Below are 461,373 nucleotides of genomic sequence, written 5' to 3' on the forward strand. Positions count from 1 at the left end.
GGCAGCACGCCGGCCACCAGCTCCTTTGCCAACGGCTGGGCCACCAGCGGCGGCGGCACTAACGGCGACATCGGCTACGGCATCGCCGTGAGCGGCACCAGCGTGTACGTGACGGGCTCCTTTATTAGTGCCACCAACGCCAGCATTGCCGGGCAGCCGCTGGCCGGGGCGGGGTTTAATGACGTGTTCGTGGCCAAGTACACGGACACGAGCACAGGCAGCACGCCGGCCACCAGCTCCTTTGCCAACGGCTGGGCCGCCAGCGGCGGCGGCACCAGCAACGACATCGGCTACGGCATCGCCGTGAGCGGCACCAGCGTGTACGCCGGGGGGCAGGTGGGCATTGGGGTAGCCACCTTTGGGCCGGCGGTGGGCCGGGTGCTGGCTCCTGCCGGCTCGGGAGTGCTGGGCGGGCTCGACCCGGCTACCGGCACCTGGCAGCGGGCTGAGGGGCCCTTGCAGGGCGGCACCTCCGCCACCCGCGCCACGGCCACCGACAGCCGGGGCAACGTGTTCATCACGGGCAGCTTCTCGGGCTCGGTGAGCTTTGGCGGCACGCGCCTGACCAGCGCGGGCAGCAATGACGTGTTTGTGGCCAAGTGGGATGCCACGGCCCAGGCCTTCACCTGGGCCACCAGCGGCGGCGGCACCGGCAACGATGTCGGCTACGGCCTTGCCGTGAGCGGCACCAGCGTGTACGTGACGGGCTCCTTCACCAGCGCCACCAGCGCCAGCTTTGCCGGGCAGCCGCTGGCCGGGGCGGGAAATACGGACGTGTTCGTGGCCAAGTACACGGATACAAGCACGGGCAGCACGCCGGCCACCAGCTCCTTTGCCAACGGCTGGGCTACCCGCGGCGGCGGCACCAGTGCCGACATCGGCAACGGCATCGCCGTGAGCGGCACCAGCGTGTACGTGACGGGCTCCTTCACCAGCGCCACCAGTGCCAGCTTTGCCGGGCAGCCGCTGACCGGGGCGGGGGGCACTGACGTGTTTGTGGCCAAGTACACGGACACGAGCACGGGCAGCACGCCGGCCACCAGCTCGTTTGCCAACGGCTGGGCTACCAGCGGCGGCGGCACCAGCGACGACATCGGCAACGGCCTTGCCGTGAGCGGCACCAGCGTGTACGTGACGGGCTACTTTGCCAGTGCCACCAGCACCAGCTTTGCCGGGCAGCCGCTGAGCGGGGCGGGGGGCATTGACATGTTTGTGGCCAAGTACACGGACACGAGCACGGGCAGCACGCCGGCCACCAGCTCCTTTGCCAACGGCTGGGCCACCCGCGGCGGCGGCACCGGCTCCGACTTCGGCAACGGCCTTGCCGTGAGCGGCACGAGCGTGTACGTGACGGGCTACTTTTTTAGCGCCACCAGCGCCAGCTTTGCCGGGCAGGCGCTGGCCGGGGCGGGGGGCACGGACATGTTCGTGGCCAAGTATACGGACACGAGCACGGGCAGCACGCCGGCCACCAGCTCGTTTGCCAACGGCTGGGCCACCAGCGGCGGCGGGACCAGCACCGACTACGGCTTCGGCCTTGCCGTGAGCGGCACCAGCGTGTACGTGACGGGCTCCTTCACCAGCGCCACCAGCGCCAGCTTTGCCGGGCAGGCGCTGGCCGGGGCGGGCAGTGATGACGTGTTCGTGGCCAAGTACACGGACACGAGCACGGGCAGCACGCCGGCCACCAGCTCCTTTGCCAACGGCTGGGCCACCAGCGGCGGCGGCACCAGTGCCGATCAGGGCAACGGCATCGCCGTGAGCGGCACCAGCGTGTACGCTGGGGGGCAAGTAACCCCACCGGCCACCTTTGGCAGCAGCACGTTCGGCAACAGCGTAAGCGGGCAAATCAACTTCCTGGGAGAGCTGCGCGACGTGCCGCCCGCGCCGGTCATCAGCAGCTTCTCACCCACCAGCGGGCCGGCCGGTCAGGTGGTAACCATCCTGGGCACCAACTTTACCGGGGCCACGGCCGTGGCCTTCAACAGCACGGCGGCGGCCAGCTTCGTGGTGAACTCCAGCACCCAGCTCACGGCCACCGTGGCCGCGGGCAGTACCACGGGCACCATCAGCGTGACCACACCGGGCGGCACGGCCACATCGGCCAGCGTATTCACGGTGTGCGCGGCCCCCGTGGCCACGGCCCAGAACGTAAGCGTGACGCTGGACGCCAGCGGCCAGGCTACCGTGACGGCTACGGCCGTAAACAACGGCAGCACCGCCGACTGCGGCCTGGCTGCGGCCGGCACGCTGAGCGTGAGCCCGAGCACCTTTACCTGCGCCAACCTGGGGGCCAATACCGTGACGCTGACCGTGACCGACGCCGGCGGCAACACGGCCACTACTACGGCCACCGTGACGGTGAGCATGCCCGCCACGCCCACCACCACCTGGACCGGCACCGCCGGCACCGCCTGGACCGACTGCGCCAACTGGAGCTTCGGCAAAGTGCCCGACGCCACCACCGACGTGGTGGTGCCCGCCGGCCTGAGCCGCTACCCCAGCCTGACCGCGGGCACGCTCACGGCCCGCGCCCTCACCGTGGAGCTGGGCGCCAGCCTGACCACCAGCGCCGGCGCCACCCTGGCCGTGTACGGCGACTGGACCGTGGACGGCACGGCCACGCTGGCCGGCCCGGTGGCCTTCCAGGGCAGCACCGACCAAGCCCTGGGCGGGCTGGGCGCGGCCACCTTCACCAGCCTGACGGTAGACAAGCCTGCCGGCACGCTCACCCTGCAGCGCGCGGCCAGCGTCACGGGCAGCCTCACGCTCAGCCGCGGCCTGCTGGCCACCGGCGCCCACGAGCTGACCATCACCGGGGCCACGCTCAGCGAAACTTCCACGGCCTACGTGCTGGGCCGGCTGGTGACGGCGGCCAACATGAACGGCCGCGGCACGCGCTACGCCTTCGGCGGCCTGGGCCTGGTCCTCACGCCGGGTGCCACCGGGGCCCTGCCGGGCGTGACCACCGTGCGCCGCGTGACGGGTACGGCCCTCACCGGCCAGGGCACCAGCGTCAGCATCAAGCGCTACTACGACATCGTGCCCGCCACCAACGCGGGCTTGAACGCGACGCTGGAGTTCGGCTACCGCGACGCGGAGCTGAATGGCCTGAGTGAAGCCCAGCTGGAGCTGTTCCGCTCCAGCACCGGCACCAGCGGCCCCTGGCAGAATGTGAAGGCCAGCACCCGCGACGCAGCGGCCAACACCGTCACGGCCACCGGCGTAGACCACTTCTCGATCTGGACGCTGGGCAGCTCGGCCAACCCGCTGCCCGTGGAGCTGACGGCCTTCACGGCCACGGCCGAAGGCCCCGCCGCCGTGCGCCTGAACTGGACGACGACCACGGAGAAGAACAGCGCCCGCTTCGAGGTGGAGCGCAGCCCGGACGGAGCCACGTTTGCGCGAATCGGCACGGTAGCCGCCGCCGGCACCAGCAGCACCCGCCGCACCTACACCCTGCGCGACGCGCAGCTACCCGCCGGCCCGGCCGCGCTCTACTACCGCCTGCGCCAAGTAGACCACGACGGCACGGTTAGCCTCTCGCCCGTGCGGGTGGTGCGCCGCACCCCGGCCGTGGGCCTGACGCTCTACCCCAACCCCACCCGCCACGCGGCCACGCTGGGCGGCGCGCTGCCCGGCACGCGGGTGCAGGTGCTCGACGCGCTGGGCCGCCCGGTGCTGACCACCACGGCGGACGCCACGGGCACGGCCACGCTCACGCTGCCGGCCGGGCGGCCCGCGGGCGTGTACGTAGTGCGGGCCGGCACGCAGGCCGTGCGCCTGGTGGTGGAATAGACCACCATTGGCGGTAGCCTCGCTACTCTTGAAGCCGTCGGCCCCGTGGGGTCGGCGGCTTCTGTCGTTTGGGGGGCGGGCGACGCGGGCAGGGGGACGGTGCCCGCAGCCCTGGCCGCCGGGTTTGGAGCCCCGGGCGCCGGCCGGTTTGCAGCCGTAGCCAATGGTCCGGTTGAAAAGACGGTACGCTTGCCGCTTTCTGTTACCTTTGAGCCACTAAACTCCCCACCCAACAATCCCAACCCAAGAAATAAGCGCATGGCACGAGTGGAAATGGTGATGCCCAAGATGGGCGAAAGCATTATGGAAGGCACCGTCCTGAAATGGCTCAAGCAGGTCGGCGACGCCATTGAGCAGGACGAGTCGGTGCTGGAAGTGGCGACCGATAAGGTTGATACCGAAGTTCCCGCCATCTACGCCGGCGTATTGCAGGAGATTCTGGTGCAGGAAGGCGAAGTGGTAGCCGTGGGGGCCCCCATTGCCATCGTCGAAACCGACGTGGCCGCCGCGGGTGCTTCGGCGCCTGCTGCCGCCCCGGCTGCGCCCCAGGCGGCTCCCGCCATCAACGGGGCCGCTACTGCCGCCGCCGTGCCTTACCTGGCTGAGCAGAACGACCCGCAGGCCGATAAGCGCCTGAGCGTGGCCCAGCCCGGCCGCTTCTATTCGCCGCTGGTGCTCAGCATTGCCCGCGAAGAAGGAATTTCGATGGCCGACCTGGAATACCTGCCCGGCACCGGCAGCGAAGGCCGCGTGACCAAGAAGGACATTCTGGACTACGTAGCCGGCGGCAAGCAGCCGTTGGGGGAAGCCGCAAGCACCAAGCCGCAAGCGGCCAGCACTGCTGCGGCTGCGCCTACGACAACCCCGGCTCCGGCTGCTGCCCCAGCTCCCAAAGCGGCCAGCGCCCCGGCCGCCAACGGCTCCAAACCGATGCCATCCGTCAGCGGCGGGCAGGAGCTGATTGAGATGGACCGGATGCGCAAGATGATTGCCCAGCGCATGGTGGACTCGAAGCGCATCTCGCCCCACGTGACCAGCTTCGTAGAAGCCGATGTGACCGAGCTGGTGAACTGGCGCAACAAGCACAAGGATGCCTACAAGAAGCGCGAGGGCGAGAACCTGACCTTCACGCCCATCTTCATTCAGGCCGTGGCCCGCGCCATCCAGGACTTCCCGCTGATTAACGTCTCCATCGACGGCGACTACATCATCAAGAAGCGCGACATCAACATCGGCGTGGCCGTGGCCCTGCCCAGCGGCAACCTCATTGTGCCCGTGATTCACAATGCCGACCAGCTCAACCTGAACGGCTTGAGCAAGAAGGTGAATGACCTGGCCAACCGCGCCCGCGCCAATAAGCTCAAGCCCGAGGACCTGGAAGGCGGCACCTACACGCTCAGCAACGTGGGCTCTTTTGGCAACGTGATGGGCACACCCATCATCATGCAGCCGCAGGTGGCCATCATGGCTGTGGGCGCTATCAAGAAGAAGCCGGCCGTTATAGAAACCCCTCAGGGTGACCTGATTGGCGTGCGTCACTTCATGTTCCTCTCCCACTCCTACGACCACCGCGTGGTGGATGGCTCGCTGGGCGGCATGTTCGTGCGCAAGGTAGCCGACTACCTGGAGCAGTTCGACCCGAACACGGCTATTTAGGTTTCGTCAAACACCCGGAACGTCATGCCGAGCGTAGCCGAGGCATCTCGCATGCTGACGTTTGAACAGTACTCAGACCTCAGCACGCGAGATGCCTCGGCTACGCTCGGCATGACGTTCTTTTTTGTTTCAGTTGATTCTCTCATGAAAAACGCGCTTACCGTTGCCGCTCTCGTCCTCTCGCTGGGCCTTATTCTCTACCTCTACCAACAGGTAACGCGCCTGGAAAAGGCCCTGCAAGCATCCGAGCAGCGCTTCGCCGACTGCGAGCAGGTCACGTTCCAGCTCCAGATGAAAGCCAACGGCAACGCCCCGCGCGGCAACATGCCGGCCGATACCAGCCGGGCCCGCTAGCCCGGCCGGACCCATATTTCCTTAGCAGCAAGGCCCGCCATGCGAACATGGCGGGCCTTGCTGTTTTCATTGCTCAAGGGGCGGCTAGCTCTTGCGGTCCAGCAGCAGGAGCATGAAGGCAAACTGCCGGGCTACGTCGTTGATGGACTTGAAGCGGCCCGAGGCCCCGCCGTGACCGGCGGCCATATCGGTGTGAAGCAGCAGCAGGTTGTTGTCGGTCTTGAGGGTGCGCAGCTTGGCCACCCACTTGGCGGGCTCGAAGTACTGCACCTGCGAGTCGTGTAGGCCGGTGGTCACGAGCATATTGGGGTAGGCGTGGGCCTTCACCTGGTCGTAGGGTGAGTACGAGAGCATGTAGTTGTAGTACTCCTTCTGGTTGGGGTTGCCCCACTCGTCGTACTCGCCCGTGGTGAGCGGGATGCTGGAGTCCATCATGGTCGTCACCACATCCACGAAGGGCACGGCGGCTATTACGCCCTTGTAATACTCGGGGTGCATGTTTACCACGGCCCCCATCAGCAGGCCGCCGGCCGAGCCGCCTAGGGCGAACAGCTTTGACGCGGAGGTAAACTTCTGGTCGATGAGGAACTTCGAGCAGTCGGTGAAGTCGGTGAAGGTGTTCATCTTCTTGAGCTTCTTGCCGTCCTCGTACCACTGCCGGCCCATTTCCTGCCCGCCCCGGATGTGGCAGATGACGTAGGCAAAGCCCCGGTCGAGCAGACTCAGGCGGGCGGCGCTGAAGGTGGCATCGGTGGAGGAGCCGTAGGAGCCGTAGGCGTATTGCAGCAGCGGAGCGGTGCCATCCTTTTTGAAGCCCTTCTTGTAGACGATGGACAGCGGAATGCGGGTGCCGTCGGTGGCCGTGGCGTAGGCGCGCTCGGTCACGTAGTCTTCCTTCCGGAACCCACCCAGCACGGCCTGCTCCTTCATCAGCTTCCGGGTGCGGGCCGTCATGTCGTAGTCGAAAGTCGAGGTGGGTGTGGTGAGCGAGGAGTAGCCGTAGCGCAACACGGGCGTATCGAACTCGGGGTTCACGCTGACGATGGCGGTGTAGGTGGGCTCGCCGAAGTTGAGGTAGTGCTCCTGCTTGTCCTTCCAGCGGATGACGCGCAGCTGCAGCAGTCCTTCTTTCCGCTCGCCCAGCACCAGGTAGTCCTTGAACAGCTCCATGTTTTTCAGGAACACGTCCTTGCGGTGCGGAATCACTTCCTGCCAGGCCTTTTTGGCCGTGTTGGTCACGGGCGTTTTAAGCAGCCGAAAGTTGGGAGCCCCGGCATTGGAGCGCACGTAGAAGTCGTTGCCGAAATGCTCCACTTCGTAGAGGTGGTCGGCTTCGCGGGGCAGAAACGTCTTAAACGCTTCGGTGGGCTTGGCAGCCTCCAAAAACCGGGTTTCCGACGACATGGTGCTGCCCATGTGCAGGAAGATGTACTTATGCGACTTGGAGCGGCTCACGCCGGTGTAGTAGGTGTTGTCCTTTTCCTCATATACCAGCACGTCCTGCTTGGGGTCGGTGCCCAGGGTGTGGCGGTACACCCGGTAAGGCAGCAGCGTGGCGGGGTCTTTTTGGGTGTAGAACACCGTTTTATGGTCGGCGGCCCACACGGCGTCGCCGCTGGCGTTGATAATCTTTTCGGGGTAGCGCTTGCCGGTCGCCAAGTTGCGGAAGCGCAGGGTGTAGAGGCGGCGGCTCACCGTGTCGGCGGCGTAGGCCAGGGTCTGGTTGTCGTCGCTCACGGCGAAGCCCCCGATCTGGAAGTAGGCCTTGCCCTTGCCCATCTCGTTGCCGTTGAGCAGCACTTCCTCGGGGGCGGTCAGGCTGCCCTTCTTGCGGCAGTAAATCGGGTATTCGCCGCCCTGCTCGTAGCGGGTGTAGTAGTAGTAGCCGTTGTCGCGGTAGGGCACCGACTCATCCTGCTCCTTGATGCGGCCCTTTATTTCCTGGAACAGCGTTTCCTGCAGCGCCTTCACGGGGGCCATCTGCTGCTCGAAGTAGGCGTTTTCCGCGTTCAGGTAGCTGAGCACCTCGGGGTTTTCGCGCTCGTTGAGCCAGTAGTAGTTGTCGGTGCGGGTGCCGAAGGGCGAGGCCAGCTGCTTGGGCTTGCTGGCGGCCACGGGGGGCTTGGTCATGGCGGGAGTGGTTGCAGAGGATGGGGAGGTCTGGGCCTGGGCCGCGCTCAGCGCCAGCGTGCAGAGGCCGGTCAGCCAGGGGTACAATCGGTTCATAAGCAGGGCATGAGTAGAGGGATGCCCCAAGGTAAAAGGAATGGCCGCAATGTCCCATTCCGGGAAGCAGGATTATCCAGACATACCGAAGGCCGCCCTTATCCAGGACGGCCTTCGGACACAGACTTATCTGAACGCTACAGGGCGGCCAGGCCCTGCTCCAGCGCTGTTATTTTGGCTTCGGCGTCGGCCAGCTTCTGCCGCTCGCGCTCCAGCACGTCGGGCTTGGCGTTGGCCACGAACTTCTCGTTCGAGAGCTTTTTCAGCACCGAGTCGCGGAAGCCGCGGGCGTAGCCCACCTCCTTTTCGAGGCGCTCCTTCTCGGCCCCGAGGTCAATCTGGCCTTCCAGCGGCACGAAGAACTCTGCCCCGCCCGACACGAAGCCCACGGAAGCCGCCGGCGCCGCGTCCACCACCGTTATTTCGGTGAGGGCGGCCAGCTTGCGGATTACGCCGTCGTAGTCCTGGAGCAACGCCGCGTCGTCGGTTTTGGCGGCCAAGGTCAGCGGCTTGTTGGGGCCGAGGCCTTTCTGGTTGCGCACGTTGCGCACGCCGGCCACGATGTCGAGGGCTTTGGCCATGCGGGCAATCAGGTCAGCGGCTCCGGCAGCAGGCTGAGCTTTGGGCCAGGCGGCCACGCACACGTACTCCTTCGGCCCGCGCTGGGTCAGCTCGTGCCAGATTTCCTCCGTGATGAAGGGCATGAACGGGTGCAGCAGCTTGAGCAGCGTTTCCAGGAAGCCAGTGGTGTGGCGCAGCGTCTCGGCATCGATGGGGGCCTGGTAGGCGGGCTTCACCATTTCGAGGTAGAAGGAGCAGAAATCGTCCCACACCAGCTTATACACCGTCATCAGCGCGTCGCTCATCCGGAACTTGTCGAAGTGCTCGTCCAGCTCCTGCTGGGCAGCCTGCAGCTTGGCTGCAAACCACGCCACGGCCTTTTCGTTGGCGAAGGGCAGCGTGGCATCCACTTCCCAGCCTTGGGTGAGGCGGAAGGCGTTCCAGAGCTTGTTGGTGAAGTTGCGGCCCTGCTCTACCAGCTTGATGTCGAACATCAAATCATTGCCGGCCGGCGAGGAGAATAGCATGCCGGCCCGCACGCCATCGGCCCCGTACTGCGCAATGAGGTCGAGCGGATCGGGCGAGTTGCCCAGGCTCTTGCTCATCTTGCGGCCCTGCGCATCGCGCACAATGCCGGTGAGGTACACGTTGCGGAACGGCACCTGCTTGCGGTATTCCAGCCCGGCCATAATCATGCGGGCCACCCAGAAAAACAGGATTTCGGGGGCCGTTACGAGGTCGTTGGTGGGGTAGAAATAGTTTACGTCGGCATTGTCGGGGTCCTTGAAGCCGTCGAACACCGAAATGGGCCACAGCCACGACGAAAACCACGTATCGAGCACGTCCTCATCCTGGCGCAGATCGGTGAGCTGCAGCTCGGCGTTGCCGCTTTGCTCGCGGGCCAGCAGCAGGGCCTCGTCGGCACTCAGAGCCACCACAAACGTGCCGTCGGGCAGGTAGTAGGCCGGAATGCGCTGGCCCCACCACAGCTGGCGCGAGATGCACCAGTCGCGCACGTTCTCCATCCACACCCGGTACATGTTCTTGAACTTGGGCGGGTGCAGCCGGATTTCGTCGCTTTCCACGGCTGCCAGCGCGGGCTTGGCCAGGTGCTCCATCTTCAGGAACCACTGCAGGCTCAGGCGCGGCTCAATCACGGCGCCGGTGCGCTCCGAGGTCTGCACGATGCTGGCGTATTCCTCCACCTTATCCAGGTGGCCGGCCGCTTCCAGGTCTTTCACGATGGTGCGGCGGGCCGCAAATCGGTCCTGGCCCACGTAGAGCACGGCTTTTTCGTTGAGCGTGCCGTCGTTGTTGAGAATATCAATGACGGGCAGGTTGTGCTTCAGGCCCAACTCGTAGTCGTTCAAGTCGTGCGCGGGCGTCACTTTCAGCGCCCCGGTGCCGAAGTCGATGCTCACGTACTCATCCAGAATCACCGGAATTTCGCGGCCCAGCAGCGGAATGCGCACTTTCGCCCCATGCAGATGCGTGTAGCGCGGGTCGTTCGGGTTCACAGCCACGGCCACGTCGGCCATGATGGTTTCCGGGCGCGAAGTAGCTACGGTGAGGTAGTTGTTAGTTGTCAGTTGCTGGTTGTCAGTATTATTCTGCTCACTAACAACTGGCAACGAATCACTGACCACCTCATACCGCAGGTGGTACATCTTGGCCATCGTGTCCTTCGGAATCACTTCCTCGTCACTCAGCGCAGTGCCGCCCTGCGGGTCCCAGTTCACCATGCGGATACCGCGGTAAATCAGGCCCTTCTGGTGCAGATCCACAAACACGCGCAGCACGGCATCGGTCAGCTCGGGCTCCATGGTGAAGCGCGTGCGGTCCCAGTCGCAGCTGGCCCCGAGCTTTTTGAGCTGCTCTAGGATGATGCCGCCGTACTTCTCCTTCCACTCCCAGGCGTGCGCCAGAAACTGCTCGCGGGTGAGGTCTTTCTTGTCGATTCCCTTTTCCTTGAGCAGCGCAACCACCTTAGCCTCCGTGGCAATGGAGGCGTGGTCGGTGCCGGGCACCCAGCAGGCTTCCTTGCCCTGCATGCGGGCCCGGCGCACCAGCACATCCTGAATCGTGTTGTTGAGCATGTGGCCCATGTGCAGCACGCCCGTCACGTTGGGCGGCGGAATTACCACGGAATAGGGCTGCTTACGGGGGTTGGCTTTAGCTTTGAAAAAGCCCTGCTCCTGCCAGCGCTGATACCACTTGGCTTCAACGTCGGCGGGCGTATAGGTTTTGGCGATGGACATCGTCAAGGGGAAAATCGGTGGGGAATAGCGGCAAAAGTAGGCAATTCAGGCCGGGGCGGGAAATGCGCAACCGCCCCCACGCGGGCCGGCCTGAATATTGTGAGTCTGCGCCAACTATTTCCCGCCGGATGCCTGTAAATCAAGCTACCTTTGGGCGCGACTAAGATTTCCGGCCGGGGTTTAATCAGTTTTTGATAACTTCTGCAAAATTTTCTCCACTGTTCCCTTTGCCTTTATGGTCAGTCTTTTCTCTTTTCTGAAGACCAGGAAACCGCAATCGGCACCTTCTCCGGCTTCAACTCCTTCTCCCTCAACTGCTACCGTGCGCATCGGCATGGGCCAGTTGCTGGTGGAAGGCGGCGAGCCGGAACGAAACCTGAACCGCGCCGCCCGCATGATCGGCGAGGCCGCCCAGCAAAGCTGCGACCTAGTGCTGCTGCCCGAAACCCTCGATTTTGCCTGGACGCACCCCAGCGCCCTCACCGAAGCCCAGCCCATTCCCGGCGCGTTCAGCGACCGGCTCTGCCAGGAAGCCCTGCGCCACAATATCTACGTCTGCGCCGGCCTCACCGAGCGGCTGAACGGCCGCAACTACAACACGGCCATTCTGATTAACCCGCAGGGTGAAATCATTGTCAAATACCACAAGATAAACCTATTAGGCGTCGAATTGCCCTTCTACGCCGTGGGCCAGACGCTGAACGTGGTGGATACGCCGCTGGGCAAAATCGGGGTCAATATCTGCGCCGACAACTACCTCGATGGTCTTTCCATCGGGCATACGCTGGCCCGCATGGGGGCCGAATTCATTCTGGCCCCCGCCTCCTGGACCGTCGATTACTCCATCACTGAGGAGTCGGACCCGTACCAGGAGAAGTGGGTGAAGCCGTTTTCCATTCTGGCGCAGCTCTACAACGTGGCCGTAGTAAGCACGACTTCCGTGGGCTACGTGGTGGGCGGCCCCTACGAGGGCAAGAAAAGCGTGGGCTGCTCGCTGGCCGTCGATGCCGGCGGCGTGCGGGCCCAGGGCACCTTCAATGAGTTTGCCGGCGAGCTGATCGTGGCCGATTTGCCCCGGCCGGTCCGGTCCGAGCAGGGCACCGCCATCGGCGACATGCTCCGGCGCAAAGGCTACCGCTTCGACGAGCTGCCGCAAGCCTAGCGGCCCATCTTGCGCCCTTACTTACCACCTTTCCTCTTTAACTTTACCGCTTGCCTTCACCGCTACCCATACCGCACACCTACCACCGCTGCACGCGCTGTATCATGGATACTACCGTTCCCGGCATTCGTTTCGACGAACGGGGCGAGTGTAATTTTTGCACGCTGCATGATAAGCTGGACCGGGCTTTCCCGCTGGGCGAGGCCGGCCGGCAAAAAGTTCAGGAACTCGCGGCCGACATCAAACGCCTGGGCCGGGGCCTGAAATACGACTGCATTCTGGGTGTGAGCGGCGGGCGCGACAGCTCCTTCACGCTCTGGTACTGCGTCACGCAGCTGGGTTTGCGCCCGCTGGCGGTGCATTTCAACGATGGCTTCGGCAACCCCGTGGCGGGCGAAAACATGGTGACGGCCTGCCGTAAGCTGGGCGTGGAGCTGCGCACCATCACCTCCGACTGGCGCGAATCCAAGGACCTGAAAATTGCATTTCTGAAGGCTTCAACTCCCGATATGGAGCAGGGCACCGACCTGGGCATTGCCACGGCCCTGTATGGCGTGGCGGCGAAGGAAGGCGTGCAGCGCATCATCATCGGGCAGTCGTTCCGTACGGAGGGCATTGCACCACTCTCCTGGAATTTCCTGGATGGTAAGTATTTGAAGTCCGTGCACAAGCAGTTCGGCACGGTGCCGCTGCGGCCCTGGTCGCCGAATGACCCCGGCTTCAATCTGGACCTGAAGGAAATGTTCTATTATACCTTCGTGCGCCGCATCAAAACCGTCACGCTGCTCTACCACGTCGACTACGTGCGCACGGAAGCCGACGCGCTGCTGGCGCGCGAACTGAATTGGCAAAATCCTGGCGCCCACTACTTCGACGACCTTTACCAGAGCGTTATCTACTACCTCAACCGCGTCAAGTTCAACATCGACCGCCGCCTGTTCAACTACTCGGCCCTCATTCGCTCCGGGCAGTTGACGCGCGATGCGGCGCTGGAGCGGGTAAGCAAGATAAATTCCATTGAGGACGAGCGGGTTATCAGCCTATGTATCAAGCGCCTGGGTCTCACGCGGGAGGAATTCGACCGGATTGTAGCCGCCCCGCCCCGCACCTTCCGCAACTACCCCAACAACTACCACCTCATTCTGCTGCTGCGGTGGCCCATCAAAGTATTCAGCCGCCTGAACCTGCTACCCGAATCGGCCTACGACAAGTATTTCAACTGCGGCACATAGCTCGTCATTGCGAGGAGGCACGACGAAGCAATCCGTCCTGGTCAATGAGCTGAGCCTTGATTAAATAGAAAGCCCTGACGCGCACATCACGTCAGGGCTTTTTGCTGAAAAAGGGTTTGCTACATTTCAGAGGACGGATTGACGCCGCTTGATGCGCGGAATGTCCTGCGTCCTCGCAATGACATTTTTTATGCTTCCGCGTGCAGCCATTCTTTCTTTTTGAGCAGCGCATCCTGGGTTTCGCGGTAATCGGGGTCATCTACGCAGCAGTCTACGGGGCACACGGCGGCGCACTGGGGCTCTTCGTGGAAGCCGACGCACTCGGTACACTTGTCGGAGACGATGTAGTAGTACTCGTCCGAAATCGGGGTTTGGGGGGCGGTGCCGGCCACTACCGTGCCGCCGTCCACTTCTACTTGCTTGAGTGCCGTGCCGTCGGCCCAGCGCCATTGGGCCCCGCCTTCGTAGATGGCATTGTTGGGGCATTCTGGTTCGCAGGCACCACAGTTGATGCACTCGTCGGTTATCATGATGGCCATAGCCGTAGTCGTCTGGGTTAAGTGAGGCGGTGCTGATACGGATTTGCTTACGAAAAAACCGGGCAAAGGAAACCACTCCAGCCCGGCAAAAGTAGAAACTAACGACTACTCTTGCGAGTTTTTTACTTAATCGGGTCTTTGCTGGTTTCCTGCCACTTTTGCAGCGCGGCTGTTGCCGCTTTGCCTGCCCCTCTCCTTCCTCCGCAATGAATCATTCCGACCGCCTCACGGCTTTCGTGGCCCTGGGCCACCGCCTGAACCGCCTTTCCGACGACGAAATAATCGAGCTGGCCGCCCGCGCCCGCAACCAGAACAACTGGTTCGACGAGCCCAACGTGCGGGCCGCCCTATTGGGCGTAGCCGCGCTGCTCGATGAGCAAAGCCTGCGCCCGTGGGCCAGCCGTTACCGCGCCGAGCCCGAAATCAGCCGCCGCGTGGGCGTGGTAATGGCCGGTAATATCCCGCTGGTGGGCTTCCACGATTTGCTCTGCGTGCTCATCAGCGGCCATCAGCTGCTGGCCAAGCCCAGTTCCGAAGACAAGCTATTGATGACCTGGGTGGCCAATGAGCTGATCAAAATTGAGCCGCGCTTCGCCGAGCGCCTAGCTTTTGTAGAGCGGCTCAACGAGGCCGATGCCTTCATTGCTACCGGCTCCAACAACACGGCCCGTTACTTCGAGTATTATTTTGGTAAGAGACCCCATCTCATTCGCCGCAACCGCACCAGTCTGGCCATTCTCACGGGCCAGGAGTCGGCCGAAGCCCTGGCGGCGCTGGGCCGGGATATTTTTCAGTACTACGGCCTGGGCTGCCGCAACGTGAGCAAGCTCTACGTGCCCGAGGGCTACCGATTCGATGCCCTGCTCGATGCGCTGGAGCCCTGGCACACGGTGCTGCACCACAACCGCTACCAGAACAACTACGACTACAACAAGAGCATTCTGCTGGTGAACTCCGTGCCGCACTACGACAACGGTTTTCTGTTGCTCACCGAGGCCACGGCGCTGGTTTCGCCCATTTCGGTGCTGCACTACGGCACCTACACCAGCGAGGTGGACCTAGTGGACCAACTGACCGACGCGGCCGAGCAGATCCAGTGCATCGTATCCGACGGGCACCAGTACGCGGGCAGCTTCGCCTTCGGGCAGGCCCAAAGCCCTACCGTGAGCGACTATGCCGACGGCGTGGATACGATGGCCTTTTTGGCGGAATTATCGTAGATTCAGAGCAGCGCGGGCCGGCGGCTCATGGGTTCTTCATTATCCCAGGCTCATCTTTCTGCCCGGCCACCCTTCACCCCTGCTCCTGCCCCATGCAACCTGATCTGCAACCCATCGAAACAGTCGAGAAAGAAAGCCTTTCCGACCTGCACTATTCGCCCGCGGATGTGCTGACCGACCCCAAAGACCGCCGCCAGCGCCACCACGATGCCGAGCGGGCCCTCACCCTGGGCAATGCCCACCACAGCAAAGTCAACATCTATTTCCAGACGGCCGATGGCGCAACCAAGCGCGTGTACACCACCGTATGGGCCGCTGATGATGAGCACCTCAGCCTGAAATCCGGCGGCTCGCTGCCCCTGCGGGCCGTGCTGCGGTTCGAGTTCTGAGTTCTGTCTGTCATTGCGAGGACGCAGGACATTCCGCGCATCAAGCGACATCAATCCGTCCCGGACAATGAGTTGAGCCTTGACTAAACAGAAAGCCCTGACGCGCACATCACGTCAGGGCTTTTTGCTGTAAAAGGAGCTTGTTACATTTCAGAGGACGGATTGACGCCGCTTGATGCGCGGAATGTCCTGCGTCCTCGCAATGACAGGTTAAATCCGGTCCAGGGTTTTGGCAATCAAATCGTTTACTGCAGCTTCGGCGTTGGTGGCGAATTCGCCGGTGGCGCGGTTGGCTACAATGGCGTTCAAGGACACGATTTCGTGGCCCAGCAGGCGGCCCAGGGCGTAGTAGCCGGCGGTTTCCATCTCGAAGTTGGTGAGGCGGAACTCGCCTTCGGCGCTCTGGTGACGGAAATTCTGGAAGCGGCTGATCAGGTCGGGCTGGCGCAGGTCGATGCGCAGCACGCGGCCCTGGGGGCCGTAGAAGCCGGGGCAGGTGAGCGTATTGCCCACCACCATGCCCGCGCCCAGCTGCTCGCGCAGCAAATCGGCGCCGCGCACGCAGTACGGGCGGTAGGGCAAATCGAGGGCCTGCTGGATGCCGGTGGCTACTTCTATTTCCAGGCCGGTTTCGACCAGCGGGTAAAACTGCATCAGCGAATCGAGGCCCACGGCGTGCTCCGTTACCAAGTGCGAGCCCACCGGAATATCGGCCTGCAACGCCCCGCTGGTGCCCACGCGAACGATGCGCAGCGCGATGCGCTCCTCCAGTGGCCGCGGCTCCCGCGTCACAAAGTCAATGTTGACCAGCGCATCCAGCTCATTGAGCAGAATATCAATGTTATCGGTGCCCATGCCGGTCGAAATCACCGTCAGCCGCTTGCCCTTGTAGTAGCCCACGTGCGTCACAAATTCGCGCTTGTGGATCTGGGTTTCGATGGAATCGAAGTGCTGGCTGATCAGCGGAACCCGCTCTGGGTCGCCGACGGTGATGATGGTGTCGGAGATATGGTCGGGCAGCAGGTTGAGGTGATAAATGCTGCCGTCTTTGTTTAGAATCAGCTCGGAGTCGGGAATGGGCATGGGAGGGAATTTTGAATTATGAATGCTGAATTATGAATTAAAAAGTGAGGAATTAAATAAGGAGAAACTGTAATCCTGCTGACGAATTTTGCAGGTTTTCGGGCCTTCTTTTTTTAATTCTTACTTCTCAATTTTTAATTCCCGAAGGGGCGCGGTAGGACAGCAGGCCCTGCTCGGGGTTGTAGTTGTTACTGAGCTTGGGGTAGGTGCCGGTGCCGTCGTAGGGGCGCTTGTCGGGGTGCTGCTGGCAGATGGTAGAGCAGGCCCCTTCGAGCTGCTGGCTGCAGGTTTCGCAGAGCGGAATGTGGGCGTTGCAGTGCGGATTGGCGCAGTTCACCATGCGGTCGGAGGGCGTGGCGCAGTGGTGGCAGTGCGAAATGACGGTGGGATTCACGCGGTTCACGTCCACGGTCACGCGGCTGTCGAACACGTAGCACTTGCCGTCGAAATCCTCGCCGCCGGCCTCGATGCCGTACTTGATGATGCCGCCGTGAAGCTGGTAGACGTTTTCAAACCCCTGTTCCAGCAAATAGGCGCTGGCTTTTTCGCATTTCACGCCGCCGGTGCAGTAAGTCAGAATCTTCTTATCCTTGAACTCCTTGAGCTTTTCGAGCCGCTCGGGGAAGTCGCGGAAGTTCTCCATGTCGAGCGTCACGGCATTCTTGAAGCGGCCCACGTTGTACTCGTAGTCGGAGCGCACGTCTACCACCACCACGTCGTCGCGGTCCTTCAGGTCCTTGAATTCCTGGGGCGAAAGATGCTGGCCGGTTTTCTCATACGGCTTGGTGTGGTGCAGGCTGCTGTGCACGATTTCGGGCTTCACGCGCACATGCAGCTTCTGAAACGTGTGCTCTGGCACCTCGTCCACCTTGAACTCCAAGGCCGCGAAGCGCGGATCGGCCTTCACCAGGCGCATATACTCCTCACAGTCGGCAGTGAGCCCCGATACGGTGCCATTCAGCCCCTCGTGGGCCACGATGATGCGGCCCAGCAGGTTCAGCCGCAGGCACAGCCGGTGGTGCTCCTCCCGAAAAGCCTCCGGGTCTTCAATGGGCGAGTAACAGTAGTAAAGCAGAACGCGGAACATGAGAATTTTGAATGTTGAATGTTGAATGTTGAATGAAACCGCTTTAGCTCATTCAGCATTCAACATTCAAAATTTAACACTTCTTAAACCTTCTGGGCGGGGTTGCCGAAAACGGTCTGGTTGGCGGGCACGTCGGCCACTACTACGGAGCCGGCTCCCACGCGGGCTTTGGTCCCGATTTTTACGCCGGCCACGATAATCGCGCCGGGGCCGATGAAGGCCTGCTCGGCCACCGTGGCCCCGGCGTTGATGATGGCCCCCGCGCCCACCTGCACGTAGTCGGCCAGCTCAGCCTTCACATCGATGACGGCATTGGGGCCGATGAGGCAGCCATTGCCCACCTTGCTGTTGCTGGCTACCACCGCGCCGGCACTCACCAGGTTGCCGTGGCCCAGCCACGCGTGCTCCGATACGCTGGCTTTGGCGTGAATGGCATTCACGGGCACGGCCTGGTACTCGTCGTGCAGCATGGTGGTGAGGCTGCGGCGGCTCGCCGTGTCTTCGGTGGCCACGAATACCTCGCACTTTTTGCCCAGGAGCTGGAGCAGCTGCTTATCCTCGGTGTTGCCCATCACGGGTACGTCGTTCAGCTCGGTGTTCTGCAGCTTGGCATCGTCGTCGAGCAGGCAATAAACCACTACGTCGTTGCTGGTGAAGGCATCGAGGGCGTTGATACCCAGGCTTTGAGCGCCCAGAATGATAACCGGATTTTCCATAGGAACAGCAGAGCGCCGGCAAGCGGCGGATTTTGGCGAAACCACAAAGATACACCTCCCGGCGCGGGGTGCCAAGCTCCGAACCAGCGGCCGAAGCCGAAAGTGCCACTCGGAGCGCTACAGGCCCAGACGGCGTAGGGCGCGGGCCGCGTAGTCGTTTTGCAGGGCCAGCAGCAGCACAAAAGGCAGCACCACGGCGCGGTAGCGGTTCAGCGTGCCCAGGTTGGGCGTGCTTAACCCAATCAGGGCAGCCAGCACGATGCTGTAGGTCAGCAGCACCAGCACCAGAGCAAACGGCAGCCCGCCCGCCCGCCCCCGCCCCACGGCTACCAGCGCCCCGGCCAGCACCAGCAGCAGGGCCACGTTTTCGAGCCCGGCCACCAGATACAGGCCGTTCGGCTCTTCCCACGGCCAGGGCCGAGTCATCACGTGCAGCACGGCGACGGGCGCGTTGCGCAGAACACTGGGCAGCGTAGGCGCCAGATTGGCATACTCGATGTGCGGCTGCTGGCGCGAGTCTTCCAGCAGCTCCGAGTAGGACCGCACAAGCTGACTGGTAAACTTATTGAGGCGGAAGACGGGGCTGACTTCACCAATGGCCGCGCCGCCCGCCGCCACCAGCGCGGCCACCAGCAGCACCTGTACCCAGCGCCGCCGGGCACCACCCAGCCGCTGCACCAGCCGCACCGCAGCCAATGCTCCGAGCGCCGCAAAAAGCATTATAGCGAAGAAAAAACGCATTTTGAAGTGCAGTACCGCCAGCAGCACGGCCCCGAGCACGGTGGTCGGCCGGGGCCTCTCGCCGCCATAGAGCCAGGGCAGCACCAGGGCCAGCACCCAGGCCGCGCTGCCCAGCAGCAGGGTTTCCTTGTTCAGGCCGGCCGTCCAATAGAGCACCGTAGGCCAGCCCAGAAACGCTACCACCGCCGCGCCGCGCGGCGCGTCCGGAAACAGGCGGGCCAGCACCCGCACCAGCTGCCAGCAACCCACGAAGCAAAAAAGGGACAGATACACGCTGTTCAGCCCTGCCGCGCCCAGCGAAGCCAGGTTCAGGCCGGAAAGCAGCTTAATGATGAAAAATGTGTTGGAGTAGCCATGGAAAATCAGTTTCTGCCCCTCGAAATGCAGCTCGTCGGTAAAAAGCGTGCGGAGCCAGCTGCCCGGCGCGGTCCAGAGCTGGCGGGTCATCACCGCCGCCCACGACTGGAAAAGCCGGGCGTCTTCGCTAAGTAACAGCACGTCGCGCAGGCTGACCAGCAGCTTCAGCCCCAGCAAGGGCAGCAGCCAACGGCCCAGCTCCGGCGTGCGGCGCTGGTGGCGGACCCAAGCCACCAGCGCCACCAGCAGGCCGATATTGAGCCCAATGGCCAGTAGTATTCTCATAAACGCGCACCGTTCGGCTGCAAAATACGGCTTCCGATGGCACAATGCAGGCAGCGGCGCGGCTGGCAGTAGCCCCGGCTCAACGCCAGCAGGCCCTGCGAATCGGCGGCGGAGCGGTGGCGGAAGCCCAGCAGCTCGTAGGGCGCGGTGAGGTGGTTGTGCTCGGCAGGCAGCTGCTCGAGCAGCGCCACGGCGGCCTCCACCAGCTCGGGCTGGCCCACGTGGCGGGCGTAGGCCACGCGCAGCGGCACTACCACATTAGTTACCAGCAAGTGCACGCTGCTGCGGCCCAGCGCTGGCACTTTGCCCGGCTTGCCGGGCCGGTAGTGCTGCCGCCAATAGTCGGATACGGGAGCCTGGAAAAACTCTTCCAGCACCGCCACGCTGCTGGCGCTCAGCAGGGCATCAAACAGCGCGGGGCGGGCGTGCAGCAGCGCCGCCAGCTGGGCCAGCCGCACCGGCGGAAAGTTGGCGGGCCGCAGCCGCAGAAAGTTCCACTCGTGCACGGGCAGCGCGCCTGGTAAGGTGTATTTGTGGCGCAGAAACGCATATTCTTCGCGCAGCCCGCCGATGTATGCGTCATCGGGCGTTTCGGCGTTTTCAGTCAGGAAGCCGGCCTGCCCGAACACCAGCGCCTCCAGCTGACGCAGGTCGTGACGGTGGCGGCGCACGGTGCTCTGGGGCAAGGCTTTGGCCAGGCGGGCCAGCGGCTCGGTATTTTTCTGGAAGCCGAATCCGGCCGCCAGCGCGTGGTAGGCGGTGGCTTCCCAGTCGCCGCCCAGCGTGTGGTGCAGGGCCTCCAGCACGGCGGCTTTCTGCTCCACGCGCTCCAGCAGGGTTCTTTCCACCATCATCAGGCGGGTTATTTCGGGCACCAGGGGCAGTAGCGGGGCGCAGGGCAGCGCCACCGGCGCGGGCTGGTCCATCAGCCGCTGGTAGGTAGTGAGCATATCCGGGGCGATGCGCGGGGCCAGGGGCAGCACCGGAATCAGGGAGCCGTTGGTGCGGCGCACGTCCTGGTCGGCGGTGTATACTACGTGCAGCACCACCTGGTCGTATTTGGCATCGGTCTGGTGCTGGTGGCGGTGCCAGTCGGAAGCCCGCAGATGAATTTCGACGGCCCCGTTCCACTCCACCTCCCCCAGCTGCAGGCGGGCGTTCAGGAAGTCGGGCCCGGCGTCGGCGTTGCGGTAGCCGGGCCGTAGCACGGTTATAGGCTCGCCGGCCGCGGTTTGCAGGGTTGTTTTATCGAAATACTGGTGCTGCCAGACGTAGTGGAGGAAATCTTCTTTCATAGCGGATAAGTCAGAATAACTGCCCGGCGGGGAAGATAGAGAAATCCGGGCGGGCCCAAAACAAAACCGGCCCGCCGCCGCGCAGAGCGGAAGCGGGCCGGCAGTCCGGCATCGGGAAGCACGATTAACGCAAGTCAATCACCTTCACGCCTTTGTATTTAGTCTTGTCGAAATTGAACGTGGTGGCATCCAGCGGCGGGTTGGGCTGAAACTTACGGATGGTGTAGGTGTAGCGGTTGCCGTTCTTCTTGAACATCTTCCAGCTTTTCACCGACTTATCCACCTTGCTCACCGTCACGCGCACCTTGAAAACCGGGTTGTCCTTGTTCTCCGGCGATAGGTCGATAACGTCGTAGGCCACGCCGGCTTCCTTGGTTTCCTGCACGTAGGTGTATTTGTAGCCCTTCTTGTAGAGCGTGTAGATCTGGGCGGGCGAAACTTCCTGCTCGTCGGGGTCGAAATCGGAGATGTTCACCTCATTCTCGGCCTTCATGTAGGTCCACATGGTCTGGCCGTTGTTGATGATTTCCTGACCGTTGAGCTTCACCCGGAATTTCTGGCCGCTCACGGTTATGTCACCGGTGATATTTTCCTTCAGCTTGGCAGCATCGTTTTCCAATGTCTGGGTAAAGTTGGCCTTGAAGCCCTTCAGGCCCTGATATTTGGCGCTCATCTGGTCGAGAATCTTGCCGGCCTTGGGGTCCTGCTGCGCCGTGGCCGCAGACAAAAGCGACACGGAAAGCGTGAGCACCGAGAGTATTTTTTTCATTGCAATCAAAGGTGATTCAGAGAGATTACTGCAGAAGACGTGCGAAGCGGCACTTTGTTTAATGCCAAACCCAAAAGAGGACAAAAAAGTCGCTTTGGTCGGGGCATTTGCCGGCACGGACTGCTATTTCGGCAGGCTGTTCAACAACTGTTCCAAACTGCCTTCGTCCGGAATTAAGACCTCGCGGGCCTTGCTGCCCTCAAACGGCCCCACGATGCCGAAATGCTCGAGCTGGTCGATGAGGCGGCCGGCGCGGTTGTAGCCCAGCTTGAGGCGGCGCTGCAGCAGCGAGGTGCTGCCCTGCTGGTGCGTGACGATAACGCGGGCCGCTTCCTCAAACATACTGTCGCGCGACGAGGGGTCGAAGTCTTCTGCATCGCCGCTGCCGCCGCCGCTTTCGCCCACCACTTCGGGCAGCAGGTAGGCATCGGGGTAGCCCTGCTGCTCGCCGATGTAGTCGCAGAGGCGGTCTACTTCGGGCGTATCGATGAAGGCGCACTGCACCCGGATGATGTCGGAGCCCTGCGAAATCAGCATATCACCCTGCCCCACGAGCTGGTCGGCGCCGCCGGCATCCAGAATGGTGCGGGAGTCGATTTTGCTGGTCACCTTAAAGGAAATCCGGCACGGAAAGTTGGCCTTGATAATACCGGTAATCACGTTTACCGAGGGCCGCTGGGTGGCTACAATCAGGTGAATGCCGATGGCGCGAGCGAGCTGGGCGAGGCGGGCAATGGGCGTTTCGACCTCTTTGCCGGCCGTCATCATCAGATCGGCCAGCTCGTCAATCACCAGCACGATGAAGGGCATGAAGCGGTGGCCTTTCTTCGGGTTCAGCCGCCGCTCAATGAACTTGCGGTTGTACTCCTTCAGGTTGCGGCAGCCAGCATCTTTGAGCAGGTCGTAGCGCTTGTCCATCTCCATGCACAGCGAGTTGAGCGTATTCACCACCTTCTTCGTGTCGGTGATGATGGCTTCCTCCGTGTCGGGCAGCTTGGCCAGGAAGTGGCGCTCAATCTTGTTGAAGATGCTCAATTCCACCTTCTTGGGATCCACGAGTACGAACTTGAGCGTGGCCGGGTGGCGCTTGTAGAGCAGCGAGGCCAGAATCACGTTCAGGCCCACCGACTTGCCTTGACCCGTGGCCCCGGCCATCAGCAGGTGAGGCATCTTGGCCAGATCGACTACGAACACCTCGTTGGTAATGGTGCGGCCGAAGGCAATCGGCAGATCCATTTCGGTGTTGGCGAACTTCTCGGTGGCAAATACCGACCGGATGCTCACCATTTCCTTCTTCGTATTCGGCACCTCGATGCCGATGGTGCCCTTGCCTGGAATCGGGGCAATGATGCGGATGCCCAACGCGGCCAGGCTCAGGGCAATATCATCTTCCAAGCTCTTGATTTTGGAGATGCGCACCCCGGCATCGGGCACGATTTCGTAGAGCGTGACGGTGGGGCCGATGGTGGCCTTGATGCTGGCGATGTTGATGCCGTAGTGCCCCAGCGTCTCCACGATGCGGTCTTTGTTGGCTTCCAGCTCCTCCTTGCTCACCTGGGCTTTGGCCACGCCGTAGTCGTTGAGCAACTCCAGCGTGGGGTATTGATAGCGCGAGAGGTCCAGCGTGGGGTCGTAGTTGACGGCGGGCATGGTTTCCATGTCCTCGTCATCGTCGGCAATGCGGGCCATGTCGGCCCCGGCGGCGGGGTCCAGCTCGCCGGGCTTGGTATCGATCTGCAGGGCTGGCGTGTGGCTCGTAGCTTCCGGCTCGCGGGGCGCGGGGGCCGGCAGCAGCGCGTCGTCGTCGGCCAGATCGGCCATGGAAAGCGGCGTGGGCACGCGGGCCGGCAAGGCCGCTACGGGCTCGGGGTCGGTGGGCGTTTCGAAGGAGAAGCTGGGGCCGGCGGCGGCAGAAGTGGCCGCCGCGCCTGCCGCCGCCATTGTGCCGGAGGCGCTGGCCAGCGCGGAAGAGGCCGTGGAAGCTACGGCCAGCGGCACCGCCGCGGCAGCCGCACCGAACGCCGGCGCGGGCGAGTTGATGGAGCCGGACGAAATGGCGGGCACTTCTGCTTCGTCTTCCTCCGGCTCCGGTTCGGCGGCGGCCGCTACGGGCTGCGGCGCGGGCGTGGCCACCGGCCCCACACGGCGTAGGGTCATCTGGGGTGCGGGGTCGGCTTCTTCCTCTTCATCTTCTTCAGCAGCCACTACCGCATTAAAGTTCTGGATGGCGGCTTCTGCGTTTTGGCTTTGGGCTTCCAAAGCAAAAATCAGATCCTCGTCGCCCAATTTGCCGCGGCCAAGGTTCAGCGTGGTCACGTTGAAGAAATAGACCACGAAGGAAATCAGCATGAAAGCCAGCAGCAGCACTGTGCCCCAGCCAATGAGGCTATCGAGCCAGAGGGCCGCTTCGTAGCCAATGCCGCCGCTGAGAAAGTCGAGGCTGTGGGCCAGAGCGGGGTCGGCATCGGGGGCTTCTATGGTGAGCACCACGTAGCCCAGCAGCAGACTCAGCCAGCCCATGGTGAACAGGCACAACGCCAGCACATAGCTCAAGGACAGCTCGGCCCGCCGGAACACGATTTTGTAGCCCAGGAAAAACACGATGGGGATAACGGCAAACGCGGCCACCCCGAAGCCCTTGTGAATCAGCAGCTGCGCCAGCATGGCCCCCAGCAGCCCCAGCCAATTGCCCGACTCCTGCCCGGCTTCCTTGGTGGGCGTGCTGCCCAGGCTCTCCACCACGCTCTGGTCGGCATGCCCCGTGAACAGGAACGAGACGAAGGCAATGGTGAGGTAGATGGACGTGAGCAGGAAAAAGAAGCCCAGAAACAGTTGAAAGCGCCGGTCGCGCAGGAAGCCGAAGGCGTTGCCCAGCGAAACGGAAGGCAGCTTGAGTGGCTTGCGCGGAGCTTTGGGCGCAGCCTTGGCCTCTGCGCGGCGCGGCTCGCGGGCGGGCTCAGCCGCCGGCCGGGGCTGGTTGCGCGCCGGCCGCGGCTCATTGGCGCGGCTGGGCGCGGGAGAAGTAGGTTGTCTGTATGTATTTTTTGCCATTACCCAGCACTAAAAGGCCAAATCTAGGGATTTTCAGCGGTTTTTGCGGCTTCGCCAACGCCGGCCGGCGCACCCGAAACCGGGGGCCGCACTTCGTAAAGATACAGGTGCCAGTACACGTTCCTAGCCGAAAACTCGCCCCGCACCACCAGCCCGCTCCGCGTCGGCGCTGCCAGCCGCGCCGCCGACAACACGTAACGCCCGCCCAGCCGCTGAAAAGCCGCAGCATCGAACGCGAAATCCTGCACTACGCGGTTCTGAAACGCCCCCACGCGGAAATCCTTGCCCAGCTCACTCGAAAACAGGTAGCAGCGGTTGCCCCAGGCATCGAAATACGGCCGCAGCAGCGGGCTTTTGGCCATCTCGCCGGCAATGATGGGGCGAAACCGGTGCTTGTATTCGATGGGGTAATTATTCTGGTAGCTGTCGAGGGTGTAGAAATCGTTGAGTTGGGCAATACCGGGCGGGAAGCCCAGGCAGGCCACGCGGTAAGCAGCTGGCTCCTGGCCTGTTTGCTGCCGGATGCGCTGCTGCACATGCCCAAACAGCGCGGGGGCCACGTAGGCCGTGTAGTTGGGCTCGGTGGGCTTGGGCCGGCCGGCCAGCTCGCGCAGGTTGTTCAGCCATTCGGTATTCATGCTCAGGCCAGTGAGCAGATGCGCTGCCACCAGCGCCATGCGCAGCCGGCCCGCCGGCAGCAGCCGCAGACTCAGGGCCAGCACGATAAACCATAACAACGGCGTGAGAAAGTGAAACCGGCTCAGATTGAACGTGCGCAGCAGCGGCAGATTATCCTGCACCAACTCAATGAACTGCGGATAGAAGCCGCAAAATATGGCCAGCACCACCAGCACGCCCAGCAAAGCGCCCAATTGCCGACGCGCAGCCGGCGACCCGGCCCGCAAGCCCCAGACGGCCACCACCGCCAGCAGCACCGCCGCCCGAAAAAACCGGCTGGCGTGGTACTGCCCCATGAAAAAGTACTGCGCCGTGCTTTTCAGCCCTGCCCCGAAACCGGGCATAGTCAGCTGAGACAGGTCAAATTCGAGACGGTGCGACGTAAACTGCTTCGCCACCAGCAGCGAGAAAAACAGCGGATATTCAACCACCAGATACATGAGCGTGAGCAACGCCAGTCCGCCCACGGCCCGCCAGGCTACGCCCCTCCCCTGCCCCCAGTCCAGCAGCAGCAGCGCCGCCCCGGCCGCTAGGGCAAAGGGCCCCACGAACACGAACATCGACCACAGCGGAAACGCGGCCATGATGGCCCAGTCCGTCCAGCGGGCCGGGCCGCGGCGCAGGTTCAGGAAGGCCAGCAGCAGCCAGGGCTGACCCAGTATACTGAGGCCATAGATGGTGTAGGCGGGCAGCACGGCCCAGGCCAGGGCCAGCGCCGCGGCCAGCCGGCGCTGGCTTGCCTCGGGCAGAAAGTGGCGGCGCAGCAGCACATACAGGCCCAGCAGGCCCAGCAGCCGCACCAGCGCCTGATGCATGAGGTAGGCTGGCAGCGGCTCCAGCAGCCCGAACACGAGCACCGTGGCGCTCAGGCCGGGCCGCAGGGCATTGCGCGGTAGCCCGTTCATAATCGGGGCCACCACCGCCGTGGGCCGGTAGTCCAGCGCCACGTGGTGGCGGGTGAGCAGGTACGGGATGGTCAGCTCCACGTCCAGATTATCATCAATCTGGACGTAGCTGCGCTCCTGCAATAGCAGGAAGGGCAGCAGAAACAGCAGCAGGCCCAGCAGCGCCCCGGCTAAGGGCGTGCGCAGGCGGGAAACAACAGGCATGGGAAAGCAGAATCGGGAGCGGGCAAAAGTACGGGTTCCGGCTTTGCGGTGGTAGCAGCGCTACTACCACACGGCCGTCATTCCGAGCGAAGCCGAGGAATCTCGCGGGCTGCCGGCGGAGTGGCAACTGTCATCCTGAGCAACGCGAAGGACCTCTACCACTTCGCCCTAATAGCATTGCAACGAAGCAGTCAAGGTCCTTCGCGTTGCTCAGGATGACAGTAACTTTGGCTACACTCGTTAGCTACGCGGATGGAAGTCGGTAATGATCTGCTTGAGGTAGTCCCGGTCGAGGTGAGTGTAGATTTCGGTGGTCGTGATGCTTTCGTGGCCCAGCATCTCCTGCACCGCCCGCAGGTCGGCCCCACCCTCGATGAGGTGGGTGGCAAAGCTGTGGCGGAAGGTGTGCGGGCTGATGGTTTTGCGGATACCGGCCTGCGCGGCCAATGCTTTGATGATGGTGAAAACCATCACCCGCGAAAGCCCGGTGCCGCGCCGGTTCAGAAACACGGTATCCTCGGCGCCGCGCTGAATATCCAGGTGGCAGCGCACACCGCTGATGTAGAAGCCGATGTGCTTCAGCGCGTCGCGGCCTATGGGCACCAGGCGCTCCTTATTGCCCTTGCCGGTCACGCGCACGAAGCCCTGGTCAGCGTAGAGGTTCGACAGCTTCAGCGTAATCAACTCACTCACGCGCAGCCCCGAGGAATAGAGCGTTTCGAGCATGGCGCGGTTGCGGGTGCCCTCGTTGGTGCTCATATCAATGGCTTCCAGCAGCTGCGTTATTTCGTCGTAGCTGAGTGTATCGGGCAGCTTGCGGCCGGTTTTGGGGGCTTCGAGCGTGTCGGTGGGGTCCAGCGTGAGCAGGTCTTCCATAATCATGAAGCTATAGAAGGCCTTGATGCCCGACAGCGTGCGGGCCTGTGAGGTGGCGCTCAGGCCCAATTCGCCCAGCCAGGCCAGAAAATCGCGCAGGATGCGGGTGGTCACCTGGGCCGGACTGGCGGGCAGCTTCGAGAGTTCCAGGTACTGGCGCAGCTTGGATATGTCGCGCGAGTAGGCCTCCACGGAGTTGGCCGACAGGGATTTTTCGAGCTGCAGGTAGCCTTCAAACTGGCGGATGCTGGTATTCCAGGTGGACATGGGGCTTGGGGCTTGGAGGACATGGGGGCTTGGGGCCGTAAAGGTACACGTCTGTCATCCTGAGCTTGCGAAGGACCTTATCACGCCTGAGCAAATCGTTGTTATGCTAAACGTTCAACTGGCATAAGGTCCTTCGCTCTGCTCAGGAAGCCAGACGTGTACCTTTATGCCCCTCTAGTCCCTCCAACCAAGCTCCCACATGAAAATTCTGATCCTGAACGGCCCCAACCTCAACCTGCTCGGGCAGCGCGAGCCGGGCATCTACGGCACCCGCAGCTTCGACGACTACCTGCCCGACCTGCGCGCCGCTTTTCCCGATTTCACCCTCGACTATTTCCAGAGCAACCACGAAGGCCAGCTCATCGACAAGCTCCACGAAGTCGGCTTCAGCTACCACGGCATCGTGCTCAATGCCGGCGGCTACACCCATACCAGCGTAGCCCTGGCCGATGCCGTAGCTGCCATTCATACGCCCGTGGTGGAAGTGCACCTGAGCAACCTGCACGCCCGCGAGGAATTCCGCCAGAAAAGCCTGCTCGGCAAAAACTGCGTGGGCAGCATCAGCGGCTTCAAGCTGGATAGCTACCGCTTGGCATTGCAGTATTTTGAAGGGCTAAAGCCAAAGCGGGTGGGGTTTAAGGTGTAAGTGGTGAGATGGTGAAATAGAGAGATGGTGAGTTTGATGTTCAATCCGCACAAATGGCGCAGGTGGCACAATCAGAATATCAAACTCACCATCTCACTATTTCACCAACTCACCTTCCCTACCTTTGCGGCTCCTAATCTGACTTTCCGCACCTATGTATACATTCAACCCTGGCCCATCGGCAGTGTACCCGGCCGTGCGCGGCTACCTGCAGGATGCCTTCGATGAGGGCTGGCTCTCGGCTCCGCACCGCGGCGAGCGGTTCACGGGCCTGCTGCGCCAGACCGTGGCCGACATGAAGGCCAAGCTCAACATTCCGCAGGACTACAGCATCTACTTCCTCAGCTCGGCCACCGAGTGCTGGGAAGTGCTGGCCCAGAGCCTGACGCCCACCAAAAGCTTCCACCTCTACAGCGGGGCTTTCGGCGAAAAGTGGTTTGAATACGCCAAAGCCCTGCGCCCTGCCTCCACCGGCCAGCAATTCGGCGTCGATGAGGTGCCCGAAATCTACACCCTGCCCCTGCCCGACGCCGACGGCGACACGGACCTGGTCTGCATCACCCAGAACGAGACTTCCAACGCCACCCAGCTGCGCGACGGCTTCATTCTGAACTTATATAACCGCCTCGGCAACGCCCTGCTGGCCGTGGATGCCACCTCGTCGCTGGCCGGTATTCAGCTCAAATACATCAAGGCTGATATCTGGTTTGGCTCGGTGCAGAAATGCTTCGGGCTGCCGGCCGGCCTGGGTATCATGGTGTTGTCGCCGCGGGCAGTGGCGCGGTTTCGGAGCATCAATGAGCGCAGCCACTACAATTCGCTCACGGCCCAGTACGAGAAGATGCTCAACTTCCAGACCACGCACACGCCCAACGTGCTCGGCATCTACCTGCTCAGCCGCGTGCTGCAGGATCGGGAGCCCATCAAAACGGTGCACCAGCATCTGCAGGACCGCGCCGCCAAGCTCTACGAGTATTTCGACCAGGCCACCCAGCTCACGCCGCTGGTAACGAACCCCGAAACCCGCTCCACCACCGTCATTGCCCTCCAGGGCCCGCCCCCGCTGATCGACGAAATCAAGCGCCGCGCCCTGGCCCAGGGCCTGCATCTGGGCAACGGCTATGGCACCTGGAAAGCCAACACGCTGCGCATCGCCAACTTCCCCGCCATCCCCGACGCCGCCTACGAGCAACTGGTCCAGTTCTTCGCCCGCGAGTTCGCCTGAGCGAAGCGGTGAGATAGTGAAATGGTGAGATGGTGAGTTTGATGTTTAATCTGCGCCACTTGCGCAAAACGCGCCACCAGAACCTAAAACTCACCATCTCACCATTTCACCATCTCACTATATGTTCAGCCTCAAGGAAATATTCTCCGTCACGCTCACGCTGTTTGCCGTGATTGATATTCTGGGCTCCATCCCGATTATCATCCAGATCCGGCAGCGGGAGGGCAAGATTCATTCCGAGAAGGCCACGCTGGTGGCCGGAGTGCTGATGGTGGTATTTCTGTTTCTGGGGCAGAGCATTCTGAGTTTGTTTGGGGTCGATTATCAGTCGTTTGCGCTGGCGGGGGCCGTTATTATCTTCCTCATTGGCATGGAAATGATCCTGGGCGTGGAGCTGTTTAAGCACAACCCCGTGGCGGCGTCGGGCTCCATCGTGCCGCTGGCTTTCCCGCTCATCGTGGGGGCCGGCACCATGACCACGCTGCTTTCCCTGCGAGCCGCCTACTCGCTGCCCAACGTGCTGGTAGGCATCGGCCTGAACCTGGTCTTCGTGTTCCTCGTGCTCAAAAGCTCGGCCTGGATTGAGCGCAAGCTGGGCAAAGCCGGCGAAGACATCCTGCGCCGCGTGTTCGGCGTGATTCTGCTGGCCATTGCTATTAAGCTGTTTAAGAGCAATTTCTGAATAAATGTGCTAATGTGGCTTAATGTGCTGATGTGCTAATGCTTTGTCAAACGTCTCATTAGCACATCAGCACATTAACACATCTGCACATTAACTCCCATGATCCATTTATACACCGACGGCTCCTCGCGCGGCAACCCCGGCCCGGGCGGCTACGGCACCATTCTGCGCTACGGCCCCCACGAAAAGGAAATTACCCAGGGCTTCCGCCTCACCACCAACAACCGTATGGAGTTGCTGGCTATCATCGTGGGCCTGGAGGCCGTGACGCGCCCCGAAATACCGATTACCGTCGTCACCGACTCGAAGTACGTGGTCGATTCGGTGGAGAAAAAGTGGGTGTTTGGCTGGGTGAAAAAGCCCGACTTCGGCAAGAAAGCCAACGAAGACCTGTGGCGGCGCTTCCTGAAAATATATGAGCAGCGCAAAGTGCGCTTCCAGTGGGTGCGCGGCCACAACGGCCACCCCGAAAATGAGCGGTGCGACCAACTGGCCGTCGGCAGCGCCCTGCGCGGCCCCCTGCTCATCGACGAAGGCTACGAGCTGATTGAGTCCCGGCGCACCGCGTAGCGCTTTCCTACCCGATGGCCAATTCCTACTTTCAGTTCAAGCACTTCCGCATCGAGCAGGGCAGCTGCGCCATGAAAGTATGCACCGATGCCTGCGTGCTGGGTGCCGCCGCCGACCTGACCGGCACGGCCCGCCTGCTGGATATCGGCACGGGCACCGGCCTACTGGCCCTGATGGCCGCCCAACGCAACCCCGCCGCCATCATCGAAGCCGTAGAGTTGGACCCGGCCGCCGCCGCCCAGGCTGCCGCCAATGCCGCCGCCAGCCCTTGGGCCGACCGCATCCGCATTCAGGCCCAAAGCCTGGCCCACTACGCCGCCACCCATCCCGCGCCCTTCGACCACATTCTCTGCAACCCGCCTTTTTTCCGCCACTCCCTCCTTTCGCCCGATGCGGCCCGCACCACCGCCCGCCACACCAGCCCCGATACGCTGAGCTTCGCTGAGTTGGCCGACTTTGCCGCCCGCTTCCTTGCGCCCAGCGGCCAGCTCACGGTGCTCCTGCCGCCTCCCGAAATGCTGCATTTTGAGCGCAAAGCCGCCTTAGCGGGCCTGTTTCTCCACTCCCAGCTTGTGGTGCGGCACCGGCCGGGCAGCAAAATACTGCGCCACATCAGCAGCTTCGGGCACCAGCCGCAGCCCAGGCAGGTTCAGGAGCTGGCCATCCACGAAGCGGCTTCCGAGGCCTATTCGGCTGAGTTCCGGGCGCTGCTACAGGATTTTTACCTGGCCTTCTGAAGCCCGCCAGGCACTGTAGCCCGAAGCGGGGAACGGATTTCCGCGCTTCGGGGTGCCCTCAGCCTACTGTAGCGGCTGTTCCTGCTCCACAAACACGATTCTGTAGTCCGCCGCCAGCTCGGCCAGAATCGGCTCGTACAAGTCCGCCTGCGTCGGAATGACGACACCGCGCTGGGCGACCTGGCCCCGCGCCAGCCGCCGCACGGCCATAGCCACCGGCAGGCCCACGGTTTTAGCCATAGCGGTGTGCGTAGCATCATCGCCGAGCACTACCAGCGAGGAAGTGCGCTGCCGCCATTGGCCATCCAGCTCGAAATCAAACAGATGCTGCATCACAATCATGTCGTGGTCGCCAGACTGCAGGGCCCATTTTTCGGTTAGCAGGTGCTCCAGCAGCTGCGCGGGCGTGGCATCGGGCTGGCCCACGGGCGTATCCGTAAATAGGCCCAGCCAGTGCAGCCGCTGCATTTCGGGCCCGTCGGCCGCAAGGCCCAAGTAGGCCGCGAAACGCAGAGGCAGGCTGGTTTCAGCATCTGCTACCGGCAAATAAGCTTCAATCAGCTGCGCCCAGGTCATGTCGGCGGCATTGCCGAGCTGCACCGAGTCGTCGGTAAGGCCCAGGCGCACTAGGGCCTGCCAGGCGGCGCAGTAGCCGGGGCGGCGCAGGGTGCCGCGCAAAATGGTCGGGATGTTATCGAGGCCGTAGGGGGCGCGGTAGCTGAGCGAGTCGCGGTTGGCATAGCCCTCAAACTGCCCGTAGCCGGGCACCTCCAGCGTGGCGAGGCGACCAAAGAGCTGCTGATAGGGAATGAAGCGCGGGTGGCCGTTTTCCAGGTATTTGGCCGTGCTCTGGCCCGCCAATACTACGTTGCGCGGGTTCCAGGTAAACTTATACCGCCACGGATTATCGCCCTCCGAATCCGGCGCCATCAGCCCGCCGCAATACGATTTGAACGAGGTCAGCCGCCCGCCCCGCGCCCGGATGTGGCCCAGCGCCTGCATCGCCGACATATGGTCGAGGCCGGGGTCCAGGCCGCATTCCATCAGAATGAGCACACCCGCCGCCCGCGCCTCGGCATCCAGCCCCCGGATTTCGTCGCTCACGTAGCTGGCCGTAACGAGGTGGCGGCCGTGGCGCACGCAGGCCCGCGCCACCGGCCCATGAAACAGCGCCGGCAGCATCGAAATAACAATGTCAGCCGCGAGCACCAACTCATCCAGCCGTTCGGGCTGCTGAATGTCGAATGGCACGGCGCGGGCGTAGGCGCTGTGGGCGGCCAGCATCGGCAGCAGGTGGGCCGGGTTCACATCGGCCACCGTGAGTTGCCAGCCCTCGGTGGGCGCGTGCTGCAACAGGTAGGTAATCAGGGAAGAAGCCGAGCGGCCGGCACCGAGGAGCAGAATGCGGGACATGTTTGGAATGAGCAAGGAGCAGTTATCAATGAGCAACCAGATGCTCTTGATAATCGGGGTGGGAAGGAGGAAGAGGAATTTCCGTCAATAATCGGCAAAAAAACCTACTCCCACCGGCCCCGCGGCATTTCGGCGGCGAGAAGTGCGGCGGCTTGTTCTTTGTTGATTGATAATTGTAGTACATTCACCGCCCCTTCTTCCCACGGGGCCGCCATTCGGCTCCGGCATTTGTTCCTTTCATTCCCCGATGGCCCATCCGCTCCATCTGACCATCACCGTAGAGGTGCTGGATTCCGAAGCCGAACTCACTCCCGCCGAAGCAACCGTCTGGCAACAGGCCCGCGCCGCCACCGACCACTCCTACGCGCCTTACTCCCACTTTCACGTCGGAGCCGCGCTGCTGCTCGATGATGGCAGCGTATTCCGGGGCACCAACCAGGAAAACGCTGCGTACCCCTCCGGCCTCTGCGCCGAGCGCACCGCCCTGTTTGGCCTGGCCGTCAATCAGCCTGAGCGCCACATCCTGGGCATGGCCGTGGCGGCCCGCCCGGCTACCGGCCCGTTTGGCCCGGCTATGCCTTGCGGGGCCTGCCGCCAGGTGATGACGGAATACGAAAACCGCCAGGGCCGCGCCATTCCGCTGCTGCTGCCCGGCCCCAACGGCACCATCTACCGCTTCCGCTCCCTCGCCGATTTGCTCCCTTTCCAGTTCAACGCCGACGACCTGCCAAAGCGTTAAGTTCGCTTATCAGGGTGAAGACTGTCATTGCGAGGACGGAGGACGAAGCAATCCGTCCTCTAAAATGTGCTCAACTCCTTTTTAGCAGAAAGCCCTAACGTAGCACATACGTCAGGGCTTTTCGGTTTACAAAGCTTGGCTCATTGTCCAGAACGGATTGCTTCGTCCTGCGTTCTCGCAATGACAGAGTTACTCCCGCCGAATCAGCGTAGCGGCCCCCTGGGCCCCGGCCAAAACGGTAATTTCAGCGATATGCACGTTGGCCGGGCGCGTCACCATAAATTGAATTACCTCGGCAATATCCTCCGGCTTCAGCGGGTCGAAGCCTTCATAGACCTTCGCCGCCCGCGCCGCGTCGCCCTTGAAGCGCACCTGCGAGAATTCCGTTTCCACCGCTCCAGGGTTCACCTCCGCCACCCGGATGTGCAGCGGCAGCAAATCGATACGCATGGCCTTTGTCAGCGCCGCTACGGCCGCTTTCGAGGCGCAGTACACGTTGCCGTTGGCATACACTTCGTGCCCCGCAATGGAGCCAATGTTGATGATATGGCCCTTTTGGCGCTCCTTCATGCCCGGCAGCAGCGCATGGCTCACGTTCAGCAGGCCTTTCACATTGCTGTCCAGCATCAGGTCCCAGTCGTTTGGGTCGCCATCCTGAATTGGGGCCAGACCGTGCGCCCCACCCGCATTATTCACCAGCACGTCAATGGACTGAAACCCGGCGGGCAGGCTGTTCACGGCGGCTTCCACGGCGGCCCGGTCACGCACATCGAAGGTGAGGATGTGGACGGGCGTGGGGGCCAGCTGTTGGGCCAGCGCCTCCAGCCGCTCGCGCCGCCGCCCCGTGATAACCAGCTGAAAGCCGGAAGCGGCCAGAGCCACGGCCGTGGCGCGGCCAATGCCGGAAGAAGCTCCGGAAACAAAAGCGGTACGAGTCATATACGGTGCGAAACCAGCCAAGCGGCCGGCGCTATTCAATATTCAGATACAGCGTCACGGTGTTGCTTTTCAGGCTTTGCAGACTGCGGCTATACACGTCTTTGCCGGGTTGCAGCTGGTTGCTAAGGCCATGCGAAAAGCGCAACTCGGGGCCGAACTTGAACAAAGGATAGAACAAGTCCATGCCCACGCCATACTCAATGGCAAAGTCGCCGGAGGAAGCCCGCAGCAGGTTGCGGGCCGGGTCTTTGCGCCGATTGCCCACGCCCACGCTCGATTTGATGCCCCCAATCACGTACATCCGGGAGTTGCGGCGGCGGTCCGATTTGAACTTGAGCAGCAGCGGAAAGTCAATCTGCGTTCCGCCTATTTCCTGAGTCAGAATGGAGTCGGCGGGCGAGTAGCCGAACGGCTTGAACTCCACGCGCCGCGTCACGAAGCTGGCCCCCGGCGTGAAGCGCAGGTTGAAGTTATCGGCCAGCCGCACGTCGGCAATGAAGCCCACCGACAAGCCCGGACTAATGATGGAGTTGGCCGAGACGTTCCGGGCCTGCGTGTAGGTTGAGGATTGCTCAAGCTTGTAGCGCGAAAAGCTGGGCGCGATGTACATGCCCGGATGAAACCACTTGTCATCGTAGCCTGGCAGGTTGTCCACCGTAATGGACTTCACCTGACCTTTGCTGCCCTTGCTGGCGCGGCTTTTTTTCTGTGCCTGCGCCCCGAAGGACAGCCCGCAGGTTACCAGCGTCAGCAGGGCGACGCGGCCTATTTTTGCGCCGTGTAGATGGAGCTTATGCCAAATGTGAGGGGTTGCCATGCAGGATTTTTGAAGCCGACGTGTTGGAGAATGGCCAGAAAATCCGGCCCATCCGGAAAGGCCTGCACCGACTCGGGCAGGTACGTGTAAGCGGCGCGGTCCTTGGAAATCATCTTCCCGAATACCGGCAAAATTCGCTTAAAATAGAAGTTGTACGCCTGTTTCATCGGAAAAGCCGTGGGTTTGGAAAATTCCAGAATCACGACTTTGCCGCCCGGCCGCAGCACGCGGTGCATTTCCTTGAGGCCCTTCTGCAGGTTCTCGAAATTGCGCACGCCAAACGAGGCCGTCACCGCATCGAAGTGGTCATCAGGAAACGGCAGGTTTTCCGAGTCGCCCAGCTCCAGCTGAATCCGGTGCGTGAGGCCCTTGCTGGCCAACTTGCGCCGTCCCACCTCCAGCATCCCTTCCGAAATATCCACGCCCGTAACCTTCGTTTCGGGCGAGAGCCGCAGGCTCTCGATGGCGAAGTCGGCGGTGCCGGTGGCAATGTCCAGAATGCGGGCCGGCCGCAGCGCTGTCAGCTCACTCACGGCTTTGCGCCGCCAGTAAATATCGGTGCCGGCACTCAGAAAGTGGTTCAGGAAGTCATACTTGCCCGCGATGCTGTTGAACATCTGGGCAACCTGCGACTTCTTGCCGGCGGCATCATCTTTATAGGGAACTACGGACATACTTCTGAGGCGAAGAACGGAAAAACGAGAGCAGAATTGCCCAAACATAACGCCTGCTGGTGCATTATGTTAAAAAAAAACGGGCCGGGCACATTGCCCGACCCGTTTTGCACTATCCAACCAACGGGTTAGTCGTTGTCGGTCTTCACTTTGGTCTTCTCGCCGTTGGCATCCTTGGTCTTCGAGTCGATGGTCCCCTCTTTGGTTTTCGTCTTCGACTCTTCGCCCGTCGGGCCTTTGGCTTTCACCTTCACTTTGTCGCTGTCTTCGTCCACTTTGGTTTTCACCTTCGTGCCGTCGGCCAGCTTCACTTTGCTCTTGCCTGGCTGCAATGGTGCGGCCGTAGCGGGAGCTGCTGGGGCAGAAGCTGCTGGCTTCATCACCGGCATAGTGTCGCCTTCCTTCAAGATCGGGCGGAACTCCACGCGGCGGTTGAGCTGCATGTTCTCCGGCGAATCGTTCGTGGCATCCGGACGACGCTCACCGTAGCTCACCGTTACCATCCGGGTTTCGGCAACGCCGTTCTTCTTGAGGTAGTTGTAAGCAGCATCCGCACGGTTCTGACCCAGCACCATGTTGTACTCGTCCGTGTTGCGGCTGTCGCAATGGCCCTCAATCGAGATGTTCAGCCCTGGATTCGCCTTCAGAATACCGCTGATGTTGTTCAGCTCCCGAATCGACTCCGGCCGCAGCTTGTACTTGTCCGTATCGAAGTAGATCTTCTTGAAGGCCGTCATGCCTTGGCTCGTGGTATCAATGTAATCCACGTAGAAGTTCTTCTCAATGACGGTCGAGTCATTGGTCGAAATCGGCACGGCAAACTCTTCGGTCGTGATGTTCTTGCTGTCTTTCGACACGGCCACCTGGTACGTACGGCCCGAAAGCACACTCACCTGATAGTCGCCCGTTACGGGCTTGGTCACGTCGCGGTAGCTCAGCGCCGTCTTGTCGGCCTGCGTGCCGTTGAACACCAACTCCACACCCGGAATAACGGTGCTGTCGCGCTTGGTGAACACCTTGCCGCGGATAATGGCGTTCTTGATGTAGTTGATGGTGTAGATGTCCTTCTCACCGTAGCCGCCAATGCGGTAGCTCGACAGGTAAGCGTAGCTGCCATCCGGGCTCAAACGGTAGTAGGTGTCATCATCGGGCGTGTTGATGGGGTAGCCCATGTTCTCGGGCGTGCCCCACTTGCGGCCAATCTCATCATACTCCGACTTGAAGATGTCGTAGCCGCCCATCGTGTTGTGGCCCCGCGAGCTGAAGTACATCGTCTTGCCGTCTTTGCTCAGGTACGGGCTGTCGTCGTCGAATTTGGTGTTGATGGTAGTACCCACCGACTTAGGCTCGCCCCAGTCGCCGCCGGCCTGGCGGGTGGCGTAGTAGATATCCAGCGTGTTGTCTTCCGAAAACTTGCTCGTCGAGAAGTAGATCGTCAGGCCATCGGGCGTGATGAAGGCATCCGACTCGAAGCCTTTCGAGTTGATGTTGTTGTTCAGCTTCTTGGGAGCCGTCCAGTCGCCGCCGGCTTTCTCCGAGTAGAAGATGTCGCCGTTCTCGTCCTGACGATACATCAGCATCTTCTGGTCGTTGTCGAACACCTGAATCGAAGCATCGTGGCCTTTGCCGTTGAGCACGCCGCTCAGTGAGCGGGGCTTTTCCCAGTTCTCGTCGTCGATACGCTTGGCTTCGAACACATCCTCAAAGTACTCACCATCGGAAGCGATGTTGCCTTTGTCGGTGCTGTTGGTGTTGCCGGCCCCGGTCACGTTTTCACCGCGCGAGGTGAACAGCAGCAGCTTATCATCAGCCGAGATAACCGGGCTGTGCTCCGAGAAGCTGGTGTTGATGGTCGGGCCCAGGTTCTTCACGAAGATATCCTTGGGGCTGTTGAACTGCACCTTAGCGTTCTTGCTGTGCTGAATCAACTGTGCCAGCGCACCTTTGCGGGTGTCCTTCTTCTTCAGCGTGGCATTGTACGCCTGGAAGTGCGAGATGGCCTCGTCGAAGTTGTAGTTCAGGTGGTCTACCCGGCCCAGCCAATACTCCACGTCCTTGGCCACTTTCGGCTTCAGGCGCTGTGCCTTATAAATGTAGTCGCTGGCTTTCTCCTTATCAAAGGACATGTAGGCAATGCCGGCGCGGAACAATGCCAGTGCATTGTTGGGCTCTTTAGCCAGTACCTGCTCATAGAAAGGAATTGCGGCCCGATAGTTCTCTTGCTCAAAGTACTTGTTTGCAGTCTTAAGCTGCTTGCGGCTGCTCTGGGCCAGGGCAGGCTGAGCCACGGCCGCGGCGAGAGCGAAGGCGCAAGAGGCTTTCAATAACCTTCTGACTAAGTTGTCCATTGTAGGAGGGGTTTGGGAATAAGGAGTTGCAGGGAGGTTTCGCAGAAACAGCGGCCACCCGTTGCGGCTGCTATTTTTTTAAGAGTTGCCTCTTATACTGAAAACCTGTTCCAGGGTTAAGCCAGCCAGCTTTTTTTTCCGAGCATAAGCGCTCAAAAAGCAAGTTCGACAGGTGACTAAGCGGAACCCTATGCGTTGGGGAACAAGGTAAGTTGCGGGCAAAGATAGAAATTTTATAATACGACCTTTGCCACATCCAATTGGAAAAAAACTTTATTTAATCTGCTTTTACACTGATTCCGGACTTGCAATTCCGTTTCTCAGCAGGTTGCAAACCGCGCAAATATAATCGTGCTTTATAAACTACAAGGGTTTTATAAGAAAATTTATGATTCGGGTGCCCCGGCGTATTCCGCTACCTTTGCGCCCGTACCTGGCTTTTCCCCTATGATTATCCGCGAAGCAAAATTTCTGATGAGCAACTCGCGGGTGGACCAATGTCCGCCGCCGACGCTGCCCGAATACGCCTTCATTGGCCGTTCGAACGTGGGCAAGTCGTCGCTCATCAATATGCTGACGGGACAGAAAGGGCTGGCCAAAACTTCCTCGCTGCCCGGCAAAACGCAGCTTATTAACCATTTCTTAATTAACGACGCGTGGTATCTGGTCGATTTGCCCGGCTACGGCTACGCCAAAGTAAGTAAGGACTCGCGGGCCGCCTGGCTCAAGATGATTAACTACTATATGCGTCGGCGCGAAAATCTGGCCTGCGTATTCGTGTTGATTGACTCGCGGCACGAGCCGCAGAAGCCGGATCTGGATTTTATGGAAATGCTGGGGACGGAAGGCGTGCCGTTTGTGCTGGTTTTCACCAAAACTGATAAGCTTTCCGGCTCGCGGGCCCAGCAGAATATCGTCTCGTATCTGCAGAAGATGAGCGAAAGCTGGGACGAGCTTCCCCGGCACTTTATTACCTCGGCCGAGGAAAAAACCGGCCGCGACGAAGTGCTTGCCTTTATAGAAGAGGTGAACCGCCAACTGGCTCAAACGGCGGATAATGCGTAGATTGGCCCCGTAATTGCCAAGCCCGCAACGGCAACTTTCTTTCCATTTTTCCCTCCTCTTTCCTTTCCGGTTTTTCCATGAAGAAAATCACGTTTGCGCTGGCCCTGGCCCTGCTGGCCGGATCTGCTCCGGCTTTCGCGCAAAAGACTAAAGTGAAAATCAAGGGCGATGCGCCCGCGCCTACTCTGGAAGCCCCCGAGGCTTCCGAAGCGCCCACGCAGACGGCCCCGGCCGCGCCCGGCCACGCGGGCAAAGTAGTGCCGGTGGCAGAATATTACGAGGGCGGCCAGGAGGCCATGTATGAGTTCATCGAGAAGGAGCTGAAATACCCCATCATGGCCCGCCGCAACCGGATCCAGGGCACTTGCATCGTGAGCTTCACGCTGAATACAGACGGGACAATGTCGGGCATTAAGCTGGTGAAAAACGTGGGCGGCGGCTGCGGCGAAGAAGCATTGCGCATTGTGCGGCTGCTCAAGTTCCGCAAGCCCGATTACGCCATTCTCACCAGCCTGCCCATCTCCTTCAAGCTGCCGGCTCCGGGCCAGGCGGCTGCCGCCGAATAACGTCGCATTTTTTACCCAACTGCTTTTTCTATGCCCTACGACCTGAAGGAAATTGCTGCCATCAGCGGAATGCCTGGTCTCTACCGCCTTGTGAGCCCTACGCGGGCCGGCGTCATTGTCGAATCGCTCACCGAGAACGGCAAGCGTTCCGTGGCTTCGGCCCGCAATAAGGTGTCGCTGCTGCACGAAATTTCCATCTATACCCAGGACTACGATCAGACGGTGCCCCTGACGGAGGTGTTTGACCGGATTCACCAGAAATTCGGCACCGAGCTGGCCGTGACCAACAAGTCGGATGACCGGGACTTGGCCGCTTTCATGGGCGACATCATCCCGGATTACGACCGGAGCCGGGTGTACATGTCGGATATCAAGAAACTGGTTTCGTGGTACAAAGCCGTGAGCAGCCGCCTGGAGTACACCGCCCCCATGGCGGAGGAAACCGCTGCTCCGGCCACCGAGGCCCCGGCTACCGAGGAAGCCAAGCCCAAGGCCAAGAAGAAAACGGCCAAGACGGACGATGCCCCGGCGGCTGATGAAGCCTTGAGCACGGCTGGCATTATTCCGGCCAAGCAGGAGTCAACCAAGCCAATCAATCCGGAAATTACGGAGGAGAAGCCCGCGAAGAAGGGCAAGAAGAAGTCGGAGTAATTCGTCGGATACTACACACAAAAAAGGCCACCTGCTAAGCGGGTGGCCTTTTCTGTGTGTAACTCAGCGTTGCTATTTCAGGGCCGCAGCGGTGGCCGCCTCATACTCGCGGGCCATAAATTCTTCGGCCTTCTCTACCAGCTCCGTGGAGCCGATGAAAAGCGGGCAGCGCTCGTGCATCCCTTTGGGTTCTAGCTCCATGGTGCGGGTGCGGCCGTCGCTGGACTTGCCGCCGGCCTGCTCCACGATGAAAGCCAGCGCGTTGCACTCGTACATCAGGCGCAGCTTGCCGTTGGGAGCCTTCTTGGTGGCCGGGTAGATATATATGCCGCCTTTGAGCAGGTTACGGTGAAAATCGGCGACCAGGGAACCGATGTAGCGGGCCGAGTAGCCCTGCTGCTTGCAATGGTCTACGTAGGCCGTCATGGCCTCGGAGAATTCGTTGGAGTTCCCTTCGTTGAGGGAGTAGATAGCGCCGGTTTTGGGCGTGGTGATCTGGGGGTGCGAGAGGAAAAACTCGCCCAGCGAAGGCTCGTAGGTGAAGCCATTCACCCCGTTGCCGGTGGTGTACACCATCATGGTGCTGGAACCATATATTACGTAGCCGGCGGCCACCTGATGAGTGCCGGTTTGCAGGCAATCCTGCTCGTTGCCTTCGTTGCCGGTGGGCGAAACGCGCCGGTAGATGCTGAAAATGGTGCCGATGCTGACGTTCACATCGATGTTGGAAGAGCCGTCGAGCGGGTCGATGGCCACCACGTACTTACCCTGCACGTTGCCGGTCTGAATCATCTCCTCGTCTTCTTCGGAAATGATGGTGCATACCTCGCCGCCGTTGCGCAGGGCTCGGATGAAGCGAATGTTGGCAATGACGTCCAGCTTCTGCTGCTCCTCGCCCTGCACGTTGCGGTTGCCATAGGCTCCGGCAATGTCGATGAGGCCGGAGCGGTTGATTTCGCGGTTCACGATCTTAGTTGCCAGGGCAATGTCGCGCAGCAATTGGGAAAGCTCGCCGGTGGCGTAGGGGAAGTCTTCCTGCTTCCGCATAATGAAGCGGTCGAGGGTGGTACCGACGGGCAGGGCCAGTTTGTTATGATCCATAAGGGGTGGGAAAATGAGCAGTGAGTCTGGCCTACAAAACTAAGCTTTTTCGCCACATCTGCCGCTGGCTGCCTACTTTTGGCCCATGCAGCAACAGCACGCTCTGAAGGTTTATAAGTTTGGCGGGGCCTCGGTGAAGGATGCCGCCGCCATCCGCAATCTGGTCGAAATCGTGCGCGGGCACGCCGCCGATAGTCAGCTGCTCATCGTGGTTTCGGCGATGGGCAAAACCACCAACGCGCTGGAAGACATCTTCCAGCGGGCGCACGCCGGCACCGCCTATGCCGAGCCCCTGGCCGTGCTGCAGGCGTTTCACGAACAGGTAGCCCAGGAGCTTTTCGCTGATGAAACTCCGCCTGCCGCCGTAGCCAGCGCCCCGGCCACGCCCACGCTCGACCACCTTTTTGCGCAGCTGCACGGCCAGCTGGCCCGCGTGGTGCCCCACGACGACTACGACCGGCAGTATGACCAGATTGTGAGCTTCGGGGAGCTGCTGGCCACGGCTGTGGTGGCGTGGGCGCTGCAGGCCCAGTGGCTCGACTGCCGCCCGCTGCTGCGCACCGATGCCACCTGGCGCGAAGGTCGCCTCGACTGGCCCCTCACCGAGCAGCAGGTGCTTGCCACCGTGCCCCCGCTCCTGCTGCGCGGTCCCGTAGTAACGCAGGGCTTTGTAGGCGGCACCGCCGATGGCGTGACCACCACGCTCGGCCGCGAGGGCTCCGACTATACGGCCGCCATTTTTGCTTATTGCCTGCAGGCTGAGTCGGTTACGATCTGGAAAGACGTGGCGGGGCTGCTCAATGCCGACCCCAAGTTCTTTGCCGACCCGGTACGCTACCCCGAAATCAGCTACCAGGAAACCATTGAAATGGCGTACTACGGCGCGTCGGTCATTCACCCCAAAACCATTAAGCCGCTGGCCGTGCGGCGCATTCCGCTGTTCGTGAAGTCGTTTCTGGACCCGGCGGCCGAGGGCACGCGCATCGGCGACTGCCGGCACGGACTGCTGGCCCCGGCGTTTATCCGCAAAAACGGGCAGTGCCTGATTTCCTTCGAGTCGAAGGACCTCACGTTTATTTCGGAGGAGAACCTGGAGGTGATTTTCGGGGCGCTGGCCCAGGCCCGGCTCAAGATCAACATGATGCAGAACTCGGCCATTTCCTTTTCCGTCTGCACCGATTTTGGGGCGTACCGGCTAGATAAGCTGCTCGATCAGCTCCGCGACCAGTTCACCATTCACTACAATACGGGCCTGGAGCTGTACACTATTAAGAACTACGACGCAGCCAGCATCGGGCGGCTGACGGCGGGCCGGGAGGTGCTACTGGAGCAGCGCACCCGCCAGACGCTGCAGGTGGTATGCCGGGGCGGCAGCGAGTTCATTCGCTAATGAGTCCGGTATTCAGGCAAGCTGCCTGACGCACTATCGGCTTTAGCAAATCACAATTTAACTTGCTTATATTCTGGGTTTTAAAGTATGTATCATCAATCGATAATACAGGTAAACAATCACACAAGATAGGGGCTGTAAATCGGGAAAAACGCAAGAATTTACCCGGCCGCTGAAAACCTTTTTGGGCTGGGTTTCCTTCTAGCGTTACCTTTGTGGAGAATCATTCTTACCTGTGCAGCCAGTTTTCGAGTCTTCCTTTCAACCCCAGGCGGCCGATGTGAGCCCCGACGCGCTGCGTGAGCGGCTGGCCCGGAAAGGCTTGCGGGCCACCCGGCAGCGCCTCGCGATTCTGGAGAGCCTGCTGCTGCTGCCGGGCCACCCCACGGCGGAGCAGGTGCACCGCCGCGTGCGGCCCGACTACCCTACTATTTCGCTCGGCACGGTGTATAAGGCGCTGGACAGCTTTGTAGCCACTGGCCTGGTGCGGCGCGTGGCCGCCGCCGAGGGCCACTCCCGCCGCTTCGATGCCGACTGCTCGGCCCACCACCACCTGCACTGCACCGATACCCAGGAAATCATCGACTACTGCGACCCGCGGCTCGATGCGCTGATTCAGGAGTTTTTTGCGGCGCGGGGCCTGCCCGGATTTCGTCCCGAAACCTTTTCGCTCCACATTACCGGCACCAAAACCCGGGAATCCTGAGGCCGCCGGTTTTGGCTGCGCCGCCCGATTCCTGACTTTCCGCTTTTTATATCACCCTTTTTCACTTTTTACTTTTTCAACATGGCAGTTCTCGTTGGCAAGCGTGCTCCTTCTTTCAAGGCTACGGCCGTAATCGATAGCGAATTCGAAGAGGATTTCTCCCTCGACCGCTACCTGGGCAAGAAGCACGTTATCTTTTACTTCTACCCCGCCGACTTCACCTTCGTTTGCCCCACCGAAATCATTGCTTTTCAGGAGCGTCTGGCTGATTTTGAGGCCAAAGGCGTGGCAATTGTGGGGTGCTCTACCGATACGCATTTCTCCCACTTTGCCTGGCTGCAGACGCCCCGCGACAACGGCGGCATTCAGGGCGTGACGTACCCGCTGGTGGCCGATGCGACCAAAACCATTGCTTCCAACTACGACGTACTCGGCGGCCACTACGACTACAACGAAGCCGGTGAAATGACCTTCGTGGGCTCGCCCCTCGCCTACCGTGGCCTGTTTCTGATCGACAAAGACGGCATCGTACGCCACCAGGTGGTAAACGACGGCCCGCTAGGTCGCAGCATCGATGAGGCCATGCGCATGGTGGACGCCCTGCAGTACTTCGAGGCCAAAGGCGAGGTGTGCCCCGCCAACTGGGAGGAAGGCAAAGAGGCCATGCAGGCTACCCGCGAAGGCGTGGCGGCTTACCTCGGCAATCAGGCTGCTCACTAAGCAGGCTGTATAGCCTGACAATCAGGCTTTACAAGGCATCATCTAAAAGCGCCCCGGCCAGTTGGCCGGGGCGCTTTTCGTTTGCCGGCTGGCAAACCCCTATTTTTGCCCGCTCAGCGGGGTCTACTCTGAGCCCGGCGACTACCAACTACTCAAGCGTTGCTCTTCCTTTATACCATCGGTCTTTGGCTCTACGCGCTGCTGCTGCGGCTGGCGGCACCCTTCGTGCCCAAAGCGGCCCAGTGGACCAATGGCCGGCGCGGGCTGCTGGCGCATATCCAGCAGGCGCTGCAGGCCGAAACCGCGCCGCGGGTGTGGTTTCACTGCGCCTCGCTGGGCGAGTTTGAGCAGGGCCGGCCGCTGCTGGAAGTGTATCGGCAGCAGTATCCGCAGCACAAAATCGTGCTGACCTTTTTCTCGCCTTCGGGCTACGAAATCCGCAAAGACTGGCCGGGGGCCGACTATATCTTTTACCTGCCATTGGATACGGCCGCCAATACCGGGGCTTTTCTGGACGCGGTGCAGCCCCGGCTGGCCGTGTTTGTGAAGTACGAGTTCTGGTATTACTTCCTCACCGGGCTGCACCGCCGCCAAGTGCCCACTATCTGCGTGTCGGCCATTTTCCGGCCCGATCAGGTCTTTTTTAAGCCCTGGGGGGGCCTTTTTCGCCGGATGCTGGGTTGCTTCACCCACATTTTCACCCAGAACGAGGCCTCAACGGCGCTGCTGCGGCAGCTTGGCATCCGGCAGGTCAGCACCGCCGGCGATACGCGCTTCGATACGGTGGTGGCCACGGCCGCCGCGCCCCCGAAGGCGCTGCCGATTCTCACCGCTTTCGGCGCCGACGGCACGCCGGTGCTGGTGGTGGGCAGCAGCTGGCCCGAAGACATTACGATGCTCACGCCCGCCCTGCAGGCGCTGGCCCCCGCGGCGCTACGGGTGCTGGTGGCTCCGCACGAGCTGCACGAAACCGGGCTGCGGCAGGTGGAGGCGCTATTGCCGGGCCAGGTGCTGCGCTACTCTCAGGCTACGCCCGAAACCGCCGCCACGGCCCGCATTCTGCTGATTGACTCCATCGGACTGCTGCGCGAGTTGTACCGCTACGGCACGCTGGGCTACGTGGGCGGCGCGTTTGGCAAGGGCCTGCACAATACGCTGGAAGCCGCCGTATTTGGCCTGCCGCTGCTGTTTGGGCCGAATTATCATAAATTTCAGGAAGCCAAAGACCTGATCCAGCTCGGCGGGGCCGACGCAGTGAAGGATGCGGAGGAGCTGGAAACCGCGCTGAAATTCCTGGTGTACAACCCCGAGCAGCGCCAGCCCATCGTGGAAAAAAACCGCCGCTACGTGCTGACCCAGGCCGGGGCTACGGCCAAGATCATGCGTTGGCTTGACGGTGAGTTGTCATTGCGAGCAGCGCGAAGCAATCCGTCCTGAGCAATAAAGAAAGCCCTTCTGACCCACAAAGCCCTGATGTGCGCCAGCCAGGGGCTTTCTGGGTGAACAGGGCTTTGTACATTTGAGAGGACGGATTGCTTCGTCGTGCCTCCTCGCAATGACAGGTCACCATCTCACTATTTCACCAGTTCACATTCATGACCGGCATCGTTGTTAAATCTACTGGCTCGTGGTATCTCGTGCGGGAAACGGCTACGGGGGTGCTGCACCGCTGCCGGCTGCGGGGCAAGTTCAAGCATCAGGGGCTAAAGGTGAGCAACCCGCTGGCCGTGGGCGACCAAGTGGATTTCACGGTGGAGGAGCAGACTGAGGGCGCGGGCGTGATTCACCACATCGAGCCGCGCCGCAACTACATCATCCGCCGCTCGGTGCACAAGAGTGAGCACGCCCACATCGTGGCGGCCAACCTGGATCTGGCGCTGCTGGTGGTCACGCTGGTGTCGCCGGCCACGTCGTTCGGGTTCATCGACCGGTTCCTGGTCACGGCCGAGGCCTACCAGATTCCGGTGCGCCTCATCTTCAACAAGGTGGACCTGTATGACGAGGAACTGGCCGGCTACCAGGAGCAAATTCTGAAGATGTACCGCCGCACCGGCTACGAGGGTCTGCGCTGCTCGGCGCACACCGGCGAGGGGCTGGCCGAAATCGATGCGCTGCTGGAGGGCAAGGTTACGCTGCTTTCGGGGCATTCGGGGGTGGGCAAAAGCACCCTCATCAACGCCCTGGTGCCCGATCTGGACATCAAAACCGCCGAAATCAGCCAGTTTTCCGACAAAGGCGTGCATACTACCACCTTCGCCGAGATGCTGGAAGTGCGCCCCGGCACCTATATTATTGATACGCCCGGCATCAAGGAGCTGGGGCTCGTAGACATTCCGGCGGCCGAGCTGGCCCACTATTTCCCCGAAATGCGGGCCTTGCTGAATCAGTGCCGCTACCACAACTGCCAGCACATCCACGAGCCCGACTGCGCCGTGCGCGAAGCCGTGGACAAAGGCAAAATAGCTCTACCCCGCTACGACAGCTACCTGAGTATGCTGGCCGGCCAGGACAACCGGCACTAAGCAGTGAGTGGTGAGTAGTGAGTAGTGAGAGGCAAACTCGAATAGCCGCAGCGCGGCGGCAGGTTTGTAGCAATAAGCAGGAATGAAGAACAAAGCCGCGTAGCGGTGACAGAACCGTTCGAACGATTCTGTCACCGCTACGCGGCTTTTTCCTTTTGCCTTTTCGGATTACTACAAACCTGCCGCCGCGCGGAGGCCCTGCCGATTGGAATAGGTTGGCCACATCAGCACGCTGCAGCCGTTTGGGCTTCGCCCCTATAGCGTTTGCCGGTATTTATCCCGCGTGGCTGGCAGGGTTTGGGAGAGGCGCTGCAGCTTTTCTTCCAGCTCGCGGGCGGCCAGGGCGCACACGGCTTCTATCTTGGCGAAGGCGGCCAGCACTTGGGCGCGGGTTTCCTCGCCGGCGGCCTCGGTTTCGTCGTTGGCAATGAGGATGACGGCCAGCGCCTGCAGGTCTTTGGCAATGTCCTCAAACCGCAGGTTGATGCCCATGGTGGCAAACGTGGGAATGATGGAGTGCGTGGCCGCTTTCAGAGCGCTCCACTCATTTTCCGCAATAGCTTTTTTCATGGTCTGCACCAGCTGCGGAATCTCCTGCAAATACAGATAAATCATTTCGGCCATGCGGGCATCGCTCTTGGTGATGCGGCGCAGGTAGTCGAAGTTGACGCAGGTAAGCGGCTCTTCGGGCAAGCTTTCCACCAAATCCGGCGCGGCTTCCTTTTCGTAATCGGCGCTTTTCAGGTACTTGATGATCTTGCTGTAGAGCAGCTTATCGTCGATGGGCTTGGATATGTAGTCGTTCATGCCCACGGCTTTGCACTTCTCCACATCCACGGTGGTCACGTCGGCGGTGAGGGCAATGATGGGCACCGTGAGCCGGAGCTGGGTGCGGATGTATTCGGTGGCCTCGAAGCCGTTCATCTCGGGCATCTGCAGGTCCATCAGCACAATATCGTAGCGGGTGGTGCGCAGCTTTTCCACGGCAATGCGGCCATTGCCGGCCACTTCCATCTCGAAGCCGAAGTCTTCGAGCAGCGTCTTCATCAGCAGCTGATTCAGGGCAATGTCTTCCACCACCAGAATCTTCACGTCTTTGAAGCCGGTTTCCAGCTCAATGTTGAGGTTATCATCCGCGCTGGCCTTTTCCAGGGTTTTGGCAAAGCTCAGAATGAAGCTGAACGTGGAGCCCACGCCTACCTTGCTTTTCACCGTGATGGTGCCGCCCTGGGGCTCCACCAGGTTTTTCACGATGGCCAGCCCCAGGCCCGTGCCGCCATACAGCCGCGAGGTGCCGCTGGTAGCCTGCTGAAAATTGTCGAACACAGTGCCCAGCTTGGCCTCCTCGATGCCGATGCCGGTATCGGTGATGGCAAACTCCAGAATCACCTTCTCCTTATCCTGCACCAGCAGGCGCACGCCCACCGTGATGCTGCCTTCGCTGGTAAACTTAACCGCGTTGCTGACCAGGTTCAGAATGATCTGGTGCAGGCGCACCGGGTCGCCCACCAGCACCTCCGGAATCCGGTCGTCGTACTCCATCACCAGCTCCAGGTTCCGCTCCTGAATCTTGGTTTCGAACAGGTGCACCATGGCCGAAACCGAGGCCGAGAGCTTGAACGGAATCTGCTCAAACGTCATCTTGCCCGCGTCTACTTTGGCCAGGTCCAGAATGTCGTTTATCAGCACAATCAGCGTATCGCCGCTGAGCTTGATGGCGGTCAGGTATTCCTGCTGCTTTTCCGTCAGGTCCGTTTTCAGCACCACCTTTGTGAAGCCGATGATGGCGTTCATGGGCGTGCGGATTTCGTGGCTCATATTGCTCAGAAACTGCTGCTTGGCCTTCACCGCGTCTTCGGCAATGCCGGTGGCGGTTTCGGCTTTGGCCTGGGCTTCCTCGGCCCGCACGGTGGCCAGCTCGGCCGCTATCTTGGCCTCGTTCAGCTCGGTGGCAATGCGCTTCTGGTCCGTCACGTCGCGGGCCACAATCACCACGCCCAGCACGTGGCCCTCGTCGTTTTTGTACACCGAGCCGTTGAACAGCACGTCGGTCAGCTTGCCGTCCTTGTGGCGCAGCGTGAGGGGCGAATCGGCTACGGTGCCCTTGGCAAACACCTCCTGGTACACCTCGCGGGCCATCTGCGGCTCGGTGAAATAGGCGAAGAAGTCGGACCCGATCAGCTGCTCCCGCTCGATGCCGGTGATGTACACCGTGGCCATGTTCATGTCCGTAATCTTGCCCTCGGGGCTGATGGTTACCAGCGGGTCGCGGCTGGCCTCAATCAGGCCGCGGGCGTAGTTGGCAATGCGCAGCTCGGCCGCCCGCTTGATTTTCTCGTCGTTCTGAAACGCCAGCTCCTTGTTGGCAATCACCAGCTCGGCGGCCCGCTTTTCCTTCTCGTCGTTCTGAAAAGCCAGCTCAATGTTGGCAATACTCAGTTCAGCCGCCCGCTTTTCCTTCTCGTCATTTTGAAAGGCCAGCTCCGTGTTGGCCACGCTCAGCTCAGCGGCTCTTTTCTCCTTCTCGTCATTCTGAAAAGCCAGCTCGGTGTTGGCGATGCTCAGCTCCTGAGCGCGCTTTTCCTTCTCATCGTTCTGGAAAGCCAACTCCTCGTTAGCAATGCCCAACTCGGCAGCCCGCTTTTCCTTCTCATCATTCTGAAAAGCCAGCTCCTCGTTGGCAATGCTCAGCTCCTGCGCCCGCTTCTCCTTTTCGTTGTTCTGAAAGGCCAGCTCGGTGTTGGCGATGCTCAGCTCGGCCGCCCGTTTTTCCTTCTCGTCATTTTGAAAAGCCAGCTCCGTATTGGCAATGCTCAATTCCTGGGCCCTCTTCTCCTTCTCATCGTTCTGAAACGCCAGCTCTTTGTTGGCAATGCTCAGCTCGGCGGCGCGCTTTTCTTTCTCGTCATTTTGGAAAGCCAGCTCGGTATTCGCCACGCTCAGCTCCTGGGCGCGCTTTTCCTTCTCATTGTTCTGGAAAGCCAGCTCTTTGTTGGCGATGCTCAGCTCCTGAGCGCGCTTCTCTTTCTCGTCGTTTTGGAACGCCAATTCCTCATTGGCAATGCCCAGCTCAGCAGCCCGCTTTTCCTTCTCGTCATTCTGAAAAGCCAGCTCCTCATTGGCAATGCTGAGCTCGTCGGCGCGCTTTTCCTTTTCGTTGTGCTGAAAGGCCAGCTCCTTGTTGGCGATGCCCAGCTCGGTGGCCCAGTTTTTCTCCGCAATTTCCCGCGCTACAATCACCGCGCCCAGCACGTTGCCGTGGTCGTCCTTGTTCACGGTGCCATCAAACAGCACCTTCGTGAGCGTGCAATTGGTGTGGCGCAGGGTGCAGGGCACGTTGGTAACCGCGCCCGTGGCCAGCACCTCGCGGTAGGTTTTGCGCACCTGCTTCTCCTCCGTGAAGTAGGCGAAGAAATCGGAGCCGAGCAGGGCCTCACGCTCCACGCCCGTAATTTTTACCGCCGCCTCGTTGGTATCCAGAATGATACCGCGCGGGTCAACGGTGACTACTAAATCCTGACTGGCTTCAATGAGCCGCCGATACCGGTTCTCGCTTTCCTTCATGGGTAGTGCTGCTGCCCTTCAAGGCGAGTTTTCAGTGGGGTGAATGGGTGGCCGGGGCCGGGGTAAGCAACCGGGTGGGGTTGTTGGAAGCTAAAAAGAAGCCGCGGCACGCTAAAACGCCTGCCATTTCTTCGCGTAGTGCAACCAGCTGGCCGCGCCTGCTTTCCTAGCAGGCTGATACCCATGTAAGGTACAGCTTATCCGGCTAAGAAATTTTATATCGGCCGGCTACCGCTAGTGTAGAGCTTCAGACGCCGCGTCGGCACCTGCCAAAAACAAAAGCCACCCGCACAGGGCGGGTGGCTTTGGTCGGGGCCGAATTGCTTCGGAATACTGCTTACTGGGCCGGAGCCGACGGCAGCAGCACCTGGTCGATGACGTGGGTGATGCCGTTGCTGGAAACTACGTCGGCAATCTGCACGGTGGCGTTGTTGATCATCACCTTGCCGTCTTTCACGGCCACTTTCACTTTCTCACCGTTCACGGTGGTCAGCTCCTGGCCGTCTTTCAGGTCGGCGGCCAGCAGGCGGCCGGCAATGACGTGGTAGGTGAGCACGCCCTTGAGCTTTTCCTTGCTTTCGGGCTTCATCAGGCCATCCAGCGCGCCTTTGGGCAGCGAAATAAAGGCTGAGTTGGTGGGGGCGAATACCGTGAAAGGGCCGGGGCCGCTGAGCGTACCGCCCAGGTCGGCGGCCGAAATAGCCTTGATGAGCGTACTCACGCTGGCCGCCTGCACAGCGTTCTGAATAATGCTTTTGTCCGGGGTCATGGCCACGCCGTCTACCATCACGCCTTCGGGCTTGCCCATGCGGGCCGAATCGGTAGACACCATGGCCGTGTCGGTGGCGGCATCGGCGGCGGCGGTGGTGGTGGTTTCGGTCTTGGTGGTGTCGCCGCAGCTGCTGAGGGCCAGCAGAGTGGCGGCACTTAGGGCGAAGGCGGCGGTGCGGAAGGTCTTTTTCATGGAACGCGGAACGGGGTTAAGAAGGAAGGTTGGGGAAGTTCGGGGCGAATATCAGCATATTCGGTTTCCGGGATGCTATTACCGCCCTCGAAACCCGCCAATTCGCCGGATGTTTGGCCGGTGGCCGAATTGGCTACCTTTGCGGCCGGTCCCGCGGCCTCCGGCCGCGTATAGCCGGTTTTCCCCCATCCATCTACTTTTCTTTCTTCCGCATGAAAACTGCCGAAATTCACACCAGCAAAGGCGTTATGAAAGTGGAGTTCTACGAGCAGGACGCGCCCAAAACCGTCCAGAACTTCACCGACCTGGCTAAAAAAGGCTTCTACGACGGCCTCAAGTTTCACCGCGTCATCCCGAACTTCGTGATTCAGGGCGGCTGCCCCAACTCCCGCGCCGGCGCCAAGGGCACGCCCGGCACCGGCGGCCCCGGCTACAAAATCGACTGCGAAACCAAAGGCGGCCACCAGTACCACGAGCGTGGCGCGCTGAGCATGGCCCACGCCGGCAAAAACACCGGCGGCTCACAGTTCTTCATCGTGCACAGCCGCGACAACACGGCCCACCTCGACGGCGTGCACACGGTGTTCGGCAAAGTGGTGGAAGGCGTTGACGTGATTGACCAGATCAAGCCCAACGACGAAATCCAGAAAATCGTGGTGAGCGAGCAGGCGTAGTTTGCCTCTGATAGCTGTTTGAACCAAAAAGAAGCCGTCTGCTGGTTAGCAGGCGGCTTCTTTCGCGTTGCGCGGTGGGTGAAAAACCAGGTTATATTTTCTTATCGACTATTCGGGCCTACCAGCGCTGGAAGAACCAACGGTTCTGGTTGGCTTTGTAGCTTTTGTAGTTGGGCCGGTGCAGCGCCACGCGGCCTTTGCTCACGGCCCGCACGTAGGGTGCGCGGTCGGCAGCAGCGGCTGGTGCGGAGGGCACGAGCAAAGCCAGAACGAGGAGCAGCAAGGTGAGGCGGGCGAGGAGAGCAGCGTGCATGACCAGAGAAGTTGAAAGTGTGTGGGAAAGTAGTCGCGGTAATTCCGGCAGCCGTTCTGGCCGTTGGAATGATACAAAGCAACACCACCAAACCGGCAGTTTTTCGCCGTTTCGCCGAGCAGCAGCCGGCCCTGTGCGAACAGGGTATTTTTCTCGGTGAAGCGGTTTTGGGGCGGGGCGAGCTGGAGGTCAATGCGCACCAAAAAAACACCCCGCATACCAGCCAGTATGCGGGGTGTTTTCTATCTGAACGGTTGTAGAGACGCATACTTGCGTCTCAATCGTTGAACGGTACTGGTTAAACTGGCGCGGACGCCGAGACGCAAGTATGCGTCTCTACCCCCGTCGGCGCGGCTTCTGCTCCTCCTCGTCGTCCTCGTCCTCATCCCCGCCAAAACTCGGCATGGTGAACATCGACGACAGCAGATCCTTGAACTGCGTACCCGACTGCACGCGGTTGCGCGAAATCAGGCTGTGCTCGGCCAGGCCGTGCAGGCAGAACTCCATCAGGAAGAAGGTGGTTTCGGCGTCCTCGTTGGGGTGCAAAAAGGTCACGATGCTGCGCAGGCCGGGCACCTGCTCCAGGGCGGCGTGGTAGTCTTTGTCGGCGGCGTCGCTGAGCACGTCCACGGTGTTGCCGGCGCTGAACCAGTCCTGCACCTCCTTGTAGGGGTTCGGGATGGTCTTCTTTTTCTTCTGCTTGTCGGGGTCGGGGAAGTAGGTCAGGAACAGCGTGCGGATGGCCTTGCCCATCAGCTTCTCGGCCACCAGGCCGGCCCCCTCCTGCTCGCCTTCGTATACCAGCTCCACCTTGCCGGTAAGGGCGGGCACGGCGGCCAGGAAATCGGCTATGCGGACGTAGGTTTTCTTCTCGCCGTTGATCAAAGCCCGCCGCTCGGCCGCGCTAATCAGGCTTTCGTAGGCCGCGATGGTCAGGCGGGCCGATACGCCGCTCTTGGCATCCACGAACTCCGAGGCCCGGGCCTCCACGGCCACCTGCTCCACCAGGTCGCGGATGATTTCGTTAGTGGTTACCATGCCAGCCTGGGCTTCCTTGATGCGGGCCTCCTGCCGGGTGATGCGCTTGCCGATTTCGATGGATTTCGGGTAGTGCGTGATGATCTGGGAGTCGATGCGGTCCTTGAGCGGGGTCACGATGGAGCCGCGGTTGGTGTAGTCCTCGGGGTTGGCCGTGAATACGAACTGGATATCCAGCGGCAGCCGCACCTTGAAGCCCCGGATCTGGATGTCGCCTTCCTGCAGAATGTTGAACAGCGACACCTGAATGCGGGCCTGCAGGTCGGGCAGCTCGTTTATCACGAAAATGCCGCGGTGCGAGCGGGGAATCAGGCCGAAGTGAATCACCCGCTCATCGGAGTAGGGCAGCTTCAGGGTGGCGGCCTTGATGGGGTCGGCGTCGCCGATAAGGTCGGCCACCGACACGTCGGGGGTGGCCAGCTTCTCGGTATAGCGGTCGGAGCGGTGCAGCCAGGCCACGGGCGTGTCGTCGCCTTTTTCGGCAATCAGGTTTTTGGCGTAGATGCTCAGCGGCTGCAGCGGGTCGTCGTTCAGCTCGGAGCCTTCCACTACCGGCACATACTCATCGAGCAGCTCGACCAGCAGGCGGGCAATGCGCGTTTTGGCTTGGCCCCGCAACCCCAGCAGGTTGATGTGGTGCATGCTTAGAATAGCGCGCTGCAGGTCCGGAATAACGGTTTCCTCGTAGCCGAAGATGCCGGGAAACACTTCTTCCTTGGCCTGGAGGCGGGCAATGAGGTTGTCGCGAAGCTCCTGCTTCACGGAGCGGGGCTGGTAGCCAGACTTCTTCAGGTCGCCGAGGGTGCGAATGTCGATTCGATTCATAGAGAGGGGAAAGTGCAGCGCCCACCGCAGCCAGTGGCCGGGGCGCGGAAAAGTAGTGCTATAACTGCCTGACCCGGCCATTGGTTCGAGCCCCCCAGTCGGGGCGCTGGCGGTCAGGGCCTTGGCGTGGCGCGCGGCGCTGGGCAAGTAGGCTGCACTAGAGAAGGCCGGAGTGCTGACCACCTTCGCAGTGCGCGTACAACAGGCTTGGGCCGCCAGCTCACAACCCGCGCCGGCCGGTCAAACTTTTAGCTTGCGCTGGCTTTGAAAAAAGAATATTGATATTATATATTTATAAAGTTTAATATTAAACCCGTCACTTACTCCTATGAAAAAGCTTTTCCGCGTGCTGGGCTTCACCCTGGCCGGCCTGATTTTTCTGGCGGCTTGCGCGGCTACGTTCGTGAGCGTGCGCGGCATTCCGAAATACGCCATGCCCAAACCCACGATGGCCGCCATTGCCTACACCCCGGCGCGGGTGACGCAGGGCGAAAAACTCGTGAATTCGATGTGCGCCGACTGCCACCTGGACCGGAAAACCCGGATGCTGTCGGGCCGGCGGCTCGATGACTTGCCGCCGGAATTCGGGACGCTTTACGCGGCCAATATCACCCAGGACCCCACCCACGGCATCGGTCGCTGGACCGATGCGGAGCTGGTGGGGCTGCTGCGCACCGGCATCGGCCGCGACGGCCGCTTCCGCATTGTGATGCCCAGCTTCGTGCACATGTCGGATGAAGACGTGCACAGCGTCATTGCCTACCTGCGCTCTTCGGCGGCACCGGTGCAACCCAACGCCACCCCCTCGCACCCGCAGGAGCCTTCTTTTCTGAGCAAAGCGCTGGTGAATACCGTGATGAAACCCACGCCGCTGCCCACCCGGCCGGTAGTGGCCCCCAGCCCCACCGATGCCGTGGCCTACGGCCGCTACCTGGTAGTGGGCCGCTACAAGTGCTACGACTGCCACAGCCACGACTTCAAAACCAACAACTCCCTGGAACCCGAAAAATCGGAGGGCTACCTGGCCGGCGGCACCAAGCTGCTGACCCCAACGGGCCAGGAAATCATTGCCCCCAACCTCACTTCCGACCCCGAAACCGGCCTCGGCAACTGGACCGAAACGCAGTTCGTGCAGGCCGTGCGCTACGGGCAGTCGCCCCACGGCCCGCTGCAAATGCCGATGCCCAAATTCACGCTGATGGACGAAGGCGAGGCCAAAGCTATTTTCGCGTACCTGCGCACGGTGCCGACTATCAAAAACGCGACGCCGGGAGATGGCGCGGTGGCGGCCCGGTAGCGCCCTGAGCAGATGCGGGAGATGTTGGGCTGATTGGGCCGGCCACTCTTAAAACGTAAGGAAGCTCCACACCCCCGTCAGGAACGACAGCAGCGCGAAGCTGAGGGCGTAGCAGAGCGTGAAAACCCCAAACTTGAACGTGGTTCGCCAGATGTTCTGCCCGTACATGGTTTTCAGCGCCAGCCAGAAGTAAACGCCCAGCAGAACCAACGCGCCCAGCAGAGCCGCCACCCCGAGGCCCGTAATCAGCCACAGGGCGCACACCAGCGAGAGAACCAGGAAGATGATGGTGTGCAGATGGACGGAGAAAATCAGGTGCTCATAGTAGAATTTGCTGTGCCGCCAGTAGAGCAGCAGCAGCAGCCCGGCCACCACCGGCATCAGCAGAAACATCATCAGGGAGGCATTCTTCACCACGCGGTGCAGCAGCTCGCGGCTCTGTTCCAGCACGCCTTCCCGCATCCCTTCCCGCCGCGTTAGCGGACTCATGATCCGGGCCGTCTGGCGCAGCAGCGTGCGGTTGTACCAGCTAGTGGCCTGCCCGTGGGCGCGTAGGGTCGAATCGAGGCGGGCGGGGTTGGCGTAGCGCATGGCCACGAAGGCTCCGCGGGGCAAAACCAGCGTGAACGGACGCTTTTCGGCCGTGGGAGTACCCGTATAGTTCAGCCCTACTGCCAGGAGCTGCCGGTTGCTTTGGGCGAGTAAAAGGCTGTCGGCCCGCGTCTGGAGCACCAGCAGGCGGGCGTACTGCCGCTCCAACTCGGCCGCGCCAGCGGCCGCAGTAGAGCCCGGCCGCCGCCGTGCTGCCCGCAAACTATCCAGCAGCTGCTGCTCAAATTCTTTGTAAAACTGCGTAAAGCGCGGCTGCGCGGCCACGGCCGGCGGTACGCCCTGCGCGACCAGCTGCCGCTGAAACCGGGCTTCGCTCTGCTGCTGCTGGGTCAGGTTGGCTTCGTCTACGGTGAGCTTGGTATCGGAGAGCTTCGTGACCAGAAAGAAAAAGATCAGGCTGACGAAGATGTACAGCCGCACGGGCGGCACGTAGCGGGCCCGGCGGCCCGCCACGAAGTCGTGGGTAATCTGGCCGGGGCGCGTAAATAGGGTGCGGGCCGTGGTCCAGAACTTGGCGTCGAAATGGAAGATTCCCTCAATCAGCTCATACAGCAGATGGCCCAGCGGCACTTTCAAATCGTGGTTTTCCTGGCCACAGGTGGGGCAAAAGTTGGCGGCCGAAGCCAGCGAAGTACCACAGTTGGGGCAGACGGCCGTCTTGCGCCGGTGTTTCGACATAGCGGGGTATTCTGAGCACGCTTATTCAAGAGGATAGAAAGGCCCGGCAGCTATTTGCCCCGGCCCACTAGCATGGTCACAAAAAAAGGAGAAAATCCGTAGACCTTCTCCTTTTTTCTGCGCAACGCCCGAGTTAAAGCGTCTTGCGACGGTTCTTTTTGTAGTCTTCGAACACCAGGTGGCCCAGACCTTTCAGGCCACTGAAGTAAGCCTTGCCCTGGTTTACCTGCGTAAACTCCTCCACGAACTGCTGCAGATACGGGTCGGTGGCAATCATGAAGGTGGTTATGGGCACTTTGAGGCGGCGGGCGGCGGCGGCCAGGTTCAGGGTTTTGTTCACCACTTTGCGGTCCAGCCCAAAGCTGTTTTTATAGTAGCCGTTCCCTTCCTTCAGGCAGGTGGGCTTGCCGTCCGTAATCATGAAAATCTGCTTGTTGGGCGTTTTGCGCTTGCGCAGCAGATCCAGGGCCAATTCCAGGCCGGCCACCGTGTTGGTGTGGTAGGGGCCCACTTCGAGGTAGGGCAAATCCTTGACCGTTATGGGCCAGGCGTCGTTGCCGAACACGATGATGTCGAGGAAATCCTTGGGGTATTTCTGCTTCACCAGCTCGGCCAGGGCCATAGCTACTTTTTTGGCGGGCGTGATGCGGTCCTCGCCGTAGAGAATCATCGAGTGCGAGATGTCAATCATCAGCACGGTGCTGGTCTGGGTTTTGTGCTCGGTTTCGCGCACTTCCAGGTCGCCCTCAGCCAGCATAAAATCATCCGTCAGGCCGTGGTTGAGCTGGGCGTTGCGGATGCTTTCGGTCATCGAAATCTGGTCCACCGCGTCGCCGAAGCGGAACTCGCGCAGGTCGGTGCTCAGTTCGTCGCCCTGGCCTACCTGCGGGGTGCGGTGGTTGCCGGTGTTGCCCTTTTTGAGCTTGCCGAAAATCTCCTCCAAGGCACTTTTGCGGATACCCTGCTCGGTTTTGGGCGTAATCTTGAAAGCCCCCCGCTCCTGCTCATTCTCATCGATGTAGCCCTTCTTTTTCAGGTCGTCGATGAAGTTGCCGATGCCGTACTCCCCGTCGGTGAGGTTGTACTGCTTGTCCAGCTCATTAAGCCACGAAAGTGCCTCCCCCACGTCGCCCGACGTGATGGTGACCAGCTGCATGAATATCTTAAAGAGCGACTCAAACCCTTTTTCGGGCGAGTCGTCGGGCACAAAATCACGGAAACGGAAACCAGCGGCCATAGGAAAGGAATTTAGGAACTCAGAACAACCGGCCGGTCCGCAATGTTCGTTTGGGGTGCGCAGGAACAAAAACACCTGTCATCCTGAGCAGAGCGAAGGACCTTCCTCTTGTAGCACTGCAACTCGTGCTTCAATGTCTAAAGCCCCCTTGCCTGCGAACGGTGAAGGCTTTGCTCATTTAGAGGAGCTTTTTACTTAACGGAGGCAGGTCCTTCGCAAGCTCAGGATGACAGGTGATTGTCCAAGCCCCCACCACCCAAGCCCCCCAACAACCATGAAAGCCATCTGGAACGACACCGTACTCGCGGAAAGCAACGACACCGTGGTAGTCGAAAACAACCACTACTTCCCCGCCGAATCTATCAACAAAGAGTTGTTCGAGGACAGCATTGCCCACACGTCCTGCCCCTGGAAAGGCCGCGCCAGCTACTATTCGGTGCGGGTGAATGGGGAGCTGAACAAAGATGCCGCCTGGTACTATCCCGAGCCTAAAGAGGCTGCCCAGCAGATAAAAGGCCGCGTGGCATTCTGGAAAGGCGTAAAAGTGGTAGAATAAGCAGCAAAATCGGCGCTGCCGGCCTACTTTCGCGGGTGGCCGGTACGTTCCGGTCGTTATTTCCCGCAATGCGCTTTTCTTTTTCCCTGCTCAGCCTCGCCGCCCTGGCCGCTATTTCGGCCTGCGACAGCACCCGCGAAACCACCTCCGGCCAGCCCAACCCCACGGCCTCCCGCACCCCAGCTGCCGCCGCGCCCGAGCGCCCCGGCTTCCGCAAAACCCTGACCAGCGGCTCCTACACCTATACCATCAGCACCAGCGGCCCCGTGGGGCAGCGGCAGCTGGCCGTGCGGGCCGAGCAGGCCGGCCAAGAGCTGACTACTGCCCAGGATACCATTGCGGGCGAAGTGCAGGATGCCCAGCTGGCCAGGCTCACCACCGGCCCCGGCGACGAGCTGCTGGTATTCGTGGAAGGCATCGGCAGCGGCTCCTACGGCGAGGTGCGCGGCTACTGGTTCGGCGGCCAAGACTGGGAACGGATGGAGCCCCTGCCTAAGCTCGCCGGCCCCGCCGCCCGCGGCTACCAGGGCCAGGACAAATTTCGAGTGCAGGGCCGCGAGCTGGTGCGCACCTTCCCTATCTATCTTCCCACCGACGCCAACTGCTGCCCCAGCGGCGGCACCCGTATCATTCGCTACGTGCTGCCCGAAAGCAGCCTCGCCTTCCGGCAAGCAAGCGTGGTGAACGAGGCTCCGGTAGCGCAGTAGCAAATCTTCTGGACCAAGGAATAGCCGCAGCGCGGCGGCAGGTTTGTAGAGAATTGTGTCTAAAGTAATTCAAAGCCGCGTAGCGGTGACAGAGTCGTTCGGGCGGTTCTGTCACCGCTACGCGGCTTTTGCGTTTTTGCCTATTCGGATTCCACAAATCTGTCGCCGCTATGCGGCTGTTCAGAGGAGAAAGGCCCTTCTAGGTGCGCTGTTCAGACTATAAAAAGCCGGTTTTTGAATACTGTATAGCAATGAGCAGGGCCAGCTTCCGCTTGGAAACTGGCCCTGCTCATTGTAATAAAGACTGACTTACTCAATCCACTTGAACTTGTATTCGAGCTTGGGCACCGGCATGCGGTCGGCGACGCGGCGCAGGCGGTTAGGCAGGGCCATGATGTAGTCGCGGGCTTTTTCGGCGGCGTCGTTCAGGTCCGTTACCTGGTCGAGCTTCCAGGTGGTGATGAGGCTTTCCAGAATATCGGTGTAGTCCTGGCTGGTATACACGCCCAGGCGCTGGGCAGCGTCGGTGAAGTGGCCGAAGGTTTTGCCCATTTCTACGCCCATCTCGCGCATGTAGTGCGCCGGCATCACGATTTTCTTGCGCATCATGTCCTCGAAGGCCAGCATCATTTCCGAGGGGTCTACCTCGAAAATCTTCTCCACGAAGGTCTGGTACACGCGGGCGTGGCGGGCTTCGTCGCCAGCAATCATACCGCAGATCTTGGACAGCTGCGCGTCGCCGGCTTTGCGGGCCAGCGTGCCCACGCGGCGGTGCGAGAGGTTGGTGGCCGCCTCCTGGTAGCTGGTATAAACGAAGGCGCGGTAGGGGTCGTGGGCCGTGCCCAGGTCGAAGCCGTCGGAAATCAGGTACTGGGTGCTCACTTCAAACTCGCGCATATTCACGCGCCCCGAGAGGTACAGATAGCGGTTGAGCAGGTCGCCGTGGCGGTTTTCCTCGGCCGTCCAGCCCCGAATCCACTGCGCCCAGCCGTTGTCGGGGTCCTTATTCATATCATCGAGCTGATGGAACCAGGCCTCGTAGTTGGGCAGCGCTTCTTCCGTAATCGTGTCGCCGATGAGCACGGCCAGCAGGTCGTAGCTGAGGCCCTGAGCAGCTTCGCGCAGGGATTTCACTTCGTCGAAAAACGTTTCGGAACGCGAGTCGGGAATGTAGTCGGAAGGCTGCCAGCTTTCATCAACCTTTTTCAGGAAACCATCGAGGTTAGCTTTCAGAAAGGGTTCGAGATGCTGAAGCACCTCCGCGCGGGAGGCTACAGTTGCAATCATGGCAGAGGAGATTCGAAAATGAATAGGGAGTCAAATGTAGGCATTCACCCAGCACTGATACGACAGGCAGGGACCAACTACGCGTTACAAAATTTTGGCTTTTGCCATTATTCCGCTAATTCTGTCCGCACCCGGTAGCGTTGAGGTAAAGCGGCATCCGGCTCTGGAAGCGAGCCGGCAGCGCGGATTGTGATGGCCGGCTGTCCGGCCGGGCTACTGACCCTCAGATAAGTACGTAACCAAGAAGCCGCTTCCAGCGTGAGCAGCCAATCGACATGGGGGCGGTCGGCGAGGCGGCGCAGGGCGGCGGGCAGCGAGCGGGTGCCCGTGAGGTGCTGCCGCAGCGCCGGCTGTGAGGGGTCGAGCGTGATCCAGCCGGTGAGGCTGAGCACGGAACGGGGCGCAAAGCTGGGTTCCTGAAACGGCGACCAGGACTTGAAAAGCGTTTCGAGCCCGGCCACTACCCATACTGGCTCAACGGCGGCACGCTGCAATTGGTGCAGCCGGGCCACATTTTGCCCTTGTTCCCGGCGCAGCACCTGCACGCGGTGCCCGGTTTTGAACCCATACAGCGCCCCAATCAGCAGCAGCGCCAGGGTGCTCAGCGGCGTGAGGCGCACCGGCCGGCGCGGCACCGACAGCACGTAGCTCAGGGTGCTGAGCACCCACAGCCCCACCACCGGCAGGCCCAGGCGCGGCGGGAACTTCAGCCCGAGGCCCAGCCCAAAAATCAGCAGCAAGTAGCCGGCCTGCGCCAGCCAGAACCGGCGGCGCCCCTCATAGCGGCGCGGATTGCGCAGCACTTCCAGGTACAGCGCCAAGTTTAGCAGCAGTAGCGGAAAATAGTCGCGGGCCAGCTGGCTGAACAGGGCCGCGAGCTTGGCGGGCACCTGCTCGCGCACGAAAGTGCCGCCGCTGAAGTAGGCCGTGCGCTGAAACAGGCCCTCGTTCACCAAGGCCGAATCGCCCAGCGCCCAGAGTTGCACGGCCCGGATGCCGAGGCTGTCGGGGGCGGTGCGGGGGCGGGTTTGGTAGAGGTGAAAATCGTTCAGGTTCGACTTGAGCACGTCGAGGGCGCGGTAGGTGGTTTGGGCCGGAGTGCGCGTGAAGGTGAGCGTAAGCTGGGCCGCACCCAGCACCAGTACCACCACGGCCAGCAGCACCAGCGCCCGCCGCCGCGCCAGCCACAGCGCCCCCGGCGCGGCCGCCAGCAGCCCCAGCAGCGCCGCACTCGGCCGAATGAGAAAGGCCAGGCTGATGGCCAGCAGCCCCAGCAGCAGCGCTGCCCGCCGCTCGGCACGCTGGGCCGCAAACAGCAGTCCGCCGCCCGCCAGCAGAATCGGCACGCGCACGTAGTTAAACCAGAGCGCGTGCTCCAGCCACGCCACCCCGAAAAACAGCACCAGCGCCCCGACCAGCGCCCCCGGAGCCAGGTGCGGGCGCAGTAGCCGGTCGAGCACCGCAAAAACCAGCACCGCGGCGGCGTAGAGCAGCGCGTAGAGCAGCACCGCGTACCAGGGCACTGCCGGAACGTGCGCGTAGAGCAGAGCCAGCAGCGCGGCCAGCCCATGAAAGTAGAGGTGCAGGTCCGTCACGGGGGCCGCCGCCGTCACGCCGCGCAGCAGCAGGGTGATGGCCGCGTCGTCGTTGGTTTCATAGTAGCAGCCCAGCGCAAAGCCCGCCAGCCCCAGCAGCAGCGCCGGCAGCAGAACAACGCGCAGGAGTTTGGGGCTGGTCAACTGGCGGTTTTGGGGGGTGACGGACGGCGCGGAATGTCCGCCCGCGTCATCTGGTGCTCAAATGTACCCAACTCCCTTGTACTGAAAACCCTCGCCGGATAAGCAGGGAATTGAGGTGACCGCTGCTAGTGTGTTGGTCGCCGCCGGCTGCCCAGCGGCCAGTTCCGGGCAATATTCGGTTGCTTTGCAGCGTGAAGCCTCTCTCCTCCCGTTTGCCCGACCTGACGCTGCTATTTGTAGTGCTCTTCACGGTGGCCTATTACCTGCTCACCCACGAAGGCCTCTACGACCTCGACGACTACTTCTACGCCCGCTACGCCCAGCAGCTGGCCAGCGGTACCTTCCGCGTCGTGCCCGATCCGCAGGGGCTACTGCACGATCCATTGAAGGAGCGGTGGCTGATTTTCGGGCCGGTGGCGGGGCTGTACAGGCTGTTTGGCGTGAACATCATCAGCAGCACGCTATGGCCGCTGCTGGCTACCGTGGGCTGCGCCGTGGTTATCTGGCGGCGGTATCGGCGGCGCGAGCCGGTGGTGGCGGCCGCGGCCATGCTGCTGCTGGGGCTGCACTACTTCACACTTAATCTAACCAATTATCTGTACCCTGACAACATTCTGATGTTCTGGTGCCTGTGCTGCGCCATGGTGCTGCTGCACGGGCGGCAGATGCCGCGCCGGCCGCTGGCCTGGGGCGTGGGGTTTGCCCTGCTCAACTTCGCGGCGCTGCTCAGCAAAGAAACCATCGTGTACTACCTGCCTTTCTATGTAGGCGTGCTGGGGCGGGATGTTTGGCGGGGGCAAAACGGCCGGTTCTGGAGCGCGGCGCTGCTCGGTGGCACGGTGCTGGTGGCGGGCTACCTGGCCTTCTATCAGGTTTTCACCCACGATGCGCTCTACCGCATTCACCTCATCGAACACACCAACGAGTTTCTGAAGGAAGGCAATTTTCTACTCGGCAACCGGGCCGCGCTGCTGGCCCGCGTCACGTACCAGCCGCTGGCGTTTCTGGTAGGCACCGGGCTGGGCGTGGCGCTGCTGCTGGCAGTGGCCGCCGCGCTGGGTCGCCGCCAACACCCACCTTCCGACGCGGGCTTCTGGCTGGCCCTGGCGGCCTCCACGCTGGCATTCTACTGGCTGGGCAGCACCTCACTCAGCCAATACAACCCCATCACGCTGCTGCCGCGCATGACCACGCCGCTGCTGCCGCCGCTGTGCCTGGCCGCCGGCTTCGGCCTGCGCGACTTTGTGCGCACCGGGCGCGGCGGCGGCTGGCTGGCCCTGGGCCTGCTGCTGTGCGCGGGCTGGCTGCACAACAGCCTTTCGATTCTGTACGGCGGGCTGGCGCTGTATTTCGGGGCGGCGGCGGGGCTGGCGGGCTTCGCGCTGCTGCACCCGACTGCGGTAGGCGCGGCTTGGTGCCGGCCGGGCACGGGCGCTTTCGCGGCATTGGCGGTGGTGGCATTGGCAGCCATGCTGGCCGTGCGGCCCGTGTATTTTATGCAGAAGCCCCGCGTGTCGGCGCACTTTGCGCAGCAGCGAATATTGCGGCAGCACCTGGCGGGGCCGGTGCGCGGCGTGGTGTTCGTTGATGAGTTTTTGCTGGGCAACTACGACTTTTCCTATGGCTTCCGGGTGCCCGCCGGTCTGCGCTTCCGCCGCTACGCCGCTGCCGACTCGGTGCAACTGGTGCCTGGTGAGCCAGCCTGGCTGCTGCTCAACCACGCCACGCTCACTAACGACGAGTTGACGCGCAAGCTGATCCGCTATTCCGCCCCCGACGTGCTGGCTCGCTTCCCGCGCCGGCAACTAGTGGCGCAGGATGGCCGGGTAGAGCTGTACCGGGTGCGGTAGGTCGCTGTGAAGAGTTATCAATCCAATGCAGACTTTTGAACGGTGTAGAGACGCATAGTTGCGTCTCGTCATTGAACGACAATCGTTGTGCTGGCGCGAACGACAAGACGCAACTATGCGTCTCTACATCGTTTCACTGCCCTTTCCGCAGCCGGGCGTATGCGCCCAGCACCCGGTCGAGAAGCTGAGGGGACTGGGTTTCAAGCAGCAGGCCATACAGCTCCGCGCCTTTCCGGAAATTGCCCCAGCGCACGGCCTGGCGTAATTCCCAGCGCAGGCGCACGGCCAGCGCGGCCCGCTCGTCAGGGGTGCGGCAGAGCAGCAGGGCCTTGCGGCACACCCGGATGGTGGAGGCCAGAAACGGGTCGTGGGGCCGGTAGCCGCGCCTGGACATGGAGGCCGGGTGCAGCCGCTTCCGGGTGGTTACGGCGTCGAGAAAGTAGAACTGAAAGTCGCGGGCGGCCCGCACCCAGAAGTCGAAGTCCTCGTAGGCCAGCGTCTCGTCGTAGCCGTCCAGGTGAGCCAGCGTGGCGCGGCGCATCAGCATGGTGGGCGTGCTGATAAAGTAGCGGCGCAGCACTTCGGCAAAAACATGGCCCGAGGCCGGGCGCGGGTGCGGCTGGCCCTGCGCATCACGGCGGTAGTGGTAGCGCACGGGGCGGGAGTCCTCATCGATCAGCTCAGCATCCGAATACACCACGCCGTAGCTGGCATCGAGGCGCTGGAAGGCGGCTACCTGCTCGGCTACGCGGGTGGGCAGCAGCACGTCGTCGGTGGCGAAGTCGATTATAAATTCGCCGTGGGACTGGCGAAACGCCCGGTTGAAGGCAGCGCAGTTGCCGATGTTTTCGGGCAGAAAAATGGTTTTCCAGCCGGGGTTGGCCGCCGCGTATTCGCGCAGAATGGCCACGCTCTCGTCCGTGCTGGCATCATCTACCAGCCACACTTCCAGGTTCGGGTAGGTCTGGGCCAAGATTGAATCCAGCGCCTCGCGCACGAAGCGGGCGTGGTTGTAGCACAGCGCCACGATGGTGACGAGCGGCAAGGCCTCGAAGTGGTTGGCGGTAGTATTCATCCGATAATCAGCGCCGCAGATAATTCCGGAAATAAACGCCGCAGCCCAGCAGCAATACGCCAAACCGCGCCGCGTGGGCCAGCGGAGCCCCCAGCAGCCCGTAGCGCGGCAGCAGCACGGCCAGCAGCCCCGCATACAGCCCCGCCGAAACCGCCTGTACGGCCACGTAGCGGCCCACTTTGGCCTGGGCCATCAATAGAAAAAGCAGCGTCCAGGTCAGGAATTTGGCCCAGTCGCCGATAAACTGGGGGGCCAGCAGGGTGCGGGCGGCGGCAAAATGGGCATCAAACAGCAGCGGCAGCAGCCAGTCGCGCAGCAGGTAGAGGGCCAGCAGCCCCAGCGCCAGCCCCGGAGCCAGCAGCAGCAGCACCGTGCGCACGTAGCGGCGCAGCGCGGCGGGCTGCCCGGCCAGCCGGGCCAGCCGCGGGTAGTACACGCTGCCCATCAAAGCCGAAAACACCATGGTATAGTTATCCGAAAGCTTGGCTACGGCCTGCCAGTTGTCGGTTTGGGCTAGGCTGAAGCGCAGAATCAGCACGTCGCGCAGCACGAAATCCACGGCTTTGCTGAACAGCAGCACGCTCACGGCCATCAGCAGAAACCGGCCCAGGCCGCGCAGGGCGGGCCGGCTGAGCGGGCCGCGCGGCCGGGGCAGCAGGCCATGGCGCAGGCACACGAATACTGTGGGTATCAGCGTGAAGCTTTGGGCCAGCAGGTAGGCAAGCAGGGCCTGCTCTACCGGCCAGCCGGCCCGCAGCACCACCGCCACCGCCCCCACTCCCAGCCCGCTCAGCAGCACCGTGAGGGCCACATAAGCCCGCAGCCGCCCGGCCGCCAGCAGCACTGAGGTGAGAAAAACGTGCGCCGTGAGCAGCCCGATACCCAGCGCAAACAGCAGCAGCCAGCCCACCGACGGCCGGAAAATGCCCGCCAGCGGGCCGCGGCCCGCCAGCAGCACCGCCGTGCCCAGCAGTAGCGCCGCACCATTGAGCGCCGCGCCCGCGCCCAGCCACGCCCGGTAGCGCCCCGAGCCGGCCCGCAGCGGCGCCAGATACTTGATCAGCCCCACGTGCACGCCCTCGTTGGGCAGCGTGGTGAACAGGGCCATCAGGTTCTGGAAATGCGCCAGCAGCGTGAGGCCGCCGGGGCCACCATACACGGCCAGCAGCTTATTGAGCAGCAGCGCCCCCGCCGTGCGGGCCCCGATGGCAATGCCCGAGCCCGCCGACCCGCGCAGAAACCGCCCCAGCACGGCAGCGCGGGTTTCGGGCAAGGCAAGCGGTTCGGCGGGCGGCATGGGTCAAAAGTAGCGCGGAAATCCGTTCCGCGAGGGGCGAAGCGGGTAGCTGCTACCGCACCAGCTGGCGCACGCGCGCAGGAACGCGCGCTGCTCGTCGCGGAACGGATTTCCGCGCTACTTTTCGAAGATGAGCCGCAGGCTGGGCACGCCGCCCAAGTGGCGCTTAAACTGCAGCAGAGATTGATTCAGGCCCGTGGGCAAGGTGGACGTGCCCAGGTCCAGCAGGCGCATTCCGTTGGCTTGGCCGAAGTGGTGCAGGCCGGCATTGAGCAGCACCACGGGGCTGAAGGCATTGTAGGCCAAGGGGCTGGCCGGATAAAAGTTATACAGCACTTCGCTATTTACCTGAATGGCCACCGTGAGGGCGGCCCAGTCGCCGGCCGCGTCGCGCACCGAAAACAGGAAATGCTCGCGCGGAAACAGCCGGAACAGCTCCTGCAGCCGCGCCAGCTCCAACGACAGCTGCTGGCCCTTTTCCTGGCGGCAGCGGGCCAGAAACTCGTAGGCCAGCGGCAGCAGATACGGCGGCTCCTGCTCGAAACGGAACCCGTGGCGGCGGCACTTGTGCAGCCGCCGCCGCTCCGAAGGATGCAGGCGGGCCTCAAAATCGGTATTCAGCGGCAGGTGGTTGTTCAACTCGGCCTGGGCTACGCGGTAGCCCAGCTGCTGCCAGGCCTGGGTGAGCAAGGCGCTGCCGGCCGGGTCGTAGGCGAAGGGGTAGCTGCGAATGTGGGCGTGCGGCAGGCCCCGCGCACTAAGCTCCGCTTCCACCGCCGCCAGAAACGCCCGCACCACCGCCGCGCTCAGGCCGGCGGCCAGCTGCACCGAGCCGAACGGGGCCTGCCAGGGACTATAAGCCGTAGCGGTGCCGCTGAAAACAGGGAGCTGCGCCACGGTGCGGCCGGCAGCCTGGTCTTCCAGATAAAAGGTGAGCCGCTCGCCCGCGTGGCGCTGCAGGTTCAGGTGCGCGGGGCGCAGATACAGAAACGACTCGAATGCCAACGGCAGCGCGGGGGCCTCGTGCTGCGGGCCGGCCTGCACGCGCACCGCGTACTGGTCATTGGGCAAAGGCAGGGGTTCGACGAAAGCAGCAGACACACTCAGCGGGAATAGCAACGGGCGGGGCACGAAGGGCGAAAGTACGAGGAAATAGCCGCGTCGGATAGTTGATAGGCGGCAGCAGGTGGTGGGTTTTGCGCAGCTTTGGCCCCCGGCAACGCTTGGCCCCGTAGCCTACGTACACCTCCCGTTCTGCGCCCCACCACACCTAGCCCCATGTCTGACACCGATAACTTTCTGGACGACAGCCTGATTACCACCGAAACTACCGCCCCCGACTCTATGGCGGCCGACCAGCCCATGGGCGGAATATCGGACCGGGCGGCGACCCGGCAGGCCCGGGAGCTGAGCGTGGGGGAGCGTCCCGGCACGCTCACCGTGCGCGAAGACTCGCTGGCCCCCCGCCTGTTTCTGATTTCCTACGACGAGCAGTTTTTCGAGGAAAAGGAATACACCAGCTACGATGAGATGCTGGCGTTTTTCCACGCCCACCCCCAGCAGCGCCACTGGATTGACGTGCGCGGCTACGGCGACCTGCCCCTGATGGAGCGCCTGATGCAGGATTTTGACCTGCATCCGCTGCAGATGGAAGACGTGCTGGGCGACTACCAGCGGGCCAAAGTGGAGCAGTTCGACGACAACCGCCTGTTTATGGTGTCGCGCATGACGGAGTTTACCACCCTGCTCGAAATAGACGACGACCAGCTTTCCATCTTCACCGGCCCCAACTACATCATCAGCTTTCAGGACGACTACGACGACTGCCTCGACACGGTGCGCATCCGCATCCGCTCGGGCTTCAGCAAGATCAAGCAGAAGCCCGTGCTCTACCTGGCCTACGCCCTCACCGACGTGGTGCTCGACCACTACTACCCTACCATGGCCGCCATCGGCGACTACATTGAAACGCTGGAGGAGCGCATTTTTAAGGGCCGCGCCGACCGCCGGGTGCTCAACCGCATTCTGCACATCAAGAAGGACATCGTGCGCTTTCGCCGGCTGGTGTACCCCGAGCGCGAGAAGATTGCCGAAATCCTGCGCATGCCCGACGACGTGATTCCGGAGGAGATGAAACTCTATTTCAAAGACTGCTACGACCACGCCATTCAGGCCATGGACCTGGCCGAAAGCTACCGCGAATCCGTCAGCAGTCTCGTAGATCTGTACCTCTCCGACCAGAGCAACCGCATGAACGAGGTGATGAAAGTGCTGACCATCATTAGCAGCATTTTCATCCCGCTGAGCTTCGTGGTGGGCCTTTACGGCATGAATTTTCAGCGCGAAGCCCCCGACGGCACCATCAACCGCCTCAATATGCCCGAGCTGTACCAGCCCTGGGGCTACCCGGTACTGCTGAGCATTCTGGTCGTCATCGTCGCCTTTCAGCTGATCTACTTCTACCGGAAGGGCTGGCTGAGCAACCGGTGAGCTGTGAGAACGTGTCATGCTGAGCTTGTCGAAGCATCTCTACCGCTTCCTTGGAGTAGCATCGCAACGAAGCGGTAGAGATGCTTCGACAAGCTCAGCATGACGGCCAAACTAATGAGCCAATCAGTTAAACTTCAACAGCGTGCGGCGCAGCTCATTTCCCACCACCCGGTGCAGCTCATACGAGCTGGTGGCCGCATCATACAGCAGCCCCACCTGCGGGGCGCTGCTGTCGAAGGGCTGGCCGCCGGCCAGGCGGCCCTGGTCGTCGAAGAGGTAGGCTTTGTGTGGGCCGGGCTCGGTGATGACGAAAGCGCGGCGGCCGGGGCCTAAGTTGAAAAACTGGGTAATTTTCGGGCCGGAGGTAACAAAGGTCTGGGTGAGCAGCAGCCGGCCGCTGGGCTCAAACAGGCTCAGGCGGCCGCCCTCTTCGCGCGTGACGACGTAGGTGCGCTGGCGTTGGTCGGGGATGAGGCGGAACACGGAGCCGCGGCTCCAGGTAGCCACCCGGCTGCGGCTCACAATATCGCCGCTCAGATTGAACGTGACCCGCTCGCCGTGCTGCGTGACTACCGTGAGTCGGCTGCGGCTCAGCGTGGCGCTGCTTTCCACAAACGCCCCCGTATGCAGCCGCGCCCCCACGCTGATGGGGAAGCCCGGATACACGCTGCCCTGTTGGTCGAAGGCGTAGATGTAGCCGTTTTCCAGCGGCACCACCACCACGTCGCGCCCGCCCACCACGAGGTAGTGCGGCGGCGCGGCCAGCGCAAACTCCATGCGCTTGGGCTGCCAGCCCGGATACGCATTGCCGGCCGCATCATACAAAAACAGATTGCCCCCGCCGCCCGCCACCAGCAGCCGCGCCGCCCCACGCGCCCCCGCCGGCGACACCGTGAGCGAGCTGACCTGCACCGTATCGGGCAGGTTGAGGGGGAAATTCGCGGCTTCGCGGCCCTGCTCATCGAGCAGGTGCAGGCGGTTGGCAGTGGCAAAAAGATGGCCAGCCGGGGCGGCCAGGCGCTGCACCGGCTCCACCAGCGGCCCCGGCAAGGAGTCCGACCAGCTCACCACGTTGTCTGGGGTCACGTAGTGGAGCACGTTGCTGCCATCCTGCACCAGCGTGCCCGGCCGGGCCGCGCCCGCCACCGCCACCAGCGCGGGCGAGCTGATGAGGCGGGTTTTGAAAGTCAGCGTGCCGCCGGTGCCATTCGGGGTTTGGGGGCGGGCCACGGCCGGGCCCAGCGCCGGATGCCGCAGTACCAGCTGGGTGTAGTACTGCGCGTCGGAGTCGGTTTCGTTGGCGGCGGGCACAAACTGCAGGGCCACCTGCGGGAAGCGCTTGAACAGGGTTTCATTGCGCAGCAGCCCGGCCCGGCGCTCTTCCACCAGTGCCCGCAGCAGCACGTTCCAGCTGTTGCGCGTGTCCAGAAAGATGCTCAGGCGGGCCAGGGGCTGGGTTTCCTGCAGAAAAGCCACCTGCGTGGGCGAGCGGCTCCACACCTCCCCGGCCACTACATCGGTGAGGTACTGGCGCAGGTCGGCCGCCTCGTCGCCCACCACCAGGTAGCTGCCTACCATTGCCACCGCCGGCGCGGCAAAGCCCCGGAACAGCGGCCCCAGCAGGCGGGCGGGCAGTTCGGGGAGGCCCGCCTGGTAAATCTGGTAAGGACCTACCCGCTCGAAGCCAGGACTGGCCCCGGTCTGCCGCCGCAGCTGGCCCAGCCAGGTAGCCGTTTGGAGCGGATTGAGGCAATACGCCAGCGCCAGCTTGGCCGGCCGGCTGCGGGCTGAAGGCGATGCCAGGTAGCACAGCGCCGCTTCCTGGGCCAAGCCGGCCGCGAGGCTGTCCACGAGCGGGCCGGTGCCGGCAGTCAGCGAATCGGCGGCGGGCAGGGGCCGGCGGACTTCGCGCAGCCCGGCCACCGGCCCCTGCCCCAAGTGCACCAGCACAGCCGTGCGCACCGAAAGCACGTCGGCCATGCGCAGGCGCCGGGCGAGCTGGCCGCGCAGGCGCTGGTGCAGGCTGCCGCGGGCCGTTTCGGGGTTGGCAAAGCCATTGAACACGACTTTGTTGCCGGCCAGCTTCATTTCAAACTGCCCATTGCGGGCTAGGCTGGTGACGCCCGCCAGCCCCGCCCCAATCTCGGAGCGAAAAAACAGGCCCAGAAACTGCGGCATGCGCCGGTAGTTGATCAGCAGCGTGGCATCAACGTCCTTGAGCTGAAAGAAATCGGTGTTCTGAAAATCGGCGGCCACGGAGGGCAGGCCCGGATGGTCGAGGCGCTGCACGACGGCTTCGACCAGCGCGCCGTTGGCGCTCATAATAAGATGGTTGCGGTAGTTGAAATACGTGAGGCCGTGGCCGGTTCCCTTCTCGCGCACGTCGGTCAGTTCCTGGCCGTGGTAGTCGCGGCTGCTCACGCGGTAGCGGGCATCGCGCCGCAGCCCATCCACCAGGGTGCGCACCTGCCGGTACTCGCGCACGCTCCCGATGGGCACCTGAAACAGCACGTCGAAGCTGGCCGGGCCGGTGACGTGGACGGACGTGAGCACCTTTTTGCGGCCCAGAAAGCGCAGCACCACGTTGCGCGCGCCCGCCACGCTGTCGGCCAGCGTGAGGTTGTCCTCTACCTGCTGAAAATAGCGCACGGCCGTCAGGTTGTCCCAGAGCTGGGTTTCCTTCAGGTGGCGCATCAGCGTGGGATGGTCGCGCGTGGCCATCACAAACACGGCATCGTCGGGCACCAAGGCCCAGGCATCGACGGGTACGCGGGCCACGCTGCGGCGGTAATACACGTAGGAGCCGAGGGCCGAAACCAGCAGCAGGCCTATCAGAAATACCAGAAGCTTTTGCGACATGCAGGAAATGGGCCGGGAGATGCGGGCGGCAAAAATAGCTATTCGAGGGCTGGCAGCGGAAAGTTACTTTTGAGTGAAGGCAATTGCGCCCGTCATGCTTCGACTTCACTTAGCATGACAATAGTTTGGCAGCCCGTATATTGAGGTTCAACTTCCCCGCTCATGCGTCGCCCGGCTTCCCTCCTGCTGCTCCTGCTACTCCCGATGCTGTTGCTGCCCGGCTGCTTCCAGCTGCGCGAGCCGGAGCCCGCCGACGCAGTGAGCGAGTGGCTGCAGCCTACTCAGATTGATATTCTACTCGCCAACTTTACCACCGCCGTGCAGCGCCTGAACCCGGCCAACTACGAGCGGTGCTTCAGCGGCCCCGCTTACCGCTTCATCCCCGACCCCACGGCGGCCGGCACCACCGCGGCCCTGTTTGCCAACTGGAGCGTGAGCGAGGAGCGCGACTATTTCAACAGCCTGCGCCGCCACTCCGCCGCCACTGCCACCAATCAGCTGACATTTACCAACCGCCGCGACCAGTTTTTCACCACCGATTCGGCCGAGATTTCCGCGCTCTACCAGTTGCGCATCGCGCAGCAGGACACGGCTTTCCGGCCGGCTTTGCTGGAGGGCAATATCCGGCTGGTGGTGCGGCGGCGCAACAATGAGTGGAAGATTGCCGGCTGGCGCGACCAGCGCACCGCCGGCACCCAGGCCAGCTGGACGGATCTGAAGAAATATTTTATCAGCCATTGATTTTCAGTTATTTAGTTGTCAGCATGAAACTGCCGCTGCCGCCGTCGCTCTGTTTTTTGCCCCCGGCCCTGGTGCTGCTGGGGCTGGCGGCCTGCAACCCTTTCGCTCCCGCCCTCGACGACGCCGTGAGCGACCCTAACCAGCTGCTGGGCAACCCCGTGACGGTGCGCGGCTTCTTCGACCGGTTCCGGGCCAGCTACCAGTTGCGCGACTCCACGCTCTACGGTCAGCTGCTCGACCGCCGCTTTATCTTTACTTACCGCGACTTCGCCAACAACGTGGACCGCTCCTGGAACCGCGACGTGGAAATCAGCACCACCTACAAGCTGTTCCGGGCTTCGCGCAGCGCCAACCTGCAGTGGACGCAGTACCTGCCCACCTCCGATACGGCCTTTTCCGATACGCTGGTCTACGTGGAGCGCGCCTTCCAGCTCAGCATCGAGCAGCGCGACGACCAGAATTTCACCGGCGCCGGCTCGGCCCGCCTGGTGCTGGTGCGCAAAAACAAAGACGCCCCCTGGCGCATGCGCAGCTGGTACGACCGCAGCGAATTCTAAACCACGGATTTTTCGGATTAATCGGATTGCCCGGATTTCGGGGCCGTCAGCGCTCTGCATACCTCTGCGTCTCCTCCGCGCTCCTCTGCGGGAACCAGCACCCACGCCGCCACGAGCAGTATAGAATATTATCCATAATCCTTCCCAACATCCTATCTTCCGGCCCCTAAACCCCGTTTCCCTCTCCAATGTCCGAGCAGCAAGGCCATTTTAAGCGCGCCATTACCCTTTTCGATGCCATTATGCTGGTCACCGGCAGCATGATCGGCTCCGGTATCTTCATCGTGTCGGCCGATATTGCGCGGCAGGTGGGCAGCGCGGGATGGCTGCTGGTGGTGTGGCTCGTCACGGGTTTCATCACGATGGCCGGGGCCATCAGCTACGGCGAGCTGGCCTCCATGTTCCCAAAAGTAGGCGGCCAGTACGTGTATCTGCGAGAGGCTTTTGGCCGCCTCACGGCCTTTCTTTACGGCTGGACGCTGTTTCTCGTCATCCAGACCGGCGTGATTGCCGCCGTGGCCGTGGCCTTCGCCAAGTTTACCGGCGTGCTCATTCCGTGGTTCAGCGTGAAGAATCTGCTGTTCAAAATCGGCCCGTTCGACTTTAGCAGCGTGCAGCTGCTGGCCATCATTCTCATTGTGGCCATCACGGCCATCAATGCCCGCGGCGTGCAGGCCGGCAAGCTGATTCAGAACGTGCTGGGCAGCACCAAGCTTATTGCGCTGGGCCTACTCATTCTGCTGGGCGTGTTCTTTGGTATCAATTCCGAAGCCATTCAGGCCAACTTCGCCGACCTCTGGACGGCCACGCGCCATGCGGCCCCCGGCGTTTCGGCGGCCACGGTGCCCATCAGCGGCTCGGCCCTGCTCATCGCCATCGGCATGGCCATGACGGGCTCCCTGTTCTCCTCCGATTCCTGGAACAACATCGGCTTCGCGGGCGAGGAAATCCAGAACCCCGAGCGCACGCTGGTGCGCAGCATGGCCATCGGCACGGCCATCGTTACGGCGCTGTATATTCTCATCAACATCGTGTACCTGTTGGTGCTGCCGCTGGCCGGCTCGCCCGATGCCGCCACCATTGCCGGGCGCGGCATTATGTATGCCACCGACGACCGGGTGGCTACCGCCGTGGCCGAGTCGGTGCTGGGGCCGGCGGGGGCCTACGTGCTGGCCGTGCTGATTATGCTGAGCACCTTCGGGGCGAATAACGGCATCATACTCAGCGGGGCGCGGGCGTATTTTGCCATGGCCAAAGACGGGCTGTTTTTCCCTGGCTTAGCCCAGTTAAACGGGGCCGGCGTGCCGGGCCGGGCGCTGTGGGTGCAGTGCCTGTGGGCCTGCCTGCTGTGCCTGAGCGGCTCGTATGGGCAGCTGCTGAACTACGTGATGTTCTCCGTAATCCTGTTCTACGTCGTCACCATCATCGGCATTTTCGTGCTGCGCCGCACCCGGCCCGACGCGCCCCGGCCCTACCGTGCCTGGGGCTACCCCGTGGTGCCGCTGCTCTACGTGCTGCTGGCCTCCACGTTCTGCGTTATCCTGCTCATCGCCCCGGATACGGCCGAATTCTCCCGCCGCGGCCTACTGCTGGTGGCCGTAGGCGTGCCGGTATACTTCCTGTTCGGCAACCGCTTCGCTCGGAAGCAGCCGGTGGAATAGACTGAATTTTATGCCATGAAAAAGCCCTTCCGCTGATGCGGAAGGGCTTTTTCGTTTTAACAGAGCCTCCGAATCGGCTACTTGCGGCGGCGCTTGCCGGTCTCCTTGGGCAGCAGTGTCACGTTGATGGGCTGCGAGCCGCGGGCGCGCATTTCCTGGTCCTGGTAGCCGCCGTAGCCGTAGCTGAGCGTGTTGTCGCCGGCGGGCACTTCCAGGCTGTAGTTGCCGTTGGCATCGGTGCTGGTCACTTTGCGCGAGCCTTTCAGCATCACGGTAGCGCCGGCCATCGGCTGCCCTTCCTCGTCCAGAATACGGCCCGAGAGGGTCACGTTGGCGGGCTCGGCGGCAGCGGCGGGCGCGGGAGCCGGGGCGGCTTCCTCCACGACCGGCGCGGCAGCCGGCTGCGCCGCTGAAGCGGTAGTGGTAGTCGCCGTGCCCGCTACGGGCCGCGTCACCGGGCGGGCCGCCACGGTAGCCGTAGCGGGCTGCGCTTTCTCCTCGTCCGGCTTGGCTTCTTCGGTAGTGGCGGCGGCTTCCTCGTCAGCGGGGCGGCTGCCAGTCACGGTGGCATCGCCGAGCGTGATGGACGGCATGACGCTGGATATGGCCGATTTGCCGGTTTTGTCGGGCACGAAGGCGTAGCCCAAGCCCGCCAGCAGCACCACACCCCCCACAATCATTGCCAGCTTGCCATTGCCCGAGGACAAGGCCTGCTCCTCGTCTTCCAGAGGAATATCGTTGTTTTCCGGGTCGGGAGTATAATTTTCGGTTGGCATAGGGGTGAAGTTAATTTGAGAGAAAGAGCAGGTTGAAAGCTGAAAAAGAAGGTCAGAAACTTCAAACAAAGCCCCTGGCGGGCGGGGGCTTATTATTGGTTTCTAAAGATATAGAATAAGTAGCGCACAAACATAATAATGGCATAACCTTGCCGCAAACTCTTCCGTAGCGGCCGGGCCGCCGAGGGCCCAAAAGCCTTGGTTGCCGCCGCCAACGCGGGCCAATAACGCAAACAGCTCCCCGCTAAGTGGCGGGGAGCTGTTCGCTGAAGCTGAAGTGGCCGGGGGCTAATCGTGGGCGGGCTTGGCGGGGCCGCTGGGAGCGTCTTCGCCAAATTCCTGGTCCTGGCTGCGCACACCATTGGCCAGGTCGTAGCTGCCTTCTACCCCGAAGCCGGGGCCCTGGGCCTGCTCGCCGGCGGTGTGGTGGTCGTTGCCGCCCTGGGGGCTGGTTTCACTGCCGCCGATGTGCAGATTTTCGAGCTGGTCTTTCTGGTCGGAGCGCTGGGTGTAGCCGTGGGCCCCCACGTTGCGGTGGGCCGAGGCATCGTCCTGGGCTTTGCCGTTGCTTTCGCCCTGCTTGAAGTCCTTCTCGTTTTCGAGGCGCTCGTTCTTGGGAATATCGTTTTTCGCGGAGTCGTTTTCGGGGTCGATGGCCATAGCAACGAGTGTTTTGGGTGGAAGTTAGATGAGGCTTTTACGCACCCTGCCGGGCATAGTTGGTGCGCCCGCCAAAACCGAGCAGCGCCCGAACCAGTAGGTGTAGCAGCCGCCGGCCGCGCCCGCACCGGCCCACCGGATTTGTGCGGCGGGCGGGCTACATTTGAAGCCTGGGGCCGGCTTTTCGGCCTTTTTGCCCCTTCCGCCCCCAATCGCACTTTTATGCGCCTCGTTATCATCGGCAATGGCATCACCGGCGTCACGGCGGCCCGCACGGTGCGGCAGCTGCAGCCCACGGCCGAAATCACGCTCGTCTCGGACGAGACGACGCACCACTTCTCGCGCACGGCCCTCATGTATGTGTACATGGGCCACCTGCGCTACCCCGATATCAAGCCCTACGAGGACTGGTTCTGGCGCGAAAACCGCCTCGACTTGCTCCACGCCACCGCCACCGGCCTCGATGCAGTGGCGCAAACCGTCCGGCTCAGCACCGGCCAGCAGCTGCCTTATGATAAGCTGCTGCTGGCCACCGGCTCCGTGAGCCGCTCGGCCGGCTGGCCCGGCCAGCACCTGCGCGGCGTGCAGGGCCTCTACAGCCTCCCCGATCTGGAGAAAATGACCCGCGACACCCACAACATCGGGCGCGGCGTGGTAGTGGGCGGCGGCCTGATTGGCATAGAGCTGGCCGAAATGCTGCACTCGCGCGGTATTCCGGTCACCATGCTGGTGCGCGAGGCGCACTACTGGGCCTCCGTTTTGCCGCCCGAAGAAGCTAACCTGGTGCAGCAGCAGCTCGACGAAAACCACGTAGAGGTGCGTTACCGCACCGAGCTGCGCGAGATTCTGGGCGATGCCGAAGGCCGCGTGCGGGCCGTGGTGACCACGGCGGGCGAGGAAATTGCCTGCCAGTGGGTGGGCCTGGCCATCGGCGTGACGCCGAACCTGAGCCTGGCCCAAAACTCGGTGGTGGAAACCGACCGGGGCATCCTGGTCGATGAGCTGCTGCAAACCAACGTACCCCACATCTTCGCCGCCGGCGACTGCGCCCAGCATCGCCGGCCCGGCGCGGGCGAGGTGCCCATAGAGCAGCTCTGGTACACGGGCCGGATGCAGGGCGAAACCGTGGCCCACACTATTTGCGGCCAGCCCACGCCCTACCGGCGCGGCACCTGGTTCAACTCGGCCAAGTTCTTCCACCTCGAATACCAGACCTACGGCCAGGTGCCCGCCCAGCCCGTGGCGGGCCTCGACAGCTTCTATTGGGAGCACCCCAGCGGCCGCCACGCTCTGCGCATCACATTTGAGGCGGCCGGCGACCGGGCGGTACTGGGTGTCAACGCCCTCGGCCTGCGCCTGCGCCACGAGGTGTGCGCCGCCTGGATTGCGGCCCGCACCCCGCTGCCCACCGTGCTGGCGCAGCTAGGCGCGGCCAACTTCGACCCCGAATTTTTCCGCCAGCACGAGCCGGCCATCGTACGGCACTTCAACGGCCAATTTCCGCAGCAGCCGGTGGCGCTGCAGCGCCGTAAAGGACTTTTTGGAATGTTGAGTTTTAAGGGTTGAAGGTTGAATGCATTTTGTCGTTCATACTGCCTTTATCATTGAGCATTCAACCTTCACCTTTCAACTTTTCACCTAGTGGATTTCTCCAAGCTCTATAAGCCCAGCGCCCTCAACAGCTACCAGTCCATTGCCCTCACCGGCCTGCTGATGAGCGCCGGGGCGCACCTGATTCTGCATTTCTTCGTGCACCGCCAGCCCGAGGGCTTCAATTGGCTGTATGTGTGCTGGACGGCGCTGTATGTGGTGGCTTCACTAATGAATTTGTTCGGCAAGCCGGGTGAAGGGCATCATCATCACCATTGAGCCATAAGCCCGCCACCTGTCATCCTGAGCCTGCGAAGGACCTTATCACACCAGCGCGAGTCGTTGTTACAACTGTCGTTCTTCCGTGATAAGGTCCTTCGCAGGCTCAGGATGACAGACGGATAGCAACGAATCCGCGAGACTACTCAGCCCCCACCCTCCACCCCTCTCCCATGCCTACCTCTCCCGCCGAAACCTCGCTGGCGCTGGCCCACCCGCCGCTGCCGGCCACGCCGGCCCCCGAAAAGCTGACGCTGGCGGCCGTGGCGCTGGGGCTGCTGGCGCTGCTGGCAGCCGCCTGCACGGCCGATGCCGACCGCGCCCGCCTGAGCATGTATCTGGCGCTGGCGCTGCTCAGCGGCGGCACGCTGGCCTGGGCGGCGCTGAAATTCGGGCCGAAGCCGGCCGGGGTGCAACAGGACAACCTCTGGCTGCGGGCCAGCACCAGCCGCGGCGCGGGTGCCTGGGTGCTGGGCCTGGTGCTCACGGGCTTTTACGTGCTGCTCTACTGGTTCCCGGCGTACCTCGAAAACCTGATCCGCACCCTCGACCCATTCAGCCAAGCGCTGCGCGGCAAGCCCTCGGATCAGTGGTTTCTCTACGGCACCTTCTACACGCTGGCGGTGCTGCTGATGGGCGGGCGGGCGCTGTGGAAATACCGCCACTCGCGCTACCAGCTCATTCGCACGGGCTCGGTCATGTTTTTCCAGCTTGGGTTCAGCTTCCTTCTGCCCGGCCTGCTGCTGCTGTTTCAGAAGCCGGAGTTCTATTTCTCCTATTTCTGGCCCCTGAAATACGATTATCTGTTTCCCGGCACCGTGAGCTACCTCCTGCGCGACGGGCAGGCGCTGGGCGTATTCATGGTGTTCTGGGGCGCGGTAATGTCGTTCTTGGCTACGCCGGTGCTCACCTATTTCTACGGCAAGCGCTGGTACTGCTCGTGGGTGTGCGGCTGCGGCGGCCTGGCCGAAACCGCCGGCGACCCTTACCGCCAGCTCGCCGACAAAAGCCGGGCCGCCTGGCGCTGGGAAGTACGCATCATCTACTCGGTGCTGGTCTTTATCGTGCTGGTTACGGCGCTGCTGTGGGCGGCGGCTTCGGGGGCGGTGCCAGTGCTGCAGCCCATTGCCGAAGGACTGAGCAAAACCTACGGCTTCGTGATTGGGGCCGTATTCTCGGGTGTGGTGGGCGTGGGCTTCTACCCCATTATGGGGGCGCGGGTGTGGTGCCGCTTCGGCTGCCCGATGGCCGCATATCTTGGTCTGCTCCAAAAGCACTTTTCCCGCTTCCGCATCAGTACCAACGGGGCGCAGTGCATTTCGTGCGGCAACTGCTCCAACGTGTGCGAGATGGGCATTGATGTGAAGCAGTACGCCCAGCGCGGCGAGCCCATCATCCGGGCCTCGTGCGTGGGCTGCGGCATGTGCAGCACGGCCTGCCCCCGCGGCGTGCTCAACCTGGAGAATGGCCCCCGCGAGGGGCGGTATCAGGCTTCGCCGCTGATTCATTCGGATAGCCTGCAGATTTTGAGCTGATTAATGTGGAGGAGTGCGTAATAAGCTGCTCAGGGATAGTACTAATTGTGGTAGGTGACGAATCTATCTAGGCTCTGCTCCTTGGATATAATCGTAGCTATGACCTCCCTCCAAGAGCAAGTGTGACTTTCGCCTCCTTAAGCGGCGGGCTACCGGCGTGGTACTTTGGCGGGGTAGGAATTCAGCTGGGGTATTTACGCTACTCATTCCTGCGGGGTATTTTGAGAGCGAATGATGGTAAACCAGTTTCTTAAACTCGCTCAGTGTTACAGCGGCCTGCTGGCCACTAACTACCAGGTTGATTCCTGTCGTTTACTGGAAGGAGAAAAGCCTACCTTTAATTTTCGCCGGTGTTGGCTATCCCACCCACGCGGTAGCCGACTGTAATTACCCGCCATGAAAACTGTCCTACTCCGCTCGTTCTTGGTACTCGTGTTTTTGGGGTTGCTCCCCGTGTCCTGCTGCCGACAGGCAACGCGTGACTACGTATACCTGAAGGCCATGGACCTGGGGTTGGCCGACGATGCCGGCAAGCCGCTCACCAGCGGCGCTCGCACCTCGGCAGCGGAGTTGCGGGCCACACTGCGGTTCCAACTCGACTTTGTAGCCCAAGGCTCAGCCGGCTCGCCTTTCATCGGCCCTGCCCAGGCGTTGCAGTGCGCTGACGAAGGAACAAAGGGATTAAAGTCGGAAGTGACCGAGGTGGTCCTGACCAGTACCGGACTCTTTAACGGCAGGGCCGCGGGCCAGTCGCTGAATTCCTTCGTGAGCTGCTCCGTTGAGAATAGCCGCGCGGAATTCCCATTGTCTCAACTCCCGGATTCGCTTAAAACCAAAACTTGGCAGTTATACCGGCTAAACAGCTCCATTGTGTTGCGCATCAGCCCCAAGCCCGCCGATAACGCCCGCCAGCAGTTCCAGATTCGCCTGCGGCTGGCCAACGCCCAGGAACTCACGCAAAGCACCCCGGATGTTATTTGGAACTGAGGCCCGACACCCCAGCAGGCAGCACCTGCCACCTCGAAGATACTCCTTCCGCCCGATGCTAAATACCCGGCCTGGGCCGTCGAGCAAAGCCGAGGTCGTTGCCAAGGCGTCCAATCAAACGGTGGTCTAGGTACAGACGCAAGATATTTTACAAGCTGTAAATGAGCGTTTTCAATACGCAAAAAACACAACTTACACCACGAAGTTCGGTCCTATGCCCGCTTCGGCTACCGCAAAAACCCCAGCAGCGCCTTGTGAAACTCAGCCGGCACTTCCAGATGCGGAATGTGGCCTACTTTCTCCAACTCCACCAGTTTCGCGCCTTTTATCTGGGCGGCGGTGCGGCGGCCTAGGGCCGGATACAGGCCCAGCTGAGCTAGCGTTTTCGGGTCTTTTATCAGCCCTTTGCCCACCACGGTGCGGTCCTGCTGGCCGATGATGAGCAGCGTTGGCACCGCGAGGCGGCCGAATTCGTAGCTCACCGGCTGCTGGTAAATCATGTCGAAGGTGAGGGCATTGGCGCGGGCTACTTTCCCAAAGTCGGGGCTGCGGGTCTGGGCGGCCAAGGGCAGCAGCCACTGGTCGTGGGCGGCGGGGTAGCCGCCGGGGTAGTAGGTTGCGTGGTACTTGCGCAGGCTGGCTTCGGTGGTTTGGCGCTCGGCGGCTTCGGCCTGATCTACGCTCTGAAACGGCACGCCCACGCGGTAGTCTTCGAGGCCGATGGGGTTTTCCAGCACCAGCTTTTCGGTAGCTTCCGGGTAGAGCAGCGCGAAGCGCGTAGCCAGCATCCCGCCCATGCTATGCCCCACGATAATGGCCTTCGACACGCCCAGCGTATCGAGCAGCCGCTTGGTGTTGCGGGCCAGCTGATGAAAGGAGTAATGCAGATCGGCTTTATCAGACTTGCCAAAGCCGATCTGATCGGGCACCACTACGCGGAATCCGGCGGCCGTCAGCACCCTGATGGTTTCGCGCCAATACGCCCCAAAGAAGTTTTTGCCGTGCAGCAGCACTACGGTATGGCCGTTGGCGGGGGCAGTGGTGGGCACCTCCATATAGGCCATGCGCAGCGCCTGCCCTTCCAGCTTTAGCGACAGGATCTGCACCGGAAACGGGTATTCATAACCGTCGAGGGTCGCATTGAGCGAGGTGGACGGAAGAGTTTGGGCCAGAGCCGGCAGCCGCAGCAGCAACCCCAGCAACAAAGCAGCCTGGAAACGGAGAAGCATAAGCGCAGAGCGAAGGTGGCCTCCTACTACGCCAAACAGCTACTTGAGGACATCGGACCGAATTTTCCGCCGCCGCTAGCCATTTGCGTAGTGCGCTACTGAGCGGGCGTTTCGGCCAGCTCGGCCAGGTGGCCGGTTATGATTTCGCGCAGTTCGGCCAGCCGCCGGGCCACGGTGTTCAGGTCGCGGGCGGTGGCGGCGGGCGTGATGGCGCGGGTGGTGAGGTAGCGGGCCAGGGCGGTGTGGTCGTGCAGAATTTCTTCTAGCTCGCGCTGCGCGGCCTGCCACTCGTAGGCTCGGTCGCGACTCAGGTAGGCGTAGCGCAGCTCAATGGTGAGGCTGACCAGCTCGGCCAGCATCGAGAGCATTTCTTCTTCCTGGGGCTCGATGGGGCGCGGCTCGCGGCCAATCACGCAGAGCGAGCCGATATTGGAGCCATCGGGCATGTGCAGGGCGGCGCCGGCATAGAAGCGCAGCCCCGCCGACTGCGCCACGTAGGGGTTCACCAGGCTGCACGCCTCCGTGTTCAGGTCGGTGAAGGTGAGCACCTTGCTTTGCAGAATAGCCGCCGAGCACAGGCTGTCGGGCCGGGGCACGGGCTCCAGGCCCGGCAGGCCCTCGTTGGCTTTGAAAAACACTTCGTGCTCATCGACCAGCGAAATCAGCGAGATGGGCAGGTTGAACATTTGGGCCGCCAGCGCCACGTACTCGTCGAAAATCGGCTCGGGCGTGGTGTTCAGAATCTGGTAGTGGTGCAGGCTGCGCACACGGCCCGCATCATTGGTAGGAATCAGGGACTCGGGCAGCATGTTCATAGCGAGGGAGAAGAAGAGCAAGAAAACAGAAGCAGGGGCCTTCCCAACCGCCGGAATTATCAAAAGTACGCTATTCCGGCGGGCCGGGCTTACGCCGTCTGAGCCAGCTTTTCCAAAACCTGCTTGGCGTTGCGCACATGGTCGGTGGCGCCGCTCATCGAGTTGAAGATGTACTGGATGACGCCGTTTTTGTCAATCACGAACGTGACGCGGCCGGGCAGCAGGCCCAGCAGGGCGCGGGGCACTTCGTAGCGTTTGCGCACCTGGCCGCCGGCATCGGCCAGCAGTGGGAACGGCAGCCGGTGCTTCTCAGTGAATTTCTGGTGCGACTGCTCATCGTCGGAGCTGATGCCCACTACCTCGGCCCCCAAGTCCTGAAAATCCTCGTACTGGTCGCGGAACGAGCAGGCCTGCGCCGTGCAGCCGGGCGTGTCGTCTTTGGGGTAGAAATACAGCACCACACTGCGCTGGCCGCGCTGGTCGGCCAGCCGGAAAGTGTCGCCGGTGGTGGTTTTGAGGGTGAAATCGGGAGCCTGGTCGCCTACCTGAAGCATGAAGCGGGAGTTGAGAAGGAGAGATAATATAGCGTGAAAGCAATTTGCGCCGCCGAAGGTTTCGGCGCGCCTGATGATTCTGCCACTTCTGCGCCGCATCTTTGCGGCGCTGCCGGAGGTTTCCGCCGGCCGGCCCGCTTCGCGGCGCAATCCGTATCCGCCGTCCTCTCGTTTGTTGCCAATGCCCTTTTCGCCCCCCGCCCCGCTCATCGACGTCATCATTCCCGCCTACAACGAAGAGCAATCCATTGGGCGCGTGCTGGCCGAGATTCCGGCCGGGCTGGTGCGCGAAGTGCTGGTGGTCGATAACAACTCCCGCGACCAGACCGGGGCCGTGGCCCAAGCCGCCGGGGCCACCGTGCTGCGCGAGCCCCGCCCCGGCTACGGCCACGCCTGCCTGGCCGGCATGGCCCACTGCTTCGCCCGCCCCGCGGCCGAGCAGCCCGAAATCATCGTATTTCTGGACGGCGACTACTCCGACTACCCCGAGGAAATGCCCCGGCTGCTGGCCCCGCTGCTGCGCGGCGAGGCCGACATGGTCATTGGCTCGCGGGCGCTGGGCGAGCGGGAAAGCGGGTCTATGCTGCCCCAGCAGATTTTCGGCAACTGGCTGGCCACCTCGCTCATGCGGGCCTTCTACGGGGCCCGCTTCACCGACCTGGGCCCCTTCCGCGCCATCCGCACCGAGGCACTGAAGCAGATTGGAATGGAAGACAAAACCTACGGCTGGACGGTGGAAATGCAGCTGAAAGCCGCCAAGCTGAAGCTGCGCAGCCAGGAAGTGCCCGTGCGCTACCGCCGCCGCATCGGCATCTCCAAGGTTTCGGGCACGGTGCGCGGCACGCTGGGGGCCGGCTACAAGATTCTCTGGACGATTTTCAAGTACTTGTGAGGGGTGACTGTTGCAGTTGCCACCACACCACGTGTCATGCTGAGCTTGTCGAAGCATCTCTCCCGCTTCGTTGGGTTACCATGGCAATGAAGCGGGAGAGATGCTTCGACAAGCTCAGCATGACAGTACATTGGCGCATTGCTAACTACCCCACCACCCTCCAAAACCCACGCCCCAGGCAGTTAAAATGGAAATTGCGCTTTTAGTCCTCTACGGGCTGTGCCTGGTCTTTATTCTGGGCTTCAGCTTGTCGCAATTCCACCTCACGCGGCTGGCCCGCCGCGCCTACCGCCGCCCGCCCGCACCCGCGCCTGCCGCACCCGCGCATTGGCCGCTCGTCACGGTGCAATTGCCCATCTATAATGAGCGCTACGTGGTGGAGCGCGTCATCGATGCCATGGCCGCCCTCGACTACCCCACCGACCGCCTCCACATCCAGGTCCTCGACGACTCCACCGACGAAACCGTGGCCCTGGCCGCCGCCCGTATCGCGCACCACCGCCAGCGCGGCCTGCGCCTCGACCATGTGCGCCGCCCCTCCCGCGAGGGCTACAAAGCCGGTGCCCTGGCCCACGGCCTGCTACACACCAATGGCGAGTTTATTGCCATTTTCGACGCCGACTTCGTGCCCGCGCCCGACTTCCTGCGCCGCACCATCCCCCACTTCTCCGCCCCCGACGTGGGCGTGGTCCAAACTCGCTGGACGCACCTCAACCAGCCCGATTCGTTGCTTACCGAGCTGCAGGCATTTGGGCTGAACGCGCACTTTTTGGTGGAGCAGGTGGGCCGCACCGCGGGCGGGCACTTCATCAACTTCAACGGCACGGGCGGCGTGTGGCGGCGCACCTGCATCGAGCAGGCCGGCGGCTGGCATGCCGATACGCTCACCGAAGACCTCGACCTGAGCTACCGGGCGCAGCTGCGGGGCTGGCGCTTCGTGTACCTGCCGCTGGTGGCCGCGCCCGCCGAGCTGCCCGCCGCCATGGACGCGCTCCGCTCGCAGCAGTTTCGCTGGAACAAGGGCGGGGCCGAAACCGCCCGCAAGCACCTGGGCCGCGTGCTGCGCTCGGGCCTGGCGCTGAGTACGAAAGTGCACGCCACGTTTCATCTGCTAAACAGCACCGTGTTCATTGCCATTCTGCTGATGGCCGTGCTGAGCGTGCCGCTGGTATTTGTGCGCGAGCGGCTGCCTGGGTTCAAGCTGGTTTTTCAGCTGGCCTCGGTGTTTTTGCTGGCGCTGGCCCCACTTATCTATTACTATTTCACGGCGTGGCGGCTGGCCGAGCCCGCCCGGCCCTGGCCGGCTTTCGTGCCGAAATTCCTGCTGTTTCTGGCCATGTCGATGGGGCTTTCGCTGCACAATGCGCTGGCCGTGGCGGCGGGACTGGCGGGGCGCAAATCGGCCTTCATCCGCACACCCAAAATGGGGCTGGTGCGGCCGGCCGGCCGCTGGCAGCGCCGCTACCGCACCCAGGGCCTCGATGTTCGTACCGTGCTGGAAGGCGTGCTCACGCTGTATTTCCTGTTCGGGCTGGGGGCCGGAATCCACTTCGGCAATTTGGGCCTGCTGCCGCTGCACCTGCTGCTCACGGTGGGGTTTGGGCTGGTGTTCTATTATTCGGTGCGGCATAATCGATTGGCGGCATGAGCCGGCGGCCCCTCATTGCCAGCCAGATAGTGGCGCTACTGGGCAGCGCCGCCGCCTACGGGCTGCTGGCCTACGCCACGCCGCGCCCGGCGTTCGGGCAGCTGCTGCTGCTGTTTGCCGCCGCGTTCGGGGGCTATGCGTGGCTGCTGCACCGGCCGCTGCCGGTGCGCTCCGGTCTGCTAGCGGCGCTGCTGCTGCGCCTGCTCTGGCTCCCGGCCCTGCCCGCCCTCTCCGACGATTACCACCGCTTCCGCTGGGATGGTGCCCTCGTGGCCGCGGGCCAAAACCCCTACCGCGCCCGCCCTGATGAGCTAGCCGGCCCCGCGGCGGCGCGGGCCGCCGCGCCCAGTTCGCCGCTGGCCGCGCTGTACCCCCGGATGAACTCGCCGCACTACTACTCGGTGTATCCGCCCGTGTGCCAGGCCATTTTCGGGGCGGCCAGCTGGCTGTTTCCGAGCAATGAGCGGGGGTTCGTGCTGATGCTGCGCCTCGTGCTGCTGGCGGCGGAGGCTGGCACGGCGCTGCTGCTGCTGGCGCTGCTGCGCCACTTCGGGCTGGCGGCCGAAAAGGGGTTTCTGTACTTGCTTAACCCGCTGGTCATCGTGGAGCTGACCGGCAATCTGCACTTCGAGGCGCTGCTGATCTGTGGGCTGCTGGCGGCGCTGTGGGCGCTGGCGCGGGGCCGGCGGGGGCTGTCGGCGGCGGCACTGGCTTTGAGCATTGGGGCGAAGCTGCTGCCGCTGCTGCTATTGCCGCTGCTGCTGCGCCGGCTGGGCTGGCAGGCTTTTTTGAAGTACGCGGCCCTAGTAGCGGGCGGACTGCTGCTGTTGTTTATTCCGTTCCTGACCACGGAACTGGTACAGAATGTGGGCCGCAGCCTCGACCTGTATTTTCACAAATTCGAGTTCAACGCCAGCCTGTATTATCTGGCGCGGGCCATCGGCTACCAGCTTAGCGGCTACAATGAAATTGCCCACATCGGCACAGGGCTGGGGGTGCTGGCGGTGGTCTGGCTGGCCGCCGTTATCAGGCTGGAGAAGCAGCCCACCCTCCGCACGTTGCCTGCTGCGGCGCTGGCGGCACTGACGGGCTACTATCTGCTGGCTACTACCGTGCATCCGTGGTATCTCACGCCGCTGGTGGCGCTGAGCGTGCTCACGCGCTGGCGGTTCGCAGTGGTGTGGTCGGGGGCGGCGGTGCTGTCGTATGGAGCCTACCGCAGCGCGGTGTATGCCGAAAACCTGGCGCTGGTGGCGCTGGAATACGCAGTGGTACTGACCGTGCTGGGCTGGGAAATCTGGCACAGGAAGCGCGCATCAGCCGCTTTATAGCAGCTTGGCGCGGCTGGCTTAGTGCGTCCAGTAGACGTAGCGCCGCACCGATTTGAGCGTCAGGGTGCGGCCGTCCCAGGTGGTTTGGCGCAACAACACGTTGGGGTACTTTTTGGCGAACCAATACGTGTTTTGTTTCTGCGCGTCGAGCTGCACCCGCACCTGCCAGGCGGGCTCGGGTGCGTCGGCCGGGGCGGCTTCCGCCACGCTTAGCCGGGCCTGATAATACACGGCCGGCAGTACTTTGCTGGTCTGCTGCAGGTCGCAGATGGTGGCTTCAAACGTGGGTTTGGCCTCGAAATTCAGGGCGCGGAGCGTGTAGGGCAGCGCGTCTTCAAACAGCACATCGTGGCGCAGGCGGCGCTGGCCGGTGCCCTGGCCGTCCCAGTACGAATTGTAGGTCTGCGCGTATTTCGTGCCGTCGTCGGTGAGGGCTTTGAAGGTGGTGCCGCACCATTCCTGCGAGGAAGTAGTCATTTTGTGCAGCGCTACGGGCTGGTCGCGCCGAAAGAACAGCGACGTGAGGAAATGGTACGGGTACTGCTCGGTGGGAATGCGGCAGAACTGGTTCACCTTCATTACCGGGAACACATCGGGCCGCTGGTAGTCGTCGGTCTTCACGTCGAATTCCTGGTTGAATTCCTCCTTCACCGTAATCAGGGTGTAGGCGAAACGGCGTGTTTTCTTGTAAATCTCCCGCTCCGCATCATACGTGGCAACTTCCGCCAGCCCATCTTCCCAGAGCTTGTGCATGGCCCACTGCTGGTTGAAATGCGGCAGCAGGCGCGTAAGGGCGGCATCGACGGTTGGTTTGGGCGGGGGCACATTTTTCTTCGCGCCCTGCTCCGAGCAGGCCGAAAAGCAACCCCAGAGAAGCAGCAGTAAAAACGAGCAACGGACCTGACGCATACGCACGGTGGAAAAGCGGAACAATGGCGCTAAAGTACGCGCAAATGCCCGCCATGTTCCGGCCCGCCGGGGACGCTCCGGTCCTTATCATAAACCGAGGCCGGAAAGCTGCTCAGCCCGGACTTACAACCATTACTACTCGGCCGGGCTACTCATACACTTTGTTGCCGCGCGTCAGCCAGAGGCTCCACAGGGCCGAATAGGGGTGAATATCGGTGGTGCGGCCCTGGGCATTATACACCGCGTGGCCCTCGTTTACCCACTCAAAAATACCGCCGTAGAGGTTGCGCACATTACTAAAGCCCAGGGCTTTGAGCCGCTCCCCCACCCGCTCGCTGCGGTAGCCCACGGAGCAGTACACCACCACCGGCCGGTTGCGGGGCAGGTCCGGGAAAGTGGCTTGCTCATACTGCTCAAAATTCACGAAGCGCGCCCCGCGTAGGTGGCTGACGCGGTATTCGGCCGTGGTCCGGGTATCAAGCAGCACAACTGCATCAGGTTGTTGGCACAATGCGGCCAGCTCGGCGGGCCGGATGGTGGGCACCGTTTCGCGGTAGAGCGTACGCAGCAGCTGGGCATAGGCCGGACTAGGGCCAGCGGCCGCCACCTTTTCCTGGCTGCACGCGGGCAGCGCCAGCAAGCACAAAAGACCCGCCAGCACGCCCCACGTGCTTCTCACAGGCGGCGGAAGAGTGAGCTTATTCATCGGTACTGCTTCCGGCACTTCAACACCATTGGCGGCAGTTGCCCCGGCCCGACAGCCGAAAAAGCCGCCGAACTGGTGCAACCGCCGCTTATGGGTTTACATCGAAACTTCCTTGGCCTTGTTCATCATCTGCACGCCGTGCACCAGGGCCGAGCCGGCCTTGATGGCGGCGGCTACGTGCACGGCTTCCATCATCTGGGCCTCGTCGGCACCCTTCTGGAGCGAGTCGGTGGTGTAGGCATCAATGCAGTAGGGGCACTGCACGGCGTGGGCCACGGCCAGGGCAATCAGGGATTTTTCGCGCTCCGTGAGGGCTCCTTCCTTGAAAACCTCGCCGTAGTAATCGAAGAACTTGCGGCCCATTTCGGGCTGCCACTCCGTGATGTTGCCGAATTTGGCCAGGTCAGCGGGGTTGTAGTAGGTGTTTTTTTCCATGGGAAGCAAAGCGCAAAAAGATGAAAGGGTGGGTTGAGGCAAGCGCCCAAATCAGGCTCGGCTAAAATTTGCCCAGCACCGTCAGGGTTTCCATCGTCGGGTTCTGGCTGCCGCCTTCGGGTTCCACCGTCATGGCGAAAGCCTGGGCGCTGCCGATGTCCTTCATCTGCTGCAGGCTGTCGCCGGCGGTGGTGGTGGCGGCCAGCATGCCGGCATCCACGGGCTTACCCTGGTCGAGAGCCCAGAGCTGGTACTGCTTGCCGGCGGGCGGCGCGGGCAGGTTGCGCACATCCACAAACACGGCTTTGGTGGCCGCGTTGTAGAGCACGCGGGCTTTGGCCGTGGGCGCGGCCGGCATGCCGGCCAGCTCAATAGATTTGAACTCGTCGCTGCGCAGCACGCTCAGCTCGGCCGTGCGGCTGGCCAATGACTTGTTTACGGCCTGCATGGTGGTGGCCACGCGGGCCTGCTCGCTCTGCGCAATAACCAGGCTGGTTTCGGCATCTTTCCAGCGGTTATAAAGCACCAGATTAGCCGCCGCGCTGAACAGCAGCAAAGCCACCGAAGCCGCCATCAGCCAGCTGAAGCGCGCAGCCGGGGCTTCCGCTTCGGGCACCAGCTGGCGCACCACGGGCTCCGTCGCCGGACCTGCAGGAGCCGCCGAGGACGGCGCTTCCTGGTGAATGGCGGCCTGCCAGCCGGCCAGCACCCGCTCGCGCATTCCGGCGGGCGGGGTGTGGGTGTGGGCTTGGGCATAGCTTTCCAGCGCCGCCGCGATGGTGGCCAGCTCCTGCCGGATTTCGGGGCTTTCGGCGGCGCGGCGCTCCACTTCGGCCCGCTCGACCTCGCTGAGCAGGCCGAGGGCGTATTCTTCGAGAATGCCTGATTCGATGTAGTCCTGGGTGTTCACGGTTATCGAATCAGTTTTGACAATACTTTGATGGCCGCCCGGGCCCGGGTTTTCACCGTTCCCAGGGGCAGGTTGAGTTCTTCCGCCACTTCGCTTTGCGTAAATCCGCCAAAATAGAGCAGGTCAATGATTTGCTTTTGCTCGGGGTTGAGCTTGGCCGTCATGTCCTGCAAACCAATGTGCTCGGGCCGAAACGTAGGTACGGCGGCCTGGCGCAACGCGGCACTGCCCTCTAAAGGTTGCGTGCGGCTACTTACGCGGTACTGCCGGGAGCGGATTTTATCGATGGCCAAATTGCGGCACACGTTCAGCACCCACGTAAACAGGCGGCCTTTGGTGGCGTCATACGAAGGGAAAGAGTGCCAGATCTTCACCAAACCCTCCTGCAGCACGTCCTCGGCCACTTCCTCCGTTTTCACAATGCGCAGAATGACCCCGTACAGAGCGGCCGAATACTTGTCGTAGAACAAGGTCATGGCCGACTCGTCCCGGGCGCGCAGGCGCTGCACGAGATGCGCCTCAAAGTCTGGAGTCGAGGTTTCGGGGGGGGTTGGTGTCACGGGAGCAGCTGGGATGAAAGGCGGCCTGGGGAGAGCCAGGCCAGCCAACAGTGAGGCGAATGTACTGATAAAGCGTATTCCCACGATATGGTTTGCGCGATGATGGTGCTGGGCAGCGTATTTTGGCGCATCGGCCGCTTAGCTCGCCGCCCGCCTAAACCGGACCGCCCCGCGCTTCGTTGGCATAGCCGGCGCGGCTGTTCGTTTGCCTTCTCCCCTACTTCTCTGCTCATGGCCATCGAGTCTTTCAACCCCTATACCGGCCGCGTGCTGCGGCGCTTCCCGGCTTTTTCCGGGGCCAAAACCGAGCGAATTCTGGCCCAGGCGGCCAAAGCGGCCCGCACCTGGCCCCAAACGCCGTTTGCCGAGCGCGCCCGCCTGATGCACCGCGCCGCCGCGCTGCTGCGCGAGCGGCAGGATGCGCTGGCCCGCCTGATGGCGCTGGAAATGGGCAAGCCCGTGACCGACGGCCGCGCCGAAATCGAGAAATGCGCCCTCACCTGCAACTACTACGCCGACCACGCCGAGGATTTTCTGCGCGATGAAATCATCCAGACCGCGGCCCGTCGCAGCTTCATTGCCCACGAGCCGCTGGGCGTGGTGCTGGCCGTGATGCCCTGGAATTTTCCCTTCTGGCAGGTGGTGCGCTTCGCCGCCCCGGCCCTGATGGCCGGCAACGTGGGCCTGCTCAAGCACGCCTCCAACGTGCCACAGTGTGCGCTGGCGCTGGAAGCCATTTTTCACGATGCCGGCTTTCCGCCCGCCACGTTCCGCACGCTGCTCATCGGCTCCGACGTGGTGGAAAAGCTGATTCAGGATGACCGGGTGATGGCCGTGACGCTGACCGGCAGCGAGCTGGCGGGCTCGAAAGTGGCCGCCGCCGCCGGGGCCGCCATCAAGAAAACCGTGCTGGAGCTGGGCGGCTCCGACCCGTTTATCGTGCTGGCCGATGCCGACCTGGCGCTGGCCGCCCAGACCGCCGCGCAGGCCCGCATGATCAACGCCGGGCAGAGCTGCATTGCCGCCAAGCGCTTCATCGTGCACCGCTCCATTATCAAGCCCTTCATCAGCCAGCTCAAAATCCACCTGCTGGCCCTGCGCACCGGCGACCCGCTCGACGAGGCCACCCAATACGGCCCCCTCGCCCGCCCCGACCTGGCCGACGAGCTGACCCAGCAGGTAGAAGACTCGGTGCGGGCCGGGGCGAAAGTGGAGCTGTACGGCGGCCAGAGCCAGCCCGGCACCGCCCTGTTCCGGCCCATGATTATTTCCAACGTCAAGCCCGGCCAGCGGGCCTACGCCGAGGAGCTGTTCGGCCCCGTGGCCATCATCCTGGAAGCCCGCGACGACGACGATGCCATTCGCCTGGCCAACGACTCGCGCTTCGGCCTGGGCGCCGCTATCTGGACCCAGGACGCGAAGCGCGGCGAAGCCCTAGCCCGTCGCCTGGAGGCCGGGGCGGTGTTCGTAAATTCGATGGTAAAATCATCGCCGGAAATGCCGTTTGGGGGCGTGAAGAAGTCCGGCTACGGGCGCGAGCTGTCGCACCTGGGCATTCGGGAGTTCGTCAATCAGAAAAGCATCTGGATTGGGGGCGAGGTAGCGCCGGCAGGCAGGAAGAAAGTGGAATAAGCACCCTGTCATTGCGAGGACGAAGGACGAAGCAATCCGTCCTCTGAAATGTGCGAAACTGCTTTTTAGCAGAAAGCCCTAACGTATGCCTTGCGTCAGGGCTTTCTGTTTAATCAAAGCTCAACTCATTGTCCAGGACGGATTGCTTCGCTTTGCTCGCAATGACAGGCTTTTTTCTAACAGTAGCCCAGCACTTTATACGTAACGTACCCCACCATCTCATGCAGCAGCAAAGACCAGCGCACGGTAGCACCGGCGCTGGGGAGCAGCCAGTAGGCGGGGTCGGCTTGGCGGTCGGTGGTGCGGAAATCGGCGGGCCAGGGCGTGGGCGCGAGGCCCACACGGCGGAAGCAGCCCAGGGCGCGGCGCTGGTGAAAGGCCGATGTGATGAGCACCAGCGACTGTATTTCGGGGTGGCGGGCCAGCAGCTGCTTCGTGAACAGGGCGTTTTCGCGGGTGTTGCGGCTGCGCTCTTCCAGTAAAATGTGCGCTTTGGGCACGCCGGCCAGCCGCAGCAGCGTGTACAGGTCGCGGGCCTCGGTGTGGGCCACCGCGCCTACCGCACCCGAGCCGCCGCTGATGATAATGCGGCGCACGCGCCCGGCGCGGTAGAGCCACAGCGCGTTGGTGAGGCGGTCGGCCCCCGGCCCCAGGTACACCCGGTCGTGCGGCGACTTGCGGATTTCGGTGATGCCGGTGAGCAGCACTGCCGCATCGTGGGGGCCGAGGCCGCGTAGCGGGGTCGGCGGCAGCTCCCAGGCCAGCAGGGCTTCGTTGCTCAGCGCGTTGTTAGTGCCAATGACGAACAGCGCCAGGCCGGCCGGCACCAGCCAGCGGCGCCAGCGCAGGCGGCGGCTCAGGCGCACCAGCACCCAGATTCCGAGCGGAATGAGGGCGTAGAGCAGGAGTTTGGAAAGCAGGAAAAACACGGCCGCGAAGCTAGCGGGAAAAAGCCGGGCGGGCAGAAATCCAGGCGGGCTGTAGCGCGAAAATCCGTTTCGCGACGAGCAAAGCGAGTGGGCGGTCCTGCGCGGCTCCGGCTACTCGCTTCACTCGTCGCGAAACGGATTTTCGCGCTACAGCCCGCCCAGTCTAATTCGTGAGGGGCCGGAAATGGCGCAGGCGCTGGAGCATATCATATACTTCAGCCTCGGTGGTGAGCGAGTCGCACTCCAGCAGCTGGCCCTGGCAGTAGCTCACGAAAAACGGGGCTACTTTGTCCTGCATCAGCTTGAGGGCCACCGGGTTTTCCTCCGAAGCCAAGCGCAGAAACAGGATCGACCGAAACAGCTCATCATCAGAAAATTTGGCGAAGGGCGGGGCCAGCAGCTCGCAGGTGGCGCAGTTGTCGGAGGTGAACTTGGCGAATACTTTCAGGTGCTCGTGCGTGTAGCGCCGCAGGCCCGCATCATCAGTATCCAGCACCCGCTGGCGGTCAGCTTCTTTTATTTCAGGCAGCATAGTAGCAAAACGAACAAGGCAAAAATCTGCCTCGTGGCTCGGTGCGCAGACAAAAAAGCCGCCCCGAAAATTCCATTCGGGGCGGCTATATCAGCAACTGCTAATGATTGAGCGGCTTACGATTTCTTCAGCATCATGGTCCGGATGTATTTTACCGGCGCGCTGCCGTAGCTCAGAAACTGCTCATTGAAGGCTTTCAGGTCGAACTTCGCTCCCTGCTGCTTTTTCAGCTCCTCGCGCAGCGCGTAGATTTCGGTGTAGCCGGTGAAGTAGCTGCTGAGTTGCACTTGGCTCTGGGTGGCGCGCTTCCACTTGCCGCGGGCCTCGGCTTCCTCCTGAAAACCGTCGCGCATGAGCATGGTCACCACGTCGTTTTCCGAAGCGTTTTTCACGTGCACGTCGTGGTCGAGAATGGCGTTCAGGGTCACGCGCATGTTCCATTTATCCCACATCAGCCACATTTCGTCGGTGCCGCCGCCGTAGCCGCTTTCCAGCATCATGCGCTCGGTATACACGGCCCAGCCCTCCACCATAGCCCCGTTGCCGAAGATGGATTTGATGAGCGAGGGGCTGCGGTTGGCGTACACGAGCTGGGTGTAGTGGCCCGGAATGGCTTCGTGAATATTGAGAATCTGGAGCGTGTAGTCGTTGTATTCGCGCAGGTAGCTTTCGGCTTGGGCCGGGGTCCAGTCGGCGGGCACGGGCTCCACATTGTAGTAAGTGTTGGCGGCCTTGTCGTAGGGGCCGGGGGCCGAAATGCTGGCGCCCGCGCCGCCGCGCATGTAGGGCGGCGTGTCGCGCACCACCAGCGGCTTGGTGGGGTCCTGGGTGAGCAGCTTTTTGTCGTTCACGAACTTTATCAGCGTCGGAATCTGCTGCTTCACGGCCGCCGCGAAATCGGCGGGGCGGGCGTGCTTTTCGGAGAGCTTGCCGATTACCCGCTTAATCAGCTGAAACGAGTCGGCGGGCTGGGGCTGATTGGGGAAGTATTTGGGCCAGAGCCGGGCAGCCCGCCGGCCCATGTCGTGCAGCAGCTCCTGCCGGTGCTGCTGGGCTTTGGCGTAGAGCTGGTCGGCGGAATACGCGGATTGGATGTCGTAGACGAACTTGCGGTCGAACAGCGCCTTGCCGATGCGGAATGAGCGAAACTGGCCCTGGGGCAGCACTTCTTTTTCCAGGAAGCTGATGTAGTTTTCCATCACCAGCCGGGTGGTGGCTATCCGGTCGCGGAAGTCCTTTTTCTCGCGGGCCGAGAGGCCCGAGCGCCGGATGGAATCCAGCAAGGCCGGCCCGAAAACCTGTATACCGCCCTTGTTTTGCAGAATGGCTAAGGCGGTGTGCTCTTTGGTGGGCCGACTGATGTTCTGCCGCGCGGCCTCGTAGTACTCCGCCGAGCGCGAAATCTTCTCCGAGATGTTGCGCAGCCGCCGGTCGAGCGGGTGGTAACGCCCGCTGAGCAGCTCCGATACCATGCCGCCGATGTTGTAGCCGGCCGGGTTCCATTGCCAGCCGCGCAGCGTGTCGGTCTGCCAGCGGCTGCGGTCCAGGTAGTTCTGGATCAGGTAAAAGTCGGTCTGGTTGTTCACCGAGAGCTGTTCGGCCTGAAACGCGGCCAGATCCTTCCGGCGGCGGGCCAGGGCGGCGGCTTCGGTCTGGCGGCGCGCGGCCGTGGGTATCACCAGCAGCGAGTCGTAGCGGTGGTAGCCCTGGTCGGCGGCCCACTCGGGGTTGTAGTACCAGAGCGAGTCAATGAAGCGGGTTTTGAACTGGTCGAAGTCGGCGTCGGGCGTGGTAGCTGCGGCAGTGCCGGCGTGCTGGCCGGAGTCGCCGCAGCTGCCGAGCCACAAGGAGGCCGCGCAGCCGGCAGCCAGTAGGAGCAGTTTGGGAGTAGCGGTGGGGGTCATGAAGAAGCGCGAAAGACGATAAGGACAGGCAAGGTAGGCCGCAAAGACCCGAAATGCGGCATCCGGCTGCCGGTGGCAACGCAGATTTCGGGTCTTTGCGGCTTTTCGGCCTGGCAAAGCGCCCCAAAGTCAGCATGCGCCGCCTGCCGATATCTCTTACCTTCGCCGCATGGCCCGCTTCCTGTTTCTTCTGCCCCTCACGCTGCTGGCCTGCTCCCAGCCGCAGCCCGAAACCACGCGCTACACCGGCCCCGATGGCCCGGCGGCCATTTCGGTGCAGTCCGGGAGCCCGGCCCAGGCGGCCGGCCGCTTCCCCGAAACCTTCGAGGCCGGCGGTAAGGGCGCGTACTCTACCGCCGATGAAACGCTGGGCTCGGGCTCCTGGCATTTCGAGGATGCCCTGCTCGGCTCGACGGAGCAGGATCACAAAAACGGCCGCCAGGCGGCCCGTCTGCGCAACTTGGGCCGCCTGCGCATGAATTTCGATGCCGCGCCCGGCGTGGCCCGCATCCGCATCAGCGCCGCCGCCTACGGCGACGACCCCGCCAGCACCTGGGAGCTGTGGGGCAGCCTCGACGGGGGCCGCAGCTACCGCCGCATCGGGCAGCCGGTGCGCACGCAGGGTCCGCGCCTCGTGGCCACTACCTTCGACGGGGGAGCCGCCGCCGCTTTGCGCCTCGAAATCCGCAAAACCAGCGGCAGCGGCCGGCTCAACATTGATGATGTGACCCTAGAAACCGCCACGGGGGCGGCGGTGGCAGCGGGCTCCGGCAGCACGGCTCCGGCTGTTGGCGGCGCTCCGGCCGGCACCTCGCTGCCGCCGGCCACCACCCGCCAGGCTACGGCCGTAGTGAGCAGCCGCGACGACAACATGGCCCTGGGCAACCCCAGCGGCGCTACCGCCAGCCCCGACAACGCCAATAATTACCTGCTGGTGAAGCCGCAGTACGCGCTGAGCTACCACGCCGGGCGCGGCACGCCCACCTGGGTGAGCTGGCACCTGAACCGCGCCTGGATGGGCACGGCCCCGCGCCAGGACGACTTCCGCCCCGACCCTGCCCTGCCCCGGCAGTTTTATCAGGTCACGCCGCGCAGCTACGCCGGCTCCGGCTTCGACCGCGGCCACAACTGCCCCTCGGCTGACCGCACCACCGACCTGGACGACAACTCGGCCACCTTCCTGATGACCAATATGATTCCGCAGGCCGGCAACAACAACCAGCGCACCTGGAGCGGCCTCGAAGAATGGGGCCGCTCCCAGGTGAGCCGGGGCCAGGAAATCTACGTCATCATGGGCAGCTACGGCCAGGGCGGCACCGGCACCGCGGGCCCGAAAACCACCCTCGACAACGGCCGCGTGACCGTGCCGGCCCGCATCTGGAAAGTGCTGGTCCTGCTGCCTGAAGGCTCCGATGATCTGCAGCGCATCCCCACCCAGGCCCGCCTCGTGGCCGTGGATACGCCCAACGACCAAAGCATCAGCCCCGACTGGAGCCGCTACCGCGTATCGGTAGATGCCATTGAAGCCGCCACCGGCCTGGATCTGCTCAGCAAGCTGCCCGTGGAAGTGCAGGCCCGGCTGGAAGCGGCGGTGGATAAGGAGCCGACGCGGTAGGCGGCATTCGTGCAGAATGCGCAAAGTCAGTTCTCCTGGTTAATCAGGTTCACTACCAGTTTCACCATTGTATCCTTGTCTTCCGGCTTGCTTTCGGCAATGAGCAGGGTCAGGGCCACCAGGGCATTGTCGGCAAGGCGACGGGAGCCGTCGGGTTTGTAGAGGCAGTGGTTACGATCCAGGAACCACACGAACAGAAAGGCCGCAATCCGCTTGTTGCCATCTGAAAAGGAGTGGTTTTTCACCACGAAGTAGAGCAAGTTGGCGGCCTTTTCTTCCACGCTGGGGTACAGGTCTTCGCCCCCGAAACTCTGGTAGATGCTGCGCACCGAGCTTTGAAACGACGCATCCTTTTCACGCCCGAACAGGGCGCTGCCACCAAACTGCGTCCGCAGGCTATCCACGGCCTCTAGGCCGGCTTCGTAGGTCAACTCAAAAGGCGCTTCTCTAGCCGTGCCGCGCACACGCAGCCGCTGATGGTCATATTGGTCGAGTACATCGAGGGCGCGGGCATAGTCGCCCAGCACCCGTAGCAGCGCCGTAGACTGGTCGGAAGTCAATTCCTGATTGGTAGCTACTTCGCTTTGCAGCTGTACCAGCCGCTTGAGGTCGGACAGCTGGCGGGCGCTTTCGCGCAAGCGGCGCTCATTTAATGCGTAGCCTTGCACTAAATACTGGCGCAAAATGCTGGTGGCCCATTGCCGGAAATGCGTACCCCGCAGTGACTTCACCCGGTATCCGACCGAGATAATCACGTCCAGATTGTAGTGCTTAACGCGGTATTTTTTGCCGTCGGCGGCAGTTGTCAAGGAATCCTTGACAACTGCCGCCTCTACTAACTCCCCTTCCCGGAAAGCATTTCGGGCGTGCAAGCTGACGTTCTGCTTCGTGGTATCGAACAGCTCCGCCATCTGGGCCTGCGTAAGCCACACGGTTTCGTCCTGCAGCTGCACCTGAAGCTGGGTTTGCCCGTTGGGCAGTTGGTAAAGCAAAATATCGTTGGTGGCGGCCATAATTGCGGGGCTGATAAAGCACTCGTAAGCTACGGCAAATATTGCCTGCCATTACTGCGGCCCCTCACTCCCCATTCCCAAACCGCCGCCCGAAGAAATTGCCCGGCTTCCACGTCGGGCGCTGCGGGTTCTGGGCCACCTGGTAGCCTAGCAAAAAATTGAGCTGAGCGTATTTGCGGCCGGCTTCAAAATCAAAGACGCCGCGCATATCGTCCTGGGGTTTGTGGTAATACAGAGCCCGCCATTTCTGCACCTGCTCGCTGAGGTTGTTCTTGCCGTCGGCAGTACGGTTGCCGTATTTGAGATGTACGGCCGGAATGCCCTGAGTCACGAAGCTGTACTGGTCGGAGCGGATGAAGCGGTTTTGGGCCGGCTCGGGGTCGGCTTCCACCGTGAGGCCCAATTGAGTGGCGGCGTTAACCACTTCGGCTTCCAGCGAGGAGTTTTCGGCCCCCAGCGCCACCACCGACAGCAGCGGGGCAATGATAGTGGGCATATCGGTGTTGATATCGGCTACGATCTGCGACTTCGGCACGGTGGGAAACCGGGCAAAGTAGGCCGAACCGAGCAAGCCCAACTCCTCCCCTGTGGTAAGCACCAGCAGCACCGAGCGGCGGGGCTTTTGCTTCAGGCGGGCATAGGCCCGGGCAATTTCCAGCACGCTGGCCACGCCGGTGGCGTTGTCGTGAGCACCGTTGTAGAGCGAGTCGCCCTGCACGGCGGCCCCGATGCCAAGGTGGTCGAGGTGGGCGCTGTGCACCACGTATTCGTCGCGCAGCACGGGGTCGGAGCCAGCTATTTTGCCCACTACATTGTAGCTTTCCACCTCCTGATAGCGGCTGCGGGCGGTAGCCGTGAGCGTGCCCGCCAGCGGCTGCGAAGCCGCCTTGCCGGCCCGGAGCGCGGCAAACGTGCGGGCCGTATCAGTAGCCGCGCCCACAAACAGGCGCTGCAGCATTCCGGCACTCACGGCCCCCACCACCTGAATCTGGGGGGAAACATAGCTGCGCGAAACCGCTACGTGGCTATCAGGCGCCAGCACGCTCACTAGGCCCTTGCTCAGGTTGGGCAGCGGCGTAGCGGCTTTGGTGGCGGCCAGCAGCACGCCCACGGCCCCGTGCTGCGCGGCCGTTTGCAATACGGTCAGCAGGTCGGTGGCGTAGAGCTTTTCGTTGCCGGCCAAGTGCGGCGGCTCCAGGCGCGTGAGCACTACTATCTTGCCCCAGGCATCCAGCCCGGCGTAGTCGTCATAGCCCAGTTCGGGGGCGCTGATGCCGAACCCGGCAAACACCACCGGGGCCGTGAGCGTGGCGGTCGGCTGGCCGGGGTTGGGGTAAAACACGAAATCCTGGCCGGATTGGTAGGACGCGCCGGGGCTGCTGAGCGTGCCGCCCGGCTCGCTGAAAGCCCGCCGCAGCCGCACCTTTTGCCTGAAGGTGCCGTTTTCGCCGGCCGGCTGCACATCTAGCTTTCTCAGCTGGCCGCTCACGTAGTCCACGGCCAGCTGGTAGCCGGCGGTGCCCGGCTGCCGGCCCTGCAGGCGGTCATCGGCCAGGTAGGCTACGTGAGCTTTAAAGTCGGCCGCGCTGAATTTTGCCAAAGCTTTATTCAAGAATTTGGGCAGCGGGGCCTGGGCAGAAGCGCATTGCGCCAGGGCACAGAGAGCCAACCCAAAGCCGATAGCCGGACGCTTGCGGAAGTAACTCATTAGAAGAAGAAAGCTGATCAAACGGCTTTAAGAACGAATTAAAGACCCTAAATAACTCAGGTTTCTTAAAAGCCGCAGCGCGGCGACAGGTTTGTAGCACCGAGGCAGAACCAACGAACAAGCCGCGTAGCGGTGACAGAACCGCCCGAACGACTCTGTCACCGCTACGCGGCTTGATTCTTCTCCTCATGCGCTTACTACAAACCTGCCGCCGCGCTGCGGCTACTTCACGGTGTGACGCAGAGATCTGAACAGAAGTAGACTGCCTTTATAAATTCACCCGCCAATCAAGTTTCCGTCAGCACCGTTTTGAAGCCAGCCAGCTGGCCTTCGGCGGTTTTGCCCAGGGCGTAGACCGCCACCTGCGGGCCACTGCCGATGCGGTACACCTGCGTATCCTGCAGCTCCAGCTTCATAAACATTTGCAGGGCCTTGTAGCGGTTGGCTAGGGCCGGGTCGCCGAGCACGCCATCGTCGGCGGTGTGGTTGCGCAGGAAGTAGGTCAACTCCACCGGCTCCACGTTGCTGCCGGCTGCTTCGCCGGTCAGCTTCAGCAGCGCGGCATCAGTTAGCTCGCCGGCCGGCGCGGCGTATGAAACCGGCGTCAGTGGCGCTTCCGATTCGCTGATGAAAAGCAGGTCTTTCGTCAGGCGCTGGAGTTGTGTGGTGGTGGCATCGGCGGCGGAAGTTTTGGCCTCGTTGGCTTCCTTGGTTTCGCGGTCGACTTTAGTTTCCAACGACTTGGCTCCTTTATCCACTTTACCATCGGCACCGGGCACCTTAGCCGCAATGGCGGCGGCCAGTTCCTGCATCCGGGCTTCGGCCACCTTTATTTTGGGGTTGGCAAAGTTCATATCCGATACCTTGTTCATCGGAATCAGGTGAATGTGAGCGTGCGGCACTTCCAGCCCAATCACGGCCACGCCGATGCGCTTGCAGGGCACGGCCGCCAGCACGCCTTTGGCCACCCGCTGCGCAAACTGGTGCAGGGCCGCCATCTCAGCCGGCGGCAAATCGAAAATATAATCGACTTCTTTTTTCGGAATTACCAGCGTGTGGCCTTCCACCAGCGGCGTGATGTCCAGAAAAGCCAGGTGGTCGTCGTCCTCGGCTACTTTATAGGCGGGCAGCTCGCCCGAAACGATACGAGAGAAAATGGAAGCCATGCGGTGAGGTAGTGAGATGGTGAAATGGTGAGTTAGTGAGTTTGACGTTCGGTGTGTGCCAAAGTACGGGGCAAAACGCAAAAGGGCGAAACCGCCGGTTTCGCCCTTTTCAAGTTCTAATAGAAATGAAAACTCACTAAGTCACCATTTCATCAACTCACCGCTACCGGGAAATTTCCAGAATCTCGAACTGCAGCTTGCCGGCCGGCACGATGATTTCGGCCGTGTCGCCGGCTTTCTTGCCCAGCAGCCCCTTGCCAATCGGCGACTTCACCGAAATCTTGCCGGCGGCCAGGTTGGCTTCTTCCTCAGCTACCAGCAGGTAGTCGAGCACCATGTTATTTTTCAGATTCTTGAGCTTCACTTTGCTCATAATCAGGACCTTGGTCAGGTCCAGATTCGTTTCATCGAGCACGCGGGCGTTGCCCACAATCTCTTCCAGCTTGGATATTTTCAGTTCGAGCAGGCCCTGGGCATCCTTGGCGGCATCGTACTCGGCATTTTCGCTCAGGTCGCCTTTGTCGCGGGCTTCGCGCAGGTCTTCGGCGGCTTTGGCCCGGCCGCGGATTTTCAGGTCCTGCAGCTCATCCTTGAGCTTTTGCAGGCCTTCGGGACTGTAGTAGTTGACGGAAGACATGTCGGTGGGATGATTAGCTAAAAAACAAGGAGAACGGTCGGCAAAGCCAACCGTTCTCCGAAAAAAGTTCTGTGACAAATATACGAAGACCCAACAACTTCTGCTACCCCGGCACCGGCCCGCGCCGCAGAAAAGCCCCAATCTTCTGCGCCAGCACCTCATTGATGCGGGCATACGACTGGTGCGTCCAGCCCCCGATATGCGGCGAAAGCACCACATTGGGCGCACTTTGCAGAAAATCGAGCCGGGCCTGCTGCGCCGCCGTGAGTTGGGCGAGCTTTTCATTTTCCAGCACATCCAGCGCCGCGCCGCGCAGGCGGCCGCTCTGCAGCCCGCGTACCAGCGCCGCGTGGTCGAGCACCTCGCCGCGGGCCGTGTTCAGCACCCAGATGGGGTTGGCGAAGCCGGTCAGAAAGTCGTCGTTTACGAAGCCATGATTGGCAGCCGAATACGGAATATGCAGGCTCAGCACCTCGGCCCGCGCCTGCAGCTCGGCCAGCGGCACCAGCGTGGCGTGGTGGTCGGGGGCGCAGTCAGGGTCATTATCGTGGGCCAATACCGTGCAGCCGAAGCCGCTGAGCCGCCGGGCAAAGGCGCGGCCCATGTGCCCGTAGCCCAGCAGCCCGATGGTTTTGCCCCCGATTTCCTCGCCCCGGTTGGCCTCGCGCCGCCAGCTGCCGTGTCGTACCTCGTGGTCGGCGCGGGCAATGTTGCGGAACAGCGCCAGCAGCAGGCCCAGCGTATGTTCGCCCACCGCGTCGCGGTTGCCCTCGGGCGCATTGAGCAGCGTAACGCCGGCCGCGGCCAGAGCCACTTCGTCAATGTTATCGACGCCAGCCCCGGCGCGGGCCACGTAGCGCAGGTGCGGGCCGTGGGCGAGCAGCGCCGCCGTGATGCGCAGCTTGGAGCGCACCATCAGGCCAGCGTAGGGCTGAGCGGCCAGCGCTGCGGGCACTTCGGCGGCCGTCAGGTCGGGCCGGTAATGTACCTGCACGCCGAGCGGCGCGAGCAGCTCGGGCAGCGACGGGTGCACTTCATCGATAACAAGGCAGAGCGTTTTCAATTAAAAATTGAGAATTAAAAATTAAAAGATGTGGGCCCTGCGCGTCAAATAGCCCTTTCCTCACCGCTTATGCCAATGGATAATTTTTACTGAGTTCTTCAAATATACCGGTCGTTCGGCTCCCTTCTCCCCAAGGAGAGGGGCCGGGGGTGAGGTCCCCCGAGGTCGCGCCAGGTACTTCACATGGGAATTGCGCTAATTGACCCGGTGCTTTTCCACGTAATTGGTCAGCCACACGAAATCGGCCACGCTGAGCTGCTCGGCGCGCTTGGTGAAAATCGGGTCCAGCGTGTCTTCGGCGCTCATGCCGAAGGGTTTCACGGCGTTGCGCAGGGTTTTGCGGCGAGTGGCGAAGGCCTGCTTCACCACCTTGAAGAACAGTTTCTCGTCGCAATCCAGCTTCTCGGTGTCGTTGCGCCGCAGCCGCAGCACCGCCGACTGCACCTTGGGCGGCGGAATAAACACGTGCGGCGGCACCAGAAACAGCAGCTCCACGGTGTAGAAAGCCTGCAAAAGCACGCTCAAAATACCATACACCTTGCTGCCCGGCCCTTCGGCCATGCGCTCGGCTACCTCTTTTTGCAGCATGCCCACCACCTCGCGCACCTGCTGGCGGTGGTCGAGCACCTTGAAGAAAATCTGGGTGGATATGTTGTAGGGGAAGTTGCCGATGATGCTCAGCGGCTGATTATTAAATAGTTGCCCCAGGTCCTGCTTCAGAAAGTCGGCCGAGATGATGCGGCCGTGCAGGGCCGGAAAGTTGCGCTCCAGGTACGCCACCGACTCGCGGTCAATTTCAATGACCGTGGTCTGGTACTCGGGGTGCTGGAGCAGGTCGCCGGTGAGCACGCCCATGCCGGGCCCGATTTCCAGCACTTCCCGCACGCCGTCGGGCAGGCGCAGGGCTTCCACGATGCGGCGGGCAATTTCGGGTTCAGCCAGAAAGTGCTGACCGAGGTGTTTTTTCGGGCTGACGTGGTCCATTGGGGAGAAGCTGGGAGTTAGGAGCTGGAAGCCAGGAGAAAACTGCTGGCAGTGGCAGGTGCCGGCATGGGCGAGGTCAGTAAATTCGGGAATAAAAAACCAGGATCAGTGCCCCAAAGCCCAACCGTAGCTGACCTCCTGACTTCTAGCTCCCAGCTCCTAGCTCCTTTAAAAAAACGCCTACCTTGCGCGGCCTAAATGGCCCCAAAGATACGTCCGTATATGCCGATTCAACTAGCCCACGCCGCCACGCTGCCCGCCCACGCCGATTCCGTGTTTCTGCTGCCGGCCGGCACCACCCAGCTCCCCGCCCAGCTGGCCGACCTGCACGAGGCCTCCCGGAAGTACGTTACCGAGCAGCTGGCCGCTGACAGTAAGCTCATTACGGTCAACCACTATTCGCACCGGCACTACTTCGTGGTGGCCAGCGCCAAAGGGTCGGCGCACCTGATTGCCGAAGCCATGCGCAAAAGCGGCCACCAGTTGCACGCGCTGCTCAAGGCCGATAAAGTAACCGAGCTGTACGTGGAGGACCTCTCGGAAAGCGCAGATGGAGCGTTGGCCCTGGCTTTGGCCGAAGGCATTTACCTCTCGGCCTACGAGTTTGAGGGCTACAAAACCGACGAGAAATCGAAGAAGCCGGCCGCACTGACGCGGGTGCTGCTCACGGGCGCGGCCTCGGCCGAAGCCATTCAGGAGTTGGACTACCTGCTGCAGGGCGTGTGCCTGGCCCGCGACCTGATCAACGCCCCGCTCAACAAGCTCAATGCCACGCAATTCGCCGAGCGCATGGCCGAAGCCGGCGACGCGGCCGGCTACCAGACCGAAATCTTCGACCTGCCCCGCATCGAAGCCCTGCGCATGGGCGGCCTGCTGGCCGTGAACCTGGGCAGCCCCGAGCCGCCTACCTTCACCATTATGGAGTGGAAGCCCGAAAACGCCCGCAACAGCCAGCCTTACGTGCTGGTAGGCAAGGGCGTGGTGTTCGATACCGGCGGCCTGAGCCTGAAGCCCACGCCCGGCTCGATGGACATGATGAAGTGTGACATGTCGGGCGGCGCGGCCGTGACCGGCGTGCTGTATGCGCTGGCGAAGAACAAGGTGCCCATCCACGTCATCGGCCTGGTGCCGGCCACCGACAACCGCCCCGGCGGCATGGCCTACGTGCCCGGCGACGTGCTGACCATGTACAGCGGCCTGACCGTGGAAGTGCTCAACACCGACGCCGAAGGACGCCTGATTCTGGCCGACGCGCTGGCCTTCGCCAAAAAGTACGAGCCTGCCCTGGTGGTTGATATTGCCACGCTCACCGGCTCAGCGGCCCGCGCCATCGGCAAGGAAGGTATCGTGGGTATGGGCACCGCCGACGAGGTGCAGCTCTTGGCCCTCAAGCAGGCCGGCAACCGGGTGCACGAGCGGGTGGTTGAGTTCCCGCTCTGGGACGAGTACGCCGAGCACATCAAGTCCGACATTGCCGACATCAACAACCTGGGCAAGGCCGAAGCCGGGGCCATTTCGGCCGGCAAGTTCCTGGAGCGCTTCACCGAAGGCACGCCCTGGATTCACCTCGACATTGCCGGCCCCGCCTACCTCACCGCCCCCGACTCCTACCGCGGCAAAGGCGGCACCGGCACCAGCGTGCGCCTGCTGTATGATTTTTTGAAAAACCAGGAGTAATCGTTGTCATGCTGAGCTTGTCGAAGCATCTCTACCGCTTCGTTGAGCAACTCAGGTGAAGCGGGAGAGATGCTTCGACAAGCTCAGCATGACGTTCTTATATAAGCACCATCCACCACATGACCACTCTTCCCCGCCTCGGTATTTCAGTCGGCGACCTGGCCGGCATTGGGCCGGAAATCATCTATAAAACTCTGCTCGACAGCCGCCTGCTCAAATACTGCACGCCTGTGGTGTATGGCACGGCCACAGTGCTGTTCGATGATTTTCCCGTCGAGCCGCAGGCCGAGCAGCTTACGTTCCGCCAAGTGCGCGAAGCCGCGGATATTGCTGCCGGCAAGCTGAACGCCGTGACCTGCTGGGAAGACGATTTCGCCCTCACGCCCGGCCAGCCCTCCGAGGCCTCCGGCCGCGCCGCCCGCCAGTCGCTGCTGGCCGCCGCCCGCGACCTGAAAGAGGGCCTGCTCGATGCTCTCGTCACCGCCCCCATCAGCAAGGAAAACACCCAGGCCGACGACTTCCGCTACCCCGGCCACACCGAGTTTCTGACCAGCTTTTTCGGGGCTCCTGAGAGCCTGATGCTGCTGGCCAGCGAGGAGCTGCGCGTGGCCACCGCCACCGGCCACATTCCGCTGAAAGACGTGCCGGCCCGGCTCACCAAGGAGTTGCTGGTAGCCAAATTGCGCATCCTGCTCAAGTCGTTAAAGCTGGATTTTGGCATTGATAAGCCCCGCGTGGCGGTGCTCGGTCTGAACCCCCACGCCGGCGAAAATGGCCTGCTGGGCACGGAGGAAGCTACGCTGGTGAATCCCGTCATCCAGCAGTTTCAGCAGGAAGGCCACCTCGTGTACGGCACGTTTCCGGCCGATGGCTACTTCGGCACCGCCCAGTTCCGCAAGTTCGACGCTACGCTGGCACTCTACCACGACCAGGGCCTGATTCCGTTCAAAACGCTGGCTTTCGAGCGCGGGGTCAACTTCACGGCCGGCCTGCCCGTCATCCGCACCTCCCCCGACCACGGCACGGCCTACAGCCTCGCTGGGCAGTTCAAGGCCGATGAAACGTCGTTCCGCGAAGCCGTGTATATGGCCTGCGACCTGGTGCAGCAGCGTAACCGCTACGCCGGCCTCAAGCCCCTCATTCCCGGTGCCCAGCCGCGCCGGGAGCGGCAGGACTGAGCCGCCCCAGGGATTTCGTTTCAGGATACATTCTTTCCAAAAATGAAATTTTGTTGGCGCTTTCAAAACTATGCCGTAGGTTTGCAGTCCCAAAGCCGGTGTAGCCCATCGGCTTTGCTTTTGCTGCTTTCCTCGTTTCCATGCTCCAGACTCCCGCCGACTACCGTACTGCCCTGCGCCGCCTCGATGCGCTGGTAGCCGCGGGCGTAGACGGCAACGCCGCCCTGGAAACCGAGTTTCGGGAGCTGATCATGGCCCTGGATGTGTATGAAAGCAAGCTCGGACTGCTGCCCATTCCCAATCTGCCGACCTCGCTGGCCGAAATGATTGAGCTGAAGCGGCAGCAGATGCGCCTCAAGCAGAAGGATCTGGCCGAGCTGCTGGAAGTGCCCGCCAGCCGCCTCTCCCAGATTCTGAGCGGCAAGCGCCGCGTCACGCTCGACTTGGCCAAGCGCCTGTATGAGCGGCTGGGCATACCTTCCGATTTCATTCTAAAAAACGCCTAGCCTACGGCCCGCAGCAGCCGCCACTTTTCAAAAACGGGGAAATCGTACTACTTTTGCCCCCTATTACCCACTCCGCCGTGAAGAAGGACTCACAATACGATCTGGCCATTGCCAAGCTGGCTTTCAAAACGCACCACTTTGCGTTTGAGCTGGATCGTGCCTTTTTTGTCCAGTTCGAGCAAAACCTGGTGCAGGATGGCAACCTCCACGCCGACGTGGCGCTGACCAAAACCGACCGCCTCATCACGCTGGATTTTCACATTACGGGCACCGTGCGCCTGATCTGCGACCGGAGCCTGGACGAGTTCGACCAGCCCCTCGACATTACGGAGCAGCTGCTGGTACGCTACGGCGACCGGGAGCTGGAGCTGGACGACAACGTGCTGCAAATCACGCCCGAAACCCAGACGCTGCCCATCGCCCAGCATCTGTTCGACTACATCGGGCTGGCGCTGCCCATGAAGAAGCTGCACCCACGCTTCCAGAACGAGCCCGACGAAAACCCCGAATCCGACAGCAAGCTCATCTTCACCACCCGCCAGCCCGGCGACAGCGACGAGGATGACGATGCCGGCGACCCGCGCTGGGACGCGCTGCGCAACCTGAATTAAGCGCTTGCCGGTTTTTCAATTCAACATTTAACATTCAACATTCATAATTTCCTGACTCATGGCACATCCTAAACGCCGGACATCCAAAACCCGCCGCGACAAACGTCGCACCCACCACCAGCTGACCCCGAAGGCCGTAACGATGTGCGCCAACACGGGCGAGCTGCACCTGCGTCACAAGGCCTACGTAGTGGACGGCGACCTGTACCTGCACGGTAAAGTAGCCATTAAGGACTATGCTCCCGTAGCTGCCGCCGCTCCAGCCGCTTCCGACGAAGAATAAGCTTCGTCTGGCCGGCAGCCCCGGCCCTTCTTCCCGACTCCGTACTCCTTGATACCTCGTACATGAAGATAGCCCTGGACGCAATGGGGGGTGATTTCGCTCCCCAAGCTGCCGTCGATGGCGCGGTGCTGGCAGCGGCAAAGCTCGCCGGCAAAGCTCAGATTGTGCTCATCGGCCAGGAAGAGGCCGTCCGGCCCCTGCTCCAGCAGCACGGGGCCGCGGCGGCCAGCCTGGAGCTGGTGCACGCCACCCAGATCATTGAGATGGGCGAGCATCCGGCCAAAGCTTACCAGCAAAAGCAGGACTCGAGCATTGCCGTGGGCTACCGGATGCTGCACGCCGGCGAAGTAGAAGCCTTCTGCTCGGCCGGCAACACGGGCGCGATGCTCGTGGGGGCCATGTTCAGCGTGAAGCCCGTTTCGGGCGTGCTGCGCCCAGCCATTGCCAACTTCACCCCGAAGCTGGCCGGTGGCTACGGCATCCTGCTGGATGTGGGAGCCAATGCCGAATGCAAGCCCGAAATGCTGGAGCAGTTCGGCGAGCTGGGCTCCCTCTACGCCCAATACGTGCTGGGCATTGCCCGCCCGAAAGTGGGCCTGATGAGCCTGGGCGAAGAGGAAGGCAAAGGCACCACCGTCACGCAGGCCGCGCACCAGCTGCTGAAAGTGAACCCCCATATTCACTTTATTGGCAATATCGAAGGCCGCGACCTGTTCAACGACAAGGCCGACGTGGTGATCTGCGACGGCTACACGGGCAATGTGCTGCTGAAAATGGCCGAGTCGATCTACGAGATTCTCGATGCCAAGCAGATGCACGACCCGTTTTTCGACAAGTTCAACTACGAGGCCATTGGTGGCAGCCCCATTCTGGGCATCAACGACAACGCCATCATCGGCCACGGCGTGAGCACGCCGCTGGCCATCTGCAACATGCTATTGCAGGGTTACCAAATGGCCGAATCCGGCATCGCGGATCAGATAAAATCTACTTTCAAGTCTTAGTCTTAGGTCAGCCTGCGCCCGCCGCGGGCTGACTTTCGTTTCTGCGTGTTCCCATGAAAATCACTGCCGCCGTTACCGGAGTGGGCTCCTACGTGCCCGACTACGTGCTGACCAATGCTGAACTGGAAAAGATGGTAGACACCACCGACGAGTGGATTACTACCCGCACCGGCATCAAGGAACGGCGCATTTTGAAGGGCGAAAACCAAGGCACCTCCGTCATGGGTATCAAGGCTGTGCAGTTGCTGCTGGACAAAACCGGCACCAACGCCACTGATATCGACCTGCTGATTTGCGCTACTACAACGCCTGACATGGTATTTCCAGCAACGGCCAACATTATCTCAGCTGGCGTGGGAGCTGCTAACGCCTTCAGCTTTGACATGCAGGCCGCTTGCTCGGGGTTTCTGTTTGCCTTGGCTACCGGGGCCCAGTATATCCAGAGCGGTATGTATCGAAAGGTAATCGTAGTGGGGGCGGATAAGATGTCGTCCATCGTGGACTATACGGACCGCGCCAATTGCATCATTTTCGGCGACGGCGCCGGTTGTGTCTTGCTGGAGCCCAGCACCGACGGCTTAGGCCTTCTTGACCAAGTGCTGCGTACTGATGGTACCGGCGAACAATATCTCTACCAAAAAGCTGGAGGTAGCCGCCGGCCGCCATCAGCGGAAACGGTAGCAAATCGGGAGCACTTCTTATACCAGGAAGGCGCCACGGTGTTCAAATTTGCCGTGACCAACATGGCTAATGTGGCCGCCCAAGTGATGGAACGCAACCACCTCACCAATGACGATGTGGCGTTCCTAGTACCCCACCAAGCCAACAAGCGCATCATCGATGCTACCGCCAACCGCATGGGCGTGGGGCCGGAGAAGGTGATGCTCAACATTCAGCGCTACGGCAACACTACCAACGGCACCATTCCGCTGTGCCTGGCCGACTACGAGCAGCAGCTGCGCAAGGGCGATAATTTGATTCTGGCGGCCTTTGGCGGCGGTTTCACCTGGGGTTCCATCTTCCTTAAGTGGGCCTACGACCCGAAACCTGATCCGCAAACCGTATAATGAACGGGCCAAACGCGGAAAACTCCTATACTTGCATTCCCGACGAGCCGCCCCGCCACCTTCCGGGACGGCTCTTTTCTTTGAATTAAAAATTAAAAATGAAGAATTAAGAATTGGTGCCCTACTAAGCTCCGGCATTCGGGCGCACCAGTCAAGATTTTTAATTTTTAATTCCCAATTTTTAATTCCTCCCTCCCACCACAATGGCCACTACCGCAGACTTTCGCAACGGACTGGTACTTGAGTACAACAATGACCTGTACGTCATTACCGAATTCCAGCACGTAAAGCCGGGCAAGGGTCCGGCCTTCGTCCGCACCAAGCTCCGCAACATCAAAACCGGCAAGGTGCTCGACAACACGTTCAACGCCGGCGTGAAAGTGACCACGGCCCGCGTAGAGCAGCGCCCGCACCAGTTCCTGTACAAGGACGACTACGGTTACACCTTCATGGACAATGCCACTTTCGAGCAGGTTTCCTTGCCCGAAGCCATGGTGCCCTTCGCCGATTTGATGAAGGAAGGCCAGGAAGCCACCATTCTGTTTCACGCCGAAACCGAGCAGCCCCTCACGGCCGAGCTGCCGACTACCGTGGAGCTGATGGTGACCTACACCGAGCCCGGCCTGAAAGGCGACACGGCGACCAACACGCTCAAGCCGGCCACGGTGGAAACCGGTGCCCGGATTCAAGTGCCGCTGTTCATTGATACTGACACCAAAATTCGCGTCAAGACAAGCGACTACTCCTATGTCGAAAGAGTCAAATAAGCAGCCGCAAAAGCCCACCTCCAGCGCCTCTATGAAAGCCAAAGAACTACAGGACCTGATCGACTTCATTGCCAAGTCGGGGTTGAACAAAGTCAACATCGAAACCGAGGAATTTAAAATCTCGGTGCAGCGCGAGCCCAACACGAAAGTGGTGAGCACCAGCTACTCGGCCGCGCCAGCCGCTGCGCAGCCCGCCGCGGCTGCTCCGGCTCCGGCCGCCGCCCCTGCCGCAGCAGCTCCGGCTCCGGCCCCAGCGGCGGCCCCGGCTCCGGCCGCCAGCGCCAGCCACATTGCGCTGAAAGCCCCGATGATTGGCACGTTTTACCGCTCCAGCAGCCCGGATTCGCCCCTATTTGTAAACGTAGGTGATATGGTGGAGAAAGGCCAAGTTATCTGCATCATCGAAGCCATGAAGCTCTTCAACGAGATTGAAGCCGAGTCATCGGGCCGCGTGGTGAAGGTGATGGTGGAAAACGCCACGCCCGTGGAGTACGACCAGCCGCTGTTCCTGATTGAGCCGATGTAATTTTTTGGGGTCTTGGGGTCTTGGGGACTTAGGGTCTTGGTTTTTTGCCAACGCTTAAGTCCGCGAGGCCCTTTCCTTTTTTCGCCAAGACCCCAAGACCCTAAGACCCCAAGATCCCACTCATGTTCAAGAAAATACTGATTGCCAACCGGGGCGAAATTGCGCTGCGCATTATTCGTACCTGCAAGGAAATGGGCATCAAAACGGTAGCTGTGTACTCGACGGCCGACAAGGAAAGCCTGCACGTCCGCTTCGCCGATGAGGCCGTGTGCATCGGGCCGCCGCCGAGCGCGCAGTCGTACCTGAATATCCCGTCGCTGATTGCGGCGGCCGAAATCACCAACGCCGACGCCATCCATCCGGGCTACGGCTTTCTGAGCGAAAACGCGGAATTCTCGCGCGTGTGCCAGGAAAACGGCATCAAGTTCATCGGGGCCACGGCCGAGATGATCAACAAGATGGGCGACAAGGCCTCGGCCAAAGCCACCATGATTGCCGCCGGCGTGCCCTGCATTCCCGGCTCCGTGGGCCTGCTCGACGACTTCCAGCAGGCACTCAAAATCGCGCATAAAGTAAAATATCCGGTTATTCTGAAGGCCACGGCCGGCGGCGGCGGGCGCGGTATGCGCGTAGCCCGCACCGACGAGGAACTGGAAAAAGGCTGGAACGATGCCCGCACCGAAGCTAAAGCCGCCTTTGGCAACGACGGCCTCTACCTGGAGAAATTCGTGGAGGAGCCACGCCACATCGAAATCCAGATTGTGGGCGACCAGTACGGCCGCGCCTGCCACCTCTCGGAGCGCGACTGCTCAATTCAGCGCCGCCACCAGAAGCTGGTGGAAGAGGCTCCGTCGCCATTCATGACCGATGAGTTGCGTGACAAGATGGGCAAGGCTGCCGTGGCCGGCGCCAGCGCCATCAACTACGAGGGCGTGGGCACCATCGAATTCCTGGTGGATAAAAACCGGGATTTCTACTTCATGGAGATGAACACCCGCATTCAGGTGGAGCACCCCGTGACGGAGGAAATCATCAACTACGACCTGATTAAGGAGCAGATTAAGGTAGCAGCAGGCATTCCGATTTCGGGCAACAACTACTACCCCAAGATGCACGCCATGGAGTGCCGCATCAACGCCGAGGACCCGCGCAACGGCTTCCGCCCTTCGCCCGGCAAAATCACGGTGCTGCACATTCCCGGCGGTCACGGGGTGCGCGTAGATACGCACGTATATGCCGGCTACGCCATTCCGCCGAACTACGATTCGATGATTGCCAAGCTCATCACCACGGCCCAGACCCGTGAGGAGTGCATCGTGAAGATGAAGCGGGCTTTGAGCGAGTTCGTGGTAGAAGGCGTGAGAACCACGATTCCCTTCCACCTCAAGCTCATGGACGACGAGAAGTTCAAGGAAGGCGTGTTTACCACGGCTTTCCTGGAGACGTTCGACTTTTCAAGTTTGTAAAAACACGCCTATAATTAGAGCAACAATGCCTCACCAATTCCGGTGGGGCATCGTTGTTTCACTTGATTGACAAATGACTCAGATTATGAAATGGCGCATTCTACTCTTTCTGCTATTCTTTGGCTGGCACAATGCTTTCGCTGACTATGAGTCTATTGTAATTGCTGATCCTATTGACAACGCACAAGTAATTATTTACGGCGAAATAACATTCGTTTAAAGTAAGACTGTAACTATTATTCCTATTTTCATTTTGAAAGGCAAAGCAAATAACAAATGACTAGCAGTATCGATTTTATCTACGGTTTTATCTTTTAAAAATATTTATGACATTCATTACAAGAAATATCAACATGACAACAATAGATAAAATGCTCAATGTTACATCATATGATTCTCTAGTTTCCACCAGAGTACTTGCGTATAATATAGTCATTATTGCTGTTATTAAGAATAATATAAAAAATATTATTTTATCTTTTCTAAGATAAAGAGCCGTAAATGACAGCTCTACCGCAGCAAAAAAATACAAGGCACAGTAGTAATTATATTGTAAATGCCCGCATAGTTTGGATCGAGAAGCAGAGTACTAAATATCATCCCTACTTTATATGGAGCGTGATGGAATTGAAAAAAAATCTTCTTGAACGCCCTACCTCATCAGCCGTTCCCTTGTCAAAGCAGGGGGTGGGTAGTCCAGCGCGGAGTGTTGGCGGTCGAGGTTGAAGTAGGCGTAGTATGTATCGCTAACGAATTTAAGGCAACTTACAATTTTATGTTGCAGAATCAAAAACCATAGCAAGGCTTTATAACCAGAAGTTTATTGCTCACTTCGTCTGCTCAATTTCCGTCACCAATTCCCCATACCATTCTTCGCCATACTTGCGGATCAGTGGCTCCTTGAGAAACTGGTAGATGCGCACCCCCAGGTTGGCCCCAAACGAGCAGGCCGGGTTGCAGATGTTCCAGCGGTCGTAGTTGAGGGCCTCGAAGCCGTCGTACTTGCTGATGCGGATGGGGTACAGGTGGCAGCTGATGGGCTTTTTGAACGTGGTGGCCCCGGCCAGATACGCCTGCTCGATGCCGCACTTCAGAATGCCGCGCTCGTCATAGAGGGCGTAGGCGCACTCCCGGTCGTTGATGGTGGTAGTGCTGTAGTCACCTTCCCAGTCCTTGATGTAGAGACCCTGCGCCTCGATGGCTTGTTGACCGGCTTCGGTGAGGAAGGGTTTGATGTTGGCGTATTCCTGCTCCAGAATCTGCAGCTCGGCTTCTTCGAGGGGCGCGCCCAGGTCGCCTTCCACGCAGCAGGCACCTTTGCAGGCTTCGAGGTTGCAGACGAAGAAATTGTCGCGGATGTCGTCGGAAATGACGGTGTTCTGGATGATAATCATGGCAAAGCGAAGAAGCGAACCGCAAAGATACCGCTCTTTCAGGGCTTATCCGTAGCGCGGGCCGGCTAGTGTTGGCGGGCTAATATCTTGTACAAGTATTTTCAAAAAACAGAAAATACTTGTACAACCATTCCAGCGAGAGTGTACAAGTACCTTCTGCTTTTTGAAAATACTTGTACAAACACTGTGTATTGAGTGATACCTAGTCCCCAGTTTTGGGCAGCCGATGATCAGCTCAGCTTTTTCCGGGCTATGGACCGCCTACGGCCGCTGAAGGCTCGGGAAACCATCCGGGGCGCTTTGATGGTTGCTAACGCAGCTCACCGCAACCAAAGATTTTAGCAGTACCGCTCCCGCGGTTTCCGCTACGGCCCTGAAAGTAGTACCTTTGCCCGCATAGCCGAGGCGCTGATTTACCTGACGAATGGCATTAGATTACCAGAAACTTCTGAACCCCTCCCAGGCCGCGGCCGTGATGCAGATCGAGGGGCCGTGCATGATCATTGCCGGGGCCGGCTCGGGCAAGACGCGCGTGCTCACCTACCGCATTGCCAACCTGCTGGAGCAGGGCATCGACCCGTTCAACATCTTGGCCCTGACCTTTACCAACAAGGCCGCCAAAGAGATGCGCGCCCGCATTGAGAAAGTAGTGGGTCCCGAGGCCAAGAACGTGTGGATGGGCACTTTCCACAGCATCTTCGCCCGCATTTTGCGCTCGGAGGCCGACAAAATCGGCTTCCCCCGCCACTTCACCATCTACGACACCCAGGACTCCAAAACCCTGCTGGGCCAGATCGTGAAGGAGATGGACCTCGACGACAAGCTCTACAAGCCCAACATGGTGCTAGGACGCATTTCGGCGGCCAAGAACAAGCTGATTTCGGTGCAGCAGTATCTGCAGGACCCCGTCATCCGGCAGGACGACGAGGCGGCGCTGCGGCCCAAGATTGGGGCCATCTATCAGCAGTACCAGCAGCGCTGCTTCAAGGCCGGCGCAATGGACTTTGATGATCTGCTCTTCAACACCAACGTGCTGTTCAAGGACCACGTGGATGTGCTGAACAAGTACCAGAACATCTTCAAGTATGTGATGGTGGACGAGTACCAGGACACCAACTACTCGCAGTACCTAATTACGCGCAAGCTGGCCGCCAAGGAGCGCAACATCTGCGTGGTGGGCGACGACGCGCAGAGTATCTATGCCTTCCGTGGGGCCGACATCACCAACATTCTCAACTTCGAGAAGGACTACCCCGAGCTGCAGGTGTTCAAGCTGGAGCAGAACTACCGCTCCACCAAGAACATCGTGAAGGCGGCCAACTCGGTGATTAAGAACAACAAGGCCCAGCTGCGCAAGGACGTTTTCTCCGAGAATGAGGAAGGCACGCTGATTGAAGTTTTGAAAGCCGCTTCCGACAATGAGGAAGGCAAGCTGGTGGCCAACAGCATCTTCGAGGACAAGATGAACCACCATCTGTCCTACGAGAACTTCGCCATCCTGTACCGCACCAACGCCCAGAGCCGGGCCATGGAAGAGGCCCTGCGCAAGCTTAATATCAAGTACAAGATCATTGGCGGCCTGAGCTTTTACCAGCGCAAGGAAATCAAGGATCTGGTGGCCTACCTGCGCCTGACCGTCAACCATAACGACGAGCAGGCTCTGCGCCGGGTGATAAACTACCCCAAGCGCGGCATCGGCGACACCACCATCAGCAAGCTGATTAACACGGCGGAGGAATCGAATCACACGCTTTGGGAGGTGGTGAGCAATGCTAATTCCTTCCTGACGACGCGCATTGCCAATCCGATTGAGACGTTTGCCGAGCAGATCAAGAGCTACGCGGTGCTGGCCGGCAAGGAAGACGCTTTCGAGACGGCCAAGTTCATTGCCAAGAACTCGGGCATGATCGAGGAGCTATTCACCGATAAAAGCATCGAGGGCCTTTCGCGCTACGAAAACATTCAGGAATTGCTCAACGGGGTGAAGGCCTTCACCGAAGACCCCGAGCGCGAAGACAAAAGCCTGGCGGCTTTCCTGCAGGACATTGCCCTGGTCACAGACACCGACCTGAAGGATGCCAAGGACGAGGGCGAATCGGTGACGCTGATGACGATTCACTCGGCCAAGGGCCTGGAGTTTCGCAACGTGTACATCGTGGGCATGGAGGAAAACCTGTTTCCGAGCCAGATGATGATTACGTCGCGGGCCGACCTGGAGGAGGAGCGCCGCCTGTTCTACGTGGCTATCACCCGGGCCGAAAAGAAGCTCACGCTCAGCTACGCCACCTCCCGCTACCAGTGGGGCAACCTGCGCAGCTGCGAGAAAAGCCGCTTTCTGGACGAAATTGACCCGCAGTACGTCGACTTCAAGTTCTCCGCCGGCCCCGGCTCCGGCGACTCGCCCTTCGGCCACGTAGTGGAGCGCCGCAGCAACCTGGTGCCCACCCCGCCGCGTAAGACCGTTGCCACCAAGTACGTGGCCCCGGCCGACTTCAAGCCCAGTGACACGAGCAACTTACAGGTGGGCCAGCGTGTGGAGCACCCTAAGTTCGGCTTCGGCGCGGTGAGCAAGCTCGAAAAGCAGGACGGCTCGGTGAAGGCCATCATTCAGTTTGAGGAAGTCGGCGAGAAGACGTTGTTGCTGAGTTTTGCGAAATTGCGGGTGCTGAGTTAAACCTAACTTGGTAACTTGAACTTCGCCAAGGCTGCTGGCTTGTCCGGCAACCTGTTTTTTTGGAGGCACCCGTACCCTTTGTTTTGCGCCTCCTTCCTGGCGGCTGATGCCTGTGCGTCGCCTTTTCTTGCTTTCCACAGCCGTTCTATAGCACGGCTTCGCCTTTTTCTAATGGCTTTACCCTCCCCTTTCAAACACGAGCTGCTGCTGCGCGAATACGGCCAGAGCACCTACGAGCTGATTCAGCAACTGCGCACCATCGACGACCGCGAGGAGCGCACCAAGCGGGCCCAGCAGATCGTGCAGCTCATCTTTCGCCTGAATGCCAGCCTACGCGACCAGCCCGACTCTCAGCAGAAAGTCTGGAACCACATCTTCGAGATGACTGACGGCGAGCTGGACGTAGATGCGCCTTTCGAGTTGCACAAGCTGGATATTCTGGCCAAAGAGCCCCAGCGCGTAGCCTACCCGACCAAAGCCCCCAAGCTGAAGCCCTACGGTGCCAGCGTGGACACGATGATTGCCAAGGCTCTCACGCTGGAAGACCCCACGGAGTGCGAACAGGCTACCATTGCCATCGGGCGCACCATGAAGTTCCTGTACCGCTCCTACAGCAAGGAAAACGCCAAGGACATCACCATTCTCAAGCACCTGAAGGAGCTTTCCGGCGGCAAGCTGGAGCTGGATCCGGCCAAAGTGGATGCTGAAGGACTGTTTGAGTTCAGCACCGCTCCGGCTCCCGCGGCCCCCAGTGGCGGCCGTGCCGCCTTCGTGGTGCCGCAGCCGCGGGCCGACCGCGCCGAGCGGGGCGACCGTGACCGGGGCGACCGGGAAATGCGCCGCGGCGGCAACAACAATCGGCGCGACAAGCAGCGCCGCGGGGGCAAAAAGAGCCGCCAGGAGCCCCAGCAACCACCCCAGTAATTTTTAGAAATCAGAGGTTAGAAATTAGAACTAGCTCCCCTCCTTTTTTAAGGAGGGAGTGGGGGTGGTTCAATCGTTGTTTTGTTGAACGACCACTAATTTTAGCTTTCTAATACTAGCAAACCACCCCCACCCCTCCTTAAAAGAGGAGAGGAGCTAGTTTTCTAGCTTTACCGTTCCTCCTACTCATGGCCTCATTTGAAGTAATTGGCGGCGCTCCGCTGAAAGGCGAAATTGTGCCGCAAGGCGCTAAAAACGAAGCACTGCAGATTCTCTGCGCCGTGCTGCTGACTGCCGAGCCCGTCACCATCAGCAATATCCCCGACATCCGCGACGTGAACAAGCTCATTGAGCTGCTACGCGACATGGGCGTGAAGGTGGGCAAGCTGGCCTCCGATACTTATGTATTTCAGGCCGACAGCGTCAACCTCGACTACCTGGATACGCCTGAGTTTGTGGCGCAGGCAGGCGCGTTGCGGGGCTCCGTCATGATTCTGGGGCCGATGCTGGGCCGCTTCGGCCGCTGCCAGCTGCCCAAGCCCGGCGGCGACAAAATCGGCCGCCGGCCGATGGACACGCACTTTCTGGGCCTGGAAAAGCTCGGCGGCAAGCTCACCCTCGAAGGCACCGATTTCTACCGCATCAAGGCCGAGAACGGCCTGACCGGCACATACATGATGCTGGATGAGGCCTCCGTGACCGGCACGGCCAACATCCTGATGGCGGCCGCGCTGGCGCAGGGCACTACCACCATCTACAACGCCGCCTGCGAGCCGTATCTGCAGCAGCTCTGCAAGATGCTGGTGCGGATGGGGGCCAAAATCAATGGCATCGGCTCCAACCTGCTCACCATCGAAGGTGTGCGCCAGCTGGGCGGCACCGAGCACCGCATGTTGCCGGATATGATTGAAATCGGTTCCTTCATCGGCCTGGCGGCCATGACGGGCTCCGAAATCACCATCAAGGACTGCCAGATTCCAGAACTGGGCATCATCCCGGATACGTTCCGCAAGCTGGGCATCAAGCTCGAATTCCGCGGCGATGACATTCACATTCCGGCCCAGGACCACTACGAAATTGCGACCTACCTCGACGGCAGCATCCTGACCGTATCGGACCACACCTGGCCCGGCTTCACGCCCGATCTGCTCAGCATCGTGCTGGTAGTGGCCACGCAGGCCAAGGGCACGGTACTCATTCATCAGAAGATGTTCGAGTCGCGCCTGTTTTTTGTCGATAAGCTCATTGATATGGGTGCGCAGGTAATTCTCTGCGACCCGCACCGCGCCACCGTCATCGGCCTCGACCAGCGCCAGAAGCTGCGCGGCATCACCATGAGTTCCCCCGATATCCGCGCCGGCGTGGCCCTGCTCATCGCCGCCCTTTCGGCCGATGGCCGCAGCGTGATTGAGAACGTGGAGCAGATTGACCGCGGCTACCAGTTTATTGACCAGCGCCTGAACGCGCTGGGGGCGAAAATCCGCCGGCTGTAGGGTCGTTGAGCCGGTCATGGCGCGGACAAAGAACATTCCGCGCATCAAGCGGTGTCAATCCGTCCCGGACAATGAGCCAAACTTTGTTAACAGAAAAGCCCTGACGTATTGGATACGTCAGGGCTTTTTGGGTTAACAGAGCTTTCTACATTTCAAAGGACGGATTGCTTCGGCTTACGCCTCGCAATGACAGGCATTTATTTGCTCAGTCAATGACCATATCTACCACGGAGGTCACCAGCGACAGGGCCACACTGAAAATCAGCGCCGAGAGGAAGCCGTCTACCTTGAAGCCGGTCAGGAAATAATCGGCTAGCAGCACGATAACGGCATTGATAACCAGCAGGAACAGGCCCAGCGTGAGCACCGTGATGGGAAAGCCCAGGATCTTGAGAATCGGCTTCAGCACCGCGTTGAGAATAGCCAGCACGATGACCAGCAGAATGGCATCGGAGAAGCCCGCCAGATGAGCGCCCGGCAGGAACTTGGCCAGCACAAAGGTCAGAACGGCGGTGAGCAGTAGTTTGAGAATGAATCCCATGTGGAGAGAGGTTTGTGGGGCGGGTTGGGAGAGAATAAAAAAGAAGTCCGACCCACCGGGTGGCGGGTCGGACAACGATACGCAAAATTCCGGTGCGTGTTGGCGGCAGCCGTTATTCGGCCACAGTAGCTTTGAGGCGGCCCTGCGATACGCCCATCCAGTGCGCCATCTGAAACAGGAGCCGCGCCCCCACAATGGCATTCCACTCAGTGTCGCCGGGGGCTACCTCGTTCAGGTCGCAGCCGATGATGGTGCGGCCCGACTCCACGATGGTCCGAATCAGGTAAAGCGCTTCCTCGAACTCCAGGCCGCCGGGCACGGGCGTGCCGGTGCCGGGGCAGAGCTTGGGGTCCAACCCATCAATATCGAAGCTCAGGTAGACTTTGGGCGGTAGCTGGGCAATAATTTTGCCGCACACCTTCTTCCACGATTTCTTGGCAAACCGCTCATTCGACAGAAACCGATTGTGGAACATCACCACGCGCCCGCCCGACTGCGCTACCAGCTCGGCCTCTTGCTGGCACAGGTCGCGGATGCCGACCTGCACCAGCTTCTTGACTTGCGGCAGCTTTAGCGCGTTGTACATGATGGAAGCGTGCGAAAACTCAAAGCCTTCGTAGGCCGGGCGCAGGTCGCAGTGCGCATCTACCTGCAAAATGCCGAACTCCTCGTGACGCTCGGCCAATGCGTGCATATAGCCCAGCGGGGTGCTATGGTCGCCGCCCAGCACCACCACGCCTTTACCGGCATCGAGGTAAGCGCCGGTTTTGCGCTTCAGCCACTCCAGCAGCGCCTGACAGCGCAGCCCGATTTTGCCGGTAGCCCCGGCAAATTTGGCGGCCTGCTCCGCTGGCTGCCCCGCTTCAAGCCAGGCGATGTAGTCGGCCGCCAAGAGGCGTAACTCCTGGCTTTCCGCCGCAATTTTCTCGTCCGATTCTTCCATGGCCAGGCCCATACGCCAGGCATCGGGCAGGTCGGGGTCATACAGGTCCACCTGCAGCGAAGCGTCGCGGATGGCTTCCGGCCCCGCAGCCGTGCCCGTGCGGTACGATACAGTCACTTCCCACGGCACGGGCACGATGATTACCTGCGCTTCGGCCACGGTGAAGGGCAGGCCATACACGCCCCCGGAAGTGTCGCCGAGGGCATTGGGGTCAAAACTGGCTAATTTTTTCTCTAAGCTGGAAGCCATAGGAGCAAATCTGGAGGAAAGAAAGCGAAGAAGGAACGGGCAAAAATAGAAAACTGTCCCGTGGGGTGGCCGCTGACCTGACGTGCACCAGGGTTGCGCCGCACCCAACAGGACAGCTCAGTATCGGAAAGGGCCGCCTACCGGATCAGGCAGTTTGCTGGCCGCCCAGAAAATCGTAGGTGCGGATGATTTCCAGAATTTTCTCAAATGTGATGCGGTCGAAAAACAGCATCAGGGGCAATTCGACCGAGTTTTCCTTATCGGAAAACTGCGTAATGACGGAGAACACCAGCGGCTGAACCAGGGCTTTGTGCGTCATCAGGCTTTCGAGCGAGGCCGTCAGGTTGCCACGCGGAGCTGTTGGGGGCGCCCCGTAGATCTTGGCTTTCAAGATATTAGCCAACTGCGTGACCAGAGCGCCGGTGATAATATTGCTGATTTCCAGCAGCAGCGACTCCTGCATCTCATCAATCTGCGTCGATTCATCAACCGACATGCGCAAGCACACCCGCGAGAGGCGCTGCACATGCTGGCCGGAGAAGAACATCAGGGTCGTGCCGTTGAAGTCGCCGCGGATGTCTGACTGAATGACGGCGTGCGTACCGGAATATTCATTCACTTTATCCAGCATATTATGACCAGGCATAATATCCAGATTCGGAACTTCGAGCAATACTTTTTCCTGAGCAATGGTCGCGAAAGAATCCGCTGCCCGGGCCAAGCCTATGTTCAGAATTTCGCGGATAATGTCCCGCTCCAGTTCCGTCATGTACAAATCCATAGGAGTCAGTCAGTTGGGTGGGGCCATCTAATATGAGCTGGCCCAAAGTCTTCAATACGTTGGGTTATGGTCTCTTGGCTAGAAACAGGCGGGTCAGGGCCGGCACATCGAGCACCAGGCAAACCTGGCCGCTGCCCAGCAGCGTGACGCCACCAAACAAGTCGATCTGATCCAGCGGCTTACTCATGGGCTTGATGACGATGTCCTGCTGCCGCAGAAAACGGTCGACAATAAGCCCCAGCTTCCGGTTGTTGTAATTTACGATGATGATATCCTGCCGGCCCATCAGGTCGCTCTTGCTGGCGGCTGCCAACAGGCCGTCCTCCGCGCTGTGCAGCAGGTCGTGCAGGTTTATCACCGGAATGTTTTCGTTCAGAATGCGCGCCATCAGCACGCCCCCGACCACATGCATCTCATCCGGCCACAGCGACACCACCGAATCGGTGTGCATGAGCGGAATGGCGTAGCTGCGGCTGGCAAGCTCAAAGAGCAGCGCCCCTTTCACGGCAATGGAGGTGGGCAGTACCAGCGAGAACGTGGTGCCCTGGCCCAGCACCGACTCTACCCGCAGCTGTCCGCCCAGCGAATCGATAGCCAGCTTCACCACGTCGAGACCAACGCCGCGCCCGGAAATATCGGTCACTTCCTTAGCCATTGAAAAGCCGGGCTCAAACAGAAAGGCCCGCACTGCCCCGGCATCGAGGTTGCGGGCGGCTTCGGCTGTCACTAGGCCGCGCTCCACGGCTTTTTTGCGCACGCTTTCCACGTCAATGCCCCGCCCATCGTCGGTCACCTGAATCAGCACGTCGTCGCGCTCGGTTTGGGCCGAGAGGGTAAGATGGCCCTGGGCCGGCTTGCCGGCCTGCCGCCGCACGTCGGGGGTTTCGAGGCCGTGGCCGATGGCATTGCGCACCAGGTGCAGCAGCGCATCAGTAATGATCTGGAGAATGTTGCGGTCAATCTGAATGTCCTGCCCGACGATGACCAGCTCCACATCCTTCCGCTCGGCCACGGCCACATCGCGCACCACGCGCGGAAACTTGTTAAACAGCGAGCCTACGTTCACCAAGCGGGCATCCATCACGCTGTACTGCAGGTCGTCGGTGATGCGGAACAGGTGCGCGGCGGTGCTTTGCAGCGCCGGGTTGCCAATTTCCTGGCTCAGGGTGAGAATCCGGTCCCGGTCGATGATAAGCTCGCCCACCAGGTTGAGCAGGTGGTCGAGCTTTTTTATCTGAATGTAAACCAGATCCGACAGTTCCAGCTTCCGCGTGGCATCCTCATCGGTGGCCGACTGCTCATCATCTTCCAGAATTGGCTCTTCGCCCTGCACCAGCCGCTCCAGATTGGCCAGCAAAACGGACGCATCGGCCGTTTCTTCGCCGTCGCCCACGGCCCGGATCATGCGGCCCAGCGTATCGATACCGCTGAACATCACTGGCACCAACGAGCCCGAAAAGGTGCGCTCCTTGCTGCGGATCAGGCCGAAGATGGTTTCCATGCCGTGCGCCACTTCGCCAATATCGGCGTAGCCCATAGCCCGGCCGTTGGCCTTCAGGTTGTGCATCACCCGAAACAGCTCGTTCAGGGCCTGCTCATCAGTGGGGTCTTTCTCCAGCTCACTGATGTGCCGGCTCATGGCGTCGTAGTATTCCAACGCCTCCGCCATGAAAATCTCGCGGTACTCCTGCTCCCGTGACTTCATCGTGCGACGAATTTAGGAGAAGCGGTAACGGGGCCAACCCAGGCAGGGCGACCGGGCAGCACAACGCGGCTGAGGTATTCCGGCATAGCCGCCAACGGCAAAACGGTGGTAGCATAGCCCGCCTGGATAACGGATTTGGGCATACTGAATACCGCCGCTGAGGCCTCATCCTGCGCCACTACCACGCCGCCGGCCTGCCAGATGCTCTGGGCTCCCAGCGTGCCATCGGTGCCCAAACCGGTCAGGATAACTCCCGTAGTGGCCCGGCCGAATGCCCGCACCGCCGAGCGCATCAGCAGGTCGATGGAAGGCTCATCGGGCGTGGGGCTGGCCTCAAGCGCCACATCGGTCTGCCAGGTAAGCCACGCCCCGCGGGTTACGGGTCGAATAACCGTGTTTTGCCCGCCCGGAGCCACGATAATCGTTCCGGCCTCCAGCGTAGTGCCGGGCCAGCCGGCCACCACGGGCAGCCCGGACACCTTCCGCAGCCGCTCCACAAACGAATTGGTGAAGTGCGCCGGCAGGTGCACCGCCACAATAATGGTCGTATTCGGGCTGGGCCGCCACGAGCGCAACAGGCTTTCGACGGCCGTAGTGCCGCCCGTAGAGCCACCGAGCACCACTACACGGCTGGGCGGCATAGGGAGCGTAGGCGTGCGGGCCACCGTAGGAGCCACTACGGGCAAGCGCACTGAGCGAATTTTGCGCAGCAGCTCATTCCGGTACTGATTGAACCCAGGGTGCTCGTGGCTCAGCAAGGGCCGGATGTAGTCGAAAACACCCCAGCGGGCAGCTTCGCGCAGCATACCGGCCAGGGGCGCGGCGCTGCTGTAGAGCAGTACGGGCACCGGCTGCTGCCGGGCCAGCCGCTCCAGGCCCAACAACTGGTTTTCAGCGGCTATCACCAGCCCGGGCCGCAAGCGACGGGCTTGGGCTACCAACTCGTCGGGACCAGCGGCCGAGCCCACCACCCGCAGATCGGGCTCGGCGTGCAGCAGCTTAGTCAGCTGCATGCGCACCAGAGTGGGCAAGTCGCCGAGCAGTAGGGTGAATGGGGCAGAAAAATCGTACACTGAATGGGGAAAACGCACTGAAATCAGAGTGGCTGCCCGGCGCGGAACCCGCAGGCCCGGCCGGAGCTACACAGGCAATCGGTTAGTCTTCGGTGGAGCCGGAATCGGCAACCTGCAGGGCACTGCCCACGATTTCGAGGACTTTCTCTTCCGAAAACGGCTTTACGATGTAGGCCGTGGCCCCGCTTTCCAGCGCCTCGTTCACGATGATTTCCTGTCCGACGGCGCTGCACATCACTACTTTCACATCGGGCTGCTCCTGCCGGATGCCTTTAAGCACATCTAGGCCGGTATTATCGGGCAGAATTACGTCCAGCGTAATAAGATCGGGCTTGGTAGCGGCCGCCATTTCCAGCGCCTGCTGGCCGTTAGCGGCCTCACCTACTACTTCGTAGCCAGCATCGGTCAGCATATTCTTAAGCATCGTGCGCATGTAAAACGAGTCGTCGACGATGAGAATGCGGTTTTTCATAGGGGTTGGATCAGAAGGAAGAAAAGAGGAAAAGAGGTTGGCAGCGCAAAGTCGGGCCTATGTACGGGCTCTGGCAGACGAAGATTCTGATTTCGGCTGCAGCTGCATGATTTCCTCCGGGGTGAGCAGTTTGAGCATATCCAGCACGATGATGATACGCTCATCTACTTTGGCAATGCCCTCGATGTATTTGTCGTGAATATTGATGTCCTGAATGAATTCCGGCGCTTTTTCAATGATAGACATCGGAATGGACAGCGGCTGCGGCACCTCGCGCACCACAATGCCAATGGTATAGTCTTTGGCCTCCACGGCCAGCGTGTAAGTAAGGCCCACGAGCGGCTGGCTGGCCGAGCGCAGCTTGAAGCGCTCCTCCAGGTCGATGATGGCAATGATGTCGCCGCGCAGATTGGCAATGCCTTTCACGAACGCCGGCGTTTTAGGCATCCGGGCAATTTCCGGGGTCACGGTCACTTCCTTCACCTGCTCGATGCGGATACCATATTCCTCATCGCCAAGCCGAAACACGATCAGCTGAATCAGCTTATCCTGCTTGACTACCTTTTTTTCGCCGGTCGATTCTGTTTCCGCCATGCCCAAAGTTGTTGTGAAAGCAGGCTCGCGGCCCGAGGCCCCGAACCTGCTCACAAAGAGTTATCGGATGAATTACTTGGCTTTGCTTTTGGCCCGGCTCTTGGGCGCCTCCTTGCCATTAGCGCTTGCCGGCGTCTCAGCCGACTTCAGTTCGGCCCGCCGACGAGTGGTCTGCCGCTCCTTGGCCACCAGGTTGGCGCTGCCAGGCTGAGCCGGGGCAGCTGCCTCGGTAGTCGCCGAAGCCGTCGCCGTGCGCCGGCTGGCAGCCTTCACCGGAGCCTTAGCAGTTGTCGGGCGCTTGCTGGCGCTGCCACGGTTAGTTGAGGCCGGGGCGGCCGTGGCTAAGCCGGCCCGCCGGGGGCTGCGCTCAGCGGCCGGAGCGGCCGCGCGTGGGCTCGCCATTCGGCGCAGGCTGCCCCGACGCTCCGGCTCGGGCTCGGGCTCCGGCATCATGTCTTCCACCAGCTGGAAGGCCGACAGCCCCACCTGCAGGTCATCGGCAATGTCGGTCAGGTTCTGGCTGGAAGTGGTCAGCTCCTGCATGGAGGTAGAAAGCTGCTTGGCAGTGCTGGCCACTTGCTGGGTGCCGCTGGCCGTTTGCTCGGCAATGGCTACCACTTCTTCCACGTACTTTACTACGTCGCCAATCGAGGTTTTCTGTACCTCGGTAGCCGTGAGAATGTCGCGGGAGGTGCGCAGGGTTTCACCGGTACTGGTCGAAATGTTTTTAAAGGCGCTGGAGGCTTCGAACGTGGCGTTCTTGCCTTTCAGTACCCGGCCTTCCATGGTCGAAATAGCGGTAGCAGCCGAGGTGGTATCTTTCTTAACATCCTCTACCAGCGTGGCAATTTCGGAGGCCGACTTGCGGGAGCCTTCGGCCAGCTTGCGAATTTCTTCGGCTACTACGGCGAAGCCACGGCCGGCTTCCCCGGCGCGGGCTGCTTCGATGGCGGCATTCAGGGCCAGCAGGTTGGTCTGGGAGGCAATGTCGGTAATCACGCCCAGCGACTTGCTGATTTCCTGCGAGCGGGTGCTCAGTACTTCGATGGTGCGCGAGGTCTGGGTGGCCGCGTTGGAGATTTCCTCCATGTTTTTCACCACTTCCGCCACCGTTTTCAGACCGAGCTGCGAGGTTTGCTCACCCAGGATAGCCGCTTTGTTCACCACGTCGGCCTTGCCGGCCGTTTCCTTGGTGGCCTGCATGATTTCCTCGATCAGCTTGAAGGCCTGGTCCGTCTTCAAAGCCTGGTTCTGAGCGCCTTCAGCCATCTGCTGCATAGCCAGGGCCACGTCGACCGTCACCCGGCTCATTTCCTGGCCCTTCGCGGCCATTTCCTCCGACGACTCCCCTACAATCTGCGACGACTCGTTGATTTCGCCGAGCAGCTCGTTGAGGTTGTCCACGGCGATGTTCAGGGCGTTGGACATGGCCAGAATGTCGCCGGCGGTCTGGATTTCCACTTTCTGCGTCAGGTCGCCTTCCGCAATAGCACGTACCACGCGCGATACTTCGAGTACCGGCGAGGCAATGGATTCGATCAGGTCGTTGAGCGTATCCACAATTTCCTTCCACGAGCCCGATACTCCGCCTACTGTGGCGCGCTCGGTCAGCTTGCCCTCTACCCCAGCCACCTTCGCTACCCGGCTTACTTCCAGGGCGAGGCGGTTCAGGTCATCCACCATGCGGTTGATGGTGTCGGCCAGCTCGGCTACTTCGCCTTTGGCTTCCAGCTTGAGCTTCTGGGTCAGGTCACCTTTCGATACGCCGGTTACTACTTTCACAATGCCCCGTACCTGCGTGGTGAGGTTGGCGGCCATCGTGTTTACGTTGTCGGTCAGGTCTTTCCACACGCCCGATACGTTGGGCACGTTGGCCTGGCCGCCGAGGCGACCTTCAGTTCCTACTTCCTGCGCCACGCGCGTTACCTCGCCGGCGAAGATGTTCAGCGAGTCCACCATCCGGTTGATGTTGTCCTTCAGGTCGAGCAGCTCGCCTTTTACATCTACCGAAACCTTCTGGCTTAGGTCGCCGCGGGCTACGGCGGTGGTTACGTTGGCAATGTCCCGCACCTGCGAGGTGAGCGAGGCAGCCATGAAGTTTACGTTGTCGGTGAGGTCTTTCCAGGTGCCGCGCACATTGGGCACCACGGCCTGACCGCCGAGCTTCCCTTCGGTGCCCACTTCGCGGGCTACCCGGGTAACTTCGTCGCCGAACGTGTTCAGCGAGTCCACCATCTGGTTCAGGTTTTCCTTGAGCTGGAGCAGCTCCCCGCGCACGTTCACCGTTACCTTCTGGCTCAGGTCACCTCTTGCTACGGCCGTTGCCACATTGGCAATGTCTCGTACCTGCGAGGTCAGGTTCGAGGCCATCGTATTTACGTTGTCGGTCAGGTCCTTCCACGTTCCTGATACGCTCGGCACGTTGGCCTGGCCGCCCAGGATACCCTCGGTGCCCACTTCGCGGGCCACGCGGGTTACTTCGCCGGCGAAGATATTGAGCGAGTCCACCATCTGATTCAGGATGTTCTTCAGGTCGAGAATCTCGCCGTTCACACTCACCGTCATCTTCTGGGTCAGGTCACCTTTTGCTACCGCGGTAGCTACGTTGGCAATGTCGCGCACCTGAAGCGTCAGGTTCGAAGCCATCGTGTTAACGTTGTCCGTCAGCTCCTTCCAGGTTCCGCCAACGCGCGGCACGTTGGCCTGCCCGCCGAGTTTACCTTCCGTACCTACTTCGCGGGCCACGCGGGTTACCTCATCACCGAAGATGTTGAGGGAGTCCACCATCTGATTCAGGATGTTCTTCAGCTCCAGAATCTCACCCTTCACGTTCACCGTCATCTTCTGGCTCAGGTCGCCGCGGGCAACGGCGGTAGCCACGTTGGCAATGTCCCGTACCTGAGAGGTCAGGTTCGAGGCCATGTAGTTTACGTTGTCGGTCAGCTCTTTCCATACGCCGGCCACGTTCGGCACGCTGGCCTGGCCGCCGAGCTTGCCCTCGGTGCCTACTTCCTGCGCCACGCGCGTTACCTCGCCCGCGAACAGGTTCAGCGAGTCCACCATCTGGTTCAGGTTCTGCTTGAGTTGCAGCAGCTCCCCTTTTACATCAACGGTGATTTTCTGGCTCAAGTCGCCGCGGGCTACGGCGGTAGCCACGTTGGCAATATCCCGCACCTGAAGTGTCAGGTTCGAGGCCATGTAGTTTACGTTGTCGGTCAGCTCTTTCCACACGCCGGCCACGTTCGGTACGCTGGCCTGGCCGCCGAGGCGGCCTTCGGTGCCTACTTCCTGGGCCACCCGCGTTACTTCCCCCGCGAACAGGTTCAGCGAGTCCACCATCTGGTTTAGATTCTGCTTCAGCAGAAGCAGTTCGCCCTTCACATCGACGGTAATCTTCTGCGACAGGTCGCCTTTAGCAACCGCCGTGGCTACGTTGGCAATATCCCGTACCTGCGAGGTCAGGTTCGAGGCCATGTAGTTTACGTTGTCGGTCAACTCTTTCCATACGCCGGCCACGTTCGGCACGCTGGCCTGGCCGCCGAGCTTGCCCTCGGTGCCTACTTCCTGCGCCACGCGCGTTACCTCGCCCGCGAACAGGTTCAGCGAGTCCACCATCTGGTTCAGGTTCTGCTTGAGTTGCAGCAGCTCCCCTTTCACGTCAACGGTTACTTTCTGGCTCAGGTCGCCTTTGGCTACGGCGGTAGCTACGTTGGCAATGTCCCGTACCTGCGAGGTCAGGTTCAGAGCCATGGTGTTCACGTTGTCGGTGAGCTGCTTCCACACGCCGCCCACGTTTGGTACGCTGGCCTGGCCGCCGAGCTTACCCTCAGTGCCTACTTCCTGCGCCACGCGCGTTACTTCGCCCGCAAACAGGTTCAGGTTGTCAATCGTCTTGTTGATGGTTTCGGCCATCACCTTGAAGTCGCCCGATACCGGAATCTGGAAGGTTTCGTCCAGGTTTCCTTTCGAGATGTTCTTCAGTACTTTGCCTACTTCCAATACCGGCACGGCGATGCTGTCTACCAGGCCGTTGATATTGTTAATCATGTCGCGCCAGAAGCCCGAGGCGTTTTCGGCCGAGGCCCGCGCTTTCAGGTTCCCTTCTACCCCGGCCACCTTCGAAATGCGCGACACCTCGCCGCCCACGCCGCCGATCATCTCTACCATCGAGTTGTAGGCTTCGGCGATTTCGGCGAAAATGTCGTCGTTCTGCTTGGTCAGGCGCACACTCACGTCGCCCTTCTTGAAGGCGTCGAGGGCGTAGAGCACCCGGTTGAGCTGGTCGTTGATGTAGTCGGCTTCTTGGCTGTCTTCCGAGCCGCGGCCACTCCCCCGCTTCCGGGTGATGTCGGAGCTGGTGCGGGCTCCGGTGGGCCGGAGCATCGTGCCTTTGTCGGGGGCAGGGGCCGACATAAGCGGGGTCGTTTTCTCGGGAGCGTCGGTATCCGGAGGGGTAATATTCTTGGTAATCTTACCTGAAGCCATACAAAGGGATGGGTTGCGAAGCCTGGGAAAGGAAGGCAATGCTGTAAACCAGAAACCGCCACCAAGCGGTTGCCAGACTTACAAAGGTAGCAAATACGGCCTTTTCCCACGCATGAGTTTTCAAATTGAAAAATACTTTCTAAAGTGTCATTTGCTGAACCACTTGCGGAAGTTCCGGCGTTAGCCAATCCGCACCTAGTAGCGCTACCGGGGGCGCTGCGGCCGGGCTAATTGTGAATGGCGGCGCGGTTGCGCCGGATTATTGCAGCATCTTTGCGGCAAAATTCAACTTTTGCTTTGCTTCGGGCGTTTCTACCCCTAACCCACCCAGCTTCCCGCTCTCCAATACCTTAATATGGTCAAAAATCTAGTCATCGTCGAGTCTCCGGCCAAAGCCAAAACCATCGAGGGGTATTTGGGCAAGGACTTCATCGTGAAGTCCAGCTTCGGCCACGTTCGTGATTTGCCGAAGGACAATAATGCCATCGACATTGCCAATGGCTTTAAGCCCACCTACGTGGTGTCGCCGGACAAGCGCGAGGTTATTGCGCAGCTCAAAAAGCTGGCAAAGGAAGCCGAGGTAGTCTGGCTGGCGAGTGACGATGACCGCGAGGGCGAGGCCATTTCGTGGCACCTGGCCGAAACGCTGAACCTGAACAGCGCCAAAACCCGGCGCATCGTGTTCCGCGAAATCACCAAGAATGCCATTCTCAATGCCATCGACAATCCGCGTGAAATTGACCTGAACCTGGTAAATGCCCAGCAGGCCCGTCGCGTGCTCGACCGGCTGGTAGGCTTCGAGCTGAGCCCGGTGCTGTGGAAAAAAGTGAAAACCGGCCTGAGCGCCGGCCGTGTGCAGAGCGTGGCGGTGCGCTTTGTAGTGGAGCGGGAGCGGGAAATCAACCAGCACAAATCGTCTTCCGCTTACCGCATTACGGCCCGCTTCGATGCCGGCCGCGGCGCGACGCTGGAGGCCGAGCTGCCCACGCGCTTTAAGACTCAGGCTGAGGCCCGCGAGTTTCTGGAGCGTTGCGTGGGGGCTTCCTATAAGATTGAGAGCTTGGAAAAAAAGCCGGGCAAGCGCAGCCCCGCGCCGCCCTTCACTACGTCTACGCTGCAGCAGGAGGCCTCGCGCAAGCTGGGCTTCTCGGTGGCCCAGACCATGAGCGTGGCCCAGAAGCTGTATGAAGCCGGTAAGATCAGCTACATGCGGACGGACTCGGTGAACTTGAGCCAGGATGCGCTGGCGGCGGCCAAGGCCGAAATCAGCAGCGCCTACGGCCCCGAATACGCGCATACACGGCACTTCAAAACCAAATCGGCCTCGGCCCAGGAGGCGCACGAAGCCATCCGGCCCACGGATTTTGCCCTGCTCAAAGCCGGCTCCGATTCGCAGGAGCAGCGCCTCTACGACCTGATCCGGAAGCGGGCCATGGCCTCGCAGATGGCCGACGCGACGGTGGAGCGCACGGTAGCTACCATCGGCATCAGTACCCAGCCTGGCACGCCGCTCACGGCTTCGGGCGAAGTCATTACGTTTGAGGGCTTTCTGAAAGCCTACAGCGAGTCGAAGGACGAGGAAACGCTGGATGAGGATGCCAGCACGGAGTCGTCGTTTTCGCGGGGGCTGCCGCCGTTGAGCGTGCAGCAGGAGCTACCGCTGCAGAGCCTGAAAGCTACGGAGCGCTACGCCTCGCCGGCGGCCCGCTACACGGAAGCTTCATTGGTGAAGAAGCTGGAGGAAATGGGCATCGGCCGGCCTTCGACCTACGCGCCGACCATCAGCACCATTCAGAAGCGCGGCTACGTGGAAAAAGACACCCGCGAAGGCAAGGAGCGCAAGTTTCATGTGCTCACGCTGGAAGGCAGCGAGGTGAAAACGGAGGCCAAAACCGAAACCTATGGGGCCGACAAAGCCAAGCTTTTTCCCACTGATACGGCCATGGTGGTGAACGACTTCCTGGTGGAGCACTTCCCCATCATCATTGATTATCAGTTCACGGCCAAGGTAGAAGGCGAGTTTGACCTGATTGCCAACGGCCAGGAGCAGTGGGGCAAGATGCTGGGCGACTTTTACGGCGCGTTTCACGAAACCATTGAGCGGGGCCAGGACATTGAGCGCAGCACGCTGGGCAGTACCCGCGAAATCGGGCTGCACCCCGAAACCGGCCAGAAGCTGACGGCCCGGCTGGGCCGCTACGGCCCTTACGTGCAGATTGAGCCCAAAGAAGGCGCGCCGGAAGACGAAAAGGCTGTGTACGCCAGCCTGCGCAAAGGCCAGTTTATTGAGAACATCACGCTGGAAGAGGCGCTGGATCTGTTTAAGCTGCCGCGCATTGTGGGCGAGTTCGAGGACAAGTCGATGACGGCCGCACTGGGCCGGTTCGGACCTTATATCCGCCACGACAGCAAGTTTTACTCCCTCACCAAGGAGCAGGACCCGCACACCATCACGGCCGATGAGGCGGTAGCGCTGATTGAAACCAAGCGCAAAACCGACGCGGAGCGCCTGATTAAAAGCTTCCCCGAGCGTGAGGACATCCAGGTGCTGAACGGACGGTTCGGCCCCTATATCGTGGCCGGCAAGAAGAACGTGAAGATTCCGAAGGGCCAAGAGCCCGCCGACCTCACGCTGGAGCGTTGCATTGAGCTGGCCGACGCCACCCCGGACAAGCCCGCCAAAGGCGGCCGCTTCGCCAAGAAAGCTGCTCCGGCCGCTGAGGATGCCGCTGATAAGCCCGCCAAGAAAAAGCCAGCTGCCAAGAAGCCCGCGGCAAAAAAGCCGGCGGCTAAGAAGGCGGCCGGCACCACGGCGAAAAAGGCCACGGCGAAGGCTAAGTAGCGCTATCCTCCTGCCTGATGATAGAAAAGGCTCCGATTCGAGAATCGGAGCCTTTTTTTGTTGCTTCGGCGGAGGCCGGAAGCTGCCCGGAAAATATACCGCTTCGGGCCACGTTAATAGCGCATGTCCTTGCTCAGCACGCTTCCTCTTTACTCCTTCGCTACCGCTCTCCTGCTGCTTGGCAGCTCTGCTGGCTTGGAGCAAGTTGCGCCGTCTGCCCCGATTCGGAGCAAAATTGCCGCGCCAATCTTGCAAGCTGGGCCGCGCTACGCCTGGCTGCCAGCTGGTTTTTACGATGTCCGGCGCAGCCTCGTGGCACGCTTTGCGCCACCAGCTGGTTGCCGGCGCGTAGCCGTCGGGCAAGGTTCTTTCGGAGAGTGGCTTCGGGGCCTGCCCCTGCTGCCAGCGGGCACGGCCGTTCATCTATATGATGGCACGCTGAAAACCCCGCAGACCGTGCACGCCGCCGTGCTCAATATTGACGTGGGCCGCCGGGATTTGCAGCAATGCGCCGATGCCGTTATTCGCCTGCGGGCCGAGTATCAATTCAGCCAGCAGCCGAGTCAGGTTCATTTCCAGCTGACCAGCGGCGACGATATCCGCTTTGCCGACTGGATCGGCGGCCGGGGCTTTCGGGTGGAAGGCGGAACCGTGCAACCGGCAGCCCGGCCGGTGGAGGAGCCCACCCACGCGGCCTTCCGGCGCTACCTCGACCAGATTTTTACCTACGCCGGCACCAAATCACTGGCCCGCGAAACTGTGCCCGTGCCCCTGCCGCAAGTGCAGCCCGGCGACGTGCTGGTGCATGGCGGAGCCCCTGGTCATGCCGTTATCGTACTGGATCTGGCGGAATACCCCACCAGCGGGCGCAAGTATGTGCTGCTGGCGCAGAGCTACATGCCGGCTCAGCAGATTCATGTGCTACGCAACACGATGATGCCGGCCCTGGGTGCGTGGTTTGCCGTGGATCCGCAACTATCAGAGTTTGATACCCCAGAGTGGACTTTCAGCCGCAACGAATTGCAGCGCTTCTGAAACTCCGCCGCGCCACCTGCGCTCTGCGACCTCTGCGCCTTCCTCTGCGTACCTCTGCGGGAACCGTCGTTGTTAAACACGAACCGTCATCGTTAAAATAAGCACGCATGAAAAAGAAAATCGTGGCGCTGACCGGCGCCGGCATCAGCGCCGAAAGCGGCTTGGCTACTTTCCGTGGCTCCGATGGGCTGTGGGAAGGACACCGCGTGGAAGACGTAGCCTCGCCCGAGGGCTGGGCCCGCAACCCGGCCCTGGTGCTCGACTTCTACAACCAGCGCCGCGCTGCCGCCCGGGTCGCGCAGCCCAACGCCGGGCACCGCGCGCTGGCCGCGCTGGAGCAGGATTTTGAGGTCGTCATTATCACCCAGAACGTGGATGATCTGCACGAGCGGGCCGGCTCCGGCCGCGTGATGCACCTGCACGGCAAGCTGTTTGAGGCGCGCAGCACCCGCCACGAGGAGTTGGTGTACCCGATGACCGGCGACACGATTTATCTGGGTGATCTGTGCGAAAAAGGCGCGCAGCTGCGGCCCAACATCGTTTGGTTTGGCGAGCAGGTGCCGCTGATGGAGCTGGCGATGGACGAAGCTGCCACAGCCGATATATTTCTGGTAGTGGGCACCTCGCTGCAGGTGTATCCGGCGGCGGGACTGGTGCATTATGCCCCCACCGGCTGCCCCGTCTACGTCATCGACCCCAACCAGCCACCGCTGACGGCCCGGCGTAACCTGCACTTCGTTACGGAGCCGGCTTCGGTAGGCGTGCCGCTGGTGGCGGCGGAGCTGCGCCGGCAGGCGGGATAAGCATCAGGGCGAGGAAGCTGGCGCGGGAATATTTTTCCGCGGGAATTGGCGCTGGCACGCTAAGGAGCTATACCTGCGGGCGGTTTCTTGCGTAAGGGGAAGTTCATTCCTACGCCTCGCTTCTCAAAATATGCGAAAAATATACCGTCCGCTGCTGGCGGCGCTGCTGGCCGCCGTGTCGCCTTCAATTTATGGGCAATCCTCGGCCCCGGCTCACTCGGTTTTCCTGCTGGGCAATACGGCGGGCAAAAACCTGCCGGAAGATCATTTGCGGGCCTTGCGCCAGCAGTTGGAGCAACAGCAGGGCTCGTTTACAGTCGTGCATCTGGGCGATATTGCGGCCAACTCCGGCCTGAAAAAGGAGCCCGACGCCGCCACTACCGCTCGAATCGATCAGCTGATTGCGTTGGTCCAGGGCCTGCCCAATGGCCGAATCTACTTCCTGCCCGGCGACAAAGACTGGGACAACTCCGGCCCCGATGGCCTGAAGCGCGTGCGGCGGCTGGAAGAATACATTGAGCAGCGCCTGCCCAACCAGAACGCCTTCATCCCGACCGGCGGCTGCCCCGGCCCCGAAATAGTGGATGTGGCCCCCAACGTGCGCCTCGTGGCCCTGAACACGCCCTGGTGGACCCACCCATACGACCGGCCCGAAGCCCCGGACACGGAGTGCAAAACCATGACCAAGGAGGAGTTTCGGGAGCAGCTGCAGGACGTGCTGGACGATACGAAGGGCAAAAACATCTTGTTGGTAGGTCACCAGCCGGTGGTGAGTAATGGCGTGTATGGCGGCCGAATGCCGCTGAGCCGCCACCTGTTTCCGTTGGAAAACGGGGTGCCGCTACCCATTTTCGGGTCCCTGTATGCAGCCTACCGGCAGAACGTAGGCTCGCCCCGCGACCTGGCCAACCCAGGCTACCAGGAGCTGCGCCGCGAGATGCTGAATACGCTCAAGGAGAATCCCGGCGCGGTGTACGCCGCCGCCCACGACTACAGCCTGCAGCTCACCTATTCCAAAGAAAGCTACCACCTGGTGGCGGGCAGCTTCGCTGAGAAAGAGCACGTGGGGGCCAACGGCAATGCCCTCTACAACAAAGCCGAAGAAGGCTATTCGCGGCTCGATTACTACGCCGACGGCACCGTGAAGTCGTTTTTCTACGCCTTCGATAAGACTGGCAGCCCGGTGCGGGAAGCCTTCAGCGCCACGCTGTTTCAGTCGGCCTGCACGGAGCCGCGCCTGCCGAACGTGCCGGTGAACGTGTATATTCCGGAGTGCCCTACGGCCCCGAAAGGCGTGGCCGTTTCGAAGCCTGATGCGCCGGTGGCGCCGACGGTGACGGTGGCGGCCGGGCCGCAGTATAAGGCCGGGCCGGGCAAGCGGTTTTTCCTCGGACCCGGCTATCGCACTTCCTGGACCCAGCCGGTCGAGGTGAAAACCCTGGACCTGGCCACTGAAAAAGGCGGCCTACGGATTTTTGGCAAGGGCGGCGGCCGGCAGACGACCTCCGTCAAGCTCATTGCCGCCGACAGCTCCGAATACGTATTCCGCTCCGTGGACAAGGACGTGACTAAGATTCTGCCACCCGAGTTGCGCAACTCCGTGGCCGCCGACGTGCTGCGCGACATCACGCCCACGGCCCACCCCTACTCGGCCCTCGTCACGGGCTCCTTGCTTGATCAGACCGACATTCTGCACGCCCGGCCCCGCCTGTTCGTGCTGCCCGACAACAACTCGCTCGGGCCCTACCGCGAGAAGTACGCGGGCCTGTTCGGCACGCTCGAAGACCGGCCCGTAGACCCCAAGCCCAACCTGCCCGGCTTCGGTGGAGCCGACGACGTGCGCCGCTCGTTCAGCTTTTTCCGCCAGCTCTACAAAGACCACGACAACCAGATCGACGCCGTGGCGCTGGGCAAGGCCCGCGCCTTCGATATGCTGGTGGCCGATTTCGGCAAGCACGAGGACAACTGGAAATGGGCCGGCTACAAGCAGGGCAAAAAGACTATTTACCGCCCCATTCCCCGCGACCGGGACCAGAGCTTCACCCTCTGGAACGGCCTGCTGACCTACACCGCCAACCGCGAGTGGGCCGTGCCCAGCATCGAGGATTTCCAGGCCAAGTTTCATGACTTGGAGAGCCTGAACTGGCCCGCCCGTCACCTAGACCGGTTTTTGCTACAGTCGCTCACGCGGGAGCAATGGCAGGAAGTGGGGCGCTATATGCAGCAGAAAATCACGCCGGCCGCCATTGACCAGGCCACGGCGGCGCTGCCCAAAGAAATTCAGCCCATTTCGGGCAATGACCTGAACCGCAAGCTCAAAGCCCGGATTCAGGAGCTGCCGAAGGTGCTGGATGAATACTACCTGATGCTGGCCAAGCGCGTGGATGTGGTGGGCTCCAACAAGGCCGAGGTGTTTCAGGTAGACCGCCAGCCCGACGGCAACGTGCGGGTGCGCATGTTCGACAAGGCCAAAGACGGCGACGCGCCCAACGGCGAGCCGCTGTTCGACCGCACCTTTAAGCACAACGAAACCAGCGAAGTAGCCCTGTACGGCCTCGATGGCAAGGATATTTTCACCGTGACGGGCACGGCCCCGCGCAGCGTGCTGGTGCGCATCATCGGCGGCGACGGCAAGGACCGGATTACGGACGAGTCGAGCGTGCGGGGGCTGCGCACCAAAACCAAGGTGTATGACCTGGCCGACACGGAAATGAAGCTGAGCCGCGAAAGCGACAACCACACCTCCGACAAGCTGGAAGTAAACCGCTACGACCGCGAAGCCTTCGAATATGACGGCTACAACCCCCGCGCCACCATCATCTACAACCGCAACGACGGCTTCGGCGCGGGCGCGGGCGTGGATATCGTGCGGCAGGGTTTCCGCAAGCCGGGCTACAAAAACCTGTATGGCTTCGACGTGCGCGGCTCCTCCAACGGCAACTTCCAGGTAGCCCTGAATACGCGCCACCGCCACGCCATCGGCAAGTGGGACATCGGGGCGCGCACCGAATACGGCAACTTCTTCCCGTTTTACAACTTCTTCGGGCTGGGCAACAACACCACCAAGGACGAAACCCAGTTCGACAATGGCTTCTACACCGCTCGCTACAAAGGCTACACGCTGAACGCCTTCACCGAGCACGTTTTCTTCAACCGTAGCCTGTTCCGCATCGGGCCCACCTACGAGCAGTACACCAGCAACTTCAGCCCTACCAGCTACCTGGGCCAGCTGCTGACCAGTCCGCGGCCCGCGGAGGAGAAGCCTAACGCTAACTTCCAGCGCCTTATCGGCTTCAATGCCCTGTTCGACCTCGACCTACGCGACCGTCAGCGCTTCGCCCGCCGGGGCATCCGCATTCTAGCTCAGCACGATACTTACCACCAGCTGAACCGCGCGAAAGGCAATTTTGGCCTCACTCAGGGCTTTGCCGAATACTACGGCACCGCCCGCCTGCTGCTGCCCATGACGCTGGTGGTGAAAGGTGGCGGGGCCCGCAACTACGGCAACGACGACGAAATTCCGTTCTACAAATTCGCCAGCCTGGGCCTGCGCGAAAACCTGCGCGGCTACTACCGCAACCGCTTCAATGGCGACGCCAGCCTCTACCTAAACACGGAGCTGCGCATCGGTCTGGGCCGCGTGCAAACCTCCTTCCTGCCCTTCTCCTACGGCGTGTTCGGCTTTTTCGACCGGGGCCGCGTGTACTTCAAAGGCAACTCCCCCGGCGGCTGGCACGACGGCTACGGCGCGGGCTTTTTCATCTCCCCCGTCTCCGACCAGTTTGCCCTGTCGGTGTCCTATCAGAAGTCGCCGGAGAACGGGCTGATTCAGTTTGGGCTGGGCTTCCGGATTGACCAGTAAGGTTTGAATTTGCTGTCATGAAAAAGCCCCGCCGGAAGCGGGGCTTTTTTGGTGGATGTAGTTATAGCGGCTTCCTGAGTGGTGTAGAGAGGCATAGTTGCGTCTCAATTGTGGGAGCCGTAACAACGAATGTCGTTCAACGATGAGACGCGAATACGCGTCTCTACACCGTTCAGGAAGCCACTGTAAGCAACGAAGTGACAATGCGGTAAATACCTAGTTCTTCCCAAACCACCTCATCCCCGCACCAGCCGCCGCAACGCCACCAGATGCGTGAACGCTACCACCGGCACCACAAAAACCGGCAGCCACACGAATGGGAATTGCAGGATGGCCACGTTGGGCTGCGCGAAAGCCAGCCGTTGCAGCGGGGTTGGGGCCGAGAGCAGCGCCAGCCCCACGATGGTGGTGAGCAGGGCCAGCGCCGCCAAATGCCACGCCAGCAGGCCCCGCCGCCCCAGCCCGCCCCGCGCATAGGCGTAGGCCGCCACGGGCGCCGTTAGCCCGGCCACGATGTCGAAGTTGCGGCCCGCGAAGGTCATCAACTCGGGCACCAGGTGCTGCCCGGCCAGCGCGTAGAGTACGATTTCGACCGGCACGCGCACCATGCTCAGCGCCGTGAGGGCTGGCAGGCTCAGGCGGTCGGTGAGGGCGTGGCCGCGGCGGCTGAGCAGCAGCCAGGCCAATGCGGCCACGGTGGGCAGAATGCCGAACAGCACCAGGTGCGGCGGCAAGTGCTGCAATTGCTGCTGATAGAAGCCCGTGCGGGCCAGCCCGGCCTGCACCGCCAGCCAGCCGCCAATGCCTACCAGCCACGAGGTGCGGGGCAAAGTGACCGGCCGGAGCAGGCGCAACAGCATGCCGGCCGTGAGCAGCGTGGTAGCAATAAACAGGGCATTGATCCAGCCCGCGGCCGGCGTAGTGAGGTAGCGTAAATCCGGGGTCATCGGGACAAAACTGGTTGGTTGAGCCAAGGTAGCACCGGCGGCCGGGGTGGCAAGGGCTATTTTCGACCCACGCCCAGCGGCACGGCTGCCGCCGATAGTTCAACTATTAGGAAACAGGAGGCGTACCGGCTTTTGGCAAAGTCCTATCTTTGGCCTTCCGCTCCGAACCCCTTTCCGACCCCTATGGATTATCCGCTACTGAAACTGGCCGCCATCGATATTGGATCTAATGCGGTGCGCTGCCAGATTTCGGCGGTGCTGCACTATGGCGACCGATACCGGCTGAAGCGCGTGGAATACGTACGCTACCCGTTGCGGCTGGGCGAAGACGTATTTGCCACCGGCACCATCTCGGAGAAAAAGCAGGAGAAGTTCATCAAGTTTCTGCACGCGCTGCGGCTGCTGATGGAGGTGCACGACGTGGCCCCGAACCACTACCTGATCTGCGCCACCTCGGCCATGCGCACCGCCGCCAACGGCACCGAAGTAGCCAACCGCATTCAGCGGGAGCTGGGCATGACGGTTAATGTCATTGACGGCCAGGCCGAGGCCGCCTACATCAACCGCGTAATCGAGCATCTGCTCGAAGACAACAAGCACTACCTGCACATCGACGTGGGCGGCGGCAGCACCGAGTTCAACATCTACCACGACCGCCGCAAAGTGGCCTCGCAGTCGTTTGAGGTGGGCTCTATCCGGCGGATGCAGCAGGAAGAGGCCGGCCTCAACCCCGACCACACCAACGGCATCTGGCAGCGTATGGAAGCCTGGGTGAAGGAAAACGGCCGCAAATACCACGTCACGCGGGCCATCGGCACCGGCGGCAACATCAACAAGCTCTATAGCCTGGCCCAGTCGCAAGCCACGCTCGACAAACCCGTAACGCGCCGACGCATGGCCACCGTGCTCGAAAACCTGACCCGCATGACGATGGATGAGCGGGTGAATGTGGCCATGCTCAACCCAGACCGCGCCGACGTCATCATCCCTGCCGGCCACATCTACCTCTCCGCCATGGAATGGGCCAACATCAGCCAGATGATCGTGCCCGACATCGGCCTGAAAGACGGGATGCTGCAAACGCTTTTCGAAACGCACTTCGACGAAATCCGCCCCAGCACCGACCATTCCAGCGTCACGCCGGTGGCCTCCGTCTCCATTCGCTCCGGCGAAATGGAGTAGCTGGAAGTCCAACGCCTGTCATCCTGAGCAAAGCGAAGGACCTTGTGCCAGTTGAACAAGTCGTGGTTACGACAGTAGTTTAACTGGCACAAGGTCCTTCGCTTTGCTCAGGATGACAGACAGGTCTTAGGCGTTGGCAAAGCCTTCTTCCGCATTCGCCTCGCCTTCCACCAGCGCCACATCCTTGGCCGCGTCGGCGGCGGTTTCTTCGGCTTCCTCGTCCTCATCGGCCGGCTCCGGGCACGCTTCCAGCGCGGCGGCTTCCTCAGCTTTCAGCGCATCGGCGGCCAGCTGGTGGCGCGTTTGCTGAAACATGAGGTGCAGCAAACCAACGGGCGTGGCGGCGGCCAGGCGCTCGTCGTCGCGGCGGTAGAAGTCGCGGTGCACGCTCACCACGGGCTCCTCGGGGCCGGGGCGGCAGCGCACGTAGGCCCCGTCTTCGCGCATCTGGTACGAGTTCTGGTTGTCGAGCAGGTTCAGCATCAGAATGCTGATGGCCTCGCGCTTAATTTGCGGATTAACGATGAGGAACAGCGCCTCAATGCGCCGATCAAAGGAGCGCACCATGACGTCCGCCGAGCCGGCGTAGAGCTTCGGGTCGCCGGCCTGGTGGAAGTAGAACAGCCGCGCGTGCTCCAGAAAATCGCCCACGATGCTGCGCACCTCAATGTTCTCGCTCAACCCCGGCCGCCCCGGCCGCAGGCAGCAGATGCCGCGCACAATGAAGCGCACCGGCACGCCGGCCTTCGAGGCTTTGTAAAACTCATCGATTATCTCCTTGTCTTCCAGCGAGTTCATCTTCATCACAATACCACTGGGCAGGCCCTTTTTGGCATTGCGCACTTCCTCCCGAATCAGCTGAATAAGCTGCTGACGCATGTCTTTGGGCGCCGTGATGAGGTACTCGTAGTCGTCGGGCTGGGAGTGGCCGGTGATGACGTTGAAGAATTCCGACACGTCGTGGCCGTACACGTCGTTGGTGGTGAGCAGGCTCACGTCGGTGTAGATTTTGCTGGTCTGCTCGTTGTAGTTGCCGGTACCGATGTGCACGTAGCGCGTCACCTTTTCGCCCTCCTTGCGGATGATCATCAGCAGCTTAGTGTGCGTCTTGTACTTGCTCACGCCGTAAATCACGAAGCAGCCGGCCTTTTCCAGCTTGGCGCCTTCCCGGATGTTGCGCTCCTCATCGAAGCGGGCCTTAATCTCGAACAGCACCGAAACGTGCTTGCCGTTTTCGGCCGCCTTCAGCAGCGCCGCCGTCACCCGCGAGTCGTCGGCGAGTCGGTAAATGGTCTGCTTGATGCCCAGCACGTGCGGATCCTCGGCGGCCTGCTCCAGCAGCCGCACCACCGGCTCGATGCTGTTGTAGGGATGGTGCAGCAGCACATCCTGGTGCTTGAGGTACTCAAACAGGTTTTCCTCCGCTCCTTCCGGCAGGCTCAGGGGCGGCACCGTCGCCGGCGGCCGCGTCGATTTGCCCCGGAAGTTGGGGTGCTTCAATATCTGCAGCAGGCCCTTCATATCCATCAGCGAGTTGATAACGAACACGTTGCCGTTATCAATCTGCCAGCGTTCCTTGAGTACGGTCATCATCACCGGCGAGGCGTCTTTTTCAACCTCCAAACGCACCACGCGGCCTTTTTTGCGGGTTTTGAGGCCCACCTGAATTTCCTTGATGAAGTCGGAGTCAATGTCGTCGGACTCTTCCAGGGTGAAGTCGCCGTTGCGCGTGATGCGGAACAGGTTGGCCGACACGATTTCGACGTTGCGAAACAGCTTGGGCAGGTTGGCCCGCACGATTTCCTCGATGGGCACAAAAATCACCTTGTCCTTGCGCGTCAGCTCAAAGAAGCGCGACAGGTTCTGCGGAATCTGCACGAAGGTGAGCCGCTCCTGGCCCTTTGTTTCCTCGCCCTCGCCGGTGCCCCGCGCCTCGGAGCCGATGTTGGTGGCCACGCCGAAGATGAGCATCTGGTTCATCATCAGCGGGAAGCCGTGGTACGAGTCGTAGACCATGGGCGTGAGCAGCGGGAAAACCGTGTTTTTGAAGTAGCCCTCGGCCTTTTTCAGCTCCAGCTCCGTCAGCTCATCCATACGCAGAATGTTGAAGCCGTTCTTCTCAAACTGTGGCTTCAGCTCATTCAAGTAAGTCAACGACTGATCGTTGACGAAGCGGTGGGCGAAATCGAGCAGCTTGCGACGAAACGGCAGCTCCCGCAGCCCCGAATAATCAACCCGCTCCTTGCCATAGTCGAGATAGTTATACAACGACCCCACCCGAATCATGAAGAACTCATCCAGATTCGACGAGGTGATGGCCAGAAACCGCAGCCGGTCGAACAAGGGCCGCGCCGTATCCTTCACCTGATCGAGCACGCGGTAGTTGAACCGCAGCCAGCTCAGGTCGCGGCTGATGTATTTGCTCTTGCGGATAAGGTCGGCGGATTTGAAGAGTTTCATGAAGCGCGGATAACTTTGGAGTAGGCTGATTACGCTGATTTGGGCGGCAGGTAGCAGCTTGTGGGCAAGATAATGGCTTGGCGCGGATCGATTGGGCCTGCGCGGCAAAAGAAAGCGAGGAAACAGCCCTTTAAACAAAAACGCCGCCCGATGAAGGCGGCGTTTCTGGTGTTCGCAGGAAAGAAAAAACCGGCCACAAAATCCGGGGAATCCGAAGACTCGCGGGGATCCGCAGGCTATACATCCAGCTTAGCGTACTTGGCGTTCTTCTCGATGAAGTCGCGGCGGGGCGGTACTTCGTCGCCCATCAGCATGGAGAACAGGTGGTCGGCTTCCACGCCCGAGTCCACGTCCACGCGCTTCAGCGAGCGGGTGTCGGGCTGCATGGTGGTGGTCCAGAGCTGCTCGGCGTTCATCTCGCCCAACCCTTTGTAGCGCTGCACGTGCACCGTTTCGGGCTTGCCGCGGCCCATTTCTTCTTGGGCGGCCATGCGCTCGGTTTCGGTCCAGCAGTAGCGCTCTTCCTTGCCGCGCTTCACCAGATAGAGCGGCGGCAGGGCAATGTAGATGTAGCCCTTGTCGATCAGTTCGCGCATGTAGCGGAAGAAGAACGTGAGGATGAGCGTGCGGATGTGCGAGCCGTCGATGTCAGCATCGGTCATGATGATGATCTTGTGGTAGCGCAGCTTTTCCAGATTCAGCGAGCGGGTGGTGCTGCCGTCGTCTTCATCGGTCTTCTTCTCGAAGCTCACGCCGAGGGCCGTAATCATGTTCCGGATTTCCTCGTTTTCGTAGATGCGGTGCTCCTGCGCCTTTTCCACGTTCAGAATCTTACCGCGCAGCGGCAGAATGGCCTGGAAGGCGCGGTTGCGGCCCTGCTTGGCCGTGCCGCCGGCCGAGTCGCCTTCCACCAAATACAGCTCGCACAGCTCGGGGTCCGACTCGGAGCAGTCGGCCAGCTTGCCGGGCAGCGAGTTGGAGCCCAGCACCGACTTGCGCTGCACCATCTCGCGGGCCTTCTTGGCGGCCACGCGGGCCTTGGCGGCCAGAATCACCTTCTCCACAATGACGCGGGCTTCCTTAGGGTTTTCCTCCAGATACTGGTTCAGGATTTCGCCCACCACCTGGTTCACAGCCCCGCTCACTTCGGAGTTGCCGAGTTTGCCTTTGGTCTGGCCCTCAAACTTGGGCTCGGCCACCTTCACCGAAATAACGGCCGTGAGGCCCTCGCGGAAGTCGTCGCCCTGAATCTCAATCTTAGCCTTCGCCACCTCGCCCGATTTCTCGGCGTAGGCTTTCAGCACCCGCGTAATAGCCGAGCGGAAGCCCGCCACGTGCGTGCCGCCCTCGTGGGTGTTGATATTGTTGACGTAGGAGAAGATGTGCTCCTGGTAGGAGTCGTTGTACTGAAACGCCACTTCCACCGGAATGCCGCGCTCGGTAGCCACGTACACGGGCTTGGTCATGAGCACGGTGCGGCTGTTGTCGAGGTACTGCACGTACTCGGCTACGCCGCCCTGGGAATAGAATTCGTCGCGCTGCTCCTCGCCGCCGTCGGCCGGGGTGCGCAGGTCAGTCAGCACGATGCGAATGCCGCGGTTCAGGTAAGCCAGCTCGCGCAGACGGGTCGCGATTCGTTCGTAGGAATAGACCAGGGTTTCGTCGAAGATAGTCGGGTCGGGCTGAAACCAGACCTTGGTGCCGCGGGCATCCGTGTCGCCAATTTCGCGCACGTCGTAGAGGGGCACGCCGATATGGTACTCCTGCTCGTACACGTGGCCATCGCGCTGCACCGTCACGTGGGTGTGGGTGCTCAGGGCATTCACGCACGATACGCCCACGCCGTGCAGGCCGCCGGAGGTTTTGTAGCTGTTCTTATCAAACTTGCCCCCGGCGTGCAGCACGGTGAGGGCTATTTCGAGGGCTGACTTGCCAAATTTCTGGTTGATGCCGACGGGAATACCGCGGCCATTGTCCTGCACCGAAATGGCGTTGCCGGGGTGAATGACCACTTCGATGTGGTCGCACTGCCCGGCCAGGGCCTCGTCGATGGAGTTATCGACCACTTCCCACACCAAGTGGTGCAGCCCCTTCGCGCCCGTATCGCCAATGTACATCGAGGGTCGCTTGCGCACGGCCTCCAGGCCTTCCAATACCTGAATACTATCGGCCGAGTACTGATCGTCAACGTTGTTTTCTTTCGATTCGCTCATGTGTGGCTCTTAATTGCAGCGTGTTTGCGTACGCGCAAAGATACCGATTTTATCCGGTTTTTGCCAGCTTACAGCCGTTTTAGGCCCTATGCAAATAGCTCAAAAAACGTCTTTCTGGCCAACCTGCCGCTGTTTTAAACCTGCTGATCCTCCACCATCCTCTTCCGTAGCAAAAGGCCAAAAAAAAGCTCCTTCCACGAAGGAAGGAGCTTTTCCGAAAAGCGTAAGCCTTGGTAGTTTATTCCACCACCAGCTTCTGCTGAGCCACGCCATTTTCGGTGCGCAGCTCCAGCGTGTAGAGGCCGGCTTTCTCCTTGCTCAGGTCGATGGTAGAGCGTTGCGCGGCTACCGTGGTGCCGTTCAGCGTCTGGGTCAGCACCTGGCGGCCCAGGGCATCGAACACACGCACCGTGGTGCCGGCTTTGATGCCGGAAGTTAGCTGCAGGCTGAACACGCCCGAAGCGCTGGGGTTCGGATATACCGACAGGTCTTTCTGCAGCTCAGCGTTGCGGCTGGCCAGCGCCGTAGCGGTGGCTTTGTACACACCACCGGCACCGTTGGCATCCGTACGGGCACCTACATAGCCCACCGTGCGGCTGATGAAGTCAACCGTGGAGTAGTAGCGGCCGCGGTCAATGTTCGTCCAGCTCTGCCCGTTGTTGGTGGAGTAGGAGGAGCCGTAGTCGGCCGCCGTAGCTACCGTAGGCTCAGAAGAACCCACGCTCACCAGGATGTTGGTGCCAGGCACGGCATCAATGTCGAAGTGGTTGAATTTGCCCGTGTAGTTTTTGGTCTGCCAGGTAGCGCCGCCATCGGTGGTGGCAATCAGCGTCGTCACGCCGGCAGCGTTGGTGTTGTAGGCGATGCCGTTGTTCTGGTCGGTGAAGGCAATCTTGCTGATGCTGCCCGAAATGGGAGTGATGGCGGAAGAAGTCCAGGTCAGGCCGCGGTCCGTAGATTTGAGGATACGGGCCGGAATGCCCGTCGTCTGGTCAGCCGGGTTCTGCAGGTGAATGGTGCCCGACCAGATGGTGTTGCCCAGCGCGAAGTAGGAGCCCACCAGGCCAAACTCGCCGCCCGAAAGCTCGTTCAGCACCGGAGTTCTCGGTACGCGGGTCCAGGATGTACCGCCGTTGCTGGTAGTATAAATCTCGAAGTAGCCACCGTTCGGGTCGCCCAGGCTCACGCCGTTGTTGGCGTCGAAGAAGTAAACCCAGTTGGCAAAGCCAGCTGGGGCCGCAAACTGCGAAAGGGCCGTGGATTTGGTCCAGCTGTTACCGCCATTCACCGTCTTTACCACTTCGCCACCGCCATTGCCACCAAACTGCGCCACGAAGGCCGTGTTGGCATCCAGGGCATGAATGCTGGCACCCTGGTAACCAGCAGCACCGTTGATGGAGCTGAAAGTGAAGTTTGCGCCACCATCGATGGTGCGGGTAAACAGGTTAATCGTCGAGCCAGCAGCATTCTCGCGGATCAGGCTCCAGGCAATCTGGTCGCTCACCGTGTGGGTCTGGGCCGAAATGTAGTCTGGTGGCAGGCCGGCGCTGGTGTTCAGCAACGTCCATTGCGCCTGGGCGGCGAAGCTCATGCTGCACAGCAGAGCCAGGGAAAGTAATGTTTTCTTCATGGGAAAAGAAGTGAGTGGTAAGGGTGTGTGACTGAGTTGAAAACAAGTGCAATTAAGGGCTTTTATCCCCGCAAAGCCCAATTCTTGCATGGCCAAGATAAGGCTTTCCTCAAAAAAAGTCCATCAGCAGGGAAAAATAAGCCCAAAAAAAGCCCTGACTGCCGATAGGCAATCAGGGCTTTTTTTGGCAGAGACGTGGCCCCGATGTGATTCGAACACATGACCGGCTGCTTAGAAGGCAGCTGCTCTATCCAGCTGAGCTACGGGGTCAAAAACAAATAGCCGCCTGCCCCAAAGGCGGGCTGACGGCTATACTGAGTCGGGGTGGCAGGATTCGAACCTGCGGCCTCCTGCTCCCAAAGCAGGCGCGATACCGGGCTACGCTACACCCCGAAAAGGAAATGTTGGATTTTGAATGTTGAAGGTTGAATGAATTAATCAATTCAAAACTCAACACTCAAAATCCAACATTACCAAAAGTGGAGAGAGGGGGATTCGAACCCCCGGTAACCTTTAGAGCTACGGCAGTTTAGCAAACTACTGGTTTCAGCCACTCACCCATCTCTCCAGAAAGGCTGCTCTTCCGTCCGAAGAGTGCGCAAATATACGACTAGTACCGAAAAACAAACCCTCCGAAAAAAAATAACTTCTTTTGCCGAACCCGCCGCCAGTGCCGCGAAAGCCTATCTTTGCCCCGCCGACTGGCCTTGCTTTCGCACGCTTTCAAATGAATTTTAACCACTTGGCTTACGCGCCGCGCTCATGAAGTGGGCCTTTCCGCTCTCGTGGCTGGAGCTCTCGGCGGCCCTTCTTTTTTTTGGGCTATACCTGGGCTATGCTCTGCGCACCCGCCGGCTGGCCGCGCCGCTGCGCCAGAAAGCCTGGCGGCTGGGCTGGAAGCTGGGGCTGCGGCTGGCCTATTTCGCCCTGCTGCTGGTGGCGCTGCTCGGCCCGGCCTATGGCGTGACCCAGCAGCCAGTGCGCACGGCCGGCAAAGACGTATGGCTGCTGGTAGACCTGTCGCGCTCGATGGATGCGCCCGATGTGGTGCCCACCCGCCTGCAGAAAGCCAAAGCCGAGCTGACGGCCCTCGTCAGCCGCTTTCAGGCCGACCGCATCGGCCTGATCGTGTTTGCGGCCGATGCCTTCGTGCAGTGCCCGCTTACCTACGACCAGGGGGCGCTGCAGCTCTTTATTAGTACGCTGCAAACGGATCTGGTGCCGGTGGGGCCTACCGATCTGGCGGCTCCGCTGGCGCTGGCGTTGGCCCGCATCAGCGCTACGCCGACGCTGGCGGGCAGTCCGCCCAGGGCCACGGCGCTGGTGCTGGTGAGTGATGGCGAGGACTTTGGCGAAAGCCTGGAGCCGACGTTGCGCGAGCTGACCCGCTCGGGGGCGCGGCTTTTTGCCATGGGCGTGGGTACGCTGGATGGGGCGCGCCTGCCCCGCGCCGCGGGCCGCTACGTGCGCGATGCCCAGGGGCGCGATGCCGTAAGCCGGCTGGCCCCGCTCCCGCTACGCCGGCTGGCGGAGCAAACCAACGGGCAGTATTTTGAGCTGACGGACCGGCGCAACGAGTTTCCGCTGCTCCTTAATGCCCTGAACCGCGTGGAGGGCCAAGCGGAGCAGGTGCGTACCGTATCGGTGGCCGACAACCGCTACCGCTACCCGCTGGTGCTCGCCTTGGCACTGCTGCTGCTCGATGTGCTCATCACCGTGAAAGTAATCCGGCCATGAAGACCATCGTGCTGACTACGCTACTGGTGCTGGGAAGCTGGGGCAGCCTGACCCACATCCGGGACCGGAACGCGGCCATCCGGCAGGCGGAGGCGGCTTACGCGAAAGGGGATTTCAGGTTGGCGGCGCTGGCCTACCGCAAAGCCGTGGAGCAGTTGGGAGCCAGAGATGAGGCGGTGGTACTGAATCTGGCCCATGCGTGCGTGCTGGCCGGGCAGCCGGCCGAAGCCCGCGGCTTCTACGGCCGCCTGCTCACGAGCCGGCAGCCGCACACGCGCAGCATAGCGCGGCAGCAGCTGGCGGTGCTGGCGGCCCAAAAGGGCGACTATGCCCAGGCCGTGGCGTTGTTGCGCAAGGCCCTGCTCGCCGACCCGACCAATGCCGGGGCGCGGTATAACTACGAGGCGCTAAAAGCGTATCTGGACCGCCGCCGGCAGGAACCGCAGCTGCCGCCGCCCGCTTCGGCGGCCGACGACGCGGCTCCCGACCCGCAGAGCCCGGCCAGCCGCCCCCGCCCGCAGCCCGGCCCCGACCAGCCCGGCCTGCTCGACGACCCCACTCAGCCCACCGACCCGCGCAGCGCCCCCCGGCCCCGCCCCGACCAGCGGGGCCAGCGCGACCCGGCCCGGCCGAAAAACAGTGCCGGCACTGGGGCGAAAGGCGGTTTCCAATTGGGGCAGGGCAACCGGCAGGCGGTGGCGCAGGGCACGCAGGCCGGCCAGGTGCGGGGGCTGAGCAATGACGCTGGCGAAGTCCGGCCGCCGACCGGAGCCCCCCGAACGGCCAGCGCGGAGCAGGCGGCGCTCAATGAAACTCAACTCCAGACCCAGCGCGAGCGGCTGCAGCAGATGAACCTCAGCTCGGGGCAGGCCCGGCAGCTGCTGGAGGCGCTGAACGCGGCCGAGCAGCAGTATCTGCAGCAGCTGCCGCACAAATCGGCCCGCAAGCCGGATTCGGGCAAGCCGGCCTGGTAGCGGCGGCGCGGGAAAGATTTGCAGGCCGCGCCGACGGCAGCAGGCGGCAGCTATCGGCCAATGCTTACCTTTACTGCCCAATCCAACCTAATTCCCCACCCCTCCTCTTAGCTTATGCAAACCAAAGAAGTTGTAATCGTAGCCGCTGTGCGCACTCCCATTGGCTCGTTCGGCGGCAGCCTGTCGTCGTTGTCGGCCACTGAGCTGGGAGCCATTGCGCTGAAAGGAGCCCTGGAAAAAGCCGGGGTTGATCCGAAGGAAGTGCAGCAGGTGATTATGGGCAACGTCATTTCGGCCAACCTGGGCCAGGCTCCGGCCCGGCAGGCCGCCAAGAAAGCCGGCCTGCCCGATACGGTGGAATGCACGACGGTGAATAAAGTGTGCGCTTCGGGCACCAAGGCCATTATGTATGCCGCCCAGGCCATCATGCTGGGTCAGGCTGATGTGGTGCTGGCCGGCGGCATGGAAAGCATGTCGAATGTGCCGTATTACCTCGATAAAGCCCGTTTTGGCGCTAAGTACGGCCACGGCCAGATGATTGACGGCCTGGTGCGCGACGGCCTCTGGGACCCGTACCACGACTATGCTATGGGCAACGCGGCCGAGAACACGGCCAAGGAAATGGGCTTCACCCGCGAGCAGCAGGATGCCTTTGCCATGGAGAGCTACACCCGCAGCGCCAACGCGGCCAAAGCCGGCAAGAAAAAGGACGAAATTGTGCCCGTGACCATTGAGAACCGCGGCAAAACCACGGTGGTAGAGGACGATGAGGAATATCTGAAAGTGGATTTCACGAAAGTGCCCGGCCTGAAGCCGGCCTTCGTGAAGGATGGCGGCACCGTGACAGCGGCCAATGCCTCGACCCTGAACGACGGCGCGGCGGCCGTGCTGCTGATGAGCCGCGAGAAAGCCGAAGCGCTGGGCGTAACCCCGCTGGCCATCATCCGCGGCTTCGCCGATGCCGAGCAGGCTCCCGAGTGGTTCACGACCACCCCTTCATTGGCAATTCCGAAGGCGTTGAAAAATGCCGGCGTGGATGCTTCGGAAGTGGATTTCTACGAAATTAACGAGGCTTTCTCGGTGGTATCGTTGGCCAACAACAAGCTGCTGAACCTGGAAGGCTCGAAGGTGAACGTGTACGGCGGCGCTGTGAGCCTGGGCCACCCGCTGGGGGCCTCGGGTGCCCGTATCGTGACGACTTTGCTGAGCGTGCTGCGCCAAGAAGGCGGCAAAATCGGCGTGACCGGCATCTGCAACGGCGGCGGCGGCGCGAGCAGCCTCGTGATTGAGAAGATCTAAACCACGGATTCGCTCGGATTTTTCCGATTTCACTGATTTCGGGACTGACTTGCTAAAGCCCTGCTGCATTTTTGCGGCAGGGCTTTTGTTTTCGGGCTGATTCAGGGCGCGAAAAATACTTTCCCATTTCCCCCGTTCTTGCAGCTATGACTAGACTTTCCTTTTCGCTTTCACTCCTGCTGCTCCTGCTTGCCACGGCCGTCCAGGCCCAGAAGCTGCGGCGCTTCACCACCTATTACGACTCGACCAATACCCGCCGGCGCGAGGTATACTCGGCCCTCGTGGCGGGCGATACGGTGATGGAAGGGCCGTACAAGCGCTTTTATCGCTCCGGCAGGCTGGAAGCCCAGACCCGCTACGCCGGCGGCAAGCGCGACTCGGCCTACGTGGAGTTTCATCCCGGCGGACAGCGGCGGCTGGAGGTCACGTATCGGCAGGGCGTGCGGCAAGGCCCGTTCAAAACCTACTACGAAACCGGCAAAATAGCCCAGGAAGGCACCTACGACAACGACCAGCCCACCGGTACGCTGCGCTACTACCACCCCAGCGGCGAAGTGAAGCTGGAAACCACCCTCGCCAACGGCCAGCCGGCCGGCGCGGTGCGCGCGCTGTACCCCTCGGGCAAGCCCAAAGCTGAAATAACCTACCTGAACGGGCAGGCCAACGGGCCGGCCAAAACCTATTTTCCCAACGGCCAGCTCCAGAGCGAAGGCACCTACAGCCACGGCCTGCTGGCCGGCCCCTACAAAACGTATTACGACAATGGTCAGGTGGAAACCGAGGTGCTGACCGACAAATCAGGCCGGGGCAGCTACCGCAGCTACTACCGCTCGGGCAAGCTGCGCACCGAAGGCACCTACGTGGCGGGCACCTTCACGGGCCGCGCCATCAAGAATCCGCTGTCGGACGACCTGACCAAGCAGGCCAAGAGCCTGGCCGGCGGCACCTCCAACCTCGACGGGCCCGCCAAAGCCTACTACGAAAGCGGGGCCCTGAAAAGCAAGCTGACCTACCGCAACGGTGTGCTGACCGGCACCCAGGAAGATTTTTACGAGTCGGGCAAGCCCCAGCAGAAAACCGACTACAGCAACCAGGCCCGCGACCGGCGCATCACCTCCTACTTCGAGGATGGCAGCGTGCAGGCCGATCAGCAGTTTAAAAACGGCCAGCCCAGCGGACTGTGGCGCACATTTTATGCCGGTGGCAAGCAGCTGCACCAGCAGGAAAGCTACGTGAACGGCCGCCTGGCGGGCGAAAAGCTGACCTACTACCCCACCGGCACGCTGCAAAGCAAGTTGCTCTACGAAAACGGCAAGCCCGCCGGCCTGAGCCAGGAATTTCACCCTTCGGGCAAGCTCAAAGCAGAAACCACCTACGTGAAAGGCCTGAAAGCCGGCCCCTTCCGGCAGCTGCGCGAAGACGGGACGCCCGAAATAACCGGCGCCTTCCGCAACAACCGCGAAACCGGCCCCTGGCTGTACTACGGCCCCGATGGCAAGACTGTAGCGCAAAGAAAAACCTTCCGCAACGGTCAGGAAGTGAAAGCGGGCAAGTAGCGCCCAGCTGTTGAACCTGCTCCTACCCATAAAACCGCCGCCATAGCTTATGGCGGCGGTTTTATGTTTTCTGCGGTTTGCCTGCCACTGTGCAACTGCCCGGCGAGGTGCTGGTCTATAGGTTGCGCTTGGGAGCTACGGGTGGCAGGCAGCAACTTGGCCGGCAGCTAGCGTACCCAAAACGGGCGCTACGGCCCGGAAACGCCGATTTTAGAAAGCGCAGAAAAAATTATCGCAAATATTTTCTTCTGCTAATGCAATGAATGCAACCTACGAATCGTTTCGTAGTCAGATAGGCAGCTAGCAGATCATGCCGATACAGCAGCGCGCTTTTAGTCCGCCGGGAGCCGCCCGGCTGCTGGGCGGGCCGCCAACCGGCCGCCTCACTTTCCCGCTTCCTAGTGCCTAGTGCTCACCACGCGCCACCTCACATCATTGCGCTATGGACAGTCATTCTTTTCGGCTTCAGCTTCGCAAGTCCGTTGCGCTCATGGGCAAAAAGATGTTTCCGCTATTTTTTACCGCTCCGGGCAACCCTTCTCCCCTGGCTGCCATCTACCCTGACAACTGCGGCCTTAAAGCCGGGCTCGTTTCAACCGAGCCGCATCTCCGCTCTTTCCTACTTTTTCAGCCCGAATGAAAATAAATTTAAGAAGTACCTTGCGTTGCATAGTACCTTAATTTATCTTTGTTGCGTTCCTTCCCTCTGCCTAGCGCACGGTCTGCCCTCCTGTAAGGCATCACCTCACTGTTTCCAGAGCCTTCCTGGCTAAATGAGCCGGGATTTAGCTTCGCTGCCTCTTCCCTAAAAGCCTGTGACAGCGGGCTCGGTTACCTTCTCTTTTTTTCTTGCTCAGCCCCGTGCAACGGGACAGAACCGCGGCTTTCCGGACGCGCATCGGCTGACCTTTTCCCTCACTTTCCTTTCCCCATTGCCATGAAAACGTCATTCTTTGTCCGTGCGCTTGCTTTTTTCTCGTTGCTTTTGCTGCTGGCGGCTTCACCTTCTCTGGTAGCGCAGAGCCCCGCCCACGGCACGCTAACCGGCAAACTGCTGGATGCCGACACCCAGGAGCCCATTCCCAATGCCCACGTGGTATTGCTGCGAACTTCTGATAACTCATTGATCAGCAGTGCCACTACCCGCGCCGATGGTTCCTTCCGGATGGCCCGGGTTCCTTTCGGGCAGTATTCGTTCCGCACCACCGTGCTGGGTTATCATCCCAACCAACCCCGGGTTCGCTTTGATGCCAGACAAACCACGGTGGCCCTGGGCAATGTGGCACTGCTCCCTCTGGGCAGCCAGCTGGCTTCGGTGCTCAAAACGCCCCGGCTGCTGCTGAGCGTCCTGCAATAAGGCGACTAAATTTCCCGCAATTCACTCAATACCAAATAATTGCCCGCAGTCTGCAGATACTGCTAAAAGCGCTGCGGCTGATCCTGCCTCCCATTTTCCCCAACTCTTTTTTCTTCTGAATCATGAAAACCTCCTTGCTTTTCCGTCTGGGCCTGCTGGCCGTTGTGCTGAGCTGCTCTACCACCCTGGCCAGTGCCCAAGTGTCTGTCTACACGGAAGATGCCAAGCAGCCGGGCATTGGCTACTGGTCCGTGGAAACCAACCAGCTCCAGCGCGACTACAGCGTGGTGCGCTTCTACACGGCGCAGCACGAAAAAATCTACGAGGAACGCCTCGAAGGCCTCTGCCTTGATCTGAGCAAAGGTACTGCTGCCTGCCGGCGCACAGCCCGGATGCTGAGCGACGGTGTGGTGCGGGTGCAGCAAGCCAGAAATAACTCATTGGTGGCCAATGGCCTAGGTTTATTCCGCCGCGCCCAGCGTACCTACGCGGCAATGTAAGGCTGAACTGCTACGCCGGCCTTATGTCCGGGCAACGGAATTCGCTGCCCAGCTATGGGGCCGGCGTAGCAGCCCAAGAACCGGGCCCGCGACTAATATTAGGGTATTAGTAGCCTTATGGGCCTTGGGGGATGCTAAGCTGTATTATTATTTTATAAAACTACCTTGCATAACATAGTACCTTTTTTTAACTTTGTTCTGTTGGCGGTCAATTTGTTCGCGCTCCACGCTTTCTCTGTTGCTTCGCCCGGGGGCGTACTGCTATAAAAACCTGTTAATCAGGCTTCCGGACAGCACCCAACTATCAAGTCTAACATTCCGCGCCGGCCCCGAAACCATCGGGCAGCTAGGAATTAACCGGAGAACCAGCGGAACCGCGGCCGTCTGGTAGATCCAAGCCTGCAGGCCACTTCCACTCACTTTCTTCTTCCCATGAAACACGTTTCACGCTTTTGCCAGGCATTGCGGTGCCTCGGGTTGCTGTTGGTGCTGCTGCCGTTCACGCTACGGGCCCAGCAGACTGGGTCGGTTACGGGCGCCTTGCTGGATAAAAGCAGCGGCCAGCCGTTGCCATTTGCCACGGTAGTGCTGCTGCGGGCCCAAGATTCAAGCTTCGTGCAGGGCACCCAGACGGCGGAAAACGGCACGTTCGCCTTTTCTAAAGCCACCCTGGGCTCTTACCTGCTGCGGGCCTCGGTGCTAGGCTATCAGCCGCTGCGCAAGGCCATTTCGCTCACGGCGGCGGCGCCCAATGCGCAGCTGGGGCCACTGCGGCTGGCGGCAACAGCCACGCAGCTGGCCGGCGTGACGGTGCAGGGCGAGCGGGCTGCGGTGGTCGAAAGCCTGGATAAGAAGGTGATAAACGTGGAAAAAGACCTGAGCAGTGTGGGCGGCACGGCCGTGAACGTGCTCCAGAATGTGCCTTCGGTGAGCGTGGACCAGAATGGGACGGTGAGCATGCGCGGCAGCACCAACATCACGGTGCTGGTGGACGGCAAGCCTTCGGGCGCGGCCAATGGCGGCACCGGCACCCGGTTGGACCAGATTCCGGCCAGCGCCATTGAGAAGGTGGAGGTGGTGACCAACCCCTCGGCCCGCTACGATGCAGCCGGCGCGGGCGGCGTTATCAACATCATTCTGAAAAAGCAGCGCAAAGACGGCTGGAACGGCCAGGCCACGGCCAACCTGGGCAGCCGCGACAAGTACAACACCTCGTTGAGCCTGAACCGCCGCACCGGCAAGCTGAACGTGTTCGGCTCGTATGATATGCGCGACGACCGCTACCGCAGCACCAACGACGTGCGCCAGAACACCGTGCTGGCTGGCAAGCCGCTTTTCATTGGTCAGGATGGGCGGGCGCTGCGCCACAACACCAATCACGGCGGCCGGCTGGGCTTCGACTATACGTTTTCGCCCGAGCAAAGCCTGACCCTCACGGCGGAACCCAATAGCAGCCGCGGCCTGAACCTAGCCAACCAGCAGGCCACGCTGCGCGCCGAAACGGGCACCGAGCAGCAGCAAAACCGCCTGCGGGTGAGCGAGGACGTGCAAAACGTGGACGTTTCGGCCGACTACCGGCGCACCTGGGCCGCCCACAAGGGCCGCGAGCTGACCGCCAACGCGGGCTACACGCGGCTGTGGGCCGATGTAGTGGTGGGCCAGCAATTGACTACCGAAACCGCCGTGCAGCCCGAGTGGCAGCAGGTGTTCCGGGTGCGCCTGCACGCGCCTTACGGCCAGCTCGACTACACCCACCCCTTCGACTCGCTCAGCCGCCTGGATGTGGGCTTGAAGGGCCAGTGGCAGCAAAACAATGGCACCGACGACTTCCTGCTGCTGCAAAACCCCGAGCAGCCCACTCGCCTTTCTGACCGCTCCTTTGCCTACGATTTCACCGAATACCTGCAGGCCGGCTACGCCACTTACCAACGCCAGCTGGGCCCGTGGAGCTACCAGGGCGGCCTGCGGGCCGAATACACGCACACCTACGGCGAAGTGCTAGGCCGCCAGGGCCGCTTCGATCTGCGCTACCTCAACCTGTTTCCCTCGGCCACCGTGGCCCGCACCCTGCCCCACGATCAGAAAGTGCAGCTCAGCTACGCCCGTCGCCTCAACCGCCCCGGTTTCATGCAGCTGCTGGCCTTCCCGCTCTACCAGGACCCGCGCTACTACCGCCTCGGCAACCCCGCCCTGCGGCCCGAATACATCAACGCCTTCGAGCTGGGCCACCAGGTTTCGGTGGGCCGGGCCAGCGTGAGCAGCACCCTGTTCTACCGCCAAACCACCAATGCCATCCAGCGCATCCGGGAAGTGGATGAGGAAGCCACGCGGCAGAATGGGGCCGGCGGCGTGGTGACGGTAGAAAAAAGCGTGAATCTGGGCCAGAGCACCAGCTATGGGGCCGAGCTTTCGGTGAACCAACCGGTGGCCAAGTGGTGGCGCGTGGCGGCCAGCGGCTCGCTGTTTCGCAACCGCATCACGGCCGCCACGGGCACCGAGGCCAGCCGCCGCAACCTGACGGGCACGGCGCGGCTGCAGAATACCTTCAACCCTACGCCCAAGCTTGATGTGCAACTGACCGGCACCTACCGCGCGGCCGTCATCACGCCGCAGGGCCGACTGGCCCCGCAGGGCGGCCTCGATGTGGCCCTGCGCCAGCGCCTGTTTCAGGAGCGCGGAGCCCTTACGCTGCGCGTAAGCGACATTTTCGACACCCAGCGCCAGCGCATCACGGCTTTCGGGCCGGGCCTGGAGGCTACTTATCTGAATAAGTATGAAACGCGGGTGGCTTACCTGGGCTTCACCTGGTATTTCGGCCTGAACAAGCCGCCGAAGAAGATTGAAAGCGCGCCCCAGGGCGGTGGCGGCGGGTTTGGGGGGTAATAAGTCGTATCAGGCTTTTCTTCTGCTTTTTCGCCCCAGCCTGCTGTGCCCTTGTATGAATGAACCGGGATTTTCGCCACTCACCCGGCGGAATCCCGGTTTTTTGGTATCCGATGGTTTTCGGCCAGAACCGGGCGGGGCGGCGGCGAGACTCGCCCGCGCCACCGGGAAGAGAAAGGTGGTCATGGTTCAGGTTCGCGGTAATATGCGTAAATTCAGTGGTCAGTAAGGGCTTGGCCGGAGCAGGAAATCGGCTGGGGGGAAGAGCGGGCCGGCGAAAGGAGTGCGGGCTGTTCGGGGAGCGAGGCGGGGCAGCAGTATAGCAGCATAGTGCGGAGGGCGGCAGCGATGAAAATACTGAGCATCTTTTTGCTGTGGTGGCTCATGCCGGAAGCCGTCATCACCCAGGCCGACCGCCGGATCGACAGCCTGCGCCACCAGCTGGCCACCGCCCCGCCCGATACGACCCGCGTGCTGCTGCTGGCCCAGCTGGCCTACGAGCACACCCAAACCGACCCGCTGGCTACCATCACGTACGGCAAGCAGGCCCTGCAGCTGGCCCGGCAGCTGGGGTTTCGGCGGGGCGGCTGCTGGGCGCTGGTGCGGCTGGGCTCCGGCTTCCGCGAGGCCGGCAACTATCCGGCTGCTCTCCAAGTAGGCCTGCAGGGCCTGCGCGAGGCCGAGGCGCTGCGCGACCCGGAGCTGATTGGCAGAGCCTATAATGCGCTGGGCTATCAGTATTGGGAACAGGGCAACAGCCGCCCGGCGCTGGCGTATTTTCTGCGGGCCAAAGCCGTGGCCGAAAAGAGCAACAACCGCAAGCTGCTCACCCGCGTGATGGGCAACATCGGCAATGCCTACCAGCAGCTCAACCGCCTCGACTCGGCCCTGCTCTACCTGCGCCAGGGCTACGCGCTGGACCTGAGTCTGCCCGACCTGACCAGCGAAGTGGGCGACGCGGCCATGCTGGGCAACGTGTATGCCGCGCTGGGCCAGCCAGCGTTGGCCCAGAGCTACTACCGCCGCAGCATCCGGCGGGCCCGGCCCCAGCGCATCACGTTTGCGCTGTGCCGGGCCTATCTGGGGCAGGCGCGGCTGTTTCAGCGTCAGGGTCGCGCCGGGGCCGATTCGGCCTTGTATTATGCCGAGCAGGCGCTGCGGGCCGGGCAGCAGGGCCATTACCCCAAGGGCGTGCTGGAGGCCAGCCAGTTTCTGGCCGCCGCCTGGGCCGCCCGCCCCGACAGCGCCACCGCGTTTCGCTACCTCACGCTGGCCAGCGCCACCCGCGACAGCCTGTTCAGCCTCACCAAGATAGCCCAGCTGCAGGCCCTGGACGTGAGTGAGCGGCTGCGCCAGCAGGAGCTGGCCGATGATATGGAGCTGGCCGTGGAGGCGCAGCGCCGACAATGGTTGGTGGTGGCCCTGCTGAGCGTGCTGCCGGTAGTGCTGCTGCTGTGGCGCAATATCCGGCTCAAGCAGCGCGCCAACCGCCAGCTCAGCCTGCGCAACCAGCAGATAGCCGCCCAGCGCGACGAGCTGAGCAACGCGCTGGCCCAGCTGAAAACCGTGCAGGAGCAGCTGGTGCAGCGCGAGCGGATGGCGCTGCTGGGCGAGCTCACGGCTGGCATTGCCCATGAGCTGCAGAACCCGCTCAACTTCGTCAAGAACTTCGCCGAGGTGAGCACCGAGCTGCTGGAGGAACTGCTGGAAGAGCACCACGGGTCCGAAATAGGCGTGGCCGTGGAGCCGGACACGCTGGCCGGACTGCGGCAGAATCTGCAGAAAATCAGTCAGCACGGGCAGCGGGCCTCCAGCATCATCAAGGATATGCTGGAGCACTCGCGGGCCGGCTCGGGCCGCCGCACCCCCACCGACCTGAACGCGCTGGTGGAGGAATCATTAACGCTGGCTTACCAAAGCTTCTGCACCACCGACAAGGCATTTTCGGCCACCCTGCACCAGGACCTGGACCCCAACCTGGGCCTGGTGACGGTGGTGCGGCAGGATGTGGGCCGCGTGCTGCTGAACCTGTTTGCCAACGCCTTTTATGCCGTGCGCCAGCGCCAGCAGCACGCCGCCACTCCCGGCCACCGGCCCCACCCCCCCTACCGCCCCACCGTGACCGTGCGCACGCGCCGGCCCACCTCCCAGACCGTAGAAATCCGGGTGCGCGACAACGGCACCGGCATGCCCGAAAAGGTGCAGGCCAAGGTGTTTCAGCCCTTTTTCACTACCAAGCCGCCGGGCGAGGGCACGGGGCTGGGCCTGTCTTTGAGCTTCGACATAGTGGTGCAGAGCCACGGCGGCACCTTCGCGGTGGAGTCGCGGGAGGGCGAGTTCACCGAATTCACGATTTCGCTGCCCGGCTGAGCGGGGCGCGGGGCCGGCCCGCCGGGGGCGCGGAATGAAGTAAGGCCGCTGGTTGTACCTTCGCGGCATCATTCCGCATACTTCCCGATGAGCATTCAGAAGCCCAGCATCCCGAAAGGCACCCGCGACTTTGGTCCGGCCGTAGTGGCCCGCCGCAACTATATTTTCGGCATCATCCGCCGCACGTTCGAGAAGTTCGGCTACGCTCCGCTCGAAACCCCGACCCTGGAAAACCTCTCGGTGCTCACCGGCAAGTACGGCGACGAAGGCGACCAGCTATTGTTTAAAGTCCTGAACTCCGGCGACTTCCTCAAGGACGTGACGGCCGACGACCTGCAGAACGACGACGGCCGGGCCACCCGCCGCGTGCTGCCCAAACTAGCCGAGAAAGGCCTGCGCTACGACCTCACCGTGCCCTTCGCCCGCTACGTGGTCATGAACCGGGGCACGCTGGTGTTTCCCTTCAAGCGCTACCAGATTCAGCCCGTGTGGCGCGCCGACCGCCCCCAGCGCGGCCGCTACCGCGAGTTTTACCAGTGCGACGCCGACGTGGTGGGCACCGATTCGCTGCTCTGCGAGGCAGAAATTGTGCTGATGATGTGCGAGGTATTAGATACTCTCAATAAGGAAGCTAAATCAGAAGATCAAAAGCTCAAATACACTATAAAGATTAATCACAGGGATGCTTTGCGTGGCATCTTCTTCGCTGCAGCTGAGAATCGTAGCAAAGAGTCTGACTTTTTTGTTGTGCTAGACAAGCTTGATAAAATAGGCACTGAAGGAGTCAAACAAGAGTTGAAAGAACGGGGCTTTAGCAATAATGGCTTCCAATGGCTTACCTATTTATTACGCACAGATGATGGTAATCGGAAAATGACTTCTGAAGAGCGTATGATTTACGTGAATGCCATGTTCAAAGAAATTATGTCTGATCCAAATGCAGAGCCAGTTGGTAGCAAAGGCATAAAACAGTTGCAGGAAGTGTTTAATATTTTGCGCGGCTTTGATTTCAAGCAGTTCCAGAACCTAGAATTTGACCCCACCCTGGCCCGCGGCCTCTCCTATTATACGGGCTGCATCTTCGAAATCAAGATCAACAACGTGAACATGGGCAGCGTGAGCGGCGGCGGGCGCTACGACAACCTCACCGGCGCCTTCGGGCTGCCCGGCGTGTCGGGCGTGGGCTTCTCCTTCGGCGTCGACCGCCTCTACGACTGCCTGGAGGAGCTGAACCTGTTCCCCGAGGGCGCGGCGGCCACCACCCGCTGCCTGATTGCCAACTTCGACGCGGCCGCCATGACCGCCATGCTGCCCGTGCTGCGCGACCTGCGGGCCGCCGGCATTGCCAGCGAGCTTTACCCAGAGCCGGCCAAGCTGGCCAAGCAGTTTAAGTATGCCGACGGCAAAGGCATTGCCTACGTGCTGCTGCAAGGGCCCGAGGAGCTGGCCCTGAACACGTTCAAGCTCAAAGACCTGCGCACCGGCCAGGAACAGACGCTGACGCTGCCCGAGGTGGTAGCGACGCTGGGGTAGTCACGTTTGTTCCTCGTTACGTTTGTTACTCACGCTGCCAAACTTGCCGCCGGCCAGCCCCAGCGGGGCGACAGATCGGTAGAAACAGGTCCGCTTCTAAAGATTAGGAAAGCCCCAGCGGGGCGACACCCTCGTTCAACGATTGGTGCCGCCCCGCTGGGGCCTTGGCGTTGCTTTGTGATTCTTCGGCTACCGATATACCGCCCCGCTGGGGCTGCCGGAGTTCATGATGGTGCTTGCTATGTATTTGCAGGGATTCGCGCCGTCGTTCGGCCGGGTCGGGCCGGGCTGGAACCGTGCCGGAGTGGCTCACGCCTTACCCAACTGCCCTTGCGCGCCGCAGCCTATGCCCGCCCACCGGTCGGAGCGGCTGATACTAACACATTTTCATGTCGGCCAAAAATGTGTTAGTCCGTAAGGATACTGACACGTTTCTATCCTGTTGCAAAACGTGTCAGTATTCTTGTGAACTGACACGTTTTGCAACAGGATAGAAACGTGTCAGTATCCTTGCTGGAGGTATCTAGTCGCTCGGCTGTGCCGAGTGACCCTTATGCTCTGAGCAGCTGTACTGCGAATTGCTGCGCGCCTCCTCAACGACCCAACCGGCGCGGGACGCTCGCGGCAGAGCCGCTCCGGCGTAGACGTCACTCGGCACAGCCGAGCGACTGTGGCGGCGCGGTCCGGGCCCGGGCCGATAGCCCGTTTGAAAAGAATTGAGGAACTTTCGGGTCACCCACCGCCCCTTCCCACCTGTTCATGCCCGATTCCACCTTCTACCTCAGCCCCACCACCCACCTCGACCTGCCCACCCTGCGCCAATTGCTGGCCGACAAAGCCACCGTCAAGCTCAGCGACGAGGCCCGGCAGCGCATTCAGGACTGCCACCAGTACCTGCACGACCGGCTCGAACGCTCGGATGCGCCGGTGTATGGCATCAATACCGGCTTCGGGGCGCTGTGCGGCAGCAGCATCGCGCCCGAGGAGCGGCAGCAATTGCAGGTGAACTTGATGATGTCGCACGCCTGCGGCACGGGCGAGGAAGTGCCGCCGGAGCTGGTGCGCCTGCTGCTGCTGCTGAAGGCCCAGAGCCTGAGCTACGGCCACAGCGGCGTGCAGGTGGCCACCGTGCAGCGCCTGCTCGACTTCTACAACCGCGACATTTACCCCGTGGTGTACCAGCAGGGCTCTTTGGGGGCCAGCGGCGACCTGGCCCCGCTGGCGCACCTGTGTTTGCCGCTGCTGGGGCTGGGCGAGGTGAACTACCAGGGCTACCGCCTGCAGGCCGCTGATGTGCTAAGCTTGTTTAGCTGGGCGCCGCTGGCGCTGGAGGCCAAGGAAGGCTTGGCGCTGCTCAACGGCACCCAGTTTATGCTGGCCTACGGCGTGCATTGCCAGCTGCGGGCCGAGCGCCTGGCCAACGCCGCCGATACCATCGGGGCGCTGTCGTTGGAAGCTTTCGACGGGCGGCCCGAGCCGTTTGATGCCCGTTTGCACGCCATCCGGCCCCACGCCGGGCAGCAGCTGGTGGCGGCCCGCATCCGGGGGCTGCTGGCCGACAGCGAATTGCAGCGCCAGCCCAAAACCGCCGTGCAGGACCCCTACTCGTTTCGCTGCCAGCCCCAGGTGCACGGCGCCTCGCGCGATGCGCTGGCCTACGTGGCCCGCACCCTCGAAACGGAGTGCAACAGCGTGACCGACAACCCCAACATCTTCCCGGCGGATGATCTAATTCTGAGCGGCGGCAACTTCCACGGCCAGCCCCTGGCCCTGGCCCTCGACTTTCTGGCCGTGGCCGTGGCCGAGCTGGGCAGCATCTCGGAGCGCCGCACCTACCAGCTCATCAGCGGGCAGCGCGGGCTGCCGCCGTTTCTGGTGGCCGAGCCGGGCCTGAACTCGGGCCTGATGATTCCGCAGTACACGGCCGCCGGTATCGTGAGTCAGAACAAGCAGCTCTGCACCCCGGCCTCCGTAGACAGCATTGTGAGCAGCAACGGGCAGGAAGACCACGTGAGCATGGGGGCCAACGCGGCCACCAAGGCCCGCCGCGTGGTGGAGAACGTGGAGCAGATTCTGGGCATCGAGCTGCTGAACGCGGCCCAGGCCTTGGCTTTCCGCCGCCCGGCCCGCACCTCGCCGGCCCTGGAGCAGGTGGTAGCGGCCTTCCGCGAGAAGGTCGCGTTCGTGAGCCGCGACCGGGTGCTCTACCCCGATCTGCACGCCGCCGCCGCCTTCGTGCGCACTTATGAGTGGGCGTAGGGGCCGGTTATTTTTAGCTGGTTGAAAACGCAAACGCCCCCGGAGCACGTTATGAGCCTCGTGAACATGCTGAACCCCAAACTGCTGCTGCTCCCGGCCCTGCTGCTGGCCGCCCTCACGCCCGGCCGCGGGCAGGGCTGCTTCGTGAATGCCAACGGCACCCGCGAGTTCCGCGTGTACGACGCGGCCACCCGGCAGGAAGTGACAGCGCTGTGCGTGGGCAACCGCTACCGGCTCAAGGATGTCAGCGACCAGCTCACGTCGCCCCAAATCATTCCGCCGTCCCGCATCTACTACCTCACGGGGCCGGCCATCACCTGCGCCGCCGGCACCGATACCACCACCTTCTACACGCCCGCCACGGCCGGCCCGGTGGTCATCACCCAGAACACGCCCAACCTGACCAACCCGGCCAGCGGCATCATCTACAGCCGCACCTTCGAGGTGCTGGCCCGGCCCCGGCCCACGTTTGCGCTGCTGGCCTGCTCGCCGGGTGTAGTGCAGGTCAGCATCGACTACGCCAAAGACAGCTACAACACTTACCAGGTGCAGGTGGGCACGCTCACGGATAACGTGCCCCGCGGGGCCGCCCCCCGCTCCTATCCGGCCGCGGCCGGCGTCACCAGCGTCACCGTCACGGGGGCCTATACCGGCAGCTGCGCCTCCGAGCCCACCGCGCAGTCCTTCACCCCCAAGCCTGCGCCCCTCACGCCCGCCATCCAGCGCCTCGACCGGCAGGGCCCCAGCTTCGTGCTGCAGTTCGGCCCCCTGCAACCGGAGTATACCTACACCCTGCAGCAGACCGATGCCCCCGCGCCCGACGTTCGGCTGAGTCCCGGCCAGACTACCCTGACCCTGCCGGTGCCCGCCGCCGCCAACGGCTGCTACCGCCTGCTGCTCACCGATGCCTGCTCGCCCAGCCTGCTTAGTGTCCCTTCCGCCACCCTGTGCTCGGTGCTGCTCACCGGCACGTCGGCCAACGGCCGCAACCTGCTGAGCTGGCCCCCAAACGGCGCGACCAGCTACGTGCTGCGCCGCGACGGCGTGGTGCTGCCGGGTGCCACGTCGCCCTACGTCGATTCGGTGGGCATTGTCTGCGGGGTGAGCTACCGCTACCGCCTGGAGGCCACCACGGGCAGCGGCCCCACGGCCGGCGTGGCCACCAGCGAGGCGGTGGTGCTGACCTCGGCCCTGCGCACCCAGCCGGTGCCGGCCCTGTTTGTCAGCTTCAATGCCCGCAACCAGCCCGAGCTGACCGCCAGCGTGCCGGGCCTGCCCACCGGCGGCCAGCTTATCTACCAGCGCGACAACACCCTTACTATAGCCACCACCGCCCGCCGCACCACCCGCGACTCGACCCTGACCGCGCCCACCGGCCCGGTGTGCTACACGGTGCGCTTCGCCGATGCCTGCGGCAACCAGTCGGCGGCCAGCCCGGCCTTCTGCCCGGTGTTTCTGACGGCTAAAGCCGCCGACCCGGAAGGCACCCGCGCCCAGCTGGCCTGGACGGCCCTGGGCAGCCCGGCCCCCGCCGCCGCCGTGCGCTACACCGTGGAGGCCCAGCTCGCCGACGGCACCTGGCGGGCCGTGAGCGCCGCCCTCGCGGCCCTCGACTTCCTGGATCTGCAGCCCGCCGCCGACCGGCAGGTGCTGCGCTACCGCGTGGCGGCCCGCGCCCCCGGTCAGCCGGTGAGCTACTCCAACACGGCCACCGTGGCCCGGCAGCTCAAGCTGTTTCTGCCCACTGCCTTCAGCCCCAACGGCGACGGCCTGAACGACGTGCTGGAATTGAAGGGCCGCTTCCTCACCACGTTCCGCTTCTCGGTGGTCGACCGCAACGGCCAGGAGGTGTTCCGCGCCGCCGACCGCACCCAGACCTGGAACGGCCGCATCGGCAACGAGCAGCCCGTGCCCGGCGCCTACGTGTGGCGCTTCGAGGCTACCGACGAAACCGGCCTGCGCATCGTGCAGCACGGCACCATCACGATAGTGCGGTAAGCGCCGTCGGCTGCCACCCGTGCTACTTTCCCGTCCGCTGCCTCCGCATGGGTGACGGGCAGCGTGGCGTTGGTCTTGACCAACGGCGCTTCGGACGAGACCAACACGATTTTGGACGAGAGGGAAACGGTTTTGGATGCGTCCGAAATCGTGTTGGACGTATCCGAAATGATTTTGGATACGTCCGAAATGATTTTGGATGCGTCCGAAATGATTTTGGATGCGTCCGAAATGATTTTGGACGAGAGGGAAACGGTTTTGGACGTGTCCGAAATCAAGTTGGATGCGTCCAACGCGCCGGTGGTCAAGAGGAAGACCGTTTTGGACGTACCCAACGGCGCGTTGGCCTTTCCCGACGCGGCGTTAGACACGTCCGAAACGGCGTTAGTCTTGGGCAAAATGGCCCGCTGGCCCGTGCCGGGGCCTTTCGCCGCTTCCGGGCCGGTGGGCTTCTCTATCTTTGGGGCCAAAGGCCGGCTGTTCGGCCCCGGTGCCCGCTTGTCTTTCGCCTGCCTGTTGTCCAGATTGCTCCCGCCCCGCTTTGTCCGCCTGCTGCTCCGGCCCTCCATGCTGGCCGGGCTGGGCTTTGGGCTGCTGCTGGCCCTGGGCGTGCTGCTGCACCGCGACTACGGCATGTCGTGGGATGAGGAGAACAACCACCGCAACGGGCTGGTCAGCCTCAACTACGCCGCCCAGCAGCTGGCCCCCGACCTGGCCCGCCGGCTGGCCACCAGCCACTCCCCCATCACCGACTTACGGGCCTTCCCCGACGCCGACCACGGCCCGGTGTTCGAAATGGCTGCGGCCCTGCTTGGCTACCTGCTCACCGATGGCGACTCGCGCCAGGTTTATTTTCTGCGGCATCTGCTGGTCTTTTTCACCTTCGCGCTGGGCTGCGGGGCGCTGGGCTACATCGGTTGGCAACGCTTCCAGAACTGGCGCTGGGGCCTGCTGTGCAGCCTGCTGCTGGTGCATTCGCCCCGTTTTTTCGCCGAAGCATTCTACAATGGCAAAGACGTGGTGTTTATGGCGCTGTTTACGCTGGCGGTGGCTGGGCTGCTCTGGCTGCGCCAACGCCCCACGCTGGGCCGGGTAGCGGGGCACGCCCTGCTCACGGCCCTGGCCACCGACATCCGGGTGCAGGGCCTGCTGGTGGTGTTGCCCACGCTGGTGGCGCTGCTGGCTCTGCCCTCCCCCGCTTATCCGGGGCGGCGCCGGCTGCTGCTCAGCGCCGCCTACGTGGCTCTGACGCTGGCCGGCACGGTGGCGGGCTGGCCCTACCTGTGGGCCACGCCCCCGGCCGAGCTGTGGCAGGCCCTGCACCGATTGGGCAGCTACCCGTGGCCGTTCACGGTGCTCTACTGGGGCCGATTGGTGCCGGCCACGCAGCTTCCCTGGCACTATATTCCGGTCTGGCTGCTGATTACCACGCCCGTGGCCTACACCGCGCTGGCGCTGCTGGGCCTGGGCCGCACCTTGGCCGGGTGGCCCGCCGGCCGGCTGCGCACCCTGGCCGGCCGGCTCGATGCCTGGTTCGCGCTATGGCTGCTGGGGCCGCTGCTGCTGATTGTGGTGCGGCATACGGTGGTGTATGATGGCTGGCGGCACCTGTATTTCGTGTATCCGGCCTTACTGCTGTTTGCCGTGGGCGGGCTGCGCGGGCTGGTGGGCGTGGCACGCGGCGCGCACCCGGCCCGTTGGGTGGCGGGCGCGGCCATGGCCGCGGCGCTGCTGGAGCTGCCCGTCACGGCTCTGCGCATGGCGCGGATGCACCCGTTTCAGCAGGTCTATTTCAGCTTTCTGCCCGCCGCCACCGCCGAGCGCCTCTTCGAGCGCGACTACTGGGGCCTGGCCTACCGGCAGGGCCTGGAGTGGCTGCTGGCCCACGATGCTGCCCCCCACCTCACCATTCAGGTGCCCTGGCACTATCCGCTCTACAACAACTCCCTGATCCTGCCTCCTGAGCAGCGCGCCCGGATTCGCTACGAGCCCAGTGCCCGGGCCCGCTACTTCATCACCGGCTACCGTTGGCACCCCCAGTCCTACCTCGACAGCATGGGCCACGAAGTGCACACCATCCGCGCAGGCGGGGTCCGGATTCTGTCGGTGTTTGAGCGGACCGCGCCGGCTGCCCGGCCGGTGGGGCCGGCCGCGGCCCCGCGGTAAGCACTGGTCGCGGCGGCAGGCAGCCCGGCAGCGGCAGGCCGGCCTTCTGCGGGCGCTTTCCGTAAATTGCCCCGGCAACGGGCGGCGGCCGGGCCATCCGGCCGCCGCCCCCGCACGATTTTCTTTTTAAAACCCTTCCAGCTCGCTGGAAATCAAGATTCGGAACCTATGTTTGACATGATGGGCATGATGGGTAAGGTTAAGGAGCTTCAGGAGAAGATGAAGCTGGCCCAAGATGAGCTGCAGCACATTACGGCCACGGCCGAGTCGGGGGGCGGGCTGGTGAAGGCCACTGCTAACGGCCAGCGCCGCCTGCTCAAGCTCGAAATCGACGAGTCGCTGCTCACGCCCCAGGACCGCGACATGCTGGCCGACCTGGTGGTGGCCGCCGTGAACAAAGTGATGGAAGAAGCCGGCGAAAAGGCCAAAGAGGAGCTGAAAAGCAAAACCGCCGGCCTGCTGCCCAACCTCCCCGGCCTCGACCTCGGCAGCTTTGGCCTCTGATTCAGCTACCCCCTGCCTGCCTGGCAGGGCTGCGCGCCCGCTGCTCACAAAACGAACAATTACTCATTGCTGCCTGCTAATTACCCCCTGACGGATGTAGCCGTCGTCATCCTGAACTGGAACGGCGCGGCCCTGCTGCGGCAGTTTCTGCCCGCTGTGCTGGCCTGCTCCGACGGCGCCCGCATCATCGTGGCCGATAATGCCTCCACCGATGAGTCGGTGCAGGTGCTGGCCCAGGAGTTTCCCACGGTTGAAGTGCTGCGGCACACCGAGAATCTGGGCTTCTGCGAAGGCTACAACCAGGCCCTGCGGCAGCTTGAGGCCAAGTATTATATGCTGCTCAACTCCGATGTGGCCGTGACGCCGGGCTGGCTGCGGCCCTTGCGCCAGCTACTGGAGGAGCGCCCCGCCGTGGCTGCCTGCCAGCCCAAAATCCGCGCCCACGCCGACCCAACCATGTTCGAGTACGCCGGGGCCGGCGGCGGCTACCTCGACCGCCTGGGCTACCCCTTCTGCCGCGGCCGCCTGTTCGACACCCTCGAAAAAGATCTGGGCCAGTACGACGACGCGCGGCCGGTGGCCTGGGCCACGGGGGCCTGCATGCTAGTGCGGGCCGAAGCCTGGCACGCGCTGGGCGGACTGGAAACGGCGTTTTTTGCCCACATGGAAGAAATTGACCTCTGCTGGCGGCTCTGGAACGCGGGCCGGGAAGTGTGGTACCACGGCGGCAGCACCGTGTATCATGTGGGCGGCGGCACGCTGCACAAGTCGAACCCGCGCAAAACCTATCTCAACTTCCGCAACGGCCTGGCGCTGGTCTACAAAAACGTGCATTCGCAAGAGCTGTGGGGCATCATGGCCACGCGCGTGGCGCTGGACTGGGTAGCGGCCCTGCGCTTTCTCAGCCAGGGCAATACCGCCGATGCCAAAGCCATAGCCCGGGCCCACCGCGACTTTCTGCGCAAGCTCAGCTACTGGCGGCAGCGCCGCCGCGCGGCCCCGCACAAGCTGCTCACGCGGCAGCGGCCGGGCGTGTATGATGGTAGCCTTGTATGGGCGTATTTCGCAAAGGAAATCCGGGCCTTCTCCCAACTCAGCTCCCACGATTTTCCCGCTGACCAAGCCAACACGGCCGCCAGCGAAAAACTCACTGATTAGGAGCCTCCCAGAAGATGGAAAGTACAGTATGTTAAGCTCCACCACACTACTGCTATGAAGGAATTTCACCATTTGGTGGCCGTGTCACAGCCCACGAAAATCATCCCCGAATATGGTTTTCTGTACTTTGTTAGCTAAACGAGTTTTTTGAACTCCAACCGATTTAATAACCGGTTTGCAATGAGTCGTTCTTTGAACTATGATTAACCTCTTTGATGAGTCGGTCCGACGCCAGCTTCGGTGGGAAGAGCTGCAAAAAATCATGGTGCTGCTGCTGGGCACGCTGCTGTTGGCTTGGTGGTTCCAGAACGACTACCGGCTGTTTATAGAGCCAGTCCACACGCCCGCCCGCATCCTTAAGGTGACCGACTGGGCAATTGACTACGAGTTCTACGACTCACTGGCAGACCAAACCCTCACGTTTCGACACGAGTTGTCCCCCGAACAAGCCCGGCGTTTGCGCACCCATACTGCCCTGGATGTGGTTTACGCCGCTTCCAATTCCGACGTGGTGGTCGTGCCATCCCTGAAGCGGCAGTTGCCCGTCTGGGTGTTTGCCGCCCTACACCTCTTGTGCTTTGTGGCCCTATTGCGCAGCATCCGGGATTGGTGGCGACTACGTCCTACTCAATAACCGGAGTTGGTTCACTAAAACGGTGGTTACCGTGATGTACTTTCCTTTTTCCCAGAGGACTCCCAACTCACAAGTCCCACACCGTACTACGCTGCTGGCGCAGGGCGCGGCGCACGTTCATCCAGAAGGCTAGGGCAAAGTAGAGCACGATGGGCGAGCCGAACGTGAAAAACGAAGCGTACACGAAGGAGAGCCGCATGCTGCTGCTGGAAAAGCCGAGGCGGTTCCCCAATGCGGTGCAGACCCCGAAGCTCTGCTTTTCGATGAAGTCAGTTACTCGTCTCATTTCTCCTCACTTATAATCAGTTAACAACGCTTACGCAGTCCAAAATAACGAGAAAAACGGCGGAAGGCAACCACAACATTTCTCTTCGGCCACAATTTCTGACCCTTGGCGGTAGTTTTTGCGTTTGATGGACAGCTTTTCCCGCCCTCACCTGTTGCTTATGAACTACCTGCCGCGCCTGCTTCCGTCCATTTTGCTGCTGGCCGCCGCGGGTGCGCTGCCCGGTTGTACGCTGCCCCGGATGCTAAAGGTTGCGCAAGCTGGTCAGCAAATTACGGTGAAGCCCGGGGTGCTGGAAAATAACGGCGAAAACGTGCTGTTTGAGGTGCAAGCCCGCGTGCCGGCCAAGGTGCTGCAAAAAGGAAAAGCCTACAACCTCGACCTGCGCTACCGCTACGACAATGGCCTACGCGAAGACACGCTGGGCCGCCTCACCTTCGTGTCGGGCGAGTATGTATACGACCCAGAAAACAAGGACCAGCTGTTGATTACCAAGCAGTTTTCCTTTCCCTACACCCCGCGCAAAAACCCCGGCGAGCTGCTGGCCCGGCCCGATGCCCGCGTGCTGAAGCCCAACGGCAAGCGGCTGAAAGGAACCGAAATCCGGCTGGCGCGCGGCATCGTGACCACGGCCCGCATGGTGGTGCGCCAGGATACGGCCCTCGCGCTGCTGCCCGAAACCGTGGACAACAACATGAGCGGCACCCGCGTGCTGCCCTTCTTCTTCGATGCCGGGCAGGCGGCCATCCGCAACTACCTGGGCACCAACGTGGCGGCGCTGGAAGACTTCATTGATGCCAACCAGCGCACCCGCAAGGTGATGATTGTGGCCGGCCACTCGCCCGACTCGCTCGATACCCGTGACCCGCGCCTAGCCGACAAGCGCGTGCAGGCCCTGCTGAAGTACTACCGGAAGCGCGTCGATACGTATTCGTACCTCAACTCACTGCGCGACATCGAGTTTCAGACCCTGGCCTACCACCGCCGCTGGGATTTATTTCTGAACAAGGTGCAGCAGTCGGCGCTGAAACCGGCGCAGATCGACTCCGTGATTCTGCTTATTAACGACTCGCCGGGCTCGTTTGCCCGCAAGGAAAAAAGCCTGCACCGGCTCTCCTTCTTCGATTACCTCGAGCAGTATATCTACCCCGTGCTGCGCTTCGGCACGGTGGCCGTGGAGTACACCGCGCCCAAGCGCTACGATTCGGAGATTTATCTGCTCTCCAAAAAGATTGTGGAGAAGGAAACCGAGGCCGACGCCCTCACGGCCGAGGAGCTGCGCTATTCGGCCACGCTCACGCCGCTGCTGGCCGAAAAGCAGCGCATCTACGAAACCGCGGTGGCCACCACCGGCAGCTGGCAGGCCTACCACAACCTGGCCGTGGTGCTGCTGCTGCGCTCCGAGAAAGAAGTGAGCGACAAAGTGCGCCGCGCCTACCTGCGCCGCGCCGCTACCAACTTCACCCTGGCCGCCCACCGCAACCCCACCGCCGACATGTTCTACCGCGTGGCCACCGCCTACCACCGCGCCGACGACAAGCTCGAAGCCTTGCAGAACTACGACTACGCCATCAAACTCGGCGGCCCCCGCCCGGTGCTCGACAAGGTTTTCGCCGATAAAGCCGCGCTGGAAATCGAAATCGGCCAGCTCGACGATGCCGTGAGCAGCCTGGGCTACAGCAGCAAAAGCTACCAGAACACGATGAATAAGGCCCTGATCTACCTGCTGAAAGGCAATTACGACGGGGCCGCCGGCATTTATCAGGAGGCGCTGGCCCTCAAGCCCAACGATGCGCGGGCCTACTACAGCCTGGCCGTAGTGGCCGCCCGCGCCAAAGACGAAGCCCAACTCGGCCCGAACCTGCGCCGCGCCATCCAGCTCGACCGCGCCTTCGCCCAGCGCGCCGTGGAGGACCTGGAGTTTCGGGATTATGCGGGCAGCAAGATGTTTCTGGAGGTGCTGCGTTGAACTGTCATTGCGAGGACGAAGGACGAAGCAATCCGTCCTGGCCAATGAGCTGAACATTGTTTCAGCACAAAGCCTTGATGTAATGGATACGTCAGGGCTTTCTGGGTTAACAGAGCTATTTACATTTCAGAGGACGGATTGCTTCGTCCTTCGTCCTCGCAATGACAGGCGGGTACACATTTGCCCGTCCCGGCTTCTCGTCGTAGCTTTACCCGCCGGTTTCGTACCGGCTTTTTCTGCTTTGACCTTTCGACTTTCTGTCAATCCATAATGAGTATGCGGACCATCCAATTCCGGGAAGCCCTGCGTGAAGCCTTATCTGAAGAAATGCGCCGCGACCCGCGCGTGTTTCTGATGGGCGAAGAAGTAGCCGAATACAACGGCGCCTACAAAGTGAGCCAGGGAATGCTCGACGAGTTTGGCCCCGAGCGCGTGATTGATACGCCCATTGCCGAGCTGGGCTTTGCCGGCATCGGCGTGGGCGCGGCAGTCAACGGCCTGATTCCGGTCATCGAGTTCATGACCTTTAACTTCTCGCTGGTCGCTATTGACCAGGTGATTAACTCGGCCGCCAAGATTTATTCCATGTCGGGCGGGCAGTACTCCTGCCCCATCGTGTTTCGCGGCCCTACCGGCAACGCGGGCATGCTCAGCAGCCAGCACTCGCAGAACTTCGAGAACTGGTACGCCAACTGCCCCGGCCTGAAAGTGGTGGTTCCCAGCACGCCCTACGATGCCAAAGGCCTGCTGAAAAGCGCCATCCGCGACCCGGATCCGGTGATTTTCATGGAGTCGGAGCTGATGTATGGCGACAAGGGCGAGGTGCCGGAAGAGGAATACCTCATTCCCATTGGCAAGGCCAACGTGGTGCGACCCGGTAAGAGCGTGACCATCGTGAGCTTCGGCAAAATGATGAAAATAGCCCTTTCCGCCGCCGACGAGCTGGCCAAGGAAGGCATCGAAGCCGAGGTTATCGACCTGCGCTCGGTGCGCCCGATTGACTACGACACGCTGATTGAATCGGTGAAGAAAACCAACCGCATGGTGGTGGTAGAGGAAGCCTGGCCGCTGGCCAGCATCAGCTCGGAGCTGGCCTACATGGTGCAGCGCCGCGCCTTCGACTACCTCGACGCCCCCGTATTGCGCATCACCTGCATGGACGTGCCGCTGCCCTACGCCCCCACGCTCATCGAAGCCTCGCTGCCGAACGTGGAGCGCACGGTGAAGGCGGTGAAGGAAGTGATGTATCAGAAGGCGTAAGCGCTGCTTTCGGCCCGGCTGAAATAAAAAATGCCCCGGCCAGCTTTGGTCGGGGCATTTTTGTGTTGAATAGCAGGCTTAACGCGCCGCACTTCCCAACGGCCGTAGCACGCTCAGATCAGCCGTCAGGTAGTTTCGGGTTTGGGCCGAAAGGGTGACGCAAATCAGCAAAAACAACCCGTAGGCAGCCGCTACCAGCCCCCGCTTCCACCCCGACCAAGCCCGGACAGCGTCATAATTAGGCAGCGCCCCGAAGCAGAAAGCAGCGTAGAGCAGCAGGTGCAGCGGCAGCAAAAACCGGCATTCGATGGCCATGGGCAGCGTGACCAGCGCCGGCGCCAGCAGCGCCCCCGCCACCAGCAAGTGCGGCCAGCGGATGGGCCGCCGCCAGTGCGCCAGCGCCAGCAGTGCCCCAAACCAGACGGAATAATGCAGCAGCGCCAGTCCCGCCTGCCGCCCGCCCACCTGCCGGATATACGGACTGGCATACTGCACATCGAGCCCATTGAACAGGTGGCGGCCGTAGAGCGCCGCAAACTCTAGCGGCTGCCGGGCCAGCGCCCGCAGATAGGTGGCGTAATCCGGGAAGTGCCGCAGGGCCTGCTGGCGCAGCAGCCGCTGCCCGGCCGGATCGACGTAGAGCATCCGCGGGGCCGGAAAGGCGGCGTCCAGAGTGGTTTCGTATTTCTGCACCACCACGCCCCAGCCCAGCTGCGACAGGTACAGATTGGCGGCCGGAAAACGCGCGTCGCGGGCCAGCACCAGCGGGGTTGGGCGCTGGTAGTGACGGGCATTTATTAGCAATTGCGGAGCGCTGAGGCAGGTGAAGCCCAGTGCTAGCGCCGCCACCCCACGCCAGCGGGCCGACCAAGTGGCGGCGGCCTGTGTGATGGTCAGCACCATCACCAGCGGCGCGGCTACCAGGTATACCGGCCGTATGTTCACGGCCGCCGCCAGTAGCGCGCCGGCCAGCAGCAGAGGCCCGAATGCCTTCCTACGCACGATTAGCCACAGGCTGGTTGCCATCGCCAGTACCGCCGGAAAATCGGAGAGCGGGAAGTTGAAATAGTCGCGCCAGAATAGAAAGCCCAGGGCCACGAAGGCTGCCCGGCTGGCCTTGGAAAGCGCGGCGGCCGGGAAAAGCGCCCGCCACAGCGCCGGACCGGCCCAGCCAAAGAGCAGCGCCGCGTTGGCCGCTCCCATCACTCTGGTGAAAACTAGTGGGGCAACGCCGGTGAAGTGTACCAGGGCTTTGGCCGGCAGGTTCAGCAGGGCCAGCAGGTAGCCGCGCAGGCTGTCGTCGTAGGCCAGGAGCTGGAAGCGGCTATAACGGAAGAAACGCTCAGTGAGCGTCCAGTACTTTCCGGCATCAAATACCAGCTCTGAATAGCCCGAAAAGGGCAGATAGAGCAGGTAGAGCAGAAACACCAGCCCCACCGGAAGCCAGGACCCAAGATGACCAGCGCGGCGAAAGCGAGTAGATAGCGGCGTCAAAATAGCGGGAACAGAGATACGCCGGGTCATCACAAGAGATGAGCGTGGCAATGATTTCGACCAAGAGTAAGATAGGCTGGCTTAGCTTTTGCCAGGGCCGGCAGACCAGATTTTACGTACCTTTTGCCCAAAGCTACTTCATTCCTCCTGTCCGTTTCGGCACTATGAACCACCGTTTGCACCTGCGCTTCGAGCAACTCGAACAGGCCACTACCCGCTTGCTCGCCATGGCCCAGGCACTGGGGCCCAATACGCATCAGGTTCCGGCCCCCGGCCAGTGGTCGGCGGCGCAGGTGGTGCAGCACCTGCTGGTGGCCGAAACCGGCATCGGGCAGTACATTGAGAAGAAAGTGCAGCAGGAAGAAGGGCTGGGCAAAACCGGGCTGCTTACTTTTCTGAAATCCCGGCTGCTGCGCCTGGCGTTGCGGCTGCCGTTTCTGCGCTTCAAAGCGCCCAAGTATCTGGCCGCGCTGACGCCCGAAACCGCGCCACCGCTCGCGGAGCTGCAAACCGAATGGGCCCGCACGCGCCGCCAGCTGGAGCGCACCCTGAACGAGTTTCCCTCCAAGCTGCTCGACCGCATGATCTTCAAGCACCCCCGCTCCGGGATGCTCAACATCTACCAGACCCTGGACTTCATGGTCGACCACGTGCTGCACCACCAAAAACAGCTGGAACGCATCCAGAAAGTGGTGAGATAGTGAAATGGTGAAATAGTGAGTTTGCTGTTCGACTTGCGCCAACTGCGCCACTTGCGCAAGTCGAACAGCAAACTCACCATTTCACTATCTCACTATTTCACTATTTCAGCATACGTCTCGTGCTGGGGCATTTGGCGCATGGCTTCTACTATTTCGGCGGGAGGCACCATGAGTTTGCGGCGGCGCAGGTCGAGCCAGGCACCATCGACGGTGATGGTGGCGGCCACGCGGCCATCGGCTTTGTAGAGCGTATGGACGATGCGCCAGCGGGAGCCGTCGGGACTCAGGCCGGCCGCTTCCGCCGTCACCCGGATAGCCTCGCTGATACCGACTTCCTTCAGAAAGCGGGTGTCTTCGCGGAACAGAATCGGGCCCATGGCCAGCTCCGCGAAGCGCGGCAGGGTGAAGCCATGCTCGGCCAGATATTCCAGGCGCACCTGGGCGGCATAGTCGGTGTAGGCGGAGTGGCGCATGTGCCCGTTTGGGTCCATATCGGCCCAGCGCACGGTGTAGGTTTTGGCGTACTGCATTGGAAGGAGCTAGGAGTTGGGAGCTAGAAGCTAGGAGTTGAAGAAAGGTGAGAAGAGATTTGAAGTAGCCGTGAGTAGGAAGAATGAAAGCGCAGCGCTACAACCGCTCCTACCCCCTAACTCCTAGCTCCTAGCTCCTCAAAGTAAGCCGGACCAGGAATTGCTGCTGTTCGTCTTCGCCCAAAAATTCTACTTCGTAGCCGGCGGCTTCGGCGTAGTCCTGCACGATGCCGGCATCGGCGAAGAGCCAGCTGAACGCGGGGCCGGTTTCGTCGCCGTAGGTCATCGAATATTCCACTTCGCCGTAGTACGGGCCGTTCAGATTCAGCATCAGCGCGCCTTCCTCGTCCTCGTAGAGGTAGCTCACATCAGAGGAGGTGGCCAGAATCTGGCCGCCGGGAGCCAGCAGGGCGCGGGCATGAACTAGAAATTTTTCCAGCCCGTCGAGCGTGCCCACCAAGCCCAGGCCGTTCATGAGCATCAGAATAGTGTCGAAATGCTCGCCTTCGGCGGGCGCGTCGAAGAGGTTGTGGCAGGCAGCGTGGCGCACGCCGCGCTCCTGCAGCACCTGCACCGCGCCGGGCGAGGCATCGATGGCCTTCACCTGGAAGCCCCGGCTGAGCAGTTCCAGGCTGTGGCAGCCGGCTCCGGCCCCGGCATCCAGAATGCGGCCGCGGCATTCTTCCAGGGCCGTGCGCTCCAGCTCGGGCATTTCCCAGAGGGTGCGAAAAAAGTAGCTGGCCGGCAGCGCTTCGTCTTCCGATACGTTGCTGTGCACCAGCAGGGAAGCCGCTTTGTTGCCGCGCAAAAAGGCCATCAGCGCATGGCCGACCGGGTCGGGAGCAGGAGTTCGGGACATAGCACGAAGATACGGGAGTTCTGAGTTGACGGCCGGCCGAAACAAGGCTACGGGCAGCTTTTTGACGCCCAACGCATCTTTCCCACCCCGGTCTGCGTTGTTTGGGGCATACCACTTTTCCCCCGATTATGGCCAGCAACCTCGACTATCTGGACCCCAAGCTGCTTCCGCTCGAAGAGAAAGTAAAAGCCTACTTAGAGGCCGAAGAAGACCTGCGCAAGGCCACGGTGGAGGCCCGCTCGCTGCCCACCACCGAAGCCGCCGAGGAGGCCGCGGCCCGGCAGTTTGAGCAGCGCCCCGCCACCGGCAGCTTCCATCAGCACGCCGACGAAGTGGAGCAGCGCATCCAGAACATGCACGACGACCTGGCCGAGCTGCGCCGCGAAATTATTGCCCTGCTGCCCGTGCGCGACGAATTTGTGAAAGTGAACCTGGGCTATGGTCCCAGCCGCGTGGGCGCTTTCGCGGCGGCCGGCCAGCCCGACTCCGGGTATGAGCTGCGCATCGTGCACTAAGCTACGCCGGCCTTATTCGCGCACGCCGAAGCGGTATTCGGTAGTAGTCTGGTAGGTTTCGCCAGGCCGCAAAATCGTATTGGGAAATGTTGGTTGGTTGGGCGAGTCAGGGAAATGCTGGGTTTCGAGGCAGAACCCGGCGTGCCGGCCGTATACCACGCCGCCTTTGCCGGTGAGCGTGCCATCAAGATAATTGCCGGTGTAGAACTGCAGGCCGGGCTGGTCGGTGAGCACCTCCATTAAGCGGCCCGAAAGCGGCTCATACACGGTGGCCGCCACGGTCTGCGCCTCCGCGTGGTTCAGTACCCAGTTGTGGTCGTAGCCGCCGGGCACCGCCCCCAGCCGTTCGCCGATGGTGTGCGGCGTCGTGAAATCGAAGGGCGTGCCCGCCACCGGCCGCAGCTCGCCGGTCGGAATCTGGCTGGCATCGACTACCGTGTAGCGGTCGGCGGCCAGCAGCAGCTCGTGGCCCAGGATATCGGCGCTGTGGCCGTGGTTGAGGTTGAAATAGGCGTGGTTGGTGAGATTCAGCGGCGTGGGCTGGTCGGTGGTGGCGGTGTAGGCAATGCGCAGCGCGTTGGTAGTGAGAGTATAAATCACCTTTACGTTCAGGTTGCCGGGGTAGCCTTCTTCGCCATCTACACTTATATAGCTGAGCGTCAGCATTGGTCCGGCAGCCGATGCGCCGGACTCAGCCTGCCACACCACTTTGTCGAAACCGCGGAGGCCGCCGTGCAGGTGGTTGGGCCCGTTGTTGGCAGCCAGGCAATAGGTTTTGCCAGCCAGCGAAAACCGCCCGCTCGCAATGCGGTTGCCGTAGCGCCCGATCAGGGCCCCGAAATACGGGTTTGACTTCAGAAACTCCGGACTTTGGTAGCCGGCTATGCCATCAAACCCCAGCACTACCTCGCCCGGCCGACCAGCCCTGTCGGGCACCAGCAGGCTGGTGAGCGTGCCGCCGTAGCTGCTGATAGCGGCCCGCATTCCGCGGCCGTTTTCGAGTATATACATCTGTGCATCAGCACTATCATTCTTCGCATTAAACGGAGTAGCAGGAGATGATGACATAGTACTGATTTGGAGAGGCAGCCGCCGGGTTGGTGGCGAATAGAGAAAGATGCGGCCTGCGGAGCCTAGCGCCCGAAGTCGTCCTGCACGCGCACGATGTCGTCCTCATCCGAAGGCTGGGCCGCGTCGGTGTGCTGCCAGATTTCGGCCACCACGCCCCAGCCTGCCAGGCCCACCAGCCGGTGCCGCTCGCCCTGGCGCAGCACAATCCGCTCCCCGGCCGCATACGATTTCACTTCACCTTCGGCATCGGTGGGGCTGGTAGCCACGCCCACGGGCCCCTGCACCACCTGCCAGATTTCGGCCCGCCGATGGTGGTATTGCCAGGAAAGGCGCTGCTGCGGGGCCACCACCAGCACTTTGGGGCTAAGCTTGCCCGCTATCCGGAGCTGCTCCACGGGTAGGCCATCGAAATACGTATCCGCGAATTGCTGGGCCTGCTCTTCCCGGAGCACGAAAAAACCGCCCCACGGCCGCGCCAGATCCTGCCGGTCGATGCCGAACCCCTGCGCCTGGAGCCGGCCGGCCACCTCCTTGAATAATGTCTGTTTCTGGGTTTCCATAGTTTCTATGCCCGCTAGCTGTGCTTACTTGAAGTCTGCAAGTAATCGGGAATAGCTGAAATAGCCCACTAAATGGCACAATAAAAAAAGGACGCCGATACGACGTCCCCTTTTCCACAACCAAAACACCTAAAAAACTATTCTTTCAGGCGAAGCATCAGCAATGTCTGTGCCAGATAGAGTGAGTAAACCAGGCTAAGCAAAATTATTTTATCGGTCGGTTACTCTTTCATAATGCGGCTCACGATTTTGGAGCCGGCGGCTTCCACCGTCACCAGGTATACGCCGGCCTTCACCTGAGGCAGCGCCAGCTCGTGCGCGTTGGCTCCGGCGCGAATCTGGATGGCTTGCGTGGCCACGGTGCGCCCCAGCAGATCGGCTACCTGCACGGTAGCCGGGCCGGTGGTGCGGGCCTCAAACCGGATGGTGATGCCGGTGCGGAACGGGTTGGGGTAACTCGTGAAGGTTTCGGCGGCTAGGGCGGCGGGCTGGGCGCTGAGCACGACGCGCAGATTGCGGGCCCCACGGAACACCTGCCCCCTGATTTCGCCGCCAAGAAACTGCGCGGTATGCAGGTTTACATACATACTGTCGCGGCGAAACTGGATGGAGCGGCGCAGCGTGAAGGGCCGCGCGGCATTGGGCGCGGGGTTGCCGGTGGCCTGCCAGAAGCCCTGCGCCGAGGCCGGTGCGGCGGTATTATCGAAGTACTGACCCAGATCGAATACGACCGGCCCGGCCTGCGTGCTGAGCCCGGTGTGGAAGTGGCCGGACTGGGCAGGCCCCGTGAGCCCCGTCCAGGCCAGCATGAAGTGCACGTTGCTCTGGTCGCGGTCAATGGAAACCACGCCCGAGCCAGTGCCCGGCGAGGCCACCGGCGTGGGCCGCTCCTGCGAGCCGCTCAGGGTAAACGTGTAGCCTTCGCGGGCCACCCGGTATACCTGCCCCCGGATTTCGCCCTCGGGGTTGGCGGCCGTGGTCAGCACCATATTCACCCGCCCCGACAGCAGCGCGTTGGCCGTGGCCACGTTCAGGTTGGGAAACGTGACGGAAAAAGCATTGTTGGTAAGCCCGGCCAGCGGCACCCGGCCTATGCGCGTGGCCCCCACGTTGGTTTGCCCGGCATCGGCCACATACAGGTCCAGGTTGGCCGGCGGGCCGCTCAGGCCGGCAAACGACAGATTGAAGCGTAGCGTATCCAGGGCCGGGTTCAGCTCGGCCGTGGCCACGGCCTTGGCCGTAGTGGTGATGGGCGGCACCATCTGCGTTCCGTCGAAGCGGGCGTCGTGGGCCACTACGCGGGCCCGGCTCACCAGCTGCCCCCGGATTTCGCCACCCAGGTTGGCGGCTGTATGCACGTTAATGTAGATATTGCCGGCTTCCAGCGCCGTCAGGATAGCCGGTGTAATGTCTACTACGCCCTCCATGGTGTTGCCCACCACATAAGTGAACAACGGCAGAATAACAGGACCCGACACGCCGGGCGCTCCGGTGTGAAAGTGGGCATTGGTAGCGGGCCCGCTGAGCCGGTCGAACACAGCCCGGAAGTTCATTTTGGTCTTATCCTGCGAGAGCACGAAGCTGCCCACGCCCAGCGCGGGCGTAGTCACGGGCGGCACTTCCTGCGCCCCCGACAGCACGGCGGCATACATATAGTCGGTTTCGACCTCAATCTGGCCCCGGATTTCGCCGCCGGGGTTGGCGGCCGTATGAATGTTGATGTAGTAGTCGCCGCGCAGGTAGCGCCGCAGCTTCTGATTGTCCAGGTCGGTGCCGGTCAGGAAGCCCTGCAGCCGGTTGCCCTGCACCATACTCAGCAGGCTCGTCACTACTCCGCCCGACACGCCGCGCCGGCCCAGGTGGGTATGGGCGTTGGTGATGGGGCCGCTCAGGCCGCTAAAGGTGGCGTTGATGAAGAGCGTGTCGCGGGTGGCATTGAGTGTGAAGCTGGCCACGCCCTGGCCGGGCGTGGTCACGGCGGGCACTTCCTGGGCTCCATCGAGCCGGGCCGAAAGCAGCAGGTGGGGCCGCAAATGGTCGGCCCGTACGAATCCGGTGGCCAGCAGCAGCAAGCCGGTGAGCAAGAGCGTAAGATGTCGGCGCATGAGTGCAGGGGTTTAGTGGATTAAAAAAAGAACAGTTTGCAACGGTACGTAACTGGCTATTCGAGAGCAGTAACCCATTGGTTGCCTTGCCTCAATGAGCTGAGTAACTACAGCAGAGCTTCGGTGCAGGAGTGGCGGGTCGGCACCGTTTGGCCGGAACTACCGGCCGGGCGTACCTTGCAGGCTTTCCGTATTCCTCATTCCTCTCCCCTCCTATGGAAGCTCCCCGCGACGAATTCATGCGCGAAGCCATTCGCCTCTCTATCGAAAAAATGCAGGCCGGCCACGGCGGGCCGTTCGGGGCGGTGGTCGTGAAAAACGGCCGCGTCATTGCCCGCGGCTTCAACCAGGTGACCAGCACCAACGACCCCACCTGCCACGCCGAGGTGGATGCCATCCGCAAAGCCTGCCAGGCGCTGGGCACCTTCCAGCTCGACGACTGCGACCTGTATACCAGCTGCGAGCCGTGCCCGATGTGCCTGGGGGCCATTTATTGGGCCCGCCCGCGCCGCGTGTTCTACGGCAACACCAAGCAGGATGCCGCCGCCATCGGCTTCGACGACCAGTTCATCTACGAAGAGCTTGACAAGCCTCTGCCCGACCGCCAGATTCCGATGCAACAGCTATTGCGCGACGAAGCCCTGGCTGGTTTCGAGGCCTGGACCACCAAGGAAGGCAAAACTGAATATTAGAACATTAGCAGGAATAGTTAGCAGCAAGCTAACCGTTTATCCTTCTTTTCGGCAGGCAACTTGGGAGCAGACGCTCTGTTCCCAAGCTGCCTGCCGAATGCATTTAGGCCAGTTTTGGAATGTTTTCCAACTACCTTAAACTCTTTTCCATAGAAAAAACTTAAATGGTTGAGCTTGTTTATTCAGCAAGATAAATTGTATCATTAAGTATAAAAGTTAAATATAAAACTTGTATATGAATAATTTTACGCAGATTCTGGGCAGCATTCTTTTCGCATTGACTTTCGCCTGCCAGGCCACTGCCCAAACCGGAAGCTGGACTCCGCCTGGCGCAGACCCCGCTTACCCGCGCACCCTGCTGAAGCAGGCGGCTACTCCGGGAGTCCGGCTTTCTTTGGCGGAGCCTGAGGGCTACGCCGTGTACGCGGATCTATACGCCAGCACCCTGAGCACGCCCACCACCGACAACACCAGCGCCGGGGGCCGGCGGGGCCGCGCTACCTTCGCCAAAAACGCGGCCTTTGTGGCCCTGCTGGACCGGCAGGCCGATGCGGGCATGCTCTCGGCCCTGCCGGCTGCCCGGCGCACGGCCCTTATCGACCAGACCCGCGCGCTGCTCGAAACCATCAACCCGGCCGTAGAGGTCTTCGCTACTTTCAGCAATGCCTCCAGCTACACCGAGTGGCAATGGCGGTCTAAAGAGCTGATTGACTACCTGATAGCCTACGACCTGCTGCGCGGCGCGGGCGAAACCGATGCCACGCTGGCCGCCGGCCGGGCCAAGCTGCAGACGTTTGCGGCCAACCTGTACAAGCAGTCTGTAACGCCCTTTTTCGGGTTTGCTTTCTACACTTCCGTCAAGAACAATCATACGCTGATGACGGCGGCGGCGCTGGGCATGGCCGCCGTGGTGCTGAACGATGCCGGCGGCTCGCTCCCCGAGCAGCAGCCCCAAAACTGGATCAACACGGGCCTCTACAACCTCGACAACGTGCTGTGGGAAGATGCCCGGCGGCAGTCGGACCCGGCGGCGGTGGCGGGCTACGCCGAGGGGCCGTATTATTTCAAATACGCGTTTCTCAACTGCCTGCCCTTCTTCCGGGCCCTGGGAAATTTCCTGCCTGACAACACGGCGAGCTACACCTTCGGCAGCACCACGCGCGCCATCCGCCACCCCTATCATGACCCGCGCTACGAGCAACTCTACGACTGGATAACGGCCATTCTGATGCCCGACGGCCGGTTTCCGTCCCTGGAGGACTCCTACATCGACATGGGAATGCCGGAGCTGGCCCTCACCGGCAAGAGCCGCTACGTGAAGTCGCTGCATCTGGAAAACCTAGCCCCCAATCAGCTCGGCTCGCTCACGCTGCAGCTGCGCGACGTGACGGTGGATATGCGGGCCGCCTACCTGGCCGCCCTGCCCACGCCCACCAGCCCGACCAACGCCCCGCTGACGGTTTTGCCCCGGAGCGGTAACCTTATTTTCCGGTCGGGAAATGATGAAAAAGCCCGCTACCTGCACGTATACGGCAAAAGCGGCCCGGCCCAGACCAACTCCGGCGGCCACAGCCAGGCCGATGCCACCAGCTTCATCCTGCACGCCCACGGGCAGCTGCTGGCCCTCGACCCCGGCTACCTGAGTTTTTCCCGGCGGGGCGAAATCGGCAATGCCACCAACCACAACATGCTACTGGTCGATGGCACCGGCCCGGCTATCGGCACGCCCGGCGCGGCCAACGACACCGAGGCCGCGATTCAGAAAACCTTTCAGACCGCGCACCTGGCTTACGGCGAAGTGCAGACCACCTACGCGGGCCAGGCCACGGCCATCACCCGCAAAACCCTGTTTATTCGGAACACTTATTTCCTGATGGCCGACTTCGTGAAAGCCAATGCCACGCACACCTACACCTGGCAGCTGCACGGCTACGGACTGGAAGACACCACCGCCACCTCCGGCAGCTTCCGCGACAGTCTGCTGACGAAGCAGCAGGGCACCTGGCGGAAAAACGGGGCCAGCCTGACAGCCCACGTAACGGCCACCGGCGGCGCTACGGCTTACGAAAAGGCCACCAACATTCACGAAGCCACCTTTAATACCACCGAAAACCACACCACCATGCTGGTGCGCAAGAGCGGCGAAACGCAAACCCAGTTTCTGGCCGCCCTCTACCCTTTCACGTCCCGCCGCGTCACGCTCGCCACCGCCAGCACCGCCACCACGGCCGCCCTCACCGCCCGCAGCCCCGATTACCACGATGTCGCCTTCGCCCAGGCCGATACTGTCCTGAGCAACAGCGGCACCGTCAGCGCCGATGGCCTCGTGAATTTTTACTCCACCAAAGCAGATGGCCGCTTTGCCCAGGCTTTCGTGGAACTGGGCACCGGGCTGAGCGCGGGGGGCGTGCCGGTGCTGCAAGCTTCCAAACGCGCCACCATCAGCTGGCAAAAGACCGACGCGACGCACTACGCGGGCTACGTGAGCCGCGGCACCACGCTCGTAGTAGCGCTGGCCGAAACCCCGCAAGCCGTGACGGGCACAGGCGTAAGCAGCTTTTCCTATGATGCCGCCGCCCGCCAGCTCCGCATTGTCTTCGGGCAGGCCTCCGACCTGCAGGTGACCACCGGCGGCGGTGTGCTGCCGGTAGTGCTGACCAAGTTCAACGCCAGCCGCCAGCCCGGCTCGGTGCTGCTTACCTGGCAAACCGCCTCCGAGCTGCAAAACCAGGGCTTTGCCGTGCAGCGCCGCACGGCCGCCGAGGCCGACTTTCGTACCATCGACTTCGTAGCCGGCGCGGGCAGCAGTCAGCATGGCCATACGTATTCGCACTCCGATTTTACCGCGCCCGCCGGGCTGCTCTACTACCGCCTCCAGCAGCTCGACGCGAATGGCACTACGGCTTACTCGCCCGTGGTGGCCGTGGCCGCGCTGACCCCGCTGCACCGACTAACGGTAGCGCCCGTGCCGGCCCGGCAGCACCTGCAGATTACGTTTGCCGATCCGCAGCAGCAGGTGCAGCTGCGCCTGCTGAATCAGACTGGGCAAACCGTTTTACAGCAGGCATTTCAGTTAAATATTCGGCTAAACATCAGCTATTTGCAGCCCGGCCTCTACTACCTGCAAGCCCTGGATGCCGATGGCAACCCGCTGGCCAAAACCGAGAAAGTCCTCATCGCGCCCTGAGCCGGCCCTGCCGCCGCTAAGCAAAGCAGGCCCGGACGCTGGTAGCGTCCGGGCCTGCTTTGCTTAACAAACAGCCACAAAATCCGTGGTTTACATGCGGCCTTTCATGCCCATCATCTTGGCCATCTGGGCCATACCGCCTTTGGTGCTGCTCATCTTATTCATGGTGCGCATCACTTTGCGCATGTCCTCGAACTGCTTCATCAGGTTGTTTACCTGCTGAATGTCGGTGCCGGAACCCTTGGCTAGGCGGCGGCGGCGCGAGCCGTTCAGGATTTCGGGGGTGGCCCGCTCCTGCTTGGTCATGCTCTTGATGATGCTCTCAATCGGCTTGAAGGCGTCGTCATCGATGTCCACGTCCTTGATGGCCTTGCTCATGCCCGGAATCATGCCCACCAGATCCTTCAGGTTGCCCATCTTCTTGATCTGCTCCAGCTGGGAGAGGAAGTCGTCGAAGTTGAACTGGTTTTTGCGGATCTTCTGGTTGATGCGCTTGGCTTCGTCCTCGTCGAACTGCTGCTGGGCGCGCTCCACGAGCGAAATCACGTCGCCCATGCCCAGGATCCGCTGCGCCATCCGGTCGGGATAGAACATGTCCAGGGCCTCCATCTTCTCGCCCGTCGAGATGAACTTGATGGGCTTCTCTACCACGGCCCGGATGCTCAGGGCTGCACCACCGCGCGAGTCGCCGTCGAGCTTGGTGAGCACCACGCCGTCGAAGTTGAGGCGGTCGTTGAAGGTTTTAGCCGTGTTCACCGCGTCCTGACCGGTCATGGCATCTACCACAAACAGGGTTTCGGACGGATTGATGGCCCGCTTCACGGCCTCAATCTCCTTCATCATCTGCTCATCCACGGCCAGGCGGCCGGCGGTGTCGATGATGACGACCTTCTTGTTGTTTTTCTTGGCGTAGGCAATGGCGTTCTGCGAAATCTCGACCGGATTCTTGTTCTCCGGCTCAGAGTACACCTCCACGCCCACCTGCTCGCCCAGCACTTTCAACTGGTCGATGGCGGCGGGGCGGTACACGTCGCAGGCCACGAGCAGCACCGTGCGGTTCTGCTTTTTGATGAACGTGGCCAGCTTGCCGGCGAAGGTGGTTTTGCCCGAGCCCTGCAGGCCCGAGAGCAGAATCACGGCCGGGTCGCCCTTCAGCACCACATCTTCCTTGGTGCCGCCCATCAGCTGAGTCAGCTCGTCGTACACGATTTTGGTCATCAGCTGCCCCGGCGAAACGGTGGTCAGCACGTCGCGGCCCATGGCCTCGTCCTTGATCTTGTCGGTGACGTCCTTGGCCACCTTGTAGTTCACGTCGGCATCCACCAGCGCGCGGCGAATTTCCTTAATGGTGGCCGCTACGTTGATTTCGGTGATGCTGCCCTGGCCTTTGAGGGTTTTAAAGGCTTTGTCGAGCTTGGTACTGAGGTTATCAAACATCTGATAAAAGTGCTGAGGTGGTAATGTGCTGAGGTGTGCTTTTTAGCAAAGTCCGATTCAGCCCGTATTCGTGATTTTTTGGAGATGATGAGGTGGCCAGTGCCTGCCTTATGCATCGCTAAAAGTCTTTTCTACTCCGGCATGCGTATAACGCCGCCGTTTCGCTCCCAAAATTAGCCAGAAAACCGCGAAAGCCGATACCTGCTTACCTTCGCCCCGCCAACCTGCCCTCACGCTGCTCCCTGCCGTACCTATGCGCCTGCTCGTTATCACCTATTACTGGCCGCCTTCCGGGGGCGCGGGCGTGCAGCGGACGTTGAAATTCGTGAAGTACCTGCCCAGCCTGGGCGTAGACTGCACCGTGATAACCGTGGACCCCGAGCGGGGCGCGTATCCGGTGCTGGATGCCTCGCTGGCGGCGGAAGTGCCGGCCGCCGTGCGGGTCATCCGCACGGGCACCACCGAGCCCTTTGGCAGCTATCAGAAGCTTACCGGCCGCAAGCAGATTCCGTACGGCGGCTTCGCCAACGAGAGCAAAACCAGCTTTCAGCAGCAGTTTTTCAAATTCGTGCGCGGCAACGTGTTCATTCCGGACCCGCGCCGGGGCTGGAACGCGCATGTGCTGCGGGCCTGCGAGGCGCTGTTTGCCGCCGGCGAGCGGTTCGATGCCGTGCTCACCAGCAGCCCGCCGCACTCCACCCAGCTCATCGGGCTGGCGCTCAAAAAACGCTACGGCCTGCGCTGGCTGGCCGATATGCGCGACCCCTGGACGAATATTTACTACGCCAAAGAGCTGAACCAGACCGCCGCCGCCCGCTGGCTCGATGCCCGCTACGAGCGCCAGGTGCTGGAGCAGGCCGATGAAGTGCTGGTGACCAGCCCCGATACCAAGCGGCTGTTTCTGGGCAAATCGGCGAAGCTGACCGATGCCAAGTTCCACGTGCTGCCCAACGGCTACGACGAAAGCGACTTTCGGGAGCCCTCGGCCCCGCCCACCGATGCGCTGCTGATTACGCACACGGGCACCATTTCGGAAATTTACCACATCGAGCTGTTTCTGGCCGCCTGCGGCGAATGCGCCCGCCGCCACCCCGACGTGAACCTGCGCCTGCGCTTCGTGGGCAAGGTATCGCAGGGCGTGCAGGAGCTAATTCGGGACCACGAGCTGCAGGAGCGCACCGAGCTGATTCCCTTCGTGCCGCATGATGAGTCGGTGGGCTACCTGCTGCGCTCTACGGTGCTGCTCATGGCCATTCCGGATGTCGACCATAACTTCGGCATTCTACCGGGCAAAGTATTTGAGTATCTGGCCGCTAACAAACCCATTGTTTGCATCGGTCCGGTGGGCTCCGATGCCGATACGCTGCTGGAAGAGTGCGGCGCGGGCCGGGCCTTCCCCTACGTGGCCTTCGGCGACATGCTCGAATATTTGGAAACCCAGGTAGCGGCCTGGCGCATCAATCCCAACCTGGATTTGCCGCCCCTGAACCACGCCCGCTACTCCCGTCGCTCCCTCACCGAGCGCCTCGTGCGGCTGATTCCGCGCCCCTGAGCAGCACACTGGCCATTCTACCGCAGCTTCTGCCACGCGCCGCGCAGCTTACCGGGCACGCGGCTGGCTAGGCGGGCCCGAAAATCGGCCCAGGCGGAGCGCGGGAGCTGGCGGCCGTGCCAGGCGCTGAGCGCCTCGGCCACGCGCTGCGCCAGGGTGCGGTAGTGCGGGCGCTGGTAGTGGCGCAGGTTGTTGGTCACGTCGGCGGGCGTGCGGATGAAGTCGCGCACGTCGATGAGAAAGCAGTTTTCGGCCGTGGCCACGAATTCCTGCAGGACCGCGTTCATGGCGGCCTGCCGCCGCGCCGCGCCGGTTTCGCCGGAGCCGGGCACGTCTATTTCGGCTCCATTCAGGAAAAAAACAGGAATCTGAGCGGGAAGCTGGGCCCGGAGCCAGCGCAGGTTATTCTGAAAATCGGTGGGTAAAATCTGGCCTTCGCAGGTGAATTCCTGCTGAAAGCGGCGCAGAAAATCCTCATCCAGCCCCCGAAAACGCCGCTGGGCGTAGGCGGCGGCCTGCGCGGCCGGGTCCACGGTGGTCAGGTCTTGGTAGCCGCCGAAGGGGATGGCGAGGCCGGTGGCTTTTTCGCGGTACAACTCCTGAGTGTAGTCCATGAGTGGGCTGTAAACCAGGGCATCAAAATCGGCATTCCAGAGCCGGGTATCAAAGGCTTCGCGGCCTAGAAACGGCAGCTTTTCGGCCAGCCGCTGCTGCTCGGCGGCCGGCAACTCGCGGCCCAGGCGCAGCAGCGCCGTGTGCTCGACGTGAACCGGAATCTGGTTTTCGTTCACGAAGTTGAACTCCTCGACAACCTCCAGCTGGAAGGCCTGCAGAAACGGCGTGAGCTGGCCCAAATCGCAGCCGCCCTTGAGCAACACGCGCAGCCGGGGCTGGCTTTCCTTACTCTCTGCCGCACCAGGCGGCGGAGCGGCGGCCGTTTCCGGGGTGGAATCAGTGGCTGTCTGCACCGCAATCCAGTCCGGAATATCGGTGGTATTCAGCGCGGTGGCCACTTCGCCCTGCACCTGCAGCGCCGGAAAGCCCAGCCGGGCGTAGGTGAACTGCTCGATGCCCAGGTGCAGAATGCGGCACGAAAACACGAGCTGGGTGAGGCGGTTTTCCGGCTGGTTCAGGCAGTACACGCCCACCAGGCCGTAGTCGCCAAACCGGTCGTGCACGCGCACGGTGCCCCAGCGCTGGTTTTCGTCTTGCAGGCCGGCCACCAGCGCCGCCTTAGTGACGCGCTGCTTGGTGAAATTGAGCTGGTTGGAGCGGTTAATCAGCTCTTCGATGCGGTCCAGATCGAGCGCTACGGCCGTGCCCTCGCGGAATTCGACTCGCACCTGCGAGTCGCGCAGAAAGGCGAGGTTGTCGTGGTAGGCGGCGCGGGCCTGCTGCTGGCGCTCCAGCAATTTGTACTGCTCCAGGCGGCTCAGCGTGGGGTCGGGCTTGCCCAGGGCGCGGAGCTGTGGGGACAGCACGGGCAGGTCGGCGGGGTCGGCCACCTGCAGCTTAGGGTTGTAGAACAGCGCCTCGGCGCGGTTGATGGGGTTATCGTCGAGAAACAGGGCGTTGGGAGCCCGCAGCTGCATACTTTCCAGCAACTCCTTAATAATAGGCCCTTTGGGCTGCCAGCTGATCCGGGGAAACACGAACAGCTCGCGGATGCCCAGCTCCTGCAATTTGGCCTCGGCGGCGGCGAAGTCGTTTTTGGAAACGATGGTATGCACAATGCCCCGCGCGGCCGTGTCGCGCACCAGGGCCAGGTTGTCGGCCAGCGCCTCTACGGCTCCTTCCGAGAGCGTACCGCGCCAGAATGTATCATCCAGGTCCCAAATGACGACTTTGATCGGTTGGGAAAAAGCAAAATCATCTGTCATGCTGAGGAATGAAGCATCTCTACCGCAATAGCACTTAAACAAGCCGGCAACGATGCGGTAGAGATGCTTCGTTCCTCAGCATGACAAACCCGGAAAAAGCGTCAGCGCCACAAAAGTACGGAAGCTCGACCCGGAATGCCTACTTTTGCGCTTTGCCCGCCGGGCACTCCCGGCCCTCCTTCCTTCTATGGCCCTCGACTTAAATCACAAATCCATTCTGGTAACCGGCGGCACCGGCTCTTTCGGCAAGCAGTTCGTGGCTACCGTTTTCGAGAAATTCCCCGACGTGAAGCGCCTAGTGGTGTTTTCCCGCGACGAGCTGAAGCAGTACGAAATGTCACAGACGTTTCCGCACGACAAGTTTCCCGCCATCCGCTACTTCATCGGCGACGTGCGCGACGCGGAGCGCCTGAAGCGGGCCTGCGAGGGCATCGACGTGATTGTGCACGCCGCCGCCCTCAAGCAGGTGCCCGCCGCCGAGTACAACCCAATGGAGTGCATCAAAACCAACATTTTCGGGGCCGAAAACGTGATAAACGCCGCCCTGGACTGCGGCGTGAAGGACGTGGTGGCGCTGAGCACCGACAAAGCCGCCGCGCCCATCAACCTGTATGGCGCCACCAAGCTGTGCTCGGACAAGCTGTTTGTGGCGGCCAACAACATGAAGGGTGGGCGCGATTTGCGCTTTTCGGTGGTGCGCTACGGCAACGTAATCGGCTCGCGCGGGTCGGTGGTGCCGTTTTTCCTGCAGCGCCGCCACACCGGCGTGCTGCCCATCACCCACCCCGACATGACGCGCTTCAACATCTCGCTCGAAGAGGGCGTGGACCTGGTGCTGTATGCGCTGGAACACGCCTGGGGCGGCGAGATTTACGTGCCCAAGATTCCGTCGTATAAAATCACGGAGGTGGCCGCGGCCATCGGGCCAAACTGCCGGCAGGAAATTGTGGGCATCCGGCCCGGCGAGAAGCTGCACGAGGAAATGATAACCGAAACCGATGCGCTGAGCACCGTGGAGCTGGACAAGTACTACGTGATTCTGCCCTTCACCCCGCGCTGGAACGTGGATGATTTTATCCGCCACTTCAACGGCAAGCGCGTCGCCGACGGCTTCCACTACAACTCGGCCAACAACGACGACTGGCTATCGGCTGAGCAGATCCGGGAAGAAATTCGCCTGCACGTAGATGCCGAGTTTAAGATCTGAGTCCTGAGTAAATCAGCTTAACTCAACCTAAAAAAAGCCTTTTATGCCTTGGAAAAGGCTTTTTTATTATCCGGTGTACTTACGCCGTTCGCCGCGTGCGCAGCCGCCGGTTCATGGTGCCCAGCCGGCTCAAAACCTGCACTACGTAAACGCCTTCCAGCAGCCCCGCCAAGGACAACGACAGCGCATCGGTAGCCCTGGGCGACAATCGGTACTCCTGCACTACCTCGCCGGCCGTGTTGTAGAGATGCACCACCACGCCCTTGCGGGTCATGGCCTCGGGCAGCGCAATCCAGGGCTGCGGGGCCGGCGGGCGGGCAGCGGCCAGCGCCGGGCGGGCGGTAAACAGCAGCGAAAACCGATTGGGCCGGGCCGGGCCGCTGACAGTGAACGAGTAGGCCCGCTGCTCCCGCAGATTGATTCTGGCCCCGGTTTCGGCATCGAGCAGATAGGCGTCGGAGCCGGGCGGCAGGTTGAGCAGCTGCGCCGCCCGAAGCGTATAGCGGCCGGCCCGCACACTGAGCCGCAGCGGCACCGGCCGCGCCTGCGCCCCCAGCAGCGGCAGAGCCTGAATGGCCAGCTCGGCGGCCCCCACGGGCACCACCAGCTGTGAGCCGGGGCGGGCGGCGGGGGCATAGGCATCGAAGGCGGGGTCGAAGGCGGGCGTGGCTCCGGCTTCGAAGTAAACGGCCACCTGGGTGATTTCGGCGGGGCTCTGCAGGGCCAGCCGGAGCAGCGCGCGGGTTTCGGCGGCATCGGGCGCGACGGCGGGGGCGGTCAGGCGGGCGGCATTGGTGAACGTGAGTCGGCCCGTGGTGCCCACCTGGGTGGTATGCACGAAAAAGGCCTGCCCCAGCGCAATTACGTTGGAGCCGCCGTTCACACTCACGCCCCGCACGAAGCTGGCGTAGTGCCCCGCATACGGCCCCGAAGGCTGCCACGCATACACGGCGGCATCGAGGCCCGCGGCACCCATCAGGGTTTTGTCCCAGGCCAGCGGCGACGGATACGGATTGCCCACCAGCCACCACCCCGATTGCGGGGTGGCGGTGCGAACAGGGCCAGATATGCTGTAAGGGCCGTTGTGCAGCTCGCCGGTAAAGCTCAGTAGCGGGGCAGCCGTTTCAATCGAATAGCCCATGCCGCTCTCCAGCGGGGTGGCCGGCCCGGCTTCGGCTCCGGCAGGCAAACCGGCGGCGCTGACGGTCGGAGCCGGGGTAGCTACGCTGGCCAGCGTGGGCCGACGTACCGGCGCGGCTATGAGTTGCCTTAATGATGTGCCCTTCAGGGTTGGGCCGAGGTAGCGCTGCACCGTCACCGGGCCCGTTGCGATACCATCTTCGTTGACCACCAGGGCGGAGCCGTGCTCGTCGGCAAGCAGGGTAAGCGGGTGGCCGTTGGTGTTGAGGTTGCCCTGCAGCGTGAGCACGCGCCGCACCTGCACGGGGCCCGTGAGCAGCAAAGTGGCCCCGCGCCCCACTGTCAGACTACTGATGCTCAACTGACTACCACCGATGTAATGACTGCCAGCACTGGCACTGACCAGCGTGCCGGTGCCTACCACCGTGCCCTGGTTGACCAGGTTGCCCAGCAGGGTCAGCTGCCCATCGTTGGTGAAGCTGGCCCCAGTCTGCACGGTAATATTGCGCACGGTGGCATTGATACTGAGCACCGGCATTCGGGCGGGACCGGACGGAATGAGGACGTCATCAGTAGCAGCCGGCACCATTCCCTTGCTCCAGTTGGCCGCCTCGCTAAAAGCGGCGCTTACGGCCCCCGTCCAGCGGTTGGCGGGAAAGGCGTTGGGGAAGTTGGGTAGGCCTAGCTGACTAACATTGTCTGCCAGACTAACTCCTTCGTTCCGATAAGAACAGGCTGCTGCCAAGGCATCTGGCACATCTATTACGCCCAAAAAATGGCTATTGAAGAGCGCTACATATATCTTGTTATCCGGGCCGCGCTGCAGTGCGCCCGCGTAGCCATAGCCGACACTAGTACCAATACTGACAGCCGAAGCGGCAATAGCGGCCTCGTTACCGGCGGCGAGGTTGAACTGATAAATCTGGTTGCCATTCAGCGTGGAGCCGTACAGCTTCGATCCATCGGCGGAGAACTCCACCCCGTAGCTGCGATAAAACTGTGGCAGGGCAATCCGGTTGGAAAGCTGCCCTGTCGCGTTATCGAAATCATATAGCTCAAAATTGCTGTCGCGCTTGGATATAGCCAGCTTGCTACCATCGGGGGACGCCTTTATAAAGCCCACCCCATTGGCATTGCCAAACGCTCCGCTCCCGCCTTTGTGTACCGGGCCGATGCTGGTTACGACCGGCGTGGCATCTATTCCCGTGGCCGTGACGTGATAGGCGTAGAAGTTGTTGGTTTCCCAACCGTGAACTACGACCCAGTAATCCTGCGCGTTGGCATGACGGATGGCTGTCACGCTTTCGGTGAGGGGAACAGTAGAGAGTTGGTTACCGCGTGAAATGACCTCACCCAATCCCTTCTGGCGGGTCATATCGACAGTAACGAAGCGGAGGCCGCCGGTCAGCCGGTTGTCGCACCCATCCACGACGAAGATAAAATACTGCCGACTGTTGCCCGGATGCCGTACGATAACCGCGCCTTGGGCAGCCGATTCATGGCCGCCAATGTTGAGACCATTCAGCATGGGCTGATGCCTGCGGGTCCAAATATCGACGCTGTTCGTATAAAATTCCAGCTTACCGGCCGCATCCGAAACGGTGGCCGCAGCCTCGTAGCCTACACGGGCTCCTCCCGACAGCAGCGTGGGTGCACCATTGAGGAAGCTCACTCCGGCATTGCTACCAAAAAACCAATTCTGCGCCGGCTGTTGCGCCGAGACGCTCAGCGTAATCAGGCAAAACCAGAAAGTAAACCATTGCCTCATACGCCTGAATCTGCAGTTTCCGGCTCAACTACTCGCAGCCCGCTGTAGGCTCACCCAAAGCTAATGGGATTCCGGCAGGTTCGCTAATAAAGGCATGAGACAGTTATATGAAAGCGGTGAACAGCGTCAGTCGGGTAGTCAATGTAGCCTTATCCGGAAGTAAACACAGTTGGACACTATTTACAATCAGCTCTTTAGCTATTTTCCCCAGAAGTCACCAAGAGGAAGGGCAGTCTGCGGGCTGCCCTTCCTCTTGGTGACTTCTGGGAAACAGACCTTATTCTACAATCAGCTTTTTGTTTACCGTTCCTGCTTGCCCAGCGATTTGCACCGTATATGCGCCCTTTGCTAGGGCCGGAAGTGGCAGCGCAAGCGGATCTGCCTGCAGTTGAGCCGCAGTCATGCGATAGTGCGCTACAGTAGTTCCCAGAGCATCCAGCAGGGTAACGATGACCGTCTGCTGGCGCAAGGGCACGGGCAGGCTCACTAGCAGCTTGTTACTGCCCTGGGTTGGGTTGGGATACAAGGCCGTCTGAACGCTCAACGGCGCCGAAGCCGTACCCAAAACGGTAGCACCGAAAGCATTGGGGAAATTAGGCAGCCCCAACTGGCTTAGTCGGCCCCCTAGCGATGGACCGGTGCTGTTGTAGGCGCAAGCCGTACCCAGCGTATTAGGAGAGGCAATCATGCCCAAGTAGCTGCTGTTATGCAGGGCAACGTAGATTTTACCATCCGGTCCGAGCTGCAAAGCGCCGGCATACATTGAAAAGGAAGGCGTGGTGCCTACCTGAGTGGCAGAGGCCGCAATAGCGGCAGCACTGCCCGCCAGCAGGTTGAACTGGTAGATTTTATTGCCATCCAGCGTGGTGCCGTACAGTCGGGATCCGTCGGGCGAAAACTCGACCCCATAGCTGCGGTAGTCCTGAGTAAGGGGCACGAAATTCGACAGCTGTCCGGTGGCATTGTTGAAATCAAAAAGCTCAAACCGGCTATCCCGTTGGGCCAGCGCGAGCTTGTTACCGACCGGCGATGCTTTCATATATCCCACGGCGTTGGCATTGCCGAAAGAGCCGCCACCACCCGTATGAATCGAGCCGATGTTGGTTATGACTGGCGTCGTGCTGACCCCTGCCGGGGACACCAGATAAGCCAGAAAGGCATCCGTCTGCCACCCGTGAACCAGCACCCAGGTGTCGCGCCCGTTAGCATGGCGTACGGCGGTCAGCTTTTCTGTCAGTGAAACGGTAGAAAGTTGGTTAGCGCGGGACGTGACGCTACCGAGCCCACCCTGCTGCGTCATATCGACCACGGAGTATTTGAGCCCGCCGACCAATTGGTTGTCACACCCATCAACGGCAAATACAAAGTACTGCGAAGCGCTGCCCGGCCGGCGCACAATAACGGCCCCCTGGGTAGCTGACTCGTGGCCGCCAATGGTCTGACCATTGGTCATCAACTGGTGGTTCCGGTTCCAGATATTGACGCAGTTGGTGTAGAACAACAAGTTACCAGCCGGGTCCGACACGGAAGCAGCCGCCTCATACGTGACCATGCTACTGCCCGCCAAAGCCACAGGACTGGCACCTGCGAAGCTCAGGGCAGCGTTGTTGCCAAAAAACCAGTTCCGGCTTTCGTGTTGCGCGTAGATCGGTCCTTGGACCAAGCACAATAGGGCGGCAAGAGAAGTGAGGATTTTTTTCATGCTATTGCGTTAACAAGGTTAGGTATTGATGCCGGTTCGATTTCCCTGGTAGTTTACCCTAATTATTACGACGATAAAGGTAACAGTCTGCTGAACAATAGCAACCTGCACAAGCTGCTTGGCAGCCGACAAGAGTCTCCAAGCCGCGTCTTGCTTGTTGCTGGTTGCAGCAGACAGCTTGCCTATCTTTGCATGCTTCCCGCATAGCTGCACCGCTATGCCTCTGCGTTCATTCATAGCGTTTGTTCCATGCCCTTTCAGCCCGTCACTGCCATTCCCTACGGCCGCCAGCGTATTACTGAGGAAGATATTGAGGCTGTGGCCGCTACGCTGCGCTCTGATTTTCTGACGCAGGGGCCGAAGGTGGCCGAATTTGAGGAGAAGTTCGCGGCGTATATCGGCGCGAAGTATGCTGTGGCCGTCAGCAACGGGACAGCGGCGCTGCACCTGTGTGCGCTGGCCCTGAACGTGCAGCCCGGGCAGCGCGTGATTACCACGCCCATCACCTTCGCTGCCTCCGCCAACTGCGTGCGCTACTGCGGTGGCGAGGTGCATTTCGCCGACATCGACCCGACTACGGCCCTGATTGACCTGCGGCTGGTGCGAAAGCTACTCGAAAGCCACCCAAAAGGCTATTTCCACGGCCTGATTCCGGTTGACTTTGCCGGCCTGCCGGTAAACCTGGAGGAGGCCCGGCAACTGGCCGATGAGTTTGGGCTCTGGATTATTGAAGATGCCTGCCATGCCCCCGGCGGCTTCTTCCGGGACAGCACGGGCCGGGAGCAGCGCTGCGGCAACGGGCAGCTGGCCGACCTGGCCATTTTCTCATTTCACCCCGTCAAGCACATTGCCACCGGCGAGGGCGGCATGATTACGACCAACCGCGCCGACCTGTACGAGCAACTGCTGGTGTTGCGCACCCACGGCATCACGAAAGATCCCGCCAAAATGCACCGCCACGACGGCGGCTGGTACATGGAAATGCAGACGCTGGGCTACAACTACCGCATTTCCGACATCCTAACGGCCCTCGGCATCAGCCAGCTGGCGCGGGCCGATGCGGGGCTGACCCGCCGCCGGCAGCTGGCCGCCCGCTACGATGCCACCTTTGCCAGCGTGCCCGCCGTGCGCCCGCTGGCCGCCGCGCCGGGCCATGCCTACCACCTCTACGTGATTCAGGTAGCCGACCGCAAAGGGCTCTATGATTTCCTGCGCACCAGGCAGATTTTTGCCCAGGTGCATTACATTCCGGTGCATACCATGCCCTATTACCAGGAGTTGGGCTGGCAGCTGGGCGACTTTCCGCAGGCGGAGGCCTACTACGACCACTGCCTGAGCATCCCGCTGTTCCCGGCCCTCACCGACGAGGAGCAGCAGTACGTGATTGACTGCATCGTGGAATTCGTGGGGGCATGAGTACGGCCGGCATCATCACCCAGGCCCGCATGGGCAGCACGCGGCTGCCCGGCAAAGTGCTGCTCACGGCCCGCGGCCACAGTATGCTCCACTACCACGTAGCACGGCTGCAAGCCAGTGGCCTGCCGATTTTTATTGCCACTACCACCCAACCCGCCGATGAGGCCATTGCGCAGTGGGCCGCGCAGCACGGCATTCCGTGCCACCGCGGCGACGTGGACGACGTGCTGAGTCGCTACCACGAAACAGCCCGGAAGTTCGGGCTCGATACCATCGTGCGCGTCACCTCCGACTGCCCCTTGCTCGATGGCCCGCTCATTGGCAGCACGGTGGCCGAGTATCAGGCCGCCCACAATCCGCAGCTCTACATCTCCAACGGGCTGCAGCGCACCTACCCGCGCGGGCTTGATTTCGAGGTATTTTCCCGACAGCTCCTGGAGGAAGCCCAGCGCTATGCCACCAGCCTCTCCGACCGCGAGCATGTGACGCCCTACCTGCATCAGAACCGCTCGGGCCGGGTGGAAATCCGGCAGGTGGTGCGCACGCCCGATGCCAGCCGCTACCGCCTCACGCTGGATACGGCTCCGGATTTTGAGCTGCTGCGGGTTCTTTTCGAGCAGTATCAGGCCGATACGCTTTCGACCGATGAGCTGATTGCGCTGCTTGACCGCCATCCCGAACTGGTGGCCCTCAATGCCGAAATCGAGCAGCAGAAGTACGATTTCACCCGGTAAGTCGTGGCCACTACTCCCGCTGCCAGCGCCCCGGCGCGTATCATTTTCCGGGCCGATGGCAACGCTACCATCGGCCTGGGCCACCTAGTCCGGTCGTTGGCGCTGGCCGATATGGTGCGGCCTCTCGCCGAGTGCCGGGCCGCCGTGCAGGCCCCCGCGCCGGCCGTGCGCCAGCTGGTGCGCGAAGCCGGGGTGGCGCTGTGGGAATTGCCGGTGCTGGAGCCGGCCGCCGAGGCTCCGCTGCTGGCTGCCCAGCTGTGCCCCACCGATGTGGTAGTGCTCGACGGCTACGGGTTCGACACCGGCTATCAGCAAACCCTGGCCGCCAGCGGCTGCCGGCTGGTGGCCATTGATGATCTGCGGGCCTGGCCGATGGCGGTGGAGTTGGTCATCAACCACTCGCCGGGCGTGACGGCGACTCAGTACCGGGCCGCGCCCGGCACCCGCTTTTGCCTCGGCCCCGACTACTCGCTGCTGCGGCCCCCTTTTCTGACCCAGGCCCGCCCGCCCGCGCCGCCCGCGCCCATCGCCAGCGTGCTGCTATGCTTCGGCGGGGCCGACCCGCAGCAGCTCACCCAGCGCTGCCTGGCTTTGCTGCTGGCGCTGCCCGCCCTGCGGGAAGTGGGCGTGATTACGGGCGGCGCGTTCCCGCACTCCGACGCTTTGCAGACGCTGGCGGCGGCTTCCCCAACCAAAACGGTGCGCTTTTATGCCAATGTGGCCGCCGACGAGATAGTGGCGCTGCTGCACCAGTACCAGGCCGTTGTCTGCCCGGCCAGCACCATTCTCATCGAAAGCCTGGTGCTGGGCAAAGCGGCTCTGACGGGCTACTACGCTGATAATCAGCGGCACCTGGCCGCGTATGTGCAGGAGCACCAACAGGCTTATTCGCTCGGCGACTTCACGGCGCTGTCTGAGGTGGCGCTGCAGCAGGCCCTCGTTCAGGGCCTGGAGTGGCTGGCGCGTGAGCCGCGGCAGCCCTACGCCCCGCACCTGGCCCCCGAGCAGCTGCGGGCCGAGTTTCGCCGCCTACTGCCGGCCTGATTAAGGCCGCGAACAACGGCTTGGCCCGCCGGTGGGCGAACCCCAAAAACCCCTCTATCTTTACGGGTATGGAACAAACCGACCTGATTCATCTCCGCAAGCCCTACGCTTCCGAGCGCCTGGAGCTGCGCAGCCTCAAGCCCTCCGACTTGGATGAGTCGTTTCTGAGCTGGTTTCAGGATGAGGAGCTGATGCGCTTCTATACCAACTCCCGCCAGACTCACACCCGCGAGTCGCTGCTGGCCAACATCACCCAAGGCATTGAGGCCGGCACCAGCTACGTTTTCGCCATCGTGGACCGGGCCAGCCAAGCCTGCATCGGCACCATCAAGCTCGGCCCTATCAACCACGACCACAAGATTTCGGACCTGGTAGTGCTCATCGGCGACCGGCGCTTTCATGGGCAGGGGCTGGCCGTGGATGCCATTCGGCTGGGCAATGCCATTGCCTTCGAGGAGTTTGGCATCCGGAAGCTGTTTGGGGGCATGTTTGAAACCAACCAAAGTTCCTATAAGGCCTACACCCGCGCCGGCTGGGTGGAGGAAGGCCGCCTGAAAGGCCACTATCTGGTTGATGACCAGCCCGTAGACCGCCTGCTGGTGGCCTGCTTCAACCCGACTTTCTTTCCCGAATACGCTTAACATCCCTCTTGCCTTATGGCTACTCACGCTATTGGCGGCCGCCTCATTGGCCCCGACCAGCCGCCCTTCATTATTGCCGAGCTTAGCGGCAACCACAACCAGGATCTGAGCCGCGGGCTGGCCATTGTGGATGCCATGGCCGCCGCCGGGGCGCACGCCATTAAGCTGCAAACCTACACCGCCGATACGATGACGCTGCCCGGCGTGCACCGTATCGAAGACCCGAACTCGCTCTGGTACGGCCGCGAGCTGCACGAGCTGTACCAGGAAGCCCATACGCCCTGGGAGTGGCATAAGCCGCTGTTTGACCGCGCTAAACAGCACGGGATGCTGGCTTTCAGCTCGCCCTTCGACGAAACGGCTGTGGACTTTCTGGAAACCCTAGACGTGCCGGTCTACAAGATTGCCTCGTTTGAGAATACCGACTGGCCCCTGCTGCGGCGCGTGGCCGCCACCGGCAAGCCCGTGATTATGAGCACCGGGGCCAGCACCCTGGCTGAAGTAGCCGAAGGCGTGGCCATTCTGCGCGAAGCCGGCTGCCGCGACCTGACGCTTCTTAAGTGCACCAGCACCTACCCCGCCACACCCCAGAACACCAACCTGCGCACTATTCCGCACCTGGCGCAGCTGTTCCCCGAGCACGTCATCGGCCTCTCCGACCACACGATGGGCGTGGGGGCCGCCGTGGCCGCCGTGGCACTGGGAGCCAGCGTGGTGGAAAAGCACGTTACGCTGCGCCGCGCCGATGGGGGCGTGGACTCGGCCTTTTCGCTGGAGCCCGAGGAAGTGGCCTTGCTGGTGACGGAAACCGAGCGGGCTTGGCAGTCGCTGGGGCACATTCAGTACGGCATTCAGCGAGCCGAGCAGAACAGCCGGCTCTACAAACGCTCGTTGTATGTGGCGAAGGATATTGCCGCCGGCCAGATATTCACGAAGGAAAACCTACGCGTAGTACGTCCCGGCGACGGTTTGCCCCCGCGCTACTACGAGCAGGTGCTGGGCAAGCCGGCCCGCCAGAATCTATCGGCCGGCCAGCCCCTGACCTGGGACGCCCTGTAGCCGATGGCCACCGAAGCCGCCTTCGTGGCCCGCATCCGTGACCAGCTCCAGTTGCGCTTCACGGCCCTGTTTTCGTCGTTGCCGGAGCCGGTGCTGGCCGCTATTTCGCCGCCGAACCCAGCGCGCCGCCTCGCCAAAATCCTCGGCTACGCGGTGGTGCGCCTCGTGGGCAACATATTCCAACCCATCCGCAACCCTGAGAACCTGCGCGGGGCGGTGTGGCTGTACGTGGTGAGTCAGAACAACTACGAGGCGCTACGCTTCATTCGCACGGCGCGGCCGGATAGCGTGCTGGTGGCGGGGCAGAGCAAGGAAATCGGGCGCTACAATGGAGCGGTGAACCGGCTTTCGCTCCGGCGCAAGCTGCTCTACTACTGGCAGTTTCCGCTGGTGCTTTTCGCGCTGCTGCGTACTGAGGGGCGGCGGGCCTGGCGGTTTTTCGATTTGATTTTTAACGCCGTGGGCTACTACGAGGTGTACCGGCGGGCCCTGCGCCACTACCGGCCCCGGGCCGTCGTTTTTGCCAACGACCACAACGACGACGCCCGGGCCCTGCTGCTGGCTTGCCGGGCCGAGGGTGTGCCCACGGCCTACGTGCAGCACGCCAGCGTGAGCACCAACTTTCCGCCCCTGGGTTTCGGTTTGAGCTTGCTCGAAGGTCAGGACGCGCTGGACAAATACCGGCAGTGCGGCCCCGTATCCGGCCGGGTGGAGTTGATCGGGATGCCCAAAGCCGATGCTTTTCTGGCCGAAAAAAACCAAAACCCGACCATCCGGCGCGTGGGCCTGGCCTGCAACGTGCTCGACGCTACGGACGCCATCGGGGCCGTGGTGGACCATTTATTCCAGGACTTCCCCGACCTCACCTTTACCTTCCGCCCTCACCCCTCCGACCGGCGCGACTTCGGCTTTCTGCGGCAAAAACACCCGCAGTTGCGCTTCTCCGACGCCCGCCGCCAGAACGTATTCGAGTTCCTGCGGGAGCAGGACGCGCTGATTGCCGCCGACACCAGCACCCATCTCGAAGCCACCCTGCTGAACCTGGTGAGCCTCTACTACCGCTTCGGCACCCACGTCATTGCCGACGACTACTACGGCTACGCCGCCCACGGCCTGGTAGACCGTGCCCACTCCCTGCCCGAGCTGACGGCCTTGCTGCGCCGCTACCAGCCCCGCAAGCCCGCCGACCACTACCGCCGCGCCGCCTACTACAACGCCACCCTGGGCACCCCTGACGAAGGCCACAGCCAGCAGCGGGCCGTGCGTTTGCTGACTGAGTGGCTGGAAAATGCCGCTGCCGGACGGGCGTAGGTTCCTGCAGAGGAGCGCGGAGGTTTCGCGGAGGTCCGCAGAGTCGTTCCAGAGGCCTTACTTTGCGGCTATGCAGCCGCCACCTCTCCCCACTGTCGTTCCCACTTCTGCTGAAGCCCGCCTGACGTACGTGTTGCGGCATTTTCGGCAGGCGTATGAGGCGGTGCCCCATGTCAGCATCGGCTACGCTGATACGCAGCCGCAGGTGGAAATCCGGATGGTGGACCATGGGTTTTTCGCGGCCGATGCCCCCTATCCGGCCGAGCCGAGCTGGCGGGAATGGGCCGGCCGGCGGCTGCCGGTGTTCTTTGATGACCAGCCGGAACGGCCGTTGCTGGAGCAGATGCCGGAAGGCCGCGCCCAGATCAATGCCGACTTGATTTCGGCGGCTTTTTACCTGCTCAGCGGCTGGCAGGAGTTTTATTCCGACGAGCGGGACCGGCACGGGCGCTTCCCCTACTCAGCCAGCGTGCAGCACCGCTACGGTTTTGTGGCGGTGCCGGTGGTTAATTACTATTTCGACATCCTGAAAACGGCGGTGGAACACGCCACCGGCCAGCAACTGCAGCCGCGCCGCTGGGCCGGCGGCGCGCCGTTCGCCACCTTCATTACCCACGATATCGACAACCTGCGCAGCGCTTGGAAACAGCCCGCTAAAGCGGCGCTACAGCGGCGCGACTTCATCGACTTTGGGCGGCAGCTGTGGCGGCATTTCACCCGGCCCGATGCCTGGGATAACCTAGCGCTGGTGCGGGAAACGGTAGCGGCCTACGGGGCCAAAAGCACGTTTTTCTTCCTGCCGGAGCACCGCAAAGCGGCCAACGGCACGCCGAATGCCGACTACCGGATTCACCGTATCTGGCCAAAAATAGCCGAAGCCATTCAGGAAGCTGAAGTAGGATTGCACGCTGGCCTGGGTGCTGCTTCACACGGAGGAAAGTTGAAAGAAGACTGGCTCAACATCCCTGTGTCGTGCAGCGGCATCCGGTTTCATTACCTGAGCTGGGAGCCGCGCATCACGCCTACTCTTCTCAGCATGAACGGCTTTACGCATGATTCTACCCTGGGCTTTGCCGAACACTTTGGCTTTCGCAATTCCTACTGCTTGCCGTTCTATCCCTTCAATTTTGCCGCTGATTCCTTCACCGTTAACCCACCGACTATACAGCTCTATTCACTTAAACCAGATGCTCCGGTATTCCACACACTGGGACCTAACAATTCCATTCAAACCTCGAAATTCCTCGAAATCCCGCTCAACGTGATGGATGCCACGTTGCACCACCCCAACTATCTGAGGCTAGCCCCCGATGAAATACTGCCGGCCCTCACGCCTATGTTCCAGGAAATCGAGCGGTTCGGGGGCGTGTGCACCATGCTCTGGCACAACGACCACTTCGACCCCGCCAACACGACCACCGGCCCGCGCCAGTTCGCCGAGCTGATGCGCTACCTTTGCAGCCGCAAAACGGCCTTCGTCAACGGCCAAGACATTTGTGAGATAATGAAATAGTGAGATGGTGAGTTGTCGTTTTATCAGCGCAGTTCTGCGCCAATAGCGCCAACCGAACATCAAACTCACCACCTCACAATTTCACCACTTCACCACTTCACCACTTGGGTATAGTTCAGCGGCAAGGGCTGCGCAACACGGTTATTTCCTACCTCGGGCTGGCGCTGGGCTTCGTCAATACGGCCTTCGTGCTGCCGCGTCTGCTGGCCCCCGAGCAATTGGGGCTGACGACGCTGCTGGTGTCCATTGCCACGGTGTATGCCCAGTTTGCGGCCTTTGGGTTTGCCAGCGTGGGCATCCGGTTTTTCCCTTATTTCCGCCAGCGCGAAACCGGCCACCAGGGCTTTTTGCCGCTGCTGCTGGCCCTGCCGCTGCTGGGGTTTTGCCTCGTCACGCTGTTCTACGGGCTGGGCCGGCCGTTGCTGCTGGCCCAATACGCTCCCAACGACGCGGCTTTGCTGCGGCCTTACTATTGGTGGGGCAGCGTGCTGGCGCTGTTCACGCTGCTGTATTCTTTGCAGGATGCCTATCTAAAAGGGCTGTACCACACCGCCTTTTCGGGCTTTCTGCAGGACATAGTGCTGCGCCTACTCATCGTAGGGCTGGCGGTTTTGTATGGCAAGGGCTACCTCGATTTTCGCGAGTTCGTGCTGGGCTACGTGGGGCTGTATGGGATTATTCTGTTGCTGCTCACGGCCTACCTCAGCTACATCGGCGAGTTGCACCTGCGGCCCACGCGGGCGGCGCTACGGGTGCGGCCGGTGGGCGAAATCGTGCGGTTTGGGGGCTTCGCGCTGCTTTCGAGCCTGTCGGGCAGCATCCTGGGCTTTATTGATTCCTGGATGGTGGGGGCGCAGCTGAGTCTGGCGGCGGCGGGCGTGTATGGCATTGCCTACAACATCAGCACGGCCCTCACCATTCCGGCCCGCTCGCTCAATAAGATTGCCTTTCCGCTGCTGGCCCAGTACTGGAAAGACCAGGATATGAGCAAGATGGCCGACTTCTACCGCCGCACCACTCGCCTCAATACCGTGCTGGGCTGCTACCTGGCCCTGGGCATCGGCCTGAATCTGGATTTTATCTACTCCCTCATCAAAAACCCGCTCTACGCCACCGGCACCACCGCCGTGCTGCTGCTGCTGGCCGGCCGCCTCTTCGACGGCATCACGGGCGTAAACGGCCTCATCGTCGTCACCTCCCCGCGCTACCGCTTCGATTTGATTTTCAACCTGTCGCTGGCCGGCTTCACGGTGCTCATGAACTGGCTGCTGATTCCGCGCCTGGGCCTCACGGGCTCGGCCCTGGCTACGCTCATTGCCCTGGTCAGCATCAACGCGGCCCGCACCTGGTTTGTGTGGCGCAGCTACCGTTTGCAGCCCTTCGATGGGCGCATTCCGCTTATCCTGGGCATTGCCGCCGGGGCCGGCGGGGCGGCCTGGCTGGTGCCGTTCGTGCATTCGTTTCTGCTCACCATGCTGGTGCGCTCGGTGGTGCTCACGGTGGTGTATGCGGGCTTGCTGCTGCTCACCAACGCCGTGCCCGAGGCCAACGCATTGCTGCTGACGCTTCGAAAACGGCTGCTTTCCCGCTAAGAGAGTGCGGGCAGTTGTAGTAAGCGACTATGTATTATAAGTCAGCAGGTTTAAGCTACGGCCAGGGCCCGACATATCTACTTTACCACGGGTCAGTTTGTGAGGGCAGGTCACCCTTTTCTGAATTCAGTGCCAGCACTGATGTGTATTCCGCCGCGAAGAAATAGTTTCAGTGCATTGCGGGCCTTTGCTCTCACTATTGGCCTGCTGTGTCCTGTTTTCAGTTAGCGCTGAATCACTTTTTCTTTTCCCCATGGCCTCTTCCACTCTGCCTGAGCGGCTCAACCTCTCGACCGATTTGATTAAAGCCGGGGCCCCCAACCGGTCCGGTCGGGCCATCACCCCTACGTACCTCACTATCCACAACACGGCCAATGCCAGTCGCGGGGCGGACGCGCACATGCATGCCCAGTACCTGAAAGGCTCTGATGCCCAGCAGCGCCTCGTTTCCTGGCACTTTACCGTAGACGACAAGCGCTGTGTGCAGCACCTGCCCCTACACGAGCGGGGGATGCACGCCGGCACCGGCCTAGGCAATGCGAGTAGCATCGGCATCGAAATTTGTGAACACGCGGGCATCGACCAGGCCGCCGCCAACCAGCGCGCGGCCCTGCTCACGGCAGCCCTGCTGCGCCACCTGGACCTTGCTATAGCGCACGTTGTACCCCACCAGCATTGGTCGGGCAAAAGATGCCCGCACTTGCTGCTTGATTCAAAAGGGGGAATTAGCGGCTTTCTGAAACTGGTGAAAGCAGAGCTGGCAACGCTACCGGCCACGGCTACCTTGGCCCTGGCCACACACGATAACGGCAATTCCAAGGGCACCCCGGCGAAGCACAAGGCCCCCGCCAGGGCTGCCGCCCCCGCCCCCACCGATCAGCTCTTTGCCCTGGATGCCGAAGGGACCAGTCTGGACACGGTTCGCAGCACCGATTGTATCACCGTTTCCTTAGCGTCTAAGGGCAAGAAGACGGCTGGCAACAACTCCACCGCCGCGAACAGCAATTACCTGCTCGACGCGCGCCCGGATACGCTGGATTTCCGCGACATCTTATTTACCCCAACTCTGCGGGAAGTGCCGGCTGCTATGCCATTGAGCGACTACCAAAAGCTGGCTAAACGCAACGGGGTGCCCGTACTCGACCAGGGCCGGGAAGGGGCCTGTACCGGCTTTGCGCTGGCCACGGTGGCCAACTTCCTGCTGGGCCAGCGCGCCCAGCCCTGCCAGCCAGTCTCGGCCCGGATGCTCTACGATATGGCCCGCCGCTACGACGAGTGGGAGGGTGAAGGCTACGAGGGCTCAAGCGCGCGCGGTGCCATCAAAGGCTGGCACAAGCACGGGGTGTGCGCCGAGCAGGAATGGCCCAGCATTGGTAGTCCCAACGGGCACCGGCTGACGGGCGAATTGGCGCAAGCGGCCAGCCGCTGCCCGCTTGGGGCGTACTTTCGCGTCAACCATAAAGACCTGGTGTGTATGCATAACGCCCTGGCCGAAGTAGGCGTGCTCTATGCCACGGGCATCGTGCACGACGGCTGGGAAAAGGTGGATGCCGCGGGCCGCATCGAAATGGGCATCAAGCGTCTCGGCGGCCACGCCTTCGCTATCGTCGGCTATGATGAGCAGGGTTTCTGGCTCCAGAACTCATGGGGCCCGAACTGGGGAAAACAGGGATTTGCGCACCTTACCTACGACGATTGGCTGGCCCACGGCACCGATGTGTGGGTCGTGCGCCTGGGCGTGCCGCTTCAGCTGCACACGGCCCAGGGCGTAGCCGCCGCCCGCTGGAACGGAGCCGTGAAGGCTAACGCCTACGGCTTTTCCGACCTGCGCCCCCACGTCATCAGTCTGGGCAATGATGGCGGGCTGCGCTCAACGGGCACCTTCGGCAACGACGAGGAGGAGGTGCGCCACCTGCTGCTAGAAGAATTTCCGGCCATTACAAAAAACTGGAAGCGTAAACGCCTGCTTATTTATGCCCACGGCGGCCTTGTGAGCGAAGACGAGGCCCTGCAGCGCGTGGCCGAGTATCGCGTTGAGCTTCTCAAGCACGAAGTCTACCCGCTGGCCATCATTTGGAAGAGCGACTTGTGGACCACGCTTACCAACCTGCTGCAGGACGCGCAGCGCCGCCGCCGGCCGGAAGGGTTCTTGGATGGCGCCCTAGACTTTGTCTTGGACCGGCTGGACGACTTTCTGGAACCGGTAGCCCGCAACGTAGGTGGGCGCTCCCTCTGGGAAGAGATGAAGGAGAACGGGCAACTCGCCACACTCAGCGGACAAGGAGGGTTGCGCCTCGTCCTTCACTACCTGATGGATTTGGTGCAGCAAGAAAAAGTGGAACTGCACTTGGTCAGCCATAGCGCAGGAGCCATTGTGCTGGCTCCTTTTGCCCAGCTGCTTACCACTCGGGGCAAAGTGCCTGAGGGGCCCATGGCCGGCCAGCAGGGCTTTGGCCAGCAGGTTGCCAGCTGCACGTTCTGGGCTCCGGCCATTACCACACACCTGTTTATGGAAACGTACGCCCCCGCCATTGTGGCGGGTACCATTGGTCGGCCCTCAGTCTTTGCCTTGCACGATGCCGTGGAGCAGGACGACCACTGCGCCAACGTGTACCACAAGTCCTTGCTTTACCTGGTTTCCAATGCGTTTGAGACGGCCACTGTGCGCCAGCCCTTCCTGCACGACCGCGGCACGCCGCTATTGGGCATGGCCAAGTTCGTGCTGGCCGGCAGCAAGTTTGCCGATCAGCAGGTGGTCGATATGATTGCAGGCAAGCAGCTCGAACTAGTGCTGGCCCCTAACATCGATGCCCGCATCCCTACCCCGGAGCAGTCGGCCAGCCGCCACCACGGCGATTTTGACGACGACGAGCTAACAGTGAAGGCAACCCTTGCGCGCATTCTGGGGCCGGGCCCGGCCATGCAGGAGTTGGAGCAGGAAACCGCGGCCCTTGCTATCTTCCGTAGCGGTGAAGGAAGGCTGCAGCAAGTACGGCAGGACTTGCCCGCCGGGGTTGGGCGGTCGAGAAGCACTCCTTAGCAGCATGCTTGGGCGATAGCAGCCCTGCCACGCATTCAATCACTCTTCTACTATCCATCTGCCGCTAGGCGTGCAGCGCCTGTGAGCTGCGCTATTATGATTCCTTATTGCCATGACAACAGAAGCAGCAGAGAATGAAATCAAGCTGACAGAGCTGGCCATCAAAAAGGCTGAATTAAAAGCCAAGGAAACTGAGCTAACGAAAGCCCATCGGTTTTCCATAACTACCTCCATTCCGCTGCTAATAGCATTGGTGGGCCTCGCCGCCAGTGCCATAACCGCTGTCGTTCAGAAATCAACCAGCATCGAGTTAGAGCGCAATCGGTTCAGGTCCAGCCTGCTGCTTAAAGCACTTGATGCCCAGGGCACTGAAAATATTTCGAAGACGCTGCTGTTTATGGTAGATACAAAAATCTTGGAGGACAAGGACGGTAGTATTCGTAGAGCCGCGAATAAGCCGGAAGAGTTGCCGACAGAGCGCGACACAACGGCGCGAATCAAATTCGGAACTCCTAAAACGCCGCGCGTTATCGATAAGATTGTCGTGAGCGACACCGGGATAGAGACGGATTATGCTCGGTTGCTCGCCGCAATGAAGCAGCCCGCTATCATGGCCTCATATCACTACCTCGTAGATATGGATGGACACGTGCATAGCATGGTGGCAGATTCTTTGATTGCCTATCATGCGGGCAAGTCCGAAGTGAATGCCCATTCCCTTGGCATTGGGGTTATGCACATTCCTGACAACTCTCAGGGGTACAGCAGGAACCAGATAGCTTCGTTGAAGCAATTAATACATCAACTAAGCACTAAATACCGCATCAAGCCCGCCAATGTTAATGGCAAAAACCATTACAATCCGTCTCGACGCTGTGATTTCGACCTGATCCGGGCCGAAGTTCTCGCGTCAGGTGGCACGCCGCACCCACGCTAACGCAGGCGCGTTGGCTGTTCGCGTCGTAGCTACTTTTCTGATTAGCATCTGGTCTTTTTGAACTCACTTGCCCTTATGCTGCACCCAATTTTATTATGGGCGGGATTGATTCTCCACTCCCATGCGCTAAAGGCTGTCGCTCAAAAGCCAGCCCCAGGAGACCTCGCGCCCAAACTCGCGGGTACTTCTTTTTGGCAATGGACGTTGGTCGGGCAGCGTGAAACCCTGGGGCAGGCCTGCGATTCAGGCCGGATATTCACTTTTCGCTGGTCTGCCAAAGCCTTCGAGCGGAAAGTACAGATCCGGTCCTGCGTGGATGGGGAATGGCGGGCCACTACGGCGGTATGGGCAACGCAAAAAGTTGGCGTTGAAACCCTGCTGCTGCTGAATGGCAAACCAGCCTACTACATTCGCTTTATGTTGCAAAATGGCACCGAAATCCTCCGCCTTACCGAACGAGGCAGCACCCCAACTTCCCCGACCCGCCACTATTATCTCCGCCAAACGGCCGGCTAAATTCATACCTTCTCCACCCGGGCAGCCCCCGGTTAATCGAGTTGACACGTGGGTGAAAATAGCCGCGCCCCTGCTCACGGCGGCGGGTCTCATTTTTAGTGTGTGGCAGTACCAGCATCAGCAGGCCTACAACGATGCCCAAGAATTCAGGCGCAAAACCTGGGAAAAGCGGCTGGAGGCCTACACTGAACTCGGCAACTTAGCGGCCCAGCTCGTCACCGCCGCTGCCCAGCCGCAGCGGTTTGATTCTCTCGGCAGCCGCTTTGAACAAGTATACTGGGGAAAGCTCCCCCTCTTCGACGACCGAGGCGTGGAGCAGAAACTAAAAGCCTTCCATGACGAAGTACAAGATACCAGACACCGTGAAGGCGAACTCAATGCCCTTAAAGCGAAAGGATATGCTTTGATGAAAGAATGTCAAAAATCCTTACACCGCTCCTGGTATGAAGCCGCTGCTTATTAGCCTGTTGCTCTTGGCGGCACCTTGTGCGCTGCGGGCACAGTCCACCTTCACCGTCTACTCGCTGTGCGTGGGGTCGGCCGATTATTTGCAGGATTTTACTCGCTTTGAGCGCGGCTTTGCCGGGTTTGCCTCCGTGCCGTCGGCGGCGGTAAGTGCGCGGGTTATGCACCGGCAGCTACACGCTTATAATCCCGGGTACGGCGACACGCTAATTTCCCAGCCGGCCCAACTCATTTCGCGCCAACAGGTAATCGCCTCTGTAGCCAAGCTTATTCGGCGAGTCAAAGCGGAGAAAAAACCGAACCCGCTATTGGTGTTTTATTTTGCCGGCCACGGTTTGTCAGAGGGCCTGGGCTGGAATCTGTTTTTGGTGCCCGGTGATTTTCGCTATAAGATAGGCTCCGACTTACTCAAGCTCAGCGACCAGACTCTTTATGCCGGGGATGTGTACGATGCCTTTGCAGCCGCTGACCTGCCTTTTCTGTTACTGCTGGATTGTTGCTACGAAGGTAAAGGCCAAAATATTAACACGAACGAATACGCCTATCAACAGTCGCTCTTGCAAGTCGCTGAGTTAGCCAAAAACAGCATTGCCATTGTGCGCAAACTCAATGAGTTTGAGGAGCCCAACCCAGTATTTTTTTCTACCACGCCCGGCAAGCGCATAGAAACCGTCCCGTTGCCCGGCTTGGCCCAGCGCAAGGTAGGTCCACTGTGTTGTCGGAGCCTGCTGGCATTCAGGAAACTCCGCACAACCGGGCGAGCGTTTAGTTTAGAGGCCTACCTCACGCTACTCCACCAAACTACGTTTGACATGGGTGGCAGTGCCCAGTCCGTAACGAATTGGGATCAGGGCGCTTGTACGTTTACCCAAACACGACTCCGGTAAAACTCTTGTATCAGGCCCAGTACATACGGCCACTTATCGTTGCCGTCATGGAATTGCCTGGTGCCGAAGTAAGCGAAGCGGCGTGGCTAAAGCCGGCCCCGCATCTGATCGGCAAAGCCGGGACCGTGAGGCCTACGGCAGACCATAACCGCCCCTGTTTCTGTACCCGGCGCTCTGGATGACGCTCTCCGGCGGTACTTGGTGCGTCGGCTCTGCCTACGCGCCTTGGCAAGCACGACACGGTGCGCAAATGGGCGCTACGAGAGGGCCCAAAAGGGGCTCGGCAGCACTTGTTTCCGGCCGCACGTAGTCCCGAACTTAACTCAGAGCCCAACCCAACTAGCGGGCAGGTTCACCAACGGGTAGCGGGCTCACGCCAAAAAACGGCTCGGGGAAACTGGTCGAACAGGTGAGGGCCGGCAACTACCTCAAGTCAGTTAGGCCAGCCATTTATTTCCGATTCTGAGTATCTTTTCCACCCGGCTCCGGCCGTTCCGCGCCCTTGCTACCTCAACCATGATACCCTTCCCTTCCTCACCCACGGGACTGCCGCCGCCGGAGCCCGCGCGGGCCACTGCGCCGGCTCCGGCCGACGCGCTTTTTCCGGTGCTGCTGAACCTGACCAACCGGCGGGTGCTGCTCATGGGCGGTGGCACCGCGGGACTGGAACTGCTCACCGCGCTGCTTGGCACCAGCCCCGCCACGGCCATCACAGTGGTTAGCGAAACATTCCGGCCCGAAATCCTGGCTTTCACGGCCGAATACCCGCACGTACTGCTGCGCGAAAAAGCCTACGCCCCCCACGACCTCTCCGGCCACGACCTGATCTTGGCGGCCACCTCCGATGCCGATCTGAACCAGCGCATCAGGGCCCACGCCACCGCCCGGCACCTGCTCTGCCACGTAGCCGACGCGCCCGCGCAGAGCGACTTCTACCTAGGCGAGGCAGAGCCGCAAGGCCGCGGGAAAATTGTCGTTTCCACCAGCAGCGAGCCGGCGGCGCGGCGGCGACATACGGCCCGCGCCGCGGGGCGTGACTATGAGTCGGCGGCGGCGGCGCAGTGGCGGCGGCTGGCCACGGTGTCGCTGCTGGCCTTCGCGGCCATGCTGGTGTTCAATATCTTATCCTATTACCTCACCTGGCAGCAGGCCTGGGATATGGCCACCGGGGCGCGGCTGTTCTACGTGTTCGTGGCCATCGGCTTCGGAGCCCAGCTAATCGACGGATTGCTGGGGATGGGCTACGGCGTAGTCACGGCCATTAGTTTGATGAGCCTGAACATTGCCCCGGCGGCCGTGAGTGCCAGCATTCATACCGCCGAAATGTTTGCCAGCGGGGCCTCAGGCTACCATCATTACCGCTTCGGCAACGTGAACAAGCGCCTGTTCAAAGTGCTGCTGATTCCGGGCGTGCTGGGAGCCGTGTCAGGGGCCTACCTGCTTTCGCGCTTCGGCGAGCAGTACGCCGGCTACGTGAAGCCGCTGCTGGCCGTGTATCTGCTGCTGCTGGGGCTGCGCATTCTGAGCAAGGCTTTTCGCCGGCCCGGTCCGCGCACCAAGCACAAGAAGCTGGGCCTGCTGGCCGCGGCCGGCGGCTTTCTGGATTCGTTTGGCGGTGGCGGCTGGGGGCCGCTGGTTACCAGCACGCTCATTGCCGGGGGCCGCACGCCGCAGTACGTCATCGGCTCGGTCAGCGTGGCCGAGTTCTTCGTCACGTTCGCCAGCGCCCTCACCTTTTTCGCCACCATCGGCATCACCCACTGGCAGATTATTCTGGGTCTGATTGTGGGAGGTGTGGCCGCCGCGCCCCTGGCCGCCCGCCTGGCCGGCCGCATCCCCACCCGCTGGATGTTCGTGGGCGTGGGGCTGATGGTGATTGTGTGGAGTTTGTGGGCGTTGCGGAAGGTGGTTGGGTAAGCCTCTAAAATCGCCTGTCATCCTGAGCTTGCGAAGGACCTTTCTCTTTCCGCACTGTAAAACGTAATTCAACGCACAAAGCCCTCTACCACGCGAACGGTAAAGGGCTTTGCTCATTTAAAAAGACTTGGTAGTGGCGAAGAGGAAGGTCCTTCGCAAGCTCAGAATGACAGGCGGCTCAGGATGACAGATGATTTTCCGCTTCCGCCGCCTGCCGCAATTTGCTGTGCTTCTTGCCATACCCATAATAAATAGCCAGCCCGATAGCCAGCCACACAAACAGCCGCAGCCAGGTATCCAGGGGCAGCGACACCATCATCAGCAGGCAGGTCAGGATGCCGAGGATGGGCACTACGGGCACCCACGGGGTGCGGAAGCCGCGCGGGGCATTCGGCTCTTTTTTGCGCATAATCAGAATACCCAGGCACACCATCACGAAGGCCAGCAGCGTGCCGATGCTGGTCATTTCGCCCACCACCGAAATAGGCACGAAGCCCGCAAACAGGCTGATAAACAGCCCCAGCAGCAGATTCGACTTGTGCGGCGTGCGGAAAATGGGGTGGATTTCGGAAAAGATCTTCGGCAGCAGACCGTCTTTCGACATGGAGAAAAACACCCGGCTCTGCCCCATCAGATCTACCAGAATCACGGACGTGTAGCCGATGAGAATGGCCACGATAATGGCCGAGCTGAGCCAGCCGTAGGGCGTTTTTTCGATGGCAATGGCCACCGGCGCGGCGCTGTTTTTGAACTCGGTATAGTTGGCCACGCCCGTGAGCACGTGGCCGAATAGCACGAACAGCACCGTGCAGACCAGCAGCGAGCCGATGATGCCGATGGGCATGTTGCGCTGCGGATTCTTGGTTTCCTGCGCCATAGTGGCCACAATATCGAAGCCGATGAACACGAAGAACACCACGCCCGCCCCGCGCAGAATGCCACTGAGGCCAAACTCGCCGAACGTGCCGGTGTTCTGCGGAATGTAGGGCTGGTAGTTGGCCGGATCGATGTATTGCCAGCCCAGGGCAATGAACACCAGCACCACCGCCACCTTCAGCGTGACCACCAGCGCATTGAACCACGCAGAGCCCGACGTGCCGCGAATTATAATGGCCGTAATGGCCAGCACAATCAGCATGGCCGGCACGTTCACGAGGCCCGAAACTACCGCCCCGTCGGCCAGGGTGGCGGTTTCAAACGGCGACATCACCAGCCGGGCCGGAATGTGCAGGTTGAACTTGGCCAGCACCCGCACCAGGTATTGCGACCAGCTGATGGCCACCGTGGCGGCCCCCACGGAGTATTCCAGAATCAAATCCCAGCCGATAATCCAGGCAAACAGTTCGCCCATGGTGGCGTAGGAATAGGTGTAGGCCGAGCCCGCCACCGGCACCATGGAGGCAAACTCGGCGTAGCACAGCGCCGAAAATGCGCAACCCACGGCCGCCACCAGAAAGGAAAGCGTGACGGCCGGCCCGGCATTATTAGCCGCCGCAATGCCCGTGAGCGAAAACAAACCCGCCCCGATGATAACGCCGATGCCAATAGCAATCAGACTGAAGCCGCCCAGGCTGCGCTTGAGGGTGTTGCTACCCGTTTCGGCCGCTTCCAAACGGAGCAGCTCCAGAGATTTTTTAAGCATAAAAACAGGATGGCGCGAAGCAGCGCTTCGCGGATTAGGAAACGATGCCCGGCCGCACAAACCAGCCTGCCCGCGCACCAAAGCGCACAAAGCAACGCCGGCCGCGCTGAGAGCGGGCATCAGAAAAAAGAAAACAGGGAAAAGCGGCCTCGGGCTTAGCCGGCCGCGCGCATCAACCTACCGGCGCTTCAACAACAGCAACAACACCCCACCCCGCGGCCCGCAGGCGCAACGGATACGGCAGCAAAAACGACTCGAACGGGCTGGTTGGGGAAGCACTCCACGGCAACTTGTTTTTATATGAGCAGGAATTGGCACCGTTCCGCAGCCTGCGGGTGGTTGCCGACGCGTCATCGAGCCTGTCTCTCAGCGCCTCTGTATAAAAACAATCCTTTGGGGGGTAAAGAATTGATGGGGCAAAGGTACGCCCACGCGGCGCGGACTTGCAAGCCGGAGCTGAATTCGGGCCTGCCGGGAAAATAGAAGAACGTCATTCCGAGCGTAGCCGGGGAATCTCGCGTGCTTCGTTGTAACGGCTTTGTCATCCTGAGCTTGCGAAGGACCTTATGCCAGTTGAACGACCATCGTAACAACGATTTGCTCAAGCGTGATAAGGTCCTTCGCAAGCTCAGGATGACAGACGATTTCGGGCAACGACCACCCGCGAGGTTCCTCGGCTGCGCTCGGAATGACGGTCTTTTCTCGCTACTGCTCCGGCCCGTGAGCCGCGAAATACCGCATCCGGTAGCAGTTCATGGCCGTTTTGCCGAGCTGCTCGAGGAGGCGGTAGTTGGCCACTGCCCCCACCGCCGCCCCAATCACAGGCACCAGTTGGGCCATTTTGGCCAGGTCGATGTAGTCGCGGTATTCCTGCTGGAAGGTGCGCCAGTCGAACTCCTGCACGTCGGTGGGCAGGGTGTGGCGGTAGTTTTCCCAGTCGGCGAGGCGGCGGTAGGTGGCGTTGCGGGTGTGTTGGCTGCTGAAGGCCAGTTGGAAAATGTGCAGCAGGTAGAGCCGCTCGGAATAGTCCTTCACGTCGTAGCCGTACTGGGCGGCCACGTCGAAGAGCAGCTTGAGCTTGAGGCCCAGCAGCAGGGGAAAATCGGCGAGGCCGAGCAGGAAGCCGCCCGCGCCGGTGAGGGCGCCCTCAGCCGCGGCCGTGTTGCGGTAGTAGCGAATGTGGCTGCGCACGGCCGCCTCCCGCGCCACCAGCGAGGCATCCAGCACCGGCTGGCGCGTGGTGTACGTGGAGCCAAACAGCACGCCGCGCACCATCTGCTTGATGGCAGCGGTGATGGCCTGATGCACCTTCTCGGGCAGCAGCGCATTGAGCCGGGTTTGCACGTGGTGAGCGAAGCGGTTCAGCAGCGACGGCGGCCGCTGCATCTGCTGCTGCCACTGCTGCAGCGCGGCGTAGGCGGACTGGTCTTCGGAAATCATTGAGCGAGAGAATACACTTCTACTCTCCTTCGGCCAGATGCCTTTGCACATCGGCTTTCAAAGCAGGCAGGTGCCTGTGCAGAATGGCCCACACGATAACGTCGTCGATGTTATCGTAGGAGTGAATCAGCCGGTTACGAAAATCAACCATCTGCTTCGTGTTAGGCAGCTCGGCGTGGGGCCACACCCGGCGCAGCTGATTCACCGCTTCGCCCACAATGCCCAGCTGCCGTTCCACGGCGCTGCGCGTTTTGACGTCGGCCCGATAAGCGGCAAAGTCAGGAATGTCGCGCACGAAATCCTCGGCCAGCTCGATGGCCCGCAGAATGTCAAACAGATATTTGCGGCCGGGCGACGTCATAAACCAGCTGTTTGGTACGCTCTATTTCGGCTTTCAGATAAGGATTGCGTAGCGAGTCGGGCGTGAGCAGGTCTACTTTGCGCTGAAACAGATTTTCGAGCGCCTCCCACAGTTGCAACAGCGCTTCTCCCTGCTCCACGGGCGGCGCGGGCAGCAGCGTAACCAGCACATCTACGTCGCTGGTAGCCGGATCGAATGCCTCCGTCAGTGCTGACCCGAACAGGTGCAGCTGCTGAACCCCGAAGCGGCGGCAGAGTTGCGTTAAGGGCTGCTGTGGAATACGTAGGTGAGCCATAGTGCATCAATATACGCGGTTCCGATCAAGCAGCGGCTAATTGGTTTGCAGCCGGAGCGGATCACTTCAAGCTATACACCCGCTCAATAATTTCCACCACCTTCATTCCTTCCAGCGCATTAGTCGTGGCAAAGCTGCGCTTCTGCACCGTGTCCACTACGTTTTCTATCATCTGCACGTGGTTGGCGGCAGAGCCCTGATACGGGCCGTAGTCGTTGGCGGGGTTGGTGGGGGCCAGCTCGGGCATGGCGTAGTTGCGCAGGTGGCAGTACTCCACTTTGTCCATGTACTGGCCGCCGATGCGCAGGCTGCCGTGCTCGGCTACCACCGTCAGGGAGCTTTCCAGGTTCCGGTCCCACACGGCGGTGCTATATTGCAAGGTGCCGCTGCCGCCGCGCAGCAGATCGAAGGTGACCAGGCCGGAGTCCTCGAAATCAGTGAGCGTTTCGTGGTTGAAGTCGCGGAAGCGGGCTGAGATGTTGGTGATGTCGCCGAATACCCAGTAGAGCAGATCCACGAAATGGCTGAACTGGGTGAAGAGCGTGCCGCCGTCCTGCGCCTGCCGGCCCTTCCAGCCGCCGGCCTGGTAGTAGCGGGCGTCGCGGTTCCAGAAGCAGTTGATCTGGACGAGGTAAATCTGGCCCAGGCGGCCTTCGTCGTACACCTGCTTGAGCCAGGCGGCCGGCGGCGAGTAGCGGTTCTGCATCACCCCAAACACCAGCCGGCCGGTTTGCAGGGCCGTGTGCACAATGGCCTCGGCATCGGCCTTGCGCAGCGCAATGGGCTTTTCGATGACTACATGCAGCCCGTGCCGCAGCCCCAAAATGGCCTGCGGCGCGTGCAGATTGTTGGGCGTGGCCACCGTCAGAACATCGGCCTGGGGGCCGTGGGCCAGGTATTCTTCCAGCGAAGCGAAAAACGGCACGCCCGCAAATTCGGCGACCAGCGCGGCTTCCCGGCCTGAGTCAGTATCAATCAAAGCTACCAGGCGAGCATCGGAGTGACTCTGCACAAACGAGGCGTGGCGGCGGCCAATGTGGCCCACGCCGCAGATGGCGAAACGTACGGGAGAGGTAGATTCAGACAAAATAACCGGACTTATGAATAACGAAAGCAGCGGGGCAAGCTCCGAAAAAAACCGCTATTTCCGTTCGGCAAACGCTTTTATCGCCTGCGCCACATACGCCACCTGCTCATCCGTCAACGTAGGATGAATGGGCAGCGACAGCACCGTGCGGCACAGCCGCTCAGCCACCGGAAACTGCCCGGCGCGGTAGCCCAGGTAGCCGTAAGCGGGCTGCAGGTGGTTAGGCAAGGGGTAGTACACCACGCTGGGAATGCCTCGTGCCTGCAGAAACTCCTGGAGCTGGTCGCGGCGGTTGGGGCCGCCGGCCGGGCCTTCTTCCACCACCAGGGTGTATTGATGAAACACATGAGTGCTGCGCGGGTCGCGGGCCGGAATGTGCAGGCCAGGCAGGCCGGCCAGGGCGGCATCATATTGCGCGGCCAGGCGCTGGCGGGTGGCGGTCCAGGCGGGCAGGTGACGCAGCTTCACGCGCAGCAAAGCGGCCTGCAGCGTGTCGAGGCGGGAGTTGAGGCCGATGTGCTCGTGGTGGTATTTGCGGGTCTGGCCGTGGTTAGCGAGCTGGCGCAGCAGCTGGGCACGATTGGCATCGGTGGTAAACAGGGCCCCGCCGTCGCCGAGGGCCCCGAGGTTTTTGGAGGGAAAAAACGAGGTGGTGCCCGCGTAGCCGGCCGTGCCCGCCGCCACGGTTTGGCCGCCGGCCAGCTGGTAGGTGGCCCCGATGGCCTGGGCATTGTCTTCAATAATGGGTAGGCTGTGTTTCGCCGCTATTGTCGTTAAAGCCGCTAAATCAGCGCATTGCCCGAACAGATGCACCACGATAATGGCGCCCGTGCGGGGCGTGATGGCCGCTTCCACGGCCGCCGGATCGAGGTTGAACGTATCGGGGCGCACTTCTACCGGCACGGGGCGCAGGCCCAGAATGGCGGCGGCCTCCAGCGTGGCCACATAGGTGAAGGCGGGCATAATGATTTCGGTGCCGGCTGGCAGGTTCAGGCTCATCAGGGCCAGCTGCAGAGCATCGGTGCCGTTGGCGCACGGAATGACGTGAGGGCCGCCGAGGTAGGCGCTCAGCTCCTGGGCAAATGCCTGCACGGCCGGCCCCTGAATGAAAGCGGCCTCCTGCAGCGTATGCTGCAGGGCGGCGTCCAGCTCGGGCTGAATGGCGGCGTGCTGGGCAGCCAGATCCAGCATCTGAATGGGCGCGGGCGGGGCAGAAATCGGGAACAAAGGACGCGGAGAAAGTGAGAGCCAAAGATAGCGCCGGCGGGTCGTGATTCGGGCAGCTGGCTGATTTCTCCCCAAAATCCGCGGTACGGTTTCCGGGCCGGCCGGCGCATTCCGGGCACAACCCCCGCCGAAAGGTTTGCGTTAAGTCCGGCAGAGCAGCATTCAGATGTTGCTATTCTCCGTTCTCTCAACGCTACTCACCATGCTCAAGAAAACTCTCACCCTCCACACGCTGGCCGCGCTGCTCACGATGGGCGGCCTCACCTTCACCCAAACCAACTGCACGCAGGCCGAAAAGAAGGAAGTATCGCAGGAAAGCGACCAGGCCTACAACGATTTCAAGGACTACGTGGCCACCGTAGAAACCAAAGCCGATAACGCCGCCGCGGCCACTGAAGCCGACTACAACGCCGAAACAGCCCAGCTCAAAGCCGACTTCGATACCAAAGTAGCCGCCGTAGACCGTTACGCCGACCAATACGACGATACCCGCCGCCAGGAAATAGAGCAGCTGCGCACCCGCTACACTACCGCCTACGACAAGCGCGACATGGCCTGGCGCAACCGCCCCAACACGGTAAGCAGCACGGCCACGGGTAGCACCACCGGCACCGGCAAGCCCGGCAAATACTACAAGGCCATGAACCCCGCCGCCCAGCTAACGGCCGCCAACGCCCGCGCCACCTACGAAAACTTCGTCAATAACGTGAAGCAAAACGAGGACAAGTACGACCTTGACGACTGGCGCTACATCAACACCGAGTGGCGCGCCCTCGATGAGGCCTACGACAAGGTGAAAGGCGATATTCCGGCCCGCGACCTGGCCGAGATTCAGAAGGAAAAGCTGAAATATGCCGCCTTCAAGTCATTCGACAAAACCGAAGCCCGCACTGCCCAGGGCGCCGATGCCGTGAGCGGCGAGGCCCGTGAAATGAAAGGAGAAACCGCCGACGAACGCAGCAAAGTAGGCCAGGCCGCCCGCAACACCGCTTCCGACGTGAAGGAAGCTGGTAAAGATGTGGGCCAGGGCGCCGCCAAAGTAGGCAGCAAAGTGGGCAATGCCGTGAAAGGTGCCTACAAGGAAGTGAAGTCGGAGGTGAAGAACACCGACAACGACTAAGTTGCATTTATTCAGTAGAAAAGGCCCGCCACATTGTGTAGCGGGCCTTTTTTCGTTGCAATCCCTCACTAAGAATTCCGAAAAAGACAAAATAGAACGTCCTGCTGAGCTTACCGAAGCATCTCTACCGCATCGTTGCAATGGTAATCCAACGAAACGGTCGAGATGCTTCGGCAAGCTCAGCAGGACGTTCTGCTTGTTAAGCTTCCTAATCTGACTTCACCCCTGTCCCAACTCCCGCAGCAGCCACGAGAGTTTCAGCAGATCCAGCTGCCGCAGGCTGGGCGTGGCCGAGAGCAGGTTGCGGCGCAGCGTGGGCTCCAGCGCGGCCAGGGCGGGGCGGGCCAGCCAGCCTAGGCCGTTTTTGCGCAGCTGCAAAGCCGTGCGCAGCAGGCGGGTTTCGGTGCCCAGCCCTTCGGCCCGGTACAGCAGCGCCAGGTTTCGCACGGCCTCGTGGGTTTTGCGCAGAAAATCTTCGGCCGGCTCCAGCCCGTCGTGCAGCACGGGGTTGTCGAGGTGGCGCACAATGGTGCCGGCCTCGCGCAGCCGCCAGCCAAATTTGGTGTCTTCGTGGCCGTAGCGCGTCAGGTCTTCGTCGAGGCCGAAGCGGCGAAATACTTCGGCCTGAATCAGAATGTTATTGAGGGTAAGTTGGGCGTGGGGTGTGGGCTGGCGCACGGCGGCCCGGCGGGCTTCGCGGTGGCGGCCGTAGTGCCAGCGCAGGTACAGGCGCGGGTCGGTGGGCGGGCTGAACTCGTAGAGGGTGCCGCCCACCAGCACCGGGGCCAGCGGGCGGGCCGCGGCGTAGCGGGCAACGAACTGGTCGTCGGGCAGCAGGCTGTCGTTGTCGAGCAGCAGCAGCCACTCGTGATGAGCGGCGGCAGCCAGGCGGTTGCGAATGGCGGCGCGGCCCACGTTGTGCGGCAGCTCCTGGTAGCACACCAGCGGCCACACAGCCAGCAGGCGGTTCAGCTCCCGAAATTCCGGACTTGAGCCATCATCCAGGCACAGAATCTCCACCGGCCCGCCCCAGTCGGCGGCCTGCTCCAGCAAGGTACTGACCAGCACCGTCACGTCGCGGTTGTACACCGGAATCAGTACGGAAAGACCCTTTTTCAATTAAGAATGCGGAATTAAAAATTAAAAATGGGGCAACGGCGCAGTAGGCATTGCCTCGCCGCCGGCTCAGGCACCGAGCTTATCCATGCTTATGGGCCACTAAATAATCTTTAATTCTTAATTCTCCATTTTTAATTGAAACGGCGTAACGGCCGAGTCAATCAGCTGGCCGTTTTCGCACTTCAGCACCCGCTTCGGATACTGCCGGATGATCTGGTAGTTGTGGGTGGCCATGAGCACAGCCGTGCCGGAGTTGTTGATTTCCACGAACAGGCGCATAATGCTGTCGGCCACGTCGGGGTCGAGGTTGCCGGTGGGCTCGTCGGCCAGCAGCAGCAGCGGCTCGTTCAGCAGCGCCCGGGCAATAACCACGCGCTGCTGCTCGCCGCCGGAAAGCTGGTGGGGCATCTTGCTGGCCGAGCCGGCCAGCCCTACCCGCATGAGCACTTCCGAAATGCGCTGCTGAATCTTGGCCTTGCCGCTCCAGCCGGTGGCTTTGAGTACAAACAGCAGGTTTTCGGCTACTGTGCGGTCGAACAGTAGTTGAAAATCCTGGAAGATGATGCCCAGCTTGCGGCGCAAAAACGGGACTTTGCTGCTGCTCAGCTTGGGCAAGGCGTAGCCGGCCACGGTGGCCGCCCCCGCCCCTACCGGCAGATCGGCATACAGGGTTTTGAGCAAAGAGCTTTTGCCCGAGCCCGTGCGCCCCACCAGGTACGCAAACTCACCCTTTTCCAGCGTGAACGACACTTTCTGCAGCACCGTATTCACGTCCTGCGACACGTAGACATCGTGCAATTCAATAACGGACATGCTTTTTTGGGGTCTTGGGGCTTGGGGACTTAGGGGCTTGGTTGGTGGGGTCTCATAGGCTTGAGGTCTTGGGTTTGCCAGCACAAAGACCAGATAACTAAGACCCCAAGACCCCCAAAATCAGATTTCCAGCTTCTGGAGCTTGCCAAATTCCAGGCCGGCAATGATGGCAGCCAGCTCAGTTTCCTTGCTTTCCAAGCCGTAGCGGTGCAAGTCCTTCAGCGGCCGGTCGGCCCGGAAGTAGGCGATGAGCACAAACTCCTCGTTCCGCAACTGAATGTAGTCTGGAATCTTGGCCTTGCCCTTTACTTTGATGATGTACATCGGTTTGATGTGCTAATTTTTTGATGTGCTAATGTGCTGTTGTAAGATAACCTCTCCCAAGCAGGGATAAGCAGCACATCAGCACATTACAGAATCAGCAAATTGACCTAAGAATTAACCTTCTTATGGTCGGCCAGGAAGGTGGCTAAGCCGCTGTCGGTGAGCGGGTGCTTCAGCAGGCCCGTAATCACGCTCAGCGGGCAGGTCACCACGTCGGCCCCGATTTCGGCGCACTGAATCAGGTGGGGCATGTGGCGCACGGAAGCAGCCAGCACCTGCGTGGGGTAGCCGTAGTTGCTGAAAATCTGCACGATCTGCTCCACCAGCTGCAGGCCATCGTGCCCGATATCATCGAGCCGGCCCACGAATGGCGACACGTAGGTAGCGCCGGCCTTGGCGGCCAGCAGCGCCTGCCCGGCCGTGAAAATCAGGGTGCAGTTAGTCTTGATGCCTTTCTCGGAGAAGTAGCGGATGGCCTTCACGCCGTCGCGCGTCATGGGCACCTTCACCACGATGTTCGGGTGCAGATCGGCCAGCATTTCGCCTTCGCGCACCATTTCCGCGAAGTCAACCGCAATAACCTCCGCCGATACGTCGCCTTCCACCATCTCGCAGATCTGGCGGTAGTGCGCCATCACGCTGTCCAGGCCCTTGATGCCCTCTTTGGCCATCAATGAGGGGTTGGTGGTCACGCCATCCAGCACGCCGAGGTCTACGGCTTCCTGAATGTCTTTGAGATTGGCGGTATCAATGAAGAATTTCATGCGGGAATTGCTTGGAAAAAAGAATACCCCAAAGCTAACCGTTTGCCGGCAAACGCGGCGCTGGTCAGGGTTGGGGCTTAGGAAAAGGGCAAAAAAAAGCGAGCCAAAATCGCACCGCTCAACCGTCTACCCTTGCTACCTTCCGGTCCTGGGGGAGTTCAACAGGAGCTGGTCGTTCTGACTCGCCGGGTGCAAATATACACGATGTCTGTTGCGCTACCGCTATGGCCGGGCAAATGATTGCGGCTATTTCTATGTTTCCATCAGATACTCAGCCGCTTTATTTTTGCGGCCGCGCCGGCACTAGTGCTTGCGGAAGGCTTTTACCGCGGCTTTGCTGCGCTTTTTGAGGTCTTTCTTGTAGCCGGGGATGGCCTCGAGGCGGAAAGTAAACGGCTCGGGGCCCTGAAGCTGCTGCCGCGCCTCCTGATACCCGGCGTAGCTCACGCCCACCGTCAGGGCCGGCTCGGTGGCGGCCAACAGCACCTCCCCGTTCGAATTAGAAATAGTAGTCTGCGACCGGCCCGAGAGCAGGCCGAACGTGACGGTAACGCCCGCCAGCGGCTCGCCGGCCGCACTAAGCACCCGACCGGTGATGTAGCGCACAAGCGGCGCGGCCGGCTTAGTCGGCTGGGCCGCGGGTTGCTGGGTAGCCACCCAAGTGCTCGAAGTAGTTTGGGCCGAAGCGGCCAGGGCCGGCAGCAGACTCAAGCTGAGCAGCGCACCGGAAAAGCAGGAGAAAGAACGCATAGGAATCGTAAACTGAAAAGATGAGCAGCTTTTGGCTACCTGTTAACCAACCAGCCCAACAAAGCCGCCACGCAATTACGTCTTATCCGATGCCTGTTTTTTTGATTTTCTGTGAAGACAGACTGCTGCCCGGCGAAGCGCCCCGAATAGCGGACCAACCGCTGGTGCCAACCCCGCCGACCGCCGCCGGGCACTATACAATGCCGCGCACCGCGCCGACGACTACTTCTTATAGTAGGCTTTCACCGCAGCTTTGGTCTGCTTTTTAAGCTGCCGCTTGTAGTCAGGAACGGGAGCCAGGTTGAAGGTGACGGGCTGTGGGCTCGCCAGGCTCAGTTCCACGTCTTCGTAGCCGGCGTAGCTCACGTGCAGCATAGGCACGGCGGCCTTGGAGCGCAGCATATACGTGCCTTCCGCATTCGTAACGGCCACCTGATCTTTGTCGGGGCCGATGGAAACCAGCGCCCCGGCCAGCGGCTGGCCTTTTTCGTTCAGCACCGTGCCTGCATACAGGCGGCTGCGCTCGGCAGCCGAAGCGGCTGGCGCGCCGCCGGCACCGGCCGGCATCAGCACGGCCAGCGACTCGGTGGGCAGCTGGCGGGTGGAGGCACTTTGGTTGGTTTGGGCCAGGGCCCCCAGCGGCAGGGACAGACCAAACAGCACAGCGAAGGAACGGACGATGCTTTTCATGCAGCGGTATGGCTAAAAAGAGAGTAGAAAGATGACGAGTGCGCAGGCAATAGCACAAAGCAGAACCCGTATTTCGATGTAATTATACAAACAAATACTTTTATTATAACAATATATAATCACAAATTTTATTTGCGGAGTACTACTAAAACAAAATCAGGCGCTTTCCCGCCCGGCTGCCTGGGCAATGAATTTTGCCCGACCCGGATGCCTGCCTACCTTTGCCGCATGCCCGAACAAATCCTGATTCTCGATTTTGGCTCCCAGTACACGCAGCTCATTGCCCGGCGCATCCGGGAACTGAATGTGTACTGCGAGATTCACCCCTATACGCACGCCCCGGACCTCACTGAGGACATCCGGGGCGTGGTGCTTTCAGGCTCGCCGTGCTCGGTGCGCGACCCGGAAGCGCCTAACCCCGACCTGAGCCGCTACCTGGGCCGGGTGCCGGTGCTGGGCGTGTGCTACGGGGCCCAGCTGCTGGCCCAGCAGCACGGCGGCGAGGTGCTGCCCGCCACCATCCGCGAGTACGGCCGCGCCCGCCTGGCGCGGGTGCACCACGACAGCCCGCTGCTGCACGGCGTGCCCACCGAGTCGCAGGTCTGGATGTCGCACGGCGACACGATCAAGACGCTACCCGCGGGCTTCGATATCATTGCCAGCACGCCGGAAGTGACCGTGGCGGCGTTTCAGGTGGCGGGGCAAGATACGTATGGCATCCAGTTTCACCCCGAAGTGACGCACAGCACCGACGGCAAAACCCTACTCCAGAACTTCGTGGTGAACATCTGCGGGCTGGACCAAAGCTGGACCCCGGAGCACTTCGTGGATAGCATGGTGGCCACGCTGCAGCGCACGATCGGCGAGCAGGACCAGGTAATTCTGGGCCTCTCGGGCGGGGTGGATTCTTCGGTGGCGGCGCTGCTGCTGCACAAAGCCATTGGGGCCCGCCTGCACGGCATTTTCGTGAACAACGGGCTGCTGCGCCAGAATGAGTATGAGCAGGTGCAGCACTCCTATAAAGACCTGGGTCTGAACGTGCGCGGCGTGGATGCCGCCCAGGAGTTCTACGCCGCGCTGGCCGGCCTGACGGACCCGGAGCTGAAGCGCAAGGCCATCGGGCGCACGTTCATCGAGGTATTTGACCGCGAAGCCCAGAAAGTAGAAGGCGCCCGCTGGCTGGCCCAGGGCACCATTTATCCGGATGTAATTGAGTCGGTGTCGGTGAAGGGGCCGGCCGTGACCATCAAGAGCCACCACAACGTGGGCGGGCTGCCTGAGAAAATGAACCTGCGCATTGTGGAGCCGCTCCGGGCCTTGTTTAAGGATGAGGTGCGCGAGGTGGGCCACACGCTGGGGCTGCCCGCGCCTATTCTGCACCGTCACCCCTTCCCCGGTCCCGGCCTGGGCATCCGCATCCTCGGCGACATCACGCCCCAGAAAGTGGACCTGCTGCAGCGGGCCGATGCTATTTTCATCAATGGCCTGAAGGAATACGGCCTCTACGACCAAGTGTGGCAAGCCGGCGTGATGCTGCTGCCCATTCAGAGCGTGGGCGTGATGGGCGATGAGCGCACCTACGAGCAGGTGGTGGCCCTGCGCGCCGTGACCAGCGTGGACGGCATGACCGCCGACTGGGCCCACCTGCCCTACGAATTTCTGGCCGACATCTCGAACAAGATCATCAACCAGGTGCGCGGCATCAACCGCGTGGTGTATGACATTTCCAGCAAGCCCCCGGCTACCATTGAGTGGGAATAAACCACGGATTCACGCGGATTTTTCACCGTCCGGCAGCCCCAGCGGGGCGACATGTCGGTAGCAAAACGAATCGGAAGTAGTACTAAAGCCCCAGCGGGGCGGCACCTCGTTCAACAGTTGGTGCCGCCCCGCTGGGGCTCATGCTACTTTGTGCTGGTTATGGCTACCGATATTTCGCCCCGCTGGGGCTGTTGCTCAATACGCCGCAACTTGGGTGTGCTGATGGCTGCCTACTTAGTTGAGCGTGCCGAAGCTGGCCCGCAGCTGATAGAAAATCCGGTCAAACAGGCTGGTTTCTTCCGTTATCACCTCCGCCGTGGCGCTGATGCGGTTGCGGTACACCACCTTTTTGCCGTAGGTGGTGCGCAGGCCATCGGGCAGCACCACCTTGGCCAGGAAGTTATTGTCCGTGGTGGGCATCTCGGCAATGGTAGCAATTTTGCCGTTCAGCAGCCCGTATTCCTTGAATGGATAGCCGTCGAGCTTAATCAGCACTTTCTGGCCCACTTTCACTTTGCCCAGGTTCTGCTGGGGCACCAGCATCTGCCCGTAGTAGTGCGTAGAGGTCGAGCCCAGAAAGAACACTTCCTCGTTGGCCCGCACCACCTGGTTCACTTCCAGAAACCGGGAAAAATACACCTTGCCGGCGCCGGGAGCCGACAGGATGAAGCGGCTTTTCCAGTCGGCCACGGCACTGCGCAACGTATTCAGGCTCTGCAGGTAAGCCTCCGCTTGGTCGCGCACCAGCTTGTTCAGCTCCAGCAGCTCCTGCTCTTTGGCGGCCTGGGCCGAGATGTTGTTCAGCCGCGCCGATTCGGCCTGTTTTAGCGGAAACTGCTTGGCCAGCGCCCGGCTTTCCTCGCGCCGCACGTCGGCCGGCGCGATAACGCCCTGCGTGGCCAGCTGCTGCTGCGCCGCCAGCTCCTTGCCGGCCAGCTGCGAGTCGCTGCTGTACAGCTCCGATTGTTGGGTCAGGTTTTTTTCAATCCGCTTCAGATTGGCCAACTCGCCCTCCAGCAGCTGCTGCTTTTTGCTGAAAAACGCCGCCGCGCCGGTACTATGGTATTGCGAACGAATCTGGGCAAACTCCTGGTAGCGGCTCTGCAGCTCCCCCAGCTGATTGGCAAAGTCAACGGATTGAAAATCAGTGGGCATCAGGCGGGCAGACGGGTGGTTCTGGCTCAGCTGGTCCAGATACTGCGCCAGCTTCAGCACCTGGGCGTGGTTGGCCGTGCTTTCCAGATAAGCCAGCGGCTGGCCCGGTGCCACCGCCTGCCTCTCGCGCACCAAAATCTGCACGATGCGGCCGTTCAGCTTGGCCACCACCGATTTGGGCGCGTTGCTGGAGGTCATAAAAAACGTGCAGCGCACGATAGTCGGAAACTTCACCAGGTAGCTCAGCGTGAGCAACGCTGCGAGCAGCACGAAAAACAGGCTCGTGCCGATACGAATAAACCAGTGCGGGCGCGAGGTAATAATTTCTTCCAGCTCGTCGCTGTGGGTTACAAGTGTTGAGGTCATACTTTTTATTCGGTGCAGGTATTTTATTTCGGCCGGAGCCAGGCCTAAAACCGCAGTCAATAATTAGCGCCAAAGCGGCTACGAGTCCAGCTCAATCTGATTTTTCACCAGCGTGTAATAATAGCCGCGCTGGCTCACCAGAATATCGTGCGTGCCCTGCTCCACTACGCTGCCGTTGTGCATCACCACAATATTATCGGCATGGCGCACGGTGCTCAGGCGGTGTGCTACCACAATCACGGTGCGCTTATCCAGAAACTGCTTGAGATTATTAAGAATGGCACTTTCGTTGGTGGCATCCAGCGAATTAGTGGCTTCGTCCAGAAACAGAAACGACGGATTTTTATAGACCGCTCGAGCTATCAGCAGGCGCTGCCGCTGGCCCTGGCTCATGCCGTTGCCATCCATCCCGATGCGGGTATTAAATCCGGAAGGCAGCGACTCCAGATACTCTTGAATATTGGCTACTTTCACCGCGTGCAATAGCCTGGCCGTGTCATAATTTTCTTCGCCCACGGCAATATTGCGGGCAATGGTATCGGAGAAAATAAATCCTTCCTGCGTCACTACGCCGCACTCGTCGCGCCAGGCCTCCTGCCCTATCTGATCGAGGCTGATGTGGCTGACCTGAATTTTGCCGCGCGTGGGCTGGTAGAATTTCAGCAATAATTTCAGCAGCGTGGTTTTGCCGCTGCCGCTGGCCCCTACCAGCGCCGTAGTTTTGCCGGCCGGAATATGCAGATTGATACCATGCAGCACCAAGCGCGCCTCCGCTCCCGGATAGGCGAAATCAACATTTTTCAGGCGAATTGATTTTTCTGCCGGTAGCGTCTGCAGGCCTACTGCCGAGCCGGGCTCCTCATCTTCTAGGGCATGAATCTCGTTGAGCCGCTCCAGGCTTATTTGCGCATCCTGCCAGGTTTGGGTGAATAAAATCAGCTGCTCTACCGGCTTATTCAGCTGGCCCAGAATATATTGAATAGTGAGCATCGTACCCAGGGTAATATGCCCGTCCACCACGGCTTTGGCGGCCAGAAATGTAATAAGAATATTTTTTCCTTCGTTAATAAATACCGCGCCGGCCTTTTGGTATTGCATGGTGGCCAGCCCCCGGTAGTTTATTTTAAACAGCGCCGCCTGAATCTTCTCCCACTCCCACCGCTTCTGCCGCTCCGAGTTGGAGAGTTTGATATCCTGCACGCCCTGAATGAGTTGCACAATGGCGCTTTGATTACGGGCCTGGGCCGTGAAACGCAGTCCATCAATCTCGCGGCGGTTTTTCAGAAATACCAGCGCCCACGCCACGTAAGCCAGCGTGCCAAACAGGAAAATCAGGAATATGGTAAAGTCATAAATACCCAGTACTATTCCGAAAATAAAAATACTGAGCAGCGAAAACATGGCCGATAGCGACGTACTGGTCAGGAATGTTTCTATCCGCTCATGGTCATTTATGCGCTGCATGATGTCGCCAAACAGCTTCGTATCGAAGAACGAAATAGGCAGCCGCAACAGCTTAGACAGGAAATTTGACAGAATCATCACATTGACGCGTGAGCTGATATGCAATAATATCCAGCCGCGAATAAAATCAACGATGTTCTGACTGGCAAAAAGCGTGAGCTGGGCAATCAGAATGATATAAATAAACCGCATGTTGTGCGTGTTTATTCCAATATCGACCACCGATTGGGCCAGAAAAGGCAATAGCAGCTGAAATGCGCTGCCTACCAACAGCCCGAAAAGCAGCTGCACCAGTAGGCTTTTGTATTTAAACAGATAGGCAAAAGCCTCTCTGAAGCCTACTTTTCTCCCGGAATCTAGTGATTTATCCAGGTAAAATTCCGGCTTGGGCTCCAGCAGCAATACATTGCCCTGGCTAACGCCTTCCTGACGGTAGCTCAGCCAGCCCGCCATAAATTCCTCGTACGTTTGGGTAAGCAGACCCTGGGCCGGGTCGGCAATCTGTACGAGCGTGTGGGTATTATTTTTGCGCGAAGAAAATCTTTTCTTTTTAAAGCCCCAAACGACGACGAACTGATTGTTTTTCCAAGGCACGATGCAGGGCAGCGTAGCCTCGCTGGCCAGGCGGGAAAAATTAAGCTTCACCCCCAACGTCTGAAACCCGATGGCCTCTGCGGCCTTGCTGATGCCATTGATAGAGGCGCCTTCGTGATTTAGCTCGCTGCTTTTGCGCAGGGTTTGCAGGCTAAAGTAGCGGCCGTGGTATTTGGCCACCATGCGCAAACAGACCGGACCACAGTCAAGCGCTTCCGGCTGCTTATAAAAAGGAAATTCAGGCACGTACTCTTTCGTTTTATGAGCGTTTTTTCAAGCAGCTAATCAGTTAAACCACTTATATATTATCAGTAATTATTATACTCATTTATAGCCGAATCTTGCCATTTGTGCGGGGCTGTACACATGGAACAGGCCGTACTGCCTGCGCACAGTGAATCATCCGACGCTAGCCGGCAGAACTTAAGAAATAGTCGAATGGTCTTACTTATCAGCCCGAGTTGCTACCAGCCTGCGCAGCAATACTTTATCACCCAGGCTAACAAACTCAAAACCTCGTAGTCAGCACTATGCTTTGTTTAGACTGCATTTTGCCGATTCAATATTAATAAATTATTATCTTTTATGCTGTACTCAGAGAATTTATTTCTGTCTTTTTTCAGGTTACGCGGATTTCACCTATTCTAAAATCAACTGTAGCTGCTTCAGCTAAAGCCAACAGATACTGCAATGCTTACCTGCAAGCTGACTAGCCGCTACAGCTGGTTTGGAGCAGGGCTGCGTTTATTGTAGGTACTGTTTGGGCTGGTTCGTCGGCTTTCTATATCTCCAACTGTACATAGCCACCGGGAGGCCGCTATGGCTATGACGATGGGCGTTGTTCCAGGCGGCCCAGCAGGCGCACGGTGGCATAGCCCAGCAGCAGAAACACGCCGTAGAGCAGCGTGACGCCCCAGGCCCGCGGGTGCTCGAGCGGATGCAGCAGGCGGCTTAGGATATCGTAGAACAGGCTGAGCGGGTTGGTGATGACATCCCAGGAGTTGAAGCGCAGGAAGCGGCCCAGATAGATGCCGAAGCTGCTGAGCAGCAGGGCCACGGTGGCGAAAATCCAGCCGGCGGCCCAGCCCAGCCGGCGCGCCACCAGGGCCTGCATATCCAGCAGGGAGGCGTAGGTGAGCATCAGCCCGTTCCAGGCGCAGCTCAGGATCAGGGCCAGATCGTACCAGTAGGGCACGCCGGCGCGGCGCTCCAGATGAAACAGGTCGGTGAGGATGTAGGGCGCGTTGGGGAAAAACAGCAGCCAGGCTAGGCCTACCGGCACCAGCAGCCGCGCTTTCAGCCGGCCCGCCGCTACACCCAGCATGGTGCTTAACCCAAACGGAATGAGGGCCAGAAACAGATTCCAGAGCAGAAATACGAACACCAGCTCGTGGGTCCAGAACACGCGTAGCGTAATCAGCACCGCGCTCAGCGTGAGCGAGGCCCCCAGCAGCAGCAGCAGCTGCAGACGCTGGCGCATCCGGGGCATAGACAGAGCAAGGGCGGACTCAGACATACGGCCAAGTTCGGAAATTCCGGGGTTGGAAGCCAACAGAGCGAGGCATGTTGGGCGCAGCCGAAGCGCCTCGCGGGCTGACGTTTGATTACTACTCCAACGTCAGCCCGCGAGATGCTTCGACAAGCTCAGCATGACAATACAATTGCAACGTCAGCACGCGAGATTCCTCGGTCCCTGGCTTGATGCGCCACATGCTCGGAGTGACGTTCTTCTGGCAACTACCTCAGCCCTACTCCTCTACTCCGCCGGCGGCCCAGCGCAGCATGGCCTGGGTTTGGGCGTATTTGGCCTGCAGTTCGGCCAGCTTCACGCGGGCACTCACCAGGGAGGCCTCGCGGGAGTTGAGCAGGAAGATAGAGCTTTCGCCGTTTTCAAAGCGGATTTGCTCGCCCTGGCGTAGGCGCTCGGCGTTGCGGACCACCTGCTCCTGCAAGGTGAGCTGCTCGCGCAGGGCGGCCCAGTCGTTGGCCACGGTGCGCACGCCGGTCTGGATTTCGCGGGTGTCCTGCTGCAGATCCAACTCGGTTTCGCGCAGCTTCAGGCGGTTGAGCTGGAGCTTAGCCCGCTCCTGGCGCAACAGCAGCGGATAGGCGAAGCTCACGCCCAGCTTGTAGTTATTCTGCAGATAGGAGCCGTTGAAGCTGGCTCCGGTTTCGGGGTTGAAGGGCTGGCCGGCCTGCAGCAGGTTATAGTCGAGGGTGAGCTTGGGCAGCAGCTTGTTGGAGAGCAAGCGGCGCTCGACACCCAACTGACTGAGCTTGGCGCGGCTTTTCTGCAGCTCGGGATGCAGCTGCTGGGCCAGCTCGGTGAGGGCGACCAGCGAATCGGGGGGCAAGGCGGGCCAGGCGGCGGGCAGTACCTGGGGGCGCACGGTGGCGGGCAACTCGCGGGGCTGCTGCTGCTCGTCCCAGAGGTAGTTGCTGAGCAGCAGGGTGGCATTTTGCCACTGCACCTGCGCCTGGGCCAGCGTGGCCTGGCGGTTCTGCAGCTCCGTGAGAGCCTCCACCGAGTCGATGGCGGCCAGGTCGCCGAGGCGCACCCGCTCGCGCACGGCCCGGAAGCGTACGTCGGCCAGCTCTACGTTCTGGCGCAGCAATGCCTGCCGCTGATAGCTCAGGCTCCAGTCCCAATAGTCTTTGGCGGCCTGCAGCACCAGCTTGTTGAGGGCGCCGCGGCGCTCAGCTTCGGCCAGGCCCTGCAGGGCGCGGGCCTGGCGCACGGCGGCGCGGCGCTCGTCTATCAGCAAGCCCTGGCCCAGCGGCACCGACAGGCCCACGTAGCTCAAGCCCGGCTGCGAGGTTTTGCTCTCAGGGTTGACGCTGAAGCCCACGCCCCGCTCAAAGCCCGCCTTGAGGTCGAGGCCGTACCACACCGGCACGCGCAAACTCGCGTCCCAGTCGTGAAAATACTCCTTGCCGCCGAAGGTCTTGCCGTAGTATTTGCTGGTAGCGGCCGGGTCGAAGAGGCCGCGGGCAAAGCGTACTTCCTGCAAAGCCCGTTCGGGCAGCAGCGCCGCCTGCCGGGCCACCGGGTGCCGCAGCGTGACGTAGGTAAGCAGGTCGGCGAGGGAAAATACCTGGCCGGAATCGGGGGCGGCCACTGGCACGGCAACCAGCGGAGCCGGCAGCGGCCGGCCCAGGCCCTGCCCGGCGGCGGGCCGCTGGGCAGCCGCCGGCGCAGCCAGCCCCCCGGCCAGCAGCGACCCGGCCAACGTCAGCTTCAGCAGCCTTTTCAACGACATCCTCATTTAGCTTCCTCCTCCTCACTGTCGGCTTTCGCCGCTTTATCGGCTTTCTTGGCCTTGCCGTCTTTGGCGCTGGCATTGGGGTTGCCCACAAAATTAGGTGGGAAGCCGTTCACCTGCCGCCACAGTTCGTACCAGATCGGCACATCATCGAGCAGCGCCCAGCCATATACGCCGGAACCTACGCGCAGAGGCTTGGGCCAGGGTTCCTGAGCCGGATCGGGGGTGACCAGGATGCGGTACTGGCCCTGGGAGTCGATATTATCAATAACGGACACGATGCCGCCGAAGGTGCCGAAGCTGGTGCCGGGCCAGCCGCTGAACACCAGCGCGGGCCAGCCGTCGAACTGCAGCCGCACCTGGCGGCCCACCCGCAGCAGCGGAATATCCATGGGCTGCACATACAACTCGGCGGCCAGGGCTGGCGCGTTGGGCATTACCGTCACAATGGCTTCACCTTCCTTCACCATCTCCCCGATGCCTTCTTTCAGGGCCCGCACCACATAGCCGTCTTGGGGGGCCGTAATCTGGTAGTAGCCGGCCCGGATGCTGAGGTTGGCCAGCTCGTTGCGCATCTTGGCAATCTGGCCCTCGGTATCGAACTGGTAGCCCGTGGTAGAGCGCCGCTCCGACTCGGACTTGGCCAGCTTATCCTGGTACTCGGCGGCCAACGACGACAGCTCCAGCTGGGCGTTGGTCAGCTCCTGACGGCTGGCACCCAGCTTGTTTTCCACGGCCTGCCGCTTGGCGGTGCTCTCTTGGAACTTGAGGCGGCGCTGCTCCAGCTCGGTCAGGGACTTGAGGCCCTGACGGTACAGCTCTTCCTGGCGGGCCAACTGCTGGCGGGCAATGTCAAAGTCGTTGTTGGCGGCGCGCAGCTCGGCCTCGTCGGAGTTCACCTTCAGGCGGGTCTGGCTCACCTTGTTGCGGGCTTTGTCCAGGCTCACCTGCAGACCGGCGCGCAGGGCGTTTTGCTGTTCGCTGAGGGCTTCGCCCTTAGCCCGGTTTTCCTGCAACGAGGCAATTTTAGCCTCCAACTGCTCGCGGGTGCGGGCCAGCAGCTCGGGGTCGAAGTACTTCTCCTTGATTTCGGTGATGGTCACCAGCGTGTCGCCCTTGCGCACGGCCTGGCCTTCGCGCACGCGCCAGCGGTCAATACGGCCGGCAATGGTGCTGGGCACGGTCTGGGGGCGGTCCTGGGGGCGCAGGGTGGTGAGCGTGCCGGTCGAGCGGATGTTCTGCGTCCAGGGCAGGAAGCCGGCCAGCAGCACCAGCCCACCCAGCACGGCCAGCACGCGGGCCAGCACGCGGCCCGTGCGCGGGGTCTGCACGTAGCCAAACGAGCGGAATCGGCTCGTCGTCGGGTCGGTGGCAGCCAGTGGTTTTTCAGCAAACGGCATCTTAGGATCAATTAGCAGTTAACATTGAGCAATGAGCAGTCTGTCATGCTTCATCCGGCGTAGGCGAAGCGAAGAACCTTGTAGTGGAGCGATGTTCATTACAACGACTCGTTTCTATTCTAATAAGGTTCTTCACTGCGCGTATGTCGGATGAAGCATGACGAGGCTGCTGCTTACTGCTCGTTCCCCGTCATTTCCGAATACGGGCCGTCGGCGATGAGGCGGCCGTTGCGGAGCTGCGCCACGCGCGGGCACAGGGCCAGCACGCGCGGGTCGTTGGAGGCCAGCAGCACGGTCCAGGGCTGGTCGGGGGCCAGCAGGCGGCCCAGCACGCGCAGGCGCTCGGTGGGCGCTACGCCGGGCAGGAAGTCGTCGAGCAGCAGCAGGCGCGGGCGGTGCAGCAGGGCGCGGGCCAGCAGCAGCTTCTGGCGGGCACTTTCGGCCAGCGGGGTGCCCACGCCCAGCGGCGTGCTCAGGCCCAGCGGCCGGGAATATACGTCGTCGCGCAGGCCCACCAGCTCCAGGGCCCAGGCCACATCGTCGGGCGTGAGGTGGGGCTGGTCGAGGGTCAGATTCTGGAGCAGCGTGCCATCAAACACGCTCTGGTGCGAGATATTGTCGCCGATGTGGTGGCCCAGGTCTTCGGTGGCAATGTCCTGCAGGGCCAGCCCATCGTAGGCCACCACGCCCGAATAGCCTTCCAGCAGGCCGGCCAGCACCCGTAGCAGGGTAGTTTTGCCCGAACCATCGAAGCCGGCCAGGCCCAGGTGCTCGCCAGCCTGCAAGGTGAGGGATATATCGTGCAGCGGGTGCTTTTTGGTGCCGGGGTACTGGTAGCTGAGGTGGTGCAGCTCGACGCGCATGCCGGTGCGGCCGGCCGGCAGCGGCAGGTTGGAGCCGGCGTGGGCGGCCACGGTGGGCAGGTCGAGCACGTGCCCGATCTTGTCGAGCGAGGTCAGCGCGTCATACACCACATCCAGCTTCAGCAGCACTTTTTCCACCGCCGAAATGGTCAGAATAATTACGATTTCGGCCGCCACAAACTGCCCGATGTTGATTTGCTTGGCAATGAGCAGCCAGCACCCGATGGTGAGCAGCGCCGCCGTGATAAGCGTGCGGAACGCCACGAACCCCCAATACTGCGTGACCAACACCCGAAAATGGCTCTGGCGGGCCAGCAGGTAGCCTTCCACCAGGTCGTCGGTGCGGCGCAGGGCCAACTCCTGCCGGGGCGGGTGGCGGAACGTGTGTACCGTGCGGGCCACGTCTTCGAGCCAGGCCACCACGCGGTACTTAAACTTGCTTTCGGCCAGGCTGGTGCGCAGACCCTGCGGACCGGTAAGACGAATCATGAGGGCCAGCAGGCCGACCAGCAGCAGGCCGAAGGCAATGAAGACCGGATGGTAGAACGAGAGCAGAATCAGGCCGAACAGAATCTGCAGCGCGGCGGCCGAAAACTCAATCAGCAGCGTGGAAAGACCCTTTTGGAGCGTGGGCGCGTCGAGCAGGCGGTTCATTAGCTCGGGCAGGTACTGGCCGTCGAGGGCCTCGGTACGCACGCGGGGCAGGCGCACGGCAAAATCCAGCGCCACCCGCGCAAACAGGCGCTGCTGAATGTATTCGACCAGATATACCTGCATCACCTGCAACGCCCCCACCAGCAGCGTGCCCAGCACAATGAAGCCGATGAGCACCACCAACGACGTGCTCACGGCCCCGCTGCTCACAAACCCAATCACCGACTGCACGCCCAGCGGCAGCGTGAGGCTGATGAGCCCGGCCAGCGCCGCATATACATACAAGTACGTAATGTCGCGCCGCTCCGAGGCCAGCAGCTGAAACAGGCGCTGACCGGGTGTAAGAGCGGACGGATGAGAATCTGCCATATTTTGTCAGTTGTCAGTTGGTAGTCGTCAGTTGTTCGCTGTCAGTTGTTAGTCTTGAACAAACTGACAACCGACAACTACCAACTGACAACTAAAAACTCATTACCGCAGGGCGGCGAAAACCAGGTTTTCGAGGAAGGAATAAATTTGTTTTTCGGCTTCGCTCTTATCCGGCGCATCGGTGAGCGAGGGCAGGTGATGGGCAAAAAAGAGCTGTTTGCGGGCCGCCTCCAGCAGGGTGCTGGCCAGCGCGTGCGGGTGGGCATAAGCTGGGTTCAGCGCCTGTATCACCAGCGTGATATCGGCCACCAAGCGCTTATACTCCCGAAACAGGCCCACCTGGTTGTCGGCATCCACCTCGCGGGTGAGGTACGATTTGGAGGCCTCGTTGATGACGATGCGGTAGAGCGCGGCCTCGTCCAGCTCGGTGGTGGCGGGGTCGTCGTGGTGGGCGCGGGTGAGGATGCCCAGAATCAGGCGCATTCGCTCGCGCGGGTCGGGCACGTTGTGGGTATGAAACCGGATCTGATAGCCCAGCCACGCCCAGTACCACGATACCAGGTACACCAGCAGCCGGTGTTTGTTCTCGAAATAGCGGTAGAGCGAGGCCTCCGTGGACTCGATACGCAGGGCCAGCTTCTTGAAAGTGAACTGCTCGAAGCCGATTTCATCAATCAGCTTCACGCTTTCGCCAATCAGGCGGCGGCCCAGGTCCGTGTCCTGCGGGTCGCGCAGGTAGAGCTTCTCATTCAGGTCGATGCGCAGGATGGTACTCATAGTAAGGTAGCGGGAAAACAGGTGAGACTTCGCCCAACGGGCAAGTAATACTTCTATTAGCCAAAGCTACTGCTTCAACCAAAAAAAGCACCGCAATAGCTGGCCATACGCCTGCTTTCAGTTCGCGGAGCAAAGGTAGTGCCCTGGCGCAGGCCCAGTCTTAAGAAGGAATTAAATGCAGGTTAATTCCCGATTAAAGCCCGGCCCTACTCGCCCTGCCCCAGCGAAAACACCCGCTGCCCGTCCATCAGATACAGGTTCTCGGTCTTGATGATCAGCACGTTGTCCTCGGCCATGCGATGCTGCAGTGCCAGCACCTGGCCAAACTGCACGGACGCATAGGCATCAGGCGCAGTGCTGGCCGCCACGAAGCGGCAGCGCCAGTGGTCGGTGCAGAAAGTTTCGGGGTGCCCGTCGGGATACACTTTCACGCCGCGGTTGGTAATGATTTTGAGCCGGAGCAGCGGCCCGGCGAGGGTCGCCAGCTGCTGGCCCAACTGCGCGGGGTCAGTGCCGTCCCAGCGCACAAACACATCGACGCCCACCAGCTGCTGCACCACCGGGGCCCGCTCGTAGCGCACCGAGGGCGCAGCCCGCTCCATGTTCTGGCCCACCTGAAACGGGCGCAGCTGCTGCGGCACCCGACCCAGGCGCTCAATCACGGCATCGGCAAAGCCCGTGGTCGTGACTTTGGCCTGGCTGGTTTCGGGGCGGTACACGTCGGCCGTGTGCAGGCCGTCTTCCAAGGCGCAGAGCCAGGCATTGTGCACGCGGGCGGCTACCTCGTTTTGCCCTAAGTGAATGAGCATGAGCACGGCGGCTTGTAGCAGACCCGAAGGGTTGGCAATATCGCGGCCCGCAATGTCGGGGGCCGAGCCGTGAATGGCTTCGAACAGCGCGCCCTGGTCGCCGATGTTGGAGGAGCCGGCCAGCCCCACCGAGCCCGTAAGCTGGGCCACCACATCGGAAATGATGTCGCCGTACAGGTTCATGGTCACCACCACGTCGTACTGCTCGGGCGTGTCGGCCAGGCGGGCCGTACCGATGTCGATGATCTGGTGGTCCTGCTCGATGTCGGGGTAGTGCTGCCCGATTTCCATGAACACGCGGTGAAACAGGCCGTCGGTGAGCTTCATGATGTTGTCCTTGGTCATGCACGTCACGCGCTTGCGGCCGTGGCGGCGGGCGTACTCAAAAGCGTAGCGCACGATTTTCTCGCAGCCGGGCCGGCTCACCAGCTTCAGGCACTGCACCACATCGGGGGTTTGCTGGTGCTCGATGCCGGCGTAGAGGTCCTCCTCGTTTTCGCGAATGATGACCACATCCAGGTCGGGGTGGCGGGTGGCCACGGCCGGATACAGCGAGCGGCAGGGGCGCACGTTGGCATACAGGCCCAGGGTTTTGCGCAGCGTCACATTCAGGCTTTTGTAGCCCCCGCCCAGCGGCGTGGTGATGGGCGCCTTGAGCAGCACCCGCGTGCGCTGCAACGATTCCCAGGCCTCCGGTCCGATGCCCGAGGCGTGCCCGGCGCGGTACACCTGCTCGCCCACATGAATGAATTCGGGCTCCAGCGCGGCTCCGGCGGCATCCAGTATGCGCAGGGTCTGGGTCATGATTTCGGGGCCAATACCGTCGCCGGCGGCTACTGTGATACGGGCTTTGGGTTGCATAAACAAGGGACTTAAGGATGGAAGAGGAAACAGCGGGGTGGTTTTGCCGGTGCAAACATAAACATACTTTTCAAAAAAATAGCTTTACTATCAAATAAAATAGCGCTGCCTTTATTCTGCCGATTCATGTCAAAAAAATATGAAGCATTAAGCAACCAAAATATTAACGCTATTGTATATGATAGTAAAACTACCAATAATGGTAGCAAGACTAAATTCTGCGGTTATGTCTTTCCTCCCCCACTTCCGTCCCCGACTGATCAGGCGGCCGTATGCCATGCTTTGCGCCCGGCTGCCGCTCACTCCACTTGCGGCCCATCGGAGTGTGGGGCGCGAGGAAGTACGCGCGATACTGGCCACGCTCTGTTCGTATAGCCTGCACCGCTCCGTGCTGACGATGCGCCCGCTGGCTGGCCTGCTGGTGGCGGCCGGCCTGGTGCTGAGCGGCTGCACCACCGTGCGGCAGGGCGAAATAGGCGTGAAACGCACGCTGGGTCGCCTCGATCAGCAGGTTATCCTATCGGGCCCCAAGACCTTCAATCCTTTCCTGACGACCATCATTAAGGTGCCCGTCACGACCCAGAACCTGGAAATCCGCTCCAATCTGCCGTCCAAGGAGGGCTTATCCATTGGCTCCGACATCTCCATTCTGTACCGGGTGAAGGCCGAGCAGGTGCCTAACATTCTGCAAACCACCGGCCGCGACTACGCCAACATCCTGATTCTGCCCGTGTTCCGCTCGGCCGCCGCCGACGTGTGTGCCCGCTACTTCGCCAAAGACATGCACAGCGCCGAGCGGGGCGTGATTGAAACCGCTATTCAGGCGCGCATGAACGAGGTGCTGAGTAGCAAGGGCTTCGAGATTGAGAATGTGCTGATGAAGAACATCACGCTGCCCGCGGGCCTGGCCAAAGCCATTGAGGATCGGCTGGAAGCTGAGCAGGATGCCCTGCGCATGGAGTTTCAGAAGCAGCGCGAAACCCGCGACGCGGAACGCCGCGTGATTGAGGCCGAAGGGCAAAAACGCATTGCCGTGGTGCGGGCGCAGGGCGAGCAGGAGGCCAATATCATTCAGGCCAAAGGCAAGGCGGAAGCCATGCGCATTGAGGCTGAAGCCGTGCGGGTTACCAACCAGCTCATCAACCGCGACCTGACGCCGGCCGTGCTCAAGTTTAAGTCCATTGAGGCTTTCCGGGAGCTGTCGAAGTCGCAGAACTCCAAAACCATTATCACCAACGGCACTACGCCCGTACTGAACACGCTGAGCCAGTGACCATAAACCGCTTTTTTTCCGCTTCCGGCTCCGGCCGGCTACTGCTGGTGCTGCTGCTCAGTATTCGCTACTCGGCCCAAGGCCAGCAGAATCTGTTCAATATTCCGGCCGGCGACCTGACGCCGCAGGGCAAGGTGTTTTTTCAGCACCAGACCAACATCTACAACCGGGGCTACTTCGAATCGAAAAACCACTTCGTGTACGGCCTGGGCAAGGGCTGGGAGGCCGGCCTGAACGTGGTGAACCTGCAGATGAACTTCCGCCGCGGCCGCAAGGACTGGCTGGGCACCAACCCCGACAACCGCAGCATTCCGCTGGCCCCATTGGTAAAGCTGACGAGCCAGAAGTTCTTCTTTCTCTCAGACCGCCTCAGCACCAGCATCGGCACGCAGGTGGGCCTCAACCCCATCCGCTTTAGCGGGGTGAGCCGGGAGCTGACGCACTTCTCCTACAACACCTGGGCCTGGATCCCCCGCTCCCACGTGAAGGTGGTGGCCGGCCCCTACCTCTCCGACCGGGGTACGCTGGGCGCCGGCAACCGGGCCGGCCTGCTGCTGGGAGCCGAGTTTCCGGTGACAAAAAAGCTGCTTTTCATGGGCGACTTTATTTCGGGCAACAACTACACCAGCGCCTCGGTAGTTGGATTTAACTACCTGGCCACCAAACGCCTGCAGCTATGCCTGGGAGCCTTGCTGCCCAACCCCGGCACCAGCAACCGCCCGGGCCTCGTGTTTGAGCTGAACCTGCTGGGCTACGACGACCCGCACTAATCCGGCCCCGCTTGCCGCGCCCGCTTGAGGGCCGGCCGCACGACGCAGCTGCCCGCGCCGTCTTGCCTCTGCTCCAGATGCTTCCCGTTTTCCGCTTTCAGTCATGGCCCGTTTATCGTTTTTAATACTGCTTGTAGGGGTGCTGGGGCTGCCAAGCCCGGTTTGGGCCCAGCATATGACCACGGTTCAGAACCGGCAGTTTCAGGTCAAATACGAGGTGCCGGCCCACTGGAGCGTGACGCACCAGCGCACCGACTCGGTGGAGGTGCTGCGCTACCACAACCCCGACGATAATACCGTGCTCTGGGTAGGACAGCTGCGGGGCCGCCACGCCAGCCTGCGGCCGGCCAAAGCGCTGCAGCGCCTGCTGCGCCATCTGGGGGCCACCCGCCACGAAGAGCACAACGTCTCCTCGCACGGTCTCGACTTTCTGGAAAGCACAGGCACCTGCTTCGTCAATGGCCAAGAAGTGCGCTACGATGCGCGGGTGACCACCTCGCAGCGCCACGTGCTGGTGGTGTACGTGTATGCCACCACGGCTTCCTTCGCTACCCAGGCCCGGCTGCTGCATCATGTGCTGGAAAGCATTGCCCCCCTGCAGGGCAAGTAACCAGCCACTCTTCCGGTCTCTTCCCCCCCCCCATTTTTTCCCCTTCCCCGCCATGAAACTTCTGCTGCTGTTGCTTCTGAGTATGCTGCCCCTTCGCCTGCGGGCACAGGCGGCGGCCCCACTGGAATGGGTGCGCAACCCCCAATACCAGTTGCAGTACCGTGTGCCGGCCGACTGGAACAAGCTGCGCCAGGCCACCGATACCACCCTGGCTCTCACGCACATGAGCCCCGACCAGAACATGATGCTCTTTATTGGCAAGCTACGCGGGGCAGCAGCCAATATGACACCCGAACAGGCGCTGTTTCACCTCACCGAAAAATTTGGGGTGCCCATCAACAAGCAGTATGCCACGGCCTACAACGGCATCCGGTTTCTGGAAACTACCGGCACGGGCAGTATGGATGGGCGCGCGTTGCGCTACGACGCGCTGGCCGCCCACCACCGCGGCCACGTGCTGCTAATCTACATTTTGGCTACGCCTGACGCCTTTATGAATCATGAGCCGCTGATGCAGGAAATTCTGCACAGCATGGCCCCCTACAAAGGACGCTAGCCTGCCCCCGGCGGCCGGCGCGGCCGAACCAGCCTTGTTTCACTTCCCGCTTTTGCTTCTTTTCCATGATTCTGTTCAATCTGCTCACACTGAGCCCCGCCGCGGCCCGCACCGTGGCCCACCTGGTGCTGACCGAGCGCTTGGCCACCGATGTCTTTGTGGACGAGGCCATTGAGAACTACTGCCTCACAGCTGCCGGCACTGTGAGCACCGAACCCCTGTATCGGGTTCTTTTTCTGACCAAAGCCCTGCTCTACCGCCGCATCGAGCTGCTGCTGCAAGAGCAATTCCCCGACAACGACTTCCGCATCTACGCCACAGCCGTGACGCAGGTGAATGATGCAGAAGCCGAGCGGGTGCGCCGGCTGCAACCCGCCTGACGTGAATACCCGGGCTGACCAACGCGGGCCATCTTGAGCGTCCGACCGTAACCAACTCATTCTCATCAAACCGACTGGAGAGCGGGAACCCGGCTTCCGGGCCGCCACGCGCGGACACCTGCCACCAGTGGTCGGGTAGCGCCAGCTTACGGTGCCCCTGTGCGCACCGCCGGCACCCGCCGGAGTGGCACAGGGAAAAGCAGACCCGGTTGCCCGGTTTGGGGCGGCCGGGTCTGCGTTGTTAGGGGCACTGCTGACCAGCTACGGGGGTAGTAAGCTTGGGCAATCTATTCCCCACGCTATCTGAGTACCTTTGCCGGGCTTGCGGCCCTGTGGGGCGCGGGCCTGTTCTTCGCCCGTTTTTTTCGGCCTCTTCTTCATATGAAGATTTTCTCCTGTTTGCAACTTTCGGTGCTGAGTTTGGCGCTGGGACTGCCGGCGCTGGCTCAGCAGCCGGTGCGCCCGGCTCCGACCAAAGCCACGCCCGCCAAACCCACCCCAACTGCCAACCCGGCCGCCGCGCCGGTTCGCCGGCCGGCCAGCCCGGCTCCGGCGGCCAAGCCAGCAACCAAGCCGGCAGCCAGCCCAACGGCCAAAGGTGCTCCGGTCAAAACGGCTCCGTCCGTTACCAAACCCGCCGCTACCAGCCCTCCGGCGGCTCCGCCCCGCCCGGCCGTAGCGCCGCCCGTGCGGCCCACTGGCCCGCCCCTGCCCGCCCGCATGGGCTCCACCGACCCTAATACCCGCTACCAAAACGGCAAAACCCTCATCGGTCAGACGCGCTACGAGCTGGCCATGCAGGAGCTAGAGCCCATTGCGCAGCCTAAAGCGCAGTTTGAGCGGGCTCCCGAAGCGGCCTACCTATATGCTATAGCCGCCACGCGGGCCAAAAAATGGGCCGAGGCCGAGCAGATGCTGAACCTGCTGCGCACCGAGTATGCCGCCTGGCCCGGCCTGCCGGAAGCCTTTTTTTTGCAGGCTCAGGTTTCCTTCGAGCAGAGTGAGCCCGAAAATGCCCTGCTGATTCTCAGCCAGCTGCCCGCCGATAAACTCAGTGCGGAGCGCGAAAACATGAAGGCCGCGTATTTGCCGCGCATCCGGGATAAAGTACTGTTTCAGAAGCTGCTGCAAACCTACCCGCAGGATGCCGCGCTGGGCCGCGCCTACGCCGACAAGCTCGTGAGCGGCGGCTGGTACACCGAGGCCGACAAGCCCCAACTCGACCAGCTCATCAGCCAGCTGGGCCTCGACCGCGCCCGCTACACGCCGCGCCCCCGGCCAGCCAAAAAGAGCAGCTACAACGTGGCCGTGCTCCTGCCCTTCGAGTTTGCGGACCCTAGCTGGGAAACGCGCCGCAAAAACCAGTTCGTGACGGACCTCTATGCCGGCTTGCGCCTGGCCCAGGACTCGCTGCAGCGCGAGGGTCGGCCCCTGCAGCTGTTTGCCTACGATACCGGGGCCGACACGCTGCAGCTCAAGCAGGTGCTGGCCCTGCCCGAGTTGGCCGGCATGGACCTGATTATTGGGCCGGTGTACAAGTCGGGGAGCAAGCTGCTGGCCCGCTACGCCCAGCAGCGCCAGATCGTGTGCGTGAATCCGCTGTCGCAGGATGGGGATTTGGTGCTCGATAATGGCTGGCACTACCTCTTTGAGCCCAGCTCGGCCACCCAGGGCCGGGCGGCGGCGCAGTTTGCCTTCAGCCAGCTCACGGCCCGCACCGCCGTGGTGCTGCACGAAGACACCAAGGACGAAGCCGCCTTCGCCCTGGCCTACAAAACCACCTACGAGGCGCTGGGCGGCAAAGTCATCCAGCTGCGCCGCCTCAATTCCGACGTAGAAGAGTCATTGGCCGCGGGCTTCGCGGGGCTCGATCTGAAGAGCGTGGGGCACCTAGTGGTGGCTTCCGACCACCGCAAAGCTGGCCCGTACACGCTGGGCGTGCTGCAGGCCCAGGGGGCGCGCGTGCCGCTCATCACCTACGCCTCCTGGCAGGAAAACGCCCGCATCGGCCTCGGCCAGCTCGATGCCCGCGACGTATATTTTGTGCAGCCTAAGTACCTGGATAAGACCGCGCCCGGCGTGCGGCGCTTCCGCCAGCTGTATGTGCAGCGCCAGAATCTGCCCCCCTCGGTGTTTGCTTTCACGGGTTTCGAGCTGCTGTATTACTTTGGCAGTCAGCTGCATCAGCACGGGCCGGCTTTTCAGCAAAACCTGGCCGCGTCCGGGCCGGTTTCCGGGAGTGTCTTCCAGGGCATCGGCTACCCCGGCGGAGCCCACGACAACCAGTATGTGCCGCTTACCAAGCTCGAACGCCTGGAAATAGAAGTGCTGAACCCGGTGGGCGTGCGGTAGCACAACTTTCGCGCTATCAGCCAGCGGGGCGGCCTGGCGTCGCTTAACACTCAACTTACTACTTCGCGCGGCTTCGGCTTCGCCCCACTCCTTTCTTCATTCCTCTCTTCTATGTCGTCTTCTGCTGCTGCTGAGCTTAATCTGTCTACTTCTGATGCGCTGTTTACGCGCGCCAAAAACCACATTCCGGGCGGGGTGAACTCGCCGGTACGGGCCTTTCGGGCGGTGGGCGGCCACCCGGTTTTCATGCAGTCGGCCAAAGGCGCGTGGCTGACCGACGTGGACGGCAACCGCTACCTCGATTTCATCAACTCCTGGGGGCCGATGATTTTGGGCCACGCGCCCGAGGTGGTGCTGAATGCCGTGCAGGCGGCCATTCCGGCCTCGCTGTCGTTCGGAGCGCCCACGCGCCGCGAGGTGGAAATGGCCGAGCTGATCAAGCAGATGGTGCCCAGCATTGAGAAAGTGCGGCTGGTAAATTCGGGCACCGAAGCTTGCATGTCGGCCATTCGGGTAGCGCGGGGCTACACCGGGCGCGACAAGATCATCAAGTTTGAAGGCTGCTACCACGGCCACGGCGACTCCTTCCTGATTGCCGCCGGCAGCGGCGCTCTCACCCTGGGCACCCCCGATTCGCCGGGCGTGACCGAAGGCGTGGCCCGCGACACCATCACGGTAGCCTACAACGACCTGGAAGCTACCCGCCAAGCCATCGAAGCCAACAAGGACCAGGTAGCGGCCCTCATTCTGGAGCCCGTGGTGGGGAATATGGGCCTCGTAGCGCCCACCGAGGGCTACTTGCAGGGCCTGCGCGACCTGTGTACCCAGCACGGCATCGTTTTGATTTTTGATGAAGTAATGACCGGCTTCCGCCTTGCCCGCGGCGGCGCGCAGGAGCTGTACGGCATCAAGCCCGACATGACGACGCTGGGCAAAATCATCGGCGGCGGTATGCCCGTGGGGGCCTACGGCGGCCGGCAGGATATCATGGACTGCGTAGCACCGGCCGGCAAAGTGTACCAGGCGGGCACACTCTCCGGCAACCCCATTGCCACCGCCGCTGGCATTGCCCAGCTCACTTATCTGCAGGAGCACCCCGAGCTGTACGCCGAGCTGAACCGCATCACCACCCGCATTGCCGACGGCACCCGCCAGATTGCCGCCGAGCTGGGCCTGAATTACACCGTGAACCAAGTGGGCTCCATGTTCAGCGTGTTCTTCACCAGCCAGCCCGTGCATAATCTGGAAGATGCCAAAACCTCCGATACGGAAGCGTTTGGCCGCTATTTCCGCGCCATGCTGCACCGCGGCATCTACCTGGCTCCGGCCCAGTACGAAGCCTTGTTCGTGAGCACCGCCATGACCGACGAGCTGGTGGACCATTACCTGACCGCCTGCCGCGAGTCGATGCGCGAGGCGCACGGGCTGTAGGAATATGGTCTCTCGACTGTTCCCGCCTGTCATCCTGAGCAGAGCGAAGGACCTTCCTCTTCGCTACTACCAAGCCTTTTAAAATGAGCAAAGCCCTTTACCGTTTGCGTGGTAGAGGGCTTTGTGCGTTGAATTACGTTTTACAGTGCGGAAAGGGGAAGGTCCTTCGCAGGCTCAGGGTGACAGACGCAAAAGCTGCCGGAGGTATAGAAAAACACAGTTTTTTCGCCGCACGCCCGAACCGCACCGGCAACTGGTTACCTTTGCGGCCAAACCGTACCGCTGCCATGTCCCGATTTCGTCTCCTGTTTCCGGTATTTTTCCTGCTGTGCGTCGCGTTTCACACTCCCGTGCACGCCCAGACGGAAGCTCCTGCCGCGGCCAACAAACGCCTGTTCGACCGCACTGTGGATGAGCTGAATTTCCGCACAATGGAAACCGTGTACGATAAGTCGTTCACCCGCAACAAGTTTCCCGTCTCGCTGCGCACGCACCAAGCCCGTCGGCAGTTCGATGGCTTCGGGACCAATGCCAGCCTGAAGAAGCTGTTTCAGAACTACAACGATGCCTCCGAACGCTTCAAGAGCCGCTTCGGCAAGGGCCGCACCGATCTGGCCGAGTTTGAGAAGCAGCTGCGCAGCATCCTGCTCGACAAGAACTTTGAGTTCTTCATCCATAACCTGCCCCGCGACGAGCGGGTGGCACTGATTCGCGCCGAGGAGCGCATCATCAAGCAGGCCACGGCCCAGTTCAACGCCTCTGAAGACCCCGCCCCCGAAGATGTGGCCGCCGATGGCGCCGCCGTGCCCCCCGCCGATGCCGGTGCCGAGCCGCCTGTGACCGCGCCCATCGAAGACCCCGCACCCCGGCCCGAAGCCCAGGTGACGGAAACCACGACCACAACCACGCCCGCGCTTCGCGCCGCCGATGCCCCTGCCGCCCACGACTGGCTCGACTACCTCACGCTGCTACTGGCCGCCACCGCCACGCTGCTGCTGGCCCACATCGTGCTGAACGTGCTGCCCGACCTGCGCGCCCGCCTCGATGGCCTGGCTGAGGAACTGGAAGAACAGCGCCCCGACCTCGACCGCCCGGCCCGACGTTCGACCAGCGCCCTGCCCGAAGACCGCTACGAAGACGAACAGTAAATTATGAATTATGAATGCTGAATTATGAATTGCTGGGCCTGCACTCTCCGACCTCTTCTCCCGGCCTGCTGCCACAGCCCTTCCTGTTTTCCGCATTCCAATTCATAATTCAGCATTCATAATTCATAATTCAATATGATTCTGACCGACCAGCAGATTCTCGCCGAAATCAAGCGCGGCAACATCGTCATTGAGCCCTACGACCCCAGTTGCCTGGGCACCAACTCCTACGACGTGCACCTGGGCCGCTACTTGGCCACCTACCGCGACGCGGTGCTGGATGCCCGCCGGCACAATGAAATCGACGTGTTTGAGATGCCCCAGGACGAAGGCTTCGTGCTCCAGCCCGGCGTGCTCTACCTCGGCGTGACGGAAGAATACACCGAAAGCCACGCCCAGGTGCCGTTTCTGGAAGGCAAATCCAGCGTGGGCCGCCTCGGCATCGACATTCACGCCACCGCCGGCAAGGGCGACGTGGGCTTCTGCAACACCTGGACGCTGGAAATTTCCGTCACGCAGCCCGTGCGCGTGTACCCCGGCATGCCCATCGGCCAGCTCATCTACTTCGCCGTGCAGGGCGATGTGCAGACCTTCTACAACCGCAAGGCCAACGCCAAATACAACGACCGCACCGACAAGCCGGTGGAATCGATGATGTGGAAAAACGAGTGGTAGGCAAACCTGTCATTGCGAGGACGAAGCAATCCGCCCTGGACAACGAGCCAAACTTTGTAAACAGAAAAGCCCTGACGTAAATAGTACGTCAGGGCTTTGTGCTGAAAAAGGGTTGCTACATTTCAGAGGACGGATTGACGCCGCTTGATGCGCGGAATGTCCTGCGTCCTCGCAATGACAAGGCTTTCGCCCGAAACTCACCCGAACTCGCTGGCACAGTTTTTCGTTAGTTATCAGACAACAGCCCCGGTTTGATGCTACGGCAGCGGCCATGCGGCTTTCACGGATTCGTTACGCTAACTTTTCCACTCCATGAGAAAATCACTTGCTATCGGCGTGTTGCTTCTGGCCTCGGCGCTCGGCGCACAGGCGCAGCAGCAACCTTCGCTGGTTCAGCCCCAGGATAAAACCAAGTCGTCTCCCCGCCTCGCCTCCGACGTGCAGGTGCGGGCCAAGCGCCTTTCCGACCAGATGGCCCGCGACCTGCGCCTCAATGGTTACCAAAGCTCCAAGCTGCGGGCCATCAATGAGGATAAAGTGGCAAAAATGGCCGCCATCGAGCGCCGCAATGCCGGTGATGCCAAGCTCATTGATGAGCAGTGCGGGGCCGTATGCAAGGAGCGCGACCAGGAGCTGCGGGCCGTGCTGTCCACCGATCAGTACAGCGCCTACTACGGCTCCCGCTCCGACTTCTATAAGTACGACAAGGACTATGCGGCCCGCACGGCCAATGCCACTTTCGTAAACTCGGTGCAGAATCCATTGCCGGCCAGCAGCCGCGGGGCCACCATCGGGCCCGCCACGCCGAAGCCTGCTCCTACCCGGGCCGCCGCCGTCCGGGGACGTTAGTCCAAAGACTAAGACCGCCTATATAGCAAAAGCCCCGCTGATTGAGTTCAGCGGGGCTTTTGCTTGTGCTTTTGTATGGGGCGGCGGCCTAGCTCAGCGGCTGCTTCTCCGAATTCTCTTCAATGTGCTTCATCAGCTCAGCGCAGAGGTCGCGCATTTTCTTCACCATCACCGCGTCGCTGGTAGCGGTTTGGAGGCTCTCGGCCATGGCCCCGATGGTATCCACGTAGAAGTGCTTCATCTCATCCACGGGCATGTCTTTGGTCCAGAGGTCGATTTTCATCGTACCGGCCTGGTCCCGGTCCCAGAGGGCAATGTTGATGGCTTTGGCGAAGTGAATATCGGGGCCCGCATCGGTGGCCTGCCAGCTGATGGCCTCGGGCACCTTCTGGTCGTCGAGGGCAATGCTGAAGCGGATTTCGGATTTTTTCATGAGGTTGATTTGCTGATGTGTCGATGTGCTGATGTGCTGATGGCCGTTTGAAAACCAGCACATCAGCACATCAAAAAATCAACTCATCAATTTACACATAGTTGTTCAGCATCACCGGCATCACCAGCATCAGGATGCTTTCGTTGTCGTCCGGCGTAGTCGGCATGAGCAGGCCGGCACGGTTGGGGGTGCTTAGCTCCAGCGTGATTTCCTCGGAGTCAATGTTGGAGAGCATTTCGGCCAGGAAGCGGGCGTTGAAGCCGATTTCCATGTCCTCGCCGTCGTACTGGCAGGGCAGCTTCTCGTTGGCCTCGTTCGAGAAGTCCAGGTCTTCAGCCGAGATGGTCAGCTCGGAGCCGGCCAGGCGCAGGCGCACCTGGTGGGTGGTCTTGTTCGAGTAAATCGAGATGCGCTTCACCGAGTTCAGGAAGTCGGCGCGGCTGATGATGAGCTTGTTGGGGTTGCTCACCGGAATCACGTTTTCGTAGTCGGGGTAGCGCTCGTCGATGAGGCGGCACACCAGGCGCATCTGGTTGAAGCTGAAGAAGGCGTTGGAGTTATTGAACTCCACGCGCACGGTGGTAGCTTCCGAAGGCAGGGCGCTTTTCAGCAGGTTGAAGGCCTTGCGCGGGATGATGAGGTTGGCCGTCTGGCCCGCGCCCACATCGGAGCGGCGGTAGCGCAGCAGGCGATGCCCGTCGGTGGCCACAAACGTCACCTGGTTGTCGGCCAGCTGCACCAGAATGCCGGTCATGGCGGGGCGCAGCTCGTCGGTGCTCACGGCGAAGATGGTCTTATTGATGGCGCGGGACAGCGACGACGAGGGCATCTCAATCGGGGCCGAGCCTTTCACTACCGGCACGCGGGGGAAGTCGGTGGCATTCTCGCCGGCCAGCTTGTAGCGACCGTTGGAAGAGGCAATTTCGATGGTGTAGGTTTCCTCGTCCAGAGTGAAGGTCACGGGCTGGTCGGGCAGGTTTTTGAGCGTATCGAGCAGGATGCGGGCGGGGGCGGCAATGCGGCCACTTTCGCGGGCTTCCACGGGCAGCTCCGTCATCATGCTGGTTTCCAGGTCGGAGGCCGTAATCGTCAGCTTGCCGTCCTCGATTTCAAAGAGGAAATTCTCCAGAATCGGCACCACGGGGTTGTTCGTGACTACGCCGTTGATGCTCTGGAGCTGCTTGAGCAGGGCGGAAGACGAGACGATAAACTTCATAAGGGCGGAGGGTTTCGGACGTGTTGGGGAAGTCGACAAAGATAGGGAACGGCCGCGGGGTTTTCTAGCGCCCATTCGGGCAGAATAATGCCGCCGCTGGCTTACGCCAAATGCCGGGCAGCCGCGGCCGGTGCGGGCAGCACCGGCCGGGCTGAAGTCAGAGCAGCGGTGCCGATTAGCTCAACCATTGCACCTTTTCCGGGAAACCCCGTACTTGACCGTATTATCAGTTTTTAGCCCTGCATTTATCTGATGCCAACCCCTACCCTTTTTCATTTGGTGTACCAAAGCACCGCTACTACCCCTTTCACCGACCAGGAACTGGAAGCTCTACTAATCCAGTCACGCGCCTGGAATACGGCCCACAACCTGACCGGCGTGCTGCTCTACAGCCACGGCGACATTATGCAGGTGCTGGAAGGCAGCCAGGAAGAAGTACACTATATCTTCAAGCGCATCGCCCGGGATTTCCGCCATGCCCGCCTCATGAAGCTCTCCGATGGACCCATTGAGCAGCGCAATTTCTCGCAGTGGAGCATGGGCTTCAAAGCCGTAGATCCGCAGGACTTCGACCACCTGACCGGCTACCTGAACCTTGCCAAGCCCGATACTCTCCCCACCAATTCTGACCACAACAGCACTTCCCTACACGCGCTGCTGGCCTCATTCGTGACGGAGGGAGAGATTCGGTATTAGAAATACATACGCAGCCAAGAACTCCTATGTCACTCCTCTGCTACACCCACCTGAAGGATGGGGGTGCCGATTACCGCTCTGCGGCAGATGAGGTGCAACCTCATCGTCATAGCTGGTCACAAGTTACGCTGCGATAAACTCGCGCCAGTGTGCGGAAGGCCCGCAGAAGCTGCTGGAAGCCCGCATTGCCGGACTGGAGCAGTAAGCGGAGGTGTTGGAGAAGCTGCTGGAGGAAAGGCCTACAGATGTGTAATTACCGCAGTGCTGCAGTCGCTCGGCTATGCAGAGTGACTGCGCTGAGATTATTCTATAATTTAATTTCACACGAACCGTCCAGTTAAAATGGCTATCCCCTCTCCTAAAAGATTACAGCAAGCTGCAAAAGACCTGCAAATTGGTATGCTTGTGGCGGTTGAATATCTAGCTTCCGTTGGTCATACAATAGAATCCAAACCAACTACTAAGCTTACCGCTGAAGAGGTACAACTTCTAAATTTCAAATTTGGAGATTCAGATAACCCAGCGACACAGATCAATTTAAACGCACAAGACAAGCCAAGGACACAGGCATTCACAGACTCGTATAATAAAGCAACTACTTTTAGCAAACTAACTGAAATAAGAAAGGCTAAAGGAATTCCTAAATCAGTGTTCAAATTTTATGGCACCCAAGATTATCATTTTGAAAGCTTAAGAGAAGGGTATTTTTTTCTTTCTCTACCTAGCTATTTTAATGACCCGTTTGATTGCGACACTAAAACCATAGACTTTACTACTACCGCATCTATCAAACCTATTAGAAAACCAGAACGTCTATTCAGGGAGAGAATCAACAACATTGGTGTATGCTGTTTTTCTAGAAATAACAGTTCAATATTGATGTGGTCCCATTATGCCAACAGCCATCGAGGATTTTGTTTAGAATTCATCTCAGACATACCCGATGGCATCCATCCTCTTGACGTACATTATACCAGCGATTTTCAAACCCTCAATTTTCATCTATTCGCTGACGACTCCATCGCCAACATGATATACACCAAGTCTAGCCAATGGGCATACGAAGAAGAATTGAGATTATTAGGAACAAATTTAAAAAACAACGAGCAACGAAAAATGTCATTCAATAAAAGCTCGCTGAAATCAGTATACCTTGGTGTCAATTGCGAATTATCAACACTAGATAAAATAAAGGAAATACTATCACATAAATACAAAAACACAAAGCTATTTCAAGCCAAGAAAGTCAATAACAAATTCGCATTAGAGTTCCAAGAAGTACGTTTTTAACTCCCCTCAAACCGTGCGTACCGCTGCTTCCGTCGCCAGGCCCGCACCACCCCGAACAGCGCCAGCAGCACCAGCGGCACCGCCAGATTCAGCAGCTGCCAGCGGCGCTTCTGCTCGATTACTTTGAGCTTATCCAAAGGGCGCAGGGTGATTTGCTTGCCGCGCACGGCAATCAGGCCGCTTTCATCAAGCATATAGTCCACGGCGTTGAGCACCAGCTCGCGGTTGGCAAATTCGGTATTGGCGAGGCGGTCGAAGCCCAGGCGGTAGGGGTTGCCGGTTTTGGCATCCAGCTCCGAGCGGATGAAGTCGCCATCGGAGAGCACCAGCACTTTGGAAGGGCGGGCCTGCGGGGACTGGGCCGGCTGGTAGCGCGTGGTGCCAGGCTCGGCGCGGTTGGCGTAGAGGGAGCCGAACTGGCCTTCGAGCAGGTAACCGACGGGCTTAAACTGCTGCTTGTACAGCTTCTGCTCGGGCTCCAGGCGGGCATCGTTCAGGTTGATGGGCACCGGCGAGGGCAGCACCCGGGTGTAGCGCGAGGTAAACAGCAGCGGCGTTTTGCGAATGCTGGCGGCCTTCACCGTATCCAGGCTGCTCACGAACTTGGTGTACACCGCGTCAAGGTTGCGGGTGATGGGGTGCGGGCTGAAGTTGTTGATGAGCGGGTAAAACTGCCACGGCATGGGTTCCACCTTGGGCTTGTCGCCGCTCATGCCGGTGATGAGCGGGATGACGCCGGAGTTGAGGTCGAGCAGCAGATCGGGGTTCACCCGTACGCCGTATTTGAACAGCAAATCGTCGAGGTTGAGCTGGAGCGGGAAGGAAAGCATGCCGCCGCGGTTGGCGCTGTCCAGGTTCACGCGCATGGCATCCACGAAAAACAGCGCATTGCCGCCCTGCGTGATGAACCGGTCGAGCTTGAACTTCTCGGGCTCGGAATAGGCCGTAGCGGGCTTAGCCACGATAATAGCGCTGAGGCTGCGCAGGTCCTGCGGGCGCACCTTGTTCAAATCAACGCGAAACACGTCGTAGTACTGCTGCAGCGAGCCGATGATGTCGCCGGCCTCCACGTTGCTCAGCTCGCCGTGGCCTTCGAGCACCCCGATGCGCTTGCGCGTGCCGGGGCTGAGCTTGCGGATGGCGCTGGCCAACTCATATTCGAGCCCTTCGATGCTCTGGTTGAGGCGCACATCGGCGGGCGCGGCCTGGTTGCCGCGCAGCAGCAGCACCTGCTCCTCCTTGCCGCCGGCCGCTACCGTAGCCCAGGGGAAGATGATTTTCTCGACCCGCTTGCCGTTTTCGTTGGCCCCCAGGTTGGTCGGCTTCAGCCCTTTTTTGAAGAGCGCGGCATAGTACTCATTGCGGGCCTTCTCAGTGCCGGCCGCCGACGGATCGACGAAGATGTAGTGCAGATTGGCGCCGCCGTATACCTGCATCTCGTTCAGCGTTTCGCGCACCGACTGCTGCAATCGCCGAAAGGCGGGCGGAAAGTCGCCATCCAGATACACCGTCACCGTTACGGTCTGCTTAAGATTCTCCAGCAACTGCCGGGTGGCCGGGGCCATGGTGTAGCGCTTCTCCTGGGTCAGATCGAGCCGGAAGAAAAACTGCTGGCCGATGAAATTGAACAGCAGCAGCAGGCCGATAACGGCTCCGAAGCGGAACCAGTCGCGGCGTTTGTTGGAAGCTGTTGGCGTGGGTTGTTCGGGCATTGTGCTTTCGTGGACCCCTCCCCCAGCCCCTCCCCAAAAGAGACGGGAGCCAGACGGATATGGGCTTTGTAGTAGTAACATAAGCCCCTCCCTTTTGGGGAGGGGTTGGGGAGGGGTTGGGGAGGGGTGCTACCAGTTGCGGCTTTGCAGCACCAGCCTGGTAGCCAGTAGCATAGCGGCAATGATAGACAGGAAATACGTCAGGTCGCGGGAGTCGATGAGGCCCTTGCTGATGTCGCGGTAGTGGGCGGCGATGCCGAGCTGGCTGATGTAGTAGGCCGGCGCGCCATCGAAGATGGAGGCCAGCGAATCGAAGCCTGAGTACACCAGGAAGCAGCCGACCACGGCCACCAGGAAGGCAATAATCTGGTCGCGCGTAATGGCGGAGGCGAAGATGCCGATGGCCGCGAATACCGCCGCCAGCAGCCCCAGCCCCAGATACGAGCCCACCGTAGCCGCCGAATCAATGTTGCCGGCCGGGGCTCCGAGCTGATACACCGAGTAGTAGTAGAGCAGCGTGGGCACCAGGGCCAGCAGCGCCAGCAGCAGGCAGGCCAGGTACTTCCCTCCTATTATCTGCCCGTCGGTGAGCGGGCGGGTGAGCAGCAGCTCGATGGTGCCGGCCTTTTTCTCCTCGGCAAAGGTGCGCATGGTCAGGGCCGGAATCAGGAACAGGAAAATCCAGGGGGCCATATTGAACAGCGTCTGCAAATCGGCAAAGCCGTAGTCGAGCACGCTGCTATCCGGGATGACCCACACGAACAGGCCCGTCGCCACCAGAAACACCCCGATGACCACGTAGGCCACAGGGGAATTCAGGAAGCTGTTGAATTCTTTGCGAAGGATGGCAAGCATTTTTTAATGTGCTGATTCTTTGATGTGCTGATGTGCTAAACTGTCATTGCGAGGACGAAGCAATCCGTCCTGTGAAATGTAAAAAGCGCTGTTAAACTAAAATCCCTGATATCACTATATGATAAGGCTTTCTGGTGAAAAGGAGCTTTCTACATTTCAGAGGACGGATTGCTTCGTCCTTCGTCCTCGCAATGACAAACTACTCACTTCGTTAGCTCCTGAAACACCTGTTCCAGGCTCTGCTCTTCCTGCCTTAGGCCCAGCAGAACCCAACCCTGCTGCGCTGCCAGGCGCGAAATAGCGCCGCGCTGGTCGGTGCCGGATTTGGCTTGAATACGGTACACGTTGCCGGCTTCCGCCTCCACGCGGCTGATGCCGGGCAGGGCCCGCAACGGCGCCATATCAATGGGCTGCTCGAACTCGGCGCGGATGATGGTTTCGCCGGCCGCGCCCGCGCCCAGCTCCGAAACCGGCGAATCGGCTACCAGCCGGCCGCGGTTGATGATGACGGCCCGGCTGCACAGGGCCGTGACTTCGGGCAGAATGTGGGTGCTGAAAATGACGGTCTTGTCCTGGCCCAGCTCCCGGATGAGCTGGCGAATTTCCTGGATCTGGTTGGGGTCGAGGCCGGTGGTGGGCTCATCCAGAATGAGCACGCCGGGGTCGTGAATCAGGGCCTGGGCCAGGCCCACCCGCTGCCGGTAGCCCTTCGACAGCGCCCCGATCAGCTTGTTCTGCTCGCGCCCCAGCCCAACGCGCTCCACCAGCTGCCGCACCCGCTGGCGCAGCCCGGAGCCGCCCAGCCCGTGCACCGAGCCGATAAATTCGAGGTACTCGTGCACGTACATATCGAGGTAGAGCGGGTTGTGCTCGGGCAGATAGCCCACGCGCCGGCGCACCTCCAGGGGGGCCGTGCGCACGTCGAAGCCTGCCACCAGCACAGTGCCCGCCGTGGGCGGCACGTAGCCGGTGGCAATCTTCATGGTGGTAGACTTGCCGGCCCCGTTCGGTCCCAGAAAGCCCAGGATTTCGCCCTTGCCCACCGTGAAGCTGATGTCGTCCACGGCGTTCTGGGTGCCGAAGGTTTTGGTGAGGCTTATTATTTCAACCATAGCTTGAACTTGTCATTGCGAGGACGAAGGACGAAGCAATCCGTCCTTTGAAATGTCAAAAGCTCCTTTTCACCTCAAAGCCCTGACGCAGGCAATCCAGCAGGGCTTTGCGGGTCAACAAAGCTTTCTTCGTTTTTCAGGACGGATTGCTTCGTCCTTCGTCCTCGCAATGACAGCTTAATTATTTCTTCGGCCGCAAAGGTCGCACATCTACCTCCGATACCAGCACGCCATCCGGCGATTCCAGCGCGTGAATGATGGTGGCGGCCACATCCTCGGCCCGCAGCTTGTGCGGGTTCGGCTCGGCACCCGGCGTGGCCCCGTTGAAGTTGGTTTCCACCGAGCCGGGGTTTACGCAAGTCACCTTAATGCCGTCTTGCCGCACTTCCTTGAACAGCGCCTCCGAAAAGCCGCGCACCGCAAACTTCGTGGCGCAGTAGCCGGCCATGTTCTCGGTGCCCATCGTACCGGCCAACGATGCTACGTTAATGATGTGGCCCTGCCCCTGCCGTTTCATTTGCGGCAGCACGGCCCGGCAGCAGTAGAACGTGCCGTGCACGTTGGTGTCGAATATCGTGTGCCAGTCGTCGGCCGCGAAGCCGTCTACGGGGCCCATGATGCCCACGCCGGCGTTGTTGATGAGGACGTGAATTTCTTCGCCTACTTCCCGGCGCGTATTCACGTAGGCTTCCTGCACGGCCACTTCGTTGCGAATGTCGCACTCGATAAATTGGAACCGCTCGTGCTGCAAATCAGCGGGGGCGGTGCGGCCCCAGCCGGCCACCACGGCCCCTTTGGCCAGCAGCGCCCGCGCCGTGGCGTGCCCGATGCCTTTGCTGACGCCTGTCAGAATAACTATCTTGCCGCTCAGATTCATATTGGTGCGTGATGTTTCGGATGGCTATCTGGGTGCAAGGTAACGCCGGCTTGCGGCTTTTGGGTATACGAACCGGCCGCGTAGCCGCCTTGGCGGCGCTGCTGCTGGTTGGCTGCGGTCAAGACCACGAAACCGACTGCCTGAAAAGCACCGGCAAAGTAACCACCGAGCGCCGGGAGCTGGAGCCCTTCCACGTCCTGACGGCCTACGACAACGTGGATGTGACCCTGGTGCAGGACGACGAAACCTACGCCGAAGTACGCACCGGCCGCAATCTGCAGGAAGATATTGAGCTGAGCAGCAGCAACGGGCGGCTCACCATTCGCAATACCAGCCGCTGCAACTGGGTGCGCCGCTACGATGTGCCCCGCCAGGTAACGCTACACCTGCCCCGCCTCACCGACGTATTTCTGCGCGGCCAAGGCAACATCCGCACCGCCGGAAATTTCCGCGCCGACACGCTGTTCTGCCACCTCGTCGGAGCCGGCGACTACGACCTCGACATCACCAGCCACTACCTCAACCAGGACATGTACGAGCTGGGCAACGTAACCTTGCGCGGCCGCGCCGACGATTGCCACCTCACCGTGGGCGGCAGCGGCAGCCTCCGCGCCCAGGGCCTGCAAACCCAGCAGTGCTACCTTGACCTCACCCGCGACTCCGACGGCAACGCCCACGTCACGTTCGCCGATTTCCTGGCCGGCACCCACGCCGGCACCGGCACCGTGCACTACCAGGGCAACCCCGCCAAAGTCAACCTCCGCATCACCGACACCGGCCAGGTGCGAAGGGAATTCTGAATTATGAATGTTGAAGTATGAATTGGCGGCAGCCGACAACTTACCACCAATTCATACTTCAACATTCATAATTCAGAATTCCCTTCAAAGGTCGCCTAGCTGGGGTCGGATGAGCAATTCCTCTACCACGGCCTGGGGCGAGAGGGACCAGGCGCCGAACACGGCTTCGGCCACGTCTTCGGGCCGGATGAAGCGCTCGGCAGGCAGGTCCACACCCTCCCAGCTGGCCGTGAGTGTGGCACCGGGCAGGATGGCCGTTACGCGCAGGTTGTGTTCTTTTAGCTCCTCGCGCAGCACTTTGGTCATGCCGTACAGGGCAAATTTAGCAATGCAGTAGGAGCCGCCGTTGGGGTAAGCCATGATGCTGGCCGTGGAGCACATATTGAAAATATGGCCCGTGCGCCGCGCAATCAGGGCCGGCAGCAGGGCGCGGGTGAGGTCGTAGGCGCTGTAGAGGTTCACATCGATCATCTGGCGCAGTTGCGAGCCGTCGGCGGGCTCGTCCTGCAGGCGGCCGGGCACGAACGCGCCGGTGTTGTTCACCAGCACCTCGATAGGCACTGCCAGACTTTGCACGAAAGCCGCGAAGCGCGCAGTTTCGTCGGCGCGGCTCAGGTCGGCGGCCAGCGTGTGGACTGCCGTGCCGGGAAACTGCTCTTGGAGCTTGGCGCTCAGGTCCGCCAAGTCGGCGGCGGAGCGGGCGCAGGTAATCAGGCCGAAGCCAGCCTGGGCAAACCGGGTCAGGATGGCGCGCCCGATTCCTTTCGTACCACCCGTCACAACGATATATTTTTGCATTCCTTTGCTTCCGGTTGAGGTTTTTACGTATGGGTAGCGGGCCTGCCACGCGGGCCGCCCGCCTCCGTTCTTCCGGCGCAAGTTTCCGCTTTCTTCCTTCTCTTTTTGCTTTTTATGGTCAAAACATTCGGCGAGTTCCTGATTTTCATGCAGAGCATGCTGGTCCGGAAAGAGCGGTTTGCGGTGCTCTGGCAGCGCACGCTCGACGAAGCCATCCTTATCGGCATCGACTCGGTCTTTATCGTCGCCATCGTTTCCGCGTTCATCGGGGCCGTTACCTGCGTCCAGATTGCCTACAACCTGATTAATCCGCTCATTCCCAAATCCACCATCGGTTTCATGGTGCGCGAAATGACGATTCTGGAGCTGGCTCCCACCATCACCAGCATCGTGCTGGCCGGCAAAGTAGGCTCCAGCATTGCGGGCGGCCTGGGCACCATGCGCATCACCGAGCAGGTTTCGGCCTTAGAGGTAATGGGCATCAATTCAGCCTCTTATCTGGTACTGCCACGCATCATTGCCGCCATGCTCATGTTTCCGCTGCTGGTTATTTTGGCCATGGTGCTGTCCATCACGGGCGGCTATCTGGCCGGCACGCTGTCGGGTGCTATGTCGGCGCAGGAGTATGTAGAAGGCATCCGCACCGATTTCGTCCCCTACAACATTGCCTTTGCCCTAATCAAATCGGTGGTTTTCGCCTTTCTGGTGTCGGCCATTTCCTCGTTTAAAGGCTATTACACCGAAGGCGGTGCCTTGGAAGTAGGCGCGGCTAGCACCGGCGCCGTCACCAATTCCATCATCGCCATCCTGCTGGCCGACTACGTACTGGCGGCAGTACTTCTGTAATGTGCTAATGGTTAATGTGCTAATATGGAAATATGCTGATGTGCTAAATGTGAAAAAGTGCTGATGTGCCAATGCGCGAAATAGATTCTCCCTTACGGTAATAATCAGCACATTCTCACATTAGCAAACCAGCACATTTCCGTATTAGCACATCAATCATTAGTACATTAAGGCACATTAGCATATCAGCACATTAAGCTCATGATTGAGGTTCATAACATTCAGAAATCCTTTAACGGCAACCCCATTCTGCGGGGCATCAGCTGCACGTTCGAAACGGGCAAGTGCAACCTGCTGCTCGGCGGCTCGGGCACGGGCAAAAGTGTGCTGCTGCAGTGCATTGTAGGCCTAATGAAGCCCGACATCGGCAGCATTACCTTCGATGGCACCGTGTTTACCAACAACAAGGTGGACATCAAGCAGGAAATCCGGCGCAAAATCGGGATGCTGTTTCAGGGCGGGGCGCTGTTCGACTCGATGACGGTGTACGAAAACACCGAATTCCCGCTCAAGATGCTGACGCCGGAAATGACCCGCGAGGAGCGCCGCGACCGGGTGGAGTTCTGCCTGAAGCGTGTGGGCCTTGAAAACGCGGGCAACAAGATGCCCTCCGAGATTTCGGGCGGCATGAAGAAGCGCGTCGGCATTGCCCGCGCCATCGCGCCCAACTGCACCTACCTGTTCTGCGATGAGCCTAACTCCGGCCTCGACCCCGCCACCAGCATCAAGATCGACGAGCTGATTCACGAAATCACCCACGAGTACGGCATCACCACCGTCGTCATTACCCACGATATGAACTCGGTGGTCGAAATCGGCGACCATATCATCTTCCTGCACAAAGGCCAGAAGCTCTGGGACGGCAACAAGGACGAAATTCTGAACACCACCGTGCCCGAGCTGAAGGAGTTCATCTTCAGCAGCAGCCTGGTGCGGGCCGCCAAAAAAGTGGACGAGGAAACCGAAGGCGGCCTCGCCGCCGTGGTAGAAGAACCGCTGAAAGAAACCGAGGAAGCCCCCAAAACGCCCAACAGCTAAGCGGCAAACTTCCTCACACAAACGGCCCGGCGCACTCTCATGCGCCGGGCCGTTTGCGTAACACAAGTCGGAGGCCCTACCGCCCGCGCAGGCTTTCTACGTGCGCCAGATGGTGCCGCCCGTGCCAGGCATACAGCACCAGCGCCTGATCCAGGGTGAATTCGCGCTCCATGCCCGGATGATAAAACGTGCGCTGCCACTGTGCCTCATCGAGGTGGTGTAGCAGCGTGACCCACCGTGCGTGCAGCGCCTCCAGCAGCGCCAGTGATACGGTAATAGGCGTAGCGGCCACGTCGGGCAGCTCGGCCCAGGCTTTTTCGTCGTAGGGCCGGATGGTGGGGTTGTCTTCGGTGAGGGCCAGGCGGAAGCGCGTGTAGCAGTTCAGGTGTGAGTCGGCGAGGTGATGGATAACCTGCCGGCCGCTCCAGCCGCCGGGGCGGTAGGGCTGTTGCAGCGCCTCGCCGCCCACGGCTTTGGCAGCAGCCAACAGTTGGGCCGGCAAGTCAGCAATTTGCTGAATGCAGGCCGTGCGCTCAGTAGCGCTCAGCGGCGCGGTAGGCAGCTCAGCCCGCCCGATGGGATATTGCAGATCCATGCTTTTTGAGAATCAGAAATGAAAAGTCAAAAATTGAAAAGGTGAGAAAGTCTTGGGCACTCTATTAGGTTAAGGCCGATTAAAAAAGAGGAATCGGGAAAAGACCCAATTCCTCTTTTTTAATTCTCAATTTTTAATTGAAGCGCAGCGCTACCCGTTGCGCTTGTTCAATTCGTCGCGGATTTTGGCGGCTTTCTCGTAGTCTTCCTTTTCCAGGGCCTGAGCCAGCATTTTAGTCAGCTCGTCCAAAGAAACCTGGCCGCTGGGGTCGCGCGGGGTGGGCTCGGGCTTGGGCGTGCCGCCCGTCAGGTCGTCATCTTCATCCTCATCGTCGTCGTCGGCATCCTCATCGGCATTCTCGTCCAGGTCGCTCAGAATAATGCCGGCTTCACTCAGCACGCTTTCCACCGTGAAAATCGGCACGCCGAAGCGCAGGCCGATGGCAATGGCATCGGAAGGGCGGGCATCCAGCTCGAAGGTGGTGGCGCCGTCGGTGCACACGATTTTGGAATAGAATACCCCTTCCTTCAGGTCCGAAATCAGCACTTCCAGCACTGCCACATGCACATGCTCGGCAAATGACTTGAACAGATCGTGCGTGAGCGGCCGGTTCGGACTGATCTTTTCGATCTGAATGGCAATGCTTTGCGCCTCGAACATGCCAATGATAATCGGCAGACGCCGGTTGCCGGTTTTCTCGCCCAAAATCAGGGCAAAAGAACCCGACTGCGACTGGCTGGACGAGAGGCCCAGAATTTCAAGCTGAATTTTTTTCAAGGGTCTTGAGACTTAGCTTCCGCTGACCTGCGGCGGGAGTCGTTGGGACTTCGTGTGCGGCCTTCCTACGTGCAAAGAAAGTAAAGGCCCCGTAATCGGCGGGCGAAACGGGTAAAAAAATTGGGAACCCGCAGAAAAACCGGCCCTGCGACCAGTCTGCGGGTTCCCAACGGGCAAAGGCTTAGCCCAGCTCTTTTACGGCCTGGGTAAGCTTAGGCAGCACCTCAAATACGTCGCCTACGATACCGTAGTCGGCCGCCTTGAAGAAAGGAGCCTCGGGGTCTTTGTTGATGACCACAATCACCTTGCTAGAGTTTACGCCGGCCAGGTGCTGAATAGCGCCCGAAATGCCGCAGGCAATGTATAGGTTCGGCGAAACGGTGATGCCCGTCTGGCCCACGTGCTCGTGGTGAGGGCGCCAATCGACGTCGGAAACGGGCTTGGAGCAGGCCGTAGCCGCGCCCAGCGCCTTGGCCAGGTCTTCAATGAGGCCCCAGTTTTCGGGACCTTTCATGCCCCGGCCGCCGGAAACTACTTTGTCGGCTTCGGGCAGCAGAATGCCGCCGGCCTGGTCTTGCATTACTACTTGCTTCGGCGCGTCGGTGAAGTCGGCATCGCTCAGGCTGGCCGAGAAAGCCTCTACCGTGGCCGTTTTGCCGGCCTCGTGCAGTGCTTCGATGGAGTTTTTCTTGACGGCAATGATCTTCCGGTCGCCGGAGAGTACCACGTCGGCAAAGGCTTTGCCCGAGAAGGCACCGCGCTTCACCGTGAAGCTGCTGCCATTGGCTTTGGGCAGCTCTACCACGTTGGTAGCCAGGCTGGCCTGCAGCCGCACCGACAGGCGCGAGCCCACCGAAGCGCCGATGTTGGAGTTGGCCAGCACAATGATTTTGGAATCTTCCTTGCCGGCGGCGGCGGCGATGAGCTTGGTGTAGGCACCATTCACGAAGTCCTTCAGACGGGGCTCCGCATCATAGAGCACCTTGCTGATGCCCTGCTCGCCGAGCTTGGCCAGGTTGGCCTCGGTAGCCTCACCCACGGCCACGGCCGTAGCCGTGGTGCCGAGCATCTGGGCCACCTGGCTTCCGTAGGAAGCCACTTCCAGCGAAGACTTTTTTACTTCGCCGTTATCACATTCAACAACTACTAGAACGGACATGTTTTTCAATTAAAAATTGAGAATTAAAAATTAAAAATTGAGTTTGAGTAATTGGCAGGCATATTTCAATCAGCGCTTAAAAGCCGGTTGAGCCAATTTTTTAATTCTCAATTTTTAATTTTTAATTGATTCTTAGATGACTTTGGCTTCGTTGCGGAGCAACTTGATCAGGTCGCCGGCGCTTTCGGCCGGGATGAGCTTCACGCCCTGCTTCTTGGGCGGCAGCGCGTACTCGGCTACCTCGGTGCGGGCACCTTCGCCCACGGGCTCCACCACTTTCAGCGGCTTGGTGCGGGCCGTCATGATGCCGCGCATGTTCGGGATGCGGGGCTCGCACATAGGTTGCTGGCAGGAGGCCACGAAGGGCGTATTCACTTCCACAATCTCTTTGCCGCCCTCAATTTCGCGCTCCAGCGTGGCAGTGCTGCCGCTCATATCGAGCTTCATGGCCGGGGCCACGGTCGGGATGCCGAGCATCTCGCCCACCATGCCGTGCACCTGGAAACCATTGTAATCGATGCTTTCCTTGCCCATCAGAATCACGTCGTAGGCACCTTCCTTGGCAATGGCGGCAATCTGCTGGGCCACGAAGTAGGCATCTTTCGGCGCGGCATTCACCCGAATGGCGTCGTCGGCGCCGATGGCCAGGGCCTTGCGGATGTTGGGCTCGGTGTCGGCCTCGCCGACGTTGAGGACGGTGACCGTGCCGCTGCCCTGAGCTTCTTTCAGCTCGATGGCGCGGGTGAGGGCATATTCATCCCAGGGATTAATCACGAACTGCACGCCAGCCTTGTTGAACTCCTTGTTATCGGGCGTGAAGGTGATTTTGGTGGTCGTGTCGGGTACGTTGCTGATGCAAACGAGAAACTTCATCTACGGCTGCTTGTGATGGAAGATAAACTACGGGAAAGGCCCTAATTTCGGGCGAAGATACAGAAAACTCCCGCCCCATGGATACTATGCCCACGCGTCTTGAACAACTCCTGAGCTTCTACGCCGATGATCCGAACGACCCGTTCACCATCTACGCCATTGCGACGGAGTACCGCGCTACGGAGCCCCAGCGGGCCATGAGCTACTACCAAACCCTGCTCGATGAGCACCCCGACTACGTGGGCACCTATTACCACGCCGGCAAGCTATTGGAGCAATTGCAAAAGCCGGAAGAGGCGGAAAAGGTTTATCGGCGGGGGCTGCAGGTGAGCCGGCAGGCCGGGCAGCTGCACGCCGCCAGCGAGCTGCAGCAAGCTCTGAATCAAGCCCTGGGGCTGGATTATGAGGATGAGTAATGGCCACCCTATGGCTGGCCCACGAGCTGTCGGGCGGCTTCTACGGCGGCGCGGGCGTTGGGCGCGCAGGCATCGGCTCCCACCACCCGCCACAGATCAGGGTCGGCGTTGAAGGGTGGGCCGCCCACCAACACGCGCACCTGGGTAGCGGCCTGCACATAGGGCCGGGCGGCCAGCAAATCGCGCACTGAGCCCACATGGTGGCTCATGGAAGCTCCCAGCACCAGCAAATCGACCTGATAGTCGACGGCGGCCTGCCAAACGCTGGCCAGCGGCATATTGCCCCCCAGGTAGAAAGGCGTCCAGCCATCGGCTTCCAGCAGCTCGGCTACCACGCGCACGGGTAGCACGTGTAGGTCGCCGGCCAGGGTAGTAGCCAGAAAGCGGTGCCCGGTGGCCGGAGCCGGCTTCCGATACTGGCGCAGACTGGCAATGGCCTGCTCGGCCGCCGCCGTGCAATAGTGCTCCTGGGCCACATTTAGCTCGCCCCGGTGCCAGCGCTGCCCTACTTCGCTCTGGGCGGGCAGCAGCACCTGCTCGTATAAATCACCCACATCGGTGCCCCGACGCGCTTTTTCCACTACCAGCTCAATGGCCTGGGCACTCTTGCCAGCCAGCAATAAGCTAAGGTAGCTGGCCATGAGGCGGGCCAGCGGCGCATCCGGCGCGGCAGCTTCGGCCGGCGCATCGGCTTCGGCTATGGGCTGCTGCAGCTGCGCCAGGGCTCCGTTCAGGTAGCCGGCCACCTGAATATACTCCATAATGGGCAGGCGCTGCGAGAGTACCTGCTTCAGCGCATCGAGCTGACTCGCCAATTCCTGGTCGCGGGCTGGGGAAGGCTGCTGCTGGCGTACGTGGGTGAGGTGCACTTCAAAAAGCGCGGCACTCTGCATCAGAATCGTATCGGCCAGCACCAGCAGATGGCTTTTCAGCTCGGCGCGCAGCTGGCTTTCTTCCACGCTGCCATCGACCAAAGTGGCCGACACAACCAGCCGGTGATAGTGGCTTACGGCACTGGCAGTAAGATCATTGGCCTGGCCATAAAGAGCCTGGGCCGTACGCTGCTGCTCTAATTTTTCCTTCATAGATAAAAGCTTCCCGCGCTATCAACGCAAAACGGTCGGGCTGGTTCGCGCCTTATTTCACTATCCCAGGCAGCTAAGCACCCCGCAGGATAGCAGCGAGTTCGGTAAGGATTGTCCGGAAGCGGACCGCAAGATATTGGGTGTTTGCAAAAAAACACTCTCAAAAGGCCTTTCCCGGGTCGAGCGCGGAGTTATTCCGGTATCGGCGGGCGGCCTCCGCGAGAGCCTTGCATAGGACAGGTTACCAAAGCGCCGCGTGCGGATGAAATAGCGGAAAAAATATTCAGTTATGACGTAAATATACGTCATATAACAACGTATATTTACGTCATAGTTATTCCTCTCTATGACTCACGCCAAAACCGCCCACTTCACTGAGCAGCAGCAGCAGTTGGCCCGCGTGGCCAAAGCGCTGGCGCATCCGGCCCGCGTGGCCATCATTCAGCTGCTGGCCAGCAAGACTACTTGTATCAGCGGCGACATTGCGGCCGAACTGCCCCTGAGCCGCACTACCGTGTCGCAGCACCTGCAGGAGCTGAAGGCCGTGGGCCTCATCCGCGGCGACATCGACGGACTGACGGTGTGCTACTGCCTGAACCTAACGCTGCTGCAACAGGCTCAGCAGCAATTCAGCGGCTTTTTCGAGCAGGCTACCGCGCCTGCCGGCGGGCCGGAAACATCCTGCGCCTGCTAATCGACTGCTTTCACTCTCAACCCCAAAATGCCATGCAAACCGCTGTCTTCCCCCGTATGCACGTCTCGCTGTACGTGTCGAATCTGGCCGCTACGGTCAGCTTCTACGATGCCTTCTTCCGCCAGCCGGCCGCCAAAATCCGGCCCGGCTACGCGAAATACGTTCTGGATCAGCCCTCACTCATCATCTCCTTCGTGGAGAACGCCGACCGGGTCCAGAGCCATTTCGGCCACCTGGGCTTTCAGGTAGAAACCGTGGCTGAGCTGGACGAGCGTCTGACGGCCGCCCGCGCCGCCGGTCTGGTGCAGCGCGAAGAAGTGGGCACCAGCTGCTGCTACGCCAAGCAGGACAAATTCTGGGTGAATGACCCCGACGGCGTGGAATGGGAAGTATACTATTTCCACGAGGATGCCGAGTTCAACGACCCGCGCTACCAAGCCGAGGCCGCCGGCAGCAGCCAGTGCTGCATCGCGCCGGCCGCCCAGGCACTGCTGGCCCCGCTTGCGGAAGAGGCCCTGACTACGGCTCCCATGGCTTTTCAGCTGGATACGGTGGCAGCCTGCGCGCCTTGCTGCAGCCCCGGCGGTGTGTGCTGCTAATGTTTTTTGGCCCTCTATTCCTTACCTCACCATGACCATTTTGCCCTTCACCGAAGCGCACTGGCCCGAAGCGCGGGCCATCTACGAAGCCGGTATTGCTACTGGCAAGGCCACCTTCACTACTGAAGCACCAACTTGGCCGGATTGGGATAAAAGCCACCTGGCGCACTGCCGGCTGGTGGCCCTCGACGAAGGCGGCCGGGTGCTGGGCTGGGCGGCCCTGTCGGCGGTATCGGGGCGGTGCGTGTATGGGGGCGTGGGTGAGGTGAGTGTGTACGTGGCGGCCGCAGCCCGCGGGCAGGGCGTGGGACGGCAGCTGCTGGCGGCCCTGATTACGGAATCGGAGCAGAACGGCATGTGGACGCTGCAGGCCGGCATTTTTCCCGAAAACGCGGCCAGCCTCCGGCTGCACGAAGCCCATGGATTCCGGGTGGTGGGCCGGCGCGAGCGGATCGGGCAGCTGCGCGGGCGCTGGCAGGATACGCTACTGCTGGAGCGCCGCAGCGCCGTAGTGGGCCTCGATGCCTGACATTTCGGCTCCCAGATTTCACCCTTGCTTGTCTTGCACGCCATGCCTCCCAACACTGCACCGCCCGCCGTGGCCGTAGCCCACAAAAAGCTCTCTGGCCTCGACCGCGGCCTCACGCTCTGGATATTCCTGGCCATGGCGCTGGGCGTGGCGTTGGGCTACTTCGTGCCGGGTGTGGAGCGTGCCGTGAGCTATTTTTTGGTGGGCACCGTGAATGTGCCGCTGGCCGTGGGCCTCATCCTGATGATGTATCCGCCGCTGGCGAGAGTCAGATACGAGCAACTGCCCACGGTTTTTCGCAACACGCGCATCATTGGCCTCTCCCTTTTTCTGAACTGGATTGTGGGGCCGCTGCTAATGTTTTTTCTGGCCATCTGGCTGTTGCCGGATAAGCCTGAGTACATGATGGGGTCAATCCTAATTGGTATTGCCCGCTGCATTGCTATGGTGCTGGTCTGGAATGATCTGGCCGATGGCAGCCGCGAATACGCAGCCGGGTTGGTAGCGCTCAACTCCATTTTTCAGATACTGTTCTACAGTGTGCTGGCGTGGCTGTTTATCACGGTGTTGCCCCCATATTTCGGCCTGAAAGGCTACGCAGTGACTATTGGCATCGGGGATATTGCTCAAAGCGTGCTCATCTACCTGGGCATTCCCTTCGCGGCGGGCTTCCTTTCGCGTGTGGTGCTGCGGCAGCTGAAAGGCAACGACTGGTACGAGCAGGTGTTTATTCCGGCCATTAGTCCCATCACCCTGATTGCGCTTCTGCTGACTATTGTACTAATGTTCAGCCTAAAAGGCGAGCTAATCGTGCATATTCCGCTGGATGTGCTGCGCATTGCACTGCCGCTGGCCCTCTATTTCGGCATTATGTTCGGGCTCAGCTTTGCAGCCGGCAAATGGCTGGGCGCAAGCTACGCCGAGAACACCGCCATTGCTTTCACCGCCACCGGCAACAATTTCGAGCTGGCCATTGCCGTGGCCGTTGGTGTGTTTGGGCTGAACTCGGGGCAGGCTTTTGCGGGCGTTATCGGCCCCCTGATTGAGGTGCCCGCGCTGATTGCCCTGGTGAACGTAGCCTTCTGGTTTCGCCGCCGCTGGTATAGCAGCCCCGACCCGACTCCCGCGCCACAACCGTAGCTTCCCTTTCTTCACTACTATGACCACTACCGACATGAAAAACATCCTGGTGCTCTGCACCGGCAACTCCTGCCGTAGTCAGATTCTGCACGGCTATCTGCAGCAACTGCTTGGCAGCCAAACCACCGTATACAGCGCCGGCATCGAAACGCATGGACTAAACCCCAGGGCCGTACGCGTGATGGCCGAAGATGGCGTGGACATCTCGCACCACACCTCCAACCATGTCGACGAATACGCCGCTGTGCCCTTCGACCTTATCATTACCGTCTGCGACCATGCCAATGAGGTATGCCCCGTGTTTCCGGCCACGGCCCGCCGCCTGCACCACAGCTTCCCCGATCCGGCTAAAGCCACAGGCTCCGAAGAGGTGGTGCTGGCGGAATTCCGGCGGGTGCGCGACCAGCTGAAAGCTTACGCTCAGCAGCTGGCGTAGCCATCTGGAGCATAGCTGCCAGGCCCGTCACTGCCTTTGAAATGAGAAAGCCTTCTGTAGCGTGCGGATGGCTTTTTTAGTATATTCAGAAAAGCATTTACTTACTCCCTTCTGCTCCGCTATCATGGTTTCCTCCCCTACTCCCAAAACCGCGGTATGGCCGCCGCTGCCGCTGGCCGAATGGCAGGATACGCTGGCCACCTTGCACATGTGGACGCAGATTGTGGGCAAAATCCGGCTGGCCTGCACCCCGCTGGTCAACCAGTGGTGGAATGTGCCGCTCTACGTCACGGCCCGAGGCCTCACCACCTCGGCCATGCCCTATGAGGGCCGCTCGTTTCAGATTGATTTCGACTTCATCGACCATCAGTTGCTGATTGAGTGCAGCGACGGAGCACGCCGCACGCTGAAGCTGGAGCCGCGTAGCGTGGCCAGCTTCTACCACGAAGTACGGCACCTGCTGGCCGAGTTGGGGCTGCCTGTGCGCATCTGGAAAGTGCCGGTAGAGGTGCCCGACCCGATTCCCTTCGACCAGGACGAGCGGCACGCCAGCTACGATGCCGAGCACGCGCACCGCTTCTGGCTGGTGCTGGGGCAGGCCGGGCGCGTGCTGGAGCTGTTTCGGGCCCGCTTTGCGGGCAAGTGCAGCCCGGTGCATTTCTTCTGGGGCAGCTTCGATCTGGCCGTTACGCGCTTTTCAGGCCGCCGCGCCCCCGAGCGGGAAGGGGCCGACAGCATCACCCGCGAAGCTTACTCACACGAGGTAATCAGCCACGGATTCTGGCCCGGCGGCGGCCAGCAGGAGGCCGCTTTCTACGCCTACGCTGCCCCGGCCCCGCAAGGCATCGACACTTTTAAAGTGTATCCGAAGGAAGCTTTTTACAGCACCGAGCTGGGCGAATTCCTGCTCCCCTATGAGGCCGTACGCACCGCCGCTAACCCGGATGCTACGCTCCTTTCCTTTCTACAAAGCACCTACGAGGCCGGTGCCACGCTGGCCCGCTGGGACCGAACGGCGCTGGAACGCATGGAATAGCCCGGCTCGGAGCCAAAGGCTGAAAGCGTGACAAAAAAACATGCTTTTTTTGGAAACCCGCCGCGTTGAGACTCCGTAAAGTCCAGGTTTTGCCCGGCCCGGCCGAACTTAACGCACTGGTTCTGCGTCAGGGGGAATGCGCAAGACCATTCTGCTTGGGCTGGCCGTGCTACTCAGCGCCGCCACCCGCACCTTGGCCCAGACGGAGACTATCGACTACAAAGAGTCGCCCTTCGTTCGCCACATTCGCCCCGACCGCTCCGGGCAGACCATTACCACCAACATGCTCTATCCGGGGCAGTTTCAGCTCGATGCCGACCTGAACCACCCTGAACCCTTTGGCCCGGCCGGGGCGCTGGCCCGCCCGGTTTCGACCGGGGCGCTGCGCATCGGCTTCTTCAATGATATTGAGCTGCGCGTGGCCCAGAGCTACGTGGCTCCGCTGCCCCGCTCCGGCGGCCCGGCCTCCGAAACACCTGTCTCGCCAGGGGCGGCTTCGGGCTTCCTACCGCTCACGCTGGGGGCCAAATTCCTGGCATCCACCACCCAAAATGCCCGCTCGCAGGTAGTGGTGCTGGCCGAAATGACGCTCCGGAACGGCGACCAGTCGTTTCAGCCCAAAGTTCTGGAGCCGGGCGGGCGCTTGCTCGTCTCCCAGGTCATCGGCCAGCGCTACCGCCTCGAATCCAATTTGGGCTTCCGGCAGCGCGGCTTCCGGGCCGCCGACACCAAGCAGGGGCAATACCTGGGCACGCTGGCGCTGCACGGCCCGCTAGGTGGTCAATTCAATTTCTTTGCTGAAGGCTACACGACCTGGCGGCAGCAGCAAACGCTGGCTCCGGGCTTCACCACGGGCGTTTCCTGGCGCCCCTCCCCCGGCCTGCGCTTCGACCTGACGGCCGGCCGCACTTTTTCCAGTTCCAGCTTGGCTACCAACAATATTATGGTGGGTGGCGGCCTGAGTTTTCGGCTACCCCTGCGGTAAAATCAGCCGGGCAGCTGGCGTGTCAGGAGACTGTGACGCACCTAGCCTACTCTGTATATTCGGGAATCCTTATTTATCTTTGTAAACTATTGCACCGCTCATATTACGGCCATGGATAGGCTCTGCCCGATATTTTTTGCCGCTGCTCTGGTAATGGCCGCGCAGCCGGGCCGGGCGCAGTCGGCGGATATTCCGCGGCACGGCTCCTCGCTCACGGGCCTCAACGACCTGGAGCCGCCCGCTCCGCGCTACATGCAGGCCAGCGTGCTGCTTCAGCTTCAGACCCAAGCTCCCGAACCAACGCCGGAGCTGCCCAAACCCGTCCCGCGCAAGCCCGACAGACTGTTGCTTCAGCCTGAGCCGGCCCAAGCCACTCCTCCCGCTCCGCCCGCCGGCCGGCCGTAGCCGCGCAAGCAAAAGCCCCGACTTCAATTTGCGAAGTCGGGGCTTTTGCTTGCTGACAGACTATAAATTAGGGGCGTTTGCCAACGGCTTCCGGCGCAATGCGGGCCGGGGTTTGGGTACCGGCGATGATGCCGGCCGCGCTACGAGCAATGGCGGTGATAACGGCCGTCATGTTAGGCAAATCCAGGCTGGCCACGTCGTCGCTCACGCTGTGGTAGCGCTTGTCGGTGGGCAGCTGGTCGGTGCTGATGGTATGGGCGGGCACGCCGAGCCGGGCCAGCGTGGCGTTATCGGAGCGGTAGAACAGGTTTTGCTCGGGATACGGGTCGGGCTCGAAGCGGAAAGGCGTGCCGACCAAGTTCTGCTGGAGCAGCTTGCCGAAGTCCGACTTATCGTAGCCGGTGATGAAGGCGGTATTGGGGCCAAACTTGGCCTGCTTGCCGATCATTTCGATGTTGAACATGGCTGCCACGCGCTGCGGATCGAGCTGACGGGAGAAATGCGCGGAGCCAAAACCACCGATTTCTTCACCCGTGAAAGCCACAAAAACCAGCGTACGGGCGTTGTCGTCCTTTTTTTTGAAGTATTCGGCCAGCGCTACCACGGCCGTGGTGCCGCTGGCATCATCATCGGCGCCGTTGGCAATGGAGTCGCCGGCCACGGCGGGCAGCACGCCCAGGTGGTCGTAGTGAGCCGAAAACACCACCATTTCCTCGGCGCGGGCCTTGTCGTGGCCCGGCAGCACGCCTACCACGTTGCGCAGCTCCAGCGTCCGTACCATCGTGTTGGCCGCCACCCGAAACTTGATACCGGCATTGGGCGTGTTCATCAGCACCACCACGCAGGAAAATGGGCCGGGCTTGTCGGCGTGCAGCCGGCCCGCGCGCAGGTGCCGGGCCAGCCGCCCAAACTCCGGCGCGTGGGCCGGGTCGAGAATCACCAGCATATTTTCCTGGGGCTCCAGCATCTGCCGCATCAGCTGCGGGGGCAGCGGCTGGGCGCTGAGCACCATCACGCGGGCCACAGGGTCGTCATCATCGGACCAGTTCAGTTTGGGCTGGCCCGAAATCAGCAGGGCTTTTTCTTTGGGAATATTCGTGCCGTTGATGGTGACATAGAGCGCAGCCGTGCGGGTTTCGTAGGCCGGAAACGTCTGCTCGTAGGAGGTGAGGCCGGGCAGCGGGGTGAGTTGGAGGCGGCGAAACTCGCCGGCCAACAGCTGGGCCGCTTTCAGTCCGCCGGGCTGGGCGCTGGCGCGGCCCTGCATATCATCGGCGGCCAGCGCGCGCACCACCCGCTCCACGGTAGCCCCCGACACGCCGGCCGCCGGAGCCGTGGAAGCCGGTTTTTTCTGAGCGAGCAGCCCAAACGAAACAAAACATAACAATAAAATGACGGGCGAGACTTTTTGCATAATGCAAATTAGCCATTTTGCGAAGTCTTCAGCGGCATATCGGCCGGCTTTTGTGTTTTTTTCCGCCTTGCAGTGCCAGAAGCACAGACTTTAACGGCAAACACATGTTTCGCATTCGCCTCGACCTGGCCTGATTATTTTCCGGCAGACAGGCTAGTTGGCGGCAAGCCAGGCGATGAAAAAGGGAGCTAAAAACGACCTGCAAATCGTTTTCAGCTCCCTTTTTCATTGTCTGGCTTGCCGCTACTTACCCCAGCGTCAGCACCAGGTCATCGGCGTTTACCAGCGTGCCTTCGCCCAGGTGTAGGTTCTGCACGGTGGTGTCGGCGGGGGCGGTGATGGTGGTTTCCATCTTCATGGCCTCAATCACGAAAAGCGGCGTGTTGCGGCTCACCTGCTGGCCGCTTGCCACCAGCATTTTCGATAGCATGCCCTGCAGCGGCGCCCCTACCTGCTTGGGGTTGGCCCTGTCGATTTTCTGGTTGCGGATGGTTTTGACCTCCACTGACCGGTCGCGCACTTCCAGGTTGCGGGTCTGGCCGTTGAAGGAGAAGAACACCGTGCGGCAGCCGTCGTCGTTCACTTCGCCCACCGAGCGCAGCTTCACAATCACGGATTTGCCGCGGGCAATGTCGATAATGGTTTCCTCGCCGGGCTTGAGGCCGTAGAAAAACACCCGCGTGGGCACCACCGATACGTCGCCGAACTCCTGCAGGTGCGCCCAGTACTGCTCGAACACCTTGGGATAGAGCAGCCAGGAAAGCAGGTCCGTAAACTTGCCGCCGGGGCCGAATTTGGCCTCAAACGCCTTCATTTCCTTCTTGAAGTCGATGGGCTTGAGGTGCTCGTTGGGCCGGTCGGTGAAGGGCTTTTCGTCCTTTAGAATCAGCTTCTGCACTTCCTTGGGCCAGCCGCCTTCGGGCTGTCCGATGTCGCCGCGAAACAGGCTCTGCACCGACTCGGGGAAGCTCAGGGCATGGCCCTTTTCCAGCACGTCGGCGGCGGTCAGGTTGTTGGTGACCAAGAACAGGGCCATATCGCCCACCACTTTCGACGACGGCGTGACCTTCACGATGTCGCCGAACAGCTCATTCACCTCCGCAAAGGTCTTTTTGACCTGCTCGAACTTGTCGCTGAGGCCCAGGGCCGCCGCCTGCGGGCGCAGATTGGAATACTGCCCGCCGGGAATCTCGTGCTGAAATACCTCCGAAGTGCCCGCTTTCAGGCCCGACTCGAACGGGTAGTAATACTCGCGTACCGTTTCCCAATAATTGGAGAAGTCGTTGAGGCTGTCCTGGTCGAATTCGCGGTGGCGCGGCGTACCCCGGAACATTTCCACCACCGAATTGAAATTGGGCTGCGACGTGAGGCCCGACAGCGCACCCAGCGCCACGTCAATCACATTCACGCCCGCTTCCACGGCCTTCAGATACGTGGCCGGCTGCAGCGACGACGTGTCGTGGGTGTGCAGATGAATCGGGATTTTGACCGTGTCGCGCAGGCCCGCAATCAGCTCGGTGGCTGCGTAGGGCTTCAGCAGCCCGGCCATGTCCTTGATGCAGAGAATGTGCGCCCCGGCGTCCTCAATCTGCCGGGCCAGGCGCAGGTAGTAGTCGAGTGAGTATTTCTGGTTGCGCTTGGGGTCCAGAATGTCGCCGGTGTAGCAGATGCTGGCTTCGGCGAGGCCCTTGGTTTTTTTGCGCACAAAATTGATGCACGACTCCATACCCGGCATCCAGTTCAATGAGTCGAAAATGCGGAACACATCGACGCCGGTTTCCCAGGCCTGCTGCACAAACCGCTCCGTCAGGTTGTCCGGATACGCCTTGTAGCCCACGCCATTGGCCCCCCGAATCAGCATCTGGAGCAGAATATTGGGCACCGCCGTCCGGATTTTGGCCAGCCGCTCCCACGGGTCTTCGTGCAGAAAGCGCAGCGCCACGTCGAAGGTCGCGCCGCCCCACACTTCCATCGAGAAGGTCTGAGGGTGCATTTTGGCGTAGCGCTCCGCCACCTTCACCATGTCGAAGGTGCGCATGCGGGTGGCCAGCAGGCTCTGGTGCGCGTCGCGGAACGTGGTGTCGGTGTAGTGAATGAGTGGGTCTTCGCGCAGCCACTTGGCAAAGCCCTCGGGGCCCAGTTCGGTGAGTTTGTCCTTGGTGCCGGGCTGGTAGGCGGCCAGCGGGTCGAAGTGGGGCAATTTGGGCTTGCGCAGCTCCTTTTTCGGGTCGATGAGGCCCTTCACGTCGGGATTACCGTTCACGATCAGGTCGCCCACGAAGTTGAGCACCTTGGTGCCGCGGTCCTGCCGGGCCTTGTAGCGGAACAGTTCGGGGTGGTCTTTGATGAAGTCCACGTTAGCATGCCCGCTCACAAATTCGGGGTGGGCAATGATGTTTTGCAGGAACTGGATGTTGGTGCGCACCCCGCGGATGCGGAACTCGTCCAGGGTGCGGGCCATCTTGGAGGCCGCGCCTTCCAGCGTAGGCGCGTGCGCCGACACCTTCACCAGCAGCGAGTCGAAAAACGGCGAAATCTTGGCTCCCTGATATACTGAGCCCTGATCAAGGCGGATGCCGAAGCCACCGGCCGAGCGATAGGCCACAATGGTGCCGTAGTCGGGCTTAAAGTCGTTTTCGGGGTCTTCGGTGGTGATGCGGCACTGAATGGCGTAGCCGGTTTTCAGGGGCCGCCCGCCCACTTCCAGCCCGATTTCAGGGGCTGAAAGCCGGGCGCCGTCGGCAATGTAGATTTGGGTTTTAATCAGGTCGATGCCCGTAATCATCTCCGTCACGGTGTGCTCCACCTGAATGCGCGGATTCACCTCAATGAAGTAGATACGGTCCAGCTCGGGGTTCACCAGAAATTCCACCGTGCCCACATTGTTGTAGTTCACGGCCCGGCAGATGCGCAGCGCGTACTCATACAGCAAATGTCGTTGATGGTCAGCTAGGTCCAGCGAAGGAGCCACTTCCACCACCTTCTGAAACCGCCGCTGCACCGAGCAGTCGCGCTCATATAAGTGCACGATGTTGCCGTAGTTGTCGGCCACTATCTGCACCTCGATATGCTTGGGGCGCTCCACGTATTTTTCCAGAAACACAGTGTCGTCGCCGAAGGCATTCAGGGCCTCGTTTTTGGCTTCGAAAAAGCCGCGCTCCAGCTGCTCATCGTCGCGGATGATGCGCATACCGCGCCCGCCGCCGCCGCTGGCCGCTTTCAGCATCACGGGGTAACCGATGCGGTTGGCCTCGGCTTTGGCAATGTCGAAATCGGTGAGGTCCTGCTGGCTGCTTTCGATGATGGGCACCTGACACTGCACGGCCACGCGCTTGGCGGCCACTTTGTCGCCGAGGGCTTCCATCACCTCGGGGCGCGGCCCGATGAAGGTAATGCCCTCTTCGGCGCAGCGGCGGGCCAGCGTAGCGTTTTCGGAGAGGAAGCCGTAGCCAGGGTGAATGGCGTCAATGCCATTTTCCTTGGCCACCCGCAAAATGCCCTCAATATCAAGGTAGGGCTTGAGCGGGTCGTCGTCGCGGCCGATCTGGTAGGCTTCGTCGGCCTTGTAGCGGTGCAGCGAGTAGCGGTCTTCGTAGGTATAGATGGCGACCGTAGGGATGCCCAGCTCAGTAGCCGCCCGTAGCACCCGGATGGCAATTTCGCCGCGGTTAGCGACCAGCAGTTTGCGAATGTTCATAACTCAGAAAAGGCGTTTTGGCGGGTGGTTGGCGTTCAGGACCGAAAGCTAGGCAAAAGGTCGGCAAGCCGACGAATTATCCAGCGAATTTTTGCTAGATGATTTTTATTCGCTGCGATACGCAGCCTCCTATTGCAGGTTTGGCACTCAATATATAAACCTTGGCTGCGCGGCCGGGTTGTGAGCCCACACTTTGTCACGTTTTTTCATGGACTTCTCCCAAAAGAACATTCTCATCGTCGGCGCTTCGTCGGGCATCGGGCTGGCGACGGCCGAGTTGCTGCACAAGCTGGGCGCGCACCTGTTCACGGCATCGCGGCACGAGTCGCCGGAGCTGGCGGCACTGGGTACCACGTTTCTGCCCTACGATGCCCTGCAACCCCTGCCCGCCGAGATGCTGGCGGCCCTGCCCGAGGTGCTGCACGGCGTGGTGTATTGCCCCGGCAGCATCAAGCTGCGCCCCTTCGAGCGGATTCCGCTGGAAGATTTCCGCGCTGATTTTGAGCTGAATGTGCTGGGGGCCGTGCAGGTATTGCAGGCAGTGATGAAGAAGCTGAAAAAGGCCGAGGGCGCGTCGGTGGTGCTGTTCAGTACGGTGGCGGCCACTACGGGTATGAGTTTCCACACCAGCATTGCCACCGCCAAAGCCGCCGTAGAAGGCCTCGCCCGCGCTCTGGCCGCCGAGTATGCCGCCAGTAATATTCGGGTGAATGCCATTGCGCCTTCCCTAACTGATACGCCCCTGGCCGCCGCTCTGCTCAACACACCCGAAAAGCAGGAGGCCAGCGCCAAGCGCAGCCCGCTCCAGCGCGTAGGCCAGCCCCAGGACCTAGCCTACATGGCCTCCTTCCTGCTTTCCGACCACGGCTCCTACATCACTGGTCAGGTGCTGCCGGTAGATGGCGGCATGGGCCGATTGAAATAAACAAAGCTTAGTTATGCCTAAAATCGCCCTATTCTGGCATCGGCGCGACCTGCGCCAGCACGACAACGCCGGCCTCGCGGCGGCCCTGCAAAGCGGCCTGCCGGTAGTGCCGCTCTTTATCTATGACCGCGAAATCCTGGATTTGCTGCCCAGCCGCCGCGATGCGCGGGTCACGTTCATTCAGCAGCAGGTGGAGCAGCTGGCCCGGCAGACGGAGCAGGCTGGCGGCACGTTTCTGGCCGTGTATGGGCGGCCGCTGGAGGTTTTTGCTGAGCTGGCCCGGCAGTTTGAGGGAGCGGCCGTGTACACCAACGAAGACTACGAGCCCTATGCCGCCGAGCGGGATGCCGTCGTAGCGGCCGTGCTGCAGGCCCACGGCGCCACGTTTCACAGCTTCAAAGACCAGGTGATTTTCGCTAAAAATGAGCTTTTGGGCAAGTCGGGCAAGCCCTCGAAGGTATTTGGTGCCTACAGCAAAGCCTGGCTGGCGGCACTGCAGGATGAGCAGCTGGCGGCATTTCCGTCGGCCGGGCTGTTTCGGGCCGGGAACCTGGCGCGGCTGCCGGCGGCCCCGCCTCGCCCCACGCTGGCGGACATGGGCTTTGAGGAGTTTGAGCAATTTGTGCCCGCCGCCGAGCTGCCGGAGGCCGCGCTGGTCAAAAACTACCACCTCACCCGCGACCAGCCCGGTTTGGTAAACAGCAGCACGCGCCGCTCGGTGCACCTGCGCTTCGGTACGCTCAGCGTGCGGGAGCTGATGCGGCAGGCCCGCGAGCTGAACCCGAAGCTGCTGAACGAGTTGATCTGGCGCGACTACTTTATGATGCTGCTCTGGCACTATCCTTTCACCGCTATCGAAAGCTACGACCCACGCCTGCGCCGCGTGCCCTACCGCAACAATGAGGAGGAATTCCGGGCCTGGTGCGAGGGCCGCACGGGCTACCCGCTGGTAGATGCCGGGATGCGCGAGCTGAACCAGACCGGCTATATGCCCAACCGCGCCCGCATCGCCGCTGCTGGCTTCCTGGTGAAGCACCTGCTCATCGACTGGCGCTGGGGCGACCAGTACTTCGCCGACAAGCTGCTCGACTACGATATGAGCCAGAATGTAGGCAACTGGCAATGGATGGCCGGCACCGGCGCCGTAGCCGCGCCGTGGTTCCGCGTGTACAGCCCCCAAAATCAGCTCGACGCCTACGACCCGCAGCTGACCTACGTGAAGAAGTGGGTGCCGGAATTCGGTACTGCCGCTTATCCCAAGCCGATTGTAGAGCACAAATTTGCCCGCCAGCGGGCCATTGATACGCTGCGGGCAGCGTATCGGGCGGCTGAGTGAGTGGTTTATCATCTGTCATCCTTCATCTGGCGTACGCCTGCGAAGGACGTTACTCGTAGTTTACTGCTACCGCAATTCAACCCACAAAGCCCTTTACCATGCGAACGGTAAAGGGCTTTGCTCATTTTAAAAGGTTTGTCGCTTAACCGAGGCAGGTCCTCCGCTCTGCTCAGGATGACAGATGGCGCGGGACAAACCAATTTAACCCACCAAACCCGGAACCTCCACCCCGGCAGCCGGTTATCATAGCATGGAAAAAGAGCGCATCAAACAGGCTTACCTCGACTACGTACTGCGCAAGAGCACGCCGCCCGCGTCCGTATTCAAGCTGACGCAGAAGCTGGGCATACCCGAGGCTGAATTTTATAAACACTACGCCACCTTCGACGCCATTGACCGCGAAATCTGGGCTGATTTTGGGCGCGAGGCTCGGGAAAAAGCGGCCAGTGAGCCCGTGTGGGAAGGCTACGGGGCCCGCGAAAAGCTGCTGGCCTTCTACTTCACGCTGCTCGAGATTCTGAAGCAGAACCGCAGCTACGCGCTCTGGTCGCTGCGCACCTACATGCCGCCGGTGCCCGGCCTCACGCCCCGCGTGCTCGATGATTTCCGGCAGGATTTTGAAGTATTTGTGCAGGAGCTGCTGCGCGACGGTCGCCGCACCGAGGAAGTGGCCTCGCGGCCGCTGGTGCAGGGGCAGTATCCGCGCTTTTTCTGGGCACAGGTGCTGTTCGTGCTGGGCTTTTTTGCCAAAGACGACACGCTGAACTTTGAGCGCACCGATGCCGCCGTGGAAAAGGCCGTCACGCTCAGCTTCGACCTAGTGGGTCGTAATTCGCTGGATTCGGCCCTGGATTTCGCCCGCTTCCTGATTCGCCGCCGCTAATGCCGGAACTGCCTGAAAAGCCCGCTGCAACGCCAGTTCCGGTGCCGACGGATGCACCAGCGGATGCTCGCCAGCTCGATTCGCTGCCTACCACGAAGGTGGCGCGGGCGGCCCGCTTCGCCAAAACCGGCCTGAAAGTGGGGGCCAACTACGTGAAGCACTACGCCCGCCGCTCGGTGGGGGCTGAAAGCAGCACCCAGGACCTGCACGAGGCCAACGCGGCCGATCTATACGGGGCGCTGAGCGAGATGAAAGGCTCGGTGCTGAAGGTGGCGCAGATGCTGGCGATGGAGAAAAATATGCTCCCTACGGCCTACGCCGACCAGTTTGCCCAGGCCCAGTACCAAAGCCCGCCCCTCTCGGGCCCGCTGGTAATCAAGGTATTCCGCGACGCTTTCGGCCGCTCGCCGTTTGAGCTGTTCGACGAGTTTGACGTAAATGCCCGGCAGGCGGCCAGCATTGGGCAGGTGCATTTTGCTCGCCTGAAGGGCCGGCCGCTGGCCGTGAAGGTGCAGTACCCCGGCGTGGCCGACAGCATCAAGTCTGATATCCGGCTGGTGAAGCCTATTGCCCTGCGGGTGATGGGTCTGAACGAGGCGCAGGTGCGGCCCTACTTGGAGGAAGTGGAAACGCGCCTGCTGGAAGAAACTAACTACGCCCTGGAGCTGCGCCGCGGCACCGAAATCGGGGCCAAATGCGCGCATTTGCCGCACCTGGAGTTTGCCAGCTACTACCCGGAGCTGTCGTCCAGCCGCATTCTGACGATGGATTGGCTGGGCGGCCAGCACTTGAAGGAGTTTCTGCAAACTGCGCCCAGCCAAGCAGTCCGCGACCAGCTGGGGCAGGCGCTGTGGGATTTCTACGCTTTTCAGATGCACACGCTGCGGCAGGTGCACGCCGATCCGCACCCCGGCAACTTCCTGCTCCGCGCCGAGCACGGCGGCACCGTAGGCGTGCTGGACTTCGGCTGCGTAAAGGAAATTCCGGCCGATGTGTACGAGCTGTTCACGGCCCTGCTCACGGCCGAAACCTTGGCCGACGAAGCCCGCTTGGCGGCTCTGCTTACCCAGGCCGGCATCCTGCGCCCCGACGATGCGCCGGTCCGTACCGCATTCTACATCAGCACCATGCAGGCCTCCCTGGAACTGGTGGGCCGCCCGTTCCGCCAGCCCACTTTCGACTTCGGCGACCCGGCCTACCTGGCCGCCCTCTACGCCCTCGGCGACGACCTGATACAGCAGCCCGAGCTGCGCCAGCAGCGGGAGCCTCGCGGCTCCGAGCACTTTATTTACCTCAACCGCACCTATGTGGGCCTCTACGCCCTGCTCACCGAATTGGGCGCTGTGGTGCAAACCGGCACGCTGGAACAGTCAGACCAGCGAAACCATTTGGCCCGGCCGGAGTTGTAGGCACCAATCTGGCACTGGCTTCTTGCTCCCTTTTCCTACATCAACTTCTCTCTTGCCTCATGAAAAAACTTTGGACCCTCTGCGCTGCGCTATTGAGCGTGGCCACTATGGCTTCGGCCCAAACCAAGCTCAGTTGCTGCGCCAAGCCCGCCACCACGGCCAATGCCACCGAAGCCTTTGCCATGCTGGCTACCAACGAAGACTTCTCCGGCGGCCACGACGCGCCCCTGCCCTACGCCTACGAGGGGCAGGGTCAGATGATTGAGTTCAAAACCACCGACGGCCAGACCGGCAAGGCGTTTGAAATTAAGAGCAACGTGCGCTCCGATAAGTATCTGTTCATCATCCACGAGTGGTGGGGGCTGAACGATTACATCAAGAAGGAAGCCGCTACTTATGCCAAGGAGTTGAAGGGCGTCAACATCATTGCCCTCGACCTCTATGATGGGCAGGTAGCTACCACCGCCGACGAAGCCGGCAAATACATGCAGGCCGTGAAAACGGAGCGGGCCGAAGCCATCATCAAAGGTGCCTTGCTGCACGCCGGGCCGAATGCTAAAGTAGCCAGCATCGGCTGGTGCTTCGGGGGCGGCTGGAGCCTGCAGACGGCCCTGCTGGCCGGGCCCAAGGCCGCGGGCTGCGTGATGTACTATGGCATGCCGGAGAAAAGCGTAGCCAAGCTCAAGACCCTGAACACGGACGTGCTGGGCATTTTTGCTTCGCAGGATAAGTGGATCAGCCCCGAAGTAGCGGCGCAGTTCCAGAAGGACATGGCAGCGGCCAAGAAGAAGGTGACCATCAAGAGCTTTGATGCCGACCACGCCTTTGCCAACCCCTCGAACCCCAAATACAGCAAGGAGTTCTCGGCTCAGGCCCATGCCCTGGCGCTGGACTACCTGCGCAAAAGCCTGAAGCTGAAGTCTTAATTTATAGCCTCGGCAGGCTAGAATTTGCTCTACCGACCTGCTGATTGAGACAAACTGCTTGTCATCCTGAGCAAAGCGAAGGACCTTATCAGGTTAGAACGACCATCTTTGTGACGACTCGTTCTAACCTGATAAGGTCCTTCGCTTTGCTCAGGATGACAGGCGTTTTTTTACCACTTCACAACTCCACCACCTGCTCCCAGCCGCTTGACAGCAGGGCGGCCAGCTCGGCTACGCTTTCGGTGAGCTGCTCCCAACTGTTGAGCACGAAATACTGCTCCTGCAGATGCTGCTCGCTGTAGGGCGTGTGCAGCACAGTGGCCAGGTCGAAGGGCTGCCGCCGGGTTGCGTCGGCGAGGAAGTGGTGGATTTCGCCCGAGGAAGAGAGCAAACCTGCGCCGTAGAGGCGGGTTTCGCCCTTTTCCTGTACCAAGCCAAACTGCACCGTGAAGCCGTAGAGCCGCTCCAGGCGGGCCAGCGCCGGGGCATCGTCGAGGTGCTGGGCGGCTACGTGGCCCAGGAAGTGCAGGAAATCGGCAAATGCCTTGTCCATCAGCAGCGGCACGTGGCCGAATACGCCGTGGAACAGGTCGGGCTCCTCGATGAAGTCGAACTGGGCCATGCTCCGGATCCAGACCGTGGCGGGAAACTTGCGCTGAGCCAGCAGGCCGAAGAATTCGGCATCGTTGAGCATGCCCAACACGGGCTCCAGCTGCCAGCCGGTAGCTTTTTGCAGCCGGGCGCTGGTTTCTTGGAAATCGGGAATGGCATTGCGGTGGAAGCCGATTTTGGCCAGCCCTTGCCCGAAAGCCGAGGCGGCCCGCTTGTGCAGCAGCGCCGTCTGGCGGTCAAATAATACCTTCCAGACCAACTGGTCCTGCGCAGTGTAGCGCGTGTAGTCTTGCTGTAACATGACCGGGGGCATAAAAAAAAGCCCGGCTCCTGGGAGGAGTCGGGCTTTCGGTGTGATTTCAGAAGTTTGGTAGCATGGCTACTTACTTTCCGGAATGGCAACGCAACCCGACTTCGTCCGGCACGGGACGAATATTGGTTAGGCAGAAGCATTTCGCGGATTGGTTCATCATGACAAAGGCAAATATAGAAAATGGATAAGATATGTTGTATGCTGACAAAGCGTATTTTTTTCAGGCTGTTTCTTTCTTAACATTCATGTAATATCAGATACCCCCATCATTTCGAAGAACACTTTCGGCTTTTGTGGGCATTCACTAAGGATAGCACCCCTTAAAAATAACCTGATTTGAAATTTCAGTCGCAGCAATCAGCCAATCAGCTCAATAGTAGAAACCCACAAACCGAAACAGCCGCAGCGCGGCGGCAGGTTTGTAGTAATCGACAAGAAACCAGGAATAAAGCCGCGTAGCGGTGACAGAAATGCTCAAACGGTTCTGTCACCGCTACGCGGCTTTGGTTTTTTCCCTCGTGTAATCGCTACAAATCTGCCGCCGCTCTGCGGCTTTAAAGTGCTTCTTGCGCAATTCTCTAAGCCGGCGGGTTTGCTACAGCTTGCCGTTGGGCTCGTAGGTCATGCTCAGGTTGGTGTCGCCCGTGATTTTGAGGTTGAGTTTAGCCTGCTCAGTTGAAGGATTGAGCAGCACGGCCGTGGAGCCGGCCATGAAGCGTAGCGTGCCCCGGGCTCCGGGAGCCAGCGTGGCTTTGCCGAAGATGCCACCACCCCGCGGCCGCTCCTTTATTTCGACGGAAACTTTGCCCACGTTGCGGGCTTCTACTTTGAACGCGCCAGGCTGGCCGCCGCCCAGCACAAACTGCTTGCCGGGCTCAATCAGCAATTGTGAAGTAAGACCGGCCCAGCACGCCGTAGCAAGCATAAGCAAGGCCGCGAAGGTGAGCAGCGCGGTGGCGGGGCGGAAACGAAATAAGGTACGCATGGCAGAAGGGTTGAAGTGGAACAATGACCCAAAGGAACAGGACCCAGGCCCCCTAAACGCCCCGATTTACAGCCTGAGACGTCCTGATATATACTTTGGCACCCGCTGTTTGCTTATCCTTCGCGGGCCACTTGGCTGGGCGTGCTGCCGCGCAGCTTTTTGAAGACTCGATTGAAGGTAGATTTGGAATTGAACCCCGCTTCCAGCGCCACGGCCAGCAGCGTGTAGTGCCGGAAGCGCGGGTCGCGCAGGCGCTGCTCGGCTTCGCGCACCCGGTACTCATTAATGAAGTCGTTGAAATTCTGCCCGCAGCCGGTGTTGATGACCCTGGAAAGCCAGGAAGTATTGGTGCGCAACTGGGCAGCCAGCTCGCCCAGCGTCAGCTCCGGGGCCAGGTAGGGGCGCTCGGTTTCGAGGTGGCGCAGCAGGCGCGTGGTCCAGCGGGCCAGCTCAGCCGACGCTTCCGGGGCAGCAATAGCTGCCGGCTCCACTGCTTCCGCTTCGCCGGCTACGGAGGCGGTCGTTTTTTCGGGCGCGCTGGTTTCGGGAGTGGGCGGCACCGCGGGCACAGGAATAGCAGCGGCAACAGATTCCAGAAACGCAGGGGCCTCTTGCGCTTGCGGGCGGTCCGCAATTTCGGGGGCGGGCTGGAAACGCAGGCCGGCAAGGCGGTGGCCGGTGAGCAGGCCGGCGATGCTCAGGTAGTAGATCAGCAGGCCCGTGAATAGGTAGTCGTACCAGGCTTCGTAGTAGCTCAGGGCACTAATGAACGTATTGATGAGGCCAAAAATGAGCGTGATGCCCGTGCCGACCAGCACGGCCACCAGCACGTTGCGCAGCCACCGAAACCGGATCTGGTCGGTGGCGGAGAAGTTGTCATTGAGGTAGCGGGCGTAGGCGCGGTACTCGCGCAGGGTGCGCACGGCGTAGGTCAGCACCGAGAGGTAGCCCAGCGTATCGACCCAAAAGCCGATGGGCTGCTGGTCGGCCCAGGCGGCCAGCGGGCCTTTGGTGCCGAAGTGCTCTGGCAGCGGCAGGCCCCGCACGCCATGCCACCAGCCAATATCGTAGCTGAACAGCAGCAGCAACCAGATTGCCCAGGCCAGGGCTGGCGCGAAATGTAGCCATTGCCGCCGTTGCAGCCGGAATTCCTGGTTGGTGAGGCTGCGGAAGTAGAAATACAGCGCCGGCCCCACCGCCAGCCAGTTGCTGAAGGGCCAGTAGAACATAAAGGTGGTGCGGGCATCGTGCGCATCATACCAGCCGCCAAAGCCCAGCATCCACTGCGCCAGCCGCATGGTGAAAAGCAGGAGCAACAGGGCCAGCCAGCCATCGGCTGCGGCCTCTTCGCGTCGCCGACGCACCCATAATACCCCACTCACCACCATGCCCTGCACGAAAAACGGCAGCAGCAGGCCACTATACACGTTGAAGCCGAAGAACATGGCGGTAAGGTAGTAACCCCTCCCGACTGACCCCTCCCCAACCCCTCCCCAAAAGGGAGGGGCTCTAGCAGTAGAATCTAAACGGTAGAAAGCTAAAGCTAGAGCCCCTCCCTTTTGGGGAGGGGTTGGGGAGGGGTCGGGGTTGACGGGGTTTTACTCCAGCTCCTCGCGCAGCTTATACACCTTGCGCAGATTGCGGATCAGCCGCGCCGATTCTTCAAAGTTCAGGGTCTGAGCCCCATCGGAAGCGGCTTCTTCGGGCTTTTCGTGGGCTTCGTAGATGATGCCGTCGGCGCCGGCCATGAGGCCCGCCAGGGCCATAGTGGGTACGTACTCGCGGATGCCGATACCGTGCGAAGGATCCACGATAACGGGCAGGTGGGTTTTCTCCTTCAGAATAGGCACTGCATTCAGGTCCAACGTATTGCGCGACGCAGTTTCAAAGGTACGGATGCCCCGCTCACAGAGAATCAGCTTCTCGTTGCCGCCCGAAAACACGTATTCCGCCGACGACAGCAATTCCTCAATAGTACCCGAAATGCCGCGCTTGATCATCACGGGCTTATCTACGCCGCCCAGGGCATCCAGCAGGTTGAAGTTCTGGGTATTGCGGGCACCCACCTGAAACACGTCCACGTAGTCGTGCATCTCCTCCACCTGCGACACCTGCATCACCTCCGTCACGATTTTGATGCCGCGGGCCCGGGCCATGCGGTGAAAATCCTTCAGCCCCTCCATGCCCAGCCCGCGAAACGCGTAGGGCGACGAGCGGGGTTTGAACACGCCCCCGCGCATAATGCGCACGTCGTTTGCCACGAGGTGGTCCATAATCAGCTCCATCTGCTTTTCGCTCTCGATGCTGCACGGACCGGCGGCCAGCGTGAGGCTGCCCTCGCCGATGCGCACCCCGTCGCCGAGGTCGAGGACGGTGGGGCGCACGCGCCACTTGCGGCTCACCAGCTTGTAGTCGTCGGAGACGCGGTGGATGTCGAGGATACCGGGCAGCTGGCCGATGGTGCGCAGGTCGATGTCGGCCTTGCCGATGGCTACTAGGTAGTGGGCGCGTTGGGTGGTTACCTCCGTAGCCTTGTATTTCAGCTCCTGAATGCGGGCTTCGATGGCGGCCTTGTTGGCGGCGGTGATATTGGGGTCGAGTTGGATTATCATGTTCGGGGGTAGTTTTCTCGCAGAGGTTCGCAGAGGGATGCGCAGAGGTAAAGGGAGGCCCTGCATTTAACCTCCGCGAAACCTCTGCGGACCTCTGCGAGAAAGAATTAGTGGAGTACAGAAGAAACAAAGCGGGCAGCGGCGGCCGGGGCATCCTGCGCCCCATCCAAAGCGCGGATTAAAGCCGAACCGATGATGGCACCCTCGGCGTATTGGCAGGCGTGTTGGAACGAAGCTTTGTCGCCGATGCCGAAGCCGATGAGGCGCGGATTCCGCAGCTGCATATTCTCGATGCGCTGGAAATAGGCATCCTGCACGCCTTCGGCCTGGGTGTTGGCGCCGCCCGTAGTGCCGGGGCCCGAGACTAAATACAGGAACGACTCGGTCAGCTCGTCGATGCGGCGGATGCGCTCGGGGGCGGTTTGGGGCGTGATGAGGAACACCGGGCGCAGGTTGTGGCGGCGGAATATTTCCTGGTACTCGGCCACGTAATCATCGAGCGGCAGGTCGGGCAGGATGATGCCATCCACGCCCACAGCGGCGGCTTCGCGGCAGAAGTTTTCCACCCCGAACTGCATCACCGGGTTCAGGTAGCCCATGAGCAGAATTGGGGTATCGGGCACCGTGGCGCGGATATTCTGCAGCTGCCGGAACAGCACCCGCAGGTTCATGCCGTTGGCCAGCGCGGCGGTGCTGCTCTGCTGAATCACGGGGCCATCGGCCAATGGGTCAGAGAAGGGCATCCCGATTTCGATCAGGTCGGCGCCGGCGGCAGTGAGGGCCTGGAGGATGGGCACAGTGGACTCCAGCGCGGGGTAGCCGGCGGTGAAGTAAATGTTGAGCAGGTTTTTCTGCTTTTTGTCGAAGGCGTTTTTGATTCGGTTCATGCGGTGATTTCGCGCAGTGTCTCGCAGTGGATAGCGCAGTGTTTCGCAGTGAACGGCCACCGCGAAACACTGCGGCTTTCCACTGCGAGACACTGCGCGAAAAATTACTTCAACTGGTCAGCGTATTTCATATAAGTGTCCAGATCCTTGTCGCCGCGGCCGGAGAGGTTGATGACAACTACCTCATCCGGCCCGGCTCCGAGCTGGCCCAGCGCCGCCAGGGCGTGGGCCGTTTCCAGGGCCGGAATGATGCCTTCCAGGCGGCTACACTCAGCCACGGCCCGCAACGCATCTTCATCTTCGATGCTGATAAACCGCGCCCGGCCCGAGGACCCCAGAAACGCGTGCAGCGGCCCGATGCCGGGGTAGTCGAGGCCCGCGCTCAGCGAGTAGGGCTCCGTAATCTGCCCATCCTCGTCCTGCATCAGCAGCGTGCGGGAGCCGTGAATGATGCCGGGCTTGCCCAGCACCGACGTGGCCGCCGAGTGGCCCGAGTTGATGCCGTGGCCGGCGGCTTCTACGGCCACCAGCTGCACCGAAGGCTCGTCGAGGAAGTGGTAGAACGCGCCGGCCGCGTTGGAGCCGCCGCCTACGCAGGCCACCACGTAGTTCGGCAGCTCGGAGCCGGTTTTTTCCAGCAGCTGCTTCCGCATTTCCTCACTGATAATGGACTGCAGCCGCGCCACCAAATCGGGGTACGGGTGCGGGCCCACCACCGAGCCGATAATATAGTGCGTATCCACCGGGTTGCTGATCCAGTCGCGGATGGCTTCGTTGGTGGCGTCTTTCAGGGTCTGGCTGCCGCTGGTGGCGGGGCGCACCTCGGCGCCGAGCAGGCGCATGCGCTCCACGTTGGGCCGCTGCCGCTCCATGTCTACGGAGCCCATATACACGATGCACTCCATGCCCATCAGGGCGCACACGGTGGCCGTGGCCACGCCGTGCTGGCCGGCACCGGTTTCGGCAATGATGCGCGTTTTGCCCAGCCGCCGGGCCAGCAGAATCTGGCCCACGGTGTTGTTTACCTTGTGCGCCCCGGTGTGGCAGAGGTCTTCGCGCTTGAGGTAGATGCGCGTGTTGTATTTCTGCGACAGGCGCTTGGCCTCAAACAGCGGCGTGGGCCGGCCCACGTAGTCGCGCAGCAGCAGCTGGTATTCGCGCTGAAAATCGGGGTCGGCCAAGATTTTCAGGTAATTATCGCGCAGCTCCTCCACATTCGGGTAGAGCATTTCGGGAATGAAAGCGCCGCCAAACTCGCCGTAGTAGCCGCGGGCGTTGGGGGCGTAAATGGGGGAAGTGCTGGTTAGCGTCGGCATAAAGTTGTTTTTTTCAGAGGAAAGAAAAACGGAGCTCAGCTGGCCGCGCTGGCCGCCGGCTGGCGCAGCAGGCGGAACAGTTGGCGCAACTTGGCAACGTCTTTTACCGCCGGCGCCGCCTCAAAGCGGCTGTTCAGATCCAGGCCCCGCAAACCACGTAGCTGCAGGCGCTGTAGCTGCTCGGCGTGCTCCAGGCCCAGGCCGCCGGCCAGCAGGTAGGGCACCGGCAGCTGGTAGTCGCGCAGCAGGCTCCAGTCGAACAGGGCGCCGTTGCCACCGGGCTGCGGGCCTTTGGTATCGAAGAGAAAATAAGTGCAATGCGGCACGTAGGGTTCCAGCTGGGCCAATGAAAACGCGGCATCGACGCCAAAGGCCTTGATGACGGGCACCCCTACCGCCTGCAGCGCGGCGCACTGCGCCGGGGTTTCGCAGCCATGCAGCTGCGCCATATCCAGGCTGTAGCGGATTATTTGCTCGCGCATGTAGTCCAGCGTTTCATCCACGAACACGCCCACTTTGCGAATGCGCGGCGGCAGGCTTTGCAACAGCCGGGCATCCAGCGCGTCGCCCACATACCGCGCCGAGCGAGAATAGAAGATGAAGCCCATGAAATCCGGTTCGAGGCCGGCTACTTCCGCAATGTTGTCGGCGTATTTCATACCGCATACTTTCAGCATCATTGGCTTCATAATGAGTAGTGAATGGTGAGTTGGAGGCTGGCGGAAATCTTACATAGAGCGTAGCGGAATGGACTTCCGCCAGCTTCGCAATTCATAATTCACAATCCAGAATTAAAAGAGTTGCTGCACCAGCGCGGCGCAGGCTTTTTCGGGGCGCGAGTGGCGCATGAAGGTTTCGCCGATCAGGAAGCCCTGGTAGCCCACGGCCCGCAGCGCCTTGATGTCGGCGGCGGTAGTCAGGCCGCTTTCGGTCACCTTCACATACTCATTCGGGATGCGTTGGGCCAGCTCGCCGGAGGTATCAAGGCTGACGGAGAAGTCGTGCAGGTTCCGATTGTTCACGCCGACCAGACTCACCGCGTCGGGGTGCAGGGTTTTCTCCAGCTCCCCGGCGCTGTGGATTTCGAGCAGCACTTCCAGACCCAGGCTTTTGGCCAGCCGGCCCAGCCGCAGCACTTCCTCGCCCGAGAGCACCGCCGCAATCAGCAGCACGGCATCAGCCCCAATACTTTTGGCCTCCAGAATCTGGTACTCGTCAATCACGAAATCCTTGCGCAGAATAGGGCAGAAATTGAAGCGGCGCGCGATGGTCAGATCCTCGTTTTTACCGCCGAAAAATTCCGTATCCGTCAGCACCGACAGCGCCGATGCCCCGGCCTGCATGTAGCCCAGCGTGGTGCGCTCCACCGGCGCGTGGGCATTGATAATGCCCTTGCTGGGCGATTTGCGCTTGAACTCGGCAATGATGCCGCTCAGGTCGGCGCGCTGCAAGTACTTGCGCAAACTCAGCGGCTGGCTCCCGAAGCTCAGGCTGCGCTCCAGCAGCTTGGCCGGCACCAGGCCCTGGCGCTCGGCCACCTCGCGGCGCTTGTGGGCAATGATTTTATCGAGAATAGTGGGGGTGCTCAGGGTGCTCATAGTAGAAGGAAAGCGAAGGGCCACAAGGCCGTGAGGGCAGAAAAGCAAGGTGAGAAGCCAACCGCGTGGTTGGGTAAAAAGATTTGGCGAGGCAATGAATGTGACAACTTTTGACTTTGGTCCTTTTCGTGTCACACTGCTTTTTGTGACACGCTTTGACTTTGCAGGATTTTTGTCACAAGCTGACGTGTGACACGATGTAGCCCAGTGCTGTTTTTTGTCACACTTCCTACGCCGCCAGCATGTTGCGCAGCGCCTCCCGCGCCCGGCCCGAGTCCAGCGACTCGCGGGCCTCGGCCAGGGCTTCGGCAAACGACAGCGCCGGCCGCACGCACTGGATGCCCAGGGCCGCATTGGCCGTCACCACGTCGCGCTGGGCGGCGGTGGCGCGGCCGTCCAGCACGCTGCGGAACAACGCCGCCGACTCGGCAATGGTGTCGCCGCCGGCCAGTTCTTTGGCACGGTAAGCGGGCAAACCCATATCGGCGGGCAGCAGCAGCTGCTCGCCCCGCGCCGCCGAAACCACCTTGGCGGCACCGGTCAGCGACAATTCGTCGTAGCCATCCAGGGCATGCACCACGGCGTAGCGGGTGTCGGTTTGCTGAAACAGATAGTGGTAGAGGCGCAGCAATTCGAGGCTGAACACGCCCGCCAGCTGGGCCATAGGCCGGGCCGGATTCACCAGCGGCCCCAGAATGTTGAAAAACGTGCGCACGCCCAGCTCCCGCCGCACCGGCCCCGCGTGGCGCATGGCCGGATGGAAGGCCGGCGCGTGCAGAAAGCAGATATTGGCCGCCTCCAGCTGCCGCCGCAATTGGTCCGACGACGCCTCAAAATCATAGCCGAAGTGGGCCAGAATATTGGAAGACCCGCAGATAGACGACACGCCGATATTGCCGTGCTTGGCCACCTTATACCCCGCCCCCGCCACCACGAAGCAGGCCAGCGTGGAGATGTTGAACGTGTCTTTGCCGTCGCCGCCGGTGCCCACAATGTCGAGCAGGTCGCGGGTGCCCAGCTCGGGGTCACGGCACAGGTCGAGCAGCGCGTCGCGGAAGCCGGCCAGCTCGGGGACCGTGATGGGCCGCATCCGGTACACGGCCAGAAACGCGGCGGTTTCGGCCGGGTTGGCCGCCCCCTGCCCCAGCAACGACAGGGCTTCGTGCGCCTGCGCCTGGGTCAGGGTTTGCTGGTCGAAAAGGGGGGCGAGGAATTGTTTCAAGGAGTGGTGATTTGAAAGAAGTCTGGAACGAAGCTCCCCTCCTCAGATGAGGAGGGGACGCCGCGCCAAAGGCGCGGCTGGGGTGGTTGACTCGTTGCTGATGTTGTTTGGTTGAACGTTAATGGGTGCCAGTAAAACCGTCTGTCATCCTGAGCAAAGCGAAGGACCTTGTGCCAGTTGAACGATTTGCACTTGCGTGGCAATGTCCTTCGCAAGCTCAGGATGACACATTAAAGCGGTAGCATCGTTCAACCAAACAACGCCGAACCACCCCGCCCTTCGGGCACCCACGCCGCTTGATGCGCGGAATTTGAAAAAAGGAGGGGAACTGACGTTCTAGTGGCCCTACCCTTCCAGCCAGTTGCGCAGCATCTGGTGGCCGTGCTCGGTCAGAATGGATTCGGGGTGAAACTGCACGCCGCGCACGTCAAATTCGCGGTGGCGGAAGGCCAGCACCTGGCCGTCGGCATCCACGGCCGTTACTTCCAGCGCCGCCGGCACCGATTCGGGCCGCACGCTCCAGGAGTGGTAGCGGCCCACATTGAAGGTTTCGGGCAGCCCGTCGAACAGCTTGTCAGGGGCCACTACGCGGGCCTCGGTGGCCAGCCCGTGCAGCACCTGCGGCAGATTATACAGCACGCCGCCGAAGCTTTCGGCAATGCCCTGGTGGCCCAGACACACGCCCAGCATCCGCTTGGCAGGCGCGTAGCGCCGAATCACCGCCGGCATCAGCCCCGCTTCTGAGGGCACACCCGGGCCGGGCGACAGCAGAATGGCATCGTAGGCCTCAATGTCGTCGAGGCTGATTTTATCGTTGCGCACTACGGTGGTCGAAGCGCCATGCCCCAGCTCGCGCAGCAGCTGCACGAGGTTGTAGGTGAAGGAGTCGTAGTTGTCGAGAACGAGGATTTTCATAGTTTGTAAGTTGGCATTTGTCATTCCGAGCGCAGTCGAGGAATCTCGCATGCTGATGTCTGATTAGTAATCCTGAGTCAGCATGCGAGATTCCTCGGCTGCGCTCGGAATGACCGTTCTTCCTAAACCGCGGCGGTCAGCTTCTCTCCCACCCGCTCCGCTTCCTTCAGCGCCTTGCGCAGCGCGGCCAGCTTATGGTGCACCTCATTCAGCTCCGAGTTGATATCGGAAGCGGCCACTACGCCGGCGCCGGCCTGGTAGTAGAGCTGGCCGGCCGTGCTTAGGAAAGAGCGAATCATGATGGCGTGGTTGAAGTCGCCGTTGAAGCCCAGGTGACCCAGGCAGCCGCCGTAGTAGCCGCGGCCGGTGGGCTCCAGTTGGTCGATGAGCTGCATGGCGCGGTGCTTGGGGGCCCCGGAAAGCGTGCCGGCCGGGAACGTATCGGCCACCACCTGCAGGGAGTTGGCTTCGGGGGCCAGCGTGGCGTTTACCTCACTCACGAGGTGAATGACGTGGGAATAGAACTGGATTTCGCGGAAGGTTTTCACCCGCACGTTGTCGCCGTGGCGGGCCAAGTCGTTGCGGGCCAGGTCTACCAGCATCACGTGCTCGGCGTTTTCCTTGGGGTCGTCGGCCAGCTTCTGGGCCAGGGCAGCATCCTCGGCATCGTGGCCGGTGCGGCGGAAGGTACCGGCAATGGGGAACAGGCTGGCTTCGCGGCCCTTTATCAGCAGTTGGGTTTCGGGCGAGGAACCGAAGATCTTAAAGTTGCCGTAGTCGAAATAGAACAGGTACGGCGATGGATTGATGGAGCGCAAGGCCCGGTACACGTTGAACTCATCGCCCACAAACCCCTGCTGAAACCGCCGCGACAGCACAATCTGGAACACATCACCCCGGCGGCAGTGCTGCTGCCCGCTGGCCAGCACCTTCAGAAACTCCTCATCGGTGAAGTTGGTCGTCTCCTCCCCCGCCAGCCCGAAGCCAAACTCCGGCACCACGGGGTTGCGAATCAGATTCACCAGCGTGCGCAGGCCGTCGTGGTCGGTGGGCTCGTCGGCGAGGGTGTGCTCAAACACGAACAGCTCGTTGCGGAAGTGGTTGATGGCAATAACGTAGCGGTAGGTGCCGTACAGCATCTCCGGAATTTCGCCGGCCGCCTGCTTCTGCTCGTTCAGCGTCAGGTCTTCGAAATACTGCACGCCCTCGTAGCCGATGTAGCCGAACAAGCCGCCGGTGATGAAGTCGAACTCGCTTTTCTCGGTCTGGAAGCTGTCGGCGAATTCCTGCAGGCGCTGCAGCGCCAAGCGCGGCGCGGCCAGCGTTTCGGTGTTTACGGTGCCATTGGGCAGCGTCAGCTGCAGCTCACCGCGGCTCACCTGGAAGCGGGCCAATGGGTCGAAGGCCAGGTAGCTGAAGGCGTTTTGCTGGCCGTGGTAGTCGGAGCTTTCCAGCAGCAGGCAGTTGTCGTACCGGTCGCGCAGGCGCAGGTAGAGGCCCACGGGCGTCACCGTATCGGCGAGCAGGCGCATGTGGCGGGTTTTGAGCTGGATGGGTGGCAGAGCAGTCATAAAAATCGGGGCTGGGCTGGCAGATGGCTGAGAAAAGGCTGAGAGGAAGCGCCGGCCGGAAAACAAAAAAGCCCGGCGGGCGGCCGGGCTTTGCTTGTAAGTTGAATGCGAAGGTTATGACAACACCTTACCGCACGCACAGGCTTTCCCGTCCGGAGTTTCGGAGAGGCCACCACCAGGCTTGCTGCAGGTTTTGAAAGGTCATGGAGAAGGTCGTTGCCGACGTATTGTGCGGCTTTAACGCTGCAAAGATAGATTCGGTTTCTGGCTGTGCAAGCAAAATCGTGCTTTTTCGTTGCAAGGCTTGCAACAGCCGGCGACTTTGGCTTCCATTTTCGCAGCACCAGTCCGGCCGCAGCAGGCAGCGCCCGCCGCTACTCCTTCAGCAGCGACTGGGTGCCCACCTGCTTGCCAGCCGTCAGGCGCAGGAAATACGTGCCTTTCGCCAGCCGGCTCACATCGACTGTCTGGCCCGCGTACACCTTGCTTTTCAGCACGCCCCGGCCGGCCGAGTCCAGCACTTCGAGCCGAGCCTCCTTCACGGTGGCGGGCAGCTGCACGGTCAGCGCATTTTTGGCCGGATTGGGGTAGGCGCTGAAGGCCAGGGCTGGCCGGCTGCCTTTGGTGGCCGTGGGGCCGGCCGGGGCATACAGCCATTGGTAGGCGGCCGCAAACTCCCGCTTCCAGAACCATTCGGCGTGCTGGCCGTCGGTGCGGGGGTTGTAGCTCAGGTTGGCGGCCGGTACCCCACCGCGCTGCAGCGAGTCGCGCATGGCCTGCATCAGCGGCACCATCGTCTGGCTTTCCTGGGTGCCGCTCACGAAGTAAAACCGCGTATCGGGGTTGGCCGGGTGCTGCCGCACGTACTGAAACAGCGGCTGCTGGGCAAACCAGAACGCCGGCGAAAACACGCCCACTTTGCCGAACACAGCCGGGTATTTCAGTGCCGCGTAGGTCGAGATAAGGCCGCCCATGCTGCTGCCGGCAATGCCGGTGTACTCGCGGCCGGTGAGGGTGCGGTAGTTGGTATCGATATACGGCTTCAGCGTCTGGACCAGAAAATCTACGTACTGGTCGCCCTGGCCGCCGCCGTACTGGGGGTTGCTCCAGGGCGAATACTCGTTCAGCCGCTCCCCGCCGCCATTGTCGATGGCCACCACAATGCTGCCGGTGGCATCGAGGCCCTGCTGCTGGAGTTGCTTTAAAGTTTCATCTACGCCCCACTCGCCCGAGAAGCTGGTGCAGGCATCAAACACGTTTTGGCCGTCGTGCATATACAGCACGGGGTAGCGGCGGGTGCTGGTAGCGTAGTCGGTGGGCAGGTAGAGCCACACGCGGCGGGTGCGGCCCAGCTGGGGTATAACGAAGCTGGCGCTCAATATCTGCACGTTGGGCTGCACGGCGGTGCTCTGGCAGCTGCTGCCGCCGCCCAGGTCTTCCCAGTTCAGCACCGTATGCGTCACCGTGGCCGGGCCGGCAGTGTAGGTGTGGCTGCGGTTGGGCACCGGGCCGTTGGTGGCATTGGTTTCCACCGCGGCCCAGCTGCCGCGCGTGAACTTATACTCGATGGTGCCGGTGGCCTGCGGCAGCGTAATCTGGTAGGTGCCGTCGGCGTTTTTGGTGAGGGCGTGGGCCGCGCTGCCGGGGTTCCAGCTATTGAAGGAGCCCGCCACGTAGAGCACCGCGCCAGCCGGCGTGTTGGCCGGAATGCTGGTGAGTTTGAGCGTCAGCTGGGCCTGGGCTCCAAGTACGCCGAGCAAGCTCAGGAGAATAAGTAAGGCAGTTCTTTTCATGAGGATATCTGATGGGAGTTGCGGAGTTAGTGGGGCGGTACTCACCCCCGGCAGGAAGGTTGTTTTTCTAGCGGGGTTTCTTCTCTTTTTTCCTGGTCAAATGTCCGGCAAAGTAGTGACTTCTGCTGGCGAGGCGACAAAATCTGCGCATTTCTGCTTCCTCATCGCGCCGCAGCTTTCCGACTGAAGCCCCACCCTACCGCCGGGCAGGCCGTACGGCCAGCTTCCAGAGCCAAAAATAGTGCGCAGTTTCCAGCAAACACTCGCCCCGGCTCCTGGCTGGCAAACGCCCATATTTACCGGATAGTTATAGAACATTTTTAAGATAGTGGATCTGAAACGCCCTCAAAATCGTAAGTCGGTTGGTGACTACGCACTAACTTCCAGCGGCAAATCCGTAAACAGTAACTCCAGCTATTGCAACTACTTTTCAGCGCCATTCAACCAGCTAAAACCCTGCAAGCATGAGGGTTGCAGCAAGATGAAGTTTTCCCGATAAAAATAGGCTTAAAACTATTTTTATTGCTAATTGGAGGCATCTTGGTATTGTGGTTTTTAAAACTTTATCTTTCGCAGTTTATTAACGCATCAGGCATCGTGAAACAGCGAGGAAAGCAGCAAAAAATCAGGTTTTACCCGGAAGCTGATTTTGTCTTTTCTCTTCCTGTTTTGGGGTTCTTTCACCGCCGGCCCACTCGGCAACCAATTCCCACATTTAACCCATTTTCAATGAAACACCATTACCTGGCGAAACTACTGTTTCTGCTACTGTTCGTCTGCGCGGGCTTTACCAGCGCTTTCGCTCAAACAGGCTCCGTGAGTGGCCGTGTCTTGGACGAGAAAAAAGAAGGCGTGCCGGGTGCTACCGTCATCATTGATGGCAGCACACTGGGCAGCTCCACCAACACCGACGGCACGTACAACATACAGAACGTGCCCGCCGGTCCGCACACGCTGGTTATCTCCTATGTGGGATACAACACGTCGCGGCAAAACATCAACGTGACGGCCGGCCAGAACACGGCCGTGGCGGAAATTTCGCTGGCCGAAAACACTACGCTCCTCAGCGAGGCCGTGGTGGTGGGCTACGGCACGCAGCGCCGGCAGGACCTGACTGGAGCCGTGGAGCAGGTAACTTCCAAGCAGTTTGTGAAAGGCCAGGTAACCAACCCTGAGCAGCTGGTGCAGGGCAAAGTAGCCGGTATCCAGATTACGACCAATGGCGGTGCCCCTGGTGCCGGCTCACAAATCCTGATCCGTGGCGGCTCGTCGCTGTCGGCCTCCAATCAGCCGCTGATCGTGATTGACGGTGTACCGGTCGACAATACGGGCATTGCTGGCACCGGCAACCCGCTCACGCTCATCAATCCTAATGATATTGAGAGCATTACGGTACTGAAAGACGCTTCTTCGACTGCCATCTACGGCGTACGGGCTTCGAACGGCGTAATTATCGTAACGACCAAGAAGGGCGTTCAGGGCGAGGAGTTGCGGGTGAATTTCGCAACGCAGCAATCTATTGCTACGGTGGCCAAATACGTTCCGGTGCTCACGGCCGACGAGTTTCGGGCTCTGGTAAACCGGGCAGGCAACGACCAGCAGAAAGGCCTGTTGGGCACGGCCAACACCGACTGGCAGAAGGAAATCTACCGCAATGCCTTCACCTCCGACAACAACCTGAGCGTGCTGGGCTCGGCCGGCAAGGTTCCTTTCCGCGTTTCGACCGGCTATCTGACCCAGCAGGGCTTGCTGAAGAATAACGACCTGAAGCGTTACAGCGGATCGGTTGGCATCACTCCGATGCTGCTCAACGACAATCTGCGCGTTGATCTGAACGTGAAGGGCACCTGGATCGACAACAACTTCTCTGACCAAGGTGCGGTAGGCAACGCCGTTTCGTTCGATCCGACCCAGCCCATCCGCTCCGACGACCCCAAGTATGCTCCCTTCGGCGGCTACTATGAGGCCTTCGGCACCGATGGCTCCCTCAATACCCTCTCGCCGCGCAACCCGGTCAGCCTCATCAACCAGCGCCGCGACCGGAGCACGGTGAAGCGCAGCATTGGCAACGTGATGCTCGACTACAAGCTACCCTTCCTGACGGGCCTCAGCGCCAACCTGAACCTGGGCTACGATGTGCAGCGCGGAGCTGGCACTACGTTCGTACCGACCAGCGCCGCCTCGGCATTCAACCGCCAGGGCGTGAACAACAACTACCGCCAGGATCTGAACAACACCATTCTGGAAACCTATGCGAAGTACCAGGGTGACGTTCTGGGCCAGCGCTTCGACATTCTGGGCGGTTATTCGTTCCAGAAATTCCAGAACCGCCAGTACCGCTTCGACGACCGCCGCGAGGATGGTTCGGTATTCACGCCGTTTTCGCGCACCTTCGACGACAAGGACCAGACGCTGGATACGCGCGTGCTGCTCTCCTACTACTCGCGGGCCAACTACAACATCAAAGACCGCTACCTGTTCACCGGTACGTTCCGAATCGATCAGACTTCCAACTTCGCCAAGGGCCAGCGCACGGGCTATTTCCCCTCGGGTGCTTTCGCCTGGCGCGTGAAGGGCGAAGATTTCCTGAAAAGCTCAACGGCAGTTTCTGACCTCAAGCTGCGTCTGGGCGTGGGCCAGACGGGTCAGCAGGACATCGGAAATAACTCCAGCTATTTGCCGGTTTCTACGCTCAGCACCAACACGTCGCAGTACCAGTTTGGCTTCGACGGAGCCGGCAACCCACTTTTCTACCCTACCCTGCGGCCGGGCTTCTACAACCCAGGCCTGACCTGGGAAACCACGACCACCTACAACGCGGGTCTGGACTTCGGCTTCCTGGATAGCCGCATCACGGGTTCCGTGGATGTGTACCAGCGCGACACCAAAGACTTGCTGTTCTTCTCCAACGTAGCGGCACTTTCGAACACGACCAACGCCGGTTTCCTCAACGTAGGCTCGCTGACCAACAAAGGCGTTGAATTCACGACCAATCTGGAAGCCGTGCGGGGCGAGAAGTTCGGCCTTACGCTGAACGCCAACGCTACCTTCAACCGCAACCGCATCACCAAGCTCACCATCGTGGATAGCCCTGATTTCATCGGGCAGGAAACCGGTGGTATAGCTGGCGGCGTAGGTAACAACGCCCAGATCAACTCGGTCGGCTACGCAGCCGGTTCTTTCTACCTCTATAAGCAGCTCTACAACAGCGAAGGACGGCCAATTCAGAATGCCGTGGCCGACCTGAAAGCCGATGGCACCATCAACGGCTCCGACCGCTACCGCTACAAGTCGTCGCGGCCTGATGCCGTACTGGGCTTTGGGGCCAACACGACCTACGGCAAGGCCTCGCTGGCCTTCACGATGCGCTCCAACATCGGGCAGTATGTGTACAACAACGTCCGCTCGCAGAGCGCCTTCACGCCCAATGCCACCAACTTCCTGAACAACGTCTCGGATGAGCAGCTGTCCTCCGGCTTCAACTCGACTGCCACGCAGGTATTGCTCTCCGACTACTTCCTGGAAAACGCTTCGTTCCTGCGCATGGAAAACGTAACGCTGGGCTATAATATTGGCAACGCGCTGAGCGAAAAAGCGAACATTAACGTCTCGTTTGCGGTTCAGAATCTGTTCCTTATCACCAAGTATAAGGGGCTGGATCCGGAAGTTTCTTCCGGCATCGACAACACTATCTATCCGCGTCCGCGCACCTACACCCTGGGCCTCAACTTCGGCTTCTAACCCGCAAAAACCCACTCGTCATGCTTAACTTCAAACGTACTCTGGGCATGTGGGCCTTAGCGGCCGCGCTGGTGCCCGCCCTCACGACCTCCTGCACCAAGGAGCTCGACCAGATTCCCTCTTATAGTGCCAATGCCGAGGTAATCTACCGCGACCCGGCTCTGATTCAGCAGGCACTCACCCGCCTCTACGCCACTCTGGCCGTGAGCGGCCAGCAGGGCCCGGCCGGCCAGCCCGATATTTCCGGTATCGATGAAGGCTTCTCAAACTACCTCCGCCAGCTCTGGTTTGCGCAGGAAGTGACCACCGACGAAGCCATCATTGCCTGGAATGATGGCAACCTGCCCGATTATAACACACTGACCTGGAACGCCAACAACGAGTTTGTGCGGGCCATGTATGACCGGATTTTCTATCAGGTTGCGCTCTGCAACGAATTCATCCGCCAGACCAGCGACGAGAAGCTCAGCAGCCGGGGCATCCCGGAGGCCAGCCTCGGAGTTATCCGGCAGTACCGGGCCGAAGCTCGCTTCCTGCGGGCACTGTCTTACTACCACGCCCTGGATATGTTCGGCAATGTTCCGTTTGCCGATGAAACCTCGGAAGTAGGCGGCAGTCTGGCGAAGCAAAAGTCGCGGGCCGACCTTTTCAAGTATGTGGAGAGCGAGCTGAAAGACATTGAAGGCTCCCTGATGGATTCGCGGGCCGTGTATGCCCGCGTAGACAAAGGCACCTGCTGGACGCTGCAAACCAAGCTGTATCTGAACGCGGAAGTATATACCAGCGCGCCCGGCGTAGCCGGCACCTCCCGCTATACCGATGCCATCACGTATGCCGATAAAGTGCTCAAAGCGGGCTATACTCTGGCTCCCGAGTACCGCTTGCTGTTCTTGGCCGATAACGACAAGACGCAGGCTCGCAACGAGATTATATTCCCGGTCACGTTCGACGGCCGTTTCACCAAAACCTTCGGCGGTATGCCCTTCATCATTCACGCAGCCATTGGCGGCTCTATGCCCGCCACTGATTTTGGCGTGAACGGGGGCTGGGGCGGCAACCGGGCCAAGCCAAACCTGGTGGACCTGTTCCCCAGTGCGTCGGATACCCGCAACACCTTTTACAAGGCGGGCCAGACCAAGGAAATCAACGACATCTTCAGCTTCACGCAGGGCTACGCCGTTACCAAGTTCAAAAACGTAACCTCGACCGGTGTTCCCGGATCCGACGACAAGTCCTTCAAAGGTTCCGGCGACTTCGTTGATACCGACTTCCCAATGTTCCGCCTGTCGGATGTGCAGTTGATGTACGCGGAAGCTGTATTGCGTGGCGGCACCGGCGGCGACCCGAATAAGGCGCTGCAACTGGTAAATGCGATTCGTACCCGCGCCCAGGCTACCCCGCTGGCCTCGCTCACACTCCAGGATATTCTCGATGAGCGGGCCCGGGAGCTGTATTGGGAAGGGCACCGCCGTACCGACTTGATTCGCTTCGGCCTGTACACCAGCAGTACGTATGTGTGGCCCTTCAAAGGCAGCCAGGATAGGAAGACCGCTGCCGGTCAGGGTGTGGCCCCTACCCGCGTTCTGTTCCCGATTCCTACGACGGACTTGGTAGCCAACCCCAATCTGAAGCAGAATCAAGGCTACTAATAAACTTTTTTCGGCCGATTTTCCTTACGGAGAATCGGCCATTTAAGGACTTTAATCTTCCGCTTTTTATGAAAAACAGATTCTCATTTCTCGCAGCAGCCGGCTTGCTGTTCGCCCTCGGTGCCTGTGAGAAGGATGAGGTGCAGGTGACGGCCAATGCCAGCCCCGCGCCCACGCTGACTGCTAATGCGACCGATGCCGGCACGCTGCTCAGCTCCAACGCTACCAAGACCGCTGTCGTGTATAGCTGGACTCCGGTGACTTTCACGCTGTCGGATGGCTCGAAGCCGGTAGTGCCCGTGACGTACACGCTGGAGTTTGCCAAAACCGGCACCAACTTCGCCGTCGTTGGCACCGTGCCCGCTGGCACCAACACCACCCGCGATTCGGTGAAGGTATCGGACCTGAACTCGGCGCTCGTCAAGGCGGGGCTCACTCCTACGCTCCCCGGCACCGTAGATGTTCGTCTGCGGGCCAGCTACTCCGGCAACCAGGCCGACATGCTGAGCGGCGTATCCAAAATTTCGGCTGTTCCTTACTCGCGCGACCTGTACTTCTATGGTGCCAGCATTGGCCCACTTGGCTCGGAGTCGCCATTGATCCGCGAACAGTCGCCCGCCAAGTTTGAAGGCTACGTGTACGTTCCTAACGCTACCAATGCGTTCAAACTTTCCAATACTGCTTCCGCCTCGGGCACTGTGTTTGGCAACGCCGGCGGCAACAACACTATTTCTTCGAGCAGCACCACCGACTTCACCTTGGCTGGCCCGAAAATGTACCGCGTCAGTGTAGATCTGACTGCGGGCACCCTCACGGCTGTTGCTACCGACTGGGGTATTGTGGGCGCCGCGACCACTGGTGATGGCACCGGCTGGAATCAGTCGATTCCGATGGTATATGACACCAAGGATAAAGTATGGAAGCTGACCGGTGTAACCCTGCCGGGCTTAGGCACCAACAGCGAGTTCAAGTTCCGCGCAAACAACGCCTGGACCATCAACCTGGGCGACTTTAAAGACAAGCCTGGTACACGATTGGTGCAGGATGGCGGCAACCTGACCACCTCCGGCCCTGGCAAATATGATGTTACGCTGGACCTGCGCGACCCGGATAAGTATACCTATTCACTCACCAAGCAGCGCTAAGCATTCAATCAAAACTCAAAAAAGCTCCGGCCATCTGGTCGGAGCTTTTTTTGGGCCCTATGAGTAAATCTGGAGCAGTACCTTGCCCGTTTCCCCACCTGAACATACCCAAGTTGATAGTACGCGGAGCTTTCAGCAAACTATCTGGGCATGGTACAAATAGGGTATAGGTGTACTAATGAGCTCGTGTGCGGCAAATGCCTGGCATGTAGTGGGTGTGAGCAATTAATTCATCTCATCACCATCCGCGCAGGGCCTCAAGCGCTGTGCCGCGGCTTTAGTGGACACAGCAGCTGAAATTATAGTTTAACACAAAACTTGTGAATGCCCAAGCATTGGTTTTACTCTTCCCTGAAATGTTTCCTGGTAGAATGGTGTAAACGGCCATGTTACTAATAGCTATGGGGCTTATATAGAATCTGCAAAAAAGGCCCCGCATCCTGAATGGATACGGGGCCTTTTAAAACAGCTATTCGGAGCTTACAGCGGCGTTGCTGCGTACTAACCGGGAACTGTGCTATTACTCTACTACGATCTTGCTGCTGGTTACGTCAGCACCAACGGAGAGCTTCACCAGATACGTGCCGGCAGCCAGAGCGGGCAGCTTGTAGGTGTGCGTGCCTACGGCCTGCTTCTCAGCAGCCAGAGTGCGTACTACCTGGCCCAGCGAGTTGTAAACGCTCAGCTCCACTTCCTGGTTAGCCGAAAGCACCTTGTACGATACCGTAGTGGCAGCCGTGGCAGGGTTAGGATATACCTTGAAGTTGAGCTGCTGTGCTACTTCGTTGCGGGTAGCCGTTACGCCGGTGCCCACTACGTAGGTTACGTTCTGGCTGCCGGGCAGCGTCGAGAAGTTGGGTGATGAACCCAGATCAGCCGTTTGGCCCACAACCTGCGGAATCACGTCGGAGGTGAAAGCACCACCGTCTTTCACGTAGCCAGCCATTACGTTGATGGCGTTACCCGTAGTCAAGCCCAGAGCGGCCATGTCAAGCTCCATTTCCAGGCCCGAACCAGCCGTAGCGGCGGCCGTTACGCTGGCCGAGCTTAGGTAGGAGAAACGAGCACCCAGTACCGGACCCGTAGTGGCCGAGGCCACGATAGGTACACCGGCTTTCTGGCTGTTGCCCTGATACGTATCGGGCACGGGAGCCGTGTTGCCATTGGTGTAGTCTACATAGCTGTAGTACACGTTGTTGTCGCCGGTTGGGGCCGTGGTAGCGCGGAAACCGTAGTCGGTCTGCATATCCATGGTTGGCGTGTGCTTCAGCGGGCTGTCGCCGGCTGCGCCACCTTTCAGCTGCGTGCCAGCGGCTACGCCGGTGCGGCCTGGTACGTTCAGGTATACTACAAAACCAGGATAATCCGTCGACTCGGAAGAGCCAACAACCATGATGTAGAGCTTGGTAGCAGATGTGGCGATATACACCGACTGCAAACCTTTGTTGGCTACCGAGTGCGTGCCGGTGTAGGTGCCGGCCAGCTGGTACTTGCCGGTGCCCGTGCCGATTTCAGCGGCCGATACTTTGCCATCAAGCGTAATTTGCGCCTGGGCTTCCATAGAAGCGGCAGACAGCAGGCCGAGGGCGGCGAGGGTAAAGATTTTTTTCATTGTGGTGTGGGTTTGAAAAATGTAAATGTGGGAAGCGAGAAAATTTCATTCCGGTAGCCCCTAATACGAAAACCGTGTGCCAAGGATACCAGTCAGGAAGGCAAATAAAAGCGATATAAGTGACTCTTCACTAACCCAGGGCATAAATTTGTTGCGCAATTTATTTCGCTGCCGCAATCCGGAGGCTGTCTGCCGCACGGCCAGGCGGCGCGTGGTGGCAGAGCGTGGCGAATTATTGCCGCTCAAGCCCTAGATTGCGACCCCGTAGGGCCTATCGATGCTTTCAACCCGGAACCCGGCGCTTTGTTTAGGAGTGCGTGCTATTGGCTCTGCTCCTGCTTCCATCTTCTACCCCACATTTCCTTGTCATGGTAATTATTGCCGACGGCGGCTCGACCAAAACCAACTGGTGCCTCATTGACGATGAAGGCACGCGCATCTACTTCAACACCGAAGGCTACAACCCGGACTTTGTGGGCACGGAAGCCATTCTGGCCTCGCTGCGGCAAAACTTGCCCGATACGCTGGCCCAGGAGCGCATCACGGAAGTGCATTACTATGGAGCCGGCATTTCTTCGGCCCGCAAGGCGGAGATAGTGGCCGCGGCCATGCGGCAGGTGTTCACGGCCGCCAAAGTAGTAGTGGACCATGACCTGCTGGCGGCGGCACGGGCCCTGCTGGGCACGGGCAGCGGCTTTGCCGCCATTCTGGGCACCGGCACCAACAGCTGCCTCTACGACGGCCAGAAAATAACCTACAGCGTGGACTCCCTGGGCTACTTTCTGGGCGATGAGGGCAGCGGCTCATTCATTGGCAAGCGCCTGCTGCGCGACTACCTGCGCAACCTGCTCCCCGACGGCCTGCAGGAATCCTTCCGCGAAACCTACGGCCTGAACCGCGACGAGATTCTGGACAAGCTCTACAACCAGCCCCTGCCCAACCGCTTTCTGGCCAGCTTCGCCAAGTTTGCCTACGACCACAACAACGTGAGCTACTGCCGCGAAATCGTGCTCGATGGCTTCGAGACGTTCTTCCAGAACCTGGTGATGCATTACCCCCGCTACCAGGATTATACCTTCAACTGCATCGGCTCAGTGGGCTACAACTTCCGCGACGCGCTGGCGCAGGTAGCCAAGAGCCACGACATGGAAGTGGGCAAAATCATCCGTTCCCCTATCGATGATCTGGTGGACTACCACACCATTCTGACGAAATAAAGCTGCCACAGGCCCATAAAAAAAGCGACCCATGTGGGTCGCTTTTTTTATGGGCCTGTGGCAGCGGCAGCGCTTAGTGCTGCACCACCAGCCGCCGGGTTTGCGTCTGCTCGCCGGTGGTCAGGCGGAGCAGGTACACGCCGTTGGCCAAGTCGGCGATGGGCACCTGCAGGCTGTGCGGGCCAGCAGACTGGCGGGCGGCGGGCAGCGTGCGCACCGTAGCGCCCAGCAGGTTGGTTACCGTGACGGTAACGGGGGCCGGCGCGGGGAGCTGATACGACACGGTGGCCTGGGTGTTGGCCGGGTTCGGAGCCAGCAGCAGCTGCAGGGCGGCGGCATCCTGGCGGCGCTTGCTGGCCGTGATAATGTAGGAGGGCGGCACAATGCGGCGCGAAGTATACACGGTGTACTGGCCGGGCTGCAGCGTGAGCGGAGTGGTGGTATTAGCGACGATGATGCTGTCGCCGGTGAGGTAGTTGTACCACTTGCCGGTGCGCTGGAACTCGGGGTTGATGGACTGGGTCGTCACGTCGAAGTTGCCCACTACGGTCACGCTCAGGCTCGGGTCGGTGAGGTGAATGGACTTGGTGCCGCCACTTACATTTTGGGTGAAGGTGCCGGTTTCAAACACCGGTTCGGCCTTTTTCAGGGCAATCATGGCGCGGTACACGTCGTAGAGCTTGCGGCGGGCGGGCTCCTGGTAGTAGTTCCAGCGGATGGGCTTCATGCCCGTGCGGCCGTTGAAGTCGATGTTCACGTCGTAGCCGACTTCGCCGAACTGCCACACCATTTTCGGGCCGGGCACGGCGAAGAAGAAGGCCGTAGCGGCCTCGCTGCGGGCCAGAGCCGTGGTCAGGTTCTTCACGTCGTGGGCGGGGTTAGCCTGGTTGCCGAAGGTGATGTTTTTATACATCTGGCGCTCCTCATCGTGGCTTTCCATGTAGGTCACCAGGTGCGGCAGCGTGAAGTTGCGGGCGCCGTGGTAGGCACCGCTCAGGTTGGAGGTGCTCACGTAGCCCATGGTGGCCTCGTTGTAGTTGTGTGTCATGTTGCCCCACAGCATCATGCCGTAGTCGGCCAGCACCTTCTCCTCCGAGTTGTCGGCGAAGTGCTCCAGAATGCAATACACATTCGGGTCCTGTAGCAGCAGCTTATCGTAGATGTTCTTCCAGATGTTGATGCGCGACTGGTCGTACTGACCCCACAGGCCCACGTTGTTGCCGGAGTTCACCTGCGTGAAGCCTTTGCTCAGATCGAAGCGGTAGCCGTCGATTTTGTATTCCTGAATCCAGTAATCGGTTACTTTCTGCACGAAATACTTGGTGTACTCGCTTTCGTGGTTGAAGTCGTAGCACACGTTAAAGGGGTGCGTGGCGGTGCGGTTGAACCAGGGCGAATCAGTGGAAGGGTTGCCGCCGTCGAAGTACATCTGCACCATTGGGCTCTGGCCGCAGCTGTGGTTGAGCACCATATCCATAATGACGGCAATGCCGCGGCGGTGGCACTCGTCGATGAAGCGCTTTAGCTCGTTTTTGGTGCCGTAGTATTTGTCGGGGGCGAAGTAGAACGAGGGGTTGTAGCCCCAGCTGTCGTTGCCCTCAAACTCGTTGAAAGGCATCAGCTCAATGGCATTCACGCCCAGGCGCTGCAGGTAGTTGAGCGTGTCGCGCAGGGTCTGGTAGTCGTGGCGGGCCACGAAGTCGCGGGCCAGCAACTCATACACCACCAGGTCGGTGCGCTTGGGCTTCTGGAAGCCGGTGGTGGTCCACTGGTAGGCCGTCTGGTTGGTTTGCAGCACGGAAACGATGCCCGTCTGCCCCGCCGGATACGCCTTCAGGCCCGGATACGTGTCGGCCGGAATGAACCGGTCGTTGTTGGGGTCCAGCACTTTATCGGTGTAAGGGTCGGCAATGCGCTGCGTGCCATTCACCAGATACTGGTAGGCGTATTCCTGGCCGGGGGTGAGGCCGTTGATCTGCACCCACCAGCGGCCGTTGGCGGCATCGGTCTGGGGCGTGCGGTTCATGAACGTGGCATCGGTGAGCTGCCAGTTGTTGAACTCGCCAATGGCGTAAACGAACTCCTTATTAGGCGCGGTCAGGCTCAGAATAACGGATGTGCCGCCGGCCAGATACGTAATGCCGTCTTTGTTGGCACCGGCCGGCAGCGCGGCCACCGTCACGGCGGGGCGCGTCTGCAGCTGCAGCTCCGTGAAAGCCGACGTGGTGCCGTTGGAAGCCGTGAGGCGCAGCGTGTTGGCCCCGGCCTGGGTTACGGTCACGTTGGCGGTGATGGAGGTAGCGTTGGTTTGCTGGGCCACCTGCACGCCATTGAGCGTGAGCGTGAGCGTGGCCGGAATGGCTGAGGTGCCGGTCACGCTGAAAGGCGTGTTCTGCACCACCAGCTCCGGGCTGCCGCTGGGCACGGGGTTGGTGAACTTCACGTCGAACACGTTCTGGGCGACGTCGATGAAGATGTCGCCGGCCGGGCCGCGGCCTACTTTGGTGCCGTCGGCGTTCTTGAAGATCATGCCCAGGCGCAGAATCTGCTCGTTGGCGGGCACCGGGTAGAACGTGCGGGGCGTGAGGGTGATGCGGTACAGGTTGGGGTTGGTGGCGTCGCGCGTCATCAGGGCGGCGGGGTCGGCCTGGTTGAAGGCGGGGCTTTTCACGTGCCGCCATTGCGTGTTGTTGGCGCTCAGGTTGGTCACTACGCCGGTCCAGATGTACACGTCGCCGGTGAAGTTGGCCAGCTCGGCGTTGCCCTGGGTGGCATCGAAGGTGAGCGTGACGGGGTCCGTTTCGCGAAAGGAAGCCGGCTGGGCCGTCACGACCTGCGCGTGGGCGGCAGGCAGCCCGGTCAGCAGCGCCAGCAGGCACAGTACTAGTCGAAGTGTTTTCATTGAGATGGTGGGAAAGGGAGAAATCAAAACATGAAAATATTACGCAACAAAAAGGGCAGCCAAGCGGCGGTAAAACCCAGCTTAAAGGTACGCAACAATCTAGCGGCCAGCCAAGCCAGGGCCTGCTTTTGTTCGTAGCTTTGCCGCCCCGGCCGCCGGAGCATTCCTGTTCGCATGACATCAATTTTCCGTTTTTTCGCCGCCGCTGGTCGGTGGCTTTTGCCGGCCGCCGGGCTGGTGCTGGCCGCGCCACCCAGCAGCCAAGCCCAGGCAATCGAAACGCCCCCGCCGACAGCCGCCGCCCAGGCGCAAAGCCCCATTCCGCTCCCACTCCGCCCCGTCCCCGACTCAGCGGCGGGTCTGAGCCGGCGGCTGCCGGTGCTAGCCGGTGGGCTGGCCGTCACGTATTCGGGCCTGCTCTACGGGCTGGATCAGGGCTGGTATACCGGCGAGCGGAGCCGGTTTCACTGGTTCAATGACTTAGGCGAGTGGAAGCAGCTCGACAAGGCGGGCCACTTCTGGGGGGCGTTTCACGAAAGCCGCGGGGCCGTGGACATGCTGCGCTGGGCCGGTGTGCCCGCCCGCCGCGCCCTCTGGTACGGCGGCCTGGTGGGCTTCGTGCTCCAAAGCCCCATCGAGTACTTCGACGGCCACGACCCGGCCTACGGCGCCTCCGCCACCGATCTGGCCGCCAATTTCCTCGGCTCGGCCGGCCTCATCGCCCAGCAGCTGGCCTGGAATGAGGTGCGGCTGATGCCCAAATACTCCTTCCACACCACCCGCTACGCCAAGCTGCGGCCCAATGTGCTGGGCCGCACGCTGGCCGAGCAGCACCTGAAAGACTACAACGGCCAGACCTACTGGCTCTGCGCCGATCTGGCCGCCTGGCTCCGGCCCGAAAGCCGCTGGCCCAAGTGGCTGCAGCCCGCCGTGGGCTACGGGGCCCAGCAAATGGTATTCAACGACCCGGATGCCAATGCCGCCCTGGGCCTGCGGGCCTACCGCCAGTACTACCTCACCTTCGATGTGAACCTGATGCGCATTCCTACCCGCAGCAAGCTGCTGAAGCGCGTGTTCTACGTGGCCAGCATCTTCCACCTGCCCGCCCCGGCGCTGGAGTACAACTCGCGCAACGGCCTAGTGCTGCACGGGCTTTATTATTGAAAGGGTGTAGGTTGAGGGTCGAATTTTGAATAAAAAACGCAGGCAACGGCGGATTTTCGGCTCAGCGGACGGCGGACGAAGCAAGGCCAAAATTGCGCGTTGCCAGCCTACCGGGGCTATTCTGCGTACCTTGTGCCGGCTGCCGGGCTTTTCGGAAAAACCCATTCAGCATTCAAAATTCAACATCCAACACTTCTTGATATGAACGTAGGAGACCGGGTCCGCCTGCTTACAGGCCGCGAGGAAGGCATCGTTACGCGCCTGCTCGACAACGACCTCGTGGAGGTGGCCATCGATAATGATTTCACGATTCCGGTGCTGCGCCGCGAGGTGGTAGTGGTGGCGGCGGAGGAGCAGAAAGCCTTCGGCCAGAGCGCCAGCGCCATTGCCGCCGAGAAAAAAGCCGCTTCGACCGGCGCGGCCAACGCTGCCAAAGCCGCGAAGGCGGCCGGCACTACCCCGACTGTTTCAGCCCAAAAGCCAACCGCCGAAGGGCCGCCGCAGGCCACCGCGCCCAAAGCCGCGCCGGTGCAGAAAGGCCTGTACCTGGCCCTGATTCATCAGTCGCCGGAGCTGCTGGCGCTGCACCTGATAAACCACACGGAGCGCGACGTGCTGTTTACCTACGGCGAGGAAACCGACGCGAAATACCGCGCCCTGAGCGCAGACAAGCTGCCCGCCAAAACCGCCAGCAACCCGCTTGGGCACTGGCACCTGAAGGATTTCGACAAGTGGCCTGCCGCCGTATTTCAGCTGCTGCCCCATCAGATGAACGATGCCACGGCCTATGAGCTGCTCACCAAGCGGGTGCAGTTCCGGGCGGCCAGCTTCTACACCAGCCGCCAGCCCAATGTGCCAGTGCTGCAGCGCGAGGCCTACCTGTTTCAGCTGGATGAAAAGCCCGCCGCCCCGGCCGTAGTTGCGCCCGACAAGCTGGCCGAAACCCTGCAGCAGCAGCTCAGCGGCAATGCGCCCGCCAAGCCCGCCGCTATGGCCCCGCCGCCCGAGCCTGCCAAGGCCATTACCGCCCCACCGCACGAGGTGGATCTGCATCTGGAAGCTCTGCGCCCCGATACCGCCACCGAGGAGCCGCTCAGCAACACGGCCATTCTGAAGCTCCAACTGGAAACCTTCGAGGACACGCTGAGCCGGGCCCTGGCCACCAACATGCACGAAATCGTGTTCATCCACGGCTCCGGCAATGGTACGCTGCGCAAGGAGCTGCACAAGCTGCTCAGCCGCAACAAAGACATCAAGTTTTTCGAGGACGCGCAGAAGGAAAAGTTCGGCTACGGCGCCACGCTGGTGCGGCTGAAATAATTCTGGCTGGCTAGCCGAAAACGTCTGTCATCCTGAGCAGAGCGAAGGACCTTTCTCTTCGCCACTACAAAACCTTGTAAGATGAGCAAAGCCCTTTACCTCGCAACGGTGAAGGGCTTTGTGCGTTGAAAAGGTCTTTATCACTCAACTGAGGAAGGTCCTTCGCTTTGCTTCGCGCCGCTCGGGATGACAGACGACTGTTTATCATGCCTACTTCCTTCGCTCAGCCGCTCACTATTTCGCTGCCCGATGGCCGCCGGCTGGGCCTCACGCGCTACGGCAGCCCGGCGCACCCGGCCGTTATCTTTCACCACGGCTACGCTTCCTCCGGCCTGTCGGTGCCGGCGTGCGCGGCGCTGCTGGCCGAGTTGCAGCTGCAAATCCTGGCACCCGACCGGCCCGGCGTGGGGCAATCCGGGGTGGATGAGGATATGACGCTGGCCTCGTCTGCGGCGGATGTGGTGTTTGCGTGCGAGGCGCTGGCGGTGCCGGGGCGGCTGGGCGTGGCGGGCTGGTCGGCGGGGGGGCTGCATGGCCTGGCGCTGGCGGCGCTGTATCCGGCGCGGGTGGCTTCGCTGCAGCTGCTGAGCACAATTCTACCCTTCGGCGACCCAGCCGCTTACCAGGATTTTACCGTGGGCTGGAAAGCAGTGCGCTACGCCAATGAATACCTGCCCACGCTGGGCAAGCTGGCCTTCGCCGAAATCAGCGAAAAATGGCACGCGGAGCCCGAAAAGACCATCGACGAGTTTTTGAAGCTCATCTTCGGCCCGCCCGAGCAGGTGGTGGGCTTCGAGCCGCACAACCGCGCGCTGTTGCGCGATGCAGCCGTGCAGGGCTTCGCCAACGACGGGCAGGGCGTGTATTTCGACAGCCGTGCCATCTGCCAGCCGCTCCCGTTTTCGCTGGCCGCCATTCAGGCGCCCACCACCCTCTGGCACGGCGACGCCGATACGATCTGGCCGCCGGAAAGTCTGCATTATCTCACGGAAAGAGTTCCGCAGGCCCGCGTGAAGATGCTGCCCGGCGAGGGCCACATGCTGTATCTGAAACATTGGGAGGAGATTTTGCGGCAGGTTCGGGAGGATATGAAGTGAGCGATGCAACAAGGAACGTGTCATGCTGAACTTGTCAAAGCACCTCTCCCGCTTCGTTGAAACCTCACCCCCAGCCCCTCTCCAAAAGAGAGGGGAGCCGGACGAAGCGGGTGAGATGCTTCGACAAGCGGACGCCAGATCAAGCATGACCCGTTCTTTTCCTCCATTCTTTTCCCAACATCGTCCGCACGCGTCAGCATGCAGCCCCACCGCTTCCCTCGTTACTTTGCAGAAATTCTCTGCCGCTTATGACTCTCAAGCTTCTCGCCGCCGCGCTGATACTCAGCACTTCTGCCCTGGCCCAGCAAACGCTGCCCGTACCGCTCAACCTGCAGGCCACCTTTGCCAAAGGCACCCGTAGCGCCACCGGCCAGCCCGGCCCGAACTACTGGCAGAATACCGCCGACTACGATATCAACGTCAGCTTCGACCCGGCCACGCGGCTGGTGAAAGGCACCGTGGATATTACCTACCTCAATAATAGCCCCGACTCGCTCCGCCAGATCTGGTTTAAGATTTACCCCAACCTCTACCAGAAGGGCGGCGCCCGGGCCGCGGCCATCAAGCCCGAGGACGTGAGCGAAGGCGTGCAGATTCAGCAGCTCAGCATCAACGGCGAAGCGTCCGACGTAGCCAAGCTGCGCATTGATGGGACTAATATGCCGTTGAGCTTACGCAAAGCGCTGGGGCCAAAGCAGGCGGCGCGGGTGTCGGTGGCATATTCCTACACGCTCAACAAAGGCTCGCACATGCGCACCGGCGAGGTGGAGGAAAACGCGGCCTTCGTGGCCTATTTCTTCCCCCGCATCACGGTCTACGACGACATTGACGGCTGGAATAAGTTTGCCTATAACGGCAGCCAGGAGTTCTACAACGACTTCGGCAACTTCAAAGCCGCCATCACTGTGCCGCGCAACTTCGTGGTGTGGGCCACCGGCGACCTGCAGAACGCCGAGCAGGTGCTGACGAAAAAGTACGCCAAGCGCCTGCGCGACGCGGAGCAAAAGGACGGCTACACCACCGTCATCGGCCCCGAGGATATTGCCCGCAAAGACATTACGGCCCCGAACGCGCAGAACACTTGGCGCTTCGAAGCCCGCAACGTGACGGACTTCGTATTTGCCACCACCGACCACTACATCTGGCAGGCCACCAGCCTCGTGGTGGCCCCCGCCACGAAGCGCCGCACCCGCGTAGATGCCGTGTACAATCCCAAGCACAAGGATTTTGAGGAAGTAGCCAAGTTCGGGCGCAAAACGGTGGAGGCCATGAGCTACACCTTCCCCAAGTGGCCCTTCCCCTACTCGCACGAAACCGTATTCGATGGCCTCGACCAGATGGAATACCCGATGATGGTGAACGACAACCCGCTCGACAAGCGCGAGGACGTCATCACCCTCACCGACCACGAGATATTCCACACCATGTTCCCGTTCTACATGGGCACCAACGAAACCAAGTACGGCTGGATGGACGAGGGCTGGGCCACCATCGGCGAGTGGCTGATTTCGCCGCTGATCGAGCCCAGCATGGTGGACGAGTACGGCGTGGAGCCCTACGCCCGCGCCGCCGCTACCGAAGTCGATGTGCCCATCACTACGCTCAGCACCCAGCAGACCGGCACGGCGTTTTTCCTGAACTCCTACCCCAAGCCCGGCCTGGGCTACCTCTACGTGAAGGATATGCTCGGCGACGAGCTGTTCACCAAGGCCCTGCACACCTACATCCGCAACTGGAACGGCCGGCACCCGATGCCCTACGACTTCTTCAACTCGATGAACGCCGGGGCGGGCCAAAACCTAAACTGGTTCTGGCAGCGCTGGTTTTTCGACGGCAGCTACCCCGACCTGGCCCTGCAAAGCGTGACGCCCGCCGCCATTACCGTAGCCGCCAAAGGCACCAAGCCCGTGCCGGTAGATCTGCTGGTCACCTTCGCCGATAACACCACCCAGAAAATCCACCGCTCGGTAGCTGTGTGGCAGGCCGGAAATACGTCGGTCGTGGTGCCGTTGGAAGGCGGCAAAGCGGTGAAGAAAGTGGTGCTGGGCAGTACGTATGTGCCGGATAATAATAAGGCGGATAACGTGTGGGAGGGGAAGTAGATATGACTACTATTGAGAACCTATCTCTTCCGCTTCGGCAAATTCTCAGCAGCGAACTAGCAGTAGGAAATGCAGTTACAGAAATTATTGTAGCTCCCGGCTGGCCACCTGGTTGTGAGCTGTTTATCACGTTGGAAAACAAGTTTAGCAGGCATTATGCTACTTCTCCAGAAGTAAGATTTCAATTGGTAGATGATTGCCACTATTGGTTCGCTGAATATGCTTTCCAAGACGGTCTGCAACTTCTGATCTGTGGTTTTAAAGAGCCGATTTGATAGCCCCAGCGGGGCGACATATCGGTAGACAACCGGGAACAAGAAAGGCCCAAAGCCCCAGCGGGGCGACACAATTGGTCCAACGATTAGTGTCGCCCCACTGAGGCTTTCGCGTGAATTGTCTACCTTTTTCTACCGATATGTCGCCCCGCCGGGGCTGGCTCACGGCTTATTCATTGCTTTTATGGCTAACACTTATACCCAAATTCACCTGCATATTGTGTTTGCTGTGCGGGGTCGGGCATCGCTGATTCCTGTTGCTCGGGCGGCTACGCTGTACAGCTATATCACCGGCATTATCACGCAGCAAGGCCAAAAACTACTTGCCATCAATGGAATGCCCGACCATCTGCACCTGCTTATCGGTTTACGGCCCGATAAGGCACTTTCCGACCTGATGCGGGACGTGAAAGCCAACTCGGCCAAGTTCGTAAACGAGCAGCACTGGCTGGCCGCTAAATTTGTGTGGCAGGACGGATTTGGGGCATTTTCCTACGGAGCGTCGCAGCTACCGGCTGTTATCCGTTATATCGAGCGGCAGCAGGAGCACCACGCTATTCATTCCTTTCAGGAAGAGTACCGCTTGCTGCTGGAGCAGTTCGGCGTTGATTATAACCCACAGTACCTGTTCAAAGCGCCGCAGGAGGAATAGCCGCGCGGGGAGAGTGTCGCCCCGCTGGGGCTTTACAAATGCTTATTCCCGTTTCTCTACCGATATATTGCCCCTCTGGGGCTAGAGGACGCTGCCGACGACATTGTTGTAAAATCCCTGCCTACCTTTACCCCCGTGATGAGTCGCTCCACCGCGGCGCCGGGGCTTTACGCCGGCGACGAGGAAAGTCCGGGCAACGCAGAGCACCCTGCTTCCTAACGGGAAGGACTGGCGCAAGCCAGGACAGCCAGTGCCACAGAAAATAACCGCCAGGTGGTGAGTTAGTGATTTAGCGACTTAGTGAGTTGTCGTTCCGGCACTCACTAAATCACTAAGTCGCTAAATCACCTTTGGTAAGGGTGAAAAGGTGCGGTAAGAGCGCACCAGCGGCTGGGTGACCAGGCCGGCTGGGTAAACCTCAGGGGTTGAAAGACCAAATAAGCGGATACGTCCGGGGGCAACTCCGGGCACCGGGCGGCTCGTCCGGCATCCGTGGGTAGGTTGATGGAGCCTTTCCGCGAGGACTGGCCTAGATAAATGGTGGAGGCGCTTCCCCTCGGGGCGGCGTACAAAACCCGGCTTACAGACTCATCATGCGTCTTTCGGCAGCCGCCGCAGCTTTCGGGTTGCGGCGGCTGCTTGGCGTTTAGGGCCGCATTAGTCGGCTGCCTGCGCCCGCTCCGCACGGCCCTCCCACGATTACGGGAAGGCCGCGAGGCCGCCTCACAGGGCAAAAACAATCGTGGGAAGGCAGTGAGGACTCCTCACAGGGCTCCCACGATTGCGGGAAGGCCGTGAGGACTCCGCACAGGGTTCCCACAATTACGGGAAGGCGCTGAGGAAGCCTCACATCGTCCCCGCAATTACGGGAAGGCAGTGAGGCGCTGCCGGAGCCCGGCCCACATCCTTTGTCGGCACGTTTTCGTTACTTCGCCATCCCCATTCTGTCTTCCCCGCACCCATGCCCCGCATTCTGATAATTGACGACGAAAAAGCCATCCGCAACACGCTGAAGGAGATTCTGGAGTACGAAAGCTACACCGTAGATCAGGCCGAGGACGGCCCCTCGGGCCTCGATCTGATGATTAAGAACAAGTACGACGTGGTGCTCTGCGACATCAAGATGCCCAAGATGGACGGCCTCGAAGTGCTGGAGCGGGCCCAGCTGGCCTCCCCGGATTCGGCCTTCATCATGATTTCGGCCCACGGCAACATCGAAACCGCCGTGGATGCCACCAAAAAAGGCGCGTTCGACTTCATCCAGAAGCCCCCGGACCTGAACCGTCTGCTGGTAACGGTGCGCAACGCCCTGGACCGCACCAAGCTGGTGACGGAAACCAAGACGCTGAAAAAGAAGATTGCCAAAAGCTCCGAGATGATCGGCACCTCGGCCCAGCTGGAGCAGGTGCGTAAGCAGATTGCCAAAGTAGCCCCCACCGATGCCCGCGTGCTCATCACCGGCCCCAACGGCGCCGGCAAGGAGATGGTGGCCCGCCAGCTGCACGAGCTGAGCAACCGCAACAACGGCCCGCTGATCGAAGTGAACTGCGCCGCCATCCCCTCGGAGCTGATTGAGTCGGAGCTGTTCGGGCACGAAAAAGGCTCGTTTACCTCGGCCGTGAAGCAGCGCATCGGCAAGTTTGAGCAGGCCGACGGCGGCACGCTCTTTCTGGATGAAATCGGCGATATGAGCCTCTCGGCCCAGGCCAAAGTGCTGCGGGCGCTGCAGGAAAGCAAGATTACCCGCGTGGGCGGCGAGAAGGAAATAACGGTGAACGTGCGCGTAATCGCCGCCACCAACAAAGATCTGCAGCAGGAAATAGCCGAGCGCAACTTCCGCGAGGACCTCTACCACCGCCTCTCCGTCATCCTGATCAAAGTCCCCGCCCTCAACGACCGCCGCGATGACATCCCCGACCTCGTGCAGCGCTTCCTCCACGACATTGCCCGCGACTACGGCGACAAGCCCAAAAACATCGACCCCGCCGCCCTCGACTACCTCACTAGCCTCGACTGGCGCGGCAATATTCGCGAGCTGCGCAACGTGGTGGAGCGGCTGATTATCATGAGCGATGAGACGATTACGGAGCCGGACGCGAAGACCTACGCGGGGAAGTAAAACTGACTGCATTTTACCGCGGTAGACAAAAGTAGGCCAACCATCAAGCGCAATTTTTAGATTGCGCTTGATGGTTGGCCTACTTTTATACTCTATAGCATACCACCTTTAATCCTCTGACATCGGTTTCTAAAGAGAATTTGCCAACGCTATTTATCAAGGCCTCAATCTGTTCTAAGTCCTGTTCAACATGCTTGACTAAGTCAGCCACTTTTGGAAAAAACAGGTATTCTATTTCTTTGAACATTAGCCATCCACCCAATGAGCTATTTCCCTCAAATCCGTTTTGCCAATAATCAAATCCAAACGCAGTATCCTGGTCCAAATACAGTTCTCCAATGAGAGTGTGCTGAACTTTCTTGAACTCTATTTTTAAAACTCTCTCCGAGTTTTCTACGAGCTTATTGATGAGCCTAACCCACTTTGAATTGGACATAAGATACTGAGAAAACTTTGAAGTGGATTTTTCAATTTCTCTTTCTATTTGCTCATCATTTCTTATCGTTCTTTTCGTTCTCATAGCGTTCCTTATTTATAATTAAGCTTACGGCAAAGTACTACAACTCTGGCTTTACGCCATCTGATTGCATCCCCTCACGTCCGAGTTATCCATCCGGCCCAGCACTTCAAAAGAACCATCAGGGTGCATGCGGGCCAGGTCTTTGGTTTCGAGGAAAGCGCAGGAATCCACGTTGGCCAGGTCGATGACGTTAATGGCGCCGTCGGGGCGGTAGCGGGCAACCGAAAATGGGTCGGCGGGGTCGCGCAGGAGGATGCGGAGCGGCGCGGGGCAGTGGAAACGGCCGTCGCCGCGGCTGTAGGCCTGCGAAAGCAGCTCCGTCATACCGTATTCGGAGTGAATGCCGGCGGGGCCGAAGGCCTGCTGCAACTCGGCGTGCAGCTCTTCGCGAATCATCTCGCGGCGGCGGCCTTTCATGCCGCCGGTTTCGAGCACCGTCAGGTTTTGTAGCTCCGGGGCGGGGCCGTACTCGGCGGCCAGGTCGAGCAGGGCGTACGAAACGCCGATGAGCAGCACCTGGCGGCTGGCATCCTGCTTGGCTTCAGCTAAAGCCTGCAGCAGCGCCGCGTGGTCGCGCAGAAAAAAGGCCGGCTGCTTTTGGCCGGATGCCTGCGCAAAATAATCCACCATCGCCACCAAAGACGAATTGCCCTGCTCCAGATACGACGGCAGCAGGGCCAGAAACTTGTAGCCGGTGAGCGGACCGTAGAGGCTTTCGAAGATGCGGGCGGCATTTTGGCGGTACAGCTTCGGGTCGCGGAGCAGGTGGCGGCTGCGCTGCTGCAGCGTGGTGCCGCTGCTCAGAAACAGCTCCTGCGGCTCCCATTCGGCGGGCGCGGTGCGCACTTCGTGGGTTTTGAAAAACTCGATGGGCAGAAAGGGAATGTCTTCCAGGCGCGCTACGGTTTCGGGGCGGCGGCCCAGCGCGGCCAGCCACTGCCGGTAGGGCGGGCAGTGCACGGCCTGATGCCGGAACAGCCGCAGCGCCAGCGCCTCAAAGGTGGCTGCCGAAACGGCGGAGAAATCGGACAGGTAAGCGGCGCGGAAACTCATTCTAAAGCGGCGTGGTTAGCGAATTGGTATAACAAACGCGGTGGCACTTCGTTGATAAGTCGTACCTTCCACCGCTGGCTTTGGTAGCTGTTTCGGACCCGTTTTTCTGCTTGCTATGATCCTGTTTCGTACTCCTCTGCGTTCGACGCTGGCGCTGGCTGCTTTGGCGGTCAACTCATGCATCAGCCCGCCCAACTTCCCTACCACGCCCAGCATCGAGTTCAAGGACATGACGGTGACCCGCGTGGACGACGGCGTTTTGACAGCCTACGACCGGGTAACAATTACCGTCAGCTTCCAAGATGGCGAAGGCGACCTTGGTTTGAGGAAAGAGGACAAGACCGACGATAGCCCTTACCGGCAGTATCTGGCCGATGGCTCTCCTAACCGCAACTACAACAATTACTTCTTGGTCCCCTACTACCGGACCAGCGACGGTCAGTATGCACCCGTAGAATTCGGCAACGCCAAGAATATCTACATCTCTACCTATCCACCTCTGGACCCGGCGGGAGGAAAGGCAGCCCCGCTGAAGGGCGACTTGACTTATACGACGGAAATTCCGGTAGATGGCAATTTTACTCCCATTAAGCAGGGTCAGGATATTCGGTTCGAGCTGTCTATCATGGACCGTGGCCTGCACGAGAGCAACAAGATTGTAACGCCGTCTTACCGCGTGCAGTAGCCATCTTCACCCCATAAAAAACGCCCGGCCGGAACTTCCAGCCGGGCGTTTTTTATGGAGAATCCTTGGCTAATAAATGGCCGGGAAGCGCTTGGGCTCAGCCTCGTTCAGCAGCTCATACACGGCATCGAACACGTCTTCGGCGTTGGGCTTGCTGAAGTAGTCGCCGTCGGAGCCGTAGGGCGGGCGGTGGGGCTGCGCGGCCAGGCAGCGCGGCTGCGAGTCGAGGAACTTGTAGCCCTGCTGCTCGTCGAGCACGTGCTGGAGCATGAAAGCAGTAGCGCCGCCGGGCACGTCCTCGTCGGCGAACAGCACCCGGCTGGTTTTGCGCAGGCTGTCGGCAATAACGTGGTCAACGTCGAACGGCAGTAGCGTCTGCACGTCGATTACTTCCACCGAAATGCCCACTTCGGCCAGCTGCCGGGCGGCATCCATCACAATGCGGCACATCGAGCCGTAGGTGACTACCGTTATGTCGGTGCCTTTCTGCAGCACTTCCGGCACGCCCAGCGGCAGCGTAAACTCGCCCACGTTCTGCGGAATACGCTCCTTGAGGCGGTAGCCGTTCAGGCACTCGATTACGATGGCCGGCTCGTCGGAGCGCAGCAGCGTGTTGTAGAAGCCGGCCGCCTGGGTCATGTCGCGCGGCACCAGCACGTGCATCCCGCGGATGCTGCTCAGAATCATGCCCATCGGCGAGCCGGAGTGCCACACGCCCTCCAGCCGGTGCCCGCGGGTACGCACGATGAGCGGCGCTTTCTGCCCGCCCTTGGTGCGGTACTGCAGGCAGGCCACATCATCGCTCAGAATCTGGATGGCATAGAGCAGATAATCGAGGTACTGAATCTCGGTGATGGGCCGCAGCCCGCGCAGCGCAGCGCCGATGCCCTGCCCCACAATGGTGCACTCGCGGATGCCGGTATCGGTCACGCGCAGCTCCCCGAATTTCTCCTGCAAGCCCGCAAACGCCTGGTTTACATCCCCGATTTTGCCCACGTCCTCGCCGATGGCGAAGATGGTCGGGTCGCGGCGGAAGTTGGCCTCGAAGCAGGCCTGGAGCACCTCACGGCCATCCACGGGCGCAGCATCGGCGGAAAATTCGGCTTTTACTTCTTCGATGTTCAGCGCGGCCTGCTCGCTCTGGCTGTAGAGGTAAGAGTTGTAGCGGTCGGCGTTTTCGGCCAGCAGCTGCTCCAGGTAGTCTTTCAGATCCTGGCGGGCGTTGCTGCGCTTGGCCCGCACGAAGCGCAGGGCGCGGCGCACGGTGCGCACGATGTCGGCGCGGATGGGCGTGGGATTGTGGCGTAGGTGCTCCACCATATCGTGCAGCGCGTTTTCCTCGCCGGTTTCGGCCACCAGGGCTTCCAACAGCGCCACGGCCTCGTCGCGCTCCTGCTTGATGGGGTTGAAGAAGGCATCCCAGGCGGCCACGCGGGCTTTTTTGATGACATCTTTGGCCTCCGTCTCAATCTGGGTCAGCTCGTCTTCCGTGGCGTGGCCCTCGGCCAGCAGCCACTCGCGCATCTTGCGCAGGCAGTCGTGCTCCTCCTCCCAGCCCAGGCGGTCTTTGGATTTGTAGCGCTCGTGCGAGCCGGAGGTGGAGTGGCCCTGGGGCTGGGTCACTTCCGTCACGTGAATCAATACCGGCACATGCTCGCGGCGACACACCTCGGCGGCGCGCAGGTAGGTATCCACCAGGGCGGCATAGTCCCAGCCTTTCACCACAAAAATCTCGAAGCCCTGCTCACCGGGCGCGTTACGCTGGAAGCCGGCCAGAATCTCGCTGATGCTTTGCTTGGTGGTCTGGTACTCGGCCGGCACCGAGATGCCGTAGTGGTCGTCCCACACGCTCACCAGCATCGGAATCTGGAGCACGCCGGCGGCGTTGATGGCCTCGAAAAACATGCCTTCCGAAGTACTGGCGTTGCCGATGGTGCCGAAGGCAATTTCGTTGCCGTTCACCGAAAACTGCGTCAGCTCGTGCAGTTCGGGGTTCTGGCGGTAAAGCTTGGATGCATACGCCAGCCCCACGAGGCGCGGCATCTGAGAGGCCGTGGGCGACACGTCGGCGGAGGAGTTTTTTAGCGTCGCCAGGTTTTTGAACTGGCCGTCCTCGTCCAGCAAACGCGTGGCGAAGTGGCCGTTCATGGCGCGGCCGGCGGTGGCGGGCTCGGCTTCGGCGTCGGGGTGGGCGTAGAGCTGGGCGAAATACTGCTGCCAGGTCAGCTCGCCGGCGGCCACCATAAAGGTCTGGTCGCGGTAGTAGCCGGAGCGGAAGTCGCCGGGCTGGAAGGCGCGGGCCATGGCCAGCTGCGGCAGCTCCTTGCCGTCGCCGAAGATGCCGAACTTGGCTTTGCCCATGAATACTTCCTTGCGGCCCGCGAGCGAGGCGTGGCGGCTTTCCCAGCCCAGGCGATAGTCACGGAGCAGGTCTTCTTTGCTAAGGGCCGCGGGGGCGGCTACGATAGGTTCAGCGGTGGGCATAGGAGAGATGGGCGGGGAGTTTGGCGGGCAATAAGGACAGTGGAAAAGCCCGGCTCCGAAAGCAGGCTCACAAAAGTACGATTTGGGCGCGACACTCAACCACGCGCCGCGCCCGGCCCTGGTACGAATCAGGCCGGTTTTTGTCTATCTTTGAGTTGCGGAGCCCGGTACGGTTCCGCGCTGACTTCAACTTCCTGCTGGTTCTATTTCCATGAAACACATTTCTTCGCTGCTGCTGGCCTGCGGGCTGCTGTTTGCCCACCTCGGTGCCCGCGCCCAGGGCGTGATGACGTTTGAAAAAGACAGCCACGACTTCGGCAACGTGGCCGAGGGCACGATGGCCACCCACGAGTTCCGGTTCAAGAATACCGGCAACCAGCCCATCGTCATTGCCAACGTGCAGGCCAGCTGCGGCTGCACCACTCCCGACTGGACCAAAACGCCGGTGCTGCCCGGCAAATCGGGGATGGTGAAGGCCATGTACAGCAGCGCCGGCCGCCCCGGCGTGTTCAACAAAACCGTGACCGTGACCAGCAACGCCGCCACGCCCAGCACGGTGCTCAGCATCAAGGGCACGGTACTGGACAAGGCCCAGGTGAAAGCCACCCTCACGCCCGCCCAACTGGCCCAGTCGCCGCGCCTCACGCTGGACCGCACCACCCACGATTTTGGCAAGATGGAAGCCGGCCAGCAGCCTTCGGCCCGCTTCACGGTGAAGAATACCGGCAAGCAGGAGCTGGTGCTCAGCCAGCTCACGTCGTCGTGCAACTGCGTGGGCTACAAGGCCACGCCCGCGCCCATCAAGCCCGGCCAGAGCGGCACCATCGAGCTGCTCTACAGCCAGCGCCAGATCGGGCAGATGTCGGATGTGGTCACTATTTCTTCCAACGACCTGACCGGCGACGCCAAGCTCACATTGAAAGCCACCGTGGTGCGCGACCTGAACGGCACGAGCATGATGAAGGAAAGCGGCGTAGCGGTGCCGTTTAAGTGAGATGGTGAGATAGTGAAATAGTGAGTTTGACGTTCTGCCCGCGCATATGGCGCAAACGGCGCAGTTAGCGCAGGCAGAACGTCAAACTCACTATTTCACTATCTCACCATCTCACTTATTGTCTATCTTTGCGGCCGTTTTCCCCCTGAAATTCCACCCTCACTCCTTTAGTCTTTACTATGCTAATCGGCGTACCGAAAGAAATCAAAAATAACGAAAACCGCGTGGGCCTGACGCCTGCCGGGGTTGCCGAGCTGCGCAAGCACGGCCACGAGCTGTACGTGCAAAGCACGGCCGGTCTGGGCAGCGGTTTTGCGGACGCCGAATATGAGCAGGCCGGCGCTACCGTGCTGGCTACCATTGAGGAAGTGTACGCCAAGACCGAGATGATTGTGAAGGTGAAGGAGCCGATTGCCTCGGAGTATCCGCTCATCAAGGAAAACCAGCTGCTGTTCACGTACTTCCACTTTGCCTCGGGCGAGGAGTTGACCCACGCCATGATTGAGCGCAAGGCCGTGTGCCTGGCCTACGAAACCGTGGAGCTGCCTACCCGCGCCCTGCCCCTGCTCATTCCGATGAGCGAAGTGGCCGGCCGCATGGCTCCGCAGGAAGGTGCCAAGTACCTGGAGAAGCCGCTGAAAGGCCGCGGCATTCTGCTGGGCGGCGTGCCCGGCGTGAAGCCCGCCGAAGTACTGGTGCTGGGTGCCGGCATCGTGGGCACGCAGGCCGCCAAGATTGCCGCCGGTCTGGGCGCGTTGGTGACGGTGATGGACATCAATCTGAACCGTTTGCGCGAGCTGGACGACTTCATGCCCAAGAACGTGGTGACGCAGTACTCGAATGAGTATAACATCCGCGCAGCCATCAAAACCGCCGACCTGATCATCGGCGCGGTGCTGATTCCGGGCGCCAAGGCTCCGCACCTCATCACCCGCGACATGCTCAAGACCATGCGCCCCGGCACCGTGCTCGTGGACGTGGCCGTGGACCAGGGCGGCTGCATCGAAACCTGCAAGCCGACCACCCACGAAAACCCGACCTTCATCATCGACGACATCGTGCACTATTGCGTGGCCAACATGCCAGGCGCGGTGCCCTACACCAGCACGTTGGCCCTCACCAACGCCACGCTGCCCTACGCCGTGAAGCTGGCCAACCTGGGCTGGCAGAAAGCCTGCCAGCAGGACCCCGCCCTGCGCTTGGGCCTGAACGTAGTGCACGGCGAGGTAGTGTACCAGGGCGTAGCCGATGCCTGGAACCTGCCGATGGTAGACGTGAACACCGTGCTGGAAGAGGCTGTTGCCAATTAAAAATCGAGAATTAAAAAGTAAGAATTGAGCGTTCTGATGGCCTCCGCGCTGTTTGAACGCTCAATTTTTATTTTTCTCTGCGTTCCAGGGCTAAAGGCCGCGGTTTGGAAGGTCGAAAGAACGGGTCATGCTTCATCTTGCGTCCGCTTGTCGAAGCATCTTTACCGCTTCGTTGCAAGGGTAAACTAAGCCCCTCCCTTTTGGATTCCGCGCATCAAGCGGCGTGGGTTGGGGAGGGGTCCGACGAAGCGGGCGAGATGCTTCGACAAGCGGACGCAAGATGAAGCAGGATGTTCCGGATTGTTCCCAACGACTCTTCCACCCGCGCCAATTCACAATTCATAATTCTCAATTAATTTGAAGGGTATTCTTTTCACCGGCCGCTCCATTGCCGACGCGCATACATTTGGCTTGCTGCCTGCCTATCTGCAGGATTTTCTGCGCACCCAAAACGGCGTGGTGGCTTACTTTGGCGGCCTGCACATCCGGGGCTGCTGCCACGCGCCGGCCTGGCACGATCTAGGCGCGGCCTGGAACGGGGAGCAGGCCTTCTGGAAGCGCTACGCCACCGTGCGCCCCACCGATATTCCCTTTGCGCAAGACTGTGTGGGCAACCAGTTTCTGCTGCGCGACGACGCGGTGCTTTTTCTGGACACCGAAACCGGCGAGTTGGCCGACCTGGAAGTGGATTTCAAGCATTTCCTGTTCGGTATCGAGAAGTTTCCGCTCGATGCGCTGGGCATGGAGCCGCTGCGCGCGTTTCAGCAGCTGGGCGGCCGGCTGGAGCCGGGGCAGCTGCTGAGCGTGTATCCGCCGGTCTGCATTCAGTCGGCCACGGAAAAGCCGCAGCTGCGGCCGCTGCCGGCGCTGGAGCGGCTAGCGTATCTGGCCGATTTCTACGCCCAGATCAAGGATTTGCCCGACGGGCAGCGCCTGCATTTCACGCTGAAAGCGTAGCCGATTTTTGCCCATGCTCTCCCCCACCCTGCGTCTGCTGCTCCGCCGTCTGGCCCTGCTGATGGGCGTGTACGTGCTGCTGCGGCTGGGCTTTTATCTCACCAATTTCAGCACGTTTCGGGAGGCTACTTTCGGGCAGGTGCTGCTGGCCTTTTGGCACGGCTTCCGGTTCGATATGGCGGCCATTCTGCTGCTGAACGTACCGTTTGTGCTGTTTTCGCTGGTGCCGGCGGCGGGACGCGGATGGCAGCGGCTGCTGCGGGCGCTGTATCTGCTGCTGAACGCGCTGGGGCTGGCTCTGAACCTGATTGACACCCAGTACTTTAAATTCATCGGGCGGCGCACTTCCAACGAGCTGTTCACCATCACCCGCGACATTGAGCGGCAGTCGGGCCAGCTGCTGGGGCAATACTGGTATCTGCTGCTGCCGTTTGGGGCGCTGCTGGGGCTGCTGTGGTTTTTCTACCCGCTGCCAGCGGCCCCATTTGTCCCGGCTCCGCACCGGTGGCGGCGGGTAGGGCGGCACCTGCTGGAACTGGCGCTGGTGGCGGGCCTCACGGTGCTGGGCATTCGGGGCGGGCTGCAGCTCAAGCCGTTGCGTACGGGCCACGCTTTTATGCAAACGCCACCCGTGCTGGGCCACGTAGCCCTGAACAGCACCTTTACTTTCCTCAAAAGCCTGGGCTACCAGCCGCTGGAGCGGCGGGCCTACTTCCCCACGGCCGCTGCGGCACGGCAGGCCCTGGCCCCGCGCCCTCCCGCGCCCCGCCCCGGTGCCCCCCGCGACAACGTGGTGATTCTGCTGGTTGAGAGCTTTGCCTCCGAGTACACCGGCATCGAAAACGGCAGCCGGGGCTACACGCCGTTTTTCGACTCGCTGGCCACGAAGGGGCTGTTTTTTCGGGAGCATTATGCCAACGGCCGCCGCTCCATTGAAGCGCTGCCAGCGGTGCTGGCGGGCCTGCCTGCGCTCATTGAAAGTCCGTTTATCACCTCCAACTTCCAGACTGACGAGCTGCACGGCCTGGGCGAGCTGCTGGGCCGGCAGGGCTACGCCACGTCCGTTTTTCACGGGGCCGAAAATGGCACGATGGGGTTCAACACGTTCAGCGGCATTGCGGGCGTGCAGCAGTACTATGGGCTGAGCGAGTACCCCGGCGGGGCCAAAAGCCCGGATTTCGACGGCCACTGGGGCATTGCCGACGAGCCCTACCTGCAGTATTTTGCCCAAGAGCTGAGCCGGCAAAAGCAGCCGTTTTTCTCCACCGTTTTCACCCTCACCTCCCACGAGCCTTTCGAGGTGCCGGCCAAGTATCAGGGGCGCTTTCCGGCCGGTACACTGCCTATTCACGGCGTTATCGGCTACACCGATTTTGCCCTGCGGCAGTTCTTCAAAATCGCCGCCCGGCAGCCCTGGTACCATAATACGCTGTTCATTGTACTGGCCGACCACACCTCGCAGACCGACAAGGCCGACTACCAAAACCTGCTGGGCAACTACAAAACGCCGCTGCTGCTCTTTCATCCTGGCCGGGCGCTGCCGCCCGCCGACGTACACCGCATCACGCAGCAAGCCGACCTGCCCGCCACGGTGGTCGATTTGCTCAATATTCCAGCTGCCGGGCAGCTGCTGCCCTTCGGCTCTTCCGTGTTTGACTCCGGCACCGCGGGCCGGGCGCTGTTTTTGAGCGGCAGCTCGCTGTTTCTGGTGCACCGCGACTTTGTGACGGAGCTGACCACCGACGACAAAATCCGCCTCTACCCCTACCAAACGCACTTTATCCCAGCCGAGCCCCTGCCCCGGCCCGACCCGCAAAAGGCCCAACAGTATGGACAGGAGCTGAAAGCCGCCGCCCAGCTTTTCACCAGCGGCCTACTCGATAATACGCTGTATAAGTAGCCTGCCTGGCTCATTATACAGCCACCCGCGTCACTCCGCCCCGGTTTTATTAGCCAGCTGGTCCTGAATAGCGTGAATCTCCTCGCTGTCGATGGGTTTGTGAATGAGGCCGGCCACCAGGTCGTACTGCCGGGATTTTTCCAGATCGGCCAGCGCCAATGACGAGGTGAGAATGTAGATGTGACAGTGTCCCAGCAGCTTATCCTTGTATGGGGCCAGCGCATCCAAAAACTGCCAGCCGTTCATGAGCGGCATATTCAGATCCAGAAAAACCACGGTGTCATCCATAGTAGTCGTGGCCTTTATCAGCACATCCAGGGCCATTTTAGGGCACTGAAACGCGCTGATATCGGTAGAAAACCCTTCGGCCCGCAGCAGCTGCTCGGTGAGGTAAACGCCGAGGGCATCGTCGTCAATCAGGTAGGTTCGCATTTGGTGCGCTAAAGAAAAGGGTGAACCGGGTGCCTTCGTTTACCCGGCTGCTGACGCTGATTTGCCCGCCCATGGATTCGACGTGGGCTTTCACCAGAAACAAGCCAATGCCCCGACCCGGCCGGTGCTTATGAAAGCGCCGGTAGAGCTGAAAGATTTCCTGCCCGAACTGCTCCGCATCGAAGCCCATGCCATTATCGCTGAACAGGATGGTGGTGCCGCTGCCGGGCCCGGCTACGGCCTGAATGCGGATCAGCAGGGGGCGGCTGTCGGAGCGGTACTTGATGGCATTGGAAATCAGGTTGTGAAAGATGCTGTGGAAGTAGGCCCGGCTGCCCGGCAGGCGGAGCGTTTCGGGAATCTCGTTGTGCAGCTCGCCGCCGCACTCGTGCAGCAGCTCTTCCAGGCCAAACAATGCCTGCCGGCACACGGCGGCCACGGCCACCGGCTCGGGGCGGTAGCCGGTCTGCTTGTCGCGCGCCGAGAGAATGTTGTTTACGTCGCTGAGAATGCCGTCGAGCTGCCGCAGGCTGGCGTGCAGGTTCTGTAGCGAGTTGTCGAACACCTCGGCGTGGCGGTCGATGCGGGAGAGCAGGTCGGCATAGCCCAGAGCATTGGCCAGCGGCGCGCGCAGGTTGTGCGAAACGATGTAGGCAAACTGCTGCAGGTCAGCGTTCTGATCCATTAGCTTGGCCGCCATCAGGCTCTGTCTTATTTCGGCTTCTTTGCGCTCGGTGATGTCCTGCATGGCCCCGATCATGCGCACCGGCTGGCCCTGGGCATCGCGCAGAATGTAGCCCCGGTCGAATACGCAGGCCCAGGAGCCATCGGCGCGGCGAAAACGGTATTCGTGCTGCCAGAACGCGTCCTGGGTCTGGAAGGCGGCGTGCCGCAATCCGTCTACCACGCTTTTCTTTTCGCTGTCATGAACGTAGCTGGCCCACGTGCTGAACCGGCCGGGGTTGGGCACCACCTGGTGACCAAACAGGGTCGCGAAGCCCTCGCCCCAGTACAGCGTATCGGCCGCAATGTTCCAGTCATACAGCGCGTCGGTGGTGGCTTTGAGGGCATACTGGTACCGCTCATTGCTGACGCGCAACGCTTCTTCGCCCTCCTTCAGCTCGGTCATGTTATGCACGACCCCAACCAGCTGGCTGCACTTTCCAGCCGAGTCCAGCAAGGGCATCACGCTTACCTCGCCCACCCGCCGGCCCGCCGGACAGTCCGACGTTTCCAACCAGCTGACGCGCTCGGCGGTGTTGACGGCCTGCTGATATTTGTCCAAAACCAGGCTGAGCGAAGGCTCGGGAATAATATCGTGCACATAGCTGCCCACGACCTTCGCGCCCGGCAGACCCGTGGCTTTCTCAAAGGCTTTGTTCACGAAGGTGAAGCGGTAGCGCCCCTTGGCTTCCACGGCCAGCACGAAGGCCACGTCGGCAATGGCATCGAGCATCACATCGGCCGGGTGCTCCGGCGAAATGGCGGCCGGAAGCGCCGTGCCATACACCCCGCTGACGCGGCCATCGGCCACCAATGGCACCAGCATGAATACTACCCCGCTGGCCGCCGCTCCGGCAGCCCCAGCCTCGTAGCACACTGCCTCGCCGGCCAGGGCCCGCGCCAGGTGCTGTTGGGCCCGCGTCTGCTCGGTGGCCGGCAGGCACTGCACGAAGCCGGTGCCGGTCAGCGGCGCAGCCGGTTGCCCCAGCAAGGTCGCAAACCGGGCATTGACCCGCTGAAAAGCCCCGTCCTGATTCAGCGCAAAAACGGCCGCCGCGTCCTGCTCGAAAAACGCACTTGCCAAAGGCATATCAGGGGTTAGCATAGCATTGAAATTGGTGGCCCGACCAGCTTATGAGGACCTCGCCGGGTGAGGCAGCCGGCCGGCCGCGCCCCCAGCCCCGAGGCAGCGGACCCGCAAGCAGACCGTCCGAATATAAAGTAATTCGGGGCGACTAGCTCCACACTAGGCTGTACGCACCTCAGGGCGCTACGTTCCCCAACCCGGCCGCCCGCCCCGGATACGGCGGAATCTCGCTCAGCCGCTCGTTGGTGCGGGCCACCAGATCCACGCGCCAGCAGTAGTGCTGCAGGCCGTTGGTGAGCAGCAGCAGCGGGGCCCCGATGGTTTGGTTGTAGGTGGCCGCCTGGTGGGCCGTGGCCGCCGTGATGGGCACCGAGGGCGCTTTGCACTCCACCAGCAGCAGCGTGCGGCCATCGGGGCCGAAGGCGCAGAGGTCGGTGCGCTTCTGGCGCTGGTTGTAGGCATGGCCCCGCTCCAGGCTCAGCAGGCCCTTCGGATAGCCCAGGTGGTCAATCAGATAGTGTACCACGTGCTGGCGCACCCACTCCTCGGGCGTGAGCACAATATATTTGCGCCGCAGAATATCCCAGATCTGCGGATTTGAGTCCGATTGTGTAAGTTTGTGGGCGAAAGGCGGCAGGTTCAGCTCTTGCATCACCTCCAAAGGTACGGCCCGGAGCCTCAGCTACCGCTTTTCTCCGGCACCGTCGTACACTTCGTCCGACGGTTTTTTTATTTGCGGTATGCGCTTCAAACGTCTGTCATCCTGAGCAAAGCGAAGGACCTTATTACGCCAGCGCAGGTCGTCGTTGCAATGGCCGTTCAACTGCCATAAGGTCCTTCGCTTTGCTCAGGATGACAGCCGAAAAAAATCAAGCCCCCACCAACCAAGCCCCCATATGAAAACCAAAACGGACATCGTCGAAAACTGGCTGCCGCGCTACACCGGCGTACCGCTCAAGGAGTTCGGGCAGTACATTCTGCTCACCAACTTCATCAACTATGTGACCATGTTCGCCGAGCAGTTCGGAGTGGAGATTCATGGCCTCGACAAGCCCATGCAGACGGCCACGGCCAACAACATCACCATCATCAACTTCGGGATGGGCTCGCCGATGGCTGCCACGGTGATGGACCTGCTGAGCGCCGTGAAGCCCAAAGCGGCCCTGTTTTTGGGCAAGTGCGGCGGTCTGAAAAACAAAACCAAGCTCGGCGACCTGATTCTGCCCATCGCCGCCATCCGCGGCGAGGGTACTTCCGACGACTACCTGCCGGCCGAGATTCCGGCCCTGCCCTCGTTCCGCCTGCAGCGGGCCGTGAGCAGCATGATTAAGAAGCACGAAAAGGACTACTGGACCGGTACGGTGTATACTACCAACCGCCGCGTGTGGGAGCACGACGAAAACTTCAAGGACTACCTGCGCCAGATTCGGGCCATGGCCGTGGATATGGAAACGGCTACCATCTTCACCGTGGGCTTCGTGAATGAGATTCCGCACGGCGCGCTGCTGCTGGTGAGCGACAACCCGATGACTCCGGAAGGCGTGAAAACCTCCGAAAGCGACAAAAAAGTGACCACCGACTACGTGACCTCGCACCTGCAGATTGGCATCGACTCGCTGCTGGAGCTGCAGAACTCCGGCGAATCGGTGAAGCACATGCGCTTCGAATAACGGCCGGCTCCGCCGAATAGCTTACCTTGCAGCCGCCCCGCGGCCTCGCAAAATCCCCCGCTGCTTCCGGCTGCGGGGGATTTTTTTTAGCCTGCCGCGCCGTGTTCGTTCTGCCCGCCTGCCGCCCTACTCAAGCATCTTTCTGGAAATGAGCATTTTTGCTTCTTCTTATCTCGACATAGCGTACCAACCTCACGAGCGGGTGCTGACGGGCCGCTGGCGGCGCGGCGTGATGCCCTTTGAGCTGCAGCGCGGCTACCTGGCCCTGCTCGACGAGGCCGTGGCCCGCCGCTGCCGCTACTGGCTCATCGACCTGAGCGGCCGCGCCACCGGCCTAGATGCGGCCGACGTGCACTGGCTGCTGGAAGAGTTTTTTCCGCAGGTGCCCGTGCGCCTGCGCCGGCCCGTGTACGTGGCCTACCTGATGGCCTCGCACCAGCTGGCCGGCATGCTGGCCAACCCCGCGGTGCCCGCCCTGACTTACTTCGCGGGCCGGCCCTACACAGTGGAGCGCTTTACCACCGAAGACGAGGCTATGGCCTGGCTGGCGCAATGCCGGCGGGAAGATGCCCGTGCCCGCCGCCGCAAGGCCGTATAGCCGCTCCGGTTGCAAATCCGGCGCGGCGCGTACCTTCGCCGCATGACCTCGACTTTGCGCTCTTTGCTTCTGTGGCCCTTGCTCGGCTTTTGGGGCTGCCAAACCGCCTCCCGCCAGCCCGCCGACCTGCTCGTGTACAACGCCACGGTGTACACCGTCGACTCGGCCTTTTCCAAGGCCCAGGCCTTTGCCGTGCAGGACGGCAAATTCGTGGGCGTGGGCACCGCCGAGGAGCTGCGCGGCCGGTTTCAGGCCCGGCAGGAAGTTGATGCCGGGGGGAAGTTCATCTACCCCGGCTTTTATGATGCGCACTGCCACTTCTACCGCTATGCCCTGGGCCTGAGCTACGCCAACCTGGTGGGCACTACGTCTTGGGACGATGTGCTGGCCCGGCTGCAGACGCACCGCCGGCAGTACCCGCAGGCGGCTTGGCTGCTGGGCCGGGGCTGGGACCAGAACGACTGGCCCGATAAGCAGTTTCCCACCAAAGCCCGGCTCGACCAGCTGTTTCCCGACGTACCCGTGGCCCTCGTCCGCGTCGACGGACACGCCGCCCTGGTCAACCAGAAGGCTCTGGACCTGGCCGGCGTGACGGCCGCCACGCCCGTCAGTGGGGGCACCATCACCCGCGACGCCCGAGGCCAGCTCACCGGTCTGCTCATCGACAACGCCACCCGGCTGGTGGGCCGCGACATCGCCGAGCCTACGCCGGACGAAGCCGCCCGCCTGCTTCTCCAGGGCCAGCAGAACTGCCTGGCCGTGGGCCTGACCAGCCTCGCCGATGCCGGCCTCGACAAGCCCGACATCGACCAGCTGGCCGCCTTGCAGCGCCAGGGCAAGCTCCGGCTGCGCCTCTACGTGATGCTGAACCCGACGAAGGCCAACCGGGACTTCTACTTCAAAAACGGCCCGGTCCTTACCGACCAGCTCACCGTCAGTTCCTTTAAAGTATATGCCGACGGGGCGCTGGGCTCGCGCGGGGCCTGCCTAGTGCAGCCGTATGCCGACCGGCCCAAAGAAACCGGTTTTTTGCTCTCCACGGAAAAGGAATACCGGGCGCTGGCCAAAGAAATTGCGGCCAGCAAATTTCAGATGAACACCCACGCCATCGGCGACTCGGCCAACCGCATCATTCTGAGCATCTACGGCGAGGCGCTGCGGGGCCAGAAAGACCGGCGCTGGCGCATTGAGCACGCCCAGGTCATCACGCCGGCCGATATGCCCCGGTTCGGGCAGTTCGGCATCGTGCCCTCGGTGCAGCCCACCCACGCCACCTCCGATATGTACTGGGCCGGTGAGCGGCTGGGCGCGGCCCGCGTGAAAACGGCCTACGCCTACGCCGAGCTGCTGAAGCAGTACGGCCAGCTGGCCCTGGGCTCCGACTTTCCGGTGGAGGATATCAACCCGCTGTTCGGCTTCCACGCGGCCGTGGCCCGGCAGGATGCCAGGAATTTCCCCGCCGCTGGCTTTCAGATGGAAAACGCCATCAGCCGCCCCGATGCCCTGCGCGGCATGACCACTTGGGCCGCCCACGCCGCCTTCGAAGACCGGCGCAAAGGCCAGATCAAGCCCGGCATGCTGGCCGATTTCGTGGTGCTGGACACCGACCTGCTGCAAGCCCCCAAGGAAAAGCTTCGCACCGCCAAAGTGCAGCAAACCTGGATTGGCGGCGAGAAAGTGTTTTCATTCAAAAAATGAGAAGTAAGAAGTAAAAATGGGCCGTTCAACGCTCCGGCTGGGAGGAGTTGAACGGCCCATTTTTACTTCTTACTTCTCATTTTTTAATTGAATTCAGTCCCGCAGCTTGCGGCCGCGCAGGCGGAGCAGGAAAATCAGGCCCAGAATAAAGAACACGATGAGCGACAGAATGCTGTTGCGCATGGAGCCCGTGATTTGGGCAATGAGGCCGAAAACGGCCGTGCCAATCACAATACTAAGCTTCTCGGTCACGTCAAAAAAGCTGAAGAAGGCGGCCGTGTTAGGCGTGTTCTCGGGAATGATCTTGGAATAAGTGCTGCGCGAAAGGCTCTGCACAGCCCCCATCGTGAGGCCAATAACCGAAGCCAGCGCGTAGAAGCTCCAGCCGGCCTGCACGTAGTAGCCCGCCACGCAGATCAGCATCCAGATGAACACTGACCAGCTCAGGGCCCGCGTGTTGCCGATGCGCTCCGAGAGCTTCGAGAACAGGTAAGCGCCCAGAATGCCCACAATCTGGAGCAATAGAATGGTCAGAATCAGGGCTGAGCTTTCCAGCTTCAACTCCTCATCGCCGAAGATGGTAGCCACGTACATCACCGTTTGCACGCCCATGTTGTAGGTGAAGTAGGCCAGCAGGAAGCGCTTCAGGTTGGGCAGGTGCTTGAGCTGGTCCCAGACTTTGCCCAGCTCCCGGAAGCCGTTGAGCAGCCAGCCCGAGTCGGCGGCGGCACTGGCGGGGCGGCCGGGGTCGGCGGGCAGCGCGAAGAACGGAATCTGGGCGAAGCCGGCCCACCACAGGCCCGTGAGCAGAAACGCCAGCCGGGTGGCAAAGCCCTCTTCCAGCCCAATGGCCTCGTGGCCCATAATAAGCCCCAGGCACACCAGCAGCAGCAGCACCGAGCCGATATAGCCCATCGAAAAGCCCCGCGCCGAAAGCGAGTCGTACTTTTCTTCCGAGGAAATCAGCGGCAGGTAGGAGTTGTAGAATACGATGGAGCCCGAGAAGCCGATGGTAGCCAAAATGAACACGAACGTGCTGAGCGTGAGTGTATCGGGGGTGAAGAAAAACAGCGCCGCGCAGGAGGCCGCCCCCAGGTAGCAGAAAATCTGCATGAACAGCTTCTTGCGCCCCGAAAAGTCGGCCAGCGAGGTGAGAAACGGGCTGATGATAGCAATGAACAGGAAAGCGGCCGAAATGGCGTAGGTGAGCAGCGAGGAGCCCGGCACCTGAAACCCAAGGAAATTTACCGGGCTTTTGCCGCTGTCGGTGCCCGTCACCTGCTTCACCATCGCGCCCCAATAGATGGGGAAAATGGAGCTGGTAATGACCAGCGGATACACCGAGTTGGCCCAGTCGTAGAACGTCCAGCCGCGGGTGATGCGCTTATCGTCTTTGGGAATGTTGTCGAACGAGGCGGCCGCGGAGGTGGCGGGGGTAGTGGCAGAGGCGGAAAGCATAGGAAGGCGAAAATGGGAGAAGGCAGCGGGCAAGATAACGGGAATCCGGCGCAGCCGTTGCCGGAGGCTTACAGGTTAGCGGCGCGGCAGGTGCGGGAAGTTGGCCCGCACCATGCCGGCATACTCGGCCGAATCAAGGGCGGCCTGCTTCCGAACAACCTGCGCATTGGTTATGAAACGGCGTACTTCGGCTAGGCTCATGTTCAGCATGGTAAGGGTAGTCTGACGATGCGCCTCACTCATAGCGTCAATATCCAGTGAGGCGACAAACAATGCCAACTCAAGTTTCTCCAGCGACTCTTCCCGCCGCCGATTTAGCGCCGGCCGGTTCAGGCCATATGCCCAAATGCAGGCGGCACCCCACGCAGACTGGTTTTTCTCCACGGCCACGTGCCGGTTGAATGTCAGCTCGGCGGCCGGGTCGGTGCGGCACGGGTGGGGCAGCAAAGGCCGCTCCCGCCACAGTGGGTCGTCGTGCTGGCGGGCGCGGTGCGCGGGGTTCAGCAATGGGAACCAGTTGCTCTTGTGGCGGCGGTTGCAGATTTCGCAGCTATAGAGCAGGTTCGACCACTCGTAGGCCAGCCAGTAGTAACCCGGCTTTTCCAGCGCCGACTTCGGCTGCTGCCGCACCCCGGCTTTAGGCCGAAAGTGCTCTACGTCGCCGAATCCAGTAGCCTCAAACTTCGACTCGCAGTAGCAGCACTTGCCGTGCTGGTCGGCGGCCAGTGCGGCTTTCACGGCTGCCGCCCCGTATATGGCGGGCTTGGCTGCCAGCTGTTGGTTGCGCGGTGCCTGGCAGGCGACCGGATTGGCGGAGAAGATGCCTTCCAGCCGCAGCCGGTCGGCGGTGCCCAGTGTGGTGAGTAGGGCGGGCGCGGTAGTCCGCTTCCGGATTCTGATCATGCGGGCCGCTAGTCGATAAGCTCCTGTTTGCCCAGCTTACGGGCCAGCTCCCGCAGCACGTCGGCGGCCTTGCGCTCGGGCTGCGAGTCGCCTACCGGCTGGGTGTTGTCCCATTCGTTCAACTCGGCCAGTTCCTTCTTCTCACTGGCCGAAAGTCGGCTCTTGGCCAGCAGGGCATCGCGGCGCTGAAGTTTCCTCTCGGTATCGGGCGAGTGGGCCGGCACTTCGTCAAACAGCTCAATGCTCAGAATCTGATCCAGCCGCCAGCTGCGCACATCGGGCAGGTCTTCGCCCTGGTACACTACCGTTTGGTCGCCTTCGCGCTTGAGCAAGACGACGTTGGCCCCGCTGGGCTCGTCGCCGGCGGCCTGCACTACCAGCGGGCTGTGGGCGGTGGCAATGAACTGGGTGTTCTTGAAGATGCCGCTCAGAAAGCCGATCAGCTTGCGCTGCCAGCTGGGGTGCAGGTGCAGGTCTATTTCATCGATGAGCACGATGGCGGGCTCCTCCAGCGGGTTTTCGCTGTCGGGGTAGCGGATAAAGAGCTTGCTGGCGAAGTCGGTGAGCCAGACGACCAGAGTTTGGTAGCCTAGGCTCATGTCGCGCAGGCGCACCCAGGTATTATGTAGATAAAACTCCAGGCTTATCTGCGGCTTCTGCGGGGTGCCGGTGGAAGATATGCGCAGGTCTGTAACACCCAGCAGAACCTTCTTCAGCATTCCCTCTACCAGATGCCGGGCCTTGTTCAACTGCTCGGCATTGTCACCGGCCAGCTTGCTGCCGTAGTCGATGTTTAGGAACCATTCTTCGGGATTGAGTAGGTCAGCTCGGTCGTCGAAAAGGCTGACACAAGTATCATCATTGGCGGGAATTTCGCCGATTGTTGAGTTGCCAACTGTACGGCCGGCTCCGTATCCATAACAAATTAATACTGTGAAATTGGTATCTAATAAATCCAGCACAGGGATGCTAAACACATATCCGTCCTTTTTTTGTGCTTCTGGGCCGGGAATTTTAATCGAGTATATATCAACTGCTGCATTTAGTACTTCGGATAGTTTGCTCCCTATATGCGTATTACAACTCATAATCGTAGTACCCTCACCTGAATGACGTATCGGTTTCCATCTAGAAACATTCATTTCCATATATGCTGGCATGAGATGATCTTCGTCTGAGAAGCCCGTTTTAATCGGCCGCAACGCAGCCAGCGCCTTCAAAACAGTAGTCTTCCCCACCCCATTATCCCCCAAAATAATCGTCCACTGTGCCGGCCTTCCATCCGCTTGCGCAAAGGAAATCGTCTGCTTCTCGCCGAAGCTGCGCACGTTTTCCAGGCTGAGAGAGAGGAAGTAGGCGGGTGGCGGGGAGGCGGGTTTCTTGGACATAGCTCGAAAGGTAGCGACCGGGACGCAGCAAGCCGCCCGGCCCCAAAAATAACGAGCCTGCCGGTATTAGTAGGCCCGCGAGGTAACTTGGCCAAACGACCGTATGGTTTAGACAAACATCCCCTTGTTCGGCGGAAAAATACGCAGCAGGAGGAATAAACATTTCTCTTTTATAATACTTTTTCAATACAAATATGCATTATTAAAATAAAAATCTACAATTCACTATCTTAGCTGAGTGGCCGAACTTGTTTCACCTCTAACCTTTTCAGCTATGAAAAACGCCCGAAACTCCGTTGCTGTGGCTCTGCGCTATTTATTGGCGCTGCTGGCGCTTGGTGGCCCGCTGCTGCTGGCCTCCTGCGACGACGACGATAACAACGACTCACCCAAACAGCCTTCCCTCGAATACGGACCCGCAGTACAGATCGGTACGGGCAGCGCCCGCAGCTTCGTAGCAGCCGATGCCGACGGCAAGCCGACGGAAATCGGCGTGGCCGTCAATCAGGCGGCCTTGAACAGCCTGCCCGCCACTCCGGCCTTCGGCACCATGTACGACGTGCCGCTGCCTGCCGCCAACGCCGCCGCCGCCCAGATGCCCTTCGACCACCTTTCCTTCGACTGGAACCCCAACGGCCACGAGCCCGCCAGCATCTACACGCTGCCGCATTTCGATGCACACTTCTACATGATACCGATGAGTGTGCAGCACGCCATTACGCTCGACGACCCCAAAGGCGACATTTTTCCGGCCTCCGCCAAACTGCCTGCCGGCTACATCACGCCGCCCAATGTGGTGCCCGGCCGCACCATTCCCATGATGGGCCGTCATTGGTCGGACCCCACCAGCCCCGAATTCACGCCCGGCACGGCCTTCACCCACACCCTCATCTACGGCTCCTACGACGGCAAAGTCGCCTTCGTTGAGCCCATGTTCACCAAGGCTTTACTGGTGCCGGGGGTAAATATCGAGAAGGCCATCAAGCAGCCTGCCACCTACGAGGTGACGGGCAAATACTTCCCCACCGCCTACACCATTCGTCAGGATGCCGCTACCGGCGAATACATCATCTCCCTGAAAGGCATGGTGATGCGCTAAGCGTCCGGCTCGGTGGCCAGCAGGGCCGCGTACTGGGCCGGCGTGTCCACATCCACGGCGGCCCCGGCGAAGGGCACCGCGGCCACCAGCCGCGGGTGCTGCCGCAGCAGCTGCGCGGCCCCGGCCTCATCGGCCAGCGCCCGCAGCAGCGGCAGCACAACCGCCCCAAAAAGCACCGGCACGCCCCGCGTGCCGGCATATTCAGTCGCCACGATGGGCCGGCCGGTGGCGGCGTGGGTATCGCGCAGCTGCCGCAGCAGCGCGGGCGTGATGTGGGGCTGGTCGCAGAGCAGCACCGTGATGCTGAGTAGCGGGCCAGCAGCTTCCAGCGCCGCCAGCCCGGCTTTCAGCGATGCCCCCATACCCCGCTCCCACTCCGGGCAGCGCACCACGGCCAGCGGCAGGCCCGCCAGCTCCGGGAGCAAGGACTCGTGTAAAGCGCCCGTCACGACCACCACCGGGCCGCCCCCGGCGGCGGCCACGGCGGTTTCGGCGGCGCGGCGCAGCAGCGTTTGGCCGGCGTAGGGCAGCAGCTGCTTGGGTTGCCCGAGGCGTGAGGAAGAGCCGGCGGCGAGCAGCAAAAAAGCGTTAGCACTCATTCAACGCCCGAATTCAGAGCACAAACGGCGCTGGTTCTCTCCTCGGCCACCAACGGGCCGTCGGAGCGCAGCGGCGGATGAATCGGGTGAGGCGAGTCGCGCAGGAAGCCGGCCGGCCGCGCCGTGAGCACCGCCTGAATCTCGGCCACTATCGACAGCGCAATTTCCTCCGGGGTTTCTGCGCCCAGGTTCAGGCCGATGGGGCTGTGCAGGCGGCCGGCCAGCAGCCGGGCGGCATCAGGTATGGCTTTTTCCAGATCCAGCAGCAGCCGCTCATACTTTTTGCGCGGCCCCAGCAGACCAATGTAGGATCCGGGTGCGTGGAGCAGGTGCTGCAGCACGGCCAGATCGTAGTAGTAATTGTGCGTCATCAGCAGGGTGAAGCTGCCATCGTGCGGCTCGTAGGGCACCTGGGCCAGGGGCACCACGCGCACGGCCTCGGCTTCGGGAAAGCGGGCGGGCTGGGCCTGGCCGGGGCGGCCATCCTGCACCCGCACGCGCCAGCCCAGGCCGGCGGCCAGGCGCACCAGCGGCTGCACGTCGTTGCCGGCCCCATACACGGTGAGGCGAACCGGCGGGCGCAGAATTTCGAGGCACACGCGCACGGTGCCGGCCCCAGCGGCATAATGGCAGGTGGCAGGCTGCCCGGCTTGCAGGGCAGCGCGGGCATCGGCGAGAATGGTAGCGTGGAGCGCTGAGCTGGCGCTCAGGCTACCTTGCACCTGCCCATCGGCGGTGAGCAGCAGCCGCTGGCCCATCTGGGCCGGGGCGGCGGACCCGGCCAGACTGAACACGGTGGCCACCACGGCCGGCTCCGCCACGCCCTCGGTCCAGCGGCGCAGCAGCTCCAGCGGGTTGTCGGGGTCAGAGCAATCGAGGGGTTCGAGCAGAATCTGCACCACGCCCTGGCAGCCCAGCGCGGCCCCGAACTGCAGGTCGTCGTCGGGGTCGGTAGAGTCGTAGGTGACGAGCGAGGGGCGGCTCTGGCGGATGGTTTGGCGGGCGCGGCGGCGGGCATCGCCTTCGAGGCAGCCTCCGCTAATTGCTCCGGTCAGCTGACCATCGTCGGTCACCAGCATCCGGGCCCCGGGGCGGCGGTAGGCCGAGCCGGCCACATCCACCACCGAGGCCAGCGCACAGGCGCGGCCGGCGGCGCGGTGCGCATCGTAGGCGCAGAGCAGGCGTTGAAGTTCCGTCATATAGGGTGAGCAAATGCCGGCCACGGGTCGGCAACTCTTCCCTACGAAAAAGCTGACTGGAAGGCTACACGGGCCAGTCTTGGGCACTCTGACGCCGGCTGGCCGCGTGGGATAACATCCTTCTGAAGAAGCTGTTTGGCAATCAGGCGAAGCGGTAGAGATGCTTCGACTTCGCTCAGCATGACAATTCCCAAAAACGCTCTAGAAGCCACTTGCCAGCTAGCTGCGAAAACAAAAACCCCGCCTCAGCTAAGCTAAGGCGGGGTTTCGTGTAGAGTGCGCGCGGGGAGATTCGAACTCCCACACCCGAAGGCACCACCCCCTCAAGATGGCGTGTCTACCAGTTTCACCACGTGCGCGACTGATTCAAAAACACTTTACTCTGTCGCAGAAGCCGATGCTTCTGGCTTCGCTGAGGAGGCGAAGTGGGGACAAAAGTAGGCACTTGAGGCACGCGGTGCAAGCCAGGAGTCGGTTTTTTTACGAACTGTGCCCCATCAGGAATGCCTAATGCGGGCTTTGTGGCTGGTAATCAGAAACCCATCCTGTTTGAATTGGCTGGGTCGGGCGCGTTTTATTTTTTCCAAAGTGCCCGGTCTGGCCGCTTTATACCCTTTCACTCCCACCGCCAAACGCAAAAACGCCCGGCATCGTGACGATGCCGGGCGTTTTGAGAGGAAAGGAAATCTGCTTAGTTGGCGCGGGCCAGTGGCGTGTCTACTACGTGCTCCGACACGAACCAGACCTGCATTTCGTTGGTGCGCATCACCTGGCTTACCACCAGGTCGTTGGTGCCATCGTCGCCGCTATCGTCGGCGCGCTTGGCAAACTCGTGGCAGTTTTTGAGCATAATCTGGTGGGCTTCCAGCAAGCGCGACACCTGAATTGGGGCTTCTTCGCGGTCTTTGGGCGGGCGCGGAATGGTGGTCAGCTCGGCCACATCGGGGGCCATGGCAATGGCCACGCCGCCCAGAATCTGGATGCGCTCGGCAATGGTATCCACCAGCACGCTCTGCTCCTCATAGTGCTTATCGTAGAGCAGGTGCAGCTGGTAGAATGTGGGGCCTACCACCTGCCAATGGTGCTTTTTGTAGAGGTCGCGCAGGGTCATAGTATCGGCCAGCAACTGATTGAGCATGGTCACGCTCTCCATCCGCACCTTGTCGGCCAGGCCGATGGGCAGGCGCTGCGACACGGTGCCGTACTTCTGCAGGGCAGCCGGCGCGTGGGTTTGCTGATTCATAAGGGGCTGCACGCTCACGCGGGCCGTGCCGTTGGGGGCAGCAGCAGCCTTGGGGGCGGCAGCTTTGGCGGCGGGTTTTTTGGTGGTGTCTTTGGTAGCCATAAGGTTGGATTGCTGAAAAGAGCGGGGCTGCGCGCATCTGTTTCGCGCTGCTGCCTGCTTTACGCACGAAAGCGGGCGGGGTTTGCCCATTTGCCGCTCTCGGGCCAGCCCGCGCCCACCTTCGCCCGAAATGCGCGTACTTGAGCGCCGGTTTCACCTGGCCTCTTCTGCTCATGCACCCGCACCCTCATTCGCACCCGCACCCCGAAGACCACCTGACCAGCTCAGCCATGCTCCAGGATATCGTCATTGGCCTTTCCGATGGCCTCACGGTGCCCTTCGCGCTGGCGGCCGGCCTGAGCGGAGCCGTGAACTCCTCAGCCCTGGTGATTACGGCGGGGCTGGCCGAAATAGTGGCCGGCTCCATTGCGATGGGCCTGGGCGGCTACTTAGCGGGCCGCACCGAAGTGGAGCACTACGCGGCCGAGCTGGCCCGCGAGCACCGCGAAGTGCTGGAAGTGCCGGAAGTGGAGCGGGCCGAAGTGCGCGACCTGCTGGCCGAAATCGGCCTCTCGGAAGCCACCCGCGAGCTGGCCGTGCATGAGCTGACCGCCGACCCGGAGCAGTGGGTGCGCTTTATGATGAAGTATGAGCTGGGCCTCGAAAAGCCCGACCCCCGGCAGGCCCCCAAAAGCGCCGCCACCATCAGCATTTCCTACGCCCTGGGCGGTCTAATTCCGCTGAGCGCCTACTTTTTTACCGCCACGCCCACCGAGGGCCTGCTGTGGTCGGCCGTTATTACGCTGGTGTGTTTGCTGCTGTTTGGCTACCTCAAAAGCCGCCTCACCGGCCAGCCGCCTGTGCTCGGGGCGCTGCGCATGGCCGGCATCGGGGCACTGGCGGCCGGGGCCGCGTTCTTCGTGGCCCGCCAGATAAGCGGGTGATCCTGCAGCTCTTCAGCTTCTTTCTTCCCTACTTCATCCTTGCTTTATGTCCTTCCCCTTCTTCGGCGACGACAAATCGAAAATTGCGCAGATGCTGACCACACTGCCCCAGCAGGGCCGCGTGGAGTGGATCGGCATCCGGCCCGCGCGGCGCGAGCCGCTCGTGAGCCTGCCCGAAGCCGAGGTGCTAACCGACCGCCACTTGGCCGGCGACCACGCCCGCCCCAAGCCCAGCGGCAAGCGCCAGATCACGCTTATTCAGCACGAGCACCTGGCGGCCGTGGCGGGCTTTCTGGGCTTGTCGGGGGCCGTGGAGCCCGGTCGGCTGCGCCGCAACCTGGTGGTGAGCGGGCTGAATCTGCTGGCGCTGAAGAACCGGCAGGTGCGGCTGGGTGAGGAGGTTATTCTGGAAATAACCGGCGAGTGCCACCCCTGCTCCCGCATGGAAGAAGAGCTGGGACCCGGCGGCTACAACGCCATGCGCGGCCACGGCGGCCTCACGGCCCGCATTGTGCAGGGCGGCCGGCTGCGCGTGGGCGACGTGGTGCGGGTATTAGAGTTTATTGTTTAGACTTTTCAAACTTTCTGTCTCATTGTTTGAAAAGCAAATAAACCTACTATCTTTGCCGTACCATGACAGTGAAACGGGACGACAAGCGCGAGGCAATTCTGAAGGCGGCTACGCAGTGCTTCAGCCGCTTCGGCTACGATAAAACCACGCTGCAGGACATTGGCGACGCGGCGCGGCTCAACAAGGCTTCGCTGTATTACTACTACAAAAACAAGGAAGACCTTTTCATTCAGGTGGTGCTGCGCGAGGCGGAGCGCTACCTGACGGCGCTGCAGGAGCAGGTGCAGCCTCTCACCCGCGCCACCGACAAGATTCTGGCTTACCTCCTGGGCCGCCTCGACTACTACCGCCAGGTATTGAACCTGCACCAGCTCAGCATTGAGAGCCTGCAGCGGCTGGAGCCTATGTTCGACGACGTGTACCAAGCGGTGCGCGAGCAGGAGCTGACGTTTCTGGGCCAGCTGCTGCGCGAAGGCGTGGCCGACCGCGAGTTTCTGAAGCTGCAGCCCGAGCGCGCCGCCGATGCGCTGCTGGCCGTGGCCGATGGCATCAAGCACGAGGCCGTGCAACGCTCCCGCACGCGCTTCGCCTACGAGGTAGACTACGCGCCGGTGCAGGAAAAAATGACTTACACGCTCACGCTGCTGCTGGCAGGCCTGAAAAAATAGGCTGGCCCGCAGCCGGGGCGCTTTTTGCATTTCCTTACCAACCCTTACTCCGTATGAAAACTGCCCTGATTACCGGTGCCAGCAGTGGCATTGGGCTGGAATTGGCCCGCGTATTTGCCCGCGAAAAGTGCCGGGTGGTGCTGGTGGCGCGCAGTGAAAAAGCCCTGCAGCAGCTGCGTCAGGAGCTGGAGCAGCAATATGTCATTGAAGCCGTGGTGCTGCCCGCCGACCTGAGTCAGACCGCCGCCCCGCAGCAGCTGTTCGACGAGCTGCAGCGCCGCCACATCCCGGTAGACTACCTCATCAACAACGCCGGCTTCGGCGACTTCGGCTTTTTTGCCGAAACCGACTGGACCAAGGAAGAGCAGATGATTCAGCTGAACATTGGGGCCCTGACTCACCTGACCAAGCTGTTTTTGCCCGGCATGCTGGAGCGCCGCTCGGGCCGCATCATGCAGCTGGCCAGCACTGCCGCCTTCCAGCCCGGTCCGCTGATGGCCGTGTATTATGCCACCAAGGCCTACGTGCTGAGCTTTTCGGAAGCCCTTGCCAACGAGCTGCAGGGTACCGGCGTGACCGTGACGGCGCTGTGCCCCGGCCCCACCGCCTCGGGCTTTCAAGATGCGGCGGCCCTGCAGGACTCGAAGCTGGTGAAGGGCAAAAAGTTGCCCACGGCCGCTGAAGTGGCCGAATATGGCTACCAGGCCCTGCTGCGCGGCCAGACGGTGGCGGTGCATGGCGTGCTGAACACCCTGATGGCGCAGTCGGTGCGCTTCACGCCGCGCCGGATGGTGACGGCGCTGGTGCGGCGCATGTCGGAGCGGGCGCGGTAGGGCTTAGTGCGCGGCCGTGCTGCGGGTTAATCCTGCTGAGTGGGCAGGTGCTCGGGGGCGGCCGTGGCTTTGTGCGTATTGAGCCGGTACACCATGCTCAGCACCACATTGCTCTTGCGGGGCGCATTTTGGGGGCCGATCTGGGCGGCGGGCAGGGGGCGCTGGCTGTAGTTGGCCTGGTGCAGCCAGCCGGTTTGCAGCGTGAGACGGGCGTTAAATTGATACCCCACGCCGACGTAGAGGCGGTTGCGCTCCAGCAGCGGCCCGGTGGGATTGATAAACAGCTCGTCGTAAACGGACAGGAAAACCGTGTTGTTGCTGATGGTGGGGTGGTTCAGGGGCAGAAAAGCGTTCAGGCGGTAGCGCAGGCGGCCGCGGAAACTGCTGCTATCGGGCCGGTGCCGGAACCAGCGCTGCTCTACGCGGTAGCGGTGCTCTACCCGCAGGCGGCTCATGTACTGGCTCAAGACCAGTTGCTGCCACAGCCGCCGCTCCACGTTGAGCGGGCCGGCATCGAGGGCCCGATAGTCGGAAGTGGCATAGCGGCCGCCGCCCAGCAGCACCGTGAAATTCTTGTCCAGATCGTAGCTCAGGCCCGCTTTCAGCTCGTGGTAGAAGTACTGCCGCAGCACCCGGTTGGTGCGCACCTGCGCTTCCGCGAAGCCGCCCCAGCGCCGCTCGGAGGTGCCCGGCAGCTGCACCGTGCCAATCAGCCAGCTGCCCCAGGGCTGAGCGGGCTGCTGGGCCAACGCCGGGGCCGCCGGGCACAGCAGCAGAGCAAAAGCGAAAAAGGCGAGCGGCCTGCACATGAGCGAAAAGCGAACGGGAAGCGGGATGGGCCAGAGAGCGAAGGCACAAATATACCGGGCAGCGGGAGCCCGCCCGCAAAAAGTGCAGCCGGTCAAATCAGGCGCACAAAAGATTCGGCGGTTTCCGCTCGCCTTTTCATTTCAGCGTCTCTACACCGAGCCCCCGCTCACTCAAACAGCTTCTCAGTGCTGCTTGCCGCAGGCGGCGCAAAACTTCTGCTCGGGCTGCATGGCCGTGCCGCAGCCGGTGCAGAACTTTTCCCTGGGCTGGGCCGTGGCATTGGGCGTGCCGCAGGAGGGGCAAAACTTCTGATCGGGAGCGAGCTTGGTTTGGCAGCTTCGGCATTGGATGATGGTGCCGCGGTTGATGAAATCCAGCTCCTTCACGTAGTCCTGCTCGCGGGTTTTGGTATAAATCTGTTCGCGGGCGGCCAGGGCTTGCTGGGCGGCCAGCTCCTCGTGCTCGTCGGGGGCACAGTCCTCGCAGAGGCCGGCGGCGTGGTTCCAGCACACATCGGGGCACACCCAATGGCCGCAGCGGTTGCATTGCTTGAAAAACTGCTTGCCTTCGAGCACGGCTTTTTCCAGGGCCTCGTCGTGGGCCTTGCCGCCCACGGCCCGCTGCATCTGGTAGGCGGCGTTGCCGGCCTCATGAAACATACCCCCAAACAGGCTGCCCGCCGCGTTCAGCAAGCTAGTGGCCATGCCCATGGCGTTGGTCTGAAACCGCGACATGTGGCCGTTGCGGCATTTATCGCAGTAAAACTTAAACTGAAAGCCTTTGTCCGTAGACAGGTCGTCGTGGTTGGCGACGAATTGGATCATGTTGCTCATAGCCAGGTATCGGGAGTGGTTTGCGGCTTAAAAGTAGCGCATATCTATATTGTGGGGCACAACTTTATTTGACCCGGAAGCGGAAGCGGCTACGCGCGACGCGGCCCACGGCTGCCGGGCGGCGGGCTATCTTTGCGCCATCCATGCCCTGCCTTGCCACCTCTGCCCGCTACACCCTGGAGCTGCCTGCCGGCCACCGCTTCCCCATCGCCAAATACGAGTTGATTCGGGAGCAGCTGCTGTGGCAGGGCATTGCGCCGCCCCAGGATTTCTACGACCCCGGCCTGTGCGCCGAGGAAGACGTGCTGCGGGTGCACACGCCGGAATACTGGGCCAAAGTGCGCGACCAGCGCCTCTCGGCGGCCGAGGTGCGGCGGCTGGGGCTGCCGCAGAGCGAGCGGCTGGTGCTGCGCTCTCTCAGCAGCGCGGCCGGCACGGTGCAGTCGGCGCGGCACGCGCTGCGCGATGGAGTGGCACTGAACCTGGCCGGCGGCACTCACCACGCCTTTGCCGACCGCGGCGAGGGTTTCTGCGTGCTCAACGACATTGCCATTGCTGCCGCCTACCTGCTCCACCACGGCCTGGCCCGGCAGGTGCTGGTCGTGGACCTAGACGTGCATCAGGGCGACGGCACGGCCAGTATTTTCCGCCACGAGCCCCGCGTGTTCACCTTCAGTATGCACGCCGGGGCCAACTATCCGCTGCGCAAGGAGCAGTCGGACCTGGATATTGCGCTGCCATTGGGCACCGACGACGCGGCGTATCTGGCCCGGCTCCGGGCCACGCTGCCCGCCCTGCTGGCCCAGGTGCAGCCAGATTTCGTGTTTTTTCAGGCCGGAGTTGATGTACTGGCGACCGACAAGCTCGGCAAGCTGGCCCTCACCCAGTCCGGCTGCCGCACCCGCGACGAGCTGGTGCTTGGCCTGTGCCACCAGCATGGCCTGCCCGTGGCCGTCAGCATGGGCGGCGGCTACTCCGAGCGGATTGCAGATATAGTGGACGCGCACTGCAACACGTTTCGGGTAGCATATGAGGTGTTTGGGTGAGGTGTTGCGTTTTAATCGTCTGTCATCCTGAGCAAAGCGAAGGACCTTATGGGATGAGAACGACAATCGTTGTTGCGACTTGTTCTGGTGTGATAAGGTTCTTCGCTTTGCTCAGGATGACAGAACGAAAAACTCACTAAGTCACTATCTCACCATTTCACTATTTCACCATCTCACTATCTCACCACATGAATCTGCACAACCCCGCTACCGACCTACCCGCCGCCAACTCCCTGCCTACCCACGCGCCGGCCGAAGCACCGGGCACACCGGCGCAGCAGGCTTTCCGGCAGGCCGTGCTGGATGTCGAAAACCTGCGGGAGCGGCTGCGGGAGCTGGAAAGCGGGCAGGCCGATGCGCGGCGGCGCTACTGGCAGCAGGTGGGGCCGCTGGCCCAGGCGGTGGTGGCAGCCCGCCGCCAGCTATTTGCGCCGCTGGAAGAAGCCCTGCTCCTGCCCTGGTTCAGCCGCGCCGAGCACCGTCAGATAACGGAGCTGATTCTCCACAACGCCCACTCCCTGCGCGACCGGTTCGGCGAATACGTGGCCGACATTCTGCAGCGTCACGCCCCGCCCGCCGCCCAGGCGGCCGCGCCGGCCGCCAGCTCCGGCCCCGACCCCGCCCAGCCGCACGAAGCTGCGCCCGCCAAGCGCAAAACTAAGAAGCAGCAAGCCCAGGAAGCCGCGGCCCGGCAAGAGCAGCAACAGCTGTTGGGCAACACCAAAACCCTCTACCGCCAGCTGGCCCGCGCCAACCACCCCGACCTGGAGCGCGACCCCGCCCTGGCCCAGGAAAAAACCGCGCGGATGCAGCAAATCACGCGGGCCTACGAGGCCAATGACCTGTATATGCTGCTCCAGCTGCTTTCTGAGCACGCTCCCGGCAGCACCGATAATGAGTCGGAGGACCTGCTGGCCCGCTACACCCAGGCCCTGCGCCGCCAGCAGGACGAGCTGAAGCAGCGCCTGAACGAGCTGAAATATGGCCCCACCAGCACCTTTGCCGCCACCGGCAAAAAGCAGGAAGCCGAGCTGCGCCAGATCAAGCGCGGCCTGCGCGCCGAGGCCGACTACCTCGGGCACCTGGCCGCGCTGCTGCCCGAGCCCGAGGGCCTGCGCGACGTGCTGCGCCAGCTTAGTGCCGCTGGCCAGGAGGGCATTTAGGTGATTTAAGTTGTAAAGTATTGAGCCCCAGCGGGGCGGCATATCGGTAGCAACGATTAGGGAAAACGGCGCTAAAGCCCCAGCGGGGCGGCACTCACCATTGAACGAAATTGTCGCTCCTTCAGGGCTCAAAGGTGATACTTCGCAACTTGAGTTAGGCAGTCAGTTCCAGGTGCCAAAATGCAAGCGGGCCACCTGTCTTTCATGCTTCCAAAAAAGCTACCGCCTGCGCTATCACGGCCGGGTCACGCAGGATGCGGTTGTGGCCCAGGCCGGTGGTGGGGCGAAAGTCGAGGCCGGGCCAGTGGTGGGCAATGGCCTGGGCTTCGGCGAAGGGAATGGTTTCGTCGGCGTGGTCGTGGAAAAGCAGAGCGCGGACGGCGGGCACCGGATGGTCTGGCCGCGTCAGGCTGAAGCTTTCCACCCGCCGCCCGCCCTTGGCCTCCACAAAGCGCAGCATCCGGTCCGTGACTTTGGCCGACAGCTGCAGCAGCTCCGCGAAGCGCTGAAACTCGGCTGGCGTGCTGCCCGGCACGCTCAGCAGCACCAGGCGCGGCAGCAGCTGCCCGCCATTGAAGTGCACCGGCAGCCCGGCCGTGGCCGCCGCGCCAAACGAGTGCGCCACTACGCCCCACACCGGACCCACCGCATCGGCCACGGCCTGAATGGCCGCCCCGAACTCGGGCAGCGTGGTGCGGCGGCCCGGCGAGGCCCCGTGCGCCGGCCCATCGAAGGCCACTGCCCGGTAGCCGGCCGCGGCCAGCGCTTTGGCAAAAGCGCCCCAGAAGCTGGCCCGATGCTCCCAGCCATGCACCAGCAGTACCACAGGCCCGGCGGCCGGACCCCATTCATACGCCGCCAGCGTGCCGGCGCCGAAAGGCACTGCCAACGGCCGCGCTTCGGTCAGCACCGCTGCTTCCCATTTCTTCGGCGGCAGCCGGCGCGGGGTGGTGAACACGCGCCACGCGGCCCGAAAAGCCAGCTGGGTAGAAACCGCCGACAGCAGGCGAAACCCCAGCCGTAGGCGGCGCAGCGCGGGCGGCACGGTCGGCTGGGAAGTGGAGAGCGGGGCGCGGGATGTGGTCATGGCCGCAAAGATCCGTCGGGGCGCTGACAGTTGGGCCGCCGCCTCGCTTTTCCCTGACCCGGAGCGGAGGTGCGACAAGAGCCGGAAGTGTTTTTTAGCAGCGGCGGGCGGTCATGGGCGCTGGGCTGGGGGCTTTTTCCGGTGTCAAATTGGAGTGAATACGAATTGCGAGGCTGCTACAAATCAGCCACCGTGCGGAGGTAAAAAAACATCAGCCGAAAAAATAGTAACCTAATGTTAACCAAGATTGCTTGTATATAAATATTTTATTTATAAATAGCACTAAATCACAAATACCGATTATCCCACCCATTGCCTCTCGCACCATGTTTTTGACTTCTAAATTATCCGCCACTCTGTTGTTTTTCTCCCTGGCGGCGGTGCTGCCTACTTCGTCTGCCTGGGCGCAGGCGGCGGAGTCGTCGGCGGCCATCACGCGCATTGGCACCATTCAGGGCACGGGGCTGGCGGCCCGGCCGGGCACATATACCATTGAGGGCATCGTGACGGCCGTGTATCCTAATCTGGAGCCGGCCGGGTTCTACGTGCAGGAAGTGGCTTCCGCCTCCGACGGCAACCCCGCTACTTCCGATGCGCTGTTTGTGGCGCAGAGCTCCCCCATCGTCAGCATCGGCGACAAGGTGCGCGTGACCGGCACGGTGCAGGAAACCGCCGCCGCGCCTTCCTTCGATCAGGCCGTGCTCATTCAGCCCCAGGTGCAGGTGCTCTCCGGCAGCCACGATGCGCCCAGCTTCGTGCAACTGGCCGCCACGTCATTCTCCACGGCGGCGCTGGAGCGCTACGAGGGCATGCGGATTCAGCTGCCCGTGCCCCTCACCGTATCGGAAGTGTATAGCCTGCAGCAGCGCGGCGAGATGACCCTGACCATGGGCGGCGTCACGTATCAGCCCACGCAGTTCATTGACCCCAACGACGCGCCCGCTACCGGCACCACCAGCACTGGCACCGCCAACGTGGCCGCCATCACGGCCTATCAGGCCGCCAACCTGGAGCGCAGCCTCTTGCTGGACGATGGCAGCTCGGCCACCAAGCTCGCTTCCGTGCCCTACCTGAGCCCCACGCTGGGCACCATGCGGGTGGGCAGCAAAGTGGCGCGGCTGCGCGGCGTGCTGGGCTACGGCTTCGGCAAGTGGCGGGTGCAGCCGCTGCCCGGCCCCGATGCCCCCGTTTTCTCCGTCAGCCGTCCCGGCGTGCCCACTTTTGGCCGCGTCGATCTGAAGCTGGTGAGCTTCAACGTGCTCAACTATTTCAACGGCGACGGGGCCGGCGGCGGTTTTCCGACTCCGCGCGGAGCCAAAACGGCGGCCGATTTTGCCCGGCAGCGCAGCAAGATCATCGCGGCGCTGGCCCGCATGGATGCCGACATCGTGGGGCTGACGGAAATCGAGAACGACGGCAGTGGCCCCACCTCGGCCCTGCAGGATCTGGTGCGGGGGCTGAATGAGGCAATGGGCGCTAATACCTACACCTTCATCGACGATGGCGGCCCCGACCAGCAGCCCAACAACACCGATGCCATTCGCTGCGCCATTCTCTACAAGCCCGCCGCCGTGCGGCCTATTGGCGCGGCGCTGGTGGCCCCCGTGGCGGGCGTGTTTGAGCGGCCACCGCTGGCCCAGCTTTTCAGCACCCGGCGCAAAGCCCGCCCCGATACGCTGGCGCTGGTTATCAACCACTTCAAATCGAAGAGCAGCGGCAGCGGGCTGAATGCCGACCTGAACGACGGGCAGGGCGGCTCCAACGAGCGCCGCCGCACGCAGGCCCACGCGCTGGTGGAGTTTATCAACAAGCAGGTGATTCCGGCCGGCACGAAGCGCGTGGTGAGCATCGGCGACTACAACGCCAACTACGAGGAAGACCCTATTGACATCATGCGTACGGCCGGCCTGGTGGTGGTCACGCCGCCGACCAGCGCCTCCTACGTGTTCAAGGGCTTCACCGGCTCGCTCGACCATTGCGTGGTCACGTCCAATCTGGTGGGCTTTATTGATGTGCACAAGTGGAACATCAACTCCGCCGAGCCCATTTTTCTGGAGTACAGCCTGGCCGGGCCCAACACGGATGCCGCCAGCCCCTTCCGCTCCTCCGACCACGACCCGGTGCTGATTGGGGTGAACTTCGCGGGGCTGGCCCCGGCCAACGTGGCGGCTCCGCGCCTGTACGTGTACCCCAACCCGGTGGAGGGTGCCCGCCTGTTCAGTCTGGCCGGAGTGCCGGCCGCGGCTGGGGCGCTCAGCCTGGAAATCTCGCTGCCGCAAGGGCCGCCCATGCTGCGCCTGCACGGCCCGGTGGCGCTGCTGCAAGCCGAGCTGAACCGCTCCACGGCGCATCTGGCCCCCGGTATCTACCTGCTCAGCCTCAAAGGCCGCAATTTCGACCAGACCCAGCGCATTATGAAGGACTAAGCAGCTAGCCAACAGCTGTTAGCCTTTGCTATAACACACCGTTTATCAGAGTTTATCAGAGCAAAAGATATTAGATGACAGCAAGTAGCCAACCCAGGCTGCGCCGTCGAACAAGCTAGCCCCAGCGGGGCGGCATATCGGTAGTAGAGCGCCCAGAAAGTAGGTCCAAAGCCCCAGCGGGGCGGCATATTGGTAGAATCAACCGGCAAAAGCACACTAAAGCCCCAGCGGGGCGGCACCAATCGTTGAACGACAGTGCCGCCCCGCTGGGGCTTTTGAAACGCTTCATGCGAATTTCTCTACCGATATGCCGCCCCGCTGGGGCTAGCTTGTTCGACGGCGCAGCTTGGGTTGGCTACTTGCTAACCGCTCAAGGCTTGCGGGCATGGCAGGCCAGGCACGCGGCTACCGAGGGGTGGGTGGAGTAATGCTGGTCGATGGCGCTTTCGGTGGCTTGCTGGAAGGCCGTGAACAGCTTGCTGCGCTCAGCATCGGGCATATTCTGGAGCACTTTCTCGAAGGCCAGCCGGTAGACGTGGGCCATGAAATGCGCCCCGTAGGTAACGAACAGGGCATCATGCGTTTTGTCGAATGCCGTTTTCTCCGCCGACGAGATAAAGAGCGAAAGGGCCTGCCACGCCTTGGCATTATTAGCCAGACTGAGCTGTAAATCTTGATCCATCACCTTTTTCTTTAAGAGAGAATTATTGCCCTGGCCCCACTTCCGCGGGCCAGTTTACCTGCCGCAGCAGCACGCGAAACTCAGCCTCGGAGGCCAGCCGGCCCTGAAAGCTGTAGAGCAGCCGGCCCTCCACGGCTTCGAGCAGCGTCAGCTCGTCGTCGTCGTAGAGCACAATGGTTTCCTGGCCGCAGGCGCTGGGGCGGCTGTAGCGGGCCTGCCGGGGCGGGGCCGCGTAGCGCACGAAGCCAAAGGCGTGCAGAAGCTCGGCAGACGGCTGATAGCAGGAAGACATGAGTGGGAAACCCGTGAGTGGGCGCAAGGCCGGAAGGCCAGGCGGCAAGCTACTACTATACTGGGCAGAAATGGCCGGAACCCGCCAGCTGCCGCGGGGCCGCCGCTAGTGCCAAGCCGTCTGGCGGCGCTTAAGTTCATTCGGCCGGCAGCGGCGCTGCCGTGGCGAGCCAAATTAGGGCAAAAATCAGCTCCAAAGCTCCGCAATAGACTTTTCAGAATTCCTGCTTCCGGTGGCGAACCTGTCTATGGTTTTATCATAAAATTTTTATAAATTATTATATCAAAACGAATACCGCGCACGTCCCGGCAGTTCACGCTCTACCCGCCTCCGCCATGCAAAACATCCTTATTCCCACTGATTTTTCCGCTGAGGCTCACAATGCGCTGGAGGTGGCCTTGCAACTGGCACGGCGCACCGGCGGCCATCTCACGCTGCTGCATGTGGTGGATGCCCCCGCCGGCTCCACGATGGTGACCACCGGCGGCGTAGCGAGCGGCTCCGCGCGCGAGGGCGTATTTATGATTGAGCTGCTCAAGCGCACCAAGCAGCGGATGCACGAGCTGATGGCGGAAGTGGCCCGCATGGCCCCCGAGGTGGCCGTGCAGGACTGTATTGCCACCGGCACCGTGAATGAAGCCGTGCTGGAGGTGATTCGGGAGCAGCACTTCGACTTGGTGGTGGTAGGAGCCCACGAGCACGCCCCCACGCTGCACCTGTTCACGCCCGATTCGCTGGCCGAGCACCTGGTGCGGCTGGCGCCCTGCCCGGTGCTCACGGTGAAACACCCGGCCCCCGACTTCGCGGTGCGCTCCATCGTCTTCGCCTCCGATTTCTCGCCCGAGGCCGACAAGATGCTGCCCAGTCTGCGGCAGCTGCAGGCCGCTTTCCCCGAGGCCACGCTGCACCTGCTCGACGTAGTAACGCAGCCCAATGGCTACGCGGAGGCCATCGACCACATTCACGCCTTCGCCAACCGCCACCAGCTGCCCGCCTACGAGCCCGACGTGTTCAATGCCCCGCAGGTGCGCCTGGGCATTCCGCGCTACGCCGCGCAAAACCACGCCGACCTGGTGGTGATGCTCACCCACGGCCACACCGGTCTGCTGCACCTGTTCGGCAATAACATCGCCGAAAGCGTAGCCCTGCAAGCCGCCGCCCCCGTCCTCACCCTCCACCCGCAGTAAGTGGTGAGATGGTGAAATGGTGACTTAGTGAGTTTGACGTTCAATCTGCGCCACTTGCGCTATATGCGCCTTTTACGCAAGCCGAACATCGAACTCACTAAGTCGCTAAATCACTAACTCACCTTTCTCAAGAGCTGCACGACAGGGTGGCGGAGCCGGGTTTGTTTTCGGCCCAGTCGGGGCGGCGGGCGGCCAGGGGCTCGTGCGCGGGGTGCTCGTCGTAAGGCGTTTGCAGCACTTCCATGAGTTGGTTGAGCGGGCCCAGGTCGTTGGCTTCGGCGGCTTCGATGGCTTGCTGGGCGAGGTAGTTGCGCAGCACGTATTTGGGATTGGCGGCCAGCATTCCGGCCCGCAGGGCTTCGCCGGCGGCCGGCTCCTGCCGCAGCCGGTGGGCGTAGCGCCGCAGCCAGGCCAGCAGGGTTTCGTGCACCGGGCCGGGCGCGGGCGCGTAGCAGGCCGCCGCCAGCAGCTCCCCGAACAATGTTTCCTGGGTTTCCGGAGTGGCCAGCAGCGCCGGGGGCAGGTGCGAGAGGCGGCGAAAGAACAGCGTCATGTCGGCCTCGGAGGTGGTGAGGGCCGGGGGCAGGCTATCGAATAGGGCCGCGTCGTCGGGGTGCGTGGTGGGCAGGCCGAGCTTGCGGCGCAGCAGCTGGTGGTAGGTGGCGGTGTAGCGGGCCGGGTATTCCTGCAAAACCTGGTTCAGGGCCGCCACGCCCTCGGGCACCAGCGGCAGCAGGGCGCGGCCCAGCTGGGCCAGGTTCCAGAGCGCCACCTGCGGCTGCTGCCCGAAAGCGTAGCGGTGCTGGCTGAAATCGGTGGTGTTGGGGGTCCAGGTGGGGTCGTAGGGCTCCAGCCAGCCGTAGGGGCCGTAGTCGATGGTGAGGCCGAGGATGGACATATTGTCGGTGTTCATCACGCCGTGCACGAAGCCCACCGTCATCCAGTGGGCCACCATATCGGCCGTGCGGCGGCTTATTTCCTCGAACCAGCGCAGATACGCCGCCGCGTCCGGCTCGCCCAGCTCCGGGTGGTGGTGGCGGATAACGTAGTCGGCCAGCGCCCGCAGGTTATCGGTTTCGCCGGTGGCGGCCAGCAGTTGAAAGTTGCCGAAGCGCACGAACGTGGGCGCTACCCGCGCCACGATGGCCCCCGGCTCGGGCAGCGGATTGCCGCTGTAGAACATGTCGCGCACCACCGTGTCGCCGGTGCTTACCAGGCTCAGGGCGCGGGTGGTGGGCACGCCCAGCGCGTGCATGGCCTCCGAGCACAGAAATTCGCGTAGCGAGGAGCGCAGCACGGCCCGGCCGTCGGCGCGGCGTGAGTAGGGCGTGGGGCCGGCTCCTTTCAGCTGCACTTCCCAGCGGCGGCCGTCGGGGGCCGTCAGCTCGCCCAAGGACATGGCCCGGCCATCGCCGAGCTGACCGGCCCAGCTGCCGAACTGGTGGCCGCCGTAGCGGGCCGCGAAGGGCTTCATGGTGGGCGTCACGAGGTTGCCGGCCAGCGCCGCCACGGCCGGGCCGCGCTCCGGGGGCCGGGCCACGCCCAGCACTTCGGCCAGCGCCCCCGACCACGCCAGCAGGCGCGGGTCGGCTACGGGCGTGGGGCGCACCGGCGAGTAGCAGTAGCCCGGCACCTGCCGGGGCTGCAGATCCACGGTTTCCTCGCCCCGCAGCTCGTCCACGAAGGAATTATGAAAAGGCAGCTGATCGAAAGGCAACGGGGATTGGGACATAAAAAAAGACCTGATGGCCAGGTAGCTGTTTGCGTTAAGTGGAGAGCTACCAGCGGCAAGCTCCGCAGAACCGCTTTTAGTAGCTCACCCACGCCCGAAGAAGTGGGCATTGACCGGCTTTCTACGCAAGCTGGCCACAAAGCTACGCATCGGGGCCGGCCGCTTCCGAACAGTTTAAGAGGCCGGCCGGTTGGTGAGCTTGGTAGCGGGAGTTGGGGCGGCGCTTTTGGCGCGCCTACGTATCTTGCCTGTCTGCGCCCATGCCGGCCCCGGTGGCTGGCGGCCGTTTTCCAGTTATCTGCCTTATGTCTGCCCCTGCGTTGCCCGCTGTTCCTGCCGACGTGTTCGACCTGGTGCTCGTCGATGAGCTCCTGGCCGGCATTCTGAATGTGTCGCTCAATGGCATGGCTCTATACCAGCCCATCTTCGACCCGGATTCCCCCGACGACATCATCGATTTCCGGTTCGTGCTGCTCAACCCGGCCGCCCAGCGCATTGTGGGGCTGCCGGCCCGGCCCACCGAAACCTTCCTGCAGCGCTTCCCCGGCACCTCCACCACCGGCCCCTTCGACTTTCACTGCCGCGCCTTTCGCTCCGTGGAGCCCATTCGCTTCGATGTCAGCTACCAGGCCGATGGGCTCGACAGCTACTTCTGCCTGGCCGCCAGCCGCGTGGGCCAGCTGCTGCTGGTCAATTTCACCGATACTACCGAAGAAGCCCGCCAGCTGCTGGCCCAGGCCCTGCGCGAAAGCAAGGCCCGCGAACAGGGTGCCCGCGCCGAAGCCGAGCGCCAGCGCAACCGCCTCTACGACACGTTTATGCAGGCCCCGGCCATAATCTGCATCTTCGATGGGCCGGAGCACATTTTTGAGCTGGTGAACCCCACCTACCAGCGCATGGTGGGCGAGCGGCCCCTGCTGGGCCGGCCCATCCGGGAGGCGATGCCGGAGCTGCAGGATCAGCCATTTTTCGAGCTGCTCGATACCGTGTACCGCACCGGCCAGCCTTTTCATGCCACCGAAATGCTGGTGCAGCTCGACTACGACAACTCGCACCCACGAGAACTGAACAAGCGCTACTACAACTTCGTGTATCAGCCCCGGTTGAGCGCAGCCGGCCACGCCGATGGCATTCTGGTGTTTGCCAATGATGTGACGGCCCAGGTGCTGGCCCGGCAGGAGGTAGAGCGAAAAGAGCGGGAGCTGCGGGGCCTCTACCACCAGGCCGACAATATGAACGAGGAGCTGGCGGCCACCAACGAGGAACTGCAGGCCGCCAATGAGGAAATCAGGGCCAATAACGAGGAGCTGTACCGCACCGAGCAGTCGTTGCGGGAGCTGAACCAGGAGCTGGAGGCCCGCGTGGCCAGCCGCACCGCGCAGCTGCGGCTGGCCCAGGCCGAAGCCGAGCGGCAGCGGGCCCGCCTGCACCGCTTCTTCATGCAGGCCCCCGCCGTCATCTGCGTGCTCGACGGACCCGACATGGTGTATGAGCTGGTGAACCCCAGCTACCAGCAGCTGTTTCCCGGCCGCGAGCTGCTGGGCCGGCCCCTGCTCGAGGCCGTGCCCGAACTGGCAGGTCAGCCCGCCTGGCTGGCACTGCAACAGGTATACAGCACTGGCATAGCCTATCAGGAACAGGCGATGAGCGTGGCCGTGGCTCGCGCTGAAGATGGCCGGCTGGAAGAGCGCTACTTCAACTTCCTGTATCAGCCCCGCGAAAATGAGGCGGGCGCTATCGATGGGGTGCTGGTCTTTGCCTTCGAGGTGAGCGAGCAAGTGCTGGCCCGCCAGCTGCTGGCCACCACCAACCAGGAGCTGAGCGTGCGCAACGATGCCTTCACGGCCGCCAACCAGCAGCTTACCCGCACCAATCAGGACCTCGACAACTTCGTGTACACCGCTTCGCACGACCTGAAGCAGCCCGTAAACAACATGGCCGGCCTCTTTGAGGAGCTGAAGCGCGGGGCCACTTTTCACGACCCGCAGACCCCGCTCATGATCCGGATGTTTGAGGAGGCGCTGCACCAGATCGACAACACCATTGAGGGCCTGACGGCCGTGGTGCAGACCGAGCGCCAGAGCGGACACATTCCCGTCGAAGCCGTGGAGCTGCACAGCCTCACGCAGAACGTGCTGCAAAGCCTACACCACCAGGCCAGCGCCCTGGGGGCCGAGTTTGAGCTGGATTTCGCGGCGGTGCCCACGGTGCATTTTGCCCGCCTCAATCTGCAGAGCATTCTGTACAATCTGCTCAGCAATGCGCTCAAATACGCGCACCCCGACCGGCCGCCCCGCATCCGCGTCAGCAGCTGCAGTGCCGACGGCACACCTATGCTAACGGTGCAGGACAACGGCCTGGGCCTCGACGTGGCCCGCTACGGTCCCGACCTGTTTCAGCTGTTCCGCCGCTTCCACGACCACACGCCCGGCACCGGCATCGGACTCTACCTCGTAAACCGGATTCTGCGCCAGGCCGGCGGCCACGTAGAGGTCACGGGCATCGTGAATGAAGGCACCACCTTCCGCATTTTTCTACCGCCGCCGCCGACAGAACCTCCCTGCTGAGCAGAGTGCAAGTCAGCCCGCGGGCTGACTTGCGCGTGTGAGAAGCTGTTTGAGTTAGTTTGGGCAACTTCTAGAGAGTGTGGACAGTTAGCGCATCCAATCGAGAGCAGCCAGTAGGTGGGCCAGAGCTAAAAAGGAGGAAGCGGTTTTCTCGTAGCGGGTAGCGAATCCACGCGCTTCTTTGAGGCGGCCGAAGAAGCGTTCGGCTTTGTTGCGGTCGGCGTACAGGTTGGGGTCGTGGTGGCGCGGGCGTGCGCGCAAGGTTCTGGATGGAATCACGGGTGTAGCCCCGCATGCGGCCACGGCGGCCAGTGCGGCGTTGGTGTCGTAGGCCCGGTCGGCCACCACCGCGCCGGGCGCTTGGGGCAAGCCGGCCAGTAGCCCGGGCAGTTGCGTGCAATCGGCTTGCTGGCCGGGCGTGAGCACCAGGCGCAGGCAGTTGCCCAGCGCGTCCACGACGGCGTGCACCTTGGTGGACAAGCCGCCGCGGCTGCGGCCTAGCGCTTCGGCCGCTGCGTCGCTTTTTTTTGCCCGGCCGCCGCTTTGTGGGCCTTCACCGTGGTCGAGTCGACCAGCACCCAGGCGTAGTCCGGTTCCTGCACTGCCTCGAACAAGGCCTGCCACACGCCGGCCTGGGCCCAGCGACGGAAGCGCCGCGCTACCGTGTTCCACGGGCCGAACCGCTCGGGCAAGTCGCGCCAGCTGCAGCCCGTGCGCACGCGGTAGACCACCGCGTTGACAAACTGCCGGTTGTCGCGGCCCGTCCCCCCGCCCGTACCGGGTCGGCCCAGCGTGTGAGGTTCGACCAATTTCCATTCGCGTTCGGTTAATTCGTGGCGGCGCAACATACCGCAAAGCTACCGCCACTGTCCACACTCTCTAGAACGTCATGCTGAGCTTGTCGAAGCATCTCTACTGCTTCGTTGAAGAACCCAGTCAAAGCGGGAGAGATGCTTCGACAAGCTCAGCATGACTTTCGGAATTAATTCAAACAGCTTCCAAGTAACAGCCTGAGCACAAAAAGGACCTTTTCCGCTTCGTTGCAATAGACTTACAACAAAGCGAAAAAGGCCCTTTTTGTGCTCAGGCTGATAAAACCGAAGCTGCTTTGGGCTATTTTTTGGCGGCGGGCACCACTTCCACCACGGCATTGGCGGGCAGGTCCAGCTCGCGGGAGGTTTGGAACTCGGGCATTTTCTCGGCGTTTTCTTCCAGGCGGCGCTGCACGATGCGCAGCTGGCGGCCGCCCACGTTCAGCACGGCTAGGTCCTGGCTGGTGCCCGAGCCGGGGTCGTAGCTGCGGAAGCCCAGCAGCATGGCGCTGGGGAAGCCGGCCAGCTTGGCTTTTTCCTTGTTTACCACATCGGGCTTGCCCGTGAACTGCCCCAGGTCGATATCCTGGTTTTTAGCTCCCTGCAGCACCAGGAATGCGTTGGTTTTGGGGCCTTCCGGGCCTTCGGCGGCCGCACCGGGCTTGAAGCGGAACGATACTTTCACCGCCTGGGCCGCGGGTGCGGCGGGCGCGGTTTCGGCGGGGGTGGCGGCAGGAGCCGCGGCGGCGGGCGCAGCCGAATCCGGCGCGGCCGGCGCGGGGGCTGTGCTGGCAGCCGGCGCGGTGCCGGCCTGCTCAGCGGCGGGCGGAGTTTGGTTGCAGCCGGTGGCCAGCATGCACAAAGCGGCGGCCAGCAGGGCCTGGGAGGCAGATTTCATACGCGGAACGAGCAGAAGGCGAAATGGATGATTACGACCCCAAGATTAAGGATAATTGGTCGGCTAACCAGCTTTCGGAGCCACAAATTGCCGCCGCCCGGCCCACTCAGCGCCGCCAGGGCCGGTGGCGGTCAAACACCAGAAAACCCAACCCAAAGATAGCCTGCCCGGTGCGCTGCCGGTAGGCATAGGTGCGGCCGTTGTAGTCGAAGGCGCGGGTGTAGGGGCTCAGGCTGCGCTCGTAGCGGGCCGTGATGTCGAAGCGGCCGAGCTGCAGGCCGACGCCCAGCTGCCCGAGCACCTGCACCCGCTCTACGCTGCGGTGGAGGCTGTTGAAAAGCTCGGCGGGCCGAAACGCCGGATCATGGGTATTTCCTTCGCGCTGGTTGAGGGCCAGCAGCGGGCCGGCCAGCACGTAGAAGCGGCGGCTCAGGTGCAGGCCGCCCAGCAGGGCCAGCTCCGTGCGCCGCAGCCGCGGGTAGAGGTAGCTCACATCCGGGTACACCAGGTTCACATCGGGCCGCGAGAAGTAGGTGATGCTGGATTGATTGCCCAGTACCGACGTGTAGGCCAGCTCCGGCTGCACAAACAGCTTGCCCGTGCCCAGCCCGATGCGGGCAAACGCGCTGAAGCGGTTGCCAGTGTCATCAAGGCGGGAGCCGTCATCGTCGGTCCGGATGCTGTATTGCTCCACCTGAATCTGGCGCTGCCGCACCCAGGTCTGGCTGATGTTGAAGCTGGCCCCCACCCCTACCGCCTCCAGGCGCTGGGCCGGGGCGGCAATGGCCAGCAGCAATAGCGGGCCGCTGCCAAAGAGCAGCCGGAATTTCAGGGCACGCAAAGAAGAAGCGAAGGAAGTCAGCATAAGAGAAACGTAAAAAATCAATTGGATTAAGCCATTCGGGCACCGGAACGCGAAAATTCGTTTCGCGACGAGCACAGCGCGTTCAGACGCAAGCAGACATCGATACTCGCTGTGCTCGTCGCGAAACGGATTTTCGCGCTACTTCTCATACCCTGCCCCTACTGCACCACCAGCTGCTGCCGGGCAGTGCCGGCCGTCGTTTCCAGCGTGAGCAGGTACAGGCCGGGAGCTTGGCCGCGCAGGTCGAGCAGCAGCTCGGGGCGGCCGGCCGGCGTGGCGCGGCGCAGCACCTCGCGGCCCAGCGCATCGGTCACGCGCACGGTGGCGGCGCTGGCGGGCAGCGGCAGCCGAAACGTGCCCGAGCCGGGGTTGGGGTAAGCCTGCAGCGCCGGCAGTGCCGCGGCCGGGCGGCGGCTCAGCACGGTAGCATTGAGCCGGTATACGCCCAGCGCCTTACTGCCCTGCAGCGCCCCCGACCACACCGCTCCGGCCCCGAAGGCCGCCACGCTGGTGTGCTCCCGCGTGGTTTCGATGGGCGTCCAGGTAAAGCCATTGTCGGCCGAGTAAGACGAGCCTAAGTCGGCAGCCCCGAGAGTGCCGGCCCCCACCGACACCAGCAGGCCGGTGCCGGGCACCCCCGTGATACCGCCCGAAAGCAGCGGCCCGGCGTAGAATATGCGCTGCCAGCTGAGGCCGCCATCGACGGTGGCATGGGCATAAAGGGTTCTGGTCGCATCGTTCACGCTCAGGGTCAGGCCGTGCAATTCATCCTGAAACGCCAGGGCGTACATCTCCGAAACCGTGGTATTGGCCACGGCGGCGGTCCAGGTATTGCCCTGGTCGGTGGAGCGGAATACGCGGCTCTCATCAGTGGCAAACCAGATGGTATTGCCCACCACGGCGGGGGCCAGCACCACACCGTTTTCGTTGGGCAGCGGCACGGGCACGCTGGCCGCCCGGCTCCAGGTGGTGCCGCCGTTGTGGGTCACGAAGATGTCAAATGGGTCGGCGGGCGGGTTGAGCGGGTCGCCCATGGCCACGCCGTCGTTGGCAGTGAAGAAGTGCACGAAATTGGGCCGGCTGGTCGCAAACTGCGTTCCGCCCTGCGGAGCCCAGGTGAGGCCGCCGTCGGTGGTGTGCAGCACGCGGCCGCCGGGGGCCGCATTGCTGGCCGTGCAGATCCAGGCGCTGGTGGTGCTGGTAGCGCTCAAGCCGGTGATGAGCTCCTCGGCCACCAGGCCCGCCACGGGGCGCAGCTGCCAGCTCTGGCCGCCGGTGGTGGTGAGGGCCACCGAGCGGTTGGTTGCGTCCTCATCATAGCCCAGCGCCCACACCACACTGGCATTCACCACCCCAAAGCGGTAGGCAAAAGCATCCGGCGTATCGAAAGTAAAAGGCTGCAGCGTCCATTGGGCCGAGGCGCTCCGGCCGAGCAGCAGCAGCAGCGCCAGCGCCAGCAGCCGGGCCGGCTGAAAGCGGAAATAGAAAGTCGGAATCAGTACGTTTTTAAGCATGGGATAAAGAGAAATGAGTTTGAAAATGATTGACAATCAGAAAAAAACTTTCAAGGCACCGTAGCCGCTCACTACCGGCCCAGCGCCAGCCCTACGCGCAGATCGAGCCGGATGTGGAGCGTGTTGTTCGGAAAAAGCGGTCCGGCCGCGGGCAGCAGCGGCAAGGGCAGCCCGGCGTTGAAATCGACGAAGCCGTAGCGGCCCAGCCGGCGCTGCAGGCCATAGAGCACCGCCACCGAGGCCCGCACCGCGTGGCCCCGCTCCGCTTCCGAAAATGGCGTGCGGTAGCCGTGCCGGCCGTAGCCCGCGCCCAGCGCCACCGAGAGGTAGTTGGCCGAGAAATTACTGGCGCTCTTGCCCTTGCGAATGCGTTTGCGCAGGTTGTAGTAGTAGCGGCCGGCCGTCTGGGTCTGCACGTCTAGCCCGCTGAAAGTCGGGCCGTTGTACCGCTCGCGGTAGCGCACCACGGCGGGCGTCAGCTCCAGCAGCACCGACCAGCTGGTGCGCAGCTTGTGCTCATAGAGCAGGTGGGGGCCGTAGCTGAACTCGCGCAGCTGGCCGCCCTGCTGCGCCAGCTCAAAGTTGAACGGGTCGAGCTTCCAGAGGCGACGCTCCTCTACCTGCACGCGGGTGAGCCGGCGCAGCCGGCGGCCCAGGCCCGCCTCGAAGGCGTAGCCGGTCGAGTCGGGCACGGTTTCTTCGCTGTAGCTGATGCCGGGGCGGCTACGGGCCGTGTCGGCGGGCTGGATCTGGGCGGCGGCGGGGCGGGCAAGGGCCAGTAGGCCAAAGGTGATGGGCAGCAGAGAGCGGCGGGAAAGGGAAAGCAGGGCGGGCATGAAAGCGGGTAAAAAAGGCAGCATAAATCAGCGCTTGATGAGCAGGGGCTGGGCCCGCAGCGTGAGCGGCGCATACGACGTGACCACCCGAATCAGTGGCAGCCGGGGCTGCTGGGTCAGAATTAGGGCGTGGCGGCTGGCGCCTTTGCCGGGGTTGGCGGCGGCCAGGCTGGGCGGCACCAGCAGCGCACCCTGGGCGGTGGTGAGGTGGTAGTTGAACAGGCCCAGCTGCGGCACGCTGATGGTCACTTCGGTGCGCTCGGCATCTATAAAGGCGCTTTGCAGCTCGCTGGTGGGCTCCAGCAGCACGCTGCCGTAGCGGTTGCGGATGGTGTAGCGCCCCGCCGCTGCCGTCAGCCTCACCGCCGACTTATCGGCCTCGCAGTCGAAGGTCAGGTTCAGATTGGTGCCGGTCAGGTCGGCGTAGCGGGCGGTGGCCGTGAGCGTGCCGCTGAGGTTCTGGAGCACAATCTGGCCGAAGTTCTGCGCCAGCCGCAGCTTGCCCGTCAGGTCCAGCAGCGTGGTCTGGCCGTAGGTATTTTCCAGCTGCAACGCCGCCGCCGCCGGCATCAGCACGGTGTATTCGGCCCGCAAATCGCTGCGAATGGCGGGCGTGCCGGCCGGCCGGGCGAAGTAGTTTTCCAGCTCAATGGAGCTGCCGTGCTTTTCCAGCTTATACCGCACGGCGGGCAGCTCCTGCTCGGCCACGGCCCGCTCGGGGTGGCGGGCGCTGAGGCGCAGCACCACCTGCACGCTGGCCTTGTCCCAGCCCTGCACGCGCACCGTGGCTTTTTCGGCCCTGATGCGGACCAGTGTGCCCGGCGGGCAGGGCAGCGTCTGCTCGATGGTGCGGGTGAGCACCTGCACCTTGCGCTGGGCGCGGGCCGCGGGCAGGGCCAGGCTCCACACCAGCAGCAGGGCCAGCAGCCCCGCGCCGGCCCGGCGGCGCAGCGAAGAAGAAAAAAGAGTCAGGCTCATGATATAAGCAGTTGAATCAGCTCCCGGGTCACGGTGGCTTTCAGGGTGGTGATGCGCACCTGGTGGCGCACCAGCTCGGGCGTGGGGCCGAAGCGGCGCGCATCCTGACGCAGGCGCTGCTCCTCGGCCTGTAGCTCCGTAAGCTGCCCGCGCAGCTCCCGAAACTCCGCCGACTGGCACACCGTGGGCAGCGAGGTGCAGTGGTCATTGATGAAACTCAAACCCTGCTCGTCGAGCGGATCGAAGGCGGCCAGCGCGGGGCGGGCGGCGGGCTCGGCCACCACTTCCTCAGAGTACGTGATGGTTTCGTGGGGCCGGGCGGCCGGGCGCTGCCACCAGCCCAGCAGCGCCACCAGCACGGCGGCGGCCACCCCCGCCACCAGCCGGAAAGCGGGCCACAGCGGGCGCACGGGCGGGGCCGGTTGCGTCGGCTGAGCCGGCTCCGTCGCAATAGTCAGCGGAGAAGCCTCCGGCTGATCGAGGCCGGCGCTGATGGCGGCCCAGAGCGCGGCGGGGGGCTCGTGCGTGGGCAGCGCGGGCAGGGCGCGGTCAATGGCTTCGGCAGCGCTCAGCTCGTCGGCAATGCGGGGCCAGAGGCCGGCCGCGGGCTGGTGGGCGGGCAGCTGGCTGATGGCCCGCTGCAGGTTAAGCCGCCCGGCTTCGGGTTGAGTTGGGGTGGGGCTCATGAGTAGAGATGCTGTAGTTTGACCTGAAGCAGCCGCTTGGCGTGGTAGAGCTGCGACTTGCTGGTGCCTTCCGAAATGCTGAGCAGTTCGGCCACTTCGCGGTGCAGATAGCCTTCCACCTCAACGAGGCAGAACACGGCGCGGTAGCCGGCCGGCAGCTCCCCGATGGCTTTTTCCAGCGCCTCGCCGGTCAGGCTGTCGTGCCAGGCCACCAGCGGCTCGGCGTGCTGCTGGGGGTTATATACTTCCATGCGCTGCTCGCGCCGCAGCACGCGCAGGGCGCAGCGCACCACAATGGTTTTGATCCAGCCGCCCAGCGCGGCTTCCTGCCGGAAGCCCGCCAGCTGCCGAAACACCTCCACAAATGCCTCCTGCAGGGCATCCTGGGCCAGATCGGGGCTACCCAGAATGCGCAGGGCGCTGGAGTACATGGCCGCTTTGTAGCGCTCATACAGCTGGTACTGGGCCAGCCGGTTTTGCGCCAGGCAGCCCGCCAGCAGCAGCTGTTCGTCGGAAGCGTCGGCGGAAAGGTGGGGCTGGGGCACGGCAGGAATCTTTGGCCTAAAGGGAAGGCGAAGGGCGCAAAGGTTGGTTGGGCCTGAAAAAAAATTGCGGACAACCGTGTCTGGGGCTGCTACGGGCATTTTTTCAGCCGATTAATACTTCCCCGCCCCTGCTCAGACAGCCCGCCCGGCGGCGCCGAAGCCGTGCGTGACAAAGTGGTGCGTGACAAAGTAAAATGTAACGCACCACTTTGTAACGCGCCCCAGGCCTACGGCCGACCAGCTCTATCTATGCTGGCGACCGGACTTTTCCCGCCGGCCCCGCCCCGTTTTCCGTATGCTGCCCAGCTTCGGCTGCCTATCTTGAGGCGTTGAGCCCCGCCCCCGGAAGTACTCCCGTATGAAATGGTCTATGCTCCGGCGGCTGCTGCTGGCCGGATTTCTGCTGCTTTTGCTGGTATCGGGCCTGGCGCTGTGGCTGCTGGGCTCCGACTACGGCCGCCGGCACCTGGAGCAGCGGATTCGTCAGCGCCTCACCCACGACTCGGAGCTGGTACTGGCCCCGTTTGAGGTGCACCTCTCGCTCTGGCAGGACTTCCCCCACCTCACCGCCTCCCTCCACCACCTTTCCCTCCTCGACACGGCCTACCGCCAGCGCGTGCCGGTGCTCAGCGTGGGCCGGGCCGATGCGCGGCTGGCGCTGGCCGGGCTGCTGCGCGGCCGGGTGCAGATTTCGCGCCTTACCATCCGGGAGGTGGAGTTTCGGGAGCAGGTAGATGCGCACGGGCGCAGCTGGGGCCTGCACGGCAAAAAGCGGGGTCCGCGCCGGGGCGCTCCTACCCCACCAGATCTGACGCTGGACTCGCTCATCGTGCGCAATTTCCGCTTCCGCTCCCGCAATGAGTACGCCCGCAGCGCCTTCGGGGCCAGCGTGCGGGTGGCCCGCCTGGCGGTGCGGCTGCGGGGCGGCGTGCTGCAGGCCACCGGCACGCTCGCCGGCGCCCTCGACTACCTGCGTAACCCCGGCGGCACGCTGTTTGAGCGGGAGCCAGTGTGGGCCGGGGTGCGGTATCAATATGCTTTCCGGGCTCGGCAGGGCACTATCTACCGCACCCGCGCCACGCTCAACGGCGACACTATCCGCATCCGGGGCACGCACACGGCCGGGCCGGGCCAGCCGGGCACGCTGCTGAATCTGGCTTTTGCCGGCACCCAGCCCCTCACCGAAGTGCTGCGCGCGGCTCTGCCCCAGGCCGTGCAGCCCTACCTGGCCGGGGCCAAAAGTCCCAGCAAAGCCCACATTCGCTACACCATCCGGGGGCTGAGCGGGCCTACGGTGAGCCCGCACAATGTGCTGACGTTTGGGCTGCGCGGGGCCCGCCTCATCTGGCCCGATCCGGCCCGGCGCATCACCCACTGGGACTTGCTGGGTACCTACGACAATGGCCCCGGCCGCAGCCCCCAGACCACGTCGCTCACCCTCAACCACTGTCGTATCACCTCCTCCGCCGGCCGCCTCGATGCCACCCTGCTGCTGCTTGATTTCACCCGGCCCTTCGTGAATGCGCGGGTGCGCGGGCGCACCGAGCTGGGCCAGCTGGCCGCGCTGGTGTCGCCGGGGGTGTGGCGGGCGCGGCGGGGCACGGCCGAGCTGGATGTGCGCCTGCGCGGCCTGCTGCCGCCCGCGCCGGGCCGGCGCATGGCCCGCCGGCCCCAAAAAAAGCTTTCGGTGCGCGGCACGGTTACGCTGCGCGATGCCTCGTTCGTCATTCCGGATCGGGGGGCCGATATGGCGGAGCTGAACGTGCGTGTGGGGCTGCGCGACTCGGTGTGGCGGCTTTCCAATGCCTCGGGCGTGCTGGATCAGATGCGCTTCCGGGCCTCGGCTACCACCGTCAATCTGTTCGACTACCTCACCGACCAGCACCCCACCACGCGCATCAGCGGCGACTTTGCGGTGGAAGACCTGCGCGTAGCCCGGCTGCGCGAGCTGCTGCGACCCATTGCCCGGCCAAAGTTGCCCCTTGACGCCCCCCGCCGGCCCCGTCCGGTGCCGGCCTCCGTGGCCAACCTGGGCAGCAACCTGATTCCAAAAGGAATGCAGCTGAACGTGCACCTGCGCTGCCGCCGCCTGCTGTTGCCCACCGACACGCTCACCGACCTGGCCGTGCGCGTACGCCACGATGGCCGCAACGTGCAGCTCACCCACCTGGCCGGGGCGCTGTGGGGCGGCCGGGTGCGCGGCACCGCCACTTGGCCCACCGACACGGCCAACCGCGTAGCCACCATCAACTTTCAGCTGGGCGTGCACTTCGACACCATCAACTACCGGCGCTTTCTGGGCCGCATTTCCCGCCCGGCCCAGCGCTCGGCCAAAGCCCCGGCCGCGCCGGCCCTGCGTGAGCTGCTGCTGGCCGCCAACGGCCACCTGACCTGCGACGTGACCACCGTGCAGCTGCCCGACGGCGAAGACCTGCGCAATCTGCGGCTGGAGCTAACCAAAACGGGCAGCACCGTGCAGCTGCCCATGCTGCGCTTTGCCACCACCCGCGGCGGCACCGGTTTCGCCACCGCCTCGGCCCGCGTGGCCGACAACCGCCTGGTGGCGGCCGAAGCCAGCCTCGATTTGCGCTACCACACGCTCGATGTGCAGAAGCTGCTGCAGCTGCTGGCCAGCTTCAACCCCACCACCGCCAAAGACGACGAGGACGAGGCCCCGCCCGCCCGCGCCGACAGCACCGCCGTGGCTTCCGCGCTGCCACTGGATCGGGCGGCACGGCGGGCCGCCCGCGCCGCCCGTCGTGCCCAGCTCAACGGCCTACCCGCCCGCAAGCCTGATGGCACTATTATTTCCAACGGCATCCTGACCGCCGTGCTGCGCGTGCAGGCCGATAACGTGCGCTACGCCGCTCTCACGGGCCGGCAGTTTCGGCTGGTTTCGCACCTGAGCAAGGGCGAGGCCCGCCTCGATGACTGCTCGCTCGATGCCTTCGAGGGCCGCCTCACGCTGCGCGGCCGCATGATTACGAATGCCGGCCGCCAGCATCACCCCTTGTATGTGCAGCTGCAGCTGCAGGATATTCAGCTGCCGCTGCTGTTTGGGGCGGCCACCAGCATGGGTCTCAATGTATTGGGGGCCAACAATGTGCGCGGCACGCTGCGCTGCGCCGCCGACGTGCGCACCGACCTCGACGCCACCTTCCTGCCCGTGTTTGATGAGACGCTGGGCTACCTCAAAACCGATATTCGGGGCCTGGAGCTGCTGGATGTGGAGGCGCTGGCCCAGGCGCTGAAGTTTATGAAAGCCGAGCGCACCGGCCACTTGTTTTTTGAGCCCGTCAGCAGCGAGTTCATCCTCAACCGCGGCCAGCTGCTCATCCCCGACCTCGACCTGAACAGCAACCTGAGCAATCTGCAGGTCAGCGGCCGCTACTTCCTCGATGGCCGCGCCGACCTGTATGTGGGCCTGAACCCAATGCAGGCGCTGTTTGGCAACAACGACAAGCGCATAGAGCGCATCCGCAACAACCAGCTCGTGCGCCGCGCCAGCCGCCTCACCTACCTGGGCCTCAGCCGCCCCGCTCCCGGCGTCAAATACAAAGTGCGCCCCTTCCAGCGCGACGAGCAGCGCCGGCAGCAAATCGAGCTACGCCAGCAGTACCGCCGCCTCCTATTCACCCAACGCCTGGATACGACGGTGAAGTGGTGAGATAGTGAGATAGTGAAATAGTGAAATAGTGAGATAGTGAGATAGTGAAATAGTGAAATGGTGAGTTAGTGAGTTTGATGTTCAATCTGCGCCACTTGCGCAGATTGAACATCAAACTCACTAACTCACCATTTCACTATTTCACTATCTCACCACCTCACCGCTTCAGCCCCAGGCGCTGTACGGTTTCGCCTTCGAAGTCGAATTCGATGAGCACGGCGGGGGTTTGGCCTACCACCCAGCCCTCGTGGCCGGGCGCGATGGCTACTACCTGCGGGGAAATGAACTCCACGGTTTCGCCGTCGGCATACTGAATGTTGATCTGGCCCTGGGCCAGAAACCCGACGTGCGCGTGCATGCACAGCTCCGTGCCTACCACCGGCTTCATATTAATTGACCACCGAAAGCCCACCGGATACACCACGCGCTTCACGCGGGCATCGCCGGTGCGCATCATGTCTATGGTCACGCCGCCTATTTCGCGGTGCTCGGTGCCCTTCATCGGGCTCAGGAGAGAATCGGGCTGGCTCATGGCTTTCTGGCTTTTGTGGTGGGTAAGATGAATTGACTGGCGGTGGGGTGGCAGATCAAGATAGAGTTTCTGCGGGCAAAACGCCAGCCCGCCAACTCGCCGGCCGAATGGCTACTTTGCGGCGCTATGAATCGTTTCGACCGCATCACCGCCATTCTCATTCAGCTGCAGGCCCGGCGCGTGGTGAAGGGCCAGGAGCTGGCCGAGCGCTACGGCGTGAGTCTGCGCACCGTGTACCGCGACCTGCGCACGCTGGAGGAAGCCGGCGTGCCGCTGTGCGGCGAGGCCGGCGTGGGCTATTCGCTGGCCGAGGGCTACCGCCTGCCGCCGGTCATGTTCAGCCGCGACGAAGCCACGGCCCTCATCACGGCCGAAAAGCTCGTCAGCCAGCTCACCGATGCCCAAACCGCCCAGCTCAGCCGCTCGGCTATGGATAAGCTGCGGGCCGTGCTACGCCGCGCCGACCGCGACTATCTCGAAGAGTTGAGTCCGCGCATCACCATTTTGCCCGCCCGCAGCCGCCACGCCACCCCGCCGCTCATGGCCAATACGCACCAGCAGCTGCTGGCCAGCATTGCCGAAAAGCGCGTGGTGGAGCTGGAGTATCGGGCGGGCTACCAGGGTGCCCCCACCAGCCGCGACGTGGAGCCCATTGGCGTGTATTTCGGCCAATACTGGCATGTAGTGGCCTTTTGCCGGCTGCGCCAGGAATACCGCGACTTCCGGCTCGACCGGATTGCCGGCCTGCAGCTGCGCCCCGAGCACTTCGCGGCCCGCCCCGAAACCCTGCACGACTATTGGGCCCAGCAGGCACAGCGGCGGCAGCTGCAGCAGGTGGTGGTGCGCTTCGCCCCGGCTGCCCTGCCGCATGTGACCGAAAACAAGCACCACTTCGGCTGGGCGCACGAGCACATCACCGCCGACGGCGACACGGAAATGACGTTTCTCGCCGACCACCCCGAATATATGGCCCGCTGGCTGCTGCTCTTTGCCGGGCAGGTGCGCATCGTGGAGCCGCCGGCGCTGCGCCAGCAGCTGCGGGAGCTGGCTAAGCAGGCGCTGGCGTTTTTTGAGGAGCCGCTGGCTACGGAAGACGAACCCGCGCAAGCGCTGGGCAGCGTAAAACAAAGCCAGCAGGAGCAGCACGCCTGAAGCAGCCCAAAACCGCGTAGCGGTGACAGGTTTGTAGTAAGTAGCGGTACGGAAAACCAAAGCCGCGTAGCGGTGACAGAGGCTTTTGGGCGGTTTCGCTGCCCGATGGCTTTGGTCCTGTGTTTCTCAGCTTTCTTTTCAGGCTACTGACATACTGCTGTCAGTGGTGGCCGCTAGGTTTGGCTTATCATTCACTAAACCCCTGTCCAGCCATGCTGACCGCCACCATTTCTCCGCTTGCCCAGACCCTGCTGCCCGAACTCGACCACGAGCTGGCGCTTACCCGCCGCGTGCTGGAGCGCGTGCCCGCCGCGCAGTTTGGCTGGCAGCCCCACTCCAAATCCATGACGCTGGCGCAGCTGGCCACCCACACCGCCGAGCTGCCGGGCGGCATTGGCACGGCTATGTACACCACGGAAATGGATCTGGCCGCCTTCGATGGCGTAGCCCCCACCCCACCCGCCACCACGGCCGCGCTGCTCGACATGCTGGCCGAATCCGGCTCCCGCGCCCGCACGGCCCTCACCGCCGCCGAGCCCGAAGACTTCGACCAGACCTGGACGCTGCGCCACGGCCAACACCAGATAATGCGCCACTCCCGCGCCGAAGTCGTGCGCCACCTTATCAGCCACATGGTTCATCACCGGGGCCAGCTCAGCGTCTATCTGCGCCTGCTCGACATCCCCGTCCCCAGCATCTACGGCCCCTCCGCCGACGAGGCGCTTTAGGTGAGATAGTGAAATGGTGAGATGGTGAGTTTGATGTTCTGATTGCGCCAAATGCGCCGCTTGCGCCGCCAGAACATCAAACTCACCATCTCACCATTTCACTATCTCACCTAAAGCGGGTGGGCGTCGTTGGTGGTGCTGGCTCCGGGGTCGGTGTCGCCGCTGGTGTCGGGCTGGGTGGGGTTGGTGGGGTCGGTGAGGGCCTCTTCGCCGTCGGCTTCTTCCGGAGCCGACGGCGCCGATGGCTGGGTGGGGGTGCCGGGAGCCGGGGCGGCTGTAGGGGCCGTATCGGGGGCGGCGTCGGGGCGGTTGTCGTCGGGCTGGGGCTGGGCGGCGGGAGCAGCGGGACTGCCAACGGTGCTTTTGGTGGCGGGGCCGGTGGGGGCGTTGGCGGGCTGTTTGGGTTTGGGGTCCATTGGTAGAGAAGTTGAAGATGATTAGAGCGGAAAACCCGGATTTGGCTGAAAGCGGCCGGCTTTTCTCTCAATTTCTTACTCAACGCACGGCGCTGAGCTGAGGTTGACGTACCGGGGCTGGTAAAAGTGGGCCCAGCCGCGCCGGCCGAAAGCGCAGCCGCCAAGCTGTGCTAGCGTGCGCAGGGGCTTTCGCCGGCCGAGGCGGGCTGCTTCCGGGCATTTGTGGGGCCGGGCTTTGTTCTTGCGGGCAAAGGCGGCAACTTCGCCGTTCTTTTTCTCTCCCAACTCTCTTTTATCATGCTCAATATCTCCCGCCGGGTTCGGCGCTGGCTGCCCATCACGGCTGTGCTGCTCGCGGCCCCCTCGCTGCTGTTTGCCTGGGGCACCTGGGGCCACCAGCGCATCAACCGCGCCGCCGTGCTGGCCCTGCCGCCCGGCCTGCGCACGCTGTTCTACAACCACATCGACTTCATGGTGGAAGAATCGGTGGTGCCCGATCTGCGCAAGTACACCCTCAACGACCGGGCCGAATACCCACGCCATTTCATTGATCTGGAGGACTATGGCTCCGCCCCCGTCAGCGAGCTGCCCCAGACCTCAACTGCCGCCTACGCCAAATACGAGCCGGCCTTTCTGGACAAAAGCGGCCGCCTGCCCTGGCACATTCAGGACATGATGGGCAAGCTGACCCAGGCCATGAAAAACGGCCGCAAGGATGATATTCTCTTCATTGCCGCCGATCTGGGCCACTACCTCGGCGATGCCGTGCAGCCCCTTCACACCTCCGCCAACCACGACGGCCAGCTGACCGGGCAGCGGGGCATCCACGCGTTTTTTGAGTCGCAGCTGGTGGAGCAGTTTGGCCACACCTACAACTTTCGCGTGGCCGCGCCGCGCGTCATCGACCCGGTGAGCGAAACCTGGCGCATCATCGCCCAGAGCCACGCCGCCGCCGATACGCTGCTCAGCATTGAGCGGCAGCTGGCCGCCACCACGCCGCCCGCCAGCATCTACGCCCTCGATGCGCAGGGCCAGGTGAAAAAGAACGTATTCAACAGCCAGATTCATGCCCTGCCCTACGCCACCAGCTACCACCAGGCGCTGCGGCACATGGTAGAGCGCCAGCTGCGCGTGGCCGTGCAGGCTTCGGCCAACTACTGGTACACGGCCTGGGTAAATGCCGGCAAGCCCGACCTCGCCAAGCTCGACACCGACTACACCACCCGCAGCAACGAGCAAAACCTGAAGGAGGAGCTGAAGCAGCTGGAAAAGGGCAAGCTGGTCGATTTCTCGTCGTATCCGGAGTTTTAGGGGGTTCCGGGGCCTCACCCCCGGCCCGCAAATGCTTTAAGCGCATTATCCCGAGGAGAGGAGAGCCGAACGGCGCGAACGGACGAAAGCCCCCTGCTTCGCAGCAGGGGGCTTTCGTGTTTTGAAGTAATCCTGAATCATGCTGGTTGGCGGCGGGGTCGGAGGCGAAAGCCGACGACTCCGCACCGCTCGCGCCGCCGTGGCTCCCCTCTCCTCGGGATAATGCGCTTAAAGCATTTGCGGGTCGGGGGGGAGGCCCGCGGCACTGCCGGTGCCCTTCCCCTACAGCAGCGCCACGCCTGCCTCCAGCAGCTCCTGCCGCACACTCTCGGGCCAGATGCTCACCTGCACTTCCCCGATGTGGGCCTTGCGCAGCATAAACATGCACACCCTGGATTGCCCGATACCGCCGCCGATGCTCTGCGGCAGCTGGTCGGTGAGCAGCAGATCGTGGAAGCGCAGGGTGCGGCGCTCGGGGCAGCCGCGCAGCTCCAGCTGGTGGGCCAGCGCGTGCTTATCCACCCGAATGCCCATTGAGGACACCTCGAAGGAAGTCTGCAATACCGGGTGCCAGAGCAGAATATCGCCGTTCAGGCCCTGGTGGCCTTCCTCGTTGCGGGTGCTCCAGTCGTCGTAGTCGGGGGCGCGACCGTCGTGGGGCTCGCCGTGGGCCAGCTTGCCGCCGATGCCCATCAGGAACACGGCTCCGTACTGGCGGGTGGCTTCGTGCTCGCGCTGCTTGGGCGTGAGGCCGGGGTATTGGCGCAGCAAATCCTCGGCGTGCAGAAACGTGATTTTGCCGGGCAATACCGGCGTTATCTCAGGGTATTCGGCGGCCACCTGGGCTTCCGTGGCCTGCAGCGCGGCGTAGATTTTCTCCACCGTGGCCCGCAAAAACGCGCTGGTGCGCTGCCCGGGAGCCATGCGCTGCTCCCAGTCCCATTGGTCTACATAAATAGAGTGGATGGGGCTGTAGTCTTCGTCGGGGCGCAGGGCCCGCATATCGGTGAGCAGGCCCTTGCCGGGCTCGATGCCCAGTTCCTGCAGGCGCACGCGCTTCCACTTGGCCAGCGAATGCACCACCACGGCCCGCTGCTCGGCCATCGCCTTGATGGGGAAATGCACCGGCCGCTCCGTGCCGTTCAGGTCGTCGTTGATGCCGGTGCCGTCGAGCACGGCAATGGGCGACGATACTTTGCTCAGGTGCAGCTGGCGGGCCAACTCACGGGCGAAGGTTTCTTTCACGAATCCAATGGATTCTTCGGTTTTCAGGAGCTGCTGGGCAGTCATGGCAGGAAGGTTTTGGGTGAATTATTTAAATGAAAAAAGCTTGATGCAGGCGCAGAGAATTACCATTCCCCGATTGGGTAGCTTTTTTTGAAAACCAGAAAGAGTCGCGCTAAAAAACTACGCGAAGGGCCGCGCTTCCAAAGAATGAATCGGGTGCGGCAGGCACAAAAAAAAGAGCCTTCCCGATATCAGGAAGGCTCTTTCTGTTATTTATTGCTCGTTCGTTTTTCCTTTAGAGCAATAGCCTCCCTGTCTCGAAATAGATTATTATTCGAGTTATTGTTCAGGGGATTATTGCTGAAGAAAAGCGTCATTTTCGGGGCTTTTTGAGCTGAATAGTACAAGTATAAAAGAATAAATAATTACATCAAAATAATTGCGTGTTATCTTTTCGATTTCTGGATTCAGGACACGAATATCAGAGCTGCGTCAATGGCCGTTGCATGTAGAGACGCGACACTTCGCGTCTCCCCGTTCGCGCTATCCAAACGAAATCGTTCGACGACCAGACGCGAAGTGTCGCGTTTCTACACGCCGTTCAGGCCCTGCGAAATGTCGCGTACGGCTTCGGAGAGGTAGGCTGGCACCTGCGCTGAGGGCTGCAGAAACCGCAGCAGCCGCAGGTATTTGGCCCGCCCCTCGGCCAGCATGTGCGCCGATACTTCTACCGTGAATACGCTGAAGGGCTCTATTTTTTGCACGCCCACCAGCAGGAAGCGGTCGGCCCGCAGGGCATCGAGGTAGAAGGCGGCCTGGCGGTCGTAGTCGTAGCCGCTGCACTGGGCCAGGAAGTGGTCGTAGTCGCGGGCGGCGGTGGTTTTGAAGTCGATAATGGTGTAGCCGCCGTCGGTGGCGGGCACCACCAGATCGGCGCGGAGCTTGCAGAGCGTGCCGGTTTCGGGCTCGGTGAAGATGCAGCTGGGCTCCGGCGTACCGTTGTCCAGCAGCGCCACCAGTTCGGGCTGCAGGCGTACGCCCTCCACCATCCACCACACCAGCGAGTCGTTGATGCCGGGCTGGCCGGCCTCATACAGGTCGGGCTCCAGCAGGGCCGTATGGAAAGCAGTACCCAGACCCAGCGCCCCGGCCATAGAGGCAGGCTTTTCGTAGCGGCCGTTTAGGGCATCGCGCAGGCGCGAGAGGTCGGAGTTGGCAATGGCGGGCAGGGCGCGGTAGTCGTCGTAGGCAATACGCAGCAGATCGGGGCGCGGGGAAGAATCGGAAGGAGAAGGCGTCACGGGGAAAGTAAAAACCGGGTGGGCAGGCAGTGGTAAGGTCAGGCAAAGACAATAGGCAACAACGGCGGCGGCCATTGGGTGCCCCCATAAGACCAGCTTGTGCCCAACAATGTTGGCGCAGCCAGGGCGCGGGCGCTTAAATGTAAGCCCTGCGCCTTGGCCCGCCTCCTGCCCCTACGCTACTTCCGCCGGTTTGGGCTGGTTCGGAGCCACTTTTGGGCGGCCACTACTTTGGCATCTTTGGCCAGCTCCGTGAAATCGTCGCCGCCGGTGATGAGTTCGTCGGGCACTAGGCTGGACTTGTACACCACGCCGTTGCGGTCCGTTTCCAGCAGCCCGGCAATGGTCAGGTAGGCGCCGCCGCTGATGGGGTAGCTCTGGTTGGCGGTGGTGGCGCCGTAGGTCGGCTCCCCGAAAAAGCGCGTCAGCGGCCGACCGCGCAGGCTAATAGCCACAATTTCGCCCGAGCTGGCTGTGCGGCCGCTCAGCAGCACCGCCACCGGCTGGTGGGGCCGGGCCGCAAAACGCTCGGTCAGATTGGTCACCTTCAAGGAGTCGAGGTAAAAGTTCTGCCGCCGCAGATACCACTGCTCATCGGGCTTGCCGTCTTTGTCCACAAACCCGCCGAGGTGGCCTTCGCCGATGAGCGGCGCGAGGCCGGCCAGCATGGGCGCCATAGCCCCGCCGTCGTTCAGGCGCAGATCAATGATCCAGGCCCGCACCTTCGCCACCGGCAGCCGGCAGAGCGAATCCTGCACCACTTGGGCGGCGGCCTGCATCTGGGCCAGGCTGCCGCCGGCGCTGTTGCCGGGCAGCAGAATGTAGCCCACGCCGCGCGGCAGCAGCCGCACCCGAATGCCCGGCTTTTTGGCCAGCTCCGCCTTCACCACGGCATTGGCGTAGGGCACGCGGGCGGGGTTGCGCCACTTGTATGTTTTGTCCTGATAGGTGAGCCAGCCATGGTCGTCTTTGAGCTGCTCGAACAGATACGGATACAGCGGCAGCAGTTCGCGCACGGTGCGCGCCCCCTGGGCCTTCTGGTAGACCGCCTGCCGTAGCTGGGGCCAATTAACCGTGTTGCGCTCCAATGAATACGTCTGCAGCAGGGTCAGGCTTTTGTCGAGGAAGGTCTGCACCGAATCGGGCAGGGGCGCGGTGGTCTGGGCGCGGGCGGCCGGCGTGGCGGCCAATAATAGCACGGATAATCCTAGTTTCTTCATGCCGGGAAGATGCGAAAAATGGCGGTGTCGTTGCCTTTTGCCAAGAAAAACCGTCCGGCACAGCCCAGTACGGCGCGGGCGTTTTCGGGACCGGCAATCCGCCCTATCTTTGCCTTTCAGCCCCACTCTTCATGCCCCATCTTACAGTTGCCGACCTTCACATTGAGCTGGTGCGCAAGAATATCCGCAGCCTGCGCCTGACGGTGTACGCGCCCGATGGCCGCATTCGGGTGGCGGCCCCGCTGCGCACGCCCGAGGCCGCCATTCACGAGTTTGTCAGCACGCGCCGGGCCTGGATTCGCAGGCATCAGGAGAAGTTTGAGGCGCGGGAAAAACCGGCGGAGCTAACCTACGAATCGGGCGAAACGCACTTCTACCAGGGCCTCCCCTACCCGCTGCGGGTGCAGCAGGCCACCGGCCCCGCCCGCGTGGCCCTGCTCGACGGGCAGCTGTGCCTGACGGTGCCCGCCGGCGCTACTCGCACCCAGCGCCAACTGACCCTCACGGCCTGGTATCGGGCGCGGCTGAAAGAGCAGCTGCCGGCCCTGCTGGCGCACTGGGAGCCGATAGTGGGCGTGCGGGCAACTGCGTGGGGCGTGAAGCAGATGAAGACCCGCTGGGGCACCTGCAACATTCGGGCAAAGCGCATCTGGCTGAATCTGGAGCTGATAAAGCACCCCACGCCCAGCCTGGAATACGTGGTGGTGCACGAGCTGGTGCACCTGCACGAGCGTCTGCACAATGCCCGCTTCTGGGGCCTGATGGACCAGTTTATGCCCGACTGGCGGGCCGCCTCCGCCGCCCTGAAGCGCACCGCCCTGGCCCCTTCGCCCGGCTCCGATGCCTGTTAGCCCCGCTCGCCTGAGCGTTTTTGCCTAGCCTGGCTCGTCTTGCAGCAGCTTACGGCAGCGGCAAGCACCATTGCAGGCCACATGCCATTGATCATTCAGCCTTATTGATAAGCCGCGTATGTAGCCGGGAAGTTGGAAGTGGCCACCAGCCTTGGGCGCATCAATAAAAAAACCCTCACTACATAGCGTAGTAAGGGTTTTTGGTGATCCCGCTGGGATCACACCAAATTATGTTGATTTAACTGTAAAATACCTTCACACAGGGTTTAAAGCGATATTTATCTAAGGGACTTACTAAGGATTACTTACTTATTTTCAATTTTACGGCCCCACTCGCGGCCCCACTCAAATCTTTACCTACTTTTGATTGGCCCGGCGAAAGGCACAACCACCCTTCTCTTTATCCTATCTATGGCTTCTACCAAACTGGTTATCCGCAGTGACCGGAAGAACTTCGGCAAGACAACCATTTACGTCCAGTACACTCACAAGAGCATTAAGAAAAAGTTCAGCACTAGCATCAGTGTGGAGCCCGAACGGTGGAACGTGAAGGGGCAGAAGATTATAGGTAGTACAACAGAAGTAACAGAAAACAATCTGACAATTCAGGCCGCCAGAGCCCGCATTGATCAGATTGTCCGACACGCCATCATGCACGGCGAAGAGCCCACATTCGCCTTGGTCGAGGAACGTCTTAAACAATTGCTCTCTCCTACTCCCGCGGGTCAAGCAGCCGAACAGAAGTCACCTCAGACGACCTATACCAGCTTTCTTGAACTCTTTGCTTCCTACATCGAAGCCACCAGCTCTATGAAAGCCCACGGCACGGTCAAGCATTACAAGAGTACGCTAAACCACCTGCACGCCTATGCAAATAAGAAGCGCTTGCCGTTAAGCCTTGCCCAAGTGGACACCACCTTCTACCACGACTTTGTACAGTTCCTGACCCAGGACTTAGCCATGACTAATGGGACAGCTAATAACCAACTTAAGCGCGTCAAAGTGGTAATGGGCTACGCCATTGACCAAGGACTGACCGACAACTTGGCTTTCCGCAAGTTCAAGCTGCTGAAACACACGGAAGCGGACGTGGTCTACTTAACTAAGCAGGAACTGCAAACCCTCTTTGAAGCCGATTTGAGCACAGAGCCACGCTTGGCGAAAGTGCGTGACTTGTTCGTGCTGGCTTGCACCACCGGACTACGCTATTCCGACTTCAGCACCATCCACCCCAATAACATCGTGAACGATCAACTAGTATTACGCACAGTCAAAACTCGTGATTGGCTCCGTGTGGATCTGAACCAGTATTCACGTGCCATCTTGGAATGCTATCCTGACGGATTACCTAAACTATCGCAGCAGAAGTTCAACGATTATGTAAAGGATTTAGGTCAGCACTGCGGTATTGACAAATCCACGCTAGTAGTACGCTATCAAGGGAGCAAACGGGTGGAAGAACGCGTACCTAAGTACACACTACTTTCCTCACATACTGGGCGACGCACTTTCGTTACGCAGAGCCTAGAACGAGGTATGGGTGTAGAAGTAGTTCAAAAATTTACTGGACACAAGGATCTTAAAACAGTGATGCGCTACGCCAAAGTCGCAGATGAGCAGAAAAAGAGTCAAATGAATAAAGCTTGGGGTTAATTTCTTAAGCCAAGCATACCCAGCGTTTAAATAATTGCAAAGCCTAGAGACATAAGGCCTTGCTTATTTTTTTCACCTAGATTTGGTGTAATAATAAACAACCTGTTCTTAGCCCTGCTTATTGCAACATATTTTATCCTATGCTCCTCTCTCTCCATGTTATTTTCTAAGAAGAAGCTTAACTCAGTTTCTTTTTCAAAAATCACCACCACGTTGTCAAATTCGTCGCCTTTCGCCTTATGAATTGTTTTGCACAAACCATTCTCCTCAGTCGCTATAACGCAACTTGCCATATCACTATATACTTTGGACTCATAATACGTCTTAACGCCCCCCATTCTTAGCACAGACACGTCATAAAAAAGCTCATCTTTTATTATAAGATAGAAGTTATATAAGGAGTCATTTTTGAATGACTCATAACGACCCAGAAGCACTAGCAAATCGTTTAGAGATTTCTTCTTACCATCTGCATCACCTTTTTTATATATCTTACTCAAAGCCTTAAATGCATCAGCAAACTTTTGTTCTCGGATCAATTCAATCGCAACTATAAAATTATAAATTATTCTACTTCTATATTTATTAGCACTACTAGGGGCATCTTTCTTAAGAAGCTCATCTAACGCTTTACTATCAAAAGAATCAGGACTAAGACTCCTTTTCAAGGAATTTGCGACCTTATTAGCGTAAGAGAGAGTGTGCAACTCTTCATCACCACAGGCAACTTGACATTTGATCAACCCTGACATAAAATCACCAGCAACAACAACATTAGGTGCAATACCTGAAGCACCTCTAATCGAGCTTTGACTAATATCTGAGCGTGTAAGATTTAAAATACCAACAATCTCATCTGTACTCCGTCTATTGTCTTCTATTGTATACGATTCCATATTCACCAAATTAAACGAGTCGAAAGTATCGTATTTAGCTCCTTGAAAAGCATATATTGATTGTGCTTTGTCTCCGATAATACCTACAATAGTATCCGATTCTCCAATCAATTTTAAAATTGCAACTTGTATCGGATTTGTATCTTGAAACTCATCAATGAAAAAATACGGAAATTTAGCCCTTAAAATATCTACAATAGATGAATTGTTTTTTATCAAATCGTAGCTAAAGAATAAAACATCATCATGGTGCATAATTCCCTTTTGCCAAGCCATAGACTTATACACTCTATAAGACGGCTTTTTAATGCTATATCCACTAGAAGTACGAGGGTAGTCAGGTTCCACAACAAGAATTCCGCTTGCATCAAACCTCCACCTCGCAGATTTAAAAGCTTCTAATATTGCGGCATCATCTCGCAGTGCGGTCTGTTTAGTTGCATTCTTCCAGTCTGCCAGGAATTGATAGCCGCTTGCAATCTTATCATCATGGCCATCAACGCTACTGACATCAAGCCCGTACGCAGGATCGATAAACATGATGTATGGTTTTACAACATGCTTGTACAGGAATGCATGAATTGTACTGACTTCAACTTGGATAGCTGATGGGCCCAGCCTCCTCGTTATAGCCTCTACAGCAGTATTAGTATATGTAATGCACGCAATTTTTCTAGTTTTTCCTAACCTACCTGATTTATGAAGTGTGTTCCTAATGTGGTTTACCAACCAGTGGGTTTTCCCAGCCCCCGGCCCTGCAGCAACCTTAAAGTGCTGCTCAATATCTAATACAGAATCCGAGTTGATAACTACTGACATACCCAGTTTATTGCTTCTTTAACGTATTTAGGAACCTTAAACACAAATGGAGTTGGAGCATTGAAATTTTCTTCGAGCGCTTGAGATAACTCAAAAGCATTCTGACCTTTTCCAACGGAGTTAAGGAGCCTAGATGCTATTATTGCAATCTTTTTATCATTGTCATTCCACGAGCTTGCAAGAACAGCAATATTTTTTATCCTAATATTCTCACCGCTATTCCTCAGTAACGCTAGCATATTTACAACAGTATCACCACTCGCATACAACTGCATCAACTGCGTAATTTCAGCACTATTAGCAACTGACTCTGTTAACAACAATTCCAAGGAGGGATTATACATCACAATATCATATTCAAACGTCTTTCCTGTCACAACATCTTGGCTAAAAAAACGAATATTAGGGTGAGCTCCATACGCCGCAATAGATGCAGAGGCATTTTGCTGGTAGTCATATAGAGCAACATCTTCATTCATCTCATAAGGGTAGCACTTCATATATGAACCATCAGGCTTCTTTCTTCTCACTGGGTCTCTATCTGTGAGGCAAGCAACTGTTTTATGAATTGTATGAGGTGTATTTTTATCAAAAAGGTATAAGAAATGATCAAAGAATCTACCTCCAACATTAATTACAGCTACGTGATTATCTTCTAACGACTTACAACAATACTTAGCTAATGTGCTCATCAATAACTGCTCAGCTATACCCTCTACAAGTATGATTTTTTGCGCAAATAGCATATCACTTTTAGTAGCATCTAAGAAACGTTGCACGTATGCTTTAGAGGATTGCCCCTCTTTAGTATTAGGAAATACCTTACCAGGGTAACCTATCTGTGTTAGTCCTTCAACGTTTGATATACAAATAATCTCATCCAATGAAACGGCAGAAGTTATTTGAGTTGAATGAGACGTTACAAAAACCTGCCTAACCTTCTTATCAACATCCTTGTTATCCTTCAAGAATTTCAAAAATTTATATTGCATAGCAGGATGCAAATGCGCCTCAGGCTCTTCAATCACTAATAAAGGAAATACTTTGGCATTGCTGCCAAGATAATTGCCATCGGAGTTGACTTGCATCTTTGCGAGCAAAAGTGATATATATATAAGATTGTTATAGCCTAAACCATTATGACTAGCTGGTATCTTGATTCCGGTTTCGTATTCAACTATTAATCTTAACGCGGAGAACATTTCAACATCTGATATACTACCTTCAAAAGTAGGTATTGCTTTACCAAAGGCTGCTCCAGTCTCTTTTGCATAAGACAGAATGTGATTTTTACCACCATCCATCCTCTTTTGCAATTCTTGATATAACTCGCTTGACTTTTTAGAGAACTCCTTTTTAATAGCTCTGACATCCAAGTTCCTAGTCGCGGCATCCTTTGAAGTATCACTCTTTATATCATAATCCATGAAAAAATCAAGCACCTCTTTTAGCAAGGAGCTTTTACCAGTAAGCATATCTCTTTCAATATCTCTAATGGCATCTAAAAACTGAAAATCAAATTTTTGCAACGACTCCCCATCAGCAGTAACTTGCAATTTTATATCGCCGCCAAATATTTTATAAACATAATATCTCAAAAAATCATGCTCTATTATACTCCAAGCTTCATACACATCTGTCACAGCAGATAAATCAGCAATGTATGTTGATTTATCCTTTTCTGGAAGAAAGAATTCATAAGTCAGAAGAGCTTCATATGGAGGACTCAGCTTAGTAAGCCAACTTGAGACAGTTACTAAATCATCTGAATTAACAGGCTTACTAATACTTTGCGAAATAGTTAACTGAATACTAATTTTTGGTGGCTCTTTCTTTAAATCATCAAGCCCAATATGTTTGTAAAAGTCATCTATATTTAATCTCTTTTGAGCTTTATAGTCTACAACCAATGACAACGCCTTAACAAGATTAGTTTTTCCAGCATTATTATGACCAATAATTACATTAACTCCATCATTAAAAACAACTTCACTATCCTTGAAATTTCTAAAACCAACAATCTGCAACTTGGAAATATACATGTGATTTTTGCTTGCTTTCTATATTTAAGTATTTTGACTATTTCTTGACTAGCTATCTAAGCAGACAAAAGCCGCTTTACCGTTTCTACAAAAGCATGCTTGAAAGAGTCATCCTTAGACAGCATCTTGTAGAGGTCTAGTTCTGTTCGACGCTGACTGTTGATTACCTCATCGAATATGCGGTCAAAGGTCATTTCTCGGGTTTGATTGTCTGGGTTGTCCTGAAATTTAGCTTTGAAGTCAGGGTGTGCCTGCATACCGCGGACGATATTCAGAAACTTGACACGCTGGTCTTCAGGCGTGGCTTCCCAGCCTTGGAACCAACGCTCATTGAAAGCTTTGATTATCAAATCAAGCAAATCCTTCTCAGAGTCCGGATCATGGGCTCCGCGGGGGTTTGGGTTCTGCGGATCAAGTTCTGTTTCGGAATCGTCCAACCCAATGGCTGCATTAAGCTTAACTCGCTCCAAGCCATAAGTGGCTAAGTCAACCGAGTCCATCAGCGCATCCAGCGTGTCCTGGTTGGGGTCTTGAAGCTTAAGGCGAGGGATCAGGAACTTCAGGAACCAGAACAGTTGCTCCCACTTGACGATGTCAAACGGCAAAATGGAAGCCAGCTGCCCGTAAATTTTGACAAACTGCTTGGCCTTGATCTTGAAGTCAACCTTTCGCTTCTCCTCCAAGTCAAGTTCGTGGCTAAACCGGTCCTCCGCCAGCTGCAGAATGGGGCTTAGCTCCTTCTCGGCATCTTTACCCAAGAAGTATCGATTGGCAAATTCCACGACCTCGCTCCATTCATAAACTCCTACATCGTCCAGATTGCCTTTCAACTCGTGCAGGACGTTCACGTTCGTCGCCTGGCTCAGAGTAGTGGCAGTATAGAAGTCGTCAAAAGACTTCTTGATGTCTTCAGTCGAGTTCCAGAAGTCAAGTACAAACAGATCCTCCGTTTTCTTGCCCAGCTTGTTAGCCGACCGGTTCAGGCGGGAAAGGGCCTGAACGGCCAACACGCCTAGCAGCTTTTTGTCCACGTACATGGACGAGAGCTTGGGTTGGTCGAAACCCGTAAGGTATTTGTTGGCTACCACCAACAGGCGATACTCATCGTGGTCAAAAAACCGGGCGATGCGGTCCGTTATGTAGCCGGGGTCAGTGGGCTTGGCAGTGTCTAGGCTCTCCGGGAAGTCGTTGAGCGAGTCTTCGGTATGTTCAATGCCGTCCACTTTCTTTTTTCCCGAGAAGGCAATGGCAATCCGGAATGGATGGCCACGGTGCTGGAGCAGGGTGCGCAGGGCTTGATAGTACCGGATAGCCGCTTCAATGTTCTGGGTGACGACCATGCCTTTGGCCTTACCCTTGAGCTTCTTGGTGTTCACCACGCTGCTCAGGAAGTGGTCGAGCATTATCTCCGCCTTGGTGGCGATGGTTTCCGGATGACGCTCGACAAAGGCCCGAAGCTTTTTCTGCGCCTTGGCCGTATCGAAGAGAGGATTTTCAGCTACTGATTTCTGAATCTCATAGTAGCTCTTGTAAGTAGTGTAATTGGCCACTACGTCTAGAATGAAGCCTTCCTCGATTGCCTGCTTCATCGAATACAAGTGGAACGGGCGGAACTTGCCGTCCTCACCCTTGATGCCGAATTTCTCGAGCGTAGCGTTCTTGGGAGTAGCCGTGAAAGCGAGGTAGGAAGCGTTGCCCCGCATCTTGCGGGCCTGCATAGCTGCCAGAATCAGATCCTGAGGATCCGACGCATCCGAATCTTCGTCGGTGAAGCTGCCCATGGCCTGGTTCATCTTATCGGCCGTGGAGCCACCCTGCGAACTGTGGGCTTCGTCAATGATGACGGCAAACCGCTTCTCACTCAGATCGGCAATGCCGTCGACGATGAAGGGAAACTTTTGAATAGTGGTGATAATAATGCGCTTACCCTGTTCCAGGGCTTCCTTCAACTCGCGGGACGAGTGCGCCGGGGCCACAATGTTTTTGACCTCGGAGAAGTCCTTGATGTTATCGCGCAGCTGTTTGTCGAGCAAGCGGCGGTCCGTGACTACTATCACCGAATCGAACAGGGGATTGGCCACTCCCCTACTTCCGGCTACCTGCGCGTGCTGCGGGTAGGTTTCGATGAGCTGGTAAGCAGCCCAGGTAATGGAGTTGGACTTGCCGGAGCCCGCCGAATGCTGAATTAGGTAACGCTGTCCGACTCCGTGGCTGGACGCGTGTTCGACCAGCTTCCGCACTACCTGCAACTGGTGGTACCGCGGAAAATAAAGAGTACGCTTGCTGAGTTGATCGGTGTCACGCCCGTCCAGCCGCACAAAATGCTGCAGGATGTTGGCCACGCTGTGGCGCTTCAGGACTTCCTCCCACAGGTAAGTAGTGCGGTGGCCGAAGGGATGGGGTGGATTGCCTTTGCCGTGGTTGTGCCCTTTGTTGAAGGGCAGGAAGAAAGTTTTGGCGCCGTCCAGGCGGGTCGTCATGTATACCTCCTCCGTGTCCACGACAAAATGCACCAGGCAGCGGCCAAACTGCAGCAGTGGTTGCTGCGCGTCGCGCTCATACCGGTACTGGTTTTGCCCGTTCACTTTGGCGTTCTGACCCGTCCAGGCATTCTTGAGTTCCAGGGTGCTGAAGGGCAAGCCATTGACGAAGAGTACCAAATCTATTTCCTCTCCCTTGTTGGCCAGGCTGTAGCGCACCTGGCGCATGGCGCTGAATTCGTTGGAATCGAAGGAGTCCTTGATTTGCTGGCTGCTCGAGGCCAAAGGAAGCGGGTAGAACAGGGTGAAGTGTGCATCGTCTACTTCTAGGCCCTTGCGCAGCACGCGCAGTAGTCCGTACTTCTTGATGAGCCGGTCCAGCCGTTCCAATATTTTGAGCTTCCAGTCGGACTGCTGGCGAATCTTGTCCAGCTCTTTGCCCTGCGTGGCCTCCAGAAAATGCCAGAAGCGCCGCTCATCGATGGCATAACGGGCGTCGAAATTGGCTGCGAAGCCAATGTAATAGCCATCCCCCCCCCGGTATGCCTCGGTTTGCTCCTCTACCAAGGACGGTAGAGCCGGATTGGCCAGTTCTTCCAGGCAGGTTCCGGTCAGCCGTTTCTGAATTGCGGCTTCTAATGCTTGTTCGTTGGTAAGGGTAGGCATATTATAAAAGTGTTGTTAGTACGGCAAGTGAAATACCTTTTCCGTGCCTCTGAGCTAAAAGCAGGTCCTTCATGGCCTGGCCGTGCGTCTTTATCGCTTCGACGTTCCAATCACATTCCTTGGTGGTCAAATCCATCATCAGGCGCTGTTTGAGGCTATCGGGCCTGACGCGGATGTAATGGTCTTTCTTAGCCCACGGCAGATAATTGCGTAGGGCTGAGTTCTTGGAGGAACTGATTAGGCAGAGGTTGCCGAAGTGGTGTAGATACTTGTCAGGCAGTGGCTCCGCGTCGAGCGGGTGCTGGGGATAGTAGTGCTCAACCGAGCTGCGGAAGGTAAACTCGAAGTCTTTGTGAGCTGCTTTGTCTCGCTTCCAGAGCAGAAAATCCAGGTAGTTGAAAACGAAATTCTCTACGCCCGTGCCTTGGTGCAGCAGCGCCTCATTCGGGACTGGCTGCCGGTTCAATCCATGAGGTGTGAAAATCATTTCGTAATACTCCTGCTTGGCATCCGTCAGGTAGCGGTTGAACAGGAAGCCGTTGGCCAGCCGCTGCAGGTAATTGCGGTACTCATGGGCCGTGACCCGCTGCTGAGCAAACAGGTAGTTGAGCGCCCCGCTTAACCAGTGTTTATAAATCTGGGTGGGGTTCGACACATGGAACATGGCCAGCAGCATCAGCACCTCCCGGTTCAGGCCCGTTACATCGTCGCCGAATGTATCGGCATAGTAGGCCGATGCTGACGAGCTCTTTTTCATCGCCTTTAAGCTCCAGCCATCCCCCGTGTTATCATATTCGCGTTTCAGCACGAACGTATCGAACAGGTTGCGGCCCCGGAGTAGGTTGTAGGCAAAATCCTGAACGAATTTCTGCTGGTCCAGAGCCTTGTTAAGTTGGGCATTAAATGCGTCCAGCAAATCCTTATCGTCCAGCCTGACTTGGCTCTGTGCGTCAACAGCCTCGTTTGTACGCCGCGCTTCATCGGCTACCTGTATCCGCAGGATGTGCAGCAGGAAATTAGGGAAGTTGATAACGGCCGTGAAACGCGACGCGTCGTCGCTGTCAGACTTGCTGGCGCTGGTTTGGGACGAGGACGCACCCTGACTGAGGATGCTGTCGAGGTCGTATTCGTTAAGGTGTAAGCCGGGCCCTTGGCCAGAGTAGAGTTTTTCAGCAACGGCCTCAAAATCTCCGGCCCGCAGCAGGCTCCACTCGTTGCCGAAAAGAGCGGTCCGCACGTCAGGAACAAACCCATACTGCACATAGCGCTCCATGTGGGCGCAGGCTTCCCAAATTCGATTGAAGCAGTGGCTGGCCCGATGGTCTTCTCGCAGCACATTGAGCAACTGAGCCTTAAGCACTTCGTGCTTTTCGAGCTGCTCGCCCCGGCTGTTCATAATCTCGAAGTAATGGTTCAAATCGGTGTCGGGGGGCACCGTGACGAACAGGATGGAAACGTTGTCGAGCAAGTAGCCAAAGAACTGGCTCACCGAAATTCCCTTTTCAGTTGGGAGGTGGCGCAGGCTTCGTACAGCCACTTCGTAGGCTTGCCTGATTTCGGTGTTATAGGTCTTGTCCGAAGAAAAGCGCAGGGGGCCTTCTTGAAAGAGTACGCGTAGCGTCTCCGTAGACGAGGGCCGGCTGTCGTATTGCAGGTTGAGCTGGAAGCGAGTTGTTAGCTGGGCCAACTGCTGCTTCGACAATTTAGCAGCGTATTCGCGCTTCAATGCGCACAACAGAATGTTGAGCGTAGTTAGCCGCTGCTGCCCGTCGATGGTTTCGCGCACGATGCCTTGCCCGCTCTCCCGCTCATAGGCAATGAGCGTCCCGATACGATACCGGGTATTCGGTTTATTGAGCGCATAATCGGCAACGTCCTGAATTAGCTGGAGCACTTCTTGCTCCGTCCAGGCGTAGTTGCGCTGGTAGAGGGGGATGACGTAGTGGCCGGAGCCAAATAAGTCACGAATAGAATATTCTTCAGGAATACTAGCGGACTTCATAGTGTAATTGTTTGAATAGCTCTTTCAGGCGTTCTACCCGGCTGGCAACGGCGTTGACAACCAGAGGCAGTGGGGCCGCCAGCACCTCGTGCGGGGCCAGCGCCTCGCGGATAAGTTGGAACATCTGCACGCCTTGCAGGGCGTGGTTATCGATGGAGGCTAGGCGCACGGACTGCAGTTCCAGACGCACCCGGTAGGCCCACACGAACAGCACCTCAATGGCGCGGCACAGCTCGTGGTGGCCAAACCGGTCCACGTAATACAGCAACGCGCACTCGAAGAGTGTGCGCACATATTGGTCGCCGGTGCGGTGGCAGCCTTCGTACTGGTCGAGGGCGGTCAGAATTCGGTGGGCAGTGCTGGTTTCGGGGAGTTGGTCCTGGAGCTGTTTGAAGTGGCACAGGGTTGCTACCTGCGCTTGGTAGTGCGTCACCAGCTCGAAAAACCGCTGGCCGTTTACTACGGTCTGGTCGAGCTGGAAGGGGTACGCCAGCTGCTGGCCGTCAATCTGCCGGTCGGGGTGCTGGCGGTAGCCGGCTACATATACGTCGGCCATGCGGTGCAGGCGCTCGTGGGGGTGGGTCTGCGGACCTTGTAGGTTTGCGCCTTTGAAGACGGCCACGTCGGCGCGGGTAAAGTCGCGGGCCGGGCGGCTTTTAGCCCAGTTGCGGATGCGGAACAGGTAATCGTGGAAAAGCCGGGCCAGTGCCTGCTGGTCGGCGTCCTGCCAGGGTTGCACGGCGGCCATGCGGACGGGCTCGGGCAAGTGCCCCATTTCGCGCAGGTGAAACGCCTTGAGCAGGTCGTGGGGGGCCAGTTCCTTGCCGCGGGCGTTCTGCGAATCGAAGAACTGGAAGGCTTCTGAGAGGTCGTCGATAACGACCAGCACCACCTCGCACTGCTCGAAAAAGAAGCGGGTGGTTGCCTCGTCGAAGGCACCGATGCGGCGGCGAATTGCCTGGTAGTTGCGTTGCAGGTTTTCCCGCGACACAGGGCCAGTGAAGCGAAGCTGGCTGAGGTCGGGCCAGAAGGCCCGCGTATCACCCTCGCCGCTGCGCCGCTCGTACAGCGCCCGGGCAATCAGCCCCAGCGTAACCGTCCGCTGCTGCCCGTCCACCAGGTTGAGCAGGCCGGCCTCGTCCCGGTGCAGCACCACGGTGCCCAGGCGGTAGGCCGATTTGCCTTTATGCTGCAGCACGTCGTCCAGCAACTGCCCCACGTTTTTCAGGCTCCACTTGTAGGGGCGCTGATACAGGGGAATCCGCAGGTTGGGTTTGGCCAGCAGCTCCTTCACCGAAATAATTTCGGCCACGGATTTACTCGCCCTGGCAGCCGCTACCGCTGGGCTTTCCACTACCTCCACGTCATTCATCTAGCACACCTTAATTTTGCCCGTAACGGCGGCGTTGATGAGGATTGATTTGTATTCGCGGAGTTTTTTTATCTGAAGCTCAGCCTGATTAATAGACTTGTCTGAAGCCAGTTCTATTTTGTCAATAGCATCCGCTATTTCTTGCTGCTCACCATGTGGTGGTTGAGGTATAATGAAATCGTTAAAATTTTCAGCAGGGAATCGCCAGCGCCCGAGCTGAGACACCCCTTGTCCGTAGGCATAAAACACCCTGCACTTATAGCAAAGTTGAAAGAGCCGCAGCAGGTAGTGCTTGTCAAACTTCGAATTCGTCAAGGTGAATACTCGATAGTCAGGACTAACGACACCATCAAAATTAGAAATATCAACATACCCCGTAAGTAAGTCCATATGGTTCATGGCAAATTCCCCTCGAAATACTAGCTGGTATTTCGAGTAGTCTAAAGCTATTTGCCCTTCGCCGCTGTTGATATCCTTAACTTTTACTCCGCGTTGAGTAATAGATAGAACGTCAATACCGGTTGCATTCGCAATCCTTTTAAGAATTTTGACTACGTACTTTAGCTTCTTAACTTCCCAATGCGCTGGTATCTGCCCAATCCAATCCATCCCGCTGTCCTTCATCGGTACATCGGGATTGAGGCCACGAGTAACACCCCGCTGGATGAGGATCTGCCGCCGCTCCTGCAACTGCTCAATCAGGCGCTTCTTTTGAGCAATGGCTTGGTCAATCTGGGCAGTTTTGCGGTCGAGAAAATCAACTATGGTGGTTTGCTCCTCTAGCGGTGGACAGGTCAACTCCAGTTCTCCAAAATCACTGTATCGAAAATCAGTTGACCGCTCTCTAATTCCTTTTGCCAAGGATTCGATAAACCCAGTTTTTGCCATATTTCTGAGCAAATAAGCAAAGAAATAGGGGTTGACCGAACCTGATATACGGGGCACGCATGCTGCATAAACAGGTGTAGCTTTTCCATCAGAGTCCGAAACGCCGATAGCTCCAGCAAATGCATCCATGGCATGAATGACTAAGTCACCTTTGCGTATGCCCTGATAGCCATGTTCTTTCAGCGCATTGGTAAACCCTTCGGTCTTTCGATTTATCCGCAGAGTTACCTGGCCATCACGAAAGCAGGTGACAATATCATCACTTGCTCGAACTGGGCGGTCCTGTTTCTGAAAAAGCCATTTCCCTTTTTTGAGCTCCCAGTGCGCCGGAATTTCCTTGACCCAAGAAACACCAGAATTCATGTACGCTTCGTACCTCTGAACCTCGATTTCAGCAATAGTAGATTCCATTAGACAAGAGTTAAGATATCGTGGATAAGGCCTTCACTATCACGCTCCAGCTTAAGAATTTCCTTAGTCACCAACTCGATATCGCGCAATGGCTTGTGGCGGTAGAAATATTTATTGAAGGAGATTTCGTAACCGATTTTGGTAGTTTCCAGGTTTAGCCAGGCTTCCTCGACGTGGGGCCGCACCTCGCGCATGAAGAAGGAATAAATATCCTCCTTCAGCGGCACCGACTCAGTATCGCGCAGGTCTGAGTCACTTTCGTATTGCAGCCACTCGCCCTTGCGGCCGGTGGGGTAATAGCCAAAGTCCGGCAGCTGGGCCTCGGTGCAGCCCAAGCGCTCCAGTAAGGTGTCTAGCTTGTTGCCGTTCAGCTTGACCGTTCCCTTCACCACCTTCTCCGCCGCGGCATCATACCAGCTCACCGCACCGAGAATGGCGTTTCTGTCGGAGGCCGTCAGCTTGGAGCCGAGGCTCATGAGGCCCTCGTTAACGGCGTTAGTAAACTTGTTGAAGTCGCTCCAAGCATCCGAACCCACTCGCTGCATCAGGCGGGTGGCCGTTTGCATCAGCAACCGTCCCCTGTTCCAGGTATCAGGGCTACACAGGGCCTTGGCCTGCTTGGCGCTCAGGTTCAGCTCCTGCTGCTCGCACCAGTGCAGCAGCTCCTTCTCGTGTTGAGCTAGCTCGGTGTAAATTTCCTCGCCGTATTGCGTGTAAGCCCACTCCATCGCCTCGCGCAGGCTCTTGTCGAAGCGCAGTGTGGCAATGCGCTCCTCCGTGAATTGGGCCATCAGACGCTTGGGCCGCTCCACGGTGACTTTGTAATAGCCAAAGTCGCGGTTGTCGAAGAGTTTGGAGCCAATGCCCTGGTCCTCGCCCGTTACCGGGTTCACCTGCTTCTCCACGGCCTCCATCTCCAGGTGCACTCGCACGATTTCGCGGATGTCCTCGGGCGAGAACTCGCAGTTCTTGTTGCCCAGGTTCTTGCGCAGCTTACGGTACAGCAGGCTAGCGTCGATGAGCTGCACCTTGCCGCGGCGGTGGGCCGGCTTGCAGTTGCTCAGTAGCCAGATGTAGGTGGTGATGCCCGTGTTGTAGAACAGGTTGTTGGGCAGCTGGATAATGGCTTCGAGCCAGTCATTTTCAATAAGGTGGCGGCGGATGTTGCTCTCGCCCCCGCCCGCATCGCCGGTGAAGAGCGAGGAGCCATTGTGCACCGAGGCGATGCGCGAGCCTACGGGGCTCTGGTCCAGCGGCTTCATCTTGCTCACCATCTCCATCAGAAACAGCAGCTGGCCGTCGCTAGAGCGCGGGGTGGCGTCCACCGCCTCTTCCTCCCCCCAATAGTTGCGCAGCTTGATGACGAAGCGCGGGTCGATGACATCTTTGCCATCCTTGATGTGCTTGAGGTCGGAGGCCCAGCTCTTGCCGTACGGCGGGTTGGAGAGCATGAAGTTGAACTGGCGGCCAGCAAACTCGTCTGTGGCCAGCGTGGAGCCGACGCGGATGTTCTCGGGGTTATTGCCCTTGATCATCATGTCGCTCTTGCAGATGGCGTAGGTCTCGTCGTTAATTTCTTTGCCAAACAGGTACACGTCGGAAGAGGCGCGGATGATGCCTTCCTCGTCCTTGACGAAGTTCTGCGACTCCGTTAGCATTCCCCCCGAGCCGCAGGCCGGGTCGTAGATGGTGATAACCGAGGGCATCGTATCCTTGATCGGCTCAAACACGAGGTGGGTCATTAGGTCGATGACTTCGCGGGGCGTGAAGTGCTCCCCAGCCTCTTCGTTATTGTCCTCGTTGAAGCGGCGAATAAGCTCCTCGAACACGTAGCCCATGCCCAGATTGCTCAGCGCGGGCAGCTTGCGGCCGTCCGGGTCGTTGCTCTCGAATGGCGTGAGGTTAATGTATGGCGACGTGAATTTCTCCAGCACATCCAGCAGCACGTCCTTGGTGGCCATGTGGCGCATCTGCGCCTTGAGCTTAAACTTGTCAACAATCTCCTTGACGTTGCTGCTGAAGCCGTTCAGGTACTCCTCAAAGTTGGCAACCAAGATCTGCTGGTTGTTAGTGGCCGTGCCTTTCAGGCGCTGCAGCGTCCAGGGGCTGGTGTTGTAGAACACGTACCCGGCAGCCTGGCGCAGGCCGGCCTCATCCCACTCGGTCAGGCCGGCATCATCCCGCTGGAAAGTCAGCTCTTCCATGACGGCATCTTTGGTCGGTTCCAGCAGCGCATCAAGGCGGCGCAGCACCACCATGGGCAGAATTACATCACGGTACTTCCCACGGACATAAACGTCGCGCAGGCAGTCGTCGGCTATGGACCAGATGAAGGAAACAAGTTTGTTGTGGACGGCGGTATTCATCTAAGGCAAAGAGGAGAAAGAAATCAAAGGAAGTATGAGAATATAGCCTTGCAAGATAGACTGGGCCATCTAAAAGACTGCAACTAATGTAGAGTTTGTGGACATTAAAGGCCGTGGCTGAGATGATGTACTTATGGCATTTTTCCTCACCCATGGGGCTATTTATACATATAGGAGGTAGCCAGCTTCATCAAGAAAATATTGGGTAACAAAAAAGACACTACAGTTTGTAGTGTCTTTTTTGGTCGGGACATAGAACGTTTCCAAGTAAACGTTGCAGAGGCGTAACTAACCGTTAACTATGCGTTACAATACCCGTTTCTGTAACGGCACTAACCCTTATTCCAGCAGCCGTTCTCTTAGCTGCTTACGCCACTTTTTTGTTAGATCGTAACGCGCTTTCTGACCGGTGAAGAAGCTGCTTTGGGCTTCCTGCTGCGTTTCACGGAGTTCCTGCGCCACGTCCCACAGATCGTTCAGGCGCTGACGGGCAACGCTCTCCGGCTGGGCGAGGTGCGGGTGCTGCTTATAGTCTTCCCGTGCATCAACAACCACATCCAGGAGCTGCTGCAATTGTTTCATGTGGAGGCGCTGGCCTTCGTATTCCAAGAATGGCTCGATGGCCTGCACATAGTGCTCATGCACTTCGCGGCACAACGCTTCCTCATGGCGACGTTTCTGTTCAGCTTCCTGCGCCGCTTGTTCCGCCCGGTAGCGGGTCATATAGTCACCTACCGCATGGGAGGCCGAACTGACCGGCTGAAAGGACACTACGGACAATGGCGTAGAGGCCGGTGGAGCTGGCTCATGCCACGGCAACAAGCCAGTAACCGGGGTCAGTTTGGTGGAAGAGACGTCTTCAAAGTCCACGTCGATGGATTCGACTTGGCGCTGACGATGGGCGCGCACCCGGCAGGCCACGCTGCAAAAGGTTTTATCGGTGCGACCCGAAATGGGCTCACCGCAGACACTGCATTCTTTTTCGGAGAAATTCATATGGAAGAAAACTAGAAAGGTGGAAGAGCCAAGAATCAATGTCTTGGTGGGGATTGTGCTGCGTTCTTCCCGTGACAGCCGTGACGCGCCCCAATCGCGTCACGTGACGCCTCTGAGCAAGCCACCCGACCAAAAGGCTGCTGGAGGCCCAGGAGCTGCCGTCACGACTGGCACGGGAAGAAAGAGCAAGAAGTATGGGACTAGGGAATCGGGCGGGAGGTCTTATCCTCCCACGCCGCGTGCACCAATTCCCTCACCAGGTAGCCTGCCACCCGGTGGTCCCCCTCAATGCGCCTCTGCTGGCGCTTGATGCCTAACCGAGCCAGCGCCTCCCCTACCGCTTTGTCGCGCAGGTTGCGTGTGGTCAGCCCCACCTGCAGGCGCTCCTTGATCTGGGCCAAGGTCAGGAAGTTGTTGCCCGCCACGAAAGTCGCCGCCACTAGGTCGTATTCGGGGGTGTCGTGCTGGAACTGCCGGTTACGCTCGTGCACCGTCAGCATTTCGTCATCGGCAAACCAGTACTGAAAGCCGCCCTTCCAGAGCTGATAAGCTTCGCGCCACACGGCCGTGATATCTACCTGCTGGGCCGCCTCGAGGTCGATAGCCTCGACCTCGAAGGGCAAAAACCGCCGCGAACCGGTGGGATCGGTGAGGAAGTCGGCGCCGTTGACGCTGCCCATGAACGAGGCGCGGCGCGGCAGTTCGGTAATGAGGCGGGCGTAAGGACGCCGCACTTTCACGGAGGGCTGGGTAATGAGCGTTTTGAGCGAGTTCTCGTCCTGCTTATTGAGCGTGCGGAGCTGATCGTCGATGTTGATGAAGAGGTATTCCGACAGCAACAACTGCGTGTCCTTGCTCTCGACATGGATTTTGCCGGTGAACAGATACTGCTGAGCCAGTGGTTTGGGGCAGAGCAGCTCCAACCACGTAGTTTTACCACGGCCCTGCCCGCCCGTCAATACCAAGCACGTATGATTCTGGCATCCCGTCGATGTCAGCGCGTTAGCTACAACGGACACGACCCACTTCTTCAGGTAGAGGGCAAATGTCGCCGGGTCTGCCACCGTCACGGTAGCCGCCAGCTGGGCGATGGTTCCATCGGCTGGGCTTTCGCCCAGGCCGATGAAATACTGCTGCAGCGGGTCAACGCGGGGGGTGAAGTCCGAGGCCAGCAAACGGTACAGACCATCCGGGCGCATGGGGCAGCCGTGATGCGTCAATTCGCGGCTCAGGCTGTTGAGGCGGTAATCGTCCAGCAGTTGGTAAGGAGCGGCGCTGCCCGCCGGGCGCCACTCCACTACTTCCTTGACAACGTTGTAGTACAGCTCATTATTTGTCGAAATGTAGGTTTCTACTGCCCGCAGCTTTTGGTCACCGTCGGCCACCAGCGAAGGTGTAGCCGCGGTCGAATTCGTAGTGCGCTTCATATCCCCAGCTTCGACAAGAGTTTATCGATGCACTTGGGGTAGGTGATCCACCCCTGGTTATGGGGACGCGCATCCCGCGGCGCGTCGGCACCGATCTGCAGCAAGAACTGCTTCAGGGAAGGGTCCTGCTTCTTCAGGCGCAGTATTTGCCCCTCGGCGAAAGCCCAGAGCTTCGGCCACCGCAGTTTAGCTTCGACGTTCGAAACGGGCATTTGCCCCCGCAACGAATGAGCGAGGTGGTAGATTTCCCCCACATCTTGGAGCAGCTCGTCATGGCGCTTACGCGCTTGTTCTGACACGGCCGACTTGGCCCGCCCGGCCATCCACTCACCTACTTTCACGTGCAGGTGCAGGGCCTTGGTCTCGATGAGTTTGACCGTGCTTAGCATTCGAGCGGCCCCCCCTTTACTTTCGCCTTTTCCAAATAGGCCACTAATTCGCTGCGGCGGTACAGCACGCGCTTGTCCGACGAATTGTAAGCCGTGATACGGCCTTCGCGGCGCAGCTTGTTCAGCGTTGGCTTCGACAGCTTGACGAATTCCAGCGCTTCCCGCGTGGTGAAGTACTCTGAAATGCCGTGCTGTGCCCCTTTGCTCATAGCATCGAGCAAGGGTTGCATTTTCTGGTCGAGCAGGACGCTAAGAACGCCTCGCAGTTGGGGAAGCGACAACAGCACCAGTGCCGCTTCCTGAGTAGTGGGGGAGAGTTTCATTTACCTTCCTTTTGATTAAAGTGAAGGCAAATGTTTGGTCGGTGGGAAAGCCGTGGGAGGTACACCCTTCCCAGGAAATTCCAGGATTGGTTATTTTTTACTAACGTCTTTTAATTGGTAAGCACCGGTGTCAAGACAGGGACGGATACCATGAATAAATCGTATCGCTTGTTCGAAATTGTCTTCTGTATAGATAAAGTCCCTTGCCCGCTCGCGCGCCACCGCGGAGAGATTGGAGTTCAGATAGCGGCGGATCGTTGTCTTATAGCTACCAATCTGGCTGTGAATAAAGTCCACCTGCTGGTCGATATCGTTGTTGTTAGACAATTTTACTTCTCCGTGCGCTATCAGTAGCTTATATGCCAACACTTTTTGCTTAACAGTAGTGTGCTTTCCTGGCCCTTCACCTTTTGCCTCGGCTAGATGTCCGGCAGCAAGCTGCTTACTATAAGATTCCAGCCAAGCAAGTGTGTTCCGCAGCACTTGTGTTGCTTCCTTCTCATCGGTTTGCTGTGCTACCCCAATGCCTTCCAATAATAGCCGCCGCAAATACCCTTGAAAATCAGCTCTCGCACGTGTAGATCCCAACTGGCCCAGGTGGAAAGTGAGCAACTCTACATTGTAAGCTTCAGAAGGTATTAATACAGCGTCTGCACTAACAGGCTCAATGCCGCTAGTTCGTAGCCGCTGGAGAAGAAAGACATCCCAACGCGCAGGTGAGGCCGGAACCTGACGTCCCTCCGAATCAACTTCAATGAGCTGTGGAAAGGCCAGTGGGTTTTTAAGGCTTCCTTCATCCTCCGGTATCTGGGGTAAAGTAAAAGATTCTCCCTTAGCGTATGCTTCGCAGGCGTCTATAGTCACCGATTGAGAATACACAAATCGCTTTACAACGGCTTCTAAAGTAAAAGGAGGGCGCTTTACCTTGCTACTAGGCATGTATTTACAAGAGTTTACCAGAATTTCCTCCTACGGCAGAAACAGGGACGTATGTTATGCCAGCGGCGGCCCCACTCACGGCCCCAGTAACAAAAAAACCGCCATTGCAGCCTGCAATGGCGGTTTTTGGTGATCCCGCTGGGATTCGAACCCAGGACCCGTACATTAAAAGTGTACTGCTCTACCAGCTGAGCTACAGAATCGTTTACTTGCATTCCGGACGCGTGCTCCCTGATTGCGGATGCAAAAGTAGACGAACGTGCTTAATCTGCCAAATGCTTTGCTGAAAAACAGCCTCTTTTTTTGCTTCTTGTTTTTGCTGCTTATTCAAACTACTAGCGGTCAAACTATTAGCCCAGTTCTTCGCAAGGCCGATTCTCTGTTTGCTCGGGGAGCCTACGAAACGGCTTATCCGCTTTATCGGCAGGAGCTGCGGCGGCATGGGCGGGCTTCTGACCGCTCATTGCTGCGCATGGCGTATGTGCAGGAAGGTTTGGGGCATTATCCGGCGGCACTCTATTATCTGAGTCTGGCGCAGGCCCGGCAGCCGCGCCGGACAACCTGGCTGAAAATCACGGAAGTAGCCCAGAACCACCGCCTTACCGGCTACACCACCTCCTGGCGGCAGGAATTGATCATCACTTTTCGCCGCTACTACTATCGCGGGTTGCAGGGGCTATTGGGCGTGGCGGTGGCGGGTGGCATTCTGCTCCTGCTGCGACGCGGCGCGGCGCGGCGCTGGTGGCTACCCTACACTACGTATCTGGGGCTGGTGGCGCTGTATCTGAATGTGTTGGTGCCGGACCAGACGGGCCTAGTGGCCCGCTCCCGCGCCGCGCTGATGGCCGGTCCCAGCGCCGGGGCCAGCTGGCTCACCACCGCCACCGCCGGCGACCGGCTGGTGGTGCAGGGGCAGGAGGACATTTGGTATCGGGTGCGCTGGCGCGGGCGCGAGGCCTACATCCGCCGCAACGACCTGCTGCTGGTGCAATAAGCTGAAGCCGCGGGTCAGCCATTGCCCTGCCTTATTTATCCCAAAAGCCGCCGCCATACTACTTAGCTTCTGCCCGGTTGCCTTATACCGGTGAGCCTTCCTCCTTGCGGAAGTGGCTCAGCACCAGGCGGTCGGTGAGGGCGGGAAACCACTTGTTCAGCAACACGGTGAGCTTGCCCTGGCCGGTAAGCACCAGGTCGCGGCGGCGCTGCTGCACGGCCCGCAGCAGGTGCTGGGCCACTTCCTCGCTGCTCATCATTTTCTGCTCGTCGCGGGGCGATTCGCCCTGGGCGGAGCCGTCGGCGGCCAGCGCGGTCTGCCGGATGTTGGAGGTGGTGAAGCCGGGGCAGGCCACCAGCACGTGTACGCCCTGGGGCAGCAGCTCGGTACGCAAGGCTTCCAGAAAGCCCTGCATAGCAAATTTGGAGGCCGAATAGCCCGTGCGCCCCGGCAGCCCTCGGTAGCCGGCAATGCTGCTGATGCCCACAATTGAGCCTTTGGCCGCTATAATGTGCGGCAGCGCGAACTTGGTGGCGTACACGGTGCCGAAGAAATTGGTCTGCATCAACTGCCGGATTACATCGAGGTCGGCATCCTCGAAGCGGGCCCGCATGGAGATACCGGCGTTGTTGAGCAGCACGTCGAGGCGGCCAAAAGCGGCGATGGTTTCGGCTACGGCCCGCTGCGAATCCTCTTCGCGGCCAACATCGGCCCGCACGGTGCGGTGCGCAATGCCCAGGCGGGTCAGTTCCTGGGCGGTGTCGGCCAGGCGGGCTTCGTCGCGGCCCGTGACAACTATTTGAGCACCAACCTGCCCAAATGCCACCGCGCAGGCGCGGCCAATGCCGGAGGTGCCCCCGGTGATGAGAACTACTTTTCCTTTCATGAGCTAAAGCAAGCGTGAAGACTGGCCGGGCAGACTGGGCCAGAAAAGGCAAAACTACGGCTTTTGCGAACGTGGGGCAGCCCCCGCCGCGGCCGGAAAAAAACCGGCCCGCGCGGACCGGCCGGCTACCGTGCGAATAGGATTTAGTCGCTACATTTAGGGACAAATTTCCCCGTCCCTATTTCCGGCGTTTTCTATGATTCAACTACTACGCTTTGGGCGCAAAGCGCCAGCACTTTACGGCTTTTTACTTCCGGCCTTGCTACTACTGGCCGGCACTACTGCGCAGGCCCAATGCCCGGTGGCGGCCAACTGCACGCCCGGCGCGGCTTCCAATCCGGGAGCCATCAGCGTGGGCATGGGCATTTTCAACGTCACGCTGGGCTCCATCAACAGCACCACCATTGGCGTGGCTGATGGCTATAAGGACTACTCGTGCGCGGGCAGCGCCACGCTCACGGTCGGCACTGACCACGCCATCAGCGTGCGGACCAATGCCAACACCGACGAGAACGTGCGGGTCTGGCTCGACCTCAACAACGACGGGGCCTTCGATGCCACCACGGAGTTGGTGTTTTCCTCAAACAGCAAGCGCCTGCACACCGGCACCATTCGCCTGCCCCTGACCACCACGCTGAACGCCCGCCTGCGGCTGCGCGTGGCCGCCGACTATTTCGGCTCGCCGGTGCCGGGTCCCTGCACCACGCCGGTATTTTCGCAGACCGAAGACTACGCCCTGACGGCCGTGACCAACACGGCTGCCCCCACCGCCGAATTTGTTGCCGACCAGCCCCTGACGTGTTCGGGTTGCGTGCAGTTCACCGACCAGAGCCAGAATTCGCCCACCTCGTGGCTCTGGAACTTCGGCGACGGCACCACCAGCACCCTGCAGAGCCCCCGCCGCTGCTACACCACCGCCGGCACCTACACCGTGACGCTGACGGCCACCAACGCCGCGGGCAGCAACACCCGCACCCGCACCAACTACGTGACCTACAACAGCACGGTGCCCGTGGCGGCTAGCTGCGCGCCTACCACGGCGGCGCAGTGCTGCGGCTACGGCATCACGCAGTTCACGCTGGGCACGCTCACCAAATCCTCGGCGGTGGGCAGCTACGAAGATTTTACCTGCTCTTCCCGCGTCGAGCTGACGGAGGGCAACTCCTACGCCATCAGCATTACCACGGGCACGGCCAACGCGCAGGACACGCGGGTGTGGCTGGACCTAAACAACGACGGCGTGCTCAATGCCACCACCGAGCTGCTGTATCAGGCCCTGAACCGGGTGAGCCCGACCGGCACGATTAGCATTCCGGGGTCGGCGGTGAAAAACCAGCCGTTGCGCCTGCGCGTGATTTCGGACTTTGTGGGCGGGGCCAGCCTGCCGTGCGCCAATCCGCAGCTGGGCCAGGCCGAAGACTACACCGTGACGGTGCGCGCAAACACCAACCCGCCGGTGGCCGCCTTCACTTCGAACTACGTGCCCGCCGCCTGCGTGAACCCCGTGCAGTTCACCGACCAGAGCCAGAACGCCCCGACTTCGTGGCTCTGGAACTTCGGCGACGGCACTACCAGCACCCTGCAGAACCCCTCGCACCAGTACACCACGTCGGGCACTTACACCGTGGCGCTGACCGCCACCAACGCCTTTGGCAGCAACACCAGCACCCGCACCAGCTACCTGACCGTGGCCGTGCCCTGCCTGCAGTACTGCGCCTCCACTGGCCAGAACCAGAACGTCTGGCTGACCACCGTGGGCGTAACGGGCCCGGCCCTGAATTTCAGCAACTCTTCGGGAGCCGACCCGAACGGCTACGGCAACTACCTGAGCCGCACCATTACGCTGCGTATCGGCCAGACGTATAGCCTGACCACTACGGCCGGCCAGGGCTTCCAGCGCACTACGTCGGTCTGGATTGACTTCAACCGCGACGGTACGTTTGCCACCAACGAGCTGCTGGCTAACAGCGCTTCCGGCATCAGCTCCTTTTCCAGCTTTGCCATTCCCAGCCAGACCAGCCTGGTGGGCTTCACCCGGATGCGCATCGTGACGCGGCTGAATAGCAACCAGGCCAACCCCTGCCTGCAGAATCAGCTGAACGCCGAAACGGAGGACTATTCGGTGGAAATCAGCCAGGGCACGGCCACCGCGGAGGCCCGCACGCTGCCGGCCCTGAGCATCTTCCCCAACCCCACGCCGGACGGAATGCTGCACCTGCGCCTGCCCGATGCCAGCGCCGCCGGCTCCTACGCCGTGACGGTGTACAATGTGCTGGGAGCTGAGCTGCAGCGCACCCAGCTCCTGCTGGGCCCGGCCCGCCCCGCCACCCTCGACCTGACGGCGCTGCCCCGCGGCCTGTATGTGGTGCGGCTGCAGGGCACCAATGGCCAGGTGGCCATCCGCCGCATCGAGCGCCAGTAAGTCCGGGCGCTCCTTCTTCTTTGCCTTTCCCACCGGCCGCACTGCGCCGGCCCTCTTTCTTTTTCTAATTGAATTCTATGCGACCATTTTTACAGCGTAGCCTGCTCCTGGTGCTTTTGCTGATGGGCTTGCGGGCTATGCCGGCGGCAGCCTCCCACTTGCTGGGCGGCGAAATCACTTACTCCTATCTAAACGCCAACGGCCCCGCGGCCACGCCTTACCGCTACCGCGTAACGGTGCTGGTATATGTGAATGCCGGCAGCACTTCTTCGGTGCCTGATGGCCGGCCGTCGGTTGACGTGGCTTTCTACAACAAGACCACCGGCAACCGCCTGCAGACGGTTACTATTCAGCGCACGTCTAACCCCATCATCACGCCGCCCCAGCCGGGCGGGTGCAGCACGCCGGGCGGCGCGCCCATCACGGTGCGGCTGGTGCGCTACGAAACCATCGTGAACCTGCCGCTGGCCTTCGAGGGCTACTACGCCGTGTATACCGACGGCACCCGCAACGCCGGCATTCTGAACCTGGCCCAGTCGGACAGCTGGGGCCAGTTGATTTACGTGGAAATGGCCCCGCCGCTGATTCCCAACTCCTCCCCCACGTTCTCCGATACGGCCGTGGTAGTAGTGTGCCAGGGCGACACGAGCATCATCGTAAACAACGCCGTGGATGCCGACGGCGACCGGCTGATTTACTCCTTCAGCCGACCCTACGGGTCGCAGGGGGGCGGACCGCTGCCTACTGTTTTCACCCCACCGCCGCCGGCCGTTACGTACGCCAACGGCTATAGTCAGACCGCGCCCTTCGGCACCGGCCCCGGCCGCTATGCGTTTCTGAACGCCAGCAACGGCATCAGCTCCTACGCCACGGCCCTGCTGGGGGCTTATGTGGTGGCGGTAGAGGTGAAGGAATACCGCACCATCAACGGGGCAGAAGTACTCATTGGCTCGACGCGCCGGGAAATTCAGCTGGTTTCGCGCACCTGCCAGCCCAACCGGGCTCCGCAGTTTACGCCCTCCACGCTGGCCACGCGCCTCTACACGGTGGAAGAAGGCCAGACCGTCAGCTTCAACCTGGCGGCTACCGATGCCGATGGCAACCCCATCAATATGAAAGTAAACAGCGTGCTGCTCGACGGCTCCGGGCCGTTCAATGCCACGTTTGCCGGCAGTCAGGGCGTAGTGCAGCCCGGCAACCCCACCGGTACGGTGACCGTCAACGGCACCAGCGGCAGCGTGAACGGGCAGTTCGTGTTCAACTCCAGCTGCGGCACGGCCCGCAATACGCCCTACGACATTGTGGTGACGGCTACGGACGTGACCTGCGGCGCAAAAAGCATTGCCGACGTATTCCAGATTCAGGTGACCAAGGCCGCCGGGCCCACCAGCGTTACTGGCGAGGCCGTGATTTGCGACCGGGCCCAGGTAGCCACCTATACGGCCGTGGGGCCGGTGGCAAGCAGCTATCTATGGTCGGCGCAGGGCGGCACTATTCAGGGTTCCAACACCAATAATACGGTGCAGGTGCGCTGGAATACCGTGGGTGCCGGGCGCGTGACGGTGAAGGGCATCTCCGCCCTGGGCTGCCCCTCCGACTCCGTGTCGCGGGCCGTGGACGTGCGCCCGGCCAGCGGCCTGGCCGTGACGGCCAACCCGACCATCTGCGAAGGCACCAGTACCACGCTCACCGCCAGCGGGGCCCAAAACTACGCCTGGACCGGCGGTGGCCAGAACTCGACTAGCGCCACCATCACCGTAGCCCCCACCCAGACCACCACCTACACCGTGACGACGACGGACGGCGTGTGCACCACCGCGCGCCAGGTAACGGTGACGGTGAATCCGCGCGCCATCGCCAACGCCGGGGCTGACGCGAGTGTGTGCTCAGGCAGCCCCACGCAGCTGGGCGCGGCTTCTTTGGCAGGCTACACCTACCAGTGGAGCCCGGCTACCGGCCTGAGCAGCGCCACGGTGGCCAACCCTACCTTCCTGCAAACCAACACCACCAGCGCCCCGCAGCAAATCACCTACACCCTGACCGCCACCACGGCCCAGGGCTGCGTAGCTACCGACCAGGTAACGGTGACCCTGAACCAGGCCGCCGTAGCGCAGGCCGGCCCTAACCCGCAGGCGTTCTGCTCGGGCGGCTCGGCCGCCATTGGCGTGCTGAACTCCGGCGTAGCCGGCGTGACTTACCTCTGGACCCCGGCCACCGGCCTGGCCAACCCAGCCGCGCCCGCCACAACGGTAACCCTGACCAACACCGGCACCGCCCCCATCAGCACGGACTACATTCTGCGGGCTACCACCGCGCAGGGCTGCACGGCCGTGGATACGGTGCGCGTGACGGTGAACCCGGCTGCCATTGCCAATGCCGGCACCAGCCGCGCCGTGTGCTCGGGCGAAACGGTGACGCTGGGTGCGGCTTCTTTGGCGGGCTATACCTATCTGTGGAGCCCGGCCACCGGCCTGAGCAGCACTTCGGCGGCCCAGCCTACTTTCTCGCAGGTGAACAATGGCACCGCGCCGCAGACCTACACTTTCAACCTGCTGGCCACTACGGCCCAGGGCTGCACGGCTACGGCATCGGTTACGATTACCGTGAATCCGGCGGCGGTGGCAGTGGCCGGCGCTGACCGCGTATTCTGCTCCGGCGGCTCGGCCGCGCTGGGCGATGCGGCCTCGGCCGTGGCGGGCAGCACCTACCTCTGGAGCCCGGCCACGGGCCTGAGCGCGGCCAACACGCCCAACCCGATCGTGACGCTGACCAATACCGGCACCACGCCCATCGTGACCGATTACGTGCTGCTCGTGACCACCAACCTGGGCTGCCTCAAGCGCGACACCGTGCGCGTGACGGTGAACCCAGCCGCCGTAGCCATTGCCGGCACCGACCGCGCCATCTGCTCGGGCGAAACCACCCAGCTGGGCTCGGCCGCTTTGGCGGGCTACTCCTATTCGTGGAGCCCGGCCACTGGCCTGAGCAGCGCTACGTCCGCCAACCCGACGTTCTCGCTGGCTAACACCGGCACCACGCCCCAGCTCTACACCTTCACCGTGACGGCTACCACGGCCCAGGGCTGCACGGCTACTTCTACCGTGCGCGTCACAGTAAACCCAGCTTCGGTAGCCAATGCCGGCGCCGACCGCGCCGTTTGCTCGAACACCGCTACGCAGCTGGGCTCGGCCGCTTTGGCGGGCTACTCCTATTCGTGGAGCCCGGCCACTGGCCTGAGCAGCGCTACGTCCGCCAACCCGACGTTCTCGCTGGCTAACACCGGCACCACGCCCCAGCTCTACACCTTCACCGTGACGGCCACCACGGCCCAGGGCTGCACGGCTACTTCTACCGTGCGCGTCACGGTGAATCCGGCCGCCGTGGCCAACGCCGGCACCAGCAAAGCCTTCTGCTCCGGCGAATCGGCGACGCTGGGCAACGCGGGCAGCGTGGTAGCGGGCAGCATCTATCAGTGGAGCCCGGCCACCGGGCTGAGCAGCGCCACCTCGGCCACGCCCACCGTTACGCTGACCAACACCGGCACCACGCCCATCACGACGACCTACACGCTCACCGTAAATACGGCCTTCACGCCCAGCTGCCCGGCTACTTCCACCGTGACGGTGACGGTGAACCCGGCCGCCGTGGCCAATGCCGGAGCCGACGTGGCGCTGTGCGCGGGTGCCACCACCACCCTGGGCACCACGGCGCTGGCGGGCTACTCCTACTCCTGGAGCCCGGCCGCCAACCTGAGCAGCGCCGCCACGGCCCGCCCGGTTTTCACGGCCGTAAACAACACGCTGGCCCCCATCACGACAACGTACACCGTGACGGCCCGCACGGCGGAAGGCTGCGAAAACACCGACGCGGTAGTCGTGACGGTGAACCCGACCCCGCTGACTGACAGCATTCAGGGCAGCCAGTCGGTGTGCCCCACGGTGCAGGGCGTAGTATATTCTATCCGGAATCCGCGCAGCGCCACTTACCAATGGACGGTAGTGGGCGGCACGATTGCCAGCGGCCAGGGCACGCCGAGCATCACCGTAAACTGGGGCGGCCCGAATGCCGCGGCCAGCGTGCGGGCGTTTGCCATCAACACCACGCTCTGCCAGTCGGCAGCCGTTGTGCTGCCCGTGCGCATCAACCAACTGCTGCAAACGGCCCGGCCGACCGGCCCGAACAACGTGTGCCAGGCCAACGGCCCCTACACCTACCAGACCGTGCTGACCACCGGCTCGTCGTATGCCTGGAGCATCATTGGCGGCACGCAGGTGGCTACCAGCGCTAATACCGTGACGGTGAACTGGACCCGGCCCGGCATCGGCAAGATTGCCGTGTTTGAAACCACCAACCCCACCGGCGGGCGTTGCATCAGCCAGACCCCGCTCGATACGCTGTATGTGAACGTGCTGCCCTCACCCCTGGCCACACTGGCCATCAGCGGCCCCAGCCGGGCCTGCGTGAACGGCGGCACCATCAGCTTCACGCTGCCGGGCGCGGCCAACTCGACCTATGCCTACACGCTGAACGGGGCGGCCATCAGCGGCACCACCGGCACCGTGACGCTGCCGATACCAGCCGCGCCGGGCACCTACACGCTGACGGCGCAGGAGAAAAACGCCAGTCTGTGCTCGGGCCCCACCTACTCCCGACAGTTCACGGTAGTGCCGGCGCTGGCCATCAGCGGTCCGGCCAACTATTGCCCCGAAACCCGCACCGGCCTTACCTACACCGTTGGCACTACGGCTTCGGCTTTGCCGAACGCCAATTACCAGTGGTCGGTGACGGGCGGCGGCACTATTGCCAGCGGCCAGGGCACCGGCACCGTTACAGTTAATTTCCCGGCCGGCACTACGGCGGCCACCGTGCAGGTGAGCGACGTGAACAGCGCCGGCTGCGCCAGCATCATTACCGTGCGGCCCGACAACGCCAGCGTGGCCCTGCAGGCGGCCTCCGTGGCTTCCGGCGACCGGAGCATCACGCTGCGGCTGTCCGTGCCGAACAACGCGGGCAACGGCGGGCAGGTGAAAATCATGCGACGCGACGCCGGGGCCACCGGGGCTTTCATCACCGTGGGCACCGTGGCTAACACCGCCACCACCTTCACCGATACGAATGTGGATGCCGATGCCAAGGCGTACGAATACCGCCTGGAGCTGCTGAACAGCTGCGGCACCGCACTGCAAAGCCAGGACCACACCACCATTCGCACCGTGGCCACGGCCACCGAAGGCCAGTCGGGCCGCGACGAGGGCAAGGTGAGCATGAACTGGAACGCCTACCGCGGTTTCGAAGTGAAGGAATACCAGATCTTCCGCTCGGCCGATAACGGGGCCGCCCAGCTGGTAGCCACCGTGCCGGCCGCCACGCTGCGAACGGAGCTGGCCAGCAGCACCGCCGGCTTCGACCAGTGCCTGCGGGTGGTGGCCGTGAGCACCAGCGGCAACCTCACCGCTGCCTCCAACGATGCCTGCGTGACCTTCACCAACGAGCTGGTTTTCTACAACGTCGTTACCCCGAACAGCGACGGGTTGAACGATAAGTTCGAAATCAAGAACGTGGAGCTGTATCCGGGCAGCTCCATGACCATCCTGAACCGTTGGGGCAAGGAAGTGTACTCGAAAGCCAGCTACGACAACTCCTGGAGCGGAGCCGAGCAGCCCGCCGGCGTGTACTACTACCTGCTCAAGCTGAGCACCGGCAAGACGTACAAAGGCTGGTTTGAGCTGGTGAAATAAACCACGGATTGACGCGGATTTTTCGGATTTCGCGGATTTTGTGGACGATTAGCAGCAACAAGGAAGGCCACCCGCTTGGGTGGCCTTCCTTGTTTTGTGGCGTGTCGGAAAGCGGTGCAGTATGGCTTGGCTACCGCGCCGTTCACAAAATCCGTGTAATCCGAAAAATCCGCGTCAATCCGTGGTTACCTTTGCGCTTGTGAGGAAATCAGTAAAAAACATCCCGGCGGAGCTGCTCCGCGAAGTCGAAATTACCGACATGGTAGCCGAAGGCAAGTGCCTTGTGCGCCGCGACAACCTGGTCATCTTCGTGACGGGCGTAGCGCCCGGCGACGTGGTGGACCTGCGCGTGGTGAAGGCCAAAAAAAGCTTCCTGGAAGCCGTACCCACCAAATTTCATAAATACTCCGACCTGCGCGTGGAGCCCTTCTGCCAGCACTTCGGCACCTGCGGGGGCTGCAAGTGGCAGCACCTGGGCTACGACACCCAGCTCAAATTCAAGCAGCAGCAGGTGCAGGACAATCTGCAGCGCATTGGCAAGGTGGCCCTGCCCGAGATTGAGCCCATCCAGCACTCCCCCACCCGCACCTACTACCGCAACAAGCTCGAATATACCTTCAGCCACAACGGCTGGCTGACCAACGAGCAGATTCAGGCCGGCGAAGAAATTGAGCGGCGGGTGCTGGGCTTCCACACTCCGAACCGGTTCGACAAGATCATCGACGTGCAGCACTGCTGGCTGCAGCCCGAGCCTTCGAATGAAATCCGGCTGGCCGTGCGCAACTACGCACTGGAGCACGCGCTGCCCTTCAACAACCTCGTCACCCAGGAAGGCTTTCTGCGCAACCTCATCATCCGCACGGCCAATACCGGCGACCTGATGGTGATTCTGCAGTGCTACTACGCCCACGACGCGCTGGTTCCGCTGCTGGATTTTCTGCAGGCGAAGTTCCCCCAAATCACCTCGCTGAACTACGTGCTCAACAACAAGGGTAACGAGACTTTTCACGACCTGGAAGTGGTGTGCTACAAAGGGGAGCCATACATCCACGAGGAAATGGAAGGCCTGCGCTTCCGCGTCGGCCCGAAATCCTTCTACCAGACCAACTCCGAAGGCGCCTACAATCTGTACAAGCTGACCCGCGAATTCGCCGGCCTCACCGGCTCCGAGCTGGTGTACGACCTCTACACCGGGGCTGGCACCATCGCCAACTTCGTGGCCCGGCAGGCCCGGCACGTTGTGGGCGTGGAGTATGTCGAGTCAGCCGTGAAGGATGCCTACCTGAACTCGGAAATCAACGATATTAAGAACACCGAGTTCTACGCCGGCGACATGAAGGACGTGCTCAACGCCGAGTTCATCGCCCGCCACGGCCGCCCCGATGTCGTTATCTCCGACCCGCCCCGCGCCGGCATGCACCCCGACGTAGTGGCCCGTCTGCTCGAAATGCGCGCCCCCCGCATCGTCTACGTCAGCTGCAACCCCGCCACGCAAGCGCGGGATCTGGAGATGCTGGACGAGGCGTATAAGGTAACGCGGGTGCGGCCGGTGGATATGTTTCCGCACACGCACCATGTGGAAAATGTGGTGCTGCTGGAGTTGAGGTAATATCTTTCTGTCTATGTCGACTGTATCTAAAAGCGAGCCTGCACACATCTTCACCAAATCAATGTTGGGGGTTTTTACAATCCTGTTCTTGGGATTTGGTATCCTGACACGCGGGCAAAAGTCAAAGCAGGAATTTTATAGTGTTCAAGGTGCAATTGTTGGTATCGAAAAAACACTGGAAGGTTATCCTAACCGGCATGAAGGAAAGATGCGATACTTGGTAGTTGCTGAGTACCCCAAACCATTTGAGCTGTTTATTGGCAAAGAAGCCGGAGATTTCAAGCCTGCATTTGAGCAACTTGATATGCTTAGAAAAGGGGACATTGTAACGATATATTACGATGAGGAAACCAATACACAAACTGATGATAGCATAAACCGACTGGCTCAATTTATTGACAAGGGCCAGCAACCCTATTTTATCCGGGGCAACCACGATAAGTACGGCGGCTACGCCGCAATTGCTATGGGGGCTCTTATTGGAGTCAGTCTGTTATTACTTAAAAAGACCGGTAAAATCAGCTAATCGCCTCCCATCAATGGACTACGCCAACGACCCCGAACTGAACGGCAAATACCTCGGCACCATCACCAAGGACTTCGCCGCCGTGTCCGACACCATCATGGAAGCCTCGTCGCAGGTGCGCAAGATGGACATCTCCAAGTACCCGATTTTCGTGTTTGCCCGCCAGGAAGTGCCTATCGGCAGCCTGCTGGTGAATGCCGACGACGCGGGGCTGGAGTGGCACGTCTTTGCCTCGTTCCTGGAGTTGTTTGTGCAGCAGGGCATTATCGGGGCCGAGGGCATTGAGGCCTTCCAGCACACCTACAAGGACCCCAACGAGTACTGCTGCCTGTTCGTGCTCGACGAAGAGTTCACCAACTTCGTGTTCGTGCCCTACCCGGAAGATTGATTCAATTAAAAATTGAGAATTAAGAATTAAAAATGGGCCGTTCAACATTCCACTGAGGAATCGTTGAACGGCCCATTTTTAATTCTTAATTCTCAATTTTTAATTCCTAAAAGTGCTGCCAGCCTTGCGCCTGCAAGGGCACGGCCTGGCCGGCTTTGGTGACCAGGTTCACGCCGTCGGCTTTTTCGGTGATGTGGCCGATGATGGTGATGTCGGGGTGGTTTTTGATTTTGTCGTGGTCGGTGAGCGGGATGGTGAAGAGCAGTTCGTAGTCCTCGCCGCCGTTGAGCATGCACATGATGGGGTCGAGGTTGAACTCGTTGGCCACTTCCAGCATGGGGTTGGCGGCGGGCAGGTTCTCGGAAAATACCCGCGCCCCGGTGCCCGACTGCTGGCAGATGTGCAGCACTTCGGAAGCAAGGCCGTCGGAAATATCAATCATGCTGGTGGGCACCACCCCCAGGTCGCGAAGCTCGTGAATCACGTCCATGCGGGCATCGGGGCGCAGTTGGCGCTGGAGCACGTAGGGGTATTTCTCCAGCTCTGGCTGCATCTCGGGGTCGGCTGACCAGGCGGCTTTTTCGCGCTCCAGCACCTGCAGGCCCAGAAAAGCCCCGCCCAAGTCGCCGGTCACGCAGAGCAGGTCGTTGGGCCTGGCCCCGCTGCGGCGCACGGCCTGGCCCTGCGGCACCTGCCCCAGCACCGTGATGCTGATGGTGAGCCCGCCGCGGCTGGCCGTGGTATCGCCACCTACTAGGTCCACGTGGTAGTTTTCGCAGGCCACGCGCATGCCTTCGTACAGCTCCTCAATGGCTTCCACCGAAAACCGTGCCCCCACGGCCAGCCCCACTACAATCTGGGTTGGCACGCCGTTCATAGCGGCAATGTCGGACACGTTCACGGCCACGGCCTTGTAGCCCACGTGCTTGAGCGGGCAAAACGTGAGGTCGAAATGCACGCCTTCAATCAGCAGATCGGTGCTGATGACCAGATCCTGGCCGGGCTGCGGGGCCAGAATGGCCGCGTCGTCGCCGATGCCGAGGATGGTGCTGGGCTGGCGCAGCGTCACGGTTTGCTGAAGGCGGCGGATCAGGCCAAACTCGCCGATGGTTTCCAGGGGGGTGATGTCGCTCATGGCACAAAAGTACGCCGAACCGGGCTAGAGCCAAGCGCCCCGGCCAGCTGCCGGTGTTTCGGCCTGATAACTCAAGTTGGGTAGTAGAACAAACTAGCCCCAGCGGGGCGACATATCGGTAGAGGAATGCGCCTAAAGCGTTTCAAAAGCCCCAGCGGGGCGACACTGTCGTTCAACGATTGGTGTCGCCCCGCCGGGGCTTTGGGCCTACTTTCCTGGTGCTTTGCTACCGATATGTCGCCCCACTGGGGCTCGAAGGAACTACGCCGCAACTTGGGTTTGGCAAACTGCTCCCACAAAAAAGAAGCCCGATCAACTGACCGGGCTTTTTTCAGGAAAGCAAAAAGCAGAATGCCTACTTCACCACCAGCTCTTTGTATACTTTGATCTGGCCGTCGGCGCTCAGGCACTGCACGAAATACAGACCGGGCTTCAGGGCCGAAATATCCAGCGTGAGCTTCTCGGAGCCGAGGCCGCGGGGCTGCGCCGAAATCGTCTGGCCCAGGTTGTTCAGTACCACGATGCTGCCCACCTTCACACCTTTAATTTCGACCGTAGCCGAGCCGCTGGCGGGGTTGGGGTAGATGCTGATGCCGGTGTTGAACTTGTCCAGCGTTTTGAGGGGCAGGTACGTACCGAATGGACCCGTGTAGTCGTTGTGCTCGCCGAGGCGGGCGTAGCTCTGGCTGGCGGGGTCAGCAGGGCCGCCACCGGCCGGGAAGGCCGAAGAGTACGACTCCCATTCCGTGGCAATATTGTAGCCGGTGCGCACCGTAGGGGTGCCGCCCTGCGGCTGCGGGTTGGTGCGCGTACCAATCGAAACCGATGGCCGGCGGATCAGCGACTGGTTGGCCGAGGTAACCAGCACCCCCGCCGCATCCTGCGCCGACCATGATGTGCCCGGATCCTGCCCGATTACGCCAAAAATATCCACCAGCACCGGGTTGCCCACGCCGGCCGTGCCGCTCGTCCAGCGCACCAGGCCAATAGCATCGTTACCGTTATGATAAGCCACCCCGCCGCGCAGAATCGTGTTCGGGCCGGGCGTGGCTACCGGGAAGGCCCCCAACTGGTCGGCCTTGCTGGTGATAGCCGTGATGGTGGATTCACCGTTGGAATACACGAAAGCCGCTGTCGAGTTCAGCACATTGGTGCCGGTCTTGCGCTTCAGCTTTTCCTCTTCCGTAACCACTTGGCTACCATTAGAATACCGACGAATGGAGTAGGCATCCAGGTTTACGTCGGCCAGAGTTGGGTTGAAAACCTCCAGTGCCCGCTCGTTGCCGGTAGACAGCGAAGCCCCGCCGTTGTAGCTCACGTTGGCCATGTGGGCCCCTTCGGTATATTCCGACAGGAACAACTCAGTGCCCTGACCATAGGAAACAGCAGTGGTCAGCAGCAGGGCTGAAACCAAAAAGTAGCTTTTTTTCATGTGCGTAGAAGAATTTAAGAAGAGGAAACCGGAGGCAAATGTACGGCTTTTGCCTCTTTCACGGCATTACGAAATTATAAAAAATATGCGCCTCACCCTTCGCGAAAGTCCTGATTGTCAATAGCGAGCTAAAACGGCGGCGACTGGCCGGCAAGGGTAGCGGTAGGATGCTACGGCCTTCGTGGCCCTATCTTTGCCGGCCGGACCCGCAGGCCTCCGCCCCTGATTGCGCGTTTTCCAGTTTTCCACTTATCAGACAATTTTGCCGCTTCCCGGCGTTAACACAATCTATGAAAAAGCTTCTGCCCCTGGTTCTGCTCCTGCTGCTGGCCGGCCTCGACTCCTGCAACCGCACGCCCAAACCCCTCGACCCGACTTCGCCGGCGGCGGCCAAGGCGCAGCTTACCGTGTTGCGCGACTCCGTGGATGCCCGCTGGAAACAGATGATGGCCAGCGACGATGCCAAAGTGCAGGCCACCAGCCGCCTGCTGCAGCAGCTGGAGCAGCAGCCCGGCCTGAGCCGCGCCCAGCTGCAGCCGCTGGCCCGCGCCAACGACCGGCTGCCCCGCCGCCGCTACACCCAGCAAAGCATGGCCGCCTCCCCCACCATCGACGCCTACGATGCCGCCCAGGACTCGGTGCTGCACCTGGTATTTGGCCTGGCCCAGCCCGCTACCGGCCAGCCCAGCGCCCCGGTGCAGCAGCTCACCAACGATATTCAGGCCGCCGACAGCGAGGTGGTGGGCTTCCGGCTGCGCTATGATCGGGCCGCCAAGCAGTTCAACAACTACCTGAAGCTGCACCAGGTGGAGCTGAACTCGCTCGGCGGCAAATACAGCCAGCTGCAGCCCCTGCCCCTATTTGAGCTGCAGCAATAAAGCCGACCCCGGCCAGTAGCATACCCCCCGATGCAACCATTCGGCAGCCAGCGGCCTCTTCCCTACAGCACCGGCGAGGTGCGTTGGCCATTTGGTTGGATTGGTTCTGAAAAAGGCCTCCGGATTGTTCCGGAGGCCTTTTTCGTGCTTTTAGTTTGTCTGGTTTCGCCTACAGCTTGGCCATTTCCTCGCGTACAAAGTCGGCGAGGGTGCGCAGGTATTCGGTGCTGAAATCGAAGCGGATGCCGGCGGCGGCGTAGATGTCGCCGATGGGGGCGGTGTAGCCCAGGGCCAGAGCGCGCTTGTAGGCGGCCAGGCCCTCGGCGGGGTTCTGGCGGAAGTTGCGCCACACGGCAATGGCCCCGAGCTGGGCCATGGCATACTCGATGTAGTAGAACGGCACTTCGTAGAGGTGCAGCTGCTTCTGCCACAGGTAGGGCTTAAACTGCTCCAGCCCCTGCCAGCTCACGGTGCGCTGGTTGAACTCGTCGAATACCTCCACCCAGCGGGCGTGGCGCTGCGCTTGGGTGTGTTCGGGGTTCTCGTAAATCCAGTGCTGAAACTTGTCGATGGTGGCCACCCAGGGGAAGGTTTCGAGCACGCTTTCGAGGTGGGTTTTCTTGGCCCGGCGCAGCTCGTCGACATCGGGGAAGAACAGGTCCCACTGGTCCATCGAAATCAGCTCCATGCTCATCGAAGCCAGCTCGGCCACCTCAGATGGCGGGTGCTTGTCGGCCGAGAGCGGCAGGGTGCGCGTGAGGAACGAGTGCACGGCGTGGCCGCCCTCGTGCAGCATCGTAATGACGTCGCGCAGCGAGGAAGTGGCATTCATGAAAATGAATGGCACGCCGGTTTCGTCCAGCGGGTAGTTGTAGCCGCCCGGCGCTTTGCCCTTGCGCGACTCCAGGTCGAGGTGACCCATGGTGCGCATGGTGCGCAGGCAGTCGCCGAGGTAAGAATCCAAGCGGCTGAAGACGGTGATGGTCTTTTCCAGCAGTTCTTCGCCGGTATCAAAGGGCCGCAAGGGCGCTTTGCCGCTCACGTCCACGTCGAGGTCCCAGGGGCGCAGCTCGGGCAGGTTCAGGTCCTGCCGGCGCTCCAGGTCGAGGTCGTCAAGGAGGGGCACCACAGTTTCGCGGATGGCGCGGTGGAAGGCAAAGCAGTCCTGGGCGGTGTAGTCGAAGCGGCCCAGGGCGGCAAACATATAGTCGCGGAAGTTGGGAAAGCCGGCGTTCAGAGCCATCTGGTGGCGCAGGGCCACCAGCTCATCGAAGAGTTGATCCAGCGGCTGGCTGTCCTGCAGGCGGCGGGCCTGAATGGCGCGGTAGGCTTCCTCACGCACGGCGCGGTCGGGGCTTTTGAGGCGGTCGGCGGCGCGGGGCAGCGTCATCTCCTCGCTGTCCAGCGTCACCGTCATGGCGCCCACCGTGGCCGCGTACTGCTGCTGCTTGGTGCTGATTTCGGTTTTGAGCGGAATGTTTTCGGCCCGGTATATTTCCAGGGCCTGCCGCACCGAGCGGGTGAAAATACGGTAGCGCTGCGGGTCGAGCCCGGCCAGAAACTCCGAGCCGATCATCTTCTCATTCAGCGCATGGTCGTAAGGAGCCACGCTGGGCTCAATCTCACTCACGAAGTACTGAAACGCCTCCGACCGCGCCTGGTCCTGGGTGTCGCACGTCATGCGGATGTAGCGCCAGGCCAGATCCTCGCTGAGCACACTTTCCAGCTCCGAGCGGTCGAGCAGCCAGCGCTCCAACTCCGCCGCCGACTTGATATTCCGGTCGCGCAGCTCCAGGAAATACGGTTCCAGCGCGGCCCAGTCCGTCACTACAAACGACTCGGGCAGGTAGTGGCGCGGCGGGCGCCGGGTATCAGTAGCCGTGGCGGCCAGGGTGTCAGGGGCGGAAGTATTCATAAGGGAAAAAGATACGGGGAAATAATCGGGTTAGTCAATCTCAATCACCACATCGTCGGTGAGCGGGTGGCCTACGCACACCAATACGTAGCCCTGCTTCATTTCGGAGTCCGAGAGACCTTCGCGCTCATCCAGGTGCACTTTGCCCGAGAGGCATTTGCCCCGGCAGGCCGTGCAGAGGCCCGCCTGGCAGCTGTAGGGCAGGTCGATGTCCTGATCCAGGGCGGCTTCCAGAATGGTCTGCTTCGGGCTCACGGCTACTTTGTACTCCGAGCCTTCGTACTGAATGGTAACGACATGACCGTCGATTTTGCCGTCGTTATCCGTAGCCAGCACGTCACCGTGGCCGTTGGGCTGGGCGGCGGCGGCCTCCATCGTGTCGGCGGCAGCCACGAAACTCTCGCGGCGGATGCGGGCCGCGGGCACGCCCAGCAGGTCGAGGGCGGCGCGGGCTTCGGTCATCATGCCCTCGGGGCCGCACATGAAGTACTCGGCCTGCTCGGCCGGAAACTGGTGGCGCTGCTCCAGAATGCGCAGCAGCATGGTGCGGTTCAGGCGGCCGGTGTGGGGGCTGGCAGCCGGGTTGGCGGGCTGGCTGAATACGTGCTCGACCTGCAAGCGCCCCGCCGACTGCGTCTGCAGCTGCTGCAATTGGGTGCGAAAAATCACCGATTCCTCGGTCCGGTTGCCGTACACCAGCAGCACGTGGCTCTGGGGCTCCTCGCGCAGCACAGCCTTCAGAATAGACATGAGCGGTGTGATGCCGCTGCCGGCCCCGATGAGCACCAGAGAGCGGGCCGATTTGGGGCTGGGCTTCAGGGTGAAATTGCCCAGCGGGGCCATGGCTTCCAGCTGCTGGCCCACGCGCACGGTATCGAGCAGGTAGTTGCTGACCAGGCCGCCGGTCACGCGCTTCACCGTGACCGACAGGCGCGGGGCCTCGTGGGGCGTGCTGCTGAGCGAGTAGGCCCGGCGCTCTTTTTTTCCGCCGGGGCCGCAGGGCAAAATCAGGGTCAGGAACTGGCCGGGGTCGCAGGCAATGGGCTGGCGGTCGGGGCGTTCGAGGTGAATGGTGGCAGCGTCGGCGGTTTCGTGGGTGATTTCCACCACGTTAAGCGTAAGGTAAGGGCTACTCATCGATTGGAAAGCGTCGGGGGTGGGTACAGGTAATCGGCCTCAGCCGTGACTTGCTGAGCAACGGCTCTGCAAAGTACGGCAAATGGGGCGTTTTGGTAGAATACGGCCTGTCATTGCGAGCAGCGCGAAGCAATCCGTCCTCTGAAATGTGAAAAGCCGTGTTTCACCACAAAGCCCTGATGTTAGAAAGCGTTAAGGCTTTCCAGTGAAAAGGAGTTGGGTACATTTGAGAGGACGGATTGCTTCGCTTTGCTCGCAATGACAGTTTCCACCGCTCACTAGCCTCCTCTTACTTACCCTTATGCTTTTAACCAAGCTCCTGCAAAAGCACCGCGCCGACTTCGGGCCGGTGCTGCCCGTTGATCTGAACGCGCCCGAAGTCTGCCGCCTCGACTTCTCGGCCCAAAACCCCGTGCTGGCCACCGCCGACCTGCGCGACACGGCCGCCTTCGAAGCCCTGGTAGCCGACCTGCTGGCCGCGCAGCATGCGCTGATCGGCGTGGGCGGCTACCTCGAAAACCGCGTTATCTACCGCCGCAGCCCCGGTTTGTTCGGCGACCCGGCCATTCCGGCCCGCTCCCTGCACCTGGGCGTGGATGTGTGGCTGCGGGCCGGCACGCCGGTGCTGGCCCCGCTGCCCGCCGTGGTGCACAGCGTGCAGGACAACGATAATTTCGGCGACTACGGCCCCACCGTCATTCTGCAGCACGAGCTGGACGGCACCACGTTCTACACGCTCTACGGCCACCTTAGCCGCGCCGAAACCGCCCTGCTCCGCCCTGGCCTCACCCTGGAAACCGGCGACCAGGTATCCGAAGTGGGCCCCGCGCCCGAAAACGGCGACTGGCCGCCCCACCTTCACTTTCAGATCATCGCCGATATGGAAGGCCGCACCGGCGACTTTCCCGGTGTGGCTTTACCGGAAGAGCGGGAGAAATGGGCCGCCCTCTGCCCTGACCCGAACTTGATATTGCAGAGCCGTTGGTTATAATTCGCCTGTCATCCTTCATCTGGCGTACGCCTGCGAAGGACCTTCCTCGGTTAAGCGAGAAGCATTTTAGAATGAGCAAAGCCCTTTACCGTTCGCATGGTAAAGGGCTTTGTACGTTGAAAGCGTGTTGCAGTGCGAAAAGAGGAAGGTCCTTCGCTTTGCTCAGGATGACAGGCGAATTACAGCCTGCGCTGCTTTTAGTCGAACTTAATGGCCGTGACGGGGCGGATTCGGGAAATCAGATACGTCGGAATCAGCACGGCGAGCAGGGACGTGAGGAAGGTGGCGATGTTGAGGATGACAATCATCTTCAGATCCCAGAAAATCGGCACGCGGTCCATGTAGTAGTTCTGCGGATCGAGCGGGATGGGATGGAAATAGTACTGAATGGCGCACAAGCCCAGCCCGGCCAGATTGCCGAAAATCATGCCCCGGATGGTCAGGCTCAGGCCCCGGAAGAAGAACATGCTCCGGATCTGGTTGTCGGTGGCCCCGATGGCCTTGAGCACTCCAATCATGTTGGTACGCTCCAGAATCATGATGAAAATAGTGGCTACCATGTTGAACGTGGCCACGAAGATGATCAGAATCAGGAAGATAACTACGTTGCGGTTCAGCAGCTGCAGCCAGTCGAAAAGCTGGGCGTACTGGTCCGTGATTTTGTCCAGCTTGAGGTCGTAGCGCAGGTTTTCGTAGATGTGGTCGGAGGTCGGGTCGAGCGTTTTGAAGTCGCGCAGAATCACTTCCACGCCGCCCACCAGCGAATCGGGCCAGGAATTCAGCTCCTGCACCTGCCGCAAATCGCCGATGACGTAGGCTTCGTCGAACTCGTCGAGGCCGGTCTGGTAGATGCCGCTCACGGTGAACTTGCGCACCCGCGGCGGGTTCTGAATGAAGTAGAACAGCGCGTCGTCGCCTACTTTCAGGCGCAGCTTGTCGGCAATCTTGCGGCTGAGCAGAATATCGGTGCTGGCCGCCGAATCGGGAAACGACAAGAACTTGCCCGCCACCAGATTCTGGCGCATGGTCGAGATGCCGTTTACCTCGTCAATGCCCTTCAGGGCCACGCCCATCACTTCCTCGCGGGTTTTGATAATGGCCGTTTTGCGGGCAAAGGGCTGAATATTCTGCACCTGCGGGAAGCCGCGCAGCTGCTTCACCAGCCGCGGCCCACCGATGGGCTCCACCTCCAGCGAGTTGTTGGTGTCGTACTTGCTGATGGTCAGGTGGGAGCCGAACGAGAAGATCTTGCTCTGAATCTCGTTGCGGAAGCCTTCCAGGATGGCAAACGACACAATCATGACCGCCACGCCCAGTGCAATACTGATAATGGCTATTTTTGTCACCGACGAGGTAAAAGAACCTGAGTCGGCCCCGTCGATCTTGTTGGATATGTACCGCGAGATATTCACTGGCGTAAAGCTACACGTCTGCGGCCAGTTTTCTTCTTCCCATTTCTCTCCATGACATCTACCCTGATTTGTGGCCTGCTGAGCCTGACGCTGGCTTTAAGTGATTGTTCCCGGGCCGCGTCGCCGGTGGCCGCGGCGGCCGAAGGCTCAAACGGGGCTGCCGCCCGCCCGGTTTCTGCCCCGGCTCCCGGCCAAGCCGTGCCGGCCCCGAAGCTGCGCATGGGCGCCGAGCAGGCCGACCGCTACCTGCCCCTGCTGCTGGGCAAGCGCGTGGGCGTGGTAGTGAACCAAACCTCGCTGGTAGGCCAGACGCACCTCGTGGATACGCTGCTGGCCCAGGGCGTGCAGGTGAAGATGATTTTTGCCCCCGAGCACGGCTTCCGGGGCGAAGCTGCCGACGGGGCCACCATCAAGGACGGCCGCGACGGCCGCAGCGGCCTGCCGGTGAAGTCGCTCTACGGAGCCACCAAAAAGCCCACCCCGGAAATGCTGAAGGACCTCGACGTGCTGGTTTTCGATATTCAGGACGTGGGAGCACGGTTTTACACCTTCATCAGCACCATGCACTACGTGCTGGAAGCCGCTGCCGAACAGAACAAAGCCGTGGTGGTGCTAGACCGCCCCAATCCCAACGGCTGGTATGTAGATGGCCCCGTGCTGGAGCCGGCCCACAAGTCGTTCGTGGGCATGGACCCATTGCCGATTGTGCACGGCCTGACGGTGGGCGAGCTGGCCCTGATGCTGAACGGCGAAAAATGGCTGGCCGGCGGCCGGCAATGTTCGCTGACGGTGGTGCCCGTGATGGGCTACACCCACGCCACGCGCTACGTGTTGCCCGTGCGGCCTTCGCCCAACCTTCCCAACGCCCACTCAGTGGCCCTGTACCCCACCATCTGCATGTTTGAGGGCACCGATGTAAGCGTGGGCCGTGGCACCGACTCGCCGTTTGAAGTAGTGGGCAGCCCCACGCAGCCCACCACGCGGCCCTACCGCTTCACGCCCCGGCCCAACGCCGGCTCGCCCACCCCGCCCCAGAATGGCAAGCTCTGCTACGGCCTCGACCTGCATAAGACCAACATCGATGAGCCCACGGGCTTCACGGTGCGCTACCTGCTCGATTTCTACCAGCAGAGCACCGATAAGGCGCATTTTTTCGGCAAGTATTTCGAGCAGCTCAGCGGCACGGCTTCCTTGCGGCAGCAAATCATAGCGGGCAAGTCGGAGGCGGAAATCCGGCAGTCGTGGGAGCCGGGGCTGAGCCGGTTCAAGGTGCTGCGCAAGAAGTATCTGCTGTATCCGGAGAAGTAACTTACCGCTGTCATTGCGAGCAGCGCGAAGCAATCCGTCCTCTCAAATGTAGAAAGCCCTGTTTTACCACAAAGCCCCAACGTATGCCTTGCGTTAGGGCTTTGTGGGTTAACAACGCTTACTTTGTTGTCCAGGACGGATTGCTTCGCGCTGCTCGCAATGACAATGCGGAGTTCTCCCCTGCTTTCTACTATGCTACGAATCATTTTCATGGGCACCCCCGAATTTGCGGTGCCTACGCTGGAAGCGCTGCTCAGCTGGCCCGGCGGCCGGGTGGTGGCCGTCATCACGGCCCCCGACAAGCCCGCCGGCCGGGGCCAGCAGTTGGCCGAGTCGGCGGTGAAAAAGGCGGCCGTGGCGCACGGCGTACCGGTGCTGCAGCCCACCAACCTCAAGTCGCCGGAATTTCAGGCCGAGCTGAAAAGCTACGCTGCCGATTTGCAGGTGGTAGTAGCCTTCCGAATGCTGCCCGAGGCGGTATGGAATATGCCGCGCCTGGGCTCCATCAACGTGCACGCCTCGCTGCTGCCCCAGTACCGCGGCGCGGCCCCCATCAACTGGGCCCTCATTCAGGGCGAAAAGCAAACCGGCGTCACTTCCTTCTTCCTGCAGCATGAAATTGACACCGGCAACCTGATTTTCCAGGACGTGGTGCCCATTGCCGACGAGGACGACTTCGGCTCGCTCTACGAAAAGCTGAAAGCGGCCGGCGCGGCACTGGCCCTGCGTAGCGTGCAGGCCATTGCGGCCGGCACGGCGCCCAGCATTCCGCAGGTGCCGAGCGCGGAACTACGGGCGGCCCCCAAAATTCAGAAGGAAACCGGCCGCCTCGACGTGCAGCAGCCCGCCACGGCGCTGGCCAACCGCGTACGCGGCCTCTCTCCCATCCCCACGGCCTTCACCCAGCTCCCCGACGGCCGCACGCTCAAAATATTCCGCGCCAAAGCTCTGCCAGAGGCTGCCGGCCCGGCCGGCACCTGGCACACCGACGGCAAAACTTTCTTGCGCCTGCAAACCCCGGACGGCCAGCTCGACCTGCTCGACGTGCAACTCGAAGGCAAGAAGCGCATGCCCATCACCGACTTCCTGCGCGGCTTCAACGTCACCCTACTCACTTCTCCTGCCGCATGATTGCATTAGTAGTAGCCGCCGCCCAAAACGGCGTTATCGGGCGCGACAACCAGCTGATCTGGCACCTGCCCGCCGATCTGAAGCACTTCAAGCAGCTCACCACCGGCCACCCCATCATCATGGGCCGCCGCACGTTCGAGGCCATCGGCAAGCCGCTACCCTACCGCACCAACATCATCGTGACGCGGCAGGCTGAGTGGCAGCAGCCGGGCTGCGAGGTGGCGCACTCGGTGCCCGGCGCGCTGGAGCTGGCCCGCACGTTCGATGAGAATATCTTCGTGATTGGCGGCGGCGAAATCTACCGCCAGGCCCTGCCCGCCGCCGATGTGGTGTACCTCACCGAAGTCCACCACGACTTCGAGGGCGACGCCACCTTTCCCGAGCTTTCGCCGTTGGAATGGCGCGAAGAAAACCGTGAGCGGCACGAGCCCGATGCCAAACACGCCTACGCCTTTAGCTTTGTGACCTTGCGCCGACGCTAGGAGCGGCGAGATATTCCCTTGCTCCACATCGTTTTAACCAAAAGAGGCAGCCATAGTCGGCTGCCTCTTTTAGTTGAGCATTGCACAGGAGAGCTTAGCGCAGCAGCACCAGCTTGCCCCACTCGTTCTTAAACGATTTGTCGCCGGCCGTTTTGCGGCGCTCGAATTTATTCTCGGGGTCGTCCATCACCACGCGGTAGAGGTAGGTGCCGTTGGCCAGGCGGTCCTGGTAGTCGTCGGTGCCGTCCCAGGCGTATTCGGTGATGTTGTTGCCGATGTGGAGCGGCCCCAGGTCGTCCATCATAATCTGCTTCACCACCTTGCCGGTCAGTGTCATAATCTGGATTTTGAAGTTGCGCGGCATCTCCGAGCCCGTGAGCGTGAATACGAACTTGGCTTTGCTGGTAATCGGGTTCGGATACGGGTACAGGTGCGTGATGCTGGACGTGCTGATTACCTCGAAGGTTATTGAATACTTGTCCCCCACCGTGGCCTGCGTGTTGTTGGCATCACGGCCCTGCACCTCCAGGCGGTAGGTGCCATCGAGCAGGGCACTGGTTTTGCCAGGCTCGTATTTCAGCTCCGCCGTGCCCTTTGTCGAGTCGGCGACGAAGGAAATATTGGTGTCGCGCAGCAGATCGACGCGGGTCTGGGTGCCATCGGGCCGGATCAGTACCACGTCGAAGGCATTGGCCCGGCTGATGGGACGCAGGCGGTTGTCGTCGGTCATCAGCACCGTGATAACGGGCCGCGGGCTGACAATATCGCCGTTGAGAATGCGCCGGCCGTCAAAAGCCACGTCCAGCACGGGCGGCAGGTTGGCGTTATCCATCCGGAAGGCGGGCAGCGTCAGCACGTTGTTGAAGTAGAACAGTTCGGGCTGGCGCAGGCCGGCCTTGTCCATGTTCACATCAACCTGCATACTGATGTCGCCGCTCAGGTCGCGCACGTCGGCTGGAGCCGTGAACAGCAGCGCTCCGTTGGCTCCCACGTTGGGCAAAGTCATTTCCGTGACGCGCTCCGCCGTCGTGGTGCCGCCGGTGCTGCGCACCGTGATGCGGGCTTTCAGCGGCGTGCCGAAGGTAATGGGCGTCACATTCTGGAATACCACCGGCACGCGCAGGTAACCGGTGGCCGCCTGCGCTTTCAGCGTGGCCGCATCGTAGGCATTGGGCGTGCGGGCCAGCACCGAGTCGCGCCGGGCTACGCCCTCCGGGAAGCCCTTGTACGTCACCAATAGCTGCTCAATCTGCGGAGCCGTGCGGTTGAGGGTATCGCGTAGCCGGAGCTGCAGCTTCAAATACGGGTACTGCGCGGCCGATACCCCGGCCAGCGAGTAGGCCCGGCTGGTCACGTTGGGCTGCAATACTGTTTCAACCTTATTGGCATCAACCCCAATGAGCTGCAGCGAGTAGCTGTCGGAAGGTTCGGTGCGCACGGTGTGGTGCAGCGTAGTCCATTGCTGCGCCGGACCAATGAGCGTAGAGCTGAGCGAGCCACTGGCACTATTGGAGTTGAGCGCCGCGGTCAGGCTTACGATCTGCTCGGTGCGGGTGCCGGGCTGGGCCGCGTCGTAGGTGCGCTCCTGCGTCTGGCTGCCCGCACCTTTCTGAGCCAGCAGCACATACGGGTCGCCGTCCTGGAGCTGGTTTACTTTTTGGGCTCCCAATGCCGTCAGCGCCGCTTTCAGGGCGGGCGGGAAGGCGGAGAAATTCACGCGGTTCGCCGATACCAGCGCCACATAAGCCCCGGCCGGCACGTTGTTGAGCAGCGTGAGCAGTTGCTGCTGCCGCGCCGGCGAGTTGATGTTGTCGGTAGCGGAAGCGGCGAAGTGGTAGAAGCGGTTCGGCGCCGTTCCGCACGAGTCATAAGGGCCGCCGCCCAGCTTGCGCAACGATTTGAAGGAAGCGCCATCGAGCACGGAAACCAGAATATTCGGCAGCGTGACCCCACAAGCCAGCACCGACAACTGCTCGGTGCCCAGTTGCACGCCGTAGGTGCCCTGAAACGTGGTGCCGGTCGGGGCCGCGCCCTGCGTCCGGAGCATAATAGATTTGGTTACATCCTCAAACTTCCACTTACCCGAAGGTGCGGCCACGCTCAGGCGCTGCAGCTCGTCGCGGCGGAACTGCCCGTGGTGGCTCTGCGACCAGCCGGTGGTGCCGTCGTTGATGATGCGGAAGGAGCTGGTGGTCCAGTCGTCGTTTTCGCTGGCATCGAGCTTGGTCTTGAAGCGCATGCGCCAGTACCACACCACACTATCACGGCCGGCAATGGCAAGTTGCCGGGGCCGCCATTCGGCCACCAGCGGAGCCTGCACGGTAGTGCGGCGCAACAAGGGGCTATTGAAAGTTGGAATGGTGTCCAGCTCCAGGTCGAAGGGCCGGATGGGGCCGGCCACGTTGGTCTGGCCTACCAGGCGCAGGGTTTCGGAGTTGGCAATGGCAAATTCCGGCGGGCTCAGCAGCGTGACGCCGGGCCGCAGAAACACGAAGCTGGTGGTAGCCGTGTTATTCAGCTCGTTCAGCTCGGCTACGCGGTTCTGGTAGTCGAGCGTGACGGTAAAGTTGTTGGTGCCAAACGGGCTGCCCGTATTTCTCAGCGTGAGCACGTAAGTCGTGTCGCGCAGGGCCTGCCGCAGGCCGTTGAAGGTATACACGGTATCGGCCCGCACGGGCAGCGAGCCGCGGTCATACTCGCGCTTCACCGAAATATCTACCCGGTCGTAGGTCACCTTGCCGGGGTTGCGCACCTTCACCAGCAGCCGGAACTGCGAGGAAGTAGCCAGCACTGGGCCCGTGCCAACGGGCTGAATTTCCAGGGCCGGCGTGCCAAACGTAAAGTCCGGCTGGGCCGGCGCAAACAGGCGTAGGGCTGGATCGGCGTGCCAGATGGTAGACATCAGCGAGCCTTGCTGGCTATAGCTTGCCTGCGGCCCCAAGCGACGGGCCACTTCGTTCTGAATTTCTGCCACTGGCTTGCTGTACCACTGAGGATCATTGAGCAGCAGCTTGAAAGTTTCGTCCTGAATCTCGTGTAGCTCCGGTTCAAAACCAAAACTTGACTCACTCATGAAGCCAATAAGTCCTTTGTCCGGCACCAGCAGCCAGTCCTCCGGAAACTGCGCCCTGCGGGCCCGGAAATCATTGCCTGCGCCGCATCCAAGAGCAAACATCACGGGGTATTTACCCGCATTATTGTAGCCACTACTTGCATCTGCGGGCCGGCCCAAATCGAAATCCAGGCTAGTAGGGTCGCCATGCCCAAAATAGTTTATGAGGGCAAGTCCGGCATTCAGTTCATTTGCGATGCTCAATCCTTGAGGCAGGCCAGCATCCGTACGGGCGTACGTTTTAATCACTCTGCCTGCGAAAAGAGGCTGTTCGATGCGGCGCTTATACTCATTCAGGTTGTTCCCGAATTCTTCAAATTCTGCTTCATTTTTCCCGCCCGCAATGTGCAAGGCATTCTTACGCCATTCCAGCCCTGGCGCATCCGGCCGGCTGATTACTTCCTCGTATTCCTGCAGCTTTTTCAGGTAGCTGGCCACATCGGCTGGGGTCTGGGCCGAAATACGGCCAGTAGCCATACGGGCGGCAGAGCTGCTATTGCGCCAGTCGGCAGTCAGAAAGATGTCGGAAGGGCCTCTCAAACTTGTTGGCACCAGATCACGCACGTTGGGGCCACCAGGCGCCCGATACACGTCCGGAAACTGGCGATGGTATACGCCTTCATCATACTCGCCCGGTGCCAGGCCTTTGCCCAGCAGCAGCAGCGACTTCGGTCGGGTATTGGTGAGCATATAGAGCGCAAAATTCCGAATAGCAAGCGCCGATTTTTCCCCGTAGTGGAATTGGTCGTAAAGCTGCTCACTCGTCACAATCAGAGGCTGATGGCTGCCACCAGCGGCTGAAGCCCGGTAATTAGCGTAAGCTTGCACAGGGTTGGCAATAGTGCCAGCAGGCCTCATCAGACGAGTACTACTAACAATTAGAAAGTTGTAGTTAGCTGGGCCAATAGGCGAAAACTGAACCCGGGTGGCGGGTGGCGGCAGGATAGCTTTTTCAACATCTACCAACCACAGATTGCGCGACCTGCCGCCTGGCACGGCATTCGGAAATACGTAACCCCGGCGGCCAGCGCTTTCAGCCCGACCTTCCACGCGCTGTACATTATAAGGATCTGTTACGTCGAAGCCTCGCACGGTGGCGGGCACGTTGCCAAGAGAATAGTAAGCCGGGGCACTTCCCAGTGTGGAATCATTAGCAAAGCGCACCATCGAGCGGCTCGCATTCCAGGTACTTGGGCGCGTGTGCGTGATTTTGGTGTAGCCCACCCGAATCAGGTTTGTGGCTGTTCCAGTTGGCTGCGTATCTATCTCCAGAAAAAAATTAGCTACTCCATTCGCGTCGATATCTGTGCGGAGCAATGGATAAGACATTTTACGCTGCTCATAAGCGTTGAAATCCACGGCCGGTCCCATAGCCCGACGAGGAGCCCCACCAGGCGGCAAACTATAGAGCGTGACCCGATGACTGGACTTGCTAGACCCCACCAGCTGCAACTCTATTTGAGGTACCGGACCCGTCGAGCCATTATCCAGCAAAGAATCTCTGCTAAAGCTGAGCGTCCGGAAAGGTCCAGAGAAAAAGCCTTCGCCAGGCTCGCCCCAGGGCTGAAACACATAAGACTGTAAATCAACATCATTATACCTGAAAGTATGAATTTCCGTGCGCTGGTAGCGCCAATACGGATGGGCCCCACCTACCGGAGTCGGGTTCACCTGCTGCATCCGCTTCGGGCTGATGGCGGGAGATGCTATGGTCAGAAAATAGGCCGCCGTATCGGTATACAGGCTATATAACTTCTGGTAGTGGTCAGAATCGTTCTTATACATTCCCACATCCAGGGCCCCATCGTTGCGCTGACCGTAGAACTCGATAAAGGTGGACGCATCCAGCGTGGTAGGGCTGTTGCCGCCCACGTAGATGGCTACCTCACGCCCCCGCCGCCAGAGCTGAAACCGCGTCGGGTCGGCGCTATTGATGCCGGCCCGGGTGAGGTAATTGTAGTCGAGCCGGTGCAGGCCGTCGCGGGTTACTTTAATCTTGTAGTACTGCTGGGCCGGCACAATCCATTCGTTGCCGTATTGGCCCGATTGGGCTTGGGCGGCCTGCCCAACACAGAGCAATAGTACCAGCAGCAGCCCCTGACGCAACATAGCAGGCAGGTTGTAAGAGTGTTTCATATAGCGTAGAAAAGAAAGACGGCCGTCTAGAAGCCGGTTTCGACCGGCTTCTAGACAACCAGTCAGCTGCGTTATTTAATACCGTAGCCCAACGACACGATAATGGAGTTGGCATTGCCGCCGCCCTGCTTATCCAGGGCCAGGCGCGAAAGGGCCATATCCAGGCGCAGGCCGCTCAGGGCCACGCCTACGCCCAGCGTAGGCTGCCCGCGCCAGCCACCCTTGTTATCGAAGGACTTGGCGGCCTCCATTTTCTGGAAGTTGCCAATGCCGCCGCGCAGAAACACCAGGTCCCGGAAGCCGAGTTCCACGCCGGCCTTGGGGTCGATGCTGGCGGCCTTGCTCGATACCAGCGTGTTGCGCTGGCCGTCGGTGGTTATTTCCAGGTCGGTGGCCACGAGGGCCGTGAGCTGGCCGGGCAGCTTGAAGCTGCGCCCCACGCCCAATACAAAGCGCGGCAGCGTGATTTCGGTGCTGTTGGTGGGCACCTTGTCGCCTACCGCGGCCACGTCCTTAAACTCATCGGCGTTTATCGACCAAGCATTGAACGTGGTGGTGATGTCGCGGGCGGTTAGGCCCAGGTGCCAGTCGCCTTTGTCGTACTGCGCCCCGGCATCGATGCCAAAGCCCCAGGCATTGGCGAAGCGGCCGTAGTTGCGGTAGATGATCTTGCCATTGGCCCCCACTTTCAGCCCCTCGATGCTGCCAATGCGGCGGGCGTAGGAAAGCAGCACCGCATAGTCGGCCACCGAGAAATACTGAATCCGGTCGTACTGAATGTAGCCGTACTCATTAATTAGGTTGCGGGTGTCGGCAATGTTATCGACGCCGGTGCGGATGAGGCTAGCCCCGAGGGCGCTCTGCTCATCCAAGGGCATCGAAAAGGCGGCGTAGTCGTTTTTCACGATGCCCGAAAACAGCTCGGAGTGCATCAGCACCGCGTCATACTTATGCTTCTGGTTGAGCAGGCCGGCCGGGTTCCAGTAGCCGGATGTGGCATCGCCCACCAGGCCCACCTGTACGTTGGCCATGCCCAGGGCCCGCCCGCCTACCCCGATGTTGAGGAATTCGTTGCTGTATTTGGGCGTCAGGTCGCGGGTTTGGGCGGTGGCGCGAGGCGCGAGGCCGAGGGTGAATCCGGTGCCGGCAAGCAGAAAAATAAGTCGGGAGACGTGTGGCATAGAATAAAAAAGACGGGGTACGGTTGGTCCGCACCACAAACGCAAGATACTTATTTATAGTGCAGCTACTGGGTGGCTTGCCGCGGCTGGCACTTTGCCGAACGGCATAAATCAAGCCTGAATGCATCACAAGGGCGTTTTTTCTTATTGCACCCACATCGGCGCTTGTCACTTTTCTGCTATCTGCTTGGCGCATGCCCGGAGCGGGCCAGCGGCGAAGGCATTCTGCACAAGCAAAAATATATTTCACTAGTACCTTGCGTCGCATAGTACCTTCTATTATCTTTGTTTCATTCTTCACCGATTTCTGCCAAGCCCATGAAAGTAGAGAACACCCAAGTGCAGATGCGGAAGGGCATCCTGGAGTTCTGCATCCTGGAAATTATTGCCCGGGGCGAGGTCTACGCGTCCGACATGCTGGAGGAGCTGACCGCCGCCCGCATGATTGTCGTGGAGGGCACGCTCTACCCGCTGCTCACGCGCCTCAAAAACGCCGGCCTGCTCGATTATACCTGGAAGGAATCCACCTCCGGGCCGCCGCGCAAATACTACACCCTCACGCAGGTCGGGCAGGAGTTTCTGCACCAGCTGCGCCTCACGTGGGAGGAAGTATCGGACTCGATCCGCATCATCCGCCAGAAGCCTCACCTCAATGGCACCGATACCCCGCCCCACCAGTAGCCGGCCCGGTCCATTCCCTTTGAGTCACTCTTGATTTGCAGTACTGAGATGAAAAAGAACATCAGCATCAACCTCCAGGGCCTTATCTTCCACATCGAAGAAGATGGCTACGACGTGCTTAGCCGCTATCTGGCGGAGGTGAAGGCACACTTTTCCGGCTACCGGGGTCACGAGGAAATCGTGGCCGACATCGAGGGCCGCATCGCCGAGCTGTTTGCCGCCCGCACCTCGGCTACCAAGCAGATCATAACCCTGACCGACGTGCAGGAGATGGTGGCCAAAATGGGCCGCGTGAGCGACTTCCAGAGCGCCGATGAGGCCGAGGACGAGGAAGAAGCCCTGGCTGGCGGCCCCGCCGCCTACACCTCCTACGCCGACGGAGCCAGCGCCGCAGCTGCGGCCGGCACCCCCACCGGCAGCACCGCCACGGCCGAGGAGCCGCGCCGCCTCTACCGCGACATGGCCAACCGCAAAATTGCGGGCGTAGCCGCCGGCATTGCCCGCTACTTCGCCGTCAATCCGCTCTGGATCCGACTGGTCTTCCTGATGGCACTGTTCATTCGGCCCCTGCTGGGGAATATTTTTCACTACGATGGCCACGCCTTCCGCTTCGAGGGCTTCGACCTGGGCGGCATCGCCTTTCTGGCCTACATCATTTTCTGGATTGCGCTGCCCAAGCGCTACGATGCGACCCCGGCCAATGAGGACCCGACCTTCCGTAAGCTCTACCGGGATACCGACACGGGCAAGGTAGGCGGCGTTTCGGCCGGCCTGGCGGCTTATTTCAAGCTCGATGTGGTGGTGGTGCGCCTGCTGTTCGTCGTGTTCATCTTCGCCGGCGGCTTCGCCATTCCGCTCTACATCATCCTCTGGATTCTGTTGCCCGAAGCCAAAACCGTGTCGGACAAGATGCGGATGCGCGGCGATGCCGTCACGCTGTCAGGCATCGATAATACGCTGCGCAGCAATGCTTTTACCGATGAGCCCGGTGCCGTAGCCGGGAACGGCAACCGGCCCCTGGGCATGTTTCTGGAAGACCTGTTTCGCAATCTGCGCCCTCTGCTGAACTTCATCGGCTCGGCCATCCGCATCTTCGCCGGGGTCATGCTCGTCATCATCGGCTTCTCGCTGGTTGTGGGCATCACCATTGCGCTGGTTGCCGGCCTGGGTTGGATTCCGGAGTCGCAGAACATTGTGCTGGGCGATGTGCCGGCCTACATTCTGCTGCGCGGGTTCTCTTTCTGGTCGCTGTTTGCCTTCTATGGCATGGCCGTCATTCCGGCGCTGGCCACGTTGCTTTCGGGCATCGGGCTGCTGCTGCGCCGCACCGTACTCACACGCACCGTGGGCCTTTCGCTGCTGGGCTTGTGGCTGCTGAGCGTGGTGGGGTCCAGCATGGCCTTTGCCGCTCTTAGCCACAACTTCCAGAACCAGGGCGAGCAGACCCAGGTGCAGCGCTTCCCGGCCCTGGCCGCTCCTACCCTGTTTCTGGATACCCGCTCGATGGACCGCAGCAGCGGCCAAAATGTTGATGTGGAGTTCGTAGCAGCCGATAGCGCCCAGGTAGTGAGCGTGGATAAGATTTTCTCGTCCAAAGGCGCGACCGAAGCCGAAGCCACCCGCACCGCCGCCACTTCCATCGGCTACACTGTGCGCCAGACCAACGACTCAACTCTGGTGTTCGACGACCACTTCTCCTTCCTGCCCGATGCCAGCTACCGCGACCAGGAGCTGCGCCTGACGGTGCACTTGCCCCGCAACAAGTATTTCCGCATCAGCGAGGACTTTTCCTACTGGATCAGCAGTGAGAACTTCGTGAACGACCAGCGCCCCGAAAACCCCGAAAAGCACCTCTTCCGCCTCCGCAACAACCGGCTGGAGTGCGTGGACTGCACCGAGCAGGAGCTGCGCGGCGACGACTTCGGCAGTGATTTCGACGGCGACGACGAGGAAGCCGACAGCACCGATGCCGTGGTGAACATCAATACCGGCGAGGGCAACATGCGGGTGCGGGTGAACACCGACGACGACGAAGATGGCAACGTGGGCGTGCGCATTGATGTGGACGAGGCCAGCTTCTCGGCTAGCCCCGCCGACTACGGCCCCGAGCGCCGCAACTTCAATCTGAGCGGCTTCCGCCAGATTGAAGCCAGCGGCGCCTACCGCGTGTATGTGCGCCAGGGCCCCGAGTTTAAGGCAGAAGCGGCCGGCAACGACCGGGAGCTGCGCAATCTGCGCGTAGATACCGATGGCGACCAACTCGTTATCAGCTCCCGCCGCGAATCCTTTTTCTCCGGCTTCGCCTCCAACCGCAAGCCCGTGCTGATTCGGGTGCAGCTGCCCGAACTGCGCGGTCTGGAGCTGAGCGGGGCGTGCCAGGCTAACGTGGCCGGCTTCAGCGGCCCAAGCCTGCGCGTAGACCAGAGCGGGGCCAGCAACGCTATGCTGAACGTGAAAGTGACCCGCCTGGTACTGGACCTGAACGGCGCCTGCCGCACCGATCTGCGCGGCACCGCCACCGAGCTGGCCGTGGATGGCTCCGGGGCCTGCCAGGTAAACGCCCTGGGAATGCCCGTGCAGCGCGCCGAGTTCGACCTGTCGGGCATCAGCAAAGCCAAAGTGCGCGTGAGCGACCGGCTGCGGGCCGAGCTGAGCGGAGCTAGCCGCCTGCAATACGCCGGCCAGCCCACCAGCATCCAAAAAGATTTGTCCGGCTCATCCCGCGTCACGCCTATTGCCGACTAGCCGGGAACCATTTATACTGCAAAAGCACTATATAACGACAACCAATACCTCAGCCACTTACGTAAGCGAATAGCACGTTGAGGCCATCGGGCTTCCGGTGCCGCCGTCGGAGCGGCCAGGACTTTTTCTGAGAATACGATGAAGGCCGGGCAACCTACCGGTCCCGGCCTTCATCCTTGCCTATACAAACGAGAATTGGGTTTACTTACTGGTGAGTGAAAGGTGACCCGGAGGAAGACCCTTTGCCTGACCCTGCTGCAACAGGAAGGCAAAGGCTTCCTCGAACTCGTTGCGAATCTTGCCATCCAGAATGGCCTCCAGCACGGCGCTTTTCAGCTCACCTACCTCTTTAGAGGGCTTCAATCCAAAGGTTTCCATGATGACTTCCCCCGTAATGACGGGCTTGAAGTTGCGCAGATGGTCCTTTTCTTCTACTTCCTTCAGCTTTTCTTCCACCACCCCGAAGTTGCGCAGGTAGCGCTCTTTGCGCTGGTGGTCTTTGCTGGTTATATCGGCCCGGCACAGCAGCATCAGGCGGTCGATGTCGTCGCCGGTTTCAAAGAGCAGGCGGCGCAGCGCCGAGTCGGTTACGGTTTCCTTCACCAGCGCAATGGGCCGCAGATGCAGGCGGACCAGCTTCTGGACCTGCCGCATCTCTTCGCCCAGTGGTAGTTTCAGGTCAGTAAAAATCTGGGGCACCCAGCGGGCACCTTTGTCCTCGTGGCCGTGAAAGGTCCAGCCCACGTTGGGAAAGTAGCGCTTGGTGGCGGGCTTGGCGATGTCGTGTAGAATGGCGGCCCAGCGCAGCCACAGGTCGCCGCCGGCTTCCACCACGTTGTCGAGCACCTGCAGGGTGTGGTAGAAGTTGTCCTTGTGGGCGTGCTTGCCCACTTTCTCCACCCCGTAGAGCAGGGCCATCTTCGGAAAGATGAGCTGCAATAGCCCACTCTGAAACAGCAGCTTGAAGCCATAGCTGGGCTTAGCGGCCATAATAATCTTGTTCAGCTCGTCCGTAATGCGCTCCTGCGACACAATCTTGATGCGGTCCTTGTTGCGGGCAATGGCATCGTAGGTATCGGGCTCAATATCGAAGTTGAGCTGGGTGGCAAAGCGCACGGCCCGCATCATGCGCAGCGGGTCATCCGAAAACGTGATATCGGGGTCGAGCGGCGTGCGGATGATTTTGCGCCGGATGTCGCCCATGCCGTCGTAGCGGTCTACCAGCGTTCCAAAATCCTGCTGGTTCAGGCTCAGACCCAGCGCATTGATGGTGAAGTCGCGGCGGGCCAAGTCTTCTTCCAGGGTGCCGGCTTCCACCTCGGGCTTGCGGCTTTCGGCGCGGTAGCTCTCCTTGCGCGCCCCCACAAACTCCAGCTCCACGGTGTCGGTGGGCAGCATGGCGGTGCCGAAGTTCTTGAATACCGTTACCCTGGGCTTGCCCGGCAGCTTGCGACCCACAGCCTGCGCCAGCTTTATGCCGTCGCCCACGCACACTACGTCCACGTCCTTGCTGGGCCGCGCCAGCACCAAATCTCGCACAAATCCGCCAATAACGTACGCCGGGTAGCCCAGCTCGCCGGCGGCCTCAGCAATGGTACGGAACAACGGATTTTCGGGGAGCTGCGGAGTGTTCATAAAAGCAATGCGGAAAGCCAAACAGCCGCAAAGGTAACCCAGCCCGTGTCATTGCGCCGCCGCCTGTCATTGCTTCGCTTTGCTCGCAATGACAACTGCTTATTCCCGCACCACCTCCAACTCGCCATTGGGCAGCACGCGCACTACGCGCGAGGGAGTGGCGGCGTTGGTATCATCCTGCCGCCAGCTCACCACGTAGTCGGCTCCGCGCACGATGGCCGGGCTCACCTCGGTGTAAATGGCTGGGGTCGGCTCACCGCTAATGTTGGCCGAGGTCGAAACCAGGCCGTGGCCCAGACGGCGCACTACTTTGTGGCAGAAGTCGTCAGTGCTCACTACGCGCAGGCCGATGGTGCCATCGGGGGCCAGCAGGTTGGCGGCCAGGTGCCGGCTGCCGGGCACGATGTAGGTAGTGGGCCGCGCCTGTCCCGCCATCAGCTCCGCCAGATTCGGCGGCACTACGGCCGCGTATTTGGCAAACATAACCTCATCAGCCACCAGTACGATGCAGGTCTTATCGGCCGGCCGGTTCTTGAGCTTATACAGGCGCTCCACGGCCGGCGGCACTTCCGCGTCGCAGCCCAGGCCCCACACGGTATCGGTGGGGTACAAAATCACCTGCTGCAGCAGCAGCGCATCCACGGCAGCATCGACTTCCTGGCGAAAAAAATTGCTATTCATTTTTTGGGGTCTTGGTTGTTGGGGGCTTGGGGGCTTGGTTATCGGAGTCTTGGGGCCTTGGGGTTGGAACTGTCATCCTGAGCTTGCGAAGGACCTTCTTCGTTATCGCTTAGAAGCTCACTTTAATGCACAAAGCCCATTACCTGCCCACAATGAGGGCCTTGCTCATTGACACATGCTTCTCACTTATCGGAGGAAGGTCCTTCGCAAGCTCAGGATGACAGTTCCAACCACAAGGCCCTAAGACCCCACACTCTGACATAGCTCTACCAGTACGCCGGCGGCGCTTTTGGGGTGCACAAAGCACACCAGCTTATTGTCCGCGCCGGGCTTGGGCTCCTCGTTCAGCAGTACGAAGCCCTCGGCCCGCAGCCGCGCCATCTCGGCCCGGATATCGGCCACCTCAAAGGCGACATGGTGAATGCCTTCGGGCTTTTTGCTAAGGTACTTCGTGATGGCACTTTCGGGGGTAGTGCCGGCCAGCAGCTCGATTTTGGAGCCGCCCACCTGGAAGAAAACCGTATCTACGCCTTCGCTGGCTACGTGCTCCTTTTTATAAGGAGCCTGCCCGAGCAGGGTAGTATAAAGCGCCGTGGCGGCTTCCAGATCGTGCACGGCAAGGCCGAGGTGTTCGAGGTTGGTGAACATGAAAGTTGGGGAAAGGGCTGGTGAGTCTTATTTGGAATATATCTACTTTTGTGGGGGCAAAGTAAAACCTGTTCATGGGTTTTCGTGTTCTACCTGCGAATCATTCTCCGCTAGATTCGTCGGTTTCTCCTCTGGTTTTCCGCTGATTTATATCTTTTCGAGCCATGCTCAAGCTCCCAATCTACCTCGACAACAATGCCACCACGCCGCTCGATCCGCGCGTGCTGGAGGCCATGATGCCGTATCTGACCGAGGTATTCGGCAACGCCGCGTCCCGCAACCACCCTTTCGGCTGGGCCGCTGAGGAAGGCGTCGACTACGCCCGTGAGCAGATTGCTGCGCTCATCAACTGCGACCCCAAAGAAATCATCTTCACCTCAGGCGCTACCGAGTCCGACAACCTTGGCATCAAGGGTGTGTTTGAGATGTATTCGCAGAAGGGCAACCACATCATCACCACCACCACCGAGCACAAAGCCGTGCTCGATACCTGCAAGCATATCGAGAAGCTCGGTGGCCGGGTTACGTATCTGCCGGTGAATTCGGAAGGCCTCATCAGCCTCGCCGAGCTGGAAGCGGCCATGACGCCCGAAACGATTCTGGTGACCATCATGTACGGCAACAACGAAACCGGCACCATTCAGCCGATTCGCGAGATTGCCGCCATTGCCCACCGGCACGGCGCGCTGTTCATGACCGACGGCACCCAGGCCGTAGGCAAGATTCCAGTGGACGTAATTGCCGACGGCATTGACCTGATGGCTTTTACGGCCCACAAAATGTACGGCCCCAAGGGCGTAGGCGCTCTGTATGTTCGCCGCAAGAACCCACGGGTAAAGGTAACCGCCCAGATGGACGGCGGTGGCCACGAGCGCGGCATGCGCTCCGGCACCCTGAACGTGCCCGGCATCGTGGGCCTGGGCAAAGCCTGCGAGCTGGCCCGCCTCGAAATGGCTGCCGACACCGAGCGCCTGAGCAAAATGCGCGACCGACTCGAAAAAGAGCTGCTGACGCTGGAGGAAAGCTACGTGAATGGCTCGCGTGAGCATCGTCTGCCGCACGTTGCCAACATCTCCTTTAAGTATGTGGAAGGCGAAGGCCTGATGATGGGCGTGAAAGACCTGGCCGTATCGTCGGGTTCAGCTTGCACCTCGGCTTCGCTGGAGCCTTCTTACGTACTCAAAGCTCTCGGCCTCAGCGACGACCTCGCCCACAGCTCGTTGCGCTTCGGCCTCAGCCGCTTCACCACCGACGAGCAGATCGACTATGCCATCGGCCACGTGAAGGAGGCTGTTACCAAGCTCCGCGAGATGTCGCCGCTGTGGGAGATGTTCAAAGAAGGCATCGACCTCGACAAAATCGAGTGGGCCGAACACTAAAATCAATTAAAAATTAAAAATGAAGAATTGTCTCACGGTTCACTTCGCGCCAAGACGAGTAATTCATTTTTAATTTTTAATTCTCAATTTTTAATTCTTTTCAAAGAAAAGCCATGGCTTACTCCGATAAAGTAATCGACCACTACAGCAACCCCCGCAACGTGGGCACGCTGGACAAGAGCAAGAAGAACGTGGGCACCGGCCTGGTGGGTGCTCCCGAGTGCGGCGACGTGATGCGCCTGCAGATTGAAGTGGACGAGGCCACCAACACCATCACCGACGCCAAGTTCAAGACGTTCGGCTGCGGCTCGGCTATTGCTTCTTCTTCGCTCGCTACCGAGTGGCTGAAGGGCAAAACCGTGGACGAGGCACTGGCCATCGACAACATGGAGATTGTGGAGGAACTGGCTCTGCCACCGGTAAAAATTCACTGCTCGGTGCTGGCTGAAGATGCCATTAAGTCGGCCATCAACGACTACCGCGTGAAAAACGGCCTAGCCGTGCTGGAAGAAGTAAAGTCGCACCACTAACTAGTTGTCGGTTGCTGGTTGTCAGTTGTTAGGTCATTCAACGTCCAGACTCTGACAATCAGCAACTGAAAACTGGCAACTGATTCAGAATGGAGGATATCCACGTCGAAAGCAGTCGGATTCAGAAGCAGATTGAAGATCATCTGGGCATGGGTCCGGGCAATCTGCTGTTCGAGTTCCGGCAGCTGGCGGGCCGCGTGCGCTTGGATCTGATTACCGTGAACCCGCGCCACCAGCAGAGCTTTCTGTTTCGCTACGAGGAAGGCCACGACAAGCTCGACGCGCTCCGCAAGATGCTGACCTACGTGAAGGATTCCCGTGATACGGAAAGCTCCTACACCATCCAGTGGCGGGCCCGCGGCGACCGGGAGCTGCAGACTTCTTACTTCCGCGCCCACAATACCTACGAGGCCCTCGATAAGCTCTACTACGGCCGGGACCTGAATACCATCACCGTTTTCAGCGTAGTGCTGAATCCATCTTCTTAGTTGTTGGGAATTTGGGTCTTGGGGACTTAAGGGCTTGGTTTTTTGTTTTGACTTGGATTAGTGTTAATGCTGCCAGAACGACAAACCAAGCCCCCAAGCTCCCAAGCCCCCAAGACCCCCAAGACCCCCAAAGCCATGATTACCGTTTCTGATAAAGCCAAAGAGAAAGTCGAGAAGCTCATGCACGATGCGGCGCTGGACGCGACGTATCGTTTGCGGGCTTCAGTAGCCGGTGGCGGCTGCTCTGGCCTCTCCTACAAGCTCGACTTCGACAATGAGGTGAAGCCAATGGACCAGGAGTTTGAGGACAAAGGCGTGCGGGTAGTGGTGGATATGAAAAGCTTCCTCTATCTGGCCGGCACTGAGCTTAACTTCTCCGACGGCCTCAACGGCAAAGGCTTCTACTTCGACAACCCCAACGCCTCCCGCACCTGCGGCTGCGGCGACAGCTTCTCGGTGTAGCCGCTCGTACTACTTTCCTGGGCCCTTGACACAAAAGGCCGGCCCTCTTTCGGGAGGGCCGGCCTTTTGTGTCAAGGGCCCCTTTTCCTGTTACTTCTTACTGCCGCTGGAAGCGCTGAGAAGTTCGGCTGATGCCGGTGCCAGTGAGCAGCATGTAGCTGCCCGGCCGTAGCTGCCCAAGGCCGATGGTCTCATTGTTGGGCACCAGGCCGTGGGCCTGCAGTTGCCCCAACAGATTGAGCACTTGGTACGGCTGACCGGCCGAACCGGTGGGCAAGTGCAAGTCTTCCTGAGCTGGATTCGGATACAGGGCTGCAGCCGCGCCCGTGGCCACTACCCGAACCGGGGAATAGGAAAAAGCACCTTCCGTATCCACTTGGCGCAAGCGGTAGTAGCTCAGCCCCGATAAGGGCTGCCGGTCGGTCAGGGCGTAGGTTTGGGCCTGGGTGGTGGAGCCGTGGCCGGCCACGGTGCCGATGGCCCGGAACTCTTGGCCGTCGGCGCTACGCTCCACCTCAAAACGGTCGTTATTCTTTTCGCTGGCGGTGGCCCACTTCAGCAGTACGGCGTTGGTCTGGCGCAGGGCCTCGAAAGCCGTCAGTTCCACGGGCAGGGGACTATTGCTGCTAAGGAAAACCTCGTCCAGGACAATGGCCGTTTTGTCGTTGGCAGTAGCCACGATACGGGGCTGGACTTGCGTTACGCTCGCGGGCAGGTTGATCCGCAAAAAAGTATACCTGGTTGCGGCAGTTCCAGTCGCAGAAAACGTCTGAGGAGCGCCAAAGGTGACGGTGGCAGCAGCTGTAGCTGAGTAATCCCAGAAAATGTCTCTACCGGAACCCGTGCCGACCACCGTCAGGGTAGGGGTAAAGGTAGCACCTCCATCGGTACTGATGCTGACGACTACACTTCCGGTTGAAGCCAGGCCGCCGTTCTGGTTGGTGGCAAACACAGCTAGGCGCAGCGTCAGGAAGTTGTTGGTAGAGCCAGTAAAGTTGATGTTCTGAAAATTAAGGGTGCTGACTGTCGTGCCACTACCCGTATTGTTCTGTACACCATACGCACGGGCACCACTTGAAGCTACGGCACTGGCCGCTGGACTAGGATTACCCCCCCCAAAAGCTGTAGCGGAAGTACCCGTAAAGATCTGTCCGCCAGTAGGTGTATACCCATAAGTATCCCCGGCTACCTCGAAGCTCTGTTTGGTAGTGTACTGGCTAAAGCCAGCCAGCGGGCAAAGCAACAGACCGGTGCAGACTAGGCCAATCAAGGAACAAACACTCTTTTTCATATTGCAATTTGGTGTGAATAAAGTGAGCAAGCAAGGAGAAAACCACCATCTGTCCTAGTAGGCCTTGTGGGAATATCCTCACGTTTGAATGCCCGAAGATATTAAACATAATTACTATTATTTTTCAACTCGATTACGGCCAAAGATGACTCCCCTACCCCTGCCGTGCATTATCCGCAAAACCCGCCGCAGGGCGATATAGCATCGGTTCGGGGCTTAACCTGCTGTGCAGGTGCTGCCATAGGCAATTCTAAAATGCGGCGTGACGTGTATAGGTCACAACGCGTAGCCCGTGCAGTAATAACAGTGTCTGACCCGCACGATGCGGAGACGCCGTACTTTGCGTTTCTGCCTCAGCAAACCAGTTAATAACGCGGTTTAAAACGTGCTAATCGACGCTCTATCTTGTCCTTCCGTCAGCAGTAAAGAGGGCCTTTCCCAAGATGGGAAAGGCCCTCTTTGCTTGGGCGACAGTCGGTCAGGCTTAGTTCTCCTTGATAAACTTGCGCACCGTGCGGCCAGCGGCCGTGACCACCTCTAGCTGGTAGAGGCCCGCCGGCAGCGGGGTCACGCTCAGCGTGGCGACTCCCTCGGCGGCTTCACCCGTCAGCACCACGCTGCCGGTGCTGTTCAGCACGCGGTAGTGTGCTGCGGCGGGCAGCTGCAGGTATAGCGGGCCACAGGTTGGGTTCGGGAACAGGGTGACTACGCCAGCGGCCGCTACGGCCACCACCGGCGAGAGAGCAGTCTTGCCGTCGCGGTCTATCTGGCGGAGGCGGTAGTAGCTCGTGCCGGTCAGCGGCTGGCGGTCGAGGGCGGAATAGGTGTGGGCCTGGGTGCTCTGGCCCTGGGCCTCCACGCTGGCGATGGGTCCGAACGACCTGCCGTCGGCGGAGCGCTGCACTTCAAAGCGGGCGCTGTTGTGCTCCGAGGCGGTGGTCCACTTCAGCAGTACACCTTCCGCCTGCTGCTGGGCTTTGAAAGCCGTCAACTCCACGGGCAGCGGGTTGCGCACGAGGTCCGGGTCGAGACTGGCCAGAGCGAAGTCGCTGAACGAGGTGAACGTGCCCGAGGTGAGAGTGCCGGCCACGAACGCACCGTTGCTGGCGGTGCCGGTGCTGGCCGAGCGGTCGATGTTTATCCAGGGGTCGGTGCTGAGGCTGCGCTTGGCAATTACCAGCATCGCGTCGGCCGGATCGGTTACCTCGTCATTCGTGTCGAAGCTGAGCGTGATGGTGCCGCTAAAGCCGGCGGGCTGCCCCCCTTCCGGAGTGATATTAACGTAGCGGATGCCCGATACGCGGGTGAGCGGAGCCGTAAGGGTGCTGGTACGGGCCGAGGTATTAAACAGCTCGGCCACGTAGGTAGTCGGGTTGTCCTGGGCAGCAATGGCCAGGGTGGCGGGAAGGAACTTGCCGGCCTTACCAATGGGGAACAGCAGCGAAGAGGCTCCGGCGGCCGAAGCCCGGGCCAGCGGACCGGCCACGTAGCTGCTGCTGCCGCCACCCGTTAGGTTGGCACCAGCAGTCAGCGTGAGCCGGTTAGCAGCATCTGTGGTCAGTACCCCCGACGTCAGGGCCAGGCGGCTCAGCGTGAGGGGCCGAGCCAGGGTAACGCCGGTGCCATTGTTGATCTGCAGCGTCAGGTTCGGGCCAAAGGTGAGGGCCGAAGCCGGAGCAGTACCGCCGATGGTCTGCGGGGTCGTGCCGTTCAGCGTGAGCGTGCCGGCCGATGCCGGGCTGAAGGTCAGCGTGCTGGTACCATTGACCACGATGTTGCCGGCCACCGAGATGGTGCTGGTCAGGTTCAGCGCTACGTTGCCGCTGGTCACGGTCAGGTTGCCGGCAATGGTGAGCGCGCCCGAAGCCGTGGAGCTGGCCGTATTGCCGCTGACCACGCTAAGCTCCAAGTTGCCGTAGGTGCGGTTGGATACCGGTGGGAAGGAAGTCGGAGTTGCGACGCTGAACACGTACTGGCTGGTGGGCTCCAGCACAATGACGGAGTTGGTGCCCGTGATGCCGAAGGGCTGCGAGCCGCCGGCCTGCTCCAGGCGGGAGCCGTTGCGGAAGATGACGCTGTTGATGTTGGCGTTGGTCGCCCCGAACGGACTGCCCGCCATGTTGGCCGTCTGCCGGAACAGGCTGCCGCTCACGAACTCGATGCTGCCGGCCGTGGTAGCCTGCAGGCGTTGGTTGCCATTGTCGAATACCACGCTGCCGCCGATGCTGGCGGTGGCCCCGGGGCTCAGCTGCACCGTCAGGCCGGTGGTATTGGCCGTGGGGTTAGTCAGCGTCAGCGCCGAGCCGGCTCCCACCACCAGATCGGCCCCGCTGGTGTTGCCGTTGGCAATGGTTAGCGTCCGGGTGCCGTCAGTATTCAGAGTCGCCTGCACGCTGTTGCGGAAGATGAGCTGAGCCACCGTCTGTGCCGTGGTGAAGTCGACCGTGGCGGCAGCCGTAGCCGTCACGTTGCCGTCGAATACCAGCACGTCGGCCGGGGCGGCCGTGGTGCGGGCCGGGGTCCAGCTGGTGGCAGCGGCCCAGCTGGTGCCGGAGCCGTTCCACACGTAGGGCTGGGCCAGAGTACCGGTCAGCACCAGACGGTAAGGGTCTTCGTCGCTGTCGTTGTTGGCAATGATGAGCGTGGCGGTCTGGGCGGTAGCCGCCACCGGCGTATAAGTGACCGTGAACGTGGTGCTGCCTCCCCCGGCGATGGTGGTGATGCCGGGCTGGGCCGTGATGGTGAACTCGGGGGAGCTGCCGGCCTCAAACTGCACGGCGGGCGTGCCGTTCAGCGCCAGATCAGTGGTGCCCAGGTTCTGAACGGTGAAGGTGGCCGTAGCCGTGCTGCCCGGCTGCACCGCGCCGAAGCCGTAGGTACTGCCCGAGGCCAGGTCAGTGCCGGTGGCAGTCTGCAGGTTGATTTCCGGGGCCAGCGGGGCTACCTCTACCGTGCCGAAGACGTTCACGTCGTCGATGCGGTAGATTCCGGTGTTGCCGTAGCCGTAGATGCGGAAGTACACCGGGCCCTGCACGTTGGTCAGGCCGCTGCCCAGGCTGATGGAGCGGGCCGTGGTGGTAGTCGAAGGGTTGTAAACCGTTCCGACCGTTACGGGATTAGTAAAGGCCGCGTCCAGGCTGTAGCGCACCTCGATGTTGGTTGGGCCCGCCGTGCTCTTGCTGTCGGTGTAGTCCAGGGTAGTCAGGGTAAACCGGTAGCCGGGAGCCGGGGCCATGCTGAAGCCTACGTAGTTATTGGGGTTGAGCGTGCCGCTGGAAGCATAGCCCGTCGAGCCGAAGACACCCGTCACCGTATTGTTGGCGGTAATACCGCTGCCACGCTCGAAGTTGGCCGCCGTCACGTTGGGGTTCTTGTAGGAAGCCGCGACCGAGGTACCAGTGAAGTCATAGTTGACCAGGGGCGCGGCGGTGGTGGTGAAGCTCACCGAGCGGGGCACGGGTTTGTAGTTCTCAAACGTGACGCCGCTGACCGAATTGTCCGAGTTGTAGTCGTACACGTCGGCGGTGTAGGCCGTGGTGGGGCTGAGCCCGGTCACGGTTACCGTGACGTCAGCGTCCTTCAGCACCACGTAGTTGCCGGGGCCGGTGATGGTGGTCGTCCCATTGTTGCCGAACACGGGGTTGGCGGTGTAGGTCGTCTGGTCGGTGGGGGCCACGGCGGCCGTGGCGCTGTTGCGCACCACCACCAGGGCATACGTGCCGGTGCCGGCCACGAAGTTGCTCAGGTTGATGGTCGCCGAGTTGAAGCCCACATTGGTGGCCGCGATGCCCGAGCTGACCGTGGGCTCGATGACGATGGTGCCGTCCAGGGCCAGGGTTTTCGACGCGGCCCCGCTGCTGGTGTGGGTGATGTTGCCGCTGGACATGATCAGGTTGCTGCCGTTGGCCGTGCCCACCGAGGTGCCGCTCAGGCGCACGTACAGGGTCAGGCCGGCCCCGTTGACCTGGGCCGGGGTGAGCGTGAGCGAGGTGGCGAAGCCGGTGGTGGCACTGGTAGCCGACACCTCAAAGTTGGTCGGGGCCGTCACGGTCACGTCGCTGGTCAGGCCCGAGCCGCTCAGGGTGTAGAAACGGGCCGGCGTGGAAGGCACCCCGGCAATGGTGGTGAAGGTCACCGCGTTCAGCGCCCCCACCGTCAGGCTGGCCGTCACTACCGGATTCACGACGCCGGACACCAGCACCGGGGCCGACAGCGCACCGTTGGTGTTGGTCACGGTGCCGCTGTAGGAGGCGGCGGTAGTGCCGGTCAGGCGCACGTAGATGGTCTGGCTGTTGATGCTGCCGCCGACCGGCGTTATCGATACCGAGTTGGCGTCGGCGGTGATGCCGGTGAAGGCGGCCGTGGTCGAAACCTGGAAGCCGGCCGGGGCCGTCACGGTCACGGGCGTGGTGCCCAGGTTGCTGCCGTTCAGGGTGTAGGTCTTGGCTGCCGAGGGCGTGCCCGCCGTGGTGCTCAGCCCGCTGATGCTGGTGGGCGAGGTGGCCGGGGCCGTGGTAGCCGTGAGGCTCGGAACCCCGCAGCCGGTGTTGGCGGCGGTGGCCGAGTTGCGGGGGGCCGCGGCCGCGGCGGCGAAGTCGGCGGCGTTGTCGTTAGTGTCGGTGCAGCCGCCGTTGGCCCGGAAAATGGCGTTGGAAGCGGAGGGAGCCGGCGCACGGCCCGTGCCCTCATACAGGCCCGTACCCGAACCATAGCCGACCCGATCCACCAGGGTGCCGTTGAACAGCTCTACCCGGCCGGCTGAACCACCCATATCAATTCCCCCCGTTGCATCGGGAGTAGGCAGGGCACTACCCGTACTACCACCGCCCAGCTTGATGAGGTAGTATTTGCCGGGGGCAATGGAGCCGGTCAGGAGTACCGTAGTAGAAGGAGTAGTAGCGGTGCTGTTGTTCGAGTAGTAGGCAATGAAGTAGCTGCTCAGGTCCACCGTACTGGTGCCCCGGTTGAACAGCTCTACATAGTCGTTGGTATAAGCTGCGTTACTGTTGCCGCCGGCCCCGTACACCTGGCTGATAACGACCAGCTCCGGGCTGCCGGTGATAAAGCTCGCGGTACCCGGCGTCGTAGTCAGGTAATTTTCGAAGCCGGCCGCGGAGCCGGCATTGTAGGCGTATACCTCGGCCACGTAGCTGGTATTGGGCGTCAGGCCCGTTACCGTCACAGTGGTGACCGTGCCGGTCAGCACCACGTAGTTGCCGGCACTGGTGGTCGTGCCCGTACCGGTGTTGCCGAAGGCCGCGTTGGCCGTGTAGGTCGTTTTATCCACGGGTACTACGGCCCCGGTGGCCGCGTCGCGCACCACCAGCAGGCGGTTGGTGCCGTCGCCGCCGGCCACGGTCAGCACCACCGACGAGCCGCCGACTGCGCCGGTAGCCACCGTGGGCTGGGTGGTGGGCTCGGGAACCACCGTGCCCGACAAGGCGCGGGTGCGGGTGGTGGCGCCGGGGCTCGTGGCCTGCAGGGGAGTACCCAGGCTGGCCGTGGGCGTGTTGCCCGTCAGGCGCACGTAGAGCGTGGTGGGGGCCACGGTACCGCCGGTGGGCGTCAGGGCTTGGGAGGGCGCGAAGCCGGTGGTGGCGCTGGTCACGGAAAACTCGTAGCCGGCCACCGCTGCGATGGTGATGTCGGCGATGAGGTTTGCCCCTTCCACCGTCACCGACTGGGCCGCCGAGGGCGTGCCGGCCACAGTATTGAAGGCGGGGAAGGTATTGCCCGTCAGGGTAATGGTGGGAGTTAGCGCAGTCGTGGTTACTGTCAGCGGCGAGCTACTGTTCTGCACGTTGCCGGCGGCGTCTTCGGCCACCAGGTACACGTCGTAGGCCGTACCGGCGCTCAGGCCCGAAATGGCGGCCGTGGCGGCGGCGTTGGCGGTAGCGTTGGTGATGGTGCCGGCCTGCAGGGCGGCGGTGCCATTGCCAGTGCCCGCTTTTACCTGGGCCACCGTGGGTGCCGCAGCGCCGCTGGGCAGCACCACGTAGTAGGTCTTGCCGACTTCGTCAATCGTAGACGAGAGCGTGAAGCCGGTGGTGGTGATGGCCGAAGCCGAAGGCGAGCCGCTGGCAAAGGTTGGCGGGGTGCCGTCCACGGTGAAGGTGCCGGGGGCCGTGTAGGTGGTCGTGCCGTCGGAGAGGACGACCTGGCCGGTGCCGGTGGTGCCGGAAGCCACGGTGAGCGTGACGCTGGTAGCCGAGGCCGAGCCGAATGTGGCGGCGGTGCCGTTCACGGTGCCGCCGGTGATGGTGCCCAGGTTGGTGCCCGTGATGGTGATGACCTGCCCCACCGGACCCGAAGTGGGCGTGAAGCCGGTGATGGTGGGAGTTGAGGGAGTCGCTGTGCCACTTAACGTCACATCATCAACCGTCCACCTTTCTGAAGTTGCATTGGTTCTGTTGGTGATACGCAATTGAACTTGCGTCACGGAAGCAGGCAGGTTTACTTTAACCGTGCTGTAGCCATCAATTGCAGTTCTATCACCTCCTGCTGCCGGGGCGAAAATGCCCCCTGTTGGATAAGTGACAGTAGCAGTATTAACCGCAGCATAGCTCCAGTAGGCGTTATTCGCAGATGGACCATTTATGCGTAACACCCTTTTAAACGTCACGCCATTATCCACGCTGATAGAAACACTAACGCTGTCACCCGGATCTATACCGTTGTTTGTTGCCCCGACCGAAAATGCAGCAAGTCGGAAGGATATAGATGCAGCAGTGTAACCCGTTAATGACTGATTGGCAAATGTCAATGCCTGAGTAGTATTAAGGGTGCTCCAAGCATTTGAGCCTGTAGTAGCATACGCTGTGCTAGCAGGCCTGTCGCCGGCAGCAGAGCTACCACTAACAGAAGTAAATGTGCCTGTAGTAGCCGTATATGACCACAAATTAGTGCCAGATCCTTCAAAGCTTTGGCTAACAATCGTCGTCTGCCCCCACCCTACCAGCGGGCAGAGCAGCAAAATCAGCAGAAATTTCCACGAAGCGGAGCCGGATCGGGTGAAGCGCGGCATCAGAGTAGAGAGTGCAATCATATAGAAAAGAAAGAGTAGAGAGGACGAAATCCGGAAAGCTAAACTTAGCACGTAAATGACAAAGCTACAAATCAGTCCGGGTTAGATACCATATTATGTGTTATTGAATCGTTAAACCGACGAAATAGAACAAAAAAGGCCTTTCCTAATATAGGAAAGGCCTTTTCACTTTTATCAGCGCTTATCGCTCTGGCAGTTAGTTCTTTTGCACGCGGCGCGTTACAGTTTGCTGACCTTCGCCCACGGTCAGCATATAGATGCCGGCGGGCAAAGCACGCAGATCAAGCTGACCGGCAGCGCCGAGGCGCGTCTGGAGCACTACGCGGCCACTCAGGTCGGTCAGACGTACGGGCTGGTTCAGGCTGTTCCAGGTTTTGGGCAGCTCGATGGTCACCATTCCCAGCGTGGGGTTCGGATACAATGCGAAGCCATCCAGGTTCTGGGCGTTGCGAGCCGCCGTGTTGATGGTCACGGTGAACGTAACCGCCGCCGAAGTGCCACCGCCCGGAGCCGGGCTGGTTACCGTGACGGGCACTGAAGCCGCCACCGCAATAGCGCTGGCAGGCACGGCGGCCGTCAGCCGCGTAGCCGAGACAAACGTAGTGGCCAGCGCCACACCGTTGAAATTCACCCCCGAGCCGCTAACGAAGCCTGTGCCGTTCACCGTCAGCGTGAAGCCCGCGCTACCAGCCACTATCGTGGTAGGCGACAGGCTGGTGATGGTCGGTGCGGGGTTCGGAATAACTACTGTGAAGCTGGCGGCCGAGGTGGCCGTACCGCCTGGAGTCGTCACGGCAATGGTGCCGGTAGTGGCACCCGTCGGAACCGTCGCGGTGATGGTCGTGGCATTCACCACGGTGAAGATCGTGGCGGCCGTGCCATTGAACGCAACGGCCGTAGCACCCGTGAAATTGGTACCCGTGATGGTCACCGTCGTACCTACCGGGCCGGAAGCCGGCGTGAAGCTGGCAATGGTTGGCGCGGGCGTGGTTACGGTAAACGTAGCGGCGGCCGAAGTACCACCACCGGGGGCAGCATTGGTCACCGTTACATTGTAAGTGCCGGCCGTAGCTACTGCCGTAGCCGGTACGGCGGCCGTCAGCTGCGTGGCCGAAACGAACGTCGTGACCAGGGCCGCGCCGTTGAAGTTCACCACCGAGCCAGTAATGAAGCCCGTGCCGTTCACCGTCAGGGTGAAAGCGGCACTGCCGGCCACGGCCGTATTAGGCGACAAGCTGGTGATGGCTGGGGCCGGATTTGGCTGAATAACCGTGAAGCTGGAAGCCGAGGTAACGGTGCCGCCGGGAGTCGTTACGGCAATGGTGCCGGAAGTGGCACCCGTCGGAACCGTCGCCGTGATGGTCGTGGCATTCACCACCGTGAACACGGCGGCCAGGCCATTGAACGTGACGGCGGTAGCGCTCGTGAAGTTGGTGCCCGTGATGGTCACCGTCGTACCGACCGGGCCGGAAGCCGGCGTAAAGGAAACAATAGTCGGTGCCGGAGTCGTCACGGTGCCGGTTACGGCCACGTTCTGAGTGGCCGCGCCCGTGCTGCCCACGGTCACGTTGCCGGCGAAAGTACCGCTGGCCGCGCCCGTCAGACGAACATACACCAGCGCATTGGTTACGGTGCCGCCGGTTTGAACTACGGTAACCGTTGCGCCAAAGCCCGTGGTCTGGCTCAAGGATACTTCGTAGCCGGCCGGGGCCGTCACGGTCAGGTCAGCGGTCAGGTTGGAAGCGCTGGCGCTGAAGCTCTGGCTGGCAGAAGGCGTGCCCGTGGTTGTGCTGAACGCCGCCAGCGAAGCCGGGGTCACGGTGATAACCGGCGTGGCCGGGGCCGTGTAGTCGCTGATGCTGATGTCGTCGAGGTTGAAGCGCGGATTGCTGGCCGCCACCGTATTGGTGCTGCTGATGCGCAGACGAATGTTGCCCGCACGGTTGGCCGTGAAGGAATAGCTTGCCAGCGTAGCCGTCAGCGCCGGCGCGGTGCCGGTGATGTCGGTGTAAGTAGCACCGCCGTCGGACGAAATTTCCAGTTTCAGCGAAACATTGGTGTCGGAGCCATACAGCGCCGCGTTCAGGGTGATGACACCCGCGCCGTTGGGCTTGTCGAAGTTCATCGTTACTGTACCGCCGCCGCGTACCCGCACGCTGCGCGTACCATTGAACTTATCGGAAGTGCTGGTGCCGATAAGGGCATCCGTCAGGGTCCAGTCGCCGCTCTGCAGCGCCACGGTAGCCGTAGCATAACCAGATTTAACGCCCTGCTCGAAGTCCTCGAACAAGCCGGCCGTAGCCGCCGATACCGTGAAGGTAGCCGCTACCGAAGACGTACCGCCCGCGTTGGCAACAGTCACATTGTAGGTACCGGGCGTAGTCAACGCTGAAGTCGGCACTGCCGCCGTTAGCGTGGTAGCCGATACGAAAGTCGTCGTCAGCGCCGTACCGTTCAGCGTTACGGTAGCACCGGTCTGGAAGCCCGTACCCGTTACGGTGAGCATGAAGCCCGCGCTGCCTGCCACCCGAATGGCCGGAGCCAGGGCCGTGATGGTCGGCACTGGAATGGTTACGGTGAAGCTGGTAGCGGAAGTAGCGCTGCCGCCCGGCGTGGTCACGGCAATGGTGCCGGTAGTGGCTCCGGCCGGAACCGTCGCCGTGATGGTGGTAGCATTCACTACGTTGAACGTCGTAGCCGCCGTGCCATTGAAGGCAACCGCGGTAGCGCCGGTGAAGTTGGTACCCGTAATGGTTACTGACGTACCTACCGGCCCACTGGCCGGCGTAAAGCTGGCAATGGTTGGGGCCGAAGCCGTCACGGTGAAGCTGGTAGCCGAAGTGGCCGTACCGTCCGGGTTCGTTACGGCAATGGTGCCGGTGGTAGCCCCCGTCGGAACCGTCGCCGTGATGGTCGTCGCATTGACGATGGTGAACGTAGCCGCAATACCGTTGAAGCTGACGGCGGTAACCCCGGTGAAGTTGGTGCCCGTGATGGTCACGGAAGTACCGACCGGACCGGAAGCCGGCGTGAAGCTGGCGATGGTTGGCGGCGTGGGACTCGGCGCTGTCACGGTAAAGTTGGTGGTCGAGAAGCCCGTGCCGGCCGGCGTGGTTACGCTGATAGCCCCGGAAGTGGCTCCGGCAGGCACCGTCACCACAATCTGCGTGTTGCTGTTCACCGTAAAGGTCGGCGCGTTCGTGCCGCTAATGGTCACGGCCGTAGCCCCGGCGAAGTCGGTGCCGGTAAGCGTGATGACCGTTCCTACTGGCCCGCTGGTCGGCGTGAAGCTGGTGATGGTTGGGGCCACCGGCCCCGTCGTGCCCACCGTGCCGGATACCGCCACGTTCTGCGAAGCAGTGCCGCTTACGTTGGTGATGTTGCCGTTGAAAGTGCCACTGGTAGCGCCCAGCAGCCGCACGCTAATGGTTTTTGTCGATACCGAGCCGCCCGTCTGAGCCAGCGTCAGCGTGCTGCTAAAGGTAGAGCCATCCGAAGAAATCTGATAGCCGGCCGGAGTTGTTATGGTGATATCAGCCGTCAGATTGGTGCCTGCCACCGTGTAGGTCTGCACAGCCGAATTGGTGCCCGTCGTGGTGGTGAAAGCCAAGGGACCATTGGTCGAAACCGTGATGGTTGGCGTACCAGCCACGCCGCAGCCAGCGTTCAGCGGAGCATCGGTGTTGGTAAGCTGCACAGGCGTGGTTCCGCCCGTAGGGTTGGCCGTAGCCGCGCCCGACGGCCAGAGGCCATCGGCATCGGTGTTGCAATTCACCACGCTGCCGCTCGCTACGGAGCGTTCCTCTACCCGCCGCACGCCGCTGGCATTGGCATTCGGAATGAGGGTATTCCAATCACCCGATGAAGTAGTATAGCCTGGAATCACACCGGTGATGGTCACACTGATAGGCTCCACCACCGTCACGGCCAATGGGCGGCCCGTGCCGGTCGTGTTATCATAAAGGGCCACCAAGTTGCGGGGGCTCGCAAAAGAATTTCCTTTGATGAAGGTGCCGCTGGTAGCCGTAGCAGTAGCCGCAAACGTGAGTACCGTGATGCCTTGGTTCAGCGCCAGCCGCTTCTCAATCACCGTAGGCGTAGCATTGGGGGCCAGCACAATGGTTGGGAAAACGACGTTGCCACCGGTAAAGCGCGTATTACCCGTATTCACCAGACCAAACCAGCCGGTGTAGGAGCCGGTGGCATCAGTCGTGAAAGTTTCGTAGCCGCCCGCCGCAGTCAGGCTGGCCGTGCTGGTGGTGGAGTAAGAGCCAGAGAGGCCGTTTACCAACAATGGGTTGCCGGCACCGCTGCCAGTACCGCCAATGTCAGCTCCGCCGCCGGTGGCCGAGTTTGTGGCTCCCTGGGTGTAGTAGCGGTAAGTAGTGCCGGGCGTGAGGTTGCTGACGGTGGCGCGGTATAGCACCGGCAGGCGGGTAGCCGTGCCGCTGGCCATATACTGCGGTACAATCAGGCCGGTGAAATCAGCCTGGGTCAGCGCCTGGGCGCGGCCCAGCAGCGGCAAGCCCAACAGGACCAGCAGCTGCAGCAGGAAGCGCCAGCCGCCACGGCCAGAGCTTGCATACTGACGAAATAGCGTAATGTTTTTGTGCATAAAAAAGAATTTGGAGGTGGAATCAGAAACTTCCGCACGCAGCGGAAAGGAAGCATTTTCAAAGGTAGGTCACTTGAGCGGCCTTCCCTTACGCAGGAGCTTTATCAAAAGGTTACGGAACCCGCCGCGGGAAAATAAAAAAGGCCTCCTGCAAGCGGGAGGCCTTTTTCGACTACAAGTTTCGCGAACGAATCAGGGTTAGTTTTTCACCAGCTTACGGCTCACGGCCTGCTTGCCTTCGCCGATAACGACGATGTACGTGCCAGCCTTCAGGTTGCTCGTGTCCAGCTTACCATCGGCTTTCAGCACCCCAGCCTGCACCTCCCGGCCCACCAGATCCGTGATGCGAACCGCCAGATTTTCGGTAGAGCCCTGCGGCACCAGGATGGTCACCTCACCCTGCGTTGGGTTCGGGTAGAGGCTAACCTCGCCCAGCGTAGCCCGAATGGCAATGGCTTTGGTGATGGTGGTAGCACCGTCGAAATCCGTCTGCTTCAGGCGGTAGAACGACAGGCCCGGCAGCGGACGGCTGTCTACGGCTTCGTACTTGGTTTGCGTGGTGGTAGAACCAGCGCCTTCTTTAGTCAGGATGGTGGTGAAGTCACTCTCCTTGCCCGTCTGGCTGCGCTGAATCTCGAAGCCACGGTTGTTCTTCTCGCTGGCCGTAGCCCAGTTCAGCACAACTGCGTTGTTGCGCAGCTTAGCCGAGAACGAAACCAGCTCAACCGGCAGCGGAACCTGCGGCTCGTTGTTTGGCACACGGTAGTTCTCCGCGTTCAGCACGCCATCGTTGTTGAACTCGAAGCCGTAGAACTTGTAGCTCACACCGGAAGTCAGATTGGAAACAGTGAAGGAGTTAGTATTGCCACTGAATACGACGAAGGTATTTGTCCCGGCCTCAATGGCAGTGCCACTACCGTACTGGTATGCTCCATTGATAGCCGCACCGGGGTCAAAGTTCTGTTTGTCTCGCGGGAACAGATTTGTAGGCAGGGTGGTCAGATAAGTACTGCTACCAATAACCAAGCGACTCTGTCCATAAGTTGTACCAGTTGGGGGATTCGACAGGTCGAAAGTAATGGTAGCAGACGTACCATTGCGCACTACCCGAGCAGTTGACTGAGCCGTGGGTTCTACGGCAATTGAGAAGCCCGTAGCCCGGCCAAAACCGCTGCTGAGCGCATTGAAGTTGTTATCACCAAAGAAGCTAAAGTTGCTGAACTCCAGATTCTGGTCAGCATTTCCTACCCGTGGTGGAGCGAAGCGCACATCTAGGTTGGCTACAAAGTTTCCTTCTACATTAGGAGTGATAGTAGCCTCCTTAGTATAGGCAGCACTATTCAGCGAGAACTCGAACAGCGGAGTGGCAGCCGTATTGAGCGTGCCGGCAGCATTGCCGTCCGCGGGGAAGCGAATACCCACATTGCCATCCAGCAGGAAACCTTCCAGACGAACGGTTTTGGGAGCCGAAGTCGTGAGTTTTACCACCGACTGGCCGAAATCACCCAGCGCATTGTTCAGACGGATAGTAGGCTGGCTAATGCCCGTTACCGATACGTCGGCATTCGGAGCAGGAGCGCTGGAGTTACGAATGGTAGCCGTAACAGTGATGGCCGCGCTGCCCGGAATGAAGCGAACGAATATCGGACGCTGGACTACGTTATTCTGCGCATCCGGCGTGAAAGAAAGGCTGTTGGAAAACACGACGTTATCGGCTGAAACCTGGAAGTACTGGGCATTAGGGCCAATGGGCCGTACCACCAGATCCTGCACCAGATTCGTACCAGATAGCAGATAGCGCTGCGAAACCGAAGTAGTATTCGGACGGGTAGCGAAAGTGAAAGTGTTACCATCCGGGTTTGCTACCGAAATGTCCGAAGTACCGCCGCTGGGGTTGTTAGCAGTCACCGTAACCGAGGAGGAAACCAAGCCGCTAACCACACTGATGCTTTCGTTGAAGCCATCCTTGGCAACCAGGGGCACTAGTTGCACTTCAATGCTCTGCGGAGTAACCGTACCGCCCGTGCGGGTGAGCACAATAGGTGCATTCGAGAAGCTGCCACCAGCCGTAGCGTTACGGAACTGGATGTTAGTGCTGCTCGCGGTGAGCGTAATGTTATCAGTCAAATCAGTACCACTCACTTCGAAGCGCTCAACACGGGTACTACCGCTGCTGGTGATCGTACCGAAGTCGATAGTGGTAGGATCAACGACCAGCGTAGCATTTCCCGTGCTGGCAATGCCCTCACCGGTTACGCGCACGAGCTGGGTGGTAGCATTGGTAGAGACTACCGTGATGTCGCTGGCGTAGGTCTGGATGGCAGTTGGGCTGAAGCGAACGTCAATCTGCGTACTGGCCAACGTGCCGTTGGTCGGAGTCAGAACGATGGCAGTTGTCGAAAAGGCATTATTACCCGTCCGAATGCGGAAGCCGGTAGGCGGCGTGATGGTCACCGGACCCTGCAAATCCTGACCACTTACATTGAAGAAAGGAAACGGCGTGTTGCTGGAAGAACCTACGCGCACCTGACCGAAATCAGCCAGTGGACTTGGCGTAGCCGTCAAGATAGGAGGCGGCAACGTACCGGTGCCGGAAACACCCACGTTGGCGGTTGCCGTAGTGCTGGTGAAGGTCACATTACCGACAAAATTACCGGCCGTTGTTGGCAGGAAACGAACATTTACAGTCGTGTTGACTGCACCATTGCCATCCTGCTGCAAGGAGATAGATTGAGCAAAAGCACCACCATTGACATTGGCGTTGCTCACCTGGAAACCAGTAGGAGCCGTTACGGTGATAGGGGCCGTCAGCGAAGTAGCGGTTACCGTAGTAGATTGGGAAGCCGAGGCGGTGTTAATTACCTGGTTGCCAAAACTCATGGAGTTTGGGTTGACCGCAATAGTCGGGGTACCGGGAGTACCAGTACCACGAACAAATACCTGTGCGAAAGCAAAGCCACCGTTAAAGTTGAAAAGATCTATCCGCTCGTTAACTACCCCAGTTGCAGTAGGCTTGAATCGAACAAATAATGTTCCCCCTGCAGCGGGCAAAGAAACTGCCTGGCTGAAAGTAGTCCCATTAGTACTACCCTCGAACGAAGGTGCATTCGTAAAGCTGACAGTAGTAGGGCCACTAAAGCCACTACTAGAAACAGTATACTGAAATGGCGGGGTCGAAGTCAATCCTACAGCTACTGCTCCATAGTCAGTAGGGGTTCCAGAAGTTGTAGAAGGTGTTACAGTAAGTGTCTGTGCCTGCGCAAAGACCGGCAAAGCCAGCAGCAGTAAGATCAGAAACCGCAGATGCGGCTTTCGTGCCCACTGCAAGGCACTCAAGTAAGTGTTTTTCATAGTATGGAAGAAGTAAGGGTTACGAGAGGAAGAGGTGGAAAAAGCGGGAAAAGGCCTAAGCCTTGAACTCAACGTCATTACGACAAAACAACGGGTATTGATTATTAAATTTCACAGGTTTTACATTATTTTTCCATGATGAATGTGAGGCTGTTAAAACACTGTGAACCGCGCATCCTGCCCATAATTCGTGCCAACTACTGTATTTTACAGGTTTCACAAAGATGAAGCAGTGAAAATTTCCCTATATATAAATTTCATTTTATTCATAAATTGTAGCATTGAAACAAACATACCTTTGTCAACATATTTGTTTCAGAACCGCAAAGTTGCATCATTTTCGCAACACAGTTGATAAGGGAATATTTAATCCAGTGTATTTTTTCTATGCCAGCTAATAAGTCGTCCATGTGCAGCGACGCTGTTAGCAGGCAGGCGAGCAGTATACACGGGGCCTGATAAACACGTTCACACGTTGCTTTATATAATGCGCTAGCTATAGGCCAAGGTGCCAATGCAGCACACGGGTGCGGCCAGCTGGGTAGCGTGTTGCTACCCAGCTGGCCGCACCCGTGTGCTGCTATTCTATTTTGCTACTTCCAATCCGGCAGGCTGGCATTCTGAAATAGCCGGGCGCGGTTGCGGCCGTCCAGATCCATCGTCCAGACTTCGGGGGCCGAGAGGTTGTCGTTGCTCACGTTCATGAAGATGACTTTCGCGCCGTTTGGTGAAAAATGCGGGTATACGTCGTTGGTGCCGGCTATTTTGCCGGTGTTAGTGCCCGTGGCAAGGGCCGCCGACAGGTCAACTACGCCGGTGCCATCGAGGCGCTGCATGAAAATGTGGGCATTGAGTTGGCGGCCATTGGCGTTTTCGTAGCCATCCACGTCACGGCTGTATAGAATCATGCTGCCATTAATGCTGAAGGAGGGCGAATCGAGGCGGCCGGGCAGGTTGCCGATCAGCTGCGTCAGGCCCGAGCCATCGGCGTTCAGCAGGTATAGCTCCGCATCATACAGGTTGGCTCCCACCGTCTGCACAACGATACGGTTGCCCTGGGTGGCCCAGTCGCACTCGCGGAAGTGGCGGCCGGCGGGGGCGGTGGCCAGCTGCGTGAGGCCGGTGCCGTCGCGGTTCACGCGCCAGAGCTTATCGTAGCTGGCGTAGATGAGCTGCGAGCCATCCGGCGACCACCGATAGGCCAGGCCGGCGTTGCCATAGCCTTCCACCGGAATGCCGTAGGGAGTAATCAGGCGCGGGTCGGAACCGTCGCGCCGCATGGTGTAGAGTTGGTATTGGCCCAGGGCATTGGAGGTGTAGGCTATCAGGTCGCGGTTGGGGCTGAGCTGAGGCGCGGTTTCGACAAAGACAGATTTGGTGAGCCGCAGCAGATTCGCGCCCGCTTCGTCAGAGGAATAGATGTCGGTATTACCAGCGGTTTCGCGCACGAATAAGTAGCGGTTGTCGGGCAGCACGCCCGTCTGGAAGCTCCAGACATCGCCGCGCACGGTTTCGCCGGCCTTATCGCGCACGGTTACCTGCCAAAAATAAATGGTGTTGTATTTAAGGTCATTGACCGTGATGGTCGTGTCGCGGGAGTTGGTCAGCAGCTGTCGGCGGTCAGTGGAGTTGCTCTCATACAGCACCACTTCCGAGCGCAAGGAATCCGTCTTATCGGGGTCGGTGACGCGCCAGCGTAGCGTCAGGCGCGTGGCCTGGTTGGTGGCGCGCTCGGCGGGGCTGGGGTTGGAGGGAGGATTGGGGCGGCGGTTGGTGCCCGAAGCCTTTTCCAGTGGCACCTTCACCGCTACGGCTGGCCCCTCCCCTACCTGCACGTTCACGGTTTCGGTTTTGAAGTCGGTTTTGCGCACGGCTAGGGCATATTTTCCCACCACCAGATTGGGCAGGGAGAATTTACCCTCCGAGTCGGTAGTGATAGAGGAAGTAGCCGGATTGGTCGTAATTACGGCGTTGGCGATGGGCAGATTGGTGGCGGCATCTACCACCAGTCCTTCTATGCCGCCATAGTACACGGGCTCGATGGTGGTAGTTTCGCAGGCCGGCAACGCCTGAGCTAGGAGCAGAACCAGAAACAGGCGGGCCAGGATGCGCAGAGTGAGAAGCATAACGATGGAATGGTGGGGCAGGCAGGAAAGGGAAAGAGCAGAGTAATGAGGCCGTAGCGGCAGTCGGCACTCAGGGACGGGAAGCGGGTGCATGCACCAGCGAGTCGCGGGCAACGACGGTGCCGTGCGCATCCAGCAGGTGGAGATGCACCTGGTAGAAGTCGGCGGGCGATACACTGATGCTGGTCTGGGATAAAGCCACCGTTTGCCGGGGAGCCACGGTCACGGTGCCCGACTGCGTGTTGCGCGAGGTGCCGGCGGGCCCGCGCTTATCCGTGAGCAGCTCGTAGCGCAGGGTAAGCGCCTTTTCCGAGTCATTGCGGCAGTGGCCCACCAGCGTGAGCTGGTTGCCTTCGAGGTGGGCGGCTAGCTGAGCCTGGCACGTTGGGCCCTCGGCGGGCGGCACGGCCTGCGCCAGCGCAGCCAGCACAGGCAAGGCCGCGATGTAGAAGAGAGATTTCATCAGCTGACAGCGAGTAGTTTAGTGAAACGGGAATAATGCAACGGCGCGAAAAAGGCCAAAAAAAACTCCGGCTGACGGATGCCGCGCCGGAGCTTTCTGGTTAAATACTTCAGGGCATGGCCGAGACTTTGCCCTGCTCCACGATGACCCGGATGCCCTCGCCTTTCATGCTCACGCCGTAGCCGGGCGTGTGGCTACCATTTTCGCGCTGCACCAGCTGGTTGTTGTTGCCCATCTGCTCCACGCTATAGCGGCGGTCATCCACATTCAGGCGCTGATCGACGCGGTTGTTATTGCCCTTCTGCAGAATATCCGACTCCGTGTTACGGCCGTTTATCTCGCTGGCGGCGGTGTTGTTGTTGCCCAGCTGCACGATGGTGGTCCGGTTGCCGAAGCCATTCTGCAGAATAGCCGCCGCGTTGCCGTTGCCATCCTGCGCAATGGTGGCCGCGTTGCCGCGCCCCGCCCCCAGCAGCCGCTGATCGATGGTGCCGCGGTTGCCGATGCCATCCTGCGCCAGCACGGCCCGGTTCAGGCTCTGCGCAGCTCCCGGCTCGCTACCAGGGGCCAGCTCGCTGCCGGTGGTTTGCACCAGCAGCTCGCCGGTACTGAGGTCTTCCTTGTCTTTTTTCGACTGAGCCTGCGTCAGCGTGCTGCCTAAGCACAGCAGCACGAAGAGGCCCGGAATAAGCGTTTTTTTCATATCCTGACAGAAAAAGGAAGGTTAAAAGAAGACTAAGTAAGAATAGAAACCCAAGGCCGATGAACTGGCACTTGAATCAGCGGTATAAAAATAAGGTTATTTATTAATAAAAAAATACAATGAGTTATTTTTTTCGATACTTTTTATAACGCCAAAAGCATCCCGCCTATCCGAGGACCTGCGGGATGCTTTGCGCTAACAAAAACCAGGGTTTAGGGGTGGTTCTGCTTCACCACGCTGGTGTTGTTGTTGCCCACCTGCGACACGTCGCTGGTGTTGCTGTTGGCACCCTGCCAAGTATCGGCCTGGTTGCCTACGCCCGTCTGGATCTGGCGGGCATAGTGGTTGTCGCCGTCCTGATCGATGTAGGCGCGGTTGCCAACACCACCGATGCTGTTGCCCTGCGTCTGAATGGCGGTGTTCAGGTTGCCATCCTGCTCGATGGTAGCGCGCTGGTTGTCGCCGCGCTGGGTCTGGGTGGCTTTGTTGTAGCTGCCAAGCTGCTCGATGGAAGCGATGCTGCGGAAGCTGCCGTCGAAGTTGCTGCCCTGGGTCTGCGTGGCCTCGTTGAAAGCTCCGTTCTGAATGGCCGAAGCCTGGTTTTCTACACCCTGCTGCTCCTGGCTGCTCTTGTTGTAGTTGCCGATTTGCTCGATGGAGGCTTTGTTGTCGTTGGTGCCGTAGCCAGAGGTAGCATCGCGCTGCACCTGACGAGCGTCGTTGAAGTCGCCGCCGCGCTGCATCACCGTAGCCTCGTTGCGGCTACCATCGCGCTGCTCCTGATACGACTTGCTGTCGCCGCCGATCTGCGTGGCTTTGGCTTTGTTGCGCTGGCCAATCTGCAGCTGGGTGGCTTGGTTGCGGTCATCACCAGAAATCCCGTCGCCCTGCGTAATCTGGGCCTCGTTGCGGGAGCCATACTGCGTCTGCGAGGCTTTGTTGCTGGAGCTGTTTTGGGTGGTAATGGCCGTATTCAGGGTATTGCCGTAGCCGGTCGCGCTACCCTGGGTCTGGGTCAACTCGTTGCTATTGCCGCTTTGTATGCCGGTGGCGGTGCTGAAGCTGCCCGATTGCGTAACGGTGCCCATGTTGCTGTTGCCCGTCTGCGAGAGCGACTGAATGTTACCCTGGGCGAAAGCCGCACCCGACATCAGCAGGGCACCGGCGAGGAAGGAAATCTTTTTCATAAGAAAGAATTGAAAGTGGAAGAAAAAAATGGTGGAAGAAATGAAAGCGAGGAAAGTGGGCGGTGGAGGCTGGAGCTACTCCTTATATATATCTGAGTGAGTAGGATCAGCATCTCCGGGGTCTGGCAGCCCGGTCATCACCAAACTTCGGGTGCTTTGCTGCAAGGAAGCACCCGAAGCCGGGCCTTATGGGTGGTTCTGCTTCACCACGCTGGTGTTGCTCAGGCCCACCTGCAGCACGTCGCTGCTGTTCAGGCTGGCACCCTGATAAGTGTCGGCCTGGTTGCCCGAGCCCGTCTGACGCTGGCGGGCGTAGTGCCCACCGGCATCGTCCTGGTCGATGTAAGCGCGGTTGCCGGCCTTGCCGTCGGCGAAGGCCGTCTGCTCCTGCACGGCCGTGCTGCCGATACCCGACTGCTCGATGGTGGCCGAGTGGTTGTCGTATTTCTGACGCTGAGTGGCTACGTTGCCCGCGCCAATCTGCTCGATGCTGGCGGAGCTTTCGTAGGCGTGCGTGGCGGCCGTACCCTGAAACTGATTGGCTTCGTTGCCGAGGCCAATCTGCTTGGCAGTAGCCGTATTGTAGCTACCCCGCTGCTGCTGGTCGCTTTTGTTCAGGCCACCAATCTGCTGAACGGACACTTCATTGTAGGATCCGCCATAGTCGACGGCCCGGCGCTGAAGCTGCTTGGCTTCGTTGCCGGCCCCAACCTGCTCTACAACGGCCACATTTCGGTTGCCGTCGCCCTGCTCCTGGCTAGACTTATTGAAGCTGCCGAGCGATACGGAAGTCATGGCATTGAAGCCACCGTTCACTTGGTTCTGGGTCAGCTCGTTGCTGCTGCCGGTCTGCACGCCGATGGCGGAGCTGTTGTTGCCCATCTGGGTCACGGTAGCGGAGTTGCTATTACCACCGGTTTGTGCCAGCGTCTGGGTATTATTCTGAGCCGAGGCGGCTCCAGCGGCCAGCAAAGCGGCGGCTAGGAATGAAAGCTTTTTCATGGGATTTTTGGGGGTTTGGGGGGAGGCAATCAACTGGCACTATACTATGAATCGATATTCCCTCCGGAGGAATGATACAAATCTATATACAAAAAGTTAAAAGTCAATAGACGATCAATAAAAATTATTAAATAAATTATTTATTCAGTCATATTATAAGAAAAATACGCAGCAAAAAAGCAGAGCCTTTGCATTGGCTCTGCTTTATATACCTTTCTCTATATAAGAGCGTAGTCTTACCGCTGTGGCAAAGGTGCTACCCGCTCGCGGCGGCTCAGGTAGAAAACCACGCTGGCCCGCAAAGCCCAATAAGAATCGTTATATTTACCAAGTCGCACATTATCAAGCCGGTCGGTCATATAATAGTGCGCATCGGCACCCAAACCAAGACCCAACTGATCGGTAACCAGCATTTCCAAGCCTACGCCCGCCATCAGCTGCCCCTGCACACTCTTGGAATTGATGGTGCGGTCGGGGGAAGTGATGCCGGCTCCGGCCAGCGCGTAGGGCGTAAACCGGTCGCGCGGAAAAAGCCGGTACTGGGCGCACAGCTCGGCGTAGTTGAAGGTTTGCCGGTAAAAGTCGCCGGCCCCCAGCTCGAACCGGCCCAGGTTCAGGGCGGCCGAAAACCGGTTGTTGGGATTGGGGCTGTAGCGAATGGTCAGCTCGCCGCCGGGGCGCAGGCGCGGGCTGCTCAGGTCGCCGTTGTAGCGGATGGAGGCCGCGCTCAGGCCCACGCCCATCGAGCCCCGCCGCTCCCGGTCGGTGCGGCCCAGCACGTCGATGTGCTGATTTTCCTTCTTTTCCTGCAAATACTGCGTCACAGCCAGCCCGTTGCGGTCGGCATCGTGCAGCGGTGCCCACAGCCGGTCCTGAATACCTTCGTACACCAGCGCCTCCACCGATTTTTCGATGGCTTCTTTCACGGCCATTTCCGTGGGCTCGTTGTAGGTGAAGCCGGTTTCGGTTTCGAGCAGACGCTTGAAGTTGACGAAGCGAAACAGACTGGCATCGACCTGCTGGGAGAGAATGGTCTTGCTGGTGTACACGGTTTTCAGAATCTCGCCGGTGCTGGTGCTGATGGCCCGCAGATACACCGTCACGCGGTCCTGACGGTACTGGCCCGAGGCCCCAGCCCCGAAGTAGCGCAGGCCGGCCCCGCCCGTTATCAGGTTGGCATCATACGATATAATGCCGCCTTCCAGGATAACGCCGGCGAAGAGCAGCGAAGGCAGCGCGGGCTGCCGGTCGCCGGTCAGTTCCTGATACTCGGCACGGCTGGAGCGAATTATCTTGCGCTCATTCAACAGGTTGCCCAGATTTTCGCGCTCAATGGGGTTAAACCAGCGCGACTCTTCCAGCGCCCGCAGCAGAATGCTGGTAGCGCCCTGCGTGACGGCCGTGGAAAAGCTGGAGCCGTTTTGCGCGGGCTTGTACTGCCCGGTCTGGTCGCGAAATTTGTACACGGCCACCACCAGCCGGTCTTTGGGCACGGGCAGGCCGCGCAACGCGCCACCGGCCCGCACCTCGGCCCCCAGCCGGGCGCGGTCGGGCGCAGTAAACTGCTGATGCAGATACGGGGCGCACCCGGTTATTCCCAACAAGAGCAGCCAGAAAACCGGCAGCAGGCGACGACAGACGAGGTGTGGCATAGCGCTGGGGCGGCGAGATTAAAAGTAAGGAATGGTCACTGTGGTCTGATTGCCGGTGTTGGTGTCCGTGATTTGCACGGAAAACCCGCCCCCGGTGGGCACCACGTTTATCTGATACGACCCAACGGTGTAGCTCCCCTCCTGCAGGCCCTTGTTCTGGCTGCCAAACTGGTTGCCGACCAGCTTTTGGGCCAGCTGCCCCAGAATCTGCTGGTTCAGGCTTTGCTCAAACTGCTTGAGCGGATCGATCGAGAAGGGGTTGGAATTGGTTTTGGAAGCCGGGTCCTCAATGGTATTCTGCGCCTGCGCCGCGCTCAGCAGCCAGGAGTAGTTGAAGGTATTGCCGCCACCGAAAGAGGGGTTTTTGGGCTCGTATACAAAATCCTGGGCCCACGCGGCCGGGCCGCTGAAGGCCAGAAG

General features: G+C 60.9%; 363 protein-coding genes, 5 tRNA genes, 2 other RNA genes, 2 pseudogenes and 1 riboswitch (1 of these 373 only partly in view). Of the genes and pseudogenes, 178 read left to right on the forward strand and 194 right to left on the reverse strand.

Annotated elements, in window-relative coordinates; all coding sequences use genetic code 11:
- The 3 genes from BUB62_RS05720 to BUB62_RS05730 all read left to right on the forward strand — a co-directional run.
- Positions 1 to 3,798 (forward strand): beta strand repeat-containing protein (locus tag BUB62_RS05720; protein ID WP_143164047.1); only part of this gene is annotated, 3,798 nt, incomplete at its 5' end.
- 258 nt (positions 3,799 to 4,056) lie between these two features.
- A complete protein-coding gene (locus tag BUB62_RS05725; protein WP_073107382.1) occupies positions 4,057 to 5,454 on the forward strand; it encodes a dihydrolipoamide acetyltransferase family protein in 1,398 nt (465 codons plus the stop codon).
- Positions 5,455 to 5,598: 144 nt separating this feature from the next.
- The gene (locus tag BUB62_RS05730; protein WP_073107385.1) at positions 5,599 to 5,808 is read left to right on the forward strand and encodes a hypothetical protein; all 210 of its coding nucleotides are present in this window, start codon (positions 5,599 to 5,601) and stop codon (positions 5,806 to 5,808) included.
- 84 nt (positions 5,809 to 5,892) lie between these two features.
- Here BUB62_RS05730 and BUB62_RS05735 read toward each other — a convergent pair whose 3' ends face one another.
- Both BUB62_RS05735 and BUB62_RS05740 read right to left on the reverse strand, forming a co-directional pair.
- Positions 5,893 to 8,034 carry a S9 family peptidase gene (locus BUB62_RS05735; RefSeq protein WP_200799895.1) on the reverse strand — a complete coding sequence of 714 codons (2,142 nt, stop codon included), beginning with the start codon at positions 8,032 to 8,034 and terminating at the stop codon, positions 5,893 to 5,895.
- Between the two features lie 137 nt (positions 8,035 to 8,171).
- A complete protein-coding gene (locus tag BUB62_RS05740; protein ID WP_073107388.1) occupies positions 8,172 to 10,853 on the reverse strand; it encodes a valine--tRNA ligase in 2,682 nt (893 codons plus the stop codon).
- Positions 10,854 to 11,175: 322 nt separating this feature from the next.
- On the opposite strand from BUB62_RS05740, the gene BUB62_RS05745 reads away from it, so the two are divergent.
- Both BUB62_RS05745 and BUB62_RS05750 read left to right on the forward strand, forming a co-directional pair.
- Positions 11,176 to 12,015: a carbon-nitrogen hydrolase family protein gene (locus BUB62_RS05745; RefSeq protein ID WP_159437410.1), complete on the forward strand. Its 840-nt coding sequence runs from the start codon at positions 11,176 to 11,178 to the stop codon at positions 12,013 to 12,015.
- 50 nt (positions 12,016 to 12,065) lie between these two features.
- Entirely contained in the window at positions 12,066 to 13,247 is a 1,182-nt protein-coding gene (locus BUB62_RS05750) for an N-acetyl sugar amidotransferase (protein ID WP_262490501.1), read from the forward strand.
- A 188-nt stretch (positions 13,248 to 13,435) separates the two neighbouring features.
- On the opposite strand, the gene BUB62_RS05755 is transcribed toward BUB62_RS05750, so the two are convergent.
- Positions 13,436 to 13,786, reverse strand: coding sequence for a 4Fe-4S dicluster domain-containing protein (locus tag BUB62_RS05755; protein ID WP_073107397.1), 351 nt, complete (start codon positions 13,784 to 13,786; stop codon positions 13,436 to 13,438).
- A 206-nt stretch (positions 13,787 to 13,992) separates the two neighbouring features.
- Between BUB62_RS05755 and BUB62_RS05760 the strand changes: the two genes are divergently transcribed.
- Together BUB62_RS05760 and BUB62_RS05765 are read left to right on the forward strand one after the other, a co-directional pair.
- On the forward strand, positions 13,993 to 15,006 hold the full coding sequence (locus tag BUB62_RS05760; RefSeq protein ID WP_073107400.1) for an acyl-CoA reductase: 1,014 nt from the start codon (positions 13,993 to 13,995) through the stop codon (positions 15,004 to 15,006).
- A gap of 92 nt (positions 15,007 to 15,098) precedes the next feature.
- The gene (locus BUB62_RS05765) at positions 15,099 to 15,395 is read left to right on the forward strand and encodes a hypothetical protein (RefSeq protein ID WP_073107403.1); all 297 of its coding nucleotides are present in this window, start codon (positions 15,099 to 15,101) and stop codon (positions 15,393 to 15,395) included.
- A 210-nt stretch (positions 15,396 to 15,605) separates the two neighbouring features.
- Here BUB62_RS05765 and BUB62_RS05770 read toward each other — a convergent pair whose 3' ends face one another.
- The 9 genes from BUB62_RS05770 to xerD all read right to left on the reverse strand — a co-directional run bounded on the left by BUB62_RS05770 (position 15,606) and on the right by xerD (position 27,709).
- Entirely contained in the window at positions 15,606 to 16,478 is an 873-nt protein-coding gene (locus BUB62_RS05770) for a nucleoside phosphorylase (protein WP_073107409.1), read from the reverse strand.
- A 127-nt stretch (positions 16,479 to 16,605) separates the two neighbouring features.
- Positions 16,606 to 17,565: an oxygen-dependent tRNA uridine(34) hydroxylase TrhO gene (gene trhO, locus BUB62_RS05775; RefSeq protein WP_073107417.1), complete on the reverse strand. Its 960-nt coding sequence runs from the start codon at positions 17,563 to 17,565 to the stop codon at positions 16,606 to 16,608.
- Between the two features lie 83 nt (positions 17,566 to 17,648).
- Positions 17,649 to 18,281: a NeuD/PglB/VioB family sugar acetyltransferase gene (locus BUB62_RS05780; RefSeq protein ID WP_073107422.1), complete on the reverse strand. Its 633-nt coding sequence runs from the start codon at positions 18,279 to 18,281 to the stop codon at positions 17,649 to 17,651.
- Positions 18,282 to 18,398: 117 nt separating this feature from the next.
- Positions 18,399 to 19,664, reverse strand: coding sequence for a hypothetical protein (locus BUB62_RS05785; protein WP_073107425.1), 1,266 nt, complete (start codon positions 19,662 to 19,664; stop codon positions 18,399 to 18,401).
- On the reverse strand, positions 19,661 to 20,959 hold the full coding sequence (locus BUB62_RS05790) for a DUF2851 family protein (protein WP_073107428.1): 1,299 nt from the start codon (positions 20,957 to 20,959) through the stop codon (positions 19,661 to 19,663). Before BUB62_RS05790 ends, BUB62_RS05785 begins: the two co-directional genes overlap by 4 nt.
- A gap of 124 nt (positions 20,960 to 21,083) precedes the next feature.
- Positions 21,084 to 21,728 (reverse strand): outer membrane lipoprotein periplasmic chaperone LolA1, encoded by a 645-nt coding sequence (locus tag BUB62_RS05795; RefSeq protein ID WP_073107430.1) that lies wholly within the window; start codon positions 21,726 to 21,728, stop codon positions 21,084 to 21,086.
- Between the two features lie 123 nt (positions 21,729 to 21,851).
- Positions 21,852 to 24,779, reverse strand: a complete 2,928-nt coding sequence (locus BUB62_RS18710) for an FtsK/SpoIIIE family DNA translocase (RefSeq protein WP_084538860.1) — start codon at positions 24,777 to 24,779, stop codon at positions 21,852 to 21,854.
- A gap of 23 nt (positions 24,780 to 24,802) precedes the next feature.
- Positions 24,803 to 26,566 (reverse strand): DUF6044 family protein, encoded by a 1,764-nt coding sequence (locus BUB62_RS05810; RefSeq protein ID WP_073107433.1) that lies wholly within the window; start codon positions 26,564 to 26,566, stop codon positions 24,803 to 24,805.
- A 240-nt stretch (positions 26,567 to 26,806) separates the two neighbouring features.
- A complete protein-coding gene (xerD, locus tag BUB62_RS05815) occupies positions 26,807 to 27,709 on the reverse strand; it encodes a site-specific tyrosine recombinase XerD (RefSeq protein WP_073107435.1) in 903 nt (300 codons plus the stop codon).
- A gap of 199 nt (positions 27,710 to 27,908) precedes the next feature.
- Here xerD and aroQ point away from each other — a divergent pair, with 199 nt between their 5' ends.
- From aroQ to BUB62_RS05840, 5 genes are all read left to right on the forward strand, one after another.
- Entirely contained in the window at positions 27,909 to 28,355 is a 447-nt protein-coding gene (gene aroQ / locus BUB62_RS05820) for a type II 3-dehydroquinate dehydratase (protein WP_073107436.1), read from the forward strand.
- A gap of 154 nt (positions 28,356 to 28,509) precedes the next feature.
- Positions 28,510 to 29,580, forward strand: a complete 1,071-nt coding sequence (locus tag BUB62_RS05825) for an aminotransferase class V-fold PLP-dependent enzyme (protein ID WP_073107438.1) — start codon at positions 28,510 to 28,512, stop codon at positions 29,578 to 29,580.
- Between the two features lie 121 nt (positions 29,581 to 29,701).
- Positions 29,702 to 30,262, forward strand: a complete 561-nt coding sequence (locus BUB62_RS05830; protein WP_073107440.1) for a MarC family protein — start codon at positions 29,702 to 29,704, stop codon at positions 30,260 to 30,262.
- A gap of 99 nt (positions 30,263 to 30,361) precedes the next feature.
- Positions 30,362 to 30,832 (forward strand): ribonuclease HI, encoded by a 471-nt coding sequence (gene rnhA, locus BUB62_RS05835; protein WP_073107441.1) that lies wholly within the window; start codon positions 30,362 to 30,364, stop codon positions 30,830 to 30,832.
- A gap of 14 nt (positions 30,833 to 30,846) precedes the next feature.
- Positions 30,847 to 31,569 carry a tRNA1(Val) (adenine(37)-N6)-methyltransferase gene (locus tag BUB62_RS05840; protein WP_073107443.1) on the forward strand — a complete coding sequence of 241 codons (723 nt, stop codon included), beginning with the start codon at positions 30,847 to 30,849 and terminating at the stop codon, positions 31,567 to 31,569.
- A 63-nt stretch (positions 31,570 to 31,632) separates the two neighbouring features.
- Here BUB62_RS05840 and BUB62_RS05845 read toward each other — a convergent pair whose 3' ends face one another.
- Positions 31,633 to 32,982 carry a saccharopine dehydrogenase family protein gene (locus tag BUB62_RS05845; protein ID WP_073108473.1) on the reverse strand — a complete coding sequence of 450 codons (1,350 nt, stop codon included), beginning with the start codon at positions 32,980 to 32,982 and terminating at the stop codon, positions 31,633 to 31,635.
- A gap of 247 nt (positions 32,983 to 33,229) precedes the next feature.
- On the opposite strand from BUB62_RS05845, the gene cdd reads away from it, so the two are divergent.
- The gene (gene cdd / locus BUB62_RS05850) at positions 33,230 to 33,721 is read left to right on the forward strand and encodes a cytidine deaminase (RefSeq protein ID WP_073107445.1); all 492 of its coding nucleotides are present in this window, start codon (positions 33,230 to 33,232) and stop codon (positions 33,719 to 33,721) included.
- Positions 33,722 to 33,910: 189 nt separating this feature from the next.
- On the opposite strand, the gene BUB62_RS05855 is transcribed toward cdd, so the two are convergent.
- The 4 genes from BUB62_RS05855 to BUB62_RS05870 all read right to left on the reverse strand — a co-directional run bounded on the left by BUB62_RS05855 (position 33,911) and on the right by BUB62_RS05870 (position 38,475).
- On the reverse strand, positions 33,911 to 34,660 hold the full coding sequence (locus tag BUB62_RS05855; RefSeq protein WP_073107446.1) for an SDR family NAD(P)-dependent oxidoreductase: 750 nt from the start codon (positions 34,658 to 34,660) through the stop codon (positions 33,911 to 33,913).
- Positions 34,661 to 34,691: 31 nt separating this feature from the next.
- Positions 34,692 to 35,477, reverse strand: a complete 786-nt coding sequence (gene porT / locus BUB62_RS05860; RefSeq protein WP_073107449.1) for a type IX secretion/gliding motility protein PorT/SprT — start codon at positions 35,475 to 35,477, stop codon at positions 34,692 to 34,694.
- Positions 35,426 to 36,151, reverse strand: a complete 726-nt coding sequence (gene ubiE, locus BUB62_RS05865) for a bifunctional demethylmenaquinone methyltransferase/2-methoxy-6-polyprenyl-1,4-benzoquinol methylase UbiE (protein WP_073107451.1) — start codon at positions 36,149 to 36,151, stop codon at positions 35,426 to 35,428. Before ubiE ends, porT begins: the two co-directional genes overlap by 52 nt.
- A 128-nt stretch (positions 36,152 to 36,279) precedes the next feature.
- Positions 36,280 to 38,475 carry an OmpA family protein gene (locus BUB62_RS05870; RefSeq protein WP_234988637.1) on the reverse strand — a complete coding sequence of 732 codons (2,196 nt, stop codon included), beginning with the start codon at positions 38,473 to 38,475 and terminating at the stop codon, positions 36,280 to 36,282.
- Positions 38,476 to 38,946: 471 nt separating this feature from the next.
- On the opposite strand from BUB62_RS05870, the gene yihA reads away from it, so the two are divergent.
- The 3 genes from yihA to BUB62_RS05885 all read left to right on the forward strand — a co-directional run bounded on the left by yihA (position 38,947) and on the right by BUB62_RS05885 (position 40,781).
- A complete protein-coding gene (gene yihA, locus BUB62_RS05875) occupies positions 38,947 to 39,564 on the forward strand; it encodes a ribosome biogenesis GTP-binding protein YihA/YsxC (RefSeq protein WP_073107452.1) in 618 nt (205 codons plus the stop codon).
- Positions 39,565 to 39,641: 77 nt separating this feature from the next.
- The gene (locus BUB62_RS05880) at positions 39,642 to 40,130 is read left to right on the forward strand and encodes an energy transducer TonB (protein ID WP_084538861.1); all 489 of its coding nucleotides are present in this window, start codon (positions 39,642 to 39,644) and stop codon (positions 40,128 to 40,130) included.
- A 30-nt stretch (positions 40,131 to 40,160) separates the two neighbouring features.
- The gene (locus BUB62_RS05885) at positions 40,161 to 40,781 is read left to right on the forward strand and encodes a DUF5606 family protein (RefSeq protein ID WP_073107454.1); all 621 of its coding nucleotides are present in this window, start codon (positions 40,161 to 40,163) and stop codon (positions 40,779 to 40,781) included.
- A 72-nt stretch (positions 40,782 to 40,853) separates the two neighbouring features.
- Here the strand turns inward: BUB62_RS05885 and fbp are convergent, their stop codons facing one another.
- Positions 40,854 to 41,882: a class 1 fructose-bisphosphatase gene (gene fbp / locus BUB62_RS05890; RefSeq protein WP_073107456.1), complete on the reverse strand. Its 1,029-nt coding sequence runs from the start codon at positions 41,880 to 41,882 to the stop codon at positions 40,854 to 40,856.
- Between the two features lie 85 nt (positions 41,883 to 41,967).
- Between fbp and BUB62_RS05895 the strand changes: the two genes are divergently transcribed.
- The 5 genes from BUB62_RS05895 to rsgA all read left to right on the forward strand — a co-directional run bounded on the left by BUB62_RS05895 (position 41,968) and on the right by rsgA (position 47,220).
- Positions 41,968 to 43,272, forward strand: coding sequence for an aspartate kinase (locus tag BUB62_RS05895; RefSeq protein ID WP_084538862.1), 1,305 nt, complete (start codon positions 41,968 to 41,970; stop codon positions 43,270 to 43,272).
- 235 nt (positions 43,273 to 43,507) lie between these two features.
- Positions 43,508 to 43,978, forward strand: a complete 471-nt coding sequence (locus BUB62_RS05900) for a Fur family transcriptional regulator (protein WP_084538863.1) — start codon at positions 43,508 to 43,510, stop codon at positions 43,976 to 43,978.
- A gap of 81 nt (positions 43,979 to 44,059) precedes the next feature.
- Positions 44,060 to 44,698, forward strand: coding sequence for a peroxiredoxin (locus BUB62_RS05905; RefSeq protein ID WP_073107457.1), 639 nt, complete (start codon positions 44,060 to 44,062; stop codon positions 44,696 to 44,698).
- Between the two features lie 159 nt (positions 44,699 to 44,857).
- Complete coding sequence (locus tag BUB62_RS05910) at positions 44,858 to 46,135, forward strand: 3-deoxy-D-manno-octulosonic acid transferase (RefSeq protein ID WP_073107460.1); 1,278 nt, start codon at positions 44,858 to 44,860, stop codon at positions 46,133 to 46,135.
- Between the two features lie 158 nt (positions 46,136 to 46,293).
- A complete protein-coding gene (gene rsgA, locus BUB62_RS05915; protein ID WP_073107461.1) occupies positions 46,294 to 47,220 on the forward strand; it encodes a ribosome small subunit-dependent GTPase A in 927 nt (308 codons plus the stop codon).
- A 255-nt stretch (positions 47,221 to 47,475) separates the two neighbouring features.
- Here rsgA and BUB62_RS05920 read toward each other — a convergent pair whose 3' ends face one another.
- Both BUB62_RS05920 and BUB62_RS05925 read right to left on the reverse strand, forming a co-directional pair.
- Positions 47,476 to 50,784: a PAS domain S-box protein gene (locus tag BUB62_RS05920; RefSeq protein ID WP_073107463.1), complete on the reverse strand. Its 3,309-nt coding sequence runs from the start codon at positions 50,782 to 50,784 to the stop codon at positions 47,476 to 47,478.
- Positions 50,785 to 51,121: 337 nt separating this feature from the next.
- A complete protein-coding gene (locus tag BUB62_RS05925; protein ID WP_084538864.1) occupies positions 51,122 to 51,748 on the reverse strand; it encodes a fasciclin domain-containing protein in 627 nt (208 codons plus the stop codon).
- 212 nt (positions 51,749 to 51,960) lie between these two features.
- Between BUB62_RS05925 and BUB62_RS05930 the strand changes: the two genes are divergently transcribed.
- Positions 51,961 to 52,422 carry a peptidylprolyl isomerase gene (locus BUB62_RS05930; RefSeq protein ID WP_073107465.1) on the forward strand — a complete coding sequence of 154 codons (462 nt, stop codon included), beginning with the start codon at positions 51,961 to 51,963 and terminating at the stop codon, positions 52,420 to 52,422.
- Positions 52,423 to 52,540: 118 nt separating this feature from the next.
- On the opposite strand, the gene BUB62_RS05935 is transcribed toward BUB62_RS05930, so the two are convergent.
- Positions 52,541 to 52,735 (reverse strand): hypothetical protein, encoded by a 195-nt coding sequence (locus tag BUB62_RS05935; RefSeq protein WP_073107467.1) that lies wholly within the window; start codon positions 52,733 to 52,735, stop codon positions 52,541 to 52,543.
- Between the two features lie 68 nt (positions 52,736 to 52,803).
- On the opposite strand from BUB62_RS05935, the gene BUB62_RS05940 reads away from it, so the two are divergent.
- A complete protein-coding gene (locus tag BUB62_RS05940) occupies positions 52,804 to 52,995 on the forward strand; it encodes a hypothetical protein (protein ID WP_073107468.1) in 192 nt (63 codons plus the stop codon).
- Between the two features lie 76 nt (positions 52,996 to 53,071).
- Here BUB62_RS05940 and BUB62_RS05945 read toward each other — a convergent pair whose 3' ends face one another.
- Entirely contained in the window at positions 53,072 to 54,598 is a 1,527-nt protein-coding gene (locus BUB62_RS05945) for a sigma 54-interacting transcriptional regulator (RefSeq protein WP_143164048.1), read from the reverse strand.
- A gap of 328 nt (positions 54,599 to 54,926) precedes the next feature.
- Here BUB62_RS05945 and BUB62_RS05950 point away from each other — a divergent pair, with 328 nt between their 5' ends.
- On the forward strand, positions 54,927 to 55,895 hold the full coding sequence (locus tag BUB62_RS05950; RefSeq protein ID WP_073107471.1) for a c-type cytochrome: 969 nt from the start codon (positions 54,927 to 54,929) through the stop codon (positions 55,893 to 55,895).
- A 48-nt stretch (positions 55,896 to 55,943) separates the two neighbouring features.
- On the opposite strand, the gene BUB62_RS05955 is transcribed toward BUB62_RS05950, so the two are convergent.
- Positions 55,944 to 57,185 (reverse strand): DUF3667 domain-containing protein, encoded by a 1,242-nt coding sequence (locus BUB62_RS05955; RefSeq protein ID WP_073107472.1) that lies wholly within the window; start codon positions 57,183 to 57,185, stop codon positions 55,944 to 55,946.
- 133 nt (positions 57,186 to 57,318) lie between these two features.
- Positions 57,319 to 58,422 carry a vWA domain-containing protein gene (locus BUB62_RS05960; RefSeq protein ID WP_073107475.1) on the reverse strand — a complete coding sequence of 368 codons (1,104 nt, stop codon included), beginning with the start codon at positions 58,420 to 58,422 and terminating at the stop codon, positions 57,319 to 57,321.
- A 274-nt stretch (positions 58,423 to 58,696) separates the two neighbouring features.
- On the opposite strand from BUB62_RS05960, the gene BUB62_RS05965 reads away from it, so the two are divergent.
- Positions 58,697 to 58,978: a DUF427 domain-containing protein gene (locus BUB62_RS05965; protein ID WP_073107476.1), complete on the forward strand. Its 282-nt coding sequence runs from the start codon at positions 58,697 to 58,699 to the stop codon at positions 58,976 to 58,978.
- Between the two features lie 68 nt (positions 58,979 to 59,046).
- Positions 59,047 to 59,685 carry a hypothetical protein gene (locus BUB62_RS05970; protein ID WP_073107479.1) on the forward strand — a complete coding sequence of 213 codons (639 nt, stop codon included), beginning with the start codon at positions 59,047 to 59,049 and terminating at the stop codon, positions 59,683 to 59,685.
- Positions 59,686 to 59,994: 309 nt separating this feature from the next.
- On the opposite strand, the gene BUB62_RS05975 is transcribed toward BUB62_RS05970, so the two are convergent.
- A complete protein-coding gene (locus BUB62_RS05975) occupies positions 59,995 to 60,972 on the reverse strand; it encodes an acyl-ACP desaturase (RefSeq protein WP_073107480.1) in 978 nt (325 codons plus the stop codon).
- Between the two features lie 107 nt (positions 60,973 to 61,079).
- Complete coding sequence (locus BUB62_RS05980) at positions 61,080 to 62,711, reverse strand: hypothetical protein (RefSeq protein WP_073107482.1); 1,632 nt, start codon at positions 62,709 to 62,711, stop codon at positions 61,080 to 61,082.
- Positions 62,712 to 62,902: 191 nt separating this feature from the next.
- On the opposite strand from BUB62_RS05980, the gene BUB62_RS05985 reads away from it, so the two are divergent.
- Entirely contained in the window at positions 62,903 to 64,561 is a 1,659-nt protein-coding gene (locus BUB62_RS05985; protein WP_159437411.1) for a glycosyltransferase family 39 protein, read from the forward strand.
- 133 nt (positions 64,562 to 64,694) lie between these two features.
- On the opposite strand, the gene BUB62_RS05990 is transcribed toward BUB62_RS05985, so the two are convergent.
- From BUB62_RS05990 to BUB62_RS06000, 3 genes are all read right to left on the reverse strand, one after another.
- Positions 64,695 to 65,636, reverse strand: a complete 942-nt coding sequence (locus tag BUB62_RS05990) for a glycosyltransferase (RefSeq protein WP_073107486.1) — start codon at positions 65,634 to 65,636, stop codon at positions 64,695 to 64,697.
- A gap of 7 nt (positions 65,637 to 65,643) precedes the next feature.
- The gene (locus BUB62_RS19275; protein ID WP_073107489.1) at positions 65,644 to 66,933 is read right to left on the reverse strand and encodes an MATE family efflux transporter; all 1,290 of its coding nucleotides are present in this window, start codon (positions 66,931 to 66,933) and stop codon (positions 65,644 to 65,646) included.
- 117 nt (positions 66,934 to 67,050) lie between these two features.
- The gene (locus tag BUB62_RS06000) at positions 67,051 to 68,034 is read right to left on the reverse strand and encodes a hypothetical protein (RefSeq protein ID WP_143164050.1); all 984 of its coding nucleotides are present in this window, start codon (positions 68,032 to 68,034) and stop codon (positions 67,051 to 67,053) included.
- Positions 68,035 to 68,211: 177 nt separating this feature from the next.
- Here BUB62_RS06000 and corA point away from each other — a divergent pair, with 177 nt between their 5' ends.
- Positions 68,212 to 69,423 carry a magnesium/cobalt transporter CorA gene (corA, locus tag BUB62_RS06005; protein WP_084538866.1) on the forward strand — a complete coding sequence of 404 codons (1,212 nt, stop codon included), beginning with the start codon at positions 68,212 to 68,214 and terminating at the stop codon, positions 69,421 to 69,423.
- A 123-nt stretch (positions 69,424 to 69,546) separates the two neighbouring features.
- Here the strand turns inward: corA and BUB62_RS06010 are convergent, their stop codons facing one another.
- Positions 69,547 to 72,282 carry a hypothetical protein gene (locus BUB62_RS06010; RefSeq protein WP_073107495.1) on the reverse strand — a complete coding sequence of 912 codons (2,736 nt, stop codon included), beginning with the start codon at positions 72,280 to 72,282 and terminating at the stop codon, positions 69,547 to 69,549.
- A gap of 162 nt (positions 72,283 to 72,444) precedes the next feature.
- On the opposite strand from BUB62_RS06010, the gene BUB62_RS06015 reads away from it, so the two are divergent.
- From BUB62_RS06015 to BUB62_RS06025, 3 genes are all read left to right on the forward strand, one after another.
- Positions 72,445 to 73,023 (forward strand): hypothetical protein, encoded by a 579-nt coding sequence (locus BUB62_RS06015; protein WP_143164051.1) that lies wholly within the window; start codon positions 72,445 to 72,447, stop codon positions 73,021 to 73,023.
- Positions 73,024 to 73,046: 23 nt separating this feature from the next.
- On the forward strand, positions 73,047 to 73,580 hold the full coding sequence (locus BUB62_RS06020) for a hypothetical protein (RefSeq protein WP_073107501.1): 534 nt from the start codon (positions 73,047 to 73,049) through the stop codon (positions 73,578 to 73,580).
- Between the two features lie 188 nt (positions 73,581 to 73,768).
- Positions 73,769 to 75,241, forward strand: coding sequence for an APC family permease (locus BUB62_RS06025; RefSeq protein WP_073107504.1), 1,473 nt, complete (start codon positions 73,769 to 73,771; stop codon positions 75,239 to 75,241).
- Positions 75,242 to 75,318: 77 nt separating this feature from the next.
- Here the strand turns inward: BUB62_RS06025 and BUB62_RS06030 are convergent, their stop codons facing one another.
- Both BUB62_RS06030 and BUB62_RS06035 read right to left on the reverse strand, forming a co-directional pair.
- Complete coding sequence (locus tag BUB62_RS06030; protein ID WP_073107507.1) at positions 75,319 to 76,017, reverse strand: carboxypeptidase-like regulatory domain-containing protein; 699 nt, start codon at positions 76,015 to 76,017, stop codon at positions 75,319 to 75,321.
- 288 nt (positions 76,018 to 76,305) lie between these two features.
- Complete coding sequence (locus BUB62_RS06035; RefSeq protein ID WP_073107510.1) at positions 76,306 to 76,677, reverse strand: hypothetical protein; 372 nt, start codon at positions 76,675 to 76,677, stop codon at positions 76,306 to 76,308.
- 222 nt (positions 76,678 to 76,899) lie between these two features.
- On the opposite strand from BUB62_RS06035, the gene BUB62_RS06040 reads away from it, so the two are divergent.
- From BUB62_RS06040 to BUB62_RS06055, 4 genes are all read left to right on the forward strand, one after another.
- Positions 76,900 to 78,243, forward strand: a complete 1,344-nt coding sequence (locus BUB62_RS06040) for an NAD(P)/FAD-dependent oxidoreductase (protein WP_073107512.1) — start codon at positions 76,900 to 76,902, stop codon at positions 78,241 to 78,243.
- A 75-nt stretch (positions 78,244 to 78,318) separates the two neighbouring features.
- Positions 78,319 to 78,546, forward strand: coding sequence for a hypothetical protein (locus BUB62_RS06045; RefSeq protein WP_073107515.1), 228 nt, complete (start codon positions 78,319 to 78,321; stop codon positions 78,544 to 78,546).
- A 173-nt stretch (positions 78,547 to 78,719) separates the two neighbouring features.
- Positions 78,720 to 80,081, forward strand: a complete 1,362-nt coding sequence (locus tag BUB62_RS06050) for a 4Fe-4S binding protein (RefSeq protein WP_073107518.1) — start codon at positions 78,720 to 78,722, stop codon at positions 80,079 to 80,081.
- A gap of 501 nt (positions 80,082 to 80,582) precedes the next feature.
- Positions 80,583 to 81,068: a hypothetical protein gene (locus BUB62_RS06055; protein ID WP_143164052.1), complete on the forward strand. Its 486-nt coding sequence runs from the start codon at positions 80,583 to 80,585 to the stop codon at positions 81,066 to 81,068.
- Between the two features lie 227 nt (positions 81,069 to 81,295).
- Here BUB62_RS06055 and BUB62_RS06060 read toward each other — a convergent pair whose 3' ends face one another.
- From BUB62_RS06060 to BUB62_RS06070, 3 genes are all read right to left on the reverse strand, one after another.
- The gene (locus BUB62_RS06060; protein ID WP_073107524.1) at positions 81,296 to 82,297 is read right to left on the reverse strand and encodes an alpha/beta fold hydrolase; all 1,002 of its coding nucleotides are present in this window, start codon (positions 82,295 to 82,297) and stop codon (positions 81,296 to 81,298) included.
- A gap of 95 nt (positions 82,298 to 82,392) precedes the next feature.
- On the reverse strand, positions 82,393 to 83,133 hold the full coding sequence (locus BUB62_RS06065) for a GAF domain-containing protein (protein WP_159437412.1): 741 nt from the start codon (positions 83,131 to 83,133) through the stop codon (positions 82,393 to 82,395).
- Positions 83,134 to 83,201: 68 nt separating this feature from the next.
- The gene (locus tag BUB62_RS06070; protein ID WP_073107530.1) at positions 83,202 to 83,666 is read right to left on the reverse strand and encodes a peroxiredoxin; all 465 of its coding nucleotides are present in this window, start codon (positions 83,664 to 83,666) and stop codon (positions 83,202 to 83,204) included.
- A gap of 181 nt (positions 83,667 to 83,847) precedes the next feature.
- Between BUB62_RS06070 and BUB62_RS06075 the strand changes: the two genes are divergently transcribed.
- The 3 genes from BUB62_RS06075 to BUB62_RS06085 all read left to right on the forward strand — a co-directional run bounded on the left by BUB62_RS06075 (position 83,848) and on the right by BUB62_RS06085 (position 87,537).
- Positions 83,848 to 84,558: a glycosyltransferase family 2 protein gene (locus BUB62_RS06075; RefSeq protein WP_073107533.1), complete on the forward strand. Its 711-nt coding sequence runs from the start codon at positions 83,848 to 83,850 to the stop codon at positions 84,556 to 84,558.
- Between the two features lie 187 nt (positions 84,559 to 84,745).
- Positions 84,746 to 86,206: a cellulose synthase family protein gene (locus BUB62_RS06080; RefSeq protein WP_073107535.1), complete on the forward strand. Its 1,461-nt coding sequence runs from the start codon at positions 84,746 to 84,748 to the stop codon at positions 86,204 to 86,206.
- Positions 86,203 to 87,537 carry an MptA/MptB family glycosyltransferase gene (locus tag BUB62_RS06085; RefSeq protein WP_073107537.1) on the forward strand — a complete coding sequence of 445 codons (1,335 nt, stop codon included), beginning with the start codon at positions 86,203 to 86,205 and terminating at the stop codon, positions 87,535 to 87,537. Before BUB62_RS06080 ends, BUB62_RS06085 begins: the two co-directional genes overlap by 4 nt.
- A gap of 18 nt (positions 87,538 to 87,555) precedes the next feature.
- On the opposite strand, the gene BUB62_RS06090 is transcribed toward BUB62_RS06085, so the two are convergent.
- From BUB62_RS06090 to BUB62_RS06110, 5 genes are all read right to left on the reverse strand, one after another.
- The gene (locus tag BUB62_RS06090; protein WP_073108494.1) at positions 87,556 to 88,446 is read right to left on the reverse strand and encodes a hypothetical protein; all 891 of its coding nucleotides are present in this window, start codon (positions 88,444 to 88,446) and stop codon (positions 87,556 to 87,558) included.
- 148 nt (positions 88,447 to 88,594) lie between these two features.
- A complete protein-coding gene (locus BUB62_RS06095) occupies positions 88,595 to 89,125 on the reverse strand; it encodes a rhodanese-like domain-containing protein (RefSeq protein WP_234988638.1) in 531 nt (176 codons plus the stop codon).
- A gap of 123 nt (positions 89,126 to 89,248) precedes the next feature.
- Positions 89,249 to 89,587: an arsenosugar biosynthesis-associated peroxidase-like protein gene (locus BUB62_RS06100; RefSeq protein ID WP_073107540.1), complete on the reverse strand. Its 339-nt coding sequence runs from the start codon at positions 89,585 to 89,587 to the stop codon at positions 89,249 to 89,251.
- 61 nt (positions 89,588 to 89,648) lie between these two features.
- Entirely contained in the window at positions 89,649 to 90,497 is an 849-nt protein-coding gene (locus tag BUB62_RS06105; RefSeq protein ID WP_073107543.1) for an anti-sigma factor, read from the reverse strand.
- A gap of 2 nt (positions 90,498 to 90,499) precedes the next feature.
- Complete coding sequence (locus tag BUB62_RS06110; protein ID WP_073107546.1) at positions 90,500 to 91,057, reverse strand: RNA polymerase sigma factor; 558 nt, start codon at positions 91,055 to 91,057, stop codon at positions 90,500 to 90,502.
- A gap of 231 nt (positions 91,058 to 91,288) precedes the next feature.
- On the opposite strand from BUB62_RS06110, the gene BUB62_RS06115 reads away from it, so the two are divergent.
- Entirely contained in the window at positions 91,289 to 92,689 is a 1,401-nt protein-coding gene (locus tag BUB62_RS06115) for an NAD-dependent succinate-semialdehyde dehydrogenase (RefSeq protein ID WP_073107549.1), read from the forward strand.
- A 176-nt stretch (positions 92,690 to 92,865) separates the two neighbouring features.
- Here BUB62_RS06115 and BUB62_RS06120 read toward each other — a convergent pair whose 3' ends face one another.
- The 3 genes from BUB62_RS06120 to BUB62_RS06130 all read right to left on the reverse strand — a co-directional run bounded on the left by BUB62_RS06120 (position 92,866) and on the right by BUB62_RS06130 (position 96,054).
- A complete protein-coding gene (locus BUB62_RS06120; protein ID WP_073107552.1) occupies positions 92,866 to 93,618 on the reverse strand; it encodes a YdcF family protein in 753 nt (250 codons plus the stop codon).
- A gap of 163 nt (positions 93,619 to 93,781) precedes the next feature.
- Positions 93,782 to 94,150, reverse strand: a complete 369-nt coding sequence (locus tag BUB62_RS06125) for a thioredoxin domain-containing protein (protein WP_073107554.1) — start codon at positions 94,148 to 94,150, stop codon at positions 93,782 to 93,784.
- A gap of 116 nt (positions 94,151 to 94,266) precedes the next feature.
- Positions 94,267 to 96,054, reverse strand: coding sequence for a DUF885 domain-containing protein (locus BUB62_RS06130; protein ID WP_073107556.1), 1,788 nt, complete (start codon positions 96,052 to 96,054; stop codon positions 94,267 to 94,269).
- A 169-nt stretch (positions 96,055 to 96,223) separates the two neighbouring features.
- Here BUB62_RS06130 and BUB62_RS19495 point away from each other — a divergent pair, with 169 nt between their 5' ends.
- Positions 96,224 to 97,669, forward strand: a complete 1,446-nt coding sequence (locus tag BUB62_RS19495; RefSeq protein WP_073107559.1) for a DNA/RNA non-specific endonuclease — start codon at positions 96,224 to 96,226, stop codon at positions 97,667 to 97,669.
- A 26-nt stretch (positions 97,670 to 97,695) separates the two neighbouring features.
- On the opposite strand, the gene rhuM is transcribed toward BUB62_RS19495, so the two are convergent.
- From rhuM to rsmA, 6 genes are all read right to left on the reverse strand, one after another.
- Positions 97,696 to 98,682, reverse strand: coding sequence for a virulence RhuM family protein/type II toxin-antitoxin system death-on-curing family toxin (gene rhuM, locus BUB62_RS06140; RefSeq protein ID WP_073107562.1), 987 nt, complete (start codon positions 98,680 to 98,682; stop codon positions 97,696 to 97,698).
- A gap of 64 nt (positions 98,683 to 98,746) precedes the next feature.
- Positions 98,747 to 100,282 (reverse strand): M28 family peptidase, encoded by a 1,536-nt coding sequence (locus tag BUB62_RS06145; RefSeq protein WP_234988639.1) that lies wholly within the window; start codon positions 100,280 to 100,282, stop codon positions 98,747 to 98,749.
- A gap of 395 nt (positions 100,283 to 100,677) precedes the next feature.
- Positions 100,678 to 101,556: a nuclease A inhibitor family protein gene (locus tag BUB62_RS19715; protein ID WP_073107565.1), complete on the reverse strand. Its 879-nt coding sequence runs from the start codon at positions 101,554 to 101,556 to the stop codon at positions 100,678 to 100,680.
- Positions 101,557 to 101,719: 163 nt separating this feature from the next.
- Entirely contained in the window at positions 101,720 to 102,193 is a 474-nt protein-coding gene (greA, locus tag BUB62_RS06155; protein ID WP_073107568.1) for a transcription elongation factor GreA, read from the reverse strand.
- A 103-nt stretch (positions 102,194 to 102,296) separates the two neighbouring features.
- Positions 102,297 to 103,256: an NAD(P)-dependent oxidoreductase gene (locus BUB62_RS06160; protein WP_073107571.1), complete on the reverse strand. Its 960-nt coding sequence runs from the start codon at positions 103,254 to 103,256 to the stop codon at positions 102,297 to 102,299.
- Between the two features lie 195 nt (positions 103,257 to 103,451).
- Complete coding sequence (rsmA, locus tag BUB62_RS06165; RefSeq protein WP_073107574.1) at positions 103,452 to 104,240, reverse strand: 16S rRNA (adenine(1518)-N(6)/adenine(1519)-N(6))-dimethyltransferase RsmA; 789 nt, start codon at positions 104,238 to 104,240, stop codon at positions 103,452 to 103,454.
- 222 nt (positions 104,241 to 104,462) lie between these two features.
- Here rsmA and BUB62_RS06170 point away from each other — a divergent pair, with 222 nt between their 5' ends.
- From BUB62_RS06170 to accC, 10 genes are all read left to right on the forward strand, one after another.
- Complete coding sequence (locus BUB62_RS06170; RefSeq protein ID WP_073107577.1) at positions 104,463 to 105,917, forward strand: leucyl aminopeptidase family protein; 1,455 nt, start codon at positions 104,463 to 104,465, stop codon at positions 105,915 to 105,917.
- Between the two features lie 119 nt (positions 105,918 to 106,036).
- Positions 106,037 to 107,095, forward strand: coding sequence for a 4-hydroxythreonine-4-phosphate dehydrogenase PdxA (gene pdxA, locus BUB62_RS06175; protein WP_073107580.1), 1,059 nt, complete (start codon positions 106,037 to 106,039; stop codon positions 107,093 to 107,095).
- A 140-nt stretch (positions 107,096 to 107,235) separates the two neighbouring features.
- A complete protein-coding gene (locus BUB62_RS06180; RefSeq protein ID WP_073107583.1) occupies positions 107,236 to 107,601 on the forward strand; it encodes a helix-turn-helix domain-containing protein in 366 nt (121 codons plus the stop codon).
- Between the two features lie 53 nt (positions 107,602 to 107,654).
- A complete protein-coding gene (locus BUB62_RS06185; RefSeq protein WP_234988640.1) occupies positions 107,655 to 108,212 on the forward strand; it encodes a YceD family protein in 558 nt (185 codons plus the stop codon).
- Between the two features lie 58 nt (positions 108,213 to 108,270).
- Positions 108,271 to 108,495: a 50S ribosomal protein L32 gene (gene rpmF, locus BUB62_RS06190; protein ID WP_073107586.1), complete on the forward strand. Its 225-nt coding sequence runs from the start codon at positions 108,271 to 108,273 to the stop codon at positions 108,493 to 108,495.
- 62 nt (positions 108,496 to 108,557) lie between these two features.
- Positions 108,558 to 109,499, forward strand: a complete 942-nt coding sequence (gene plsX / locus BUB62_RS06195; protein WP_073107589.1) for a phosphate acyltransferase PlsX — start codon at positions 108,558 to 108,560, stop codon at positions 109,497 to 109,499.
- A gap of 53 nt (positions 109,500 to 109,552) precedes the next feature.
- Positions 109,553 to 110,566: a beta-ketoacyl-ACP synthase III gene (locus tag BUB62_RS06200; protein ID WP_073107592.1), complete on the forward strand. Its 1,014-nt coding sequence runs from the start codon at positions 109,553 to 109,555 to the stop codon at positions 110,564 to 110,566.
- Positions 110,567 to 110,769: 203 nt separating this feature from the next.
- Complete coding sequence (gene efp / locus BUB62_RS06205) at positions 110,770 to 111,333, forward strand: elongation factor P (RefSeq protein ID WP_073107595.1); 564 nt, start codon at positions 110,770 to 110,772, stop codon at positions 111,331 to 111,333.
- Positions 111,334 to 111,364: 31 nt separating this feature from the next.
- On the forward strand, positions 111,365 to 111,859 hold the full coding sequence (gene accB, locus BUB62_RS06210; protein ID WP_073108504.1) for an acetyl-CoA carboxylase biotin carboxyl carrier protein: 495 nt from the start codon (positions 111,365 to 111,367) through the stop codon (positions 111,857 to 111,859).
- Between the two features lie 122 nt (positions 111,860 to 111,981).
- Positions 111,982 to 113,325, forward strand: coding sequence for an acetyl-CoA carboxylase biotin carboxylase subunit (gene accC / locus BUB62_RS06215; protein ID WP_073107598.1), 1,344 nt, complete (start codon positions 111,982 to 111,984; stop codon positions 113,323 to 113,325).
- Between the two features lie 827 nt (positions 113,326 to 114,152).
- On the opposite strand, the gene BUB62_RS06220 is transcribed toward accC, so the two are convergent.
- A complete protein-coding gene (locus BUB62_RS06220) occupies positions 114,153 to 114,719 on the reverse strand; it encodes a DUF3109 family protein (RefSeq protein ID WP_073107601.1) in 567 nt (188 codons plus the stop codon).
- A 424-nt stretch (positions 114,720 to 115,143) separates the two neighbouring features.
- Here BUB62_RS06220 and BUB62_RS06225 point away from each other — a divergent pair, with 424 nt between their 5' ends.
- From BUB62_RS06225 to murA, 3 genes are all read left to right on the forward strand, one after another.
- Positions 115,144 to 117,393 carry an ATP-dependent helicase gene (locus BUB62_RS06225; RefSeq protein WP_073107604.1) on the forward strand — a complete coding sequence of 750 codons (2,250 nt, stop codon included), beginning with the start codon at positions 115,144 to 115,146 and terminating at the stop codon, positions 117,391 to 117,393.
- A 171-nt stretch (positions 117,394 to 117,564) separates the two neighbouring features.
- Positions 117,565 to 118,317 carry a DUF4290 domain-containing protein gene (locus BUB62_RS06230; protein WP_073107607.1) on the forward strand — a complete coding sequence of 251 codons (753 nt, stop codon included), beginning with the start codon at positions 117,565 to 117,567 and terminating at the stop codon, positions 118,315 to 118,317.
- A gap of 188 nt (positions 118,318 to 118,505) precedes the next feature.
- Positions 118,506 to 119,810 (forward strand): UDP-N-acetylglucosamine 1-carboxyvinyltransferase, encoded by a 1,305-nt coding sequence (murA, locus tag BUB62_RS06235; RefSeq protein WP_073107609.1) that lies wholly within the window; start codon positions 118,506 to 118,508, stop codon positions 119,808 to 119,810.
- A gap of 205 nt (positions 119,811 to 120,015) precedes the next feature.
- Here the strand turns inward: murA and BUB62_RS06240 are convergent, their stop codons facing one another.
- The 8 genes from BUB62_RS06240 to BUB62_RS06275 form a co-directional block, all read right to left on the reverse strand.
- Entirely contained in the window at positions 120,016 to 120,351 is a 336-nt protein-coding gene (locus tag BUB62_RS06240; RefSeq protein ID WP_073107612.1) for a phage holin family protein, read from the reverse strand.
- A 112-nt stretch (positions 120,352 to 120,463) separates the two neighbouring features.
- A complete protein-coding gene (locus BUB62_RS06245; protein ID WP_073107614.1) occupies positions 120,464 to 121,543 on the reverse strand; it encodes an agmatinase family protein in 1,080 nt (359 codons plus the stop codon).
- Between the two features lie 145 nt (positions 121,544 to 121,688).
- Entirely contained in the window at positions 121,689 to 122,324 is a 636-nt protein-coding gene (locus BUB62_RS06250) for a chemotaxis protein CheC (RefSeq protein ID WP_234988641.1), read from the reverse strand.
- Between the two features lie 64 nt (positions 122,325 to 122,388).
- The gene (locus BUB62_RS06255; protein WP_073107619.1) at positions 122,389 to 124,029 is read right to left on the reverse strand and encodes a chemotaxis protein CheA; all 1,641 of its coding nucleotides are present in this window, start codon (positions 124,027 to 124,029) and stop codon (positions 122,389 to 122,391) included.
- Complete coding sequence (locus BUB62_RS06260; protein ID WP_073107622.1) at positions 124,026 to 125,102, reverse strand: chemotaxis protein CheB; 1,077 nt, start codon at positions 125,100 to 125,102, stop codon at positions 124,026 to 124,028. Before BUB62_RS06260 ends, BUB62_RS06255 begins: the two co-directional genes overlap by 4 nt.
- Positions 125,103 to 125,184: 82 nt before the next feature.
- A complete protein-coding gene (locus BUB62_RS06265) occupies positions 125,185 to 125,574 on the reverse strand; it encodes a response regulator (RefSeq protein ID WP_073107625.1) in 390 nt (129 codons plus the stop codon).
- 57 nt (positions 125,575 to 125,631) lie between these two features.
- Positions 125,632 to 126,168 carry a chemotaxis protein CheW gene (locus tag BUB62_RS06270; protein WP_073107628.1) on the reverse strand — a complete coding sequence of 179 codons (537 nt, stop codon included), beginning with the start codon at positions 126,166 to 126,168 and terminating at the stop codon, positions 125,632 to 125,634.
- A gap of 72 nt (positions 126,169 to 126,240) precedes the next feature.
- Positions 126,241 to 130,653 (reverse strand): HAMP domain-containing protein, encoded by a 4,413-nt coding sequence (locus BUB62_RS06275; protein ID WP_143164053.1) that lies wholly within the window; start codon positions 130,651 to 130,653, stop codon positions 126,241 to 126,243.
- 355 nt (positions 130,654 to 131,008) lie between these two features.
- On the opposite strand from BUB62_RS06275, the gene topA reads away from it, so the two are divergent.
- From topA to BUB62_RS06295, 4 genes are all read left to right on the forward strand, one after another.
- Positions 131,009 to 133,495 (forward strand): type I DNA topoisomerase, encoded by a 2,487-nt coding sequence (gene topA / locus BUB62_RS06280; protein WP_073107631.1) that lies wholly within the window; start codon positions 131,009 to 131,011, stop codon positions 133,493 to 133,495.
- A 312-nt stretch (positions 133,496 to 133,807) separates the two neighbouring features.
- Positions 133,808 to 134,530 carry a DUF4846 domain-containing protein gene (locus tag BUB62_RS06285; protein WP_159437413.1) on the forward strand — a complete coding sequence of 241 codons (723 nt, stop codon included), beginning with the start codon at positions 133,808 to 133,810 and terminating at the stop codon, positions 134,528 to 134,530.
- A gap of 107 nt (positions 134,531 to 134,637) precedes the next feature.
- On the forward strand, positions 134,638 to 135,333 hold the full coding sequence (locus BUB62_RS06290) for an SIR2 family NAD-dependent protein deacylase (RefSeq protein WP_073107634.1): 696 nt from the start codon (positions 134,638 to 134,640) through the stop codon (positions 135,331 to 135,333).
- 130 nt (positions 135,334 to 135,463) lie between these two features.
- On the forward strand, positions 135,464 to 139,195 hold the full coding sequence (locus tag BUB62_RS06295; protein WP_073107637.1) for a ShlB/FhaC/HecB family protein: 3,732 nt from the start codon (positions 135,464 to 135,466) through the stop codon (positions 139,193 to 139,195).
- A 236-nt stretch (positions 139,196 to 139,431) separates the two neighbouring features.
- Here BUB62_RS06295 and BUB62_RS06300 read toward each other — a convergent pair whose 3' ends face one another.
- Positions 139,432 to 140,142, reverse strand: a complete 711-nt coding sequence (locus tag BUB62_RS06300; protein WP_073107640.1) for a hypothetical protein — start codon at positions 140,140 to 140,142, stop codon at positions 139,432 to 139,434.
- A 183-nt stretch (positions 140,143 to 140,325) separates the two neighbouring features.
- Here BUB62_RS06300 and BUB62_RS06305 point away from each other — a divergent pair, with 183 nt between their 5' ends.
- Positions 140,326 to 141,324 (forward strand): Ppx/GppA phosphatase family protein, encoded by a 999-nt coding sequence (locus tag BUB62_RS06305; protein WP_073107643.1) that lies wholly within the window; start codon positions 140,326 to 140,328, stop codon positions 141,322 to 141,324.
- Between the two features lie 126 nt (positions 141,325 to 141,450).
- Here BUB62_RS06305 and ppk1 read toward each other — a convergent pair whose 3' ends face one another.
- From ppk1 to BUB62_RS06335, 6 genes are all read right to left on the reverse strand, one after another.
- Positions 141,451 to 143,784, reverse strand: coding sequence for a polyphosphate kinase 1 (ppk1, locus tag BUB62_RS06310; protein WP_234988642.1), 2,334 nt, complete (start codon positions 143,782 to 143,784; stop codon positions 141,451 to 141,453).
- 236 nt (positions 143,785 to 144,020) lie between these two features.
- The gene (gene gyrB, locus BUB62_RS06315; protein ID WP_073107646.1) at positions 144,021 to 145,997 is read right to left on the reverse strand and encodes a DNA topoisomerase (ATP-hydrolyzing) subunit B; all 1,977 of its coding nucleotides are present in this window, start codon (positions 145,995 to 145,997) and stop codon (positions 144,021 to 144,023) included.
- A 238-nt stretch (positions 145,998 to 146,235) separates the two neighbouring features.
- Positions 146,236 to 147,627, reverse strand: a complete 1,392-nt coding sequence (locus tag BUB62_RS06320; protein ID WP_073107649.1) for a T9SS type A sorting domain-containing protein — start codon at positions 147,625 to 147,627, stop codon at positions 146,236 to 146,238.
- Positions 147,628 to 147,823: 196 nt separating this feature from the next.
- A tRNA-Arg gene (locus BUB62_RS06325) sits at positions 147,824 to 147,897 on the reverse strand.
- Positions 147,898 to 147,946: 49 nt separating this feature from the next.
- Positions 147,947 to 148,020, reverse strand: a tRNA-Pro gene (locus BUB62_RS06330).
- A gap of 87 nt (positions 148,021 to 148,107) precedes the next feature.
- Positions 148,108 to 148,195: transfer RNA gene (locus BUB62_RS06335), tRNA-Ser, on the reverse strand.
- Positions 148,196 to 148,389: 194 nt separating this feature from the next.
- On the opposite strand from BUB62_RS06335, the gene BUB62_RS06340 reads away from it, so the two are divergent.
- The 11 genes from BUB62_RS06340 to BUB62_RS06390 all read left to right on the forward strand — a co-directional run bounded on the left by BUB62_RS06340 (position 148,390) and on the right by BUB62_RS06390 (position 166,093).
- On the forward strand, positions 148,390 to 149,364 hold the full coding sequence (locus tag BUB62_RS06340; RefSeq protein ID WP_073107651.1) for a VWA domain-containing protein: 975 nt from the start codon (positions 148,390 to 148,392) through the stop codon (positions 149,362 to 149,364).
- On the forward strand, positions 149,361 to 150,338 hold the full coding sequence (locus BUB62_RS06345) for a tetratricopeptide repeat protein (protein WP_073107653.1): 978 nt from the start codon (positions 149,361 to 149,363) through the stop codon (positions 150,336 to 150,338). The genes BUB62_RS06340 and BUB62_RS06345 overlap by 4 nt, the downstream gene beginning before the upstream one ends.
- 114 nt (positions 150,339 to 150,452) lie before the next feature.
- A complete protein-coding gene (locus tag BUB62_RS06350) occupies positions 150,453 to 151,637 on the forward strand; it encodes an acetyl-CoA C-acyltransferase (protein ID WP_073107655.1) in 1,185 nt (394 codons plus the stop codon).
- A 146-nt stretch (positions 151,638 to 151,783) separates the two neighbouring features.
- A complete protein-coding gene (locus BUB62_RS06355) occupies positions 151,784 to 153,193 on the forward strand; it encodes a toxin-antitoxin system YwqK family antitoxin (RefSeq protein WP_073107656.1) in 1,410 nt (469 codons plus the stop codon).
- 937 nt (positions 153,194 to 154,130) lie between these two features.
- The gene (locus tag BUB62_RS06360) at positions 154,131 to 154,550 is read left to right on the forward strand and encodes a carboxypeptidase-like regulatory domain-containing protein (RefSeq protein WP_084538871.1); all 420 of its coding nucleotides are present in this window, start codon (positions 154,131 to 154,133) and stop codon (positions 154,548 to 154,550) included.
- A 122-nt stretch (positions 154,551 to 154,672) separates the two neighbouring features.
- Positions 154,673 to 155,050, forward strand: coding sequence for a hypothetical protein (locus BUB62_RS06365; protein ID WP_073107660.1), 378 nt, complete (start codon positions 154,673 to 154,675; stop codon positions 155,048 to 155,050).
- 432 nt (positions 155,051 to 155,482) lie between these two features.
- Entirely contained in the window at positions 155,483 to 157,933 is a 2,451-nt protein-coding gene (locus BUB62_RS06370; protein WP_084538872.1) for a TonB-dependent receptor, read from the forward strand.
- Positions 157,934 to 158,317: 384 nt separating this feature from the next.
- Positions 158,318 to 160,303: a tetratricopeptide repeat-containing sensor histidine kinase gene (locus tag BUB62_RS06375; RefSeq protein WP_159437414.1), complete on the forward strand. Its 1,986-nt coding sequence runs from the start codon at positions 158,318 to 158,320 to the stop codon at positions 160,301 to 160,303.
- 87 nt (positions 160,304 to 160,390) lie between these two features.
- Positions 160,391 to 161,836: a histidine--tRNA ligase gene (gene hisS, locus BUB62_RS06380; protein WP_073107665.1), complete on the forward strand. Its 1,446-nt coding sequence runs from the start codon at positions 160,391 to 160,393 to the stop codon at positions 161,834 to 161,836.
- A gap of 759 nt (positions 161,837 to 162,595) precedes the next feature.
- Entirely contained in the window at positions 162,596 to 164,095 is a 1,500-nt protein-coding gene (hutH, locus tag BUB62_RS06385) for a histidine ammonia-lyase (RefSeq protein WP_073107667.1), read from the forward strand.
- Between the two features lie 21 nt (positions 164,096 to 164,116).
- Positions 164,117 to 166,093, forward strand: coding sequence for a T9SS type B sorting domain-containing protein (locus BUB62_RS06390; RefSeq protein WP_073107669.1), 1,977 nt, complete (start codon positions 164,117 to 164,119; stop codon positions 166,091 to 166,093).
- Here the strand turns inward: BUB62_RS06390 and BUB62_RS18940 are convergent.
- Positions 166,015 to 166,563: a hypothetical protein gene (locus BUB62_RS18940; RefSeq protein WP_143164054.1), complete on the reverse strand. Its 549-nt coding sequence runs from the start codon at positions 166,561 to 166,563 to the stop codon at positions 166,015 to 166,017. The two genes, BUB62_RS06390 and BUB62_RS18940, sit on opposite strands and share 79 nt — an antisense overlap.
- 46 nt (positions 166,564 to 166,609) lie before the next feature.
- Here BUB62_RS18940 and BUB62_RS06395 point away from each other — a divergent pair, with 46 nt between their 5' ends.
- The 4 genes from BUB62_RS06395 (at position 166,610) to BUB62_RS06410 (ending at position 170,555) form a co-directional block, all read left to right on the forward strand.
- Positions 166,610 to 168,259 carry a hypothetical protein gene (locus tag BUB62_RS06395; RefSeq protein WP_143164055.1) on the forward strand — a complete coding sequence of 550 codons (1,650 nt, stop codon included), beginning with the start codon at positions 166,610 to 166,612 and terminating at the stop codon, positions 168,257 to 168,259.
- Between the two features lie 168 nt (positions 168,260 to 168,427).
- Positions 168,428 to 168,763 carry a YbaB/EbfC family nucleoid-associated protein gene (locus BUB62_RS06400; protein ID WP_073107671.1) on the forward strand — a complete coding sequence of 112 codons (336 nt, stop codon included), beginning with the start codon at positions 168,428 to 168,430 and terminating at the stop codon, positions 168,761 to 168,763.
- A gap of 66 nt (positions 168,764 to 168,829) precedes the next feature.
- Positions 168,830 to 169,921: a glycosyltransferase family 2 protein gene (locus BUB62_RS06405; protein ID WP_317041377.1), complete on the forward strand. Its 1,092-nt coding sequence runs from the start codon at positions 168,830 to 168,832 to the stop codon at positions 169,919 to 169,921.
- Between the two features lie 199 nt (positions 169,922 to 170,120).
- Positions 170,121 to 170,555 carry a hypothetical protein gene (locus tag BUB62_RS06410; protein WP_073107674.1) on the forward strand — a complete coding sequence of 145 codons (435 nt, stop codon included), beginning with the start codon at positions 170,121 to 170,123 and terminating at the stop codon, positions 170,553 to 170,555.
- A gap of 67 nt (positions 170,556 to 170,622) precedes the next feature.
- Here BUB62_RS06410 and BUB62_RS06415 read toward each other — a convergent pair whose 3' ends face one another.
- Positions 170,623 to 170,841: a PspC domain-containing protein gene (locus BUB62_RS06415; protein ID WP_073107675.1), complete on the reverse strand. Its 219-nt coding sequence runs from the start codon at positions 170,839 to 170,841 to the stop codon at positions 170,623 to 170,625.
- Positions 170,842 to 171,001: 160 nt separating this feature from the next.
- On the opposite strand from BUB62_RS06415, the gene BUB62_RS06420 reads away from it, so the two are divergent.
- Together BUB62_RS06420 and BUB62_RS06425 are read left to right on the forward strand one after the other, a co-directional pair.
- Entirely contained in the window at positions 171,002 to 172,810 is a 1,809-nt protein-coding gene (locus BUB62_RS06420) for a tetratricopeptide repeat protein (RefSeq protein WP_073107676.1), read from the forward strand.
- Positions 172,811 to 173,086: 276 nt separating this feature from the next.
- Positions 173,087 to 174,070: a pyruvate dehydrogenase complex E1 component subunit beta gene (locus BUB62_RS06425; RefSeq protein ID WP_073108512.1), complete on the forward strand. Its 984-nt coding sequence runs from the start codon at positions 173,087 to 173,089 to the stop codon at positions 174,068 to 174,070.
- A 78-nt stretch (positions 174,071 to 174,148) separates the two neighbouring features.
- Here BUB62_RS06425 and BUB62_RS06430 read toward each other — a convergent pair whose 3' ends face one another.
- Positions 174,149 to 175,498: a hypothetical protein gene (locus BUB62_RS06430; protein WP_143164056.1), complete on the reverse strand. Its 1,350-nt coding sequence runs from the start codon at positions 175,496 to 175,498 to the stop codon at positions 174,149 to 174,151.
- Between the two features lie 230 nt (positions 175,499 to 175,728).
- Between BUB62_RS06430 and BUB62_RS06435 the strand changes: the two genes are divergently transcribed.
- Positions 175,729 to 176,265, forward strand: coding sequence for a DinB family protein (locus tag BUB62_RS06435; protein ID WP_073107680.1), 537 nt, complete (start codon positions 175,729 to 175,731; stop codon positions 176,263 to 176,265).
- 92 nt (positions 176,266 to 176,357) lie between these two features.
- Here BUB62_RS06435 and BUB62_RS06440 read toward each other — a convergent pair whose 3' ends face one another.
- Both BUB62_RS06440 and BUB62_RS06445 read right to left on the reverse strand, forming a co-directional pair.
- Positions 176,358 to 176,795, reverse strand: coding sequence for an acyl-CoA thioesterase (locus tag BUB62_RS06440; RefSeq protein WP_073107681.1), 438 nt, complete (start codon positions 176,793 to 176,795; stop codon positions 176,358 to 176,360).
- Positions 176,796 to 176,925: 130 nt separating this feature from the next.
- Positions 176,926 to 177,654, reverse strand: coding sequence for a class I SAM-dependent methyltransferase (locus BUB62_RS06445; protein WP_073107684.1), 729 nt, complete (start codon positions 177,652 to 177,654; stop codon positions 176,926 to 176,928).
- A 128-nt stretch (positions 177,655 to 177,782) separates the two neighbouring features.
- Here BUB62_RS06445 and BUB62_RS06450 point away from each other — a divergent pair, with 128 nt between their 5' ends.
- Complete coding sequence (locus tag BUB62_RS06450) at positions 177,783 to 178,169, forward strand: hypothetical protein (RefSeq protein ID WP_073107685.1); 387 nt, start codon at positions 177,783 to 177,785, stop codon at positions 178,167 to 178,169.
- Between the two features lie 12 nt (positions 178,170 to 178,181).
- Here the strand turns inward: BUB62_RS06450 and BUB62_RS06455 are convergent, their stop codons facing one another.
- From BUB62_RS06455 to BUB62_RS06465, 3 genes are all read right to left on the reverse strand, one after another.
- Positions 178,182 to 179,237, reverse strand: coding sequence for an aldose epimerase family protein (locus BUB62_RS06455; protein ID WP_073107688.1), 1,056 nt, complete (start codon positions 179,235 to 179,237; stop codon positions 178,182 to 178,184).
- Positions 179,238 to 179,302: 65 nt separating this feature from the next.
- Complete coding sequence (locus BUB62_RS06460) at positions 179,303 to 179,800, reverse strand: cupin domain-containing protein (RefSeq protein WP_073107690.1); 498 nt, start codon at positions 179,798 to 179,800, stop codon at positions 179,303 to 179,305.
- Positions 179,801 to 180,021: 221 nt separating this feature from the next.
- Positions 180,022 to 181,905, reverse strand: a complete 1,884-nt coding sequence (locus tag BUB62_RS06465) for a CHRD domain-containing protein (RefSeq protein WP_084538874.1) — start codon at positions 181,903 to 181,905, stop codon at positions 180,022 to 180,024.
- A 215-nt stretch (positions 181,906 to 182,120) separates the two neighbouring features.
- On the opposite strand from BUB62_RS06465, the gene BUB62_RS06470 reads away from it, so the two are divergent.
- Together BUB62_RS06470 and BUB62_RS06475 are read left to right on the forward strand one after the other, a co-directional pair.
- Positions 182,121 to 182,597: a nucleoside deaminase gene (locus BUB62_RS06470; RefSeq protein ID WP_073107694.1), complete on the forward strand. Its 477-nt coding sequence runs from the start codon at positions 182,121 to 182,123 to the stop codon at positions 182,595 to 182,597.
- 235 nt (positions 182,598 to 182,832) lie between these two features.
- Positions 182,833 to 185,784 (forward strand): heparinase II/III domain-containing protein, encoded by a 2,952-nt coding sequence (locus BUB62_RS06475; RefSeq protein ID WP_073107695.1) that lies wholly within the window; start codon positions 182,833 to 182,835, stop codon positions 185,782 to 185,784.
- Positions 185,785 to 185,874: 90 nt separating this feature from the next.
- On the opposite strand, the gene ffh is transcribed toward BUB62_RS06475, so the two are convergent.
- The gene (gene ffh, locus BUB62_RS06480; RefSeq protein WP_073107696.1) at positions 185,875 to 187,221 is read right to left on the reverse strand and encodes a signal recognition particle protein; all 1,347 of its coding nucleotides are present in this window, start codon (positions 187,219 to 187,221) and stop codon (positions 185,875 to 185,877) included.
- 253 nt (positions 187,222 to 187,474) lie between these two features.
- On the opposite strand from ffh, the gene BUB62_RS06485 reads away from it, so the two are divergent.
- Positions 187,475 to 188,773: a glycosyltransferase family 4 protein gene (locus BUB62_RS06485; protein ID WP_073107699.1), complete on the forward strand. Its 1,299-nt coding sequence runs from the start codon at positions 187,475 to 187,477 to the stop codon at positions 188,771 to 188,773.
- Positions 188,774 to 188,790: 17 nt separating this feature from the next.
- Here the strand turns inward: BUB62_RS06485 and BUB62_RS06490 are convergent, their stop codons facing one another.
- Positions 188,791 to 190,653, reverse strand: coding sequence for a hypothetical protein (locus BUB62_RS06490; RefSeq protein ID WP_073107701.1), 1,863 nt, complete (start codon positions 190,651 to 190,653; stop codon positions 188,791 to 188,793).
- Positions 190,654 to 190,840: 187 nt separating this feature from the next.
- On the opposite strand from BUB62_RS06490, the gene pseB reads away from it, so the two are divergent.
- Positions 190,841 to 191,860, forward strand: coding sequence for a UDP-N-acetylglucosamine 4,6-dehydratase (inverting) (gene pseB / locus BUB62_RS06495; RefSeq protein WP_073107704.1), 1,020 nt, complete (start codon positions 190,841 to 190,843; stop codon positions 191,858 to 191,860).
- Positions 191,861 to 191,939: 79 nt separating this feature from the next.
- Here the strand turns inward: pseB and BUB62_RS06500 are convergent, their stop codons facing one another.
- Both BUB62_RS06500 and BUB62_RS06505 read right to left on the reverse strand, forming a co-directional pair.
- Positions 191,940 to 194,768 carry a YncE family protein gene (locus tag BUB62_RS06500; RefSeq protein ID WP_143164057.1) on the reverse strand — a complete coding sequence of 943 codons (2,829 nt, stop codon included), beginning with the start codon at positions 194,766 to 194,768 and terminating at the stop codon, positions 191,940 to 191,942.
- A 277-nt stretch (positions 194,769 to 195,045) separates the two neighbouring features.
- Positions 195,046 to 196,470: a T9SS type A sorting domain-containing protein gene (locus BUB62_RS06505; protein WP_073107708.1), complete on the reverse strand. Its 1,425-nt coding sequence runs from the start codon at positions 196,468 to 196,470 to the stop codon at positions 195,046 to 195,048.
- Between the two features lie 249 nt (positions 196,471 to 196,719).
- On the opposite strand from BUB62_RS06505, the gene pseC reads away from it, so the two are divergent.
- The 14 genes from pseC to BUB62_RS06580 all read left to right on the forward strand — a co-directional run bounded on the left by pseC (position 196,720) and on the right by BUB62_RS06580 (position 213,542).
- Positions 196,720 to 197,886: a UDP-4-amino-4,6-dideoxy-N-acetyl-beta-L-altrosamine transaminase gene (gene pseC / locus BUB62_RS06510; RefSeq protein ID WP_073107711.1), complete on the forward strand. Its 1,167-nt coding sequence runs from the start codon at positions 196,720 to 196,722 to the stop codon at positions 197,884 to 197,886.
- Entirely contained in the window at positions 197,883 to 198,620 is a 738-nt protein-coding gene (locus BUB62_RS06515; RefSeq protein ID WP_073107714.1) for a cytidylyltransferase domain-containing protein, read from the forward strand. The genes pseC and BUB62_RS06515 overlap by 4 nt, the downstream gene beginning before the upstream one ends.
- A 3-nt stretch (positions 198,621 to 198,623) precedes the next feature.
- Positions 198,624 to 199,664, forward strand: coding sequence for a UDP-2,4-diacetamido-2,4,6-trideoxy-beta-L-altropyranose hydrolase (gene pseG, locus BUB62_RS06520; protein WP_073107717.1), 1,041 nt, complete (start codon positions 198,624 to 198,626; stop codon positions 199,662 to 199,664).
- 68 nt (positions 199,665 to 199,732) lie between these two features.
- Positions 199,733 to 200,305, forward strand: coding sequence for a GNAT family N-acetyltransferase (locus BUB62_RS06525; protein ID WP_073107720.1), 573 nt, complete (start codon positions 199,733 to 199,735; stop codon positions 200,303 to 200,305).
- A 15-nt stretch (positions 200,306 to 200,320) separates the two neighbouring features.
- On the forward strand, positions 200,321 to 201,364 hold the full coding sequence (pseI, locus tag BUB62_RS06530) for a pseudaminic acid synthase (RefSeq protein WP_073107723.1): 1,044 nt from the start codon (positions 200,321 to 200,323) through the stop codon (positions 201,362 to 201,364).
- 3 nt (positions 201,365 to 201,367) lie between these two features.
- A complete protein-coding gene (locus tag BUB62_RS06535) occupies positions 201,368 to 202,675 on the forward strand; it encodes a glycosyltransferase family protein (protein ID WP_073107725.1) in 1,308 nt (435 codons plus the stop codon).
- A 70-nt stretch (positions 202,676 to 202,745) separates the two neighbouring features.
- Positions 202,746 to 204,188 (forward strand): DUF7033 domain-containing protein, encoded by a 1,443-nt coding sequence (locus tag BUB62_RS06540; protein ID WP_143164058.1) that lies wholly within the window; start codon positions 202,746 to 202,748, stop codon positions 204,186 to 204,188.
- A 104-nt stretch (positions 204,189 to 204,292) separates the two neighbouring features.
- A complete protein-coding gene (locus BUB62_RS06545; protein WP_073107731.1) occupies positions 204,293 to 205,780 on the forward strand; it encodes a lipopolysaccharide biosynthesis protein in 1,488 nt (495 codons plus the stop codon).
- Positions 205,781 to 206,033: 253 nt separating this feature from the next.
- Positions 206,034 to 208,820, forward strand: a complete 2,787-nt coding sequence (locus BUB62_RS06555) for an N-acetylmuramoyl-L-alanine amidase (protein WP_200799897.1) — start codon at positions 206,034 to 206,036, stop codon at positions 208,818 to 208,820.
- Between the two features lie 112 nt (positions 208,821 to 208,932).
- Complete coding sequence (locus BUB62_RS06560) at positions 208,933 to 209,757, forward strand: peptidoglycan recognition protein family protein (protein WP_073107734.1); 825 nt, start codon at positions 208,933 to 208,935, stop codon at positions 209,755 to 209,757.
- 75 nt (positions 209,758 to 209,832) lie between these two features.
- Complete coding sequence (locus tag BUB62_RS06565) at positions 209,833 to 210,273, forward strand: hypothetical protein (RefSeq protein ID WP_143164059.1); 441 nt, start codon at positions 209,833 to 209,835, stop codon at positions 210,271 to 210,273.
- Positions 210,274 to 210,325: 52 nt separating this feature from the next.
- Complete coding sequence (locus BUB62_RS06570; RefSeq protein WP_073107740.1) at positions 210,326 to 210,736, forward strand: hypothetical protein; 411 nt, start codon at positions 210,326 to 210,328, stop codon at positions 210,734 to 210,736.
- Complete coding sequence (locus BUB62_RS06575; protein WP_073107743.1) at positions 210,717 to 211,625, forward strand: hypothetical protein; 909 nt, start codon at positions 210,717 to 210,719, stop codon at positions 211,623 to 211,625. Before BUB62_RS06570 ends, BUB62_RS06575 begins: the two co-directional genes overlap by 20 nt.
- Before the next feature lie 516 nt (positions 211,626 to 212,141).
- Complete coding sequence (locus tag BUB62_RS06580) at positions 212,142 to 213,542, forward strand: TSUP family transporter (protein WP_084538875.1); 1,401 nt, start codon at positions 212,142 to 212,144, stop codon at positions 213,540 to 213,542.
- A 178-nt stretch (positions 213,543 to 213,720) separates the two neighbouring features.
- Here BUB62_RS06580 and BUB62_RS06585 read toward each other — a convergent pair whose 3' ends face one another.
- The 6 genes from BUB62_RS06585 to BUB62_RS06610 all read right to left on the reverse strand — a co-directional run bounded on the left by BUB62_RS06585 (position 213,721) and on the right by BUB62_RS06610 (position 219,594).
- Complete coding sequence (locus BUB62_RS06585; RefSeq protein ID WP_073107746.1) at positions 213,721 to 215,184, reverse strand: amino acid permease; 1,464 nt, start codon at positions 215,182 to 215,184, stop codon at positions 213,721 to 213,723.
- 293 nt (positions 215,185 to 215,477) lie between these two features.
- Positions 215,478 to 215,570, reverse strand: a riboswitch (SAM riboswitch).
- A gap of 319 nt (positions 215,571 to 215,889) precedes the next feature.
- A complete protein-coding gene (locus BUB62_RS06590; RefSeq protein ID WP_073107749.1) occupies positions 215,890 to 216,624 on the reverse strand; it encodes an EcsC family protein in 735 nt (244 codons plus the stop codon).
- Positions 216,625 to 216,643: 19 nt separating this feature from the next.
- Complete coding sequence (locus BUB62_RS06595; protein ID WP_073107752.1) at positions 216,644 to 216,985, reverse strand: HepT-like ribonuclease domain-containing protein; 342 nt, start codon at positions 216,983 to 216,985, stop codon at positions 216,644 to 216,646.
- Positions 216,954 to 217,280 carry a nucleotidyltransferase family protein gene (locus BUB62_RS06600; protein WP_073107755.1) on the reverse strand — a complete coding sequence of 109 codons (327 nt, stop codon included), beginning with the start codon at positions 217,278 to 217,280 and terminating at the stop codon, positions 216,954 to 216,956. Before BUB62_RS06600 ends, BUB62_RS06595 begins: the two co-directional genes overlap by 32 nt.
- Positions 217,281 to 217,341: 61 nt before the next feature.
- On the reverse strand, positions 217,342 to 218,367 hold the full coding sequence (locus BUB62_RS06605; RefSeq protein WP_073107758.1) for a Gfo/Idh/MocA family protein: 1,026 nt from the start codon (positions 218,365 to 218,367) through the stop codon (positions 217,342 to 217,344).
- Between the two features lie 54 nt (positions 218,368 to 218,421).
- A complete protein-coding gene (locus BUB62_RS06610) occupies positions 218,422 to 219,594 on the reverse strand; it encodes a DegT/DnrJ/EryC1/StrS family aminotransferase (protein WP_234988644.1) in 1,173 nt (390 codons plus the stop codon).
- A gap of 202 nt (positions 219,595 to 219,796) precedes the next feature.
- On the opposite strand from BUB62_RS06610, the gene BUB62_RS06615 reads away from it, so the two are divergent.
- Complete coding sequence (locus tag BUB62_RS06615; RefSeq protein ID WP_073107764.1) at positions 219,797 to 220,714, forward strand: hypothetical protein; 918 nt, start codon at positions 219,797 to 219,799, stop codon at positions 220,712 to 220,714.
- Between the two features lie 219 nt (positions 220,715 to 220,933).
- Here BUB62_RS06615 and BUB62_RS06620 read toward each other — a convergent pair whose 3' ends face one another.
- From BUB62_RS06620 to BUB62_RS06650, 7 genes are all read right to left on the reverse strand, one after another.
- The gene (locus BUB62_RS06620; protein ID WP_073107766.1) at positions 220,934 to 221,833 is read right to left on the reverse strand and encodes a glycosyltransferase family A protein; all 900 of its coding nucleotides are present in this window, start codon (positions 221,831 to 221,833) and stop codon (positions 220,934 to 220,936) included.
- Between the two features lie 117 nt (positions 221,834 to 221,950).
- On the reverse strand, positions 221,951 to 222,646 hold the full coding sequence (locus tag BUB62_RS06625; RefSeq protein WP_073107769.1) for a cell division ATP-binding protein FtsE: 696 nt from the start codon (positions 222,644 to 222,646) through the stop codon (positions 221,951 to 221,953).
- A 120-nt stretch (positions 222,647 to 222,766) separates the two neighbouring features.
- On the reverse strand, positions 222,767 to 222,970 hold the full coding sequence (locus BUB62_RS06630; RefSeq protein WP_073107772.1) for a fructose-6-phosphate aldolase: 204 nt from the start codon (positions 222,968 to 222,970) through the stop codon (positions 222,767 to 222,769).
- A gap of 107 nt (positions 222,971 to 223,077) precedes the next feature.
- On the reverse strand, positions 223,078 to 223,734 hold the full coding sequence (gene fsa / locus BUB62_RS06635; RefSeq protein WP_073107775.1) for a fructose-6-phosphate aldolase: 657 nt from the start codon (positions 223,732 to 223,734) through the stop codon (positions 223,078 to 223,080).
- A 92-nt stretch (positions 223,735 to 223,826) separates the two neighbouring features.
- An RNA gene (gene ffs, locus BUB62_RS06640) (signal recognition particle sRNA small type) lies at positions 223,827 to 223,923 on the reverse strand.
- Positions 223,924 to 224,037: 114 nt separating this feature from the next.
- Positions 224,038 to 224,484 (reverse strand): carboxypeptidase-like regulatory domain-containing protein, encoded by a 447-nt coding sequence (locus tag BUB62_RS06645; RefSeq protein WP_073107778.1) that lies wholly within the window; start codon positions 224,482 to 224,484, stop codon positions 224,038 to 224,040.
- Between the two features lie 222 nt (positions 224,485 to 224,706).
- Positions 224,707 to 225,174: a carboxypeptidase-like regulatory domain-containing protein gene (locus BUB62_RS06650; protein WP_073107781.1), complete on the reverse strand. Its 468-nt coding sequence runs from the start codon at positions 225,172 to 225,174 to the stop codon at positions 224,707 to 224,709.
- A gap of 228 nt (positions 225,175 to 225,402) precedes the next feature.
- Between BUB62_RS06650 and guaA the strand changes: the two genes are divergently transcribed.
- Positions 225,403 to 226,935 carry a glutamine-hydrolyzing GMP synthase gene (guaA, locus tag BUB62_RS06655; protein ID WP_073107783.1) on the forward strand — a complete coding sequence of 511 codons (1,533 nt, stop codon included), beginning with the start codon at positions 225,403 to 225,405 and terminating at the stop codon, positions 226,933 to 226,935.
- A 234-nt stretch (positions 226,936 to 227,169) separates the two neighbouring features.
- Here the strand turns inward: guaA and BUB62_RS06660 are convergent, their stop codons facing one another.
- The 8 genes from BUB62_RS06660 to BUB62_RS06695 all read right to left on the reverse strand — a co-directional run bounded on the left by BUB62_RS06660 (position 227,170) and on the right by BUB62_RS06695 (position 239,510).
- Positions 227,170 to 228,456, reverse strand: coding sequence for an HlyD family secretion protein (locus BUB62_RS06660; RefSeq protein WP_073107785.1), 1,287 nt, complete (start codon positions 228,454 to 228,456; stop codon positions 227,170 to 227,172).
- A 78-nt stretch (positions 228,457 to 228,534) separates the two neighbouring features.
- On the reverse strand, positions 228,535 to 230,760 hold the full coding sequence (locus BUB62_RS06665; RefSeq protein ID WP_073107789.1) for a peptidase domain-containing ABC transporter: 2,226 nt from the start codon (positions 230,758 to 230,760) through the stop codon (positions 228,535 to 228,537).
- A gap of 577 nt (positions 230,761 to 231,337) precedes the next feature.
- A complete protein-coding gene (locus BUB62_RS06670) occupies positions 231,338 to 232,030 on the reverse strand; it encodes a DUF1361 domain-containing protein (RefSeq protein WP_084538877.1) in 693 nt (230 codons plus the stop codon).
- 232 nt (positions 232,031 to 232,262) lie between these two features.
- Positions 232,263 to 233,768, reverse strand: coding sequence for a TolC family protein (locus tag BUB62_RS06675; RefSeq protein WP_159437415.1), 1,506 nt, complete (start codon positions 233,766 to 233,768; stop codon positions 232,263 to 232,265).
- Positions 233,769 to 233,776: 8 nt separating this feature from the next.
- Entirely contained in the window at positions 233,777 to 235,177 is a 1,401-nt protein-coding gene (locus BUB62_RS06680; RefSeq protein ID WP_143164061.1) for an HlyD family secretion protein, read from the reverse strand.
- Positions 235,178 to 235,350: 173 nt separating this feature from the next.
- Positions 235,351 to 237,063, reverse strand: a complete 1,713-nt coding sequence (locus tag BUB62_RS06685; protein ID WP_073107795.1) for a peptidase domain-containing ABC transporter — start codon at positions 237,061 to 237,063, stop codon at positions 235,351 to 235,353.
- A gap of 102 nt (positions 237,064 to 237,165) precedes the next feature.
- The gene (locus BUB62_RS06690; protein ID WP_073107798.1) at positions 237,166 to 237,840 is read right to left on the reverse strand and encodes a TetR/AcrR family transcriptional regulator; all 675 of its coding nucleotides are present in this window, start codon (positions 237,838 to 237,840) and stop codon (positions 237,166 to 237,168) included.
- 206 nt (positions 237,841 to 238,046) lie between these two features.
- Positions 238,047 to 239,510 carry an NADP-dependent isocitrate dehydrogenase gene (locus tag BUB62_RS06695; protein WP_073107801.1) on the reverse strand — a complete coding sequence of 488 codons (1,464 nt, stop codon included), beginning with the start codon at positions 239,508 to 239,510 and terminating at the stop codon, positions 238,047 to 238,049.
- Positions 239,511 to 239,736: 226 nt separating this feature from the next.
- On the opposite strand from BUB62_RS06695, the gene BUB62_RS06700 reads away from it, so the two are divergent.
- The 10 genes from BUB62_RS06700 (at position 239,737) to BUB62_RS06745 (ending at position 249,554) form a co-directional block, all read left to right on the forward strand.
- Complete coding sequence (locus tag BUB62_RS06700) at positions 239,737 to 240,783, forward strand: prohibitin family protein (RefSeq protein WP_234988645.1); 1,047 nt, start codon at positions 239,737 to 239,739, stop codon at positions 240,781 to 240,783.
- Entirely contained in the window at positions 240,780 to 241,553 is a 774-nt protein-coding gene (locus BUB62_RS06705) for a hypothetical protein (RefSeq protein ID WP_084538879.1), read from the forward strand. The genes BUB62_RS06700 and BUB62_RS06705 overlap by 4 nt, the downstream gene beginning before the upstream one ends.
- A gap of 175 nt (positions 241,554 to 241,728) precedes the next feature.
- Entirely contained in the window at positions 241,729 to 242,163 is a 435-nt protein-coding gene (locus tag BUB62_RS06710; RefSeq protein WP_073107807.1) for a hypothetical protein, read from the forward strand.
- A 52-nt stretch (positions 242,164 to 242,215) separates the two neighbouring features.
- Complete coding sequence (locus BUB62_RS06715) at positions 242,216 to 242,719, forward strand: hypothetical protein (protein ID WP_073107810.1); 504 nt, start codon at positions 242,216 to 242,218, stop codon at positions 242,717 to 242,719.
- A 65-nt stretch (positions 242,720 to 242,784) separates the two neighbouring features.
- Positions 242,785 to 243,099, forward strand: a complete 315-nt coding sequence (locus tag BUB62_RS06720; protein WP_073107813.1) for a hypothetical protein — start codon at positions 242,785 to 242,787, stop codon at positions 243,097 to 243,099.
- 381 nt (positions 243,100 to 243,480) lie between these two features.
- Entirely contained in the window at positions 243,481 to 245,451 is a 1,971-nt protein-coding gene (locus BUB62_RS19650) for an ABC transporter substrate-binding protein (protein WP_084538880.1), read from the forward strand.
- 111 nt (positions 245,452 to 245,562) lie between these two features.
- Positions 245,563 to 246,882: a glutamate-1-semialdehyde 2,1-aminomutase gene (gene hemL / locus BUB62_RS06730; protein ID WP_073107816.1), complete on the forward strand. Its 1,320-nt coding sequence runs from the start codon at positions 245,563 to 245,565 to the stop codon at positions 246,880 to 246,882.
- 287 nt (positions 246,883 to 247,169) lie between these two features.
- Positions 247,170 to 248,030: a hypothetical protein gene (locus BUB62_RS06735; RefSeq protein ID WP_143164062.1), complete on the forward strand. Its 861-nt coding sequence runs from the start codon at positions 247,170 to 247,172 to the stop codon at positions 248,028 to 248,030.
- Between the two features lie 135 nt (positions 248,031 to 248,165).
- Positions 248,166 to 248,705 (forward strand): dCTP deaminase, encoded by a 540-nt coding sequence (dcd, locus tag BUB62_RS06740; protein WP_073107822.1) that lies wholly within the window; start codon positions 248,166 to 248,168, stop codon positions 248,703 to 248,705.
- Positions 248,706 to 249,017: 312 nt separating this feature from the next.
- Positions 249,018 to 249,554 carry a hypothetical protein gene (locus BUB62_RS06745; protein ID WP_143164063.1) on the forward strand — a complete coding sequence of 179 codons (537 nt, stop codon included), beginning with the start codon at positions 249,018 to 249,020 and terminating at the stop codon, positions 249,552 to 249,554.
- 88 nt (positions 249,555 to 249,642) lie between these two features.
- Here BUB62_RS06745 and gldC read toward each other — a convergent pair whose 3' ends face one another.
- Positions 249,643 to 249,987 carry a gliding motility protein GldC gene (gldC, locus tag BUB62_RS06750; protein WP_073108529.1) on the reverse strand — a complete coding sequence of 115 codons (345 nt, stop codon included), beginning with the start codon at positions 249,985 to 249,987 and terminating at the stop codon, positions 249,643 to 249,645.
- A gap of 91 nt (positions 249,988 to 250,078) precedes the next feature.
- The gene (gene dnaN / locus BUB62_RS06755) at positions 250,079 to 251,203 is read right to left on the reverse strand and encodes a DNA polymerase III subunit beta (protein WP_073107828.1); all 1,125 of its coding nucleotides are present in this window, start codon (positions 251,201 to 251,203) and stop codon (positions 250,079 to 250,081) included.
- Positions 251,204 to 251,455: 252 nt separating this feature from the next.
- Here dnaN and BUB62_RS06760 point away from each other — a divergent pair, with 252 nt between their 5' ends.
- Both BUB62_RS06760 and BUB62_RS18715 read left to right on the forward strand, forming a co-directional pair.
- Positions 251,456 to 251,899: a BLUF domain-containing protein gene (locus BUB62_RS06760; RefSeq protein WP_084538881.1), complete on the forward strand. Its 444-nt coding sequence runs from the start codon at positions 251,456 to 251,458 to the stop codon at positions 251,897 to 251,899.
- A gap of 342 nt (positions 251,900 to 252,241) precedes the next feature.
- Positions 252,242 to 253,189 (forward strand): DUF2971 domain-containing protein, encoded by a 948-nt coding sequence (locus BUB62_RS18715; protein ID WP_084538882.1) that lies wholly within the window; start codon positions 252,242 to 252,244, stop codon positions 253,187 to 253,189.
- Here BUB62_RS18715 and gldG read toward each other — a convergent pair.
- The 4 genes from gldG to BUB62_RS06785 all read right to left on the reverse strand — a co-directional run bounded on the left by gldG (position 253,186) and on the right by BUB62_RS06785 (position 257,745).
- Entirely contained in the window at positions 253,186 to 254,901 is a 1,716-nt protein-coding gene (gldG, locus tag BUB62_RS06770) for a gliding motility-associated ABC transporter substrate-binding protein GldG (RefSeq protein WP_073107837.1), read from the reverse strand. The genes BUB62_RS18715 and gldG overlap by 4 nt on opposite strands.
- 129 nt (positions 254,902 to 255,030) lie before the next feature.
- Positions 255,031 to 255,756 (reverse strand): gliding motility-associated ABC transporter permease subunit GldF, encoded by a 726-nt coding sequence (gene gldF / locus BUB62_RS06775; RefSeq protein WP_073107840.1) that lies wholly within the window; start codon positions 255,754 to 255,756, stop codon positions 255,031 to 255,033.
- Between the two features lie 203 nt (positions 255,757 to 255,959).
- Complete coding sequence (gene gldA / locus BUB62_RS06780) at positions 255,960 to 256,868, reverse strand: gliding motility-associated ABC transporter ATP-binding subunit GldA (protein WP_073107843.1); 909 nt, start codon at positions 256,866 to 256,868, stop codon at positions 255,960 to 255,962.
- A gap of 181 nt (positions 256,869 to 257,049) precedes the next feature.
- Positions 257,050 to 257,745: an SDR family oxidoreductase gene (locus tag BUB62_RS06785; protein WP_073107846.1), complete on the reverse strand. Its 696-nt coding sequence runs from the start codon at positions 257,743 to 257,745 to the stop codon at positions 257,050 to 257,052.
- A 59-nt stretch (positions 257,746 to 257,804) separates the two neighbouring features.
- Here BUB62_RS06785 and BUB62_RS06790 point away from each other — a divergent pair, with 59 nt between their 5' ends.
- Positions 257,805 to 258,545 (forward strand): head GIN domain-containing protein, encoded by a 741-nt coding sequence (locus BUB62_RS06790; RefSeq protein ID WP_159437416.1) that lies wholly within the window; start codon positions 257,805 to 257,807, stop codon positions 258,543 to 258,545.
- Positions 258,546 to 258,629: 84 nt separating this feature from the next.
- Here the strand turns inward: BUB62_RS06790 and BUB62_RS06795 are convergent, their stop codons facing one another.
- Entirely contained in the window at positions 258,630 to 259,343 is a 714-nt protein-coding gene (locus BUB62_RS06795) for an SDR family oxidoreductase (protein WP_073107851.1), read from the reverse strand.
- Between the two features lie 114 nt (positions 259,344 to 259,457).
- Here BUB62_RS06795 and BUB62_RS06800 point away from each other — a divergent pair, with 114 nt between their 5' ends.
- Together BUB62_RS06800 and BUB62_RS06805 are read left to right on the forward strand one after the other, a co-directional pair.
- Complete coding sequence (locus tag BUB62_RS06800; RefSeq protein WP_073107854.1) at positions 259,458 to 260,189, forward strand: MlaE family ABC transporter permease; 732 nt, start codon at positions 259,458 to 259,460, stop codon at positions 260,187 to 260,189.
- A 201-nt stretch (positions 260,190 to 260,390) separates the two neighbouring features.
- The gene (locus tag BUB62_RS06805) at positions 260,391 to 261,227 is read left to right on the forward strand and encodes an ABC transporter ATP-binding protein (RefSeq protein ID WP_084538884.1); all 837 of its coding nucleotides are present in this window, start codon (positions 260,391 to 260,393) and stop codon (positions 261,225 to 261,227) included.
- 76 nt (positions 261,228 to 261,303) lie between these two features.
- Here the strand turns inward: BUB62_RS06805 and BUB62_RS06810 are convergent, their stop codons facing one another.
- From BUB62_RS06810 to BUB62_RS06825, 4 genes are all read right to left on the reverse strand, one after another.
- A complete protein-coding gene (locus tag BUB62_RS06810) occupies positions 261,304 to 261,822 on the reverse strand; it encodes a YfiT family bacillithiol transferase (RefSeq protein ID WP_073107856.1) in 519 nt (172 codons plus the stop codon).
- 150 nt (positions 261,823 to 261,972) lie between these two features.
- Positions 261,973 to 262,599, reverse strand: a complete 627-nt coding sequence (locus tag BUB62_RS06815; protein WP_073107859.1) for a bifunctional nuclease family protein — start codon at positions 262,597 to 262,599, stop codon at positions 261,973 to 261,975.
- Positions 262,600 to 262,780: 181 nt separating this feature from the next.
- Positions 262,781 to 263,758 (reverse strand): electron transfer flavoprotein subunit alpha/FixB family protein, encoded by a 978-nt coding sequence (locus BUB62_RS06820; protein WP_073107862.1) that lies wholly within the window; start codon positions 263,756 to 263,758, stop codon positions 262,781 to 262,783.
- 132 nt (positions 263,759 to 263,890) lie between these two features.
- Positions 263,891 to 264,631, reverse strand: a complete 741-nt coding sequence (locus BUB62_RS06825) for an electron transfer flavoprotein subunit beta/FixA family protein (RefSeq protein ID WP_073107865.1) — start codon at positions 264,629 to 264,631, stop codon at positions 263,891 to 263,893.
- A gap of 86 nt (positions 264,632 to 264,717) precedes the next feature.
- Here BUB62_RS06825 and BUB62_RS06830 point away from each other — a divergent pair, with 86 nt between their 5' ends.
- Complete coding sequence (locus BUB62_RS06830; RefSeq protein WP_234988646.1) at positions 264,718 to 265,047, forward strand: tetratricopeptide repeat protein; 330 nt, start codon at positions 264,718 to 264,720, stop codon at positions 265,045 to 265,047.
- Positions 265,048 to 265,055: 8 nt separating this feature from the next.
- Here BUB62_RS06830 and BUB62_RS06835 read toward each other — a convergent pair whose 3' ends face one another.
- Positions 265,056 to 266,132, reverse strand: a complete 1,077-nt coding sequence (locus tag BUB62_RS06835) for a cobalamin B12-binding domain-containing protein (protein WP_073107871.1) — start codon at positions 266,130 to 266,132, stop codon at positions 265,056 to 265,058.
- A 346-nt stretch (positions 266,133 to 266,478) separates the two neighbouring features.
- On the opposite strand from BUB62_RS06835, the gene BUB62_RS06840 reads away from it, so the two are divergent.
- The 8 genes from BUB62_RS06840 to BUB62_RS06875 all read left to right on the forward strand — a co-directional run bounded on the left by BUB62_RS06840 (position 266,479) and on the right by BUB62_RS06875 (position 271,956).
- Entirely contained in the window at positions 266,479 to 266,826 is a 348-nt protein-coding gene (locus BUB62_RS06840) for an ArsR/SmtB family transcription factor (RefSeq protein WP_073107874.1), read from the forward strand.
- Positions 266,827 to 266,858: 32 nt separating this feature from the next.
- Complete coding sequence (locus BUB62_RS06845) at positions 266,859 to 267,425, forward strand: ArsI/CadI family heavy metal resistance metalloenzyme (RefSeq protein WP_084538885.1); 567 nt, start codon at positions 266,859 to 266,861, stop codon at positions 267,423 to 267,425.
- Between the two features lie 31 nt (positions 267,426 to 267,456).
- Positions 267,457 to 267,954, forward strand: a complete 498-nt coding sequence (locus tag BUB62_RS06850) for a GNAT family N-acetyltransferase (protein ID WP_073107878.1) — start codon at positions 267,457 to 267,459, stop codon at positions 267,952 to 267,954.
- Positions 267,955 to 267,996: 42 nt separating this feature from the next.
- Entirely contained in the window at positions 267,997 to 269,094 is a 1,098-nt protein-coding gene (gene arsB / locus BUB62_RS06855; RefSeq protein WP_073108532.1) for an ACR3 family arsenite efflux transporter, read from the forward strand.
- A gap of 34 nt (positions 269,095 to 269,128) precedes the next feature.
- Positions 269,129 to 269,530 (forward strand): arsenate reductase ArsC, encoded by a 402-nt coding sequence (locus tag BUB62_RS06860; RefSeq protein WP_073108534.1) that lies wholly within the window; start codon positions 269,129 to 269,131, stop codon positions 269,528 to 269,530.
- Positions 269,531 to 269,654: 124 nt separating this feature from the next.
- On the forward strand, positions 269,655 to 270,566 hold the full coding sequence (locus BUB62_RS06865) for a DUF5996 family protein (RefSeq protein WP_073107879.1): 912 nt from the start codon (positions 269,655 to 269,657) through the stop codon (positions 270,564 to 270,566).
- A gap of 136 nt (positions 270,567 to 270,702) precedes the next feature.
- Positions 270,703 to 271,551 (forward strand): transporter, encoded by an 849-nt coding sequence (locus BUB62_RS06870; protein ID WP_073107882.1) that lies wholly within the window; start codon positions 270,703 to 270,705, stop codon positions 271,549 to 271,551.
- 111 nt (positions 271,552 to 271,662) lie between these two features.
- Positions 271,663 to 271,956: a hypothetical protein gene (locus BUB62_RS06875; RefSeq protein WP_143164064.1), complete on the forward strand. Its 294-nt coding sequence runs from the start codon at positions 271,663 to 271,665 to the stop codon at positions 271,954 to 271,956.
- A gap of 67 nt (positions 271,957 to 272,023) precedes the next feature.
- On the opposite strand, the gene BUB62_RS06880 is transcribed toward BUB62_RS06875, so the two are convergent.
- Both BUB62_RS06880 and BUB62_RS06885 read right to left on the reverse strand, forming a co-directional pair.
- The gene (locus tag BUB62_RS06880) at positions 272,024 to 273,370 is read right to left on the reverse strand and encodes a M20/M25/M40 family metallo-hydrolase (protein ID WP_073107887.1); all 1,347 of its coding nucleotides are present in this window, start codon (positions 273,368 to 273,370) and stop codon (positions 272,024 to 272,026) included.
- A gap of 247 nt (positions 273,371 to 273,617) precedes the next feature.
- A complete protein-coding gene (locus BUB62_RS06885; protein WP_073107889.1) occupies positions 273,618 to 277,067 on the reverse strand; it encodes a pyruvate carboxylase in 3,450 nt (1,149 codons plus the stop codon).
- A 208-nt stretch (positions 277,068 to 277,275) separates the two neighbouring features.
- Between BUB62_RS06885 and BUB62_RS06890 the strand changes: the two genes are divergently transcribed.
- The 5 genes from BUB62_RS06890 (at position 277,276) to BUB62_RS06910 (ending at position 282,546) form a co-directional block, all read left to right on the forward strand.
- Complete coding sequence (locus BUB62_RS06890; protein WP_073107892.1) at positions 277,276 to 277,992, forward strand: SDR family NAD(P)-dependent oxidoreductase; 717 nt, start codon at positions 277,276 to 277,278, stop codon at positions 277,990 to 277,992.
- Between the two features lie 13 nt (positions 277,993 to 278,005).
- Entirely contained in the window at positions 278,006 to 279,328 is a 1,323-nt protein-coding gene (locus BUB62_RS06895) for a cryptochrome/photolyase family protein (RefSeq protein WP_073107894.1), read from the forward strand.
- A 250-nt stretch (positions 279,329 to 279,578) separates the two neighbouring features.
- Positions 279,579 to 280,211 (forward strand): TetR/AcrR family transcriptional regulator, encoded by a 633-nt coding sequence (locus BUB62_RS06900; protein ID WP_073107895.1) that lies wholly within the window; start codon positions 279,579 to 279,581, stop codon positions 280,209 to 280,211.
- Positions 280,211 to 281,620, forward strand: a complete 1,410-nt coding sequence (locus BUB62_RS06905; protein ID WP_084538886.1) for an ABC1 kinase family protein — start codon at positions 280,211 to 280,213, stop codon at positions 281,618 to 281,620. Before BUB62_RS06900 ends, BUB62_RS06905 begins: the two co-directional genes overlap by 1 nt.
- Positions 281,621 to 281,679: 59 nt before the next feature.
- On the forward strand, positions 281,680 to 282,546 hold the full coding sequence (locus tag BUB62_RS06910) for a dienelactone hydrolase family protein (protein ID WP_073107896.1): 867 nt from the start codon (positions 281,680 to 281,682) through the stop codon (positions 282,544 to 282,546).
- A 178-nt stretch (positions 282,547 to 282,724) separates the two neighbouring features.
- On the opposite strand, the gene BUB62_RS06915 is transcribed toward BUB62_RS06910, so the two are convergent.
- The 12 genes from BUB62_RS06915 to BUB62_RS06970 all read right to left on the reverse strand — a co-directional run bounded on the left by BUB62_RS06915 (position 282,725) and on the right by BUB62_RS06970 (position 296,370).
- The gene (locus tag BUB62_RS06915; protein ID WP_234988647.1) at positions 282,725 to 283,459 is read right to left on the reverse strand and encodes a phenylalanine 4-monooxygenase; all 735 of its coding nucleotides are present in this window, start codon (positions 283,457 to 283,459) and stop codon (positions 282,725 to 282,727) included.
- Between the two features lie 607 nt (positions 283,460 to 284,066).
- Positions 284,067 to 284,456 carry a hypothetical protein gene (locus tag BUB62_RS06920; protein WP_143164065.1) on the reverse strand — a complete coding sequence of 130 codons (390 nt, stop codon included), beginning with the start codon at positions 284,454 to 284,456 and terminating at the stop codon, positions 284,067 to 284,069.
- Positions 284,457 to 284,569: 113 nt separating this feature from the next.
- Complete coding sequence (locus BUB62_RS06925; RefSeq protein ID WP_073107902.1) at positions 284,570 to 285,901, reverse strand: helix-turn-helix domain-containing protein; 1,332 nt, start codon at positions 285,899 to 285,901, stop codon at positions 284,570 to 284,572.
- 153 nt (positions 285,902 to 286,054) lie between these two features.
- Positions 286,055 to 287,068 carry a 3-deoxy-7-phosphoheptulonate synthase gene (aroF, locus tag BUB62_RS06930; protein WP_073107904.1) on the reverse strand — a complete coding sequence of 338 codons (1,014 nt, stop codon included), beginning with the start codon at positions 287,066 to 287,068 and terminating at the stop codon, positions 286,055 to 286,057.
- 107 nt (positions 287,069 to 287,175) lie between these two features.
- Positions 287,176 to 287,955, reverse strand: coding sequence for a tryptophan synthase subunit alpha (trpA, locus tag BUB62_RS06935; protein WP_073107905.1), 780 nt, complete (start codon positions 287,953 to 287,955; stop codon positions 287,176 to 287,178).
- Positions 287,956 to 288,059: 104 nt separating this feature from the next.
- Positions 288,060 to 289,271 (reverse strand): tryptophan synthase subunit beta, encoded by a 1,212-nt coding sequence (gene trpB, locus BUB62_RS06940; protein WP_073107908.1) that lies wholly within the window; start codon positions 289,269 to 289,271, stop codon positions 288,060 to 288,062.
- Between the two features lie 35 nt (positions 289,272 to 289,306).
- Positions 289,307 to 289,930: a phosphoribosylanthranilate isomerase gene (locus BUB62_RS06945; RefSeq protein WP_159437417.1), complete on the reverse strand. Its 624-nt coding sequence runs from the start codon at positions 289,928 to 289,930 to the stop codon at positions 289,307 to 289,309.
- Between the two features lie 132 nt (positions 289,931 to 290,062).
- Positions 290,063 to 290,869, reverse strand: coding sequence for an indole-3-glycerol phosphate synthase TrpC (gene trpC, locus BUB62_RS06950; protein ID WP_073107909.1), 807 nt, complete (start codon positions 290,867 to 290,869; stop codon positions 290,063 to 290,065).
- A gap of 229 nt (positions 290,870 to 291,098) precedes the next feature.
- The gene (gene trpD / locus BUB62_RS06955; RefSeq protein WP_073107911.1) at positions 291,099 to 292,091 is read right to left on the reverse strand and encodes an anthranilate phosphoribosyltransferase; all 993 of its coding nucleotides are present in this window, start codon (positions 292,089 to 292,091) and stop codon (positions 291,099 to 291,101) included.
- A 345-nt stretch (positions 292,092 to 292,436) separates the two neighbouring features.
- Positions 292,437 to 293,006: an anthranilate synthase component II gene (locus tag BUB62_RS06960; protein WP_073107913.1), complete on the reverse strand. Its 570-nt coding sequence runs from the start codon at positions 293,004 to 293,006 to the stop codon at positions 292,437 to 292,439.
- Between the two features lie 122 nt (positions 293,007 to 293,128).
- Positions 293,129 to 294,577, reverse strand: coding sequence for an anthranilate synthase component I family protein (locus BUB62_RS06965; RefSeq protein ID WP_073107914.1), 1,449 nt, complete (start codon positions 294,575 to 294,577; stop codon positions 293,129 to 293,131).
- A 374-nt stretch (positions 294,578 to 294,951) separates the two neighbouring features.
- On the reverse strand, positions 294,952 to 296,370 hold the full coding sequence (locus BUB62_RS06970; protein WP_084538888.1) for an alpha/beta hydrolase-fold protein: 1,419 nt from the start codon (positions 296,368 to 296,370) through the stop codon (positions 294,952 to 294,954).
- A 729-nt stretch (positions 296,371 to 297,099) separates the two neighbouring features.
- Here BUB62_RS06970 and BUB62_RS06975 point away from each other — a divergent pair.
- The 3 genes from BUB62_RS06975 to BUB62_RS06985 all read left to right on the forward strand — a co-directional run bounded on the left by BUB62_RS06975 (position 297,100) and on the right by BUB62_RS06985 (position 302,905).
- The gene (locus BUB62_RS06975; protein ID WP_073107918.1) at positions 297,100 to 300,111 is read left to right on the forward strand and encodes a SusC/RagA family TonB-linked outer membrane protein; all 3,012 of its coding nucleotides are present in this window, start codon (positions 297,100 to 297,102) and stop codon (positions 300,109 to 300,111) included.
- Between the two features lie 20 nt (positions 300,112 to 300,131).
- The gene (locus BUB62_RS06980; RefSeq protein ID WP_073107921.1) at positions 300,132 to 301,760 is read left to right on the forward strand and encodes a RagB/SusD family nutrient uptake outer membrane protein; all 1,629 of its coding nucleotides are present in this window, start codon (positions 300,132 to 300,134) and stop codon (positions 301,758 to 301,760) included.
- Between the two features lie 68 nt (positions 301,761 to 301,828).
- A complete protein-coding gene (locus BUB62_RS06985; protein WP_084538889.1) occupies positions 301,829 to 302,905 on the forward strand; it encodes a SusE domain-containing protein in 1,077 nt (358 codons plus the stop codon).
- Positions 302,906 to 303,425: 520 nt separating this feature from the next.
- Here the strand turns inward: BUB62_RS06985 and BUB62_RS06990 are convergent.
- Positions 303,426 to 304,517, reverse strand: a complete 1,092-nt coding sequence (locus tag BUB62_RS06990; protein ID WP_073107924.1) for a T9SS type A sorting domain-containing protein — start codon at positions 304,515 to 304,517, stop codon at positions 303,426 to 303,428.
- 368 nt (positions 304,518 to 304,885) lie between these two features.
- Between BUB62_RS06990 and BUB62_RS06995 the strand changes: the two genes are divergently transcribed.
- The gene (locus BUB62_RS06995; protein ID WP_073107926.1) at positions 304,886 to 305,734 is read left to right on the forward strand and encodes a BadF/BadG/BcrA/BcrD ATPase family protein; all 849 of its coding nucleotides are present in this window, start codon (positions 304,886 to 304,888) and stop codon (positions 305,732 to 305,734) included.
- A 73-nt stretch (positions 305,735 to 305,807) separates the two neighbouring features.
- Here the strand turns inward: BUB62_RS06995 and BUB62_RS07000 are convergent, their stop codons facing one another.
- Entirely contained in the window at positions 305,808 to 308,636 is a 2,829-nt protein-coding gene (locus BUB62_RS07000) for a DUF4961 domain-containing protein (protein ID WP_143164066.1), read from the reverse strand.
- 174 nt (positions 308,637 to 308,810) lie between these two features.
- Between BUB62_RS07000 and BUB62_RS07005 the strand changes: the two genes are divergently transcribed.
- From BUB62_RS07005 to BUB62_RS07040, 7 genes are all read left to right on the forward strand, one after another.
- Positions 308,811 to 309,800, forward strand: coding sequence for a DUF2279 domain-containing protein (locus tag BUB62_RS07005; RefSeq protein ID WP_084538890.1), 990 nt, complete (start codon positions 308,811 to 308,813; stop codon positions 309,798 to 309,800).
- 201 nt (positions 309,801 to 310,001) lie between these two features.
- Complete coding sequence (locus tag BUB62_RS07010) at positions 310,002 to 311,120, forward strand: Smr/MutS family protein (RefSeq protein ID WP_073107928.1); 1,119 nt, start codon at positions 310,002 to 310,004, stop codon at positions 311,118 to 311,120.
- Positions 311,121 to 311,326: 206 nt separating this feature from the next.
- Positions 311,327 to 312,217 carry an alpha/beta fold hydrolase gene (locus BUB62_RS07015; RefSeq protein ID WP_073107931.1) on the forward strand — a complete coding sequence of 297 codons (891 nt, stop codon included), beginning with the start codon at positions 311,327 to 311,329 and terminating at the stop codon, positions 312,215 to 312,217.
- A gap of 248 nt (positions 312,218 to 312,465) precedes the next feature.
- The gene (locus tag BUB62_RS07020; RefSeq protein WP_073107933.1) at positions 312,466 to 314,319 is read left to right on the forward strand and encodes a M1 family metallopeptidase; all 1,854 of its coding nucleotides are present in this window, start codon (positions 312,466 to 312,468) and stop codon (positions 314,317 to 314,319) included.
- A 459-nt stretch (positions 314,320 to 314,778) separates the two neighbouring features.
- The gene (tnpA, locus tag BUB62_RS07030) at positions 314,779 to 315,246 is read left to right on the forward strand and encodes an IS200/IS605 family transposase (protein ID WP_073107938.1); all 468 of its coding nucleotides are present in this window, start codon (positions 314,779 to 314,781) and stop codon (positions 315,244 to 315,246) included.
- A 135-nt stretch (positions 315,247 to 315,381) separates the two neighbouring features.
- Positions 315,382 to 315,845, forward strand: an RNA gene (gene rnpB / locus BUB62_RS07035) — RNase P RNA component class A.
- 362 nt (positions 315,846 to 316,207) lie between these two features.
- The gene (locus BUB62_RS07040) at positions 316,208 to 317,365 is read left to right on the forward strand and encodes a sigma-54-dependent transcriptional regulator (protein ID WP_073107941.1); all 1,158 of its coding nucleotides are present in this window, start codon (positions 316,208 to 316,210) and stop codon (positions 317,363 to 317,365) included.
- 85 nt (positions 317,366 to 317,450) lie between these two features.
- Here BUB62_RS07040 and BUB62_RS07045 read toward each other — a convergent pair whose 3' ends face one another.
- Both BUB62_RS07045 and BUB62_RS07050 read right to left on the reverse strand, forming a co-directional pair.
- Entirely contained in the window at positions 317,451 to 317,885 is a 435-nt protein-coding gene (locus BUB62_RS07045) for a hypothetical protein (protein ID WP_143164067.1), read from the reverse strand.
- Positions 317,886 to 317,936: 51 nt separating this feature from the next.
- Positions 317,937 to 318,938: an acyl-CoA synthetase family protein gene (locus BUB62_RS07050; protein ID WP_073107947.1), complete on the reverse strand. Its 1,002-nt coding sequence runs from the start codon at positions 318,936 to 318,938 to the stop codon at positions 317,937 to 317,939.
- A gap of 115 nt (positions 318,939 to 319,053) precedes the next feature.
- On the opposite strand from BUB62_RS07050, the gene BUB62_RS07055 reads away from it, so the two are divergent.
- Entirely contained in the window at positions 319,054 to 319,623 is a 570-nt protein-coding gene (locus tag BUB62_RS07055) for a hypothetical protein (RefSeq protein WP_073107949.1), read from the forward strand.
- Between the two features lie 69 nt (positions 319,624 to 319,692).
- Here BUB62_RS07055 and BUB62_RS07060 read toward each other — a convergent pair whose 3' ends face one another.
- Entirely contained in the window at positions 319,693 to 322,107 is a 2,415-nt protein-coding gene (locus BUB62_RS07060; protein WP_073107952.1) for an alpha-ketoacid dehydrogenase subunit alpha/beta, read from the reverse strand.
- Positions 322,108 to 322,318: 211 nt separating this feature from the next.
- Between BUB62_RS07060 and BUB62_RS07065 the strand changes: the two genes are divergently transcribed.
- The 4 genes from BUB62_RS07065 (at position 322,319) to BUB62_RS07080 (ending at position 327,268) form a co-directional block, all read left to right on the forward strand.
- Positions 322,319 to 323,101: a DUF1573 domain-containing protein gene (locus BUB62_RS07065; protein WP_073107955.1), complete on the forward strand. Its 783-nt coding sequence runs from the start codon at positions 322,319 to 322,321 to the stop codon at positions 323,099 to 323,101.
- 179 nt (positions 323,102 to 323,280) lie between these two features.
- On the forward strand, positions 323,281 to 324,411 hold the full coding sequence (gene ald / locus BUB62_RS07070) for an alanine dehydrogenase (protein WP_073107957.1): 1,131 nt from the start codon (positions 323,281 to 323,283) through the stop codon (positions 324,409 to 324,411).
- Between the two features lie 357 nt (positions 324,412 to 324,768).
- Positions 324,769 to 325,368: an SMI1/KNR4 family protein gene (locus BUB62_RS07075; protein WP_073107960.1), complete on the forward strand. Its 600-nt coding sequence runs from the start codon at positions 324,769 to 324,771 to the stop codon at positions 325,366 to 325,368.
- Between the two features lie 13 nt (positions 325,369 to 325,381).
- Positions 325,382 to 327,268: an LTA synthase family protein gene (locus tag BUB62_RS07080; protein WP_073107962.1), complete on the forward strand. Its 1,887-nt coding sequence runs from the start codon at positions 325,382 to 325,384 to the stop codon at positions 327,266 to 327,268.
- A 30-nt stretch (positions 327,269 to 327,298) separates the two neighbouring features.
- On the opposite strand, the gene BUB62_RS07085 is transcribed toward BUB62_RS07080, so the two are convergent.
- The 3 genes from BUB62_RS07085 to BUB62_RS07095 form a co-directional block, all read right to left on the reverse strand.
- Positions 327,299 to 327,700, reverse strand: coding sequence for a response regulator (locus BUB62_RS07085; RefSeq protein ID WP_073107965.1), 402 nt, complete (start codon positions 327,698 to 327,700; stop codon positions 327,299 to 327,301).
- Positions 327,681 to 329,528, reverse strand: coding sequence for a PAS domain-containing sensor histidine kinase (locus BUB62_RS07090; protein ID WP_084538891.1), 1,848 nt, complete (start codon positions 329,526 to 329,528; stop codon positions 327,681 to 327,683). The genes BUB62_RS07085 and BUB62_RS07090 overlap by 20 nt, the downstream gene beginning before the upstream one ends.
- 157 nt (positions 329,529 to 329,685) lie before the next feature.
- On the reverse strand, positions 329,686 to 330,162 hold the full coding sequence (locus tag BUB62_RS07095; protein WP_073107969.1) for a type I restriction enzyme HsdR N-terminal domain-containing protein: 477 nt from the start codon (positions 330,160 to 330,162) through the stop codon (positions 329,686 to 329,688).
- Positions 330,163 to 330,406: 244 nt separating this feature from the next.
- Here BUB62_RS07095 and BUB62_RS07100 point away from each other — a divergent pair, with 244 nt between their 5' ends.
- The 3 genes from BUB62_RS07100 to BUB62_RS07110 all read left to right on the forward strand — a co-directional run bounded on the left by BUB62_RS07100 (position 330,407) and on the right by BUB62_RS07110 (position 333,476).
- Positions 330,407 to 331,180: an AMP nucleosidase gene (locus BUB62_RS07100; protein WP_073107971.1), complete on the forward strand. Its 774-nt coding sequence runs from the start codon at positions 330,407 to 330,409 to the stop codon at positions 331,178 to 331,180.
- Between the two features lie 148 nt (positions 331,181 to 331,328).
- Positions 331,329 to 331,778, forward strand: a complete 450-nt coding sequence (locus tag BUB62_RS07105; protein ID WP_073107974.1) for a hypothetical protein — start codon at positions 331,329 to 331,331, stop codon at positions 331,776 to 331,778.
- Between the two features lie 42 nt (positions 331,779 to 331,820).
- Positions 331,821 to 333,476: an amidohydrolase gene (locus tag BUB62_RS07110; protein ID WP_073107977.1), complete on the forward strand. Its 1,656-nt coding sequence runs from the start codon at positions 331,821 to 331,823 to the stop codon at positions 333,474 to 333,476.
- Positions 333,477 to 333,569: 93 nt separating this feature from the next.
- Here the strand turns inward: BUB62_RS07110 and BUB62_RS07115 are convergent, their stop codons facing one another.
- The 4 genes and pseudogenes from BUB62_RS07115 to BUB62_RS19780 all read right to left on the reverse strand — a co-directional run.
- Positions 333,570 to 334,934, reverse strand: a complete 1,365-nt coding sequence (locus BUB62_RS07115) for an MFS transporter (protein ID WP_084538892.1) — start codon at positions 334,932 to 334,934, stop codon at positions 333,570 to 333,572.
- Positions 334,935 to 335,009: 75 nt separating this feature from the next.
- Positions 335,010 to 335,837: an HNH endonuclease family protein gene (locus tag BUB62_RS07120; protein ID WP_073107980.1), complete on the reverse strand. Its 828-nt coding sequence runs from the start codon at positions 335,835 to 335,837 to the stop codon at positions 335,010 to 335,012.
- An 8-nt stretch (positions 335,838 to 335,845) separates the two neighbouring features.
- A complete protein-coding gene (locus BUB62_RS19515; RefSeq protein ID WP_234988648.1) occupies positions 335,846 to 336,556 on the reverse strand; it encodes an AAA family ATPase in 711 nt (236 codons plus the stop codon).
- A gap of 498 nt (positions 336,557 to 337,054) precedes the next feature.
- Positions 337,055 to 337,225 (reverse strand): annotated as a pseudogene (locus BUB62_RS19780) (AAA family ATPase); the annotation flags it as partial.
- A 274-nt stretch (positions 337,226 to 337,499) separates the two neighbouring features.
- Between BUB62_RS19780 and BUB62_RS07130 the strand changes: the two are divergent.
- Positions 337,500 to 338,324: a DUF5602 domain-containing protein gene (locus tag BUB62_RS07130; protein ID WP_073107986.1), complete on the forward strand. Its 825-nt coding sequence runs from the start codon at positions 337,500 to 337,502 to the stop codon at positions 338,322 to 338,324.
- Here BUB62_RS07130 and BUB62_RS07135 read toward each other — a convergent pair.
- The 4 genes from BUB62_RS07135 to BUB62_RS07150 form a co-directional block, all read right to left on the reverse strand.
- A complete protein-coding gene (locus tag BUB62_RS07135; protein WP_073107989.1) occupies positions 338,321 to 338,923 on the reverse strand; it encodes a nucleotidyltransferase family protein in 603 nt (200 codons plus the stop codon). The genes BUB62_RS07130 and BUB62_RS07135 overlap by 4 nt on opposite strands.
- Positions 338,920 to 340,122, reverse strand: coding sequence for an XdhC family protein (locus BUB62_RS07140; protein WP_073107992.1), 1,203 nt, complete (start codon positions 340,120 to 340,122; stop codon positions 338,920 to 338,922). Before BUB62_RS07140 ends, BUB62_RS07135 begins: the two co-directional genes overlap by 4 nt.
- Before the next feature lie 277 nt (positions 340,123 to 340,399).
- Positions 340,400 to 340,481 (reverse strand) — tRNA-Leu (locus tag BUB62_RS07145).
- Between the two features lie 332 nt (positions 340,482 to 340,813).
- Complete coding sequence (locus BUB62_RS07150; protein ID WP_084538893.1) at positions 340,814 to 341,467, reverse strand: Dps family protein; 654 nt, start codon at positions 341,465 to 341,467, stop codon at positions 340,814 to 340,816.
- 173 nt (positions 341,468 to 341,640) lie between these two features.
- Here BUB62_RS07150 and BUB62_RS07155 point away from each other — a divergent pair, with 173 nt between their 5' ends.
- The 4 genes from BUB62_RS07155 (at position 341,641) to BUB62_RS07170 (ending at position 344,423) form a co-directional block, all read left to right on the forward strand.
- Complete coding sequence (locus BUB62_RS07155) at positions 341,641 to 342,351, forward strand: VIT1/CCC1 transporter family protein (protein ID WP_073107995.1); 711 nt, start codon at positions 341,641 to 341,643, stop codon at positions 342,349 to 342,351.
- 46 nt (positions 342,352 to 342,397) lie between these two features.
- Positions 342,398 to 342,922, forward strand: coding sequence for an MOSC domain-containing protein (locus BUB62_RS07160; RefSeq protein ID WP_073107998.1), 525 nt, complete (start codon positions 342,398 to 342,400; stop codon positions 342,920 to 342,922).
- Positions 342,923 to 342,984: 62 nt separating this feature from the next.
- On the forward strand, positions 342,985 to 343,590 hold the full coding sequence (locus BUB62_RS07165; RefSeq protein WP_073108001.1) for a TetR/AcrR family transcriptional regulator: 606 nt from the start codon (positions 342,985 to 342,987) through the stop codon (positions 343,588 to 343,590).
- Between the two features lie 53 nt (positions 343,591 to 343,643).
- Positions 343,644 to 344,423: an SDR family NAD(P)-dependent oxidoreductase gene (locus BUB62_RS07170; RefSeq protein WP_073108004.1), complete on the forward strand. Its 780-nt coding sequence runs from the start codon at positions 343,644 to 343,646 to the stop codon at positions 344,421 to 344,423.
- A 26-nt stretch (positions 344,424 to 344,449) separates the two neighbouring features.
- On the opposite strand, the gene BUB62_RS07175 is transcribed toward BUB62_RS07170, so the two are convergent.
- Together BUB62_RS07175 and BUB62_RS07180 are read right to left on the reverse strand one after the other, a co-directional pair.
- A complete protein-coding gene (locus BUB62_RS07175) occupies positions 344,450 to 345,232 on the reverse strand; it encodes a DUF2490 domain-containing protein (RefSeq protein WP_073108007.1) in 783 nt (260 codons plus the stop codon).
- A 183-nt stretch (positions 345,233 to 345,415) separates the two neighbouring features.
- Positions 345,416 to 346,057: a zinc ribbon domain-containing protein gene (locus BUB62_RS07180; RefSeq protein ID WP_073108556.1), complete on the reverse strand. Its 642-nt coding sequence runs from the start codon at positions 346,055 to 346,057 to the stop codon at positions 345,416 to 345,418.
- A 152-nt stretch (positions 346,058 to 346,209) separates the two neighbouring features.
- Between BUB62_RS07180 and BUB62_RS07185 the strand changes: the two genes are divergently transcribed.
- On the forward strand, positions 346,210 to 347,112 hold the full coding sequence (locus BUB62_RS07185; RefSeq protein ID WP_073108010.1) for a histone deacetylase family protein: 903 nt from the start codon (positions 346,210 to 346,212) through the stop codon (positions 347,110 to 347,112).
- Positions 347,113 to 347,300: 188 nt separating this feature from the next.
- Positions 347,301 to 348,275: a hypothetical protein gene (locus tag BUB62_RS07190; protein ID WP_073108013.1), complete on the forward strand. Its 975-nt coding sequence runs from the start codon at positions 347,301 to 347,303 to the stop codon at positions 348,273 to 348,275.
- Positions 348,276 to 348,477: 202 nt separating this feature from the next.
- Here the strand turns inward: BUB62_RS07190 and BUB62_RS07195 are convergent, their stop codons facing one another.
- Positions 348,478 to 349,362 (reverse strand): alpha/beta fold hydrolase, encoded by an 885-nt coding sequence (locus BUB62_RS07195; protein ID WP_073108016.1) that lies wholly within the window; start codon positions 349,360 to 349,362, stop codon positions 348,478 to 348,480.
- 359 nt (positions 349,363 to 349,721) lie between these two features.
- Here BUB62_RS07195 and BUB62_RS07200 point away from each other — a divergent pair, with 359 nt between their 5' ends.
- Complete coding sequence (locus BUB62_RS07200; RefSeq protein ID WP_073108019.1) at positions 349,722 to 351,788, forward strand: ExeM/NucH family extracellular endonuclease; 2,067 nt, start codon at positions 349,722 to 349,724, stop codon at positions 351,786 to 351,788.
- A gap of 370 nt (positions 351,789 to 352,158) precedes the next feature.
- Here the strand turns inward: BUB62_RS07200 and BUB62_RS07205 are convergent, their stop codons facing one another.
- Together BUB62_RS07205 and BUB62_RS07210 are read right to left on the reverse strand one after the other, a co-directional pair.
- A complete protein-coding gene (locus tag BUB62_RS07205; protein ID WP_073108022.1) occupies positions 352,159 to 352,470 on the reverse strand; it encodes a hypothetical protein in 312 nt (103 codons plus the stop codon).
- A gap of 22 nt (positions 352,471 to 352,492) precedes the next feature.
- Positions 352,493 to 352,762 carry a hypothetical protein gene (locus tag BUB62_RS07210; RefSeq protein ID WP_073108025.1) on the reverse strand — a complete coding sequence of 90 codons (270 nt, stop codon included), beginning with the start codon at positions 352,760 to 352,762 and terminating at the stop codon, positions 352,493 to 352,495.
- Between the two features lie 335 nt (positions 352,763 to 353,097).
- Between BUB62_RS07210 and BUB62_RS07215 the strand changes: the two genes are divergently transcribed.
- Positions 353,098 to 353,949, forward strand: a complete 852-nt coding sequence (locus BUB62_RS07215; RefSeq protein ID WP_073108028.1) for a universal stress protein — start codon at positions 353,098 to 353,100, stop codon at positions 353,947 to 353,949.
- 127 nt (positions 353,950 to 354,076) lie between these two features.
- Here the strand turns inward: BUB62_RS07215 and BUB62_RS07220 are convergent, their stop codons facing one another.
- Positions 354,077 to 355,681 carry a protein adenylyltransferase SelO gene (locus BUB62_RS07220; protein ID WP_073108031.1) on the reverse strand — a complete coding sequence of 535 codons (1,605 nt, stop codon included), beginning with the start codon at positions 355,679 to 355,681 and terminating at the stop codon, positions 354,077 to 354,079.
- Positions 355,682 to 355,986: 305 nt separating this feature from the next.
- Between BUB62_RS07220 and BUB62_RS07225 the strand changes: the two genes are divergently transcribed.
- Positions 355,987 to 358,248, forward strand: coding sequence for a PAS domain-containing sensor histidine kinase (locus BUB62_RS07225; protein ID WP_159437418.1), 2,262 nt, complete (start codon positions 355,987 to 355,989; stop codon positions 358,246 to 358,248).
- Between the two features lie 87 nt (positions 358,249 to 358,335).
- Here the strand turns inward: BUB62_RS07225 and BUB62_RS07230 are convergent.
- The 8 genes and pseudogenes from BUB62_RS07230 to BUB62_RS07270 form a co-directional block, all read right to left on the reverse strand.
- Positions 358,336 to 359,103 (reverse strand): annotated as a pseudogene (locus BUB62_RS07230) (IS5 family transposase); the annotation flags it as partial.
- Positions 359,104 to 359,361: 258 nt separating this feature from the next.
- On the reverse strand, positions 359,362 to 359,958 hold the full coding sequence (locus BUB62_RS07240) for a hypothetical protein (protein WP_073108043.1): 597 nt from the start codon (positions 359,956 to 359,958) through the stop codon (positions 359,362 to 359,364).
- 106 nt (positions 359,959 to 360,064) lie between these two features.
- Entirely contained in the window at positions 360,065 to 360,823 is a 759-nt protein-coding gene (locus BUB62_RS07245) for a hypothetical protein (RefSeq protein ID WP_073108046.1), read from the reverse strand.
- Between the two features lie 158 nt (positions 360,824 to 360,981).
- Positions 360,982 to 362,337 carry a T9SS type A sorting domain-containing protein gene (locus BUB62_RS07250; protein WP_073108049.1) on the reverse strand — a complete coding sequence of 452 codons (1,356 nt, stop codon included), beginning with the start codon at positions 362,335 to 362,337 and terminating at the stop codon, positions 360,982 to 360,984.
- 71 nt (positions 362,338 to 362,408) lie between these two features.
- Positions 362,409 to 363,173 carry a hypothetical protein gene (locus BUB62_RS07255; protein WP_073108052.1) on the reverse strand — a complete coding sequence of 255 codons (765 nt, stop codon included), beginning with the start codon at positions 363,171 to 363,173 and terminating at the stop codon, positions 362,409 to 362,411.
- Positions 363,174 to 363,200: 27 nt separating this feature from the next.
- A complete protein-coding gene (locus BUB62_RS07260) occupies positions 363,201 to 364,151 on the reverse strand; it encodes a hypothetical protein (protein WP_073108055.1) in 951 nt (316 codons plus the stop codon).
- On the reverse strand, positions 364,148 to 364,837 hold the full coding sequence (locus BUB62_RS07265) for a hypothetical protein (protein WP_073108058.1): 690 nt from the start codon (positions 364,835 to 364,837) through the stop codon (positions 364,148 to 364,150). The genes BUB62_RS07260 and BUB62_RS07265 overlap by 4 nt, the downstream gene beginning before the upstream one ends.
- Complete coding sequence (locus BUB62_RS07270; RefSeq protein ID WP_073108062.1) at positions 364,834 to 365,382, reverse strand: RNA polymerase sigma factor; 549 nt, start codon at positions 365,380 to 365,382, stop codon at positions 364,834 to 364,836. Before BUB62_RS07270 ends, BUB62_RS07265 begins: the two co-directional genes overlap by 4 nt.
- Positions 365,383 to 365,740: 358 nt before the next feature.
- Here BUB62_RS07270 and BUB62_RS07275 point away from each other — a divergent pair, with 358 nt between their 5' ends.
- A complete protein-coding gene (locus BUB62_RS07275) occupies positions 365,741 to 369,049 on the forward strand; it encodes an AsmA family protein (RefSeq protein WP_073108065.1) in 3,309 nt (1,102 codons plus the stop codon).
- Positions 369,050 to 369,206: 157 nt separating this feature from the next.
- On the opposite strand, the gene BUB62_RS07280 is transcribed toward BUB62_RS07275, so the two are convergent.
- The gene (locus tag BUB62_RS07280) at positions 369,207 to 369,581 is read right to left on the reverse strand and encodes a cupin domain-containing protein (RefSeq protein ID WP_073108068.1); all 375 of its coding nucleotides are present in this window, start codon (positions 369,579 to 369,581) and stop codon (positions 369,207 to 369,209) included.
- Between the two features lie 126 nt (positions 369,582 to 369,707).
- On the opposite strand from BUB62_RS07280, the gene BUB62_RS07285 reads away from it, so the two are divergent.
- Together BUB62_RS07285 and BUB62_RS07290 are read left to right on the forward strand one after the other, a co-directional pair.
- The gene (locus BUB62_RS07285) at positions 369,708 to 370,733 is read left to right on the forward strand and encodes a helix-turn-helix transcriptional regulator (RefSeq protein ID WP_073108071.1); all 1,026 of its coding nucleotides are present in this window, start codon (positions 369,708 to 369,710) and stop codon (positions 370,731 to 370,733) included.
- 212 nt (positions 370,734 to 370,945) lie between these two features.
- Entirely contained in the window at positions 370,946 to 371,461 is a 516-nt protein-coding gene (locus tag BUB62_RS07290; protein WP_073108074.1) for a DinB family protein, read from the forward strand.
- Between the two features lie 110 nt (positions 371,462 to 371,571).
- On the opposite strand, the gene BUB62_RS07295 is transcribed toward BUB62_RS07290, so the two are convergent.
- Complete coding sequence (locus tag BUB62_RS07295) at positions 371,572 to 371,877, reverse strand: hypothetical protein (RefSeq protein ID WP_073108077.1); 306 nt, start codon at positions 371,875 to 371,877, stop codon at positions 371,572 to 371,574.
- 297 nt (positions 371,878 to 372,174) lie between these two features.
- Between BUB62_RS07295 and BUB62_RS07305 the strand changes: the two genes are divergently transcribed.
- The gene (locus BUB62_RS07305; RefSeq protein WP_084538896.1) at positions 372,175 to 373,188 is read left to right on the forward strand and encodes a zinc dependent phospholipase C family protein; all 1,014 of its coding nucleotides are present in this window, start codon (positions 372,175 to 372,177) and stop codon (positions 373,186 to 373,188) included.
- A gap of 282 nt (positions 373,189 to 373,470) precedes the next feature.
- Here BUB62_RS07305 and asnA read toward each other — a convergent pair whose 3' ends face one another.
- From asnA to BUB62_RS07320, 3 genes are all read right to left on the reverse strand, one after another.
- A complete protein-coding gene (gene asnA / locus BUB62_RS07310) occupies positions 373,471 to 374,478 on the reverse strand; it encodes an aspartate--ammonia ligase (RefSeq protein ID WP_073108082.1) in 1,008 nt (335 codons plus the stop codon).
- Positions 374,479 to 375,005: 527 nt separating this feature from the next.
- Positions 375,006 to 375,716, reverse strand: coding sequence for a PD-(D/E)XK nuclease-like domain-containing protein (locus BUB62_RS07315; RefSeq protein ID WP_073108084.1), 711 nt, complete (start codon positions 375,714 to 375,716; stop codon positions 375,006 to 375,008).
- Positions 375,717 to 375,895: 179 nt separating this feature from the next.
- Positions 375,896 to 376,936: a S41 family peptidase gene (locus BUB62_RS07320; RefSeq protein WP_084538898.1), complete on the reverse strand. Its 1,041-nt coding sequence runs from the start codon at positions 376,934 to 376,936 to the stop codon at positions 375,896 to 375,898.
- A 131-nt stretch (positions 376,937 to 377,067) separates the two neighbouring features.
- On the opposite strand from BUB62_RS07320, the gene BUB62_RS07325 reads away from it, so the two are divergent.
- Positions 377,068 to 377,787 carry a M48 family metallopeptidase gene (locus tag BUB62_RS07325; RefSeq protein ID WP_073108087.1) on the forward strand — a complete coding sequence of 240 codons (720 nt, stop codon included), beginning with the start codon at positions 377,068 to 377,070 and terminating at the stop codon, positions 377,785 to 377,787.
- A gap of 411 nt (positions 377,788 to 378,198) precedes the next feature.
- Complete coding sequence (locus tag BUB62_RS07330) at positions 378,199 to 379,440, forward strand: site-specific integrase (RefSeq protein WP_143164071.1); 1,242 nt, start codon at positions 378,199 to 378,201, stop codon at positions 379,438 to 379,440.
- Positions 379,441 to 379,466: 26 nt separating this feature from the next.
- On the opposite strand, the gene BUB62_RS07335 is transcribed toward BUB62_RS07330, so the two are convergent.
- The 13 genes from BUB62_RS07335 to BUB62_RS07395 form a co-directional block, all read right to left on the reverse strand.
- Positions 379,467 to 381,155 carry a UvrD-helicase domain-containing protein gene (locus BUB62_RS07335; RefSeq protein ID WP_073108092.1) on the reverse strand — a complete coding sequence of 563 codons (1,689 nt, stop codon included), beginning with the start codon at positions 381,153 to 381,155 and terminating at the stop codon, positions 379,467 to 379,469.
- Positions 381,146 to 383,197, reverse strand: coding sequence for an ATP-dependent nuclease (locus BUB62_RS07340; protein WP_073108094.1), 2,052 nt, complete (start codon positions 383,195 to 383,197; stop codon positions 381,146 to 381,148). The genes BUB62_RS07335 and BUB62_RS07340 overlap by 10 nt, the downstream gene beginning before the upstream one ends.
- Positions 383,198 to 383,253: 56 nt before the next feature.
- Entirely contained in the window at positions 383,254 to 386,343 is a 3,090-nt protein-coding gene (locus BUB62_RS07345) for a type I restriction endonuclease subunit R (protein WP_073108097.1), read from the reverse strand.
- Between the two features lies 1 nt (position 386,344).
- Entirely contained in the window at positions 386,345 to 388,345 is a 2,001-nt protein-coding gene (locus BUB62_RS07350; protein WP_073108099.1) for a GmrSD restriction endonuclease domain-containing protein, read from the reverse strand.
- Positions 388,332 to 389,657: a DUF262 domain-containing protein gene (locus BUB62_RS07355; RefSeq protein ID WP_159437419.1), complete on the reverse strand. Its 1,326-nt coding sequence runs from the start codon at positions 389,655 to 389,657 to the stop codon at positions 388,332 to 388,334. The genes BUB62_RS07350 and BUB62_RS07355 overlap by 14 nt, the downstream gene beginning before the upstream one ends.
- A gap of 60 nt (positions 389,658 to 389,717) precedes the next feature.
- Positions 389,718 to 391,016 carry a restriction endonuclease subunit S gene (locus BUB62_RS07360; protein ID WP_073108103.1) on the reverse strand — a complete coding sequence of 433 codons (1,299 nt, stop codon included), beginning with the start codon at positions 391,014 to 391,016 and terminating at the stop codon, positions 389,718 to 389,720.
- Positions 391,016 to 393,382 (reverse strand): type I restriction-modification system subunit M, encoded by a 2,367-nt coding sequence (locus BUB62_RS07365; protein ID WP_073108105.1) that lies wholly within the window; start codon positions 393,380 to 393,382, stop codon positions 391,016 to 391,018. The genes BUB62_RS07360 and BUB62_RS07365 overlap by 1 nt, the downstream gene beginning before the upstream one ends.
- Positions 393,383 to 393,721: 339 nt before the next feature.
- Positions 393,722 to 394,378: a hypothetical protein gene (locus tag BUB62_RS18950; RefSeq protein ID WP_143164072.1), complete on the reverse strand. Its 657-nt coding sequence runs from the start codon at positions 394,376 to 394,378 to the stop codon at positions 393,722 to 393,724.
- A gap of 200 nt (positions 394,379 to 394,578) precedes the next feature.
- Positions 394,579 to 395,805, reverse strand: a complete 1,227-nt coding sequence (locus BUB62_RS07375; protein WP_084538899.1) for a VapE domain-containing protein — start codon at positions 395,803 to 395,805, stop codon at positions 394,579 to 394,581.
- Positions 395,802 to 396,194 carry a hypothetical protein gene (locus tag BUB62_RS07380; RefSeq protein WP_073108110.1) on the reverse strand — a complete coding sequence of 131 codons (393 nt, stop codon included), beginning with the start codon at positions 396,192 to 396,194 and terminating at the stop codon, positions 395,802 to 395,804. The genes BUB62_RS07375 and BUB62_RS07380 overlap by 4 nt, the downstream gene beginning before the upstream one ends.
- Complete coding sequence (locus BUB62_RS07385; RefSeq protein WP_084538900.1) at positions 396,188 to 396,517, reverse strand: helix-turn-helix domain-containing protein; 330 nt, start codon at positions 396,515 to 396,517, stop codon at positions 396,188 to 396,190. The genes BUB62_RS07380 and BUB62_RS07385 overlap by 7 nt, the downstream gene beginning before the upstream one ends.
- A 90-nt stretch (positions 396,518 to 396,607) precedes the next feature.
- Positions 396,608 to 397,456, reverse strand: a complete 849-nt coding sequence (locus BUB62_RS18955; RefSeq protein ID WP_143164073.1) for a hypothetical protein — start codon at positions 397,454 to 397,456, stop codon at positions 396,608 to 396,610.
- A gap of 127 nt (positions 397,457 to 397,583) precedes the next feature.
- Positions 397,584 to 397,659: transfer RNA gene (locus BUB62_RS07395), tRNA-Lys, on the reverse strand.
- A 113-nt stretch (positions 397,660 to 397,772) separates the two neighbouring features.
- On the opposite strand from BUB62_RS07395, the gene BUB62_RS07400 reads away from it, so the two are divergent.
- Positions 397,773 to 398,450: an SH3 domain-containing protein gene (locus tag BUB62_RS07400; RefSeq protein ID WP_143164074.1), complete on the forward strand. Its 678-nt coding sequence runs from the start codon at positions 397,773 to 397,775 to the stop codon at positions 398,448 to 398,450.
- Between the two features lie 82 nt (positions 398,451 to 398,532).
- On the opposite strand, the gene BUB62_RS07405 is transcribed toward BUB62_RS07400, so the two are convergent.
- Positions 398,533 to 399,336 carry an SDR family oxidoreductase gene (locus tag BUB62_RS07405; RefSeq protein ID WP_073108118.1) on the reverse strand — a complete coding sequence of 268 codons (804 nt, stop codon included), beginning with the start codon at positions 399,334 to 399,336 and terminating at the stop codon, positions 398,533 to 398,535.
- A gap of 196 nt (positions 399,337 to 399,532) precedes the next feature.
- On the opposite strand from BUB62_RS07405, the gene BUB62_RS19720 reads away from it, so the two are divergent.
- The 5 genes from BUB62_RS19720 (at position 399,533) to BUB62_RS07430 (ending at position 410,019) form a co-directional block, all read left to right on the forward strand.
- Positions 399,533 to 401,758 carry a GEVED domain-containing protein gene (locus BUB62_RS19720; protein ID WP_084538901.1) on the forward strand — a complete coding sequence of 742 codons (2,226 nt, stop codon included), beginning with the start codon at positions 399,533 to 399,535 and terminating at the stop codon, positions 401,756 to 401,758.
- Between the two features lie 77 nt (positions 401,759 to 401,835).
- Complete coding sequence (locus tag BUB62_RS07415) at positions 401,836 to 407,496, forward strand: T9SS type B sorting domain-containing protein (protein ID WP_084538902.1); 5,661 nt, start codon at positions 401,836 to 401,838, stop codon at positions 407,494 to 407,496.
- A gap of 199 nt (positions 407,497 to 407,695) precedes the next feature.
- On the forward strand, positions 407,696 to 409,105 hold the full coding sequence (gene rlmD, locus BUB62_RS07420; RefSeq protein ID WP_073108125.1) for a 23S rRNA (uracil(1939)-C(5))-methyltransferase RlmD: 1,410 nt from the start codon (positions 407,696 to 407,698) through the stop codon (positions 409,103 to 409,105).
- 13 nt (positions 409,106 to 409,118) lie between these two features.
- A complete protein-coding gene (locus BUB62_RS07425; RefSeq protein ID WP_143164076.1) occupies positions 409,119 to 409,631 on the forward strand; it encodes a hypothetical protein in 513 nt (170 codons plus the stop codon).
- A 13-nt stretch (positions 409,632 to 409,644) separates the two neighbouring features.
- Positions 409,645 to 410,019, forward strand: coding sequence for a hypothetical protein (locus tag BUB62_RS07430; RefSeq protein WP_073108130.1), 375 nt, complete (start codon positions 409,645 to 409,647; stop codon positions 410,017 to 410,019).
- 106 nt (positions 410,020 to 410,125) lie between these two features.
- Here the strand turns inward: BUB62_RS07430 and thiL are convergent, their stop codons facing one another.
- Positions 410,126 to 411,154: a thiamine-phosphate kinase gene (gene thiL, locus BUB62_RS07435; protein ID WP_073108132.1), complete on the reverse strand. Its 1,029-nt coding sequence runs from the start codon at positions 411,152 to 411,154 to the stop codon at positions 410,126 to 410,128.
- A 355-nt stretch (positions 411,155 to 411,509) separates the two neighbouring features.
- Positions 411,510 to 412,586 (reverse strand): T9SS type A sorting domain-containing protein, encoded by a 1,077-nt coding sequence (locus BUB62_RS07440; RefSeq protein ID WP_073108134.1) that lies wholly within the window; start codon positions 412,584 to 412,586, stop codon positions 411,510 to 411,512.
- Positions 412,587 to 412,876: 290 nt separating this feature from the next.
- On the opposite strand from BUB62_RS07440, the gene BUB62_RS07445 reads away from it, so the two are divergent.
- Positions 412,877 to 413,464 carry a hypothetical protein gene (locus tag BUB62_RS07445; protein WP_073108136.1) on the forward strand — a complete coding sequence of 196 codons (588 nt, stop codon included), beginning with the start codon at positions 412,877 to 412,879 and terminating at the stop codon, positions 413,462 to 413,464.
- 169 nt (positions 413,465 to 413,633) lie between these two features.
- Here BUB62_RS07445 and BUB62_RS07450 read toward each other — a convergent pair whose 3' ends face one another.
- Both BUB62_RS07450 and BUB62_RS07455 read right to left on the reverse strand, forming a co-directional pair.
- Complete coding sequence (locus BUB62_RS07450; protein ID WP_073108139.1) at positions 413,634 to 415,379, reverse strand: M3 family oligoendopeptidase; 1,746 nt, start codon at positions 415,377 to 415,379, stop codon at positions 413,634 to 413,636.
- A gap of 30 nt (positions 415,380 to 415,409) precedes the next feature.
- A complete protein-coding gene (locus BUB62_RS07455; protein ID WP_073108141.1) occupies positions 415,410 to 416,516 on the reverse strand; it encodes a ferredoxin--NADP reductase in 1,107 nt (368 codons plus the stop codon).
- Positions 416,517 to 416,817: 301 nt separating this feature from the next.
- Between BUB62_RS07455 and BUB62_RS07460 the strand changes: the two genes are divergently transcribed.
- Positions 416,818 to 417,507 carry a peptidoglycan DD-metalloendopeptidase family protein gene (locus BUB62_RS07460; RefSeq protein ID WP_073108143.1) on the forward strand — a complete coding sequence of 230 codons (690 nt, stop codon included), beginning with the start codon at positions 416,818 to 416,820 and terminating at the stop codon, positions 417,505 to 417,507.
- Between the two features lie 197 nt (positions 417,508 to 417,704).
- Here BUB62_RS07460 and BUB62_RS07465 read toward each other — a convergent pair whose 3' ends face one another.
- Positions 417,705 to 418,919, reverse strand: coding sequence for an ABC transporter permease (locus tag BUB62_RS07465; RefSeq protein WP_073108145.1), 1,215 nt, complete (start codon positions 418,917 to 418,919; stop codon positions 417,705 to 417,707).
- Between the two features lie 51 nt (positions 418,920 to 418,970).
- On the opposite strand from BUB62_RS07465, the gene BUB62_RS07470 reads away from it, so the two are divergent.
- The 3 genes from BUB62_RS07470 to BUB62_RS07480 all read left to right on the forward strand — a co-directional run bounded on the left by BUB62_RS07470 (position 418,971) and on the right by BUB62_RS07480 (position 421,840).
- On the forward strand, positions 418,971 to 420,227 hold the full coding sequence (locus BUB62_RS07470) for an exo-beta-N-acetylmuramidase NamZ family protein (RefSeq protein WP_073108148.1): 1,257 nt from the start codon (positions 418,971 to 418,973) through the stop codon (positions 420,225 to 420,227).
- A 192-nt stretch (positions 420,228 to 420,419) separates the two neighbouring features.
- The gene (gene fmt, locus BUB62_RS07475; protein WP_073108150.1) at positions 420,420 to 421,358 is read left to right on the forward strand and encodes a methionyl-tRNA formyltransferase; all 939 of its coding nucleotides are present in this window, start codon (positions 420,420 to 420,422) and stop codon (positions 421,356 to 421,358) included.
- Entirely contained in the window at positions 421,355 to 421,840 is a 486-nt protein-coding gene (locus BUB62_RS07480; protein ID WP_073108153.1) for a dihydrofolate reductase, read from the forward strand. Before fmt ends, BUB62_RS07480 begins: the two co-directional genes overlap by 4 nt.
- Before the next feature lie 94 nt (positions 421,841 to 421,934).
- Here the strand turns inward: BUB62_RS07480 and porU2 are convergent, their stop codons facing one another.
- The gene (porU2, locus tag BUB62_RS07485; protein WP_073108155.1) at positions 421,935 to 427,088 is read right to left on the reverse strand and encodes a putative type IX secretion system sortase PorU2; all 5,154 of its coding nucleotides are present in this window, start codon (positions 427,086 to 427,088) and stop codon (positions 421,935 to 421,937) included.
- A gap of 71 nt (positions 427,089 to 427,159) precedes the next feature.
- Positions 427,160 to 428,269 (reverse strand): putative type IX sorting system protein PorV2, encoded by a 1,110-nt coding sequence (locus tag BUB62_RS07490; RefSeq protein WP_073108157.1) that lies wholly within the window; start codon positions 428,267 to 428,269, stop codon positions 427,160 to 427,162.
- Positions 428,270 to 428,587: 318 nt separating this feature from the next.
- On the opposite strand from BUB62_RS07490, the gene BUB62_RS07495 reads away from it, so the two are divergent.
- On the forward strand, positions 428,588 to 428,950 hold the full coding sequence (locus tag BUB62_RS07495; protein WP_073108160.1) for a PadR family transcriptional regulator: 363 nt from the start codon (positions 428,588 to 428,590) through the stop codon (positions 428,948 to 428,950).
- Between the two features lie 48 nt (positions 428,951 to 428,998).
- Positions 428,999 to 431,695 carry a PspC domain-containing protein gene (locus BUB62_RS07500; RefSeq protein ID WP_073108162.1) on the forward strand — a complete coding sequence of 899 codons (2,697 nt, stop codon included), beginning with the start codon at positions 428,999 to 429,001 and terminating at the stop codon, positions 431,693 to 431,695.
- Positions 431,696 to 431,896: 201 nt separating this feature from the next.
- On the opposite strand, the gene BUB62_RS07505 is transcribed toward BUB62_RS07500, so the two are convergent.
- The 3 genes from BUB62_RS07505 to mce all read right to left on the reverse strand — a co-directional run bounded on the left by BUB62_RS07505 (position 431,897) and on the right by mce (position 434,659).
- Positions 431,897 to 433,330, reverse strand: a complete 1,434-nt coding sequence (locus BUB62_RS07505; protein WP_073108564.1) for a CCA tRNA nucleotidyltransferase — start codon at positions 433,328 to 433,330, stop codon at positions 431,897 to 431,899.
- A gap of 99 nt (positions 433,331 to 433,429) precedes the next feature.
- Positions 433,430 to 434,011, reverse strand: coding sequence for an L-threonylcarbamoyladenylate synthase (locus BUB62_RS07510; RefSeq protein WP_073108164.1), 582 nt, complete (start codon positions 434,009 to 434,011; stop codon positions 433,430 to 433,432).
- 240 nt (positions 434,012 to 434,251) lie between these two features.
- The gene (mce, locus tag BUB62_RS07515; RefSeq protein WP_073108167.1) at positions 434,252 to 434,659 is read right to left on the reverse strand and encodes a methylmalonyl-CoA epimerase; all 408 of its coding nucleotides are present in this window, start codon (positions 434,657 to 434,659) and stop codon (positions 434,252 to 434,254) included.
- A gap of 164 nt (positions 434,660 to 434,823) precedes the next feature.
- On the opposite strand from mce, the gene BUB62_RS07520 reads away from it, so the two are divergent.
- The 4 genes from BUB62_RS07520 (at position 434,824) to BUB62_RS07535 (ending at position 437,518) form a co-directional block, all read left to right on the forward strand.
- A complete protein-coding gene (locus BUB62_RS07520; protein WP_073108169.1) occupies positions 434,824 to 436,038 on the forward strand; it encodes an IscS subfamily cysteine desulfurase in 1,215 nt (404 codons plus the stop codon).
- A gap of 113 nt (positions 436,039 to 436,151) precedes the next feature.
- Positions 436,152 to 436,568 carry a Fe-S cluster assembly scaffold IscU gene (iscU, locus tag BUB62_RS07525; RefSeq protein ID WP_073108171.1) on the forward strand — a complete coding sequence of 139 codons (417 nt, stop codon included), beginning with the start codon at positions 436,152 to 436,154 and terminating at the stop codon, positions 436,566 to 436,568.
- Between the two features lie 89 nt (positions 436,569 to 436,657).
- On the forward strand, positions 436,658 to 437,056 hold the full coding sequence (locus tag BUB62_RS07530) for a hypothetical protein (protein ID WP_073108174.1): 399 nt from the start codon (positions 436,658 to 436,660) through the stop codon (positions 437,054 to 437,056).
- 135 nt (positions 437,057 to 437,191) lie between these two features.
- Positions 437,192 to 437,518, forward strand: a complete 327-nt coding sequence (locus BUB62_RS07535) for a HesB/IscA family protein (protein ID WP_073108567.1) — start codon at positions 437,192 to 437,194, stop codon at positions 437,516 to 437,518.
- 97 nt (positions 437,519 to 437,615) lie between these two features.
- Here the strand turns inward: BUB62_RS07535 and BUB62_RS19280 are convergent, their stop codons facing one another.
- The 11 genes from BUB62_RS19280 to BUB62_RS07590 all read right to left on the reverse strand — a co-directional run.
- A complete protein-coding gene (locus BUB62_RS19280; protein WP_159437420.1) occupies positions 437,616 to 438,197 on the reverse strand; it encodes a T9SS type A sorting domain-containing protein in 582 nt (193 codons plus the stop codon).
- Positions 438,198 to 439,293: 1,096 nt separating this feature from the next.
- Positions 439,294 to 445,179 carry a choice-of-anchor D domain-containing protein gene (locus BUB62_RS07545; RefSeq protein WP_159437421.1) on the reverse strand — a complete coding sequence of 1,962 codons (5,886 nt, stop codon included), beginning with the start codon at positions 445,177 to 445,179 and terminating at the stop codon, positions 439,294 to 439,296.
- Between the two features lie 871 nt (positions 445,180 to 446,050).
- Positions 446,051 to 450,469 (reverse strand): IPT/TIG domain-containing protein, encoded by a 4,419-nt coding sequence (locus BUB62_RS07550; RefSeq protein ID WP_073108181.1) that lies wholly within the window; start codon positions 450,467 to 450,469, stop codon positions 446,051 to 446,053.
- A 198-nt stretch (positions 450,470 to 450,667) separates the two neighbouring features.
- Positions 450,668 to 453,349: a T9SS type A sorting domain-containing protein gene (locus BUB62_RS07555; RefSeq protein WP_159437422.1), complete on the reverse strand. Its 2,682-nt coding sequence runs from the start codon at positions 453,347 to 453,349 to the stop codon at positions 450,668 to 450,670.
- A gap of 1,064 nt (positions 453,350 to 454,413) precedes the next feature.
- Positions 454,414 to 455,946 (reverse strand): carboxypeptidase regulatory-like domain-containing protein, encoded by a 1,533-nt coding sequence (locus BUB62_RS07560; protein ID WP_073108185.1) that lies wholly within the window; start codon positions 455,944 to 455,946, stop codon positions 454,414 to 454,416.
- Positions 455,947 to 456,016: 70 nt separating this feature from the next.
- A complete protein-coding gene (gene csgH / locus BUB62_RS07565; protein ID WP_073108188.1) occupies positions 456,017 to 456,409 on the reverse strand; it encodes a curli-like amyloid fiber formation chaperone CsgH in 393 nt (130 codons plus the stop codon).
- Between the two features lie 109 nt (positions 456,410 to 456,518).
- Positions 456,519 to 457,112, reverse strand: coding sequence for a hypothetical protein (locus BUB62_RS07570; RefSeq protein ID WP_073108190.1), 594 nt, complete (start codon positions 457,110 to 457,112; stop codon positions 456,519 to 456,521).
- Positions 457,113 to 457,324: 212 nt separating this feature from the next.
- Complete coding sequence (locus tag BUB62_RS07575; RefSeq protein ID WP_073108192.1) at positions 457,325 to 458,299, reverse strand: hypothetical protein; 975 nt, start codon at positions 458,297 to 458,299, stop codon at positions 457,325 to 457,327.
- A gap of 186 nt (positions 458,300 to 458,485) precedes the next feature.
- The gene (locus BUB62_RS07580) at positions 458,486 to 459,301 is read right to left on the reverse strand and encodes a hypothetical protein (protein ID WP_143164078.1); all 816 of its coding nucleotides are present in this window, start codon (positions 459,299 to 459,301) and stop codon (positions 458,486 to 458,488) included.
- Between the two features lie 236 nt (positions 459,302 to 459,537).
- Entirely contained in the window at positions 459,538 to 460,953 is a 1,416-nt protein-coding gene (locus BUB62_RS07585) for a CsgG/HfaB family protein (protein WP_073108197.1), read from the reverse strand.
- Positions 460,954 to 460,971: 18 nt separating this feature from the next.
- On the reverse strand, positions 460,972 to 461,373 hold the 3' portion of the coding sequence (locus BUB62_RS07590) for a curli production assembly/transport component CsgF (RefSeq protein ID WP_073108199.1). It continues 39 nt past the right edge of the window; only the last 402 of its 441 coding nucleotides appear in the window; the start codon falls outside the window, past its right edge — the gene reads right to left on this strand; it ends in the stop codon at positions 460,972 to 460,974.

Origin of the sequence: Hymenobacter daecheongensis DSM 21074 (assembly GCF_900141805.1) — a bacterium.
Classification (GTDB): domain Bacteria; phylum Bacteroidota; class Bacteroidia; order Cytophagales; family Hymenobacteraceae; genus Hymenobacter; species Hymenobacter daecheongensis.

Excerpts from the sequence above, each read along its gene's own strand:
- BUB62_RS05725 (WP_073107382.1), top strand. The coding sequence starts at position 4,057 with ATGGCACGAGTGGAAATGGTGATGCCCAAGATGGGCGAAAGCATTATG.
- BUB62_RS05730 (WP_073107385.1), top strand. The coding sequence starts at position 5,599 with ATGAAAAACGCGCTTACCGTTGCCGCTCTCGTCCTCTCGCTGGGCCTT.
- BUB62_RS05735 (WP_200799895.1), bottom strand. The coding sequence starts at position 8,034 with ATGAACCGATTGTACCCCTGGCTGACCGGCCTCTGCACGCTGGCGCTG.
- BUB62_RS05740 (WP_073107388.1), bottom strand. The coding sequence starts at position 10,853 with ATGTCCATCGCCAAAACCTATACGCCCGCCGACGTTGAAGCCAAGTGG.
- BUB62_RS05755 (WP_073107397.1), bottom strand. The coding sequence starts at position 13,786 with ATGGCCATCATGATAACCGACGAGTGCATCAACTGTGGTGCCTGCGAA.
- BUB62_RS05760 (WP_073107400.1), top strand. The coding sequence starts at position 13,993 with ATGAATCATTCCGACCGCCTCACGGCTTTCGTGGCCCTGGGCCACCGC.
- BUB62_RS05765 (WP_073107403.1), top strand. The coding sequence starts at position 15,099 with ATGCAACCTGATCTGCAACCCATCGAAACAGTCGAGAAAGAAAGCCTT.
- BUB62_RS05770 (WP_073107409.1), bottom strand. The coding sequence starts at position 16,478 with ATGCCCATTCCCGACTCCGAGCTGATTCTAAACAAAGACGGCAGCATT.
- trhO (WP_073107417.1), bottom strand. The coding sequence starts at position 17,565 with ATGTTCCGCGTTCTGCTTTACTACTGTTACTCGCCCATTGAAGACCCG.
- BUB62_RS05780 (WP_073107422.1), bottom strand. The coding sequence starts at position 18,281 with ATGGAAAATCCGGTTATCATTCTGGGCGCTCAAAGCCTGGGTATCAAC.
- BUB62_RS05785 (WP_073107425.1), bottom strand. The coding sequence starts at position 19,664 with ATGAGAATACTACTGGCCATTGGGCTCAATATCGGCCTGCTGGTGGCG.
- BUB62_RS05790 (WP_073107428.1), bottom strand. The coding sequence starts at position 20,959 with ATGAAAGAAGATTTCCTCCACTACGTCTGGCAGCACCAGTATTTCGAT.
- BUB62_RS05795 (WP_073107430.1), bottom strand. The coding sequence starts at position 21,728 with ATGAAAAAAATACTCTCGGTGCTCACGCTTTCCGTGTCGCTTTTGTCT.
- BUB62_RS18710 (WP_084538860.1), bottom strand. The coding sequence starts at position 24,779 with ATGGCAAAAAATACATACAGACAACCTACTTCTCCCGCGCCCAGCCGC.
- BUB62_RS05810 (WP_073107433.1), bottom strand. The coding sequence starts at position 26,566 with ATGCCTGTTGTTTCCCGCCTGCGCACGCCCTTAGCCGGGGCGCTGCTG.
- xerD (WP_073107435.1), bottom strand. The coding sequence starts at position 27,709 with ATGTCCACCTGGAATACCAGCATCCGCCAGTTTGAAGGCTACCTGCAG.
- aroQ (WP_073107436.1), top strand. The coding sequence starts at position 27,909 with ATGAAAATTCTGATCCTGAACGGCCCCAACCTCAACCTGCTCGGGCAG.
- BUB62_RS05825 (WP_073107438.1), top strand. The coding sequence starts at position 28,510 with ATGTATACATTCAACCCTGGCCCATCGGCAGTGTACCCGGCCGTGCGC.
- BUB62_RS05830 (WP_073107440.1), top strand. The coding sequence starts at position 29,702 with ATGTTCAGCCTCAAGGAAATATTCTCCGTCACGCTCACGCTGTTTGCC.
- rnhA (WP_073107441.1), top strand. The coding sequence starts at position 30,362 with ATGATCCATTTATACACCGACGGCTCCTCGCGCGGCAACCCCGGCCCG.
- BUB62_RS05840 (WP_073107443.1), top strand. The coding sequence starts at position 30,847 with ATGGCCAATTCCTACTTTCAGTTCAAGCACTTCCGCATCGAGCAGGGC.
- BUB62_RS05845 (WP_073108473.1), bottom strand. The coding sequence starts at position 32,982 with ATGTCCCGCATTCTGCTCCTCGGTGCCGGCCGCTCGGCTTCTTCCCTG.
- cdd (WP_073107445.1), top strand. The coding sequence starts at position 33,230 with ATGGCCCATCCGCTCCATCTGACCATCACCGTAGAGGTGCTGGATTCC.
- BUB62_RS05855 (WP_073107446.1), bottom strand. The coding sequence starts at position 34,660 with ATGACTCGTACCGCTTTTGTTTCCGGAGCTTCTTCCGGCATTGGCCGC.
- porT (WP_073107449.1), bottom strand. The coding sequence starts at position 35,477 with ATGGCAACCCCTCACATTTGGCATAAGCTCCATCTACACGGCGCAAAA.
- ubiE (WP_073107451.1), bottom strand. The coding sequence starts at position 36,151 with ATGTCCGTAGTTCCCTATAAAGATGATGCCGCCGGCAAGAAGTCGCAG.
- yihA (WP_073107452.1), top strand. The coding sequence starts at position 38,947 with ATGATTATCCGCGAAGCAAAATTTCTGATGAGCAACTCGCGGGTGGAC.
- BUB62_RS05880 (WP_084538861.1), top strand. The coding sequence starts at position 39,642 with ATGAAGAAAATCACGTTTGCGCTGGCCCTGGCCCTGCTGGCCGGATCT.
- BUB62_RS05885 (WP_073107454.1), top strand. The coding sequence starts at position 40,161 with ATGCCCTACGACCTGAAGGAAATTGCTGCCATCAGCGGAATGCCTGGT.
- fbp (WP_073107456.1), bottom strand. The coding sequence starts at position 41,882 with ATGGATCATAACAAACTGGCCCTGCCCGTCGGTACCACCCTCGACCGC.
- BUB62_RS05895 (WP_084538862.1), top strand. The coding sequence starts at position 41,968 with ATGCAGCAACAGCACGCTCTGAAGGTTTATAAGTTTGGCGGGGCCTCG.
- BUB62_RS05905 (WP_073107457.1), top strand. The coding sequence starts at position 44,060 with ATGGCAGTTCTCGTTGGCAAGCGTGCTCCTTCTTTCAAGGCTACGGCC.
- rsgA (WP_073107461.1), top strand. The coding sequence starts at position 46,294 with ATGACCGGCATCGTTGTTAAATCTACTGGCTCGTGGTATCTCGTGCGG.
- BUB62_RS05920 (WP_073107463.1), bottom strand. The coding sequence starts at position 50,784 with ATGAAGGAAAGCGAGAACCGGTATCGGCGGCTCATTGAAGCCAGTCAG.
- BUB62_RS05925 (WP_084538864.1), bottom strand. The coding sequence starts at position 51,748 with ATGAAAAAGACCTTCCGCACCGCCGCCTTCGCCCTAAGTGCCGCCACT.
- BUB62_RS05930 (WP_073107465.1), top strand. The coding sequence starts at position 51,961 with ATGAAAACTGCCGAAATTCACACCAGCAAAGGCGTTATGAAAGTGGAG.
- BUB62_RS05935 (WP_073107467.1), bottom strand. The coding sequence starts at position 52,735 with ATGCACGCTGCTCTCCTCGCCCGCCTCACCTTGCTGCTCCTCGTTCTG.
- BUB62_RS05940 (WP_073107468.1), top strand. The coding sequence starts at position 52,804 with ATGATACAAAGCAACACCACCAAACCGGCAGTTTTTCGCCGTTTCGCC.
- BUB62_RS05945 (WP_143164048.1), bottom strand. The coding sequence starts at position 54,598 with ATGAATCGAATCGACATTCGCACCCTCGGCGACCTGAAGAAGTCTGGC.
- BUB62_RS05950 (WP_073107471.1), top strand. The coding sequence starts at position 54,927 with ATGAAAAAGCTTTTCCGCGTGCTGGGCTTCACCCTGGCCGGCCTGATT.
- BUB62_RS05955 (WP_073107472.1), bottom strand. The coding sequence starts at position 57,185 with ATGTCGAAACACCGGCGCAAGACGGCCGTCTGCCCCAACTGTGGTACT.
- BUB62_RS05960 (WP_073107475.1), bottom strand. The coding sequence starts at position 58,422 with ATGGCCGCTGGTTTCCGTTTCCGTGATTTTGTGCCCGACGACTCGCCC.
- BUB62_RS05965 (WP_073107476.1), top strand. The coding sequence starts at position 58,697 with ATGAAAGCCATCTGGAACGACACCGTACTCGCGGAAAGCAACGACACC.
- BUB62_RS05970 (WP_073107479.1), top strand. The coding sequence starts at position 59,047 with ATGCGCTTTTCTTTTTCCCTGCTCAGCCTCGCCGCCCTGGCCGCTATT.
- BUB62_RS05975 (WP_073107480.1), bottom strand. The coding sequence starts at position 60,972 with ATGATTGCAACTGTAGCCTCCCGCGCGGAGGTGCTTCAGCATCTCGAA.
- BUB62_RS05990 (WP_073107486.1), bottom strand. The coding sequence starts at position 65,636 with ATGAATACTACCGCCAACCACTTCGAGGCCTTGCCGCTCGTCACCATC.
- BUB62_RS19275 (WP_073107489.1), bottom strand. The coding sequence starts at position 66,933 with ATGCCGCCCGCCGAACCGCTTGCCTTGCCCGAAACCCGCGCTGCCGTG.
- corA (WP_084538866.1), top strand. The coding sequence starts at position 68,212 with ATGTCTGACACCGATAACTTTCTGGACGACAGCCTGATTACCACCGAA.
- BUB62_RS06010 (WP_073107495.1), bottom strand. The coding sequence starts at position 72,282 with ATGTCGCAAAAGCTTCTGGTATTTCTGATAGGCCTGCTGCTGGTTTCG.
- BUB62_RS06015 (WP_143164051.1), top strand. The coding sequence starts at position 72,445 with ATGCGTCGCCCGGCTTCCCTCCTGCTGCTCCTGCTACTCCCGATGCTG.
- BUB62_RS06020 (WP_073107501.1), top strand. The coding sequence starts at position 73,047 with ATGAAACTGCCGCTGCCGCCGTCGCTCTGTTTTTTGCCCCCGGCCCTG.
- BUB62_RS06025 (WP_073107504.1), top strand. The coding sequence starts at position 73,769 with ATGTCCGAGCAGCAAGGCCATTTTAAGCGCGCCATTACCCTTTTCGAT.
- BUB62_RS06030 (WP_073107507.1), bottom strand. The coding sequence starts at position 76,017 with ATGCCAACCGAAAATTATACTCCCGACCCGGAAAACAACGATATTCCT.
- BUB62_RS06035 (WP_073107510.1), bottom strand. The coding sequence starts at position 76,677 with ATGGCCATCGACCCCGAAAACGACTCCGCGAAAAACGATATTCCCAAG.
- BUB62_RS06040 (WP_073107512.1), top strand. The coding sequence starts at position 76,900 with ATGCGCCTCGTTATCATCGGCAATGGCATCACCGGCGTCACGGCGGCC.
- BUB62_RS06050 (WP_073107518.1), top strand. The coding sequence starts at position 78,720 with ATGCCTACCTCTCCCGCCGAAACCTCGCTGGCGCTGGCCCACCCGCCG.
- BUB62_RS06055 (WP_143164052.1), top strand. The coding sequence starts at position 80,583 with ATGGACCTGGGGTTGGCCGACGATGCCGGCAAGCCGCTCACCAGCGGC.
- BUB62_RS06060 (WP_073107524.1), bottom strand. The coding sequence starts at position 82,297 with ATGCTTCTCCGTTTCCAGGCTGCTTTGTTGCTGGGGTTGCTGCTGCGG.
- BUB62_RS06070 (WP_073107530.1), bottom strand. The coding sequence starts at position 83,666 with ATGCTTCAGGTAGGCGACCAGGCTCCCGATTTCACCCTCAAAACCACC.
- BUB62_RS06075 (WP_073107533.1), top strand. The coding sequence starts at position 83,848 with ATGCCCTTTTCGCCCCCCGCCCCGCTCATCGACGTCATCATTCCCGCC.
- BUB62_RS06080 (WP_073107535.1), top strand. The coding sequence starts at position 84,746 with ATGGAAATTGCGCTTTTAGTCCTCTACGGGCTGTGCCTGGTCTTTATT.
- BUB62_RS06085 (WP_073107537.1), top strand. The coding sequence starts at position 86,203 with ATGAGCCGGCGGCCCCTCATTGCCAGCCAGATAGTGGCGCTACTGGGC.
- BUB62_RS06090 (WP_073108494.1), bottom strand. The coding sequence starts at position 88,446 with ATGCGTCAGGTCCGTTGCTCGTTTTTACTGCTGCTTCTCTGGGGTTGC.
- BUB62_RS06100 (WP_073107540.1), bottom strand. The coding sequence starts at position 89,587 with ATGGAAAAAAACACCTACTACAACCCCGCTGACCTGGCCAAATTCGGC.
- BUB62_RS06115 (WP_073107549.1), top strand. The coding sequence starts at position 91,289 with ATGGCCATCGAGTCTTTCAACCCCTATACCGGCCGCGTGCTGCGGCGC.
- BUB62_RS06125 (WP_073107554.1), bottom strand. The coding sequence starts at position 94,150 with ATGCTGCCTGAAATAAAAGAAGCTGACCGCCAGCGGGTGCTGGATACT.
- BUB62_RS06130 (WP_073107556.1), bottom strand. The coding sequence starts at position 96,054 with ATGACCCCCACCGCTACTCCCAAACTGCTCCTACTGGCTGCCGGCTGC.
- BUB62_RS19495 (WP_073107559.1), top strand. The coding sequence starts at position 96,224 with ATGGCCCGCTTCCTGTTTCTTCTGCCCCTCACGCTGCTGGCCTGCTCC.
- rhuM (WP_073107562.1), bottom strand. The coding sequence starts at position 98,682 with ATGGCCGCCACCAACGATATTTTGCTTTACCAACTGCCCAACGGGCAA.
- BUB62_RS19715 (WP_073107565.1), bottom strand. The coding sequence starts at position 101,556 with ATGGCTTCCATTTTCTCTCGTATCGTTTCGGGCGAGCTGCCCGCCTAT.
- greA (WP_073107568.1), bottom strand. The coding sequence starts at position 102,193 with ATGTCTTCCGTCAACTACTACAGTCCCGAAGGCCTGCAAAAGCTCAAG.
- rsmA (WP_073107574.1), bottom strand. The coding sequence starts at position 104,240 with ATGGACCACGTCAGCCCGAAAAAACACCTCGGTCAGCACTTTCTGGCT.
- BUB62_RS06170 (WP_073107577.1), top strand. The coding sequence starts at position 104,463 with ATGCCGATTCAACTAGCCCACGCCGCCACGCTGCCCGCCCACGCCGAT.
- pdxA (WP_073107580.1), top strand. The coding sequence starts at position 106,037 with ATGACCACTCTTCCCCGCCTCGGTATTTCAGTCGGCGACCTGGCCGGC.
- BUB62_RS06180 (WP_073107583.1), top strand. The coding sequence starts at position 107,236 with ATGCTCCAGACTCCCGCCGACTACCGTACTGCCCTGCGCCGCCTCGAT.
- rpmF (WP_073107586.1), top strand. The coding sequence starts at position 108,271 with ATGGCACATCCTAAACGCCGGACATCCAAAACCCGCCGCGACAAACGT.
- plsX (WP_073107589.1), top strand. The coding sequence starts at position 108,558 with ATGAAGATAGCCCTGGACGCAATGGGGGGTGATTTCGCTCCCCAAGCT.
- BUB62_RS06200 (WP_073107592.1), top strand. The coding sequence starts at position 109,553 with ATGAAAATCACTGCCGCCGTTACCGGAGTGGGCTCCTACGTGCCCGAC.
- efp (WP_073107595.1), top strand. The coding sequence starts at position 110,770 with ATGGCCACTACCGCAGACTTTCGCAACGGACTGGTACTTGAGTACAAC.
- accB (WP_073108504.1), top strand. The coding sequence starts at position 111,365 with ATGAAAGCCAAAGAACTACAGGACCTGATCGACTTCATTGCCAAGTCG.
- accC (WP_073107598.1), top strand. The coding sequence starts at position 111,982 with ATGTTCAAGAAAATACTGATTGCCAACCGGGGCGAAATTGCGCTGCGC.
- BUB62_RS06220 (WP_073107601.1), bottom strand. The coding sequence starts at position 114,719 with ATGATTATCATCCAGAACACCGTCATTTCCGACGACATCCGCGACAAT.
- BUB62_RS06225 (WP_073107604.1), top strand. The coding sequence starts at position 115,144 with ATGGCATTAGATTACCAGAAACTTCTGAACCCCTCCCAGGCCGCGGCC.
- BUB62_RS06230 (WP_073107607.1), top strand. The coding sequence starts at position 117,565 with ATGGCTTTACCCTCCCCTTTCAAACACGAGCTGCTGCTGCGCGAATAC.
- murA (WP_073107609.1), top strand. The coding sequence starts at position 118,506 with ATGGCCTCATTTGAAGTAATTGGCGGCGCTCCGCTGAAAGGCGAAATT.
- BUB62_RS06240 (WP_073107612.1), bottom strand. The coding sequence starts at position 120,351 with ATGGGATTCATTCTCAAACTACTGCTCACCGCCGTTCTGACCTTTGTG.
- BUB62_RS06245 (WP_073107614.1), bottom strand. The coding sequence starts at position 121,543 with ATGGCTTCCAGCTTAGAGAAAAAATTAGCCAGTTTTGACCCCAATGCC.
- BUB62_RS06250 (WP_234988641.1), bottom strand. The coding sequence starts at position 122,324 with ATGGATTTGTACATGACGGAACTGGAGCGGGACATTATCCGCGAAATT.
- BUB62_RS06255 (WP_073107619.1), bottom strand. The coding sequence starts at position 124,029 with ATGAAGTCACGGGAGCAGGAGTACCGCGAGATTTTCATGGCGGAGGCG.
- BUB62_RS06265 (WP_073107625.1), bottom strand. The coding sequence starts at position 125,574 with ATGAAAAACCGCATTCTCATCGTCGACGACTCGTTTTACATGCGCACG.
- BUB62_RS06270 (WP_073107628.1), bottom strand. The coding sequence starts at position 126,168 with ATGGCGGAAACAGAATCGACCGGCGAAAAAAAGGTAGTCAAGCAGGAT.
- BUB62_RS06275 (WP_143164053.1), bottom strand. The coding sequence starts at position 130,653 with ATGGCTTCAGGTAAGATTACCAAGAATATTACCCCTCCGGATACCGAC.
- topA (WP_073107631.1), top strand. The coding sequence starts at position 131,009 with ATGGTCAAAAATCTAGTCATCGTCGAGTCTCCGGCCAAAGCCAAAACC.
- BUB62_RS06290 (WP_073107634.1), top strand. The coding sequence starts at position 134,638 with ATGAAAAAGAAAATCGTGGCGCTGACCGGCGCCGGCATCAGCGCCGAA.
- BUB62_RS06295 (WP_073107637.1), top strand. The coding sequence starts at position 135,464 with ATGCGAAAAATATACCGTCCGCTGCTGGCGGCGCTGCTGGCCGCCGTG.
- BUB62_RS06300 (WP_073107640.1), bottom strand. The coding sequence starts at position 140,142 with ATGACCCCGGATTTACGCTACCTCACTACGCCGGCCGCGGGCTGGATC.
- BUB62_RS06305 (WP_073107643.1), top strand. The coding sequence starts at position 140,326 with ATGGATTATCCGCTACTGAAACTGGCCGCCATCGATATTGGATCTAAT.
- ppk1 (WP_234988642.1), bottom strand. The coding sequence starts at position 143,784 with ATGAAACTCTTCAAATCCGCCGACCTTATCCGCAAGAGCAAATACATC.
- gyrB (WP_073107646.1), bottom strand. The coding sequence starts at position 145,997 with ATGAGCGAATCGAAAGAAAACAACGTTGACGATCAGTACTCGGCCGAT.
- BUB62_RS06320 (WP_073107649.1), bottom strand. The coding sequence starts at position 147,627 with ATGAAGAAAACATTACTTTCCCTGGCTCTGCTGTGCAGCATGAGCTTC.
- BUB62_RS06340 (WP_073107651.1), top strand. The coding sequence starts at position 148,390 with ATGAAGTGGGCCTTTCCGCTCTCGTGGCTGGAGCTCTCGGCGGCCCTT.
- BUB62_RS06345 (WP_073107653.1), top strand. The coding sequence starts at position 149,361 with ATGAAGACCATCGTGCTGACTACGCTACTGGTGCTGGGAAGCTGGGGC.
- BUB62_RS06350 (WP_073107655.1), top strand. The coding sequence starts at position 150,453 with ATGCAAACCAAAGAAGTTGTAATCGTAGCCGCTGTGCGCACTCCCATT.
- BUB62_RS06355 (WP_073107656.1), top strand. The coding sequence starts at position 151,784 with ATGACTAGACTTTCCTTTTCGCTTTCACTCCTGCTGCTCCTGCTTGCC.
- BUB62_RS06360 (WP_084538871.1), top strand. The coding sequence starts at position 154,131 with ATGAAAACGTCATTCTTTGTCCGTGCGCTTGCTTTTTTCTCGTTGCTT.
- BUB62_RS06365 (WP_073107660.1), top strand. The coding sequence starts at position 154,673 with ATGAAAACCTCCTTGCTTTTCCGTCTGGGCCTGCTGGCCGTTGTGCTG.
- BUB62_RS06370 (WP_084538872.1), top strand. The coding sequence starts at position 155,483 with ATGAAACACGTTTCACGCTTTTGCCAGGCATTGCGGTGCCTCGGGTTG.
- BUB62_RS06375 (WP_159437414.1), top strand. The coding sequence starts at position 158,318 with ATGCCGGAAGCCGTCATCACCCAGGCCGACCGCCGGATCGACAGCCTG.
- hisS (WP_073107665.1), top strand. The coding sequence starts at position 160,391 with ATGAGCATTCAGAAGCCCAGCATCCCGAAAGGCACCCGCGACTTTGGT.
- hutH (WP_073107667.1), top strand. The coding sequence starts at position 162,596 with ATGCCCGATTCCACCTTCTACCTCAGCCCCACCACCCACCTCGACCTG.
- BUB62_RS06400 (WP_073107671.1), top strand. The coding sequence starts at position 168,428 with ATGTTTGACATGATGGGCATGATGGGTAAGGTTAAGGAGCTTCAGGAG.
- BUB62_RS06410 (WP_073107674.1), top strand. The coding sequence starts at position 170,121 with ATGATTAACCTCTTTGATGAGTCGGTCCGACGCCAGCTTCGGTGGGAA.
- BUB62_RS06415 (WP_073107675.1), bottom strand. The coding sequence starts at position 170,841 with ATGAGACGAGTAACTGACTTCATCGAAAAGCAGAGCTTCGGGGTCTGC.
- BUB62_RS06420 (WP_073107676.1), top strand. The coding sequence starts at position 171,002 with ATGAACTACCTGCCGCGCCTGCTTCCGTCCATTTTGCTGCTGGCCGCC.
- BUB62_RS06425 (WP_073108512.1), top strand. The coding sequence starts at position 173,087 with ATGCGGACCATCCAATTCCGGGAAGCCCTGCGTGAAGCCTTATCTGAA.
- BUB62_RS06435 (WP_073107680.1), top strand. The coding sequence starts at position 175,729 with ATGAACCACCGTTTGCACCTGCGCTTCGAGCAACTCGAACAGGCCACT.
- BUB62_RS06440 (WP_073107681.1), bottom strand. The coding sequence starts at position 176,795 with ATGCAGTACGCCAAAACCTACACCGTGCGCTGGGCCGATATGGACCCA.
- BUB62_RS06445 (WP_073107684.1), bottom strand. The coding sequence starts at position 177,654 with ATGTCCCGAACTCCTGCTCCCGACCCGGTCGGCCATGCGCTGATGGCC.
- BUB62_RS06450 (WP_073107685.1), top strand. The coding sequence starts at position 177,783 with ATGGCCAGCAACCTCGACTATCTGGACCCCAAGCTGCTTCCGCTCGAA.
- BUB62_RS06455 (WP_073107688.1), bottom strand. The coding sequence starts at position 179,237 with ATGTCATCATCTCCTGCTACTCCGTTTAATGCGAAGAATGATAGTGCT.
- BUB62_RS06460 (WP_073107690.1), bottom strand. The coding sequence starts at position 179,800 with ATGGAAACCCAGAAACAGACATTATTCAAGGAGGTGGCCGGCCGGCTC.
- BUB62_RS06465 (WP_084538874.1), bottom strand. The coding sequence starts at position 181,905 with ATGCGCCGACATCTTACGCTCTTGCTCACCGGCTTGCTGCTGCTGGCC.
- BUB62_RS06470 (WP_073107694.1), top strand. The coding sequence starts at position 182,121 with ATGGAAGCTCCCCGCGACGAATTCATGCGCGAAGCCATTCGCCTCTCT.
- BUB62_RS06475 (WP_073107695.1), top strand. The coding sequence starts at position 182,833 with ATGAATAATTTTACGCAGATTCTGGGCAGCATTCTTTTCGCATTGACT.
- ffh (WP_073107696.1), bottom strand. The coding sequence starts at position 187,221 with ATGTTTGATAACCTCAGTACCAAGCTCGACAAAGCCTTTAAAACCCTC.
- BUB62_RS06485 (WP_073107699.1), top strand. The coding sequence starts at position 187,475 with ATGCGCCTGCTCGTTATCACCTATTACTGGCCGCCTTCCGGGGGCGCG.
- BUB62_RS06490 (WP_073107701.1), bottom strand. The coding sequence starts at position 190,653 with ATGACAGATGATTTTGCTTTTTCCCAACCGATCAAAGTCGTCATTTGG.
- pseB (WP_073107704.1), top strand. The coding sequence starts at position 190,841 with ATGGCCCTCGACTTAAATCACAAATCCATTCTGGTAACCGGCGGCACC.
- BUB62_RS06500 (WP_143164057.1), bottom strand. The coding sequence starts at position 194,768 with ATGAGGCAATGGTTTACTTTCTGGTTTTGCCTGATTACGCTGAGCGTC.
- BUB62_RS06505 (WP_073107708.1), bottom strand. The coding sequence starts at position 196,470 with ATGAAAAAAATCCTCACTTCTCTTGCCGCCCTATTGTGCTTGGTCCAA.
- pseC (WP_073107711.1), top strand. The coding sequence starts at position 196,720 with ATGCCCTTTCAGCCCGTCACTGCCATTCCCTACGGCCGCCAGCGTATT.
- BUB62_RS06515 (WP_073107714.1), top strand. The coding sequence starts at position 197,883 with ATGAGTACGGCCGGCATCATCACCCAGGCCCGCATGGGCAGCACGCGG.
- BUB62_RS06525 (WP_073107720.1), top strand. The coding sequence starts at position 199,733 with ATGGAACAAACCGACCTGATTCATCTCCGCAAGCCCTACGCTTCCGAG.
- pseI (WP_073107723.1), top strand. The coding sequence starts at position 200,321 with ATGGCTACTCACGCTATTGGCGGCCGCCTCATTGGCCCCGACCAGCCG.
- BUB62_RS06535 (WP_073107725.1), top strand. The coding sequence starts at position 201,368 with ATGGCCACCGAAGCCGCCTTCGTGGCCCGCATCCGTGACCAGCTCCAG.
- BUB62_RS06540 (WP_143164058.1), top strand. The coding sequence starts at position 202,746 with ATGCAGCCGCCACCTCTCCCCACTGTCGTTCCCACTTCTGCTGAAGCC.
- BUB62_RS06555 (WP_200799897.1), top strand. The coding sequence starts at position 206,034 with ATGGCCTCTTCCACTCTGCCTGAGCGGCTCAACCTCTCGACCGATTTG.
- BUB62_RS06560 (WP_073107734.1), top strand. The coding sequence starts at position 208,933 with ATGACAACAGAAGCAGCAGAGAATGAAATCAAGCTGACAGAGCTGGCC.
- BUB62_RS06565 (WP_143164059.1), top strand. The coding sequence starts at position 209,833 with ATGCTGCACCCAATTTTATTATGGGCGGGATTGATTCTCCACTCCCAT.
- BUB62_RS06575 (WP_073107743.1), top strand. The coding sequence starts at position 210,717 with ATGAAGCCGCTGCTTATTAGCCTGTTGCTCTTGGCGGCACCTTGTGCG.
- BUB62_RS06580 (WP_084538875.1), top strand. The coding sequence starts at position 212,142 with ATGATACCCTTCCCTTCCTCACCCACGGGACTGCCGCCGCCGGAGCCC.
- BUB62_RS06585 (WP_073107746.1), bottom strand. The coding sequence starts at position 215,184 with ATGCTTAAAAAATCTCTGGAGCTGCTCCGTTTGGAAGCGGCCGAAACG.
- BUB62_RS06590 (WP_073107749.1), bottom strand. The coding sequence starts at position 216,624 with ATGATTTCCGAAGACCAGTCCGCCTACGCCGCGCTGCAGCAGTGGCAG.
- BUB62_RS06595 (WP_073107752.1), bottom strand. The coding sequence starts at position 216,985 with ATGACGTCGCCCGGCCGCAAATATCTGTTTGACATTCTGCGGGCCATC.
- BUB62_RS06600 (WP_073107755.1), bottom strand. The coding sequence starts at position 217,280 with ATGGCTCACCTACGTATTCCACAGCAGCCCTTAACGCAACTCTGCCGC.
- BUB62_RS06615 (WP_073107764.1), top strand. The coding sequence starts at position 219,797 with ATGCTCAAGAAAACTCTCACCCTCCACACGCTGGCCGCGCTGCTCACG.
- BUB62_RS06625 (WP_073107769.1), bottom strand. The coding sequence starts at position 222,646 with ATGTCCGTTATTGAATTGCACGATGTCTACGTGTCGCAGGACGTGAAT.
- BUB62_RS06630 (WP_073107772.1), bottom strand. The coding sequence starts at position 222,970 with ATGTACATCATCAAAGTAAAGGGCAAGGCCAAGATTCCAGACTACATT.
- fsa (WP_073107775.1), bottom strand. The coding sequence starts at position 223,734 with ATGAAATTCTTCATTGATACCGCCAATCTCAAAGACATTCAGGAAGCC.
- BUB62_RS06645 (WP_073107778.1), bottom strand. The coding sequence starts at position 224,484 with ATGCGTTCTTTCTCCTGCTTTTCCGGTGCGCTGCTCAGCTTGAGTCTG.
- BUB62_RS06650 (WP_073107781.1), bottom strand. The coding sequence starts at position 225,174 with ATGAAAAGCATCGTCCGTTCCTTCGCTGTGCTGTTTGGTCTGTCCCTG.
- guaA (WP_073107783.1), top strand. The coding sequence starts at position 225,403 with ATGCCCGAACAAATCCTGATTCTCGATTTTGGCTCCCAGTACACGCAG.
- BUB62_RS06660 (WP_073107785.1), bottom strand. The coding sequence starts at position 228,456 with ATGACCTCAACACTTGTAACCCACAGCGACGAGCTGGAAGAAATTATT.
- BUB62_RS06670 (WP_084538877.1), bottom strand. The coding sequence starts at position 232,030 with ATGTCTGAGTCCGCCCTTGCTCTGTCTATGCCCCGGATGCGCCAGCGT.
- BUB62_RS06680 (WP_143164061.1), bottom strand. The coding sequence starts at position 235,177 with ATGCCGTTTGCTGAAAAACCACTGGCTGCCACCGACCCGACGACGAGC.
- BUB62_RS06685 (WP_073107795.1), bottom strand. The coding sequence starts at position 237,063 with ATGGCAGATTCTCATCCGTCCGCTCTTACACCCGGTCAGCGCCTGTTT.
- BUB62_RS06690 (WP_073107798.1), bottom strand. The coding sequence starts at position 237,840 with ATGAGTACCATCCTGCGCATCGACCTGAATGAGAAGCTCTACCTGCGC.
- BUB62_RS06695 (WP_073107801.1), bottom strand. The coding sequence starts at position 239,510 with ATGCAACCCAAAGCCCGTATCACAGTAGCCGCCGGCGACGGTATTGGC.
- BUB62_RS06700 (WP_234988645.1), top strand. The coding sequence starts at position 239,737 with ATGTCTTTCCTCCCCCACTTCCGTCCCCGACTGATCAGGCGGCCGTAT.
- BUB62_RS06710 (WP_073107807.1), top strand. The coding sequence starts at position 241,729 with ATGACCACGGTTCAGAACCGGCAGTTTCAGGTCAAATACGAGGTGCCG.
- BUB62_RS06715 (WP_073107810.1), top strand. The coding sequence starts at position 242,216 with ATGAAACTTCTGCTGCTGTTGCTTCTGAGTATGCTGCCCCTTCGCCTG.
- BUB62_RS06720 (WP_073107813.1), top strand. The coding sequence starts at position 242,785 with ATGATTCTGTTCAATCTGCTCACACTGAGCCCCGCCGCGGCCCGCACC.
- BUB62_RS19650 (WP_084538880.1), top strand. The coding sequence starts at position 243,481 with ATGAAGATTTTCTCCTGTTTGCAACTTTCGGTGCTGAGTTTGGCGCTG.
- hemL (WP_073107816.1), top strand. The coding sequence starts at position 245,563 with ATGTCGTCTTCTGCTGCTGCTGAGCTTAATCTGTCTACTTCTGATGCG.
- BUB62_RS06735 (WP_143164062.1), top strand. The coding sequence starts at position 247,170 with ATGTCCCGATTTCGTCTCCTGTTTCCGGTATTTTTCCTGCTGTGCGTC.
- dcd (WP_073107822.1), top strand. The coding sequence starts at position 248,166 with ATGATTCTGACCGACCAGCAGATTCTCGCCGAAATCAAGCGCGGCAAC.
- BUB62_RS06745 (WP_143164063.1), top strand. The coding sequence starts at position 249,018 with ATGAGAAAATCACTTGCTATCGGCGTGTTGCTTCTGGCCTCGGCGCTC.
- gldC (WP_073108529.1), bottom strand. The coding sequence starts at position 249,987 with ATGAAAAAATCCGAAATCCGCTTCAGCATTGCCCTCGACGACCAGAAG.
- dnaN (WP_073107828.1), bottom strand. The coding sequence starts at position 251,203 with ATGAAGTTTATCGTCTCGTCTTCCGCCCTGCTCAAGCAGCTCCAGAGC.
- BUB62_RS06760 (WP_084538881.1), top strand. The coding sequence starts at position 251,456 with ATGCCAACCCCTACCCTTTTTCATTTGGTGTACCAAAGCACCGCTACT.
- BUB62_RS18715 (WP_084538882.1), top strand. The coding sequence starts at position 252,242 with ATGGCTATCCCCTCTCCTAAAAGATTACAGCAAGCTGCAAAAGACCTG.
- gldG (WP_073107837.1), bottom strand. The coding sequence starts at position 254,901 with ATGCCCGAACAACCCACGCCAACAGCTTCCAACAAACGCCGCGACTGG.
- gldF (WP_073107840.1), bottom strand. The coding sequence starts at position 255,756 with ATGCTTGCCATCCTTCGCAAAGAATTCAACAGCTTCCTGAATTCCCCT.
- gldA (WP_073107843.1), bottom strand. The coding sequence starts at position 256,868 with ATGGTTGAAATAATAAGCCTCACCAAAACCTTCGGCACCCAGAACGCC.
- BUB62_RS06785 (WP_073107846.1), bottom strand. The coding sequence starts at position 257,745 with ATGAATCTGAGCGGCAAGATAGTTATTCTGACAGGCGTCAGCAAAGGC.
- BUB62_RS06795 (WP_073107851.1), bottom strand. The coding sequence starts at position 259,343 with ATGCAAAAATATATCGTTGTGACGGGTGGTACGAAAGGAATCGGGCGC.
- BUB62_RS06800 (WP_073107854.1), top strand. The coding sequence starts at position 259,458 with ATGGTCAAAACATTCGGCGAGTTCCTGATTTTCATGCAGAGCATGCTG.
- BUB62_RS06805 (WP_084538884.1), top strand. The coding sequence starts at position 260,391 with ATGATTGAGGTTCATAACATTCAGAAATCCTTTAACGGCAACCCCATT.
- BUB62_RS06810 (WP_073107856.1), bottom strand. The coding sequence starts at position 261,822 with ATGGATCTGCAATATCCCATCGGGCGGGCTGAGCTGCCTACCGCGCCG.
- BUB62_RS06820 (WP_073107862.1), bottom strand. The coding sequence starts at position 263,758 with ATGTCCGTTCTAGTAGTTGTTGAATGTGATAACGGCGAAGTAAAAAAG.
- BUB62_RS06825 (WP_073107865.1), bottom strand. The coding sequence starts at position 264,631 with ATGAAGTTTCTCGTTTGCATCAGCAACGTACCCGACACGACCACCAAA.
- BUB62_RS06830 (WP_234988646.1), top strand. The coding sequence starts at position 264,718 with ATGCCCACGCGTCTTGAACAACTCCTGAGCTTCTACGCCGATGATCCG.
- BUB62_RS06835 (WP_073107871.1), bottom strand. The coding sequence starts at position 266,132 with ATGAAGGAAAAATTAGAGCAGCAGCGTACGGCCCAGGCTCTTTATGGC.
- BUB62_RS06840 (WP_073107874.1), top strand. The coding sequence starts at position 266,479 with ATGACTCACGCCAAAACCGCCCACTTCACTGAGCAGCAGCAGCAGTTG.
- BUB62_RS06845 (WP_084538885.1), top strand. The coding sequence starts at position 266,859 with ATGCAAACCGCTGTCTTCCCCCGTATGCACGTCTCGCTGTACGTGTCG.
- BUB62_RS06850 (WP_073107878.1), top strand. The coding sequence starts at position 267,457 with ATGACCATTTTGCCCTTCACCGAAGCGCACTGGCCCGAAGCGCGGGCC.
- arsB (WP_073108532.1), top strand. The coding sequence starts at position 267,997 with ATGCCTCCCAACACTGCACCGCCCGCCGTGGCCGTAGCCCACAAAAAG.
- BUB62_RS06860 (WP_073108534.1), top strand. The coding sequence starts at position 269,129 with ATGAAAAACATCCTGGTGCTCTGCACCGGCAACTCCTGCCGTAGTCAG.
- BUB62_RS06865 (WP_073107879.1), top strand. The coding sequence starts at position 269,655 with ATGGTTTCCTCCCCTACTCCCAAAACCGCGGTATGGCCGCCGCTGCCG.
- BUB62_RS06870 (WP_073107882.1), top strand. The coding sequence starts at position 270,703 with ATGCGCAAGACCATTCTGCTTGGGCTGGCCGTGCTACTCAGCGCCGCC.
- BUB62_RS06875 (WP_143164064.1), top strand. The coding sequence starts at position 271,663 with ATGGATAGGCTCTGCCCGATATTTTTTGCCGCTGCTCTGGTAATGGCC.
- BUB62_RS06880 (WP_073107887.1), bottom strand. The coding sequence starts at position 273,370 with ATGCAAAAAGTCTCGCCCGTCATTTTATTGTTATGTTTTGTTTCGTTT.
- BUB62_RS06885 (WP_073107889.1), bottom strand. The coding sequence starts at position 277,067 with ATGAACATTCGCAAACTGCTGGTCGCTAACCGCGGCGAAATTGCCATC.
- BUB62_RS06890 (WP_073107892.1), top strand. The coding sequence starts at position 277,276 with ATGGACTTCTCCCAAAAGAACATTCTCATCGTCGGCGCTTCGTCGGGC.
- BUB62_RS06895 (WP_073107894.1), top strand. The coding sequence starts at position 278,006 with ATGCCTAAAATCGCCCTATTCTGGCATCGGCGCGACCTGCGCCAGCAC.
- BUB62_RS06900 (WP_073107895.1), top strand. The coding sequence starts at position 279,579 with ATGGAAAAAGAGCGCATCAAACAGGCTTACCTCGACTACGTACTGCGC.
- BUB62_RS06905 (WP_084538886.1), top strand. The coding sequence starts at position 280,211 with ATGCCGGAACTGCCTGAAAAGCCCGCTGCAACGCCAGTTCCGGTGCCG.
- BUB62_RS06910 (WP_073107896.1), top strand. The coding sequence starts at position 281,680 with ATGAAAAAACTTTGGACCCTCTGCGCTGCGCTATTGAGCGTGGCCACT.
- BUB62_RS06915 (WP_234988647.1), bottom strand. The coding sequence starts at position 283,459 with ATGTTACAGCAAGACTACACGCGCTACACTGCGCAGGACCAGTTGGTC.
- BUB62_RS06920 (WP_143164065.1), bottom strand. The coding sequence starts at position 284,456 with ATGCGTACCTTATTTCGTTTCCGCCCCGCCACCGCGCTGCTCACCTTC.
- BUB62_RS06925 (WP_073107902.1), bottom strand. The coding sequence starts at position 285,901 with ATGTTCTTCGGCTTCAACGTGTATAGTGGCCTGCTGCTGCCGTTTTTC.
- aroF (WP_073107904.1), bottom strand. The coding sequence starts at position 287,068 with ATGATAATCCAACTCGACCCCAATATCACCGCCGCCAACAAGGCCGCC.
- trpA (WP_073107905.1), bottom strand. The coding sequence starts at position 287,955 with ATGAACCGAATCAAAAACGCCTTCGACAAAAAGCAGAAAAACCTGCTC.
- trpB (WP_073107908.1), bottom strand. The coding sequence starts at position 289,271 with ATGCCGACGCTAACCAGCACTTCCCCCATTTACGCCCCCAACGCCCGC.
- BUB62_RS06945 (WP_159437417.1), bottom strand. The coding sequence starts at position 289,930 with ATGAAATACGCCGACAACATTGCGGAAGTAGCCGGCCTCGAACCGGAT.
- trpC (WP_073107909.1), bottom strand. The coding sequence starts at position 290,869 with ATGAGCACCCTGAGCACCCCCACTATTCTCGATAAAATCATTGCCCAC.
- BUB62_RS06960 (WP_073107913.1), bottom strand. The coding sequence starts at position 293,006 with ATGAAAATCCTCGTTCTCGACAACTACGACTCCTTCACCTACAACCTC.
- BUB62_RS06965 (WP_073107914.1), bottom strand. The coding sequence starts at position 294,577 with ATGACTGCTCTGCCACCCATCCAGCTCAAAACCCGCCACATGCGCCTG.
- BUB62_RS06970 (WP_084538888.1), bottom strand. The coding sequence starts at position 296,370 with ATGAAAAGAACTGCCTTACTTATTCTCCTGAGCTTGCTCGGCGTACTT.
- BUB62_RS06975 (WP_073107918.1), top strand. The coding sequence starts at position 297,100 with ATGAAACACCATTACCTGGCGAAACTACTGTTTCTGCTACTGTTCGTC.
- BUB62_RS06980 (WP_073107921.1), top strand. The coding sequence starts at position 300,132 with ATGCTTAACTTCAAACGTACTCTGGGCATGTGGGCCTTAGCGGCCGCG.
- BUB62_RS06985 (WP_084538889.1), top strand. The coding sequence starts at position 301,829 with ATGAAAAACAGATTCTCATTTCTCGCAGCAGCCGGCTTGCTGTTCGCC.
- BUB62_RS06990 (WP_073107924.1), bottom strand. The coding sequence starts at position 304,517 with ATGAAAAAAATCTTTACCCTCGCCGCCCTCGGCCTGCTGTCTGCCGCT.
- BUB62_RS06995 (WP_073107926.1), top strand. The coding sequence starts at position 304,886 with ATGGTAATTATTGCCGACGGCGGCTCGACCAAAACCAACTGGTGCCTC.
- BUB62_RS07000 (WP_143164066.1), bottom strand. The coding sequence starts at position 308,636 with ATGAAAACACTTCGACTAGTACTGTGCCTGCTGGCGCTGCTGACCGGG.
- BUB62_RS07005 (WP_084538890.1), top strand. The coding sequence starts at position 308,811 with ATGACATCAATTTTCCGTTTTTTCGCCGCCGCTGGTCGGTGGCTTTTG.
- BUB62_RS07010 (WP_073107928.1), top strand. The coding sequence starts at position 310,002 with ATGAACGTAGGAGACCGGGTCCGCCTGCTTACAGGCCGCGAGGAAGGC.
- BUB62_RS07015 (WP_073107931.1), top strand. The coding sequence starts at position 311,327 with ATGCCTACTTCCTTCGCTCAGCCGCTCACTATTTCGCTGCCCGATGGC.
- BUB62_RS07020 (WP_073107933.1), top strand. The coding sequence starts at position 312,466 with ATGACTCTCAAGCTTCTCGCCGCCGCGCTGATACTCAGCACTTCTGCC.
- tnpA (WP_073107938.1), top strand. The coding sequence starts at position 314,779 with ATGGCTAACACTTATACCCAAATTCACCTGCATATTGTGTTTGCTGTG.
- BUB62_RS07040 (WP_073107941.1), top strand. The coding sequence starts at position 316,208 with ATGCCCCGCATTCTGATAATTGACGACGAAAAAGCCATCCGCAACACG.
- BUB62_RS07045 (WP_143164067.1), bottom strand. The coding sequence starts at position 317,885 with ATGAGAACGAAAAGAACGATAAGAAATGATGAGCAAATAGAAAGAGAA.
- BUB62_RS07050 (WP_073107947.1), bottom strand. The coding sequence starts at position 318,938 with ATGAGTTTCCGCGCCGCTTACCTGTCCGATTTCTCCGCCGTTTCGGCA.
- BUB62_RS07055 (WP_073107949.1), top strand. The coding sequence starts at position 319,054 with ATGATCCTGTTTCGTACTCCTCTGCGTTCGACGCTGGCGCTGGCTGCT.
- BUB62_RS07060 (WP_073107952.1), bottom strand. The coding sequence starts at position 322,107 with ATGCCCACCGCTGAACCTATCGTAGCCGCCCCCGCGGCCCTTAGCAAA.
- BUB62_RS07065 (WP_073107955.1), top strand. The coding sequence starts at position 322,319 with ATGAAACACATTTCTTCGCTGCTGCTGGCCTGCGGGCTGCTGTTTGCC.
- ald (WP_073107957.1), top strand. The coding sequence starts at position 323,281 with ATGCTAATCGGCGTACCGAAAGAAATCAAAAATAACGAAAACCGCGTG.
- BUB62_RS07080 (WP_073107962.1), top strand. The coding sequence starts at position 325,382 with ATGCTCTCCCCCACCCTGCGTCTGCTGCTCCGCCGTCTGGCCCTGCTG.
- BUB62_RS07085 (WP_073107965.1), bottom strand. The coding sequence starts at position 327,700 with ATGCGAACCTACCTGATTGACGACGATGCCCTCGGCGTTTACCTCACC.
- BUB62_RS07090 (WP_084538891.1), bottom strand. The coding sequence starts at position 329,528 with ATGCTAACCCCTGATATGCCTTTGGCAAGTGCGTTTTTCGAGCAGGAC.
- BUB62_RS07095 (WP_073107969.1), bottom strand. The coding sequence starts at position 330,162 with ATGCAAGAGCTGAACCTGCCGCCTTTCGCCCACAAACTTACACAATCG.
- BUB62_RS07100 (WP_073107971.1), top strand. The coding sequence starts at position 330,407 with ATGAAAACCAAAACGGACATCGTCGAAAACTGGCTGCCGCGCTACACC.
- BUB62_RS07105 (WP_073107974.1), top strand. The coding sequence starts at position 331,329 with ATGAGCATTTTTGCTTCTTCTTATCTCGACATAGCGTACCAACCTCAC.
- BUB62_RS07110 (WP_073107977.1), top strand. The coding sequence starts at position 331,821 with ATGACCTCGACTTTGCGCTCTTTGCTTCTGTGGCCCTTGCTCGGCTTT.
- BUB62_RS07115 (WP_084538892.1), bottom strand. The coding sequence starts at position 334,934 with ATGCTTTCCGCCTCTGCCACTACCCCCGCCACCTCCGCGGCCGCCTCG.
- BUB62_RS07120 (WP_073107980.1), bottom strand. The coding sequence starts at position 335,837 with ATGATCAGAATCCGGAAGCGGACTACCGCGCCCGCCCTACTCACCACA.
- BUB62_RS19515 (WP_234988648.1), bottom strand. The coding sequence starts at position 336,556 with ATGCTGAAGAAGGTTCTGCTGGGTGTTACAGACCTGCGCATATCTTCC.
- BUB62_RS07130 (WP_073107986.1), top strand. The coding sequence starts at position 337,500 with ATGAAAAACGCCCGAAACTCCGTTGCTGTGGCTCTGCGCTATTTATTG.
- BUB62_RS07135 (WP_073107989.1), bottom strand. The coding sequence starts at position 338,923 with ATGAGTGCTAACGCTTTTTTGCTGCTCGCCGCCGGCTCTTCCTCACGC.
- BUB62_RS07140 (WP_073107992.1), bottom strand. The coding sequence starts at position 340,122 with ATGACGGAACTTCAACGCCTGCTCTGCGCCTACGATGCGCACCGCGCC.
- BUB62_RS07150 (WP_084538893.1), bottom strand. The coding sequence starts at position 341,467 with ATGGCTACCAAAGACACCACCAAAAAACCCGCCGCCAAAGCTGCCGCC.
- BUB62_RS07155 (WP_073107995.1), top strand. The coding sequence starts at position 341,641 with ATGCACCCGCACCCTCATTCGCACCCGCACCCCGAAGACCACCTGACC.
- BUB62_RS07160 (WP_073107998.1), top strand. The coding sequence starts at position 342,398 with ATGTCCTTCCCCTTCTTCGGCGACGACAAATCGAAAATTGCGCAGATG.
- BUB62_RS07165 (WP_073108001.1), top strand. The coding sequence starts at position 342,985 with ATGACAGTGAAACGGGACGACAAGCGCGAGGCAATTCTGAAGGCGGCT.
- BUB62_RS07170 (WP_073108004.1), top strand. The coding sequence starts at position 343,644 with ATGAAAACTGCCCTGATTACCGGTGCCAGCAGTGGCATTGGGCTGGAA.
- BUB62_RS07175 (WP_073108007.1), bottom strand. The coding sequence starts at position 345,232 with ATGTGCAGGCCGCTCGCCTTTTTCGCTTTTGCTCTGCTGCTGTGCCCG.
- BUB62_RS07180 (WP_073108556.1), bottom strand. The coding sequence starts at position 346,057 with ATGATCCAATTCGTCGCCAACCACGACGACCTGTCTACGGACAAAGGC.
- BUB62_RS07185 (WP_073108010.1), top strand. The coding sequence starts at position 346,210 with ATGCCCTGCCTTGCCACCTCTGCCCGCTACACCCTGGAGCTGCCTGCC.
- BUB62_RS07190 (WP_073108013.1), top strand. The coding sequence starts at position 347,301 with ATGAATCTGCACAACCCCGCTACCGACCTACCCGCCGCCAACTCCCTG.
- BUB62_RS07195 (WP_073108016.1), bottom strand. The coding sequence starts at position 349,362 with ATGACCACATCCCGCGCCCCGCTCTCCACTTCCCAGCCGACCGTGCCG.
- BUB62_RS07205 (WP_073108022.1), bottom strand. The coding sequence starts at position 352,470 with ATGGATCAAGATTTACAGCTCAGTCTGGCTAATAATGCCAAGGCGTGG.
- BUB62_RS07210 (WP_073108025.1), bottom strand. The coding sequence starts at position 352,762 with ATGTCTTCCTGCTATCAGCCGTCTGCCGAGCTTCTGCACGCCTTTGGC.
- BUB62_RS07215 (WP_073108028.1), top strand. The coding sequence starts at position 353,098 with ATGCAAAACATCCTTATTCCCACTGATTTTTCCGCTGAGGCTCACAAT.
- BUB62_RS07220 (WP_073108031.1), bottom strand. The coding sequence starts at position 355,681 with ATGTCCCAATCCCCGTTGCCTTTCGATCAGCTGCCTTTTCATAATTCC.
- BUB62_RS07225 (WP_159437418.1), top strand. The coding sequence starts at position 355,987 with ATGTCTGCCCCTGCGTTGCCCGCTGTTCCTGCCGACGTGTTCGACCTG.
- BUB62_RS07240 (WP_073108043.1), bottom strand. The coding sequence starts at position 359,958 with ATGAAATCTGCCTCCCAGGCCCTGCTGGCCGCCGCTTTGTGCATGCTG.
- BUB62_RS07245 (WP_073108046.1), bottom strand. The coding sequence starts at position 360,823 with ATGCTGACTTCCTTCGCTTCTTCTTTGCGTGCCCTGAAATTCCGGCTG.
- BUB62_RS07250 (WP_073108049.1), bottom strand. The coding sequence starts at position 362,337 with ATGCTTAAAAACGTACTGATTCCGACTTTCTATTTCCGCTTTCAGCCG.
- BUB62_RS07255 (WP_073108052.1), bottom strand. The coding sequence starts at position 363,173 with ATGCCCGCCCTGCTTTCCCTTTCCCGCCGCTCTCTGCTGCCCATCACC.
- BUB62_RS07260 (WP_073108055.1), bottom strand. The coding sequence starts at position 364,151 with ATGAGCCTGACTCTTTTTTCTTCTTCGCTGCGCCGCCGGGCCGGCGCG.
- BUB62_RS07265 (WP_073108058.1), bottom strand. The coding sequence starts at position 364,837 with ATGAGCCCCACCCCAACTCAACCCGAAGCCGGGCGGCTTAACCTGCAG.
- BUB62_RS07275 (WP_073108065.1), top strand. The coding sequence starts at position 365,741 with ATGAAATGGTCTATGCTCCGGCGGCTGCTGCTGGCCGGATTTCTGCTG.
- BUB62_RS07280 (WP_073108068.1), bottom strand. The coding sequence starts at position 369,581 with ATGAGCCAGCCCGATTCTCTCCTGAGCCCGATGAAGGGCACCGAGCAC.
- BUB62_RS07285 (WP_073108071.1), top strand. The coding sequence starts at position 369,708 with ATGAATCGTTTCGACCGCATCACCGCCATTCTCATTCAGCTGCAGGCC.
- BUB62_RS07290 (WP_073108074.1), top strand. The coding sequence starts at position 370,946 with ATGCTGACCGCCACCATTTCTCCGCTTGCCCAGACCCTGCTGCCCGAA.
- BUB62_RS07295 (WP_073108077.1), bottom strand. The coding sequence starts at position 371,877 with ATGGACCCCAAACCCAAACAGCCCGCCAACGCCCCCACCGGCCCCGCC.
- BUB62_RS07305 (WP_084538896.1), top strand. The coding sequence starts at position 372,175 with ATGCTCAATATCTCCCGCCGGGTTCGGCGCTGGCTGCCCATCACGGCT.
- asnA (WP_073108082.1), bottom strand. The coding sequence starts at position 374,478 with ATGACTGCCCAGCAGCTCCTGAAAACCGAAGAATCCATTGGATTCGTG.
- BUB62_RS07320 (WP_084538898.1), bottom strand. The coding sequence starts at position 376,936 with ATGAAGAAACTAGGATTATCCGTGCTATTATTGGCCGCCACGCCGGCC.
- BUB62_RS07325 (WP_073108087.1), top strand. The coding sequence starts at position 377,068 with ATGCCCCATCTTACAGTTGCCGACCTTCACATTGAGCTGGTGCGCAAG.
- BUB62_RS07330 (WP_143164071.1), top strand. The coding sequence starts at position 378,199 with ATGGCTTCTACCAAACTGGTTATCCGCAGTGACCGGAAGAACTTCGGC.
- BUB62_RS07335 (WP_073108092.1), bottom strand. The coding sequence starts at position 381,155 with ATGTCAGTAGTTATCAACTCGGATTCTGTATTAGATATTGAGCAGCAC.
- BUB62_RS07340 (WP_073108094.1), bottom strand. The coding sequence starts at position 383,197 with ATGTATATTTCCAAGTTGCAGATTGTTGGTTTTAGAAATTTCAAGGAT.
- BUB62_RS07345 (WP_073108097.1), bottom strand. The coding sequence starts at position 386,343 with ATGCCTACCCTTACCAACGAACAAGCATTAGAAGCCGCAATTCAGAAA.
- BUB62_RS07350 (WP_073108099.1), bottom strand. The coding sequence starts at position 388,345 with ATGAAGTCCGCTAGTATTCCTGAAGAATATTCTATTCGTGACTTATTT.
- BUB62_RS07360 (WP_073108103.1), bottom strand. The coding sequence starts at position 391,016 with ATGGAATCTACTATTGCTGAAATCGAGGTTCAGAGGTACGAAGCGTAC.
- BUB62_RS07365 (WP_073108105.1), bottom strand. The coding sequence starts at position 393,382 with ATGAATACCGCCGTCCACAACAAACTTGTTTCCTTCATCTGGTCCATA.
- BUB62_RS18950 (WP_143164072.1), bottom strand. The coding sequence starts at position 394,378 with ATGAATTTCTCCGAAAAAGAATGCAGTGTCTGCGGTGAGCCCATTTCG.
- BUB62_RS07375 (WP_084538899.1), bottom strand. The coding sequence starts at position 395,805 with ATGAAGCGCACTACGAATTCGACCGCGGCTACACCTTCGCTGGTGGCC.
- BUB62_RS07380 (WP_073108110.1), bottom strand. The coding sequence starts at position 396,194 with ATGCTAAGCACGGTCAAACTCATCGAGACCAAGGCCCTGCACCTGCAC.
- BUB62_RS07385 (WP_084538900.1), bottom strand. The coding sequence starts at position 396,517 with ATGAAACTCTCCCCCACTACTCAGGAAGCGGCACTGGTGCTGTTGTCG.
- BUB62_RS18955 (WP_143164073.1), bottom strand. The coding sequence starts at position 397,456 with ATGCCTAGTAGCAAGGTAAAGCGCCCTCCTTTTACTTTAGAAGCCGTT.
- BUB62_RS07405 (WP_073108118.1), bottom strand. The coding sequence starts at position 399,336 with ATGAAAGGAAAAGTAGTTCTCATCACCGGGGGCACCTCCGGCATTGGC.
- BUB62_RS19720 (WP_084538901.1), top strand. The coding sequence starts at position 399,533 with ATGATTCAACTACTACGCTTTGGGCGCAAAGCGCCAGCACTTTACGGC.
- BUB62_RS07415 (WP_084538902.1), top strand. The coding sequence starts at position 401,836 with ATGCGACCATTTTTACAGCGTAGCCTGCTCCTGGTGCTTTTGCTGATG.
- BUB62_RS07425 (WP_143164076.1), top strand. The coding sequence starts at position 409,119 with ATGTCGACTGTATCTAAAAGCGAGCCTGCACACATCTTCACCAAATCA.
- BUB62_RS07430 (WP_073108130.1), top strand. The coding sequence starts at position 409,645 with ATGGACTACGCCAACGACCCCGAACTGAACGGCAAATACCTCGGCACC.
- thiL (WP_073108132.1), bottom strand. The coding sequence starts at position 411,154 with ATGAGCGACATCACCCCCCTGGAAACCATCGGCGAGTTTGGCCTGATC.
- BUB62_RS07440 (WP_073108134.1), bottom strand. The coding sequence starts at position 412,586 with ATGAAAAAAAGCTACTTTTTGGTTTCAGCCCTGCTGCTGACCACTGCT.
- BUB62_RS07445 (WP_073108136.1), top strand. The coding sequence starts at position 412,877 with ATGAAAAAGCTTCTGCCCCTGGTTCTGCTCCTGCTGCTGGCCGGCCTC.
- BUB62_RS07450 (WP_073108139.1), bottom strand. The coding sequence starts at position 415,379 with ATGAATACTTCCGCCCCTGACACCCTGGCCGCCACGGCTACTGATACC.
- BUB62_RS07455 (WP_073108141.1), bottom strand. The coding sequence starts at position 416,516 with ATGAGTAGCCCTTACCTTACGCTTAACGTGGTGGAAATCACCCACGAA.
- BUB62_RS07460 (WP_073108143.1), top strand. The coding sequence starts at position 416,818 with ATGCTTTTAACCAAGCTCCTGCAAAAGCACCGCGCCGACTTCGGGCCG.
- BUB62_RS07470 (WP_073108148.1), top strand. The coding sequence starts at position 418,971 with ATGACATCTACCCTGATTTGTGGCCTGCTGAGCCTGACGCTGGCTTTA.
- fmt (WP_073108150.1), top strand. The coding sequence starts at position 420,420 with ATGCTACGAATCATTTTCATGGGCACCCCCGAATTTGCGGTGCCTACG.
- BUB62_RS07480 (WP_073108153.1), top strand. The coding sequence starts at position 421,355 with ATGATTGCATTAGTAGTAGCCGCCGCCCAAAACGGCGTTATCGGGCGC.
- porU2 (WP_073108155.1), bottom strand. The coding sequence starts at position 427,088 with ATGAAACACTCTTACAACCTGCCTGCTATGTTGCGTCAGGGGCTGCTG.
- BUB62_RS07490 (WP_073108157.1), bottom strand. The coding sequence starts at position 428,269 with ATGCCACACGTCTCCCGACTTATTTTTCTGCTTGCCGGCACCGGATTC.
- BUB62_RS07495 (WP_073108160.1), top strand. The coding sequence starts at position 428,588 with ATGAAAGTAGAGAACACCCAAGTGCAGATGCGGAAGGGCATCCTGGAG.
- BUB62_RS07500 (WP_073108162.1), top strand. The coding sequence starts at position 428,999 with ATGAAAAAGAACATCAGCATCAACCTCCAGGGCCTTATCTTCCACATC.
- BUB62_RS07505 (WP_073108564.1), bottom strand. The coding sequence starts at position 433,330 with ATGAACACTCCGCAGCTCCCCGAAAATCCGTTGTTCCGTACCATTGCT.
- BUB62_RS07510 (WP_073108164.1), bottom strand. The coding sequence starts at position 434,011 with ATGAATAGCAATTTTTTTCGCCAGGAAGTCGATGCTGCCGTGGATGCG.
- mce (WP_073108167.1), bottom strand. The coding sequence starts at position 434,659 with ATGTTCACCAACCTCGAACACCTCGGCCTTGCCGTGCACGATCTGGAA.
- BUB62_RS07520 (WP_073108169.1), top strand. The coding sequence starts at position 434,824 with ATGCTCAAGCTCCCAATCTACCTCGACAACAATGCCACCACGCCGCTC.
- iscU (WP_073108171.1), top strand. The coding sequence starts at position 436,152 with ATGGCTTACTCCGATAAAGTAATCGACCACTACAGCAACCCCCGCAAC.
- BUB62_RS07530 (WP_073108174.1), top strand. The coding sequence starts at position 436,658 with ATGGAGGATATCCACGTCGAAAGCAGTCGGATTCAGAAGCAGATTGAA.
- BUB62_RS07535 (WP_073108567.1), top strand. The coding sequence starts at position 437,192 with ATGATTACCGTTTCTGATAAAGCCAAAGAGAAAGTCGAGAAGCTCATG.
- BUB62_RS07550 (WP_073108181.1), bottom strand. The coding sequence starts at position 450,469 with ATGCACAAAAACATTACGCTATTTCGTCAGTATGCAAGCTCTGGCCGT.
- BUB62_RS07555 (WP_159437422.1), bottom strand. The coding sequence starts at position 453,349 with ATGAGTTTTGGCAACCAGGTAATTAACACCGCCTCGGCTTCCCAATCT.
- BUB62_RS07560 (WP_073108185.1), bottom strand. The coding sequence starts at position 455,946 with ATGCTTCTCACTCTGCGCATCCTGGCCCGCCTGTTTCTGGTTCTGCTC.
- csgH (WP_073108188.1), bottom strand. The coding sequence starts at position 456,409 with ATGAAATCTCTCTTCTACATCGCGGCCTTGCCTGTGCTGGCTGCGCTG.
- BUB62_RS07570 (WP_073108190.1), bottom strand. The coding sequence starts at position 457,112 with ATGAAAAAAACGCTTATTCCGGGCCTCTTCGTGCTGCTGTGCTTAGGC.
- BUB62_RS07575 (WP_073108192.1), bottom strand. The coding sequence starts at position 458,299 with ATGAAAAAGATTTCCTTCCTCGCCGGTGCCCTGCTGATGTCGGGTGCG.
- BUB62_RS07580 (WP_143164078.1), bottom strand. The coding sequence starts at position 459,301 with ATGAAAAAGCTTTCATTCCTAGCCGCCGCTTTGCTGGCCGCTGGAGCC.
- BUB62_RS07585 (WP_073108197.1), bottom strand. The coding sequence starts at position 460,953 with ATGCCACACCTCGTCTGTCGTCGCCTGCTGCCGGTTTTCTGGCTGCTC.